422 protein-coding genes, 4 tRNA genes, 2 pseudogenes and 3 riboswitches (2 of these 431 cut by a window edge) are annotated in these 454,751 nt (G+C 70.2%); of the genes and pseudogenes, 145 read left to right on the top strand and 283 right to left on the bottom strand.

Annotation, left to right across the window (positions count from 1 at the left end):
• A protein-coding gene (locus tag OG885_RS17425; RefSeq protein ID WP_405732165.1) for a LysR family transcriptional regulator crosses the window boundary here: on the bottom strand, positions 1–573 show its 5' portion. 387 nt of this gene lie to the left of the window's left edge; the window shows 573 of its 960 coding nt (coding positions 1–573); the start codon lies at positions 571–573; the stop codon falls past the left edge of the window.
• Between the two features lie 63 nt (positions 574–636).
• Between OG885_RS17425 and OG885_RS17430 the strand changes: the two genes are divergently transcribed.
• Positions 637–1,905 (top strand): MFS transporter, encoded by a 1,269-nt coding sequence (locus tag OG885_RS17430; protein WP_405732168.1) that lies wholly within the window; start codon positions 637–639, stop codon positions 1,903–1,905.
• Between the two features lie 376 nt (positions 1,906–2,281).
• Entirely contained in the window at positions 2,282–3,304 is a 1,023-nt protein-coding gene (locus OG885_RS17435; protein WP_405732171.1) for a sigma-70 family RNA polymerase sigma factor, read from the top strand.
• A gap of 30 nt (positions 3,305–3,334) precedes the next feature.
• Here the strand turns inward: OG885_RS17435 and OG885_RS17440 are convergent.
• A pseudogene (locus tag OG885_RS17440) lies at positions 3,335–3,661 on the bottom strand (hypothetical protein); the annotation flags it as partial.
• Between the two features lie 51 nt (positions 3,662–3,712).
• Here OG885_RS17440 and OG885_RS17445 point away from each other — a divergent pair.
• Positions 3,713–4,633, top strand: a complete 921-nt coding sequence (locus tag OG885_RS17445) for an AEC family transporter (RefSeq protein WP_399949057.1) — start codon at positions 3,713–3,715, stop codon at positions 4,631–4,633.
• A gap of 1 nt (position 4,634) precedes the next feature.
• On the opposite strand, the gene OG885_RS17450 is transcribed toward OG885_RS17445, so the two are convergent.
• From OG885_RS17450 to OG885_RS17490, 9 genes are all read right to left on the bottom strand, one after another.
• On the bottom strand, positions 4,635–5,225 hold the full coding sequence (locus OG885_RS17450) for a Uma2 family endonuclease (RefSeq protein ID WP_405732174.1): 591 nt from the start codon (positions 5,223–5,225) through the stop codon (positions 4,635–4,637).
• Positions 5,226–5,299: 74 nt separating this feature from the next.
• Positions 5,300–6,583, bottom strand: a complete 1,284-nt coding sequence (locus OG885_RS17455; RefSeq protein WP_405732177.1) for a thymidine phosphorylase — start codon at positions 6,581–6,583, stop codon at positions 5,300–5,302.
• A gap of 70 nt (positions 6,584–6,653) precedes the next feature.
• Complete coding sequence (locus tag OG885_RS17460) at positions 6,654–7,058, bottom strand: cytidine deaminase (protein ID WP_405732180.1); 405 nt, start codon at positions 7,056–7,058, stop codon at positions 6,654–6,656.
• Positions 7,055–8,317 (bottom strand): ABC transporter permease, encoded by a 1,263-nt coding sequence (locus tag OG885_RS17465; RefSeq protein ID WP_405732183.1) that lies wholly within the window; start codon positions 8,315–8,317, stop codon positions 7,055–7,057. The genes OG885_RS17460 and OG885_RS17465 overlap by 4 nt, the downstream gene beginning before the upstream one ends.
• Positions 8,317–9,435 (bottom strand): ABC transporter permease, encoded by a 1,119-nt coding sequence (locus OG885_RS17470; protein ID WP_405732186.1) that lies wholly within the window; start codon positions 9,433–9,435, stop codon positions 8,317–8,319. Before OG885_RS17470 ends, OG885_RS17465 begins: the two co-directional genes overlap by 1 nt.
• The gene (locus OG885_RS17475; RefSeq protein ID WP_399950038.1) at positions 9,432–11,084 is read right to left on the bottom strand and encodes an ABC transporter ATP-binding protein; all 1,653 of its coding nucleotides are present in this window, start codon (positions 11,082–11,084) and stop codon (positions 9,432–9,434) included. Before OG885_RS17475 ends, OG885_RS17470 begins: the two co-directional genes overlap by 4 nt.
• 224 nt (positions 11,085–11,308) lie before the next feature.
• The gene (locus tag OG885_RS17480; RefSeq protein WP_405732189.1) at positions 11,309–12,355 is read right to left on the bottom strand and encodes a BMP family protein; all 1,047 of its coding nucleotides are present in this window, start codon (positions 12,353–12,355) and stop codon (positions 11,309–11,311) included.
• 438 nt (positions 12,356–12,793) lie between these two features.
• Positions 12,794–13,831, bottom strand: coding sequence for a BMP family protein (locus tag OG885_RS17485; RefSeq protein WP_405732192.1), 1,038 nt, complete (start codon positions 13,829–13,831; stop codon positions 12,794–12,796).
• A gap of 300 nt (positions 13,832–14,131) precedes the next feature.
• Complete coding sequence (locus tag OG885_RS17490) at positions 14,132–15,352, bottom strand: M20 family metallopeptidase (protein ID WP_399949069.1); 1,221 nt, start codon at positions 15,350–15,352, stop codon at positions 14,132–14,134.
• Positions 15,353–15,775: 423 nt separating this feature from the next.
• Here OG885_RS17490 and OG885_RS17495 point away from each other — a divergent pair, with 423 nt between their 5' ends.
• Complete coding sequence (locus OG885_RS17495) at positions 15,776–16,051, top strand: hypothetical protein (protein WP_405732195.1); 276 nt, start codon at positions 15,776–15,778, stop codon at positions 16,049–16,051.
• Positions 16,052–16,075: 24 nt separating this feature from the next.
• Here the strand turns inward: OG885_RS17495 and OG885_RS17500 are convergent, their stop codons facing one another.
• The gene (locus tag OG885_RS17500) at positions 16,076–16,243 is read right to left on the bottom strand and encodes a hypothetical protein (protein ID WP_405732198.1); all 168 of its coding nucleotides are present in this window, start codon (positions 16,241–16,243) and stop codon (positions 16,076–16,078) included.
• A gap of 57 nt (positions 16,244–16,300) precedes the next feature.
• Here OG885_RS17500 and OG885_RS17505 point away from each other — a divergent pair, with 57 nt between their 5' ends.
• Entirely contained in the window at positions 16,301–16,960 is a 660-nt protein-coding gene (locus tag OG885_RS17505) for a class I SAM-dependent methyltransferase (protein WP_405732201.1), read from the top strand.
• Positions 16,961–16,977: 17 nt separating this feature from the next.
• On the opposite strand, the gene OG885_RS17510 is transcribed toward OG885_RS17505, so the two are convergent.
• The 4 genes from OG885_RS17510 to OG885_RS17525 all read right to left on the bottom strand — a co-directional run bounded on the left by OG885_RS17510 (position 16,978) and on the right by OG885_RS17525 (position 21,740).
• Positions 16,978–18,060, bottom strand: coding sequence for a hypothetical protein (locus OG885_RS17510; protein WP_405732203.1), 1,083 nt, complete (start codon positions 18,058–18,060; stop codon positions 16,978–16,980).
• Between the two features lie 55 nt (positions 18,061–18,115).
• Positions 18,116–19,057: an N-acetylneuraminate synthase family protein gene (locus tag OG885_RS17515; RefSeq protein WP_405732206.1), complete on the bottom strand. Its 942-nt coding sequence runs from the start codon at positions 19,055–19,057 to the stop codon at positions 18,116–18,118.
• Positions 19,058–19,071: 14 nt separating this feature from the next.
• On the bottom strand, positions 19,072–20,292 hold the full coding sequence (locus OG885_RS17520; RefSeq protein ID WP_405732209.1) for a cytidylyltransferase domain-containing protein: 1,221 nt from the start codon (positions 20,290–20,292) through the stop codon (positions 19,072–19,074).
• A 119-nt stretch (positions 20,293–20,411) separates the two neighbouring features.
• Positions 20,412–21,740 (bottom strand): DUF6716 putative glycosyltransferase, encoded by a 1,329-nt coding sequence (locus OG885_RS17525; protein WP_405732212.1) that lies wholly within the window; start codon positions 21,738–21,740, stop codon positions 20,412–20,414.
• Between the two features lie 198 nt (positions 21,741–21,938).
• On the opposite strand from OG885_RS17525, the gene OG885_RS17530 reads away from it, so the two are divergent.
• The 4 genes from OG885_RS17530 (at position 21,939) to OG885_RS17545 (ending at position 25,681) form a co-directional block, all read left to right on the top strand.
• Entirely contained in the window at positions 21,939–22,925 is a 987-nt protein-coding gene (locus OG885_RS17530) for a glycosyltransferase family 2 protein (RefSeq protein WP_405732215.1), read from the top strand.
• 1 nt (position 22,926) lies between these two features.
• Positions 22,927–24,255 (top strand): alpha-2,8-polysialyltransferase family protein, encoded by a 1,329-nt coding sequence (locus tag OG885_RS17535; protein ID WP_405732218.1) that lies wholly within the window; start codon positions 22,927–22,929, stop codon positions 24,253–24,255.
• Between the two features lie 138 nt (positions 24,256–24,393).
• The gene (locus OG885_RS17540; protein WP_405732221.1) at positions 24,394–25,362 is read left to right on the top strand and encodes a hypothetical protein; all 969 of its coding nucleotides are present in this window, start codon (positions 24,394–24,396) and stop codon (positions 25,360–25,362) included.
• Positions 25,363–25,372: 10 nt separating this feature from the next.
• Positions 25,373–25,681: a DUF6193 family natural product biosynthesis protein gene (locus tag OG885_RS17545; RefSeq protein WP_405732224.1), complete on the top strand. Its 309-nt coding sequence runs from the start codon at positions 25,373–25,375 to the stop codon at positions 25,679–25,681.
• Positions 25,682–25,722: 41 nt separating this feature from the next.
• Here OG885_RS17545 and OG885_RS17550 read toward each other — a convergent pair whose 3' ends face one another.
• Both OG885_RS17550 and OG885_RS17555 read right to left on the bottom strand, forming a co-directional pair.
• Positions 25,723–28,041, bottom strand: a complete 2,319-nt coding sequence (locus OG885_RS17550; RefSeq protein WP_405732227.1) for a glycosyltransferase — start codon at positions 28,039–28,041, stop codon at positions 25,723–25,725.
• Positions 28,038–29,498 carry a glycosyltransferase family 29 protein gene (locus OG885_RS17555; RefSeq protein WP_405732230.1) on the bottom strand — a complete coding sequence of 487 codons (1,461 nt, stop codon included), beginning with the start codon at positions 29,496–29,498 and terminating at the stop codon, positions 28,038–28,040. Before OG885_RS17555 ends, OG885_RS17550 begins: the two co-directional genes overlap by 4 nt.
• A gap of 230 nt (positions 29,499–29,728) precedes the next feature.
• Between OG885_RS17555 and OG885_RS17560 the strand changes: the two genes are divergently transcribed.
• Both OG885_RS17560 and OG885_RS17565 read left to right on the top strand, forming a co-directional pair.
• Positions 29,729–30,847 carry an acyltransferase family protein gene (locus OG885_RS17560; protein WP_405732233.1) on the top strand — a complete coding sequence of 373 codons (1,119 nt, stop codon included), beginning with the start codon at positions 29,729–29,731 and terminating at the stop codon, positions 30,845–30,847.
• Between the two features lie 64 nt (positions 30,848–30,911).
• A complete protein-coding gene (locus OG885_RS17565) occupies positions 30,912–31,796 on the top strand; it encodes a class I SAM-dependent methyltransferase (protein ID WP_405732235.1) in 885 nt (294 codons plus the stop codon).
• On the opposite strand, the gene OG885_RS17570 is transcribed toward OG885_RS17565, so the two are convergent.
• Positions 31,793–32,479, bottom strand: a complete 687-nt coding sequence (locus OG885_RS17570; protein ID WP_405732238.1) for a TetR/AcrR family transcriptional regulator C-terminal domain-containing protein — start codon at positions 32,477–32,479, stop codon at positions 31,793–31,795. The genes OG885_RS17565 and OG885_RS17570 overlap by 4 nt on opposite strands.
• Positions 32,480–32,550: 71 nt before the next feature.
• On the opposite strand from OG885_RS17570, the gene OG885_RS17575 reads away from it, so the two are divergent.
• On the top strand, positions 32,551–34,002 hold the full coding sequence (locus OG885_RS17575) for an FAD-dependent oxidoreductase (protein WP_405732241.1): 1,452 nt from the start codon (positions 32,551–32,553) through the stop codon (positions 34,000–34,002).
• Here OG885_RS17575 and leuE read toward each other — a convergent pair.
• Together leuE and OG885_RS17585 are read right to left on the bottom strand one after the other, a co-directional pair.
• Entirely contained in the window at positions 33,992–34,639 is a 648-nt protein-coding gene (gene leuE, locus OG885_RS17580; protein ID WP_405732244.1) for a leucine efflux protein LeuE, read from the bottom strand. The two genes, OG885_RS17575 and leuE, sit on opposite strands and share 11 nt — an antisense overlap.
• Positions 34,640–34,657: 18 nt before the next feature.
• Entirely contained in the window at positions 34,658–36,256 is a 1,599-nt protein-coding gene (locus OG885_RS17585) for a methylmalonyl-CoA mutase (RefSeq protein WP_405732247.1), read from the bottom strand.
• Positions 36,257–36,323: 67 nt separating this feature from the next.
• Here OG885_RS17585 and OG885_RS17590 point away from each other — a divergent pair, with 67 nt between their 5' ends.
• The gene (locus tag OG885_RS17590; protein WP_405732250.1) at positions 36,324–37,145 is read left to right on the top strand and encodes a L,D-transpeptidase family protein; all 822 of its coding nucleotides are present in this window, start codon (positions 36,324–36,326) and stop codon (positions 37,143–37,145) included.
• Between the two features lie 200 nt (positions 37,146–37,345).
• Here the strand turns inward: OG885_RS17590 and OG885_RS17595 are convergent, their stop codons facing one another.
• The 5 genes from OG885_RS17595 to OG885_RS17615 all read right to left on the bottom strand — a co-directional run bounded on the left by OG885_RS17595 (position 37,346) and on the right by OG885_RS17615 (position 41,444).
• A complete protein-coding gene (locus OG885_RS17595) occupies positions 37,346–38,446 on the bottom strand; it encodes a hypothetical protein (RefSeq protein ID WP_405732253.1) in 1,101 nt (366 codons plus the stop codon).
• Positions 38,446–39,135, bottom strand: a complete 690-nt coding sequence (locus OG885_RS17600) for an RNA polymerase sigma factor (protein WP_405732255.1) — start codon at positions 39,133–39,135, stop codon at positions 38,446–38,448. Before OG885_RS17600 ends, OG885_RS17595 begins: the two co-directional genes overlap by 1 nt.
• A 352-nt stretch (positions 39,136–39,487) precedes the next feature.
• A complete protein-coding gene (locus tag OG885_RS17605) occupies positions 39,488–40,231 on the bottom strand; it encodes a hypothetical protein (protein ID WP_405732258.1) in 744 nt (247 codons plus the stop codon).
• A gap of 33 nt (positions 40,232–40,264) precedes the next feature.
• Positions 40,265–40,882, bottom strand: a complete 618-nt coding sequence (locus tag OG885_RS17610; protein WP_399949112.1) for an RNA polymerase sigma factor — start codon at positions 40,880–40,882, stop codon at positions 40,265–40,267.
• 130 nt (positions 40,883–41,012) lie between these two features.
• On the bottom strand, positions 41,013–41,444 hold the full coding sequence (locus tag OG885_RS17615) for a hypothetical protein (RefSeq protein ID WP_405732261.1): 432 nt from the start codon (positions 41,442–41,444) through the stop codon (positions 41,013–41,015).
• Positions 41,445–41,660: 216 nt separating this feature from the next.
• Between OG885_RS17615 and OG885_RS17620 the strand changes: the two genes are divergently transcribed.
• On the top strand, positions 41,661–44,375 hold the full coding sequence (locus OG885_RS17620; protein ID WP_405732264.1) for an N-acetylmuramoyl-L-alanine amidase: 2,715 nt from the start codon (positions 41,661–41,663) through the stop codon (positions 44,373–44,375).
• Positions 44,376–44,428: 53 nt separating this feature from the next.
• Here the strand turns inward: OG885_RS17620 and OG885_RS17625 are convergent, their stop codons facing one another.
• Positions 44,429–44,827 carry a hypothetical protein gene (locus tag OG885_RS17625; protein ID WP_405732267.1) on the bottom strand — a complete coding sequence of 133 codons (399 nt, stop codon included), beginning with the start codon at positions 44,825–44,827 and terminating at the stop codon, positions 44,429–44,431.
• A gap of 111 nt (positions 44,828–44,938) precedes the next feature.
• On the opposite strand from OG885_RS17625, the gene OG885_RS17630 reads away from it, so the two are divergent.
• Entirely contained in the window at positions 44,939–45,424 is a 486-nt protein-coding gene (locus tag OG885_RS17630; protein ID WP_405732270.1) for a DUF1877 family protein, read from the top strand.
• 51 nt (positions 45,425–45,475) lie between these two features.
• On the opposite strand, the gene OG885_RS17635 is transcribed toward OG885_RS17630, so the two are convergent.
• The 4 genes from OG885_RS17635 to OG885_RS17650 form a co-directional block, all read right to left on the bottom strand.
• Positions 45,476–46,030, bottom strand: coding sequence for a hypothetical protein (locus OG885_RS17635; RefSeq protein WP_405732273.1), 555 nt, complete (start codon positions 46,028–46,030; stop codon positions 45,476–45,478).
• Between the two features lie 117 nt (positions 46,031–46,147).
• A complete protein-coding gene (locus OG885_RS17640) occupies positions 46,148–46,654 on the bottom strand; it encodes a hypothetical protein (protein ID WP_405732276.1) in 507 nt (168 codons plus the stop codon).
• 95 nt (positions 46,655–46,749) lie between these two features.
• A complete protein-coding gene (locus OG885_RS17645; protein WP_405732279.1) occupies positions 46,750–47,433 on the bottom strand; it encodes a DUF4328 domain-containing protein in 684 nt (227 codons plus the stop codon).
• Positions 47,434–47,479: 46 nt separating this feature from the next.
• On the bottom strand, positions 47,480–49,153 hold the full coding sequence (locus tag OG885_RS17650; RefSeq protein WP_405732282.1) for a beta-N-acetylhexosaminidase: 1,674 nt from the start codon (positions 49,151–49,153) through the stop codon (positions 47,480–47,482).
• A gap of 155 nt (positions 49,154–49,308) precedes the next feature.
• On the opposite strand from OG885_RS17650, the gene OG885_RS17655 reads away from it, so the two are divergent.
• The 7 genes and pseudogenes from OG885_RS17655 to OG885_RS17685 all read left to right on the top strand — a co-directional run bounded on the left by OG885_RS17655 (position 49,309) and on the right by OG885_RS17685 (position 54,830).
• Positions 49,309–49,878: a 2-oxo-4-hydroxy-4-carboxy-5-ureidoimidazoline decarboxylase gene (locus OG885_RS17655; protein ID WP_405732285.1), complete on the top strand. Its 570-nt coding sequence runs from the start codon at positions 49,309–49,311 to the stop codon at positions 49,876–49,878.
• A 169-nt stretch (positions 49,879–50,047) separates the two neighbouring features.
• On the top strand, positions 50,048–50,428 hold the full coding sequence (gene sdhC, locus OG885_RS17660; RefSeq protein WP_399949131.1) for a succinate dehydrogenase, cytochrome b556 subunit: 381 nt from the start codon (positions 50,048–50,050) through the stop codon (positions 50,426–50,428).
• A 5-nt stretch (positions 50,429–50,433) separates the two neighbouring features.
• The gene (locus OG885_RS17665; protein ID WP_405732288.1) at positions 50,434–50,919 is read left to right on the top strand and encodes a succinate dehydrogenase hydrophobic membrane anchor subunit; all 486 of its coding nucleotides are present in this window, start codon (positions 50,434–50,436) and stop codon (positions 50,917–50,919) included.
• 22 nt (positions 50,920–50,941) lie between these two features.
• A complete protein-coding gene (gene sdhA / locus OG885_RS17670) occupies positions 50,942–52,696 on the top strand; it encodes a succinate dehydrogenase flavoprotein subunit (RefSeq protein ID WP_405732291.1) in 1,755 nt (584 codons plus the stop codon).
• Entirely contained in the window at positions 52,696–53,457 is a 762-nt protein-coding gene (locus tag OG885_RS17675) for a succinate dehydrogenase iron-sulfur subunit (protein WP_046261720.1), read from the top strand. The genes sdhA and OG885_RS17675 overlap by 1 nt, the downstream gene beginning before the upstream one ends.
• A gap of 155 nt (positions 53,458–53,612) precedes the next feature.
• Positions 53,613–54,221, top strand: coding sequence for a Uma2 family endonuclease (locus OG885_RS17680; protein WP_405732294.1), 609 nt, complete (start codon positions 53,613–53,615; stop codon positions 54,219–54,221).
• Between the two features lie 46 nt (positions 54,222–54,267).
• Positions 54,268–54,830 (top strand): annotated as a pseudogene (locus OG885_RS17685) (hypothetical protein).
• Between the two features lie 18 nt (positions 54,831–54,848).
• Here OG885_RS17685 and OG885_RS17690 read toward each other — a convergent pair.
• Genes OG885_RS17690 through OG885_RS17700 form a run of 3 tightly spaced genes read right to left on the bottom strand, consistent with a single transcriptional unit; the run spans position 54,849 to position 58,188 of the window.
• Positions 54,849–57,335, bottom strand: a complete 2,487-nt coding sequence (locus OG885_RS17690) for a DUF4132 domain-containing protein (protein WP_405732297.1) — start codon at positions 57,333–57,335, stop codon at positions 54,849–54,851.
• Entirely contained in the window at positions 57,335–57,727 is a 393-nt protein-coding gene (locus OG885_RS17695) for a hypothetical protein (protein WP_405732300.1), read from the bottom strand. Before OG885_RS17695 ends, OG885_RS17690 begins: the two co-directional genes overlap by 1 nt.
• 47 nt (positions 57,728–57,774) lie before the next feature.
• Entirely contained in the window at positions 57,775–58,188 is a 414-nt protein-coding gene (locus OG885_RS17700; RefSeq protein ID WP_405732303.1) for a hypothetical protein, read from the bottom strand.
• A gap of 131 nt (positions 58,189–58,319) precedes the next feature.
• Here OG885_RS17700 and OG885_RS17705 point away from each other — a divergent pair, with 131 nt between their 5' ends.
• Together OG885_RS17705 and OG885_RS17710 are read left to right on the top strand one after the other, a co-directional pair.
• Complete coding sequence (locus OG885_RS17705; RefSeq protein ID WP_405732306.1) at positions 58,320–58,730, top strand: VOC family protein; 411 nt, start codon at positions 58,320–58,322, stop codon at positions 58,728–58,730.
• A gap of 25 nt (positions 58,731–58,755) precedes the next feature.
• A complete protein-coding gene (locus OG885_RS17710; protein ID WP_405732309.1) occupies positions 58,756–59,502 on the top strand; it encodes a TetR family transcriptional regulator in 747 nt (248 codons plus the stop codon).
• 5 nt (positions 59,503–59,507) lie between these two features.
• On the opposite strand, the gene OG885_RS17715 is transcribed toward OG885_RS17710, so the two are convergent.
• Complete coding sequence (locus tag OG885_RS17715) at positions 59,508–61,916, bottom strand: MMPL family transporter (protein ID WP_405742769.1); 2,409 nt, start codon at positions 61,914–61,916, stop codon at positions 59,508–59,510.
• Between the two features lie 166 nt (positions 61,917–62,082).
• Here OG885_RS17715 and OG885_RS17720 point away from each other — a divergent pair, with 166 nt between their 5' ends.
• Positions 62,083–62,772: a response regulator transcription factor gene (locus tag OG885_RS17720; RefSeq protein ID WP_405732312.1), complete on the top strand. Its 690-nt coding sequence runs from the start codon at positions 62,083–62,085 to the stop codon at positions 62,770–62,772.
• Complete coding sequence (locus OG885_RS17725; protein WP_405732315.1) at positions 62,769–64,208, top strand: sensor histidine kinase; 1,440 nt, start codon at positions 62,769–62,771, stop codon at positions 64,206–64,208. The genes OG885_RS17720 and OG885_RS17725 overlap by 4 nt, the downstream gene beginning before the upstream one ends.
• Before the next feature lie 209 nt (positions 64,209–64,417).
• Here OG885_RS17725 and OG885_RS17730 read toward each other — a convergent pair whose 3' ends face one another.
• The 4 genes from OG885_RS17730 to OG885_RS17745 form a co-directional block, all read right to left on the bottom strand.
• Positions 64,418–64,819: an ATP-binding protein gene (locus OG885_RS17730; protein WP_405732318.1), complete on the bottom strand. Its 402-nt coding sequence runs from the start codon at positions 64,817–64,819 to the stop codon at positions 64,418–64,420.
• A 96-nt stretch (positions 64,820–64,915) separates the two neighbouring features.
• Positions 64,916–66,472: an ABC transporter substrate-binding protein gene (locus OG885_RS17735; RefSeq protein ID WP_405732321.1), complete on the bottom strand. Its 1,557-nt coding sequence runs from the start codon at positions 66,470–66,472 to the stop codon at positions 64,916–64,918.
• 205 nt (positions 66,473–66,677) lie between these two features.
• Entirely contained in the window at positions 66,678–67,919 is a 1,242-nt protein-coding gene (locus OG885_RS17740) for a metallophosphoesterase (protein WP_405732324.1), read from the bottom strand.
• Positions 67,920–67,961: 42 nt separating this feature from the next.
• On the bottom strand, positions 67,962–68,204 hold the full coding sequence (locus OG885_RS17745) for an SCO4848 family membrane protein (protein WP_405732326.1): 243 nt from the start codon (positions 68,202–68,204) through the stop codon (positions 67,962–67,964).
• 91 nt (positions 68,205–68,295) lie between these two features.
• Between OG885_RS17745 and OG885_RS17750 the strand changes: the two genes are divergently transcribed.
• On the top strand, positions 68,296–69,576 hold the full coding sequence (locus OG885_RS17750; RefSeq protein WP_405732329.1) for a D-alanyl-D-alanine carboxypeptidase family protein: 1,281 nt from the start codon (positions 68,296–68,298) through the stop codon (positions 69,574–69,576).
• Here OG885_RS17750 and OG885_RS17755 read toward each other — a convergent pair.
• From OG885_RS17755 to OG885_RS17765, 3 genes are all read right to left on the bottom strand, one after another.
• On the bottom strand, positions 69,530–70,441 hold the full coding sequence (locus tag OG885_RS17755; protein ID WP_405732332.1) for a YihY/virulence factor BrkB family protein: 912 nt from the start codon (positions 70,439–70,441) through the stop codon (positions 69,530–69,532). The genes OG885_RS17750 and OG885_RS17755 overlap by 47 nt on opposite strands.
• Positions 70,442–70,583: 142 nt before the next feature.
• Positions 70,584–71,714 (bottom strand): decaprenyl-phosphate phosphoribosyltransferase, encoded by a 1,131-nt coding sequence (locus OG885_RS17760; RefSeq protein WP_405732335.1) that lies wholly within the window; start codon positions 71,712–71,714, stop codon positions 70,584–70,586.
• Complete coding sequence (locus OG885_RS17765; RefSeq protein ID WP_405732338.1) at positions 71,707–72,270, bottom strand: phosphatase PAP2 family protein; 564 nt, start codon at positions 72,268–72,270, stop codon at positions 71,707–71,709. The genes OG885_RS17760 and OG885_RS17765 overlap by 8 nt, the downstream gene beginning before the upstream one ends.
• Positions 72,271–72,422: 152 nt before the next feature.
• On the opposite strand from OG885_RS17765, the gene OG885_RS17770 reads away from it, so the two are divergent.
• Both OG885_RS17770 and OG885_RS17775 read left to right on the top strand, forming a co-directional pair.
• Positions 72,423–73,772 (top strand): FAD-binding protein, encoded by a 1,350-nt coding sequence (locus OG885_RS17770; RefSeq protein ID WP_405732340.1) that lies wholly within the window; start codon positions 72,423–72,425, stop codon positions 73,770–73,772.
• A 58-nt stretch (positions 73,773–73,830) separates the two neighbouring features.
• Complete coding sequence (locus tag OG885_RS17775) at positions 73,831–74,586, top strand: decaprenylphospho-beta-D-erythro-pentofuranosid-2-ulose 2-reductase (RefSeq protein ID WP_405732343.1); 756 nt, start codon at positions 73,831–73,833, stop codon at positions 74,584–74,586.
• A 46-nt stretch (positions 74,587–74,632) separates the two neighbouring features.
• On the opposite strand, the gene OG885_RS17780 is transcribed toward OG885_RS17775, so the two are convergent.
• Complete coding sequence (locus OG885_RS17780; RefSeq protein ID WP_405732346.1) at positions 74,633–75,217, bottom strand: 2'-5' RNA ligase family protein; 585 nt, start codon at positions 75,215–75,217, stop codon at positions 74,633–74,635.
• Positions 75,218–75,402: 185 nt separating this feature from the next.
• Positions 75,403–76,416 (bottom strand): tryptophan--tRNA ligase, encoded by a 1,014-nt coding sequence (gene trpS / locus OG885_RS17785; RefSeq protein ID WP_399949174.1) that lies wholly within the window; start codon positions 76,414–76,416, stop codon positions 75,403–75,405.
• Between the two features lie 89 nt (positions 76,417–76,505).
• Here trpS and OG885_RS17790 point away from each other — a divergent pair, with 89 nt between their 5' ends.
• The 3 genes from OG885_RS17790 (at position 76,506) to OG885_RS17800 (ending at position 78,953) form a co-directional block, all read left to right on the top strand.
• Positions 76,506–77,108, top strand: coding sequence for an RNA polymerase sigma factor (locus OG885_RS17790; protein WP_405732350.1), 603 nt, complete (start codon positions 76,506–76,508; stop codon positions 77,106–77,108).
• Entirely contained in the window at positions 77,092–78,090 is a 999-nt protein-coding gene (locus OG885_RS17795) for a hypothetical protein (protein WP_405732353.1), read from the top strand. Before OG885_RS17790 ends, OG885_RS17795 begins: the two co-directional genes overlap by 17 nt.
• A 107-nt stretch (positions 78,091–78,197) precedes the next feature.
• On the top strand, positions 78,198–78,953 hold the full coding sequence (locus OG885_RS17800; RefSeq protein ID WP_405732356.1) for a hypothetical protein: 756 nt from the start codon (positions 78,198–78,200) through the stop codon (positions 78,951–78,953).
• Between the two features lie 114 nt (positions 78,954–79,067).
• On the opposite strand, the gene OG885_RS17805 is transcribed toward OG885_RS17800, so the two are convergent.
• Positions 79,068–80,519, bottom strand: coding sequence for a glycine hydroxymethyltransferase (locus tag OG885_RS17805; protein WP_329335553.1), 1,452 nt, complete (start codon positions 80,517–80,519; stop codon positions 79,068–79,070).
• A 43-nt stretch (positions 80,520–80,562) separates the two neighbouring features.
• Positions 80,563–80,652, bottom strand: a riboswitch (ZMP/ZTP riboswitch).
• A 44-nt stretch (positions 80,653–80,696) separates the two neighbouring features.
• Here OG885_RS17805 and rocD point away from each other — a divergent pair.
• Positions 80,697–81,962: an ornithine--oxo-acid transaminase gene (rocD, locus tag OG885_RS17810; RefSeq protein ID WP_405732358.1), complete on the top strand. Its 1,266-nt coding sequence runs from the start codon at positions 80,697–80,699 to the stop codon at positions 81,960–81,962.
• A gap of 34 nt (positions 81,963–81,996) precedes the next feature.
• Here rocD and OG885_RS17815 read toward each other — a convergent pair whose 3' ends face one another.
• Genes OG885_RS17815 through OG885_RS17825 form a run of 3 tightly spaced genes read right to left on the bottom strand, consistent with a single transcriptional unit; the run spans position 81,997 to position 84,439 of the window.
• Positions 81,997–82,812 carry a methyltransferase gene (locus tag OG885_RS17815; protein ID WP_405732361.1) on the bottom strand — a complete coding sequence of 272 codons (816 nt, stop codon included), beginning with the start codon at positions 82,810–82,812 and terminating at the stop codon, positions 81,997–81,999.
• Between the two features lie 44 nt (positions 82,813–82,856).
• Entirely contained in the window at positions 82,857–84,050 is a 1,194-nt protein-coding gene (locus tag OG885_RS17820; protein ID WP_405732363.1) for a glutathionylspermidine synthase family protein, read from the bottom strand.
• A gap of 26 nt (positions 84,051–84,076) precedes the next feature.
• Entirely contained in the window at positions 84,077–84,439 is a 363-nt protein-coding gene (locus OG885_RS17825) for a hypothetical protein (RefSeq protein WP_405732366.1), read from the bottom strand.
• Positions 84,440–84,566: 127 nt separating this feature from the next.
• Here OG885_RS17825 and OG885_RS17830 point away from each other — a divergent pair, with 127 nt between their 5' ends.
• Entirely contained in the window at positions 84,567–85,442 is an 876-nt protein-coding gene (locus OG885_RS17830) for a hypothetical protein (RefSeq protein WP_405742771.1), read from the top strand.
• A gap of 52 nt (positions 85,443–85,494) precedes the next feature.
• Here the strand turns inward: OG885_RS17830 and OG885_RS17835 are convergent, their stop codons facing one another.
• Positions 85,495–86,883, bottom strand: a complete 1,389-nt coding sequence (locus OG885_RS17835) for a PLP-dependent aminotransferase family protein (RefSeq protein WP_405732369.1) — start codon at positions 86,881–86,883, stop codon at positions 85,495–85,497.
• Between the two features lie 47 nt (positions 86,884–86,930).
• Here OG885_RS17835 and OG885_RS17840 point away from each other — a divergent pair, with 47 nt between their 5' ends.
• The 3 genes from OG885_RS17840 to OG885_RS17850 are packed head-to-tail and all read left to right on the top strand — an operon-like array spanning position 86,931 to position 88,668.
• Entirely contained in the window at positions 86,931–87,458 is a 528-nt protein-coding gene (locus tag OG885_RS17840; protein ID WP_405732372.1) for a carboxymuconolactone decarboxylase family protein, read from the top strand.
• Positions 87,455–87,931, top strand: coding sequence for a carboxymuconolactone decarboxylase family protein (locus OG885_RS17845; RefSeq protein ID WP_405732375.1), 477 nt, complete (start codon positions 87,455–87,457; stop codon positions 87,929–87,931). Before OG885_RS17840 ends, OG885_RS17845 begins: the two co-directional genes overlap by 4 nt.
• A gap of 20 nt (positions 87,932–87,951) precedes the next feature.
• Positions 87,952–88,668, top strand: coding sequence for an isocitrate lyase/phosphoenolpyruvate mutase family protein (locus tag OG885_RS17850; RefSeq protein ID WP_405742772.1), 717 nt, complete (start codon positions 87,952–87,954; stop codon positions 88,666–88,668).
• Between the two features lie 21 nt (positions 88,669–88,689).
• Here OG885_RS17850 and OG885_RS17855 read toward each other — a convergent pair whose 3' ends face one another.
• From OG885_RS17855 to OG885_RS17880, 6 genes are all read right to left on the bottom strand, one after another.
• Complete coding sequence (locus OG885_RS17855) at positions 88,690–89,064, bottom strand: hypothetical protein (RefSeq protein ID WP_405732378.1); 375 nt, start codon at positions 89,062–89,064, stop codon at positions 88,690–88,692.
• 171 nt (positions 89,065–89,235) lie between these two features.
• On the bottom strand, positions 89,236–90,195 hold the full coding sequence (locus OG885_RS17860) for an ABC transporter substrate-binding protein (RefSeq protein WP_405732380.1): 960 nt from the start codon (positions 90,193–90,195) through the stop codon (positions 89,236–89,238).
• A 1-nt stretch (position 90,196) separates the two neighbouring features.
• Positions 90,197–92,140: an ABC transporter permease gene (locus OG885_RS17865; protein WP_405732383.1), complete on the bottom strand. Its 1,944-nt coding sequence runs from the start codon at positions 92,138–92,140 to the stop codon at positions 90,197–90,199.
• A complete protein-coding gene (locus tag OG885_RS17870) occupies positions 92,140–93,180 on the bottom strand; it encodes a glycine betaine/L-proline ABC transporter ATP-binding protein (protein WP_405732386.1) in 1,041 nt (346 codons plus the stop codon). Before OG885_RS17870 ends, OG885_RS17865 begins: the two co-directional genes overlap by 1 nt.
• Complete coding sequence (locus tag OG885_RS17875; protein WP_405732389.1) at positions 93,180–94,706, bottom strand: GMC family oxidoreductase; 1,527 nt, start codon at positions 94,704–94,706, stop codon at positions 93,180–93,182. Before OG885_RS17875 ends, OG885_RS17870 begins: the two co-directional genes overlap by 1 nt.
• A gap of 103 nt (positions 94,707–94,809) precedes the next feature.
• Entirely contained in the window at positions 94,810–96,309 is a 1,500-nt protein-coding gene (locus tag OG885_RS17880; RefSeq protein ID WP_405732392.1) for an aldehyde dehydrogenase family protein, read from the bottom strand.
• A 205-nt stretch (positions 96,310–96,514) separates the two neighbouring features.
• On the opposite strand from OG885_RS17880, the gene OG885_RS17885 reads away from it, so the two are divergent.
• Positions 96,515–97,264 (top strand): hypothetical protein, encoded by a 750-nt coding sequence (locus OG885_RS17885; protein ID WP_405732395.1) that lies wholly within the window; start codon positions 96,515–96,517, stop codon positions 97,262–97,264.
• Positions 97,265–97,298: 34 nt separating this feature from the next.
• On the opposite strand, the gene OG885_RS17890 is transcribed toward OG885_RS17885, so the two are convergent.
• The 6 genes from OG885_RS17890 to OG885_RS17915 form a co-directional block, all read right to left on the bottom strand.
• Entirely contained in the window at positions 97,299–98,231 is a 933-nt protein-coding gene (locus OG885_RS17890) for a hypothetical protein (RefSeq protein WP_405732398.1), read from the bottom strand.
• A gap of 125 nt (positions 98,232–98,356) precedes the next feature.
• Entirely contained in the window at positions 98,357–99,349 is a 993-nt protein-coding gene (locus tag OG885_RS17895; RefSeq protein WP_405732401.1) for a malate dehydrogenase, read from the bottom strand.
• A gap of 346 nt (positions 99,350–99,695) precedes the next feature.
• Positions 99,696–100,907: a DUF2690 domain-containing protein gene (locus OG885_RS17900; RefSeq protein WP_405732404.1), complete on the bottom strand. Its 1,212-nt coding sequence runs from the start codon at positions 100,905–100,907 to the stop codon at positions 99,696–99,698.
• 274 nt (positions 100,908–101,181) lie between these two features.
• The gene (locus tag OG885_RS17905) at positions 101,182–101,628 is read right to left on the bottom strand and encodes a helix-turn-helix domain-containing protein (protein ID WP_405732407.1); all 447 of its coding nucleotides are present in this window, start codon (positions 101,626–101,628) and stop codon (positions 101,182–101,184) included.
• A gap of 220 nt (positions 101,629–101,848) precedes the next feature.
• Complete coding sequence (locus OG885_RS17910) at positions 101,849–102,316, bottom strand: DUF3017 domain-containing protein (protein ID WP_405732410.1); 468 nt, start codon at positions 102,314–102,316, stop codon at positions 101,849–101,851.
• On the bottom strand, positions 102,306–103,160 hold the full coding sequence (locus OG885_RS17915) for a bifunctional methylenetetrahydrofolate dehydrogenase/methenyltetrahydrofolate cyclohydrolase (RefSeq protein WP_405732413.1): 855 nt from the start codon (positions 103,158–103,160) through the stop codon (positions 102,306–102,308). The genes OG885_RS17910 and OG885_RS17915 overlap by 11 nt, the downstream gene beginning before the upstream one ends.
• Before the next feature lie 258 nt (positions 103,161–103,418).
• On the opposite strand from OG885_RS17915, the gene OG885_RS17920 reads away from it, so the two are divergent.
• A complete protein-coding gene (locus tag OG885_RS17920) occupies positions 103,419–104,087 on the top strand; it encodes a hypothetical protein (protein ID WP_405732416.1) in 669 nt (222 codons plus the stop codon).
• Between the two features lie 106 nt (positions 104,088–104,193).
• On the opposite strand, the gene OG885_RS17925 is transcribed toward OG885_RS17920, so the two are convergent.
• The 3 genes from OG885_RS17925 to purN form a co-directional block, all read right to left on the bottom strand.
• Positions 104,194–105,426 carry a hypothetical protein gene (locus OG885_RS17925; protein ID WP_405732419.1) on the bottom strand — a complete coding sequence of 411 codons (1,233 nt, stop codon included), beginning with the start codon at positions 105,424–105,426 and terminating at the stop codon, positions 104,194–104,196.
• Positions 105,427–105,610: 184 nt separating this feature from the next.
• Complete coding sequence (gene purH, locus OG885_RS17930; protein ID WP_405732422.1) at positions 105,611–107,179, bottom strand: bifunctional phosphoribosylaminoimidazolecarboxamide formyltransferase/IMP cyclohydrolase; 1,569 nt, start codon at positions 107,177–107,179, stop codon at positions 105,611–105,613.
• Complete coding sequence (gene purN, locus OG885_RS17935; protein WP_405732424.1) at positions 107,176–107,799, bottom strand: phosphoribosylglycinamide formyltransferase; 624 nt, start codon at positions 107,797–107,799, stop codon at positions 107,176–107,178. Before purN ends, purH begins: the two co-directional genes overlap by 4 nt.
• 284 nt (positions 107,800–108,083) lie before the next feature.
• Between purN and OG885_RS17940 the strand changes: the two genes are divergently transcribed.
• Positions 108,084–108,860, top strand: a complete 777-nt coding sequence (locus OG885_RS17940; protein ID WP_405732426.1) for a hypothetical protein — start codon at positions 108,084–108,086, stop codon at positions 108,858–108,860.
• Between the two features lie 3 nt (positions 108,861–108,863).
• On the opposite strand, the gene OG885_RS17945 is transcribed toward OG885_RS17940, so the two are convergent.
• Positions 108,864–110,789 carry a DUF6350 family protein gene (locus OG885_RS17945; RefSeq protein WP_405732429.1) on the bottom strand — a complete coding sequence of 642 codons (1,926 nt, stop codon included), beginning with the start codon at positions 110,787–110,789 and terminating at the stop codon, positions 108,864–108,866.
• Between the two features lie 96 nt (positions 110,790–110,885).
• Here OG885_RS17945 and OG885_RS17950 point away from each other — a divergent pair, with 96 nt between their 5' ends.
• Complete coding sequence (locus OG885_RS17950) at positions 110,886–111,992, top strand: helix-turn-helix domain-containing protein (RefSeq protein WP_405732432.1); 1,107 nt, start codon at positions 110,886–110,888, stop codon at positions 111,990–111,992.
• Positions 111,993–112,178: 186 nt separating this feature from the next.
• On the opposite strand, the gene sucD is transcribed toward OG885_RS17950, so the two are convergent.
• The 7 genes from sucD to OG885_RS17985 form a co-directional block, all read right to left on the bottom strand.
• Positions 112,179–113,063 carry a succinate--CoA ligase subunit alpha gene (gene sucD, locus OG885_RS17955; protein WP_329335605.1) on the bottom strand — a complete coding sequence of 295 codons (885 nt, stop codon included), beginning with the start codon at positions 113,061–113,063 and terminating at the stop codon, positions 112,179–112,181.
• Positions 113,064–113,084: 21 nt separating this feature from the next.
• On the bottom strand, positions 113,085–114,263 hold the full coding sequence (sucC, locus tag OG885_RS17960; RefSeq protein ID WP_399949230.1) for an ADP-forming succinate--CoA ligase subunit beta: 1,179 nt from the start codon (positions 114,261–114,263) through the stop codon (positions 113,085–113,087).
• Between the two features lie 434 nt (positions 114,264–114,697).
• The gene (locus OG885_RS17965) at positions 114,698–116,122 is read right to left on the bottom strand and encodes a hypothetical protein (RefSeq protein ID WP_405732435.1); all 1,425 of its coding nucleotides are present in this window, start codon (positions 116,120–116,122) and stop codon (positions 114,698–114,700) included.
• Positions 116,123–116,290: 168 nt separating this feature from the next.
• A complete protein-coding gene (locus OG885_RS17970; protein ID WP_405732438.1) occupies positions 116,291–117,157 on the bottom strand; it encodes a hypothetical protein in 867 nt (288 codons plus the stop codon).
• A 162-nt stretch (positions 117,158–117,319) separates the two neighbouring features.
• Positions 117,320–118,483, bottom strand: a complete 1,164-nt coding sequence (locus tag OG885_RS17975) for a VWA domain-containing protein (RefSeq protein WP_405732441.1) — start codon at positions 118,481–118,483, stop codon at positions 117,320–117,322.
• A gap of 583 nt (positions 118,484–119,066) precedes the next feature.
• Positions 119,067–121,598 carry a DUF5682 family protein gene (locus tag OG885_RS17980; protein ID WP_405732444.1) on the bottom strand — a complete coding sequence of 844 codons (2,532 nt, stop codon included), beginning with the start codon at positions 121,596–121,598 and terminating at the stop codon, positions 119,067–119,069.
• A 123-nt stretch (positions 121,599–121,721) separates the two neighbouring features.
• A complete protein-coding gene (locus OG885_RS17985; RefSeq protein ID WP_405732447.1) occupies positions 121,722–122,852 on the bottom strand; it encodes an AAA family ATPase in 1,131 nt (376 codons plus the stop codon).
• 154 nt (positions 122,853–123,006) lie between these two features.
• Between OG885_RS17985 and OG885_RS17990 the strand changes: the two genes are divergently transcribed.
• The 3 genes from OG885_RS17990 (at position 123,007) to OG885_RS18000 (ending at position 126,319) form a co-directional block, all read left to right on the top strand.
• Positions 123,007–124,356: an SWIM zinc finger family protein gene (locus OG885_RS17990; RefSeq protein ID WP_405732449.1), complete on the top strand. Its 1,350-nt coding sequence runs from the start codon at positions 123,007–123,009 to the stop codon at positions 124,354–124,356.
• A 74-nt stretch (positions 124,357–124,430) separates the two neighbouring features.
• Complete coding sequence (locus OG885_RS17995) at positions 124,431–124,673, top strand: hypothetical protein (protein WP_405732452.1); 243 nt, start codon at positions 124,431–124,433, stop codon at positions 124,671–124,673.
• The gene (locus OG885_RS18000) at positions 124,670–126,319 is read left to right on the top strand and encodes a DUF5691 domain-containing protein (protein WP_405732455.1); all 1,650 of its coding nucleotides are present in this window, start codon (positions 124,670–124,672) and stop codon (positions 126,317–126,319) included. The genes OG885_RS17995 and OG885_RS18000 overlap by 4 nt, the downstream gene beginning before the upstream one ends.
• 470 nt (positions 126,320–126,789) lie before the next feature.
• On the opposite strand, the gene OG885_RS18005 is transcribed toward OG885_RS18000, so the two are convergent.
• Positions 126,790–127,206, bottom strand: coding sequence for a cobalamin B12-binding domain-containing protein (locus OG885_RS18005; protein WP_399949246.1), 417 nt, complete (start codon positions 127,204–127,206; stop codon positions 126,790–126,792).
• Between the two features lie 413 nt (positions 127,207–127,619).
• On the opposite strand from OG885_RS18005, the gene OG885_RS18010 reads away from it, so the two are divergent.
• Together OG885_RS18010 and OG885_RS18015 are read left to right on the top strand one after the other, a co-directional pair.
• Positions 127,620–128,489, top strand: coding sequence for an esterase/lipase family protein (locus tag OG885_RS18010; protein ID WP_405732458.1), 870 nt, complete (start codon positions 127,620–127,622; stop codon positions 128,487–128,489).
• A 225-nt stretch (positions 128,490–128,714) separates the two neighbouring features.
• A complete protein-coding gene (locus OG885_RS18015; RefSeq protein ID WP_405742774.1) occupies positions 128,715–130,160 on the top strand; it encodes a M23 family metallopeptidase in 1,446 nt (481 codons plus the stop codon).
• A gap of 90 nt (positions 130,161–130,250) precedes the next feature.
• Here the strand turns inward: OG885_RS18015 and pcrA are convergent, their stop codons facing one another.
• The gene (pcrA, locus tag OG885_RS18020) at positions 130,251–132,746 is read right to left on the bottom strand and encodes a DNA helicase PcrA (RefSeq protein WP_405732461.1); all 2,496 of its coding nucleotides are present in this window, start codon (positions 132,744–132,746) and stop codon (positions 130,251–130,253) included.
• A gap of 240 nt (positions 132,747–132,986) precedes the next feature.
• Positions 132,987–133,158, top strand: a riboswitch (cyclic di-AMP (ydaO/yuaA leader).
• 7 nt (positions 133,159–133,165) lie between these two features.
• Here pcrA and OG885_RS18025 point away from each other — a divergent pair.
• Entirely contained in the window at positions 133,166–134,320 is a 1,155-nt protein-coding gene (locus OG885_RS18025) for an NlpC/P60 family protein (protein WP_405732464.1), read from the top strand.
• A 6-nt stretch (positions 134,321–134,326) separates the two neighbouring features.
• On the opposite strand, the gene OG885_RS18030 is transcribed toward OG885_RS18025, so the two are convergent.
• Positions 134,327–134,920: a hypothetical protein gene (locus tag OG885_RS18030; RefSeq protein WP_405732467.1), complete on the bottom strand. Its 594-nt coding sequence runs from the start codon at positions 134,918–134,920 to the stop codon at positions 134,327–134,329.
• Positions 134,921–135,054: 134 nt separating this feature from the next.
• Between OG885_RS18030 and OG885_RS18035 the strand changes: the two genes are divergently transcribed.
• A complete protein-coding gene (locus OG885_RS18035) occupies positions 135,055–136,038 on the top strand; it encodes a tellurite resistance/C4-dicarboxylate transporter family protein (RefSeq protein ID WP_405732470.1) in 984 nt (327 codons plus the stop codon).
• 13 nt (positions 136,039–136,051) lie between these two features.
• Here OG885_RS18035 and OG885_RS18040 read toward each other — a convergent pair whose 3' ends face one another.
• Positions 136,052–136,405, bottom strand: a complete 354-nt coding sequence (locus tag OG885_RS18040) for a hypothetical protein (protein WP_399949258.1) — start codon at positions 136,403–136,405, stop codon at positions 136,052–136,054.
• Between the two features lie 488 nt (positions 136,406–136,893).
• Here OG885_RS18040 and OG885_RS18045 point away from each other — a divergent pair, with 488 nt between their 5' ends.
• The 3 genes from OG885_RS18045 (at position 136,894) to OG885_RS18055 (ending at position 142,605) form a co-directional block, all read left to right on the top strand.
• Complete coding sequence (locus OG885_RS18045; RefSeq protein WP_405732474.1) at positions 136,894–137,952, top strand: NlpC/P60 family protein; 1,059 nt, start codon at positions 136,894–136,896, stop codon at positions 137,950–137,952.
• 70 nt (positions 137,953–138,022) lie between these two features.
• Positions 138,023–139,729 (top strand): DUF4062 domain-containing protein, encoded by a 1,707-nt coding sequence (locus tag OG885_RS18050; protein ID WP_405732476.1) that lies wholly within the window; start codon positions 138,023–138,025, stop codon positions 139,727–139,729.
• Complete coding sequence (locus tag OG885_RS18055; protein WP_405732479.1) at positions 139,726–142,605, top strand: KGGVGR-motif variant AAA ATPase; 2,880 nt, start codon at positions 139,726–139,728, stop codon at positions 142,603–142,605. The genes OG885_RS18050 and OG885_RS18055 overlap by 4 nt, the downstream gene beginning before the upstream one ends.
• Before the next feature lie 16 nt (positions 142,606–142,621).
• Here the strand turns inward: OG885_RS18055 and OG885_RS18060 are convergent, their stop codons facing one another.
• From OG885_RS18060 to OG885_RS18070, 3 genes are all read right to left on the bottom strand, one after another.
• On the bottom strand, positions 142,622–143,515 hold the full coding sequence (locus OG885_RS18060; RefSeq protein WP_405732482.1) for a hypothetical protein: 894 nt from the start codon (positions 143,513–143,515) through the stop codon (positions 142,622–142,624).
• A 237-nt stretch (positions 143,516–143,752) separates the two neighbouring features.
• Entirely contained in the window at positions 143,753–143,941 is a 189-nt protein-coding gene (locus OG885_RS18065) for a DUF397 domain-containing protein (RefSeq protein ID WP_405732485.1), read from the bottom strand.
• Positions 143,938–144,735 (bottom strand): helix-turn-helix domain-containing protein, encoded by a 798-nt coding sequence (locus tag OG885_RS18070; RefSeq protein WP_405732487.1) that lies wholly within the window; start codon positions 144,733–144,735, stop codon positions 143,938–143,940. Before OG885_RS18070 ends, OG885_RS18065 begins: the two co-directional genes overlap by 4 nt.
• A 142-nt stretch (positions 144,736–144,877) precedes the next feature.
• Here OG885_RS18070 and OG885_RS18075 point away from each other — a divergent pair, with 142 nt between their 5' ends.
• The gene (locus tag OG885_RS18075) at positions 144,878–145,393 is read left to right on the top strand and encodes an ATP-binding protein (protein WP_405732490.1); all 516 of its coding nucleotides are present in this window, start codon (positions 144,878–144,880) and stop codon (positions 145,391–145,393) included.
• On the opposite strand, the gene OG885_RS18080 is transcribed toward OG885_RS18075, so the two are convergent.
• Complete coding sequence (locus tag OG885_RS18080) at positions 145,284–145,985, bottom strand: LuxR C-terminal-related transcriptional regulator (protein WP_399949273.1); 702 nt, start codon at positions 145,983–145,985, stop codon at positions 145,284–145,286. The genes OG885_RS18075 and OG885_RS18080 overlap by 110 nt on opposite strands.
• Positions 145,985–147,313: a PspC domain-containing protein gene (locus OG885_RS18085; RefSeq protein ID WP_399949275.1), complete on the bottom strand. Its 1,329-nt coding sequence runs from the start codon at positions 147,311–147,313 to the stop codon at positions 145,985–145,987. The genes OG885_RS18080 and OG885_RS18085 overlap by 1 nt, the downstream gene beginning before the upstream one ends.
• Positions 147,314–147,467: 154 nt before the next feature.
• On the opposite strand from OG885_RS18085, the gene OG885_RS18090 reads away from it, so the two are divergent.
• Entirely contained in the window at positions 147,468–148,982 is a 1,515-nt protein-coding gene (locus OG885_RS18090) for a PspC domain-containing protein (protein WP_405732494.1), read from the top strand.
• Positions 148,969–149,220: a hypothetical protein gene (locus tag OG885_RS18095; RefSeq protein ID WP_405732497.1), complete on the top strand. Its 252-nt coding sequence runs from the start codon at positions 148,969–148,971 to the stop codon at positions 149,218–149,220. The genes OG885_RS18090 and OG885_RS18095 overlap by 14 nt, the downstream gene beginning before the upstream one ends.
• Positions 149,221–149,242: 22 nt before the next feature.
• Here the strand turns inward: OG885_RS18095 and OG885_RS18100 are convergent, their stop codons facing one another.
• From OG885_RS18100 to OG885_RS18110, 3 genes are all read right to left on the bottom strand, one after another.
• Complete coding sequence (locus tag OG885_RS18100) at positions 149,243–149,776, bottom strand: DoxX family protein (RefSeq protein ID WP_405732500.1); 534 nt, start codon at positions 149,774–149,776, stop codon at positions 149,243–149,245.
• Positions 149,777–149,877: 101 nt separating this feature from the next.
• Complete coding sequence (locus OG885_RS18105) at positions 149,878–150,342, bottom strand: hypothetical protein (protein WP_405732503.1); 465 nt, start codon at positions 150,340–150,342, stop codon at positions 149,878–149,880.
• 68 nt (positions 150,343–150,410) lie between these two features.
• Positions 150,411–151,688 (bottom strand): hypothetical protein, encoded by a 1,278-nt coding sequence (locus OG885_RS18110; RefSeq protein ID WP_405732506.1) that lies wholly within the window; start codon positions 151,686–151,688, stop codon positions 150,411–150,413.
• Positions 151,689–151,875: 187 nt separating this feature from the next.
• On the opposite strand from OG885_RS18110, the gene OG885_RS18115 reads away from it, so the two are divergent.
• Positions 151,876–152,784: a DUF4429 domain-containing protein gene (locus tag OG885_RS18115; protein WP_405732508.1), complete on the top strand. Its 909-nt coding sequence runs from the start codon at positions 151,876–151,878 to the stop codon at positions 152,782–152,784.
• On the opposite strand, the gene OG885_RS18120 is transcribed toward OG885_RS18115, so the two are convergent.
• Positions 152,781–153,590: a class II aldolase/adducin family protein gene (locus OG885_RS18120; protein WP_329335661.1), complete on the bottom strand. Its 810-nt coding sequence runs from the start codon at positions 153,588–153,590 to the stop codon at positions 152,781–152,783. The genes OG885_RS18115 and OG885_RS18120 overlap by 4 nt on opposite strands.
• A 179-nt stretch (positions 153,591–153,769) precedes the next feature.
• On the opposite strand from OG885_RS18120, the gene OG885_RS18125 reads away from it, so the two are divergent.
• Positions 153,770–154,414, top strand: a complete 645-nt coding sequence (locus OG885_RS18125) for a hypothetical protein (protein ID WP_405732511.1) — start codon at positions 153,770–153,772, stop codon at positions 154,412–154,414.
• 42 nt (positions 154,415–154,456) lie between these two features.
• Positions 154,457–154,930, top strand: a complete 474-nt coding sequence (locus OG885_RS18130) for a pyridoxamine 5'-phosphate oxidase family protein (RefSeq protein WP_405732514.1) — start codon at positions 154,457–154,459, stop codon at positions 154,928–154,930.
• Positions 154,931–154,946: 16 nt separating this feature from the next.
• Here OG885_RS18130 and guaA read toward each other — a convergent pair whose 3' ends face one another.
• The gene (guaA, locus tag OG885_RS18135; protein ID WP_329335665.1) at positions 154,947–156,524 is read right to left on the bottom strand and encodes a glutamine-hydrolyzing GMP synthase; all 1,578 of its coding nucleotides are present in this window, start codon (positions 156,522–156,524) and stop codon (positions 154,947–154,949) included.
• Between the two features lie 370 nt (positions 156,525–156,894).
• Here guaA and OG885_RS18140 point away from each other — a divergent pair, with 370 nt between their 5' ends.
• Complete coding sequence (locus OG885_RS18140) at positions 156,895–157,152, top strand: chorismate mutase (protein ID WP_405732518.1); 258 nt, start codon at positions 156,895–156,897, stop codon at positions 157,150–157,152.
• Between the two features lie 556 nt (positions 157,153–157,708).
• Here the strand turns inward: OG885_RS18140 and OG885_RS18145 are convergent.
• Entirely contained in the window at positions 157,709–158,833 is a 1,125-nt protein-coding gene (locus tag OG885_RS18145; RefSeq protein WP_405732521.1) for a hypothetical protein, read from the bottom strand.
• 228 nt (positions 158,834–159,061) lie between these two features.
• Between OG885_RS18145 and OG885_RS18150 the strand changes: the two genes are divergently transcribed.
• On the top strand, positions 159,062–160,093 hold the full coding sequence (locus OG885_RS18150) for an LAETG motif-containing sortase-dependent surface protein (protein WP_405732524.1): 1,032 nt from the start codon (positions 159,062–159,064) through the stop codon (positions 160,091–160,093).
• Positions 160,094–160,171: 78 nt separating this feature from the next.
• On the opposite strand, the gene OG885_RS18155 is transcribed toward OG885_RS18150, so the two are convergent.
• The 8 genes from OG885_RS18155 to OG885_RS18190 all read right to left on the bottom strand — a co-directional run bounded on the left by OG885_RS18155 (position 160,172) and on the right by OG885_RS18190 (position 175,008).
• Positions 160,172–161,950 (bottom strand): GMC oxidoreductase, encoded by a 1,779-nt coding sequence (locus tag OG885_RS18155; protein ID WP_405732526.1) that lies wholly within the window; start codon positions 161,948–161,950, stop codon positions 160,172–160,174.
• 11 nt (positions 161,951–161,961) lie between these two features.
• The gene (locus OG885_RS18160; RefSeq protein WP_405732529.1) at positions 161,962–163,575 is read right to left on the bottom strand and encodes a succinic semialdehyde dehydrogenase; all 1,614 of its coding nucleotides are present in this window, start codon (positions 163,573–163,575) and stop codon (positions 161,962–161,964) included.
• 143 nt (positions 163,576–163,718) lie between these two features.
• Complete coding sequence (locus OG885_RS18165) at positions 163,719–165,404, bottom strand: protein kinase domain-containing protein (protein ID WP_405732532.1); 1,686 nt, start codon at positions 165,402–165,404, stop codon at positions 163,719–163,721.
• Between the two features lie 58 nt (positions 165,405–165,462).
• Positions 165,463–167,103: a serine/threonine-protein kinase gene (locus OG885_RS18170; RefSeq protein ID WP_405732535.1), complete on the bottom strand. Its 1,641-nt coding sequence runs from the start codon at positions 167,101–167,103 to the stop codon at positions 165,463–165,465.
• Between the two features lie 78 nt (positions 167,104–167,181).
• Positions 167,182–168,087 carry a serine/threonine-protein kinase gene (locus OG885_RS18175; RefSeq protein ID WP_405732538.1) on the bottom strand — a complete coding sequence of 302 codons (906 nt, stop codon included), beginning with the start codon at positions 168,085–168,087 and terminating at the stop codon, positions 167,182–167,184.
• A gap of 64 nt (positions 168,088–168,151) precedes the next feature.
• On the bottom strand, positions 168,152–169,777 hold the full coding sequence (locus tag OG885_RS18180; protein WP_405732541.1) for a serine/threonine-protein kinase: 1,626 nt from the start codon (positions 169,775–169,777) through the stop codon (positions 168,152–168,154).
• Positions 169,778–169,919: 142 nt separating this feature from the next.
• Positions 169,920–172,787: a protein kinase gene (locus OG885_RS18185; RefSeq protein ID WP_405732544.1), complete on the bottom strand. Its 2,868-nt coding sequence runs from the start codon at positions 172,785–172,787 to the stop codon at positions 169,920–169,922.
• 175 nt (positions 172,788–172,962) lie between these two features.
• The gene (locus OG885_RS18190; RefSeq protein WP_405732547.1) at positions 172,963–175,008 is read right to left on the bottom strand and encodes a serine/threonine-protein kinase; all 2,046 of its coding nucleotides are present in this window, start codon (positions 175,006–175,008) and stop codon (positions 172,963–172,965) included.
• Positions 175,009–175,290: 282 nt separating this feature from the next.
• On the opposite strand from OG885_RS18190, the gene OG885_RS18195 reads away from it, so the two are divergent.
• Positions 175,291–176,334 (top strand): serine hydrolase domain-containing protein, encoded by a 1,044-nt coding sequence (locus OG885_RS18195; RefSeq protein ID WP_405732550.1) that lies wholly within the window; start codon positions 175,291–175,293, stop codon positions 176,332–176,334.
• Between the two features lie 124 nt (positions 176,335–176,458).
• Here OG885_RS18195 and OG885_RS18200 read toward each other — a convergent pair whose 3' ends face one another.
• On the bottom strand, positions 176,459–178,165 hold the full coding sequence (locus tag OG885_RS18200) for a glycerol-3-phosphate dehydrogenase/oxidase (protein ID WP_399949319.1): 1,707 nt from the start codon (positions 178,163–178,165) through the stop codon (positions 176,459–176,461).
• Between the two features lie 289 nt (positions 178,166–178,454).
• Here OG885_RS18200 and OG885_RS18205 point away from each other — a divergent pair, with 289 nt between their 5' ends.
• Positions 178,455–179,666, top strand: coding sequence for a nucleotide sugar dehydrogenase (locus OG885_RS18205; RefSeq protein WP_399949321.1), 1,212 nt, complete (start codon positions 178,455–178,457; stop codon positions 179,664–179,666).
• Between the two features lie 190 nt (positions 179,667–179,856).
• On the top strand, positions 179,857–180,345 hold the full coding sequence (locus OG885_RS18210) for a hypothetical protein (protein ID WP_405732554.1): 489 nt from the start codon (positions 179,857–179,859) through the stop codon (positions 180,343–180,345).
• 78 nt (positions 180,346–180,423) lie between these two features.
• Here the strand turns inward: OG885_RS18210 and OG885_RS18215 are convergent, their stop codons facing one another.
• The 4 genes from OG885_RS18215 to OG885_RS18230 form a co-directional block, all read right to left on the bottom strand.
• Positions 180,424–181,548 carry a GuaB3 family IMP dehydrogenase-related protein gene (locus tag OG885_RS18215; RefSeq protein WP_405732556.1) on the bottom strand — a complete coding sequence of 375 codons (1,125 nt, stop codon included), beginning with the start codon at positions 181,546–181,548 and terminating at the stop codon, positions 180,424–180,426.
• A gap of 104 nt (positions 181,549–181,652) precedes the next feature.
• Positions 181,653–183,161, bottom strand: coding sequence for an IMP dehydrogenase (gene guaB, locus OG885_RS18220; protein WP_399949326.1), 1,509 nt, complete (start codon positions 183,159–183,161; stop codon positions 181,653–181,655).
• A 151-nt stretch (positions 183,162–183,312) separates the two neighbouring features.
• Entirely contained in the window at positions 183,313–183,888 is a 576-nt protein-coding gene (locus OG885_RS18225; RefSeq protein ID WP_059192858.1) for a sigma-70 family RNA polymerase sigma factor, read from the bottom strand.
• Between the two features lie 297 nt (positions 183,889–184,185).
• Complete coding sequence (locus OG885_RS18230; protein WP_003948568.1) at positions 184,186–184,797, bottom strand: response regulator transcription factor; 612 nt, start codon at positions 184,795–184,797, stop codon at positions 184,186–184,188.
• A 381-nt stretch (positions 184,798–185,178) separates the two neighbouring features.
• Between OG885_RS18230 and OG885_RS18235 the strand changes: the two genes are divergently transcribed.
• Positions 185,179–185,511 carry a WhiB family transcriptional regulator gene (locus OG885_RS18235; RefSeq protein WP_059192859.1) on the top strand — a complete coding sequence of 111 codons (333 nt, stop codon included), beginning with the start codon at positions 185,179–185,181 and terminating at the stop codon, positions 185,509–185,511.
• 59 nt (positions 185,512–185,570) lie between these two features.
• Here OG885_RS18235 and OG885_RS18240 read toward each other — a convergent pair whose 3' ends face one another.
• Complete coding sequence (locus OG885_RS18240; RefSeq protein ID WP_405732561.1) at positions 185,571–186,479, bottom strand: LysR family transcriptional regulator; 909 nt, start codon at positions 186,477–186,479, stop codon at positions 185,571–185,573.
• Positions 186,480–186,559: 80 nt separating this feature from the next.
• Between OG885_RS18240 and OG885_RS18245 the strand changes: the two genes are divergently transcribed.
• Positions 186,560–187,261 (top strand): MOSC domain-containing protein, encoded by a 702-nt coding sequence (locus OG885_RS18245; protein WP_405732564.1) that lies wholly within the window; start codon positions 186,560–186,562, stop codon positions 187,259–187,261.
• A 42-nt stretch (positions 187,262–187,303) separates the two neighbouring features.
• Entirely contained in the window at positions 187,304–188,077 is a 774-nt protein-coding gene (locus tag OG885_RS18250; RefSeq protein ID WP_405732567.1) for an SDR family NAD(P)-dependent oxidoreductase, read from the top strand.
• 7 nt (positions 188,078–188,084) lie between these two features.
• Here the strand turns inward: OG885_RS18250 and OG885_RS18255 are convergent, their stop codons facing one another.
• The 15 genes from OG885_RS18255 to OG885_RS18325 all read right to left on the bottom strand — a co-directional run bounded on the left by OG885_RS18255 (position 188,085) and on the right by OG885_RS18325 (position 202,900).
• The gene (locus OG885_RS18255; RefSeq protein ID WP_405732570.1) at positions 188,085–188,750 is read right to left on the bottom strand and encodes a hypothetical protein; all 666 of its coding nucleotides are present in this window, start codon (positions 188,748–188,750) and stop codon (positions 188,085–188,087) included.
• On the bottom strand, positions 188,684–189,622 hold the full coding sequence (gene argB, locus OG885_RS18260) for an acetylglutamate kinase (protein WP_405732573.1): 939 nt from the start codon (positions 189,620–189,622) through the stop codon (positions 188,684–188,686). The genes OG885_RS18255 and argB overlap by 67 nt, the downstream gene beginning before the upstream one ends.
• A gap of 1 nt (position 189,623) precedes the next feature.
• Complete coding sequence (locus tag OG885_RS18265) at positions 189,624–190,262, bottom strand: maleylpyruvate isomerase N-terminal domain-containing protein (protein WP_405732576.1); 639 nt, start codon at positions 190,260–190,262, stop codon at positions 189,624–189,626.
• 37 nt (positions 190,263–190,299) lie between these two features.
• Entirely contained in the window at positions 190,300–191,007 is a 708-nt protein-coding gene (locus OG885_RS18270; RefSeq protein WP_405732579.1) for a hypothetical protein, read from the bottom strand.
• Entirely contained in the window at positions 191,004–192,476 is a 1,473-nt protein-coding gene (locus tag OG885_RS18275) for a PLP-dependent aminotransferase family protein (RefSeq protein WP_405732582.1), read from the bottom strand. The genes OG885_RS18270 and OG885_RS18275 overlap by 4 nt, the downstream gene beginning before the upstream one ends.
• Before the next feature lie 158 nt (positions 192,477–192,634).
• Positions 192,635–193,888, bottom strand: a complete 1,254-nt coding sequence (locus tag OG885_RS18280; RefSeq protein ID WP_405732585.1) for an MFS transporter — start codon at positions 193,886–193,888, stop codon at positions 192,635–192,637.
• 13 nt (positions 193,889–193,901) lie between these two features.
• The gene (locus tag OG885_RS18285; protein ID WP_405732587.1) at positions 193,902–195,230 is read right to left on the bottom strand and encodes a hypothetical protein; all 1,329 of its coding nucleotides are present in this window, start codon (positions 195,228–195,230) and stop codon (positions 193,902–193,904) included.
• Positions 195,227–196,003 carry an MOSC domain-containing protein gene (locus OG885_RS18290; protein WP_405732590.1) on the bottom strand — a complete coding sequence of 259 codons (777 nt, stop codon included), beginning with the start codon at positions 196,001–196,003 and terminating at the stop codon, positions 195,227–195,229. The genes OG885_RS18285 and OG885_RS18290 overlap by 4 nt, the downstream gene beginning before the upstream one ends.
• A complete protein-coding gene (locus tag OG885_RS18295) occupies positions 196,000–196,803 on the bottom strand; it encodes a GNAT family N-acetyltransferase (protein WP_405732593.1) in 804 nt (267 codons plus the stop codon). Before OG885_RS18295 ends, OG885_RS18290 begins: the two co-directional genes overlap by 4 nt.
• A gap of 5 nt (positions 196,804–196,808) precedes the next feature.
• Positions 196,809–197,840 (bottom strand): inosamine-phosphate amidinotransferase 1, encoded by a 1,032-nt coding sequence (locus OG885_RS18300; protein WP_405732596.1) that lies wholly within the window; start codon positions 197,838–197,840, stop codon positions 196,809–196,811.
• A complete protein-coding gene (locus OG885_RS18305) occupies positions 197,837–198,613 on the bottom strand; it encodes an SDR family NAD(P)-dependent oxidoreductase (protein WP_405732599.1) in 777 nt (258 codons plus the stop codon). The genes OG885_RS18300 and OG885_RS18305 overlap by 4 nt, the downstream gene beginning before the upstream one ends.
• The gene (gene gntA / locus OG885_RS18310; RefSeq protein ID WP_405732602.1) at positions 198,610–199,428 is read right to left on the bottom strand and encodes a guanitoxin biosynthesis heme-dependent pre-guanitoxin N-hydroxylase GntA; all 819 of its coding nucleotides are present in this window, start codon (positions 199,426–199,428) and stop codon (positions 198,610–198,612) included. Before gntA ends, OG885_RS18305 begins: the two co-directional genes overlap by 4 nt.
• 198 nt (positions 199,429–199,626) lie before the next feature.
• The gene (locus tag OG885_RS18315; RefSeq protein WP_405732605.1) at positions 199,627–200,874 is read right to left on the bottom strand and encodes an acetyl-CoA carboxylase biotin carboxylase subunit family protein; all 1,248 of its coding nucleotides are present in this window, start codon (positions 200,872–200,874) and stop codon (positions 199,627–199,629) included.
• Positions 200,867–202,105 (bottom strand): ATP-grasp domain-containing protein, encoded by a 1,239-nt coding sequence (locus OG885_RS18320; RefSeq protein WP_405732608.1) that lies wholly within the window; start codon positions 202,103–202,105, stop codon positions 200,867–200,869. The genes OG885_RS18315 and OG885_RS18320 overlap by 8 nt, the downstream gene beginning before the upstream one ends.
• A gap of 99 nt (positions 202,106–202,204) precedes the next feature.
• Positions 202,205–202,900 (bottom strand): hypothetical protein, encoded by a 696-nt coding sequence (locus tag OG885_RS18325; RefSeq protein ID WP_405732611.1) that lies wholly within the window; start codon positions 202,898–202,900, stop codon positions 202,205–202,207.
• A gap of 136 nt (positions 202,901–203,036) precedes the next feature.
• On the opposite strand from OG885_RS18325, the gene OG885_RS18330 reads away from it, so the two are divergent.
• Positions 203,037–203,741, top strand: coding sequence for an ester cyclase (locus OG885_RS18330; protein WP_405732614.1), 705 nt, complete (start codon positions 203,037–203,039; stop codon positions 203,739–203,741).
• 68 nt (positions 203,742–203,809) lie between these two features.
• On the opposite strand, the gene groL is transcribed toward OG885_RS18330, so the two are convergent.
• From groL to OG885_RS18350, 4 genes are all read right to left on the bottom strand, one after another.
• Complete coding sequence (gene groL, locus OG885_RS18335) at positions 203,810–205,435, bottom strand: chaperonin GroEL (RefSeq protein WP_405732617.1); 1,626 nt, start codon at positions 205,433–205,435, stop codon at positions 203,810–203,812.
• Between the two features lie 121 nt (positions 205,436–205,556).
• Complete coding sequence (gene groES / locus OG885_RS18340; protein ID WP_031477499.1) at positions 205,557–205,865, bottom strand: co-chaperone GroES; 309 nt, start codon at positions 205,863–205,865, stop codon at positions 205,557–205,559.
• Positions 205,866–206,069: 204 nt separating this feature from the next.
• Entirely contained in the window at positions 206,070–206,783 is a 714-nt protein-coding gene (locus OG885_RS18345; protein ID WP_405732620.1) for a polysaccharide deacetylase family protein, read from the bottom strand.
• A complete protein-coding gene (locus tag OG885_RS18350; RefSeq protein ID WP_405732623.1) occupies positions 206,780–207,703 on the bottom strand; it encodes a polysaccharide deacetylase family protein in 924 nt (307 codons plus the stop codon). Before OG885_RS18350 ends, OG885_RS18345 begins: the two co-directional genes overlap by 4 nt.
• Before the next feature lie 90 nt (positions 207,704–207,793).
• Here OG885_RS18350 and OG885_RS18355 point away from each other — a divergent pair, with 90 nt between their 5' ends.
• A complete protein-coding gene (locus OG885_RS18355; RefSeq protein WP_405732626.1) occupies positions 207,794–208,963 on the top strand; it encodes a THUMP-like domain-containing protein in 1,170 nt (389 codons plus the stop codon).
• Between the two features lie 6 nt (positions 208,964–208,969).
• On the opposite strand, the gene OG885_RS18360 is transcribed toward OG885_RS18355, so the two are convergent.
• The 7 genes from OG885_RS18360 to OG885_RS18390 form a co-directional block, all read right to left on the bottom strand.
• Positions 208,970–210,988, bottom strand: coding sequence for a cell wall-binding repeat-containing protein (locus tag OG885_RS18360; protein ID WP_405732629.1), 2,019 nt, complete (start codon positions 210,986–210,988; stop codon positions 208,970–208,972).
• 130 nt (positions 210,989–211,118) lie between these two features.
• Positions 211,119–212,405 carry an RNA polymerase sigma factor gene (locus OG885_RS18365; protein ID WP_405732632.1) on the bottom strand — a complete coding sequence of 429 codons (1,287 nt, stop codon included), beginning with the start codon at positions 212,403–212,405 and terminating at the stop codon, positions 211,119–211,121.
• 45 nt (positions 212,406–212,450) lie between these two features.
• Positions 212,451–212,807, bottom strand: a complete 357-nt coding sequence (locus OG885_RS18370; protein WP_405732635.1) for a YciI family protein — start codon at positions 212,805–212,807, stop codon at positions 212,451–212,453.
• A gap of 128 nt (positions 212,808–212,935) precedes the next feature.
• Entirely contained in the window at positions 212,936–214,324 is a 1,389-nt protein-coding gene (locus OG885_RS18375; RefSeq protein WP_405732638.1) for an FG-GAP-like repeat-containing protein, read from the bottom strand.
• A gap of 68 nt (positions 214,325–214,392) precedes the next feature.
• The gene (locus tag OG885_RS18380; protein ID WP_405732641.1) at positions 214,393–215,439 is read right to left on the bottom strand and encodes an LCP family protein; all 1,047 of its coding nucleotides are present in this window, start codon (positions 215,437–215,439) and stop codon (positions 214,393–214,395) included.
• Positions 215,440–215,512: 73 nt separating this feature from the next.
• The gene (locus tag OG885_RS18385; RefSeq protein ID WP_405732644.1) at positions 215,513–216,859 is read right to left on the bottom strand and encodes an endo-1,4-beta-xylanase; all 1,347 of its coding nucleotides are present in this window, start codon (positions 216,857–216,859) and stop codon (positions 215,513–215,515) included.
• A gap of 116 nt (positions 216,860–216,975) precedes the next feature.
• Positions 216,976–218,028, bottom strand: a complete 1,053-nt coding sequence (locus OG885_RS18390; protein WP_194081552.1) for a LacI family DNA-binding transcriptional regulator — start codon at positions 218,026–218,028, stop codon at positions 216,976–216,978.
• Positions 218,029–218,175: 147 nt separating this feature from the next.
• Between OG885_RS18390 and OG885_RS18395 the strand changes: the two genes are divergently transcribed.
• The 3 genes from OG885_RS18395 (at position 218,176) to OG885_RS18405 (ending at position 222,990) form a co-directional block, all read left to right on the top strand.
• Positions 218,176–220,491, top strand: a complete 2,316-nt coding sequence (locus OG885_RS18395; RefSeq protein WP_405732648.1) for a glycoside hydrolase family 3 N-terminal domain-containing protein — start codon at positions 218,176–218,178, stop codon at positions 220,489–220,491.
• A 76-nt stretch (positions 220,492–220,567) separates the two neighbouring features.
• The gene (locus OG885_RS18400) at positions 220,568–222,013 is read left to right on the top strand and encodes a M48 family metallopeptidase (protein ID WP_405732650.1); all 1,446 of its coding nucleotides are present in this window, start codon (positions 220,568–220,570) and stop codon (positions 222,011–222,013) included.
• Complete coding sequence (locus OG885_RS18405) at positions 222,010–222,990, top strand: hypothetical protein (protein WP_405732653.1); 981 nt, start codon at positions 222,010–222,012, stop codon at positions 222,988–222,990. Before OG885_RS18400 ends, OG885_RS18405 begins: the two co-directional genes overlap by 4 nt.
• Here the strand turns inward: OG885_RS18405 and OG885_RS18410 are convergent.
• Genes OG885_RS18410 through tsaB form a run of 4 tightly spaced genes read right to left on the bottom strand, consistent with a single transcriptional unit; the run spans position 222,987 to position 225,454 of the window.
• Positions 222,987–223,241, bottom strand: a complete 255-nt coding sequence (locus OG885_RS18410; protein WP_405732656.1) for a hypothetical protein — start codon at positions 223,239–223,241, stop codon at positions 222,987–222,989. The two genes, OG885_RS18405 and OG885_RS18410, sit on opposite strands and share 4 nt — an antisense overlap.
• On the bottom strand, positions 223,238–224,323 hold the full coding sequence (gene tsaD, locus OG885_RS18415) for a tRNA (adenosine(37)-N6)-threonylcarbamoyltransferase complex transferase subunit TsaD (protein ID WP_405732659.1): 1,086 nt from the start codon (positions 224,321–224,323) through the stop codon (positions 223,238–223,240). Before tsaD ends, OG885_RS18410 begins: the two co-directional genes overlap by 4 nt.
• Positions 224,316–224,783 carry a ribosomal protein S18-alanine N-acetyltransferase gene (gene rimI / locus OG885_RS18420; RefSeq protein ID WP_405742776.1) on the bottom strand — a complete coding sequence of 156 codons (468 nt, stop codon included), beginning with the start codon at positions 224,781–224,783 and terminating at the stop codon, positions 224,316–224,318. Before rimI ends, tsaD begins: the two co-directional genes overlap by 8 nt.
• Before the next feature lie 17 nt (positions 224,784–224,800).
• On the bottom strand, positions 224,801–225,454 hold the full coding sequence (gene tsaB, locus OG885_RS18425; protein ID WP_405732662.1) for a tRNA (adenosine(37)-N6)-threonylcarbamoyltransferase complex dimerization subunit type 1 TsaB: 654 nt from the start codon (positions 225,452–225,454) through the stop codon (positions 224,801–224,803).
• A 108-nt stretch (positions 225,455–225,562) separates the two neighbouring features.
• Here tsaB and OG885_RS18430 point away from each other — a divergent pair, with 108 nt between their 5' ends.
• On the top strand, positions 225,563–226,117 hold the full coding sequence (locus tag OG885_RS18430; RefSeq protein WP_405732665.1) for a hypothetical protein: 555 nt from the start codon (positions 225,563–225,565) through the stop codon (positions 226,115–226,117).
• Positions 226,118–226,374: 257 nt separating this feature from the next.
• Here OG885_RS18430 and OG885_RS18435 read toward each other — a convergent pair whose 3' ends face one another.
• From OG885_RS18435 to OG885_RS18460, 6 genes are all read right to left on the bottom strand, one after another.
• A complete protein-coding gene (locus tag OG885_RS18435; protein WP_405732668.1) occupies positions 226,375–226,536 on the bottom strand; it encodes a hypothetical protein in 162 nt (53 codons plus the stop codon).
• 147 nt (positions 226,537–226,683) lie between these two features.
• Positions 226,684–227,208, bottom strand: coding sequence for a tRNA (adenosine(37)-N6)-threonylcarbamoyltransferase complex ATPase subunit type 1 TsaE (tsaE, locus tag OG885_RS18440; RefSeq protein ID WP_405732671.1), 525 nt, complete (start codon positions 227,206–227,208; stop codon positions 226,684–226,686).
• Positions 227,180–228,412, bottom strand: a complete 1,233-nt coding sequence (locus OG885_RS18445) for an alpha/beta fold hydrolase (RefSeq protein WP_405732674.1) — start codon at positions 228,410–228,412, stop codon at positions 227,180–227,182. Before OG885_RS18445 ends, tsaE begins: the two co-directional genes overlap by 29 nt.
• Before the next feature lie 84 nt (positions 228,413–228,496).
• Positions 228,497–229,657: an alanine racemase gene (gene alr / locus OG885_RS18450; protein WP_405732677.1), complete on the bottom strand. Its 1,161-nt coding sequence runs from the start codon at positions 229,655–229,657 to the stop codon at positions 228,497–228,499.
• Between the two features lie 89 nt (positions 229,658–229,746).
• On the bottom strand, positions 229,747–231,180 hold the full coding sequence (locus tag OG885_RS18455; protein WP_405732680.1) for an NAD(P)H-hydrate dehydratase: 1,434 nt from the start codon (positions 231,178–231,180) through the stop codon (positions 229,747–229,749).
• Positions 231,181–231,200: 20 nt separating this feature from the next.
• Positions 231,201–231,572: a holo-ACP synthase gene (locus OG885_RS18460; protein WP_405732683.1), complete on the bottom strand. Its 372-nt coding sequence runs from the start codon at positions 231,570–231,572 to the stop codon at positions 231,201–231,203.
• Between the two features lie 165 nt (positions 231,573–231,737).
• Between OG885_RS18460 and OG885_RS18465 the strand changes: the two genes are divergently transcribed.
• Positions 231,738–232,529: a DUF4239 domain-containing protein gene (locus tag OG885_RS18465; RefSeq protein WP_405732687.1), complete on the top strand. Its 792-nt coding sequence runs from the start codon at positions 231,738–231,740 to the stop codon at positions 232,527–232,529.
• 19 nt (positions 232,530–232,548) lie between these two features.
• Here the strand turns inward: OG885_RS18465 and glmS are convergent, their stop codons facing one another.
• Complete coding sequence (gene glmS / locus OG885_RS18470; protein WP_405732690.1) at positions 232,549–234,396, bottom strand: glutamine--fructose-6-phosphate transaminase (isomerizing); 1,848 nt, start codon at positions 234,394–234,396, stop codon at positions 232,549–232,551.
• Positions 234,397–234,565: 169 nt separating this feature from the next.
• Between glmS and coaA the strand changes: the two genes are divergently transcribed.
• Both coaA and OG885_RS18480 read left to right on the top strand, forming a co-directional pair.
• Complete coding sequence (gene coaA, locus OG885_RS18475) at positions 234,566–235,555, top strand: type I pantothenate kinase (RefSeq protein ID WP_405732693.1); 990 nt, start codon at positions 234,566–234,568, stop codon at positions 235,553–235,555.
• A 32-nt stretch (positions 235,556–235,587) separates the two neighbouring features.
• Positions 235,588–236,520, top strand: a complete 933-nt coding sequence (locus OG885_RS18480) for a DUF389 domain-containing protein (protein ID WP_405732696.1) — start codon at positions 235,588–235,590, stop codon at positions 236,518–236,520.
• Between the two features lie 82 nt (positions 236,521–236,602).
• Here the strand turns inward: OG885_RS18480 and glmM are convergent, their stop codons facing one another.
• The 3 genes from glmM to rplM all read right to left on the bottom strand — a co-directional run bounded on the left by glmM (position 236,603) and on the right by rplM (position 239,174).
• Positions 236,603–237,961: a phosphoglucosamine mutase gene (gene glmM / locus OG885_RS18485; protein ID WP_405732699.1), complete on the bottom strand. Its 1,359-nt coding sequence runs from the start codon at positions 237,959–237,961 to the stop codon at positions 236,603–236,605.
• Between the two features lie 200 nt (positions 237,962–238,161).
• A complete protein-coding gene (rpsI, locus tag OG885_RS18490) occupies positions 238,162–238,689 on the bottom strand; it encodes a 30S ribosomal protein S9 (protein ID WP_362666740.1) in 528 nt (175 codons plus the stop codon).
• A 41-nt stretch (positions 238,690–238,730) separates the two neighbouring features.
• The gene (gene rplM, locus OG885_RS18495) at positions 238,731–239,174 is read right to left on the bottom strand and encodes a 50S ribosomal protein L13 (protein WP_059192890.1); all 444 of its coding nucleotides are present in this window, start codon (positions 239,172–239,174) and stop codon (positions 238,731–238,733) included.
• 260 nt (positions 239,175–239,434) lie between these two features.
• Between rplM and OG885_RS18500 the strand changes: the two genes are divergently transcribed.
• The 6 genes from OG885_RS18500 to OG885_RS18525 all read left to right on the top strand — a co-directional run bounded on the left by OG885_RS18500 (position 239,435) and on the right by OG885_RS18525 (position 247,976).
• On the top strand, positions 239,435–240,319 hold the full coding sequence (locus OG885_RS18500; RefSeq protein ID WP_405732704.1) for a hypothetical protein: 885 nt from the start codon (positions 239,435–239,437) through the stop codon (positions 240,317–240,319).
• Positions 240,320–240,437: 118 nt separating this feature from the next.
• A complete protein-coding gene (locus OG885_RS18505; RefSeq protein ID WP_405732707.1) occupies positions 240,438–241,823 on the top strand; it encodes a glycoside hydrolase family 26 protein in 1,386 nt (461 codons plus the stop codon).
• A gap of 280 nt (positions 241,824–242,103) precedes the next feature.
• Positions 242,104–243,558 (top strand): glycosyltransferase family 2 protein, encoded by a 1,455-nt coding sequence (locus tag OG885_RS18510; RefSeq protein ID WP_399949416.1) that lies wholly within the window; start codon positions 242,104–242,106, stop codon positions 243,556–243,558.
• Between the two features lie 54 nt (positions 243,559–243,612).
• Complete coding sequence (locus OG885_RS18515) at positions 243,613–244,797, top strand: glycoside hydrolase family 113 (RefSeq protein ID WP_405732712.1); 1,185 nt, start codon at positions 243,613–243,615, stop codon at positions 244,795–244,797.
• Positions 244,798–244,812: 15 nt separating this feature from the next.
• On the top strand, positions 244,813–245,913 hold the full coding sequence (locus OG885_RS18520) for a sugar phosphate nucleotidyltransferase (RefSeq protein ID WP_405732715.1): 1,101 nt from the start codon (positions 244,813–244,815) through the stop codon (positions 245,911–245,913).
• A 35-nt stretch (positions 245,914–245,948) separates the two neighbouring features.
• On the top strand, positions 245,949–247,976 hold the full coding sequence (locus OG885_RS18525; protein WP_405732718.1) for an acyltransferase family protein: 2,028 nt from the start codon (positions 245,949–245,951) through the stop codon (positions 247,974–247,976).
• 61 nt (positions 247,977–248,037) lie between these two features.
• Here OG885_RS18525 and truA read toward each other — a convergent pair whose 3' ends face one another.
• From truA to OG885_RS18705, 36 genes are all read right to left on the bottom strand, one after another.
• Positions 248,038–248,883 (bottom strand): tRNA pseudouridine(38-40) synthase TruA, encoded by an 846-nt coding sequence (gene truA / locus OG885_RS18530; protein WP_405732721.1) that lies wholly within the window; start codon positions 248,881–248,883, stop codon positions 248,038–248,040.
• A 70-nt stretch (positions 248,884–248,953) separates the two neighbouring features.
• A complete protein-coding gene (gene rplQ, locus OG885_RS18535) occupies positions 248,954–249,466 on the bottom strand; it encodes a 50S ribosomal protein L17 (protein WP_405732724.1) in 513 nt (170 codons plus the stop codon).
• A 104-nt stretch (positions 249,467–249,570) separates the two neighbouring features.
• The gene (locus OG885_RS18540) at positions 249,571–250,593 is read right to left on the bottom strand and encodes a DNA-directed RNA polymerase subunit alpha (RefSeq protein WP_003966937.1); all 1,023 of its coding nucleotides are present in this window, start codon (positions 250,591–250,593) and stop codon (positions 249,571–249,573) included.
• 114 nt (positions 250,594–250,707) lie between these two features.
• Positions 250,708–251,112 carry a 30S ribosomal protein S11 gene (gene rpsK, locus OG885_RS18545; RefSeq protein ID WP_003956432.1) on the bottom strand — a complete coding sequence of 135 codons (405 nt, stop codon included), beginning with the start codon at positions 251,110–251,112 and terminating at the stop codon, positions 250,708–250,710.
• A gap of 70 nt (positions 251,113–251,182) precedes the next feature.
• Positions 251,183–251,563, bottom strand: coding sequence for a 30S ribosomal protein S13 (rpsM, locus tag OG885_RS18550; protein ID WP_093477045.1), 381 nt, complete (start codon positions 251,561–251,563; stop codon positions 251,183–251,185).
• A 199-nt stretch (positions 251,564–251,762) separates the two neighbouring features.
• The gene (gene rpmJ / locus OG885_RS18555) at positions 251,763–251,876 is read right to left on the bottom strand and encodes a 50S ribosomal protein L36 (protein ID WP_003998809.1); all 114 of its coding nucleotides are present in this window, start codon (positions 251,874–251,876) and stop codon (positions 251,763–251,765) included.
• Between the two features lie 29 nt (positions 251,877–251,905).
• Positions 251,906–252,127: a translation initiation factor IF-1 gene (infA, locus tag OG885_RS18560; RefSeq protein ID WP_003948620.1), complete on the bottom strand. Its 222-nt coding sequence runs from the start codon at positions 252,125–252,127 to the stop codon at positions 251,906–251,908.
• 165 nt (positions 252,128–252,292) lie between these two features.
• Positions 252,293–253,129, bottom strand: coding sequence for a type I methionyl aminopeptidase (map, locus tag OG885_RS18565; RefSeq protein WP_405732728.1), 837 nt, complete (start codon positions 253,127–253,129; stop codon positions 252,293–252,295).
• A 103-nt stretch (positions 253,130–253,232) separates the two neighbouring features.
• The gene (locus tag OG885_RS18570; protein WP_329335791.1) at positions 253,233–253,895 is read right to left on the bottom strand and encodes an adenylate kinase; all 663 of its coding nucleotides are present in this window, start codon (positions 253,893–253,895) and stop codon (positions 253,233–253,235) included.
• A complete protein-coding gene (gene secY / locus OG885_RS18575; RefSeq protein ID WP_405732732.1) occupies positions 253,895–255,208 on the bottom strand; it encodes a preprotein translocase subunit SecY in 1,314 nt (437 codons plus the stop codon). The genes OG885_RS18570 and secY overlap by 1 nt, the downstream gene beginning before the upstream one ends.
• A 243-nt stretch (positions 255,209–255,451) precedes the next feature.
• Positions 255,452–255,907, bottom strand: a complete 456-nt coding sequence (gene rplO / locus OG885_RS18580; RefSeq protein WP_266519687.1) for a 50S ribosomal protein L15 — start codon at positions 255,905–255,907, stop codon at positions 255,452–255,454.
• Positions 255,908–255,909: 2 nt separating this feature from the next.
• Positions 255,910–256,092 (bottom strand): 50S ribosomal protein L30, encoded by a 183-nt coding sequence (gene rpmD, locus OG885_RS18585; RefSeq protein WP_005481207.1) that lies wholly within the window; start codon positions 256,090–256,092, stop codon positions 255,910–255,912.
• Positions 256,092–256,700: a 30S ribosomal protein S5 gene (rpsE, locus tag OG885_RS18590; protein ID WP_010354225.1), complete on the bottom strand. Its 609-nt coding sequence runs from the start codon at positions 256,698–256,700 to the stop codon at positions 256,092–256,094. Before rpsE ends, rpmD begins: the two co-directional genes overlap by 1 nt.
• A 36-nt stretch (positions 256,701–256,736) precedes the next feature.
• Positions 256,737–257,120: a 50S ribosomal protein L18 gene (rplR, locus tag OG885_RS18595; RefSeq protein ID WP_057607911.1), complete on the bottom strand. Its 384-nt coding sequence runs from the start codon at positions 257,118–257,120 to the stop codon at positions 256,737–256,739.
• Between the two features lie 3 nt (positions 257,121–257,123).
• Positions 257,124–257,663: a 50S ribosomal protein L6 gene (rplF, locus tag OG885_RS18600; RefSeq protein WP_405732735.1), complete on the bottom strand. Its 540-nt coding sequence runs from the start codon at positions 257,661–257,663 to the stop codon at positions 257,124–257,126.
• Positions 257,664–257,688: 25 nt separating this feature from the next.
• Complete coding sequence (gene rpsH, locus OG885_RS18605; RefSeq protein ID WP_399949436.1) at positions 257,689–258,087, bottom strand: 30S ribosomal protein S8; 399 nt, start codon at positions 258,085–258,087, stop codon at positions 257,689–257,691.
• Positions 258,088–258,300: 213 nt separating this feature from the next.
• Complete coding sequence (locus OG885_RS18610; protein WP_003948630.1) at positions 258,301–258,486, bottom strand: type Z 30S ribosomal protein S14; 186 nt, start codon at positions 258,484–258,486, stop codon at positions 258,301–258,303.
• A gap of 5 nt (positions 258,487–258,491) precedes the next feature.
• Positions 258,492–259,049 carry a 50S ribosomal protein L5 gene (gene rplE, locus OG885_RS18615; protein ID WP_399949438.1) on the bottom strand — a complete coding sequence of 186 codons (558 nt, stop codon included), beginning with the start codon at positions 259,047–259,049 and terminating at the stop codon, positions 258,492–258,494.
• A complete protein-coding gene (gene rplX, locus OG885_RS18620; RefSeq protein WP_107904101.1) occupies positions 259,049–259,372 on the bottom strand; it encodes a 50S ribosomal protein L24 in 324 nt (107 codons plus the stop codon). Before rplX ends, rplE begins: the two co-directional genes overlap by 1 nt.
• A gap of 2 nt (positions 259,373–259,374) precedes the next feature.
• Positions 259,375–259,743, bottom strand: a complete 369-nt coding sequence (gene rplN, locus OG885_RS18625) for a 50S ribosomal protein L14 (RefSeq protein ID WP_003992364.1) — start codon at positions 259,741–259,743, stop codon at positions 259,375–259,377.
• A 98-nt stretch (positions 259,744–259,841) separates the two neighbouring features.
• Complete coding sequence (rpsQ, locus tag OG885_RS18630) at positions 259,842–260,126, bottom strand: 30S ribosomal protein S17 (protein WP_141206508.1); 285 nt, start codon at positions 260,124–260,126, stop codon at positions 259,842–259,844.
• The gene (gene rpmC, locus OG885_RS18635; protein ID WP_030671810.1) at positions 260,123–260,347 is read right to left on the bottom strand and encodes a 50S ribosomal protein L29; all 225 of its coding nucleotides are present in this window, start codon (positions 260,345–260,347) and stop codon (positions 260,123–260,125) included. Before rpmC ends, rpsQ begins: the two co-directional genes overlap by 4 nt.
• Positions 260,347–260,766: a 50S ribosomal protein L16 gene (rplP, locus tag OG885_RS18640; protein WP_004927269.1), complete on the bottom strand. Its 420-nt coding sequence runs from the start codon at positions 260,764–260,766 to the stop codon at positions 260,347–260,349. The genes rpmC and rplP overlap by 1 nt, the downstream gene beginning before the upstream one ends.
• Positions 260,767–260,771: 5 nt before the next feature.
• Positions 260,772–261,602 (bottom strand): 30S ribosomal protein S3, encoded by an 831-nt coding sequence (rpsC, locus tag OG885_RS18645; RefSeq protein ID WP_329335800.1) that lies wholly within the window; start codon positions 261,600–261,602, stop codon positions 260,772–260,774.
• Positions 261,602–261,949 carry a 50S ribosomal protein L22 gene (gene rplV / locus OG885_RS18650; protein WP_003974262.1) on the bottom strand — a complete coding sequence of 116 codons (348 nt, stop codon included), beginning with the start codon at positions 261,947–261,949 and terminating at the stop codon, positions 261,602–261,604. The genes rpsC and rplV overlap by 1 nt, the downstream gene beginning before the upstream one ends.
• Positions 261,950–261,993: 44 nt before the next feature.
• Positions 261,994–262,275, bottom strand: coding sequence for a 30S ribosomal protein S19 (gene rpsS / locus OG885_RS18655; protein WP_003992359.1), 282 nt, complete (start codon positions 262,273–262,275; stop codon positions 261,994–261,996).
• A 12-nt stretch (positions 262,276–262,287) separates the two neighbouring features.
• Complete coding sequence (gene rplB, locus OG885_RS18660) at positions 262,288–263,124, bottom strand: 50S ribosomal protein L2 (protein WP_007384068.1); 837 nt, start codon at positions 263,122–263,124, stop codon at positions 262,288–262,290.
• 38 nt (positions 263,125–263,162) lie between these two features.
• Positions 263,163–263,582, bottom strand: a complete 420-nt coding sequence (gene rplW, locus OG885_RS18665) for a 50S ribosomal protein L23 (RefSeq protein ID WP_405732742.1) — start codon at positions 263,580–263,582, stop codon at positions 263,163–263,165.
• Positions 263,582–264,238 (bottom strand): 50S ribosomal protein L4, encoded by a 657-nt coding sequence (rplD, locus tag OG885_RS18670; protein WP_399949441.1) that lies wholly within the window; start codon positions 264,236–264,238, stop codon positions 263,582–263,584. Before rplD ends, rplW begins: the two co-directional genes overlap by 1 nt.
• Before the next feature lie 7 nt (positions 264,239–264,245).
• On the bottom strand, positions 264,246–264,890 hold the full coding sequence (rplC, locus tag OG885_RS18675) for a 50S ribosomal protein L3 (RefSeq protein ID WP_405732745.1): 645 nt from the start codon (positions 264,888–264,890) through the stop codon (positions 264,246–264,248).
• Positions 264,891–264,907: 17 nt separating this feature from the next.
• Positions 264,908–265,216 (bottom strand): 30S ribosomal protein S10, encoded by a 309-nt coding sequence (gene rpsJ, locus OG885_RS18680; RefSeq protein WP_003948644.1) that lies wholly within the window; start codon positions 265,214–265,216, stop codon positions 264,908–264,910.
• 400 nt (positions 265,217–265,616) lie between these two features.
• The gene (locus tag OG885_RS18685) at positions 265,617–266,054 is read right to left on the bottom strand and encodes a hypothetical protein (protein WP_405732748.1); all 438 of its coding nucleotides are present in this window, start codon (positions 266,052–266,054) and stop codon (positions 265,617–265,619) included.
• 48 nt (positions 266,055–266,102) lie between these two features.
• Complete coding sequence (locus OG885_RS18690; RefSeq protein WP_405732751.1) at positions 266,103–270,647, bottom strand: RHS repeat-associated core domain-containing protein; 4,545 nt, start codon at positions 270,645–270,647, stop codon at positions 266,103–266,105.
• 147 nt (positions 270,648–270,794) lie between these two features.
• Positions 270,795–271,487 (bottom strand): hypothetical protein, encoded by a 693-nt coding sequence (locus tag OG885_RS18695; protein ID WP_405732754.1) that lies wholly within the window; start codon positions 271,485–271,487, stop codon positions 270,795–270,797.
• Complete coding sequence (locus OG885_RS18700) at positions 271,475–272,089, bottom strand: hypothetical protein (RefSeq protein WP_405742778.1); 615 nt, start codon at positions 272,087–272,089, stop codon at positions 271,475–271,477. The genes OG885_RS18695 and OG885_RS18700 overlap by 13 nt, the downstream gene beginning before the upstream one ends.
• Before the next feature lie 119 nt (positions 272,090–272,208).
• Positions 272,209–272,979, bottom strand: a complete 771-nt coding sequence (locus OG885_RS18705) for a hypothetical protein (RefSeq protein ID WP_405732756.1) — start codon at positions 272,977–272,979, stop codon at positions 272,209–272,211.
• 65 nt (positions 272,980–273,044) lie between these two features.
• Between OG885_RS18705 and OG885_RS18710 the strand changes: the two genes are divergently transcribed.
• Positions 273,045–274,022: a hypothetical protein gene (locus OG885_RS18710; RefSeq protein WP_405732759.1), complete on the top strand. Its 978-nt coding sequence runs from the start codon at positions 273,045–273,047 to the stop codon at positions 274,020–274,022.
• 25 nt (positions 274,023–274,047) lie between these two features.
• On the opposite strand, the gene OG885_RS18715 is transcribed toward OG885_RS18710, so the two are convergent.
• Positions 274,048–274,314 (bottom strand): hypothetical protein, encoded by a 267-nt coding sequence (locus OG885_RS18715; RefSeq protein ID WP_405732762.1) that lies wholly within the window; start codon positions 274,312–274,314, stop codon positions 274,048–274,050.
• 91 nt (positions 274,315–274,405) lie between these two features.
• On the opposite strand from OG885_RS18715, the gene OG885_RS18720 reads away from it, so the two are divergent.
• Complete coding sequence (locus OG885_RS18720; protein ID WP_405732765.1) at positions 274,406–274,792, top strand: phage holin family protein; 387 nt, start codon at positions 274,406–274,408, stop codon at positions 274,790–274,792.
• Between the two features lie 84 nt (positions 274,793–274,876).
• Here the strand turns inward: OG885_RS18720 and tuf are convergent, their stop codons facing one another.
• The 5 genes from tuf to OG885_RS18745 all read right to left on the bottom strand — a co-directional run bounded on the left by tuf (position 274,877) and on the right by OG885_RS18745 (position 280,090).
• On the bottom strand, positions 274,877–276,070 hold the full coding sequence (gene tuf / locus OG885_RS18725) for an elongation factor Tu (protein ID WP_329335830.1): 1,194 nt from the start codon (positions 276,068–276,070) through the stop codon (positions 274,877–274,879).
• A 143-nt stretch (positions 276,071–276,213) separates the two neighbouring features.
• The gene (fusA, locus tag OG885_RS18730; protein ID WP_405732768.1) at positions 276,214–278,340 is read right to left on the bottom strand and encodes an elongation factor G; all 2,127 of its coding nucleotides are present in this window, start codon (positions 278,338–278,340) and stop codon (positions 276,214–276,216) included.
• A 39-nt stretch (positions 278,341–278,379) separates the two neighbouring features.
• The gene (gene rpsG / locus OG885_RS18735) at positions 278,380–278,850 is read right to left on the bottom strand and encodes a 30S ribosomal protein S7 (RefSeq protein WP_003992340.1); all 471 of its coding nucleotides are present in this window, start codon (positions 278,848–278,850) and stop codon (positions 278,380–278,382) included.
• A 2-nt stretch (positions 278,851–278,852) separates the two neighbouring features.
• Positions 278,853–279,224: a 30S ribosomal protein S12 gene (gene rpsL / locus OG885_RS18740; protein ID WP_003948652.1), complete on the bottom strand. Its 372-nt coding sequence runs from the start codon at positions 279,222–279,224 to the stop codon at positions 278,853–278,855.
• 332 nt (positions 279,225–279,556) lie between these two features.
• Positions 279,557–280,090, bottom strand: coding sequence for a DUF1707 and DUF4190 domain-containing protein (locus OG885_RS18745; protein ID WP_405732771.1), 534 nt, complete (start codon positions 280,088–280,090; stop codon positions 279,557–279,559).
• Between the two features lie 248 nt (positions 280,091–280,338).
• Between OG885_RS18745 and OG885_RS18750 the strand changes: the two genes are divergently transcribed.
• The 6 genes from OG885_RS18750 (at position 280,339) to OG885_RS18775 (ending at position 287,071) form a co-directional block, all read left to right on the top strand.
• Complete coding sequence (locus tag OG885_RS18750; protein ID WP_405732774.1) at positions 280,339–281,073, top strand: Crp/Fnr family transcriptional regulator; 735 nt, start codon at positions 280,339–280,341, stop codon at positions 281,071–281,073.
• Positions 281,074–281,196: 123 nt separating this feature from the next.
• Complete coding sequence (locus OG885_RS18755) at positions 281,197–281,958, top strand: hypothetical protein (RefSeq protein ID WP_405732777.1); 762 nt, start codon at positions 281,197–281,199, stop codon at positions 281,956–281,958.
• Complete coding sequence (locus OG885_RS18760; protein WP_405732780.1) at positions 281,955–284,204, top strand: hypothetical protein; 2,250 nt, start codon at positions 281,955–281,957, stop codon at positions 284,202–284,204. The genes OG885_RS18755 and OG885_RS18760 overlap by 4 nt, the downstream gene beginning before the upstream one ends.
• A 22-nt stretch (positions 284,205–284,226) precedes the next feature.
• Positions 284,227–285,507: a hypothetical protein gene (locus OG885_RS18765; RefSeq protein ID WP_405732783.1), complete on the top strand. Its 1,281-nt coding sequence runs from the start codon at positions 284,227–284,229 to the stop codon at positions 285,505–285,507.
• Positions 285,504–286,019 (top strand): Pycsar system effector family protein, encoded by a 516-nt coding sequence (locus OG885_RS18770; RefSeq protein WP_405732786.1) that lies wholly within the window; start codon positions 285,504–285,506, stop codon positions 286,017–286,019. The genes OG885_RS18765 and OG885_RS18770 overlap by 4 nt, the downstream gene beginning before the upstream one ends.
• A gap of 44 nt (positions 286,020–286,063) precedes the next feature.
• Positions 286,064–287,071 (top strand): M48 family metalloprotease, encoded by a 1,008-nt coding sequence (locus OG885_RS18775; protein WP_405732790.1) that lies wholly within the window; start codon positions 286,064–286,066, stop codon positions 287,069–287,071.
• Positions 287,072–287,147: 76 nt separating this feature from the next.
• Here OG885_RS18775 and OG885_RS18780 read toward each other — a convergent pair whose 3' ends face one another.
• The 12 genes from OG885_RS18780 to OG885_RS18835 form a co-directional block, all read right to left on the bottom strand.
• Complete coding sequence (locus tag OG885_RS18780) at positions 287,148–291,047, bottom strand: DNA-directed RNA polymerase subunit beta' (RefSeq protein WP_405732792.1); 3,900 nt, start codon at positions 291,045–291,047, stop codon at positions 287,148–287,150.
• Positions 291,048–291,161: 114 nt separating this feature from the next.
• Entirely contained in the window at positions 291,162–294,647 is a 3,486-nt protein-coding gene (gene rpoB / locus OG885_RS18785; protein WP_405732795.1) for a DNA-directed RNA polymerase subunit beta, read from the bottom strand.
• A 614-nt stretch (positions 294,648–295,261) separates the two neighbouring features.
• Positions 295,262–295,648, bottom strand: coding sequence for a 50S ribosomal protein L7/L12 (gene rplL / locus OG885_RS18790; protein WP_329344162.1), 387 nt, complete (start codon positions 295,646–295,648; stop codon positions 295,262–295,264).
• A 121-nt stretch (positions 295,649–295,769) separates the two neighbouring features.
• Positions 295,770–296,300, bottom strand: a complete 531-nt coding sequence (rplJ, locus tag OG885_RS18795) for a 50S ribosomal protein L10 (protein ID WP_329335843.1) — start codon at positions 296,298–296,300, stop codon at positions 295,770–295,772.
• 274 nt (positions 296,301–296,574) lie between these two features.
• Positions 296,575–297,435, bottom strand: coding sequence for a DUF1396 domain-containing protein (locus tag OG885_RS18800; protein WP_405732799.1), 861 nt, complete (start codon positions 297,433–297,435; stop codon positions 296,575–296,577).
• A gap of 114 nt (positions 297,436–297,549) precedes the next feature.
• Positions 297,550–298,470, bottom strand: a complete 921-nt coding sequence (locus OG885_RS18805; protein WP_405732802.1) for a hypothetical protein — start codon at positions 298,468–298,470, stop codon at positions 297,550–297,552.
• A 132-nt stretch (positions 298,471–298,602) separates the two neighbouring features.
• Complete coding sequence (gene rplA, locus OG885_RS18810) at positions 298,603–299,328, bottom strand: 50S ribosomal protein L1 (RefSeq protein ID WP_399949475.1); 726 nt, start codon at positions 299,326–299,328, stop codon at positions 298,603–298,605.
• A 77-nt stretch (positions 299,329–299,405) separates the two neighbouring features.
• On the bottom strand, positions 299,406–299,840 hold the full coding sequence (gene rplK, locus OG885_RS18815; RefSeq protein ID WP_079312374.1) for a 50S ribosomal protein L11: 435 nt from the start codon (positions 299,838–299,840) through the stop codon (positions 299,406–299,408).
• A gap of 119 nt (positions 299,841–299,959) precedes the next feature.
• Positions 299,960–300,478 carry a hypothetical protein gene (locus OG885_RS18820; RefSeq protein WP_405732806.1) on the bottom strand — a complete coding sequence of 173 codons (519 nt, stop codon included), beginning with the start codon at positions 300,476–300,478 and terminating at the stop codon, positions 299,960–299,962.
• A gap of 20 nt (positions 300,479–300,498) precedes the next feature.
• Positions 300,499–301,368, bottom strand: a complete 870-nt coding sequence (gene nusG, locus OG885_RS18825; protein WP_399949479.1) for a transcription termination/antitermination protein NusG — start codon at positions 301,366–301,368, stop codon at positions 300,499–300,501.
• Positions 301,369–301,449: 81 nt separating this feature from the next.
• The gene (secE, locus tag OG885_RS18830; protein WP_399949481.1) at positions 301,450–301,737 is read right to left on the bottom strand and encodes a preprotein translocase subunit SecE; all 288 of its coding nucleotides are present in this window, start codon (positions 301,735–301,737) and stop codon (positions 301,450–301,452) included.
• 108 nt (positions 301,738–301,845) lie between these two features.
• Positions 301,846–301,918, bottom strand: a tRNA-Trp gene (locus OG885_RS18835).
• A 297-nt stretch (positions 301,919–302,215) separates the two neighbouring features.
• Between OG885_RS18835 and OG885_RS18840 the strand changes: the two genes are divergently transcribed.
• Complete coding sequence (locus OG885_RS18840) at positions 302,216–303,442, top strand: pyridoxal phosphate-dependent aminotransferase (protein ID WP_405732810.1); 1,227 nt, start codon at positions 302,216–302,218, stop codon at positions 303,440–303,442.
• Between the two features lie 121 nt (positions 303,443–303,563).
• Complete coding sequence (locus tag OG885_RS18845) at positions 303,564–304,604, top strand: adenosine deaminase (RefSeq protein WP_405732813.1); 1,041 nt, start codon at positions 303,564–303,566, stop codon at positions 304,602–304,604.
• Here the strand turns inward: OG885_RS18845 and OG885_RS18850 are convergent.
• The 9 genes from OG885_RS18850 to OG885_RS18890 all read right to left on the bottom strand — a co-directional run bounded on the left by OG885_RS18850 (position 304,549) and on the right by OG885_RS18890 (position 310,640).
• Positions 304,549–305,256, bottom strand: a complete 708-nt coding sequence (locus tag OG885_RS18850) for a hypothetical protein (protein WP_405732816.1) — start codon at positions 305,254–305,256, stop codon at positions 304,549–304,551. The genes OG885_RS18845 and OG885_RS18850 overlap by 56 nt on opposite strands.
• 52 nt (positions 305,257–305,308) lie before the next feature.
• Positions 305,309–306,364, bottom strand: coding sequence for a UDP-N-acetylmuramate dehydrogenase (locus OG885_RS18855; protein WP_405732819.1), 1,056 nt, complete (start codon positions 306,362–306,364; stop codon positions 305,309–305,311).
• Between the two features lie 605 nt (positions 306,365–306,969).
• The gene (locus OG885_RS18860; protein ID WP_405732822.1) at positions 306,970–308,415 is read right to left on the bottom strand and encodes an MFS transporter; all 1,446 of its coding nucleotides are present in this window, start codon (positions 308,413–308,415) and stop codon (positions 306,970–306,972) included.
• 87 nt (positions 308,416–308,502) lie between these two features.
• On the bottom strand, positions 308,503–309,072 hold the full coding sequence (locus OG885_RS18865) for a TetR/AcrR family transcriptional regulator (RefSeq protein ID WP_405732825.1): 570 nt from the start codon (positions 309,070–309,072) through the stop codon (positions 308,503–308,505).
• 115 nt (positions 309,073–309,187) lie between these two features.
• On the bottom strand, positions 309,188–309,616 hold the full coding sequence (locus OG885_RS18870; RefSeq protein WP_405742780.1) for a MaoC family dehydratase: 429 nt from the start codon (positions 309,614–309,616) through the stop codon (positions 309,188–309,190).
• Between the two features lie 8 nt (positions 309,617–309,624).
• Positions 309,625–310,077 (bottom strand): MaoC family dehydratase N-terminal domain-containing protein, encoded by a 453-nt coding sequence (locus tag OG885_RS18875; RefSeq protein ID WP_329335866.1) that lies wholly within the window; start codon positions 310,075–310,077, stop codon positions 309,625–309,627.
• A 116-nt stretch (positions 310,078–310,193) separates the two neighbouring features.
• Positions 310,194–310,358 carry a 50S ribosomal protein L33 gene (gene rpmG, locus OG885_RS18880; protein WP_018834916.1) on the bottom strand — a complete coding sequence of 55 codons (165 nt, stop codon included), beginning with the start codon at positions 310,356–310,358 and terminating at the stop codon, positions 310,194–310,196.
• 90 nt (positions 310,359–310,448) lie between these two features.
• Positions 310,449–310,521: transfer RNA gene (locus OG885_RS18885), tRNA-Met, on the bottom strand.
• 46 nt (positions 310,522–310,567) lie between these two features.
• Positions 310,568–310,640: transfer RNA gene (locus OG885_RS18890), tRNA-Thr, on the bottom strand.
• Positions 310,641–310,877: 237 nt separating this feature from the next.
• Here OG885_RS18890 and OG885_RS18895 point away from each other — a divergent pair.
• On the top strand, positions 310,878–312,143 hold the full coding sequence (locus OG885_RS18895; protein WP_405732828.1) for an amidohydrolase family protein: 1,266 nt from the start codon (positions 310,878–310,880) through the stop codon (positions 312,141–312,143).
• 65 nt (positions 312,144–312,208) lie between these two features.
• Here OG885_RS18895 and OG885_RS18900 read toward each other — a convergent pair whose 3' ends face one another.
• Positions 312,209–312,361, bottom strand: a complete 153-nt coding sequence (locus tag OG885_RS18900) for a hypothetical protein (protein WP_405732831.1) — start codon at positions 312,359–312,361, stop codon at positions 312,209–312,211.
• Between OG885_RS18900 and OG885_RS18905 the strand changes: the two genes are divergently transcribed.
• Positions 312,360–313,016: an NAD(P)H-binding protein gene (locus OG885_RS18905; protein ID WP_399949499.1), complete on the top strand. Its 657-nt coding sequence runs from the start codon at positions 312,360–312,362 to the stop codon at positions 313,014–313,016. The genes OG885_RS18900 and OG885_RS18905 overlap by 2 nt on opposite strands.
• A gap of 83 nt (positions 313,017–313,099) precedes the next feature.
• Here OG885_RS18905 and OG885_RS18910 read toward each other — a convergent pair whose 3' ends face one another.
• Complete coding sequence (locus OG885_RS18910) at positions 313,100–313,312, bottom strand: hypothetical protein (protein ID WP_405732834.1); 213 nt, start codon at positions 313,310–313,312, stop codon at positions 313,100–313,102.
• Positions 313,313–313,450: 138 nt separating this feature from the next.
• Positions 313,451–313,532, bottom strand: a tRNA-Tyr gene (locus OG885_RS18915).
• 248 nt (positions 313,533–313,780) lie between these two features.
• Between OG885_RS18915 and OG885_RS18920 the strand changes: the two genes are divergently transcribed.
• Positions 313,781–314,269, top strand: coding sequence for a YajQ family cyclic di-GMP-binding protein (locus OG885_RS18920; protein WP_329335874.1), 489 nt, complete (start codon positions 313,781–313,783; stop codon positions 314,267–314,269).
• Positions 314,270–314,392: 123 nt separating this feature from the next.
• Here the strand turns inward: OG885_RS18920 and OG885_RS18925 are convergent, their stop codons facing one another.
• Positions 314,393–314,659 (bottom strand): GlsB/YeaQ/YmgE family stress response membrane protein, encoded by a 267-nt coding sequence (locus OG885_RS18925; RefSeq protein ID WP_329335875.1) that lies wholly within the window; start codon positions 314,657–314,659, stop codon positions 314,393–314,395.
• A 197-nt stretch (positions 314,660–314,856) separates the two neighbouring features.
• Between OG885_RS18925 and OG885_RS18930 the strand changes: the two genes are divergently transcribed.
• A complete protein-coding gene (locus tag OG885_RS18930; RefSeq protein WP_405732839.1) occupies positions 314,857–316,125 on the top strand; it encodes an APC family permease in 1,269 nt (422 codons plus the stop codon).
• Positions 316,126–316,465: 340 nt separating this feature from the next.
• On the opposite strand, the gene OG885_RS18935 is transcribed toward OG885_RS18930, so the two are convergent.
• The 12 genes from OG885_RS18935 to OG885_RS18990 all read right to left on the bottom strand — a co-directional run bounded on the left by OG885_RS18935 (position 316,466) and on the right by OG885_RS18990 (position 328,502).
• Positions 316,466–316,864 (bottom strand): YccF domain-containing protein, encoded by a 399-nt coding sequence (locus OG885_RS18935; protein WP_405732842.1) that lies wholly within the window; start codon positions 316,862–316,864, stop codon positions 316,466–316,468.
• A complete protein-coding gene (gene htpX, locus OG885_RS18940) occupies positions 316,861–317,724 on the bottom strand; it encodes a zinc metalloprotease HtpX (protein WP_405732845.1) in 864 nt (287 codons plus the stop codon). Before htpX ends, OG885_RS18935 begins: the two co-directional genes overlap by 4 nt.
• A gap of 196 nt (positions 317,725–317,920) precedes the next feature.
• Positions 317,921–319,453: an NADH-quinone oxidoreductase subunit N gene (locus OG885_RS18945; RefSeq protein WP_405732848.1), complete on the bottom strand. Its 1,533-nt coding sequence runs from the start codon at positions 319,451–319,453 to the stop codon at positions 317,921–317,923.
• Positions 319,450–321,024 (bottom strand): NADH-quinone oxidoreductase subunit M, encoded by a 1,575-nt coding sequence (locus OG885_RS18950; protein WP_405732851.1) that lies wholly within the window; start codon positions 321,022–321,024, stop codon positions 319,450–319,452. The genes OG885_RS18945 and OG885_RS18950 overlap by 4 nt, the downstream gene beginning before the upstream one ends.
• 6 nt (positions 321,025–321,030) lie before the next feature.
• Positions 321,031–323,025: an NADH-quinone oxidoreductase subunit L gene (locus OG885_RS18955; protein ID WP_405732854.1), complete on the bottom strand. Its 1,995-nt coding sequence runs from the start codon at positions 323,023–323,025 to the stop codon at positions 321,031–321,033.
• Positions 323,022–323,489 (bottom strand): NADH-quinone oxidoreductase subunit NuoK, encoded by a 468-nt coding sequence (nuoK, locus tag OG885_RS18960; protein ID WP_405732857.1) that lies wholly within the window; start codon positions 323,487–323,489, stop codon positions 323,022–323,024. The genes OG885_RS18955 and nuoK (OG885_RS18960) overlap by 4 nt, the downstream gene beginning before the upstream one ends.
• The gene (locus OG885_RS18965) at positions 323,489–324,163 is read right to left on the bottom strand and encodes an NADH-quinone oxidoreductase subunit J (protein ID WP_405732859.1); all 675 of its coding nucleotides are present in this window, start codon (positions 324,161–324,163) and stop codon (positions 323,489–323,491) included. The genes nuoK (OG885_RS18960) and OG885_RS18965 overlap by 1 nt, the downstream gene beginning before the upstream one ends.
• Positions 324,160–324,651, bottom strand: a complete 492-nt coding sequence (locus OG885_RS18970) for a 4Fe-4S binding protein (RefSeq protein WP_405742782.1) — start codon at positions 324,649–324,651, stop codon at positions 324,160–324,162. Before OG885_RS18970 ends, OG885_RS18965 begins: the two co-directional genes overlap by 4 nt.
• Before the next feature lie 80 nt (positions 324,652–324,731).
• On the bottom strand, positions 324,732–325,700 hold the full coding sequence (locus OG885_RS18975) for an NADH-quinone oxidoreductase subunit H (protein WP_399949521.1): 969 nt from the start codon (positions 325,698–325,700) through the stop codon (positions 324,732–324,734).
• Positions 325,697–327,454, bottom strand: coding sequence for an NADH-quinone oxidoreductase subunit C (locus OG885_RS18980; protein ID WP_405732863.1), 1,758 nt, complete (start codon positions 327,452–327,454; stop codon positions 325,697–325,699). The genes OG885_RS18975 and OG885_RS18980 overlap by 4 nt, the downstream gene beginning before the upstream one ends.
• Complete coding sequence (locus OG885_RS18985) at positions 327,451–328,107, bottom strand: NADH-quinone oxidoreductase subunit B (protein ID WP_405732866.1); 657 nt, start codon at positions 328,105–328,107, stop codon at positions 327,451–327,453. The genes OG885_RS18980 and OG885_RS18985 overlap by 4 nt, the downstream gene beginning before the upstream one ends.
• Positions 328,098–328,502 carry an NADH-quinone oxidoreductase subunit A gene (locus OG885_RS18990; RefSeq protein ID WP_405732869.1) on the bottom strand — a complete coding sequence of 135 codons (405 nt, stop codon included), beginning with the start codon at positions 328,500–328,502 and terminating at the stop codon, positions 328,098–328,100. The genes OG885_RS18985 and OG885_RS18990 overlap by 10 nt, the downstream gene beginning before the upstream one ends.
• A gap of 216 nt (positions 328,503–328,718) precedes the next feature.
• Between OG885_RS18990 and OG885_RS18995 the strand changes: the two genes are divergently transcribed.
• On the top strand, positions 328,719–329,933 hold the full coding sequence (locus OG885_RS18995; protein WP_405732872.1) for a sensor histidine kinase: 1,215 nt from the start codon (positions 328,719–328,721) through the stop codon (positions 329,931–329,933).
• Positions 329,934–330,075: 142 nt separating this feature from the next.
• Positions 330,076–331,413, top strand: a complete 1,338-nt coding sequence (locus OG885_RS19000) for a sensor histidine kinase (protein ID WP_405732875.1) — start codon at positions 330,076–330,078, stop codon at positions 331,411–331,413.
• Between the two features lie 228 nt (positions 331,414–331,641).
• Here the strand turns inward: OG885_RS19000 and OG885_RS19005 are convergent, their stop codons facing one another.
• Entirely contained in the window at positions 331,642–332,127 is a 486-nt protein-coding gene (locus tag OG885_RS19005; RefSeq protein WP_405732878.1) for a hypothetical protein, read from the bottom strand.
• 277 nt (positions 332,128–332,404) lie between these two features.
• Here OG885_RS19005 and OG885_RS19010 point away from each other — a divergent pair, with 277 nt between their 5' ends.
• The 3 genes from OG885_RS19010 to OG885_RS19020 all read left to right on the top strand — a co-directional run bounded on the left by OG885_RS19010 (position 332,405) and on the right by OG885_RS19020 (position 336,318).
• A complete protein-coding gene (locus OG885_RS19010) occupies positions 332,405–333,064 on the top strand; it encodes a LuxR C-terminal-related transcriptional regulator (RefSeq protein WP_399950068.1) in 660 nt (219 codons plus the stop codon).
• Between the two features lie 253 nt (positions 333,065–333,317).
• Positions 333,318–335,246, top strand: a complete 1,929-nt coding sequence (locus tag OG885_RS19015) for a 2-oxoacid:acceptor oxidoreductase subunit alpha (RefSeq protein WP_405732881.1) — start codon at positions 333,318–333,320, stop codon at positions 335,244–335,246.
• The gene (locus tag OG885_RS19020) at positions 335,239–336,318 is read left to right on the top strand and encodes a 2-oxoacid:ferredoxin oxidoreductase subunit beta (RefSeq protein ID WP_329335904.1); all 1,080 of its coding nucleotides are present in this window, start codon (positions 335,239–335,241) and stop codon (positions 336,316–336,318) included. The genes OG885_RS19015 and OG885_RS19020 overlap by 8 nt, the downstream gene beginning before the upstream one ends.
• A 60-nt stretch (positions 336,319–336,378) precedes the next feature.
• On the opposite strand, the gene OG885_RS19025 is transcribed toward OG885_RS19020, so the two are convergent.
• From OG885_RS19025 to OG885_RS19035, 3 genes are all read right to left on the bottom strand, one after another.
• Complete coding sequence (locus tag OG885_RS19025; RefSeq protein WP_399949537.1) at positions 336,379–336,639, bottom strand: hypothetical protein; 261 nt, start codon at positions 336,637–336,639, stop codon at positions 336,379–336,381.
• A gap of 118 nt (positions 336,640–336,757) precedes the next feature.
• Positions 336,758–337,255: a DUF6082 family protein gene (locus OG885_RS19030; RefSeq protein ID WP_405732886.1), complete on the bottom strand. Its 498-nt coding sequence runs from the start codon at positions 337,253–337,255 to the stop codon at positions 336,758–336,760.
• Positions 337,256–337,356: 101 nt separating this feature from the next.
• Positions 337,357–337,758 carry a winged helix-turn-helix transcriptional regulator gene (locus OG885_RS19035; RefSeq protein ID WP_405732889.1) on the bottom strand — a complete coding sequence of 134 codons (402 nt, stop codon included), beginning with the start codon at positions 337,756–337,758 and terminating at the stop codon, positions 337,357–337,359.
• A gap of 91 nt (positions 337,759–337,849) precedes the next feature.
• On the opposite strand from OG885_RS19035, the gene OG885_RS19040 reads away from it, so the two are divergent.
• From OG885_RS19040 to OG885_RS19055, 4 genes are all read left to right on the top strand, one after another.
• Entirely contained in the window at positions 337,850–338,704 is an 855-nt protein-coding gene (locus OG885_RS19040; RefSeq protein ID WP_405732892.1) for an SDR family oxidoreductase, read from the top strand.
• A 116-nt stretch (positions 338,705–338,820) separates the two neighbouring features.
• Positions 338,821–339,849 (top strand): EamA family transporter RarD, encoded by a 1,029-nt coding sequence (gene rarD, locus OG885_RS19045; RefSeq protein WP_405732895.1) that lies wholly within the window; start codon positions 338,821–338,823, stop codon positions 339,847–339,849.
• Positions 339,850–339,887: 38 nt separating this feature from the next.
• The gene (locus OG885_RS19050) at positions 339,888–340,355 is read left to right on the top strand and encodes a VOC family protein (protein ID WP_405732898.1); all 468 of its coding nucleotides are present in this window, start codon (positions 339,888–339,890) and stop codon (positions 340,353–340,355) included.
• 150 nt (positions 340,356–340,505) lie between these two features.
• Complete coding sequence (locus OG885_RS19055; RefSeq protein WP_405732901.1) at positions 340,506–341,456, top strand: M28 family metallopeptidase; 951 nt, start codon at positions 340,506–340,508, stop codon at positions 341,454–341,456.
• Between the two features lie 71 nt (positions 341,457–341,527).
• Here the strand turns inward: OG885_RS19055 and OG885_RS19060 are convergent, their stop codons facing one another.
• Complete coding sequence (locus OG885_RS19060) at positions 341,528–342,820, bottom strand: tetratricopeptide repeat protein (protein ID WP_405732904.1); 1,293 nt, start codon at positions 342,818–342,820, stop codon at positions 341,528–341,530.
• A 216-nt stretch (positions 342,821–343,036) separates the two neighbouring features.
• Between OG885_RS19060 and OG885_RS19065 the strand changes: the two genes are divergently transcribed.
• Both OG885_RS19065 and OG885_RS19070 read left to right on the top strand, forming a co-directional pair.
• A complete protein-coding gene (locus tag OG885_RS19065) occupies positions 343,037–343,540 on the top strand; it encodes a DUF6668 family protein (RefSeq protein ID WP_405732906.1) in 504 nt (167 codons plus the stop codon).
• A 95-nt stretch (positions 343,541–343,635) separates the two neighbouring features.
• Positions 343,636–344,220 carry a flavodoxin family protein gene (locus OG885_RS19070; protein ID WP_405732909.1) on the top strand — a complete coding sequence of 195 codons (585 nt, stop codon included), beginning with the start codon at positions 343,636–343,638 and terminating at the stop codon, positions 344,218–344,220.
• 1 nt (position 344,221) lies between these two features.
• On the opposite strand, the gene OG885_RS19075 is transcribed toward OG885_RS19070, so the two are convergent.
• From OG885_RS19075 to OG885_RS19095, 5 genes are all read right to left on the bottom strand, one after another.
• Entirely contained in the window at positions 344,222–345,142 is a 921-nt protein-coding gene (locus OG885_RS19075; RefSeq protein ID WP_405732912.1) for an ABC transporter permease, read from the bottom strand.
• Positions 345,129–346,109: an ATP-binding cassette domain-containing protein gene (locus tag OG885_RS19080; protein ID WP_405732915.1), complete on the bottom strand. Its 981-nt coding sequence runs from the start codon at positions 346,107–346,109 to the stop codon at positions 345,129–345,131. Before OG885_RS19080 ends, OG885_RS19075 begins: the two co-directional genes overlap by 14 nt.
• Positions 346,110–346,147: 38 nt before the next feature.
• Positions 346,148–347,347: a LolA family protein gene (locus OG885_RS19085; RefSeq protein ID WP_405732918.1), complete on the bottom strand. Its 1,200-nt coding sequence runs from the start codon at positions 347,345–347,347 to the stop codon at positions 346,148–346,150.
• 270 nt (positions 347,348–347,617) lie between these two features.
• Positions 347,618–348,505, bottom strand: coding sequence for a CHRD domain-containing protein (locus tag OG885_RS19090; RefSeq protein WP_405732921.1), 888 nt, complete (start codon positions 348,503–348,505; stop codon positions 347,618–347,620).
• A 167-nt stretch (positions 348,506–348,672) separates the two neighbouring features.
• Positions 348,673–349,683 (bottom strand): polyprenyl synthetase family protein, encoded by a 1,011-nt coding sequence (locus tag OG885_RS19095; protein WP_405732924.1) that lies wholly within the window; start codon positions 349,681–349,683, stop codon positions 348,673–348,675.
• Positions 349,684–349,890: 207 nt separating this feature from the next.
• On the opposite strand from OG885_RS19095, the gene OG885_RS19100 reads away from it, so the two are divergent.
• The 3 genes from OG885_RS19100 (at position 349,891) to OG885_RS19110 (ending at position 354,242) form a co-directional block, all read left to right on the top strand.
• Complete coding sequence (locus OG885_RS19100) at positions 349,891–351,393, top strand: peptide MFS transporter (protein ID WP_405732927.1); 1,503 nt, start codon at positions 349,891–349,893, stop codon at positions 351,391–351,393.
• 16 nt (positions 351,394–351,409) lie between these two features.
• On the top strand, positions 351,410–353,404 hold the full coding sequence (locus tag OG885_RS19105; RefSeq protein ID WP_405742785.1) for a CocE/NonD family hydrolase: 1,995 nt from the start codon (positions 351,410–351,412) through the stop codon (positions 353,402–353,404).
• A gap of 206 nt (positions 353,405–353,610) precedes the next feature.
• Positions 353,611–353,790, top strand: a riboswitch (cyclic di-AMP (ydaO/yuaA leader).
• Positions 353,791–353,795: 5 nt separating this feature from the next.
• Positions 353,796–354,242: a transglycosylase SLT domain-containing protein gene (locus tag OG885_RS19110; RefSeq protein ID WP_405732930.1), complete on the top strand. Its 447-nt coding sequence runs from the start codon at positions 353,796–353,798 to the stop codon at positions 354,240–354,242.
• On the opposite strand, the gene OG885_RS19115 is transcribed toward OG885_RS19110, so the two are convergent.
• Entirely contained in the window at positions 354,239–355,045 is an 807-nt protein-coding gene (locus tag OG885_RS19115; protein WP_405732933.1) for an HAD family hydrolase, read from the bottom strand. The two genes, OG885_RS19110 and OG885_RS19115, sit on opposite strands and share 4 nt — an antisense overlap.
• Positions 355,046–355,404: 359 nt before the next feature.
• On the opposite strand from OG885_RS19115, the gene OG885_RS19120 reads away from it, so the two are divergent.
• Positions 355,405–356,550, top strand: a complete 1,146-nt coding sequence (locus OG885_RS19120) for an arabinogalactan endo-beta-1,4-galactanase (RefSeq protein WP_405732936.1) — start codon at positions 355,405–355,407, stop codon at positions 356,548–356,550.
• Positions 356,551–356,631: 81 nt separating this feature from the next.
• A complete protein-coding gene (locus OG885_RS19125; RefSeq protein ID WP_405732939.1) occupies positions 356,632–357,255 on the top strand; it encodes a hypothetical protein in 624 nt (207 codons plus the stop codon).
• A gap of 296 nt (positions 357,256–357,551) precedes the next feature.
• Here the strand turns inward: OG885_RS19125 and OG885_RS19130 are convergent, their stop codons facing one another.
• Positions 357,552–358,748 carry an FAD-dependent oxidoreductase gene (locus OG885_RS19130; RefSeq protein ID WP_405732942.1) on the bottom strand — a complete coding sequence of 399 codons (1,197 nt, stop codon included), beginning with the start codon at positions 358,746–358,748 and terminating at the stop codon, positions 357,552–357,554.
• Between the two features lie 75 nt (positions 358,749–358,823).
• On the bottom strand, positions 358,824–360,062 hold the full coding sequence (locus OG885_RS19135) for an ATP-grasp domain-containing protein (protein WP_405732945.1): 1,239 nt from the start codon (positions 360,060–360,062) through the stop codon (positions 358,824–358,826).
• Positions 360,063–360,304: 242 nt separating this feature from the next.
• Between OG885_RS19135 and fahA the strand changes: the two genes are divergently transcribed.
• The 8 genes from fahA to OG885_RS19175 all read left to right on the top strand — a co-directional run bounded on the left by fahA (position 360,305) and on the right by OG885_RS19175 (position 369,725).
• Positions 360,305–361,555, top strand: coding sequence for a fumarylacetoacetase (gene fahA, locus OG885_RS19140; protein ID WP_405732947.1), 1,251 nt, complete (start codon positions 360,305–360,307; stop codon positions 361,553–361,555).
• A gap of 187 nt (positions 361,556–361,742) precedes the next feature.
• On the top strand, positions 361,743–362,684 hold the full coding sequence (locus OG885_RS19145) for a M56 family metallopeptidase (RefSeq protein ID WP_405732950.1): 942 nt from the start codon (positions 361,743–361,745) through the stop codon (positions 362,682–362,684).
• A gap of 125 nt (positions 362,685–362,809) precedes the next feature.
• Positions 362,810–363,598 (top strand): GntR family transcriptional regulator, encoded by a 789-nt coding sequence (locus tag OG885_RS19150; protein ID WP_399949571.1) that lies wholly within the window; start codon positions 362,810–362,812, stop codon positions 363,596–363,598.
• A gap of 41 nt (positions 363,599–363,639) precedes the next feature.
• Positions 363,640–363,867 (top strand): ferredoxin family protein, encoded by a 228-nt coding sequence (locus OG885_RS19155; RefSeq protein ID WP_030347217.1) that lies wholly within the window; start codon positions 363,640–363,642, stop codon positions 363,865–363,867.
• Positions 363,868–363,882: 15 nt separating this feature from the next.
• Entirely contained in the window at positions 363,883–365,226 is a 1,344-nt protein-coding gene (locus OG885_RS19160; protein WP_405732955.1) for an ABC transporter substrate-binding protein, read from the top strand.
• Positions 365,223–366,116, top strand: coding sequence for an ABC transporter permease (locus OG885_RS19165; protein ID WP_405732958.1), 894 nt, complete (start codon positions 365,223–365,225; stop codon positions 366,114–366,116). Before OG885_RS19160 ends, OG885_RS19165 begins: the two co-directional genes overlap by 4 nt.
• Positions 366,100–366,900 carry an ABC transporter ATP-binding protein gene (locus OG885_RS19170; protein WP_405732960.1) on the top strand — a complete coding sequence of 267 codons (801 nt, stop codon included), beginning with the start codon at positions 366,100–366,102 and terminating at the stop codon, positions 366,898–366,900. The genes OG885_RS19165 and OG885_RS19170 overlap by 17 nt, the downstream gene beginning before the upstream one ends.
• An 11-nt stretch (positions 366,901–366,911) precedes the next feature.
• The gene (locus tag OG885_RS19175; RefSeq protein WP_405732963.1) at positions 366,912–369,725 is read left to right on the top strand and encodes a fumarate reductase/succinate dehydrogenase flavoprotein subunit; all 2,814 of its coding nucleotides are present in this window, start codon (positions 366,912–366,914) and stop codon (positions 369,723–369,725) included.
• A gap of 37 nt (positions 369,726–369,762) precedes the next feature.
• Here the strand turns inward: OG885_RS19175 and recQ are convergent, their stop codons facing one another.
• Positions 369,763–371,766, bottom strand: coding sequence for a DNA helicase RecQ (gene recQ, locus OG885_RS19180; RefSeq protein WP_405732966.1), 2,004 nt, complete (start codon positions 371,764–371,766; stop codon positions 369,763–369,765).
• 239 nt (positions 371,767–372,005) lie between these two features.
• Between recQ and OG885_RS19185 the strand changes: the two genes are divergently transcribed.
• On the top strand, positions 372,006–372,500 hold the full coding sequence (locus OG885_RS19185; protein WP_405732969.1) for a hypothetical protein: 495 nt from the start codon (positions 372,006–372,008) through the stop codon (positions 372,498–372,500).
• 76 nt (positions 372,501–372,576) lie between these two features.
• Here the strand turns inward: OG885_RS19185 and nuoN are convergent, their stop codons facing one another.
• From nuoN to OG885_RS19255, 14 genes are read right to left on the bottom strand one after another with little or no spacing between them, the layout of a single operon-like run.
• A complete protein-coding gene (gene nuoN, locus OG885_RS19190; protein ID WP_405732972.1) occupies positions 372,577–374,226 on the bottom strand; it encodes an NADH-quinone oxidoreductase subunit NuoN in 1,650 nt (549 codons plus the stop codon).
• A complete protein-coding gene (locus OG885_RS19195; protein WP_405732975.1) occupies positions 374,223–375,818 on the bottom strand; it encodes an NADH-quinone oxidoreductase subunit M in 1,596 nt (531 codons plus the stop codon). Before OG885_RS19195 ends, nuoN begins: the two co-directional genes overlap by 4 nt.
• A 5-nt stretch (positions 375,819–375,823) precedes the next feature.
• A complete protein-coding gene (gene nuoL, locus OG885_RS19200) occupies positions 375,824–377,788 on the bottom strand; it encodes an NADH-quinone oxidoreductase subunit L (protein ID WP_405732978.1) in 1,965 nt (654 codons plus the stop codon).
• 14 nt (positions 377,789–377,802) lie between these two features.
• The gene (nuoK, locus tag OG885_RS19205; RefSeq protein ID WP_003974374.1) at positions 377,803–378,102 is read right to left on the bottom strand and encodes an NADH-quinone oxidoreductase subunit NuoK; all 300 of its coding nucleotides are present in this window, start codon (positions 378,100–378,102) and stop codon (positions 377,803–377,805) included.
• Positions 378,099–378,947 carry an NADH-quinone oxidoreductase subunit J gene (locus OG885_RS19210; protein WP_405732981.1) on the bottom strand — a complete coding sequence of 283 codons (849 nt, stop codon included), beginning with the start codon at positions 378,945–378,947 and terminating at the stop codon, positions 378,099–378,101. Before OG885_RS19210 ends, nuoK (OG885_RS19205) begins: the two co-directional genes overlap by 4 nt.
• On the bottom strand, positions 378,944–379,585 hold the full coding sequence (nuoI, locus tag OG885_RS19215) for an NADH-quinone oxidoreductase subunit NuoI (RefSeq protein WP_405732984.1): 642 nt from the start codon (positions 379,583–379,585) through the stop codon (positions 378,944–378,946). Before nuoI ends, OG885_RS19210 begins: the two co-directional genes overlap by 4 nt.
• Positions 379,578–380,942 carry an NADH-quinone oxidoreductase subunit NuoH gene (gene nuoH, locus OG885_RS19220; RefSeq protein ID WP_405732986.1) on the bottom strand — a complete coding sequence of 455 codons (1,365 nt, stop codon included), beginning with the start codon at positions 380,940–380,942 and terminating at the stop codon, positions 379,578–379,580. Before nuoH ends, nuoI begins: the two co-directional genes overlap by 8 nt.
• Positions 380,939–383,443: an NADH-quinone oxidoreductase subunit G gene (locus tag OG885_RS19225; RefSeq protein ID WP_405732989.1), complete on the bottom strand. Its 2,505-nt coding sequence runs from the start codon at positions 383,441–383,443 to the stop codon at positions 380,939–380,941. Before OG885_RS19225 ends, nuoH begins: the two co-directional genes overlap by 4 nt.
• Complete coding sequence (gene nuoF / locus OG885_RS19230; protein ID WP_405732992.1) at positions 383,440–384,789, bottom strand: NADH-quinone oxidoreductase subunit NuoF; 1,350 nt, start codon at positions 384,787–384,789, stop codon at positions 383,440–383,442. Before nuoF ends, OG885_RS19225 begins: the two co-directional genes overlap by 4 nt.
• Positions 384,789–385,691 carry an NADH-quinone oxidoreductase subunit NuoE gene (gene nuoE / locus OG885_RS19235; protein WP_399949601.1) on the bottom strand — a complete coding sequence of 301 codons (903 nt, stop codon included), beginning with the start codon at positions 385,689–385,691 and terminating at the stop codon, positions 384,789–384,791. The genes nuoF and nuoE overlap by 1 nt, the downstream gene beginning before the upstream one ends.
• Positions 385,688–387,010, bottom strand: coding sequence for an NADH-quinone oxidoreductase subunit D (locus OG885_RS19240; protein ID WP_405732996.1), 1,323 nt, complete (start codon positions 387,008–387,010; stop codon positions 385,688–385,690). The genes nuoE and OG885_RS19240 overlap by 4 nt, the downstream gene beginning before the upstream one ends.
• Positions 387,007–387,762 carry an NADH-quinone oxidoreductase subunit C gene (locus OG885_RS19245; RefSeq protein WP_405732999.1) on the bottom strand — a complete coding sequence of 252 codons (756 nt, stop codon included), beginning with the start codon at positions 387,760–387,762 and terminating at the stop codon, positions 387,007–387,009. Before OG885_RS19245 ends, OG885_RS19240 begins: the two co-directional genes overlap by 4 nt.
• Entirely contained in the window at positions 387,759–388,313 is a 555-nt protein-coding gene (locus OG885_RS19250; RefSeq protein ID WP_030494814.1) for an NADH-quinone oxidoreductase subunit B family protein, read from the bottom strand. Before OG885_RS19250 ends, OG885_RS19245 begins: the two co-directional genes overlap by 4 nt.
• Before the next feature lie 14 nt (positions 388,314–388,327).
• A complete protein-coding gene (locus OG885_RS19255) occupies positions 388,328–388,687 on the bottom strand; it encodes an NADH-quinone oxidoreductase subunit A (protein ID WP_007383963.1) in 360 nt (119 codons plus the stop codon).
• 725 nt (positions 388,688–389,412) lie between these two features.
• On the opposite strand from OG885_RS19255, the gene OG885_RS19260 reads away from it, so the two are divergent.
• Positions 389,413–390,231: a C40 family peptidase gene (locus OG885_RS19260; protein ID WP_399949612.1), complete on the top strand. Its 819-nt coding sequence runs from the start codon at positions 389,413–389,415 to the stop codon at positions 390,229–390,231.
• 203 nt (positions 390,232–390,434) lie between these two features.
• A complete protein-coding gene (def, locus tag OG885_RS19265; RefSeq protein WP_405733004.1) occupies positions 390,435–391,061 on the top strand; it encodes a peptide deformylase in 627 nt (208 codons plus the stop codon).
• Here the strand turns inward: def and OG885_RS19270 are convergent, their stop codons facing one another.
• On the bottom strand, positions 391,062–392,360 hold the full coding sequence (locus OG885_RS19270; protein ID WP_405742787.1) for a geranylgeranyl reductase family protein: 1,299 nt from the start codon (positions 392,358–392,360) through the stop codon (positions 391,062–391,064).
• 106 nt (positions 392,361–392,466) lie between these two features.
• Here OG885_RS19270 and OG885_RS19275 point away from each other — a divergent pair, with 106 nt between their 5' ends.
• Both OG885_RS19275 and OG885_RS19280 read left to right on the top strand, forming a co-directional pair.
• Complete coding sequence (locus tag OG885_RS19275; RefSeq protein WP_405733007.1) at positions 392,467–392,991, top strand: GNAT family N-acetyltransferase; 525 nt, start codon at positions 392,467–392,469, stop codon at positions 392,989–392,991.
• A 110-nt stretch (positions 392,992–393,101) separates the two neighbouring features.
• Positions 393,102–393,413 carry a PASTA domain-containing protein gene (locus tag OG885_RS19280; RefSeq protein WP_405733011.1) on the top strand — a complete coding sequence of 104 codons (312 nt, stop codon included), beginning with the start codon at positions 393,102–393,104 and terminating at the stop codon, positions 393,411–393,413.
• On the opposite strand, the gene OG885_RS19285 is transcribed toward OG885_RS19280, so the two are convergent.
• From OG885_RS19285 to OG885_RS19300, 4 genes are read right to left on the bottom strand one after another with little or no spacing between them, the layout of a single operon-like run.
• Positions 393,400–394,095 (bottom strand): demethylmenaquinone methyltransferase, encoded by a 696-nt coding sequence (locus OG885_RS19285; RefSeq protein ID WP_399949621.1) that lies wholly within the window; start codon positions 394,093–394,095, stop codon positions 393,400–393,402. The genes OG885_RS19280 and OG885_RS19285 overlap by 14 nt on opposite strands.
• 23 nt (positions 394,096–394,118) lie before the next feature.
• Positions 394,119–395,432: an acyltransferase family protein gene (locus tag OG885_RS19290; protein ID WP_405733015.1), complete on the bottom strand. Its 1,314-nt coding sequence runs from the start codon at positions 395,430–395,432 to the stop codon at positions 394,119–394,121.
• A 1-nt stretch (position 395,433) separates the two neighbouring features.
• Positions 395,434–397,707, bottom strand: a complete 2,274-nt coding sequence (locus OG885_RS19295) for a bifunctional polysaccharide deacetylase/glycosyltransferase family 2 protein (RefSeq protein ID WP_405733018.1) — start codon at positions 397,705–397,707, stop codon at positions 395,434–395,436.
• Between the two features lie 19 nt (positions 397,708–397,726).
• Positions 397,727–398,038: a hypothetical protein gene (locus OG885_RS19300; RefSeq protein ID WP_405733021.1), complete on the bottom strand. Its 312-nt coding sequence runs from the start codon at positions 398,036–398,038 to the stop codon at positions 397,727–397,729.
• Between the two features lie 391 nt (positions 398,039–398,429).
• Between OG885_RS19300 and OG885_RS19305 the strand changes: the two genes are divergently transcribed.
• A complete protein-coding gene (locus OG885_RS19305) occupies positions 398,430–399,446 on the top strand; it encodes a chitinase (RefSeq protein WP_405733024.1) in 1,017 nt (338 codons plus the stop codon).
• A gap of 59 nt (positions 399,447–399,505) precedes the next feature.
• On the opposite strand, the gene OG885_RS19310 is transcribed toward OG885_RS19305, so the two are convergent.
• The 4 genes from OG885_RS19310 to OG885_RS19325 form a co-directional block, all read right to left on the bottom strand.
• Positions 399,506–399,952, bottom strand: a complete 447-nt coding sequence (locus OG885_RS19310; RefSeq protein ID WP_405733027.1) for an imidazolonepropionase-like domain-containing protein — start codon at positions 399,950–399,952, stop codon at positions 399,506–399,508.
• 7 nt (positions 399,953–399,959) lie between these two features.
• Entirely contained in the window at positions 399,960–401,159 is a 1,200-nt protein-coding gene (gene mqnC, locus OG885_RS19315) for a cyclic dehypoxanthinyl futalosine synthase (RefSeq protein WP_399949638.1), read from the bottom strand.
• A 90-nt stretch (positions 401,160–401,249) separates the two neighbouring features.
• Entirely contained in the window at positions 401,250–401,975 is a 726-nt protein-coding gene (locus OG885_RS19320) for a prepilin peptidase (RefSeq protein WP_405733031.1), read from the bottom strand.
• The gene (locus OG885_RS19325) at positions 401,972–404,968 is read right to left on the bottom strand and encodes a BTAD domain-containing putative transcriptional regulator (RefSeq protein WP_405733034.1); all 2,997 of its coding nucleotides are present in this window, start codon (positions 404,966–404,968) and stop codon (positions 401,972–401,974) included. The genes OG885_RS19320 and OG885_RS19325 overlap by 4 nt, the downstream gene beginning before the upstream one ends.
• 328 nt (positions 404,969–405,296) lie before the next feature.
• Here OG885_RS19325 and OG885_RS19330 point away from each other — a divergent pair, with 328 nt between their 5' ends.
• Both OG885_RS19330 and OG885_RS19335 read left to right on the top strand, forming a co-directional pair.
• Positions 405,297–405,935 (top strand): hypothetical protein, encoded by a 639-nt coding sequence (locus OG885_RS19330; protein WP_405733037.1) that lies wholly within the window; start codon positions 405,297–405,299, stop codon positions 405,933–405,935.
• A gap of 14 nt (positions 405,936–405,949) precedes the next feature.
• Positions 405,950–406,996 (top strand): hypothetical protein, encoded by a 1,047-nt coding sequence (locus OG885_RS19335; protein ID WP_405733040.1) that lies wholly within the window; start codon positions 405,950–405,952, stop codon positions 406,994–406,996.
• Between the two features lie 118 nt (positions 406,997–407,114).
• Here OG885_RS19335 and OG885_RS19340 read toward each other — a convergent pair whose 3' ends face one another.
• The 4 genes from OG885_RS19340 to OG885_RS19355 all read right to left on the bottom strand — a co-directional run bounded on the left by OG885_RS19340 (position 407,115) and on the right by OG885_RS19355 (position 413,585).
• A complete protein-coding gene (locus OG885_RS19340) occupies positions 407,115–407,657 on the bottom strand; it encodes a barstar family protein (RefSeq protein ID WP_405733043.1) in 543 nt (180 codons plus the stop codon).
• A 7-nt stretch (positions 407,658–407,664) separates the two neighbouring features.
• A complete protein-coding gene (locus OG885_RS19345; RefSeq protein ID WP_405733046.1) occupies positions 407,665–412,236 on the bottom strand; it encodes an RHS repeat-associated core domain-containing protein in 4,572 nt (1,523 codons plus the stop codon).
• A gap of 95 nt (positions 412,237–412,331) precedes the next feature.
• Positions 412,332–412,805, bottom strand: a complete 474-nt coding sequence (locus tag OG885_RS19350; protein ID WP_405733049.1) for a hypothetical protein — start codon at positions 412,803–412,805, stop codon at positions 412,332–412,334.
• A 132-nt stretch (positions 412,806–412,937) separates the two neighbouring features.
• The gene (locus OG885_RS19355; protein WP_405733051.1) at positions 412,938–413,585 is read right to left on the bottom strand and encodes a hypothetical protein; all 648 of its coding nucleotides are present in this window, start codon (positions 413,583–413,585) and stop codon (positions 412,938–412,940) included.
• 118 nt (positions 413,586–413,703) lie between these two features.
• Here OG885_RS19355 and OG885_RS19360 point away from each other — a divergent pair, with 118 nt between their 5' ends.
• Complete coding sequence (locus OG885_RS19360) at positions 413,704–414,036, top strand: hypothetical protein (protein ID WP_399585624.1); 333 nt, start codon at positions 413,704–413,706, stop codon at positions 414,034–414,036.
• A 30-nt stretch (positions 414,037–414,066) separates the two neighbouring features.
• On the opposite strand, the gene OG885_RS19365 is transcribed toward OG885_RS19360, so the two are convergent.
• Positions 414,067–414,480: an SsgA family sporulation/cell division regulator gene (locus tag OG885_RS19365; protein ID WP_405733055.1), complete on the bottom strand. Its 414-nt coding sequence runs from the start codon at positions 414,478–414,480 to the stop codon at positions 414,067–414,069.
• A gap of 233 nt (positions 414,481–414,713) precedes the next feature.
• Here OG885_RS19365 and OG885_RS19370 point away from each other — a divergent pair, with 233 nt between their 5' ends.
• A complete protein-coding gene (locus OG885_RS19370; protein WP_405733058.1) occupies positions 414,714–416,396 on the top strand; it encodes a sigma factor in 1,683 nt (560 codons plus the stop codon).
• A gap of 32 nt (positions 416,397–416,428) precedes the next feature.
• Here OG885_RS19370 and OG885_RS19375 read toward each other — a convergent pair whose 3' ends face one another.
• The 9 genes from OG885_RS19375 to OG885_RS19415 all read right to left on the bottom strand — a co-directional run bounded on the left by OG885_RS19375 (position 416,429) and on the right by OG885_RS19415 (position 423,031).
• Complete coding sequence (locus tag OG885_RS19375; protein WP_405733061.1) at positions 416,429–416,899, bottom strand: pilus assembly protein TadG-related protein; 471 nt, start codon at positions 416,897–416,899, stop codon at positions 416,429–416,431.
• Positions 416,900–416,904: 5 nt separating this feature from the next.
• Complete coding sequence (locus OG885_RS19380; protein WP_405733064.1) at positions 416,905–417,372, bottom strand: TadE/TadG family type IV pilus assembly protein; 468 nt, start codon at positions 417,370–417,372, stop codon at positions 416,905–416,907.
• Positions 417,373–417,375: 3 nt separating this feature from the next.
• Positions 417,376–417,756 (bottom strand): TadE family protein, encoded by a 381-nt coding sequence (locus OG885_RS19385; RefSeq protein WP_405733067.1) that lies wholly within the window; start codon positions 417,754–417,756, stop codon positions 417,376–417,378.
• Positions 417,757–417,890: 134 nt separating this feature from the next.
• Positions 417,891–418,142, bottom strand: coding sequence for a hypothetical protein (locus OG885_RS19390; protein WP_194084078.1), 252 nt, complete (start codon positions 418,140–418,142; stop codon positions 417,891–417,893).
• Positions 418,143–418,201: 59 nt separating this feature from the next.
• Complete coding sequence (locus OG885_RS19395; RefSeq protein WP_405733070.1) at positions 418,202–419,125, bottom strand: type II secretion system F family protein; 924 nt, start codon at positions 419,123–419,125, stop codon at positions 418,202–418,204.
• The gene (locus tag OG885_RS19400; protein ID WP_405733073.1) at positions 419,122–420,111 is read right to left on the bottom strand and encodes a type II secretion system F family protein; all 990 of its coding nucleotides are present in this window, start codon (positions 420,109–420,111) and stop codon (positions 419,122–419,124) included. The genes OG885_RS19395 and OG885_RS19400 overlap by 4 nt, the downstream gene beginning before the upstream one ends.
• Positions 420,112–420,116: 5 nt before the next feature.
• Positions 420,117–421,424: a CpaF family protein gene (locus OG885_RS19405; RefSeq protein ID WP_399949691.1), complete on the bottom strand. Its 1,308-nt coding sequence runs from the start codon at positions 421,422–421,424 to the stop codon at positions 420,117–420,119.
• Entirely contained in the window at positions 421,421–422,290 is an 870-nt protein-coding gene (locus OG885_RS19410; protein ID WP_405733076.1) for a hypothetical protein, read from the bottom strand. Before OG885_RS19410 ends, OG885_RS19405 begins: the two co-directional genes overlap by 4 nt.
• 15 nt (positions 422,291–422,305) lie before the next feature.
• The gene (locus OG885_RS19415) at positions 422,306–423,031 is read right to left on the bottom strand and encodes a hypothetical protein (RefSeq protein ID WP_405733079.1); all 726 of its coding nucleotides are present in this window, start codon (positions 423,029–423,031) and stop codon (positions 422,306–422,308) included.
• Between the two features lie 407 nt (positions 423,032–423,438).
• Here OG885_RS19415 and OG885_RS19420 point away from each other — a divergent pair, with 407 nt between their 5' ends.
• The 4 genes from OG885_RS19420 (at position 423,439) to OG885_RS19435 (ending at position 429,917) form a co-directional block, all read left to right on the top strand.
• Positions 423,439–424,359, top strand: coding sequence for a hypothetical protein (locus OG885_RS19420; protein WP_405733082.1), 921 nt, complete (start codon positions 423,439–423,441; stop codon positions 424,357–424,359).
• Between the two features lie 31 nt (positions 424,360–424,390).
• Positions 424,391–425,140, top strand: a complete 750-nt coding sequence (locus OG885_RS19425) for a hypothetical protein (RefSeq protein ID WP_405733085.1) — start codon at positions 424,391–424,393, stop codon at positions 425,138–425,140.
• 55 nt (positions 425,141–425,195) lie between these two features.
• Positions 425,196–427,277 carry a hypothetical protein gene (locus tag OG885_RS19430; protein WP_405733088.1) on the top strand — a complete coding sequence of 694 codons (2,082 nt, stop codon included), beginning with the start codon at positions 425,196–425,198 and terminating at the stop codon, positions 427,275–427,277.
• Positions 427,278–427,484: 207 nt separating this feature from the next.
• On the top strand, positions 427,485–429,917 hold the full coding sequence (locus OG885_RS19435; RefSeq protein WP_405733091.1) for a lamin tail domain-containing protein: 2,433 nt from the start codon (positions 427,485–427,487) through the stop codon (positions 429,915–429,917).
• Between the two features lie 64 nt (positions 429,918–429,981).
• On the opposite strand, the gene OG885_RS19440 is transcribed toward OG885_RS19435, so the two are convergent.
• The 3 genes from OG885_RS19440 to OG885_RS19450 are packed head-to-tail and all read right to left on the bottom strand — an operon-like array spanning position 429,982 to position 432,196.
• Positions 429,982–430,464: a SitI3 family protein gene (locus OG885_RS19440; RefSeq protein ID WP_405733094.1), complete on the bottom strand. Its 483-nt coding sequence runs from the start codon at positions 430,462–430,464 to the stop codon at positions 429,982–429,984.
• Positions 430,465–430,478: 14 nt separating this feature from the next.
• Positions 430,479–431,894, bottom strand: coding sequence for a putative T7SS-secreted protein (locus tag OG885_RS19445; protein ID WP_405733097.1), 1,416 nt, complete (start codon positions 431,892–431,894; stop codon positions 430,479–430,481).
• Positions 431,891–432,196, bottom strand: coding sequence for a hypothetical protein (locus tag OG885_RS19450; protein WP_405733100.1), 306 nt, complete (start codon positions 432,194–432,196; stop codon positions 431,891–431,893). Before OG885_RS19450 ends, OG885_RS19445 begins: the two co-directional genes overlap by 4 nt.
• Positions 432,197–432,519: 323 nt before the next feature.
• Here OG885_RS19450 and OG885_RS19455 point away from each other — a divergent pair, with 323 nt between their 5' ends.
• The 7 genes from OG885_RS19455 to OG885_RS19485 all read left to right on the top strand — a co-directional run bounded on the left by OG885_RS19455 (position 432,520) and on the right by OG885_RS19485 (position 437,718).
• Entirely contained in the window at positions 432,520–433,191 is a 672-nt protein-coding gene (locus tag OG885_RS19455) for a hypothetical protein (protein ID WP_405733103.1), read from the top strand.
• Positions 433,192–433,232: 41 nt separating this feature from the next.
• The gene (locus OG885_RS19460) at positions 433,233–434,267 is read left to right on the top strand and encodes a hypothetical protein (protein ID WP_405733105.1); all 1,035 of its coding nucleotides are present in this window, start codon (positions 433,233–433,235) and stop codon (positions 434,265–434,267) included.
• Between the two features lie 99 nt (positions 434,268–434,366).
• Positions 434,367–434,678, top strand: coding sequence for a hypothetical protein (locus OG885_RS19465; RefSeq protein WP_405733108.1), 312 nt, complete (start codon positions 434,367–434,369; stop codon positions 434,676–434,678).
• Positions 434,675–435,889: a putative T7SS-secreted protein gene (locus OG885_RS19470; RefSeq protein ID WP_405733111.1), complete on the top strand. Its 1,215-nt coding sequence runs from the start codon at positions 434,675–434,677 to the stop codon at positions 435,887–435,889. The genes OG885_RS19465 and OG885_RS19470 overlap by 4 nt, the downstream gene beginning before the upstream one ends.
• A gap of 34 nt (positions 435,890–435,923) precedes the next feature.
• Positions 435,924–436,502, top strand: a complete 579-nt coding sequence (locus OG885_RS19475; protein WP_405733114.1) for a hypothetical protein — start codon at positions 435,924–435,926, stop codon at positions 436,500–436,502.
• A complete protein-coding gene (locus OG885_RS19480) occupies positions 436,499–437,167 on the top strand; it encodes a hypothetical protein (RefSeq protein WP_405733117.1) in 669 nt (222 codons plus the stop codon). The genes OG885_RS19475 and OG885_RS19480 overlap by 4 nt, the downstream gene beginning before the upstream one ends.
• On the top strand, positions 437,164–437,718 hold the full coding sequence (locus tag OG885_RS19485; RefSeq protein WP_405733120.1) for an SH3 domain-containing protein: 555 nt from the start codon (positions 437,164–437,166) through the stop codon (positions 437,716–437,718). The genes OG885_RS19480 and OG885_RS19485 overlap by 4 nt, the downstream gene beginning before the upstream one ends.
• Before the next feature lie 162 nt (positions 437,719–437,880).
• On the opposite strand, the gene OG885_RS19490 is transcribed toward OG885_RS19485, so the two are convergent.
• Positions 437,881–438,582: a hypothetical protein gene (locus OG885_RS19490; protein ID WP_405733123.1), complete on the bottom strand. Its 702-nt coding sequence runs from the start codon at positions 438,580–438,582 to the stop codon at positions 437,881–437,883.
• 50 nt (positions 438,583–438,632) lie between these two features.
• Complete coding sequence (locus OG885_RS19495) at positions 438,633–438,932, bottom strand: WXG100 family type VII secretion target (RefSeq protein ID WP_063826091.1); 300 nt, start codon at positions 438,930–438,932, stop codon at positions 438,633–438,635.
• 349 nt (positions 438,933–439,281) lie between these two features.
• Here OG885_RS19495 and OG885_RS19500 point away from each other — a divergent pair, with 349 nt between their 5' ends.
• Positions 439,282–443,862, top strand: coding sequence for an FtsK/SpoIIIE domain-containing protein (locus OG885_RS19500; RefSeq protein WP_405733127.1), 4,581 nt, complete (start codon positions 439,282–439,284; stop codon positions 443,860–443,862).
• A gap of 56 nt (positions 443,863–443,918) precedes the next feature.
• Here the strand turns inward: OG885_RS19500 and OG885_RS19505 are convergent, their stop codons facing one another.
• Together OG885_RS19505 and OG885_RS19510 are read right to left on the bottom strand one after the other, a co-directional pair.
• Positions 443,919–445,796, bottom strand: coding sequence for a serine/threonine-protein kinase (locus tag OG885_RS19505; protein WP_405733130.1), 1,878 nt, complete (start codon positions 445,794–445,796; stop codon positions 443,919–443,921).
• 116 nt (positions 445,797–445,912) lie between these two features.
• Positions 445,913–446,761, bottom strand: coding sequence for a menaquinone biosynthetic enzyme MqnA/MqnD family protein (locus OG885_RS19510; RefSeq protein ID WP_405733133.1), 849 nt, complete (start codon positions 446,759–446,761; stop codon positions 445,913–445,915).
• Positions 446,762–447,047: 286 nt separating this feature from the next.
• On the opposite strand from OG885_RS19510, the gene OG885_RS19515 reads away from it, so the two are divergent.
• Positions 447,048–447,251 carry a cold-shock protein gene (locus tag OG885_RS19515; protein ID WP_007490911.1) on the top strand — a complete coding sequence of 68 codons (204 nt, stop codon included), beginning with the start codon at positions 447,048–447,050 and terminating at the stop codon, positions 447,249–447,251.
• Positions 447,252–447,342: 91 nt separating this feature from the next.
• On the opposite strand, the gene OG885_RS19520 is transcribed toward OG885_RS19515, so the two are convergent.
• A complete protein-coding gene (locus OG885_RS19520; RefSeq protein WP_405733137.1) occupies positions 447,343–447,912 on the bottom strand; it encodes a helix-turn-helix domain-containing protein in 570 nt (189 codons plus the stop codon).
• A gap of 69 nt (positions 447,913–447,981) precedes the next feature.
• Between OG885_RS19520 and OG885_RS19525 the strand changes: the two genes are divergently transcribed.
• From OG885_RS19525 to OG885_RS19535, 3 genes are read left to right on the top strand one after another with little or no spacing between them, the layout of a single operon-like run.
• On the top strand, positions 447,982–448,659 hold the full coding sequence (locus OG885_RS19525; protein WP_405733140.1) for an AzlC family ABC transporter permease: 678 nt from the start codon (positions 447,982–447,984) through the stop codon (positions 448,657–448,659).
• Positions 448,656–448,970, top strand: a complete 315-nt coding sequence (locus OG885_RS19530; protein ID WP_405733143.1) for an AzlD domain-containing protein — start codon at positions 448,656–448,658, stop codon at positions 448,968–448,970. Before OG885_RS19525 ends, OG885_RS19530 begins: the two co-directional genes overlap by 4 nt.
• A 48-nt stretch (positions 448,971–449,018) precedes the next feature.
• Entirely contained in the window at positions 449,019–449,696 is a 678-nt protein-coding gene (locus OG885_RS19535; RefSeq protein WP_405733146.1) for a class I SAM-dependent methyltransferase, read from the top strand.
• On the opposite strand, the gene kstD is transcribed toward OG885_RS19535, so the two are convergent.
• Positions 449,693–451,432, bottom strand: a complete 1,740-nt coding sequence (gene kstD / locus OG885_RS19540) for a 3-oxosteroid 1-dehydrogenase (RefSeq protein WP_405733148.1) — start codon at positions 451,430–451,432, stop codon at positions 449,693–449,695. The genes OG885_RS19535 and kstD overlap by 4 nt on opposite strands.
• A 64-nt stretch (positions 451,433–451,496) precedes the next feature.
• A complete protein-coding gene (locus OG885_RS19545) occupies positions 451,497–452,060 on the bottom strand; it encodes a DUF6817 domain-containing protein (protein ID WP_405733151.1) in 564 nt (187 codons plus the stop codon).
• A 153-nt stretch (positions 452,061–452,213) separates the two neighbouring features.
• Here OG885_RS19545 and OG885_RS19550 point away from each other — a divergent pair, with 153 nt between their 5' ends.
• Positions 452,214–453,107, top strand: coding sequence for a LysR family transcriptional regulator (locus OG885_RS19550; RefSeq protein WP_405733154.1), 894 nt, complete (start codon positions 452,214–452,216; stop codon positions 453,105–453,107).
• 12 nt (positions 453,108–453,119) lie between these two features.
• Here OG885_RS19550 and OG885_RS19555 read toward each other — a convergent pair whose 3' ends face one another.
• Together OG885_RS19555 and OG885_RS19560 are read right to left on the bottom strand one after the other, a co-directional pair.
• Positions 453,120–454,493 (bottom strand): FG-GAP and VCBS repeat-containing protein, encoded by a 1,374-nt coding sequence (locus tag OG885_RS19555; RefSeq protein ID WP_405733157.1) that lies wholly within the window; start codon positions 454,491–454,493, stop codon positions 453,120–453,122.
• Between the two features lie 17 nt (positions 454,494–454,510).
• Positions 454,511–454,751, bottom strand: the 3' portion of a protein-coding gene (locus tag OG885_RS19560) for an ATP-binding protein (protein WP_405733160.1). Its footprint extends 227 nt past the window's final position; only the last 241 of its 468 coding nucleotides appear in the window; its start codon lies beyond the right edge, outside the window — the gene reads right to left on this strand; its stop codon occupies positions 454,511–454,513.

The raw sequence follows: 454,751 nt of genomic DNA on the forward strand, positions 1-454,751 counted from the left end.
GCGGAGCTTCTGCTCGTCCAGGCGGCGGGCCACGAGGTCGGGAGCGTCCGGCACCGGGGAGGTGAGACAGAGGTCCAGCTCGCCCGCCCTGAGCCGTTCGATCATCGCCTCGCCGTAGTTCTGGACGAGGCTGAAGCGGACGCGCGGGTGGTCGGCGCGGAAGGCGCGGATCAGGCCGGGGACCGTCTCCGAACCCATGGTGTGCAGGAAGCCGAAGGCGACCTTGCCGGTGGCCGGGTCGGCGTCGGCGCGGACCTCCTCGGCGGCTCGGTCGATCTCGGCGAGGGCGCGTTCGACGTGCTGGAGGAAGGCGCGGCCGGACGGGGTGAGGGAGACCGTGCGGCCGATGCGGGCGAACAGGTCGACGCCCAGGTCCTGTTCGAGGCGGACCATCGCTCGGGAGAGCGTGGACTGGGGGACGTTCATCTCCAGGGCGGCCCGGGTGACGTGCTCGGTGCGGGCGACCCCGGCGAAGTAGGCGAGCCGCGGGGCCAGCAGCAACGACATCTCGGTCATGTCTTCTGTGTCACTGGACGGTGACAGACGGGGCTGTGAGCTGGGTTGATGCACCATGGGAACGATTATGGCGAGTTCATGCATTGGACGCATCAACGCAGGTGGTCGTAGCTTCGAGTCATGCCTGCCAGTACCGAGGCGTCCACCACCCGCGTGGGCGCCGACCCCGTCGTTCCTGTCGTCGACTCCCGTATGTCCCCGGGCGATCCCGGTTACCGCCGGATGAGCTTCGCCCTCTTCCTCGCCGGTGTCGCGACCTTCGCCCTGCTCTACTCCACGCAGGCCCTGCTGCCGCTGATCTCCGACGAGTTCGGGGTGGCGGCGAGCGACGCCAGCTGGACGGTGGCGGCGGCCACGGGTGGGCTCGCGCTCTTCGTCCTGCCGATGAGTGCCCTTTCCGAGCGGTTCGGACGGCGTACGGTCATGACGGCCTCGCTGGCGGTGGCGGTGACGGTCGGTCTGCTGGTCCCGCTGGCTCCCTCACTGCCGGCGCTGGTCGTGCTACGGGCCGTACAGGGCGCGGCGCTGGCCGGACTGCCCGCCTCCGCGACCGCCTACCTGGCGGAGGAGGTCCGGCCCAAGGCGCTGATCACGGCCATCGGCCTGTTCGTCGCGGGCAACAGTGTCGGCGGGATGAGCGGCCGGGTCATCACCGGGTGGGTGGCTCAGGAATGGGGCTGGAGGGCAGCCCTCGGCGTGATCGGAGTGATCGCCGTCGGGTGCGCGGTGGCGTTCCGGCTGCTGCTTCCGGCGCCGAAGCACTTCGTCGCGGGGTCGCTGCGGCCGAGGGTGCTGGTGGGGACGGTCCGTGACCATCTCTCCAACCCCCTGCTGCGTCGGCTGTACGCGATCGGCGCGCTGTTCATGACCGTCTTCGGCGGCGTGTACACGGTGATCGGCTACCGACTGACGGAGGCGCCGTTCGGGCTGCCGCAGGGTGTCATCGGCTCGATCTTCCTGATCTACCTGGTCGGCACGGTCTCGGCGTCGACGGCCGGTCGGCTGGTGGGGCGGCTCGGCCGCCGGGGTGCGCTGTACGCGGCGGGCTCGACGACGACGGCGGGGCTGGTCCTGTCGCTGGCCGACTCCCTCGTCCTGGTTCTGCTGGGCCTGGTCCTGATCACGGGCGGCTTCTTCGCGGGGCACGCGGTGGCGTCCTCGGCGGTGAGCAAGACGGCGACGGAGGGGCGCGCCCAGGCATCGGCGCTCTACCAGTCGGCGTACTACATCGGCTCCAGCGCGGGCAGCACGGTCGGCGCGATCGCCTTCCACGCGGGCGGCTGGGCCGGGACGGTCGGAGTCGGCCTCCTGGCGGTGTTCGGCGTGGTCACGATCACGCTCCTCGGTACGCGTGCGGCTCGGGTCCAGCAGCGGCTCGTGACGGCCTGAGCCGTACGTTTCACTCCCCCTGTCTTCCCCCTGGTCGAGGTCGGTCGGCCAGGGGGATCGGCCTTTTTTCTCGCCCCCGCCGCCCCTACCCGTCCCATCCCCAGGGGGCTCCGCCCCCTGGACCCCCGCTCCTCAAACGCCGGAGGGGCTGACCAACCAGCCCGTCCGGCGTTTGAGGACGAGGCCCCTTCAGGGCCGAAGCGGGGGTCTGGGGGCGGCAGCCCCCAGGATGGGACGGGTAGGGGCGGCGGGGGCGAAAGAAGCTTCTCACCTGCACGTTTGCCCACTCCGCACGCCATTGTCAGTGGGCTGCGATAGCTTCGAACGTGCTGGGCGCAAAGGCGCGACGCAGAACGGCCACAGGGGTGGGTGGACGATGACGGACACGACGACGGCAGACCTCGACATCAGGCTGGAGAAACACCGGGTCGAGCTGACCGGGTACTGCTATCGCATGCTCGGCTCCTCCTTCGAGGCCGAGGACGCGGTGCAGGACACGATGGTCCGGGCCTGGCGGAGCTACGAGAAGTTCGAGGGCCGGTCGAGTCTGCGCTCGTGGCTGTACCGGATCGCGACCAACGTCTGCCTGGACATGCTGTCCGCAGGCAACAAGCGGGCCCGGCCCATGGACCTCAGCGAGTCGACCCCCCTCGCCCAGGCCGCCCTCTCCCCCCGCCCCGACCACACCTGGCTGGAACCCATGCCGGACGCCCGCATCCTGCCCACCGTCGAGGACCCGGCGGAGGCGGCCGTCGCCAAGGAGTCCGTGCGCCTCGCCTTCATGGCCGCCCTCCAGCAACTCCCGCCCAAGCAGCGCGCGGTGCTGATCCTGCGCGAGGTGCTGGCATGGAAGGCCAGCGAGGTCGCCGAGCTGCTCGGCACCTCGGTCGCGTCGGTGAACAGCGCCCTTCAGCGGGCCCGAGCCACCCTCGCCGAGCGGGACGGTCAGCACGGCGCGGACGCGACCGTCTCCGACCCGTTGGACGACGAGCAGCAGAAGCTCCTGGACCGCTACGTGGCGGCGTTCGAGGGGTACGACATGACGGCGCTGACGGCCTTGCTGCACGAGGACGCCATCATGACGATGCCGCCGTTCGACCTGTGGCTGACGGGCCACGACGACATCACGGGCTTCATGACCACACTGGGCTCGGCCTGCGAGGGCTCCCGGCTGATGCCGGTCCAGGTCAACGGTCTGCCGGGCTTCGCGCAGTACAAGCCGGACCCCGAGAAGGGCGGCTGGACCCCCTGGGCGGTGCAGGTGCTGGAGATCTCAGACGGCCGGCTCACCGGGTTCCACTTCTTCCTCGACACCCAGCGGTGGTTCCCGCTGTTCGGGCTCCCCCTCCATCTGGACGCTGTCGAAGCGGAGTCCGACCAGGTCGAGAAGGGCGTGTAGGGCCGGGTCGGGATCGCGGAGCCTGATCCGTCCCCCGGCCCGCCGGGCAGTGAGCTGAAGCCGGGCGAGGAGGTCGACGACGCCGAGCCCCGGCGGGCCCAGCCCGCCGACGTCACAGTCCACGACCCCGGCCCCGCTGGCCTCCAGCAGCGCCCGCACGTCGTCGCACAGCCCTGCCACCTCGTCCCGGGTGACGGGGCCGGCGAGCACGAGTACGGCGGGTGTCATGGCAGCGTCCACGAGCGGTAGACCGGAGGAAAGGACGGAACTCATCGCGCGGGCCGACAGCGTGGCCCGACAGGGATCACATTGACCTGCGGCCCTTCTGCCCCAGAGGGTTAGGTGCATGCCCCACATATCGGCACCGCCCTCGATCCCGCACGCCCTTCTCACCTGTGAGGAGGCTCCGTGCAGGGAGTGCTGACGGGCTTCGCCGTGATCGCGGTCGTGATCGGTGTCGGCTATGTCATCGGTCTGCGCGGCTACTTGGGTGACCAGGGCCGCGAGGTCCTGACCAAGCTCGCCTTCCATGTGGCGTCCCCCGCCCTGCTGTTCACCACGCTGGCCAAGGCCGATCTGTCGGTGGTCTTCTCCAGCCGTCTGCTGGTGACCGCGCTCAGCACGGCAGCGGCGGCCGGCGTGTTCGTCGCGGTGGGTGTCGTACGGGGCTGGGGGGTGGGCCGGACGACCATCGGCGCCCTCTGCTCCAGTTACGTCAACTCCGGGAACCTGGGCATCCCGATCGCGGTGTACGTCCTCGGGGACGCCTCACTGGTGGCGCCGGTGCTGCTGTTCCAACTCGTCCTCGTCGCGCCGATCGCGGTGACGGTCCTGGACCTGTCCGGCGACGGTGACAAGGGCCCGCTGTGGCGCCGGCTGCTCACGCCCTTGCGCAATCCGATCGCCGTGGGTTCCCTGGCGGGCGTGCTGGCGGCGGCGACCGGTGTGCATGTCCCGAGTCCGGTGATGGACCCGCTGACCCTGATCGGCGGCATGTCCGTCCCGGCGGTCCTGCTCGCCTTCGGCATCTCCCTGTGCGGCTCCACGATGCCGGGCAAGGGCCCCGACCGCGTCCCGGTCCTGCTGTCGGTCGCCCTGAAGTCGTTCGGCCAGCCCGCGCTCGCCTGGGTCCTCGCGGCGGGCGTCTTCGGCCTGCGCGGCCACCAACTCCTGGACGTGGTCGTGACTTCGGCCCTCCCGGCCGCACAGAACCTCTACACGTACGCGTCCCAGTACGGGGTCGGCGAGCGGTTGGCGAGGGACTCGATCCTGGTGTCGACGGTGTTGTCGGTGCCGGTACTGGTGGTGGTGGCGGCGTTGCTCGGCTGACTCAGGGTTCGGGGAACTCGTTGGTGTCGAGGGCAAGTCCGAAGGGCTGGGGCAGTACGAGGCGGCTGCCGAACTTGCCCACGCTGAGGAGTCGGTAGACGTCTCCCCCAGGTTCGCCGTACAACGTGATCGTGGGGCCGTCTGGCGCCACGGCGTCGATGAGCAGATAGAGCGGGATGCCTGCCTCGGCGTAGCCCCTGACCTTGTGGACGCGGTCGTTGTCGGCGGTCGCCGTCGAGGTGACCTCCACCACGAGGTGAGCCTTACCGGCAGGCACGAGGGTGTCGTCCGCCCCGCGCAACGCCTGTTCGGGCACCACAACGAGGTCGGGGACGTAGAGCCCGAGCCGAGACGGCACGGCCAGAGTCAGTCGCTGGTAGACGCCCCAGTCCTCCGGAATCACCTCGTAGAGCCGTCGTCGCACGGGCTCGACGGTGAGGTGGTGGGCCTGGGCCGAGTACGGCGTCACCGTGATGAGCCCCTCGATGATCTCGACCCTGCAGCCCTTGGGGACATCCGTCTGCCCCCAGACCCAGACGAGTTCGTCCCACTCACTGTCGGTCAGGATGTAATCGCCCTCGATCGCGCTCATGGCCGCATCCAACATGCCGAACGGGACCGGCGCCGAAACACCGATCCCGTTCACCTGAAAGATGAACCTGCAGGTCAGGCAATGCGCTCCAGCACCACCGGCGACGCCGTGAAGTCCGTCCCCGCCGCCGCGATGTCGTACGAACCCTCGATCGCCTGGAGCGCGTACTCGAAGCGCTCCGGGGTGTCCGTGTGGAGGGTCAGGAGGGGCTGGCCCTCGGTGACCGTGTCGCCGGGCTTGGCGTGCATCTCGATGCCGGCGCCCGCCTGCACCGGGTCCTCCTTGCGGGCGCGGCCCGCGCCGAGGCGCCAGGCGGCGACGCCGATGTCGTACGCGTCGAGGCGGGTCAGGACGCCGGCGGCGCCCGCCTTGATGACGTGCTGCTCCTTGGCGACCGGCAGTTCGGCGTCCGGGTCGCCGCCCTGGGCCGCGATCATCCGGCGCCAGACGTCCATCGCGGAGCCGTCGGCGAGGGCCTTCGCCGGGTCGGCGTCGCGGACGCCGGCGGCCTCCAGCATTTCGCGGGCCAGGGCGATCGTCAGCTCGACGACGTCCGCCGGGCCGCCGCCCGCCAGGACCTCCACCGACTCGCGGACCTCCAGCGCGTTGCCCGCGGTGAGGCCGAGGGGGGTCGACATGTCCGTCAGGAGGGCGACCGTCTTGACGCCGTGGTCGGTGCCGAGGCCGACCATCGTGGAGGCCAGCTCGCGCGCGTCATCGATGGTCTTCATGAAGGCGCCGGAGCCGACCTTCACGTCCAGGACGAGGGAGCCGGTGCCCTCCGCGATCTTCTTCGACATGATCGAGGAGGCGATCAGCGGGATCGCCTCGACCGTGCCGGTGACGTCCCGCAGTGCGTACAGCTTCTTGTCCGCCGGGGCCAGGCCGTCGCCCGCCGCGCAGATGACCGCGCCGGTGGTGTCGAGGACGTGCAGCATCTCCTCGTTGGAGAGCAGCGCACGCCAGCCGGGGATCGACTCCAGCTTGTCCAGGGTGCCGCCGGTGTGGCCGAGGCCGCGGCCGGAGAGCTGGGGCACGGCCGCGCCGCACGCCGCCACGAGGGGGGCGAGCGGCAGCGTGATCTTGTCGCCGACGCCGCCCGTGGAGTGCTTGTCGGCGGTCGGCAGAGAGAGGGACGAGAAGTTCATGCGCTCGCCGGACGCGATCATCGCGGCGGTCCAGCGGGAGATCTCGCGGCGGTTCATGCCGTTGAGCAGGATGGCCATGTTCAGCGCGGCCATCTGGTAGTCGGCGACCTCGCCGCGGGTGTACGCGTCGATGACCCAGTCGATCTGCTCGTCGCTGAACTCACCGCGGTCCCGCTTGGTGCGGATGACGGAGATGGCGTCCATGGCCATGGCTTTCCTTCCGGACGTACAGAGAAATCGCACGGCCCCTCCGCGCCGAAGCAGAGGGGCCGCACGGGAGTTACTTGGAGGTGAGATGGTCCGGCCCGAAGGCCTGCGGCAGCATCTCGGAGAGGGGCAGGATCCCGGCCGGTGTCTCCAGCAGCAGGTCGGGGCCGCCGAACTCGTACAGCAGCTGTCGGCAGCGGCCGCAGGGGACGAGGACCTCGCCGCGGCCGTCGACGCACGTGAAGTGCGTCAGCCGGCCGCCTCCGGTGCGCTGGAGCTCCGAGACGAGCCCGCACTCGGCGCACAGGCCGAGGCCGTACGAGGCGTTCTCGACGTTGCAGCCGGAGACCGTGCGGCCGTCGTCGACGAGGGCCGCGACGCCGACCGGGTAGCCCGAGTAGGGGGCGTACGCGTGACTCATCGCCTCGCGCGCCACCGCCCTCAGGGGCTCCCAGTCGAAGTCGGCGGAGACGGTCACTTGCCCTGTCCCTTCCGGTACGGCAGTCCGTCGGCCTTCGGCATCCGCAGGCGCTGCGCGGAGAGCGCGAGGACGAGGAGGGTGATGACGTACGGGCTGGCCGACACGACCTGGTTCGGGACCTCGTCCGTGTTGACGTACCAGATGAACATCAGGGCCGAGATCGCGGCGGTGATGACGGCGGGGACGTACTTCTTCTTCCAGACGAGGTACGCGACGCCGAACACCAGCAGGATCGCCAGCAGCAGGAGCAGCGCGTGGACGTTGGTGGTGCCGCCGCGCAGGTTGAGGCTGTCGGTGTAGCCGAACAGGCCGGCGCCGAGGGCGAGGCCGCCCGGCATCCAGTTGCCGAAGATCATCGCGGCGAGGCCGATGTAGCCGCGGCCGGCCGTCTGGCCGTCGAGGTACACGTTGGACGCCACGATCGACAGGAAGGCGCCGCCGAGGCCGGCGAAGCCGCCGGAGATGATCACGGCGATGTACTTGTACTTGTAGACGTTGACGCCGAGGGACTCGGCGGCCACCGGGTTCTCGCCGCAGGAGCGCAGCCGCAGGCCGAACGAGGTGCGCCACAGGACGTACCAGGTGGTCGGGATCAGGGCGACGGCGACGACGGTCAGCGGGGAGAGGTCCGTGATCAGACCGCCGACGAGGCCGGCGATGTCGGAGATCAGGAACCAGTGCTTCTGGTTGAGGGTCTCCAGCCAGCTGGACAGGCCGGGGACGTCGAAGGTGCCGAGCGAGTCGATCGGCGGGGACTGCTTGGAGGAGCCCTGCGGGGCGTCCTCGAAGGTGAACTTCGACAGATAGCGGGTGGTGCCGAGCGCCAGGATGTTCAGGGCCACACCGGAGACGATGTGGTTGACGTTGAAGGTGACCGTGGCGATCGCGTGCAGTACGGCGCCGAGCGCGCCGCCGAGGATGCCGACGAGCACACCGGTCCACGGGCCCCACTGGTAGCCGGCCCAGGCGCCGAACCAGGTGCCGAGGATCATCATGCCCTCAAGGCCGATGTTGACGACGCCCGCGCGTTCGGCCCACAGACCGCCGAGGCCGGCGAGGCCGATCGGCACGGCCGCGCGCAGGGCGGTGGACATCTGGCCGGTGGACGTGATGCCGTCGGCGCCGGTGATCAGCCGGACGGCCGAGACCAGGATCAGCACGCCCGAGATGACCAGGAGGAGGACGGGCAGCGACATGCGCCGGCCGCCCTTGCCGGGCTGCTTGGCCGCGGGCTTGGCGATGGTCGCGGTGCTCATCAGACCGCCACCTCCTTCTTGGTGTTGGCCGCGGCCGCGGCGAGTTCCTCACCGACGCGCTTCTGCTGTCGGCGCAGACCCCACGAGCGGACGACCTCGTAGGAGATGACGACCGCGAACACGATCAGGCCCTGCATGATCGTGGCGATCTCCTTCTCGTACGGCTCGGGAGTCGCGTAGTCGAGAGCGGGGGACGCCTTGTCGAGGAAGGCCCACAGCAGGGCGGCGAGCGCGATGCCGCCGGGGTTGTTGCGGCCGAGCAGGGCGATGCCGATGGCGGTGAAGCCGAGGCCGGCCGGGAAGCTGAGGCTGTACGTGTGGGCGTCGCCGAGCAGCAGCGGCAGGCCGGAGATGCCGGCGACGGCGCCGGAGATCAGCATCGCAGTGAGGACCATGCGCTTGGCGTTGACGCCGGAGGCCGCGGCGGCGGTCTCGGAGGCGCCGGTGGCGCGCAGGTCGAAGCCGAAGCGGGTGCGGTTGAGGACGAACCAGTAGCCGATGCCCATGGCGAGGGCGAGGAAGACCAGACCGTAGATCTCGCCGACGTCGGCGCCCAGGTCGATGCCGGGGACCCAGCCGGACTCCTTCATCTCACCGGTAGTGGTGTTGTCGCCGAGGGCGACGCCGAAGTTGTCGCGGAGGGTGAGGTAGCTGATCACGGCGGTGGCGATCGAGTTCAGCATGATCGTCGCGACGACCTCGCTGACGCCGCGCGTCACCTTCAGGATGCCCGCGATACCGGCCCACATGGCGCCGGTGAGCGCGGCGACCAGGAGCAGCATCGGCACCTGGAGGGCGGCCGGCAGTGCCACGTGGGCGCCGACGATGGCGGCCATCAGGGCACCGAGGCGGTACTGGCCGTCGACGCCGATGTTGAACAGGTTCATCCGGAAGCCGAGGGCGACTCCGAGGGCGGCGATGTAGTACATCGACGCCTGGTTGATGATCAGGACCTGTACGTCGGAGTAGGTGGCCTGCTCGATCATCAGCCGGTAGGGCTCGATCGGGCTCTTGCCGGAGGCGAGCAGCACGACCGAGGTCAGCAGGATCGCCGCGACGAGCGCCAGGGCCGGTCCGGCCACGGCGAGGAGCACGCGCTCCTTGTCGAACTTCTTCATCGGGCCTCGTCCTCCGGGGCGCTTTCTTCCTCGACGTGCTCCAGGTGACCGGTGGCGGCACCCGTCATGGCGGAGCCGAGCTCCTCCGGGGTGACCGTGGCGGGGTCGGCGTCGGCGACCAGCCTGCCGTCGTAGATCACCCGCAGCGTGTCCGACAGGCCGATCAGCTCGTCGAGGTCGGCGGAGATCAGCAGGACGGCCAGGCCGTCCCGGCGGGCCTCGCGGATACGGTCCCAGATCTGGGCCTGCGCGCCGACGTCCACACCGCGGGTGGGGTGGGCGGCGATCAGGAACTTGGGGTTGTGGCTCATCTCGCGGCCGACGATGAGCTTCTGCTGGTTGCCGCCGGACAGGGAGGCGGCGGTGACGTCGATGCCGGGGGTGCGGACGTCGTACTCCTCGACGATCCGGCGGGTGTCGGCCTGGGCGGCCTTGGGGGTGAGGCGGAAGCCCTTGGCGTTGGGGGCCTCGGTGACATGGCCGAGGATGCGGTTCTCCCAGAGCGGGGCCTCCAGGAGCAGGCCCTGGCGGTGCCGGTCCTCGGGGATGTAGCCGACGCCGGACTGGCGGCGCTTGCGGGTGACCCAGGAGGTGATGTCCTCGCCGAGGAAGGCGATCGTGCCGGAGTCGGCGTTCTTGGTGCCGATCAGCGCGTCGATGAGCTCGGTCTGGCCGTTGCCCTCGACGCCGGCGATGCCCATGACCTCACCGGCGTGGATGGTGAAGGTGACGTCGTCGAGGACCTTCTTGACCTCGCCGCTGTCCGCGGCGAGGCCGACGCCGCCGGACGGCTCGGCCTCGACGCCCAGGGAGGCACCGCCGGAGGCGTAGACGGTGAGGCCCTCGACCTGGATGACGGGCTTGTCGGTGACCGTGGACTCAGCGGTCTCCGGGGTGGGCAGTTCGCTGCCGACCATCATCTCGGCGAGCTGGCGCGGAGTGGTCTCGGAGGGGACGGCCGTGCCGACCGTCGTGCCGCGCCGGATGACCGTGATGTCGTCGGCGACGGAGAGCACCTCGCCGAGCTTGTGCGAGATGAAGATGACGGAGAGGCCCTCGGACTTCAGCTCACGCAGGTTGTCGAAGAGCGCGTCGACCTCCTGGGGCACCAGGACCGCGGTCGGCTCGTCGAGGATGAGCGTCTTGGCGCCGCGGAAGAGGACCTTGAGGATCTCCACGCGCTGACGCTCGGCGACACCGAGGTCCTCGACCAGGGCGTCGGGGCGGACGCCGAGACCGTAGCGGTCGGAGATCTCCTTGATCTTCTTACGGGCGGCGCCGCCGATGCCGTACAGCTTCTCGCTGCCGAGCACCACGTTCTCCAGCACCGTCAGGTTGTCGGCCAGCATGAAGTGCTGGTGGACCATGCCGATGCCGCGCACGATGGCGTCGGCGGGGCTGCCGAAGGTCACCTGCTCGCCGTCGACCGCGATCGTGCCCTCGTCCGGCTTCTGCATGCCGTAGAGGATCTTCATCAGGGTCGACTTGCCCGCGCCGTTCTCGCCGACGAGGGCGTGGACGGTGCCCTTGCGGACAGTCAGGTGGATGTCGTGGTTGGCGACGACACCCGGGAATCGTTTGGTGATCCCCGCCAGCTCGACCGCGATCGTCGACGGCGCGGTGAGCGGAGGGCTGCTGGTCGCGTCGATGGCGCACTCTCCTTGAGGAAGGGGCCACTCTACGCGCGTAGCGCCCCTGCTTTAAATAGTGCCCGGATATGACCGTCTTCGTTGAAACGACGATCTGTTCCGAGCATTCTGCCGCGAGAACGGGGCACAGGAAGCCATGCTCCAGGTGCCCCGTTGCGCGGTCGTCACGCTGCCATTACAGCGGTTGTATGGCCAAGGCCTGTGACCGGGTCGGGATCAGACGGTCAGGAGGTCTTCACCTTGATGGAGCCGTCCTTGATGCCCTCTTCGGCCTTCTTGATCGCGTCCTGGATCGCGGTGTTGTCCGCGAACGTGGGGTTGGACTGCGAGACGCTCACGCCGCCGTTGGACAGCGAGCCGCGGACCACACCGGTCTCCGGCTTGCCGTCGTGGACGGACTTGGCCAGGTCGTAGACCGCGCCCTCGACGTTCTTCATGGCGGACGTCAGGATCGAGTCCTTGTACGCCTTCAGCGCGTCCTGCTTGTACTGGTCGGAGTCGACGCCGATCGCCCAGATCTTGTTGGCGTTGGCGGCCTTGATGACACCCTGGCCGGACAGGCCCGCGGCGGCGTAGACGACGTCCGCGCCGTCGTCGATCTGGCCCTCGGCGGCGCTCTCACCCTTGTCGGGGCTGGAGAAGCCACCCTCGGCGGCGGTCTGGGTCAGGTACTGGACCTTGACCTGGACGCCCTTCTTGGTGTCCTCGACGCCCTGCTTGAAGCCGGCCGCGAACTTGTGGATCAGCGGCACGTCCACACCGCCGACAAAGCCGACCACGTTGGACTTGGTGGCCTTGGCGGCGGCGACGCCGGCCAGGTAGGAGGCCTGCTCCTCGGAGAAGACCAGGTCGGCGACGTTGTCGGCCTTGGTCTGCTCGTCGTCGACGATGCCGAAGGTGGTCTTCGGGTACTTGGCCGCGGCCTCCTTGACGGCGGGCGCGTAGGCGTAGCCGACCCCGATGACCGGGTTGTAGCCCTGCTTGGCCAGGGTCTCCAGGCGCTGGACCTTGTCCGCGTCCGACTCGCCGTCCTGCGGCTCGACGGCGGTGGACTTGTAACCGAACTCCTTGTCGGCCTTGTCCAGGCCGGCGGTGGCGGCGTCGTTGAAGGACTGGTCGCCCTTGCCACCGACGTCGTACGCCAGGGCCAGGCCCAGGTCCTTGCTGTCACTGCTGCTGGACGAGCTGGACGAGCTGCCACAGGCAGACGCGGTCAGAGCGAGGGCTGCGGTAGCAACACCCGCAACGGTGATACGGGACACCCGGCGCATGGAACGTGACTCCTTTGTGCAAGCGCCCAAACCAGGCGCTGGTTCCGCCGCAGCGTAACGCGCGTAGACCAGACGGAAAACCCCTTCTGTCCGGTCCGTTATCGAGCTGTGGCCACAGTTGGTGGACAGACTACGGACAGCAGTACGCCCCTTGCGGGAGGCAAGGGGCGGGCGTCGAATTCGCGTCGTCCGCCCGGTAGGGCGGGCCCCGCGGCGTCTGGTGCGTGCGATCGCAAGGCGCCGGGGCGTCCGCGATGGGGGTCCCCCCGCTCGAGCGAAGCCGAGAGTGGGGGAGGAGCCACGTGGGCGGTCCGGCAACGCCGCGAGCGTGCGTGCCAGACGCCGCGGGGCAGGCGCGAATTGGGCGCCCGCCCCTTCAGGGGCGTATGGCCTGCAAAGGGCCCAGAGGGCCTATTGGCGGGCTGCTGTGGGGCGGGGTCAGGAGGTCTTGACGGTGACCTTGCCCTCGATGATGTCCTTCTTGGCCGCCTCGACCGCCGCGACGACGTCGGTCATGGCCTTGTACTTGGGGTTGGAGTCGGCGAAGCCGACGCCGCCGGACTTGAGGTCGCCGCGGACGACACCGGTGAGCGGCTTGCCCTCGTAGACCGACTTGGCGAGGTCGTAGACCGCGCCGCCGACGTTCTTGAGCGCCGAGCCGAGGATGTAGTCCTTGTAGTTCTTCAGCGCGTCCTGGGTGTACTGGTCGGAGTCGACGCCGATGGCCCACACCTTCTTGGCGGCGGCCTCGGAGATCACGCCCTGACCGGAGAGGCCGGCGGCGTGGTAGATGACGTCGGCGCCCTTCTCGATCTGGCCGCTGGCCGCCTCCTTGCCCTTGTCGGGGCTGGAGAAGCCGCCCTCCTGCGGGGTCTGGGTCAGGTACTGCGACTCGATCTTGATCTTCGGGTCGACGGACTGGACGCCCTGCTTGAAGCCCGCGCCGAACTTGTGGATCAGCGGGATGTCCACACCGCCGATGAAGCCGACGTGTTTGGCCTTGGAGGCCTTGGCGGCGGCGACGCCCGCGAGGTAGGAGGCCTGCTCCTCGGAGAAGACCATGTCGGCGACGTTGGCGGCCTTGACCTGCTCGTCGTCGATGACACCGAACGTGATGTCCGGGTGCTTCGCGGCGACCTCCTTCACGGCCGGCGCGTAGATGTAGCCGACGCCGATGATCGGGTTGTAGCCGGCCTTGGCGAGCTGCTCCAGGCGCTGGACCTTGTCCGCGTCGGACTCCCCGTCCTGCGGCTCGATGTCCGTGCCGCCCATGCCGAATTCCTTGTCGGCCTTCTCGAAGCCGGCGAAGGCCGCGTCGTTGAAGGACTGGTCGCCCTTGCCGCCGATGTCGTAGGCGAGGCCGATGCCCTTGCCCGAGTACTTGCCGTCCGCCGAGGTGGACGCCTTGTCACTGTCGGCCTTGGTGCTGGACTCACCGCATCCGACGGCCGCGAGGGCGATGACCGAGACAGCCACCACCGCTTGGGAGAACCTGGTCCTCCGAGATATTCGACGCACAGCAAGCACCCCTTCATCCCCACGGCACCGCCGAACGGCCCCGCATCCCCAATGTGCCGCCAACGGTGGCGATTTCGGCGCACAGTAACGCGCGTAGAAGGGGAGGGGAACGGGGTTTCTCGTGGCCGTTATCGAACCGTGCCGCCATCGGGTTACGTTCGCGAGAACCCGGTTACGCACGGGTGACACAAGGGGACGAAGGGGCACCAATGGTGGCGCCCCTTCACATGATCTTCCCGGCCGGCCCCTGGGGTGTTCTCAGGAAGCCGCGTCGAGCAGCGCGGCAGCCGTGAACAGTTCCACGCCTACGGTGATGGCGGCCTCGTCGGCGTCGAAGTCCCCCTGGTGGAGGTCGCGCACGGTCCGCTCACCCGGCGTGCGGACGCCGAGCCGCGCCATGGCGCCGGGGACCTGCTCCAGATACCAGGAGAAGTCCTCGCCGCCGAGGCTCTGCTCGGTGCTCTCGACGGACTCCGCACCGCGCCGGGTGGTCATGGCGTCCCGCAGCAGCTCCGTCACGTCCGCGTCGTTGACGACGGGCGGGACGCCCCGGACGTAGTTGATCTCGGACTTGGCGCGGTGCAGGTTGGCGATCTCGTCGATGGCGGCGACGACGATGTCGGGCGCCTGCCGCCAGGTGTCGAGGTCCAGGCAGCGCACGGTTCCGGACAGCTCGGCGTGCTGCGGGATGACGTTCGGCGCGTGGCCGGATTCGATGCGTCCCCAGGTGACGGCGAGGCCGCTGCGGCTGTCGACGCGCCGGGCGACCACGGCGGGCACGTCGGTGACGACGCGGGCGACGGCGGTGACGAGGTCGGTGGTCAGGTGGGGCCGGGCGGTGTGTCCGCCGGGTCCGTCGAGGGAGACCTCCAGCCGGTCGCAGGCGGAGGTGATGGCGCCGGTGCGCAGTCCGATGCGGCCGGCGTCGACCCGCGGGTCGCAGTGCACGGCGATCATCTTCCCGACGCCCTCCAGCACCCCGCAGTCGATGGCGTCGGCGGCGCCGCCGGGCAGGACTTCCTCGGCGGGCTGGAAGAGCAGCCGGACGGGCCGCGGCAGCCTGCCCTCCTGCTGCAACCGGGCCAGCACGAGGCCCGCCCCGAGGACGACGGTCGTATGCACGTCGTGTCCGCACGCGTGGGCCCGGTCGGGCACGGTGGACCGGTACGAGCAGTCACTCTTCGTGTCCGGGATGGGCAGGGCGTCGATGTCGGCGCGCAGCGCGAGCATCGGCTTCTGTCCGTCCCACTCACCGATGTCACAGATGAGCCCGGTGCCCACGGGGAGCACCCGGGGCCGCAGCCCGGCCTTCTCGAGCCGCGCCTTGATGGCCGCGGTCGTGCGGAACTCCTGATTGCCGAGCTCGGGGTGCATGTGCAAGTCGCGTCGGAACGCGACGAGTTCGGCACGCAGGCTCTCGGGCAGCGTGCCGGGAAGCACGGCTTCCCCGGCCGGCTCGGCCTCGGACTCTTGCGACATCAATTGCTTCACCCTCTGAAGGGTAGGACGCCCGGGTGGCCAACTGACCCTCGATCAACAAAAGTTCAACCCGTTAGGGGAAGAAAATCTGGCCGCTGGGCGCATACGTATGAGCTGGGATGGGTAAACTCGGCCGGCCTCCCGGCCGGATGGATCATGTGACCCACGGAGAGTGACCGCCGACTGACCTGCGACTGCCTCGGTCGAAGGCAATCGGCCACACCCGTCACTCGTCCCCTCCTCCTGGGATACCACGCCGCGATGCCCCCGCGTCGCCCGTGTTCACCTGTCGGGACCGTACTAAGCCAGGAATCCACCCTGCCTCCGCTGAGACGCTTGTTCCGGTCCCGGAATCATCACCGCCACGCGACGTTTCCGCCACGCGGCGTGACGGGCCCCTCCGGCCGGGGCACGCTTCCCGGCATGACGCTTACGACGGCCGCGTCGGCTCCGGTCACTCACGGTTGGCAGGCGTGCGGCTGCGGCGAGGACAGGATCCCGGGCCTGCTGGCGAGGATCGGCCTCTACGGGACGCTGGGCCTGGGCCTGGCGGCCCTGGTTGTGATGATCGCGGCGGGGTGGGTGCTGGGGGCGGGAGTATGGCTGCTCCGACGCCGACGCGACCGGTCGGCCCCGACCGAGGAGCAGCACCTCGGACCGCTGGAGTCCTTCACCTGGACGGCGGACGACACCCCCTGACGCCCTGCCCGGCCGCCGCCCCGTTCACAGCACCACCCACTCCCCCGGCTCCGCACACGCTCCCGCCCGGGCGAAGCTCCGCACCACGCTCCACGCGGTGTCGAGACGCAGGACGAAGTACCCGGTGAAGATCGCCGGTTCGTCCGGGACCGGGATCTCGACCATACGATCGGCCCGGAAGCTCAGCGTCATACAGCTGAACAAGCCATCAGGCAGGCCGACTTCAAGGTGCCTCGCTAGGGTGCCCCCATGAGTGCCGAGACCCCCGACTTCATACGGTCCACCAGTGCCGCGTACGACATCATCGCCGACGACTATGCCGAGCAGTGTGCGGACTGGGCCGGCATTCACACCTTCGACAGGGCGCTGATCAGCGGTTTCGCGGAGCTGGTGAAGGAGCGGGGGCAGGAGCCGGTCGCTGATGTGGGGAGCGGTCCGGGGGTGGTCACCGCGCGGCTGCACGCGCTCGGGGTGCCCGTGTTCGGGATCGACGTCTCGCCGCGCATGGTGGCCATGGCCCGGCGGAACCATCCCGAACTCCGGTTCCATGTGGGCTCGATGACGTCCCTCGACCTGCCCGACGCGACGCTCGGCGGAATCGCCGCTCTGTACTCGGTCATTCATGTGCCGGACGAGGAACTTCCCGGCGTGTTCACGGAGTTCCGGCGCGTGCTCGCACCCGGCGGGTATCTGCTGCTCGCCTTTCAGTACGACGAGGAGACGGATCACCTGCATCTCGACGAGCGGTTCGGGCACGCCATCTCGCTCGACTACTACTGGCGCGGGCCGGAGAAGGTCGTCGAGCTGCTCACCGGCGCCGGGCTTCAGCTCCACAGCCGCACGGTGCGCGAGCCCCAGGGCCAGGAGAAGTACCGGAAGGCCTATGTCCTCGCCCGTAAGGACGGATGATCAGCGGCCTGTCGGCATCACATCGCCGCCACCGCCGACAGCCGCGTGACGTCCCTCGCCGTGCCCGTCACCCCGGACAGGAAGCCCTGTGCGCGCGGTGACGCGTTCTCCGTCAGCCAGGCCGGGTCGATGTCGCAGACCGCGACCTTGACGTCCGTGCCGGTCAGGGCCAGCGGCAAGGTGTGGACGACCGTCGACGGGAAGCTCAGGATCGTACGGCCGATCGGGCCCCGGCGGGCGATCAGTTCCAGGGGGAGGTCCGGGCGGACCACCTCCAGGCCCGTCTCCACCGCCAGCCGGTGCAGCTTCTCCGCGCTCTCGCGGCGGTGCGCGAAGTAGCGGGTCGTGCCGTGCGCCTTGGACAGCGTGCGTACCGCCTCCAGATAGGCGTCGCCGTCGACCACCCCTGTCTCCACCAGCGACGTGCCCACCATGTCCGCGCCCTTGGTGATACGCGGCGGGCCGAAGCGGGAGCGGGTCCAGGCGAAGGTGTTGGCGGTCGTCGTCACGCCCTCCGGCTTCTCCTCCATCGGCATCGAGGAGAAGATCTCGACCTTCCGGTCGCCCGACGGCGTCAGACGTCTGCGGGCCGCCGAGGAGACCGGGGCGAAGACCAGGTCGCGGGGGCCCGGGCGGCCGCCCTTGCGGTGCCAGCGCACCAGGCGTTCACCGCGGGCCAGTTGGGCCACGAACTCCATCGTGGCCGTGCCGTCGTCGACCACGACGAGGGCGGGCGCCTTCGTGATCGTCAGCAGCAGTTGTACGTAGCGCGAGAACGGGTCGCCCAGGACGACCCGGTCGGCCCTGCGGAGCATGCCCGCGAGGCCGCCGATCGTCTGGAAGGGGGCCGCCGGGCCGCCCCGCGCCTCCTCCCAGCGGACCTCGTGCCCCTCCTCACGGGCCAGTTCCGCCATCCGGCGCAGCTGGCCCCGGGTCATGGGGTCCGTCGGGGACAGGACGACGAGGGTGAGCCCCGCGCCCAGGGCCTCGCCCGAGGCATGCTCGTGCGCATGCGCCCACTCCAGCACGTTCAGCAGCTGTACCGGGCTCTCGACGAACGCGAGAGTGTGGGGGCCGGCTGACCCGGCGCGGCGGCTCATCTACGTACGACCGTCCCGTCGTAAGGGAATCAGGGGGATCAAGGAGTCAGGCGCTTCAGACCGCCACCGGCTCGCCCGCCGCCGCGGCGATCTCCGCCTCGGCCACCACACCGGTCACGCGGCGCAGCTTCTTCATCGGGCCGAGCTCGGAGTCGTAGACCTTCTTGACGCCGTCGCCGAGGGAGGCCTCGATGGTGCGGATGTCGCGGACCAGGCGCGTCAGGCCCTGCGGCTCCACCGACGCGGCCTGGTCGGAGCCCCACATCGCGCGGTCGAGGGTGATGTGACGCTCGACGAAGGTGGCGCCGAGGGCGACGGCGGCGAGGGTGGTCTGCAGGCCCGTCTCGTGGCCGGAGTAGCCGATCGGGACGTTCGGGTACTCCTCCTGGAGCGTGTTGATCACGCGCAGGTTGAGCTCCTCGGCCTTGGCCGGGTAGGTCGACGTGGCGTGGCAGAGAAGGATGTTCTCCGAGCCGAGGACCTCGACGGCGTGGCGGATCTGCTTCGGCGTCGACATGCCGGAGGAGAGGATGATCGTGCGGCCGGTCGCGCGCAGGGCACGCAGCAGCTCGTCGTCGGTGAGGGAGGCGGAGGCCACCTTGTGGGCCGGGACGTCGAACTTCTCCAGGAAGGCGACGGCCTCGGTGTCCCACGGGGAGGCGAACCAGGCGATGCCCTTCTCCTTGCAGTACTCGTCGATCTGGCGGTACTCGTCCTCGCCGAACTCCACGCGGTGGCGGTAGTCGATGTACGTCATCCGGCCCCAGGGGGTGTCGCGCTCGATGTCCCACTGGTCGCGCGGGGTGCAGATCTCGGGGGTGCGCTTCTGGAACTTCACGGCGTCGCAGCCGGCCTCGGCGGCCACGTCGATGAGCTTGAAGGCGTTCTCCAGCTCGCCGTTGTGGTTGATGCCGATCTCGCCGCAGATGTAGACGGGCTGGCCGGGACCGGCGATGCGCTCGGTGCCGAAGGTGCGCAGACGGGTGTTGGAAGACATGGCTCAGACGTTCCTTACTTGTCGAGGGAGTCGAGAGAGGGGCCGAGGATCCAGCTGGCGATCTCTCGGATCGCGCCGTCGCCACCGGGGAGGGTGGTGACCGCACGGGCGGCGCCGCGTACCACGTCGTGGGCGCTCGCGACCGCCACGGGCCAGCCCACGAGGGCGAAGCACGGGAGGTCGTTGACGTCGTTGCCGACGTAGAGCACGCGCTCGGGCGCGATGCCCTGCTCCTCGCACCACTGCTTGAGGGCGAGGTCCTTCCGGTCGATGCCGTGCAGCACGGGGAGCTTCAGCTTCCGTGCGCGGGCGGCGACGACCGGGTTCTGCTCCGTGGAGAGGATCAGCATCTTCAGGCCGCTCCTGCGGAGGGCCGCGATGCCGAGTCCGTCCCCGCGGTGCACGGAGACGAACTCCTTTCCATCGGCGTCGATCAGCACCCGGTCATCGGTCTGGGTGCCGTCGAAGTCCAGTACGACCGCGTCGACGTCCTCGAAGGACGGCAGGGCGCCGGGGCGATCCGCGTCGAACAGGGGCGCGAGCGCCCTTGCCCGTGCGAGGTCGTGCGGATCGTCGATCTCCAGCACACGCGCGGGGTCGGTGCGTACGAGCTCGGTGCGACCGAAGAAGCGGTGCTGGTGCGTGCGGAAGCCGGCCGCGTCCATCGCGTAGGCGGCGCCGGTCTCCAGCAGGTCCTGGGGGCGGTCCTGGCGGCGGGGCCGGTACGCCTTGTCGTGGTTGACGCCGTAACCGCCGGGCTCCTGCGTGGAGTCGGTCTCGTCGCGCCAGACGAACCCGTGGAAGGGCGCGACGGCCACGGCGGTGTCCGCGCCCTTCTCCACGACCGCCGCGGCGACCGCCTCGACGTCCTCGCGGACGATGAAGGGGCTGGTGCACTGCACGAGCATCACCACGTCGACGGCCGCGCCGTGCAGCGCCTCGTGGGTGTCCATGGCGTGCAGCACGGCCGCCTCGGAGGTCGCCGTGTCCCCGGCGATGGCCGCGGGCCGCAACACGACCTCGGCCCCCGCCTCCCGGGCCGCGGCGGCGATGCCCTGGTCATCGGTGGAGACGACGACGTCCGTCACGAGCCGGGTGGCCCGGCACTCCCGCACGGCCCGCGCCACGAGCGGCACGCCACCGACGGAGGCGAGGTTCTTGGCGGGCACCCCTTTGGAGCCCCCGCGGGCAGGGATGACGGCGAGCACACGACGCACCACCGGTGAGTCGGACATGGGTTGCACTCCTAGCGCAGAGGTATGGGGAGGGCCGGCGAAGCCGCCCTCCAGGGGCGCGGGGAACTGCGCGACCAGCCCAGACGGCGCGGCAGCCGGGATACGAGCCGAGGAGGCACTCACAGCTCCCCCATCCGCCGAATGGCGGGAGCCACCCGCTGCACCCCGTGCCGGTAGGCGCCACGCGCAGCCCGCCGGACGATCTGCCGAACCGGTCCGGGCTCCTTGTCCGCGGCGGGCGCCCCCGGCAGCGGACTGCCGTCGGGGCCCAGGTGATGGCGCGCGAGGATGCCGGGCAGATAACCGGGGGCAGTCGCAGGGGTGTAGTACGGGGTCAGCGGCGGCAAGGCACCGGACAGAAACTTCGCCAGCCGCTCCCGCGCCGCGTCGAAGGCCGTGGCGTACGAACCGTCCGCCGCCACCCCCTGCCGCGCCACCCACTCCGCGTCGGCCACCGGCCGGTAGCCGTCGTCGAGTTGGTCCCAGGAGGCGAGGCAGCCGGACCCCACGAAGTGATGGTTGCCCAGCACTTCACGCACGCCCAGGTCGGTCAGCACGACCGTCGGGATACGCCGGTGCAGTGACTCCAGGGCCGCCGTCGAACTGATCGTGACCAGCAGATCCGTCCGGTCCAGAACCTCGCCCATGTTCCCGTACACCAGACGGAAGTTGGCCGGCGGAGCGAGCCTTTGGACCAGCTTCTGATAGGGCTGCTCCTCGATGTGCGTGGTGTGCTCCCCCGGCTTGGAGCGCAGCTTCAGCAGCACCTCGCGCTCGGGATGCAACCGGGCGTGCTTGATCAGCCGGTCGAGCAGATACGTACGGTCCCTGCGGCTGTCCGGCACGGACGGCTGGACGGCGAAGACGACGGTGTACGGGTCGTGTTCGCCCTCGTAGGCCGCACCGCCGAGGAACGGCAGCGCCACCTCCGTCACCGCCGAGGCGTCGGCGCCGACCCCCTCGTACACGGACCGGAAACGCTCCGCGTCCTGGCGGGAGTTGGCGAGGACCAGGTCGGCCCCGTGCCGCAGCAGCAGTCCGTCGGCGAGCTTCTCGTAGACGACTCCGACGTAACCGGTCACCACCACCGGGCGAGCGGACCGCCCTTCCCACACCCGCTTCAGCCCGTGCAGCATCGCCTGCACGCCACCGCCGACGAGGGCGAGCACGACGATGTCGTACGGCTCCTCGGCCATGGCCCGCAGGAACTCCACCGACGTCACCTCGCGCAGCGACTCGGCCTCGACCCCGACCTCCGCCAGCTGGCGGGGGGTGGGCGTGGCCCGGCCGCGCAGCAGGAAGCCGCTCAGGGAGAGGGCGTCTTGCGCGGGGTCGCGCGGTGCGATGCGATGAGCGGTGAGGGCACCCCATTTCCAGCGGGTGTCGGAGTCCGCGAGGACCGCGATTCGCAGCGGCGGCGTTGTGGTTGCTGGCGTACTTGCTGGCACGTCGAAGACGCTAGGAAGCAATTTCTAGGTACGGCCCAACCGCGAATCAACGAAAAGTTAACAACAGCCCACCGAGAACCGAACTGGCCCGGCAAAGCCCCGGAAGTACATGGGGTGCACCATTCCGACACATCGAGTTCACCCCCCGTACCATCGGCGTCAAGTTGCCCAGCCGGACGGCCTTCTAGCGTTTCCCGGGTGCCAAAGCTCTCCGTGATCGTGCCGTTCTACAACGTGCAGCAATACGCCCCGGACACCCTCAGAAGTCTGCGGCTCAACGCCCGGAGCGACTTCGAGTTCATCCTCGTCGACGACAAATCGAAGGATGAAACGCCCGCGATTCTCGAACGGGCGGCCGAGTCGCTTTCCGATGTCGCGCAGGTGAGATATATCCGCCATGAGACGAACGGAGGTCTCGCGACCGCCCGCAACACGGGACTGGACGCGGCGACCGGCGAATACCTCACCTTCCTGGACGGCGACGACTGGCTCGCGCCGGGCTATTTCGCCGAGCTGGTGGCCGCCATCGAGGGGCTGGGCTGCGACTTCGTGCGCACCGACCATGTGCAGGCGACCGCCCGCGCCCGGTCCGTGCACCGGGCCCCCGTCGGACTGCGCGGGGAGGTGCTGAACCCGCGCGAGGCGATCCTGCCCGCCGACCGGACGACGTCCGTGGACTACGCCTACGCGTGGGCGGGGGCCTATCACCGCCGGCTGCTCGACCAGGGGCTGCTGCACTTCACGGACGGGCTGCGGACCGCCGAGGACCGGCCCTGGATCTGGAAGCTGCACCGCGAGGCCGAGTCGTTCGCCGTGGTGAGCCTGCTGGGCGTCTTCTACCGGCGCGGGGTGGCCTCCTCGCTCACGCAGATCGGTGACGCCCGTCAGCTGGACTTCATCCGCGCCTTCGACCAGGTCGTCGAGGAGACCGCGCAGGACCCGGACGCCGACCGGCTGCTGCCGAAGGCCGTGCGCACGTACTGCGCGATCATCGCCCACCACCTCTCCGACGAGGCCAAGTGGGAGCCGGCCGTCGCCAAGGAGCTGCGAGCCCGCAGCGCGGCGGCGATAAAGCGGATGCCGCAGGACATGCTCGGCGACGTACTCGACACGATGGACCTGCGCCGCTCCTCCAAGCTGCGACGGCTGCGGCGCAGGGTCAGCACAGCGAAGGCGGCTGCCTGAGATGCCCACGACCCAGATCTTCTGCGCCTCCACGCTGTACGGGGCGGCCACGCTCGCCGCCGCCGTCGACTCCGACCTCTTCGACGAGGCCGAGCGCCGGGTCCTGCTGGTGTTCAACAACTCGGCGACCCCGGAGACCACGCTCCCGCTGGACGCGATGCCCGGCTTTGAACCCCTCCGCGCGCACTTCGACGCGGTGCTGTCCTGGAACGAGGCCATCCATCCCTTCCACCCCGGCGCCTGGACCCCGCGCGCCGACGACATCCCGCTCTTCGAGCGCTATCTGCGGCTGCTGTGGGGCCTTGGGGACGACCGGGTGGAGCTGGTCCTGGAGTCCATCCAGGTCACCCCCGCCCTGACCGTGGCCCAGCTGTTCACCGGCGCCCCCGTACACGTCTACGCGGACGGCCTGATGAGCTACGGCCCCACCCGCAACAAGCTCGACCCGCTGGTCGGCACGCGGGTGCGCCGGCTGCTCCACCTGGACCTGGTGCCGGGCCTCACGCCCCTGCTGCTCACCGAGTTCGACGTGCCCGCGCAGGTCGTGCCGTCCGGCGCCTTCCTGAAGGTGCTCCGTGAACTCGCCGACACGGTCGAGGACGTGCCGCTGCTGCCCGACAACTCGGCGTTGCTGCTGGGCCAGTACCTGTCTGCGCTGAACATCCTCTCCGCGAAGGAGGAGGAGGACCTGCATGTGCGGATGCTGCGCGGCGCGGTCGAACGCGGGCACCGTTCCGTCGTGTTCAAGCCGCACCCCACCGCGCCGGCCCGCTTCAGCCGCGCCCTGGAGACCGAGGCGGAGAAACTGGGCGTCGACCTGACCGTCCTCGACACCCCCGTCCTCGCCGAGGTGCTGTTCGAGAAGGCCCGCCCCGGACTGGTCGTCGGCTGCTTCTCCACGGCCCTGTTCACGGCCGCCGAGTTCTACGGCCTCCCGGTCGCCCGCGTCGGCACCGCGCCCCTCCTGGACCGCCTCACGCCCTACCAGAACAGCAACCGCGTCCCGGTGGTGCTGGCGGACGCGGTGCTGCCGGACCTGGACCAGCGGAGCGGCGAGGAGCCGCTGCCCGGCGAGGAGTTGACCGACCTGGTCGTCGCGGTCGGTTTCACCATGCAGGACCGCATCTACCCCGCCCGGCGCGCGACGGCGGAGAAATACCTCGCCAAGCACCTGCGCCCACGCACCCAGCGCTACTTCAAGAAGAAGCGCCTCACCTCCCTGGGCCTGCCCGGCGGCATCCCGGAGCGGCTGGCGTTCCTCCCGCACAACTCCACGGCACGCCGGGTCGTCCGCCAGGCCCGGGCGCTGAAGAAGGCCGTGAAGCGCTGAGCGAACCAGGCATGAACTCCCCGGAAAGGGCATGGAAATACGGCCCCATCATCGAGTTACTCCGTTGATTCCATGGTGAAGCGGTGCCCGAGGTCCCTAGGATCACGGGCACCGCTCTCCGTATCCCGTGAGGCTCTCATGACGAAGCTCGGCCGGCTCTACTCCCTCTTCGACAGCGTCGAGCTGCCGGAGGACCTGCCCTACACCCAGTGCAGCAGCTGGGAGCTCCAGTTCCTGTACCTGGTGGGCCGGCACCACCTCACGGGCCAGGGGCAGATCGTCGAACTCGGCTCGGGGGGCGGCGGGTCGACGTACGCCCTCGCGCTCGGGCTGAGCGAGAGCCCCGTGTTCGACACGCGGAAGGGCCGGCTGCACGCGTACGACTTCTTCCGCGTCGGCAAGGGCACGTTCGCCTCCGAGAAGTTCTTCGACTCCGGGCACAAGCCGGCCGACGACAACTCCTTCCTGGACGACTTCAAGCGCCGCCTCGGCCCGTTCCTGCCGTTCGTGGAGATTCACGCCGGTGACCTGTGGCAGACCTCGGACCCCGAGGACACGACCCCGGTGGAGTTCCTGCACATCGACATCGCCAAGACGGCCCGGGTCTTCCGCTGTGTCTCGGAGCGGTTCCTGAGCCGGATGCGGCCCGGCTCGGTCGTCCTGCACCAGGACTTCGCCGGGCCCCGGCTGCCGTGGCTGCACCACAGCACCGGCGCGCTGCTGCCGTACATCGAGATCGCCGGGCCGCCGATCCGCTCCACGCTCGCCTTCGAGGTGACGAAGCCGATCCCGGCGGACGTCCTCAAGCGGATCACCGAGGACGACTACACGGTCGACGAGAAGCTCGCGCTCATCTCCGCCGTCCAGGAGAAGATCGACCGCGACCACACCGGCGGCATCCCCTTCAAGTCCGTCCTGGAGCTCTCCAAGGCGTACGTCGCCCACTACGCCGGCCAGCACCGGCGCGCCTGGTCCCTCGCAAAGCCGCTCCGGTCGGACGAGTACCTGAGCCGCACCCGGGCCGACCACTTCGAGCAGCTGAGGAAGGCGTACGACAGCGAGCCGTCGTTCCTTGACAAGGTGGTGCGCAGGACCGTCGGCCGCTGATGATGGGCCGATGGACACGGATGCGGCGGTGGAGGCGGGCTGGCGGAAGGCGCGGGCCGATGGGCGCGTACGGGAGGAGTTGCTGGACCTCGCCTACGCGGAGCCCCGGCTGCGGCGCCGGTACCCGTGGATCGGGATGGGCGAGCTGCACTTCAGCCGCACCACCGAGCATCCGTGGACCTGGGACGCCCGCTTCGTGCTGTCCGAGTACAGGGGAACGTACTTCGTGATGGGCCCGACCCGTCAGGACGTGGTGGGCCGGGTGGAGACGGCGCGGGAGGCCGTCGCTCTCGTACTCGAAACGCTCCCGGACGAGTGAGGTGCGGGCCTCCCTGTGCCGTGGGGGCCCGCACCGGTCTCTCAGCTGCCCAGGATCACCCTGAGGTCGGCCGCGTTCGCCTCGGTGACCTTCCACAGCTCCTGCTGGCGGCCGTGGACGTCGGCGACCGTCTTGGCGTGGTCGGCGAGGAGGTCCTTCGCGCGTTCGACCAGCCGGGCCGCGAGGTGGCGGTCGTGGACGGAGACGCCCCACTCCGGGCGCTCGATGTCCCGCAGGAAGTACGCCATCTTCGGGTGCGAGATCAGGCTGATGATCGGTGTGCCGACCCCGAACGGGATCATGCCGGCGTGGCCGCGCATGCCGATGACCAGCTTGGTGCGGGCGTACAGCTCGCGGATCTCGTCGTTCTCGAAGTCGTACATCGGGATGACGGGCATCGAGATGCCGTGCTCGCGGCGCAGGTCGAAGGCGATCTTCTCGTCGTCCAGCGAGTGCGCCACGCACTTCACCTCGCCGAGTGCCCCCAGGTCACGTACGGCCTGGGCCATCTGGGCGAGGAAGTAGGCGTAGTCGTGGCCGAAACGGAGGCCCGCGCGGTCGTAGGCGGCGTTGATCAGGATCGTGTCGTCGCGCTCGGCCGGGTCCTGCCAGCCCGCCACCAGCTGGCGCATGACCGTGGTGGGGCAGGGCTGGAAGCGCACCTTGTCGTGCAGGTGCGACGGCAGCATCGCACGGACCTTCTCGATCGAGCCGTGGTTGCGCAGGCCGAAGAAGGCGGAGCGCTCGACGAGTTGGAGCAGTGACTCGCGGAAGCGGTTGGCGCGGTAGGACTGGCCGTCGAAGGCGTTGAAGCCGACCGCGAAGACGGCGATGGGCACGTCGATGCGGTTCAACAGGGCGTCCGGGACGTTCCACTGCCAGGCACTGTTGCCGTTGGGCATGGTGTCCGGGATGAAGAGGCCTCCGCCGCCGATCACCAGACCTCGGCGGGCGTTCACCCGCTCCAGCGCCGCCTCGTCGAACAGCCGGTGGGCGTGGACGGAGTGCCAGCGGCGGGACGTGGTGTCCGGGCCGAAGGCCAGGCGGACCGTCTCCGGGAGGAGCTTGTCGCCCGCGTTGCCCTGCCGGTCCATGTAGAAGGCGACATGGGCGAGCTGGTCATCGGCGCTCCCCCGCTCCTGGGAGGGGACGGCGGCGGCCCGCTGGGCCCACAGCCGGCTCGACCGGTGCGTCGGGTCGACGGTGATGCCGGCGGTGGCGTATCGCAGCGCCTCGGTGTTGTCGCCGTGCACCCACGCCAGCTGGGCCAGTCGCGCGTAGGCGGTGGCGGCCCGGTTGGGGGCGGCGGTGGCGAGGAGCAGCTGGGCCTTGGCCTCCTCGTGGCGGGAGACGCTCATCAGGGCGTGGCCGAGGACCTCGTGCGGCCAGGCCTCGTCGAGGGGGATGCGGACAGCGCTCAGGACGTCGACCGCGTCCTGGTAGTCGCCGTTCGCGATGTGTGCGGCGGCGACCTTCCGGGCCACCTCGACCTCGCCGGTGCGCTTCACGTGCGGGGTGCCGAAGTGGACGACCAGGTCGTGGTGGAGGCCGCCGCTGGATTCCAGGTACGCGGCGTGGAAGTCGGCGTCGGACAGCTCGTACTCGCGCCAGCGGTCCTCCGCCTGGCTGTACCCCGCCTCACCGCCCTGCCACGGCTTGTGGCGGCCGGTGAAGTGCAGGATGGCGGTGTCGTCGGGGACCGGCAGGTCACCGGAGAGCCGCCGCTTGACGAAGTTGTAGCGCGGGTCGAGGCGCACGAAGTCGCCGTCGAGGACGGCGTTGAGGATGCCCTGGTCGTGCTTGTCGAGCTCGTAGTCGCCGGAGATGCCGCACTTGTCGAGCCGCGCGCAGAACTCGTCGCTCAGGTACTCGCGCTGGATGACCAGCAGCCCCGAGTTCAGCTTGTGCTGCCCGTAGAAGAACTGCGGGACGGCCGCCAACCCCTCGCGCAACTCCAGCAGTTCGCGCAGATCACCCAGCACCACCATGTCGGTGTCGAGGGTGATGACGGTGTCGTACTCCCGGATCCGGAAGACGTCGAGGATGAAGTACGCCTTGCGGACCAGGTAGTTGTCCTGGTCGCCCTTCTTGTAGGCGTCGTAGTGCGTGTCGTTGACGCGCTTGAGGACGATCCGCGGGTGCAGGGCGCGGATCCTGGCTATCGAACCGGGGCGCAGATCGTCGTAGAGGACGACGAAGTCCTCGCACACGCTCGGGTTGGACAGCGCGAGGCTCCTGAGGAGGTTCAGGAAGCCGGGCAGGTAGTTCTCGTCGACGTAGGACGCGAAGGCGATGCGGCGCTTGCCGGTGAGGGCCGCCGCGTCGGTGACGGGCGCCGCGGTCAGGGTGTTCGTGGTCATCGCAGGGAGATCCTCATGTCGGTCACGCTCTGGGCCCGCTGCATGACCCATGCCTTCTCACTGGTGTATTCGTGCACGGACGTGATCGCGAGCTTCATCGCCTCCTGGACGCGGTAGGCGCCGCTCTCGTAGAAGTCGAAGCCGATCAGGTCGAGCGTCGGGCTGACGTCCAGGAAGTCCAGCAGGTAGAGCATGTTGAAGCCGGTGGTCGGGATGCCGGACCAGACGTCGGCGGAGAGCTTGCCGATGTTGCGCACGGGCCAGCGCAGCGACTCGTCGCCGAGGAAGGTCTGGGCGCCGGGGACGAGCCGGTTGCGCAGGGAGTACTTCCAGTCGCCGGAGATCCCGCCGAACACCAGCCGGGTGTCGACCCGCTGGTCCCAGTTGAAGCCGTGCTTGTGGATGGTGGCGTGGATGTCGGTACGGCTGCCGGTGTGCTTCGGCTCGATCTTGTACGAGTTGAAGCGGACGACGAGGTCGTACGCGTCGATCTCCGCGCCCATCGAACTGGCGCCGACGCGGCCGGAGTTGGCGATCAGGCAGATCGACTTGCCGGCGATGCGGTTGCGGAACTCGCCGAGGCTGATCCACTGCACGCCGCCGACGGTCGGGTCGGCGACGGGGCCGCGCATGCGGTTGCGGCGCTGCTCGGCGTAGAGGGCGAGGGCCTCGGTGAGGGCGGGCAGGTCCGTCTCCCGCGTCATCCTCAAGTCCAGGTACTGGCTGAGGAGTTCCTGCCGGTCGGCGACCGGGGCGTCCTCGGCGGCCAGGGCGAGGAGCGCTCCCACGAGGCGCGGCTCGGCCTCGGTCCAGTCCCCCACGGCCTGTGCGGCGAGGCCCTCGGCCCAGACGGCGGTGGCGGCACGCCGGGTGAACTCCTCGGCGCGCGGGTTCTGCCGCCGCAGCAGGGTGAGCAGCTCGCGCTCCTTCTCGGCGGCGGCGCGCAGCCCGGCGATCTTGGCGCGGACGCCGAAGCCGTCGTCGTCGGTGAGGGCGAGGTACTTGTCGTACGCCTCGACGGCCTCGGTCTCCTCGCCGAGCGTCTCCAGGAGCCGGGCGCGCAGCCGCCAGCCGGCGCGGGAGTTCTTGCGCTGGGCGAGGACGGTGTCGCTGATGACGAGGGCGAGGTTCAACTCGTCGTCGTAACCGCACTCCAGGGCCTTGTTGGCGACGGCGAGGAGGGCGTCGAGGAGTTCGTTGGGGATGCCGTTCGCGGGGGCGGCGGCGCCCTTGACGGCCCGCTTGAGCAGGGCGGTGGCGCCACCGGCCGGGGCGGGCGCGGGGGCGGCACTCGTCGTACCCCATACGACGAGGAGCTTGCGCAACTGCTCGGCGAGTTCGACGCGACGGCGGTCGACGCTGCCGACAACCTTTCCGCTGTGTACCGCGCAGGCGCGCAGGCAGTCGTCCAGCTCCCCTCCACGCGCACGTGCACGTCTCTTCTGGACCGTCGTCATGGCACTCCTGTTTTGTCTTCTTACCAAAGCTCAGACGAGTTCTTGGGTTTAGCCGCTTGCATGGGCGGATTCTGAGGGAATTTAGGAAGCCAAAACGACATCCAGGTGAACTCACCGGGACCGGGCGGCTAATCGTTGGCTGGCCGGCCAAGACATCCCTGTGATTCGGACTAATGTCCCTGTGTGCACCCGTAGGAACAGCACACGAACAGCTTGTCGAGGGGATATCCGTGACCACGTTGACCGTCCGCGAGGTGTCCGGAACGCCCCTGCGGCCGGAACCGGCGGCGCCCCGCGAGACCCGACTGCGGGCCCTGGACGGGCTGCGGCTGGTGGCCGCGCTGATGGTGGCGGCGTACCACTACGGCGGCCGGGGTGGCGACGTCACGACGGCCTGGGGAAGTTCCCCGAAATCCCAGTTCCCGACGCTGCACCAGTATTTCTCGTACGGCTGTCTCGGCGTCCAGGTCTTTTTCGTGATCAGCGGATTCGTGATCTGCATGAGCGGCTGGGGCAGGCCCCTGAAGTCGTTCTTCGCGTCCCGCGCGTCCCGACTACTGCCGGCGTACTGGGCGGCGGTCGTGCTCGTCACCGCCGTCTTCGCGCTGCCGATGGTGGCGTACCGGACAGTCTCGCCGAGCGACGCGCTGGTGAACATGACGATGCTCCAGCAGCCGCTGGGCGTCGACCGGGTGCTCGGGGTCTGCTGGACGCTCTGGGCCGAGGTCCGCTTCTACGCCCTCTTCGCCCTGTGCGTGGTCCTGCCGGGGGCCTCGCGCCGCCGGGTCATCCTGTTCTGCGCGGGCTGGACGCTGGCGGCGGCGATCACGCAGGCCGCGCACCAGCCGCTGCTCGACGTCGTGTTGATGCCCGAGTACGCGCCCTTCTTCATCGGCGGTGTCGGCCTCTACCTCGTGCACCGCGACCGGCGGGACGTGTACGCGTGGGGCATCGTCGGCGTCAGCTTCCTGATCGGCCAGCACTACGCGGTGCGCGGCCTGTGGAACGCCACGGACCCGGGCGCCTTCGCGCACCGGACGACGCTCGGGATCGTGGCCGTCGTCGCCTTCGGCTTCCTCGCGGTCGCGGCGATCGCGCTGGGCTGGCTCCACTGGGCGAACTGGCGCTGGCTGACGGTCGCCGGGGCGCTGACCTACCCGTTCTACCTGGTCCACGAGCACCTCGGCTGGGTGGTCATCCACGCCCTGCACATCGGCCTCGGCCTGCCGTCGGCGGCGACCTTCGCCCTGACGGTCGCCGCGATGCTCCTGCTGGCCTGGCTGCTGAACCGGTACGTGGAGAAGCCGCTGACTCCGAAACTGCGTTCGGCTCTGGCCAAGGCTCGGTGAGGTTGTTCATCTGACGTTCCGCCGAGGGTCAGTTCGTCCGGCCGTGGGCGAGCAGGAATGTCTCATGGTCAACGCACAGCAGACGTACACGTACCCCGGTGAACTCAGCGACGTACCCGGCTGGTTCCCGCCGCTCGACCAGATGCTGTTCACCTGGTTCCTCGACCGCCAGCGACGCCAGGGCGTCCAGGGTGACCTGCTGGAACTGGGCGCCTACCTGGGCAGGAGCGCGATCCTGCTCGGCCGGCATCTGGGCGCGGGCGAGGAGTTCACCGTCTGCGACCTGTTCGGCGGGGAGGCACCGGACGGGGCGAACAGGGCCGAGACGGCGAAGTCGTACGCCTCCCTCACCCGGCAGTCCTTCGAGCGCAACTACCTCTCCTTCCACGACGAGCTGCCCCGCGTCATCGAGGCGCCCAGCTCCGTGATCTCCTCCGAGGTCGCCCCGAAGACCTGCCGTTTCGTCCACATCGACGCCTCGCACCTGTACGAGCACGTCCGCGACGACATCGGTGCGGCGCGGGAGTTGCTGGTGCCGGACGGGATCGTCGTCCTCGACGACTTCCGCTCCGAGCACACGCCGGGGGTGTCGGTGGCGGTGTGGGAGGCGGTGCTGAACCGGGGGCTGCGGGTGGTCTGCCTCAGCACGCAGAAGCTGTACGGGACGTGGGGTGACCCGGGGGTGGTGCAGGAGGAGCTGCTGGAGATGCTCCGGGGGCGGGCGGACTGCGGGCTGAGTGTGCAGGAGGCGGCGGGGCAGCGGTTGGTGCGGGTGCGTTCCACAGGGATGCGGGCGGTGGAGTTTCCCAGGTCGCGGCATTATGTGGCGCCGTCGGCCGTGGTCGTGGCCCCGAAGCGCCGTCGGTCACCTGTGCGCCGGATTGTGGCGGATTTGGTGCCGCCAGTTGTCACTCGTGTCGTCAGGAAGGCTTTGAACGTTCGTAGTTAGCTGCGGGTGTGTGGGGGCTGGTCGCGCAGTTCCCCGCGCCCCTTGGCGGCGTTTGCGATACCCGTGATGATCAGGGCCAGGCCCTCCTCGAAGTGCTTGTCGTAATCGGCGAAGATCTCTCTGCCCGCCGCTGCCGACAATGGGAAGTCGGCCATCAGGCGGGCTCGTTCCTCTACGTCGAAGCCCTCTCTTCGGTCACCCGGCAAGGGCTCGACGCCCTGTTCCTCGGTGACGAAGCCGAGGGTGTAGAGGTAGGTCGTCTGGGCCGCGCGGACCGCCTCGGCGAGGGTGAAGCCGGCGGACGTGAACAGGCGGAGGTTGTCCTCCATCGCCTCGACGTGCACGAGGCTCGTGAAGCGGGTGCCGCTGAAGACCTTGGCGCCGTCGCGGTAGCCGAGCAGGGCGGTACGCAGTCCGCGGTTGGTCTTCCGCAGCCGCTCCTGCCAGCTGTCGCCGGGATCCAGCGCGGTCCCGGCGACCATCCGGCGGTACATCTCCGTCGCCATCTCGTCGAGCAGTGCCTGCTTGTCCTTGAAGTGCCAGTACAGGGCGGGCGCCTTGACATCGAGCTCCCTGGCGATGGCCCGCAGGGTCAGACCGTCCAGGCCCAGCTCGTTCAGGAGCGTCAGGGCGGTGTCCGCGACCCGGCCGCGGTCGAGGGGGGCGCGCTTCTCCGTGCTCACGGTTGACAGCTTAACAGCGTTAAGGGCAGTCTTGTCATCGACGGCACTTAACAGCGTTAAGGAGATGGATCATGGACGTTCTGATCGTCGGAGCCGGCCCCACCGGCCTCGCCCTCGGGATCGACCTCGCCCGGCGCGGGGTGGACGCGCTGGTGGTGGAGAAGGCCGACGCCCTGTTCCCCGGCTCGCGCGGCAAGGGCCTCCAGCCGCGCACCATGGAGGTCTTCGACGACCTCGGCGTCCGGGACGCGATCCGCGCGGCCGGCGGCACCTACCCGGTCGGGATGATCTGGCAGGACGGCAAGCAGGCCGGCGAGCACCAGATGTTCGAACCGGCCGAGCCGACCGAGGACTCTCCCTACAACGAGCCGTGGATGGTGCCGCAGTGGCGCACGCAGGAGATCCTGGCGGCGCGGCTGGCGGAGCTGGGCGGCACGGTCGCCTTCGGCCGTGAGCTCACCGGCCTCACCCAGGACGAGGACGGGGTGACCGCGCACTTCGCCGAGGGCCCCGACCTCCGCGCCCGGTACGTCGTCGCCGCCGACGGCGGTCGCTCGGCCGTCCGCCGGGCCCTCGGCATCGCCATGACCGGCGAGACCGTCGACCCGAACCCGGTGCTGGTGGCCGACGTGCGGCTGACCGGCCTCGACCGCGAGTACTGGCACGTCTTCCCGCCGCGCGGGGACGGCGACGGCTTCCTCGCGATCTGCCCGCTGGCCGGGACCGAGGACTTCCAGGTCGTGGCCCAGTTCCCGGAGGGCACCGCGGTGGACGTCTCCCTGGACGGCGTCCGCAAGGTCGTCGCCGCCCGCTCCCACCTCGCCCCCGACGCCCTCACGGAACTCCGCTGGGCCTCCGACTTCCGCCCCCGCCAGGCCCTCGCCGACCGTTTCCGCGCCGACCGCGTCTTCCTCGCCGGGGACGCGGCCCACGTCCACTCCCCGGCGGGCGGCCAGGGCCTCAACACCAGCGTCCAGGACGCCTACAACCTGGGCTGGAAGCTGGGCGCGGTACTGGTGGGGGGTGCGGCCGAGTCCCTCCTCGACACCTACGAGGAGGAGCGCCGACCCATCGCCGCCCAGATGCTCGGCCTGACGACGAGCGTCCACCGGGGGGAGACACGGCGGGGCGACGCTACGCGCCAGCTGGGCCTGGGGTACCGGGACTCGTCACTGACGGAGGAAGCGGGCGCGCTGCCGGGTCCGGTGCGGGCTGGTGACCGCGCACCTGACGGCATGCTGAGTGGCGTCCGACTGTTCGACGCGTTCCGGGGGCCGCACTGGACGCTGGTGGCGGTGGGGGTGGAGGCGCCGGAGGTATCGGAAGCGATCAGGGTCATACGGGGAGAGGCGCAGGCGTCGTACGGAACCGGCCTGTTCCTGGTGAGGCCGGACGGCTACATCGGCTGGGCAGGCGAATCGCGGAGCGGACTAATGGAGTACGTCGGGCGAGTTGGGTTTCTTGGGGGCGCGGGGAACTGCGCGACCAGCCCCCACGCACCCGCACCCACCATCAAGCACTAGCCATCGTCAACTTCACCGCGAACCCCAGAAACAACGCCCCCGCAGCCGACGTCGCCCCCGCCGACAACCGCTTCCGCCTCCGGAACGCGTCCGCCAGCCGCGTCCCACTGAAGATCAGCGCGGTGAGGTACAGGAAGCTCGCGAGCTGCGCGAACGCGCCGAGCACCACGAAGGACAGCGCCGGATACGCGTACCCGGGATCGACGAACTGCACGAAGAAGGCGACGAAGAACAGGATCGCCTTGGGGTTGAAGAGGCTGATGACCAGGGCCCGGCGGTACGGCCGCTCATCGGCGACCACCTCACCGGGCTGCTCCCCGGCGGGAGCCGTCCGCGACCGCCACATCCCCCACGCGGCCCGCAGCATCCCGAACGCCAGCCACGTCAGATAACCGGCGCCCGCGTACTTCACGATCCCGAACAGCACGGCGTTGGCCTGGAGCAGGGACGCCACCCCGGCCGCCGACAGCGTCATCAGCACGGCGTCCCCGCACCACACGCCGGCCGCGGCGGTGTACCCGGCCCGTACCCCGCGCCGGGCGGCGACGGAGAGGACGTACAGCGAGTTCGGACCGGGGAGCAGGACGATCAGGACGAGTCCTGCCAGATAGGTGGGGAGGTCTATGACACCGAGCATGCGAAGGAGTCTCGCACGCTAGAACGAATGCGACGGAAGGTAGGTCCCCCACACCTCCCGCAGGGCACCGCACACCTCACCGACCGTCGCCCGCGCCCGCAAGGCGTCCTTCATCGGATACAGGACGTTGCCCTCTCCCTCCGCCGCCTTCCTCAGGGCGGCCAGCGCCGACTCGACCGCCGCCCCGTCCCGCTCCGCCCGCAGCCGCGCCAGCCGCTCCGTCTGCTGGGCCTCGATGGCGGGATCGACCCGCAGCGGCTCGTACGGTTCCTCCGCGTCGAGCCGGAAGCGGTTGACACCGACCACGATCCGTTCGCCCGCGTCGGTCTCCTGGGCGATCCGATAGGCGTTGCGCTCGATCTCGTCCTTCTGGAAGCCGTGCTCGATGGCCGCGACCGCGCCACCGAGCTCCTCGACCCGGCGCAGGAGATCCACCGCCGCGGCCTCGACGTCGTCGGTCATCCGCTCGATGACGTAGGACCCGGCGAACGGATCGACCGTCGCCGTCACGTCCGTCTCGTGGGCGAGGATCTGCTGGGTGCGCAGCGCCAGCCGCGCGCTCTTGTCCGTGGGCAGCGCGAGTGCCTCGTCGAAGGAGTTGGTGTGCAGCGACTGCGTGCCGCCCAACACCGCGGCCAGGGCCTGGACTCCGACCCGGACCAGGTTCACCTCGGGCTGCTGGGCGGTGAGTTGGACGCCGGCCGTCTGGGTGTGGAAGCGCAGCATCTGCGACTTGGGGTTCCGGGCGCCGAACTCGTCGCGCATCACGCGGGCCCACATGCGCCGCGCAGCGCGGAACTTGGCGACCTCCTCCAGGATCGTCGTACGCGCCACGAAGAAGAAGGAGAGGCGGGGGGCGAAGTCGTCGACGTCCATGCCCGCCGCCACCGCCGTCCGCACGTACTCGATGCCGTCGGCGAGCGTGAACGCGATCTCCTGCGCCGGGGACGCGCCCGCCTCGGCCATGTGGTAGCCGGAGATCGAGATGGTGTTCCACTTCGGGATCTCGGCCTGGCAGTACTTGAAGATGTCGGCGGTCAGCCGGAGGGAGGGCTTCGGCGGGAAGATGTACGTTCCCCGCGCGATGTACTCCTTCAGGACGTCGTTCTGGATCGTGCCGGTCAGCTGCCCGGCCGCGACGCCCTGTTCCTCCGCCACCAGTTGGTACAGGAGCAGCAGCAGCGCCGCCGGGGCGTTGATCGTCATCGACGTGGAGACCTTGTCGAGCGGAATCCCGTCGAACAGGACCCGCATGTCGTCGACCGAGTCGACGGCGACGCCGACCTTGCCGACCTCGCCGTGCGCGAGGGGGGCGTCGGAGTCGTGGCCCATCTGGGTGGGCAGGTCGAAGGCGACGGACAGGCCCGTGGTGCCGTGGGCGATGAGCTGCCGGTAGCGGGCGTTGGACTCGACGGCCGTACCGAAACCGGCGTACTGGCGCATGGTCCAGGGGCGGCCGGTGTACATCGACGGATACACGCCCCGGGTGAAGGGGTAGGCGCCCGGCTCACCCAGCTGCCGTGCCGGGTCCCAGCCCTCCAGGGCCTCCGGTCCGTACACCGCTTCGATGGGCAGTCCACTCTCGGTGAATCGAACACTGCCCGACTCGCGCGTCATGGTGTGCCGCCTCCCGTCACTGGGGTACTGGTTCCCACAATGCCAGGGTGAGACGACGGGGGCCGCGATGCGTATCGAGGGCATGGGGAGAGTGGTCGCCGCGCTGGTGGTCGTGGCCGCCCTGGGCGGCTGCACCGTGCAGGGCGCGCAGGACGACGGGAAGAACCGGTCGCCGGTGCGGATCGAGCTGCCGGACAGCACCTCGCCGGCACCGCGCACCACCCCTGCTTCCCCCACCCCGTCCACGAGCCTCCTGTCCACGGTCCTGTGGTCCCCGGGCGACACCGGCCGGGACATCCGTGAACTCCAGGCCCGGCTGCGGCAGGTCGCCTGGATCTTCGAGGGCCCGACGGGGACGTACGACGACGCGACGGAGGAAGCCGTCAAGGGCTTCCAGGGCAAACGCGGGCTGCCGCGGACCGGCGAGACCGATGCCGTCACCTGGCAGCGGCTGAAGAAGATGACCCACGAGCCGGGCAAGTGGGAGCTGTATCTGATGGGCGGCCAGCCCGCCGACGCGCCGGACGCGCGCTGCAGGACCGGGCGGGTGCTGTGCATCAGCAAGTCGAGCCGTACGTTGCGCTGGATGGTGGACGGCCGGACGCTGAAGACGCTGCCGGTGCGGTTCGGGTCCGACTACACCCCCACCCGCGAGGGCGTCTTCCACGTCTACTGGAAGTCCCGCGACCACTACTCGACGCTCTACGACTCACCGATGCCGTACGCGATGTTCTTCAGCGGGGGCCAGGCCGTGCACTACTCGACGGACTTCGCGGCCCGCGGCTACGCGGGCGCCTCGCACGGCTGTGTCAACGTACGGGACCAGGCGGCGATCGCGGAGCTCTTCGACGAGGTGCGCGACGGCGACAAGGTCGTCGTGCACTGGTGAACCGCGGAGCGGTGTGTGGGGCGCGGGCGGGACCGGGGGAACGTGTCCCGCCCGCGCCGAATGCACGAGCCGTAGGTACGGGGGGAACCCCGGCTCTGTGCGACGGCCGATGACCAGTCGGCTCACTCAGTACTGCGTCGCCGGGTCCAAAAACGTCACACCCCCCGGAAAAAGTTCCGCGGGGCCCGCCGCGGAGGAGTTCAGAGCGTCGAGTACGACGGGCTCGGCGCCGGTTCCGGTGAGGTCTCCGTCCGCTTCGGCAGGAGCGGGGCGGCGGTGTCCGGCTCCTCGGTGGAGCGGCCCCCGTCCTCGTCGTGCCGGTTGCCGCCACCGTCGCCGCCACCATTGCCGCGGCCGTGGCCGCCGCCGGAGCCTCTGTGGTGACCGTCGTCGTCGCCCTTGCCGTCGCCCTTGCCGTTGCCGTCCTGGTCCTTGCCGGCGCCGTCCCGGTCCTCGCCGGTGCCGGGTCGGCTGTCGGAACGGGCACCGGAGGACGTGTCCAGGACGCCCTGGCAGAACTTCCACACCCGGGTCGAACCGCCCGCCAGGCCCTCCAGGGCCCGGCGCCGGTCACCGGACAGCTCCTTGCCGTCGCGCAGGTCACGGCAGGCCGAGGGCGCCTTGCTCCACCAGGAGCCCGACGTGCCGTCCTTTCCGTCCGTGCCGGCGCCCGGGGAGGCGCTCGCGCCACCGCGGGCCGTGTCGCGTCCGCCGCCGGGGTCGGCGGAGGCGCCGCTGGACCCGTCCGGCGTCGCCTCGCCCTCACCGGTGCCGGCGGGCGGCGACGGCGAGACCAGCGGGCGGTCCGAGGTCACGGCGGCCGAGACGGAGGCGTTGGGGCCGGGTTCGGCGTCGCCGAACGGGGTCGGCAGCAGCCCGGCGCCGGCCGCGGCGGCCACTCCGCCGGCCAGGCCGAAGGCCAGCGCGGCGGCGAGCGCGAGACGGACGGGGCGGGAGCGGCGGGGGCGGGCCGGAGGGGCGGTACGGCCGTGCCGTCCGCCGATCCGGACGAGGCCCACGTCGGCATGCGCGGCGGCCCTGCCCCCGTCGTCCGCGCGCGCCGGGCCCGCGGGGATCGTGCCCCGGTCGGCGTGGGCCTTGCGGAAGGCGGCCAGGGCGGCTTCCTCGCCGGGGAGTTCGAGGGTGCTCGGCGGCGGGTCCTGGGACAGCGCGCCCAGGGTCTTGGCGAGCCGCTCGGCCTCGTCGCGGGCGGCGGGGTCGACAGCGTTGTCCAGTGAGTCGCCGCGCAGCAATCGCTCCGCCAGTTCGCGGTCGAGCCACTCGTACTGCTTGTCGGCCATCACATGTCCTTCTGCGTCCGCGCACGCGTATGCGTCACACTCGCGGACGTCACCGCGCGGTCGCGCGGTTCTCGCTGGGGCGGCAGGGCGTCGAGGGCCTCGGCCGATTCCGGTTCGGCTGCGTCCGCGGCGTCCGCGGCCTCGGCGCCCAGGAGTTCGGCGAGCCTCTTCAGCCCGCGGTGCGCGGCGGTGCGCACGGCTCCGGGCCGCTTGCCCAGCGTCTCCGCCGCGGACTTGGCGTCGAGGCCCACCACCACGCGCAGGACGACGGCCTCGGCCTGGTCCTGCGGAAGCCGGGCGATGAGGGAGAGGGTGCTGTCGGTGGCCAGGGCCTCGATGGCCTCGCCCGCGGTGTCGGACTCGGCGGGCTTCCCGGTCAGTTCCGTTTCGTCGCCGCCGATCGCGGGGCGGCGGCCGCGCATGCGTATGTGGTCCAGGGCGCGGTTGCGGGCGATCCGGGCGGCCCAGCCGCGGAAGCGGTCGGCGTCCCCGCTGAAGCGGTCGAGGTCCCGGGCGATCTGCAGCCAGGCCTCGGAGGCGACGTCCTCGGCGTCCGGATCGCCGACCAGCGTGCGGACGTATCCGAGCAGCCGCGGGTGCACGGCGCGGTACACAGTCCGGAACGCGGTCTCGTCCCCGTCCTGTGCCGCAAGCACCGCGGCGGTCAGCTCCGCGTCATCCCCCAGCACGCATGGTTCCTCGGTCGATGGTCGCGGCCCCCCGGGGCCGCCTGCGATTGCGGTGGTTCCTCGCCTCCCGCTCGGCGCGAAAGGCACGTTACGACCTGAAACCGCTGCTCGTCCATGTCCGTACAAGATGCAACTACCTCGTGACGGGGTGGGCGGACCCCGATTCGAGCCGGGTGTGACAGAAAACGCACTCATGGCGCTGTAGGAAGTACGGGCCGCCGCGCGGCCCGTGCCGCGCGACGGCCGGGGCCTCTCCTGTGGGGGGTGGCGGCCCCGGCCGTCTCCGCGTGCCGCGGGCGCGGGGCAGAGGGCACAGCGAAGTCGCTGGGCCCTTTTTTCGGGTTTCCCGTGGTTACTGCTTCTTCTTGCCCGTGGCCTTCTCGGGCTTCGTCCCGCTGTTGCCCGGCGCGTCCGTGGCCGCGTTGCCCTTGCCCGACGCCTTGGCGTGAGGGGTGTCCTGCGCCAACTGCCGCGCGCAGTACGCCGCGACCTGGTCCTCGCCGCCGGCCGCCTCGATCAGCCGCTGCCAGGCCGCCGAGTCCAGGGCGTTGCCGCGGCCCTGGAGCTTCTCGTAGGAGCGGCAGTGGGCCTCGGTGTCCTGGGCGGTGACCGGGCGGTCCGAGGGTTCGGAGGTGGCGGTGTCCGGGGTGGTGCCGGCCGCCTGCTCGGAGGCGGCGCTGTGCGGCTGCCGGGTCGGGGTCGGGCCGGCGGAGCCGTGGGAGCCGGAGCCGGAGGTGCCGATCGCGGCGAACGCGACGCCGCCGATGGTCAGGCTCGCCACGAGCACGGACAGGGTGGTCTTCAGCGAGCGGCCCGCACTCCTGCGCTCCCGTGGCCGCCAGTCGTCGCGGCGACGGGTACGGGCGCGGTGGGTGCCCGTGTCCCGGGCGGCCCGGAACGCGGCGACGGCCCGCTGCTCGCCCTCGCCGCCGAAGGGATGCGCCCGCATGGCCTCGGCCAGGAGCTTCTCCAGGCCGTCCGCGCCGTCCGGACCGGCCGCGTCGTGCGTGCCGTCCGCACCCTGTGGACCGGGGACGCCGGCGCCTGGGTGCACACGCCGGCGGCCGGGGGGCCCGCCGTTCTGCCTTTCACCCATGTCCGTTCCTGTCTCTGTCCGGCCCGTCGTCGTTCACTTCGACTCCCCCAGCGTGTGGGGGTCGTCATCCGTCACACTGTCGACGCCCAGCTGCTGGGCGAGGCGCTTGAGCCCCCGGTACGCGGCGGTGCGCACCGCGCCGGGCCGCTTGCCGAGGACGCGGGCGGCGGCGGGGCCGTCGAGGCCGACGACCACCCGCAGCAGCACGGCCTCGGCCTGGTCCCGCGGCAGTCCGCGCACCAGCTCCAGGGCGTACTCGGTGGAGAGCGACTCCAGGGCCTGGTCGTGCGTGCTGTGCGGGCCCGGCAGCTCCAGTACATCCTGTTCGAGCGTCGCCGACCGGGGCCGTACCTTCTGCCGGCGCAGATGGTCCAGCGCCCGGTGCCGGGCGATCGTCGCCGACCAGCCCCGGAAGCCCGGCCCGTCGCCCTTGAACCGGCCGAGGTCGCGGGCGATCTCCAGCCAGGCGTCGGAAGCCACGTCCTCGGCGTCGTCGCCGACGATCCCCCGGAGGTAGCCGAGCAGCCCGGGCTGCACGATCCGGTACGCGACCGCGAAGGCGGCCTCGTCGCCGTCCTGGGCCCGCGCGACAGCCGCGCCGAGCTCGACGTCGTACGCCTGCACGCGGCGGGGTTCGCCTCCTCGACCCAAGAACTGTCCTTGTTCATCACGTTTCGCGGCGATCTCGCACCGTCAGATGCGGTCACCCTTGCGTAAGTCCTTCACGCACAACAGCGCCGGGCCGCGCGGAAGTGTCACTGCACGCCCGGGGCCGCCCTTCTCAGGCGGCGGTCCGCCGGACCCGCCCGTGCAGGGTCAGATAGAAGGTCTGCAGGGAGTCCTCGGGGCCGCCCGACACGAAGCGGTTGAGGACCTTGCCGAGCGGGTTCCAGACCCGGCCGTCGGGCATCCGGACGCCGACCTCCTGGCCGAAGTACGTGCGCTGCAACTCGTCGAGGTCGACCCACACGGCGCCCGCCCGGCGCACCAGCACCTCACCGACGTAGGCACCGAGACCCGCCAGCGGCTCGCGCGCCCGGTCCTGGTCGGCGCCGCCCTTGCGCAGTCCGTCGATCAGGAAGTCGACGACGCGCAGGCTGGCCACCGAGTAGTCCAGCGGCAGCCGGCCGCGCGCCGTGACCCGGGTCACGAACTCCCCCGCCTGTCCCCGCATCCCGTCCGCGCAGGTGACGCGTTCGGCCTGCTTCCCCATGAGCCCCCACCCCATTCGCTCGGCTCTCCCGCTGTTCCAGCGGATGCCGTCCCCCGAACATCACGGGGCACGGGCGTGGCGATTCCCACACAGGAAAACCACGGCCGCCGTACAACCCTTTGGGCCAGTGATGTTTGGCCAGAGCCATGCGCTGTGTGTAAGTGCTGCCCAAGTGGCAGGTGATGCGACCGAGTTCATTTCACAGGGGTGGGGTAGTTGAGTCCTCGCAGGAGCCGTGCGTACCGACCGATCAGTCTCAGGAGACGGGCCTGGCTGACCGCCGGGGCCGTCGTACTGAGCGGCGCGGGCATCGTCACGTACGCGATGGCGGACCAGGGCGCGCAGTCCGACGGCAAGGCGGTCAGCCGCAAGCCCGCCATCCACACACTGAAGCTCCAGAGCGAGGGCGCGGGCCGCAAGGGCCTCGCCAAGCGCGGCACGGAGCGGTTCAGCGCGGTCCTGCTGACCTGGGACGACGCCGAGGCAAAGGCCAAGGGCCGGCCCGAGGTGCGGACCCGGGACCTGGAGACCGGCAAGTGGTCCGGCTGGCAGAAGCTGACCGTCGACCCCAGCCAGGCCGACGGCGCCGAGGGCGAGCGGGCGGCGCTGCGCGGCGGTACGGAGTCGCTGTGGACCGGCGACTCGGACGGCGTCGAGGTGCGGGTCGTCAACGCCGACGGCACCGAGGCGGGCGGCCAGCCGGCCGGGATGGACGTCAAGCTGCTGGACCCGGGGACGGACCCGAGGGACAGCGGGGTGTCGGCGGCCTCCGCTGAACCTGCGGAGCCTGCGGAGCCCGCGGCGTTCGTGGCGGAGACGACGACGCCGGAGGCCTCGCCGAGCGAGTCGGTGTCGCCATCGGTTTCCGAGTCGGCTTCGGAGTCGGCGTCGGCTTCGGCGTCGGCTTCGGCGACGCCGACCGACTCGGCGTCGCCTTCTCCGACGGAGACCACCACCGCGTCTCCCTCCCCCTCCCCCACCTCCACCGTCCCGGCCCCCCGGCCCTCCACGGTCGTGAAGCCGCCGGTCATCACGCAGGCGGAGTGGGGCGCGTCGACGGACTACGACGGCACGCCGGGCTACGGCGCCGAGATCAAGGCCGCCGTCATCCACCACACCGGCATGGACAGCGACAACACCCTGTCCTGCGCGAACTCCCGGGCCCGGATGCGCTCCATCCAGCAGGAGCACTTCGCGCGCGGCTACTACGACATCGGCTACAACTTCGTCGTCGACAAGTGCGGCCAGATCTTCGAGGGCCGCAGCGGCGGCATGGACCTGCCGGTGATCGGCGCGCACGACATCGGGTTCAACACCAACACGGTCGGCATCTCGTACATCGGCAACTACGAGAGCGCCAAGCCCAGCAAGGCCGCGCTGGACTCCATCGCGCGGATCGTGGCGTGGAAGTTCGGCATGTACGGCATCGACCCGACCGGCAAGGTCACCCTGGTCTCCGGCAGTGACGCGGGCGTCGACGGCAACAAGGTCGCCAAGGGCAGCTCGATCACCCTGCCGCGCGTCTTCGGACACCGGGACACCAACGCCACGGCCTGCCCGGGCGCCAACCTCTACTCCAAGCTGTCGCGGATCGCGGCGCTCGCGAAGACACCGGGCATCTCGCACGCCCTCGCCACCAGCGACTACAACCGGGACGGCGTGACCGACCTGGTCGCGGGCGTGCCGAAGGCGAACGCGGTGCGGATCGTGCCGGGCAGTGTCGACGGGCCGGTGACGGCGGCGAAGGTCTCTCTCACCCAGTCCAGCCCCGGTGTCCCCGGTTCCTCCGAGTCCGGTGACGCCTTCGGCACCTCGACCGCGTGGGGCGACGTGAACGGCGACGGCTACGCCGACCTCGCGATCGGCGCCCCCGGCGAGGACGACACCAGCGGCAACGCCGACCGCGGCCAGGTCACGGTGATGTACGGCCCGGCCCTGAACACCGGCTTCTCGTACACCACTTCAGGGGTCACGGCGGCGGGCGCCAAGCTCGGCTCGACCGTCACCGTCGGCGACTTCGACGGCGACGGCAAGGCGGACGTGTTCGCCGCGGGCGCCGGCAAGGGCGGCAGCTACAACGTCCGTATCACCGGCGGCAAGACGACCTACGGCACCCTCACCACCGCCACCGGTTCCGTCGCCTACCTCGACGCCGCGACCGGCGACTTCAACCGGGACGGCTACGCGGACGTCGCCCTCAACTACCGGGACACCGGCGGCATCGGCCGCGTCGTCCGCTTCGCGGGCTCGGCGACCGGGCTGACCAAGGCCGGCGTCATCTCGGTCAAGGGCGGCCGGTCCATCGCCGCCGGTGACGTCAACGGCAACGGTTACGACGACATCGTCATCGGCCAGCCGGTGGCGTCCGAGTCCGGCGGCAAGTCGGGCGGGCAGATCACGATGGTGCCGGGCACGTCGACGGGCTTCACGACGACCGGGATGACGACCATCCACCAGGACACCGCGTCCGTCCCCGGCGGCAACGAGTCCGGCGACGCCTTCGGCAGCTCCGTCTCGGTCGGCGACTACAACGCCGACGGCTACGCGGACGCGCTCGCGGGGGCGCCGGGCGAGGACCTGGTCCGCGACGGTGTGAACCGTACGAACGCGGGCAACGCGATCCTGGTGAAGGGCGGTTCGGCGGGTCTGACAGGGACGGGTTCGATCGCCGTCTCCCAGGACACCTCGGGCATCCCCGGTTCCACGGAGACCGACGACCGCTTCGGCTCCACGGTCTCCCTGTCCGACCTCTCCGGCTACGGCCGCGCCGACCTCACCTTCGGCGCCGACAACGAGGACGGCGGCGACGGCATCCTCCTCCACCTCCCGAGCAACAGCACGGGGCTCGGCTACACGGAGGCGGCGATCTACAGCAAGACGACGCTGGCGACGCCGACGGACGCCCGACTGGGCCAGACGCTGACGCCGTAGGCGCCCGAGGCGACGGCCGGGATCCCCACGACCGTGCGGGATCCCGGCCGTTTTCACGTCGTTGGGGAACCCGCCCCGGTCGCGTCCCGGCACAGCAGCCGCAGCGACCCGTTCCCCGCGAAACACAGCCGCGCCTCGTCGAGCGGATCCCACAACCGCCCGTCGGGCGTACGTATCCAGTGGTCGCCGCCGCTCGCCCACCACTCGGCACCGGTCTGACGGACGATCACCTCACCGGCGTACGCCCCGAATCCGCGCAGCACCGTCTCGACGGCGGCGTACGGAGTCTCCTCGCGGCGCAGATCGTCGATCATCCGGTCGACGCGCCACAGACTCTGTGCCGAGTAGTCCAGCCGCACGCGTGCCCCCTCGCGCATGGTCGCCACCGCGTCCGCCGCCCACCGCACCGGCTTCGTCGCCGCCGCGGGCCTGGTTTCGTACTGTGTCGTCACACCCACAAGAGCGTTCCGGACGTGGCGTTCGTCACCCGGATCCGGACACCTCTCACATGTGTGGTCCGCCCGTGAGTGACGCTTCACGGTTCCCGTGCGCTCCAGTCACTGATGAGCATGTACTTCCACTTCCGCGCCATACCGCCAGCGGCCCTGCGCAACAGCCCGGCCTGGCTGGAGAAGCTCTTCGAGGACGACTGGAACGCCGTACGCGAGCGGATCGGCCGGCATCGCGAAGAGATCCTGGACAAGGGCTACCTCGACAACGAACTCCTCTACGCCGGCACGCGCGACGACGAGGGCCCGCACACCCATGTGGTGCTCGGTGGCCGCCCGATACCGCACCGCGACCCCGGCCTGCCTCCGTTCCTGCTGCTCACCGCCGCCCAGACGGGCCGGGTCGCCGCCTATCTCGCCGAGGCCGACTTCGAGGACCTGTGGCTGGACGCGCGCGACCTGCTGCTGCCGACGTACGGCGGCACGGACACCGAGCCGGAGGTGCACGGCGTCTTCGCGGCGGCCCACCGCGACCTCACCGCGTTCTACGGGCAGACGGCGCACTACGGCGACGCGGTGGTGAAGTGGCTCGTGCCGTAGGGAAAGCAGGGGATGTAAGGGGCGTAAGGGTCCTCAGGGCGAGGCGGGGGGTCAGCGCGTGCCGCGTGCCCGTCGTGACACCACCGCCCGCAGCACGCGCCGTCCCTCGACGGAGACCTCCAGGGCGCGGCGCAGCCCGGCCGTGCCGTGCCCGGCGAGCACCTCCAGGACGATGACCTGGCGCCGCAGTTCGGCGGCGACGAGCGGTGGCATGCCCTCCGTACGGCCCTCGCGGCGGGCGTCGAGCGGGACGTCGTCCGCGGCCGGATCGAGCAGCCGGTGGATCCGCAGCGAGGCGACGGAGCACGCGTCGGCCCACGCCCGCATCTCTGCGGCGTCCAGCGCGGCCGGAGCGGCGTCGAGCATCCGGCGGGCCTGGTCGGCGGCCTCGTCCTCGGCGGCGTCGGCGGACCCGGCGAGCTTGTCCCGCGCGACCCGCAGCCCCGTCTCCCAGTCGCCGGCACCGCTGTCGGCGAGGCTCGCCCACAGCGGCCGCAGGATCTCGTCGTCGCCGCCCAGCAGGGGCACGCACCGATCCAAACAAGCCAACCCGCTGGCGGCCAGTCCGCGTTCGTCGGCCTGAGCGATCAGCTCCACCAGACTCATCCACGCCTCCCTGAGGGGTGCCGCCGAGCCGTCCGGAGCCCGGTCACACCGCTTCGCCTGCGAAACTCCCTAACGGAGCCCGCACTTCCCCTTACTGCGTGCAACGGCCCCGGAGTGTCACAGGGGCACCACGGTCAGCTGGTCGAGCAGCCGGAAGAACAAGTTTTCGGCCAGTGGGTCGGGCTCTGCGGTCAGCACGTCCAGCAGTCCCCCGGCGTCCACCGCCCGCCCCGCCTCCTCGGCCCAGGCGGCGGCCCGTTCGGCGGCGTCGGGCGGTTCCAGGAAGTAGTCCTCCAGCACGAGGCCCTCCTGACCGGCGCCGATGTACCCGGCCATGGCCGCCCGCGCCAGACAGGTCGTCCAGGCCCCACTCTCCGGCCCGGCTGCCTCGACGACCACACAGGCGCTGTCCATCACATACCCGAACAGCGCGGGCGCCCCGGTCTCCCGGGCCAGCGCGTTCATGCTGCCGACGTCCCCGTCCCCGCTCGGGTACTCCCACACCTGCCAGCCGTCGGCCGCCTCACTCCTGGGACTCAGCCCCTCGGCCGCCCCGGCCAGCGCCTCCAGCTCCTTGAGCGGCCGCTCGCTGCGGCCCACGACGAAATACCCCCAGTAGCCCATTCCGGCTCCCCCCGGCACACTCTCGGCTGCGGCTCGGGCCGAATACACCACAGTCGCACGGCAGTTCGCAGCCGTATCGGACAATCCGCCGCGACTCAGGCGGGCAGCGGGGCGGGGCCGGCGAGGGCCTTCTCGTACTGCATGCGGTTCAGCCGCAGCACGACGGCGATGGCGAGGGCGGCGGCGACGACGTCGACGGCGTCCGTGAACATCAGCTGCCCCACGGCGTCCCGGATCTCGTCGGCGCTCTCGGCCCCGCGGTACGCGGTGGACGCGGCCCGGTCGGAGAGCAGCGAGATCACCCAGAACGTCCACCAGGTGTTGACCAGGCCGTGCGGCCGGGGCGCGCTACAGGGGCTGCTGGCGTCCCAGATGTCCAGCGTCATCCGGCGCGGGTACCAGAGGTTGACGATCGGCACGAGCCAGCCCCAGATCGCCCAGCCGCGCGTCTTGTCGTGCCCGTACGGGTCGAAGACCTCGGCGTTGACCCGTACCCGGTGGAACCAGCACAGGAAGAGGACGGCGGTCGTGAGCAGCGCGACGGTCTGGGCGACGCCGGCCCCGGAGTAGAGCCGGTCCGCGAGCTCGGCCCGCCCGTCGAGGAGGGCGCCGCTCTCCAGGTCGCCGCTCACGTCGTAGACGAAGACGCCCGACCCGATGGCGAACACATCGGTGGCGACGACCACGCCGAGCCCGGCGACGGCGGCCCGACCGAGCCCGATCGGTGACTGGAGCCAGGCGGCCGGCGCGATGAAGTGGTCATGTCGGTTGTCGATCACGAGTGGGGAACATACGTTCGCCAACCCGGTAAGTCCAGACGCTTTCTCAACCCAGCCGGTCCGCCAGGGACTTGAACTCCGTCCAGGTCAGCGGGGGCTTGTCCGCGTCCCACAGCTTCTGCACGAGCGCCCGCAGCGGCAGCCGGATGCCGGCCGCGATCTGCTCCTGGGTCTGGGCGCCCGGATAGTCGCCCCACACCGCGAAGGAGCCGCCGAGGATCTGGTCGTCGTACTTGGCGTCGACCGCCTGCGTGCCGCGCACCACGCGCGGGGTCCACTCCTCGTAGATCCGCTGACCCGTGGGGTAGTAGAACTGGTTCGGCTGGCCGAGGACGTAGTAGAGGAACAGGTCGTTGTAGTTGATGAGCTCGCGGCCCGCGCTCAGATACTCCGTCGGCTGCCGCGCCCCGATCTCCTTGCCGGTCCAGTAGGCCACCTGAAGGTCCTTGGCCGGCTGCACGGACGTCCCCCGGAAGAAGCCGTCGTTCCACACGCGCATCGTCCTGCCGTGCTTCCGGATCGTGTCGGCGCGGTCGTTGAGCCAGCCGGTGGTGAGGTCGGCGACGGTCCCGCCGGTGCCGTACGCCTTGCGCGCGGCGGTGGCGAGCTGCGGGTACGACGCCTCGGGGTCGGACACCATCAGCGCCCGGTACTCGTCGCCGCCGAGGTTCCATCGGTCGCCGGGGAACAGGTCGGCGTACTCGTCGAGCAGCTCGTCGACGATCGTCGCGGCCGCGTCCTGGGAGATGTCCACCGCACCCCGCGCGGCGACGCCCGACGCGTTCAGCAGCTGGAGGCTGGGGTGCGCGGCGATGACGGCGCCGAGATGCCCGGGCGAGTCGATCTCGGGGACGATCGTGATGTGCCGTTCGGCGGCGAGGTCGATGATCCGCTTCACCTCGGCCCGGGTCAGATGCTGCGCGGACACGATCTCGGGATGCGACGTCGACTCGATCCGGAACCCCTGGTCGTCGGAGAAGTGCAGCCCCAGCTCGTTGAACTTCAGATCCCCGAGCTCCCGCACCCGGTCCTCGATCCACCCCGCGGTGTAGTGCTTGCGCGCGATGTCCAGCATGAACCCGCGCACCGGCTTGGCCGGCGCGTCCTTGACGACGCCCTCGGGCGCCGTGCCCCCGCCGCGCACCTCCTGCTTGAGCGTCCGCGTCCCGTAGAACACCCCGGCGTCGGCGGCCCCGCTGATGGTGACCTGCCCGCCGCGCACGGTCATGGTGTACGACTCCGGATCGCCCCCGGCGTCGTCGTTCAGCACGAGCCGCAGATCCCCGCCCCGTGTGTCGCTCTTCTGCCCCGCGTACGTCAGCCCCAGCTCACTCGCGACCAGCCGCCCCTCGTCGGCGAGTTCCGCGTCGCTCACCACGACCCGCTCCCCGCTCCGCGGCCGCCAGCCCGGCCCCCGTTCCGGCGTGTGGGCCGCCACCGCGGGAATCGTCCGCGGGGACTGCGAGAGGGGATAGCTGCGGGTCGGACTGGGACTCGGACTGGGCGAAGCGGACGACGGGCCGGCGGACGTGGCCGACCGCCCCTCGGAGGGCTGTCGCGCCGCGGACCCCGCGGGACCGCTGTCGTCCCCGTCCCCCGAGGCCCACAGCCCGATCCCGACCCCGGCCGCGACCGTCACGGCCACCGCCGTCACGATCACCGCCCGTGTCCTCACCTGCCGCGCCTTCTGCGCCGGCGGCCGACGCCTGTGCTGGCTCACGAGCCCAACCTAGGGTGTAGGGGTGGCCGGAAGTGTCCACCACACGTTCCGAAACTCTCCCGTGCGAGTGAAATTCGGGCATCTGTCGGACACGTCATGTCCGCACTCGATAGCGTGACGTCACACCTCTCCCAGCATCCCCTGCCGAAACACACGTGACGCCCACACACCTTCCTGGCCGAGTCGCCATACCGGCGCTGCCCACAGTCCTGGACGCCTTCAACATCGCCCCCGCAGCCGAGGCCCAAAAGCTCCTGCTCACCTGCCTCCGCAGCCTCCGCTGGGCGGACCGCATCACCGCCCACCGCCCCTACCCGGACGCCCCGGCCCTACTCGCCGCATCCGACGAGGCGGCCTACGACCTGACCCCGGCGGACCTGTCGGAGGCACTGGCGGGCGAGACATTGACGGCTTTGCCGGACGAGACGTACGACATCGCCCATATGGCACTTGACGCCGCCCATGCCGCATACGAGGCGAAGTTCGGACATGCGTTCGTGATCTGCCTGGACGGCCTGAAACCGGACGAGGCCCTGGACCACGTACTGGCCGGGATCCGGTCACGATTGACAAACGATCCGGAGGAGGAGCGGGTAGTGGCCTGGGAGGAACTCCGCCGCCTTGCAAAGGCACGCTTGGTGGAGCGACTCAGGGGCGCGGGGAACTGCGCGACCAGCCACGACGGCGCCGCGCCCGGCGAATACCAGGACACCCCACCCCATTAGCCGCACCACTCACCCATACGCATGCCACTTTGATCACACCGGTAGGCCCGGCGTAAGCCAAATCCCGCCGCATCGATAACATGCTGGGGGCCGGTGGACCGTACCCGGCCGGGCCCGACCGACAGCACAAGCCGGCGCGGCCCCAATCCCCGCTCCCGGAGGGACTTCCGTGCCGGCTGGAACGCTGTACCGCGGCCGGGAAGGAATGTGGTCCTGGGTGGCTCATCGAGTCACCGGCGTCCTCATCTTCTTCTTCCTGTTCGTTCACGTGCTGGACACCGCTCTCGTCCGTGTCTCCCCTGAGGACTACGACAGGGTCGTAGCCACGTACAAGACGCCCATCGTTGCGCTGCTGGAGTACGGCCTCGTCGCCGCCATCCTCTTCCACGCGCTCAACGGCCTGCGTGTCATCGCCGTCGACTTCTGGTCGAAGGGCCCCCGCTACCAGAAGCAGCTGCTCTGGTCGGTCGTCGGCCTGTGGCTCGTGCTGATGATCGGGGCGGTCTACCCCGTCCTCGGCCACGCCGCTCGTGAACTGTTCGGGAGCTGACGCGCATGTCCATTACTGAGAAGAGCGCCGACTCCGGGATCGGCCCCGTCGAGGGCGGCGAGCTCTACAACGTCGACAACCCGGCCCCGTTCATCGAGGCGCCGCGCAAGCGCACCAAGAAGACCCCGAAGTCCACTCGGGGCAACTTCGAGATGGCGGCCTGGCTGTTCATGCGCCTGTCCGGCGTCGTGCTGGTCGTCCTGGTCATCGGCCACCTGCTGATCCAGCTGGTGCTCGACGGCGGCGTCTCCAAGATCGGCTTCGCCTTCGTGGCCGGCCGCTGGGCGTCCCCGTTCTGGCAGGTCTGGGACCTGCTGATGCTCTGGCTCGCGATGCTGCACGGCGCCAACGGCCTGCGCACGGTCATCAACGACTACGCGGAGCGCGCGAACACCCGGCTGTGGCTGAAGGGCCTGCTCTACACCGCCACGGTGTTCACCATCCTGCTGGGCACGCTGGTGATCTTCACCTTCGACCCGAACATCCGCTAGGCACGGGGCTGAGGAATTCCTGATGAAGATCCACAAGTACGACACCGTCATCGTCGGCGCGGGCGGCGCCGGCATGCGCGCCGCGATCGAGTCGACGAAGCGCAGCCGTACCGCCGTGCTCACCAAGCTCTACCCCACCCGCTCCCACACGGGCGCCGCGCAGGGCGGCATGGCCGCCGCGCTGGCCAACGTGGAGGAGGACAACTGGGAGTGGCACACCTTCGACACGGTCAAGGGCGGTGACTACCTGGTCGACCAGGACGCCGCCGAGATCCTGGCGAAGGAGGCCATCGACGCCGTCCTCGACCTGGAGAAGATGGGCCTGCCGTTCAACCGGACGCCCGACGGGACGATCGACCAGCGCCGTTTCGGCGGTCACTCCCGCAACCACGGTGAGGCCCCGGTCCGCCGGTCCTGCTACGCGGCCGACCGCACCGGCCACATGATCCTCCAGACGCTGTACCAGAACTGCGTGAAGGAGGGTGTGGAGTTCTTCAACGAGTTCTACGTCCTCGACCAGCTCATCACCGAGGTCGACGGCGTCAAGAAGTCGGCCGGTGTGGTGGCGTACGAGCTCGCGACCGGCGAGATCCACGTCTTCCAGGCGAAGGCCGTGATCTACGCCTCCGGCGGCACCGGCAAGTTCTTCAAGGTGACGTCGAACGCCCACACCCTGACCGGTGACGGCCAGGCCGCGGTGTACCGCCGCGGTCTGCCGCTGGAGGACATGGAGTTCTTCCAGTTCCACCCGACCGGCATCTGGCGCATGGGCATCCTGCTGACGGAGGGCGCCCGCGGTGAGGGCGGCATCCTCCGCAACAAGGACGGCGAGCGCTTCATGGAGAAGTACGCGCCGGTCATGAAGGACCTCGCGTCCCGTGACGTCGTGTCGCGCTCCATCTACACGGAGATCCGTGAGGGCCGCGGCTGCGGTCCCGAGGGCGACCACGTCTACCTCGACCTCACCCACCTCCCGCCGGAGCAGCTGGACGCGAAGCTCCCGGACATCACCGAGTTCGCGCGCACCTACCTGGGCATCGAGCCGTACACGGACCCGATCCCGATCCAGCCCACCGCGCACTACGCCATGGGCGGCATCCCGACGAACGTCCAGGGTGAGGTCCTGTCGGACAACACCACGGTCGTTCCGGGCCTGTACGCGGCCGGCGAGGTGGCCTGCGTCTCGGTGCACGGCGCCAACCGTCTGGGCACGAACAGCCTCCTGGACATCAACGTGTTCGGCCGGCGTGCGGGCATCGCCGCCGCCGAGTACAGCCACACGGCCGACTACGTCGAGCTGCCGGAGAACCCGGCCGAGTTCGTGGTCGAGCAGGTCGAGAGGCTGCGCGCGTCAACGGGTACGGAGCGCGTATCGGTCCTCCGTCGCGAGCTGCAGGAGACCATGGACGCCAACGTCATGGTGTTCCGCACCGAGCAGACGATCAAGACGGCGGTCGAGAAGATCGCGGAGCTGCGCGAGCGCTACAAGAACGTCGCGATCCAGGACAAGGGCCGTCGTTTCAACACGGACCTGCTGGAGGCGATCGAGCTCGGCAACCTGCTCGACCTCGCCGAGGTCATGGCGGTCTCCGCGCTCGCCCGCAAGGAGTCCCGCGGCGGTCACTACCGCGAGGACTACCCCAACCGCGACGACGTCAACTTCATGCGCCACACCATGGCGTACCGCGAGGTGGGCGACGACGGCGCCGAGTCGATCCGTCTCGACTACAAGCCGGTCGTCCAGACCCGCTACCAGCCGATGGAGCGTAAGTACTGATGGCTACCCCTGTTCTGGACAAGGTCGAGGCGGAGTCCGCGGCCTCTCCCTACATCACCGTCACGTTCCGAGTCCGCCGCTTCAACCCGGAGATCTCGGCCGAGGCGACCTGGGAAGACTTCCAGCTGGAGATCGACCCCAAGGAGCGCGTCCTTGACGGCCTCCACAAGATCAAGTGGGACCTGGACGGCACGCTGACCTTCCGCCGCTCCTGCGCCCACGGCATCTGCGGCTCGGACGCGATGAGGATCAACGGCAAGAACCGTCTTGCCTGCAAGACCCTCATCAAGGACATCAACCCCGAGAAGCCGATCACGGTCGAGCCGATCAAGGGTCTGACGGTCCTGAAGGACCTGGTCGTCGACATGGAGCCGTTCTTCCAGGCGTACCGCGACGTCATGCCCTTCCTCATCACGAAGGACACGAACGAGCCGACGCGCGAGCGTCTCCAGACGGCCGAGGACCGCGAGCGCTTCGACGACACGACGAAGTGCATCCTCTGCGCCGCCTGCACCTCCTCGTGCCCGGTCTTCTGGAACGACGGCCAGTACTTCGGTCCGGCCGCCATCGTCAACGCCCACCGCTTCATCTTCGACTCGCGTGACGAGGCCGGGGAGCAGCGCCTGGAGATCCTCAACGACCGTGACGGTGTGTGGCGCTGCCGCACCACCTTCAACTGCACGGACGCCTGCCCGCGTGGCATCGAGGTCACGAAGGCGATCGCCGAGGTGAAGAAGGCGCTGATCACGCGCCGGTTCTGAGGTCGATTCCGGTACGGCTGTGAGGCCCCGTTTCCTTTGGGAGCGGGGCCTTCTGGCGTGTGGACACCCGTTTGGGTGAACGTGATCGTTAAGGACATACCGGTGGGGGTCGGCCTACGATGATGTTCTCGGCACCAGCCCACGGGAGGCACGCGATGTCCGCAACAGCCGTCGAGCAGCCTCACGGCGACCGGCCGCTCATCGCTCAGGCCAATCGGCTCATGGAGCGCAACCCGGGCTACCGCGTCGAGATCATCGGAGGCCAGATCCTCGTGTCCCCGCCCCCCGACGCCCCGCACGCCAAGGCCCTGACCGACTTGATGCTGCCATTCCTGTCCGCCGGTCTCCACGGGGCTGGATCAGCGGTACTGCAGGGCGTTGGACTGTGGCTGCCGACTGGCCTCGAGGACTACGCGATCCCAGACCTCTCGCTGCTCGACGCCGATTTCGAAGATCACTACATCGAGAACAACTGCTACGACCCGGTCTGCTTCCGCCTGGTTCTGGAGGTCACCTCCAGCAACTACCGGGCCGACCTGCGCACCAAGGTCACCGCCTACGCGGAGGCGAAGGTCCCGGTCTACGTCATCGTCGACCGCAAGCACCAGCGCCTCCACGTCCTCACCGACCCCGCCGGGGACAAATACGAGAACCACCGCCCTCACGCCCCCGGCGAAGTCGTCACTCTCCCCGACTCCATCGGCGCCGAAGTCACCCTCGACGTCGCGGAGATCCTCAAGGCAGGCCAGCCGAAGAGCGGCTGAGATCCAGCCAACTCCCCTGTGACACCTGGGACTTGGGTGACCCCAGTTGCTCCCCACCCCCTCCTCGGCGACCCCCACCCCACACGGCACCCTCGCCCGCGAGACCTTCGACCGCCTCCCACTGGGCCCGGTGACGAAGGGCCACGGGTGGACCGCCGACACCGCCGACGGCTCCCTGACCGTCGCTCCCAGCTCCACCGGCCACGGTCGCGAACTCCGCCTCCACACCGAGGGCAACGGCCGCGCCTTCCTCGTCTTCCCGGACCTGACCGCACCCGGCAACAGCTACTGGGCCCGGCTGCGTCTGAGGGTGGACGCCTTCCCGACCGCCCCGGACTGGGCGCACTGGATGATCGCCGAGGCGTCCGGGGTCGCCCCCACGCTCGTCCGTCCGCTCGGCGGGCAGTACGCGCCCACCGACCACGGCAACTTCTGGGGCGTGGGTTCGGACCTCGGCCTCCCGTGTTGGCCTTCCATCTGGACGCGACAGACAACCGCGTGACCATCTACTTCGACGGCGTCGAGCAGCCCGACCTGACGGTGTCGACCGGAGGCACCGGCAACCCGTTCACCTTCCCGACGCGGCGGGTGGGTGGCTGCGGAGGCTGAGGCCGTACACAGCAGCGGCTACAGCTGGCTCAGGATCGTCGGGTCCGTGATCTTCGTGTCGGCGGCCAGCATCATCGCCTTGCTGAGGATGACCGCGAGCATGCGGTCGCCCTCGTAGGGGAGGTAACCGGCCTGCGGGGCGGACGGGTTGGACTTCGGGACGATGCACAAGTACTGGTCGTTCGGCGTGCGCAGGATGTTGCCCGAGCCCAGGTGGATCTTGTACGTGTGGCGGTCGCCCTTGACCTGGAGGAAGCGTCCTTCCAGCGTGCAGCGGTCGGCTATCGCCAGCCTCGGGATCAGGCGTTCCAACAGGGTCCGGCGGGTCTCGGCGCCCGCGCCCAGTTCGCCGAAGCCGTACGACGTCCAGTACTCGCGGAACCGGCCGCCGGGGCCGCCGTCCTGCCAGGTCGGGTCGTTGCCGACGCTCGCGACTCCGACGAACAGGTCCACGTCGCGCAGGACTTCGGAGAGGATCAGGGGCGGGATCTCCGTGACGGGGATCGGGTCCACCGGGTCCGCGCCGTCGCGCAGCCACATGCCGTACTCGCCGCCGCAGCAGTGCGCGGAGTTCTCCGGTGCGTCGATCGGGTAGAAGCGGACCTGGTCGGTGCGCAGCCGCAGGAAGCTGCCCGAGTCGGTGAGGTCCTCGTGGTTCTCGCCGCCGTCGCCCTCGATCCAGTACTCGGCGCGCAGTCCCCACTCCGGCAGCTCGCGGGTGGCGGGCGGCGCCTCGTCGTCCACGCTCAGGCGCAGTTTGTTGCGCCAGCCGCGGACCGCCGCCAGGGCGTGGAACTGGTGCTGGCGGAGGTAGTGCGCGGCGAAGCGGTTGGAGTAGGTGCCGGTCGCGCGTTCCGCGTCCGTCAGCAGATACACCTCGCGGTGGGCCTGCTTGAACGGCTGGGTGATGCCGTGGCGTTCGAGCCAGTCGCGCCAGGCGACGATCTCGGCGGGTTCATGCTCGACGGGGTGCCAGAGCGCGACCTCGCTGCCGCTGTCCACCGGGGTGTCGGCGAGGGTGCGCAGGGCGCCGTCGGCATAGCCGGCCGTGGTGCCGTCGATCGTCCACAGCAGGCGGCGGGCGAGTGTGCCGACGAGGGGGTGGTCCAGGTAGCGCTCGCGCCAGGCGGCGAAGGACCAGGTGCGGCGGGCCAGGAACTGACGGTCCAGGCGCTCGCTCTGGGCCGAGAGCATCTTGTCGATGTCCTTGACCGCGGCCTTGAGCTCCTTGAGTTCGTCGGGGTGGTCGCGGCGGACGCCGGCCGGGACGCTCTTCACGGCCTTTCCGGCGGCGTTGCGCCAGCCCAGCGCCGCCTTGGTGCCCTGGACCTCGATGGTCGCCGTGGTCTCGCCGAGCTGGTGCTCGGCACGGCCCACCGCCGTCAGACCGTAGGCGGGGACGGCCAGTTCCTCGATCTCCCCGCGGCTGAGGCCCATGGCCTCGGCGCGCGCGTCGAGTGACGTGTTGAGCAGCTTGAGGGTGCCCTTGTAGGTGACCCGGGTGGCGAGGCGGGCCAGTTCGGCGAGGGCCGCCGCGCCGTCGACGCGGGCCAGGGCGGTGACACCGGCGTTGGCGACCTTGGGGTTGACCGGGCCCAGGCCGGAGACCTTCTTGAGCGAGGTCTCGACGACGGCGCCCAGGGTGCGGGCGGTCTCGGGGTGGGGCGGCAGGAAGGAGAGGAGCCAGGTCAGTCCGCGCAGGACGTCGGCGTTGTACGGGTCGAAGGTGACGTTGGGGTCGGTGCCGTACGGCGGGACGAGGAGGGGGCGGGTGCGGGGGCGTCCCACCAGGCGCAGCCAGTCCGTGAGGCGTTGCCGCACCGGCTCCGGGCCGACGGCCTCGATCAGGGCCCGCCCGGTCTCCTCCCACTTGGGCGAGGGGCGGGCGGCGGTGGCGGTCGCCGCGTGGGCGACGAGCCGCGACCAGTCCTCGTCGAGTCCGGCCAGGTCCGCCAGGGCGTGGTCGGACCAGGCCTCTCCCGGGTTCACCACGGGGTGGGTGAGCGTCGCGACCAAGGGGCTCAGCCGCTCCTTTCCGTTCCACGACGTCAGGCGCGTGCGGCGGATCAGTGCGACAAAGTCGCCCGGGAGGTCGTTGCCGTCCGCGCGTTCCAGCTCGGTGAGGCGGAGGAGTTGGGTCACGTCGTGGTGCGCCTCCTGCTCGGACAGCACGGCGATCAGGACGGACCGCAGGTCGCGCGGATGGTCGTCGTCGATCGTCCGGTCCCGCAGGTTGGCCAGCATGTGCATGATGTGCCGGCGGCCGTCCGCGCCCTGGTCCAGCTCGAAGTACCGCTCGGCCAGCCGGTGCATCAGCCGGGGCCGGAACGGGGGTTCGACGATCCGCAGCGCCTTGAGGACCTCCTGTTCGGGCCCGCCCCATGGGCCGCCGACCAGCTCGGCGAGCTCCAGCAGTTTCGGCGCCAGCCTCTCGGCGTCCTCGGCCGCCGTCAGCGCGAGGACGTCCCGGATCAGCTCGGCGCGCCCCTCGGTCGACTCGGTCATCAGCCACCCACCAGGGCCACGAGCTTGAGGAAGGTGACCTCGGTCGACAGGCCCAGCTCGATCTCCTCGTCGAGCTCGGTCATCTGGCGGTCGCCGACCAGCACCAGGAAGCCGTTCCCCGCGAACGCCCTCAGCGCCAGGGCCGTCTGCTTCTCCGGGTCTATGCGGCGGGGCGTCCGCAGCGCGTAGCCGTTGAGCACGCGCTCGGTGTCGTCGGGCTGCACCAGGCCCTGGAAGACCTCGGGGGTGCGCGCGTTGTACTCGGCGACCTCCTGGAAGACCCGGCGGCGGATCAACTCCCGCACGCTGAGCCGCTCTTCGGCGATTTCCAGCCCCCAGCCGTCGCTGCGGCCCCCGCTTGTCGTCTCGTCGACGAACGTCACGAATCCCATGCCGCCGACAGTACGGCCCACCACTGACAACGCCGTTCCCGCAGGGCTCACCGCACCAGCGGCCGGCTCCACTCCCGTGCCCCGGCCGCCCGCATCAGCTCGACGGTGACCAGCGGATGGACCAGTTCGACGTAACGGACCTGGCTGGTCAGGGACTTCCGCAGCTGGCGCATGCTGCGGGCGCCGAACGAGGCCGCGCCCCCGACCCCCGCGGCCCGCGCCAGCTTCTCGACGCCGACCTTGCACTCGGTGGCCTCGGCGTCCCGGCAGACGTGGATCTCGACGTCGCCCGCCCACAGCCCGAGGACAGCCTTGTAGCGCACGTCGGCGCCGGTGTACGTCACCACCGCGAGATGCCGGTCGGCGGTCTGCTCCAACGGACCGTCCAGCGCCAGTCTTCGCGCGGTCCCGGCGAACGCCGCCCGTACCTCGCCGAAGAAGGCCTCTGCTCCCGGAACCATCCCCGCCCCCTCCGTCGTACAGCGCCGGCGAGCGCTCAGCGTACCGACGCGGCGCGTGCTTTCTCGGCCCAATGAGTGACCTCGTGGGCGGTCCGCCCGGCAACCGTCGTCCCCGCACCTAATCTGATCGCATGTCAGATGACGAGTCGTACGAACTGCTCGGTTTCGACAACGTGCTGCTGCCCGTCGGCGATCTCGGCGAGGCCGTCGGGTTCTATGAACGCGCGGGGTTCACGGTGGGGTTCCGGCTCGACGAGGCCGGGATCGCGCTGCTCAAGGTCGGCGGTGAGACGCCCGGGATCCTGCTCCGGCAGGAGGAGGCGGTGGGGCACCGTCCGCCACCGTGGCCGGCCCCCCGCGTGTGGCTGGAGGTGCCGGACGCGCGCGTGGCCGCGCGCACGCTGCGCGGCGCCGGGATCGCGCTGCTGGACGAGCCGTTCTCGGTGGCCACCGGCTGGACCGTCGAGGTCGCCGACCCCTGGGGCAACGTCCTGGGGTTCACCGACTACACCAGGCGTCCGGAGCTCGGGCGCAGGCCGTGACGCGGGTGCCTCTAGGCTCTCGTACGTGCCCGCGAAGAACGTAGAGAACGTAGAAGAACAGGGCGGCGCCGCGCCGTCCAGCAAGTCCGAACAGACCCGTGCCCTCATCCTGGAGACCGCCATGCGGCTCTTCCAGGAACGCGGCTACGACAAGACGACCATGCGGGCCATCGCCAAGGAGGCCGGGGTCTCCGTCGGCAACGCGTACTACTACTTCGAGGGCAAGGAGCACCTGATCCAGGGCTTCTACGACCGGATCGCCGCCGAGCACCAGGTGGCCGTCCGGGCGGTCCTGGCCCGGGAGACCGACCTGGAGGCGCGGCTCGCGGGCGTGCTGCGGGCGTGGCTGGACATCGCCACGCCGTACCACGAGTTCGCGGTGCAGTTCTTCAAGAACGCCGCCGACCCAGACAGCCCGCTCAGCCCCTTCTCCGAGGAGTCGGAACACGCGCGCGTGGAGGCCATCTCGGTCCACCGCCAGGTGCTCGCCGGGACGAGGACCAAGGTGCCGGAGGAGCTGCGGGACGTGCTGCCCGAGCTGATGTGGCTCTCCCAGATGGGGCTCGTACTGTATTGGATCTTCGACCGGACTCCAGGGCGGGAGCGGAGTTACCGGCTCGCCGAGCGCGGGGCCCGGCTCACCGCGCGCGGGGTCGCGCTGGCCCGCTTCCGGGTGCTGCGGCCGCTGGTGCGGGAGGTGCACGAGCTGTTCACGGACTTCCTGCCGGGGATGACGAAGATGATGCCCGACCCCGGCAGGAAGCCCTCGTAGCCGCGTCAGTTGACGGCGTCGACCTCGCCCTCGGCCAGCTCCACGTCGTACACCAGCGGCCCGTCCGCGACGACCACGTGCCCCGCGCGCGAGCCGTACGAGGCCGCCGACACCGCCAGGAGGTAGGTGCCCGGCGCCGGGACCGACACGATGTACGAGCCGTCGGCCAGCGACACCACCCGGTCCAGCTGGCGTCCACCGCGCGAGAGCAGCGACACCGAGGCGCCCTCCACTGCCTCCCCGTCGGCGTTGCGGACGAAGCCGTGGACGGCCGAGGCCGGACCGTCCGGGGCCGCCATCACCGGAGCGGGCTCGTCCTCCTTCGGCTCCACCGCCAGATGCGGCAGCCGCTTCTCCAGCCCCTCCGGCAGCCACCAGTTGGAGTTGCCGAGCAGGTGCATCGCGGCCGGCACCAGCGCCGTACGCAGGATGAACGCGTCCAGGGCTACGGCGGCGGCGAGGCCGATGCCCGCCATGGCGCCCTCCATGTCGCCGCTGAGCACGAACGCGGAGAACACACAGATCATGATCAGGGCCGCGCAGTTGATGACCCGGCTGGTCTCGGCTAGGCCGACACGCACCGCGCGCGCGTTGTCGCGCGTGTGGACCCACTCCTCGTGCATCCGGCTCACCAGGAACACCTGGTAGTCCATGGAGAGGCCGAACAGCAGGGACAACATGATGACCGGCAGGAACGCCGTGATCGGCCCCTCCTTGCCGATGCCGATGAACTCCGTGCCCCAGCCCCACTGGAAGATCGCCACCAGTACGCCGAAGGACGCGGCCGCCGCGATGAGGTTCATCAGGGCCGCCGTCAGCGGCACCACCAGCGAGCGGAAGGCGACCAGCAGGAGCAGGAAGCCGAGGCCGATGATGGTGGCGACGAAGTAGGGCAGCCGGTCACCGGTGACGGCCGCGAAGTCCTTGAAGACCGCCGTCACGCCGCCCACATGGGCCTCGGCGCCGGAGGCGGGGATCACGTCGTCGCGCAGCCGGTCGATCAGCTGGTCGGTCTTCTCCGACTGCGGTGAGGTCGTCGGGACGACCTGGATGACGGAGATGCCGTTCGCGGGCGGCGCGGCGGCGACCTGGGCCACACCCTCCGTGGACTTGATGGTCGTCGCGAGCGCCTGGGCGTCGCCCTTCTCGACGACCACCTGGAGCGGCCCGTTGAAGCCGGGGCCGAAGCCCTCGGCGAGCAGGTCGTACGCCTGCCGGGTGGTCTGGGACTCCTGGTGGTTGCCCTGGTCGGTGGCGCCGAGCCGGATCGACAGGACGGGCAGCGCGAGGATCACCATCACCACGAGGGCCCCTGCCGCGATCGAGCGCGGGCGCTTCTCGACGTACGACGACCAGCGCGCCGCGAGCCCGCTCGCCTCCGCCGACTCGGGGCCGTTCGCGGTGAGCCGGCGTCGCTGCCTGCGGCTGAGGACCCGCATGCCGAGCATGCCGAGGAGGGCGGGCAGCAGGGTCGTCGCGGCCAGCACGCTCAGGACGACGGTCAGGGAGGTCGCGACAACCACACCGTCCAGGAAGCGCATGTTCATCACCAGCATGCCGGCGAGCGCGATGCACACGGTGCCGCCCGCGAACAGCACCGCGCGGCCCGAGGTGTTGAGTGCGGTGACGGCAGCGTCCTCCGGCTTCATGCCGCGCAGGATGCCGCGACGGTGCCGGGTGACGATGAACAGGGCGTAGTCGATGCCGACACCCAGGCCGATCAACGAGCCGAGCAGCGGGGCGACTTCGGGCACGTCCGTGACATGGCTGAGCAGCGAGGTCGCCATCAGCCCTGTACCGAGGGCCGCGATGGCCACGACGAGCGGCAGCAGCATCGCGAACAGCGAGCCGAAGGCCAGGAACAGCACGACCGCCGCGGCGACGATGCCGACCAGCTCGGCGGTGCCCTGCGGGGGCTCCTGGGTGCGGGCGATGGCCTGGCCACCCAACTCGACCTGGAGTCCGTCCCGTTCCGCGGCCTGCGCGGTGTCGACGACGTCCTCGATCAGCTCCTTGGGCACCGCGTTCGCCTGCTCGGCGAAGGTGACCTGGGCGTACGCGATCCGCCCGTCCTTACTGATCTGCGCGGCGCCCTCGGCCGCGTAGGGGTCGGTGACCTCACCGACGCCCTTCATCGCCGCGATCTCCTTGAGTGCGGGTTCGAGCCGGGATCGTACGGACTCGTCCCGTACCGAGCCCTCGTCGACCTTCCACACCACCGTGTCGGTGTCGCCCGCGCTCTGCGGGAAGGCCTTCGTCATCAGGTCGTACGCCGTCTTCGAGTCCGTGTCCGGCAGGGAGAAGACGTTCGCGTAGTCGGTGCCCGCGGCCGAACCCGCCGCGCCCAGCCCGAACAACGCCCCCACCCACAAGAACAGGACCACCAGCCGGTGCCGATAGCACCACCGTGCCAATGCCGCCACGCGAAACACTCCCCAGTCGGTCGTCGGTCGGTCCCCCAGGTCCTGGGCAACAGACTGGCGGTGGCACGCGTGCGGGGACACCGAAGCCGACCGACTCTCAAGGAACTCCAAAGCACCGGACCCACCCGCTGTCAGTGGGGCCGCCGATACTGGGGGCATGACGACGGCTCCAGGCACCGTGCTGGTCGTGGAGGACGAGGAGAGCATCGCGGACGTCCTCGCGATCGCGCTGCGCTACCACCGGTTCGAGGTGATGGTCGCGGGCAGCGTCCGTGAGGCCCTGGCGCTCGCCGAGCGCACCCGGCCCGACGCGGCGCTGCTCGACGTGATGCTGCCCGACGGCGACGGACGCGCCCTCGGGCGACAACTGCGCGCCGAGCGGCCGGAGCTGGCGCTGGTCTTCCTCACCGCGCGCGACGCACCCTCCGAGGTCGTCGGCGCCCTCGGCTTCGGCGACGACTACATCACCAAGCCGTTCAACATCGACGAGGTCGTCGCCCGGATCACCGCCGTGCTGCGCCGCACCCGTCCCGCCGACGTCCTGCCGCAGCGGCCGGTGCTGCGCTACGGCGACCTGGAGCTGGACGAGACGACGTACTCGGCGCACCGCGCGGGACGCACGGTCGAGCTGACCCCGACCGAGTACGCGCTGCTGCGGTTCCTGGTCCGCAACGGCGGCCGGATCGTGCCCAAGGAGCAACTCCTGCGCCATGTCTGGCAGTACGAGCACACGCCGCCGGAGTCGACCGTCGTGGAGACCTACATCAGCTATCTGCGGCGCAAGCTGGACGCCCTGGGACCGCCGATGATCACCACGCGGCGCGGCGTCGGGTACGGGCTGGCATGAGGCTGCGCAAGCTGGGCTGCAAGCGCGGCATCCACTCCCTGCGCGCCCAACTGACGCTGGCGAACGTGGCGCTGCTCGCGCTCGGCATCGTCGCGGCGACCGCGGTGAGTGTGATGGGCATGCGGTACTACCTGCTGGACCAGATCGACTCCGAGCTCGCCCAGACCCGTACGTCCCTGGGCAGTTCGCAGCTCACGATGGACACGATCAACGGCCTGGCGGACCTGGCGATCGTCCGCGACAAGTTCCTCCAGCAGGACGCCGGGCGGTCCCGCCCCGACCAGATCATCACCGTCGTCGACGAGCGGGGCGACCCCATCGCGCTGGGCCATCTCGCCCCGAGCGACGTGCAGAGCGAGCTCGCGGACACCGTGACCGACCCGCGCGCGCTGGCCGCCGACACCGAGCCGCACGACATCCGGGTGCGCGGCGACGCCTACCGGGCCACCGCGACCCGGCTCAGCGACGGCTCGTACATCCTGCTCGCCACGTCCACCGAGGCCGTCCACAAGGGCATCGGCAAGGCGGTGCGGCTCGACCTCGCCATCGGCAGCCTGCTGCTGGCGCTGCTGGCCTGTCTGACCATGTTCAGCGTGCGGCGCCGGATGCGGCCGCTGGAGGACATGGTGGAGACGTCGTCGGCGATCGCCGAGGGCGACCTCACCCGGCGCGTCCCGTCCAGCCGGGAGGCCACCCTGGAGGTCGAGCAGCTGCGCACCGCCCTCAACTCCATGCTCCACCAGGTCGAGTCGGCGTACCGCACGCGCGAGCGCAGCGCGACCCAGCTGCGCCGCTTCGTCGCCGACGCCTCGCACGAACTGCGCACCCCGCTGTCCGCGATACGCGGCTATCTCCAGCTGTACGACAAGGGGATGCTCCAGGACCCCGACGAGCGCAAGCGCGCGTGGGGCCGGGTGATGGCGGAGGCCGACCGGATGGGACGCCTGGTGGACGAGCTGCTCACCCTCGCCCGCCTCGACCAGCAGCCCGAACTGCGGTTCCGCAACGTCGATCTGACCCGGCTGGTGCGGGACGCGGCCGAGGATCTGCGGGTGCAGCAACCGGGGCGGCCGATCAGCGTCGACGCCGACGGGGCGCTGCTGGTCCACGCCGACGAGGCGGGGCTCAGACAGGTCCTGGGCAACCTGGTGGGCAACGTCCGCACCCACACGCCGGCCGATGTGCCGGTGCGGCTCGGGGTGGAGCGGTCCTTCGGGGCGGTACGCCTGTGCGTCGCGGACGAGGGTCCCGGCCTCGCCGAGGAGGACGCGGCTCGTGTCTTCGACCGCTTCTTCCGGGCCGGCGGGGGCGCGGGCAGCGGGCTCGGTCTGGCGATCGTGCAGGGCGTGGTGCAGGCCCACGGCGGGCGGGTGACGGTGCAGACGGCACCGGGCGAGGGGCTGGCGGTGACGGTCATGCTGCCGACGCGGGCATAAGCGCGCGTGTCTCACGTACCGGCCGGCGCCGGACACGGACGCGGGCGTCCCACGTACCGGCCGGCGTCGGACACGGACGCGGGCGTCTCACGTACCGGCCGGCGTCGGACACGCACGCGCGCGGGCGTCTCACGTGCCGGCCGCCGCCGGACACGGACGCGGGCGTCCCACGTACCGGCCGCCGCCGGACACGGACGCGCGCGGGCGTCTCACGTGCCGGCCAGCACCAGGGCCCACACCGTCTTGCCGTGCCGCCCCCGGCTCCACACGCCCCACGCGGCGGCGATGTGCTCCACCAGGTGCAGTCCCCGACCGGCCTCGTCCCCCTCCCCCACCAGCCTGAGCCGTGGCTCCAGTTGGCCCTCGTCGGAGACCTCTATGAGGCAGGAGCCGTCGGCGAGCGCCGTCACCGCGACCTCGAACTCGCGCTCCAGGAGCGGCCCGTGGCGTACGACGTTGGTGGCCAGCTCGGACACCAGCAGCACCGCGTCCGACAGGGCCGGGTCGTCACTCCCGTGCCCCCAGTCGGCCAGATGGTCCCGGACCCGGCGCCGGGCCAGACCGACGGAAGCCGGATGCCGGGGCAGCCGGAAGGAGTTGCGTCTCAGCACGTTTGCTCCTCACCCCGCACACACCTCCGTCACATGGTGCTGCGTCGGGCGGCTGCCCGGCGTCACTCGGGCGCAGGTCAATGCCGCGAGTTCGGGTCAGATCCAGTTGAGACGCCAGAGGCGGAAGACACCGGTGCCGTCCGAAAGGTACTGGCCACCGCCGACGTCCTCGCTGCTCACGACGTATTCCTTGGCCTGCCAGAGCGGGATGACGGGAACATCGCGCGCGACGGCGTCCTGCATCGACCGGAAGTCGTCCGCGGCGTCCGCGCGGTCGGCGTACTGCTGACTGGCCTGAATCAGCTTGTCGACCTCGGCGCTGCTGTAGCCGGTGTTCATGGTGCCGTCGGTGCCGACGAGCGGGCCGCCGTAGGTGTCCGGGTCGGGGAAGTCGGCGACCCAGCCGACCGCGTAGGCGTCGAGCTTGCCGGTGGCCCACGCCTTCTGGAAGGCGGTCCACTCGTACGGCTTGAGCGTCACCTTGAACAGGCCGCCCGCCTCCAGCTGCTTCTTGAGCTCCGCGGCCTCCTTGTCGGCGGCGCCGCGGCCGGTGGCGTACCCGTAGGTGAACTTCACCGGCAGTGAGACCCCGGCCTCGGTGAGCAGTTCCTTGGCCTTCGCGGTGCTCTGCTTGGCGTAGGCGTCGAAGAACGCCGTGGTGTGGCCGGTGAGGCCGGCCGGGATCAGCGAGTAGAGGGGGTCGACGGTCCCCTCGTAGACCGTGGCGGCCAGCCGCTCGCGGTCGATCATCCAGGCCATCGCCTGCCGGACCTTGGTGTCGTGCAGCGGCGAGGAGGAACGGGTGTTGAGGTAGAGGTTGCGCACCTCGGAGCTGTCGGCCTCGGAGACCCGCATCGAGGGGTCGCTCGGGTTGAGCGAGGCGAGCACCTCGGGCGGCAGCTGGCGGGTGGCGACGTCGATCTGATGGGCCTTCCAGGCCGAGTTCAGCGCGTCGGCGTCCTTGAAGTAGCGCAGCTCCACGGGGCGGCCGGAGTCCTTGACGGCGCCCTTGTAGCGGCCGCTGGGCGCGAGGGCGACCTTCTTGTCCTTCGTGTACGACGTGAGCTCGTACGGACCGGTGCCGTCCACGCCGTTGTCGGTGCGCAGGCCGTTGGCGGGGTACTTCTCGCGGTCGACGATCGAGCCGGCCCCGGTGGCGACCTTGAACGGGAAGGTGGCGTCCGGGGAGGAGAGGTGGAAGGTGACCGTCAGGCCCTTGGCCGTCACCGAGTCGAGGGTGTCGAGGAGGGAGACCGGGCCGACGTCCGACTTGATCTTCTTGACGCGGTCGAAGGAGTACTTCACATCCTCGGCGGTCATCGCCCGCCCGCTCGGGAACTCCAGGCCCGACCGCAGCTCGCAGCGGTACGTCCTGAGCCCGCCGCCGACGAAGTCGCAGTTCTCCGCCGCGTCCGGCACCGGCTTGGTGCCGCCCGAGTCGAAGGTCAGCAGCGACTGGAAGACATTGCTGAACAGGGCCCAGGACCCGGCGTCATAGGCGCCGGCCGGGTCGAGGGACGTCACGACGTCCGTCGTACCGACCGTGATGGTCTTGCCGGTGTCCTCCTGCGACGGCATCAGCTGCCAGCCGCCCACTCCCACGGCCGCCAGCACGAGCAGCGTCGCGAGAATCCGTATGCGAACCGATCGCATCGGTTTCCTTCCCCGGGCCCCTGACGGCCCCCAAGCGCATCTGCCACTCCCCTAGCGGCGCGGCTCACCTAATCACACGGGTTTCACCCTGGGGAAGAGGGATCTTGAGAGTTGAGAAAGTCATTGCCGCAAGGTGTTACGGAAGAGTTTCACAGGGCTCCCACAGAGTCCGCCGCGAACGGTTTCAGAGCGGCTCCGCGTGGCCTCACGCCTGCCGTGACGCCAGCTCGACGACCGTGATGTCCGAGGGCGCGCCTACGCGCGTGGGAGGCCCCCAGGCGCCCGCGCCGCGGCTGACGTACAGCTGGGTGTCGCCGTAGCGGTCCAGGCCCGCGACGGTCGGGTTCGCGGCCTCGGCGAGGAAGTTGCCGGGCCAGAGCTGGCCGCCGTGGGTGTGGCCGGAGAGCTGGAGGTCGACACCGTGGTCGACGGCGTCGTGGATCTGGACGGGCTGGTGGGCGAGGAGCACGCACGCGCGCGTGGTGTCGCGGTCGCCGAGCGCCTTGGCGAAGTCGGGGCCCTGGCCCTCGCTCTCCCCGGCGATGTCGTTCACGCCCGCGAGGTCGAACCAGGGCAGTTCCGTGCGGGCGTTCTCCAGGGGGAGCAGTCCGAGGCGGCGCACCTCCTCGACCCACTGCTCGGCGCCGGAGAAGTACTCGTGGTTGCCGGTGACGAAGTAGGCCGGCGCCTTGAGTTGCGCGAGCGGGGCCGCGGCCGGGCCGAGGTCCTTGACGCTGCCGTCCACCAGGTCGCCGACGACCGCGATCAGGTCGGGCTGCGTGGAGTTGATCGTGTCGACGACCGTCTGGGCGAAGCCGCGGCCGAGGACGGGGCCGAGGTGGATGTCGCTGACCACCGCGATCCTGAACCCGTGCGCCGCGCGCGGCAGTTTGGCCAGCGGCACGGTGACCCGCTTCACCCGAGGCCCGCGCAGCACGCCGTACGTCCCGTAGCCGACGGTCCCGACCGCCGCCGCGGCGGCGGCTCCGCCGACCACGCGGGAGACGAAGAGGCGGCGGGAGGGGGCGGCGATCAGACGCGGGGAGGCGGGTTCGGCGGGCTCTTCGTGGACCGGGCCCGCCGGAACGGGCTCCGGCTGCGGTACGGCGACGGCGGCAGGCGCGTTCCGCCGGTCCCGCCGCTCCAGGAAGCGGCGCAGCAGCGGTCGTACGGCCTCTCCCGCCACCACTCCCAGCAGCAGGTAGATCGACAGCGCGAGCCACAGGAAGCCGGGCCACGCCAGCACCTGCTGGAGCCAGAAGGGCGCTCCGGTGCGCTCGCCCACGAGGGCGCCGATCGCCAGCAGCCAGCCACCGGCGACGACCACCGCGCCCGTCCGCCGGACCCACCCGGGGCCGCTGGTCGTGTCACGGAACAGACGGCGCCACAGATACCAGTTGGCGGTCACCAGGACGGCCAGGGCGAGCACGGCGAAGACGATGACCACGAAGTCGTATCCCTTTGTTGGCTTCTGCGGGGTTCCGGCCCGCTATGACGTCTGCCGCAATGCGCGCACCCCGCGCAACCCGATGCCGCCGACGACCGTCCCCAATACGAAGGAAACGACGGCGAGCGTCAGGTGGACCCAGAAGTAGGCGGTCGGGTCGCCCGCGTCGTCGAACGCGAGTCCGCTGCCGTCCTTGACGAGATTCTTGACGAAAGTGACCCAGATGACCCAGCTCCACACCCCGAAGGCGAGCAGGAACCAGGAGACGGGGCGGCTGAGCTTCATACGTCCAGTATCTCCGCCGGGTGACCGGTTCCGCGGCCGGGGTGGGGAGGGCGCTGGGACTTCACGGGCGGTGGCATGTACGTTTCCGACCGTGTCCGCACCCAAGAAGACCGCAAGGCGCACCCTGCTGGTCGTTTCCGCCACCCTGACGTCCGCCGCGCTGACCGCCGCCCCCGTGCTCGCCGCGCCCAGCCCTTCGACGTCCCCCTCGGCCACCCCGCCCGCGACCATGTCGACCGTCGGCGGCACCCGGCTCGGGCAGGCCGGGACCCAGGTCAACCTGGCGAGCGGGGTGCCGGTGCTGCCCAAGAACCTCACCTCGCGGTCATGGATCGTCTCCGACGCCGAGTCCGGCCAGGTGCTCGCCGCGCACAACGCGCACTGGCGGCTGGCCCCCGCGAGCACCCTGAAGATGCTGTTCGCCGACACCGTCCTGCCCAAGTTCCCCAGCACCACCGAGCACAAGGTCGTCCCCTCCGACCTGGCGGGCGTCGGCGCCGGATCCAGCATGGTCGGCATAAAGGAGGGCGAGACCTACACCGTCCACGACCTGTGGCTCGGCGTCTTCCTGCGCTCCGGCAACGACGCCGTGCACGTGCTGTCCGCGATGAACGACGGCGTCAAGAACACGGTCGCGGAGATGAACGAGCACGCCGAGGAGCTCCAGGCCCTCGACACCCACGTGGTCAGCCCCGACGGCTATGACGCCGAGGGCCAGGTGTCGAGCGCGTACGACCTGACGCTGTTCGCCCGCTCCGGGCTGCAGAAGAAGGACTTCCGCGAGTACTGCTCGACCGTCACCGCCAAGTTCCCGGGCGAGACGAAGAAGAACAAGAAGGGCAAGAAGGTCCGCGGGTCCTTCGAGATCCAGAACACCAACCGGCTGCTGTCCGGCGACTCCGACATAGACGTGTACCAGGGCATCGCCGGCGTCAAGAACGGCAACACCACCAACGCGGGTGCCACGTTCACCGGCGTCGCCGAGCGCAACGGCAAGGTGCTGCTTGTCACCGTCATGAACCCCGAGAAGAACGAGCACAACGAGGTCTACAAGGAGACCGCGAAGCTCTTCGACTGGGGCTTCAAGGCCGCGGGCAAGGTGGAGCCGGTGGGCGAGCTGGTCCTGCCGAAGAGCGCGGCGCAGCCGAGCGCCCAGCCGGGTGCGACGGCCTCCGGGGAGGCGGGCGGGGCCGTCGGTGGCAGCGGTGGGTCCTCCGCCAAGCCGGTGGCGAGCGCCACGGCATCCTCCGGCACCGGCGGCATGGGCATCGCCCTCGCGATCACCGGCGGGGTACTGGCACTGTTGGCGGCCGGCGCCTACCTGGTCAACCGCCGGTGGCCGCTGCCGGATCTCGTACGGCGTCGTCGCTGACCTCGTCCGGCTCGTCCTCTTTGCTCTGCGTCGCCGTCCAGGAGGCGCAGAACAGGACGAGTTTCGACGTGAAGTTGATCCACAGCAGCAGGGCCACGGGGACGCCGAACGCGCCGTACATGCTCTTCGCGGCCACGCCCTGCATATAGCCGCTCAGCAGCAGCTTCAGCAGCTCGAACCCGACCGCGCCGATCAGCGCCGCCACCAGCAGCCGACGGCGGGTCGGTTCGACGCCGGGCAGCAGGGTGAGGACGTACAGCAGGAGCAGGAAGTCGGCGAGTACGGCGATCAGGAACGCCGCGCACCGCAGCAGGACCGCACCCCAGCCCTCCCGGTCGATGCCGATCTGGTCGCTGATCCAGCCGACCATGGCGGAGCCGACGGCGGACGCGGCGATGGTCACGAGCAGCGCGCCGCCGAGGCCGAGCAGGATGCCGGTGTCCTTGGCCTTGCTCAGGAGCGGGTTCACCTCCTCGTCGGGCAGCTCCCACACCGCGCGCAGGCATTCCCGCATGGAGCCGACCCAGCCGATGCCGGTGAACAGCAGGACGGCGCCGGCGATGAGCCCGATCGTGCCCGCGTTGGCGACGAGGCTGTCGATGTCGAGCTGGTCGGAGATGCCGGGCACCTGGTCGGCGATCTTGTTCTGCAGCTCGTCCTGCTGCGCCGTGCTGAGGGTCGCGGCGGCGACCGCCGCGGCCACGGTCAGCAGGGGGAACAGCGCGACAAAGCTGATGAACGTCATCGCCGCGGCCAACCGCGTCCACTTCACCCGGTCGAGGCGCTCGTACGACCGCCACGCGTGCGTGGCCATCAGCCGGACGACCGCCGGCCCGACTACGGGGAGGTTCTTCAGCCAGTCCATGTCCGCCTCTGTGCTCGGTGACCCAGGTATGCCCCACGTCCTGAAGACCCATGTACGGGTACCCCGAAAGCGCTGGACAGTGGCGTCCGAGGTGCCGCGTTGACGTCGCGTTGGCGCCGCGTTCGGGGAGCCGCCGGGCGGTCTACCAGTGCGCCACCGCCAGCCCGTACATCGCCAGCCACACCAGGCCGATGACGGCGAGTGCGCGATCGCCGAGCACGACCTCCTCGGGCTCACCGGCGGTGCCGCGGTCGGCGAAGACGGCGTAGCGCAGGACCGCCAGGATGAACGCCACGACAGACAACTGACGCCACGGCAGCAGGCCGGTGGCCGCGGGGGCGGGGTGCGCCCCCAGGAGGTGTGTCCCGCCGTCCTCCAGGGCCCACAGGCAGTACCCGAGGACGGCGACCCCGGCCGCGAGCTGCCACACGAAGCGCAGATAGCCGGTCGTGTACTCGGTGAGCAACGCGCGCGTGGCGCCCGCCGCGCCCGCCATCTGCACGGCTTCGGAGTAGCGCTTGGCCGCCACCATGAACAGCGCCCCGAAGCCGGTCGTGATCAGGAACCAGCGCGACAGCGGGATCCCGAGGGCGAGCCCGCCGGCCATCGCCCGCATCAGGAACCCGGTCGTGACGACGACGAGGTCGACGACGAGGACGTGCTTGAGGCTGACGCAGTAGGCCAGTTGCATACCGAGGTAGGCGATGAGCAGGGCCGGCACCAGGGGCGGGGTGAGCCGGCAGGCGACGGCGGGCGCGAGGACGGCGAGGACGCCTCCGACGGCGTACGCGACGGGTACGGGGACCTCGCCCGCGGCGACCGGGCGGTGGCGCTTGGTGGGGTGGGCGCGGTCGGCGTCGGCGTCGCGGGCGTCGTTGATCAGGTAGACGGCGGCCGCACAGGCCGTGAACAGCGCGAACACCAGCGCGAGTTGGGTGAGCGCGTGCCGGGTGAAGAGCTGGCCTGCGGCTGCGGGGGCGGCGACAACGAGGACGTTCTTGACCCACTGCTTGGGGCGGGCGGTCTTGAGCAGGCCGAGGAGGAGGGAGCGTGGGCGGCGGGGTGGTGCGGGGGGTCGCGGGGGCGTGCGTTGGCCTAGGAGCGCCGGGGTGGTGGGGTGTGCGTCAGCGGGATGGCCGTTGTCGGGGTGTGCGGCAGGGGGGCGGCCGCTGTCAGGGTGTGCGGCAGGGGGACGGCCGTTGTCAGGATGCGCACCAGCGGGATGGCCGTTGTCGGGGTGTGCGCCGCTGGTGAGGGGCGCTGTTTCAGTCATGCGCGCCCCTCCGCATCCAGCGCGCTCCGAAGCGCGCCGTGAGCGCCCCGAGGGCCGCGCCCGCCGCGACGTCGGAGGGGTAGTGGACGCCGACGACGAGGCGCGAGAGGCACATGGCGGCGGCGAGGGGCGGGATCAGACGCATGCCGTGCCGGGAGCGCCCCTCGCTCGTTCCCAACGCTCCCAGCGCGCCGAAGGCGACCGCGGCCGCCGCGGCGGAGGCCGCGTGCGCGCTCGGGAAGGAGTAGCGGCCGACGGTGCGGACGAGGGGTTCGACATGCGTGGGGCGGGGGCGGCGCACCACCCTTTTCACGCCCATGCCGGCGGCGTGCGCGCCCGCGATGAGCGCTGTTCCGCGCAACCAGGCGCCGCGCCGCGCGCCGTCCACGGCGGCTCCCGCGAGACCCGCCGCGAGCCACAGCGCCCCGTGCTCGCCGGCCTGGGACAACGCCCGCGCGGCACCACCGACGCGTGGATCGGCACCGGACGCCCAGAGTGCCGAAAGGATTCGGTGGTCGATGCCGTCGTGCGCGACGTGGTGGTCGAAGAGGCCCATGAGGCCTCACTGTTCACGCGGACGCCGCCTGAACACCGGCAATATTGAGCGACATCCCATTAATCACCCATTTCGGGGAGAGGGTTGATGTTCTGTGATGTTCCGGATGTCCACAAACCAATCGCCCACCTGAGGGCGATACGGTCACCGGCATGTCTGCCGACACCGTTTCCGTCACGGGATGGGGCCGTACGGCGCCCACCACGGCCCGTCTGGTCCGCCCCCGGACGTACGAGGAGGCCGTGGCCGCGGTCCGCGGCTGCGGGGCCCGCGGAAGCATCCCCAGAGGCCTTGGACGGGCGTACGGCGACGCGGCGCAGAACGCCGGCGGCGAGATCCTCGACATGACGGGACTGGACCGCGTGCACGCGATCGACGCCGACGGCGGCACCGTGCTGTGCGCCGCGGGCGTCTCCCTGCACCGGCTGATGCGGGTCCTGCTGCCGCTCGGCTGGTTCGTCCCGGTCACGCCCGGCACCCGCTACGTCACGGTCGGCGGAGCCATCGGCGCCGACATCCACGGCAAGAACCACCACGTCTGCGGCGCCTTCTCCCGGCATGTGCTGTCGTTCGAACTCCTCACCGCCGACGGCGAGATCCGCACCGTGCGCCGCGGCACGCCCCTGTTCGACGCGACCACCGGCGGCATGGGCCTGACGGGCGTGATCCTGACGGCGACGGTGCAGCTCCAGCCGGTGCAGACCTCGCTGATGACGGTCGACACCGAACGCGCGCGTGACCTCGACGACCTGATGGCCCGGCTGTCCGCCACCGACGACCACTACCGGTACTCGGTCGCCTGGATCGACCTGCTCGCGCGAGGCGCCGCGACCGGCCGCGCGGTGCTCACGCGCGGTGAGCACGCGCCCCTCGACGCGCTGGGCACGCGTGCGCGTGAAGACGCGCTGGCGTTCCGGCCCTCGCGGCTCCCGGCCCCGCCCGCCCACCTCCCGGAGGGACTGCTGAGCCGCCGTGGCGTGGGCTGGTTCAACGAGCTCTGGTACCGCACGTCCCCCCGCGCGCGTACCGGCCGGCTCCAGAAGCTCTCGACGTTCTTCCACCCCCTGGACGGGGTCCCGCACTGGAACCGGATCTACGGCCGCGGCGGCTTCGTGCAGTACCAGTTCGTCGTGCCGTACGGCCAGGAGGACACCCTGCGCCGGATCGTGCGCCGCCTCTCGGAGCGCCGCTGTCCGTCATTCCTGGCCGTCCTCAAGCGCTTCGGGGACGCCGACCCCGGCTGGCTCTCCTTCCCGCTGCCCGGCTGGACCCTGGCCCTGGACATCCCGACCGGGCTGCCCGGCCTCGGCCCCCTCCTCGACGAACTGGACGAGGAGGTGGCCGCGGCCGGCGGGCGGGTCTACCTCGCCAAGGACTCCCGGCTGCGCCCCGAACTGCTCGCCGCGATGTATCCGCGCCTCGACGACTTCCGGGCGCTGCGTGCGGAGTTGGACCCGCGCGGGGTGTTCGTCTCGGACCTGTCCCGCCGCCTCGACCTCTAGCGCCCCGTAGTGCCTCGATTTCCGGAGCCTCTGGCTCGACCCATAGGAGCTGCTCGCCGTGAAGGACGCCTTCGGCCTCCCCCAGTCCCTGCTCGTCCTCGGCGGTACGTCCGAGATCGGGCAGGCCATCGCCCGCCGTCTCGTCGCCCGCCGCACCCGCACGGTGTGGCTGGCGGGGCGCCCGTCGCCCGCGCTGGAGCGGTCCGCGGCCGACCTGCGCGTCCTGGGGGCCGACGTGCGCACGGTCGCCTTCGACGCGCTCGACCCCGAGTCCCACGACGCGGTTCTCGGCAAGGTCTTCGCCGAGGGCGACATCGACATGGTGCTGTTGGCCTTCGGTGTCCTCGGTGACCAGGCGCTCGACGAGCGTGAACCGCTGGACGCGGTGCGGGTCGCACAGACCAACTACACCGGCGCGGTGTCGGCGGGCCTGGTCTCCGCGCGCGCGTTGCAGGCGCAGGGACACGGCTCCCTGGTGGTCCTCTCCTCGGTCGCCGGCGAACGTGCCCGCCGCTCCAACTTCATCTACGGCTCCAGCAAGGCCGGCCTCGACGCCTTCGCCCAGGGCCTGGGCGACGCCCTGCACGGCACCGGCGCGCACGTCATGGTCGTGCGCCCCGGGTTCGTCCGCACGAAGATGACCGCCGGCCTTCCCGAGGCACCGCTCGCGACGACGCCCGAGGAGGTCGCGAAGGCCGTGGAGCTGGGTCTCAGGCGGCGTTCGGAGACGGTGTGGGTGCCCGGGGTGCTCCGGTGGGTGATGTCGGCTCTGCGGCACGTCCCGCGCGAGGCGTTCCGACGGCTGCCGATCTAGCGGCCGCCGTGCCGAGCTCCTCCCCCGCCGTCCCGTCGTGGCCGGGTCAGTGGGCGGTCGTGCCCTGTTCCACGGAGGCGGAGGAACCCTGAGGAGGCACCACGGCGGTCCCGCCGAAGGCGTACTCGCGCAGCTTGCGCCACACGCCGTCCGCGCCCTGTTCGTAGAGGGCGAAGCCGGTGCACGGCCAGCGGGCCTCGTAGTCGGCGAGTTCCTCGTACGCGCGGTCCATGGCCGCTTCGTCGATGCCGTGGGCGACGGTGACATGCGGGTGGTACGGGAACTGGAGTTCGCGGGCGACCGGCCCGGAGGCGTCACGGACCTGCTTCTGGAGCCAGGTGCAGGCCTCGGCTCCCTCGGCGACCTGGACGAACACAACCGGCGAGAGCGGCCGGAAGGTGCCGGTGCCGGACAGCCGCATCGGGAACCCGCGGCCGGCCGCGGCGACCTCGGTGAGGTGCGCCTCGATGGCGGGCAGCGCGTCGGCCTCGACCTCTGTCGGGGGCAACAGGGTGACGTGCGTGGGGATGCCGTGAGCCGCGGCGTCGCCGAAGCCCGCGCGCAGCTGCTGGAGCTGGCTGCCGTGAGGCTCCGGGACCGCGATCGACACACCGATCGTTACGGTCCCCACGTCGTCTCCTGTCTTCCCTCTCGGGTGTCGGGGGTCTCCCCCTTGTCGGGTTCGTCCCGGCCGTCCGGCTATCGACTGTACGGCCACGGCTGTGTTGTGGGCAGGCGCAACCGTAGTGATGTGCAGCGCTCTGCCCAGTGGTACGTCTGTACGGTTCTGTGCGGTGGTACGCGCGCGTGCTCGCCTCAGTGCTTGGCGGGCAGGAAGCCGACCTGGTCGTAGGCCTGCGCCAGCGTCTCGGCCGCGACGGCACGCGCCTTCTCCGCACCCTTGGCCAGGATCGAGTCCAGCGTCTCCGGGTCGTCCAGGTACTGCTGGGTGCGCTCCCGGAACGGGGTCACGAACTCGACCATGACCTCGGCGAGGTCCGTCTTGAGCGCACCGTAGCCCTTGCCGTCGTACTTCTGCTCCAGTTCCGCGATTCCCGTGCCCGTGAGGGTCGAGTAGATGGTGAGCAGGTTGCTGACACCCGGCTTGTTCTCGGTGTCGAAGCGGATGACGGTGTCGGTGTCGGTGACGGCGCTCTTGACCTTCTTGGCGGTGGTCTTCGGGTCGTCGAGGAGGTTGATCAGGCCCTTCGGCGTGGACGCCGACTTGCTCATCTTGATCGACGGGTCCTGAAGGTCGTAGATCTTCGCCGTCTCCTTGAGGATGTACGGCTTCGGAAGCGTGAAGGTCTCGCCGAAGCGGCCGTTGAAGCGCGTGGCGAGGTCGCGGGTGAGCTCGATGTGCTGGCGCTGGTCCTCGCCGACGGGGACCTCGTTGGCCTGGTACAGCAGGATGTCCGCGACCTGGAGGATCGGGTACGTGAAGAGACCGACGCTCGCGCGGTCGGCGCCCTGCTTGGCGGACTTGTCCTTGAACTGGGTCATGCGGGAGGCCTCGCCGAAACCGGTGAGGCAGTTGAAGACCCAGGCGAGCTGCGCGTGCTCGGGGACGTGGCTCTGCACGAAGAGCGTGCAACGGTCCGGGTCGAGACCGGCCGCGAGGAGCTGGGCGGCGGCCAGGCGGGTGTTGGCCCGCAGGTCCGCCGGGTCCTGCGGAAGCGTGATCGCGTGCAGGTCGACGACCATGTAGAACGCGTCGTGGGACTCCTGCAGGGCCACCCACTGACGGACGGCGCCGAGGTAGTTGCCGAGGTGGAACGAGCCTGCGGTGGGCTGGATTCCGGAGAGCACGCGAGGACGATCAGAGGCCATGCTCACCATTCTCTCAGGTGTCGGGGTCCGATCCGGAACTGGTCGGAAACAGATGGGAACCGATCCGTCTCCCGCGGTGTAACAAGAATGTGAGAACGCGGGAGGGGGGCCGCATCGTCGATGAGGCCGCGGTGATCGCACGTGTACGCGCCGGGGACCCGGAGGCGTATGCGGAGCTGGTGCGCGCCCATACGGGCATCGCGCTCCGGGCGGCCGCGGCACTCGGGGCGGGTGCGGACGCGGAGGACGTGGTGCAGCAGGCCTTCGTCAAGGCGTACTGCGCGCTGGGCAGGTTCAAGGACGGCGCGTCGTTCCGGCCGTGGCTGCTGTCGATCGTCGCCAATGAGACGAGGAACACAGTGCGGACGGCGGCCCGGCAGCGCACGCTCGCCGGTCGGGAGGCGGCGTTGGTGGAGGCGGAGCCGCTGATACCGGAATCGGCGGACCCGGCGGTCGCGGCCTTGGAGAGAGAGCGCCGTGCCGCACTCCAGTCCGCCCTGGCGAAGCTGAGCGAGGAGCACCGCCTGGTCGTCACCTACCGCTATCTGCTGGAGATGGACGAGTCGGAGACGGCCCAGGCCCTGGGCTGGCCGCGGGGGACGGTGAAATCCCGGCTCAACCGCGCGCTGCGGAAACTGGGCCGACTACTGCCGGACGCCGAGCTTCGGGAAGGGGGTGACGAGCGTGAGTGAGGGACACGAGTCCTACGGCGGTGAGGGCGGCCGTGGTCCCGGGGGCGCCGGTGGCCGGGGCCCGCGCGGCCGGGGCGGCGAGCGGGGTCCCGGATCGGGTCGGCGCGGTCGGGACGGCGGGCCTCCGGTCGACGCGTCGCGGCTGCCGGAGGAGCTGCGGGCGCTGGGACGGTCGCTGGACGCCGACGGGGGCGCCGACGGCGCTCTCGGTTCCGAGACGATGGTCGAGCGGGTGCTGGGACAGATACTGGCCGAGCGGGTGCCGGTGCCGGTGGCCGAACCCCGGGGCGCCCGGGAGCGGCTACGGACGGTCCGGCGCTGGACGCGGGTGCGCTGGCGGTCCCTGACCGCTGCGCTGTGCGGTCTGCTGACCGTGCTCGCGCTCACTCCGCCGGTGCGGGCCGCTGTCTACGACTGGTTCGACTTCGGTGGGGTCGGGGTGCGGTACGACCCGTCGGCTGCGCCCTCGCCGGGTGCCGAGGTGCCCGGCTGCGGCAGGTCGGTGTCGGCGGCGCAGGCCGAGCGGCGGGCCGGGTTCGAGCCGCTGGTGCCGGAGGCGCTCGGTGCGCCGGAGGCGATGTCGGTGTCCGGTGGGCCGCGAGGGCGGTTCGTCGTGACGCTGTGCTGGCGCGAGGACGGGAAGACGATCCGGCTGGACGAGTTCGCCGCGGGGCTGGACCTGGCGTTCACGAAGACCGTGCGCGAGCAGCCGGAGTGGATCTCGTTGGGCGGCTTCGACCACGGCGGCGCGGGTGGCACGGCGCTGTGGTTTCCCCGTCCCCACCTGCTGAGTTTCTGGCTGGTGGACGCGGACGGGGAGCGCTTCGGCCGGGAGGAGCGGACCGCCGGACCGACGTTGCTGTGGAGCCGTGCGGTCGGTCTCGCGGAGGTGACGCTGCGGCTGGAGGGAGTGGCGTCGAAGGGGCGGGCGGTGGAGATCGCGAAGTCGGTCGCGGAGCGTTCGGGGACTTCCTCGCAATAGTGCGGGCCGGGTGGGAACCCCGGCGGGCCGAGCGGTGTACCAGAAGTGACACACGGCTCGCGGGGACCGGGGCGGGCCGTACGGCATCGGCTAGTTGGGGGCTCGTGATGCATACGCAGGCAAGCGGCTGGAGGGGCGGCTGTCGTCGGCTGACGGCGGTGGCAGGGGTGTCGGCGGCGGCGCTCGGACTCACGCTCGGGAGCGCGGGGTCCGCGGCGGCCGGCGGGCCGACCAGCGTGTTGATCGTCTCCCCGGAGAGCGCGGAGACGGCGTCGCTGTACCACTCCGACCGGGAGTACGGCGTGTTGGAGCGCCTGCTCGGCGCCCCGGGCACGGGCACGGCGGACAAGCCGCCCGAGGCCGACCTGATCGTCGGCCCGCAGCTCAACGTCACCTGGATGGTGCACGACGTGTCGCCCTGGCGGGTCGACCGGGTCTACCCGGCGAAGGGCTCCGAGGCGGTCTGGATCCACACGGCGGCGAACCTGAACGCGTCGGCGAACGGCACCTGGCACCGCGCCCGGCAGCCCGCCGTGCTCCGCGACCTGCTCAAGGACCTGGGCGTGATGGGCAAGGCCACAGACGGCGACTTCGCGGTGGAGTATCCGCCTCCCTGGGACACGGCGGAGGGCCTGGAGGGCGCGGACGGCACGGGCGTGGGAGCGACCCCGAGCCCCGATCCGACGCTCGCCGCGGCCTCCGCCCGATCGTCCGGACCGGGTGACGGCACCACCGACTGGTGGTGGGCGCTACCGGGGATCGCGGCCGGGGCGGGCGGGACGCTGCTGATACGCCGCGCGGCGGCCCGGCAGAAGGCCGGACCGCCGCGGGAGGAACCACGCCAGGAGCTCATCGATCTGTGATCTGTGATCTCTGATCTGTGACCCGCTGCCCGTGACCCGTGATCTCTGATCGATGTCTGATCCATCGACGATCTTCGTGAGTCGCCGTTCCTTGACAACTCAACAGGGCGTTTGTCAGCCCAGGTCGATCTCCGGGTACAGCGGGAAGCCCGCCACGAGGTCGGTCGCGCGGTGCGAGATCTCGTCGGCGACCTTGGCGTCCAGGACGTGCGCGGCCTTGGAGGGCGCGCCCGACTTGGTGGTGCCCGGCTCGGTGGTGGTCAGGACGCGGTCGATGAGGCCGGCGACCTCGTCCATCTCGGCGGTGCCCAGGCCGCGGGTGGTCAGGGCGGGGGTGCCGATGCGGATGCCGGAGGTGTACCAGGCGCCGTTGGGGTCGGCGGGGATGGCGTTGCGGTTGGTGACGATGCCGGAGTCGAGGAGCGCGGCCTCGGCCTGGCGGCCGGTGAGGCCGTAGGAGGTGGCGACGTCGATCAGGTTGAGGTGGTTGTCGGTGCCGCCGGTGACCAGGGTCGCGCCGCGGCGCATCAGGCCTTCCGCCAGAGCCCGGGAGTTGTCGACGATGCGCTGGGCGTAGTCCTGGAAGGCGGGCTGCCGGGCTTCCGCCAGGGCCACCGCCTTCGCCGCCATGACGTGCGGCAGCGGGCCGCCGAGGACCATCGGGCAGCCGCGGTCGACCTGGTCCTTGAGGGAGTCGTCGCACAGGACCATGCCGCCGCGCGGGCCGCGCAGCGACTTGTGGGTGGTGGTGGTGACGATCTGCGCGTGCGGGACCGGGTCGAAGTCACCGGTCAGCACCTTGCCCGCGACGAGGCCGGCGAAGTGGGCCATGTCCACCATCAGGGTCGCCCCGACCTCGTCGGCGATCTCGCGCATGATGCGGAAGTTCACCAGGCGCGGGTAGGCGGAGTAACCGGCGACGATGATGAGCGGCTTGAACTCACGGGCGGAGACGCGCAGCGCCTCGTAGTCGATCAGGCCGGTCGCCGGGTCGGTGCCGTAGGAGCGCTGGTCGAACATCTTGCCGGAGATGTTGGGGCGGAAGCCGTGGGTGAGGTGGCCGCCGGCGTCCAGGGACATGCCGAGCATGCGCTGGTTGCCGAACGCCTGGCGGAGCTCTGCCCAGTCGGCGTCGGTGAGGTCGTTGACCTGGCGGGCGCCGGTCTTCTCCAGGAAAGGGACCTCGACGCGGTCGGCGAGGACGGACCAGAAGGCGACGAGGTTGGCGTCGATGCCGGAGTGCGGCTGGACGTAGGCGTGGCGGGCGCCGAAGAGTTCCTTGGCGTGCTCGGCGGCCAGCGACTCGACGGTGTCCACGTTGCGACAGCCGGCGTAGAAGCGGCGGCCGATGGTGCCCTCGGCGTACTTGTCGCTGAACCAGTTGCCCATGGCGAGCAGGGTGGCGGGGGAGGCGTAGTTCTCGGAGGCGATCAGCTTGAGCATCTCGCGCTGGTCGTGGACCTCCTGGCCGATGGCGTCGGCGACGCGCGGCTCGACGGCGCGGATCACGTCGAGGGCGGCGCGAAAGGCGGTGGACTCGCTGGAGAGGGGCTGCTGCTCTGACATTCGTCGGCCTCCGGATGGCGTGGCGGGTTGCGGTCACGATTCACGGTTCGGCCCAGGCGCACGGCACTCGGTCATTCCCAGGCCGCTCCCCGATGGTCCGTCCCATCCCAGCGCGCCAGTCACGGCCTGCCGGTCAGCCTACCGGGCGCGCCGGACGACGGAGGTCCCGCGTCCACCATGCGAGCGACGATAGGAAGGGGGCCACCCTCACCCCTGGGAGTGCCCGTGAACGCGACGGAGAGGCTCATCGGCGCGGCCGAGGCCCACAGTGCGCACAACTACCGTCCGCTGCCCGTGGTGGTGGCCACGGCGGACGGGGCGTGGATGACGGATGTGGAAGGGCGGCGGTATCTGGATCTGCTGGCCGGCTATTCGGCGCTCAACTTCGGTCACCGCAACCGGCGTCTCGTGGAGGTGGCGAAGGCTCAGCTGGATCGGGTGACGCTGACGAGCCGGGCTTTTCATCACGACCGGTTCGCCGCGTTCTGCGCGGAGCTCGCCGAGCTGTGCGGGATGGAGACGGTGCTGCCGATGAACACCGGCGCGGAGGCGGTGGAGACGGCGGTGAAGACCGCGCGGAAGTGGGGGTACCGGGTCAAGGGCGTGCCCGCGGAGATGGCGAAGATCGTGGTCGCGGGCAACAACTTCCACGGCCGTACGACCACGCTGATCAGCTTCTCGACCGACCCGGAGGCGCGGGCGGACTTCGGCCCGTACACACCGGGGTTCGAGATCGTGCCGTACGGGGACGCGACGGCGATGCGTGCGGCGGTCACGGAGAACACGGTGGCCGTGCTGCTGGAGCCGATCCAGGGTGAGGCGGGCGTCCTGGTCCCGCCGGCCGGTTATCTCCCCGCGGTCCGGGAGCTGACGCGCGAGCGGAACGTGCTGTTCATCGCGGACGAGATCCAGTCGGGGCTGGGGCGCACGGGTCGGACGTTCGCCTGTGAGCACGAGAACGTGGTGCCCGACATGTACGTCCTCGGCAAGGCGCTGGGCGGCGGGGTCGTACCGGTGTCGGCGGTGGTGTCGAGCGCGGAGGTCCTCGGCGTCTTCCGGCCCGGTGACCACGGCTCGACGTTCGGCGGAAACCCTCTGGCCTGCGCGGTCGCGCTGGAGGTGATCGCCATGCTGCGCACCGGCGAGTACCAGGCGCGGGCCACGGAGCTGGGCGACCATCTGCACCGCGAGCTGAACACCCTGTCCGGCACGGGCCATGTCACCGCGGTGCGCGGCCGCGGTCTCTGGGCGGGCGTCGACATCGCTCCCGCCCATGGCACCGGCCGGGAGGTGTCCGAGAAGCTGATGGACCGCGGCGTGCTGGTGAAGGACACCCACGGCGCGACGATCCGTATCGCTCCACCCCTGGTGATCGGCAAGGAGGACCTGGACTGGGGACTGGACCAGGTGCGGGCGGTGCTGGGGGCTCGCCCCGGCCCGTGAGGAGCGGATACGGGTGGGGGGTGCCGGCCTCCGGTCAGAGGGGCTTACGGCCCCAGGCGATGACCATGAAGTTGGGTATGTAGGTGGTGCCTTGACTCTTCGTCAGGGTGATGACCTCCTCGATGTCCGCGTCGCTGACCTCGCCGGTGGCCAGCAGGCGGGGGCGCAGTGAGCGCAGGGTGAGGGGGAAGAAGGCGGCGGCTCCGCCGGTGAGGACCGGGGCGTGGACCTGTGCGCCGATCTCGGTGAGTCCGGCGTCCGTCAGGGCCTGGGGCAGTCGGCGGCCCGTTCCGGGGTCGACCCCGGCGGCGCCGAAGGCGGCGCGGAGTGCGCGGCCGAGGCGTTCGGCCAACTCCAGGTGCTCGGGCGGGTAGTAGCGGGCAGCGGCCGGGTACATCGGGCCGTCGATGTCGAAGTCCTCGACGACCACCCAGCCGCCGGGGCGGGTCGCCGCGGCCAGGCGTCGCAGTGCCTCGTCGCGGTCGGGCAGGTGTTCCACCACGGCCCGTGCGTGGACGAGGTCGAAGGCGTCGGCGGGCAGGTCGTCCGTGAGGAGGTCGTGGGTGCGGATCTCCAGATTGGACAGACCGCGGTCGTGGGCGAAGCGGGTGTCCAGGTCGGTGGCGAGCACACGCCCGGCGGCGCCGACCTGCTTGGCCAGCCAGCGCGCGATGCTGGCGGCGCCGCAGCCCACCTCCAGGCAGTGCCAGCCCTCGGCGACTCCCAGCTCGGTCAGGCGGTGGCGGCTCTGGTCGTCGTAGATCTCCTCCAGGGCCAGTAACCGCCCGTGCTCCCGCTCCCAGGACGGGTCGAAGACGTATCCGCTCTCCATCGTGGCCGTGTCGCCCACCGATCGCCCCTCTTCGTTGGTTGTGGGCCGATCATTCTGTCGCGTCAGAGGATCACATGGGGCAGAAAGCGCGCGTATTCGTCGGTCACCAGTCCGGCCGACTCACGGATGCCGAGGCCCGCCGACTCGTCCTCGACGACCCAGGCGCCCAGGACGACACGATTGCCATCGAAATCGGGCAGGGGCGCCAACTCCTGGTAGCAGCAGGGCTCTTCGCGCAGGACAGGGAGGTCACCGGTGGTGTCCGGTGCGTGGACGGTGACGCCGGCGCCCTCGCGGCCGAGCAGTGGTTTGGCGACGTAGCCCGCCGTCGTGGCCAGCTCCCTGGGTCCGTCGAGGTAAGCGGGGAGGAGATTCGGGTGGCCGGGGTAGAGCTCCCAGAGAATGGCCAGAAGTGCCTTGTTGCTGAGGAGCATCTTCCAGGCGGGTTCGATCCACAAGGTGGTGCCGGTGCCGCCGCCGTTGTCGAGGGTGGCGAGGACGTGGTCGGCGAAGCGGTCGGTGGTCAGCCACTCCCACGGGTAGAGCTTGAAGCAGCTGCGGATGAACCGGAGTCGCTGGTCGACGAAGCGGCCGGAGAGCCGGTCCCAGCCGATCTCTTCCACGGAGATCCAGGCCGTGTCGAGGCCGGCCTGGTCGGCGGTCTCCTGGAGGTAGGCGACGGTCATGAGGTCCTCGCCGAGTTCGTCGGCGGAGGAGTACGCGAAGTAGAGCGGGCTGCCCGGCGGGAGCAGCGCGGCCTGCTTCTTCCAGGCGGCGACGAGGCGTTCGTGGAGGGAGTTCCACTGGTCGGCGCCGGGGAAGCGCTCCTCCATCCAGAACCACTGCGGGGAGGCGGCCTCGACGAGGGAGGTGGGGGTGTCGGCGTTGTACTCCAGCAGCTTGGCCGGGCCGGTGCCGTCGTAGCGGAGGTCGAACCGACCGTAGAGGGAGGGGAGTTCGGCGCGGCGGCGCCAGGCCTCGGCGACCGCGTCCGCGACGCGCGGGTCGCTGATACCGAGGTCGGCGAAGCGGTCCGCGGTGACGATGTGGTCCGCCGCCACCAGACACATGCGGTGGAGTTCCTCGACGACGTCCTCCAGGGCCTCGACCTCCTCAAGGGAGAAGGCGTAGTAGGCGCTCTCGTCCCAGTAGGGGCGCAGGGAGTCGTCGGGGTAGCGGGTGAGCGGGTAGATCAGGCCCTGTTCCTCGACGGTCTGCTGCCAGCCGGGGCGGGGTTCGATGGTTCGGCGTTCCATGGCGTCTCTCCGGGGCGGGTCCGTGCTCAGCCGCCGCCGCTGCCGCCGGAGCAGCCGAAGCCGCCGCGGTCCACGGCCTCGCTCTTACTGAAGGTGCCGTAGTCGGCGCGGCCGTTGCTGACGTCGGCGTCGTAGTACCAGGCGGCGTCGGCGCTCTTGCCGGTGCCGGTCTTCTTCTTCCCGCCCTTGCCGGAGGAGGACGAGGAGCCGGAGCTGCCGGAGTTGCAGTTCTTGTCGGCGACGACCTTGTAGCCCTCGTAGGTGTAGCTGTCGCGGTCGACGCAGCGGCGGTCGGGGTCCGAGCCGCAGGAGGTCAGTGCCGCCGCGACGACTCCCATGCCGCCGAGCACGACGGTGCTGGAGCGCAGCCGTCGCCGAGTTTCCGCCATGTTCCCCGTCTCCCCGTGATGCGTCGAAGCTGTTGTCCGGCGGTCAGCCTAGAGATCGGTGAGAGTGCTCGCGCGGGCACCCCGTCCGTCTTCACGCCTCCCCTACAGTCGCTTTGTGCTCTTTGGGATGGTGTGCGCGCTGGGCGCGGCGGTCTGTTTCGGTACGGCGACGGTGTTGCAGGCGGTCGCCGCGCGGGCGGCGGGCACGCCCGACGGTTCCGGCGGGGAGGCGGCGCTGCTGCTGCGGGCGGTACGGCAGTGGCGGTACCTGGCCGGACTCGGGCTGGACGGGCTGGGGTTCGTGCTGCAGATCGTGGCGTTGCGGTCGATTCCGATCTACGCGGTCGGGGCGGCGTTGGCGTCGAGTCTCGCGGTGACGGCGGTGGTCGCGGCGCGGTTGCTGGGGGTGCGGTTGAGCGGGGCGGAGTGGGGGGCGGTGGGGGTGGTGTGTGCCGGGCTCGCGATGTTGGGGGTCGCGTCCGGGACGGAGGGGGATCTGGACGGGCCGGAGGCGCTGAAGTGGGTGATGCTCGGGGTGGCCGTGGGGGTGCTGCTGCTCGGGCTCGCCGGGGGGCGGTTGGCGGGGCGCTGGCGGGCGTTGGTGCTCGGGCTCGGGGCGGGGGTCGGGTTCGGGGTGGTCGAGGTGGCGGTGCGGTTGATCGACTCCCTTGCCCCGTCCTCGCTGCTCACACATCCGGCGACGTATGCGCTGCTCCTCGGCGGGGGTGCCGCGTTCCTGTGTCTGACCTCGGCACTGCAACGGGGGTCGGTGACGACGGCGACCGCGGCGATGGTGATCGGCGAGACGGTGGGGCCGGCGCTGGTGGGGGTGGTGTGGCTCGGGGACCGTACACGGGAGGGGATGGGGTGGCTGGCGGTGCTGGGGTTCGCGGTGGCGGTCGCGGGGGCGCTGGGCCTGGCCCGCTTCGGTGAGGCTCCTGCCTCCGAGGATGGGGCCGGGGAGGGTGCGGACCGGGCGAGGAGTGCGGGGGCCTCCGGGTGACCGCCCCGGGTGCGGCTCCTCCGGCGCCGCGTCCTCGACCCGCGGGCGCCCCCTACGGCATCGCCCTGCACAGTGCCTCCAGGGCCCCCGTCCACCCGCTGTCCGGCGGGGTGCCGTAACCGACGACCAGGGCGTCCAGGCCGTCCGGGGCCGCTTCGGGGTGGCGGAAGTAGGAGAGGCCGTGGAGGGCGACGCCCTGCCAGGAGGCGGACTGGACGACGGAGTGTTCGGTGCCGGGCGGGAGGCGCAGGACGGCGTGGAGGCCGGCGGCGATGCCGGTGATGTGGACGTCGGGGGCCTGGGCGGCGAGGGCGGTGAGCAGGGCGTCGCGGCGGCGGCGGTAGCGCAGGCGGGAGGCGCGGACATGACGGTCGTAGGCGCCGGAGGTGATGAATTCGGCCAGGGTCAGCTGGTCGAGGGCGCTGGAGGTGTCCACCTTGCCCTTGGCCGCCGCCGTCTCCGCCGCCAGGGACGGGGGCAGGACCATCCAGGCGAGGCGGAGGCCGGGGGCGAGGGACTTGCTGGCCGTGCCGAGATAGACGACACGGTCGGGGTCCAGGCCCTGGAGGGCGCCGACGGGCTGGCGGTCGTAGCGGAACTCCCCGTCGTAGTCGTCCTCCAGGATCAGGCCGCCGGTGCGGCGGGCCCACTCGACCACCGCGGTGCGGCGGGCCCGGTGGAGGGGGACGCCCATCGGGAACTGGTGGGCGGGGGTGAGCAGAAGAGCACCCGCGTCGCCGAGGTCGGCCGGGTTCGTGCCGCGGTCGTCGAAGGGGATCGGCGGGGTGCGCAGACCGGCTCCGACCAGCTGGTTCCAGTGCGCGTCCAGGCCGTACGACTCGACGGCGGCCGTACGGACGCCGCGGGCCCGCAGGACCGTGCCCAGCAGGCGCAGGCCGTGGGCGATGCCCGAGCACATAAGGACGCGGTCGGGGTCGGTGCGGACGCCGCGGGCGCGGGCGAGGTAGTCGGCCAATGCGGTGCGCAGTTCGATGCGGCCGCGCGGGTCGCCGTAGCCGAGGGCGTGGTTCGGGGCCGCGAGAAGGGCGCGGCGGGCCGCCTTGAGCCACTCGGCGCGTGGGAAGGCGGCGAGGTCGGGGGCGCCGGGCCGGAAGTCGTGGGCGGGGCGGTGCGGTGCCCGGGGGCCGGGGCCGCCCGGGGCGGAGGGGGCGGCCACCGTGCGCTCCGCCACTCTCGTGCCCGAGCCCTGCCGGGCGGTGAGCCAGCCCTCGGCGACCAGGTCGGCGTAGGCGTCGGCGACCGTGTTGCGGGCGATGCCGAGGTCGGCGGCGAGGGTGCGGGACGAGGGCAGCCGGGTGCCCGGGGCCAGGCGGCCGGTGCGGACCGCCTCGCGCAGGGCGTCGGTCAGGCCCCGGCGCAGATGTGGGCCGGCGGGTTCCAGGTGGAGGTCGACGCCCAAAGTGGCCCATGATTTCGCCATGGGAATGGACCATACCGGTGGGCTGCCTCGAATCTAGGGTCGAGGACATGACGACGCACACCGACGACAGGACCCCCACCGATCACGGAACCGGCACCGTGGGCTACGCCCCCGCGCACACCCCGCGGCTGGCCTGGGCCGAGCAGGCTCCCGAGGTCTTCAAGGCGATGGTCCGGCTCGACGCCGCCGCCCGGAAGGGCCTCGACCCGAAGCTGCTGGAGCTGGTGAAGGTCCGCGCCTCGCAGATCAACCGCTGCGCGCTCTGCGTCGACATGCACAGCAAGGACGCCCTCGCGGCCGGCGAGAGCGTCGAGCGGATCGTGCAGCTGAGCGCGTGGGAGGAGTCGGAGCACTTCTACACGGAGCGGGAGCTGGCGGCGCTGGCGCTGACGGAGGCGGTGACCGTGCTCACCGACGGGTTCGTGCCGGACGCGGTGTACGAGCGGGCGGCGGCGCACTTCGAGGAGGCCGAGCTGGCGCAGCTGATCGCCGCGATCACGGTGATCAACGCGTGGAACCGGTTCGGAGTGACCTGCCGGCTGGTTCCCGGGCACTACCAGCCGGGGCACAAGTGACGGCGCGTACGCGGCTGTTGGACAAGTCGGTCGCGCAGGCCATGTCCACTCTGAGCGCCGCGGCGAAGAGAGGGCTCGGGGATCCCGCGCTGGCGGAGCTCGTCGTGATCCGGGCCTCGCAGCTCAACCACTGCGCGTTCTGCCTCGACATGCATCTGACGATCGCGCGTCAACACGGGGTGCCGGAGAAGCAGTTGGATCTGCTGGCCGCCTGGGAGGAGGCCGAGGGGGTCTTCGACGAGCGGGAGCGGTCCGCGCTCGCGCTGACGGAGGCGGTGACGGTCCTGACCGGGGGCACCTCCCAGGCCTTCGGCTCTGGGGGAGGTTCCGTGCCGGACGAGGTGTACGCGACGGCGGCCAAGCATTTCGACGAGACGCGGCTCGCCCATCTGGTCGGTCTGATCGTCGCCATCAACAACTGGAACCGGGTGATGGTGAGCCGCCGTATCCCGCCGGGGGGTTACACAGCATGAGCGTCGGAGGGTCACCCGAGATGAGCAAGGTCGAGATCTTCCAGCGGCTCCATCGGCGCCGGGCCGTCGACGACCCGCTCGTCCTGCCGGGGCCCTGGGACGCGGCCAGCGCCCGGGTGTTCGTGGAGGCCGGTTACCCGGCGCTCGCGACGCCCAGCGCGGGGGTCGCCGCCTCGTTGGGCTACGAGGACGGGGAGACGCCGGCCGACGAGATGTTCGCGGCGGTGGCGAGGATCACCCGGTCCGTGGACGTGCCCGTGTCCGCGGACGTCGAGGACGGGTACGGGCTGGCTCCCAAGGAGCTGGTGGAGCGGCTGCTGGAGGCGGGTGCCGTGGGCTGCAACCTTGAGGACTCCAACGGGGGTGTCCTCAAGGACCCGCACCAGCACGCCGAATGGCTCGCCGAGGTGCGGTACGCGGCCGGGGACGAGCTCTTCGTCAACGCGCGCATCGACACCTTCCTGCGCGGAGTCGACGATCCCGAACAGGCCATCGAGCGGGCCGCGTTGTACACCGCCGCGGGCGCCGACTGCGTGTATCCGATCGGCGCCCCGGCGGACGTACTGCCCCTGCTGCGGTCCGGGATCCATGGGCCGGTGAACGTGTTCGCGAAGGTCGGGGCGGGCCCCTCGCCCGCCGAGCTGGGCGAACTCGGAGCCACCCGCATCACGTTCGGGCCGGGCCTTCAGCGGCGGGCGGGCGCGATCCTCCACGACCTGATGGAGGAGATGCGCTGACGGCAGGCCGCCCCGTCGGCATCAGAAGCGGACCTCCGGCGTGCGGTAGACCTTGCCGTTGCTCATCTGCCAGCCGGAGGCTCCGGTGCGGATGCCCTTGGGGCACTGGTACCACGCCGAGGTGTAGGTGTCGTAGCCGTCGATCCTGCCGTCCTTGAACACCTTCGGGCTCTGGCCGTCGGGGCCGAAGCAGGTCACGCCGAACTTGCCGGTGGCGGACCGGGACGTGGTGTTGGAGAACTTGACCTTGACCTTGGTCCCCGACTTGGTGATGCACCGCTTGGTCAGCTTGCCGCTGCAGTACCAGGTGGTGGCGGCGTCCGCGGACGGGGCGGCCAGCCCGAGAAGGGAGAACGTGGTGAGGGCGGCCAGGGAGAGAGAGGTGATCTTCTTCATGCGCCTCAGCTCACCAGAGGATGCGGGGACCGACGAAATCGGTTTCGCCCGGATGGCACCGATTCCCGACACCCTCTCGACGGATCTCCCCAAAGGGAACACACGGAGATAACCGTCGCTTGACCGGCCTAACAGATCTCCAACAAGACAACAGATCACCAACAGGGACGTTCAGGAGAGCCACGCCCGCCATGTGGACTCATGGCCCTCCACCCACTTCCGCGCCGCCTCCTCCGGCGTCAGTTTCTGGTCGGCGATCATCAGGGAGACCTCGTTCTGGTCCTCGGTCGTCCACTTGAACTTCTTCAGGAAGGCCGCCGCCGAGCCGCCCGAGCGGGCGAAGTCGGAGTTGAGGTACTTCTCCAGCGGAGTGTGCGGATAGGCGCAGGCGACCTTCGCGGGGTCGGCGTCGCAGCCCTCCTTGTAGGCGGGGAGCTTCACCTCGGTCATGGGGACCTTCTCGAAGAGCCACTGCGGCGCGTACCAGTAGGTGAGGAAGGGCTTCTTCTCCTTGGCGAACTGCTTGATCTGGGTGATCTGGGCGGCCTCGGAGCCGGCGAAGACGACCTGGTAGTCCAGGTCGAGGTTGCTCACCAGCGCCTTGTCGTTGGTGACGTACGACGGTGAGCCGTCCATCAGCTGGCCCTTGCCGCCGCTCTCGGCGGTGCGCATGAGGTCCGCGTACTTGTCGAGGTTCTTCCAGCTGGTGACGTCGGGATGCTGCTTGGCGAAGTACGTGGGGACGTACCAGCCGATGTGGCCGGTCACGCCGAGTTCGCCGCCGTGCGTGATGGTCTTCTTGTCGTCGACGTAGCGCTGTTCCTGCTCGGGGTGGCCCCAGTCCTCCAGGATCGCGTCGACCCGGCCCTGGCTGAGCGCGTCCCAGGCGGGGACCTCGTCGACCTGGACGGTGTCGACGCGGTAGCCGAGCTCGTGCTCCAGGAGGTACTGGGCGACGGCCACGTTGGCCTGGGCGCCGACCCAGGACTGGACGGAGAGGGTCACCGTCTTCGCGCCCTGGGCATGGGCGAAGGGCGAGGACTGCTGGGTCATGTCGGCGGCGCCGCAGCCGGTGAGCAGCAGCAGCGAGGCGACCGCGGCGGTCGCGCACATACGGGTACGGATGCGCATGTCACGCTCCCTTCTTCGTTCGGCGTTCCGTCGGCTGGGTCACCCGGTCGAGCATCAGGCCGAGGCAGACGATCGCGGCGCCGGCCACCAGACCGGTCGCGAGGTCGCCCTGGGCGAGGCCGAAGACGACGTCGTAGCCGAGGGCGCCACCGCCGACCAGGCCGCCGATGATGACGACGGCGAGGACCAGGACCACGCCCTGGTTGACGGCGAGCAGCAGGGCCGGGCGGGCGAGCGGGAGCTGAACCTGGCGCAGCTGCTGCCAGCTCGTCGCGCCGAGCGAGCTCGACGACTCCATCGCCGCCGGGTCGACCTGGCGCAGCCCCTGGGTGGTGATGCGGACGACGGCGGGCAGCGCGTAGACGACGGCCGCGGCGACGGCGGGGGCGCGGCCGACGCCGAACAGGGCGACGACCGGGATCAGATAGACGAACTGCGGCATCGTCTGGAAGACGTCCAGGACGGGGCGCAGGGCCCGTTCGAGGCGGTCGCTACGGGCCGCCGCGATACCGGTCGCGAAGCCGATGACCAGGGTGACGGCGACGGCCGCGAGGACCTGGGAGAGGGTGTCGAGCGCCGGTGTCCAGACACCGAGGACGCCGATCGCGGCCATGGCGAGGACCGCGGTGAGCGCGGTGCGCCAGGTGCCGATGAGCCAGGCGAGGGTCGCGACCAGGAGCAGCATCGACCACCAGGGGAGCCAGGTCAGTCCGTCCCGGAGCGGGTTGAGGACCCAGGTGGTGAAGTGGGCGGCCCAGTCGGCGGTGCCGCCGACGACGGGGACGCCGGAGTAGAGGTGGTCGGTCATCCAGTCGACGGTGCGGTTGACGGGCTCGGCGATCGGCACGGTCCAGGCGTCGGGCCAGTCGAGGCGGCCCATGAGACGTGCGGCGACGGCGATCGCGAGGGCGGCGACGAGCGCGTACGGCCCTCCCCGGCGGCGCGTCTGCGAGGGGGACGTCGAGCCGCCACCCGCCGCTCCGGTCACCCGGTCCAGTACGACGGCCAGCAGCACGATCGGGATGCCGGCGGCGAGGGCCGCGCCGACGTCGACGGAGGCGAGGGCCTGGTAGACGCGGTCACCGAGGCCGCCCGCGCCGATGACCGACGCGATGACCGCCATCGACAGGGCCATCATGATCGTCTGGTTGAGGCCGAGGAGGAGCTCCTTGCGGGCCAGCGGGACCCGGGCGGTCAGCAGTCGCTGGCGGGCGGTCGCGCCGAGGGACCGTACCGCCTCCAGCACCTCCTTGTCGGCGCCGCGCAGGCCGAGCGCGGTGAGGCGGGCCATGGGCGGGGCGGCGTAGACGACGGTGGCGAGGACGGCGGCGGGGACGCCCATGCCGAAGACCAGGACGACGGGGAGGAGATAGGCGTACGCCGGAAGGACCTGCATGGTGTCGAGGACCGGGCGCAGGGCGCGGTCGAGGCGGTCGTTCAGACCGGCGGCGAGGCCCAGGACGGCTCCTACGCCGACGGACGCGGCGACGGCCACGACCATCAGGGCGAGGGTCTGCATCGTCGGCACCCACATGCCGAGGAGACCGCAGGTGAGGAACGCGGCCACGGTGCCGAGGGCGAGGCGCAGACCCGCGACCCGCCAGGCCACCAGGGCGCTCAGGGCCGTCACGCCGGCCCAGCCGGCCGCCAGCAGCACGAGGTAGACGGCGCGTACGGAAAGGACGACTGCGTTGCTGATGTGGCCGAAGAAGTAGAGGAACAGGGGGTGGGTGTCGCGGTTGTCGACGATCCAGGTGCTGGTCCGGGTGAGCGGGTCGGAGAGGTCGACGGTGAGGGCGTCCGGCCATGCGCCGCCGGCCCAGCGGGCGGTCGCCAGCGGGACGAGGACGGCGGCGGCCAGGGCCAGCAGCGCGAGTTTGTGGACGGCACGGTGTCGCAGGACGGCGGGCACGGTGCGCGGGGAGAAGACAGTGATCGCAGCCATCAGACCGCCTCCTTGGCCGTACCGGCCACCACCCCGAGCAGCCCGTCCGCGTCCACCATTCCGACGCACCGCCCCTGGTCCACCACCCGAGCCGGCTCCCCCGCCCGGGCCACCGCCTCGATCGCCTCCGAGACCGTGGCGTTCGGCGGGACGGCGGGGCCCTTGCCCGCGTCGCCGGCCGACACCGACCGCATCGCCGTCCGTACCGTCAGGACCTGCTCCCTCGGTACGTCGCGGACGAACTCGCGGACGTAGTCGTCGGCCGGGGAGCCCACGATCTCCTCCGGGGTACCCAGTTGGACCACCTTGCCGTCGCGCATGAGGGCGATGCGGTCGCCGAGTTTGAGGGCCTCGCTCAGGTCGTGCGTGATGAAGACCATCGTGCGGCCCTCCTCGCGGTGCAGACGGACGACCTCCTCCTGCATGTCCCGGCGGATCAGCGGGTCGAGCGCGCTGAAGGGCTCGTCGAAGAGGAGGACCTCCGGGTCCACGGCCAACGCCCGGGCGAGACCGACGCGTTGGCGCTGGCCGCCGGACAGCTGGCTCGGCCTGCGCTGCTCCATGCCCTCCAGGCCCACCTTGGCGACGACCTCCGCCGCCCGCGCCCTGCGTTCCGCCTTCCCCATGCCCTGGATCTCCAGGCCGTAGGCCACGTTGTCGAGGACCGTGCGGTGCGGGAGGAGACCGAAGTGCTGGAAGACCATCGCGGCGCGGTGGCGGCGCAGTTCACGCAGCCGGGACCGGTCCATGGCGCGGACGTCCTCGCCGTCGATGGCGAGCGTGCCCGCCGTCGGCTCGATGAGCCGGGTCAGACAGCGCACCAGCGTGGACTTGCCGGACCCGGACAGGCCCATCACCACGAAGACCTCGCCCTTGCGGACGTCGAAGGAGACGTCCCGGACGGCGGCGGTGCAGCCGGTGCGGGCGCGGAGTCCGGTGGGGTCGAGGGCGGCGAGTTCGGGGTCGGCGGGGATCCTGTCGGCCTTGGGGCCGAAGACCTTCCAGAGCCCGTTCACGGAGAAGACAGGGGTCTCGCTCATCACGCACCGCCTCCGATCAGGTCCACGGCTTTCTCACCGACCATGAGCACCCCGATCATCGGGTTCACGGCCGTCATCGTCGGGAAGACCGAGGCGTCGGCGATCCGGATGCCCACAAGGCCGCGGATGCGCAACTCCGGGTCCACCACGGCGAGTTCGTCGTCCAGTGCACCCATACGGCAGGTGCCGGCCGGGTGGTAGACGGTGTGAGCGACCTTGCGGGCGTACTCGCTGAGGTCGTCGTCGCTCGTGACGGACGGGCCGGGGCACACCTCGCGCTTGAGCCAGCCCGCCAGCGGTTCGGTGCGCGCTATCTCGCGGGCGATGCGGATGCCGTCGACCAGGGTGCGGCCGTCGTAGTCGTCCGCATCCGTGAAGTAGCGGAAGTCCAGGGCCGGTTTGACCGACGGGTCCGCGCTGGTCAGGTACAGGCGGCCGCGGCTCCTCGGCTTGGGGATGTTGGGGGTCATCGAGACGCCGTGGGAGGGGCGTTCGTAGCCCAGCCGTTCCGGGTTGTCGGTGAAGGGGACCTGGTAGAAGTGGAACATCAGGTCGGGGCCCGCGTGTTCGGGGTCGCGGCGGACGAACAGGCCCGCGTCGGAGTCCATCGCGGAGTTCTCCGGGATGGGACCGTTCGTCTCCCAGACGATCACCGACTCGGGGTGGTCGAGCAGGTTCTCACCGACGCCCGGCAGGTCGTGCACGACGGGGATGCCGAGGGCCTCCAGGTCGCGCGCGGGGCCGATGCCCGAGTGCAGGAGCAGCCGGGGCGAGTCGACGGCGCCCGCGCACAGCAGCACCTCGTTGCGGGCGCGTACGACGAACTCCTCGCCGTCCTTGGCGCGGACGTGGACGCCCCGGGCGCGCGTGCCGTCCAGGTCGAGTCGGTGGGCCCAGGTCTCCAGCAGGAGCGTCAGGTTGGGGCGTTCGTCCATCACCGGGTGCAGATACGCCACGGACGCCGAGGACCGCTTGTTGTTCTCGGGGTGGTAGGCGAGGTCGAAGAAGCCGACGCCGTCGTCGAAGGGCCGTCGGTTGAAACCCTCGACGCGCGGGACGCCCGTCGCCTTCTGCACGGCGTCGACGAAGTCGCGGGCGATGGCGTTCCGGTCCTTCTCGTCGACCGGGACGATGTTGTTGAGGAGCCGCGCGTAGTACGCCTCCATCGGTACCGCGCCCCACCCCTTGGCGCCGTTCGCCTCCCACTCGTCCCAGTCGGACGGGAGCGGCTTGAAGGAGATGAGGGTGTTGTGGGAGGAACAGCCGCCGAGGACGCGGGCGCGGCTGTGCCGGATGTGGGAGTTGCCGCGTGGCTGCTCGACCGTGGGGTAGTCGTAGTCGAGGTCGCCGCCGAGGAGGCCCATCCAGCGGCGCAGGGTGAGGACGTCCTCGCGGTCGACGTCGCTGGGGCCGCCTTCGATGACGGCGACGGTGACGTCCGGGTTCTCGGTGAGCCGGGAGGCGATGACGGAACCGGCCGTGCCGCCGCCTATGACGACATAGTCGTACTCGTGTTTGTGGTGCATGGGGGTTGCTCCTGGAAGGTGGGGGGAGGGCGGGGTTCAGCAGGCGAACCAGCGAACGGGCTTGGGCCGTTCAGTGGCGAACCAGCCGACGGGCTCGGGCCGTTCAGCCGGCGAACCAGCGGACGGGCTTGGGCGCGAGGTTCTGGTAGATGTGCTTGGTCTCGCGGTACTCGGCCAGCCCGGCGGGGCCCAGCTCACGGCCGACGCCGCTCTTGCCGAAGCCGCCCCACTCCGCCTGCGGGAGATAGGGGTGGAAGTCGTTGATCCAGACGGTGCCGTGGCGCAGCCGGCCGGCGACCCGGCGGGCGCGTCCGGCGTCGGCGGTCCAGACGCCGCCGGCGAGGCCGTACTCGGTGTCGTTGGCGAGGAACACCGCCTCGTCCTCCGTACGGAAGGTCTCGACGGTGAGGACCGGGCCGAAGACCTCCTCGCGTACGACCTTCATCTCGCGGTGGCAGGCGTCGAGGACGGTCGGCTCATAGAAGTACCCGGCGTCCAGGCTCTCGGGCCGCTTGCCGCCCGTGCGCAGCACCGCGCCCTCCGCGAGCGCCGAGGCGACGTACGCCTCGACCTTGGCCCGCTGCTGCTCGGAGACGAGGGGTCCGCACTCGACGCCGTCGTCGGTGCCGCGGCCCAGCCTGATCCGGCCCGCCCGGTCGGCGAGTTCGGCGACGAAGCGTTCGCGGACGGACTCCTCGACGATGAGGCGGGCGCCCGCCGAGCAGACCTGGCCGCTGTGGATGAAGGCCGCGTTGAGGGCCTGGTCGACGGCGGTGTCGAAGCCCTCCTCGGTGGCGCAGGCGTCGGCGAAGACGACGTTGGGGTTCTTGCCGCCGAGTTCCAGGGCGACCTTCTTGACCGAGGGCGCGGCGGCCTGGGCCACCTTGGTGCCGCTGAGCAGGCCGCCGGTGAAGGAGACGAGGTCCACGTCGGGGTGCTCGGCGAGCCGGGCGCCGACCGAGGCGCCGGGGCCGGTGACGATGTTGGCGACCCCGGCCGGGAGACCGGCCTCCACGAGCAGTTCGATCAGCGCGACGGTCGTCAGCGGAGTGATCTCGCTGGGCTTGACGACGAAGGTGTTCCCCGCGGCGAGCGCCGGGGCGATCTTCCAACTGGCCTGGAGGAGCGGGTAGTTCCACGGGGTGACGAGGGCGCAGACCCCCACCGGCTCGTGCACGACGACACTGTGGACGTCGGGCGAGCCCGCGTCGACGACCCGGCCGGAGGCCTCGGCGGCGACGAGCCCGGCGAAGTAGCGGAAGGCGTCGGCGACACAGTCGATGTCGACACGGCCCTCTTCGAGGGTCTTGCCCGCGTCGCGGCTCTCCAGCAGGCCGAGCCGTTCGCGGTCGCGCATGAGGAGGTCGGCGACGCGGTAGAGCAGGGCGGCGCGCTCGGCGACCGGGGTGCGCGGCCAGTCACCGTGGTCGAACGCCTGCCGGGCGGCGGCCACGGCGAGGTCGGTGTCCTTCTCGTCCCCCTCGGCGACGACGGCGAAGGGCCGGGCGTCCGCAGGGTCGAGGATCTCGCGGGTGGCACCGGAGACCGCGTCCCGCCATGTTCCGTCGACATGGATCGTCCGTTGTTCGTGCTGCCTTGCCATGCTCGCTGTCGCCTTCCGTTCCCGTTCGGTTCCCCTGAGTCACACGGGTGTCACTCAGCGGGACCGTCAGCACCTGCCCCCACCCCCGCGTTGCATGCGCAATCGGTGCCCGAAAGTGCCCCGCGTCACCGAACGTGCGGGTAAATGGGGCAAATCGTACGCTGAGAGATGCTCCGCAGTGTGGCGCCGATCACGGAGGTGGCGCATGGCAGGCAAGGCGCTGATATGCGCGACGGCGGTTCTACTCCTCTCGCCGGTCCTCATCGCCGCGGACGGCGACGACGGCGACGACCTGACCGCGCGGCAACTCGCCGACCAGGCGAAGGACCACCTCCTCGACGCGAAGTCCGTCCATCTCAAGCTGACCGATCGCAGTACCGACACCCGGACAAGCACCACCCGGCCCACCTCGATGGACCTCGCCCTCGACCAGCACGGCAACTGCGTGGGCTCCATGACGATGGGCTCGCACGGCGGCAGCGTGGACATCGTCAAGCAGGGCGCCGAGGTGTGGATGAAGCCGGACGCCGACTTCTGGAAGGCACAGGTGCCCGGCGGCGAGGGCGACGCGGTGGCCGAGCTGTTCAAGGACCGCTACATCCACGGCTCCACGAAGGACGCCATGCTCAAGGGCATGGCCGACACCTGCGATCTGACCTCCTTCCAGAAGGAGGTCGCGGGCGACGACAAGGCGTCGACCCTGAAGAAGGGCACCGAGACGACCGTGGACGGGACGAAAGTGATCCCGCTCAAGGGCGTGGAGGACGGCAAGCGGGCGGTCCTGTACGTCACTTCGGACACCCCGCACCGGCTGGTGAAGGCCACCCAGCGTGGCGGCGGCACCGACCTGACCCTGACCTTCACGGACTACGACAAGCCGGTACCGACGGCCACACCCTCCGCCGACGAGTCGGTGGACGTGGGCAAGCTCCAGCAGGAGTTGGAGAACGCGTGACGGACCACATGGCGATCCCGGCGTACCCGGGTGCCTACGCGCACTCCTGTCCCGTGGGGCAGAACGAGCTCAGCGCCATGGCGAGCGGTTCGCGGACCTGCGCGGGAGACAGGTCCTCGGGGCCGCTCGCCCGGATCGCGTAGAGAGTGCCGTCGGCCGCCTCGAAACGGTGGTCGATCACCTGACGGGCGCCCTTGTCCTCGTCGTCGTAGCGGTAGGTGAGCTCGGACCAGGTGGTGTCCTCGTCCCGTTCGAGGGCCTGGTAGCCGGGCTGGCGGGCGAAACCGAAGCCGGGGTCGTTCTCGGCCTGACGCAGCGACTCGCCGGGGCTGTCCTCGGCCAGCCGGAAGATCTGCAGCTGACGGCCGTCGTCCGGGGCGTCGTAGAAGACCACCGCGGCCTTCTCACCCTGCTTCTGTCTGCGGGTCCAGCCCTCGGGGACGACGATCGTGTAGCCGACCGGGTCCTCGGCGAGGCGGTAACCGGCTGCGGGGCCGGGTGATGCCGGAGGCGACTCGAACGTCGTCACCGAGGGGGTGGACTCCGGAGGCGACGGCGTCGACGCGGACGTCGTGACGACCACGCTCGGTCCCGGGGTGGCACCGGCACCCACCGAGCCGTCGCGGGTCAGGAACCAGACACCGGCCCCGGCTCCCGAGCCCAGCACGGCCATCACGGTGAGGACCACCAGCAGACGGCGCGGGCCGCCGGGAGGCGGTGGCGGCGGAGGCGGGACATATGGCTGGGGCGGCGGGACGTACGGCTGGGGCGGGGGCGCGTGCGGTTGCGGCGGAGGCGTGGCCCACGGCGGGGTGTACGACGTCTGCGTCTCCGCCGACGCCCACGGCGGCAGCGCGCCACCACCGTTCTGCCCCTGTGCTCCCCAGGCCGCCTGGCCGCTGTCCTCGCTGGGCTCGTGCTCGCCGGAACCCGAGCTGTAACCGTTCCCGTGCCATCCGCTGTTCATCGCGAACCCCCCGAATCACCTTGGCGGGTAACGTTCTTGACGGTAGCGGTGAAAACGGGCGCGGGCCCCGCCCCGGAAGAAACCGGAACAGGGCCCGTGCAGGCTTGTTACGCGAAGCGCGTGGCTCAGATGAGGCCGAGCGCGCGAACCGCCTCGCGCTCCTCCGCCAGCTCGGCGACGGACGCGTCGATGCGGGTGCGGGAGAACTCGTTGATGTCCAGGCCCTGGACGATCTCGTAGACGCCGTCCTTGGTGGTGACCGGGAAGGAGGAGATCAGGCCCTCCGGGACGCCGTAGGAGCCGTCCGACGGGATGCCCATGGAGGTCCAGTCGCCCTCGGCGGTGCCGTTGACCCAGGTGTGCACGTGGTCGATGGCGGCGTTCGCGGCGGAGGCCGCCGACGAGGCACCGCGCGCCTCGATGATCGCGGCGCCACGCTTGGCGACGGTCGGGATGAAGTCCTCGGCCAGCCACTTCTCGTCGCCGCCGATGGCCTCGATGGCCGGCTTGCCCGCGACGGACGCCTGGAAGATGTCCGGGTACTGGGTGGCGGAGTGGTTGCCCCAGATGGTCAGGCGCTTGATGTCGGCGACCGTGGTGCCCGTCTTCTTCGCGAGCTGGGTCAGCGCGCGGTTGTGGTCGAGGCGGGTCATCGCGGTGAAGCGCTCGGCCGGTACGTCCGGGGCGGCGGCCTGGGCGATCAGGGCGTTGGTGTTGGCCGGGTTGCCGACGACGAGGACCTTGATGTCGTCCGCGGCGTTGTCGTTGATGGCCTTGCCCTGCGGCTTGAAGATGCCGCCGTTGGCCTCCAGGAGGTCACCGCGCTCCATGCCCTTGGTGCGCGGGCGGGCGCCGACGAGGAGGGCGACGTTGGTGCCGTCGAAGGCGACGTTCGGGTCGTCCGTGATGTCAATGCCCTGCAGAAGCGGGAACGCGCAGTCGTCCAGCTCCATCGCGGTGCCCTCGGCGGCCTTGAGCGCCGGGGTGATCTCCAGCAGGCGCAGGCGGACCGGCACGTCCGCGCCGAGCAGCTGGCCGGAGGCGATGCGGAAGAGCAGGGCGTAACCGATCTGGCCGGCCGCGCCGGTGACGGTGACGTTCACGGGAGTGCGGGTCATGGCGTTCTCCGTATGACAGCTGTCGGTGGGGCGTCCCTGCCCCCGGGGTGCGGGACGTACAAATGATCGATCTCTTGGCATCAAGAGATCCACCGGTCAGGCTATCGCGCATCCGGGATCTCGGATGGCCGGGTCCCTGTGGCCCAGCACACAAAGCCGCGAAGCCGACCGGAAATGCGCCCCGCGCAGAGAGCGACGGCCGCCCGTCCGGGAGAGGTGGGACGAGACGGCCGCCGTATGGGGGGTACCGACCTGGCCGGACTCCCGTGGGGGTACGGTTCGCGTGCCCACGATTCGTCCGGCCATGCCTGCGGCCCGGAAATTCTTTCCTCTCAGCCGCGGACGGCTACGGAGTGCACCCCTTCGTCCCCGCCGCCAGCGTCACGCAGGCCTTCGCCTCGCCCGCGTCCTTCACCGCCACCATGGGCGTGTACGCGATCGTGTCCCCGGCCGCGGTGATCGAGCCGGTCTGCTTGCTCTTGCCGACGGTCACCGCGACCGCGTCCCCCTGCACGGCCTGCGTGATACGACCCCAGGCGGCACCGCACGTCTTGCTGTAGCGGACCTCCACGACGGTGGTGCCGACGGTGGCGGTCTTGGCGGTGGTCACCAGGTCGCCGCTGCACCCCATGCTCTCCGCGTCCTTGCCCGTGCAGGAGTCACCGCTGCACTTGACCCCGGCCGGGAGGTTCGCCGGAGTGGAGGCGGTCGGGCTGGGCGAGGCCTTGCCGCCCTCGTTCTTCTTGTCGCCGCCGCCGTCGGTGAGGAAGTAGGCCGCGGCTATGACGACGAGCACGCCGACGACGCCCGCGAGGAACATCGTCAGCCGCCGCTTGCCCCGGGGCACGCCGGAACCGGGCCGGGCCGGGCCGGGTGCGCCGGTGCCGGACCCGCCGGCCGGGCGCGGGCTCTGCGCGGGCTCGCCGTACGGCGTCTGCGCGGTCGGCGACCAGGCCGGTCCGTCGGGGGCGCGTCCGCCCGTCGGGGAAGGCCCGGAGTAGCCGGCGAGGCCCCAGGAGTTGACGCCGCTCTCCCGGCTCCCCTGCGCCGACTCGCCCCGCGAGCCCGGTGCGGACTGCGCGGCCTGCGACACCTGGGCGTCCCGCACATCCGGCGACGCCGGCTGCGGCGGCACCGTCGGTGCCACGCCCGCGGGACCGGCCACACCCGGCGTCGCCGTGGCGCTGCCGCTCTTGCGGGCGGTCTTGCCGCCCTTGGCGTTGGCCGGCGGCGCCCCGAACTCCCCGAGCGCGGCGCGCGCCTGGGAGATACGGATGGCCTCCATGGTCATGTCGTGGCGCATCTCCGAGCGGCTCCAGGCGCGCTCGGCGAGTTCCCACATCGTGGTCAGGTGAATGGGATTGGTGCCGGTGACCTCGGCCAGCGCCACGATCGCGCCCTTGGGCGCGAGCAGTCTGCCGTTGAGATAACGCTCCCAGGACGTCTTGCTGTAGCCCGTGCGGTCGGCCACCGCCGCGATGCTCAGTCCGCTGCGGTCCACGAGCCGCCGCAACTGGCTGGCGAACTCCCTGACCTGCGGATCCAGTTCATCCGGCAAGGCCCTCCAACGAGGCATTGCTTCCCCCCTCTTTCCCCCCGGTCGTGCTGGCTGTTGCTGCGTTTCCCCGTCTGGCTACCCAAAGGGATGCGCCCGACCAGGATCTCAGTTCCCGGGGTGGGGGCGCACTGGTGCATCGGGGACGCCCCGGACCGTCCCGATCGGTCACGCTAGCCCTGTTGTCGAACGGATTCGTTGCACATGCGCGAACTTGTCAATACATCGACACATGGGGTGCACATCGCCCGTAACGCGCGCCCCTCGGGTACGAGGCTCACCCAAGCACCACGGCGCCGACGACCGTGACGAGGACCAGCCCGAGCAGCAGGAGTACGGCGGCCAGCAGCATCCGGTGCGGACCGCGCGGCGCGGACGGCGGCTCCTCCCACCAGGGCAGCGTGGGATCGTCCTCGTACTCCTCGGCCCCGGCGGGGCGTTCGGGCAGGTTGGCCGGGCGGGGCCAGGCCTGGATGGCGAGTTCCCAGCGGACGCTCATCCGCGCGGGGTCCTCACCGGCGATCCTGCTCAGCGCCAGCACCGCCTGCCGGGGCGGCGGCTGGCCGGCGTTGAGATAGCGGTGCCACGAGGACTTGCTGTACGCGGTGCGCGCGCCTAGCGCGGCCAGGCTGAGGCCCGTCGTGTCCTTCAGCCGCCGCAGCTGCTCCACGAAGTGCCGCACCTCCGGCGGCAGCTCCTCCGGCAGCGACTGCCAGGCGCCCATCACCCACCTCCACGGTGTCGGACGACACCCGGCCGGTGATCGGTTCCGCCCGCCCCGGCCGCTGTGACAGGGCCCGGACACCGTAGCGGAACGGTCACTTCCGCGGCACAGCGCGCTGACAGCCGTTGAACAGGGCCTTCGCCGTGCACCAGGCTTGACGCGGACGGCGGCCCGTCCTTCCTCGGGGGAGAGGACGGGCCGCCGTCATGGGGCCACCGGGTCAGCTGCTGACCGTGAAGTGCAGCGCGTCCTTCAGGAACGGGATGACCAGCCACGGGCTCGGCTGGGCCATCATCGCCAGCAGGGCGATCACGGCGCCCAGCACGCCGTACGTGACGATGTCGGTGAACCGGGAGCGGACCGCGAGCATGCCGACGTCCGGCAGCAGCCAGCGCAGCGCTCCGCCGGCCAGCAGTCCGGCGCCGATGAGCAGCGAGCCGACGCGGAACTGGTCGGTCGCGATCACCAGCAGACCGACCGCGACCGTGGCCAGCACGGCGAGGATCGGCCACTGCCGGGCGGGCGCCGGGGCGTCCCGCGGCGCGGCCCGGCCGCCGCCCTCGGGGCGCGCGGTGTCCCTGGTGAACAGCGGGAAGCGGCGGGTGACGCGGCGTGGCCTCCCCTCGGCGTCGGGCGCGCTGATCGGGTCCCGGACCTCGATGTCGTTCTCCTCGCGGTCAGCCGACACTGCGCTCCGCCGCCTCGACCACGTTGACCAGCAGCTGGGCCCGGGTCATCGGGCCGACACCACCGGGGTTCGGGGAGATCCACCCGGCCACCTCGGCGACACCGGGGTGGACGTCGCCCACGATCTTGCCCTCGGCGCTGCGCGAGACACCGACGTCGAGGACGGCGGCGCCCGGCTTCACGTCCTCGGGGCGGATCAGGTGGGCCGAGCCGGCGGCGGCGACGATGATGTCCGCGCGCTTGAGGTGGGACGAGAGATCACGGGTGCCGGTGTGGCACTGGGTGACGGTCGCGTTCTCGCTGCGCCGGGTGAGCAGCAGCGGCATCGGGCGGCCGATGGTGACACCGCGGCCGACGACCACGACCTCCGCGCCCTTGATCTCCACGCCGTACTGGCGCAGCAGGGTGAGGACGCCGTTGGGCGTGCAGGGCAGCGGGGCCGGCTCGTTCAGGACGAGGCGGCCGAGGTTCATCGGGTGCAGACCGTCGGCGTCCTTGTCCGGGTCCATCAGCTCCAGGATGCGGTTCTCGTCGATGCCCTTGGGAAGCGGGAGTTGGACGATGTACCCCGTGCAGGCGGGGTCCTCGTTCAGCTCGCGCACCACCGCCTCGATCTCCTCCTGCGTGGCCGTCTCCGGCAGTTCGCGCTGGATGGAGGCGATACCGACCTGGGCGCAGTCGCGGTGCTTGCCGGCTACGTACTTCTGGCTGCCGGGGTCGGTCCCGACGAGGATCGTGCCGAGGCCGGGCGTGACGCCCTTCTCCTTCAGCGCCGCCACGCGGGCGGTCAGATCGGACTTGATCGCGGCTGCGGTGGCCTTGCCATCGAGAATCTGGGCGGTCATGCCCCCATCCTCGCGGATGACCGGGCCCCGGTTCCAATCCGGGTCCCCGGGGGATGTCCGCCGTATCCGACCATGATCGCTTCTGTTGCACTTGCACAACACATATGGAATGCGGCTGGACAACGAACCAGCCACTGAAGAACGATTGTCGGCACAGTGCCGCGGGCTGTACCGGGGGGACGAACCGCATCTGTAGAACCTTCCTCCGACCGTGCCGCTCGTCGTCCCCGCACATTCGGCAAACGGAGGAACACCGCCATGAGTTTCGGCGATCCGAACAACCCCTACGGGCCCCCGCCCCAGCAGCCGCCGGCCGCTCCCGGTTACGGCTACCCCCAGCAGGCCCCGCCCGGCATCCCGCCGCAGCAGCCCTACGGCGCTCCCCAGCAGCCCTACGGCGCCTATCCGCAGGCACCGGCGTACCCCGGCTACCCGGGCGCCAACATGGTCCCGCAGTCGATGCCGGGCCTGCTGGTGACGGCCCGTGTCTTCCTGTACATCATCTCGGCGGTGCAGATCATCGCCGGCCTGATCTACCTGTACGTCGCCGCGTTCGTGAACGACGTCTCGGACTCCGCGGACTCCCTGAGCTCGTCCTCCGACGACCCGTTCAGCGGGATCGGCGACATCGGTGACGCGGCGGCCGGGATCATCACGGGCATCGCGCTCTTCCTGCTCGCGCTGGCGGCGCTGTCCATCACGCTGGGCGTCAAGTTCGGCCGCGGCGGCCAGGGCGTCCGCATCACCACGGTCATCTACGGCGCGCTCGGCACGATCGTCGGTCTGATCGGCCTCTTCATCGGCCTCGACACGGGCATGGCCTCCGCGGTCATCCTGCCGCTGCTGTGGGTGGTGTTCGGCTCCATCATCACCGCCGCCCCGGTGGTGCCGAGCGGTACCGCCTGGTTCGCGCGTCCGCGGTACTGAACCGCCGACGCCCCTCCGGTCCAAGGGCCGTGTCCTTCTCGTACGAGGGGACACGGCCCTGGTGCGTCGGCCCCGCGCCGGCCGGGGCGATCCGCTGACGCCGGGCTCAGCGCACCCGGCGCACGAACACGTCCTGCACGCCGTTGCCGTCGTCCGGCACGAACCGCTCGCTGTCGAAGCCCGAGAAGACGACGGTCCGCGCGCGGGCGTCCATCCGCGCGTCCACGGCGCCGGCGGGCCCACCGTCCCGGTCCGGGGTGACCAGGACGTCCGTACCGGTGCGCAGGTCGCGCACGTACCCCGCGTCCTCGGTGGTGAGGATCGGCCGGACGTCGAGCAGCAGCTTCGTTCCGTCGGCCGACAGGGCGTCCGCGGACAGGACGCCCTCGGGCCCCGGCAACACCGCGTCGACCCGGGTGAGAGTGCCGGTGCGCAGATCACGGACGAAGGGGTTGAAGCTGCTGTTCGGGTCGGGGCCCGGGACCAGGTCGGAGGCGCCGGAGGTGAAGGCGAGGGTGGAGCCGTCGGCGCTGAGCAGCGGACCGGTGGCGGCCTTGTCGGCGGGGCCGCCGTCGTAGGGGGTGTCGGCCTGGACGGTACGGCCGGTGCGGCGGTCGTGGACGTAGAGGTCGGACCAGTCGCCGCGCGGCGGGGTGCCGACGATGTCCTGGTAGGCGACCTCGCGACCGTCGGCGCTCAGGGACGGGGCCCGGAAGCTGTGACCCGGCCCGGCGTCGGGGCTGATCCGCTCGGTGCGATGGGCCCGCAGGTCGCGGACGTAGAGGGCGGTCGGGTCCGTGGGCCGCGTCCCGTAGGCGGCGAACGCCACAGTTCGGCCGTCCGCGGAGAGCGCGGGGGTCTGTCCGCCGGTGTGCTCCGGGCCCAGGCCCACGTCGGCGCGTTCCGTCCGGCCCGTCCTCAAGTCCCGTACGTACACGGCCGATTCGGCGCCGCTCTGGGTGCCGTACGCGACATAGCGGCCGTCGGCGCTGAGCGCCGGGAAGGAGATGTCGCCGTCGGCCGCCACCCGGCGCAGGGTGCCGGTGCGCAGGTCGCGGACGAAGAGGTCGGCGTCGTCGTCGGGGTCGCCGGGCACGAGGTTGGTGGCGTACGAGGTGAAGGCGACGACATGGCCGTCGGCGCTGACGACCGGCTGACCCGAGGGGCCGTTCGCCTCGGTGCCGTCGGCGGCGACGCTGATCCGCAGGGTCGCGGACGCGGGAGCCGGTGCCGCGTCGGCCGTAGGCAAGGATGCGGCGGTCAGCAGCGCGACGAGGACGCCACCGCCCGCCGCGCGTAACGCCCTGCGCCGTCCCGTACCGCGCTCGGTTCTGGCCATCTGTTCCCCCAGAAGGCAGGTGCCCCGGTCCGGTGCCGGGGCTCTGCGGGGATGAAAGCGCAACTACGGGGCGCGGGCAATCAGCTGATACGCGTACAACCCGGGCGCTACGCCGAGCGTCCGCGACGGCATGCCGAAGGGCCCGCCGGTCACGACCGACGGGCCCTCGTCACCTGCGTGCGGCTCAGTGGAAGAAGTGCCGCGTCCCGGTGAAGTACATCGTCACGCCCGCCTTCTTCGCGGCCTCGACGACCAGCTCGTCACGGACCGAGCCGCCCGGCTGGACCACGGCCTTGACGCCGGCCTCGACGAGGATCTCCAGGCCGTCCGGGAAGGGGAAGAACGCGTCGGAGGCCGCGTACGCCCCCTGCGCACGCTCGGCGCCCGCCCGCTCGACGGCCAGCTTCGCGGAGTCGACGCGGTTGACCTGGCCCATGCCGACGCCGACCGAGGCGCCGTCCTTGGCGAGGAGGATCGCGTTGGACTTCACCGCGCGGCAGGCCTTCCAGGCGAAGGCCAGCTCGGCGAGCTCGGCCGGGGACAGCGCCTCGCCCGTCGCCAGCGTCCAGTTGGCCGGGTCGTCGCCGTCCGCCTGGAGACGGTCGGTGACCTGGAGGAGCACACCGCCGTCGACCGGCTTGACCTCGACCGGGTTGGCGGGGGCGCCCTCGGCCTTCAGCACCCGGATGTTCTTCTTCTTGGCGAGGGCCTCCAGGGCCCCCTCCTCGTAGTCCGGCGCGACGATGACCTCGGTGAAGATCTCCGCGACCTGCTCGGCCATCTCCTTGCTGACCGGACGGTTGACGGCGATCACGCCGCCGAACGCCGACAGCGGGTCGCACGCGTGCGCCTTGCGGTGCGCCTCGGCGACGTCCGCGCCGACCGCGATACCGCACGGGTTGGCGTGCTTGATGATCGCGACGGCCGGCTCGTCGTGGTCGTACGCGGCACGGCGGGCGGCGTCCGTGTCCGTGTAGTTGTTGTACGACATCTCCTTGCCGTGCAGCTGCTCGGCCTTGGCAAGACCGGCACCGGAGGCGTCCACGTACAGGGCGGCGGGCTGGTGCGGGTTCTCGCCGTAGCGGAGGGTGTTCTCGCGCTCCCAGGTGGCGCCGAGGAAGTCGGGGAACTGCGACTCGTCCACGGGCGCGTAGGAGGACGCGAACCAGGAGGCGACGGCGACGTCGTACGACGCCGTGTGCTGGAAGGCCTCGGCGGCGAGCCGCTTGCGGGTGACGAGGTCGAACCCGCCGTTCTGGACGGCGCTCAGGACGTCGGCGTACCGCGCGGGGCTGGTGACGACCGCGACCGACGGGTGGTTCTTCGCCGCGGCGCGGACCATCGAGGGGCCGCCGATGTCGATCTGCTCGACGCACTCGTCGGGCGAGGCGCCGGACGCGACGGTCTCACGGAACGGGTACAGGTTGACGACGACGAGGTCGAACGGCTCGACGCCCAGCTCGGCCAGCTGCCGCTGGTGGTCCTCCAGGCGCAGGTCGGCGAGGATGCCGGCGTGCACGCGCGGGTGCAGCGTCTTGACGCGGCCGTCCAGGCACTCGGGGAAGCCGGTCAGCTCCTCGACCTTGGTGACCGGGACGCCGACGGCGGCGATACGGCCGGCGGTGGACCCGGTGGAGACGAGCTCCACGCCGGCCTCGTGCAGCCCACGGGCGAGCTCCTCGAGACCGGTCTTGTCGTAGACGCTGACAAGTGCACGGCGAATGGCCCGCTTGGCGTTGCTCTCGGCGGTCACTGGATAACTACCTTTCGTCCCTCAATGCGATAGCCGTTGCGGGCGAGCCGCCCCACGACCTCGACGAGCAGCTTGCGCTCGACTTCCTTGATGCGCTCGTGCAGAGCGACACCTTCGTCCTCGTAGTCCTCGTCCCGGACCTCGACCACGCCCTGGGCGATGATCGGGCCGGTGTCGACGCCGTCGTCGACGAAGTGGACGGTGCAGCCGGTGACCCGGGCGCCGTACGCGAGCGCGTCACGGACGCCGTGGGCGCCGGGAAAACTGGGCAGCAGGGCCGGGTGCGTGTTCACGAACCGCCCGCCGAAGCGCGCGAGGAACTCCTTGCCCACGATCTTCATGAACCCCGCGGAGACGACCAGGTCGGGCTCGTACGCGGCGACGGCCTCGGCGAGCGCGGCGTCCCACTCCTCGCGGGTCCCGTACTCCTTGACCTTGCACACGAAGGTGGGGACACCGGCCCGCTCGGCCCGGGCGAGCCCCTCGATGCCCTCGCGATCGGCTCCTACGGCCACGATCTCGGCGCCGTAGGCCTCGGTGCCGCTCGCCGCGACGGCGTCGAGGAGCGCCTGGAGGTTGGTGCCGGAGCCGGAGACCAGCACGACGAGGCGCTTAGCCACGAGGGGCCCTTTCTCGGGGAACGTTCACTCTGTACGTTCGGTTCACTCTGTACGTTCGTACGAATGCTTCGCGCCCCGGGATACGGGGAAGTCTACGAAGCGGCCGAACGCCAGCAACGATACCGGCACTCCTGACGGCCCCCACGGGACGGGGGCGTGGCCGGAAGGTAGCGTCTGGGAGGGCCCGACTCGGGAACGTGGTCGTCGTGCGGTGCGTTTCCGAAGCGAAGGCTCACCTCAGACAGCCGTATCAGCCGTATCACCTAGGGGAAGACGCTCACTTGATGCCGGACCGCAGCCTGCGACTCCTCACGCTCCCCCCGCAGTCGGCGCAGGGAGGGGAGCGCCGCGGCGTGCTGCTGCGGGAGCGCCCCGCCTCGCCTCCCGACGCCCCGTCGGACCAGAAGCCGGCCGAGAAGCCGGCCGAGGACGACAACCCCTTCGCCCCGCCGCCCGAGGGCACCCCGGACCGCCCCTGGCAGCCGCGCCGCCCTTCGGGCGACGACTCCTCCGGTGGCGGTGACGGCTCCGACTCGCCGTGGGGCAGCCAGTGGAGCGACCGTCAGCCCGGCCGCTCCTCCGGCGGCGGCTTCGGCGACCGCCCCGGCGGCTCGGGCCCCGAGGGCGGCGGCTCCGGCGGCGGTCCCGGCACGGGCATGCGCTGGGACCCCACCGACCCCACCCAGCGCCGGGCGCGCTACTCGCTCCTGAGCGGTATGTGGGCGTTCTTCTTCGCCCTGTTCAGCTGGCCGTACGTCGCCCTGCTGCTCGGCGCGCTCTCCCTGTACTGGGGGGTCAGCGCCCTGCGCAACAAGCCCCGCGCCGCCGACCCCGACACCCCCGCGCCGGACACCTCGGGCTCCCGCCCCCAGACCACGGCGGCGATCAGCGGCCTGGTCACCGCGTCCCTGGCGATCGTCCTGGTCGGCGCCGGCTTCACGGCCCAGCTCGTCTACAGCGACTACTACACCTGCACCAGCGACGCGCTCACCAACCAGGCCAAGGACTCCTGCAGCGACCTGCTGCCCAAGGAACTGCGCGGAATCCTGGGCACCGGCTGACCCTCACTCCGTATCCGACGCCTCCCTGAGCGCCGCCCAGCGGGCCTCACGGGAGGCGTCGTCGTCGTGCCAGGCACTCTGGTCGCGCCCCGGCGCGGGCCGGTGGGGGGCGGCGGGCAGAAAGTCGATGGAGGTCTCTGGGACAGACGTCTGCTGGAGCGGCGCCTGGGCGGCGGGCGCCCCTGAGACAGACGCCTGGGGGACATGGCTGCCGGGGGTCGCGGGCCGACCGACACGCTTTCGACGCCCGAACCAGCGCCTCGCCACCCTCGCCGTCGCCTCCGGCCCCGCCTCAGCCCCTACGGCCCAGGTGGCCCGTGTGGCCGTCGCGGAGCCCGGGGAGCCCGAAGAGCCCATAGAGCCTGGAGCGCCCGCAGACCCCGGGGCGCCCGCGGAGCCCACAGCGCCCGCAAAGCCCATTGGCTCCCGCGCCCCAGCCTCGGACGCCTGTCCCCGCGACCCCGGTACTTCTCCCCTCGACGCGGCTGCCTTGGCCGGCCGCGTCCGCCGTGTCCCGCGCGCTCGCCGTGTCCCGCGCTCCCGGCACCGCCAGGCCCGCAATCCCAGTGCCGTGGGGATCGCCGTCGTCGCGGTCCACAGCAGTGTCGCCGTTCCGGTCAGCCACCAGACCGGTCCGAACCAGGCCAGCGCGGCCACACCGAGTGGTCCGCCCGCGAGCGCGGCGAGCACCGCGACCGCGACCGCGCAGAGCGCGGCGGCGAGCCCGGCGGTACCGGCCGTCCGCCCTCCCGACCAGGGATCGGCGCCCTGGTCCACCCTTGCTCCACCGGCCGCCGCACGCGCTCTCTTCTCCTGACGGCCGCCCACCGTTCCGGCTCCCCCGCGCCGCGTGTCGACACCGCCCGGGACCACGGAACCGCTCGCCGCCCCCGCCACGAACCACCCCACCGTCACCCCGGCCACCAACGGCACCGTCCCCGCCGCCCAGTTGAGCCACGTCCCCGGCCCCGTCTCCGGCACCGCCGCCAGCAGTGGGAACGGCGGCAGGAGCGGAGCCGGTGCGGAGGAGAGCGGGCCCACGACATGCCCCGCGCCCAGCGCGAACCCGGGCCCGACGGCGTACGACACCGCCCAGACGGCCGCGTTCGGCACGAGCGCCGCACACAGCAGCAGCACGGCGAACCGGCCCGACCAGCCCTCCGTCAACTGGAGGAAGGAGGCCCGCGCCTCCCCGCCGTGCCACACCAACGACGACGCCAGCAGCAGCGCACCGCCACCGACGAGCAGGGCGACCCCGGCCCCCGCCGCCCGCGCCGCCACCCCGAGCCGCTGGCGGGCGTCCGGGCCGAGGACGAGCCGGCGGACCGACGCCGGCAACAGGAGCAGCGCGCTGTCGACAGGGCCGCGCGGGCGGCCGTACGCCGTCCAGACGCCCGCGCCCGCCGCTGTCACCACCACGAGCGGAACGCACACCCCGGTCCACGCCCATGACGGCCGCAGCTCGCCGCTCGCCGCGTACAGCGCGGCCCCGGTGCCGACGGTCAGATAGCCGAGGACGACACCCGTGAACGCCGTCCGTCCCGAGACGGCGGCAAGATCCTCGTCGTCGGCGACCGCGTCGCGCGCCGCCCGGTGCACCAGCCACACCGGCAGGATCAGCAGCAGCAACGGGGTGACGCCGACCGGTGCCGGGACCCCGGACAGCGTGTCCGTGCGGACCAGTTCCGCGCCGTGCGCGAGCAGCCACAGTCCCGCCGCGACATGCAGCGCGCCCCCCGGCCCACTGTCCGGATACGGCGAGCTGATCCACAGCACCATCACCAGCACGGCGAGCGAGCCGAGTCCGAGCCCCGCCGCGAGCGCCCCGCCGAGCAGGCCCGCGGCCAGTCCGGGCGAACGGTCGCGCCACCGGGCGAGCAGGGACGACAGAGGCGTTCGGCGAAGGGTCATCTGGATCACGACCGCCATGGTCCCAACGACACGCGCTTTCCCGTCGTAACAGGCGAACTCTTGCCGTGTCGCTCAATATACGACTATGTACTTTTTCGTACGAAGGGGCGCCCTGTGACGCAGAGCCCTCCAACCCCGCTCCCCTCGCCCAAGGAACGCCGACGCCTGCGCGAGGCCGGGTCCCTGACGCAGGCTCAGGTCGCCGAACGGGTGGGGGTCACCCGGGAGACGGTCCGCGCGTGGGAGTCCGGCCGTACGAAGCCCCGCGGACGCAAGCGGGAGGTCTACGCGAGGCTGCTGAGCACCTTGGTGGAAGAAGAAGAGCCCCAGCAGCCCGAGGTGACGGAACCTCAGGAGAGTGCGCCGGAGGTGACGGAACCGGAGCCTCAGGAACCGGTCGCCGAACCGGCTCCACCGGCGCCTCCCCTGACCCCTGCTCAGGCCTTCGACGCGCTCTACGCGTTCTGCGCCCCCGCCCTCGTCCGGCAGGCCTATCTGCTCACCGGGCGGCGCGAGCTGGCCCGTGAGTCGGTCGAGCGGGCGTTCCAGCTGGCCTGGCAGCGCTGGCCAGAGGTGGCGGTCGACCGTGACCCGGCGGGCTGGGTGCGGGCCACGGCGTACGAGTACGCCCTCTCCCCCTGGCACCGCTTCCGCCCCCGCTACCGCCACCCGGAGGCCCCGCCCCCGGACCCCTCCGACCGCGCCCTGATGGCCGTACTCCTGCGTCTGCCGACACCCCAGCGGCGCACGCTCGTGCTGTACGACGGTGTCGGCCTCGACCTGCCGGAGACGGCGGCGGAGACGGAGGCGAGCACGCCGGCGGCGGCCGGGCGGCTGATGAACGCGCGCGAGGCGATCGCCGCGCGTCTGCCGGAGCTCTCCGACCCCGCCGAGCTGCACCGCCGGCTGACCGGACTCGCCTCCACGGAGCGCTTGCGTGCGGCGAGGCCGCCGGTGGTGCGGACGGGGAGCGAACGCCGGGCCCGGTTCTGGACCCGGGCGGCGATCGCGTTCACGGTGGCACTGATCGGCACGACGGCACTGACGGTCCGGACGGCACCCACGCACTACGAACCGCCGATCGCGCCGGGGGCGGAGATCCAGGGGGTGCCGGAGAGGGTGGCGCAGGGGCCGTTGTCGGAGGCGGAGGTGGAGTTGCGGGAGAAGCTGCGGGGCGGACTGACGAGCGGTCCGGAGAGGGTGCAACCGCTGAGTCGTTAGGCGCGGGCCCGGTGGGGGTTGATCGCGCAGTTCCCCGCGCCCCTGAACTCGCTTGGCTGCGGGCAGTCGTGCCGCTGGGGCGGCACGGGTGGGCGCAGCGGCACCCCGCCGGCGCGGGTGAGCGAAACGCCGGTGGCCCGCCCCCACCCCGGGGAACGGGCCACCAACGCTCAGCTAGGGCGCTGTTCAGCCGGCGAGGATCTCGCGCGCCAGCTTGGCGGTCTCGGTGGGCGTCTTGCCCACCTTCACGCCCGCGGCCTCAAGGGCCTCCTTCTTCGCGGCGGCCGTACCGGAGGAGCCGGAGACGATGGCGCCGGCGTGGCCCATGGTCTTGCCCTCGGGAGCCGTGAAGCCCGCGACGTAGCCGACGACCGGCTTCTTCACGTTCTCCGCGATGAACGCGGCCGCGCGCTCCTCGGCGTCGCCACCGATCTCACCGATCATCACGATCAGGTCGGTGTCGGGGTCGGCCTCGAACGCGGCGAGCGCGTCGATGTGCGTCGTACCGATGACCGGGTCGCCACCGATGCCGACGGCCGACGAGAAGCCGATGTCACGGAGCTCGTACATCATCTGGTACGTCAGCGTGCCGGACTTCGAGACCAGGCCGATGCGGCCCGGCTTCGTGATGTCGCCCGGGATGATGCCGGCGTTGGACTGGCCCGGGGTGATGAGACCGGGGCAGTTCGGGCCGATGATGCGGGTCTTGTTGCCCTTCGACACGGCGTAGGCGTAGAACGCCGCCGAGTCGTGGACCGCGATGCCCTCGGTGATGACGACGGCGAGGGGGATCTCGGCGTCGATCGCCTCGACCACGGCGGCCTTGGCGAAGGCCGGCGGCACGAAGAGGACGGACACGTTGGCGCCCGTCTTCTCGATCGCCTCGGCGACGGTGCCGAAGACCGGGATCTCGGTGCCGTCGACGTCCACGGTTGTGCCCGCCTTGCGCGGGTTCACGCCACCGACGATGTTCGTGCCGTCGGCGAGCATGAGCTTGGTGTGCTTCATGCCCGTGGAGCCGGTCATGCCCTGGACGATGACCTTGCTGTCCTTGTTCAGGAAGATAGCCATGGCTGTTCTGTCCCTCTTCCCTTACTTCGCAGCCGCGAGCTCGGCGGCCTTGTCGGCCGCGCCGTCCATGGTGTCCACGCGCTGGACCAGCGGGTGGTTGGCGTCGGAGAGGATCTTGCGACCCAGCTCGGCGTTGTTGCCGTCCAGCCGGACGACCAGCGGCTTGGTGACTTCCTCGCCCTTGTCGGCGAGCAGCTGAAGCGCCTGGACGATGCCGTTGGCGACCTCGTCACAGGCGGTGATGCCACCGAAGACGTTGACGAAGACCGACTTGACGTCGGGGTCGCCGAGGATGATCTCCAGGCCGTTCGCCATGACGGCGGCGGAGGCGCCACCGCCGATGTCGAGGAAGTTGGCCGGCTTCACGCCACCGTGGTTCTCACCGGCGTACGCGACGACGTCCAGCGTCGACATGACCAGACCGGCACCGTTACCGATGATGCCGACCTCGCCGTCGAGCTTGACGTAGTTGAGGTTCTTCTCCTTGGCGGCGGCCTCGAGCGGGTTGGCCGCGTCCTTGTCCTGGAGGGCCTCGTGCTCCGGCTGACGGAACTCGGCGTTCTCGTCGAGGGAGACCTTGCCGTCCAGGGCGATGACGTCACCGGAGGCGACCTTGGCCAGCGGGTTGACCTCGACGAGGAGGGCGTCCTCCTCGATGAAGGTCTTCCAGAGGGTGACCAGGACGTTCTCGACCTTGTCGGCGACCTCGGCCGGGAAGTTCGCGGCCTCGACGATCTGGCGGGCGACCTCGGGGGTCACACCGACGTTGGCGTCGATCGGCGTCTTGGCGACGGCCTCGGGGCGGGTCTCCGCCACCTCCTCGATCTCCATGCCGCCCTCGACGGACGCGATGGAGAGGAAGGTGCGGTTGGCACGGTCCAGGAGGTAGGAGACGTAGTACTCCTCCACGATCTCCGGGGCCGTCTCGGCGATCATCACCTTGTGGACCGTGTGGCCCTTGATGTCCATGCCGAGGATGTTGGTCGCGTGCTCGACCGCCTCGTCGGCGGTGGCGGCGAGCTTCACGCCACCGGCCTTGCCACGGCCGCCGACCTTCACCTGGGCCTTGACTACGGACTTGCCACCGAGACGCTCAGTGGCTGCGCGGGCCGCCTCAGGCGTGTCGATGACTTCACCGGCCAGCACCGGTACATCGTGCTTGGCGAAGAGGTCCCTCGCCTGGTACTCGAACAGGTCCACGCGCTTCCGTCCCTATCAGTGATCTCGCGGTTCGTTGTCTGCGTGGGCGTGCCGCGAGGGCAACGTGACGTCCGACCACTGTCTGTGTCACAAGGGAGGCGCACACGGTGTCCGAGCGCGCGGCATGTCCGTCTCGCAGGTTATCGCTGGTTGCGGAGGGCCCCTAAATCGAGGGTCACACCTGAGCGGTGATACCTGTCACATGATGCCGCCCTCACTGGCACGGCGTGCCGGAAGTGAGGCCTTCGGAACACAGGCGAAAGGGCCTCACCGGGCTGGGGTTGACCCGGTGAGGCCCCTGAACAGCCCCTTAGGGGCACAGAGCCGCTGATCCCCACCCCAATGGGGACCGCCCGGCTCCGACCGCGAGGGGCCACGCCGGACAAACCGATGGCTTTCGGCCGTCCGAGCGTGCGCTCTCGCGGAGTCGGGGGTCAGACGTCGTACGACGTCCCGTACGAGTTCTGGGCCTGCTGGGCGTATCCCGGGGTGACCGACTCGGCGACGCCCTGGACACCGGTGACGGCGTTCGCGGCGACGGGAGTCACGCCGTCGACCGTGTGTTCGACGACGGGCGCGACGGCGTCGAGGGTCTGCCACGCGTCGCCCGTCACGCCGTACGCGAAGGTCTCGGCGCTGCCGCCGACGCCCTGCACGACCGGCTGCACGAGTGCGACGACCGGCTGGACGGCACCGGTGACGCCGGAGGCCAGATCGGTGGCGTGCCCGGCCACGCCGTACGCGAGCGGAGCCACCTCGCCGACGGTCTCGCGCACGTCCCCCGTCACGCCGTACGCCAGCGCCCCCGCGTCGACCACGGCCTGCCCCACGACGGGCACCACCCCGCGCACGGCGCTGTTCACCACCGGCGGGAGCACGGCCCCGGTGGCATCCCCGGCGACCTCCCCGACGAGACCGGTGGCGTACGGGGGCACGTCTGCAACGACACCGGCCGCGATCTGGCGGACACCGGCGACGGCGGCGGTGGCGACCGGGTCGACGCCGTTCACCGCCGTGGTGGCCAGGGGCGGGACGGCTGCGGCTGCCGTCTCGTCGGCGATGGGAGCGAGGGTGGTGGGGAGGGCGGTGGCGGTGCCGAGGGCATGCTGCTGTGCGTCGGCCACCCGCCCCTCGGCGCCGGTGAGTGTCGTGTGCGCGGTGACGGTCGTGGCCGACGTGGTGCGGCCCGCGCCCGCCACGACCTGCTGCGCCTTCGTCCGTACGACGCCGTCGACGCCCTGCGCCTGGGTGCGCGCCGCCGACTGGGCGCCCTGGAGCTTGGTCTGCGCACCGGCGAGGGCCCGCTCCAGCTCCGGGGCGAACGCGATGAGGGGGCCGAAGAGGTAGTCGACCTCGTCCTGCGGGGCGCCGGCGTCGGAGAGGGCGGTTCGGGCGGCGGCCTGCGCGGTGGTCTGCGCGGTCGGCTGAGCGGTCGTCTGAGTCGTGCTGACCGCCTCGGCGGCCGTTGTCTTGGCCTGGGCCTGCGCGGCTCGGGCGGCCTTCGCGCCCTGGATCGCCGCGGCGCCCTTGATCTTCGACGCCTTGGAGGTCGGGACGGTCGCGGCGGCTGTGGCGGGCTTCGTCTGCCGGGCGGTGGTGGTGGCCTCTGTCGTGGAGTCCGTGGGCGTGTCCGCAACCGTGGAGGTCACGCCGGAGACGACGCCGTCGACCGTGTCGGTCACGCCGGTCAGGGTGTCCGAGACCGTGTCGGTGACGCCGTTCGTCAGGTCCGTCGTCGTGTCCGAGACGGAGAGGGAGGAGGCCGGCAGTTCGTCGGCGCTCGCGACGCTGGAGCCGAGCGCCCACGCGCCGGTGACGCCGGCGGCTATGACGATGGAGCGGCGGATGTTCTTGTTCATGAGTACGTCAGATCCTCGGGAACTGGAGGTCCGAAGGCCCTGGGGGTGCGGGCCGGCTTCGGATGGCTGGGGACATGTCCGGCGGCGCTTCGAAGAGAAGCGGTCCGGACCGGCGGGCAGACCTGGTCCGCCCCCGCGCGGCAGGTCGGCGGCGGGGGAGGCGCCTGCCTAGGCCGGGGAAACCGGAATGTCCCGGTGCCTGTCCCGCGTGCCGTCCGCGTCGGCCCGCACGATGCCGCCCGGCACAAGCCGCAGCGGTGCCCGGTCGTTCAGGGACACGGCCTGGGCGTCGCCGTGCCGCGGCGAGCCGTTGTCCATACCGGGCCGATGGCCCAGCGCCCAGCCCTGGTCACCCACGGGCGCCTGCCGCACGGGGAGGTACCCGGCCGACGCGGCGGCACGATGCCCGTGCGCCCGGGACGGCGCACCCGTCGCGGGGGAACCGGCGACGGACGGCGGGCCGTAGTCGCCGACGGCCGTATGCGTGGCTGCGGTCGCGGCCTTGGCCGCCTTGCCGGAGTCGTGTCCAGTGGTCGAGCCGTGTCCGTCGGTCGAGCCCTGCGCCGGCGCGTCCGGTCGGGGCGTCTCCGCGACCGGCGCCGGCAAAGTCTGCACCGGCGACACCGGCACCACCGGCAGCTCGGGCGCGGACGGGAAGGACGGCAGGCTCGGCAACGTCGACAGCGGCGGCACCCGCTCCGGCACCTCGGCCAGCCCATCGGTGACCGTCTCGACGAGGTCACCGACCGGCTGTACGACCTTGCTGTCCACGCTGTCCACGGCTCCGACGACCTGTTCGGTCACCGGGCGAAGCACCTTGTCCTCGGACGTACCGCCCGTGGCGGTCGCCGAGGTCACGGACGTCACCACGGACGTCGCGGTAGGCAGACCCTCCGCCGCACTCGCCCGCTCCCCGCAGAGGAACCCGAGCGCGAACAACCCGCCCACCAGCACGACCACTTGCAGCGCACGCCGCCCCACCGCCGTGCGCAACACGCGCAGGGCGGCACCGGGCAGTGCGGCTGACCAGGTCAAGACGGGCGGGTCCTCCCCGTACGGCGGAACACATCACGCGTGACGAGCTAGAAGAGGCGTCGATACTCGCACGGGAGTGCGGAGGTTGCGCAAGCCCCCTGTTACCGATGGGTACTCATGTCCGTTTTGCTGGCCCGTGTCAGTGGTCAATGGATCGACAAATCACCCTTCCGGCACCGGAATCGGCCGCTTCTCGATCGCCGCGGCCATGACCTCCGGGAACAGGTCCGGCGTACAGGCGAAGGCCGGTGCGCCCAGCGCGGCGAGCGCGGCGGCGTGCTCCCTGTCGTAGGCCGGCGCCCCCTCGTCGGACAGCGCGAGCAGCGCCACGAACTGCACGCCCGACGCCTTCATCGCCGCGACCCGCTTGAGCATCTCGTCGCGTATGCCGCCCTCGTACAGGTCGCTGATCAGCACGACGACCGTCTCCGCGGGCCGGGTGATCTGCGACTGGCAGTACGCGAGCGCCCGGTTGATGTCCGTGCCGCCGCCGAGCTGGGTGCCGAAGAGGACGTCGACGGGATCGTCCAGTTGGTCGGTGAGGTCGACGACCGCGGTGTCGAAGACGACGAGTCGCGTGTCGATGGACCGCATGGAGGCGAGCACCGCCCCGAACACGGACGCGTAGACGACCGACGCCGCCATCGACCCGGACTGGTCGATGCAGAGGACGACCTCCTTCTTCACCGACTGCGAGGCCCGCCCGTAACCGATGAGCCGCTCGGGCACGATCGTCCGGTACTCCGGCAGGTAGTGCTTGAGGTTGGCCGCGATCGTACGGTTCCAGTCGATGTCGTGGTGGCGGGGCCGGCTGACCCGGGCGCTGCGGTCGAGGGCGCCGGTGAGGGTGGCCCGGGTCCGGGTGGCAAGCCGCTTCTCCAGATCCTCGACGACCTTGCGGACGACGGCCCGAGCCGTCTCCTTCGTCGTCTCGGGCATCGCCTTGTTGAGCGAGAGCAGCGTGCCGACGAGATGCACGTCGGCCTCCACCGCCTCCAGCATCTCCCGCTCCAGCAGCAGCGTGGCAAGGCCGAGTCGGTCGATGGCGTCGCGCTGCATCACCTGGACGACCGAGGACGGGAAGTACGTCCGGATGTCGCCGAGCCAACGCGCCACGGCCGGCGCCGAGGCCCCGAGCCCCGCCGAACGGTCCCGCCCCGACTGCCCCTGCCGGTCCCCCTTCCCGTACAGCGCGGCAAGCGCCCCGTCCATGGCGGCGTCCTGCCCGGAGAGCGTGCACCCGGTCCCGTCCGCCGCGTCCCCACCGAGCACCAGCCGCCACCGCCGCAGCCGCTCCTGCGCCGGGTCCATCACCGCGCCCGTCATACGCCGACCCCCTTACGCCACCGACCCGTCGGAGCCTGCCGGGCTGCCGCCCCGTACGCCGGCCACCCCGACACCGGCCGACCCGACGCCGACTGCCTCGATACCGACTGCCCGGATACCGACTGCCCGGACTGCGGCTGACCGCCCGCGGCCCGCGTTGTTGTCGGCGGACCACTCGCCGTCGGCACCATCGCCAGCCCTTCCGTCGCCGTCCGGCCGGCGGCCGCCCCTCCCGTCGCCGCTCGGCCGGTCGCCGCCCCTCCCATCGCCGCTCGGCCGGTCGCCGCCCCTCCCATCGCCGCTCGGCCGGCCGTCAGTCGGTGTGTCGCCGGTCGCTCCGTGGCCGGATCACGCGGCGTGGCGCTCGGGGCGCTCGAGGCGTTCGTGGCGCTCGGGGCGCTCCAACCCACCCCCGCTCGCCCTTCCATGGACCAGCCCGGCTCCTCCGGTTCCCCCAGGGGCCGCGCCCAGAGCGGCATCACCCGCACGCTCGTCGTCGACAGCTCCGCCCCCTGCCCGTCCGCGACCGCGTCCACGCCCGCCCCCTCGGCGTTCTCCCCCGGTCCGCTCATCCAGTCGGTCGTCATCTCGCCACCCCCGCAAGGTCGTTGTCGTCAGCGCCCCGCTGAACAGAAACGCCGTCCAGCCCCAGCAACAGCCGCACCACCGGCAGCGCCGCGTCCGCCCGCGCGGCATCGAGCTCGGCCGCGAAACCGGGGATGCCGGCACTGCCGCCCGGCACACCGCCACGTCGCTCGCCCGGTCCCCGCCGGACCAGTTCGCCGAGCGTCCGCCGCACCCCCGCCTCGTAGGCCGAGAAGGTCCTGCGCAGCAGCGGCAGCACATCCGTGAAGGCGTCCGCCGGAACCCCGGTCAGCCAGGCGTCGACCAGGCCGAGCAGCCGCTCGTCGTGCACGAGCAGCATCCCGCCCCCGGCGCCCCCTCCGACGAAACCCTCGATCCAGGCCGCCGCGTCCGCCGGTGGCGTCCCCGGCGACAGCACGAGCCCCATGAGCCGCGCCGCCTCGTCCTGCCTCAACTCCCCGTCGTCGAGCAACAACCGCACGGCCCGCCCCCGGACGACCCCGGGCACGCTGTCCCGCCCGCTCAGCACCCGCAGCACGGAGTGCCATCGGCCACGCAGCCCACCGGACCCACGAGCCGAAACCACCCCCTGCGCCGCAACCACATCCCGCGCTGCAACCGCGCCCGCCGGCTCGGCCCCCACTCCCTCCACGGCCATGTCTCCGTGATCGGCCGCGGTCTCCGCCGCGCCCGTCTCCCCCAGCAACCCCACCGCCCCATGCACCGCGTCCACATGGCGTCGCATCTCTTCGGCGGCGTCCGCGTCCAGGGCGGCGCAGGCCGGTGGGAGGCCGACGAATATCCGTTCGGCGAGGCCCTCGGCGACCTCCGTGAGGGCGTGGGTGTCGGTGCCTCTGACGTCGCCGTAGCGCAGGGAGCGGACCAGGGCCGGCAGGGCCTGGGCGAGATGACCGACGTCCGCGTCGAGTGCCGCGCGGTCGGCGAGGACCTGCATCACCACCGGGAGCGCGTCCGGGAGTTCGGCCAGCAGACAGCGTTCCGCGAGGGCGGTGACGTCGGCGAGGCTCGGCGCCCCGACGGCGTCCGCCTCCGCCTTGGCCGTCGCCGCGGTCGGCACGGTCGTGCCCCACACCCCGGCCTCCGCGACCCGCACCGACAGCTCCGGTTCCCAGCGCAGCCGCCATGTCTCCCGGAACGTGCCCGTGCTCCCCCGCGACGCCACGGGCTCGCCCCACGCCACGCCGAGAAGCCGCAGCCGGTGCAGCAGTCTGCTGCGTCCGGCGTCGGTCTCCTTGCGCAGATCGAGCTCCAACTCCCGCTCCAGCGCCTCCGGTTTGAGCCGCAGTCGGCGCTGCGCCCGCTCCAGGTCCCGCTGCAACGGCACCGCGGGCGCCCCCTGGGGCACCTCGCCGAGCACGTCCCCGACCACCAGCCGGTCGTGGACCAGCGACAGCGGTACGTCCGAGCCCTCGCACATCACCGCCCGCACGGCGTCGGTGGTCTCGCTCAGCCCGGCCAACGGGCGCCCGCGCATCGCCGCGAGCGTCTCCGCCAGCCGCACCGCCTCGATGACATGCGCCGAGGAGACGAGCCGGTCCTCCGCCCGCAGCAGTCCCGCCACCTTGGTCATCCACCGCTCGATCGGCCGGTCCTGCGCGGTGAACAGATGCCCGTACCACCCCGGCGAGTCGATGCCCGCCCCGTAGCCGCTGACCCGGGAGAGCCTGCGGTGCGTCCACGGCACCCACGTCATGTCCGCCTTGACCTTCGGCAGCCCCTTCAGCAGCGCCCGGTCGGCGGCGACGGACGCCTTCTGGCGTAGCGCGGGCACATGCCACGCCCCGCACACGACGGCCGCGCCGCCCTCGAACTCGCGTTGCGCCGCCCGCACTTGGAGCCGCATGTACGCCTCCCGCACGAGGTCCTTGTCATGACCCCCGTGCCCGTACGTCTCGCGCAGCGCCCCCATGGCCTCCTCCAGCGCGAGGAACGGACCGAACGCATCTCCCTGGCCGCCGCTCCGATGCTCGACGACGTCCTCCCACCAGCGCTCGGGGTCGTCGTAACCGGCCGTCTCGGCCAGCACGGCGAGGGGGTCGACCCGAACGTCGACCGACTCGGCAGTCTCCGTCCCGTCCGTCTCGTGAGTCGCCTCGTCGCTTCCCCACGCCAGCGAGTGCGTCGCCGGCAAGTCGATGAACCGGGCCGGGACCTCATGCTCCAGGGCCCACCGCATCGCCACCCACTCCGGCGAGAACTCGGCCAGCGGCCAGAACGCGGACCGGCCCGGCTCGTCCACGGCGTGGGCCAGAAGGGCTACTGGCGGTCGCATGTCCGCGTCGGCGGCCAGCGGGATCAGGGCGTCCGCCTCGGGCGGTCCCTCGATGAGCACGACCCGCGGCCGGGCCGCGTCCAGTGCCGCCCGCACCGCCCGTGCCGACCCGGGCCCGTGGTGCCGTACGCCGAGCAGCAACGGCGCCCCACCGGTCAACCTGCCCTCACCCTCGCCCCCGTCAGTCCCGGTCACCCGGCCCTCGCCCCCGCCCCCGCCCCCGTCAATCCCGGTCACACCATCCCCTCCTCTCAGGAACCGCCGACCCCTGTCCCCCACCGGTGCCGCCTGTGCCCGCGCCACCCGAGCCGCCGCCTCCCTGGCCCCCGCCGGGCTTCCCCCATCCCAGGTCCTCGCCGCTCATCCGCTCACCTCGCGGCAGGCGCGGTAGAAGTCCGTCCAGCCGTCGCGCTCACGGACCACCGCTTCCAGGTACTCCTGCCAGACGACCCGGTCGGCCGCCGGGTCACGGACGACGGCGCCGAGGATGCCCGCGGCCACGTCCCCGGCGCGCAGCACGCCGTCCCCGAAGTGGGCGGCCAGCGCGAGGCCGTTGGTGACGACGGAGATGGCCTCCGCCGTCGACAGCGTGCCGCTGGGCGACTTGACCTTCGTCCGGCCGTCGGCCGTGACCCCGTCGCGCAGTTCGCGGAAGACGGTCACCACACGGCGGATCTCGTCGATCCCCTCGGGCACGGCCGGCAGGTCGAGGGAGCGGCCGATCTGGTCGACGCGCCGCGAGACGATGTCGACCTCGGCCTCGACGCTCTCCGGCAGCGGCAGCACGACCGTGTTGAAGCGGCGGCGCAGGGCGCTGGACAGGTCGTTGACCCCGCGGTCGCGGTCGTTGGCCGTGGCGATGAGGTTGAAGCCGCGGACGGCCTGCACCTCCTGCCCCAACTCCGGTATCGGCAGCGTCTTTTCGGACAGGATGGTGATGAGCGTGTCCTGGACGTCGGCGGGGATGCGGGTCAGCTCCTCGACCCGCGCCGTCATTCCCTCGGCCATGGCCCGCATCACCGGGCTGGGCACCAGCGCGTCGCGGCTCGGGCCGTTCGCCAGCAGCTGCGCGTAGTTCCAGCCGTACCGGATCGCCTCCTCCGGTGTGCCGGCCGTGCCCTGCACCAGGAGGGTCGAGTCGCCGCTGACCGCCGCGGCCAGGTGCTCGGAGACCCAGGTCTTCGCCGTACCGGGCACGCCGAGCAGGAGCAGGGCGCGGTCGGTGGCGAGGGTGGTCACGGCGACCTCGACGATGCGGCGCGGGCCCACGTACTTCGGGGTGATCACGGTGCCGTCGGGCAGGGTGCCGCCGAGCAGGTACGTCGCCACCGCCCAGGGCGACATTTTCCAGCGGGCCGGGCGGGGCCGGTCGTCCTGGGCGGCCAGCGCGAGGAGTTCTGTGGCGAAGGCGTCCTCGGCGTGCGGTCGCAACGCCTGGGCAGGCGTCGTCTCCCCTGTTTCCACGGGCATGGGCTCAACGGACACAGACATGGCGAAGTCCCCCTCCAGCTCGGCCGGTTCTGCCGTTCTCGGATCTGGCACCCACCTTGCACCACACCACTGACAATCGCTCTGACCTGGGAAAACGCACTCGCAGTAGCGCTCGGCGGACCGATTGTCAGTGGTGGGATCTACCGTCGAAGACATGACTCAGCAGGGGGTGCGCTGGACGGCGGACCAGGTGCTGGCACTGGCGCCTGACGCATCGTCACGCAAAGCGGGAAGCAAACTCGGGGCGGCGGGGACGTGGTCCGGGGCGGGGAGTTCCGACGAGGGGACGGTGTGGGGGCTGTGCAAGGGCAGTGGCAGCAAGCCGTATCAGACGGTCGTGGACATCGCGGACGTGTCCGGGCCCGCGTACAAGTGCAGTTGTCCGAGCCGGAAGTTCCCGTGCAAGCACGCACTCGGGCTGCTGCTGCTCTGGGCGGGCGAGGACGGTGCGGTGCCGCGGGGGTCGGCGCCGGACTGGGCGGAGCAGTGGATGGAGGGGAGGAGAAAGAGGGCGGAGGAGAAGAAGGACGCGGGAGCGTCGCCGTCCGGCTCAGGTGATCCGGAGGCGGCCCGGCGCCGGGCGGAGCGCCGGGCCGAGCGGATCACCGCGGGGGCGACGGAGCTGGAGCAGCGGCTCATGGATCTGCTGCGCGGCGGGCTGGCCGGCGCGGAGCAGACGGGGTACGGGCTGTGGGAGGAGACGGCGGCCCGCATGGTCGACGCCCAGGCATCCGGACTCGCGGCGCGGGTGCGGGAGTTGGGGGCGATCCCGTCCTCCGGACCCGGCTGGCCGGTGCGGTTGCTGGAGGAGTGCGCTCTCCTCCACCTCCTGGACCAGGGCTGGCTGCATCGCGAACGCCTGCCGGACGGCCTGGCGGCGACGGTCCGTTCCCGTATCGGCCTGCCCGCCTCCCCGGACGGCCCTCCGGTACGGGACCACTGGCTGGTGCTCGCCCAGTACGACACGGCGGACACCCGTCTGACGACCCGCCGCATCTGGTTGCACGGCGCCGACTCCGGCCGCAGTGCCCTGCTCCTCTCTTATGGCGCCGCGGGCCGCGCCCCCGAACTCGCCCTGCCGGTGGGCCTGGCCCTGGACGCGGAGGTCTCCACGTACCCGGGTGCCGGGCAGCCCCGCGTGGCCCTGACCGAACAGTTCGCGCCACCGGCTCCCTCCTCTGTACGTCCGCCGGGGATGACGACGACCCGGGCCGCCGCCCGTTACGGCGAAGCGCTCCGCGACGACCCGTGGCTGGAGTCGGTCCCGGTGACCCTGGACCAGGTCGTCCCGACGCCGGACGGCAGCAGCTGGCAGCTCGCGGACGCCGACGGCGAGGCCGCCCTGCCACTCACCGCCACCGCCCGCTCCCGCCCCGGCCTGTGGCGCCTGGTCGCCCTGTCCGGCGGCGCCCCGGTCAAGGTTTTCGGCGAGTGCGGCCATCGCGGCTTCACCCCGCTGACGGCCTGGCCGGAGGGCCCGGGCGAACCGGTCCGACTGTGCTGACACCGCCGGCTCCGACCTACGCGCCCTCACCGGCGCATCCGACCGACGCACCCTTCTCGACGTATCCGACCGACGTGACCTCGCTGACCTACCCGACCGACGTGACCTCACCGCCGTACCCGACCGACCTGGGAGCGCACACGTACACCACCGGCCGCGCCACGTTCACCGTCCGTTCCACGCACGACGACGACAACGTCCACGCCACCTACGCCGGCAGCCAGGCCCACGAGGACGACGACAACGTCCACATCACGTACACGGGCGGCAACGCCCACGCCACCGCACGCGCCCGCCGACGGAAGGCACTCGTATGAACAGGACGCCCACGCCGGTGCATTCACCCACCCCCGCACCCATCCCACCGCCGGCCCCCGTCATCGTCTGGGAAGAGCTCGTCACCGCGGCGCTCCTGGGGACCGACCGGCGCTCGTCGGCGGTCGGGGCGGCGGGGCGGGAGGCGCCGGTCGCGCTGCTGGACGCGGCCGCGGCGGAGACCGTACGACGGCGTGCCGGGCTGCGTCCCGCGCGGGCGGCGGCGCGTCCCGAGCCGGCGCCCGCGGACCCGCGCCCCGCGTTGCCCGCCGCCGCGGCCCGCAGGCTCGCGCTGCTGCTGGCCGACCGTCCCGGCACCGGTGGCGGTGGCCGCAGGGGCAGCGCGCCGGACCTCATGGAGCTGCTGCCGCAATGGCTCGCGGCGGCCAACGCCCGGGGGTTCGCGGCGCCCCCCGAGATGCTGCCGGCGCTGCTGGACGCGGCGCGGGGGCGTACGGACCTGCGGCCGTCGGCGCTGGCGTTCGCCGGGCCGCGCGCGGTGTGGCTGGCGCGGCTGAACCCGGACTGGCGGTTCGCCCTGCGCGCGGCACCGGGCGGCGACGCGGCGCTGCCGCAGCCGCGGGACGGGGAGCGGGTCCGGCAGCTGTGGCAGGAGGGCCTGTTCGCCGAGCGGGTCGCCCTGCTCGCGTCGATACGGGCCCGCGAGCCCGCCGTCGCGCGGGAGCTGCTGGCGGCGACGTGGTCGACGGAGCGGGCCGAGGACCGGTTGATGTTCCTCGACTCGCTGCGGACGGGGCTGGGCGCGGACGACGAGCCGTTCCTGGAGCAGGCGCTGTCGGACCGCAGTCGCAATGTCCGGGCGACGGCCGCCGAGCTGCTCTCGGCGCTGCCGGGGTCGGCGCTCGCCGCGCGGATGGCGGTGCGGGCGGCGGCGTGTGTGGCGGTGGACCGTACGCGCGAGGTGCCGTGGATCGTCGTTGAGGCGCCCCACGAGTGCGATTCGAGCATGGAGCGGGACGGTGTCGTACTCAAGGCTCCGGCGGGACGGGGTGAACGGTCGTGGTGGTTGGGCCAGTTGGTGGAGGCGACCCCGTTGGGGACGTGGTCGGCGCGGCTCGGCGGGCGGACGCCCGTGGAGATCGTGGCGCTGCCGGTGACGGACGACTGGCAGTCCGAGCTGCACGCGGCGTGGTGCCGGGCGGCGGTCCGGCAGCGGGACGCGGGCTGGGCGCGGGCCCTGCTCGGGGCTCCCGCGGCGCCCGAGGCCGGTGGTCCCGGGGCGGTGTCGCTGGCCGAGCGCGCCAAGCTGCTCGGGACGCTGGATCCGGGCGAACGGGCCGAGTGGGTGGCCGGTTTCATCGCGGCCCACGGACTGTCGGAGGCGTTTCAGCTGCTCGGAGGGTGCGCCGTGCCATGGGCCGGACCGCTGGGGCGAGCTGTGGTGGACGCGCTCAACATCGCTCGGGACGCGGGGAGTTATCCATGGAGCTTCAGTGGGGTGATGGGGCTGGCCGAGCGGTGCCTCGATCCGGCGGAGGCGAGCCGCCTGGACGGGCTGCTCGCGGTGCCGGACGAGACGGAGGACGCGTCGCCGGGGGCCGGGGGTTACTGGGCGGAGGCGTTCCAGCGCCTGGGCACGACGCTGCGGTTGCGGGCGGCGATGCTCCAGGAGCTGGGGCCGGCGTAGCCGTTCAACCGCGCCGACACGCCTCAGCTGCCATGCCACGCAGGCGCGCCTCAACCGGCATGCCGCGGCGCGGCTTAGCCGAATTGCCCGGCCGACACGCCTCAACTGCCATGCCACGCCGACGCGCCTCAGCCGAAATACCCCGCGGACGCGCCTCAACCAGCATCCCGCGGCGCGGCTTAGCCGAAATGCCCGGCCGACACGCCTCAACTGCCATGCCGCACCCACGCGCCTCAACCGAAATACCCCGCGGGCCCGCCTCAACCAGCATCCCGCGGCGCGGCTTAGCCGAAATGCCCGGCCGACACGCCTCAACTGCCATGCCGCACCCACGCGCCTCAACCGAAATACCCCGCGGGCCCGCCTCAACCAGCATCCCGCGGCGCGCCTCAGCCGAAATGCCCGGCCGACGCGCCTCAGCCGAGATGCCGCGCCCCCGCGACCCCGTGCCGGTCGCTGCCGACGGCGTCCTACGCCCCCGCCGACTCCCGCACGTTCTCCCTGACCCACTCCACGATCGACTGGGTGGTCGCGCCGGGCGTGAAGATCTCCGCCACGCCCTTCTCCTTCAGCGGTGCGATGTCCGCCTCGGGGATGATCCCGCCGCCGAAGACGAGGATGTCCTCCGCCTCGCGCTCCTTGAGCAGCTCGATCACCGCGGCGAAGAGGGTGTTGTGGGCGCCCGAGAGGATCGACAGGCCGATCGCGTCGGCGTCCTCCTGGATCGCGGTGTCGACGATCTGCTCGGGCGTCTGGTGGAGGCCGGTGTAGATGACCTCCATACCGGCGTCGCGCAGCGCCCGCGCGATCACCTTCGCCCCGCGATCGTGGCCGTCGAGCCCCGGCTTCGCCACCACCACGCGGATCGGACCGGCTGCCACACCCATCACTGCCTCCATGAAGCGCCTTCGGCTTCCTCACACCACAGTGTGCGAGGAAGTGAACGAACGTTATCTCCAGCATCCCGCAACCGGCAGTTTCGCGGTGCTGACCGAGGGGGAAATCACACGGTGGGACACGTCAGCCGCGCACCGTTCCGAGTCTTTGCGGCACCCGGACCGCAGCACCCTGCGGCCCCCGTACCGCACCGGGAGCAAGCGCAACGGGAGCCGCAACGAGGTCTCCGTACCACCGCGCCGCGGGCCGCGCGCCGTGGCGGTGCGGTGTGCCGACGGCGGGAGGAAGGGCAGGCGGGGCCGACAAGGCGTCCGCAGGCCCCGCCGCCCGCCGCGAGCCCGGCATCCCATGAGGGCACACGGGGGACAGAGGCGTCCTCCAGCGTGCCGACAGGAGGTCGGCCATGAAGGTCACCCGGGCAATGCAGCCCCTTCTTCCGCTCTGTCAGCGCCTGCTCCCGAGCAGACTGGCCGGCCTGTCCGCGACACTGCTGAAGGCCACCGCCCTGGAGCTGGCGATCCTCGCGGGGCACCTCCTCCTCTATCCCTCCGGCATCGTCCAGGAGCGCCGGTCACCGGCCCCGCCGCTCCCCGCGCCCGGTGACGGCACCGCGCAGCTGCCGACCGAGGCCAGGCCGCCGGTCGTCCTGTTGCACGGGTTCATCGACAACCGCTCGGTCTTCGTCCTGCTGCGCCGCAGCCTCGCCCAGCACGGGCACCGGCCCATCGAATCGCTCAACTACTCCCCGCTGACCTGCGACATCCGCGTCGCGGCCGAGCTGCTCGGCCGGCACATAGAGGAGATCTGCGAGCGCACCGGCAGCCGTCAGGTCGATGTCGTCGGACACAGCCTGGGCGGCCTGATCGCCCGCTACTACGTGCAGCGCCTCGGCGGCGACCTCCGGGTCCGCACCCTGGTCACGCTCGGCACCCCGCACTCCGGTACCCGGGTGGTCCCGCTGGCCGACGCCCATCCGATCGTGCGGCAGATGCGCCCCGGCTCGGCGGTCCTGGAGGAGCTGAGCCGGCCCGCGCCGGGTTGCCGTACGCAGTTCGTGAGTTTCTGGAGCGACCTCGACCATCTGATGGACCCGTTGGAGACCGCCTGTATCGACCATCCCGATCTGCTGGCGCAGAACGTCCAGGTGAGCGGGATCGGGCATCTCGCCCTGCCCGTGCACCCGGCCGTCGCGACGGGGATACGGCAGGCGCTCGACACGACGAGGCCGGGTGCCACGGCCGATGCCGCCACCGGAGGCCTCACAGTGGCGTGACAGCCCCAGGACAGTCGTCCGACATCGAACAACCTTCGAACACAAAGCCAAAGTCGCGCCCGCAGTCCCCCGAAACACGGCCGAATGCCCGTTTCCTTCGGGCACGAAACCTGCGGAAGATTGTCGTGCCCGCATACCGCCGGGTACAGTCGCCGCACTGCTCTGGCAGCCCCTGTTGTCGAGGCGAAAGAGAAGTTGGTGAACGACCCGTACACGTCGGGGACCATGACCACCCCGGCTCCGGCTTCTGATGCCTCGTCGGCGCACTATGCGTCGTACGGCACCCAGGAGGCCCAGTACGGCGACCTCGCGAGCTATCACTACGACACGGGCGCGCACGCCACCACCGCCCACTTCGACACCGACCCCCTGTTCGGCAGTCTCCCCGGTGACAACACCGGGTCGTACGACGCCCAACAGTGGGCCACGGGCAGTCAGCAGACCCTGAACTACGACCAGTACGCGGCCCAGCACCACGCCGCCTACGACACGGGCGCTTACGACACGACGGGCTGGACCGGCGAGCATCAGCAGCTCTCCGCGATCCCGCCGCAGGTCGGCGCGGTGGACGCGAGTGGCCAGTGGGACGCCAACGCCTGGCTCCAGCCCGACCAGTCGGCAGGCCCGGCCGACCAGACCCAGCACTGGGAATGGGGCACGCAGGCCTTCGACACCGGCGCGTACGACGCCACCCAGTGGAACTCCGACAGCGGTGACGCCGCTCAGCTCCACGAGGAGCCGGTGGACCACGGGTCGACGGCGATGTTCGAACAGGTCCCGTACGAGGAACCGGCCGAGCACGACGCCGAGTTGAGCGCCACCGGCGAACTGCCCGCCCTCTCCGACGCCGATGGCGCGGACGCCCCGCTCCTCGACGACCAGGAAGACCCCGCCCCCGCCCCGGGTTCTCGCATGGCCGCCCGCAACGCGGGCCGTTCCCGCCGCCGTCCGCCCGCCAAGCGCTCCGCGCTGATGAAGATCGCCGTGCCGTCCGCGTGCGTCATGGGGGTCACCGGGATCGCCGCCGCCTCCGTGGGCGGCCTGAGCGACGACAAGAACACCTCGGCGAGCGCGTCCGACGCCACGACCAAGTCCGTCAAGCCGTCCGCCGCGAACAACAAGCTGGACACCCAGCTGGAGTCCCTCTCCGCGGGCGCCGACGACTTCGCCGACCGGGCCAGCCGTACGCAGGAACGCATCGACCTCAAGGCCCAGCAGGTGGCCGAGAAGAAGAAGGCGGCGGAGGAGGCGGCCCGCAAGGAGCGGCTGCGCCCCAAGTTCGCCCTCCCGGTCGCCCAGCACGGCCTCAGCGCCTACTACGGTCAGGCCGGCGTCAACTGGATGTCCGTGCACACCGGCATCGACTTCCCCGTCTCGTACGGCACGACGGTGATGGCCGCGACCGACGGCACCGTGCGGACGCAGTGGAACAGCGCCTACGGCAACATGATGATCGTGACCGCGAAGGACGGCACGGAGACGTGGTACTGCCACCTCTCCAGCTACCGCGTCGCCTCCGGTACGACGGTCAAGGCCGGCGACCCGATCGCGTACAGCGGCAACTCCGGCAACTCGACCGGCCCGCACCTGCACTTCGAGGTCCGCCCGGCAGGCGGCTCGGCGATCGACCCCTTGCCGTGGCTGAGAAGCCACGGCCTGGACCCGACGTAAGCATCGCGCCCCCCTAAGGGGCGCGGGGCTGTGTCGATCAGCGGCTCCGCCGCGAGGCGCGACCAGCCCCCACCGCCCCGCAGCGGACTGCTACAGCTTCTCCACCGGCGCATACCGCAAAAGCAACCGCTTCGGCTTGGCCTCACCGAAGTCGACCGTCGCCTCCGCGTTCGCCCCCGTACCCTTCACCGCCATGACCGTGCCCAGCCCGAACTGGTCATGCGTAACCCGGTCACCAACAGCCAGCGACACAACCGGCTTGTCAGACGCACGACTCGTGGCGAAGCCGGACGCACCCCGTGCCGAGGAGCGGGAGCGGGAGGACGACAGCGAGGACGCGACACCCGAGACCGGGCCCGCGGGAGCGGCCGTGGCACCCGTGCGCTTCCACTCCACGTGCTGCTCCGGAATCTCCGACAGGAAGCGTGAGGGCGGGTTGTACGACGGCTGACCCCACGCGCTGCGCAGTGAGGAGCGGGTCAGATAGAGCCGTTCCCGCGCGCGCGTGATCCCGACGTACGCCAGGCGCCGCTCCTCCTCCAGCTCCTTGGTCTGGCCGAGGGAGCGCATGTGCGGGAAGACGCCGTCCTCCATGCCGGTGAGGAAGACGACCGGGAACTCAAGTCCCTTGGCGGTGTGGAGAGTCATCAGGGTGATGACGCCCGAGCCGTCCTCGTCCTCGTCAGGGATCTGGTCGGAGTCGGCGACGAGCGCGACGCGCTCCAGGAAGGCGGCGAGCCCGGGGGACTCCTCGCCCTCCTCCGTCTCCTGCTCGAACTCCAGGGCCACGGCGGCGAGTTCCTGAAGGTTCTCGATCCGGGTCTCGTCCTGCGGGTCGGTAGAGGCCTGCAACTCGGCGAGATAGCCGGTGCGTTCGAGCACCGCCTCCAGGACCGTCGCCGGTCCCGCGCCGGAGTCGACGATCGTACGGAGCTCCTCCATCAGCACGTTGAACCGCTTCACGGCGTTGGTCGACCGCGCGGCCATGCCGTACGCCTCGTCGACGCGCTTGAGCGCCTGCGGGAAGCTGATCTTCTCCCGCTGCGAGAGGGCGTCGATCATCGCCTCGGCGCGCTCGCCGATACCGCGCTTGGGGACGTTGAGGATCCGGCGCAGCGGCACCGAGTCCTCGGGGTTGGCGAGGACCCGGAGGTAGGCCAGGACGTCCCGGACCTCCTTGCGCTCGTAGAAGCGGACGCCGCCGACGACCTTGTAGGGCAGGCCGACGCGGATGAAGATCTCCTCGAAGACTCGGGACTGGGCGTTGGTGCGGTAGAAGACGGCGACATCGCCGGCCTTCGCGTCGCCCGCGTCCGTCAGTCGGTCTATCTCCTCGGCGACGAACTGGGCCTCGTCGTGCTCGGTGTCCGCGACGTAGCCGGTGATGCGCGCGCCGGCGCCCGCGTTGGTCCACAGGTTCTTGGGGCGGCGGGACTCGTTGCGCTCGATGACCGCGTTCGCCGCACTCAAAATGGTCTGCGTGGAGCGGTAGTTCTGCTCCAGCAGGATCGTCGTCGCGTTCGGGTAGTCCTCCTCGAACTGGAGGATGTTGCGGATCGTCGCGCCCCGGAAGGCGTAGATCGACTGGTCCGCGTCACCGACGACGCAGAGCTCGGCGGGCGGGACGTCGAACTCGTTGGGGGGTACGTCGACCGGGTGCTCGCTGGTCCCCACCAGCTCGCGTACCAGCGCGTACTGGGCGTGGTTGGTGTCCTGGTACTCGTCGACCAGGACGTGCCGGAAGCGGCGGCGGTAGTGCTCGGAGACGTCAGGGAAGGCGCGCAGCAGGTTGACCGTCGTCATGATCAGGTCGTCGAAGTCGAGGGCGTTGGCCTCGCGCAGCCGCGACTGGTACATGGCGTAGGCCTGGGCGAGGGTCTTCTCGAAGCCGTCGGTGGCCTGGGCGGCGAAGTCCTCCTCGTCGATCAGCTCGTTCTTGAGGTTGCTGATCTTGGCGCTGAAGGACTTCGGCGGGAAGCGCTTGGGGTCGAGGTCCAGGTCACGGCAGACCAGGGCCATCAGGCGCTTGGAGTCGGCGGCGTCGTAGATCGAGAAGGAGGAGGTGAAGCCGAGCTTCTTCGACTCCCTCCGCAGGATCCGCACGCACGCGCTGTGGAAGGTCATCACCCACATCGCGTTGGCGCGCGGGCCGACGAGCTGCTCGACGCGCTCCTTCATCTCGCCCGCGGCCTTGTTGGTGAAGGTGATCGCGAGGATCTGGCCCGGGTGCACGCTCCGCTCGGCCAGCAGATAGGCGATGCGGTGCGTGAGCACGCGCGTCTTGCCGGAGCCGGCGCCGGCCACGATGAGCAGCGGGGTGTCGGAGTGGACGACGGCCGCCCGCTGGTTCTCGTTGAGCCCCTCGATCAGCGCCGCCGCGTCCAGCGCGGGGCGCGGGGCGCCGTCGCGGTAGTAGGCGTCCCGGTCCGGGGGCACGTCGAACTTCCCGCCGAACAGATCGTCCGGAACGGGTTCGGATCCCGGCCCGTGATCTTGCTCGTCCTCGGGCGGCGGCGGGGGTTCCTCCTCGTGCCCCTGGGGGGCCTGGAGGTTCGCCAGGAAGCTGTCGTCAAAGAGGCCTGTCATCGCTCTCCGAGTCTAGGGCTCCCCACTGACACCCCGCCGCCGCCCCGAGAAGTCGGGCCCTCTCACCCTCCAGGACGACCCCGTCACGTTCCGTGAGAAATCGAGTGATCATCTCCCCCGACCACCCAAGGTCACGAAAATGTATCGGGCCTATCGGACATCAACCTTCACAGGGACCACACCAGTTGGCTACCGTGCCGGACAGGCCGTACGACCCCCACCGGCGAACGTCGCCGGGCCGCGCGGCCTCCGCCGAGTCCGGTGCGCCGCCATGGCAGCCGGAGCCGGGGACCCACACCGACCTTGGGGTGAATCGGCCCGACTCCCTCCCGGGAGCGGCCGTAGGGCACACCTTCCGAACCACCCGCCCGAACCCGACAGCTAACTCGGTAGGCGGAACGTGGAAGGAGTCGCCTCCCTTGGCGTCGCACGCAAAGCCGCGTCCTGCGGGAACGCGCGTAGCAGGCATACGCACCCCCGCGCTCGCAACGGCCGCCCTCACCTCCGTGGCCCTGCTCTCCCAGACGGCCACCGCCGCACCCTCGACCGACGACAAGCCGAGCCTGGAGGAAGTCGAGAAGAAGGTCGACGACCTCTACCGGCAGGCGGAGTCGGCGACCGAGAAGTACAACTCGGCGAAGGAGAAGACCGCAACGCAGCGCGAGCAGGTCGACACCCTCCTCGACGACGTCGCCAAGCGCACCCAGAAGCTCAACGAGGCCCGCGAGGAGCTCGGCTCCTTTGCCGCGGCCCAGTACCGCACCGGCGCCTCCGCGCCCGACACCGCGACCTTCCTGCTCGCGGACACCCCGCAGGACTACTTCGACCAGACGCAGCTGATGGGCCGCATGACGGACCGCCAGAAGGTCGCGGTCGACGACTACGTCAGCGCGCAGTCGGCGACGATGAAGAAGCGCCAGGAGGCCACCAAGAGCCTCGAGACGCTCACCGAGTCGCAGAGCGACCTGAAGACCGCCAAGGCGACCGTCCAGCGCAAGCTCTCCGACGCGCGCGAGCTGCTGTCGCAGCTGACCGCCGAGGAGAAGGCGCGGCTCGCGGCGATCGAGAGGAAGAAGCAGGAGGAGGCCGCCCGCAAGGCCGCGGAGCTGGCCGAGCAGCAGAAGGCCGCCGAGCAGAAGGCGGCGCAGGAAGCGGCGGCGACCCAGGAGACGGGGAGCGGCTCGTCCTCGGAGACCTCCACGGACTCCTCCTACGCCACCAAGGCCGACAAGGCGCTCGCCTTCGCCCGCTCCCAGATCGGCAAGCCGTACGTCTGGGGCGCCACCGGCCCCGACTCCTACGACTGCTCCGGCCTCACCCAGGCCGCCTGGAACGCCGCCGGCATCTCCCTCCCCCGCACCACCTACGACCAGGTGAACTTCGGCACCACGGTCTCCCTCGCCAACGCCCGGCCCGGCGACCTGGTCTTCTTCTACGACGATGTCAGCCACGTCGGCATCTACATCGGCAACGGCATGATGATCCACGCGCCGAAGCCGGGGGCGTACGTCCGCGAGGAGTCGATCTACTACGACGGCGAGTCGGCGATCCACAGCGTGGTCCGCCCGGCCTGACGCAGGTCAGTGACCCCCACGGTTCTCTACGCAGGGCCCCGCCCCGGGCTGGGGCTCGGCGTAGACACCGTGCACCTCGGTGGTCAGCTCGTCCGCGGTCACCCGCCCGGACACGCACGCGAGGCCGGTGTAGACGGCGTAGAACCCGTTCCCGACGAAGACCCCGTGCTCCGGTCCGCAGCCGAGGCGCCGGAGCGCCGCCTCGACCCGCTCGTCCCCGTAGACCCCGTACGCCCCCGCCCCGCCTGCCGCCCGGACCTTCTCCAGCTCCTTGCGGATGAGCCCGGCCGAGGCCAGTCCACTGGCCTCGCGTTCGGCGCTGAGGGACGCCTGCATGCGGTAGGCGTGGTTGTCGGCGTAGTTGGGGGGCTGGTCTCCGGCTCCCTCGCCCCGCGAGGCGGTCGCGCTCGGCACGGGCGAGGAGGGCGCGGGCGGGGGCGTCTCGGCGGCCTGGGCGCACTTGGGCGGGGGCGGGTAGGAGGGCGTGGGTGTCGGCGCGGAGGCGGACCGTTCCCCGGCTCGTTCGCTGCCACAGGCGGTCAGGGCGAGCACCGCGAGGGAGGCGAGGACGGCCAGGACGACTGATCGTCGGTAGGACATGTGCCGCAGTCTCCCCACCCCCCTCCCCTCCTGTCATGAGCGCAACTACTCAGTTGCCCTCACCCCGCGCGTTTTTCTCCCCCACGCGCGCGTGCCCCGCTCTCAACCCCCACCCCGCTCCATAGCATCACCCCATGCCCGATACACCCCATACCTCCCCCCTCCGTACCTGGTGGGCGCAGCGGCCGCCCGCCGCGGGCTCCGCGGTGATGGCGACCGGCATCCTGTCGGTCGGTCTCCATCTGACGGGGTACGAGGTGGTGTCCCGCGTCGCGCTGGCGCTGGCGAGCGTGGCCTGGGTGGCGCTGGCCGCCGACTTCGTCGTACGACTGGTGTGGCAACGGTCGCGGTGGGTGACGGAGGCGCAGACGCCGGGCGCGCTCACGGCTGTCGCGGCGACCACGGTGCTCGGCACCCGCTTCTCCGCGCTCGGCTGGCAGACCCTCGCCGAGGCGCTGCTGGCGCTGTCGGCGCTGCTGTGGCCGGTGCTGATCGTGCTGGTGGTCGGGCACTGGAAGCGGCGGATGCCCGGGGCGGTGTTCCTGGCCTGTGTCGCCACGCAGGGGCTGGCCGTGCTGGGCGCGACGCTGGCCGGGGCGCTGTCGACGTCGTGGCTCGCGCGCGTGGCGCTGGTGCTGTTCTGGCTGGGTCTGGTGGCCTACGGCCTGGCACTGGCCCACTTCGATCTGCGCCAGGTCACGCAGGGCGCCGGGGACCACTGGGTGGCCGGCGGGGCGATGGCCATCTCGGCGCTGGCGGGCTCGAAGCTGATCGCGGCCGACAGCGCGCGCCTGTATCTGTGGAACGACGACGACCGCGGCGTCCTGCGCGCCGTGACCCTCGCTCTGCTCGTCCTCGACCTGTCCTGGTACGTCGTTCTGTTGATCGCCGAGATCGGGTGGCGGCGCCCCCACTACGACGTACGCCGTTGGGCGACCGTGTTCCCGATGGGGATGACGGCGGTGGCGACGCTGTCCGTCGCCACCGCCCTGGAGGTGTCCTGGCTGAGGACGCCCGGCGAGGTGCTGCTGTGGATCGCCGTGGCGGTGTGGCTGGCGGTCGCGGTGGGAGCCGCGGGGGCGGCCCGCGCCGGCGTCGGCGCTCTGCGGACCCCCTGAGCCCCTGACGCCCTCAGCTCCACAGCGTGGCGATGAGGATGTTCACCACGACGAGTGCGGGAACCGCGCTGAACAGCGCCTTGTCCACCCGCTCCTCGTCCCGCTTCACATAGACGAGGCCGAGGATCACGACGAGCACGGCCAGTTTCACGGCGAGCTTGACGCTGTTGAGGGACTGGTCGTCCGCCTTGTTGAGGGCGACCAGGAGCACGCCGGTCCCCAGCATGGCCAGCGCGCCACGGAGCATCAGCGGGTTGAATCGGGCGGTCCCCTGGTTCATCGCCTTCACCTGGGTGAGGTAGCCGCCGAGCAGCACGACTATGCCGACGAAGTGCAGAACGAGGAAGACAGAGATGAGTACGTCCATGGGCCCGGAGCCTATTTCAGGCCCCCTTGAGTAACCCTGGACCGCCCCGTCACCCGCCTCTGGCGGACTTGCATATATGCGCCATAGCACTCGGCGACCCACCCATATCGGGAAATCCGCACTTCGGTCATCACCCCGCGCGAAGTCGGCGGCGAGGCAACGGGCTCGTGGTCGTATCCGGTCAACCGGCGGCCGCCTGGGAGCAGTTCCGCGCAACCCGTTACCCCCACGACACACACAGGTTTAGCGTCCTCCACCAGGTGACCGGCTCCCCACCGCCGCCCGGGCCAGGGGCGGCAGTCGATCACCACCGCCGAGAAGGTCCGGCGGCGGCCCGCTCCCCCTGTGCGGGCCGCCGCCGGACGCGTAAACCGCCCCGGGCGGCCGTACGACGCTCCCCCTGGCGTCGGCGCGGCCGGTGACGGCCCGGGGCGGCCACCACCGGGTCTCCGGTCGAGGCGGTCGTACGAAAGGACGTGCAAGTCCACGTGGCAGCGCACCGCAAGCCCAGACAGCGCTCGGTCGGGGGCAACACGGCCCGCACGGCGGCGACGATCGCCCTCGCGGGCGCGGCGACCGCGACGGGTTTCGACGGGATCGGGCACGCCGAGCCGAATCTGACCCCGGCTCAGGTGAAGGCGAAGGTGGACAAGCTGTACCAGGAGGCGGAGGTCGCCACCGAGAAGTACAACGGCGCGAAGGAGAAGGCGGACGCGGCCGAGGAGCGGCTGAAGACGCTGCGCGACGAGGCGGCCCGCAAGACGGACAAGCTCAACTCGGCGCGGGACGCGCTGGGTTCGATGGCGGCGGCACAGTACCGCGAGGGCGGCCTGGACCCGTCCCTCCAACTGGCCCTGTCCTCCGACCCCGACCACTACCTGGACAGCGCGGAGTTCGTGGACCGCGCGGGCACACGGCAGGCGGCGTCGGTGGCGAGCGTGCGCAGGCAACTACGCGAGATCGAGCAGCTCCGAGGCGCCGCCCACATCGAACTGACCTCCCTCAAGTCCCGCCAGGCGGAGCTGAAGCGGCACAAGAAGACCATCACGGGAAAGCTGGACGCGGCACGCCGCCTGCTGGCCCAGCTCCCGGCGGAGGAACGCGCGACCGACACCCAGCACGCGTCGCGGGGCTCAAGCACGGGCGGCGCCCGGGAAACCCTGACCCCCACCACGGACTCCGCCGCCCAGGCCCCCAACTCCCGTGCAGCAGCGGCAGTTTCCTACGCCTACACCAAACTCGGCAGCCCCTACGTCTGGGGCGCCACCGGCCCCGACGCCTTCGACTGCTCCGGCCTCACCCAGGCGGCATACCGCTCCGCGGGCATCTCCCTCCCCCGCACCACCTACGCCCAGATCGACGCCGGCCGCCGCGTCTCCCGCTCCGAACTCCAGCCGGGCGACCTCGTCTTCTTCTACTCCGCCATCTCCCACGTCGGCATCTACATCGGCAACGGCCAGATGATCCACGCACCGAATCCGACGGCGCCGGTACGGATCGCGCCTATCGATGAGATGCCGTTCGCGGGGGCGACGCGGGTGGTGTGACCAAGCGGACCTCCCTCCGGCTTCGCCGCCTGTACCTTGTCCTCACCGCGTGAGGAGCGAGGTACGCAGGGTGAGGGTCTATCTGTCGTCGACGGTGTCCGACCTGGAGGAGTGCCGGGCGGCGGTACTGGACGCGCTGCGGTCGCTGCCGCTGGACGTCGTCGCCATGGAGAACTACCCGGCCTTCGACGAGCGTCCGGTCGAGAAGTGCCTTTCGGACGTGGCGGATTGTGACGTATACGTGGGCGTCTTCGCTCTCCGCTACGGATACGTGCCCGAGATCGGGCCGCTGAACCCGGACGGCCGGTCGATCACCGAGCTGGAGTACCGCAAGGCCTGCGAGGCGGGCCGCAAGCGGTTGATCTTCCTCTTGAAGCCGGGTGTCCCCTGGCCTACGGATCGCATCGACGGCCAGGAAGGTGCCGACGAAGGTTCCAACGAGCACATCAAGCGGCTGCGTGCCGAACTGTCGAAGGTGCATGGCGTCGGCTGGTTCCGCAACCCCGATCACCTCGCGAGGAAGGTGACGTCGTCCGTCACCGCCCTCTTGCAGCTTGCACCGCCCGCCGAAGCGCCCAGGCCGGTCGCGGAACCACCGCACCCCCGGCGTCTGACCCACGACCTGCATCTCCTGCACGCCCTCAAGGACCAGGACGACGCGGCCGAGCTGGCCGCCGCCGTGCAAGGCATGTGGACCGTCAGCACATCCAGCACGGACCTGCTGGCGACCACTCCGGCCGAGATGGCGGACCTGGACCGCACGGTCACCGCGTCGCGTTCGGTCGGCCTCCTGCTCTCCCCGTCCCTGGCGACCGTCCTCGCCGAGAACCCCGACCGTACCCGCCGGATCCTGGACCTGGCCCGGACGCGCACCGGCGGGACGCTCCTCGGCGTCGTCGCCCCCGGACACGAGGACGCTCCGCCCGACAGCACCGCCTGGGGAATCACCGAGGTCATAGCCGGGTCGCCGTCCCTGCCGTTGCCGAACCGACTGAACGCGACGCTCTCGAGAACCGTCGGGCTGCCCCACCCCGACCAGGAGGTAGGTCTGCCAGTAGTGGTGGTGGCCATGACGGGCGCGGAGGCGGACAGCCTGATCACCACCAAGGCGGGCAAGGTGGCGGACATCGTGCAGCGGCTGGGCCTGACCGCAGAGGCCGTCCGCGCGCGCTACGGGACCACACGTGGGGAATGGAAGCCCTTCGGCGAAGCGGACCGGACCATCGACCAGGTCCTGCGGAAAGCCGTGACCGGCATCAACAGCCCCGACCTGCTCCTGCGGGGCAGAACCATCCGGCTCCAGCCCTACCTTTTCGACGATCTGCTCTCCTACGATCTCGCGCACACGCTCCTCTTCACCGATCTGGCGCGCAACGGATGCCTCGTGGTGGCCGACGAACTCTCCCTCCTCCACCCGGCGTTGGAGCAGACGTTCCTCTCCTCTCCGCTCTACCACGGCGCCCAGGTGTCCCTGATCACCGTCTCCCCGGGCGACCCGGCGGTAGGCACCGCCCACGAACTCATCCGGCGTGAACTGGCCGCCCGCCTCCATCGCGCCGACCACCGCTACGGCGGCGAACTCGACCCTCTCTGCGAGATGAACGTCGCGAGCAGACGCCACTTCGACCGCTGGCTCCGCGTCAGCCTGCCGCAGACCCTGGACGCCTACCGCAACGCCCGGCCCAGCCCGGACAAGGCCCGGCAGCTGCAAGCCGAGCTCGGCGCCCGGCCCTCCCCGGGGATGGCCCGGCTCATCACAGAAGGCGGAACGACGTGATCGTCACCTTCTACTCGTACAAGGGCGGCGTGGGCCGCTCCATGGCCCTGGCCAACATCGCCGACCAGCTGGCCAGAAGCGGTGCGCGCGTCCTGATGGTCGACTTCGACCTCGAAGCCCCGGGCCTGGAGCACTTCTTCCCCATCGACCACCGGCGGGTCAGGGGCCGGGAGGGGCTGCTCGATCTGCTCCTCGCCTTCAAGTACGCCATGTCCGTGGCCGCTTCGGACACCGACGGGGAGGAGGACGCCTTCCGCGACCTCGACCGCTACATCTCCACCGTGTATCCGCGTGGTTCGGACGGCGGCTGTCTGGACCTGATCCCCGCCGGCCTGCGGCAGACGGACGAGCAGATCACCCGTTACGGCGCGGAGTTGCGCCGCTTCGACTGGCAGGACTTTTACTACGTCTGGTCGGGCGAGCTGTTCTTCGAGTGGTTCCGCCGCGTCTGCGCCGAACGCTACGACATCGTCCTCGTCGACAGCCGGACGGGAGTGACGGAACTGGGTGGCGTCTGCGCCTACCAGCTGGCCGACGCCGTGGTCGCCCTCTGCGCTCCCAACCTGCAGAACGTCGAGGGCACGGCATGGATGGTCCGGCACTTCCTCTCTCCCCAGGTCCGATCGGTACGCGGCAACCGCCCGCTGGAGGTCCTGGTGGTCCCGGCACGGGTCGACCAGCAGGACGCCGACCTCCTCGACACCTTCGCGAACCGCTTCCGCGCCGGCTTCGACTCGTTCACCCCGAGCACTCTCACGGCGGCGGGCCTCTCCTTCTGGGACCTACAGGTTCCCTACGTTCCCGGGTGCGCCTTCGAAGAACAGGTCATCACCGACCCCGGCCGCGCGGCCGAGCGACGGGGTCTGGCCAGGGCGTACGAGAACCTGCGCCACGCGATCGCGCTGGTGGCGCCCGAGAACAACGCGGTCGCGGCGCTGCGTTCCGCGCCGGTCGACGAGGGGCAGGGCAGGGGTGCGGCGGAGCCGCTGGAAACCCAGTACGACCCGACGACCCGGTTCGCGTCAGCGGACGTTCTGCTGTCGTTCCACCCCGTCGACAGAGACACGGCCCTCGAGATCCGCGACCTGCTGACCGTACACGGGCTCCGGGTCGCCGACCCGCTGCCGGATCAGTCTCTTCAGGAGGCCGTGCGCGCGAAGGTGAACCTGGTTCTCGTCAGTCCGGGAAGCGAGCAGAGCGCGTACCAGCGCCGCGCACTCGCCTCTCTGACCGTCAGAAGTGATGCGCGCCTGCTGCCAGTGTTGCTGCCCGGAGTCAGCGGCCCGCCAACGGAGTTGGAGAGATACGCCTTCCTCGACTTCCGGAGCGGCCTCGACGCGGACCGGTTGCTGAAGATCGTGCGGGCGGGGCTGCGCCCGCCGGCACCGACTCTCCCGGACCGGGACCGTCTGAACCGGTGCCCGTACCCGGGCCTCAACGCCTTCTCCGAGGCCGAGGCGGACGTGTTCTTCGGCCGGGACAAGGTCCTCCAGGACGTCCTGTCCGCCATGAACCGGTACGGCACGTGCGCGATCACCGGCGGGGCGGGCAGCGGCAAGACGAGCCTGGTGCACGCGGGGTTGTTGCCGGCGCTGCGGGCGGGGAAACTGCCGGGCAGCGAACTCTGGCCGATTGTGACGGTACGTGGCGATCGCGGCGTATCGACCTTGCTGGCCAAGCTGTCCGCGTTGGTGGACGACCCGACGGCCAGTACGGGGTTCCGGCCCGAGGACCTGAACGAGGTGCTCGGCCGGCGATACCAGCACGTGGTCGTCGTACTCGACCACTTCGAGGAAGTACTCACTGAGTCCGACGACACGCAACACGAGGGAACCATCGCCCTGTTGCGGACACTGACCTCCACCCGTGATCCGGTGGTCGTGCCGATCACCGTGCTCCGCGCGGACTTCCTCGTGCAGGCCAGCGAACAGGCACCCTTCCTGGTGGGACGGCCTCTGGTCGTTCCTTCCATGACCGTCGACGAGATGCGGGAGGCAGTGGTTCGGCCCGCCCAGGCTTACGGGCTCCAGTTGGAGCCAGGGCTCACCGACCGTTTGCTCAATGACGTGGGTGGCGAACCGGGCTCTCTGCCACTGCTCCAGTTCACGCTGCGCGAGGTGTGGCAGCGGCGGCGGCAGGGGTACCTCACGCACGAGTCTTACGTCGAGACGGGCGGGGTGCGCAGCAGTCTGACCCGCGCTGCGGAGCAGCTGTTCACCTCATTCTCCGCGGACGACCGGACGCGTGCTCGTGAACTTCTGCTGCGCCTCGTGTCGGTCGATGCCCGTGGCCGACACCCAAGGCTCCTGGTGCCCATGGCAACGCTCGCGGCAAGCGGGACCGCCGCGGTGTGCGAGCAGATGGTCCGCCAGCGACTGTTGGTCATCACGGCCGACGCCCAGGAGGAACCTTGCGTCCAACTTGCCCACGAGGCGCTGGTGGATGCCTGGCCGCGATTCCGGACGTGGATCGATGATGCGAGGTCATTGCTCCTGCTGCGGGAGCAGCTATCCGCTGCCGCCGAGGAGTGGGAGCGCTCCGAACGCCCCGTGTCGGCGCTCCTCGGCGAGCAGGGTCTGACGCTCGTGGGAGAACAAGGGCAAGAGGCACGGCTCGGGCTGGGCCCATTGGCGACGGAGTATCTCGCGGTGTCACGGGCGGACTTCCGGCGAGGGCGCTCCATACGGAACACGATGGTGGTCTTGTTGATCTTGTACAGCGTGGCCTTCTCGTATGTCGCGAGCGCTTCGCTCTACACCGACACCGCGATCCTGGTATCCCAGATCGCGCTGCAGGGGTCCCTGTTGGCGCTCGCAGCCATCCTCCTCCGGAGAACACCACCGAGCAGACGCGAGCGCCGCTCCCTCTTCCTCTGAGCCTGTCTCCACACACTCACGCGCGCTGCGGCGCACGAACGGCGGCACGCATCTGCTCGACCCGGGCCTGCACCTGCAGGATCTGCGCCCAGGTCGGCGCGTGGTCCAGATCCCTGCCCCGGCCACGGCACGCCCGGCAGAGCCCTCCGGGCAACGCCTCCACCCGCCCCGGCACCCCACAGTCGGTGCACTCCATCAGGGGGCGGGGTTCTCGCGCGGGCGTAGGGACGGCACGCTCGGGCGGCATCCGGTCGACCAGCCGACGTCGCAGGAAGGCGCGGGGCGAGTGCACCTGGTCCGGGAGCCCGGCGACCAGTACCTGAGACAACTGGTCCGGCGACGTACCCCGGGCGAGCCATTCACATGCCAGCTCTTCGAGCGCGGCACAGTCGGCGGCGGACAGGGCGAGGCGCGGGTCGCGGAGGCCGAGGCGGGCGAGGGTGTCGTAGGCCTCGGACGGTGGCGGTACGTCGGCCACGACTGCCTTTGTCTCGACCTCGGGCGGCGTCACGTCACCTTCGAGCGTCCCGGCCCACCATTCGTCGTCACGTGCGGGACGTGACCAGAACGTGTGGAACACCCACCGCGTGCCGGTCTCGCCCTCAGCAGGAGGGATACGACGCCGTACGCGCCGCAGGTGCCCCGCGCGCCCGAGTTCGTTCAACGCCGAGCGCACGGCCTGTTGCCCGTAGAGGGGCTGGGCCTTGGCGAGGGTCTTGGCGTCCATCGCGGCGTTCTCGGGGAGCTGGTCGATGAAGCTCGCGAGATAGGCCTCGCGGGGCGGGAGGTGCTGGAAGTCACCGGGTTTCGCCCGCTGTTGGTCTGGGGCGGAGCGTTTGCCGTAGCCGGGCTTGGCCATGGGATGGGCTGCGGGCGCGGGCAGGGCAGCGTTAGAGTTTTCGTAAGCCACGAGATCGGTCCTGATCTTGAGGGCGAGACCCCGGCGGGTGCTGCTAACACCCGACCGGGGTTGTTTGTTGTCGCGAACGCTAGAGGTTCGCGACTGTGCGTCGCAACCTGATCACGAAAAGTCATCTCCGCTGTCATGCGCGGAAGTTGGCGCACATGAGGGGCGGGAGGGTGGGTGGATTCTTTCCGCCCATTCCTTGAAAGAGGAGCTCGGATCTCGACGCCCGAAGCCCGGAGCTCAGGCCTCGCGGGAGGCGTGCGCGATGAACGCGGCCCAGGCGTCTGCGGGAACGTCGAAGCGAGGGCCTTGGGGGCCGAGCTTCGAGTCCCGGACGTGGGTGGTGTGGGGGTGGAGGGCGACTTCGAGGCAGGCGCCGCCCTGGGAGTCGCTGTAGCTGGACTTGACCCACGTCAGCTCAGTCTTCATAGCTCCTGTGCCACCTTCCTGATGAACGCAGCCGACTCCTCAACTCCGAGAGCCTGCATGCGGATCATGCCATGCGCCTGTGCGAGGTCACTGACCTTGTGCGCATCAGCATGAAGTGCGCTGGTCTCCGGACTCTCGACGTAGGCGAAGTGCTCGTGATCAGCCGTCTCCAGCAGAATGAACGACCCGTTGAGCGCGAGGCCCCCGCACTTACCGAACGGCAACACCTGGATGGACACGTTGCGCCGCGCGCCCACCTCGGGCAGATGGAGCAGCTGCTCTCGCATGACCTCCGGCCCGCCGACCCCCGTGCGCAACGCGGCCTCATAGATGACGAAGCCGTACACCGTGCCCGCCCGCCGCCGCAACGCCTCCTGCCTCGCCAACCGCCCCCGAACCCGCTCCTCCACCGTCTCGTCGTCCAAGGGCGGACAGCTCTCGCCGATCAGCGCCGCCGCGTACTCCCGCGTCTGCAACAACCCCGGAACCAGCCCCAGCGAATAGTCGTGCACGGCGATCGCCTCGGCCTCCAACTCCATGTACTCCTGCGACCGCGCAGGAAACGGCTCCGGCTTCAGAAACTCATGCCCCGCCAGCAACTTCCCCCGCGCCCCGCACATCTGGTCGGCCACCTGCAACAACCGCAACGTCGGCCGTCGCCGCCCGCACTCCATCGACTTGACGTACTCGTAGTCGTACCCGGCCTCTTCGGCGAGCGCCTGTCGACCGACGCCCGCCTCCTCGCGCCAGAGCTTGACCTGCCCGCCGCAGTACCGCCAGTTCGGCTGAGTCATCGTTCGCGCCCACCCGTCTCCCGCCGACCCCCGTGTACACGCACCCTCTGTACACACTCCGCCACTCGCCGAGGTTACGCGTCAACCACCAGCCTGATCACGGCAAACGACGGAGAAGCACCCGCACGGAAGAGACGCGCGCATGCCCGAGGAAGCAGTCGAGTGGCAACTGCCCCGCCACCCCCGCAGCGTGGGCCGGTCCCGCGCACGGCTTTGTGAGCAGGCCGCCGACTGGAAACTCCCGGACGACGTCACCGACACAGCCGTGCTGCTGCTCAGCGAGCTGATGACCAACGCCTATCGGCACGCCCAGGTCTCACCCGGCCGCGAGATCCGTACGCGCTGCGCGTTGGAGGATGACGGTCGCCGGCTTCGTGTCTCGGTGACGGACGCGAGCGACACGATGCCGACGTTCCGGAACCCGTCCCCGGAGGACGAGTCGGGGCGCGGCCTGATCCTGGTCACCCTGCTCGCCGACGCATGGGGCACGGAGCCTCGCCCGAACGGTCTCGGCAAGACGATCTGGTTCACGCTCGACCTCGACGCGACTACACCAGCCGCCTCGCCGTCGCCCACCGCGTCAGCTCATGCCGGTTCGACAGCTGCAACTTCCGGAGTACCGCCGACACATGGGACTCCACCGTCTTCACGGAGATGAACAGCTGCTTGGCGATCTCCTTGTAGGCGTAGCCGCGGGCGATCAGTCGCAGTACCTCGCGCTCACGCTGGGTGAGGCGGTCGAGGTCCTCGTCCACCGGGGGCGCGTCCGTCGAGGCGAAGGCGTCGAGGACGAAGCCCGCGAGCCTCGGGGAGAACACCGCGTCGCCGTCCTGGACGCGGAAGATGGAGTCGACCAGGTCCGTGCCGGTGATGGTCTTGGTGACGTAACCCCTCGCTCCGCCTCGGATCACGCCGATCACGTCCTCCGCCGCGTCCGAGACGGACAGCGCCAGGAAGCGGACCGGCTGCTCCGCGTCCGCCATCAACGGGGCGCAGCGGCGCAGTACTTCGACGCCGCCGCCGCCCGGGAGGTGGACGTCGAGGAGGACCACCTCGGGGCGGGTCGCGGTGATGACCGTGACCGCCTGGTCGACGTCGGCGGCCTCGCCCACGACCTCCACGCCGGTCTGCTCGGTCTGGCCGATCTCGGCCTGAACTCCCGTACGGAACATACGGTGGTCGTCGACGAGCACCACTCGCACCCGGCGCTCGCCCGTCACCGTGTCGTTCGCCTCGGTCGGGTCGCTCATCACGTGTTCTCCGCCCTCTCCATCTCCAGTTCGACCTCCGTGCCGCCGCCCGGCACCGCGCGCAGGCGGGCCGTGCCGCCGTGACGCTCCATGCGGCCGATGATCGATTCTCTGACACCCATGCGGTCGGCGGGTATCGATTCCGGGTCGAAGCCGGGACCGCGGTCCCGGACCGACACGAAGACCGTCTTTCCCTCGACCTCGGCGTAGACCTGCACCGCGCCGCCCTCGCCACCGTACTTGGCGGCGTTCACCATCGCCTCGCGCGCGGCCTGCATCTGTGCCCCGATCCGCTCGTCGAGCGGGCAGTCGCCGACGATGACGACCTCCAGGGGGACGCCGTGCTTGTCCTCGACCTCGGCCGCGTTGCGTCGCACCGCCTCGGCGAGGGTGTCGGGTTCGTCGGCCTCGTCCTTGCCGGTGCCCTCGGGTTTGTACAGCCAGGTGCGCAGGTCGCGCTCTTGGGCTCGGGCGAGACGGCGCACCTCGTTCGCGTTCTCCGCGTTGCGCTGGATCAGGGTCAGGGTGTGCAGCACGGAGTCGTGGACGTGGGCGGCGACCTCGGCGCGCTCCTGGGCGCGGATGCGCATCAGGCGCTCCTCGGACAGGTCCTGGGTCATGCGCACGAGATAGGGGCCGGCGAGGAGCGTGATGCCGACCAGGACCGCGAGGGCTGCCTGGAGGACCGAGCCGAGGTGGGCGGCCGAGCCCTGCATCACGAAGATGCCGGACACGCCCGCCGTGACGAGCAGGACACCGCCCGCGGCGCGCAGCAGGCTGAGGGTCCGCCTGCGGCGGCCCACCTCGGCCCAGCGGGCCCTGCGGGCGTTGTCCGCCTGCCGCCAGACCAGGGCGACTCCGGCGCCGACGAGGACGGCGGGCCAGAGATAGGCCTTGGCGCCGGTGCCCACGTTGACGTTGCCCACGAAGACCATGGCCACCACGACCATGAGGAGCAGGGCGACGATCTGGCCCTTGTCCGGTCTGCGGGCGACGAGGCGGCGGCGGCCGTCCGGCGAGGTCTCGGTGGTGACGAAGGACGGGGGTTTCTGCCCGCTCACGCCACCGACGCCGAGCGGCACGAAGAACCAGAACGCGGCGTACAACAGGGCGCCCAGGCCGTCGGCCATGAACAGACCGGCGAAGACGAGCCGCACCCAGATCACGGGCAGCCCGAGATGCCCGGCGAGCCCCCGCGCCACCCCCCCGAGCCAGCGTCCGTCACTGCTGCGGTAGAGCTTGCGCGGCGGCCGCGGTTCGACGAGTGGCGCTGCTGCGGCTGCATCCGGCATGCCATCGATGTTCACACGGCGCGACGGCCCGGGCATCAGGGTCGGCCCCCTAGACTCCCCTGATCTTCGAAACGGGCCGGAGCGGCGAGGCCCTCGAACGTCTCCCCGGCCTCGGGTCAGGGGCGATATCAGGGTCCGGCCAGGGTCATTCCGACTCCCGTCGCGGCAGCTCGCCCGTCACCATGGACACATGACAGATCACCAGCACGCCGCGGACCGGGTGCCCGACGAGGGCCCCTCGTCCGCCGCGCCCTCCGCGACCGCCGCCGGTGAGGAACCGCGCGCACACGAGCGGGTGGGCGCGCACGAGCAGGCGGGCGCGCGGAAAGAACAGCGGGAACCGGGCGCGGCCGGACGACCGGGCAACGCCCGTGAGAGCTCCCGGGTTCCCGGCGGGACGAAGACCGAGACCGACGCCGAGGCGTCCCCTCCGCCCGCCCGGTTCCGCCGCGACCGGCGGCACAAGGTGCTCGCCGGGGTGTGCGCCGGCCTCGGGCGACAGTGCGACATGGACCCGGTGATCTTCCGGATCACGCTCGCCGTGCTCTCCGCGACCGGCGGCATCGGCCTCATCTTCTACGGCTTCGCCTGGCTCTTCGTGCCGTACGAGGACGACGAGGAGAACGAGGTCCGCAAGCTGCTGACCGGCCGTGTCGACGGCCAGGCCCTGGCGGCCGTGCTGTTCGCGCTGGTCGGCTGCGGCGTGTTCCTGACGATGTTGAACAACGGGACGGTGCTGACCTTCGCCGTCATCGTCTCCCTGCTCCTCGCGGGCTCCGGGTACTGGGCGCGGCAGCGCGGCACCCCCGACACCGACCCGCTGGCCGCCCAGGCCGCCGCCGACGCCCCGCCGGAGGCCCAGGCCCCGCCGGTCAGCGCCACGTATCCCTCGTGGTGGCGCGACCCCATCGTCAAGGACGGCACCCACGAGGGCGGCACGGGCTATCTCTGGGGTCCGGGCGACGCCCGCACCCGGGACATCGCGGACGCCATCGACTTCAGCCTGGCCCGTGGCTACGGCCATGTCGGCGCGGACATCCGGGCCGCGCGCCCGCAGCCACCCCGGCAGCGCGGCCCGCGCTGGATCGGCGGCTGGCTCTTCCTGCTCGCCCTCCTCGCGGGCGGTCTCGGTACGGGTCTGACGTGGGAGGAGCACCCGCTCGGCACCAGCCTCCAGACCGGTCTGGCCTGCGCGCTCATCGTTCTGGGCCTCGGCATCATGGCGAGCTCGTTCCTCGGGCGCACGGGGGCGGGCTCGATCTTCCTGGCGGTGCTCACGGCGGGACTGCTCGCCGGGGCGGCCGCCCTGCCGAAGAACATCGGTACGGACTGGGTCCGTGAGAACTGGCGGCCGGCCGCGGTGGCGGACGTCGAGCGGAAGTACGACCTGGGCACCGGCGTCGGCACGCTCGATCTGAGCGGGCTGGACCTCTCCAAGGGGCAGACCCTGGAGACCGAGGTCGAGGTGGGCGTGGGCAAGGTGAAGGTGATCGTGCCGAAGAACGCGACGGTGAAGGTCCATATCGACGTGGGCGTGGGCGACATCCAGCTGCCCGGTGACGACAAGGAGGACGTGGACGTGGAACCGGGCAAGAACAAGGAGGTGACCTTGGCACCGGCCAAGGACGTCAAGGCCTCCGGCACCCTCGACATCGATCTCCAGGTCGGTGTCGGACAGGCGGAGGTGAGCCGTGCTGCGTCATGAGTTCCGGCCCGGAAAGCTGATCGCCGGGTTCTTCCTGGCCCTCGCGGGTGTCATCTACGCCGGTGACGCGGGCGGTGCCTGGGAGACACCGTGGTTCGCGATCATCCCCGTGGTGACGGGCGGCCTGTGCCTGGCGGGCGCGGTGGGGTTCCTGAGCCACTCGATACGCCGCCGGCGCGGAACGGCGGGCAGCACGCCGGGAACACCGGACGCCCCTCCCACGGAGATACCTCGATAGCCGCCGCCGACCGGACGCGGCGTCAGTACGCTCCCGCGGGTTGTCGTCGTCGGCCCCTGATCATCGCGTCCAGTGACAGATACGGCGCCCCGGCCAGGACCAGCGGCAGCCAGGCCATGAGGTAGGCGAGGTCGTTGCCGTAGTAGTACGGCTCGGCGGCCCAGCTCATCGTCAGCCACAGGCTGAGGGAGATCAGGGCGCCGCCGAGGGCGGCGAGGCGGGCCAGGAGGCCGAAGAGGGTACCGAGGCCGACGGCCAGTTCGCCGAAGGCGATGGCGTAGCCGAAGCCGACGGGGTTGTTCAGGGCCAGGTCGACCATGGCGGGGATCGCCGAGGACTGCTTGACGTTGCGCATCTGGTCACCGATCGAGCCGGCGCCCGAGTCCTTCATGAAGGCGCTGTCGGTGATCTTGTCCAGGCCCGCGTAGATGAAGGTGACGCCCAGGAAGACGCGGAGCGGGAGCAGGGCGTAGTGGGTGGCGGTGTCGCGCCAGCTCCGGCCGCGGCCGCCGTCGAAGTAGGGGGTGTGCGTGTCCGTACGAAAACCGTGAGTCATCGCTCCTAGCCGCCTCTCACCCAGCGTGCCGTGACCCCTCAAAAGACGATACGCACGAAAGGGAGGAGCCGCTCAATGCCGGAGCGACAAGTTTCAACAACTCAGATGTGCGCCCGGATCTGGCGCACGGGGTGGCCCAGAGCCTCGGCGACGGCGGCCAGTTCCTCGTCGCCGAGCCCGTCCGTCTCCGGGTTCCAGACGGCGATCTCGAAGCGGGCGAAACCGCAGGGCCGGTCGTAGTCGAGCCGGTCCAGCGTGGTGGCGGCGCCGCAGCAGGGGACGGAGACGTCGAGGGTCGGGAAGCCGTCCTCGTGGGCCTCCACCAGGTCCTCCCACCACGCCCGGTCGATCGACGCCCGGCAGGCGGGGCACCCGATCCGCTCCAGGTTCTGCCCGCTGTCGACCACGGTGGGGGCGTCGTACCAGTCGACCTCCGTCTCGGCGTCCGTGTCGGCGGCCAGACCTCCGGTCAGGGCGGTCATCAGGGTGCCGGCCCGGTCGGCGGCCGAGGGCTCGGGCTGCCAGTACGGGTCGGTCGGGATGACGGAGAGGACGTCGTCGCTCATGGTCCAGGCCTTGTCGTCGTCAGTGAAGGGAAGTGAAGGGAGAGGTATCGCCGGTGATCGTCCATCGCTCAGTCCGTCACGTCGATCGCGTAGCGGTTGGTCTCCACGCCCGCCGCGGTGATGACCTGGACCTCCACCCGGCCCGGTTCCACGTCCGCCGGGACGGGGACGGTCAGGACGGCGTCCGTGGGGTTGCTGAAGCCGCCGGTGACGGGGACGAGGGGGACGTGGACATGGACCGTGCCCACCCGGACCGTCATACGGGACAGCCGCTCCGCGCCCTGGGCTCCCGGCGGGACGAAGCCGGCGCCGCGGATCTCGATGTCGTCGCCGGTGCGGATCGGGGCGTCGAGGTCACCGGCCTCGCGGGCGCGTACGACGGAGAGGATGACGGGGCGACCGCCCTCGGCGTACTTGCCGGCCACGTAGGTGGCCGCCGAGATCAGGACCACGACCGCCAGCCCCCAGGGCAGGTCGGGCAGCTGGTCGGGGCGGCGGGCCAGCCGTACCGCGGCGAACAGCAGCGCCACCGCGCCGATCACGACGTACTGGATGTCGGCGAAGGTGCCGCGCCCGGCGTCGTCGGTGAGCAGGTCGGCGGCCCTGGGGCGGTCGGCGCGCACCTTCTGCAGCCGCTGCCCGAGCACCCGCAGCCCGACCACGCGCCGTACCAGTACCGCGATCCCGCTGACGACGGCGAGGACGGTCACCACACCGGCGCCGCGGGCGAGTTCGAGGCCGGAGATGAGCGCGTCGCGCTCGCCCGGGTCGGACGCGGCGGCGAGTCGGCCGACGAGGACGAGCACCGCGTACGCGACGAACAGCACCCAGGCCACGGCGATCGCGCGGGAGGTGGAGAGGCGGTTGTCCTCGCCGATGACTGGGGCCAGCGCGCCGCCCCGGGCGCGGTGGAACCAGGAGGCCGCGGTCAGGGCGCCGGCCGTCAGCAGGGCGGCCAGCAGCCCGGCGGTGCGGGCGGAGGTCCAGCCCGCACCGATCGCGGTCAACGCCTGGACGAGCAGGAGGACGACGACACCGGCCCACACCGTGCAGGCGGTACGAATCCACAGGCGGGCCAGCCAGGCCTCGCCCTCGGCGCGGCCGCGTTCGGCGACCAGTTCCGCGGACTGGGTCAGCTCCTCCGACACCCACTGACGGGAGGCCGAGGCCGAGTGGGCCACAGCGGCCGGCAGGCCCTGACCGGCGGCGAACTCGTCCCGTCGCAGAAGGAATTCGGCGACCGCCCGCCGATGGCCCTCCCGCGCTCCGTGGGGACAGTCGCCGCAGGTGCAGCCGCCTCCGTGCGCGCCCGTCTCCCCGCTCTGTCTCGCCTCCTGCACCGCCACGCCCGACGCCCGCCTTCCCCGCGATCTCCACGATGCGCGGCCTCTGCCGAGGTCTCGGCCGCCGCTCTGCAACTCCCGTGCGATGACAGCGAATTGTGCCCTACGCCACGGGCGGCTCGTCCGGCAGGTCTGGTCAGGGCGGGTGAAGCCGGGGCCGCCGTGTTGACCTGGCTGCGAGAATTTCTCTATGGCCGAGATCATCCAGCGCGACGGGACCTGGGCCTTCGACGGCACGACGGTCAGGATCACACCGGGACTTCATCGCTCGGTGCCGCTGTTCCGGCAGACGTACGGGGAGATCACCGTGCCCCTGGAGGCCGTCTCCGGCGTCGTCTTCGAGCCCGAACGCAAGCGGGGGCGGCTGCGGATGCGGCTGCGGGAGGGGGCGGATCCGCTGTTGCAGGCGACCGGGGGCCGGCTGCCGGACGCGGCGGACCCGTACCGGCTGGCGGTGGACGTCGACCGGGCCGGGGTCGCCGAGTACGTGGCGGAGGAGATCCGCCGGGCGCTGCTGCTGGACCAGATCCCGAAGGAGCCGACGAAGACGTATCTGCTGTCCGGGCCGCCGGTCCCGGTCTCCGTCCGCTCCTCCGACGGCACGGTCTCCTTCGACGGCCTCCAGGTCCGTATCGACTGGACCGACACCTCGGACCGGGTGAAACGGGCGACCGGCCCGCGGATCATCGCGATCACCGACCTGGCGGGCGTGGAGTGGCTGCCCAACTCCGGTTACGAGGACGGCTTCCTGCGCTTCGTGACCCGCGAGACGGCGTTCTCCAAACTCCCGCCGGAGAAGGACCCGTACGCCCTCGACCTGTGGGGCAGCGCCCGTCGCGACCTCCTCACGGCCCTGGTCGCCACCGCGGTCACCGCCCGTCTCCCGCACCCCTCCACCCGCTCGGTGACCGACGGCCCCGACCGACCGCGCCGGCTGCCGTCCGCGATCCCACCCCAGGCCGACCATCACGACGTACTCCTGCGCCGGCTGCGGGAGCTGGGCGAGCTGCATCGCGAAGGCGTCCTGACGGACGAGGAGTTCGCGATGACCAAGGCCGTGGTGCTGCGGGGCTTCCAGCCCCCCGCAGCGGCCCGCTAGCTCAGCAGATCCGGCTCGCTGCGGCTGATGTCCTGCCACAGGGGCTGGTAGTTGATCCACGCCACCAGGTCGCCGCCCAACTGCTCCCTGGTCGCGACGGCCGCCTTGTGGTCGATGAGGATCGGGCGGCCGGCCGCCTTGGCCATGAGCTGGACCTGGCTGGAGCGTTCCATGGACAGGAACCACCAGGCCGCCGCGTCCACCGAGTCGCCGACGGTCAGCAGTCCGTGGTTGCGCAGGACCAGGCCCTTCCCGGAACCGAGGGCCGCGGCGATCCTGCGGCCCTCGGCGGTGTCGACGGCGACGCCCGAATAGGCGTCGTACACCGCGTGGTCCTCGTAGAAGGCACAGCTCTCCTGGGTGATCGGGTCCAGGAGGTCGCCGAGGGCGGAGAGGGCGCGGCCGTGCACGGAGTGGCAGTGGGCGACCGCGACGACATCGGGGCGGGCGGCGTGGACCTGGGCGTGCACGGTGAAGGCGGCCTGGTTGACGTGGTAGCGGCCCTCGATGACCTGTCCGTCGGTGTTGGCGAGGACCAGGTCGCTGACGGTGACGTGCCGGAAGGGCATGCCGAACGGGTTGACCCAGAAGCAGTCCGTGAACTCCGGGTCGCGTGCGGTGATATGGCCGGAGACCCCGTCCTCGAAGCCCTGCCGCCCGAAGATCCGCAGCGCGCCCGCCAGCCTCTCCTTGCGGTGCCGGCGCTCGTCCTCGACCGAGTCGTGCATCGGCGGCATCGCGAACCGGAGGCTGTCGGTGGGCAGGGGGGCGGGCGGGGTCGGTCCCGGTTCATACGTCCCGTGCATCGGTCCTCCAGCACTGGGGTGGCTTCACGGGGCGGAAGTTACCGTCGGTCAGCGCAGGAGAACAGGAGTATGAGGTAACGATGCCGTGTGCAACCGTTCCGGGGGTTCGGCTGTCTGCTGTGCGGAACCTCAAGTTCCCGACACTTCAGCACCTGTTTTCAGTCACCCCGGAGCCCTCCTTGAGCCTCGTCGAACGTCACCTCAGCTCCCTCATGCGGCAGCTCGCCACGCAGGACCACGTCGAGCTGGTCCACCCCTTCGCCGAGCACAAGTTGTTCGGGGCGCTGGTCTACGTCGCCGAGTGCTTCGGTTTCCGCTACGCCGGTGTCCGCCTCGTCGGCCGCCACAAGATCCTCCACGTCCATCTGGTCCGCGACACCCACCCCGCGGCCCAGCAGCGCGCCGCCGCGAACCTCGCCGCGTTCCCGCAGGTGGGCGCGGGTGGCACGGTCCCCGGCATGTACCTGAACTCGCTCACGCCGGTCCCCGAGGCCCAGGCCGACATCGACCTGATCATCGCGCTCATCAAGTACGACGCCCTGGTCGAGGCGGGCAACCCCCGCCAGCTCAAGACCATCGGCTGGGGCGCCGCCGCCCTGTTCCTGCTGATGGCCCCGCTGACCGGCAAGTACGCCGTCCTCCTGCCGCTCGCCGTGCTGACGCCGGCGTTCATGTACGGCGCCCTCCGCATCAACACGGTCCGCCGCGCCAAGCTGGCCGCGCAGCTGACGGCGGGCGGCTGCGCGCAGGTACGGGACGACGCGGGGCGGGAGCGGTACGTGCGCCCGCTGCCGTACGCCGCGCAGGGCACGCAGGCCGTGTAATACCGGACAGCACATGTCGGGTATCGGCGCCACACTCGTCGTATGACTGCGAACTGGTCCGTCTTCACCGCCGCCGAACCCGATCTCGCCAAGGTCGTCGAAGAACGCTTCGGCGCCTTCACGCACCACACCCTCGCGACCCTCCGCAAGGACGGCTCACCCCGCACCAGCGGCCTGGAGGTGCGGTTCCTGAACGGTGAGCTGTGGCTCGGCATGATGCCGAAGTCGCTCAAGGCGCTCGATCTGCTGCGCGACCCGCGCTTCGCGCTCCAGGCGAATCCCGGGGAGGGGCAGACCCTGGGCGGCGGTGATGTGCGGATCAGCGGGCGGGCGATCGAGGTCGTGGACGCCGCGACCAAGGCCGCGTACGGCGAAGAGGTGGAACCGCCGGAGCCGTTCCACCTCTTCCGCACCGAGCTGACGGAGGTCGTGAGGACCTACGTCGAGGACGACACGTACCTCGTCGTCCAGGTCTGGAAGCCCGGAGAGCCGGTGCGGACTCTCAAACGAACCTAGTGAGACGCGGGGAGACCTACTCCCACTCGATCGTGCCCGGCGGCTTCGAGGTCACGTCGAGGACGACTCGGTTGACGTCCGCCACCTCGTTGGTGATCCGCGTGGAGATCTTCGCCAGCACCTCGTAGGGCAGGCGCGACCAGTCGGCGGTCATCGCGTCCTCGGACGAGACCGGGCGCAGGACGATCGGGTGGCCGTAGGTGCGGCCGTCGCCCTGGACGCCGACCGAGCGGACGTCCGCGAGCAGGACCACCGGGCACTGCCAGATGTCCCGGTCGAGGCCGGCCAGCGTCAGCTCCTCGCGGGCGATGGCGTCGGCGTCACGGAGCAGGTCGAGCCGCTCCTTCGTCACCTCGCCGACGATCCGGATACCGAGACCCGGGCCCGGGAACGGCTGGCGCTGGACGATCTCGTCCGGCAGGCCCAGCTCCTGGCCGACCATCCGGACCTCGTCCTTGAACAGCTTGCGCAGCGGCTCGATGAGCTGGAACTCGAGGTCCTCGGGGAGGCCGCCGACGTTGTGGTGGGACTTGATGTTGGCCGTGCCGGTACCGCCACCGGACTCGACCACGTCCGGGTAGAGCGTGCCCTGGACGAGGAACTCCACCGCCGGACCCTCGTCCGCGATGATCTCCGCCTGCGCCTGCTCGAAGACCCGGATGAACTCGCGGCCGATGATCTTCCGCTTCTCCTCGGGGTCCGAGACCCCCTTGAGCGCGGTGAGGAAGCGCTCCTCCGCGTCGACGACGACCAGCTTGACGCCGGTCGCGGCCACGAAGTCCTTCTCGACCTGCTCGGTCTCGCCCTTGCGCATCAGACCGTGGTCGACATACACGCAGGTCAGCTGGTCGCCGATGGCACGGGCGACGAGGGCCGCGGCCACCGCGGAGTCGACGCCGCCGGACAGACCACAGATGGCGCGCTTGTCACCGACCTGCTCGCGGATGAGGGCGACCTGCTCCTCGATCACGTTGCCGGTGGTCCAGTCGGGCTTGAGGCCCGCGCCCCGGTAGAGGAAGTGCTCCAGGACCTGCTGGCCGTGCGTGGAGTGCATGACCTCGGGGTGGTACTGGACGCCGTAGAGCTTCTTCTCGTCGTTCTCGAAGGCGGCGACCGGGACGACGTCCGTGGAGGCCGTGACGGAGAAGCCCTCGGGGGCGGCGGAGCAGGCGTCGCCGTGCGACATCCACACGTGCTGCTCGTCCGGGGTGCCCTCGAAGAGGGTGGAGGACGACTTCGAGACATGCAGATCGGTGCGGCCGTACTCACGGGCGCCGGTGTTGTCGACGGTGCCGCCGAGGGAGCGCGCCATCAGCTGGAAGCCGTAGCACATGCCGAAGACGGGGACTCCGGCCTCGAAGATGGCGCGGTCGAGGCTCGGGGCGCCCTCCTCGTACACGGACGAGGGGCCGCCGGAGAGGATGATCGCCGCCGGGTTCTTGGCGAGCATCTCCTCGACCGGCATGGTGCTCGGCACGATCTCGCTGTAGACCCGCGCCTCGCGGACGCGACGGGCGATGAGCTGGGCGTACTGCGCGCCGAAGTCGACGACCAGGACGGTGTCGGGGGCGGCGGCGGGGGTCGCTGATGACACGGGGTGCCTTCCGGCGGTTTGGGCGAGGGCTGTACGACCGATTCTAACGGGGTGCGGCCGCGCCCCGTCCCGAGCGGTGAGCCCGCCCTCTCCCGGCAGGCGCCTCACCCCTCCCCGTCCGGTGGATGGACCCCGGTTGGACAGGGTCCGACACCCGTGCATACTGCTGCCATGCTCACGCACCCGACCTCCCTCTTTACCTATGGCAACCGGCCCACCGGCTGCCATGGTCGTGCTGCTTGAGCTACTGACAAGCGACTTCCCAGGCGCCCCGGGCCGACAAGGTCCGGGGCGCCTGTCGTTTCCTTCCGGATCTTGCCGCTCCGGGGCAGCCCTCGAAAAGACACCACAGACACCACGAGGAGCCCCCGTGACCACCACCACGCCAGACGCGGTCATCGCCGACGCCCGCGAGCGCATCGACGCCATCGACGACCGGATCATCGGCCTCATCCAGGAACGCGCGGCCGTCTCCGCCGTCGTACAGCAGACCCGGATCGCCTCCGGCGGGCGGCGTGTGCACCTCGCGCGCGAGATGGAGGTCCTCCACCACTTCAGCGAGGCGCTCGGCAAGCCGGGCACGTCCCTCGCGATGACGCTGCTCGAACTGTGCAGGGGTCGCATCTGAGTTCGGACCCCGTCTCACCCGTACGGCGCGTGACCGCGTCGCGAACCGCTTCGTTGGTGGTGGTGTCCGCGTCAGCCAGGGGCGGGCCCGAAAGAACCACGCGTGGCTCGCTGGGGCGATGAGACGTTCGGATCTTGCCGTACGTCGTGGGACCTCGCTCCAGGTAAGTGACCGGACGGCAGGGGACAGCAGCCCGGTCACCCAAGAGACGGTCGGCTCCGGGGACGCCCGGGGCCGGCCGACGGGACAGAAGGCTGGGTCAAACGGTTGCGGAGGCCGGGTCCATCCAGCACGATGCCTACAAAGCCCAAGTCCCCCTGTACACACCCACATTGTCTGTGCGTTTCGGCACTGCCAGAGGTCCAGACCATCCGCACGTCCCGGTCACGCCGGGGCGCCGACCCCGGGCATACGCCAGGCGCGCAGTCCTCAGGACCAGCGGCGCAACCCCCCGGCGCCGCTCCCCAGGCACCGGCGCTGCCCTGACGCCGGTGCTGACGAAAGAAGGGCCCCGCGGTTCCGTCCCGCGGGGCCCTTCGCATGCCGGTCAGCCATGTCAGGTGCGGGACACCGTGCCGCAGTCCTTCTCGTCCCCGATGTCCTTGCTGCGGTCGTACGGGTCCGTCGTCGGCCCCGACGGAGACGTGCCGGTGGGCTGGGACGAGGGGAACTCCGGGTGCAGGAAGCCGTCGTCCACGTCGCAGGAGGAGTTGCCGGCGCTCTCGTCGCGGCGCAGGACGGTGAGCTTGCCGGCGGTGGCCCGGTACCTCGCCGGGTCGGGTATCTCGACGTCGAGGACCCGGCGGACGATGGTGCGGGTCACCTCGGTGGTGCCGTCGGTGCGGACCACCGGGTAGACGAAGGTGTAGTCGGCGTGCACGGCGACGGAGGCGTGCTCGCCCTCCTTGAACGTCATCCGGCCCCGGACCTTGACCACGTCGCCGACCAGCCGGATCTCGTCGGGGTCGAAGCGGCTGAACATCGTCAGCGGGTCGTTGTCCTTGCTCGGCCGGCTCAGGGCCTCATTCAGCTCGCTCCTGACGTCCTGCTCGGGGTCGAGGAGGTTCAGGGCCGCCGTGGGTGTCTCGCCGCGGAGGGTGGCCTTGTCGAGGTTGGACTCGATCAGGAGCTTGCGGGTCAGTTCCAGCGTCTGCTCGACCTTCGCCGCGGACTGCGCGCCGACCGCCTTCGCCTTCGGTACGACGATGCCGGCCTCGCCGTCGGCCCAGCGCTTGGCGGGGGAACCGGCGAACGGATCGTCCAGGGTCGGAGTGCCGGCCGCCGCGGACTGCGGCGGACCGGTCGGCGCCGCCGTCTCCGCGGGCAGGGTCTCGACGGCCTCGTCCGCGGCGCCGGAGCCGGAACCGGTGCCGGAGCCGAAGGGGTCGCCGGGCAGCAGCGACGGCTTGATCGCCACGACGGCCACGGCCACGGCGAGCAGCACGCCGAGGGCCTTCCCCACCGCACGACCGCGCTTCCTCTCCTGCCGTGCGGGTCCGGTACGCCACCCCTCGGGCAGCTCACCCCGCGCCTCCTGCTGCCGGAGCCGGTCCGTCACCATGCGGGCGCGGGCCGAGGGCTCCTTGGGAGCGGCCTGTTCATTGGCGCGAACGAACTGTTCCCAGACCTCGTCGGGGACTTCGGGGGTCGAGGAGGAGTCCTCGGCAGGCTTGTCAGACACGAACCTCAGTTCTAGGGGTTCGGAAAGCGCCTTCACAAGGAAAATCCGACGGGATCCGGCTGTGACTCAGGCCACATAAAAATTCTGTGAATGCGAGTGCAACCATTCACAGCCCTCGTGGATCAAACCATGCGTACCAAGGGCCACAGCCGCGCCCCACACGCGGGGTCCCACCCGCCCCACTCGCGTGCTGCGACGCGCAGCACACCGGACTTCTCGAGGTCATTCATGAAGCTTCGCCGTGCCATGGCCGCAGCGGCTGCGACGGCTGTCATAGGCCCGCTCGCGCTGCTGTCCGCGCCTGCCGCGTTCGCGGACGAGACGTCGACGCCGACCCCCACCGAGACGGTGACGGAGACGCCGACCGAGCTCCCCAGCGACACCGTCTCCCCGACGGCGACCGAGGAGCCCAGCAACACCGCCTCGCCGACGGCCACGGACACCACCTCGCCCACCGCGACCGCCACGGACACCACCTCGCCCACCGCCACAGCGACCGACACGGGCGAGCCCGAGCCCACCGACTCGGCCGAGCCGAGCGAGGAGCCGACCGACCCGGACGTCCCGTACTGCGACGAACTCGACGAGGACTTCACGGACGCCAAGGTGTCCGCGGACATCAAGGGCCTGCCGGGCAAAATCGTCGCCGGTGACGGCTTCCACAGCTTCAAGCTGGTCGTCACGAACGAGTCCGACACGACGGTCGACGGCGTGGCCTTCTACGCCGAGATCGAGAACTACGAGATCGACGAGGCCAAGTGGCTCAGCCCGTACGTCGACCTGGAGTTCAAGAACCCTGACACGGGTTCCTGGGACCGCATCGGCGACGACGACTTCGCCGGTGACTACTTCTTCTACGTCGACGAGCTGAAGGCGGGCAAGAGCCAGTCGGTCAACCTGCGCGTCAGCATCGACGCCAAGGCCCCGGCCGGTGACGCCTACTCCTTCGGTTCCGGCGCCTACCTCGACAACGTCGACGGTCAGGACTGCATCGCCGAGGGCTGGGCCCAGTACGACTTCTCGGTCCTCAAGGCCGGCTCCAAGAACGACGACCCGGGTGAGGCCACGCCGAGCGACAACGGCAACGGCTCGGTGAAGAAGCCGCAGGGCGACGTCTCCGAGCTGCCGACCGGCAACCTCGCCGAGACCGGCTCCAGCTCCGCGCTGCCGACCATCGGTCTCGTGGGCGGTGTCGCGATCGTCGCCGGTGCGGGTGCCGTCTTCGCGGTGCGTCGTCGTAAGGCCGGCGCGCAGGCGTAACACAAGCCGGCTGCAAGAACAGAGAAGGACCTGCGCTCGGAGGGGGGTGCAGGTCCTTCTCCATGTCCGCTGTGCGGGCTACGACTTCGGGGGCACCGTCGGCATTCCGAGGAACGGCAGCTTCAGTGCGCCGAAGGCGTCCGCCGGGACCGCCGGTGACTTGGGTTCGACGGCGGCGAGCCTGACGTATGCCTCGTGCTGGGCCGGACGTGGGTCGGCCTCGCCGTTGTTGGGCCAGTACGACATCGCCCGCTCGGCCTGGGCCGTGATCGTCAGCGACGGGTTCACGCCGAGGTTGGCGGAGACCGCGGCGCCGTCCACGACCGAGATGCCGGGGTGGCCGTAGAGCCGGTGGTACGGGTCGATGACCCCTTCCTCCGGGCTCGCGCCGATCGGGCAGCCGCCCAGGAAGTGGGCGGTGAGCGGGGTGCCCATCAGTTCGCCGACGTTCGAGCCCGCGAAGCCGTTGATCTCCGCCGCGATCGCGGAAGCGGCCTCCGAAGCGGCCCTGATCTGCTTGGGGTTGGGGGCGCCATGCCCCTGCCGGGCGGTCAGCAGGCCCTTGCCGACGCCGTCCGGTTTCAGGTACGTCGTCAGGGAGTTGTCCAGAGACTGCATCACCAGCCCGATGATGGTCTTCTCCGACCACCGCCGGTTGGACAGGGACCGCAGTACGAGGACGGGATGGCGGGCGGCGTTCGCGACCCAGCCCAGGACCCTCGACGAGCCCTCGGCGTAGGGCACTTGGAGGATGGACAGGCCGCCCATGGAGTTGGAGCCCCGGCCGTAGCGGACGGGCTCGATATGGGTGTTCTCGTCCGGGTGGATGGACGAGGTGATGGCGACGCCCCGGGTGAAGTCGACCCGCTTCTCCCCCGTCACCTTGCGATAGCGCCGGTTGTCGGTCTGCGCGCCGACCAGCGCCTCGGAGTTGGTGCGGGTCAGCTCGCCCAGCTTGGCCGAGAGGTACGGCAGTTGACCGCTCGCCTTCATCCGGTGCAGCAGCGTCTGGGTGCCGTAGGTGCCGGCGGCGATGACGACCCGGTGGGCCTTGAAGGTCCGTCCCTCGCCCTTCTTCCTCCGGTCGGTCGGGAGGGTGGCGATCGCGTAGCCGCCCTGCGAGTCGTCCGTGACCGACACGACCGTCGTCATGGGGTGCACGACCGCGCCCGCCTTCTCGGCGAGATGGAGGTAGTTCTCGTTGAGGGTGTTCTTCGCGCCGTGCCGGCAGCCGGTCATGCACTCGCCGCACTCGGTACAGGCCTTGCGGGCCGGTCCCGCGCCACCGAAGTAGGGGTCGGCGACCTGCTCACCCGCCTTCGCCCTGACCGACCCGTCGGCGTCCTGGCCGTCGCCGAAGAACACGCCCACCGGCGCCATGTGGAAGGTGTCGCCGACGCCCATCCGCTGGGCGGCGGCCTTGAGATGGACGTCGGACGGGGTCGTGGTCGGGTTGAGCCGTACGCCGAGCATGCGCCGCGCCTGGTCGTAGTACGGCTTCAACTCCTCCTCCCAGTCCGTGATGTCACGCCACTGCGGGTCCTCGAAGAACGGCTTCGGCGGTACGTAGAGGGTGTTGGCGTAGTTGAGCGAGCCGCCACCCACGCCCGCGCCCGCCAGCACCATGACGTTGCCCAGCAGATGGATGCGCTGGAGACCGTACATGCCGAGCCTGGGGGCCCAGAGGTAGTTCTTGATGTCCCAGGAGTTCCTGGGGAGGGTGCCGGGGGTGAACCGGCGGCCCGCCTCCAGGACGCCCACGCGATAGCCCTTCTCGGTGAGGCGGAGAGCGGTGACCGAACCGCCGAATCCGGAACCCACGACGATGACGTCGTAGTCGTAGTCGTCCTGTGGCACGTGTGCTCTCCCTACCGGAACCGGAACGCCTTCATGAGCCTCAGGCTGCGGCTCATGAACTGGGCGTACTTCTCGTCGTCCATCCCCAGCGACGGCGCCATCGGCAGCAGCCGCTGCTGGGCGACCGTCTGGGCCTCGGTGTACTTGAGGATGCCCTCGGAGCCGTGGCGGCGGCCGAGGCCGGAGTCCTTCATGCCGCCCATCGGGGACTGGACGCTGCCGTAGGCGGGCGCGTAGCCCTCGTTGACGTTGACGGTGCCGGTGCGCAGCCGGGCGGCGACCGCACGACCGCGTCGGCCGTCCTTCGTCCAGACCGAGGAATTGAGGCCGTACGAGGTGGAGTTGGCCTGTGCGATGGCCTCCTCCTCGTCCTTGAAGCGGTAGATCGACACCACCGGGCCGAAGGTCTCCTCGGCGCAGATCGCCATCGGCTCGGTCACGCCGTCGAGGATGGTCGGCTCGAAGAAGTAGGGGCCGATGTCCGGGCGGGCGACGCCACCGGCGACGACCTCGGCGCCCTTGGCGACGGCCTCCTCCACATGCCGGGTGACGGTCTCCAGCTGCCGCTCGCCGACCAGGGAGCCCATGTCGGCGCCGTAGGCGAGGGACCTGCCGAGCCGCATGGCCTTGGTGCGGGCGGCGAAGCGCGCCAGGAAGGCGTCGGCGACCGACTCGTGGACGTACAACCGCTCGATGGAGATGCAGAGTTGGCCCGCGGAGGAGAAGCAGGCGCGGACGGCGCCGGCCGCGGCCTTCTCGATGTCCGCGTCCTGGAGCACCAACATCGCGTTCTTGCCGCCGAGTTCGAGGGAGACCCCGACGAGGCGGGCGGCGGCGCCCTGGGCGACCTCGCGGCCGGTGCGGGTGGAGCCGGTGAAGGAGACGTAGTCGGCGTGCCGGACGACCTCGGGGCCGACGACGGGGCCCTCGCCGAGGACGACCTGGAAGACGTCGGCGGGCAGTCCCGCCTCGATGAGCAGGTCGCGTGCCCACAGGGCGGTCAGGCAGGTCTCGGTGTCGGGCTTCATGACGACCGCGTTGCCCGCGACGAACGCGGGGATGGCGTCGCCGACCGACAGCTCCAGCGGATAGTTCCAGGGGGCGATCTGGCCGACCACGCCGCGCGGATGACGGAGTTCGGTGACGCGCGTGAGCGTGGGCATGGCGCCCGCGTGGCGCTTCGGCCGCAGATAGGAAGGTGCCTTACGGCCGTAGTGCCGGGCCGCGACGGCGATGGCCTGCACCTCCTCATGGGCGTGCAAACGGGCCTTGCCGGTCTCCAGCTGGATGAGGTCGAGCACCTCGGCCTGGCGTTCGAGCACCAGGTCGTGGAAGCGGAGCAGCACGGCCGCGCGCTGCCGTACGGGAGTCTGCGCCCATACCGCCTGTGCCGCGCGGGCCGCCTCGAAGGCCTTCGCCACGTCCTCGGGCGTCGACTCGGGCAGGTCGGCCAGCTTCTCGCCGGTGAACGGCGTGTGGTTGGCGGTGCGACCGGAACCGACCACGCCCTTGGTGAGCTGCGCGACCAGCTCCGGGGTGACCACGTCGGCGGCGGTGCGGGCGCCCTCCGGGGCGGGGGCGAGGGGATTGGTGCCGGTCAGTTCCGGGGCCTGCGAGTCCGTCATGACGCGCAGGGTATGCCGGGTCGGGGACTTTGGGTACCCGTCGGTAACAGGGATTCACCGACCGCACACACGGCGCCAGCGATCACTGGCTGCAAACCCGCTGATCAGGGCGTTGTGCGGGGACGATCACGGCGGCCGGCAGCTCAGGAGGCGGCTTTCCCGATTTCGAGCCGGTCCCGCGCCGCCTTGAACACCGAGGTCCCCTCCTTCTCGTCCACAGTGCCCTTGGGCATGTCGACGCGGAGCTCGTACATCCGGCCGTCGCCGGTGGTGAGGACGAGCTGCATGACCCGGGTCGGGCGCCCCTCCTCGGCGTCGTAGGTGGTGTCGGCGACCACGGCGGGCCAGTCCTCAAGGCTGGTCTCCGTGAACTGGGTGTCGGCCTCGCCGAGCCGCGCCCACTCGTCCGCCTGCTGCTTCGCGCGGCCCATGGGCGTGGCGGGGGCCGCGTCCCATTCACTGAGGCGGAGCTGCACCTCACCGCCGTCGTAGATCACCATCCGCGGCTGGTCGGTGGCGTCGCCCTGCCGGTGGTCCTCCTTGTACCGGCTCGGGACGTAGAGGACGGCCTTCATGTCCTTCTCCCGGGTCCTGCCCCAGGGCTCGTCGGCGATGTCCGTGGCGGTGGCGGCCGGGGTGGAGCTGTACTGGGGCTCGGCGACGCTGATGGGCGCGGGTGCGGGCTCGGGTTCGGCCAGGACATAGGACGCGCCGAGCCCCACCCCACCGGCGAGGGCGGCGCCGAGCAGGGCGGCGGGGAGCGGGCGGCGCAGCAGACGCGGCTTCGGCTTCGACACCGGTACGACGGTGGTGTCCGGCTGCGCTTCCGGTACGACGGTGGTGTCCGGCTGCGCTTCCGGTACGACAGTGCTGTCCGGGCGTGCGGCCGGCTCGGGCTTCTTCAGGCGTACGGTGCCCGAGTCCTCGCCCCACTCGGTGATGCGGTCGGGCTTCTGGACGACGACCGGTGTCTGCGCGAGCGCCGGCACCGGCGACCCCTCGGCCACCGCGTCCAGCACCTTGGCGGCCTCCTCCGCATCCGGCCGCCGGTCCGGGTCCTTCGCGAGCAGCCCGGTGATGAGCGGCCCGAGGGACCCGGCCCGTTCCGGCTCGGGCGGCTCGTGGGAGAGGACCGCGGCGAGGGTGGACTCCACCGTCGTACGCCGGAAGGGCGGCTCCCCCTCGACGGCGGCGTACAGCAACACACCCAGGGACCACAGGTCGGACGACGGACCCGCGCCCTTGCCGGACATCCGCTCGGGCGCGACGAAGTCGAGCGAGCCGACGAACTCGCCGCTGACGGTGAGGGATTCCTCGCCCTGGACGTGGGCGATGCCGAAGTCGGTCAGGACGACGCGGCCGTGCGTGCCCAGCAGGACGTTGGCGGGCTTCACGTCACGGTGGACGATGCCGACGGAGTGCGCGGCGCGCAGGGCGCCGAGGACGGCGCGGCCGATCCGGGCCGACTCGGCCGAGGTCACGGGCCCGCGCTGGAGGACCTCGTGCAGGGACTCGCCCCGGATCAACTCCATGACGATCCAGGGCAGTCCGTCCTCCACGACGACGTCATGGATGGAGACGGCGGCGGGGTGGTCGACCCGGGCGGCGGCACGCGCCTCGCGGTACAGCCGGTGTGAGGCCCGCTGATGGGCCTCGTCCTCCGGGTCGCCGGGCAACCTCGGCTGTTTCACGGCGACTTCACGGACCACGAGCTCGTCGAGCGCCCGCCAGACGGTACCCATCCCGCCCGACCCGATGCGCTCGACGAGCCGGTAACGCCCGCCTATGAGTCGTCCCTTGGGGCTCGCGCCGCCCCCGTCGTTGCTCATGTCCCCATCAGTACCGTGTGATGTGGCGGGCTGTCGACGCGGGGCGGCCGTGGTGCGGCTAGAGCACGTCGACGTCCAGGTTGGCGATGGCGGTCCTCGCCACCTCCCGGCCGCGGGCGGCGAAGTCGCCCTTCCGCGGGTAACTGATGGTGAGCTTGTACATGTCGCCCTTGGAAGTCTTGTAGTAGAAGATCTGCAGCTCCCGCGGGCGCGGGTTCTGCGTGTCGTCGGTCGTGTACTTGATCGTGTTCTGCGCGGCCTGCTTGCCCTGGTACGAGACCCCGCCGTCCGTCTTCGTCGTCGGGTTCTCCGGCATCTGGAGCTCGTACTCGCCGTTGTCCTTGAACTGCTTGTTGTCCTCGTACATCTCGGCGGCGGCGGAGTCCGCGATGCTGTCGCTCGTGTCCTCGGCCTTCCTGTCCAGTCGCAGGCCGATCCAGATGCTGCCGCTCCAGTCGGTGTACGTGACCCAGTGCGCCTCGTCGGTCTTCCGGTCGGGGTACCCCGGCTGGTACTCCGCGGGCACCGCCAGCGACGCGGCCACGTCCTTCTCGTGCACCGTCTTCCAGCCGTCCGGCAACGGACCCGCGAACGGGTCGGCGATCACCAGATACGCCGCCACCGCCGCGGCGACGACCGCCGCGCCGAGCCCGATCAGCGTCCTGCGGCCCAGCCGGATGCCCTTCGGGGAACCCTCGGCCGGCTGCACGACCTGCGTCGGCGCCGGAACCGCCGAGGCGGCGGCCTTCTCCAGCAGCGCCCGCACCTGGGCGGCGTTCGGGCGGCGGCCCGGCTCCTTCTGGAGCAGCCCGGTGATGACCTCGGCGAGCGGTCCGGACGCGGCGGCCGGCGCGGCGGGCGTGGCGTTGAGGACGGACTGGAGGGTGGCCGGCGTGTTGCTGCGGCGGAACGGCGACACGCCCTCCGTGGCCGCGTACAGCACGACGCCCAGGGACCACAGGTCGGACGCCGGGCCCGGCCGCTGCCCCAGCACCCGCTCCGGGGCGATGTACTCCGGCGAGCCGACGAAGCCGCCGGTGTCGGTCAGATTGGTCTCGCCCTCGATCTGGGCGATGCCGAAGTCGGTGAGGACGACCCGGTCGTGGCGGCCGAGCAGGACGTTGTCCGGCTTGACGTCCCGGTGCAGGATGCCCGCCGCGTGCGCGGCCTCCAGCGCCGCCAGCACCTCCAGGCCGATTCTCGCCGCCTCGCGCGCCCCGAGGGTGCCCTCCTGCAACGCGTCGCCCAAGGAACGTCCCTGCACCAGCTCCATGACGATCCACGGCCGGCCGTCGACGATCGCGACGTCGTGGACGTTCACGACCGCCGGGTGATCGAGGCGGGCCGCCGCCCGCGCCTCGCGCCGCATCCGCTCGAAGGCGTTGGCGCGTTCCCGCTCGGGAAGATGGTCGGGTACGCGGGGCTCCTTGACGGCGACCTCACGGTCCACCGTCTCGTCCTTGGCCCGCCACACCGTCCCCATGCCGCCGTCGCCGAGCTTGGCCAGCAGGCGGTAGCGTCCGGCGATCAACCGTCCGGTGCCGGGGTCGGGTTGGGGCGCCGTCTGCTGCGGCACGACCTGGGTGGGGGTCGCGTACGGGTTGTCGGGGTGCGGCACCGCCATGGGCGGGTTCGGCGGTCGCAGACCGAAACTCGTGGGCTCGTCGGACCCGTGAGGGGCTCCCCCGTTGCTGCTCATGGGTCCGTTCATATCGCGGCAAGCGCCCAGGTATCCAGCCAGAACGCTTGCCGGTCACAGACCCGTGACCAATCCCTGTCATGGCCGTCGACGCGCGCGCAGCACCGCCGTCAGCGCGCCCCGCAGCGAACGCCGCTCGACGCCCGGCATCTGTCCCGTCTCCAGAAAGGTCCGCAGCATCCGCTCCGCCGACTCCGCGTCCAGCCGCCGCTCCGGATTGCGCTCCAGCAGCCCTCGTACGACCGGCAGAATCGGCGCGGCCTGCGCGGGCGGCCGTAGCTCGGCGGCGAGGACGGCGTGCAGCACGCCGCTCAACGAGTCACGCCGGAACGGCGACTCACCGCTGACGGCCGCGCACAGCAGCGCGCCCACCGACCACAGGTCGGACGCGGGGCCGGTGCTGAGCCCGGAGATCCGCTCCGGCGCGGTGTACTCGGGCGAGCCGACGAAGGAACCGGCCTCCGTGAGCGTGGTGGCGCCCAAGACCCGCGCGACACCGAAGTCGGTGAGCACGACCCGCCCCGTACCGGCCTCCAGCAGGACGTTCGCGGGCTTGATGTCCCGGTGCAGGACCCCGGCCGCGTGCGCCGCGCGCAACGCGCCCAGCAGATCGGCGCCGATCCGCGCGGCCTCGACGGCATCGACCGGGCCGTGCCCGGCGATCCGGTCGGCGAGGGTGCCTCCGTCGACCAACTCCATGACCAGATAGGGCCGTTCATCGTGCTCGACGACATCGTGCAGGCCGATGATGTGCGGGTGCCGCAACTGCGCGACGGCATGCGCCTCCCGCAGCGTCCGCTCCCGCTGCCAACGTGCCTCGGCCTGCGACAGCGTCTCGTCCAGGGACAGTTCCTTGACCGCCACCCGCCGCCCGAGCAGCAGATCGGTGGCCCGCCACACCACACCCATCCCGCCCCGACCGAGCCGAACCTCCAGGCGGTACCGCCCCGCTATGACACGGAAGTTGTCCCCCTGGGTCCCCATGAGCCCCATGATGCCCCGCCGGACGGGCCGCTTCCGGGGCGGTGACCGGCCAAGTTCGAGCGGATCAGGCCGGGTTGGGCTGCCAGCCCCGCAGCACCGAGGTGAACCGCTTGCTCGTGGCGTCCCAGTCGGCAACCGGCGAGGCGGTGTACAGGGCGTACTCGACACCGTCGCGGGTTATGTACGCCACGTCGAGCGCCCGAAACGCCCCCGGGAAGGACGAGTCCTTCGCCAGTTGGGTCCAGGTGTACTCCCAGCGCACGCTCTGCCGGTCGCGGTAGAACTCCTGCTTCATGCTCAGGGTCGCGAAGTCCTTCAGCCGCGTTTTGTTTGCCGCCTCCAGCTCGCGCATGTGGTCGTACGAGCTGTTGTAGTCCGGCGCGGTGTCGACGGCGACGCGCACGAGGGTCTTGCCCTGGTCGGGCGAGTAGTCGACCTGCGTCAGACCGTCCGTCTCCTTGATGGAGACTGTGCGGTCCCAGCCCCTGGGCAGATACAGGCTGAAGCCCAGGGGATCGTCGTACTTCTGCCAACCGGCGGGAACCAGCCCCTGGGCCCCCTCCGTCGACGATGGGCTCGGAGTCGGTCCGGAGCTCGACGAGACGGAGGGGCTGCCCGAGTTCCACTGCTGCAACGCCACCGCACCCCCCGCCCCCACGATCGCCGCGACGGCGACGACCAAAGCGAACGTACGCAGGCCACGACGGCGCCTCGGCGCGGGCGCGTGCGGGCCCACGGTGACCGGCGGGTACGGCGTGCCGGCCGCCGTCTGCGATCCCGTACCGAAGGCCGGCGCCGCGCCGAACGTCTGTGGCGTGGTCCCGGTCTCGTACCGCCCGTGCTGCGTCGGCACATGCGCCTGCGCCGCGCTGGACCGACGTCCCTCGGCCACCTCCGCGAGCATCTGCTCGGCCTGCGCGGCGGTCGGCCGATCGGCCGGATCCTTGCGGAGCAGTGCGGCGAGGACGGGCCCCAGCGCACCGGCGTGGGCCGGGGCGGCCGGTTCCTCCTCGACGACCGCCTGCATCGTGCCGATCGGCGAGGTGCGGCGGAAGGGGGACCTGCCCTCGACCGCCGTGTACAGCGTCGCGCCCAGTGCCCACAGGTCGGACGCCGGGCCCGGGTCGTGGCCGCGGACCCGCTCGGGGGCGAGGTAGTCGACGGAACCGACGACCTCGCCGGTGCGGGTGATCGTCGTGTCGCCCTCGATCTGGGCGATGCCGAAGTCGGTGAGCAGGACGCGGCGGTCGTGGGAGAGCAGGACGTTGCCGGGTTTCACATCGCGGTGCAGGACACCGGCGTCGTGCGCGGCGCGCAGCGCGCGCAGCACCCACAGGCCGATACGGGCGGCCTCGGCGGGCTCGATGCGCCCGTCCTGCTTGACCGCGTCCGCCAGCGAGCGGCCCTCGACCAGCTCCATCACGATCCACGGACGGGCGTCGTGATCGAGGACGTCATGGACGGTGACGACGGCGGAGTGGTTGATCCGGGCCGCCGCGCGGGCCTCGGCGCGGGTGCGGTGGAGCAGCCGCTCCTGGTCGCTCTCGGAGACGTACAGGGCAGCGGTCAGCTCTTTGATGGCGACAGCCCGGTGCAGCACTTCGTCGTGGGCCCGCCACACGCGGCCCATGCCACCGCTGCCGATGGTGTCGGCGAGCCGGTAGCGGCCCGCGATGAGCAGGCCCTGCATCTGATTCACGTTGCCCCGCAATGGTCTTGACAAGGTCAGCGTAAGGACCGGTCCGTACGCAGGGAACCACGGGGGTGCCAAGGAAACGGCACTGTGACAGTTGTCGCTTTCACCTGCCGGACGCAACCGTCACCGAGCGCGCTCAGCCGGTCACTTGGTAGGTCGCCGACGCCTGCTCGTACAGCCGCGTGACCTCGTCCCGCTCCGCCTCCGGCCCCCGTACCTGCACCACGTGGTACTTCCCGCCGACGAGGATGGCCAGATTGCGCACGAACAGCTCGCGCCCCGCGCTGTCGGTCCAGGTGAACTGCCCCTCGGCCATGGTCCGCCCGCCCACCGAGATCGTCTTCAGCCCGGAGGCGCTGGCCCAGCTGGAGTCGCGGTACGGCTGGAGCTCGCGCTCGTCCTCCCGCTGGTAGGCCATGGGATCCTCGCCGTACTCGTCCGCGCTGTCCCGTCCGGGTACGAGGATCAGGTCGAAGTCGCCGTGCGAGTACACCACCTGACCGCGGCCGTTCTTCGGCGTACGGTCCCAGCCGTCGGCCACGGCGACGCGGAAGCCGGCGGTGTCCGAGCGCAGGGTGAAGCCGTCGGCGACGTCGGGGCCGTCGCCGGACTGCGGCTCGGCCGAGCTGCTGCTGTCGTCGGCCTTCGGGGTGGTCTGCTCGGGCCGGGGCTCGCTGCTGGCGTCCTGCTGCGGCGCCTCGCTGACCTCACCGGCGGCACCGGTCCGGTCGCCGGCACCGGTCCCGCCGGCGCCGTCCGCCGAGTCCGACTTCGGCATGAACAGCATCGCGTACGCGATCGCCCCGGCCATCAGCAGCAGCACCAGCAGTAGCAGCGTGCGGCCGAGCCTGCGCGGGGACGCCTCCTCCTGCCGGCCGGCCTTGGCCCGCTTGTGCCGGCCGTGCGCACTGGTCGCGGGCAGCCCGGCGCGCCGCCTGCGCACCAGCTCGCCCCGCCGCCGTACGACGGGCAGCCGACTGCCCTCCACGGGCGGCGTGGCGACGACATACGCACCGGCCTCCGGTTCCGGCGCGGACCGCACGAGCGAGCGCAGCCAGCCCCGCAGCTCCTCGAAGTCCAGCCGCTCGGTGGGGTCCTGGCGCAGCAGCGACTCCACGACCGGGCGGAGCGGCCCGCACTCCTCGGCGAAGGCCGGCGGCTCGGCGCACACCATCTGCACCAGCTCGGCGGTCGACTCCTCCGGGTACGGCGCATGCCCCTGCACGGCCCGGTACAGCAGCGCCCCCAGCGCCCACAGGTCGGTCGCCGGCCCGATCGGCGCGGCCAGCTGCCAGTTCTCGTGCACGGGTCCGGCCTGCTCCGGCGCCCATCGCTCGGTCACCGGCCCGACGACGGCCATCCTCGCCTGCCGCGCCCGCTCGGCGGCGAGCGCGGTGGCGGGGCCGCGGGACGCGGGCACGGCGGCGGCGAGCTCGTCCCAACGACTGGGCGCGGGCGCGGAGTCGGGCCCGGGCCCGGGAGGCAGTGCGGCGGTACGCCCCTGACCTGCGCCGGGCAATGCGGCACCACCAGCGCCGGGGCCTGCGCCGGGCAATCCGGCACCACCAGCGCCGGGCCGTCCGCCAGGCAACGCGACGCCACCAGCACGGGGAGCACCCACACCTCCGACGCCGGGAGCGCCCACACCTCCGACGCCGGGAGCACCCACACCTCCGACGCCGGGAGCGCCCGCGCCACCGGCACGGGGGCCCGCTCCCGGCCAGGTGTCGGCCCGCACCCCGTAGGGGTCGGCTATCTGCCCAGGAGGCGTGGCCCCGGGCCGCCGGTGCTCCTCCCGGCCGGGCGTGACGGCACCGCCCAGGGGCCCGGAGCCGGGTACCGCCCACCCCGTCTCACCGGGGTGCGGGGAGCCGGGCACGACCCGGGCGCCGCCCGTCGCGCCGTACGGCGGTGTCGGCCCACCGTCGGCACCGGCACCGGCAGCGACACCTGCGCCGGTCGCGGGTTCTCCCTCGGGCGCCGGGAGGGCGCCGGGCAGGGCCGCATGGCCGTTCTGCTGGGCTTCCTGGACTCGGGCGGCGGCCCGGGCGCCCGCGCGATACGCGGCGATCGCCCCTGCCCGCGCCGCCCGGACGTCCCCGCCGGTGGTCTCCACGGCCCGGCGCGCCACCGCGCCCGATCCGCCCGACCCGCCCGCGCCGTTCGTCGTGTCGCCGCCGAGCCCCGGCAGCCCACCGGCCTCCCGAGCCTCGATCGCGGCCCGCCGCGCGGCCTCGGGATCCATGGCGCTCGCGGGACCACTCACCGCTGCGGCACCCCGGAAGGTCCCCGGCACCTCGGGCGCGCCTGGCACACCCTGCCCGCCCGGCGCCCCGCTCCCGCGTCCGACGCCCCCGCCCCCGTCACTCTCCGGAGCCGGCACCGGATCGTACCCGCACAGCGCCTCCTCCGCCGCGCCGACCGCGAGGCCGGTCAGCATCACGCGGCCGTCGTCACAGACGAGCACCGTGCGGGCGGTGATGTTCCGGTGCACCCAGCCGTGGGCGTGCAGCACCCGCAGGGCCATGAGGACGTCGGAGGCGACCTCCGCCGCCCGGTACGGCGTCAGCGGCTTCTCCGCGAGCAGCGCGGCCAGCGACCGCGCGGCCACCAACTCGCTCACTATCCACAGCGACCCGCCCTCGGCGAACACGTCGAAGACCTGGTCGAGCCGCGGATGGTCGGGGATCGAGGCAGCGGCCTGAGCGGCCTCCACAGCGCGCCGCACGGCGGGATCGGTCGGCCGGCGCGTACTGGTCCGCGCCGCGGAACCCGAGCGCCGAACTCCCCTGTCCCGGGGGTCCCTTGCCGTGAAACCGTCGGGCAGACCCTCCGCGTCGAGCACCTCCGCTTCGACGACCTCGGGCAACGGCACCTGCCTGACCAGGACTTCCTGCCCGCTGTAGGTGTCGAAGGCCCGGGTCTCGGTGAGTTCGTACTCATCGGAGGGCGGCAGCGGCAGGCGGTAGCGGTCGGCGAGTACCCGTCCCGCATAGTCGTCCACGTTGCCTCCCCCGGCAGCCCGGTCGGTCAATTCCGTTCGCCTCGCGTGCCGTTCCGCACCCCTACCTGGATGCGTACGGTCCACAAGCACTCACGATACGTGCCGGAGGCAACCCGCAAAGAGGGGATGCCAGATCTCATGTCCGAAACGCGGGACCGGTCACCGCACGGTCACTTCACGATTTCGGTTCGAACGTCTTCGCGAGTGTCCGCCAGGTGTCCTTGCGCAGCTCGGTGCCCCAATTGGCGGCTTTCGCCGTGTACATCAGCGCATATCCGAGATGGTCGTTCACGACGAACCCCCGGTCTATCGTCCGGTACTTCGTCCCGCCCTCGGTGTAGGTGAACTCCCAGTCGGCCGCGAGCCAGCCCCGGTAATCCACCTCGGCTATGCGGACGCGCTGGTACGCCGAGCGCACCATGTACTGCTCCTGGTTCTTCCAGTCCGCCACCGGGTCACCCTTCGGCGTGGACGTCCAGGCGACCAGCAGCTTCTGACCCTCGGGGCCGGTGAAACGATCCCCCGCCGACCCCGAGGACTGGAACTTCCACCCCTTGGGCAGCCCGATCGAGTACCCCTGACCGCCCTTGTACTGCTTCACCGCGGTGCTGCCCTCGTCGGCCGAACCGCCCGCCTCGCTGCCGCCGGTCGCGGTGGGGCTGTTGCTCGGCGTGCTCCCGGAGGTGCCGGTGTCCGCCGAGGCGCTGGCCTGACCGTCCGTCTGAGCGCCGCCGGCGCCCTTGTCCTCCTTGGTGGAGGCACTCGCACTCGCACTCGCGCCGACCGAGGCCTTGGCGCCGCCGCCCGCGGAGTCGGCGGACGCGTCGTCGTCCCCGCCGAGCGTGAGGGCCAGCACGGCCGCGACCACGGCGAGCACCACGACCACCGCGATGATCACCAGCGTCCGCCGGGGCACCACATCGGTGATCGGCGCCCTGGGCACCGGCCGCGGAGGCAGATCCGGCGGGGTCATCACGGGCCACCCCGAACTCGGCCCGCCCTGACCCGCGTTGCTCCCCGCACCCGCCGCCCCGGCCCCGCCGCCGGTCCTGGGACCACTCACCCCGACCGAACGCGACCCGGAGGCAACCCCACCACCAACAGCGGCACCGGCCCCCGCACCGGAAGCAGCGCCACCGGCACCAGCGGCGCCGGAAGTCGACTGGGCCCCCGAACCGCCCTTCCCCGCGCCGGACTTGGCCCGCGAGGCAGCCGCGGTCCCCGCAGCCCCCGCCGCCACCGCGGCCTTCCGCACGGAACGCAGCGCCCCTCGCAGCCGCTCCCCGCCCTCGCCCCGGTCGGGCTGCGCAGGCAGCGGTACGACCTTCGTCGCGTCCGGCGCCGACGCCGGCTCCTCCGGCTTCGGCTCGGGTGCGTGGATCACGGCGTTGAGCATCACGCGGGCACCCGCGTCGTCGAGCCGCTTGTCGGGGTCCTTGGTGAGCAGCCCGTAGATGACGTCCTTCAGCGGTCCCGCGTTCTTCGGCTCCTCCAGCGACTCGGTCATCACCGCGGTGAGCGTCGCGATCGCGGACCCCTTGTCGTACGGCGGCACACCCTCCACCGACGCGTACAACAGCCCGCCCAGCGACCAGAGGTCGGCCGCGGGCCCCGGCTTGTGCCCTCGGGCACGCTCCGGGGAGATGTAGGAGGGCGCGCCGACCAGCATGCCGGTCGAGGTGATGGACGGGTCGCCCTCGACCTGGGCGATGCCGAAGTCGGTGAGCACGACCCGGCCGTCCTCGGAGATCAGCACGTTGGACGGCTTCACGTCCCGGTGCAGGATGCCCTGGCGGTGCGCCGAGCGCAGCACGTCGAGCACCGCGAGCCCGACCTCCGCCGCCCGCTTCGGCTCCAGCAGCCCGTCCTCACGGATGACCTCGGCGAGCGACTTGCCCTCGACGAGCTCCATCACGATCCACGGCCGGTCGTCCTCGTCGACCACGTCGAAGACCGTCACCGCGCTGTTGTTGCGGATCCGCGCGATCGCCTTGGCCTCCCGCAGCGTGCGCGTGATCAGCCGGCGCTTCTCCTCCTCGTCGATGTTGGAGGGGAACCGCAGCTCCTTCACGGCGACGATCCGGCCCAGGGTCTCGTCCTCGGCACGCCACACCGTGCCCATGCCGCCGCGGCCGAGCACTGCTCCCAACCGGTACCGCCCGGCGAGGAGACGTTCGCTCTTGTCCTGACGGGATGCCCCCGCCCGCTCCGCCTCCGACATGCGTCCCCTCATACAACCCGCCCTGACAGAGCCTCCATTGTCCCTCACCCGACAAGTGCCCGACGCCCAGGGTGCCCCTGACGACAAGCCGACCATCAGGGCGACCGAGCCCTCACAGCGCGTGGCGGCCAGGCGCCGCAAAGGCAGCCCAAAGCCACCTCAAAGGCACACCGCACCCACCCCGCACCCGCACTTCGGCGACCACCCGACGCCGAGTTCCGGCCACCATGGATGATGGGCGCGCCACCGGAGGAACCGCCGTGCCGAACAGGAGGACCCGCCGTGCCGCCGTTTCGGACCCTGCTGGCCGTACCCGTGTCGCTGGCGCTGCTCGCCCTGGCCCCGGCCGCCTCCTCCGCCCCCGCCGCATCGCCGACGGACGCGGTCCTCCCCCTGCTGCTCACCACGGGCAAGGCACCGGCCGCCGCCCTGCTGGCCCGCGAGGAGACGGGGACCCGCTACGCCGAGGCGGGACCCGGTATCGCCCGCGCCGACCACTTCCGCGCCGGCAGCATCACGAAGTCCTTCATCGCGACGGTGATCCTCCAACTGGCCGCGGAACACCGGCTGGCCCTGTCCGACACCGTCGACCGGCACCTGCCGGGCGTGGTGCGCGGCGCGGGCAACGACGGCCGCACCCTGACACTGCGCGCGCTGCTCACCCACACCAGCGGTCTGAGCGACTTCACCGCGGACACCCGGGGACTGGTCCCGCTCACCCCTGTTCAGGCCGTGCGCATCGCCCTCACCCACCCCCCTACCGGCCGCGGCCGGTACGTCTACTCCAACACCAACTACGTGCTCCTCGGCATGGTGATCAGAGAGGTCACCGGCCACTCCTACGCCTTCGAGGCCGAGCGCCGCATCCTCGCTCCCCTGCGCCTGACCGACACCTCCTTCCCTGGTTCGCGCACTTCTCTGCCCTCCCCGCACGGCCGCGCCCACGCGAGCGACGGCACCGATGTCACCGAGCTCGACCCGCGGGTGGCCGGGGCCGCGGGCGAGCTGGTGACCACGCTGGCCGACCTGGACCGCTTCTACGCGGCGCTCCTGGGCGGCCGGCTGCTGCCCCCGCGCCGGCTGCGCGAGATGCTCGACACCCGCGCCGCACACGGCCTGTACGGCATGGGGCTGTTTCCGGTGAAGCTGCCGTGCGGCACGACGGTGTGGGGGCACAACGGCCGTATCAACGGCAGCTACGTGCGCACCGCGGCCACCGTCGACGGACGTCGGGTCCTCACCTTCCGTGTGAACACGACCGCGATCGCAGACCCCGACCTCGAACCGGCCCTGCTCGCCGCCGAGTTCTGCCCCCGCACCTCGTAGAACGCCCGGGTTCCGAACGAAGATCCCGGCTCACGACACTCGTTCGAGTGACCTTCACCGAATCCCGCCGTCCCGCCGCCTCTCACAGCGGCACGACGTCCGGTCACAGCGGCACGACGTCCGCTTACAACGGCACGATGTCCGGCGCCCCCAGCCGCGCCGCGTCCGCCGTCAGGTCGTCCGGCTGGCGCTGCGACTCCCGCTCGGCCTCGACCCGCTTCTCGTAGTGCTCGATCTCCCGCTCGATCTGGTCCTTGTCCCAGCCCAGCACCGGCGCCATCAGCTCCGCGGCCTCGCGCGCGCTGCGGGTGCCCCGGTCGAAGGTCTCGATGGAGATGCGGGTCCGCCGGGTGAGCACGTCGTCCAGATGCCGCGCCCCCTCGTGCGAGGCGGCGTACACGACCTCGGCGCGCAGGTAGTCCTCGGCCGCCTGTAGGGGCTCGCCCAGCGTGGGGTCCGCGGCGATGAGCTCCAGGACCTCCTCGGCCAGTGCGCCGAATCGGTTCAGCAGGTGTTCCACCCGCACCACGTGCAGTCCCGTGCGGGCGGCGATCCGCGCTCGCGCGTTCCACAGCGCCCGGTACCCCTCGGCGCCCAGCAGCGGCACGTCCTCCGTGACGCACTCGGCGACCCGCAGGTCCAGCCCGTGCACCGCCTCGTCCACCGCGTCCTTGGCCATGACCCGGTACGTCGTGTACTTGCCGCCCGCCACCACCACGAGCCCCGGCACGGGATGGGCCACGGTGTGCTCGCGGGACAGCTTGCTCGTGGCGTCCGACTCACCGGCCAGCAGCGGCCGCAGGCCCGCGTAGACACCCTGGACGTCGTCGCGGGTCAGCGGCACCGCGAGCACCGAGTTCACGTGCTCCAGCAGATAGTCGATGTCCGCGCTGGACGCGGCCGGATGCGCCTTGTCGAGGTCCCAGTCGGTGTCCGTGGTGCCGATGATCCAGTGCCGGCCCCAGGGGATGACGAACAGCACGGACTTCTCGGTCCGCAGGATCAGTCCGGTCGTCGAGTGGATCCGGTCCTTGGGCACGACGAGGTGGATGCCCTTGGAGGCGCGTACGTGGAACTGGCCGCGCTCGCCCACCATGGCCTGGGTGTCGTCGGTCCACACGCCCGTCGCGTTGACGATCTGCTTGGCGCGGATCTCGTACTCCCCGCCCGCCTCGACGTCCTGGACGCGCGCGCCGACGACCCGTTCGCCCTCGCGCAGGAAGCCGGTCACGCGTGCGCGGTTGGCGACCGTCGCGCCGTACGCCGCCGCCGTGCGCACGAGCGTGGCGACGAAGCGGGCGTCGTCCATCTGGGCGTCGTAGTACTGCAAGGCGCCGACCAGGGCGTCCTTCTTCAACGCGGGCGCGACGCGCAGGGCGTGACGACGGCTCAGGTGACGGTGCATCGGCAGTCCGCGTCCGTGCCCGCGCGCCATCGACATCGTGTCGTAGAGCGCGACGCCCGAACCGGCGTACAGCCGCTCCCAGCCCTTGTGCTGGAGCGGGTACAGGAAGGGCACCGGCTTCACCAGGTGCGGGGCGAGCCGCTCCAGCAACAGCCCGCGCTCCTTGAGCGCCTCCCGGACGAGCGCGAAGTCGAGCATCTCCAGATAGCGCAGGCCGCCGTGGATGAGCTTGCTCGACCTGCTCGACGTGCCCGACGCCCAGTCACGCGCCTCCACGAGGCCCACGGACAGGCCCCGCGTCACCGCGTCGAGGGCGGTGCCCGCGCCGACCACGCCGGCGCCCACCACCAGTAGGTCCAGCTCACGCTCGGCCATTGATGCGAGTGCCTCGGCGCGCTGCGCCGGCCCCAGTGTCGCTGTCCTCACCGCTGCCTCCCGCTGTCGGTCACGCCGGTCACTCTTGAGGAGTGGCCCGGTCCGTATCCCTCATGCCCAAATTCTGACCGGCTTGCCCGACTTCAGCCACCAGTCACCCCCAGCCTGTGGACAACTTCCAGGACACATGGACCAAACCCCAGGCCTCACAGGAAGACACACGGAATCAATGCCGCATATCAGTCATATTTCCTCCTAGTCTGACATTGCGCTCGCCCATCCTGTCCACCGGGCTTGCGCACCTGTCCCGCTTCGGTTACTGGGAAGGACGGTCCTCGCCATGCCCGCAGATCTCGCCGTCATCGGACTCGGCCCTTACGGACTGCCCCTGGCCCAGGCGGCCGTCGCCGCCGGCATCCCCACCCTCGGCTACCGCACCGGCCCCGAGACCGGCTCGCTCAGCCCCGCCGAACTGCGCCGGATGCTCTCGGGGGGCTTCCGGCCGGCCACCTCACCCGCCGAGCTCGGCCGGGTGCGTACGGCGGTCATCTGCGCGCCCACCCCGCGCGGCGCGGATGGTGGCCTCGACCTCAGCCAGGTGGAGGCCGCGGCCCGCACCCTCGCGGCGCAGCTGCGCCCGCACACCACCGTCATCCTGGAGTCGCCCGTCCCCCCGGGCACCACCGAGAACCTTCTCCGCCCCCTCCTCGAAGAGGGCTCCCGGCTCCGCGCGGGCCGCGACTTCCATCTCGCCTACTCGCCCAGCCGGGTCGACCCGGGCAACCGTGACTTCACCCCCGCCAACACCCCCAAGGTGATCGGCGGCCTCACCCCGGCCTGCACCGAGTCCGCGGCCGCGTTCTACTCGCGCCTCACCGACAAGGTGGTACGCGCGCGTGGACTGCGCGAGGCGGAGACGGTCCAGCTCCTGGAGACGAACTTCCGGCACGTCAACATCGCCCTCGTCAACGAGATGGCCGTCGTCTGCCACGACCTCGGCGTCGACCTGTGGGACGTGGTCCGCTGCGCGGAGACCAAGCCGTTCGGCTTCCACGCCTTCCGCCCCGGCCCCGGCGTCGGCGGCCACGCGGTCCCGCAGGACCTGACCGGCGCGCCGGCCGGCCGCGGTCTGCGCATGGTGGAACTCGCCCAGCAGGTCAACAGTCAGATGCCGCGTTACGTCGTCCAGCGCGCCGCCACCCTCCTCAACGAGCACGGCAAGTCGGCGCGGGGCGCGCGCGTGCTCCTGCTCGGCGTGACCTACAAGCCCGACCTCGCCGACCAACAGGCCACCCCCGCCCGTGAGATCGCGGTCCGGCTGATGGAGCTCGGCGCCTCGGTCAGCTACCACGACCCGCACGTCCCCTCCTGGAACGTCCTGGACCGCCCGGTCCCCCGCGCGGACTCGCTCTACGAGGCCGCCGCCGACGCGGACCTGACGATCCTGCTCCAGCAGCACCGCACGTACGACCTCCAGGGCCTGTCGGTGAAGGCCCAGCTCCTGCTGGACACCCGGGGCGCCACCCCGACCGGGGCCGCGCACCGCCTCTGAGCGGGAACCGCCCGGTCACGCGGCGGAAGGGACCGCCTCCGGGACGAAAACGGCCGACGAAAACGGCTGGTGGAGGCGGTCGGTGTGCCTGCTACTCTTCGGCGACTCGCCTCCCCGGCGAGCCTCGTCGCACAGTCGTGCGCACACCCCACACCGCTCGCTCAGCCCGTCCCATGGGGGGATCTCTGTCATGACCCAGCCAACTCCGCCGCAGCAGCCCACCGACGGCAACCCGTTCGCCCAGGCGCCCGCCCCGGTACCGCCCGCCGCCCCGGCCCAGGGCAACGTCGCTCTCGGCGTCCTCGCCGGTGTCGTCGTGGCCCTGGTCACCGCGCTCGTCTACGGCGCCATCCTGAAGTCGACCGAGCACGAGATCGGCTACGTCGCGGTCGGCGTCGGCTTCGCGGTCGGCTACGTCGCCGGCAAGGTCGGCGGCGCGAACCCCGTCCTCCCGATCGTGAGCGCCGTCCTGTCCCTGGGCGCGGTCTACGCCGGCCAGATCCTCGGCATCGCCATGATCGGCGCCGACGAGTCCGGCATGAACATCGGCACCATCCTCACCGACCACTTCGGCCTGGTGACGGACGTCTGGAGCGAGGACGCCGACATCCTGACCTTCGCCTTCCTGGCCATCGGCGCGGCCGCCGCGTTCTCCGGCGCGAAGAAGGCCGTCGCGTAAGCACGCGTCAGACATGACGAAGGGCCCGCCCACCTCCCCGGTGGACGGGCCCTCGTGTCGTACAGACCGCCGTACGACCTACCGCTTGTGCTGGGAGTCCGCGACCGTCACCTCGACGCGCTGGAACTCCTTGAGCTCGCTGTAGCCCGTCGTGGCCATCGCGCGGCGCAGGGCGCCGAAGAAGTTCATGGAGCCGTCCGGGATGTGCGAGGGACCCGTCAGGATCTCCTCGATGGTGCCGACGGTGCCGAGGTCGACCTTCTTGCCGCGCGGCAGCTCCTCGTTGACCGCCTCCATGCCCCAGTGGTGGCCGCGGCCCGGCGCGTCCGTGGCGCGGGCGAGCGGGGAGCCCATCATCACGGCGTCCGCGCCGCAGGCGACGGCCTTGGGGAGGTCGCCGGACCAGCCGACACCGCCGTCGGCGATCACGTGCACATACCGGCCGCCGGACTCGTCCATGTAGTCACGGCGGGCCGCGGCGACGTCGGCGACCGCGGTCGCCATCGGGACCTGGATGCCCAGCACGTTGCGCGTGGTGTGCGCCGCGCCGCCGCCGAAGCCGACGAGGACACCCGCGGCACCGGTGCGCATCAGGTGCAGGGCCGCGGTGTACGTGGCGCAGCCGCCGACGATCACCGGGACGTCGAGCTCGTAGATGAACTGCTTCAGGTTCAGCGGCTCGTGCGAACCGGAGACATGCTCCGCGGAGACCGTCGTACCGCGGATGACGAAGATGTCCACGCCCGCGTCGACCACGGCCTTGGAGAACTGCGCCGTGCGCTGCGGGGAGAGCGCGGCCGCCGTGACCACGCCGGAGTCGCGCACCTCCTTGATGCGCGCGCCGATCAGCTCCTCCTTGATGGGGGCGGAGTAGATCTCCTGGAGGCGGCGGGTGGCCGTCTCCGCGTCCAGCCCGGCGATCTCGTCGAGCAGCGGCTGCGGGTCCTCGTACCGCGTCCAGAGGCCTTCGAGGTTGAGCACACCGAGGCCGCCCAGCTCGCCGATGCGGATCGCGGTGTCCGGGGAGACGACCGAGTCCATGGGGGCGGCCAGGAACGGCAGGTCGAAGCGGTAGGCGTCGATCTGCCAGGCGATCGAGACCTCCTTCGGGTCGCGCGTACGACGGCTCGGGACGACGGCGATGTCGTCGAAGGCGTACGCCCGGCGGCCGCGCTTGCCGCGCCCGATCTCGATCTCAGTCACGTGTGTGGCCTTTCCCTGATGCGTTGCAGCGCCTTCCAGTATCCCCGACGGGTACGACAAGGGCGGCCCCGGATGCTCCGGGACCGCCCTCGGGAAGCCGGTGACTACTTGTTGCGGCTGTAGTTCGGCGCCTCGACCGTCATCTGGATGTCGTGCGGGTGCGACTCCTTGAGGCCCGCCGAGGTGATCCGGACGAACCGGCCGTTGTCCTGGAGCTCCGGCACGGTGCGGCCGCCGACGTAGAACATCGACTGGCGCAGACCGCCGACCAGCTGGTGGACGACCGAGGAGAGCGGGCCGCGGTAGGGCACCTGGCCCTCGATGCCCTCGGGGACCAGCTGCTCGTCGGAGGCGACGCCCTCCTGGAAGTAGCGGTCCTTGGAGAAGGACTTGCGGTCGCCGCGGGACTGCATCGCGCCGAGCGAGCCCATGCCGCGGTACGACTTGAACTGCTTGCCGTTGATGAACAGCAGCTCGCCCGGGGACTCCTCGCAGCCCGCCAGCAGCGAGCCCAGCATCACGGTGTCGGCGCCCGCCACGAGCGCCTTGGCGATGTCGCCGGAGTACTGGAGGCCACCGTCGCCGATGACCGGGACCCCGGCCTCCTTGGCGGCCAGCGCGGCCTCGTAGATGGCGGTGACCTGCGGGACGCCGATGCCGGCGACGACACGGGTCGTACAGATGGAACCGGGGCCGACGCCGACCTTGATGCCGTCCACACCGGAGTCGATGAGCGCCTGGGCACCGTCACGGGTGGCGATGTTGCCGCCGATGACGTCCACGCGCGTGTGGTTGGACTTGATCTTGGCGACCATGTCGCCGACCAGCCGGGAGTGGCCGTGCGCGGTGTCGACGACGATGAAGTCGACGCCCGCCTCGATCAGCGCCTGGGCCCGCTCGAAGGCGTCACCGGCGACACCGACCGCGGCACCGACGAGGAGGCGGCCCTCGGCGTCCTTCGCGGCGCTCGGGTACTTCTCGGCCTTGACGAAGTCCTTGACGGTGATGAGGCCCTTGAGGACACCCTCGTCGTCGACCAGCGGAAGCTTCTCGATCTTGTGCTTGCGCAGCAGCTCCATGGCCTCGACACCGGAGATGCCGACCTTGCCGGTGACCAGCGGCATCGGCGTCATGACCTCGCGGACCCGGCGGGTGCGGTCGCTCTCGAAGGCCATGTCGCGGTTGGTGACGATGCCGAGCAGCTTCTTGCCCGGGTCGGTGACCGGGACGCCGCTGATGCGGAACTTGGCGCACAGCGCGTCGGCCTCGGCGAGCGTGGCATCCGGGTGGACCGTGATCGGGTCGGCCACCATGCCGGACTCGGACCGCTTCACGAGGTCGACCTGGTTGGCCTGGTCCTCGATGGAGAGGTTGCGGTGCAGTACGCCGACGCCGCCCTGGCGGGCCATCGCGATCGCCATGCGCGACTCGGTGACCTTGTCCATGGCGGCGGACAGCAGCGGGATGTTCACCCGCACGTTCTTGGAGACGTACGAGGCGGTGTCGATCTCGTCGGGAGCCATGTCCGACGCGCCCGGCAGCAGCAGCACGTCGTCGTAGGTCAGCCCGAGCGTCGCGAATTTGGCGGGCACTCCGTCGACGTTTGCAGTCATGACACCTTCCCCAATGGCCTTGATCGGTGCGGATGTCCATGCTAACGGGAAGGAAGGGTCCCGAATTCCACGGTTCCGTCCTGCTACCGGCTTCGTATCTTCGTACGGAACCGAGAGAGGGCCTGTTCACCGAAGCCACAAACAGCGGGCCCTACTGCTCGGCCAGCGCCCGCAGCCTGCTCAACGCACGGTGCTGGGCCACCCGCACCGCGCCGGGTGACATTCCCAACATCTGGCCCGTCTCCTCGGCCGTCAGTCCCACCGCGATCCGCAGCAGCAGCAGCTCCCGCTGGTTCTCGGGCAGGTTGGCCAACAGCTTCTTGGCCCATTCGGCGTCGCTGCTGAGCAGCGCCCGCTCCTCCGGGCCGAGCGAGTCGTCCGGCCGCTCCGGCATCTCGTCCGACGGCACCGCCGTCGAGCCGGGGCCCCGCATCGCCGCGCGCTGGAGGTCGGCGACCTTGTGAGCGGCGATGGCGAAGACGAAGGCCTCGAAGGGCCGACCGGTGTCCCGGTAGCGAGGCAGCGCGAGCAGCACCGCGACGCAGACCTCCTGGGCCAGGTCCTCCACGAAGTGGCGGGCATCGCCGGGCAGCCGCGACAGCCGCGTACGGCAGTAGCGCAGCGCCAGCGGGTGGACGTGGGCGAGCAGGTCGTGTGTCGCCTGCTCATCCCCGTCGACGGCGCGATGGACAAGCCCACCGATCACCGTCGTCTCGTCCTCGCGCATCGGTCCATGGTGCCTTGCGGCCGATTCATCCGCGGCACCACGCCCGATGTTGTGCACCGAAGCGTTATGAGCAGGTGCGCCGGAACTCATCTCCTGCGCCCTCCCCTTCCGCTCGACCGACTCGTCCCCGAGAGACTCCACATCTCAAGGATGCGGCATCGGCGGAGAAACAAGCAGCGGGCAACGACACCCGCGCCCCGGAAGGGGCGCGGGGCGGGACATTGTGCGGCTCCGCCGCGTGGGCGCGACCAGCCACAAACGACCTGCACACGGCGACAAACCTGTGCGACCGAGCTCTTAGCGAACCAGGCCCCAACGGAACCCGAGCGCCACGGCATGCGCCCGGTCGGACGCACCCAGCTTCTTGAACAGCCGCCGAGCATGCGTCTTCACGGTGTCCTCGGACAGGAACAGCTCCCGCCCGATCTCCGCATTGGACCGGCCGTGGCTCATACCCTCGAGCACCTGGATCTCACGCGCGGTGAGCGTGGGCGCGGCGCCCATCTCGGCGGACCGCAGTCGACGCGGAGCCAGCCGCCACGTGGGGTCGGCCAGGGCCTGAGTCACCGTGGCCCTCAGCTCGGCACGCGAGGCGTCCTTGTGGAGGTAGCCCCGCGCACCCGCGGCGACGGCCAGCGCGACGCCGTCCAGGTCCTCGGCCACCGTGAGCATGATGATCCGCGCACCGGGGTCCGCGGACAGCAGCCGCCGCACGGTCTCGACGCCGCCCAGTCCGGGCATGCGTACGTCCATCAGAATCAGGTCCGAGCGGTCCGCACCCCAGCGGCGGAGGACTTCCTCGCCGTTGGCCGCGGTCGTCACGCGCTCGACGCCGGGCACGGTCGCGACCGCGCGGCGGAGCGCCTCTCGGGCAAGCGGGGAGTCGTCGCAGACGAGGACGGATGTCATGGCCGCCCTCCGCAGCTGATGCACGTCACCTTGAGCCTCCAGGCTGGTACGAAATGTCACCTGTGCGGTCGACCGTCCCGGACGCCTGCCCGAGCACTTGTTGCTTCAACCGCCTCCGCACTCTCAACGACGGTCACTCGAAAGAGTTACGGGGCCGTGCGCCGTCTTCGGCACTCTACGTGAGGGCGCGGACACGGTGCAGACATGCGCGGCGGACCCACAACGTTTCATCACAACCGGTGCCCCATTTAGCCCTATTTCTTCCCTTTTGCTGGTGTCTGAGGCTAGATTCGCAATGAGTCATATTTTCATCTCCTTAGATCGTAGATGTACGGTCGTGGACACCGTATCCGCCGCAGAACGGCTACAAGGGGTCACGCAATGGCAGATTTCTCCCGCCTTCCCGGACCGAACGCGGACCTGTGGGACTGGCAGCTCCTGGCTGCCTGCCGCGGGGTCGACAGTTCGCTCTTCTTCCATCCGGAGGGTGAGCGCGGTGCGGCGCGGAGTGCTCGTGAGAACTCGGCCAAGGAGGTCTGCATGAGGTGCCCGGTGCGCGCGCAGTGCGCGGCGCACGCGCTGGCGGTGAGAGAGCCGTACGGCGTGTGGGGCGGCCTGACCGAGGACGAGCGCGAGGAGCTCATGGGCCGGGCGCGCAACCGCCTGGTGACGGCATCGTCGTCGAGTGGCGGACACGCCGCTTCGAACAACTGAAGGAACGTTTCTTCAGAAGAGGCACGCGTACGCGTGCCTCTTCGCTTTTGCGGCCACGGCTACGGCTGCTTGCGCCCTGCCGCTCGCTCCAGCCGGTCCAGGGTCGCCGCCACGGCCGGCACCTGGGCCAGGTCGGGCAGGGTCAGCGCGACGATCTCCCGCCGCACGGCCGGTTCCAGGGTGACCGTGCGCGCGCCCCGGGGCCGTACGGACTCGATGGCGAGCTGTGGCAGCACGGCGACGCCCAGGCCCGCGCCCACCAGTCCGACCACCGCCGGATAGTCGTCGGTGGCGAAGTCGATGCGGGGGGTGAACCCGGCGCCCTCGCACACCTCCACCAACTGGCCGCGGCAGCGCGGGCATCCGGCGATCCAGGGCTCGCGCGCGAGGTCCCCGATGGCGACGGACCCGGCCCGCGCGAGCCGGTGCCGTTCGGGTACGAGGGCGACCAGCCGGTCCCGCAAGAGGGGCCGTACGACGAGGTCCTCCCACTCGTCGCCACCGCGCGCGGCGCCTTCGTACCGGAAGGCGAGCGCGACGTCGCAGTCACCTTCCCTCAACATCTCGACGGACTGCGGCGGTTCGGCCTCCTCCAGGGAGACGCGGGTGCCGGGGTGCGCGGCGCGCAGGGCGGCGAGGGCGGTGGGGACGAGGGTGGAGCTGCCGCTGGGGAAGGAGACCAGCCGCACGCGCCCGGCGCGCAGGCCGGCGATGGCGGCGACCTCCTCCTCGGCGGCGGTGAGTCCGGAGAGGATCCCGGCGGCGTGCCGGACGAGGGCCTCGCCCGCCTGGGTCAGGCGCATCTCGCGGCCGCTGCGGACGAGCAGCGGGGTGCCGACGGACGACTCCAGGGCCTTCATCTGCTGGCTGACGGCGGGCTGGGTGCAGCCCAGCTCGCGGCCGGCGGCCGAGAAGGAGCCGGTGGCGGCGACGGCACGCAGGACGCGCAGATGGCGGGCTTCGATCACCCTTCGAGGATAAGCCAGCCTTTGATACGGCGCCGAATAATGCGTGGCGGCTTTGAAGGCCGGCGCCTACCGTGCCGTACATGAGGCTTCTGTCAGTGAACCTGGGGCGGGCGAAGGCCGTGGCGTACACGGACAACCCGGAGGGGCTGACCGGTATCGACAAGCAGCCGGTGGCGGGGCCCGTGCGGGTGGCGGCGCCCGGGCCGAAGGGGATCGGCGGGAGCGGGCTCGCCGGGGACGACGTGTGCAAGCGGCAGCATCACGGCGGGGACGACCAGGCGGTGTACGCCGTGGCGCGCGAGGACCTGGACGACTGGGAGCGCGAGCTGGGGCGGACGCTGGCCGACGGCGCGTTCGGGGAGAACCTCACCACCCTCGGTCTGGACGTGTCTGGGGCGCTGATCGGCGAGCGCTGGCGGATCGGGCCCGAGGTGGTGCTGGAGATCACCAGCGCGCGGATTCCGTGCGGCACCTTCCAGGGCCACATGGACGAGCAGCGATGGGTGAAGCGGTTCACCCGGAAGGGGGCGCCGGGCGCGTATCTGCGGGTGATAGAGCCGGGTGAGGTGCGGGCCGGGGACCCGGTCGAGATCGTGCACCGGCCCGACCACGACGTGACGGTCGCGCTGGCCTTCCGGGCGACGACCACCGAGCGGGCGCTGCTGCCACGGATGTTGGCGGCAGGTGACGCGCTGCATCCGGAGGTGCTCCGTTCGGCGCGCGAGTACGTGGCGAAGTATGGGGAGAAGGACGGGGAGGAGCACGCGGAACGCCAGCCCTGACGGCAATCGGACGCTGTCGGTCCGGGTCACTAACCTTGCGCCATGACAACGGCATTGATTACGGGATCGACCGCGGGCATCGGTGCCGCGTTCGCACGACGGCTGGCGGCTGACGGGCACAACCTCGTGCTGGTGGCCCGCGACACCCAGCGGATGCGCGACCAGGCCACCGAGCTGCACGACCGGCACGGCGTCGAGGTGGAGGTCCTGACGGCGGACCTGGCCACGGACGAGGGCATCGAGTCGGTGGCGGCCCGGCTCGCCGACCGCCGCAGCCCCGTCGACCTGCTCGTCAACAATGCCGGCTTCGGCAACAAGGGCCGCTATCTCGACGTCTCCATGGCCGACGAGCTGAGGATGCTCAAGGTGCACTGCGAGGCGGTGCTCCGGCTGACGTCGGCCGCGACGGAGGCGATGCGGGAGCGCGGGCGGGGCGGTGTCGTCAATGTCGCCTCCGTGGCCGCCTTCGTGCCGCGCGGGACGTACGGCGCCTCCAAGGCGTGGGTCGTGCAGTTCACGCAGGGCGCGGCCAAGGATCTGGCGGGCAGCGGGGTGCGGTTGATGGCGCTCGCGCCCGGGTTCGTGCGCACCGAGTTCCATGAGCGGGCCGGGATGGGGACGGACAACATCCCGGGGTGGATGTGGCTGGACGCGGACAAGCTCGTGGCGTCCGCGCTGAGCGACCTTGCCCGGGGGAAGACGCTGTCGATTCCCGACCCCCGGTACAAGGCGCTGATGGGCGTGGTGAAGGTGGTGCCCCGAGGGCTGCTCGGGGGGATCACCTCCAGGACGGGGCGCAAGTACGGCCCACAGTAAGGGCCGTTTACGCCACCGGGGTCAGGGTGACGTCCGGGCGGAGGCCGGCGAGGAGGGTCGCGACCGTGGCGCCGATGGCCTCGCTGTGGGCCGCGTCCTCGCCGGGGCAACCGAGCACGACGAGAAGCGCTTCCCCGCTGTCGGGGGCGAGTTGGCGGCTCGCGGCGTCGCAGTCGCGGCGGCCCAGCCAGGCGAAGGGCTCCTCGACGGCGCCGTCGGGATCCGCCAGACCGTAGAGCAGGTCACCGGCCGGGACGGGCTTGGACTTGGTGGAGAAGGCGGGGACGATCCGCTCCGTGCCGGCCGCCCGGGTGATGACGAGGTCGCTGCCCTCGTCCTCCTTGAAGAGGCTGTGCAGTCCGATGCCGGCGCCGTGCCGCAGGGTCGCCACGCTCACCGCGTCGACCACCGCGCCGTGCGAGCGCCAGCCGCGGGTGCGGACGCCCTCGCGGAGCCGCTCACCGGCGGGGGTGGTGCCCGCGTAGCCGAGGTCGGCCAGCAAGGTGCGGTATCCGGCGGGCAGTTCCGGGGCGTCCTGCTCCCACGCCCCGGCGGCGGCCTCGGCGCTCAGACCGTCGTCCGCACGCAGCAGGGGCTGGTCGGAGGTCAGCTTCCAGACCCGGACGTGGTGCAGACCGAGGAGGCGGGCGGACGCGGAGGTGATGAGGCGCATGTGTCGTCTTCCAGGTGGTTCGGTGGGGTGTCGGGAGGGTCGGGCACGACGGAGGTCCCGGTGTGCCCGGTGCCGAGGCAGCCGTGCAGCAGGGCGTGCGGAACCCGGCCGTCGAGGAGTTGGGCGCGGCCGACCCCGGCCCGGACCGCCCGCAGACAGCTCTCGAGTTTCGGGGCCATGCCGCCGGACAGGGTGGGCAGCAGTTCCGCCGCCCGGGTGACGGTCAGGTGTTCGACGATTTGGTCCCGGCGTGGCCAGTCGGCGTACAGGCCCGGCACGTCGGTGAGGATCACCAGGTGGTCCGCGCGCAGGCCGGCCGCGAGGGCGGCGGCGGCGCTGTCGGCGTTGATGTTGTAGACCTGCCCGTCCGTGCCGCGGCCGATGCCGGTGACGAGCGGGACCAGGCCGCTGTCGGTGAGGGCGCGCAGGACGTGGGTGTCGACGCGGGTGACGTCGCCGACGAGGCCGATGTCCACCTCGTCACCGTCCAGGACGGCGAGGCGTTTGGCGGCGGTGAGCAGACGGGCGTCCTCGCCGGTGATGCCGACGGCGAGCGGGCCGTCCTCGTTGAGGAGGCCCACGAGATCGCGCTGCACCTGACCGGCGAGGACCATGCGGACCACGTCCATGGTCTCGGGGGTGGTGACCCGCAGGCCGGCCGTGAAGGTGACGGGCAGGCCGAGCTTCTCCAGGTGCGCGTTGATCTGCGGGCCACCGCCGTGCGCCACGACCAGCCGGACGCCGGCGCGGTGCAGCCGGGCCACGTCCTGGGCGAAGGTGCGCAGCAGCGTCCGGTCCGCCATGGCGCTGCCGCCGAGCTTGACGACGACGGTACGGCCGCGGAAGGGGGTGAGGTCAGGGGTGTCGTCCATGTCAGAACGCCGCGATGCCGGACGGGGCCCGTTCCGCGCGGCTGAGTGCGCGCAGTACGGCGGACTGGCCGTGGCGGCGCAGGGCCAGCCGGGTCAGCAGGCCGACGCTCGCCTCGACGGCGGGCTCGGGCAGTTCGGGGGTCGGGATGCCGACGCTGAACGCCAAGTCGTCTGTATGTACGACCAGTTCCATCAGACGGGTCGTCAGGAAGTCGTCGAGGCTCAGCGCGTAGTCGCCCCACACCGGCAGCCGTACGGCCCGGTCGGGCTCGGCGGGCAGCCGAGTGCGCAGGGCTCGTACGGTGTCGGCAGCCCGGTCCGCCAGCGGCCGTACGCCCTGAGCGCCCGCGTCCTCTCCGCCGCGCCGGATCCGGGCGTTGGCCTCGTCGTGCAGACCGGCGTCGATCCAGCGGACGCGGGCGTAGTAGTCGTCGAGCCCGATGACCCGCTGGGTCGGGGCGGGTTCGTCGAGGACGGCCGGAATGAAGAAGACCTGCCAGGCGAGATGCCCGGCGAGCCCGCCGACGCTCCACTCCGCCAGCGCGCTCGCCTCCTCCCAGCGCTCGGCGACGGCGGGCTGGTTCAACAGCTCCACCGCGACGTCCGCGGCGTCGAGGTACGCGCCGGTGATCCGGGTCATCGGGTGAACCTTCCGGTGTGCGCGGCGGTGCCGCGGGTCATCGGGGACGCCTTTCGGTGTACGTGCCAGTGATCCGGGCCGCCGGGACAACTTCGCTGCGCGCGCCCGTGAGCCGGGTCATCGGGGCAGCCTCGGCGCACACGCGCGCGAACCGGCCGGCAGAGCGCTCTTCGGTGCACGCACCCGCGAGCCGGCCGGCGGGGCGCTCTTCGGTGCGCGCGCCCCTGAGCCGGGTCATCGGGGCAGCCTCGGCGCACACACCCGCGAACCGGGCCATCGCGACAGCCTCGGTGCACACGCGCACGAACCGGCCGGCAGAGCGCTCTTCGGTGCACGCACCCGCGAGCCGGCCGGCGGGGCGCTCTTCGGTGCGCGCGCCCCTGAGCCGGGTCATCGGGGCAGCCTCGGCGCACACACCCGCGAACCGGGCCATCGCGACAGCCTCGGTGCACACGCGCACGAACCGGCCGGCGGAGCACCCTTCGCTGCACGCGCCCGCAAGCCGGGTCATCGGGACAGCCTCGGCGCACACACCCGCGAACCGGGCCATCGCGACAGCCTCGGTGCACACACCCGCGAGCCGGCTGGCGGAGCACCCTTCGCTGCACGCGCCCGCAAGCCGGGTCATCGGGGCAGCGTCGGTGCACACACCCGCGAACCGGCCGGCGGAGCGCCCTTCGGTGCACGCGCCCATGAGCACGGCCCCCGCGACAGCCGCGCTGCGCGCGTCCGTGAGCCGGGTCATCGCGGGAGCCTTTCCGTGGGGTTGACGCGCGTAGCGGGAAGGTGCGGTGCGGGGATGCGGGTGCGGGTCCAGGGGCGGGGTGGGGTGGTCTGCTCGGCTGTGACCTCGTCGAAGGCCTCGCGAAGTCGGGCGACCCCGGTGGCGAGGGTGGTCGCGTCGAGGGCGAAGGGCAGGCGGAGTCGGTTCTCCAGGGTGCCGTCGGCGCCGAAGCGCGGGCCGGGCAGCAGCTGGACGCCGTGTCTGCCGGCGGCCAGCGAGAGCTTGGTGCTGAGCTGGGCGCCGAGGTCGACCCACAGGCACAGTCCGCCGCGCGGCACGGTGAACCGCCACTGGGGCAGCTGAGCGCGCAGCACGTCGGTCAGGGCGGTGCGCTGGGCGACCAGTTCCTCGCTGCGTGCGCGCAGCAGGTCGTCGTACGTCTCGAAGAGGCGGCAGGCGATGAGCTGCTGCACCAGCGGGTTGCCGGGGTCGCTGGGGCCGCGGACGGCGACCAGGCGGGAGATGACCGACTTGGAGGCCCGGACCCAGCCCACCCGCAGCCCGGCCCAGACGGTCTTGCTGAGCGAGCCGATGCTGATGACGGCGCCCGACCTGCCGTACGCGGCCATCGGGGGCGGCAGCGGGCCCGCGTCGAGGTTGACCTCGGAGAGCGTCTCGTCCACCACCACGTAGGTGCCGCTGTGCAGCGCCGCGTCGACGACGGCGCGGCGGGTCGCGTCGGGCATGACGAGGCCGGTGGGGTTGTGGAAGTCGGGCATGAGGTACGCGACGGCGGGCCGGGTGCCGCGCACGGCGCTCTCGATGAGGTCGACGTCCCAGCCGGCGTCGTCCAGACCGACCGGCATCGGCCGGGCGCCGTGGCTGCGGATGGCCTCCAGGGCGTTGGGGTAGGTCGGGCTGTCGATCAGGACCGGTTCCCGGGGCCGGACGAGGAGCCGGAGCAGCAGCCCCCAGGCGTGGTGGGCACCGACGGTGACCATGATCTGGTCGGCGTTGGTGCGCACGCCGCGGGCGGTGTAGTGGTCGGCGATGGCCTGGCGCAGGGCGGGCAGCCCGACGAGGTCGTAGCCGTGGCCGTCGGAGTGCCGGGCCATTCGGGTCGCGGTCTCGGCGACGGCGAGGCTGAACGCCGGTTCCGGTGCCGGCAGCGACGCGCAGGTCAGGTCGATGTGTGTGTCGACGGCCTGTCCCGGTACCCAGGACAGGGCGCGCGGCGCGCGTTCCGCGCCGTCGGGCAGGGCCGCGTAGCTTCCCGCGCCCTGTCGGCTGCGGAGGTAGCCCTCCTCGCGCAGCCGCTGGTAGGCCGAGGCCACGGTGTTCCGGCTGATGCCCCAGGACGCTGCCAGGGTGCGTTCGGCCGGGATCCTGGCCGCCACCGAGAGCCGTCCGTCCAGGATCAGTGCCTTGAGCGCCTGCGCCAGGTCCATGTACGCGGTGCCCTGTCGCCAGTCGCCGAGCAGTCTTGCCAATTGGTCCGCGTTCACCTTTTGGGCGACGTCGTCCCTCATTGCGGTCCCCCCGCTAGTCAGGTTCGTTTTCCTGCCAGCGGGAGTCTTGGCCGAGAACAGCGCCACTACAAGATCTTTTGGAAAGTTTTCACGATCGGGAAATATTCCGGCCAACGTTGTCACGCACCGTCCCATTTGCGGAGAGCGGGCAGTGCAAATGCCGCGACCAGCAGAGAGAGGGCGCCGCCGATGATCCACGGAGCGACGAGTCCCAGCCAGTCGGCGACGAATCCGCCGACCAGCGCGCCCAGCGGCATCGCGCCGAAGGCGAACATCCGCCCGGCGCCGCTCACCCGGCCCATGAGCTCGTTGGGGATGAGCCGCTGGCGTACCGACCAGGACACGACGTTCCACATGGACAGCGCGATCGAGAAGAGGGTGAACAGGGCCACCACGGTGACCGGGTCGCGCCCCACCAGGCCGATCGCCAGCCAGGCCAGCGGGCACACGATCTGCACGCCGATGGCGACCTGCCGGGCACCGAAGCGATCCACGACCCGGTTGCTGACGAGCCCGCCGATCACACCGCCGATGGCCATCGCGGCGAGCAGCAGACCGTAGCCGCGGTCGCCGATGCCGAGGACGTCGTGCGAGAAGAGCACCAGCGTGGCGAGGGCCATCGACTCACAGAAGTTGCCGGAGCCGGCGATGAGGGTGAGGGTGCGCGGCAGCCGGTTCTTGGCCAGCCAGCGCAGCCCCTCGCCGATCTCGGTGCGCATCGCGGTCGGCTTCTCGGGACGCGGCGGCCGGCCGGTGGCGCGAATTCGAGACAACAACAGCAACGACACGAAGAACGCGACGGCATTCAGCCAGAACGGCAGCGGAATAGCGAACGCGAACAGCGCGGCGCCCAGCGGCGGGCCGGCAAATTCTCGGGAAACCGATGCGGTCGCGACGAGCCGTCCGTTGGCCGCTTCCAGATGGTCGGACTTGACCAGAGTGGGCACCAGGGCCTGGCTGGCGCCGGTGAACAGGATCTCCGCACAGCCCACTCCGAAGGCCAGGACGTAGAGCATCCAGATCTGCGCCAGGTCGAAGGTGGCGATGACGGCGACCACCACGACCAGGACCACCTGGGCGGCCTGGGCGCCGACCATCAGCCGGCGCCGGTCGAAGCGGTCCACGAGCGCGCCGCCGATCAGGGCCAGCAGCAGCCAGGGCAGGGTGCGGGCGGTGGCCACGCCGGCCACCAGGCTCGGGTCGCTGGTGAGCGACTTGGCCAGCAGCGGGATCGCCGCCACGAGCGCGCCGTCGCCGAGGGTCGCGATCAGGTCGGCCGACCACAGGAGGCGGAACTCCCGCCCCATGCCCTTGCCTTGGGCGCCGCTCTTCTCCTCGTCCTCCGCCGCGTCCGGTACGGACAACTCGCTCATGACAGGCTGATCCTCACGTCGCGTAGTGGAAGACGCCGGCCGTCCGGGTCTTGTCGTTGGCGCTGATGCCGATGACGGCGCTGTCCCCGGCCGGCAGCACCCTGGCGTAGGCGCCGGCGTGCCCCTGCGGCAGATAGAAGAACCCCCAGGCCGCCTGCCAGTCCGCCGTGACGCCGGTCAGCGGGTCGATCACCGGTTCCGGCCGGGGCGTGACGCGTTCCTGGAGCACACAGCCGCCCTCGGCGGCCTCGCGGACCGCCCGCCACCATTCCTCCGCGCCGGTCTCCCAGCCGGCCACGACACCCTTGCCGCCGTAGAGCCCGTTGGGCTTGAGGATCAGTTCGGTACGGCGGTCATGGCAGCGCGCGACCAGGTCCGCGTCGGCGAGGAAGCCGTCGCCGTACAGCACCCGGGTCCAGGGCAGCACCCGGTCGATCAGGGCCTGTTCGCCGGCGCTGAACCGGTCCCGGTGCCGGGCGTCGGAGAGCAGGGCCAGACAGCCCTTCTCGCAGTAGAGGTTGCTCTCCAGCGGGGTCCACAGGACGACGGTGCCCTCCTCGTGGGCCCGGCACAGCGGTTCCACGAGGGCCATCGCCTCGGGGTCGAGATAGACCTGGTCCGCCTCGAAGCAGCGGTAGACCACGTCGACGGGGGTGCCGTCCAGGTACGGCTTGCCGTGGCGGAAGGCGATCTGGCCGATCTCCCCGATCCGGAAGTCCAGGCCGAAGCCCCGCATCAGCTCCCGCAGCGGCTGCCAGGTCGCGCCCCACCGGTCGAGGCCGCCGGGGCCTTCGAGCAGCGCCACCACGGGGTCGCCGCCCGAGGCGACAGCCGCCCCCGCCTTGCGCAGCGCGTCGGCGAGGGCGCGGCCGGTGTGGGTGTAGCCGAGGCCGTGTTCGGCGGCGAAGGACGCGAAGGCGTCGTCCTGTTCCAGCAGGACCCGGGGGATCTCCCCGGCCCGGTCCCAGCCGCCGACCTCGCTGCCGATGCCGAACTCCAGGAGCTTGAACGCCGTGCCGTCGTGATAGACGTCCGCCCGGCCCGCGTGCGGCGGGGCGCCGCCGCCGAGCCTGCGCATCACCGCGCCGCGCCGCTCGTCCAGGCCCAGGGCGGTGCAGAAGGCGTCGAGATCACCGTCGTAGAGCCGCTCGGGCAGGGAGGTGAGCAGGGCCAGCATGCCGTCGAGGTCGGCCGCGAAGCCGTGCAGTTGGTCCTTCGCCACGAACAGGGGGCGGGAGAGGTACTCGCCGGGCCAGTCGGCGAGCGAGGGCGCCCTGCGCAGGGTCGGGGCGGAGTCGGGGCGTACGGACTCGTTGTAGGCCCGGGTGATCGCGTCCGTCATGGCACGAGCTCCCTCGCGCCGATGTTCTCCGTTGCGAGGGTGTCGCCGAGCAGGACGGTGCCGGGGCGGGCGACCGTGGCGTAGACGCCGAAGGTGCCGGCCGAGGCCTGCACGAGGGAGCGCAGGATCTCGCGGTCCTTGGGCAGGTTCCGCTGCGGCTGGGTCACCATGACGCAGCGTTTGGTGGCTTCCGTGATGTCCAGGAGGACGTTGCCGATCTGGGCGCGGGTGCCCAGGACGACGTCCTGCCCCGGTCCGCCCAGCAGGACGTTGGGCCGGAAGCGGCGTACGTCCCAGCTGCCGTCGGGGTGACGGGCGCCGGCCGCGCGCAGGGCGCCCTCGCTCAGCAGATGCACCGGGGCCTCGTCGACGAACTTGCCGGCGGGCAGGTCGAAGGTGGACAGGGACGTGGGCTCGGCCGGGTCCGCGCGGTACTCCTCGACGGTGTGCACCCGGCCGGTCTGGCGGCGCAGCTCCACGGCCTGGCCGAGCCAGTCACTCAGGATCGCGTCGGCGTCCGGGTCGGCGGTGGTGAACCGCCGCCCGTCGGGCAGGGTCAGCTCGGCCCCGGCCTCATGGCGGCGGGCCGTGGCGTCCAGCAGCCGCGGCTCCCGCTTGGCGGTGAGGACCCGGCCGGTGGCCTCGACCACGACCGCGAACTCACGGTCGCCGACCACCCCGCTGGGCCCGAGGAACAGCCGGTCCGCCCGCTCGCCGCCCATGGACTTCACGGGGTAGCGCCACAGCTGTACGACGGGCAGCGCGGCGCTCACAGGTCCAGCACCAGGTCGGTCACCGGCTGCGAGATGCACAGCAGCACCTCCCCCTCGTCGGGGTCGCCCTGGGGCGGCACGTGGTAGCGGACGGTGCCGCGCTTGAGCCGTACGGCACAGGTGCCGCAGACGCCCGCCCAGCACAGGGACTTGGTCTCGACGCCGTTGTCGTCGGCGAAGGGCAGCAGGGAGTCGTAGGAGCCGTCCCAGCTGAACTCGGCGGAGCTGCGGTCGAAGGTGATCCGCAGCTCGGTCAGTGCCGCGAGGACCTCCACCCCGTCGTAGCCGCCGACGGTGGCGCGGCCCAGGGCGACGGACTCGCGGGCGGGGTCGACCAGGGCGAGGCGGGCCGCGGGCAGCCTGGCGGAGTCGACGGGCCGGAAGCCGTAGCGGGCGAACCACGCGGAGGTGGTCTTGGAGAAGACCAGCACCTGCGGGTAGCCCTCGGCGTGGGCCGCGCCGACCATGCTGGCCAGCAGCAGCCGGCCGAGGCCGAGGCCGTGCCGGTTCTCGTCGACGGCGACGTTGTAGATCTCGGCGAGCGTGTCGAAGCCGCGCAGTCCCGCGCAGCCGACGACCTCGCCGTCGGCCTCCAGGACCCGGAAGTCCTCGGAGAGGGTCTCGAACAGCGCGCGTTCACGGACGAGGAGCTGCCCGGTGTCCATGAAGGGCAGCGACAGCCGGTACATCGCCTCGGCGTCCTCGGCGCGGGCCCGGCGGAACCGGACGTCGACGAACTCGTCACCGCCCCGGCTCAGGGCGACGTCGATCACCTTGCTGGTGTTCAGGTTGATGGGCATGGCCGCTACACGTAGGACTCGAGGGAACCCTGGCGGCGTACGTCCAGGGAGCAGCAGTGGAAGCCGCCGCCGAAGGTGCGTCCGTGGCGGTAGGGCACGGGTACGGCGGTGAAGCCCTCCTTCTCCAACTGGCGGGCCAGTTCGGTCTGCCTGGCCGGGACGATCACCGTCTCCTCGTTGACGGAGAGGATGTTCATGCCGATCCAGGTGGAGGCGCGCGGCCAGGTGAGGCCGTAGCCGTCGTCCTCGGGCTCGTCGAACCAGATGATCTTCCAGTTCCGCAGCGGCGCCGGGATGGTCTCCGGGGTGAGCCGGCCGGCGTTGGCGAGGAGCACGCCGGGACGCAGGATGTGCAGGGTGGTGCCCACGTGGTCGTCGCAGATCGAGATCTCGTGCACGGTGAACTCGGACCCGAGCACCCGGCGCAGCCAGGCAGCACCGGTGCGGTTGCCGGTGTTGCTGACGTTGAAGAAGAGATCGCTGCCCGCGCGCAGCAGGTTCGCGGCGTCGAACAGCGGCTCGATCTCGGCGAGTACGGGGGTGTCGCCGTCGTAGGCGTAGGTCGCGTCGGCGAGGCGGGGGCGCGGGGCCGCGAGCCAGTTGGCGCCGGAGTCGAAGTACTCGGAGAGCAGTCCGCGGAAGGGGAAGGTCTCGGTGTAGCGGGCGCGGACCGGCATCGGCGCCTCGATGATGTTCTCGCCGACCACCAGGAGGCAGTCGCGGGGCATCAGCGAGTGGTTGGCGGTCGTGGTCCAGTCGGCGACGGTCAGCGGCGAGCCGTGGACGGCCGGGGCCGGGCGGCGGACGGTGACGCCGAAGGAGGTCAGGGTGTCGGCAAGCGCCTGGAGGTCCTCCTGCGTCTCGTCGACGATCCGGGCCAGGTCGGCCTCGGTGACCTGGTCGCCGGTGTGGTCCTCGGGCAGACCGAAGAAGTGGCGCAGCGAGGTGTCCGCGTCCGGGATGTGGAAGTGCTCGGCACTTCCGATCACGATCTCCTCAAGCTGTCCGAAGTCGTTGAACGACCTGACGGAGCTCACGGCGTTTCCTTTCGCTGTGCCGGTGCCGGACGGGTCAGCGAGAGACCGAACGGCTGGTCAATGGACATGAGTTCGACGTAGTTGACGTTGACGTGCGCGGGCGTCCGATGGGCCCAGAGCACGGTGTCGGCGACGTCCTCGGGCGCGAGCGGGCGGATGCCGTCGTAGAGCGCGTCGGCGCGGTCCTGGTCGCCCTTGAAGCGGACCAGCGCGAACTCGCTGCGCACCATGCCGGGGGCGATACAGGTGACCCGGATGCCGGTGCCCTGCACGTCCACCCGGAGGTTGGCCGACAGATGGTGGACGAACGCCTTCGTGGCCGCGTACACGTTGCCGCCGAAGAAGGGGTACTCCGCGGCCAGCGAGCCGAGGTTGATGATGTGCCCGGCACCGGTGCGGCGCATCGCCGGCAGCACGGCGCGGATGCCGTGCAGGACACCCGAGACATTGGTGTCGATCATGGTGTCCCAGTCCTCGACGGCCCCGTCGTGCAGGGCGCCGAGACCGAGCGAGAGCCCGGCGTTGTTGACGAGCGCGGCGATCTCGCCGCCGTCCTGGAGGACCGCGTCGACCGCGGTGGCGACGGACTCGCCGTCCCGTACGTCGGCCCGCTCGACCCGGATCAGTTCGGGCCCGAAGGCGTCCACCAGGTCGTCGAGGCGCTCCACGCGCCGGGCGAGCACCGCGACCGGCAGTCCCTCCTTGAGGAACCGCTCCGCCACCGCCCGCCCGATCCCGGCCGTACCGCCGGTGATCACCGTCCACTTGGTCATGGGGTGCTGCTCTCCTCGATGTCTGCCTTGTGGGCGACCGGGGCGGGGTCGGCCGGGTAGGCCTGCGCCGCCGGGTGGAACGGGCACGTCCAGTCGTCCGGGACGGCCCGGCCCGAGTACTGCACCGCCTCCGAGGCCGCCCCGAACTCGGACAGGTTGGGGTTGAGCGAGCCCTGGAGCTCCAGCTCCCGCTCCCTGACCTGGCCCTGGATGCGCTGGTAGATGCCCTTCTCCTTCAACCGCCCGAACTGGAGGTGGGAGTTGAAGACGAGGGTGGGCAGCGGGAACCGGCGGGTGATCCGGGAGGCGCCCGGATGCAGGCCCACCACGAAGAAGGCGTGGCCGCCGACGCTGAAGCCGAACCGCTCGGACGCCGGGTCGGGGTCGACCAGCGGGTCCCAGGGGTACTGGCCGGTGTCCAGGTCGTGCAGGGTCTGGAGCTGGCGCCACAACAGTTCCTCGAACTGGTTCTCGTCCGTGTCCGCCGGTCCCGAGAAGGTGGCCGCGAACGTCGCCATCAGTGGGTCGATGTCCTCGCGCCGCGCGGCGAAGTCGGCGAGCGCCGCGTGCAGTTCCCGGGTCGTGGCGGGCTCGGCGAGCCGGCCGAAGTGACGGTGCACGAGCGTGCCGCGCAGCTGCGCGCTCTTGCCGGCCACACAGGAGAACTCCGGCCCCAGCAGCTTCTCCGTCAGCTGCGCCGCGGCCCGCCCGGACGGGTTCTCCGTCTCGCGTACCGCCTCCGCGTCATCGGCCGGCGGGTTCTCCGCCGACCCCTCCCCGACTTCCCCCGTCGGACGACGGCTGGTGCCAAGCACTGGTATCCCCCTTAGGACCTGTGCGGCGGAACATGCCGCAGACCCGGGGTCTGGCACGCACATCTGCCGCGTTGTCGTCACTCGCCGACGCTCCGCGTCGACTCCCTCCTCCGCCTTGCAGCTGCACGCCCCAGACCCCGCTCACCGGCGCCAATGAACTGCCGCTGCTTTCCTGCGACCTGTTCCGCCGCGCAGGCCCTAGTTCCCCTGCTTCTGCGGTACCGGTTCGGCGACGACCCGGTAGGTCCGCATGACCGTCAGCGCCGCTTCGCGCACGGTCGCGTGATCGGCGCCGCGCAGCCGGAACCGGCCGCCGATGTGGTCGTAGCCGCCGGTGCCGTCGAAGACCGTGCCGATGTCCGGCAGGACCTCCGCGTAGACCTCCGGGACCTCGCCGAGCAGCGGTGTCGTGGACACCACCCGGCAGGGCAGCGGGCGCGGTTCGGGCACGCTGACCCAGCCGCCGCCCGGAGTGTTGTCGTACTCCTCGGCGGCCTTCAGCGGCGGCAGCCCGAGCGTGGCGCGGAACGCCTCGCCGAACAGGTCGATGCCGAACAGGTCCCGGTGCACGAACCCCACCTCGGCGCCGCCGGGCCGCAGCCCCACCTCCAGGAAGACCAACTCCCCCTGCTCGGTGGCGAACAGCTCCAGATGGAAGGGCCCGTCGTCCAGGCCCAGCGCCTCAAGACACGCGTCGGCGAAGCCGGTCACCCGGTCCCGCTCGGGGCCCGGGTCGAGCAGCACCGAGCCGAGCGGCAGGCCGTCGAGGAAGTCCAGGCAGGTGTTGAGATAGCCGGAGGCACTGACGAAGTGCGGTTTCCCGCCGCGCCGGATGCCGTCGACATGGAGGACCCGGCCCTCGATGTACTCCTCGCACTCGTACGCCGCCGGATCGACCTCGGCCAGCGCACGCGCCAGGGCCGGCACGTCGTCCGCCCGCACCACCCCGCGCGAGGACCAGCCGTCGCGCGGCTTGAGGATCACCGGCAGCCCGAGCTCGCCGGCGATCTCCCCGGCCGTGGTGGCCGCGTCCAGGTCACGGAACCTCGGTACGCGCAGCCCGGCGGCGCCGACCAGCTCCTTCATCCGCGGCTTGTCACGGAAGGCGGTCACGAACGCGGGCCGCCAGCCAGGCACACCCAGCTCGACGCGCAGCCGCGCCGCGGTGAGCACGTCGTACTCCGACAGCCCCACCACACCGTCGAAGGCGCCGTACCGCTCCTCCAGGCGCCGGGCGATCGGCAGGACGGTCTCGAACTCCAGATCGTCGGCGACGACCAGGTCAAGGGCGCCGTCGCGGTCCAGGATCGGCAGGCCGTACGGCAGGGTCACATACGCCAGTCGGCAGCTGCCCGGCTCGACGAAACGGTGGTACTCGCCGAACTCGTCGTCGTACCGGTTGAGCACCAGGTAGGTGGGGACGGCCGCCCCGGGGGTGCTACTCAACGCGCACCTCCCGGCCGAGCGCCGCGATGCGCTCCAGGGCCGCCGTGTGCGACTCGGCCGCGAAGACCACATGGCCGAGCAGCGCCCGGAAGTCCTCGGCGGGCGGGACCTCCTCGCCCTCGCGGTAGTAGACGGAGACCTCCAGGACATCGGCGCTCTCCCGCAACTCCTCGACGCCGACGACCCGGTGGAAGACCTCAAGCCCCTCCGCGGTGAAGCAGTGGATGGCGGCGGTCTTGGCGCGCGGGGCCGTGAAGGCGCCCAGCTCGGCGGGGTCCTGGCCGGTGTAGTGGGCCAGCATGATCCGGGTCAGCGAGGTGCCGGTGGCCAGCTCCACCAGGTGCGGGATGCGGTGTCCGGCGAGCCGGGCGCCGATCTCGATCAGCACCGGGTCGCCCTCGGGCAGCCGCAGTTCGCAGTGGAAGATGCCGAGGGGCAGGTTGAGCGCCCGGCACAGGTCGACGACGTACGCCTCGATCCTGGCCCGGGTCTCCGGGTCGGTCTCGTGCTGGACGACCATGCCGATCTCGACGAAGTGCGGCTCGGGGCCGAGCAGTTTCGTGGTGAGGGCGGAGACGACGACCTCGCCGTCGGTGACGTACCCCTCGACGCTGATCTCGGGACCGGCGACGTACTCCTCCAGGAGCACCCGCCCGTCCAGGCCGCGGCCCGCGTCGGTACGGGTGTCGGAGACCAGCCAGTCGTAGGCGCGGCGCAGCCCGTCCTCGTCGTCGACCCGGCTGACGTGCACGCTGCCGGCCGAGGCCGCGGGCTTGAGCACCGCGGGGAAGCCCACGTGCGCCGCGGCGGCGAGCAGCTCGTCGAGGCCGGACGCCTCCGCGTAGCGCGGCACGCGCAGACCGGCGGCCTCGGCGCGGGCGCGCATGACGGACTTGTCGCGCAGCGCCGCGACCGTCTCCACCGGCAGACCCGGCAGACCCAGCCGGTGCGCCAGGCGGGCGACGCTGTCCACGTAGAACTCGAAGCCGGGCAGGATGCCGGTCAGCGGGCGCCGCCGGTGGGCCGCGATCACCGCCTCGGTGAGCGCCGCCTCGTCGTTGGTGTCGACGACGAGCAGCTCGTCGACGTGCTGGAGCAGGGTGTCCGGGATCGTGCGGTCACCGCTGTGGTGGGAGGCCACCACGATCTCGAAACCCTGTTCGTGGGCGGCGAGGATCAGACCGTTCGCCGAGGACATCGGCTCGACGACCAGAATTCTGGTTGCAGACATGGGGATTCTGTTTCTCCGCTCTGCCCGACGGACGACCCGGAATTACTCCGAGATCGCTGAACTGCAATTACCGGGTCGTCCGTCAAACGTTCTACCGAATCAGGCGGAGGCCAGTTCCCGGGCGCCGACGGTGGTGTCGTAGAGCTCCTGGAAGTAATCACCGATCAGCTCGATGTACGTGGCGAGATCGGCGTACGCCTGCTCCGCGGAGCCGAATCCCTCGACCGCCTGGGAAACGGTGCGGAACATCAGCTCGTCGTGGTCGTGCGACTCGTCGAAGTCCAGGTGCGTCTGGGTGCCCTGGGTGAATTCGGTGCCGAACTCCTCGGCCGCCTTGTTGGTGATGATCTGGTTGTAGCGGTCCGAGTACCACTCGACGAACCAGTCCCAGACCGTCGTCGGCGCCGGGCCGCGCTTGTCGGCCTCCAGACGCAGATAGCCCATGAGCTGCTTGGTCGACGGGAAGACGTCGGTGGCCTCCAGCTGCTCGCTGGTGAAGCCGAACTTGTTGAGGTCACGGGTGAACATGCCCTCGTGCCCGAACTCCTCGGCCAGGTACTGGGCGAGCTTGGCGGCGAGGCTGTCGTCCTTCGAGCCGACCTTGAAGAGGGCGTAGGTGTCGACCTCGTTGTTCAGCCGAATACGCAGAACCGTCTCGGTGATGTGACGAATGTAGTAGTCCCGGTCGGTCCATTCGCCCGCGTGCAGTTCGCGCAGCTTGGTGACGCGCTGGAACTGCTTCTCCATCAATTCCTCGGCCAGGCTCTCGAGTCGGGACCGATCAAGCTTCGTCATTACGGATTCCTCCTCCTTGGATCGGTCATGAGTCTGGCTTGATCGCGAGTGGAGCCACAGGGCCAATATGCAGATCGTGGCCCCATGGGAGGAGAATGGTCCCGTACTACCGGACGCAGGGGGCCGGAGGCGTGCCATGACCTTCGTACAGCTCATCGACTGCAAGACCAGTCGGTTCGACGAGATGAACCGACTGATGGACCGGTGGGTCGAACAGACCAAGGGGAAACGGACCGCGACGCACGACCTCGTCGGCAAGGACCGCTCCGACGCGTCGCACTTCCTTCAGATCGTGGAGTTCCCGTCGTACGAGGACGCGATGCGGAACTCGAACCTGCCCGAGACGGACAAGATCTTCCAGGAGATGGTCGCTCTCTGCGACGAGATGCCGACGTTCACGGACCTCGACGTCGTACGGGACGAGCAGCTGTACGCCGCCACGTCCCGCCGCTTCTTCGAGGCGGTGGGCGGGAAGGACACGCCGTCGCTGGAGGGGCTGCTGGCCGAGGACTACCACGATCATGATCCGTCCAACGATCAGGACGTGATCGGGCTGGACGCGGTGCGCGAAGAGGTCGAGGCGTGGAAGACCGGCTTCGACTTCGACTTCACCGTCGACGATCAGCTGGCCCAGGGCGACCGGGTGTGCACCCGCTGGACCTGGCACGGCACACACACCGGTGACTTCATGGGGATGCCGGCGACGGGAAAGCGGGTGTCCATGACCGGCACGACCATCCACCGGTGCGGTCCCGACGGGAAGATCGCCGAGGGCTGGTGGCAGTACGACCGGCTGGGGCTGATGGGGCAGCTGGGGGCGCTGGACGACCTGGAGCAGTGAGTACGCAGAAAGGGGAAGCCCCCGGTCCGCCGCAGCGGACCGGGGGCTTCGCTCAGGCTCGCGGAGCCTTAGTGGGAGTGGCCGTGGCCGTGACCGGCGGCGGCCGGCTCCTCCTCTTCCTTCTTCTCGACGACCAGGGTCTCGGTCGTCAGGAGGAGGGAGGCGATGGAGGCGGCGTTCTCCAGGGCGGAGCGGGTGACCTTGACCGGGTCGATGACGCCGGCCTTGACCAGGTCGCCGTACTCGCCGGTGGCGGCGTTGAAGCCCTGGCCCTTGTCGAGCTCGGCGACCTTGGAGGTGATGACGTAACCCTCAAGACCGGCGTTCTCGGCGATCCAGCGAAGCGGCTCGACGACGGCCTTGCGGACGACGGCGACACCGGTGGCCTCGTCGCCGGTCTTGCCCAGACCGCCCTCGAGGACCTTCGCGGCGTGGACGAGCGCGGAGCCACCACCGGAGACGATGCCCTCCTCGACCGCGGCGCGGGTCGCGGAGATGGCGTCCTCCAGACGGTGCTTCTTCTCCTTCAGCTCCACCTCGGTGGCGGCGCCGACCTTGATCACGCACACGCCGCCGGCCAGCTTCGCGAGGCGCTCCTGGAGCTTCTCGCGGTCCCAGTCGGAGTCCGTGTTCTCGATCTCGGCCTTGATCTGGTTGACGCGGCCCACGACGTCCTCGGAGTTGCCGGCGCCGTCGACGATCGTCGTGTCGTCCTTGGTGATGGTCACGCGGCGGGCGGAGCCCAGCACGTCCAGACCGGCCTGGTCGAGCTTGAGGCCGACCTCCTCGGAGATGACCGTGGCGCCGGTGAGGACCGCCATGTCCTGGAGCATCGCCTTGCGGCGGTCACCGAAGCCGGGGGCCTTCACGGCGACGGCGTTGAACGTGCCGCGGATCTTGTTGACCACCAGGGTCGACAGGGCCTCGCCCTCGACGTCCTCGGCGATGATCAGGAGCGGCTTGGAGGCACCGGCCTGGATGACCTTCTCCAGGAGCGGCAGCAGGTCCTGGATGGAGGAGATCTTGCCCTGGTTGATCAGGATGTACGGGTCGTCGAGGACGGCCTCCATACGCTCCTGGTCGGACACCATGTACGGGGACAGGTAGCCCTTGTCGAAGGCCATGCCCTCGGTGAAGTCCAGCTCAAGACCGAAGGTGTTGGACTCCTCGACGGTGATGACACCGTCCTTGCCGACCTTGTCCATCGCCTCGGCGATGAGCTCGCCGACCTGCTGGTCCTGCGCGGAGAGCGCGGCGACGGCGGCGATGTCCGCCTTGTCGTCGATCGGACGGGCGGTGGCGAGGAGGTCCTCGGAGACGGCGGCGACGGCCGCGTCGATGCCCTTCTTCAGCAGCGCCGGGGAGGCACCCGCGGCGACGTTCTTCAGGCCCTCGCGGACCAGCGCCTGGGCGAGCACGGTGGCGGTGGTCGTACCGTCACCCGCGATGTCGTTGGTCTTGGTCGCCACCTCCTTCACCAGCTGCGCGCCGAGATTCTCGTACGGGTCCTCGATCTCCACCTCACGGGCGATCGTGACACCGTCGTTGGTGATGGTGGGGGCGCCGAACTTCTTGTCGATGACGACGTTGCGGCCCTTGGGGCCGATCGTCACCTTGACCGTGTCGGCAAGCTTGTTGACGCCGCGCTCGAGGGCGCGACGGGCGTCCTCGTCGAACTTCAGGATCTTCGCCATGGGAGCGGTTCAGCCCTCTCGGAAAACGTGGGTGAAAAAGCGAACTGCGCCCCTGACGCCCGGCTTCATAAGGTCGCGGGGGCCCGGGGCGCAGCTCAAAAGCAGAATGTGCTTGGAGGTCTTACTTCTCGATGACCGCGAGGACGTCGCGGGACGAGAGGACGAGGTACTCCTCGCCGTTGTACTTGACCTCGGTGCCGCCGTACTTGCTGTACAGCACGATGTCGCCGACCTTCACGTCGAGCGGCAGGCGCTCGCCGTTCTCGAAGCGGCCCGGACCGACGGCGAGGATGACGCCCTCCTGGGGCTTCTCCTTCGCGGTGTCCGGAATGACCAGGCCAGAGGCCGTGGTCTGCTCGGCGTCGAGCGGCTGGACCACAATGCGGTCCTCGAGCGGCTTGATGGCAACCTTGGAGCTGGCGGTCGTCACGATCCGACCTCCCCCTTCGGAGATCTCACGGGGTTAACTGTCTGAGGTGGCGACCAGGTCGATCCGTCGTCGCGGGTGCCGGACCTGCCCGTCGCTATTGGCACTCTCCAGGGGGGAGTGCCAGACCCGAGACTATGACCGCGATTAGCACTCGGTCAAGCGGACTGCTAATCGCGTCCCTACATCGGGCCACCAGCCCGCCCCTCAGACGTAGTCCTCCAGCCGCCCTACCCTCAATCCCGCCCCCTCGATCTCCCGCAGCAGCCGTGCCGTTCGCTCGGTCAGTGTCAGACCGGTCGTCTCCGTCGACGGCAGGGAGACGATGTCGCCGGGGAGCAGGCGGTGCGTGCCGGACGCGTAGGTCAGGTGATCCCCCTCCATCGACGCCCGCCACAGGACGACCGCCCCGACGCCGCAGTCGGTGGCCGCGCGCAGGGTCGTGGTGTCGTACGTCCCGTAGGGCGGGCGGAAGAGACGGGGGCGGATGCCGAAGCGGGCGCCGAGTTTGTCCTGCTGGCCGCAGATCTCGGCGCGCTGGCCGGCGTACGGCAGGCCGCGCAGGGCGGTGTGGTCGAGGGTGTGGTTCTGGATCGACGCGCCCACCGACTGGAGGCGCGCGAAGTGGCCGTAGCCCGGGCCGACCACGCTGTCGGTGAGGAACATGCTGACGGGCAGCCGCCGTCGACGGACCAGTTCGACGAAGCGCGGGTCCCGCTCGACGCCGTCGTCGTACGTCAGGAAGACGACCTTCTCGGAGGTGGTGACCCGCCGGACGACGGGCACGGCCGCGGGCCCGGACCGCACCCCCTTCGCCCCGTACGTCACGGCCTTCTTGCCCAGCCGTTCGATCGGGTCGACGGACTGGGCGCAGCCGGTCAGAAGCAGCGCGAGCGCCAGAGCCGTCGTCAAGGCCTTCACAGGTAGTCCTCCAGCCGCGCCACCGCGTACCCCTCGGCCGTGACCTTGTCGAGGAAGCGTCGGATCATGTCCGGCATCGTGCCCTTCCACTCCCCCCGGCCGCGGAAGTGGCTCAGCACGATGTCGCCCGGGTGGATCCTCCGGTCCCACTCGCGGTACTCCCAGTGGTCGACGAAGACCTCCTCGTTCCAGATCGGCGCGTACTTCACCCCGCAGGACTTCGCCGCGACCAGGGTGTCCTGGTTGTAGTTGCCGAAGGGTGGCCGGAAGAGCAGGGGCCGCTTGCCGTAGTGCTTCTCGATGACGTCCTGCATGCCGCAGATCTCGCGCTTCTGACGGCCGTAGGACAGACCGGGCAGATAGGGGTGGTGGAGGGTGTGGTTGTTGAGCACGACCCCCTGGTCCTGCATCCGCTTGAAGTACCCGTAGTCCTCCTTGATCAGGAAGTTGCTGAGGAAGGCGGTGTACGGGATCTTCAGCTCGCTCATCATCCGCAGGAACGCCGGGTCCTTCTCGGCGCCGTCGTCGATGGTGAGGAAGACGATCTTCTCCTCGGTGGGGATCGTGGTGAAGACGGGCGGCAGCCCCCGCTCCTCGTGACCGTCGACCTCGAAGCCCTTGCGGGTGGCGATGTGCGGCTTCTTCGCGGGCGGGGCGGGCGGTGTCAGCGGAGCCCGGGCCAGTCCCCAGCGCTTCGCGATCCTCGCCTGTGCGCGCAGCTTGCCGGCGTACGCGTCGAGGGCGCGGGCCGGGGGCGCCTTCAGGGGCTGCTGGCCGGGCGCCGGGCGGACCTTGGCGCTCTCACCCTGCGCGCCACAGCCGGAGGCGACGGCGGCGAGGGCCAGGACGGCGAGGGTGCCCCGAAGACCCGTCGAACCCCACCTGGCCCGACTTTTGTCATTTTGTACTACTGATCCCATGGCGCCGGATCCTCGCAGGTCACCGCCCTGATGCCGGGCCGACACCGCCGCCGGAGGCATACGGTCCACCGACTGGCCCACAATGAGGCGGTGAACGACCTCGCCCCCCTCCTCACCCCCGCCGGCCGCGCCCTCCTCGACGAGGTGCGCGGCACCGCCCCCGCCGACGAACTCGCCGTCGCCACCCGGCTGCGCCGCGACCACCCCGCGGACCTGGTCTCGGCGGCGCTCGGCCAGGCGCGGCTGCGGCAGCGGGCGGTGGCGAAGTTCGGGGACGAGGACGCGGCGCGGATGTTCTTCACCCCGAACGGCGTGGAGCAGTCGACGCGGGCGAGTGTGGCGACGTACCGCGCGCGGCGGCTCAAGGAGCTGGGGGTCACCTCCGTCGCCGACCTGTGCTCCGGCATCGGCGGCGACGCAATCGCGCTGGCCCGGGCCGGGATCAGGGTCCTCGCGGTGGACCGCGACCCGCTGACGGCGGCGACGGCCCGGGCGAACGCGGAAGCGCTGGGCGTGTCCGATCTCATCCAGGTCAGAGAGTCCGACGTCACGGAGGTCGACACCGCCGGTTACGACTTCGTGTTCGTGGACCCCGCCCGGCGATCCGCGAAGCGCGGCCGGATCTTCGACCCGGAGGCCTACTCCCCGCCCCTGTCCTGGGCGATCGAAACGGCACTCAAGGCCCCGCACGCCGCCCTGAAGATCGCCCCCGGCATCCCCCACGAGGCGATCCCCGCCGAGGCCGAGGCCGAGTGGATCTCCGACGGCGGGGACGTGAAGGAGGCGGTGCTGTGGTTCGGGACGGCACCGGGAGCCGTCCGGGCAACCCTGCTGCCGGGCCCCGGCACCCTGCTCGGGCGCGGTCTGCCCGACCCCGAAGTCCGCCCCGTCGGCCGCTACCTGTACGAGCCCGACGGCGCCGTCATCCGCGCCCACCTGGTCGCCGAGGTCGCCGAGGACCTGGAGGGCGGGCTGATCGACGAGACGATCGCGTACATCACCGCCGACGAACTGCACGCGACCCCGTACGCCACCGCGTACGAGATCACCGACCAACTCCCCTTCAACGTGAAGAAGTTGAAGGCGCTGCTGCGGGAGCGGGGAGTCGGGATCCTGACCGTGAAGAAGCGGGGGTCGGCGGTGGAGCCGGAGGAACTGCGGCGGAAGGCACTGCCGAAGTCGAACGGGAAGGCCGAGGCGACCGTGTTCCTGACCCGGGTCGCGGGGGCGCCGACGATGCTGATCGGAGCCCCCGCCTGAGCGTCACTACCGGGTGGCCGTCGTCCGCAGTGCGGCGATGCCCGGGCTCGCCTTGGGCGCGGCCAGGGCTCCGGAGTTCGCCGCCGTGGGCTCCAGGCCGTTGTAGTACGGCGTGTAACCCCACTGGCCGCTGCCGGCGCTGATCGCGCCGCCCGCGGAGTTCAGCGCGGGCGTCGACACCGACCCGGTGCCGCCGAAGACGGCCACGTAGCTGAGGCTCGCGGCACCCTTGACCAGGTACGACTTCGTGTCGGCGGAGAGCGCGTCGACCTTCGTCCACAGCAGGGGGCCGTAGACGTTCATCGCCGCCGCGGCGGAGGTGCCGCCACGCCAGCTGTCCACCGAGGCCAGCGCGGCGTTGCGCGGACCGCCCCACCAGAAGCGGGCGAGCGCGGCCGCCGTGGCCTCGTGGGTGCTCCCCGTGACCGGGTAGTAGGTGTACGTCGAGGGCCAGTGGGAGAACGTCGTGTGCGTCAGCGCGTACTTCGCGGAGCCACCGACCGGGATGACGTGCGTCTCTCGCGGGTCGAGACCGTTGAGGTACGACTTCACGGACGTGGTCAGCTTGTTGCCCTCGTTGAGGACGACGACGGCCTTGCCGCTCTTGCCCAGCCCACCGGCCGCGGAAGCCGCCGCCAGCGCCGAGTGGTAGTCGGTGCCGGTGGCGAGGAAGACATCGGTCGGGGCGCTGGTGATCGCCTTGGCGACCGCCACCGAGGTGGAGTAACGGGACGTACCCGCAAGGCGCTTGGGGGTGAAGCCGAGCGAGGTGACCTTCGAGGCGACGGCACCGCTCAGGATCGACGTGCCGCCGACGAGGTAGACCGGGGCGCCGGGCTTGAGGACCCGCTTCAGCTCGCTCTGCACTGCCGAGGTCAACGAGGTGGCCGAGGTCAGCAGGACCGGGCCGCCCTTCTTGCCGGCGAGCGCGGGAGAGGTCAGCGCGTAGGCCTGGCTGTCCTTGGAGACCAGCACGGCGGACGAGGCGTTCTTGAGGCCCGCCTCGCTCTGGCCGACGGTGTTCCAGGTCCAGCGGGACGCGGCGATGTTGCTGCCGTAGACGTCGGCGCCCCACACCCGGCCCACGCCGTTCTTGCGCAGCGGCTGCCAGGCGGGCGAGCGGCCGCCGTACGGGAAGACGGTGCCCTCGCTCACCCCGTCCGCGGTGAGGGTCAGGACGACGTTGCCCGTCATGCAGCAGCCGCCCGTCGCGGTCTCCTTGCGGTCGAAGTGGACCACCAGCCGGTCGCTCGCGGGCGCCCAGGACACGGAGTCGTAGTCCGCGGTGTCCTGGGTGAGCCGGCGCTCGCCCGTGCCGTCGGTGTTGACGGAGAACAGCTGGGCGTGGCCGTCGACGCCGCGGACGAAGGCGACTCTGGTGCCGTCGGGCGACAGGGCGGGCGCGGCGGCGTTGGTGACCAGGGTGGTCTGCTTGCCGGTGGCGGCGTCGTAGAGCACGACCGACGGGGTCGTGCCGGAGCAGGACGTGCCGCCCCGCTGGAAGGCCACGATCCCGCTGACCGCGGCGGCGCTCGGGCGGGTGTCACAGCCGGCGCCGCTGGGCAGCAGGGCGGTCGCGGTCCCGCCGGCGGACGGGACGTGGTACAGCTTCTTGGCGGCGGAGAAGACGATCCGGCTGCCGGAGCCCCAGTACGTCGGGTGGGACGCCGAACGGCCGCTGTACTCGTAGACCAGGGTCGAGGCACCTCCCGCGACACTCGCCGTACGCAGGGTTCCGGCCTGCTCGAAGACCACGCGGCTGCCGTCGGGCGCCCACGCGGGCGCCTCGTCGTCGGAGCCACGGGTGACGTACGCGGAGCCCGCGCCCTCGGTGTCGACCAAAGTGATGCCGTCGTTGACCACGGCGATGGCGCCGTCGGTGGCCGGCCATCCGGCCACGTCGGCCGAGGCGCCCGGGGCGAGCGCGGTGGCGGTGCCGACGGCCAGGGCCGTCACGGCGGTGAGCGCGACGAGTCTGCGGCGCGCGGCAGGTCTGACCAGCCTGGTGGATCCGGAAGATCGCACGTGTATGTACCCCCCACGGGTGTCGGAGTGCTGCCGCACCGCGGAAGGGACACGCCGGCTGCGGCGGCCGCGCCACTGTAAACCGTCCCTGACCAGGAAGGGAATGGGTTTCCGTGGATGATCCCGACACTCACCGCGCGGGCAGCGACCGCAGCTTCTCGCGCAACAGCTCCCGCTCCCGTCCGTTCCCCGCCAGCCCCGCCGCCCGCTCGAACTCCGCCCTCGCCTCCGCCGTACGCCCGAGGCGGGCCAGCAGGTCGCCGCGGACGCTGGGCAGCAAGTGGTAGTCACGCAGGGCGGGTTCGGCGGCGAGCCGATCGACGAGAGCGAGTCCTTCCCCGGGCCCCTGCGCCATCGACACCGCGACCGCGCGGTTGAGTTCGACGACCGGGGACGGGGCGCGGGTGGCGAGCAGGCCGTACAGGGTGGCGATGGTGGCCCAGTCGGTCTCCTCGTAGGTGTAGGCGTGCGCGTGGCAGGCGGCGATGGTGGCCTGGAGGACGTACGGGCCGGGGGCGCCCCCTGCGGTGGCGTCGGCGCGTGCCAGGGCCGTGACCCCGCGGCCGATGAGCATGCGGTTCCAGCGACGCCGGTTCTGGTCCCTGAGGAGCACGGGCTCGCCGTCGGGCCCGGTACGGGCGGCGGAGCGGGACGACTGGAACTCCAGGAGCGCCGCGAGACCGTGCACCTCGGGTTCCTTGGGCATCAGCCCGGCCAGCACCCGGGCCAGCCGCAGCGCGTCCTCGCACAGCCCCGGCCGCAGCCAGTCGTCACCGGCCGTGGCCGCGTACCCCTCGTTGAAGACGAGGTAGATGACATCGAGGACGTCGGCGAGCCGGGCCGCGCGTTCGGGGCCGTACGGCACCTCGAAGGCGACGTTCCTGGTGGCGAGGGTGCGCTTGGCGCGGACGATCCGCTGGGCGATCGTCGCCTCCGGGACGAGGAAGGCGCGGGCGATCTCGGCCGTCGTGAGCCCGCCGAGGAGACGAAGGGTGAGGGCGATGCGGGCCTCGGCGGAGAGGACCGGGTGGCAGGTGGTGAAGACGAGCCGGAGCAGGTCGTCGTCGATGTCGTCCGGGTCGGCGGGCTCGTCGAACGGGACCGTCTCCGGCACCTCCCGGCCGATCTCCTGGAGCTTGCGGGCGTAGTTCTCCCGGCGCCGGACCAGGTCGACGGCGCGACGCCGGGCGGCGGTCATGAGCCAGGCGCCGGGGTTGTCGGGGACACCGTCACGCGGCCACTGCTCCAGGGCGGCGACGAGAGCGTCCTGGGCGAGCTCCTCGGCGATGCCGACATCACGGACGACGCGGGTGACGCCGGCGACGATGCGGGGGGACTCGATACGGAAGACGGTCTCGATGGCATGACGCGCGTCGGTGTCGCCGGGGGACTGTGACTGTGGGCTCACAGCCCCCATGCAACACCCGCGGGCGCCGCCCGCCAAGGAGGTTCAGGGGCGGACTCAGCCCTCCGCGATCTCCCGCACCTCACAGGTGACGGTCCAGTACTCCTCGTGGACCTGGAGGAACCGCTTGGTCCACTCGAGGGCCTCGGCCTTGTCCTTGCACTGCATGAGCGCGTACCCGCCGACAACCTCCTTGGCCTCGGTGAAGGGCCCGTCGGTGACGGAGATCTTCCCGCCCTCCCAGTGCACGCGGGTGCCCTGCGAGGACGGGGTCAGACCGGCGGTGTCGAGCATGACCCCGGCCTTGGTGATCTCCTCGATCAGCGCGCCCATGCGTTCCATCAGTTCGGGGCTGGGGCCTTCGGCGGGGGCGTTGGCTTCGTCGATCTGCACGAGGGAGAGGAAGCGGGGCATCGGTGGCTCCTTGGGTCGGGGGCCGGGTCCTTTCCGGCCTCTCAACCATGCGTCGATCGGGAGAGACCGGGATCGACACACACGCCGAACTTTCTTGAAGATCTTTTACGGGCGTCTTTCACCGGCCTTCAGTTCAGCTCGGATCCGAACGCCGCCTTCGCGTACGGCGCCCCCACCGACTTCCCCCCGAACACGAACGCCGCGTCCGTCACGACGCCCGTCGGCCGGCCCCGCAGGGACCACACCGCCCCCGCACGGGAGTTCTCCCTCGCGGCAGACGCCGCCAGGTCCGCGTAGCCGTTCCCGTTGAGGTCCAGGAGCCGTACCGCGCCGCCGAACCCGTCCCCCGGTTCCGCCGCCCCCGGCACCCCGGCCGTGTTCTGCGTGAACGCCTGAGCCCCGGTCCCCGTCAAGCCCGTACCCGTGCCGTACAGGACGTCGACGATGCCCGCCCCGTCGTCGTACCCGAGTTCCTCGCCCGGCGCTCCCACCGCCAGGTCGGCGCGGCCGTCGCCGTTGATGTCGCCGGCCGCGACCGAGGCGCCGAAGAAGTCGACGTCCTCGTACGCGCCCGGCACTCCTGGAGTGTCCTGGGTGTACCGCTGCCAGGTCGCGCTCGGTGCGAGCCCCGAGGGCGAGCCCACCGCCACCGTCACCGACGAGTCCGGCGCGTTGCCGACCGCCAGGTCGTCGTGGCCGTCGCCGTCGAAGTCGCCGAAGGCCAGGCCGCCGCCCCCGCCCGGGAACGTACCGCCGGGAGCGGGAGCGAGGCCCGTGGGCGAGCCGACGCAGAAGCGGGTGCAGTAACTGCCGTCTCCGCAGTACACCTTCAGGGCGAGCTCGTCGCGGCCGTCGGCGTTCACATCGCCCGTCGCGCCGTCCCAGACATCGACGTACCGGAGGCCTTCCGGGTCGAGGGCCTTCGTACCCGCCGGCTTTCCGGTGCGGGTGAGCGGGCCCGTCCACACCGTCGCCGTCGTGCCGAGCGGGTCGTCGCCCTGGGCGCGGCCGCCCTGGAAGAGGGCCAGGTCGAGCTCGCCGTCGCCGTCGAAGTCACCCGCCTGGGTGGTCGACGCGGGGATCGCCGTACCGCCGGACAGGCCGCCCTTCGCGCCCCACACCACCACCGCCGAACGCGTCGCGGAGACATGGCCGACGACCAGGTCCGCCCGTCCGTCGCCGTCCAGGTCCCCTTTGGAGAGCTGGATGCCGAACTTCTCGTTCTTGGCGGGGCTGCCGGGGACGCCGGTGGTGGCGCGCCTGATGACCGTCCGCCGGTCCTTGGTCAGGCCGTGCGGGCCGCCGTACAGGACGACGACGTAGCCCGCGGCGCTCTGTCCGCCGACCGTGGCATCCGGGGCGCCGACCGCGAGGTCCTGGTAGCCGTCGCCGTCGAAGTCGTCGCGGACCGGGGCGGACGGGGCGGCGGTGGCGGTGGCGGTGGGCAGGGCGCCCAGCGCGAGCAGGCCCGCGGCCAGCGGGACCGCCCAACGGCCGTATGTACGAAGGGAGAACATGGGCGACCCTCTCACTTACGGCGACACAGTCACCGCACATGACCCGCCGCCGGGTGAAGGGGTTGTAGTCACCTCAGGGACTTCCACAGTTTGCTCGCCTGCGGCTCCTGCGCCACCACCCGGTTGTGGTTCGAGGGTGCCGGGAGGACCGGCATCGTCACCGTCCTCACCTGGTCCGCCGACAGGCCCTTCAGGCTCTGGCCGAGGCTCATCAGCTCGGTCAGCGAGTCGAGGCCGGTGTCGGTGGTGAGGCTGCCGGTGATCGCGTCGGCGACGGAGTAGAACCTGGTGGGCGAGGTGAGCAGGTTCGTCGAGGAGATCTGCTCCAGCAGGGCCTTCACCAGTTTCTGCTGGAGGCCGATCCGGCCGAGGTCGCTGCCGTCGCCTATGCCGTGCCGGGTGCGGGCGAGCGCGAGGGCCTGCTTGCCGTCGAGGTGGTGGGTGCCGGCCTTCAGGGTCAGGTGGCTGCTGGGGTCGTCGATGTCCTCGTCCGTCGTGACCGTGACCCCGCCCAGCGCGTTCACCAGCTTCGCGAAGCCCGAGAAGTCGATCTCGATGTAGTGGTCCATGCGGACGTCCGTGATCGACTCGACGGTCTTCACGGCGCACACCGGGCCGCCCAGCGCATAGGCGCTGTTGAACATCGCGTTGTACGCCACCGCCGTGGAACCGCCGTCCTCGAGGGGGCAGGACGGGCGGGTGACGAGGGTGTCGCGCGGGATGCTGACGACCGTCGCCTCGGTGCGGCCCGCGTCGATGTGCACGACCATCGCCGTGTCGGAGCGGGCGCCGGAGCTGTCGCCGCCGCCGAGGGCCTGGTTCTCCTTGCCGCTGCGCGAGTCGGAGCCGAGGACCAGGATGTTGACGGCCTCGGTCGGCAGCGGGCTCGCGGACGCGGAGGCGGAAGGTGCGGGCGTCACGGTGGCCTTCGCCGGGCGGTCGTCGCCGAGCGCCTGGTCGATGTCGACGCTCTTGATGTTGCTGTTCAGATGCCAGTAGACCCAGCCGCCCGCGGCGGCGCCCGCCACCAGCACACCCGCGAGAGTGAGGCCGGCGGCTTTCAGCACGCGTGACCGCCGCCGGCCCACTGGTCTGCCTTCGTCGTCTCCGTTCACGGAGAGGAACGTAAGTCCGAATTATTACGAGGGCACTGCCCAGGCCGCCTTTCTTCGGAAAATCTCACTTTTCTCAGCCCAGCGTCACCGTGGGGACGGGGTTGCTCCCGCTCCAGTTGGCGTTGAACCCGAAGGTCACCGAACCGCCGTCCGGGACGGTCCCGTTGTAGGAGGCGTTGGTGCAGCTGACCGCCGCCCCGGTCTGGGTGCAGGTCGCGTTCCAGGCCTGCGTGATCTGCTGCCCGGCGCCGTACGTCCAGGTCACCTTCCAGGACGACAGCGAGGCACCTGAGCAGGAGATCGTCACGTTCCCGGTGAACCCGGTGTTCCACTGACTCGGCACGCTGTACGCCGCCGAGCACGCCCCCGTCGGAGGCGGTGTCGTCGTACCGCCCAGCGCCTCCGCGATGCCGTAGTAGGCCGGTTTCGGCGCGTAGTTGGCGTCGTACGGGGTCGCCGCCCCGTAGCCGGGGAAGGTGCTGTCGACCCAGGAGTCGGAGTCGGCGAAGCCCCAGACGGTGAGGTTGACGCACCGGGTCACGGCCACGCAGGCCGCCGTCACCGCCTTGTAGTCGGCCTTCTGCTGCGCGAGCTTCGTACTGTCCGCCGGCAGCGCCATCCGGATGTCCAGCTCGGTGATCGCCACGTCCACGCCGAGGTCGGCGAAGCGCTGGATGTTCTGCTGGAGCGTGGACGGCACCTGGCCGAGGATGAGGTGGGCCTGGAGACCGACGCCGTCGATCGGGACGCCCTGCTCCTTCAGCGACTTGACCAGGTTGTAGAGGGCCGTGCTCTTCGCGTTGACGCCCTCGACGTTGTAGTCGTTGATGTAGAGCTTGGCGGCCGGGTCGGCGGCGCGGGCGTCGGTCAGGGCCCGGGCGATGTAGCCGGAGCCGAGGCCGTTGTACCAGAGGGTCGAGCGATAGGTGCCGTCCTCGTTGAACGGCTCGTTGACCACGTCCCAGGCGGCGATACGGCCCTTGTAGCGGCCGGCCTCGGTGGCGATGTGGTTGTCGAGGAGGGTGCCGAGCTGGGCCGGGGTCCAGCTGCCGTTGGTCAGCCAGCTCGGGTTCTGGCTGTGCCAGACCAGGGTGTGGCCGCGCACCTGCTGGCCGTGCGCCTCGGCGAAGTTCACGATCTGGTCGGCCTCGGCCCAGTTGAAACTGCCCTGGGTCGGCTCCACCGAGCCCCACTTCATGGCGTTGCCGGGGGTCAGCGAGCTGAACTGCGCCCCGGCGATGTCGCCGTAGGTCCCGGTGAGCTTGGACCCGGTCACTGCGGTGCCGATGACCTTGCCCTTGGCGGTGCCGAGGTCACGCAGGGGCGTGTCGGCGGCGTGCGCCGCGGGCGCCGTCAGCAGGAGGGTGCCCAGCGTCGCGAGAAGGGACGCCAGGGATAAGCCGGTTCTCAGAGATCTCATTGCGGGTGCCTCCGAAAGTTTCGGTCGAACAACCGATTGGCTTCGGGGCAGTGTGGGGTGCCGCGGCACACCCGTCAATACAGCAACGCCTCATCCCTGCTGAACCGCGCGGCCCGCTAAACCGCCGGAGGCGCCCCCGTGCTGCTGCGCACCACCAGGCTCGTCGCCAGCTCCACCCGCGTCGCCGCGGGCGAACCCTCCTCGCGCGCGAGGTCGAGCACCAGCTTCGCCGCCGCCTCGGCCATCTCGGTCAGCGGCTGCCGTACGGTCGTCAGCGGCGGCCCCACCCAGGGCGCGACCGGCAGATCGTCGAAGCCGACGACGCTCAGGTCCTCCGGAATGCGCAGCCCCAGCTCACGAGCGGCCTCGTAGAGCCCGAGCGCCTGGAGGTCGTTGCCGGCGAAGACGGCGGTGGGCCGGTCCTCGCGGCGCAGCAGGTCCAGGCCCAGCCGGTAACCGGCCTCGTGGTGGAAGTCGCCGTTCTTGATCAGCGCCGGATCCACGGGCAGCCCGGCGGTCTCCAGCGCGGCCCGGTAGCCGTCGACACGGGCGCGGCTGCACATCATCCGGGACGGGCCGCTGATGGCGCCGATCCGGGTGTGGCCGAGCTCGACCAGATGCCGGGTGGCAGCGAGGCCGCCCTGCCAGTTGGTGGCGCCGATGGACGGCACGTCGGCGCCCGGGTCGCCGGCCGGGTCCATGACGACGAAGGGGATGGAGCGGCTGGTCAGCAGGGCGCGCTGGGACTCGTCGAGCCCCGAGAGGACCAGGATGACGCCGTGCGGGCGGCGGGCGGCGACCTGGTCGGCCCAGGTGCGGCCCGGGGTGAGCCGGCCGGCGCTCTCGCTGAGCACCACGCTCAGCCCGGCGTCCCGCGCCACGTTCTCCACACCCCGGATGACCTCCATCGCCCAGGCGCTCTCCAGCTCGTGGAAGACCAGGTCGATGAGCGGGGAACGGCTGGCCTCGGCCCGTCGCCGGCGATAGCCGTGGGCGCGCAGCAGCTCTTCCACTCGGGTACGGGTCGCCGGGGCGACGTCGGCCCGTCCGTTGAGGACCTTCGAAACAGTCGGCGCCGAGACTCCGGCCTCGCGCGCGATCTCGGCGAGCGTCGCGGTCTGCGTCGAGCGTCCTGCTGTCCTGGTTTCACCGGGCTCCGGGGGTGTCATGGCGGCGATCGTATCCCTGCACGACCTCTTGACGAACCCTTCGCACCGGCCTAGGTTCCCAAAACATTCGGATTACACATCGAAACATTCGCGAGAGACGTTCGTGAGAGCCCTTCGTGAGAGGTCGTTCGACCCGACAGGAGTTTCATGACCACCGCGCCTTGGCGTGACCCCGCCCTGACCGCCGCCGCCCGCGTCGACGACCTCCTCTCCCGGATGACCCTGGAGGAGAAGACAGCCCAGCTGTACGGCGTGTGGGTGGGGGCCAGCACCGACGGGGACGGCGTCGCCCCGCTGCAACGCGAGATGACCGCCGAGTACGACTGGGACGAGCTCATCACCCATGGGCTCGGCCAGCTCACCCGCCCCTTCGGCACCGCCCCCGTGGACCCGGCGCTGGGCGCGCAGGCACTCGCCCGCGCCCAGCGCCGTATCGCCTCGTCCGGCCGCTTCGGCATTCCCGCGCTCGCGCACGAGGAGTGCCTGGCCGGCTTCACCGCCTGGCAGGCGACCGCGTATCCGGTTCCGCTCGCCTGGGGCGCCGCCTTCGATCCGCCGCTCGTCGAGGAGATGGGCCGGCACATCGGCCGCGATCTGCGCGCGGTCGGTGTCCATCAGGGCCTCGCCCCCGTCCTGGACGTCGTCCGCGACCCGCGCTGGGGACGGGTCGAGGAGACCATCGGCGAGGACCCGTACCTGGTCGGCACGGTCGGCGCCGCCTATGTCCGCGGCCTGGAGTCGGCCGGCGTGGTCGCCACGCTCAAGCACTTCGCCGGGTACGCCTCCTCCGCGGGCGCCCGCAACCTGGCGCCGGTCCGGGCGGGGGTGCGCGAGTTCGCCGATGTGACGCTGCCGCCGTTCGAACTGGCGCTGCGCGAGGGCGGGGCGCGCTCGGTGATGGCCGCGTACACCGACACGGACGGCATCCCGGCCTCCGCCGACCCGGGCCTGCTCACCGAACTCCTGCGGGAGCAATGGGGGTTCACCGGCACGGTCGTCGCCGACTACTTCGGCGTCGGCTTCCTGCAGACCCAGCACCGGGTGGCCGGCACCGAGGCGGAGGCCGCCCACGCGGCGCTCGCGGCGGGCCTCGACGTCGAACTGCCCACCCTGAAGTGCTACGGCAAGCCCCTCCTGGAGGCCGTACGGGCGGGCGAGATCGCCGAGGAGCTGATCGACCGGGCGGCCCGCCGCGTCCTGCTCCAGAAGTGCGAACTGGGCCTGCTGGACGAGGACTGGGACCCGGAGCCCACCGGCCGTATCGACCTCGACTCGACGGCGAACCGGGCACTGGCCCGCCGGCTCGCCGAGCGGTCGGTGGTCCTGCTGGACAACCCGGACGGCGTGCTGCCCCTCTCCCCCGACACCCGGATCGCGGTCGTGGGCCCGAGGGCGGCCGACGCGCTCGCGATGCTCGGCTGCTACTCCTTCCCGTCCCATGTCCTCACCCACCACCCCGACATCCCGATGGGCATCGAGATCCCGACCGTCCTGGAGGCCCTGCGCGGCGAACTCCCGGACGCCAAGGTGACGTTCGCGGAGGGCTGTGGGGTCGACACCCCGGACACCGGCGGCTTCGAGGAGGCGGTGGCCCGGACCGCCGAGGCGGACGTCTGCGTGGCCGTCCTCGGCGACCGGGCGGGCCTGTTCGGCCGGGGCACCTCGGGCGAGGGCTGTGACGCGACGGACCTGCGACTGCCCGGCGTTCAGGGCGAGTTGCTGGACGCCCTGGTCGCCACCGGGGTGCCCGTCGTCCTCGTTCTGCTGACCGGAAGGCCGTACGCGCTGGGCCGCTGGCACGGCCGGCTGGCCGCGTCCGTGCAGGCCTTCTTCCCGGGGGAGGAGGGCGGCCCGGCGGTCGCGGGAGTGCTGTCGGGCCGCGTCAACCCGTCCGGGCGGCTGCCGGTGAGCGTCCCGCAGGAGCCGGGCGGCCAGCCCTGGACCTACCTCCAGCCTCCGCTGGGCCTCGCGGGCGAGGTCAGCAACCTGGACCCGACCCCGCTGTACCCCTTCGGACACGGCCGCTCGTACACGACGTTCGCGTGGGAGTCGGAGGCGGTCGGGGCAGAGATCACAACCGACGGTTCGTACGACGTGAGCGTCGCCGTCCGCAACACCGGTGACCGCGCGGGCGCCGAGGTCGTCCAGCTGTACCTGCACGACCCGGTGGCGACGGTGACCCGTCCGGACGTCCGGCTGATCGGCTACCAGCGGCTGGAGTTGGCGCCGGGAGAGGCGTCCCGGGTGACCTTCCGCTTCCACGCGGACCACTCGGCGTTCACCGACCGCACCGGCCGCCGGGTGGTGGAACCCGGCGCCCTGGAGCTACGGCTGGCGGCCTCCAGCACCGACGTCCGCCACACAGCCCGGCTGACGCTCACCGGGCCGGTACGCGAGCTGGGCACCGACCGCCGGCTGCGCTGCGAGACGGAGGTCGAGCCGGGGGCGGAGGAAACGGCCTGATCACGGAGGGGGCCGAACACCGGTTCCCTGTGCCAGAATCCGCCGACGCCCCTGAGGGTGGGCGACGGGGGATGCCATGAACGCGCAGGGAACCGGGCCCGCCCGGGAGTGGTGGCTCATCACGGCCATGCTGACGCTCGCCGTGCTGCCACCGACGGCGGCGCTGGTGGGGTTGTTCGTCGCCGTCTCGGCCTGGGGCGAGCACTCGGACGCGATGATGCCGGTGCTGTTCCTCCTGATCGCCGGCTTCGGTGCCGTGGCCGCCTCGCGCCGCCTCCCCGGCCGGGCGGTACGGCCCCCCGAGGAGCCGGAACTGGCCGCGCTGGTGCAGGACGTCGCCGAACGACTCGGCTTCCGTGAACCGCTGCTGGTCCGGGTCGTCCCCGATGTGCACGCCTCCCTGCGGCGCGCGAAGGTCTCCGGCATCCACGCCTACGTCCTGGTGCTCGGCCTCCCCCTGCTCCGGGCCCTGACCGCCGACCAGTTGGCGGCCGTGGTCGCGCACGAGCTCGCCCACGAACAGCACATGGGCCACCGCCGCACCTCCTGGCTGCTGCGCTCCCGCCACCTCCTCGGAGTCTGGCTCACACCCCGCCTGCGCCCCCTGGCCCCAGTGGCCGCCCCGCTCCTGCGAGCCACCCAGCCCCGGGCCTGGCGGACGGAGACGGACGCCGACACCGACGCCGCCCGTGTCACCGGCACCCGCGCGACCACGACGGCCCTCGAACGGACCGTCCTGCTCGACGCGGTGTACAGCGGCCTCGGCCGCCGCTGGTGGGCCGCCCTCGCCCGGGACGACAGCTATCCACAGGACTTCTACGACGCCCTGGACACCGCCGCCGGTGATCCGTACGTGGCCCGCCGAGCCGCCCGTGTCGCCGCCGAACTGGAGGCCGTGGACCCCTACTCCACCGCCGACCACCCGCCCGTCGCCGCCCGGTTGACGGCACTGCCGGACACGGACCCGGCCACCGCCACGCCGTACGGCGAGGAACCGATACCGCTGCGCACCGCCGAGGCGCTGGAGCGCTGGTGCGTGGAACAGCTCCTCGCACACCCCACGGCACGAGGCCGGGGCCGCCGCCCGAGAGGTAAAAAGGCCACGCGGCCGCCGCGTCCGCTCAGCCTTCTCAGCCTCACGGACGACCGCCTCCACGAACTCCTCGACGACGCGGGGTCCTCGCCGCTCCGGTCACCCGAAGCCCTGGAGGCCGCCCTGAACGCCGTCGCCGACGGCACCTGGCCCCGCCTCGCCCGCCGTATCGAACCCCGCATACGCCAGGTCCCCGCCTCGGTGCGCCGCGCCTTCGCCCGGGACGTACTGACCGACGCCCTGCTCCCGCCCGTCACCGAGGCCCTGCGCGCGGCGGGCTGGACCCGCGCGAGCCGCTGGCGCACCAGCGTGCTCACCGCCCCCGACGGCACCACAATCGACGTCGGTGACACCCTGACCGCCGCCCTGGACAGCGACGACCCCGCCCCCGTCCGTGCCCTCCTGGGCCGGCAGGAGGCCGCCGTATGACCGCCCCGAGACGCCCGGCCCTGCGCGTGGCCCTGTTCGGCCTGACCGTCACGCTCGCGGGGTACGCCCTGCTCGGCGCGTGGCTGGCTGGGAACGCGTACGCCAACGACCGGGCCGTCGACCGCTACAACGAGCACACCGAGTTCGCCGTCGGCGACGTTCTGGAGGACGCCCTCAGCCCCGGCGACAAGATCCGTGCCCGCTGGACGGACGACGCGGGCCACACGCACGTCCAGAGCTTCGTGCCTGACGACGACACCTACCCCTACCCCAAGTACGCGCGCTTGTTCCTGGAGTACGACCCGACCGGGAAGAACCCCCACGCCCACCCCTACCAAGTGGGCGAGCACGGGCCCGACCCCCTGGACGAGGACGACCTCATAGGCTCCGCCGTCGCCGCCGGGATCGTCGCCGCCGCCCTCTGCGCCGCCTGGGCCCGCCGAGGCCTGGCCTTCCGGCTCGCGTCCCACCGCCCGGGCCGCCCCATGACGGCCGAGGTGCGGCTCGGCGAGCGCGTCCAGACCTTCCCCTGGCGCAGCGCGACCACGCTCTGGCTCGTCCTGGACGGCCGCCACTGGCAGCGCGTGATGTGGCACCCCGCGCTGGAGGACCGCCCCGGCCGATTCCCGGTGACGGTCCACGGCACCCGTACCGCCGTAGCGGTCCTGCCGGACGGCACCCGTCCGGTCCCGGTCGGCCGCCTACGCCACCGGGAACCGGCCCGCACGACCTTCGCCGACCTCCGGACCGTCCGCGGCGACCTGCGGGATGCGTTCATCGTCCCCGCCGGAACCCTCGTCCGCCCTGCCCACGCCTGGTGGTGGCAGGCCTGGCCCGCCACGGCCTTCGGCGCCGTCCTCGGCTTCGCCGCGGGCTTCCTGACGGCCGACGGCACCCTGCTCGCCGTGGGCGGCCACACCCTGGCCTTCGCGACCCTGTCGACCTCGATGTGGGCCCTGAACGCCCCGCAGCCCTAACCTTCCACCGACTCGAACCGCCACCGATGCACGGCCCGGGTCACCAACTCCCCGTCCGGCTCGGGCAGTTCGGGGAGTACGGCGTCGTAGGCGGCGTCCCACCACGTGATGACGAGCACCCGGTCCTGCGGCGCCCGGAACGTCTCCCGGCGCAACGGCGTCACCGCCAGCTCCTGCGCCCGCGCCCAGGCCAGCAGCGCTTCGCCCCGGCCCTCGACCGCCCGCGCCTCCCACATCAAGGCGACCGTCACGAGTACAGGTTCTCCTTGCTGACCTCGTGGACGTGGTCGTGCCCGGGGACATGCGGGTCGGTCACCGGCAGCGAGGAGTCGGCCGACAGGTCCCAGCTGGAGGCGGGCCGGTTACGGGCCACCATCTCGGCCCCGAGCGCGGCCACCATCGCCCCGTTGTCCGTGCACAGCTTGGGGCGTGGCACCCGCAGCCGGATGCCGGCCGCCTCGCAGCGCTCCTGGGCCAGCGCCCGCAGCCGCGAGTTGGCCGCGACACCGCCGCCGATCATGAGGTGGTCGACGCCCTCGTCCTTGCAGGCCCGCACGGCCTTCCGCGTCAGGACATCCACGACCGCCTCCTGGAAGGACGCCGACACGTCCCGCACCGGCACCTCCTCACCGGCCGCCCGCTTCGCCTCGATCCAGCGGGCCACGGCCGTCTTCAGCCCGGAGAAGGAGAAGTCGTACGCCGGGTCGCGCGGGCCGGTCAGACCGCGCGGGAACGCGATCGCGCCCGGGTCGCCCTCCTTGGCGTACCGGTCGATGACCGGGCCGCCGGGGAAGCCGAGGTTCAGCACACGGGCGATCTTGTCGAAGGCCTCGCCGGCCGCGTCGTCGATGGTCGCGCCGAGCGGCCGTACGTCGGCGGTGATGTCGGTCGACAGCAGCAGCGAGGAGTGTCCGCCGGAGACCAGCAGCGCCATCGTCGGTTCGGGCAGCTTGCCGTGCTCCAGCTGGTCGACGCAGATGTGGGAGGCGAGGTGGTTGACGCCGTAGAGGGGCTTGCCGAGGGCGTACGCGTAGGCCTTCGCCGCCGATACGCCGACCAGGAGCGCGCCGGCGAGACCCGGGCCGGCGGTGACGGAGATCCCGTCGAGGTCGTTCGCCGTGACGCCCGCGTCCTTCAGGGCGCGCTGGATCGTCGGCACCATCGCCTCCAGGTGCGCGCGGGAGGCGACCTCCGGCACGACACCGCCGAAGCGGGCGTGCTCGTCGACGCTGGAGGCGATGGCGTCGGCGAGCAGCGTGGTGCCGCGGACGATGCCGACGCCGGTCTCGTCGCAGGAGGTCTCGATGCCGAGGACGAGTGGTTCGTCAGCCATGGTTCTTCTCTTCACTCGCAGGGTCGATGATCAGGCGCATCACGAGGGCGTCGACGTTGCCCGGCTGGTAGTAGCCGCGGCGGAAGCCGATGGGTTCGAAGCCGTAGCGCTCGTACAGCTTCTGCGCGCGGTCGTTGTCGACCCGGCACTCCAGCATCACTTCGGCGCACTCGAACGCGGTGGCCGCCTGGAGCAGTTCGGTCAGCAGCCGGCCGCCGAGACCGGTGCCCCAGTGGTCGCGGGCGACGGCGATGGTCTGCACGTCGGCCAGCTCCCCGGCGGAGGCGAGCCCGGCGTACCCGACGAGCCGCCCGTCCTCCTCGGCGACCAGGTACCGCCGGGTCGCGGCGGCGCCCCGCGCATGGGCCAGCTCGGACCAGAACATCCCCCGCGACCAGGCGTCCTCGGGGAACAGGTCCTTCTCAAGCTCCAGCACGGGATCGATGTCCCACCAGCGCATCTCCCGCAGTGCCGCTGTCACTTGGGGGTGACCACCTTGTAGTTCTTGGGGACCTGGGCGTCGGGCCGGCGCAGATACAGCGGCCGGGGCGCCGGCAGCTCCTCGCCCGCGGCGAGCCGCTCGGCGGCCAGCGCGGCCAGGGCGGCGGCCGACACATGCTCGGGCGCCCGCGCGTCCGGGAAGGTGTCGGGGTAGAGCAGCGCGCCGGCGCCCACCGCGGGCACCCCGGCGACCTGCTCGGCGATGTCGGCGGGCCGGTCGACGGCGGGGTCGGTGACACGGGTGCGGCGGTCGTCGTAACGCGCCCAGTAGACCTCCTTGCGCCGGGCGTCGGTCGCCACGACGAAGGGGCCCTCGACCTCGGTGGCGTACGCGAGCCCGTCCAGCGTGCACACGCCGTGCACGGGTACGTCGAGCGCGAGGCCGAACGTGTCAGCGGTCATCAGCCCGACACGCAGTCCGGTGTAGGGGCCGGGTCCGATGCCTACGACGATGCCGGTGACGGCGTCGAGCTTCAGCCCGGCCTCGGCGAGGACGCGGTCGACGGCCGGCAGCAGCAGCTCGCCGTGCCGGCGGGCGTCCACCTGGCTCGACGAGGCGACGACGTCCGTTCCGTCGTGCAGGGCGACGGTGACGGCGGGGGTGGCGGTATCCAGAGCGAGCAAGAGCACGCAAACAGCCTACGGCTCCCGCGCCGCGCACATCGCCGCCCCGGTGAGCCGCCTCCCGACTGCTAACGTCGCGAAGGATCACTGCGTACGACAAAGAGGTGGACGACCGTGCCCAGCACTTCCGCCGGAATCGTCACCGGACTGACGGCCGCGGCCCTCGTCACCGTCGGTGTCCTCGCCTACCAGGCCTCGGCGACCGTGCCCGCGACGCTCGGGCAGCCGCCCACGGACAGCTCGCCCGGGATCGCCGCCGCGAAGGCGCCCCGCGACACCCGTCACCCCGCCGCCCTGCCGGCCGGTTCCGGAAAGGGTGAACGGGTCGTGTACTCGGTGGACGACGACCGGGTCTGGCTCGTCGGCGCGGGCGACAAGGTGGAACGCACCTTCGAGGTCGTCCCCGGCACGGTCGACCCGGCGCCGGGTTCCTACTGGGTCACGTCCCGCTCGAACTCGGTCACCGGCACCGACGGCACGCCGATCGAGCACGTCGTCCGCTTCGCCACCGCCGGCAACGTGACGATCGGCTTCAGCGCGGCCGTCGCACCCGCCACCGCACCGCCGGACCCCACGGTGAAGACGGGCGGCATCCGGGAGTCCCGCGCGGACGGCGCCGCGATGTGGACCTTCGCGACGATCGGCCAGAAGGTGATCGTGATCCGCTAGGGCCTGTCCGGCGGATCAAGTCGCAGGAAAGCTGCGGCGCCTCATCGATGCAGGTGAGCGGGGGCGATGGGGGTGCCCCCGCGCGAGGTTGTTCGAGCGTGGGGGAGCGTTGGACTGCAAGGCGGAGGAGGGCGGCGACGCGATGGGGGCCCCTCCCGCTCGAGCGAAGCCGAGAGTGGGGGAGTCGGCAACCGACGACAACGCCGCAGGCCGACGCGCCAGACCCCGCGTCTGCGGCATGATCCGCCGGACAGGCCCTAGGCGGCTTCGCGGTGCTGTGCTCTCTCGATCGTCTCGGGGTCGGGCAGCCGGGGTGGCGTCGAGATCGTGTGCGCCGCGGCGCAGGCCGCCAGCAGGTCGCGCATGGGTACCGCGGACACCGCGCGCGGCGTCGACTCGTCTCGTTCCGTGGCCGACATGGTCGCCTCCTGAGCACCGGGGGCGGACGTGGTTAGGTAGACCTAACTACGAACTGGATACCATGTGACCACGCGCAAGACGCCTAAAGCAATATCTTGCCGACGTCTTGTCGGAACGTTCACCGAAATCGGGGCCTGCCCGGCGGATCACGCGGTGAGCACGCTCAGGTCGGCCGTCGCCCAGCGCTCGCCCAGCCCGGTCAGCGTCACGTGCCGCACCTCGTCCGTGGTGTCCCCGACCGCACGGTGGATCTGCACCTGGAGCCGGTCCTCGGTCAGCTCCTCGACCTTGCCCTCGCCCCACTCGACCACGATGACCGAGTCGGACAGCGAGACGTCGAGGTCGAGGTCCTCCATCTCGTCGAGCCCGCCGCCCAGCCGGTAGGCGTCGACATGGACGAGCGGCGGACCGTCACCGAGGGACGGGTGGACGCGGGCGATGACGAAGGTCGGGGACGTGACGGCACCCCGCACGCCCAGCCCCTCTCCCAGCCCCCGGGTCAGCGTGGTCTTGCCCGCGCCGAGTTCCCCGCTGAGCATCACGAGGTCACCGGCCCGCAGCAGCTTGGCCAGCTTCAGGCCCAGCTCGCGCATCTGCTCGGGGGAGGTGACGGTCAGCCCGGTCTCAACGGTCAGCCCGGTCTCAGCCGGGCTGTGCGGTACTGCTTCCATAACCGCCCACCGTAGCCCCTGCCGGCACCGCCCCCGCCCGGGTGAGGAGGTCGGCGAGGCGGTCGGTGACCACCTCCGGGTGCTCCAGCATCACCAGATGCCCCGCGTCCGGCACCAGCACCAGCTCGGCGTCCGGCAGCAGCCCGGCGATGGCCTCACTGTGCTCGCTGGGCGTGACGAGATCCCCGATCCCGGCCAGCACGAGCACCGGAAGGTCTCTGAAGTGAGCGAGCGCCTCGGTCTTGTCGTGGTCGGTGAACGCCGGGTAGAACTCCGCGACCACGTCGATCGGCGTCGCCTCGATCATCCGCTCGGCGAACCGGGAGACCGCGGGATCGACGTCCCGCGACGCGAACGAGTACCGCTTGATGATCCCGGCGAACAGGTCGGCGGTGGCCTGCCGCCCCTTCTCCACCAGCTCGGCCCGCTGCCCCAGCGCCTTCAGCAGCCCCGGCAGCACACGTCGTACGGCATTCACACCCGCGACGGGCAACCCGAAGTTGACCTCGCCGAGCCGCCCGGACGACGTACCCACCAGAGCCACGGCGACGACCCGCCCCCGGATGAGCTCCGGATACTGGTCGGCGAGCGCCATGACCGTCATCCCGCCCATCGAGTGCCCGACGAACACGAGCGGCCCCTCGGGCGCGGCGGCGTCGACGACGGCCTTCAGATCACGCCCGAGCTGGTCGATGTCGACCGGCACGCCGTCCTGCACCTGCCGCACCCCGCGCCCGGACCGCCCGTGGCTGCGCTGGTCCCAGTGCACGGTCCGCACGACCCCGCGCAGCGCGGCCCGCTGGAAGTGCCAGGAGTCCTGGCTCAGGCAGTACCCGTGGCTGAAGACGACGGTGACGGGCAGCGGCGCCTTCCGCCCGAAGAGGCGGCGCCGACGCGGCGCGGACCCGCCCTCCGGCTCCACCTCGTCGACCTCGTAGTACAGCTCCGTGCCGTCGTCGGCGTACGCCTTCCCCGGCATTCCGCGCAGCGAGCCGTACGGCCCGGCCGAGTCCAGTGCGAGCCGCGCCTTCTTGCGCATCCCGCGTCCGACGGTCATCCGCTCCAGGGCGACACCGGCCGCGGCACCCGCGGCGACCACTCCTATCGCGGCACCGGCGATCCCGGTCGCCCGGCGCCAGTTCCCGGCGGCCGCCCCCGTGGCGGAGGCGACGGCAAGGGCGGCCTCCGCACTGCTCTCGCTCACGTACCGCTCCTCTTCGCCGGGCTGCTGGACTGCTGGTCGCTGCTGGGCCGGTTACCCAGCTGATCCCTCGTTCACGTAAAGAACTCACGCATTCACATAGACGCGGGGAACGCGCGTTCCGATCCGGGTGACGATCTCGTACGCGATGGTCCCCGCCGCCTGCGCCCAGTCCTCGGCGGTGGGCTCGCCGCGATCACCGGGCCCGAAGAGTACGGCCTCGCTTCCGACGGCGGGCTCGTCGCCCCCCAGGTCGACGACGAACTGGTCCATGGCCACCCGACCGGCGACGGTCCGCCACTTGCCGCCGACCAGCACGGGCCCGGTGCCGGAGGCGTGCCGCGGAACGCCGTCCGCGTACCCGACCGGGATCAGTCCGAGGGTGGTCTCGCCCGGGGTGACGTAGTGATGCCCGTAACTGACCCCGTGCCCACCCGGCACCCGCTTCACCAGCGCGACGGCCGCGCTCAGCGTCATCACCGGCCGCAGCCCCAGGTCGGCCGAGCTGCCGAGCTCGGGGCTGGGTGAGATGCCGTAGACGGCGACACCGGTGCGCACCAGGTCGAAGTGGGCCTCGGGGAGGGTGAGGGTCGCGGGCGAGTTGGCGATGTGCCGCACCTCGGGGCGCACGCCGGCCTGTTCGGCGTACGCGAGCATCTCGCGGAACACGGTGAGCTGGGCGGCGATGGAGGGGTGCCCTGGTTCGTCGGCGCAGGCGAAGTGGGACCAGAGCCCGGTGATCCGGATGACCCCCTCGGCCTCGGCGAGCAGCGCGTGCGAGACCAACTCGGCCCAGTCGTCCCCGGGCTGACACCCGTTGCGCCCGAGCCCGGTGTCGCCCTTGAGCTGCACCCGAGCGGTCCTCCCCGCCGCCCGAGCCGCATCGACGACCTCCCGCAGCGCCCACATCCCGCTCACGGACACGTCGAGATCGGCCTCGACGGCCTCCCGCCAGGGCCCGCCCGGGGTCCACAGCCAGCACATGATCCGCACCCCGTCGATCCCGGCGGCACGCAGGGCGAGGGCTTCTTCGGGCGTGGCCGTCCCCAGCCAGTCGGCGCCCGCCTCCACGGCCGCGCGGGCACAGGGCACCGCGCCGTGGCCGTACGCGTCGGACTTGACCACGGCCATCAGGGCCGCTCCCGGCGCGAGGGCGCGCAGGGTCCGCACGTTCGCCCGCAGGGCGGCCAGATCAATCTCGGCGCGGGCACGCAGGGGCGCACTCGACTGGGCAGCTGTCTCACTCATGGCGCCCTCAGTCTCTCAGAGGGCCGGACGCTCCCGTCGTACGCCTGTGCTCCGGGTCGCCGCCAGGCCCCTGCCCCTGGAGCCGACGGTCACCCGGCGCGGACATCGCGCCACGCCTCCGGAATCGTCTCGGCCACGTCATGCGCCCCGGCCGGGGCCCCGTCCGCCGCGTACCGTCCGGCCAGCCCGTGCAGATACGCCGCCACGCTCCCGGCGTCCAGTGCCCCGAGCCCGGCCGCCAGCAACGACCCGGCGAGCCCTGACAGCACGTCCCCGCTGCCCGCGGTGGCCAGCCAGGCCGTCCCGGTCGGGTTCACACGCACGGCACCGCCGGCGGCGTCGGCGACGAGCGTGGTCGACCCCTTGAGCAGCACCGTGGCGGAGTACCGAGCGGCGAGCTCCCGTGCCGAGGCCAGCCGGGCCCCCTCGACCTGCCCGCGCTCCACCCCGAGCAGCGCGGCGGCCTCCCCGGCGTGCGGCGTCATGAGGGTGGGTGCGCTCCGTCGGCGTACGGCGTCCCGGGCGGCCAGCCGCAGTCCGTCCGCGTCGATCAGTACCGGCACGTCGGCCGAGAGCACCTCCTCCACGGCGGAGGCGTCGTCCCCGGCCCCCGGCCCCACGACCCAGGCCTGCACCCGCCCCGCCTGCTGCGGTCCCCCCGTGGAGACGAGCGTCTCGGGGAAGCGGGCGATCACCGCGTCCCCGGCGGGCCCGACGTACCGCACGGCTCCGGCACCGCCGCGCAGCGCCCCGGCGACGGCCAGCACCGCAGCCCCGGGGTAACGGGCCGACCCGGCGGCGATACCGACGACACCGCGCCGGTACTTGTCGCTCTCGCCGGTGGGGGTGGGCAGCAGCGCCGCGACGTCGGCGTGGTGCAGGGCCTCCAGCTCGGCGCCGGCCGGCAGCTCAAGGCCGATGTCGACCAGCCGTACCGACCCGGCGTACTCCCGCGCGGGATCGATCAGCAGCCCCGGCTTGTGCGCCCCGAAGGTGACGGTGAGGTCGGCCCGCACCGCGCCGCCGTGCACCTCGCCGGTGTCGGCGTCGACCCCGCTGGGCAGATCGACGGCGACGACGGCGGCCCGGGACCGCTCGGCGACGGCGACCAGCCGGTCCGCATCCGGCCGGAGCCCGCCCTTGCCGCCGATCCCGACGATGCCGTCGAGGACGAGGTCGGCCCGCAGGAGCGCCTCTTCGGCGGACCCTGCTGCGACGACCGTTCCTCCGGCCCGCCGCAACGCGGCCAGCCCACCGGCGTGGGCGCGCTCCGGCGCGAGCAGCACGGCGGCGACCCCGGCCCCCCGGCGGGCGAGCCGGGCGCCGGCGTGGAGCGCGTCGCCCCCGTTGTCGCCGCTGCCGACGAGCAGTACGACCCGCCGCCCGTACACCCGGCCCAGCAGATCGGCGCAGGCGGCGGCCAGCCCGGCGGCGGCCCGTTGCATGAGCGTGCCCTCCGGCAGCCGTGCCATGAGTTCCCGCTCGGCGGCCCTGACGGTCTCCACGCTGTAAGCAGTACGCATGGAGAGGAGTCTCCCCGCTGCTACCCCTCCGCCACCACAACCGCCGAGGCGACACCGGCATCGTGACTGAGCGACACATGCCAGGACTGCACACCGAGTTCGGCCGCCCGGGCGGCGACACTCCCGAAGACCCGCAGCCGGGGCTGCCCACTGTCCTCGACGTACACCTCGGCGTCGGTCCACAGCAGCCCGGCGGGCGCCCCCAGCGCCTTGGCCAGGGCCTCCTTCGCGGCGAACCGGGCGGCGAGGGAGGCCACGCCCCGCCGTTCCCCGCTCGGCAGGAGCAACTCGCTCTCCAGGAACAGCCGCTGGGCCATCCCGGGCGTGCGCTCCAGCGACACCGCGAACCGGTCAATCTCCGCCACGTCGATACCGACCCCGATGATGCTCACCCGCGCACTCTACGGAACGCCCCGTCCAAGGCAGGCCCCACCACCCCGGACGCGGTACACACGAAGTGATGCACCAGGTCCGATTCCCGTGTGTCCGCGCGGAGTTGGGATCACGCTCACCACAGACTGCGACGGTCTCCCCCCATCGAGAGAAGATCGGCACCTGTGGAAGTCTGGCTGCTCAACAACTTCAGCACCACCGCCCTGGCCACCCTGCTCGTGGGCAGCGCCCTGCTCATCGGAGTGGGCGGTGTCGCGCTGATGCGCTGGCGGTTCCGGCACCTGGTGGACACCGGCGAGCACAACGACATGATCGGCGTCGTGCTCGGGATGTACGCCGCGATCTACGGCATCATCCTCGCCTTCGTCGTCGTCGCCGAGTGGGAGAGCCTCAACGACGCGACCACCAACGTGGCCGCCGAGGCCTCCCAGACCGCCGAGGTGCTGCGCACCGCCGACGCCTTCCCCGCCGGACAGCGGGAGCGGATCACCGCGGCGATGCACGCCTACGTCCACTCCGTCGTCGAGAAGCAGTGGCCCCTGATGCGCGAGGGCAGGCCCGACCCCAACCTGACCGAACCCCAGATCAAGGGCCTGTACAAGGCGTTCCAGGACTACGAGCCGCGCACCGAGTCCCAGAAGGCGTACTACTCCGAGGCCGTCTCCACGCTCGGCTCACTCGCCTCGGCCCGCCGCACCCGCCTCTCCGACTCCCAGCAGCAGCTCCCCGTCCTGCTCAGCGTCCTCGTCTACGGCGGCGCGCTCATCATGCTGCCCCTGACCTTCCTCTACGGCATCCGGGACGTACGCGCCCAGCTGATGTTCGTGACGTCGGTCGCGGTCCTGATCGGGGTGAGCGTGCTGCTGTGTCTGACCCTGGACCGGCCGTTCTCGGGGGACCTGGCGGTGAGCCCGGCACCGTTCAGACAGGGCGTACTGGCCCAGTTCTGGCGGTGACGGGCCCGCCGCGGGCCGCTCACTCCACCGTCACCGACTTCGCGAGGTTCCGCGGCTGGTCCACCTCGTTGCCCCGGGCCGTCGCCAGCTCACACGCGAACACCTGCAACGGGACCGTGGCGACCAGCGGCTGAAGCAGAGTGGGCGTGGCCGGAATCCGGATCAAGTGGTCGGCGTACGGCACCACCGCCTCGTCCCCCTCCTCCGCGATGACGATGGTCCGGGCCCCGCGCGCCCGGATCTCCTGGATGTTGGACACGATCTTGTCGTGCAGCACCGACCGCCCGCGCGGCGACGGCACGACCACCACCACCGGCAGATCGTCCTCGATCAGCGCGATCGGCCCGTGCTTGAGCTCACCCGCCGCGAACCCCTCGGCGTGCATGTAGGCGAGCTCCTTGAGCTTCAGGGCGCCCTCCAGCGCGACCGGGTAGCCGACATGCCGCCCGAGGAAGAGCACGGTGTCCTTGTCGGCGAGCGATCGCGCGAGCGCCCGTACCGGCTCCATCGTCTCCAGGACCCGGTCCACCTCGCCGGAGATCTTCGACAGGTCCCGGATGACGGCGACGATCTCGTCGCCCCACTTGGTGCCCCGCACCTGGCCCAGATACAGGGCGACCAGGTAACACGCCACCAGCTGGGTCAGGAACGCCTTGGTCGAGGCGACCGCGACCTCGGGACCGGCGTGCGTGTACAGCACGGCGTCCGACTCGCGCGGGATCGTCGAGCCGTTGGTGTTGCAGATGGCCAGCACCTTGGAGCCCTGCTCGCGCGCGTGCCGCAGCGCCATCAGCGTGTCCATGGTCTCGCCGGACTGGGAGATGGCGATCACCAGGGTCCGCGGGTCCAGGATCGGATCGCGGTAGCGGAACTCGCTGGCCAGCTCCACCTCGCAGGGGACCCGCGTCCAGTGCTCGATGGCGTACTTGGCGATCAGCCCCGCGTGGAAGGCCGTACCGCAGGCGACCACGACGACCTTGTCGATCTCCCGCAGCACCCCCGGCGGGATCCGCACCTCGTCCAGGGTCAGCGACCCGGCCGCGTCGATGCGCCCGAGGAGCGTGTCGGCGACCGCCTTCGGCTGCTCGGCGATCTCCTTGAGCATGAAGTAGTCGTAGCCGCCCTTCTCGGCAGCCGAGGCGTCCCAGTCCACGTGGTAGGACCTGACCTCCGCCGGACGCCCGTCGAAGCCGGTCACCGTCACCCCGTCGCGGCGCAGCTCGACGACCTGGTCCTGGCCGAGCTCGATGGCGGAGCGGGTGTGCGCGATGAAGGCCGCCACATCGGACGCGAGGAACGCCTCCCCCTCCCCCACACCCACCACGAGCGGCGAGTTCCGCCGGGCCCCGACGACCACGTCCGGCTCGTCCGCGTGCACGGCGACCAGCGTGAACGCCCCGTCCAGACGTCGGCACACCAACCGCATCGCCTCGGCCAGGTCCCCGCAGGAGGAGAACTCCTCGGCGAGCAGATGCGCGACGACCTCGGTGTCGGTCTCGGACGCCAGATCGTGGCCGCGCTCGGTCAGTTCGGCCCGGAGCGCGGCGAAGTTCTCGATGATCCCGTTGTGGACGACCGCCACCCGCCCGGCGTTGTCGAGATGCGGATGCGCGTTGGCGTCCGTGGGCCCGCCGTGCGTGGCCCAGCGGGTGTGCCCGATGCCGGTCGGCCCGGTCGGCAGCGGCCGGTCGACCAGCTCCTTCTCCAGGTTGACCAGCTTCCCGGCCTTCTTCGCCGCGGCGAGCCCACCGTCGGCGAGGACGGCGACACCCGCCGAGTCGTACCCCCGGTACTCCAGCCGCTTCAGTCCGGCCGTCACGACCTCGAGCGCAGACTGCGACCCCACGTATCCCACGATTCCGCACATGCGCGGCAGCCTACGCACGATCGGCCGACCAAAAGGGCTTCCGCGTGCCCGATATCGGAAATTCCCACGGCCATACGAACGCGGTGGTAAGGACCCTGGCGTACGAGCCTCGGTGGAGGCGTGACGGACCCCACCCGCCAACTCGTTCAAACTCCGTTAACAATGGACTGTGATCTCTCCGGTCTCCTCGACCCCCCGGAGCGCCCACCGGAACAAGCCGGAGGCGACTCCCTACGTCGACCTCACCCGTTCCGAGTGGAGCGCACTGCGCCACAAGACGCCCCTGCCCCTGACGGCGGAGGAGGTCGAGCGACTGCGCGGCCTCGGCGACGTCATCGACCTCGACGAAGTGCGGGACATCTACCTCCCGCTCTCCCGCCTCCTCAACCTCTACATCGGCGCCACGGACGGCCTCAGAGGCGCCCTGAACACCTTCCTCGGCGAGACGGGCACCCAGACCGGCACCCCGTTCGTCATAGGGGTCGCGGGCTCGGTCGCCGGCGGCAAGTCCACCGTCGCCCGGCTCCTCCAGGCGCTGCTCTCCCGCTGGCCCGAGCACCCGCGCGTCGAGCGGGTGACGACGGACGGCTTCCTGCTCCCCACCAGGGAGCTCCAGGCACGCGGCCTGATGTCGAGGAAGGGCTTCCCCGAGTCGTACGACCGCCGGGCCCTGACCAAGTTCGTCGCCGACATCAAGGCGGGCAAGGACGAGGTCACGGCACCCGTCTACTCCCACCTCATCTACGACATCGTCCCCGACGAGAAGCTCGTGGTGCGCCGCCCGGACATCCTGATCGTCGAGGGCCTCAACGTCCTCCAGCCGGCGCTCCCCGGCAAGGACGGCCGCACCCGCGTCGGCCTCGCCGACTACTTCGACTTCAGCGTGTACATCGACGCCAACCCCGACGACGTCGAGCGCTGGTACCTCAACCGCTTCAAGAAGCTGCGCCAGACGGCCTTCCAGGACCCCAACTCGTACTTCCGCAAGTACACCCAGGTCTCCGAGGAGGAGGCCCTCGACTACGCCCGCACCCAGTGGCGCACCATCAACAAGCCGAACCTGGTGGAGAACATCGCCCCCACCCGGGGCCGCGCCACCCTCGTCATCCGCAAGGGCCCGGACCACAAGGTGCGCCGGTTGAGCCTGCGCAAGTTGTGAACAAATGACCGGGGCCTGTTAGAAAAGGCGTCATGCTGCATCTGCGTCTGATCACACCGTCCGACACGACGGACGACGTGGTCCGCCTGATCGAGAAGACCGTCGGTACCACCCACCTCGTCGTGGTGCCGAACGCGGCCCGCAACCCGGTGGGCGATGTCGTGATGTGCGACGTGGCCCGCGAGGCGGGCGACGAACTCATCGGCGCCCTGCGTGAGTTGGGACTGGACAAGACCGGCTCGATCGCCGTCGAGAACATCGACCTGTCGCTGTCCAAGCGGGCGGACAAGGCCGAGGACGAAGCACCGGGCGAGGGCGCCGACGCGGTCCTGTGGGAGCACCTGACGGACGCCACCCACGAGGAGTCGACGCTCTCCATCACCTACGTCGCCTTCATCACCCTGGCCACCATGATCGCGGCCTGCGGCGTGGTCCTCGACAACGCGATCCTCATCGTCGGCGCCATGGCCGTCGGCCCGGAGTTCGGCCCCCTGGCCGCCTTCAGCACGTCCATCGTCCAACGCCACCCCCGACTGGCGCTGCGCTCCCTGATCGCCCTGCTGGTGGGCTTCGCGGTGGCGATGGCGGTGACGGTGGGCTTCAGCTGGTTCATGGACGCCGCGACCCTGTTCCACAAGTCCGACCTGGAGGGCGACCGCCCCAACACGGCCTTCGTCTACGCCCCGGACGCCTTCTCCTTCGTGGTGGCGGTCCTGGCGGGCATCGCCGGCACGCTGTCCCTGACGTCGGCGAAGTCGGGGGCGTTGGTGGGAGTCGCTATCTCGGTCACGACAGTGCCGGCAGCGGCGAACGCGGCAGTGGCCCTGGCCTACGGCGACACAGAGCAGATGCTCGGCTCCACGAACCAACTCCTGCTGAACCTACTGGGCATCGTCATGGCGGGCACCCTGACACTGCTCATCCAGAAGTGGCTATGGAAACGCCCTAAGGCTCAACGCCCTTAGGGGCGCGGGGAACTGCGCGACAAGCCACAACGAACCCGCAGCCCGCAACACACAGAACCCCCACCCCCAACCCGGAACAGCCCTACCCCAGCGCCGACTTGACGGCATCAGCAAGCCGCCCAGCCACAGACCGCGCCTGATCAATGTCCGCGGCCTCGACCATCACCCGAACCAACGGCTCGGTCCCGGAAGGCCGCAGCAACACCCGCCCGGTCTCACCGAGTTCCCGCTCAGCCTCGGAAACGGCGGCAGCGAGCTCCGCGGAACTCCCCACCCGAGTCCGATCCACGTCCGGCACATTGATCAGTACCTGAGGCAACCGCTCCATCACACCGGCGAGTTCCCGCAGCGACCGCCCGGTCTCAGCAACCCGCGCCGCGAGCAGCAGCCCGGTCAACGTCCCGTCCCCGGTAGTGGCGTGATCCAGAATAATGACGTGCCCGGACTGCTCACCCCCGAGCGCGTAGCCGTGCTCCTTCATCGACTCCAGCACATACCGGTCCCCCACAGCCGTCTGCACCAGCGTCAGCCCCTCCCGCTCAAGCGCCAGCTTGAACCCGAGGTTGGACATGACCGTCGCGACAACGGTGTCGGCCCGCAGCACGGACCGCTCCCGCATGGCCAGCGCCAGCACGGCCATGATCTGGTCGCCGTCGACTTCGTCACCGGTGTGGTCGACGGCGAGGCACCGGTCCGCGTCCCCGTCGTGCGCGATACCGAAGTCCGCACCGTGCTCCACGACCGCTGCCTTCAGCAGCCCGAGGTGCGTGGACCCGCACCCGTCGTTGATGTTGAGCCCGTCCGGGTCGGCCCCGATCGTGATGATCTCGGCACCGGCCCGCGAGAACGCCTCCGGCGACACCCTCGCGGCAGCGCCGTGCGCCTCGTCGAGGACGATCTTCAGCCCGTCGAGCCGGTTCGGCAGCACACCGATCAGATGGGCGACGTACTGATCGAAGCCCTCCAGATACTCCCGCACCCGCCCGACGCCCGAGCCGGTCGGCCGCTCCCAGGGCTCGCCGTGCCGGTGGGCGTCGTAGACCGACTCGATCCGGTCCTCCAGCTCGTCGTCGAGCTTGTGCCCGCCGCGGGCGAGGAACTTGACGCCGTTGTCGGGCATCGCGTTGTGGCTGGCGGAGAGCATGACGCCGAGGTCGGCGCCGAGGACGCCCGTGAGATACGCCACGGCCGGGGTCGGCAGCACACCGACCTTCAGCACGTCGACGCCGGCGCTCGCCAGGCCCGCCACCACGGCGGCCTCCAGGAACTCCCCGGACGCACGCGGGTCCCGTCCGACCACCGCCGTCGGCCGGTGGCCCTCGAAAGTACCCGCCTCGGCCAGCACGTGGGCCGCCGCGACGGACAGACCGAGCGCCATCTCGGCGGTCAGGTCCGCGTTGGCGACGCCGCGCACGCCGTCCGTGCCGAAGAGTCGTCCCACTTGTCCTCCTGATGAAGCGTCACTTTCGAGGTCACCTTCGGAGATCACCCAGGATCACCCGATCACACAAGCCTTTGAGCGTCTTGTGCCGTTATACGCCCAAGGCTGTGATAAACGAACGCCCCGGCGGCACTGTGGCGTGCCGCCGGGGCGTTCGGACGTACTGCTGAAGTGCGAGTACGGGCTGCAGGCAGCGAAGCTTAACGCTTGCTGTACTGCGGAGCCTTACGGGCCTTCTTCAGACCGGCCTTCTTGCGCTCGACCGCACGGTCGTCGCGGCGGAGGAAGCCGGCCTTCTTGAGGGCGCCACGGTTGTTGTCGACGTCGGCCTCGTTCAGCGCACGGGCGACACCGAGACGGAGCGCACCGGCCTGACCGGAGACACCGCCACCCGCGATGCGGGCGATGACGTCGTAGCGGCCGTCGAGCTCGAGCACCTTGAAGGGCTCGTTGACTTCCTGCTGGTGCACCTTGTTGGGGAAGTAGTCCTCAAGGGTGCGACCGTTGATCTTCCACTTGCCGGTGCCCGGGACGATCCGGACGCGGGCGATGGCGTTCTTGCGACGGCCCAGGCCGGCGGCCGGCTGCGGGTCGCCGAAGCGGCCGGCGAGGGACTCCGAGGTGTACTCGCCCTCGACGGGGACCTCGGACTCGGTGGTGTAGCTGTCGATGTCGACGAGCTCGGTCTCGGTCTCTTCGACCGGCTGCTCAGCGGTGGTCTCGGCCACGATGCTCCTCAGATTCTTTTCTGTTTAGGGGGTGGCCGGAACTACTGCGCGACCTGGGTGATCTCGAACGGCACCGGCTGCTGGGCAGCGTGCGGGTGCTGGTCGCCCGAGTAGACCTTCAGCTTCGAGAGCATCTGACGACCCAGGGAGTTCTTGGGGACCATGCCCTTGATGGCCTTCTCGACGGCCTTCTCCGGGTTGTCACGGAGCAGGTCGTCGTAGCGGACCGAACGCAGACCACCCGGGTAACCGGAGTGGCGGTACGCCAGCTTCTGGGTCCGCTTGTTGCCGGACAGGTGCACCTTGTCGGCGTTGATGATGATGACGAAGTCGCCCATGTCCATGTGCGGGGCATAGGTCGGCTTGTGCTTGCCGCGGAGGAGGTTCGCGGCGGTGGTGGCCAGACGGCCCAGGACGACGTCCTGAGCGTCAATGACGTGCCACTGGCGAGTCACATCGCCGGGCTTAGGGCTGTACGTACGCACTTCTCAGCCTTCTTCTTCAGGGATGGGTGCTGACACAGGCATCCTTGAAGCGATCGTGCAGCTGGGGACGACAGAAGCCGGGAACACTGCCCGTATGCCGCCCACTGGTAACTGCTCCAGGGAACCTACGCACTGGCTTCTGGCGTCAGAACGACCAAGCCAATACGCATAACAAACCGCAAGGGTACTAGCGCTACCCCGGACGGGTCAAAACGAGCGGGCCCGACGGCCCCACGCGTCCCCCCTCTATGATGCGCCCCATGAGCTTTGGGCAGCAGGGGGGACCCCAGTCCCAGTGGGATCCCTGGAAACCGAATTCCCAGCAGCCGTGGAACGGCGCCGACGACGGTCGGACCCCGGACTGGGCGGCGCTCGCGGAGGCGTCGGAGACCCGTAACAAGCGGCGCAAGCTGCTGTTCATCGTCGGTGGCGCCCTCGCCACCGCGGCGATAGGCACCGCCGTCGCCATGGCCGTGGTCTCGGCCAACGGCGGCGACGAGGCGTCCACCACGTCGTCACTGCCCGCGACGGCCGACATACCGAGCCAGTCCGCGACCGACCCGTCCTTTGCGCCGACCAGCGCCCCGCCGCCGCTGGACCCGAAGGACTTCGTCTCCAGCAAGAACAAGGACACGGCGCCGCTGAGCGCGGAGATCCTCTTCCCGGGCACCCAGCTGACCATGGGCGAGACGGTCTACAAGAAGGGCGCCACGGCCGACACCAAGAAGTGCGCCTCGGCCGCCAACGCCAACGGCACCCTCGGCAAGATCCTCACGGCCAACGGCTGCACCCTCGTGATGCGGGTCTCGTACATGAAGGACGGCGTCGCGGTGACGGTCGGCGTGGCCGTCTTCGACACCGAGGCCCAGGCGAAGAAGGCCAAGGGCCAGGCCGACAACAAGAGCGTCATCGCCTCGCTGTCCGGCGACGGCGTGAAGGCCTTCTGCAACGCCGCGGTGTGCCGTACGACGACCAATTCCTACGGCCGCTACGCCTACTTCACCACCGCCGGTTTCCTCAACGGCAAGAACGTCACGGAGAAGAGCACCAAGGTCGAGTCGATCGGCAACGACCTGGCCGAGTTCGCCTTCCGCCAGATCCGCCGCCGCGGCCAGGCCCAGGCGTCGGCGGCAGCGGCCGGGTGACACCCGCCGAAACCGTGTGAGACCCTCCACAGTCGTCGATCATCAGCCGTTGATCAGCGCGACCGTGGGGGGTCTCTTGGCTTCGTCCGGCCAACGCCCTCCGGAAGGGGGCCACGGCATGCACATGCGAGGCCGGGTTCGGCTGATAGGGGCGGGCGCGGCGGCAGCCATCCTGGGGCCGCTCGCCCTGTGGTCGGTCTGGGACAAGGACGGGAACGAGGACGAGGACGAGGCTCCCCGGCTCGTCCCCACCGACCTGCGCGACCGCGACCCGGACGCCACCCCGGCCGCCCGCCGGATCTACACGTTCCTGGCCGGCCTGGAGAACGACGCCCGTCGCGGCCGCCCCTCCCGCACGCTCATCGGCCAGCACGTGGAGCTGCACAACGAGCGGTACAACCCGAAGTACGGCGATTACCGGGGGACCAAGCAGCCGGGCTACTACTACAAGAAGGCCCAGGACATCACGGGGCGGCTGCCGGGCTTCCTGGAGCTGGACCTGGGTCCGGGCTACGGCCAACCCGGCTGGGCGGTGGGCCAGGCCCGCTCCTACAACGGTTCGTGGCCGAGCTGCCGCCGCGACTGGGGATATGTCGAGGACGCCGTGGATCTCGCCGTCGGCGTGTGGGCGGGCCTGCCGCGGGCGGCCGACGGCTCCTACCGGTCCTCCGGCACCCACACCGAGTGCTTCTCGGGCGCCCGGGTCTCGCTCCCCCGCAACGGGGGCGCCCCGGCGGGGCTGGTCGGATTCTCCTTCCACCAGCCCTACCCCGGCAGCCCCGTCAAGAGCTTCGAACAGACCAAGTTCCGCAACTCCCCCGGCGCCGACGACCCCGGCTGGTTCCGTCGGGTGGTCACCGAGGACAGCCCGGAACACCGGGCCCTGCTACACGACCTCGACTTCCTGGCGGACCACCTCGGCTACCTCGCGGACCAGGGTGTGCCGGTACTGCTGCGCCCGTACCACGAGATGAACACGGCGCCGGACCACGGATTCTGGTGGGCGGGCCAGGACCCGGCCGCCTTCCACCGGCTGTGGCGGCTGACGTACGACCATCTGGTGCACCGGCGCGGCCTGCACAACCTGCTCTTCGTCTGGGCGCCGAACTCCTGGCACGGCGGCTCCGTGCGCGACCCGCACGCGTACTACCCGGGCGGTCGCTACGTCGACCTGGTGGGCGTCGACGACTACAGCGACACCCCGGCCGAGCCCTACGGCGGGGGTGCCTGGACCGAGGTCTGGTATCGCGGCCTGGAGCGGTACCGCAGGCCGCGGATCATGGCCGAGTCCTTCCACGTACCGCTCAACGCGGCCCAGCCGGAGACCCTGAACCGGACCCCGTGGGTGCTGTGGACGGTGTGGGGCCAGGCGCTGTCCTACGAGAACCTCTCCGCTCCCCGGCACCGGAACACCGCGGCTGATGTGCGACGCACCTACGGATCACCGCGGACGATCACCAGCGGTGATCACTTTCCGGCCAGTGACGCCAGTGACGCCTCGTGAAGGTCACCACACAAGACGTAACTTGATTAACTTTCGAACACATCCCCCTCACAAATGTTCCCTGTATCGGGCACGTATGCGAGTATCGGTGGCATATTCGGTCGGTGGTCCGGGCGCCCGGGGGGGCATCTGAGCGGCAGCTGGCCGAGGCGCCAGAGAAGGCGTTGAGGGGGATTGGGCCCGGAACAACAAGGACGTCGTGGTGCGCTGACGCGCGCCGTGGCCGAGATCCGTCGTTGCCTCAACGCACCACCGATCTCACAGGAGTTCCGCAGCCGTCATGACATCGACACTGGTCGACGGGGGGGTGCCGCAGTATTCGCGGCACAATCAGAAACTCGCCAAGCGCACCGCGTCCTGGAAGCCGGGCATTCTCCCGTTCCTGTTGCCCTTCGTGCTTCTGACCGCGTTCGGACTGTGGAGCTACAGACCCAGTTCGTCCCTGATGAGCTGGATCCTGACCGTCGTCTGGTCACTGCCGGTTGCCGGTGTGATGGTCGGCATCCAAGGTGCTCTGCTGATCCGCCGACGGGTCCGCAAGAGCGATCAGATGACTCCGCCGGCACCCGCCGAGCAGGACTTCCTGATCGCGCTGTGCCCGACCATCGGGCGGCATGACACCTACCCGGCGCTGGAGCGCTCGATCCTCTCCTACGTCGAGCACCTGCCGGAGTACTTCCCGTACATGCGGGTCGACATCCTCACCGAGGAGGGCTGCGAGGCCACCGAGGCCATCGACCGGCTCGCCGCGTCCCACCCGCTGATCCGGGTGATCACCGTCCCCAAGGACTACGTCCCGGCCAACGGCACCCGCTTCAAGGCGCGCGCCAACCACTACGCCCACGAGCTGCGCATCGCCGAGGGCGAGGCCCTGGACTACGTCTGGGTGCTGCACATGGACGACGACACCGGTGTCGGCCCCGACACCGCCTCCTCGCTCGCCCAGTTCATCAACCGGCAGCGACGTGCCCACCCCGACGAGGCCAAGCACATGGCCCAGGGCATCCTCACGTACCCCCGCGAGAACGCGGTCAACATGTTCACCTGGCTCGCCGACGCGGTGCGCCCCGCCGACGACATCGCCCGCTTCCGGGCGCTGACCGGCATGGGCACCCCGGCCGCCGGAGTGCACGGCGAGCTGCTGGTGCTACGCGCGTCCATCGAGGCGGAGATCGGCTGGGACTTCGGCCCCAAGGAGATCGTGGAGGACGCCCGGCTCGCGCTGACCTTCTGCCGCAAGTACCCGGGCCGGAGCGACTGGTTCAACGGTCGCTGCTACGGCGCCTCGCCCGCCACCGCGGCCGACTTCGTCAAGCAGCGCGACCGCTGGGCCTGGGGTCTGGTGGCCCTCTGCTTCAACCGGGCGGTGCCCCTGCGCTACCGCTGGTTCCTCTCGATCTGCGTGGCCACCTGGATCCTCGGCCCGCTCCAGCACATCGGGGCCGTGCTCCTCATCGGCTGGCTCTTCAACGACATGAACACCTCGCCGGTGACGCAGTCCGTCACGATCCTCTGGGCCCTCAATTTCGCCTACGTGATCTGGACCTACTGGGAGGGGCTGCGGCTGAACGCCCTCGCCTCGGTCAGCGGTCGACGCAAGTGGTGGGAGCCGATCGTCGTGGTCGCTCTCATCCCGGTCTTCTCGATCATGGAGGGACTCGGTGGCTTCAAGGGCTTCCTGAAGTTCGTCCGGCGCGAGGAGAACAAGTTCGTCGTGATCGCCAAGCCCGCCTGACCCCGGAAGACCACTGACATGCGTTCACGACTGCCCCTGCTTGCCATTTTCCCGGTGACCGTCCTCACCGTCGTGCTGGGCACCCCCTTCCTCTTCGGCGACCATCCGGTGCGCTGGGAGGCGGGCTCGAAGCTGCCCACCCTCGTCCTGGACGACGCCCCGGAATCCACTGCCCCGGCCGACACCACCGATGTGAAGGCCTCTCCCTCTCCCACCGCCGACCCGCTCAAGGTCGCCGAGCCCTGGAAGAAGGGCATGCCCCAGTGGGGCGTACAGCTCTACTGGGAGGAGGAGAAGACCAAGCGCTCCGACGCGTTCATCGAGAAGCAGGCCGAGAAGCACGCCAAGTACCTCATCGGCCTGGGCGCCAACTCGGTGTCCGTCTCCTTCCCCTTCTACATCGAGAGCCGCACGTCCAACGTGCTCTCGGAGGGCGCCAAGACACCGTCCCCGGCGCGCGTCGAGCGCGTGCTGAAGGTGTTCAAGGACGCCGGTTTCCGCACCACCCTCCGCCCGATCATGGACGAGGGGAGTCTGAAGCAGGCGAACGGCTGGCGCGGCAACATCGAGCCCGACTCCCGCTCCGCCTGGTTCGCCTCGTACAAGAAGCTCGTCACTCCGTACCTCAAGGTCGCCGACGAGGCGAAGACGAACACGTTCGTGATCGGTACCGAGCTCAACTCCCTGGAGGGCGACGTCGGCTGGGGACCCCTGGTGTCCTCCGCCGAGAAGAGCTTCTCCGGCGAGGTCTCGTACGACGCCAACTGGGACAACTACGTCCGCGGCCGCATCAGCATGCCGGTCAACCACCTCGGTGTCGACGCCTACTTCCCGGTCAAGGTCGCGGACACCGCGTCCGTCGGCACGCTCGCCAAGGGCTGGAACGACTGGCTGGACCGGAAGGCCACCGGCAAGCTCCCCAACATCCTCATCGCCGAATCCGGCATCGGTGCCATGAAGGGCGCCTACCACGCCCCCGGCGACTTCTACGCCAGGCGCACGGTCAACGAGAAGGTGCAGGCCAACTGGTACACGGCGGTCTGTCAGGTGGTCCAGGAGCGGCAGATGCAGGGCGTCTACTGGTGGTCGATCCACTTCGACGACGACCCCAACACCGCACCGGACGACAAGACCGCCTCCCGACTCGACTTCGCCGGACGCCCCCTGACCGAGAAGGCCATCAAGACCTGCTTCAGCTCTGACTACGCAGGTCCCGGGACCGACGACTCCACCAGCTGACCGAGCGAGGCAATCATGCAGGAAGCCATCATCCTCGTGGGCGGCAAGGGAACGCGCTTGCGCCCGCTCACCAACCACACCCCCAAGCCGCTGCTCAGCGTCGCGGGTTCCTCCTTCATCCGGCACCAGATAGCCAAGCTGATGGACGCCGGCGTCGAGCACGTCGTGTTCGCCACCTCCTACCTCGCCAGTCTCTTCGAGGAGGAGTTCAAGGACTTCTCCCAGGACCTGGCGATCTCGTACGCCGTCGAGGAGGTGCCCCTCGGCACCGGCGGCGCGATCCGCAACGCCGGCCGTCTGCTGCGCGGCGACGACCCGGACGCCCCGGTCCTCATCCTCAACGGCGACATCCTGTCCGGCGTCGACCTGCGCGCCCTCCTGGAGCGGCACGAGACCCAGGACGCGGACGTGACCCTGCACCTCACCCGGGTCCTCGACCCGCGCGCCTTCGGCCTGGTCCCCACCGACGAGGACGGGCGGGTGCTCTCCTTCCTGGAGAAGCCCAAGACGGCCGCGGAGATCGTCACCGACCAGATCAACGCCGGCTGCTACGTCTTCCGCCGCTCCGTCCTGGACGCCATCCCCGCCGACCGCGAGGTCTCGGTCGAGCAGGAGACCTTCCCACAGCTGGTCGCCGGCGGCGGCCGGGTCTTCGGCCACACCACCCAGGAGTACTGGCGCGACCTCGGCACCCCGCTGGCCTTCGTGCACGGCTCCGCCGACCTGGTCAGCGGCAGGGCGACCTCGCCCCTGGTGGACGGCCCCTCCGAGGCGCTGATCCACCCCACGGCCGTCATCGACCCGACCGCCCGTGTCACGGGCGGTTCGACGATCGGCGCGCACGCCGTCATCGGCGCGCACGTGGTCGTCGACCGCTCGATCATCGGCGCGCACGTCACGGTCGCCGAGGGCGCCCAGGTCCACGAGTCCGTGGTGGACCACGACTCCACGATCGGCGAGGAGTCGCTCCTGCGCGAGGTCGTCGTGGGCTGCCACTCGCACGTCGGCGCCCAGAACGAGCTGCCCGCCCAGTTGCGGCTGTCGTGCGGCATCCGCATCCCCGCCCAGGGTGTGCGGGTCAGCGGTACGGCCGTCGCCTGCCCGACAGTCCACTGAAGTCGCCGGCCTGACCGGACAGTTACTGGAGAACCGTGACCAGCCATCGTTCCAAGGCCGCGAACGCGGAGCGCCTTCGCAAGTACCGGCCTGACATTCAGGGCCTGCGTGCCGTCGCCATCATGATGGTCGTCGCCATGCACTGCGGCATCCTCGACATCCACGGCGGCGTGGACGTCAGCTTCGTGCTCAGCGGCTTCCTCATCGGCAGCCAGCTCCTCGCCGAGATCGACAAGACCGGCAAGGTCTCCCTGAGTAAGTTCTGGGCCCGCCGCTTCCGGCGTCTGGCGCCGGGCGCCGCCGTCACCATCGTCGCCGTGGGCGTTCTGTCCTGGATCTACGCGAGCCCCTTCAGGTTCCGCGAGTACATGGACGACGGACTCGCCGCGTCCGTGAGCCTCATCAACTGGCGGCTGGCCGAGAACGGCACCGACTACTTCGCCAACGACGGCAGCCAGTCGCCGTACCAGCACTTCTGGTCGCTGGGCATCGAGGAGCAGTTCTACCTCGCCGCCCCGATCGTCCTCGTCGCCGTGGCCTGGCTCAGCCGGCTCATCTTCCGCAACCGCGTCCTGGTGGGGCTGGTCCTCATGGGCGCGGTGGGCGGATCGTTCTACCTGGGCTACAGCCTGACCACGCCGAACCAGCCGCTGGCCTACTTCGGCACCCACACCCGCATCTGGGAACTCACCTTCGGCGTCCTGCTCGCGCTCTGGGCACCGTTCCTGTCCCGTATGCCGCGGGGTCTGGCCGCCGCCGTCTCCTGGCTGGGCCTGGGCACCCTCCTGGTCACCGGGATGCTCATCACCGAGAACACCCCGCTGCCGGGCTACGCCGTCGCCGGTCCCGTGCTCGGCGCGTGGCTGATCATCGCCGGCGGCTGCGCCAACCCCGGTTTCGGCGCGGAGAAGCTCCTCGACAACCCCGTCTTCGACTTCATCGGCAAGGTCAGCTACGGGTGGTACCTGTGGCACTGGCCGCTGCTGATCCTCTGGCCGCACATCATCGGCTGGGAGTTCGGCTACTCGGACCGCTTCCGGGTGGCGGTCCTCTCCTTCCTGCTCGCCATCGTCATGCACTTCATCGTCGAGAAGCGGTTCAGGGAGAACGTGAAGCTGGTCGTGCGCCCCTGGCTGGGCATACTCACCGGCGGCGCCCTCACGGGTACCGCGGCCGTCGCCATGGTGGTCGCCCTTCAGGTGCCGCTCAACCTCTCCATCGGCACCGCCGGAACCGCCGCCGCCCTGACCGGGTTCAACGGCACCGAGTCCGTGGAGAAGGCGGTCAGCGAGCGGTCCGACCCCAAGGTCAGCCGGAGCGTCCTGCTGAACTCCCCCGAGGACCGGGGTGACCACGGCTGCATCGACCAGCTGCTGGTCAGCAGCTGGACCCTGCACGACGACTGCGTCATCGGCGACAAGGAGTCCGACAGGACGCTGGTGCTGCTCGGCGACTCGCACGCCTACCAGTGGGGCAATGCCTTCGACGCGCTCGGCCGCAAGCTGCACGTCAAGGTCATCACGGTCATCAAGAGCGGCTGCTCGCCCGAGGTCTACCAGATCACGCGCGAGGATCTGGGGCGCGAGTACACCGAGTGCACGAGCTGGCGGAAGTCGGCTCTCGCGTACATCAAGAAGCTCAGGCCGGACGTCATCGCGGTGGCCAACCGGGTCCAGTTCAACACCGTGCGCGAAGGCGCCGAGGACACGTTCAAGAAGCTCGAGGCCACTGGGTCGGACCTGATCTATCTGACCGACACACCGAAGCCGACCTTCAGCGTCCCGGACTGCCTGGCCGAGGAGTCCGACGCCCTCTCCTCGTGCACCCTGAAGGCGGAGACGGCCGTCGACCTGCCCGAGTTCCGCAAGCTGGAGCGCGAGGTCGCGGAGGAGCACGGAGCCACGGTCATCAACACGCTCCCCGCCTTCTGCGCGGACGGCTACTGCCCTGCGGTCATCGGCGGACACGTGGTCTATTGGGACAACAGCCATATGACCGGCGGCTACGCCAAGTCCCTGGAGTCGTTCCTGGAGCCGACCTTCAAGAAGATCCTGGCCGACTGACCCACAACACAGAGCCGGCCCAGAACACACAAAAGAGGGGCCCCGGAACCGGGGCCCCTCTTCAGTGCACCTGCCCCCGCACCCGCCGAGCCTGCCGCTGCCGCTCCGCGAGCAGCTCGTCCGCCGGATAGGCGACCTCCTCCAGCGTCAGCCCATGCGGCCGCACCACATGCACGGCACTGTCCCGCTCCCCCGCGTCCAGCACCTTCCGCGGCCACTCCACGCCCCGGTGCCCGTCCCCCACGAACAACAGCGCCCCCACCATGGACCGCACCTGGTTGTGGCAGAACGCATCGGCACGGACCTCGATCTCGACGACCCCGTCCGCGTTCCTCCGCACCCCGAAGTCGAAGATCTCCCGAACCGTCGACGCCCCCTCGCGCTTCTTCGCGTAGGCGGCGAAGTCATGCTCCCCGACCAGCGACTTGGCGGCGGTGTCCATCACCTCGACGTCCAACTCCCAGTCGTGCCACAGCACATGGTTGCGGAGCAGCGGATCCACACCGCCGGGCCGGTCCCCGACCCGGTACACATACCGCCGCCACAACGCGGCGAACCGGGCGTTGAACCCCTCGGCGGCCTCCCCGACCGCCCACACCCGCACGTCCTTGGGAAGCCGCCCGGCCAGCCGCTTGAGCAGCTTCTCCCGATGCTCCGCCCACACGTCCTCGGGCAGATCGACATGGGCCACCTGCCCCCGGGCATGCACCCCCGCGTCCGTCCGCCCGGCCACGGTCAGCTCGTACGTCGTCTCTCCCGACCGCGTCACGGTCCGCAGAGCGTCCTCGACCTCCGCCTGCACGGTCCGCTGCCCACCGGCCTGCTTGGCCCAGCCACGGAAATCGCTCCCGTCGTAGGACAGGTCGAGACGGACACGTACGAAACCGGGCGCTGCTTCTTCACTCACAGGGAGATCCTCTCAAGAACACGACAGTGGGCCCGCTCCTCGAAAGGAACGGGCCCACTGTGCGGAACGCTTATGCGTCCTTGGACTCCTCAGCCGCCGCGTCCTCGACCTCGTCGGTCTTGGTCACGTCGACCGTGGTCTCCTCGGCGGCCGGAGCAGCCTCGGCGTCCTTCGCAGCGCGCTTGGTGGCGGCCTCGGCCTCACCCGTCGCCTGCTGCGCGACCGTCAGCGCCTCGACCAGCTCGATGACAGCCATGGGCGCGTTGTCGCCACGGCGGTTACCGATCTTGGTGATACGGGTGTAGCCACCCGGACGGTTCTCGTACCGCGGGCCGATCTCGGTGAAGAGCGTGTGCACGATGCTCTTGTCCGTGATGACCTGAAGCACCTGGCGGCGGTTGTGAAGGTCGCCCTTCTTCGCCTTGGTGACCAGACGCTCGGCGTACGGCCGCAGACGGCGGGCCTTCGCCTCGGTGGTGGTGATACGGCCGTGCTCGAAGAGCTGCTTCGCGAGGTTCGCGAGGAGGAGCTTCTCGTGCGCGGCGCTGCCGCCCAGACGGGCACCCTTGGTGGGCTTCGGCATTTCTATCTCCTGTGTGTCTGCCCCGGCCGTATCAGGTACCGGGGTCAGGAACCCGATGAGCGGATGCTCACCGGCAACGACCGGTCAGTGCTGGGCTGAAGCGCTCAGTACTGCTCGGTCTCCACGAAACCCGCGTCCGCGTCGTCGTCGGCGCCGAAGGCGTCGGCGGCGGCCGTGGGGTCGAATCCGGGCGGGCTGTCCTTGAGGGCCAGGCCCATGCCGGCCAGCTTCGCCTTGACCTCGTCGATCGACTTCGCACCGAAGTTGCGGATGTCGAGGAGGTCGGCCTCGGAGCGGGCGACGAGCTCACCCACGGAGTGGATGCCCTCACGCTTGAGGCAGTTGTACGACCGAACGGTGAGCTCCAGCTCCTCGATCGGCAGCGCCAGATCAGCGGCGAGGGCGGCGTCCGTGGGGGACGGGCCCATGTCGATGCCCTCGGCGTCGATGTTCAGCTCGCGGGCGAGACCGAACAGCTCGACCAGGGTCTTACCGGCCGACGCCATGGCGTCACGGGGACGCATGGCCTGCTTCGTCTCGACGTCGACGATCAGCTTGTCGAAGTCGGTGCGCTGCTCGACACGGGTCGCCTCGACCTTGTACGTGACCTTCAGCACCGGCGAGTAGATGGAGTCGACCGGGATACGGCCGATCTCCTGGCCCACCTGCTTGTTCTGCACGGCGGAGACGTAACCGCGGCCGCGCTCGACCGTGAGCTCCATCTCCAGCTTGCCCTTGCCGTTGAGCGTGGCGAGGACCAGGTCGGGGTTGTGCACCTCGACACCGGCCGGGGGCGCGATGTCGGCGGCGGTGACCAGACCCGGGCCCTGCTTGCGCAGGTACATCACGACCGGCTCGTCGTGCTCCGAGGAGACGACCAGCTGCTTGATGTTGAGGATGAGGTCGGTCACGTCCTCCTTGACGCCCGGCACGGTGGTGAACTCGTGCAGGACACCGTCGATACGGATGCTGGTGACAGCAGCGCCGGGGATCGACGACAGGAGGGTACGGCGCAGGGAGTTGCCGAGGGTGTAGCCGAAGCCCGGCTCCAGCGGCTCGATCACGAACCGGGAGCGGAACTCGTCGACGACCTCTTCGGTCAACGAGGGACGCTGAGCGATCAGCATGCGGTGAATCCTTCAGTCAGGGGCACCCACTATTTGATGCCCTGATATGCAACAAGGGTACGGGCGATACGACTCAGAAGAGCCGTACCGCCCGAAAAGCCCTGCGAAGCGAGGTCAGACGCGACGACGCTTCGGCGGACGGCAGCCGTTGTGCGGGGTCGGGGTGACGTCCTGGATGGAGCCGACCTCGAGGCCCGTCGCCTGGAGCGAACGGATGGCGGTCTCGCGACCGGAACCCGGGCCCTTGACGAAGACGTCAACCTTGCGCATGCCGTGCTCCTGCGCGCGGCGGGCGGCCGACTCGGCGGCCATCTGCGCGGCGAAGGGGGTCGACTTGCGCGAGCCCTTGAAGCCGACGTGGCCGGCGGAGGCCCAGGAGATCACGTTGCCCGAGGGGTCCGTGATCGAGACGATCGTGTTGTTGAACGTGCTCTTGATGTGGGCGTGCCCGTGAGCGACGTTCTTCTTTTCCTTGCGGCGCACCTTCTTGGCAGCGCCCTGACGACCCTTGGGGGGCATCTAGTTACTCCTACGGGGAGGTGGTCGGTCCTACAGCGAAGACCGCTGGTGAAGCGTTGTCCGCTGAGGACTACTTCTTGCCGGGCTTCTTCTTGCCGGCGATGGCGCGACGCGGGCCCTTGCGGGTGCGGGCGTTCGTGCTCGTACGCTGACCGCGGACGGGCAGACCACGACGGTGACGGAGACCCTGGTAGCAGCCGATCTCGACCTTGCGGCGGATGTCGGCCTGGATCTCGCGACGGAGGTCACCCTCGGTCTTGATGTTGCTGTCGACGTACTCACGAATCGCGACGAGCTGCTCCTCGGAGAGGTCGCGAACGCGGGTGTTCGGGTCGATGCCGGTCTCCGCCAGCGTCTGCTGGGAGAGAGTCCGACCGATGCCGAACACGTAGGTCAGGGCGACCTCCACACGCTTTTCGCGCGGGATGTCAACACCGGAAACGCGTGCCATTCAATGGCTCCTGGTGATCTTCGGAGGTCTTCCACAGAACCGGTTCCCAGCCGCCGTACCAGGTACGAACTGGGTCCCCGGCCTCCGAACCGGGGGTGTCAGGCACGATCGCTCGTCCTGGGTTCTGCGTATGAACAAATTCAGCTCGCGTCGCGCGAATCTCTGCGGTTCAGATGCAGAGGGTTCGGTCGATCGTGCGTCAGCCCTGGCGCTGCTTGTGGCGCGGGTTCTCGCAGATGACCATGACCCGACCGTGACGGCGGATCACCCTGCACTTGTCGCAGATCTTCTTGACGCTCGGCTTGACCTTCATGGGATTGAGGTTCTCCGAGTCAGAGGGATCTACTTGTAGCGGTAGACGATCCGGCCACGCGTCAGGTCGTACGGAGACAGCTCCACCACGACCCGGTCGTCAGGGAGGATGCGGATGTAGTGCATACGCATCTTGCCGCTGATGTGTGCCAGGACCTGGTGGCCGTTCTGGAGCTCGACCTTGAACATGGCGTTCGGAAGAGACTCGACGACAGTGCCCTCGATCTCGATGGCACCTTGCTTCTTGGCCACGCTTCGCCCTTCGAATCGACTACCTTGATCGACTCCCGCACTTGTCTCTTACGAGTGCATGCGGACATGCGGGTGCACGAGAGCCGACGAGTCAGTCTACGTCAGCGCACCCGGAAAGACGAATCGAGGAAGGATGCCCGGCAGCGTAGATCATTAAGCGCGAACCTAGGCCAGCGGATCCGGAGCGGCGACCACGCCGTACTCCGCGAGCTTCGCCTTGCCCCCGTCGGGAGCGGTCAGCACCAGCGGACCGTCCACGGTCAGCGCCACCGAGTGCTCCCAGTGCGAGGACCATGTGCCGTCCGTCGTGATGACGGTCCAGTCGTCCGACAGCACCTCGGTCCGAGGCGTGCCCAGCGACACCATCGGCTCGATCGCGAGGCAGAAGCCCGGCACCAGCTTGGGACCCTTGCCCCGGCGCCGGTCGACGTAGTTCAGCAGATGCGGGTCCATGTGCATCTCGGTGCCGATGCCATGGCCGCCGTAGTCCTCGATGATCCCGTACTTGCCGCCGCCCGGCTTCGGCTGGCGGCGGATGTACGTCTCGATCGCCTTGGAGACGTCCAGCAGCCGGTTGCCCTGCTTCATCGCCGCGATACCGGCCCACATCGACTCCTCGGTCACCCGGGAGAGCTCGATCAGCTCCGGAGCGTGACCGGAGCCCACGAAGGCGGTGAAGGCCGCGTCACCGTGCCAGCCGTCGACGATCGCGCCGGCGTCGATGGAGATGATGTCGCCGTCCTTGAGGACGACCTCGTCCGAGGGGATGCCGTGGACGACGACCTCGTTGACGGAGGTGCAGATGGTCGCGGGGAAACCGCCGTACCCGAGGAAGTTCGACTTCGCGCCGTGCTCGGCGATCACCTTGCGCGCGACCTCGTCGAGGTCCCTGGTGCTGGCGCCGGGGACCGCGGCCTCACGCGTGGCCGCGTGGATCGCGGCGACGACCAGCCCCGCCTGACGCATCTTGGCGATCTGCTCGGGGCTCTTGATCTGCACCATGGGGGTCCTGCGCTCTCCGTCACTCGACCGGTTCGGGTTACCTGCACAACAACAGTACGGCCGTGGAGTCCCTCAGGACTTCACGGCCGTACCAGGACGACGACTACTGGTCGTCGCCCTCACGCTTCAGCGCGGCCAGCGCGCGGGTGGTGACCTCGTCCACCGGACCCATGGCCTCGATCGTCACCACCAGGCCCTGGGCCTTGTAGTAGTCGATGATCGGCTCGGTCTGCGTGTGGTAGACCTCCAGCCGCGTCCGGACGGTGGCCTCGGAGTCGTCGTCACGCTGGTACAGCTCGCCGCCGCAGACGTCGCAGACGCCTTCCTTGGCGGGCTTCTTGTACGTCACGTGGAAGACGTGGGCGGAGTCGTTGCGGCAGATGCGCCGGCCGGCGATCCGCTTGACGACCTCCTCCTCCGGGGCCTCCAGGTCGAGCACGGCGTCCAGCTTGATGCCCTCGGTGTTCAGCAGCTCGTCCAGCGCCTCGGCCTGCGAGACGTTCCGCGGGAAGCCGTCCAGGAGGAAGCCGTTCACGGCGTCCGCCTGCTCCATACGGTCCTTGGCCATCGCGATGGTCACCTCGTCGGGGACGAGGTTGCCGGCGTCCATGTAGGACTTCGCGAGTTTGCCGAGCTCCGTCTGCTGGCTGATGTTGGCGCGGAACAGGTCGCCCGTGGAGATGTGCGGGACACGCAGCTTCTCGGCGAGGCGCGTGGCCTGCGTTCCCTTTCCGGCGCCAGGCGGCCCGACGAGGACGATTCGCATCAGCGGAGGAACCCTTCGTAATTGCGCTGCTGGAGCTGGCTCTCGATCTGCTTCACCGTCTCGAGACCGACACCCACGATGATCAGGATGCTGGTACCGCCGAAGGGGAAGTTCTGGTTTGCCCCGAAACCAACCAACGCCATCGTCGGGACGAGAGCAATCAGGCCCAAGTACAGCGAACCCGGCCAGGTGATCCGGTTGAGCACGTACGACAGGTACTCAGCGGTCGGTCGGCCAGCCCGGATGCCCGGGATGAAGCCACCATACTTCTTCATGTTGTCGGCGACTTCCTCGGGGTTGAACGAGATAGCCACGTAGAAGAAGGCGAAGAAAACGATGAGCAAGAAGTACATCGTGATGTAAATCGGGTGGTCCCCCTTGGTGAGGTTCCGCTCGATCCACGTCTTCCAGCCCGACTGGTCGTTCGAGAACTGCGCGATCAGGGCCGGGATGTAGAGCAGCGACGACGCGAAGATGACGGGAATCACACCCGCCTGGTTCACCTTCAGCGGGATGTACGTCGACGTACCACCGTAGGCGCGGCGGCCGATCATCCGCTTCGCGTACTGCACCGGGATGCGGCGCTGGGCCTGCTCGACGAAGACCACCAGGCCGACCATGACCAGGCCGACCGCGATGACGGTGCCGAACTCGATCCAGCCGTCGGCCAGGGTGCCGGACTTCTTGATGGCCCACAGCGCGGACGGGAAGGTGGCGGCGATCGAGATGAACATCAGGATCGACATGCCGTTGCCGATGCCGCGGTCGGTGATGAGCTCACCGAGCCACATGACGACGGCCGTACCGGCGGTCATCGTGACGACCATGACGATCGTGGAGAAGATCGAGCGGTCCGGGACGATCGTCGACGCGGCCGAGCAGCCGGAGAAGAGGGCGCCGCTGCGGGCGGTGGCGACGAGGCCGGTGCCCTGGAGGATGGCGAGCGCCACGGTCAGGTAACGGGTGTACTGCGTGATCTTCGCCGTACCGGCCTGGCCCTCCTTCTTCAGGGCTTCCAGGCGCGGGATCACGACGGTCAGCAGCTGCAGGATGATGCTCGCCGTGATGTACGGCATGATCCCCAGCGCGAAGATCGTGATCTGGAGCAGCGCGCCGCCACTGAACATGTTGACCAGACCGAAGAGGCCCTGGTTCGCGGACGCCTCGTCGACGCACTGCTGGACGGACTTGTAGTCGACGCCCGGGATCGGGATATGCGTACCGATCCGGTACACCACGATGATGGCGAGCGTGAAGAGCAGCTTCTTGCGCAGGTCGGGCGTCCTGAACGCCCGGGCGAACGCGGTGAGCACGGTGCCTCCTGCGACCCCCGCGCTACTGCGTCAAGGGTGACGGTCTTGAGGTTCGACGGATGAAGACGAATGCATAACGGTCAACTGCCGCTCAGGGTGCCCCAGCTGAAGCACCCTGTGAAGTTGGCAGTGCAGGCCACCTTACCGGCGAGACTGCCACCCTAGGAACGACCAACCGGGGATACCCCTTTTGTGGGGTATCCCCGGTCGGGATCGCTCAAGTCATCGAGACGCCTGAGGTGTTCAGACGAGCTCGGTGACGGTACCGCCGGCGGCGGTGATCTTCTCCTTGGCGGAGCCGGAGACGGCGTCGACCGTCACCTGCAGCGCCACGGAGATCTCGCCCTGGCCGAGGACCTTGACGAGGCTGTTCTTGCGAACGGCACCCTTGGCCACCAGACCCTCGACGGTGACTTCGCCACCCTCGGGGTACAGCGAGGCGAGCTTGTCCAGGTTCACGACCTGGAACTCGACCTTGAAGGGGTTCTTGAAGCCCTTCAGCTTCGGAAGACGCATGTGGAGGGGCATCTGGCCACCCTCGAAGCGCTCCGGAACCTGGTAACGGGCCTTCGTACCCTTGGTACCACGACCGGCCGTCTTACCCTTCGACGCCTCACCACGACCGACACGGGTCTTGGCGGTCTTGGCGCCCGGGGCGGGACGGAGGTTGTGGATCTTGAGCGGGTTGTTCTCCGCCATGATCAGTCGACCTCCTCGACCGTCACGAGGTGGCGGACGGTGTGCACCATGCCGCGGAACTCGGGACGATCCTCCTTGACGACCTGCGTGTTGATGCCCTTGAGACCAAGGGAGCGCAGGGTGTCACGGTGGTTCTGCTTGCTGCCGATGTACGACTTCGTCTGCGTGATCTTGAGCTGAGCCATTACGCAGCACCAGCCCCGGCACGCGCACGCAGCAGAGCCGCGGGAGCGACGTCCTCGAGGGGCAGACCACGGCGAGCCGCGATCTCCTCGGGACGCTGCAGACCCTTCAGGGCCTCCACGGTCGCGTGCACGATGTTGATCGCGTTCGACGAACCGAGCGACTTCGACAGGATGTCGTGAACGCCGGCGCACTCGAGCACGGCACGCACCGGGCCACCGGCGATAACGCCGGTACCGGGGGACGCCGGCTTGAGCAGGACGACGCCCGCCGCCTTCTCACCCGTGATCGGGTGCGGGATGGTGCCCTGGATACGGGGGACCTTGAAGAAGTGCTTCTTGGCTTCCTCAACACCCTTGGCGATGGCGGCCGGCACCTCCTTGGCCTTGCCGTAACCGACACCGACGGTGCCATCGCCATCGCCCACCACGACGAGCGCAGTAAAGCTGAAGCGACGACCACCCTTCACAACCTTGGCGACACGGTTGATCGCGACGACACGCTCAACGTAAGCGGTCTTCTCGGCGGCAGCAGCGCCACCGTCACGACCCTTACGGTCCCGCCGCTCGCCGCCACCGGCACCGCTTCCGCGGCGCTGGGGTCCAGCCATTGGATTACCTCTCTCTTTCCGCTAGCTACGAGCGGCTCAGAACTTGAGCCCGGCTTCGCGGGCGGCGTCCGCCAGGGCGGCGATGCGCCCGGCGTACTGGTTGCCACCACGGTCGAATACGACAGCCTCGACGCCGGCGGCCTTGGCGCGCTCGGCGACCAGGGCGCCGACCGACTTGGCCTGCGCGGACTTGTCGCCCTCGTTGCCGCGGATCGTGGTGTCCAGGGTCGACGCCGACGCCAGGGTGTGACCCTTGATGTCGTCGATGACCTGGGCCACGATGTGGCGGTTCGAGCGCGTCACGACGAGACGCGGACGCTCAGCCGTACCCGAGATGTGCTTACGGATACGGATGTGACGGCGCTTGATCGCGGCGCGCTTGTAAGCGTCGCCCTTGAGGATCTTCTGTCCGTATGCCATGGCTTACTTACCCGCCTTTCCGACCTTGCGGCGGATGACTTCGCCTTCGTACTTGACGCCCTTGGCCTTGTACGGGTCGGGCTTGCGCAGCTTGCGGATGTTGGCCGCAACCTCGCCGACCTTCTGCTTGTCGATGCCCTCGACCGAGAAGTGCGTCGGGTTCTCGACCTTGAACGAGATGCCCTCGGGCGCCTCGACCGTGATCGAGTGGCTGTAGCCGAGCGCGAACTCGAGGTTCGATCCCTTGGCCGCCACGCGGTAACCGACACCGCTGATCTCGAGCTTCTTCACGTAACCCTCGGTCACGCCGGTGATCATGTTCGCCACCAGCGTGCGGGACAGGCCGTGCAGGGCCTTGTTCTGACGCTCGTCGTTGGGGCGGGTGACGTTGAGAACGCCGTCCTCACCCTTGGCGATGTCGATCGGCGCGGCAACGGTGTGGGTCAGCGAGCCCTTGGGGCCCTTGACCGAGACCGTACGGCCGTCGATGGTGACGTCCACGCCGGCGGGAACCGTGATGGGGAGCTTGCCAATACGCGACATAGCTTTTTCCTCCGATTCCTTTCCGCTACCAGACGTAGGCGAGAACTTCTCCGCCTACGCCCTTCTTGCCGGCCTGCTTGTCGGTGAGGAGCCCGTGCGACGTGGAGATGATCGCCACGCCGAGGCCGCCCAGCACCTTGGGCAGGGAGGTGGACTTCGCGTAAACCCGGAGACCGGGCTTGGAGATCCGCTTGATGCCCGCGATGGAGCGCTCACGGTTCGGGCCGAACTTCAGCTCGAGAACGAGGTTCTTGCCGACCTCGGCGTCCTCGATCTTCCAGCCCGTGATGAAGCCCTCCTGCTGGAGGATCTCCGCGATGTGAGACTTGATCTTGGACGTCGGCATCGTCACGGAGTCGTGGTACGCCGAGTTCGCGTTCCGCAGACGCGTAAGCATGTCTGCGATCGGATCAGTCATGGTCATGAATTGGCCTTCGGCCTCTCTCGCCGGGGTTTCCAGGTGCCCATCCCTCTCCTCGATCCGAGACGAGGCGGGTGCGGTGCGGTGGACCTACGGCGTAGTAAGTCGTATCGGGCGACGTCAGGCGCCCAACCCTCCAAGCCTAAGCCATGGAGAGGAGGGCGCCTGACACGCCCAGTGCTTACCGAGAGCCCTTGGAATCCCTAAAAGCAGGGACTACCAGGAGCTCTTGGTCACGCCCGGCAGCTCGCCACGGTGAGCCATCTCACGAAGGCACACGCGGCACAGGCCGAACTTGCGGTACACGGAGTGGGGACGGCCGCAGCGCTGGCAGCGCGTGTAGCCACGCACGCCGAACTTGGGCTTGCGAGCAGCCTTCGCGATCAGAGCCTTCTTCGCCATCTCGCTCACGCCTCCTTGAAGGGGAAGCCGAGGTGACGAAGGAGGGCGCGGCCCTCAGCGTCGTTGGTCGCCGTGGTCACCACGGTGATGTCCATACCCCGGGTACGGTCGATCTTGTCCTGGTCGATCTCGTGGAACATGACCTGCTCCGTGAGACCGAAGGTGTAGTTGCCACGGCCGTCGAACTGCTTGGGGGACAGACCACGGAAGTCGCGGATGCGCGGCAGCGCGAGCGACAGGGTGCGGTCCAGGAACTCCCACATGCGGTCGCCACGGAGCGTGACGTGGGCACCGATCGGCTGACCCTCACGCAGCTTGAACTGCGCGATGGACTTGCGGGCCTTGGTGACCTGCGGCTTCTGGCCGGTGATCGTGGAGAGGTCGCGGATGGCGCCCTCGATCAGCTTGGAGTCGCGGGCGGCGTCGCCCACACCCATGTTGACCACGATCTTGACGAGGCCGGGGATCTGCATGACGTTCTCGTAGGAGAACTCCTCACGCAGCTTGCCCGCGATCTCCTCGCGGTACTTCGTCTTGAGACGCGGAGTGGTGGTGGTAGCCATCAGATGTCCTCACCCGTCCGCTTGGCAACGCGGATCTTGTTGCCCTCGTCGTCGAAGCGGTAACCGACACGCGTGACGACCTTGTTGCCGTCCTTCTCCACGACCAGCTGGACGTTGGAGACGTGGACGGGCGCCTCGGTGGTGACGATGCCGCCGGCCTGCGAACCCTTGGCGGTCGGGCCGGCCTTGGTGTGCTTCTTGACCCGGTTGACACCCTCGACCAGGACGCGGTCCTCGCGGGGGTAGGCCGCGATGACCTTGCCCTGCTTGCCCTTGTCCTTACCGGTGATGACCTGAACCAGGTCGCCCTTCTTGATCTTCATGCTTACAGCACCTCCGGCGCGAGCGAGATGATCTTCATGAACTTCTTCTCGCGCAGCTCCCGGCCCACCGGGCCGAAGATACGGGTGCCACGAGGGTCGCCGTCGTTCTTGAGAATGACAGCGGCGTTCTCGTCGAAGCGGATGTACGAGCCGTCCGGACGGCGGCGCTCCTTGACGGTGCGAACGATGACCGCCTTGATGACGTCACCCTTCTTCACGTTGCCGCCGGGGATCGCGTCCTTGACGGTGGCGACGATGACGTCACCGATGCCCGCGTAGCGGCGACCGGAGCCACCGAGCACACGGATGCAAAGGATCTCCTTCGCACCAGTGTTGTCGGCGACACGCAGTCGCGACTCCTGCTGGATCACGTCTATCTCCTGTTTGTCTGCCGGTTCCCGGCAGGGGCCTCAGTACGAGCGCCCCTGCCGAGCCTGGCGGAACTGACCTGCGGGGTTGGCCGCAGGAATTACTTGGCCTTCTCGAGGATCTCGACGATGCGCCAGCGCTTGGTGGCGGACAGCGGGCGGGTCTCCGCGAGGAGGACCCGGTCGCCGACGCCGGCAGCGTTCTGCTCGTCGTGCGCCTTGAGCTTGTTCGTACGGCGGATGACCTTGCCGTACAGGGCGTGCTTCACGCGGTCCTCGACGGCGACGACGACGGTCTTGTCCATCTTGTCGCTGACGACGAGACCCTCACGGGTCTTGCGGAAGCCGCGGGCCTCTGCGTTCTCAGTCACGTTGCTCTCGCTCATGCGTTCTCCACCGTTTCGATGCCCAGCTCACGCTCGCGCATCAGGGTGTAGATCCGCGCGATGTCCTTACGGACGGCCTTGAGCCGACCGTGGTTCTCGAGCTGACCGGTCGCCGCCTGGAAGCGGAGGTTGAACAGCTCTTCCTTGGCTTCGCGGAGCTTGTTCAGCAGCTCCTCGTCACCCAGTTCGCGCAGCTCGGACGCCTTGGTACCGGCCGACATCACGCTTCACCTGCCTCGCGCTTGACGATCCGGCACTTCATCGGCAGCTTGTGGGCTGCGCGAGTCAGGGCCTCACGGGCGATCTTCTCGTTGGGGTAGGACAGCTCGAACATGACCCGGCCCGGGTGCACGTTCGCGATCCACCACTCCGGCGAACCCTTACCGGAACCCATGCGGGTCTCGGCAGGCTTCTTCGTGAGCGGGCGGTCCGGGTAGATGTTGATCCAGACCTTGCCGCCACGCTTGATGTGGCGGGTCATGGCGATACGGGCCGCCTCGATCTGGCGGTTGGTCACGTACGCCGGCGTGAGGGCCTGAATGCCGTACTCGCCGAACGCGACCGTCGTACCGCCCTTGGCCTGACCACGGCGCTTCGGGTGGTGCTGCTTGCGGTGCTTGACCCTACGGGGGATCAGCATGTCGGTCAGGCCTCCGTTCCGGTGCTCTCAGCCGGAGCGGCGGCGGCGGGAGCCTCGGCCTTGGGGGCCTCGGCGCCGGCAGCCTGCTGCGGCTTACGACCGCGCCCGCCGCGCTCGCCACCACGGCCACCACGGGCCGGGCGGTCGGCGCCACCACGGGCCGGGCGGTTACCCGCACGGGCCGCAGCGTTCTCGGCGCGGACCTCGGCGATGTTCTTGACGTCGCCCTTGTAGATCCAGACCTTCACACCGATGCGGCCGAAGGTCGTCTTGGCCTCGAAGAAGCCGTAGTCCACGTTCGCGCGGAGCGTGTGCAGGGGCACGCGGCCCTCGCGGTAGAACTCCGAGCGGGACATCTCGGCGCCACCGAGGCGGCCACCGCACTGGATCTTGATGCCCTTGGCGCCCGCCTTCATCGCCGACTGCATGCTCTTACGCATGGCGCGACGGAAGGAGACGCGGGAGGAGAGCTGCTCGGCAACGGCCTGAGCAACCAGCTGAGCGTCCGTCTCGGGGTTCTTGACCTCGAGGATGTTCAGCTGGACCTGCTTGCCCGTGAGCTTCTCGAGGTCACCGCGGATGCGGTCGGCCTCGGCGCCACGGCGGCCGATGACGATGCCCGGACGCGCGGTGTGGATGTCCACACGGACACGGTCACGGGTGCGCTCGATCTCCACCTTCGAGATACCCGCGCGCTCCATGCCGGACGTCATCATCCGACGGATGGCGACGTCTTCCTTGACGTAGTCCTTGTACAGCTTGTCGGCGTACCAACGCGACTTGAAGTCGGTGGTGATGCCGAGCCGGAACCCATGCGGGTTAACCTTCTGGCCCATTACCGGGTTCCTTCCTTGCTGCTGACGACCACGGTGATGTGGCTGGTCCGCTTGCGGATCCGGTAGGCACGGCCCTGGGCGCGCGGCCGGAACCGCTTCAGGGTCGGACCCTCGTCGACGTACGCCTCGGAGATGAAGAGGCTGTCGGCGTCGGTGTGGTCGTAGTTGTGCGCGGCGTTGGCAATGGCGCTGTCGAGCACCTTGCCGACCGGCACGGAGGCTGCCTGCGGAGCGAATCGCAGAACAGCCTGAGCCTCCGTGGCATCCATGCCACGGATAAGGTCCACCACGCGGCGGGCCTTCATGGGCGTAACGCGGATGTACCGCGCCTGGGCCCTGGCTTCCATGGTTGTCCCTCTCAGTTACTTACGTGTCTGAATGCGATCCGCTACTAGCGGCGCTTCGACTTCCGGTCGTCCTTGACGTGACCCCGGAAGGTACGAGTCGGCGAGAACTCGCCGAGCTTGTGACCGACCATCGACTCGGTGACGAACACCGGGATGTGGGTCTTGCCGTTGTGCACCGCGAGCGTGTGGCCGAGCATGGCCGGCACGATCATGGAGCGACGGGACCAGGTCTTGATGACGTTCTTGGTGCCTGCTTCGTTCTGGGCGTCCACCTTCTTGATCAGGTGGTCGTCGACGAAGGGCCCCTTCTTGAGACTGCGCGGCATCTAAACCCGCTCCTAGCGCTTCTTGTTCGTCTTGCGGCGGCGGACGATGTACTTGTTCGAAGCCTTCTTCGGCGAACGAGTACGACCCTCCTTCTGACCCCAGGGGCTGACCGGGTGGCGACCACCGGAGGTCTTGCCCTCACCACCACCGTGGGGGTGGTCAACCGGGTTCATCGCCACACCGCGAACGGTCGGGCGGACGCCCAGCCAGCGCTTACGGCCGGCCTTGCCCCAGTTGATGTTGCTCTGCTCGGCGTTGCCGACCTCGCCGACCGTGGCGCGGCAGCGCTGGTCGACCAGGCGGATCTCACCGGAAGGCATGCGGAGGTGGGCCATCGTGCCCTCCTTCGCGAGCAGCTGCACGGAGGCACCGGCGGAGCGGGCGAACTTGGCGCCGCCACCGGGACGGAGCTCGATCGCGTGGATCGTGGTACCGACCGGGATGTTGCGGAGCGCCAGGTTGTTGCCCGGCTTGATGTCGGCCCCGGGACCGTTCTCGACGCGGTCACCCTGCTGCAGGTTGCGCGGGGCGAGGATGTAGCGCTTCTCGCCGTCCGCGTAGTGCAGCAGCGCGATGCGCGCGGTGCGGTTGGGGTCGTACTCGATGTGCGCGACCTTCGCCGGCACGCCGTCCTTGTCGTGACGACGGAAGTCGATCACGCGGTAGGCGCGCTTGTGTCCGCCACCCTGGTGGCGAACGGTCACACGACCGGCGTTGTTACGGCCGCCCTTGCTGTGCAGGGGGCGGACCAGCGACTTCTCCGGCGTGGACCGCGTGACCTCGACGAAGTCGGCGACGCTGGAGCCACGACGGCCCGGCGTAGTCGGCTTGTACTTGCGGATTCCCATTTCTCAGTCCTCGTCCGATATCGGACGATCCGACCCGCTTACGCGGTCGGACCGCCGAAGATGTCGATACGGTCGCCCTCAGCAAGGGTCACGATCGCGCGCTTGGAGCCGGCACGCTGGCCGAAGCCGGTGCGGGTCCGCTTGCGCTTGCCCTGGCGGTTGAGCGTGTTGACCCCGGTGACCTTGACCGAGAAGACCGCCTGGACGGCCTGCTTGATCTGGGTCTTGTTGGCGTCGGGGGCGACGATGAACGTGTACTTGCCCTCGTCGAGGAGCGCGTAGCTCTTCTCCGACACGACCGGCTTCAGCAGCACGTCACGGGGGTCCGTGAACGACTTGCTGACCGGCGTCTCGACGGTGTTCTTGCCCTCGGCGGCGTGACGACGCGCCTTGGCGACGCGCGCGGCCTTGGCGGCCTTGGCCGCCTTGGAGGCGATAGAGGGGTGACGGATGGCCATCAGACCTCAGTCCCTTCGGTGTCGTTGGCCTTCGGGCCGGCGACGAAGGACTCGAGAGCGGCCTGGGTGAAGACCACGTCGTCCGAGACGATCACGTCGTACGTGTTCAGCTGGCCCGGCTCCAGGATGTGGACCTGGGGCAGGTTGCGGGCGGACAGCCACGCGGCCTCGTCGGCGCGCTCGACGACCAGGAGCAGGTTCTTGCGCTCCGAGATCTTGCCGAACAGCGTCTTGGCGGCCTTCGTGGAAGGAGCCTCGCCCTCGATCACGCCGGTGACGACGTGGATGCGGTTGTTGCGGGCCCGGTCGGTGAGGGCGTGACGCAGCGCGGCAGCCTTCATCTTCTTCGGGGTCCGCTGCGAGTAGTCACGCGGCACGGGACCGTGCACGACGCCACCACCGGCGAACTGCGGCGCGCGGGTCGAGCCCTGACGGGCGCGGCCGGTGCCCTTCTGGCGGTAAGGCTTCTTGCCACCACCACGGACTTCGCCACGGGTCTTGGTCTTGTGCGTGCCCTGACGGGCAGCCGCGTTCTGCGCGACGACGACCTGGTGGATCAGCGGGATGCTGACCTTCTCCACGCCGAAGATCTCCGCGGGGAGTTCGACGCTTCCGGTCTTCTCGCCGGCAGGCGAAAGGATGTCAACAGTGCTCATCGGTACCTCAGGCCCCCTTGGCCGCGGTGCGGACCAGGACGAGGCCGCCGTTCGGACCGGGGACAGCGCCCTTGATGAGCAGCAGACCCTTCTCCGCGTCAACGGCGTGGACGGTCAGGTTCTGGGTGGTGACCCGCTCGTTGCCCATGCGACCCGCCATGCGGAGGCCCTTGAACACGCGGCCCGGGGTGGCGCAGCCACCGATGGAACCGGGCGAGCGGTGCTTGCGCTGGGTGCCGTGACCGGCGCCGAGGCCCTTGAAGTTGTGACGCTTCATGACACCGGCGAAGCCCTTGCCCTTGCTCTTGCCGGTCACGTCGACCTTGATCCCGGCCTCGAACACCTCAGCGGTGATCTCCTGGCCGAGGGTGTACTCGGAGGCGTCCGCGGTGCGGATCTCGACGAGGTGGCGACGCGGCGTGACATCGGCCTTGGCGAAGTGGCCCTTGAGGGGCTTGTTCACCTTGCGCGGGTCGATCTCGCCGAACGCGATCTGGACGGACTCGTAGCCGTCGACGTCGTTCGTGCGGACCTGGGTGACGACGTTGGGGCCGGCCCTGACGACGGTGACCGGAACAACGCGGTTGTTCTCGTCCCACACCTGCGTCATGCCGAGCTTCTCGCCCAGGATGCCCTTGATCTGCTTAGCCATTCTCAGATCACCGACCCTTAGAGCTTGATCTCGATGTCGACACCGGCCGGGAGGTCGAGTCGCATCAGAGAGTCAACGGTCTTGGGCGTCGGGTCGAGAATGTCGATCAGGCGCTTGTGCGTGCGCATCTCGAAGTGCTCGCGCGAGTCCTTGTACTTGTGCGGCGACTTGATGACGCAGTACACGTTCTTCTCAGTGGGCAGCGGCACCGGGCCCGCGACCGACGCACCAGTGCGAGTCACCGTCTCGACGATCTTCTTCGCCGAGGAGTCGATGACCTCGTGGTCGTAGGCCTTGAGCCGGATGCGGATCTTCTGTCCCGCCATGGCTACTCAGTAGTCCTTTGTCTCGTTTAACGCTCTGGAACCCGGTGTTCCTGACCCCTCGCTCCGACCCACGCGGTCGGGCGTGTCGCGCTTTCGCTGACACAGATGTCCCTTGTTCGAACATCCCTTGCCTGAGAAAGAGAATCACCGGGCGCCTGGCCTGTGCCGTACCTTGCTTCCCGAAAGATTCCCGTACGTCCGCCCCAGCGCTGCCATGTGGCAGTTAGGGCGACGAGTACTGTGGGACTCGCTTCCGGTCCTCCCGGCGGGAGGCGCGCAGCATCAACACTCGACCGAGCAACTCCGACAGTCTGCCATATGGGGCGGGGTGTCCGCCAATCGAGCCGGAGACAATACCCCGGGAGTGACGTAGGTCAAACACACGCGGACCGCGCCGCCGTCAGAAGGCAGGGTTCTCGTGTGAGACGAGAGCAGCCGTGAAGTAGAGGGGAAGGCCGTCCTCCGGGTCCAGGGGTACGTCCTGCGAGGTCTCGCGGCTGAAGACGATCGTCAGGTCCCGCACCACCGGCTCCTCCGGGTTGGAGTCATCGATCTCGTAGCCCGCGGCGGAGAAGATCTTCAGCAGCTCACGCGCCGGGGTTCGAAAGACGTCGTTGCCCCGCCACAGGACCCGAAGGTCCGATTCCTCTTCTTCAGGGGCGGAGACATCCACGGCATTGACCGTCTCCTGGTCCCGGAGAATCACGATGACGTCGAAGTCATCCCCCATGGCCTGGATCTTCACCGTGGGGTTGTGCGCGAGCGGACCCACCACACGAACCTCACCCCAGGAGGACGCGGCCTGCGCAGCCTCCTCGAAGGGCATTCCCATGCGCACCGGCGGAACACCATGCGGAGGGTCCAGGATGATTTCCATACCTCTGCCTCACTTCAGTAGGTCGTAGTTGATCGTCCAGCCGTTGTCGGTCAGCATTTTCTGCAACCCGGGGTTGTCCTTCATGCTGGCGACCATGTCGGCTATGTGCTGGTCGTACTTGTCGCCGTGCAAGGCTCGGATGTCGTCGATGTCCATCTTCATCGCCTCGTCGAACTTCCCCTGATCTACCAGGTCACGTTGCGCATTGCGCCAGGGGGTCGCCGAATAGCCACGCGAGTCCGTGCTGGAGACGAGCCTGTGATCGCGTCTTTCCATGCGTATGGCGGGCCCCATCCAGTCGGTGAGACTGAGATGGGAATAGGCGGCCTTGGCCGGTATGTGGTTGATCTCGTTCCCCTTGCGCGCGGGCGAGAGCCTTCCGTACCAGCCACCCAGATCCGTACAGACAAGGCCGAGCGGATCGCTCCAGGTGAGGGGATTGGGGACGTAGGCGTAGTGGTTGGGGGCCGCGTCCAGGCCGAGCGGGTCCGGTGAGATGTAGCGCGCGTTCTCCGCGTCGTAGTAGCGCCGGACGTTGTAGTCGAGTCCCGACTCCGGGTCGTGATACTGGCCGGGAAAGCCCAGTGGGCAATGCGTTTCCTCGTCCGCGCCGTCGAAAGGCAACCCCCAGAGTGACGCATGGCGACTCCAGCGAATCCTCCCCTCGTCGTCGATGAGTTCGGTCGGTGTTCCAATTAGATCGGTGACGATCGCGTAGAACTGGGCGTCGACCTGCTCCTGGTCCTCCGCGATACCGGCGGACGCAGTACGGACCATCTCCGTCTGAGCCAGTGGTCGGTGTTCTCCGGGCTGCCAGTGCCACGTGGTCGTCTTCAGCACCCCGCCGCCGCGCGACTCGGTCTGCTCGGCAAGACGGGTGCCCTCCCAGGCGAAGTCGGTCTGTTCGGCGACCGCGCCGTCGTCCGTCAGCAGTTGTTTGGCGATACGGCGACCGTGCGGGTCGTACAGGTAGTGCCACCGAGAACCATCGGGAGTGATCACCTCAGTGAGGCAGTCCAGAGCATCCCAGCGGTACCGCCATATCCGCTTCGCACCCGACAGCAGACGCCGCGTCACGGACACGACCCGCCCCTGACCGTCATATTCGTAACGGGTGCGGTCCAGTCGGCGCAGGAGCGGCCCGTCGTACTCCCGGGTCCCGGAGGCGCCGATCGCCTCCGTCGGCTCGGGAATCACTCGGCTGTTCACCAGGTTCCCGGAGCTGTCGTAGCTGTAGGTCTCCTGCCGGTCCGTGGTCTGCGCGGCGAGGACACGACCGACAGGGTCCAGGCTGAGTCGGCGAGGTCCCTGCACAGTGTCGTCAATGGCCGTAAGAAAGTTGTCGGGGCGATAACCGTAGGTGCGTCGCCAGCTGTCGCCGCCCGATCGGGCAGAACTCAGAACGAGCCCCGTGGTGCGGCCGGCCGCGTCCCAGGACTGACCGAGCGCCGCACCTGCCCCCAGGGTGCGCTGGACTTCCCTGCCGACAGCGTCGTAGGAGAGGCGGACACCGGAACCCGACGTGTGCAGCCCCGTCAGCCGGTGCTCCGCGTCGTACTCCCAGTGCGTTGTGACGCCAGTAGGAGTACGGCGACGTGTGCGGCGCCCCATGAGGTCGTAGTCGAGTTCCAGCGCGCGTCCATTGCAGGTCTCCCGGACAACGGCACCGAGCACGTCTCGTTCATAGGTGATCACGGCGGACGGGCTCGCTGCCTCCAGCAGACGGCTGGCTCCGTCGTACCGGTAGTGGGTCACACCGTCATCGGTGGCCCGGGTGCGGAGGTTGCCGCGTGCGTCGAAGGTGCAGACGAGCCTCTGGCCGGCCCCGTTGATTCGCTCGACGGGCTGCCCCGCCGCGTCGTAGCGGTACGTCGTCTGCCTGCCGCTGAAGTCGCGCTCGCTGAGAAGATTGCCGACAGCGTCATACCTGTACGACCACGTCTGCCCCAGCGCGTTGGTGGCGGCGGTGAGCCGCAGCTCCGTGTCGTATGCGTAGGTGAGGCGCGACCCGTCGGGCTGGGTCACAGCCATGGGGAGGCCGAAGGGTCCTTGTTCATAACGGGTGAGCGCTCCTGTCGCGCTCTCGAAAGCCACCGGGTTGCCGGCCGCGTCCAGTCGCCAGTGTTCGGTCGCCCCGTCCGGTAGCGTCCGGGCAAGCAAGCGGCCGTCCACCGTCCACGTAAGCCTCGTCACCGCTTCGGCGGCGTCCAGGACGGCCACCACCTGTCCCAGGGCGTTCCGTCGATAGCGGGTGATGTGACCCAGGGCATCGATGACCGCGACCGGGAGTCCGACGGCATCGTTCTCGATGTGGCGAGAGTTTCCCAATGGATCGACGACCAGAGACCTCGCCCCCGCTTCGTCGTAGGCATAGCGCGTCGTACCACCGACCGGATTCTCCGAGCTCGTAAGACGCCCTAGCTCGTCGTAGACACGCTGCCACCGTGCGCCATCGGCCTCGATGACGGTCGTGGGCAGATGAGAGTCGTTGTACTCGGCGCGCACGCTCGAACCGTCCGGGAGACGCAGTTCGACGAGATCGCCGCGATCGTCGTAGGTGTAGCCGGTGGTACGGCCCAGCGGATCGGTCTCGGACAGCAGGCGGTCGTACCGGTCCCACTCACGAACGGTGATCGAACCCAGAGGATCGATTTCGCGGACCACTTGGAGATGGTCGTTCATCTCGTACGTCGTGACGTGACCGAGTGAATCGGTGTACCGCGTACGTTTGTTGTCCTCGTCGTACTCAAAGGCACCGTTCATCAGGCCGTCCGGCCCGGTCGTCCGGACGCAGCGTCCTTCGGCGTCGTAGCCGTAACGGAAGACCGTTCCGATGCGGTCTTCCCAACCGCTGATGCGCCCCTGCTCGTCGTAGAAGATCTTGTCCGGGCTTCCCGATGCGTCGTGGACGTGTGTCAGCTGTCCCGTCCCGTCGTACCCGTATCGCCTCAACACCGGAGCATCAGGATCGCTGGCAAGGACGAACCCCGTGATCCGGTCCGATGCCACGGACACGGCCATGTGGTAGCCGCCGCTGTGCGTGACGGCCTCGGGCACGCCCTGGTCACTGTAGGAGACAGTGATCGAATTTCCATGCCGGTCCGTGATCGCGACGAGGGACAGCTCGGCCGGCCGGTGGCGGGTGACCGGAGCGAAGTGCAGGTCCTGACCGATCTCCGGCTGGTTGACGGTCAACGGGGTACCGGCCGCGCCGTCCCAGGCGAGTTCCCAGCGAGGCCCCTCCACCGGCAGTACAGGCAGACCCGGCTCTGGGGTCGGGTACTCAAGAACCATGCCGTCTTCGGTCACCAGCCGGGCACCGAACTGTTCCAGGATCAGTCTCTGGTCCAGCGTTGACGTCCACGCCCGTCCGAACCAACGGCCGGCGCGCTGACCCGTTACGTAGTGCCGTCTGAGGATCAGGGGAAGCACGCCCGGCAAGAACACGTCGTCCTCGGACATGACCATCTCACCGGTCGCCACGTCGATCGGGTCGTTCTTGCAGGTGCGTTTGAGCATGCTCAACGCACGCTTACGCAGATTGCCTCCCAGCCCCTTCGCCATGCCTTTGAGACCAACCTTGGCAAAAGCCTTCATGCCCTTGGCGAGGCCGCCGAGGGTGGTGAGGCCCTTCATGCCGGGTATGCAGTCCAGGGCGGCCAGACCCACGTCCCAGAGGGAGGCCTGGCCCTTGGAATATTTGTAAAGCGTGTCGGCAAGCACGACGAGGGCCGCGATCAGCACGATCGCACCCAGGATCGGACCGCCGATGATCATCGCGATCACACCGACCACCGCGACGACGACCTTGCAGACCGCGACGATGTTGTCCCAGTTGTCCGTGAACCAGTCCCCCACCTCCTCCCACCACGACCGGTTCTGAATACCCGCGTCGGACGCCTCATCGATCTTCGTCTTCGCGGTGTGCGCGGCCTCCTCGCGCATCTTGCGCGCGTCAGCGGCCATCTTCTTCGCCGCGGCCAGCGCGTCCTGGGCGCTGTCGACGTCCGACTGCGCACTGGTCTGCGCGGTCTTGGCGTGCTGGGCATCGCGCGTGGCGGCACGGACCTTGCCCTCATCCGGCTTGTCGCCGCCCGACTTGCTGCCGGTGGGGTCGTCCTTGTACTTGTCGGCTTCCTTGTTCGCCCGCGTCACCCACGAATCGGCGGAGGTGAGACGGGAGTTGGCGGAGGAGAGGTCACTCTGCGCCTCACGCCCCTTGGCGAGCGCACGGTCGGCGAGCGCCTGCGCCCGCTCCAGCTTCGGCCAGAAGTCAGTGAGCGCGTCGCCGCACAACTCGTAGGACTTCTTCAGCTTCTTCAGGTTCTTCGGAACGTCCCCGAACTCGTCCTTGAAGACCTCCGCCGACTTACCCGCCCACTCCAGCAGGGTGTCCTCACCCGCCATGCCATTGACGAGGCGCAGGGCATCCGAGACGTCGTCGGCGAAATCGTGAAGTGTCTTGGCCAACCGCTTGATCCGGTCCGGATCACCCGGCGTCGGATCCTTCTCCAGATCCAGGACATGCCAGTCCGTGGGCCGATGCCCCGCCATACCGCAACCCCCGTCACGCCTGCATCGTCAACAACCGTATGCACACGCGAACTTACCGGGAACATCCGTTCGGTGAAAAGGTCACGAGGGTCACGGGTGGACGGCCCACCACACCTACCTCACCCGTTCGACGGCTTCAGGTGAATGTCAGTCACCGAGCAACAGTCGCTCCAGCTCCGCGTCGTACGCCCGGAACCCCGCCTTGCCGTACTCCGGAGCATCCGACTGGGGGCGCAGCACGCCCGGCAGATGGGCGACCCGCCACGTCCTGTATACCTGTGCTGGTACGACGCCGCCCGTGGCGTCCGCGAGGTCGCAGGCGGTCGTGAGTACGTCGACGATCGCTGCCGCGCCTCGCCGGGGGTCCGTCATCGCCGCGACGGCGGCCGTGATCACGGCGTGCAGGAACTCCGTGAGCTGCAGGTCCGCTGCCATGCGGCACATGCGCCGGATCACGGGCGATTCGTCGAGTCCTTCGATCGAGTCCGGGACTCCGGTGACGCCCGCGGACCACAGCAGCAGGTGCGCCGCCTCAACCTTGTAGTCACGGAACCAGCCGAACTCGTCCGCCGTCCGCATGACCGCGTCGTCGAACCCGCACGCCTGCCGGACCCCGTCCATCAGCCGCGCGACGTCAGCGTGCCGGCGCGCCAGGAACTCCCCCACCGAGACATCCGCGAGCACGTACGTGCCGGTGGCGTTCACCGCCCCGACCTCCACCACTCCGCCGAGGGGCGCGAAGACTCCCCGCGCGAGGCTCGTGCCTGTCAGCGGTTGCAGGGGGTGCCCTGCCTGCCGTAGCAGCTCATGGTGATCTCCGAACTGGTTCAGAAGCCCCACGGGGCCGGATGCGGGGTCGGTTTCCGATCCTCGGACCAGATCAGGCGGGCCTCCAGGTCGTCACCGAGGAGCTCGGTCAGGCAGCGTACCGCCCAGCCGTTCCAGTGGACGCCGCCCGGGAACTCGGGCACGCGGAAGGCGGGGAGGTGAGAGGGGAGGGCGTCGGGACGAAAGACCGTGGTCTTCATCTGGCCCGTGGCCTTCTTGGGCTTGGCGGACCTGCGGGTGTCGACGCAGTCGACGACCTGCTCGACGAGCTGGAGGACGTACGGCGACTCGGCGGACGGGGCGGCGTCCTCCGGGACGACCGGGAGCTGCCGGCCCGCCGCCTTCAGGTCGTACGCCAGCAGATCGGCGGCACGGCGGCTGAACACTGGCGCGCCCGGATATCCGCAGGGGAACTCGGCCCGGCGCAACCGCGGATCGCCGACCCACTCGGCGCGCAGTGAAACCGGCAGATCCTCGGCCGCCCCGGTGCGCATCCAGCGGATCAGCCTGCGGTGGGCGTGCTCCTCCAGAGAGAGGGTCCGGAACCGCTTCATGCTCGGCATCAGCCGGAACACCGCCAAGGGCTCGCTCGCCGTACGTGCTCCCGGCCGCATCAGAGCCACTCCCCCTCCTCATCGCCCACCGCGCCCACACCGTACTCACGCATCACTGCACAGACGGCCCGTTGCCCTGGATCCAGGCGTGCGCGCCGTCTCGGTGCCACGTCGTCGTTTCAGCTACGGCACGATCGGCGCCCGGCCCGGTCGTACAGCCGAGCCGTCGCGAACTCGACGGCCTCCTCGACCCCGACCGCCCGAGGCTCCTCTCCGCACTCCGCCACGAACCATCCCCCGCGCCACTCCACCCGCCACACCCGCCCCCACCGGTTCTCGAACTCGACGAAGCTCCCGTCCCCGCCCTCCATCCACCGCAGCTCATCCACCAGCCGACGAGGCTCGGTGAAGCCACGGCCGATGTTTGTACTCCGGCCCTGCGTACGGGTGTTGGCGTACCGCATCTTCAGATACGGCAACGGTCCGCGGCCGAGCTCGTTCAGCCGCAGCATCTGATAGCGGGTGATCGCCTCGTCCAGCGTCTCGTCACCCGCGGCGGCGAATTCACAGGCGAACGCCGGGAAAACCAGCCGGACGTACGGGGTCAGCGCCGGATTCTCCGCGCGGTAGGCGCGGTGGACGTCGGGTGAGATGCCGACGACCGAGTCGAAGTCCCGCCGCCCCGTAGGCGGTTGGAAACCGTCGAGCGCTCCCCAATGGGTGTTGCGTGCGAAGAGCTCGCCCTCCCGCTCCCTCGCGAACCCCAGTACCGCAACCGCGAGTTCCTCGTCGTACGACCCCCGCCCGCTCAGCTGAAGCAGCCGCGCACCGTCGGCGCTCAGCGCTCCCGCGAAACCGAAGAGGGGAACACGCGACCAGTACCAGGCATCCGACAGCCCGGCCAAGGGCCGCACGCCAGGGAAGTCCGCCAGTACGGCACGTAGATCCATCGGCTCATCGTAGATCGACCGCAACGACCCCAGCCCGACGCCCCGTTCCCGCATACCCTCCCCTCATGCCGCGGCTCACCACGCCACCCCGCCCGCTCGACGTCACCGCCACATTCCCCGAACTCGCCCCACTCGCCCGCACCACCATCCGCCTCCACCCCCGCCCCGGCTCCCCCGCCACGGCGGACAGTTCCCTCGGCGGCCCCCTCCTCTGGCCGGCAGTCGAGCCCTGGCCCACCTGCTCGGAGCACCCCGCCGCCCTCGCCCTCTCACCGGATGAGGTCCGCCACCGCCGCCGCATCCTCGACGCGGCCCGCAACCGCCCCCACCCCGAGGGCACCGACTTCCTCACCCCGGACGAGCGGGTCATCGTCGACGGAGCCTCACAGCCCAGGCCCATCCCCCAGCCCGGCCCGATCCCCCTGCTCCCCATCACACAGCTCTACGCCCGCGACACCCCCGAGACCGTCGCCTTCCCCGCCCCACCCGGCGCCGACCTCCTCCAACTCCTCTGGTGCCCCTTCGATCACAAAGGCCGAACGGGCCCCACACCCCGTACCGAACTCCGCTGGCGAACCACCGCACACATCACCGACCCCCTCACCGCCGCCCCCCACCCCGCAGTGATCGGCAAAGACCGCTACCTCCCCGAACCCTGCGTCCTCCACCCGGAACCCGTCACCGAATACCCCGCCCCGCACGAACTCCCCGAGCCCCTCGCCGACCGCGTCGAGGACTGGGCCGAGAGTCACGGCGTGGGCTACCAGTACGACCTCGCCGTCGCCCCGGGCTGCAAGCTCGGCGGACACGCCCCCTGGAGCTACACCGACCCGTTCCCCATGGCCTGCCCGGAGTGCGGCGCGCCCGTGCAGCCCCTGCTCACCATCGACGGCTACGAAAGCGGCGGCATCACCTGGCGCCCCCTCGGCGAATCCCCGGTTCCCGGCCGCCCCACCCACCTCAACATCGGCCGCGACCACGCCCTCCAGATCTACGTCTGTACGACGTCGTACGACCACCCGCACCAGCAGTACATCCAGTGACCCGAGCCAAACCGACACCCCCGGCTCAGGGCCCCCCGACCCCCGAAACGCCCTCCACCACCTGCCCCACCGCATCCAGCACCCCGTGCCCGAACGCGGTCGGCGCCACCAGGACTCCGAACACCAGCGCCAGCCCCACCGTCACGCTCTGGTCGGAACGACTCCGCGCATGCACCGTCCGCCGCAACCGCAGGGCGAGGATGACGGCCAGCAGCACCGCCACGTCCACCGTCAGCATCATCGGGCGAGTCCCTCCGTAGGCGAAGTCCAGTGAGCCAAGGGCGACTTGCACGCTACGCACCCCCACTAGGGCTCGACTCGACCCCGACATTCAGTGACCCGCGTCTTGCCCAGGCCGTCGGCGCACCCCCATGATCACGCCCATGTACAAACGAAGACGCGCCCTCGGCGCCTACCTCGGCGTGGTGCTCGCCGCCGTCCTGCTCCCCGGTATACGGCCGATCGACGACAACGTGGCCTGGGCGGCGCTGCTGCCCGGCATCGTGTTCCTCGTCGTGAACCAGCTGATCTCCAGCTATCCCAGCAGCATCCGCACCGCTCCCCCGATCGCGCTGCTGATCCTCGCCGCGGTCGGTGTCGTCCAGGACACCCTCATCTGGCTGCTCGTCTCCTGGATCAGCTCGCAGATGGACGGCGGGCTGCATGTCGACGGTTTCCTCGCCGCGCTGCTCGGCGGAGTCGTCGTACGGGTCAGCGTCCTCGCCGTCATGGCCGTCGGCCCGCAGCCGGCACCCGAAACCGCTGCGTGACAACGCGAAAGGGCCCGCACGACCGAAGTCGTACGGGCCCCTTCAGGAGCTCAATGAGCTACCAGGCGATCAAGCCAACAAGACTTACTTGTTGATCTTGGTGACCTGGCCGGCGCCCACGGTCCGGCCACCCTCACGGATGGCGAACTTCAGGCCCTCTTCCATGGCGACGGGCTGGATGAGCTCCACCTTCATCTCGGTGTTGTCACCCGGCATGACCATCTCGGTGCCCTCGGGGAGGGTCACCACGCCGGTCACGTCCGTCGTACGGAAGTAGAACTGCGGACGGTAGTTGTTGAAGAACGGCGTGTGGCGGCCACCCTCGTCCTTGGACAGGATGTAGGCCTGGGCCTCGAACTCGGTGTGCGGCGTGACCGAACCGGGCTTGATGATGACCTGGCCGCGCTCGACGTCCTCGCGCTTGATGCCACGGAGGAGCAGACCGACGTTCTCACCGGCCTGGCCCTCGTCGAGCAGCTTGCGGAACATCTCGATGCCGGTGACCGTGGTGGTGGTCTTCTCCTGCTTGATGCCGATGATGTCAACGGTCTCGTTGACCTTCAGGACACCACGCTCGATACGGCCGGTGACGACCGTACCGCGACCGGTGATCGTGAAGACGTCCTCGACGGGCATGAGGAACGGCTTGTCGACGTCACGCTCGGGGGTCGGGATCGACTCGTCGACGGCGGCCATCAGGTTGAGGACGGACTCGCCCCACTCCTTGTCGCCCTCGAGCGCCTTGAGCGCCGAGACCTTGACGACCGGCAGGTCGTCGCCCGGGAACTCGTACTCGGAGAGGAGCTCACGGACCTCGAGCTCGACGAGCTCCAGGATCTCCTCGTCGTCCACCATGTCGGCCTTGTTCAGGGCGACGACGATGTACGGAACGCCGACCTGGCGGGCCAGGAGCACGTGCTCCTTGGTCTGCGGCATCGGGCCGTCGGTGGCGGCGACAACGAGGATGGCGCCGTCCATCTGCGCCGCACCCGTGATCATGTTCTTGATGTAGTCCGCGTGACCGGGGCAGTCGACGTGGGCGTAGTGACGGGTCTCCGTCTGGTACTCGACGTGCGCGATCGAGATCGTGATACCGCGCTGGCGCTCCTCGGGAGCCTTGTCGATCTGGTCGAAGGCCGAGGCCTCGTTCAGGTCCGGGTACGCGTCGTGCAGCACCTTGGTAATGGCGGCCGTGAGGGTCGTCTTACCGTGGTCGATGTGACCGATGGTGCCGATGTTGACGTGGGGCTTAGTCCGCTCGAACTTCGCCTTCGCCACTGGGTCCTCCTGTGGAGTGGTTCTGGTACGCCTTACTCATCGGCGCCAGGTGATCTTTGCTGGGATGCCGCCCGCCGGGGTTCTCCCGTGCCGGGCGATCCCCGGCGGTCGGTGTCAAGCCTAAAGCGTGTGAACGGTGTGCGTTACTCGCCCTTGGCCTTCGCGATGATCTCCTCGGCGACGTTCCGCGGAACCTCGGCGTAGGAGTCGAACTGCATGGAGTAGCTGGCACGGCCGGACGTCTTGCTGCGCAGGTCGCCGACGTAACCGAACATCTCCGAGAGGGGCACGAGGCCCTTCACGACGCGGGCACCCGCCCGCTCCTCCATGGCCTGGATCTGACCACGGCGGGAGTTGATGTCGCCGATGACCTCACCCATGTAGTCCTCGGGCGTGGTGACCTCGACGGCCATCATCGGCTCGAGGAGCACGGGGGACGCCTTGCGCGCGGCCTCCTTGAAGGCCTGCGAACCGGCGATCTTGAACGCGAGCTCGGAGGAGTCGACCTCGTGGTAGCCACCGTCGAGAAGGATGACGCGGACGCCGGTCATCTCGTAGCCGGCCAGGATGCCGAACTGCATGGCCTCCTGCGCACCCGCGTCGACCGAAGGGATGTACTCCTTCGGGATGCGGCCACCGGTGACCTTGTTCACGAACTCGTACGAGGCGTCGCCGCCCTCGATCGGCTCGATCGCGATCTGCACCTTGGCGAACTGACCGGTACCACCGGTCTGCTTCTTGTGCGTGTAGTCGTGACGCTCGACGCCCTTGCGGATCGTCTCGCGGTACGCGACCTGCGGCTTGCCGACGTTGGCCTCGACCTTGAACTCACGGCGCATACGGTCGACCAGCACCTCGAGGTGCAGCTCGCCCATACCACCGATGATGGTCTGGCCCGTCTCCTCGTCCGAGTGGACCTGGAACGACGGGTCCTCCTCGGCCAGGCGCTGGATCGCGACGCCCAGCTTCTCCTGGTCGCCCTTCGACTTGGGCTCGATGGCGACCTGGATGACCGGCGCCGGGAAGTCCATGGACTCCAGGATCACCGGCTGCTTGTCGTCGGACAGCGTCTCACCGGTGGTGGTCTGCTTCAGGCCCATGACGGCGACGATGTCACCGGCGCCCACCGACTCGATCTCCTCACGCTTGTTCGCGTGCATACGGTAGATCTTGCCGATGCGCTCCTTCTTGCCCTTGACGGAGTTCAGCACGGCGGTGCCGGACTCCAGGCGACCGGAGTAGATCCGGACGAAGGTGAGCTTGCCGAGGTGCGGGTCGCTCATGATCTTGAACGCCAGCGCCGAGAGGGGCTCCTCGTCGGACGGCTTGCGCTTGACGACGACCTCGGGGTCCTTGACGTCGTGGCCCTCGATGGCCTCGACGTCGAGCGGGGTCGGCAGGTAGCGCACGACCGCGTCGAGCAGGGGCTGGACGCCCTTGTTCTTGAACGCGGTGCCACAGAACACCGGGGTGACCGTGACGTCCTTGGACTTGCCGGAGGCGATGGTGATACGACGGATCGCGGCGTACAGCTGCTCCTCGGTGGGCTCGACGCCCTCCAGGTACAGCTCCATGATCTCTTCGTCGTTCTCGGCGACGCCCTCGATGAGCTTGCCGCGGTACTCCTCGGCAGCCTCGGTGTGCGTGGCCGGGATGTCGACGACGTCGTACATCTCGCCCTTGGCGGCCTCGGCGGACCACACGAGCGCCTTCATGCGGACCAGGTCCACAACGCCCTTGAAGTCCATCTCGGCACCGATGGGCAGCTGCATGACGAGCGGCTGCGCACCGAGACGGTCCTTGATCATGTCGACGCAGCGGTGGAACTCCGCGCCGGTACGGTCAAGCTTGTTCACGAAGCAGATGCGCGGCACGCCGTAACGGTCGGCCTGACGCCACACCGTCTCGGACTGCGGCTCCACACCCGCGACACCGTCGAACACGGTGACGGCACCGTCGAGGACGCGGAGCGAACGCTCCACCTCGACCGTGAAGTCCACGTGACCCGGGGTGTCGATGATGTTGATCGTGTAGTCGTTGTCCTCGAGCGGCCAGTGACAGGTGGTGGCAGCAGAGGTGATCGTGATGCCACGCTCCTGCTCCTGCTCCATCCAGTCCATGGTGGCGGCGCCGTCGTGGACCTCACCGATCTTGTAGCTGACGCCGGTGTAGAAGAGGATCCGCTCGGTGGTGGTCGTCTTGCCCGCGTCGATGTGGGCCATGATCCCGATGTTGCGGACCTTGGCCAGGTCAAGTGAAGTGGTAGCCATAAGGCTTTCGTCTTCTCTCGGTCTCGTCGTGGGTAGCGACTACCAGCGGTAGTGCGCGAAGGCCTTGTTGGACTCGGCCATCTTGTGGGTGTCCTCGCGCTTCTTGACGGCCGCACCGAGGCCGTTCGAAGCGTCGAGAAGCTCGTTGAGCAGACGCTCGGTCATGGTCTTCTCGCGACGGGCGCGGGAGTAACCGACCAGCCAGCGCAGGGCGAGCGTGTTCGCACGGCCCGGCTTGACCTCGATCGGGACCTGGTAGGTCGCGCCACCGACACGGCGGGACTTGACCTCGAGGGTCGGCTTGATGTTCTCCAGAGCGCGCTTCAGCGTGATGATCGGGTCGTTGCCCGTCTTCTCGCGAAGGCCCTCCATGGCGCCGTAGACGATGCGCTCGGCGGTGGAGCGCTTGCCGTTCAGCAGCACCTTGTTGATGAGCGACGTGACAAGAGGAGAACCGTAGACCGGGTCGATGATGACCGGGCGCTTCGGGGCGGGGCCCTTACGAGGCATTCTTACTTCTCCTTCTTGGCGCCGTAGCGGCTGCGGGCCTGCTTGCGGTTCTTGACACCCTGGGTGTCAAGCGAACCGCGGATGATCTTGTAGCGAACACCAGGCAGGTCCTTCACACGGCCACCACGCACGAGCACGATGGAGTGCTCCTGCAGGTTGTGTCCCTCACCCGGAATGTAAGCGGTGACCTCGATCCCGCTGGTCAGACGCACACGCGCGACCTTACGCAGGGCCGAGTTCGGCTTCTTCGGGGTGGTCGTGAACACACGCGTGCAGACGCCACGGCGCTGAGGGGAACCCTCGAGTGCGGGCGTCTTGTTCTTCTCGACCTTGTCCTGCCGGCCCTTACGGACCAGCTGCTGGATCGTAGGCACTACTTCTCCGGTTTCTGTGTGCCGAATGGTGAAGCTAACCTGGAACATCGCCGACCCACGCGGTCGGGTGTGTCGAATCCGGTAGACCCTCGCCGCAAGGCGAGAAGAGCGCAGATCACGGTGGCCGTGTCACGGCTCCCGAGTGCGGCTGAAGACACGCACGAGAGCCAGGGCACACCCCAGGCACAAGGTCTGAGCGTACCTACCTCATTCGCTGCGGTCAAAACAAATGGACGTCGCCCACCGAGGCGGGAGGGACATGTCAAGGCCCTCCGTCGTGGATGATCTTCGATTTCATGCTCCGGACACGTCGGCGCAGCACCGACAGCCGCTCATCCGGCCACAAGACTCACGATCAGCAGCAGCGTCAGGACGAGTGCCCAGCCGCCCACGGACAACCAGCCGAGGACCAGCCCGGTCAGCGCCAGCCCGTCCCCCGCCTCCCTGGAACGCTGTATTTCCGACCGCGCCGCATGCCCGAGCACCACAGCCGGAAGCCCCATCAGCCCGAACGTCGGTAGACACAGCAGCCCGCACACCGCCGCCCCGACGGCCTTGCCGTTGATCCGTGGCCCGGGCACCGCCTGGAACGTCCGCGGCACGGGGGCTACCGGCGCGGGGTGCGGCAGCGGCCCCAGGGGCAGATCGGCCACCAGCAGGGCCAGCTCCCCCACCGTGCGCGCGGCATAGGCCCGCCCGACCCGCTTGTCGAACTCCGCCTGCTCCAGCCGCCCTTCTCCGAACCCCGCCCGGAGCACGTCGACGGCCCGCTCACGGTCGGCATGCGACGCGAGCATCGAGGAGCCACCCTGCCACGGCTGTGGGACCCCGCTCCCCTGCCACGGCTGCCACGAGGGCTGAGTCATGGAGCACCTCCCCCGCACGGATCGGAGTCCCTCCATCGTGCGCCGAACCGGCATTCCCGGCATCAGGTGTCCACCCGGAGAAAACCCGGAGGCACCCCTGAGACCCGCGAGCCTCACCCCCGGCCGGACGGTCGCGCCGAGGAGCACACATCGGCCACCCGGCCGGTTGTCGCCGGTTTCCCCGCCGCACTCTTCAAGTACGTTGACTGGTTGCGAAGCGCGGGCATCGGTGCAGGTGAACAAGGGAAATGCGGGGGCAGCAGGCATGGCCGGGGGGGCAGACACGCGCGTGGGACGACGACGGCTTCGACGACAGGGTGCCCTTCCTCGCCCGCCTGGAGAAGGAGCACCGGACCGCGCTGCTGGCCACCGGCCGGCTCCTGTCCTACCGGGCGAGGGACGTCCTCATGCGGCAGAACGAACCATCCGCCCACGTCCTGCTCCTCCTGCACGGCTGGACCAAGGTCACGGCGCTCGCGGCCAACGGGTACGAGGCTCTCCTCGCCCTGCGTGGCCCCGGTGACATCGTCGGCGAGGGCGCTGCCCTGAGCAGAGGTCAACGCTCGGCGACGGTCACGGCGCTGGAACCGGTCGAGGCAGTCGTCATCGACCAGAGCCGGTTCACCACGTTCCTCTCCCAGAACTCCCCGGTGGCCTTGCACCTGCTGAGCCTGTGCACCGACCGGCAGCGCTCGACCGACCGCCGCCGATTGGAGTGGGCCGCACTGAGCGTGCGTGAACGGCTGGCCGTCCTGCTCCTCGAACTGGTTCGCACCCATGGCAGCAGGACCGATGAGGGCATCGAGCTCACGATAGGGCTCAGCCAACAGGAGCTCGCCGGCTCGATCGGCTCCTCCCTCGAGGCCGTCGCCCGGCTCCTCAAGGAACTGCGCGCCCGCCAGATCGTGGCGACCAGACGCCGACGCATCGTGGTTCTCCGCCCTGACACCCTGCGCCGCATCATCGGAGAGCAGTCCGCCTGAAGGCACACGACGCCGTCCCGTTCCATGCACACGGTCATAGTTCGTCCGTGTCATCGGCCCTCTGAGGCATGTCCGCCACCCGCCATCGTGCTGGGCACGGACATCTACGCACGAGAGGCAGCCATGACCGACCCCGTGTACCGCACGATCCTCCTCTTCGACATCGAGCAGTACGGCTCCCGCGACGACGTGGAGCAGGCGTTCCTCCGCAGGGTCCTGTACGACGTCGTGGACGGCACCCTCCTCGCCGCATCCGTCGACGAAACGACCCGGCTGCGCGCGGACCGAGGCGACTCCGTCATGGAACTGATCGACACCCAGGTGTCGGTGCCGGCCCTGGTGAAGACCCTTCTGACCGAGACCCCCGCCCTCCTGCACAACAAGAACCGCCTGATCGCGGACAGCGCACGGATCCGCCTGCGCGTCGTCCTGTCCTCCGGCTACGTGGCCATCGACGAACTGGACGGCTGGGTCGGCTCCGACCTCAACCACGCGGTACGCCTCCTGAACTCCGACCCCTTGCGCGACGCGCTCAAACAACGGGACGACGCCAGCGTCCTGTGCGTCTCCGACGGCATCTACCAGGGCGTGGTCCGCCACGGCCCCCTGGGCGTCCGCCCCGACGACTTCCACCGCATCACGGTGGAGACCAAGGAGGGGCCGACCGTGGCGTGGCTGCACGGGGAGCCGTCGCCCGCGGACGGCCCCGATGAGGAGCGGCAGCAGGAGGAGCCGCCGCGTTCCCGCCCTGCCTCCGTCGACCTCGGCCACGCCTCCTTCGGCGGCGGCTACGTCGCCGGGGACCAGCACGGCGTCAGCGGTGGCCAGGTCACCGGGGACGTGGTCATGGGCGGCAAGACCACCGGGCACGGTGAGCGGGCATGAGCACGGAGACACCGGGCTCCGCACCACCGCAACAGAACAGCGACAAGAACCCGCAGGGCGACGCCCCGCAGCAGTCCGGTGCCGAGGGTGCCGAGACGGAGGCCGACAAGGAGAAGCAAGAGGAACACGACCGGCCGCAGGACGCCTGGTCGGCCCGCCGGGACCTGGTGGACCACAGCCCGAAGGCCATGGGGGTCGGTGCCAACTCCCGGTTCGGCGGCAGCCTGGTCTCGGGTGACCAGCACGGCGTGAGCGGCGGACTGGTCGCCGGCGACGTGATCATGGGCAGCAAGACGGAGGTCGTCTACCAGTTCGGCATCTCCGCCTCGTCCCACAGCTCCGGCGAGGTCCCGCAGTCGACGCTGGACCGTCTCGCCCCGTACTTCGTCACTGACGAGGGCGCCTTCGAGGGTCTGGTCGAGCGGCTGCGCACGGAACGGGTCATCGTGCTCTCCGGCTCGCATTTCACCGGCCGGCGCACGGCCGCGCTGATGCTGCTGCGCAGGCTGCGGGCGTCCCCGGTCCGCATCCTGGTCCGCGACACCTCGCCCGCGGAACTCGTCCAGCGGCTCGGAGACAAGGAGCACCGGGCCAGGGGCTATGTGCTGTGCGACCTGACCACGGACCGGGACGAGCCACTGCGGGAGCCCCATCTCCTCGCCGCCCGCGACCAATTGGCCAAGGAGGACGCCTACCTGGTCATCACGGTCGGGCCCATGGCGGCTCTGGAGGACATCTCCCCCGTCGCCTGGGAGCCGCCCGCCGCCGACGCCGTACTGAAGGCGCATCTGCGTGAGCTGACGGACAAGGCAACCGCGCACCGGTTGCTGGAGCTGCCCGCCGTCGCGGAGTTCCTCGGCCGGGACCATCAGCTGCGCGAGGTCGCGGCCTTCGCCAGGCAGCTGAGGCGGTACGCGGACGGCGAGGTGACCGCGGCGGACGTGGCGGGCTTCTCGCTGTTCAGCCTGGAGAGCCAGGTCCAGGAGTGGTTCGACGAGGACGAGGAGCGGGTCCCCCTGCGGGACAAGGCGTTTCTCATCGCCCTGGCGGCCTTCGACGGCGGCCCGTACGCCCTCACCGCCGAAGTGAGCGACAAGCTCTACGCCTTCCTCCAGAACACCGCGGACTCCGCACGCCAGCCGCAGGTACCGGTGTTCGGCACGCACATCGGCAAGCGGCTGCAACTCGCCCGCGCCACGCTGTACCAGGAGGAGGAGAACACCGAGTGGGGTCCGGTCCTGCAGTCCAAGGCCTCTTTCCTGGACGACCGGGTCTCCCTCGTCCTGCTGCGCGAGGTGTGGACCGGGCATCCCTCGGCCCGGCCCGCCCTGGTGGACTGGCTTCAGCGGCTGGCCGACGACGGACGGCCTCTGGTCCGTACCCGCGCGGCCTCGACCGTCGCCGTGCTCGCCTACGCGGATCTGCCGTCCACCATGGCCCTGGTCGTCGAACCGTGGGCGGACTCTCGCCTCTTCCGACACCGCCTCGTCGCCGTCAACGCGCTGACGCTCGCGCACGTGCTCGACGCGCCCAACATCCCGCACATCCTCGACGACTGGTGCGGGACGACCGAGGCCGAGGAGGCGGGGCGGCGCTGGGTAGCCATCCGGGCGTACGGCCTCATCGGCGCCGAACAGCCGAAGCGGACCCTCGCCGCGCTCCGGGCAGCCATCCGCCAGGAGTACAAGCAGCACGAGGGGACCGAGGAGGAGTCCGGCCTCGACGAGCTGATGGTCGACCAGCTGGCCCAGTCAGTGGAGATGCTGCTGCTCTCCCCCGCCCGTGACCAGGTCCTCGCCGAGTTGCTGGCACGGCTCGAGCACGACCGGCCGGCTCGTGCCCTCGCCCTGCGGGGCTTCCTGCATGCCTGTGCCCGCACCGAGGAGAACCGGCCCGACGGCATACCGCTGCTGCTCGGCTGGTACGCCACCGCGGCCGTCGGCGGCGGCCCCGCGGCCGACGGCATCGTCCGGCTGTGGCGCACCGCGCTCGACGACCGCCACCGGACCCGGGGTGCCCTGAAAGCACTCGGCGCATGGGTCCGCATCGCCGACCGGAACCAGCCGACCGAATGGGCGCTCGCGTCGCTGCTGCGGGCCCTGGTCGCCACCGACGCCGAGTACCACCGCCTGAGTCACCTCCTGCGGACCCTGCCCGGCGAGGACGGAGCGCCCCCGCCGGAGGTGGCGGCCCGGCTGCTCGCCGTACTCCCCGCCCCCGACCTGGCACTCCAACCGACCCCGTGAACCGGCCCAGGAGACAATCGTCATGGCTGACCTGCGCAACCCGCCGGACTTCGAGCAACCCGCCGACCGACACACCCCGCTGAACGATCCCGTCGTCACGGTACGGCAGCTCTCCCGCTGGGGGTTCTCCCGCAAGGCGCTCACCCGCATCGACCACGCCCTGGTCTTCTCGACCCCCCAGGGCGATTACGAGGACTTCCTTCCCCCGGTACGCCCCAGCCGCGCCGAAGCCGCCGCCAGGCGCTACACGGCGGTCTACGAGGTCGACATGGGTGTCCACCCCCACCGGGCCGAACTCGACCTGCCCAGCGACAACGACGCGCTCGAGTTCACCGCCACGATCGAGCTGTCCTGGCAGGTCGCCTCCCCGAAGGCCTTCGTACGCAGCGGCAACCGGGACGTACCGGCCTTGCTGCTCGGCGAACTGCACCAACTGGCCTGTCCGCTCACCCGCTGTTTCGCCAACCGTGACAGCGCACGCGCCGAGGCGGCACTGCTGCGGGGCCTGACCGACCCGGAGCGCCCTCCGCTCGGCGCCGCCGCGGGCCTCAGGGTGGTCTGGACGCTGCGGCTGCGCCAGGACCGGCAGGAGATCGAGCACCAGCAACGTCTCCAGGCCATCGGCCACGCCTCGGCCGAGGAGATACGGGCCGAACGGCTGGCCAAGGACTACGACACCGAACTCGACGAGCGCACCCGCCGACAGGACGCACTCCAGATGACGCGCGCCACCGAGTACGGCCGCATGGAACACGAACTCACCCTGCGACGCCAGGAGTGGCAGCAGGAACAGGACATCCGGCAGGCCGACTACCAGGCCGAGCTCCAACGGCTCGAAGCCGAGAAGATCGCGTTCTACCAGAAGTACCTGGAAGAGGGCGGCGTGGTGGCCTGGGCCCTGCACCTCAGCGCGCACCCGGAGGACACCCGGCTGGTCATCGAGGGCATGCGCGAGGACCAACGCCGTTTCATCCAGGCCAAGATGGAGCTGGCGAAGGCGCTGATGAGCGGCGACAACGCCGAGGGCTACGAGCTGGAAGGGCCCCGACGACTGGCCTTCGACGCCGTGTACGAGATCTTCAACCAGCACCTGCCGGGCGTACCGCGCGAACACTCCTCAGCTCCTCCGCCCACGCGGGTACCGCTCACCGAAGAGAGTGCAGACGCCCCGCCCGCCGACCCCGAGCCCGATCCCCCGGCGGACCCGGACCACGGTGCCTTCTCCGACTGGCGACCGCCTCCGGGCTACGGCAGCTCACCGGTCAGGCCCGCCACCCCGACCCCCGAGGAGTCCGCACCATGAGCGGCGCCGGCACAGGGGCTCCGCCGGGCAGCCGGGCCGCGGAGCGCCTGCTCGCCGAGCTGCGCTCCGAGATCGCCCGCGCGGACGCGAAGGCGGCGGTACTGGTGGCGGCCCTCGGCGTGGTGGCCGGGGTCCTCGGGGGCCTGTCCGGCGGACGCGCCTGGGCGTCGCCCCGGCTCTCCGCGCCCGGCACGGCCCTGTGGTGCGCGGGGCTCACCGCGCTGGCCGTCACACTGCTGGCCCTGCTCATGGCCGTCCTGCCGCGTCACGGCACCACACGCTGGACGCCGGGAGCCCCGCTGTCGTACTTCGGCGACATCCAGCGGGCCGTGCACGACGGCCATCTCACCGAAGCCCTCGCCGAGACCGAACGCGCCCCGGCGGCGGGCACGTTCACCGCGCTGACCGAGATCAGCCAAATCGCCGTACGCAAACACCGGTGGATCCGCGTCGGGCTGATCGCCCTCGGCGTCGCCGTGGTGACGCTGCCCGTCTCCCTGCTCATCGGCTGACGCACCGGCTGTGTTCCAGCCGTTCCGTTCACTCTGGAGATCCCATGTCCCGACCGACCGATCCCAGGCATCCCGAGGAAACCCCTCCGCCTTCACCCGACGACGACCTCGACTACCGGCACCGCACGGGCAGGCTCCACTTCGCCGCCCGCCAACGAGGACTCGACGCAACAGCGTTGGGCCAGCTCGTCCTGTATCTCCCCGGCACCGTCATGAGTCTGCTGATGCTGCTGCTCGTCTCCGCCGGGCTCGACGCCCTGCTGGGCGTCCCCTTCTGGGTCCTGCCTGCGGTCTGGCTGCTCTCGGGAGCTCTGCTCTTCCATCGCTCCGTCGAGGACTTCCTCGCCCGGTACCTCCTACGGCTGCAACGCCCCCTTCCCGACGAACAAGCCCGGCTGACGCCGATATGGCGCGAGGTGACCGCTCGGGCAGGCGTCGACGGCAGGACGTACGAACTATGGGTCGAGGACAGCGACGAGCTCAACGCGTACGCCGCCGCCGGGCACATCGTGGGCGTCACCCGGTTCGCCCTGGACAACTTGACGAGTGCACAGCTGGCCGCCGTACTCGCCCACGAGCTGGGACACCACACCGGCGGGCACGTCTGGTCCGCCCTGCTCGGCCAGTGGTACGCGCTGCCAGGCCGGCTGATCTGGCGGATGATCCGGTATCTGCTGAAGCTGGCCGTGACCTGGGCCGATTACTACTCCTGGCTGGCAACGGCCCTGCTGATCTTCGTGACGGGCATGCTGGCCCTCTCCACGTTGGAGATGCTCTACGGGCTGCCCCTCGTGCTGCTGGTCACGCCCTATCTCATCGCGGCGGTGGCCCGAAGGGCCGAGTTGCGCGCGGACCAGCACGCCGCCGTGCTGGGATTCGCCCCTGAGCTCGCCACGGTGCTCCAGGCCATGCACGAGGCCGAGCGCACGGCCAGGCTCGCGGCGAAGGCGGCAGCCGGCGCCGAGGACCCAGCGTCTGGGTTCTTGTCCCGCCTGCTGGCCACCCACCCCGACTACCCGACCCGGCTGCACCGGCTCCGGCCCTATTTGTGACCGGGATCTGTGACCGGGCCACAACGCCGAAGGGCGGCCACCCCGAAAGGTGACCGCCCTCCAACAGACTCAAGCCCTACTGGTTGTACGGACCGTAGTCGTAGTCCTCCAGCGGAACGGCCTGGCCGGAGCCCGTGCCGAACGGCGAGTAGTCGATGTCGTCGTAGCCGACGGCCGAGTACATCGCGGCCTTGGCCTCCTCGGTCGGCTCCACCCGGATGTTGCGGTAGCGGGACAGACCCGTACCGGCCGGGATGAGCTTACCGATGATGACGTTCTCCTTGAGGCCGATGAGGCTGTCGGACTTGGCGTTGATCGCCGCGTCCGTCAGGACTCGGGTCGTCTCCTGGAAGGAGGCGGCCGACAGCCAGGATTCCGTCGCCAGCGAGGCCTTGGTGATACCCATCAGCTGCGGACGACCGGAGGCCGGGTGACCGCCCTCCTGGACCACACGACGGTTCTCGGTCTCGAACTTCGAGCGCTCGACCAGCTCGCCGGGCAGCAGCTCGGCGTCGCCGGACTCGATGATCGTCACACGGCGGAGCATCTGCCGGATGATGATCTCGATGTGCTTGTCGTGGATCGACACACCCTGCGAGTTGTAGACCTTCTGGACCTCGCCGACCAGGTGGACCTGGACGGCACGCTGACCCAGGATGCGCAGCACGTCGTGCGGGTTGGTGGCACCCACGGTGAGCTTCTGGCCCACCTCGACGTGCTCGCCCTCGCTGACCAGAAGACGGGCGCGCTTCGAGATCGGGAACGCCGTCTCGTCGCTGCCGTCGTCCGGCGTGATGACGATCTTCTTCGTCTTCTCGGTCTCCTCGATGCGAACGCGACCGCTCGCCTCGGAGATCGGGGCGACACCCTTCGGGGTACGGGCCTCGAAGAGCTCGACGACACGCGGCAGACCCTGGGTGATGTCGTCACCGGCCACACCACCGGTGTGGAAGGTACGCATCGTCAGCTGGGTACCGGGCTCACCGATGGACTGGGCGGCGATGATGCCGACCGCCTCACCGATGTCGACCAGCTTGCCGGTGGCCAGGGAGCGGCCGTAGCACATCGCGCAGGTGCCGACGGCGGACTCACAGGTCAGGACCGAGCGGGTCTTGACCTCGGAGACACCGTGCTTGACCAGCTCGTCGATGAGGACGTCGCCGAGGTCGGTGTTGGCCGGGGCCAGCACCTTGCCGTCGACCGTGATGTCCTCGGCCAGCGCACGGGCGTACACGCTGGTCTCGACGTTGTCGGCCTTGCGCAGCACGCCGTCCGCGCCGACCTCCGCGATCGCGAGCTTGAGACCGCGCTCGGTGCCGCAGTCCTCCTCGCGGATGATGACGTCCTGCGAGACGTCCACCAGACGACGGGTCAGGTAACCCGAGTCGGCGGTACGCAGGGCGGTGTCGGCCAGACCCTTACGGGCACCGTGCGTGGAGATGAAGTACTCCAGGACGGACAGGCCCTCACGGAAGGACGCCTTGATGGGACGCGGGATCGTCTCGTTCTTGGCGTTCGACACCAGACCACGCATACCGGCGATCTGCCGCATCTGCATCATGTTTCCTCGGGCACCCGAGTCAACCATCATGAAGATGGGGTTCGTCTTGGGGAAGTTCGCGTTCATCGCCTCGGCGACCTCGTTGGTCGCCTTGGTCCAGATCGCGATGAGCTCCTGCGTGCGCTCTTCCTTGGTGATCAGACCGCGCTCGTACTGCTTCTGGACCTTCTCGTCCTGCGCCTCGTAGCCCTTGACGATCTCCTTCTTCGCCTCGGGAACGACGACGTCGGAGATGGCCACGGTGACACCGGAACGGGTCGCCCAGAAGAAGCCGGCCGCCTTCAGGTTGTCGAGCGTCGCCGCCACGATGACCTTGGGGTAGCGCTCGGCCAGGTCGTTGACGATCTCGGAGAGCTGCTTCTTGCCCACCGAGTAGTCGACGAACGGGTAGTCCTCGGGCAGCAGCTCGTTGAAGAGCGCGCGGCCCAGGGTGGTGCGCAGCCGGAAGCTGTCACCGGCCTGGTACTCCGGCTCGCCCTCCTCGGCGGTCGGCGGCGTCCAGCCACGCGGCGGGATGGTGCCCACCGGGAAGCGGATGTCGATCGGCGACTGGAGCGCCAGCTCGCCGGCGTCGAACGCCATGATCGCCTCGGCCGTGGAGCCGAACGCGCGGCCCTCGCCCTTGGTGTCACGCAGCTCGCCGTCGGTGGTGAGGAAGAACAGACCGAGGACCATGTCCTGGGTCGGCATCGTCACCGGACGGCCGTCGGCGGGCTTGAGGATGTTGTTCGAGGACAGCATCAGGATGCGGGCCTCGGCCTGCGCCTCCGCGGACAGCGGCAGGTGCACGGCCATCTGGTCACCGTCGAAGTCCGCATTGAACGCGGTGCAGACGAGCGGGTGGATCTGGATGGCCTTGCCCTCGACCAGCTGCGGCTCGAAGGCCTGGATGCCGAGGCGGTGCAGGGTGGGAGCACGGTTCAGCAGAACCGGGTGCTCGGCGATGACCTCTTCGAGGACGTCGTACACGACCGTGCGGCCGCGCTCCACCATGCGCTTGGCGCTCTTGATGTTCTGCGCGTGGTTCAGGTCGACCAGGCGCTTCATCACGAACGGCTTGAAGAGCTCCAGCGCCATCGCCTTCGGCAGACCGCACTGGTGCAGCTTCAGCTGCGGACCGACGACGATCACGGAACGCGCGGAGTAGTCCACACGCTTGCCGAGCAGGTTCTGACGGAATCGACCCTGCTTGCCCTTCAGCATGTCGCTGAGGGACTTCAGCGGGCGGTTACCGGGACCGGTGACCGGGCGACCACGACGACCGTTGTCGAAGAGGGCGTCAACGGCCTCCTGAAGCATGCGCTTCTCGTTGTTGACGATGATCTCCGGAGCACCCAGGTCGAGCAGGCGCTTCAGACGGTTGTTGCGGTTGATCACACGGCGGTACAGGTCGTTCAGGTCGGAGGTCGCGAAGCGGCCACCGTCCAGCTGCACCATCGGGCGAAGGTCCGGCGGGATGACCGGGACGCAGTCGAGGACCATGCCCTTGGGGCTGTTGGAGGTCTGCAGGAACGCAGACACGACCTTCAGCCGCTTCAGCGCACGGGTCTTCTTCTGGCCCTTGCCGGTACGGATGATCTCGCGGAGCTTCTCGGCCTCCTCGTCGAGGTCGAAGGACTCCAGGCGCTTCTGCAGCGCCGCGGCACCCATCGAACCGTCGAAGTACGTGCCGAAGCGGTCGCGCAGCTCGCGGTAGAGCAGCTCGTCGCCCTCGAGGTCCTGGACCTTGAGGTTCTTGAAGCGGGTCCACACCTCGTCGAGACGGTCGATCTCGCGCTGCGCACGGTCGCGCAGCTGCTTCATCTCACGCTCGGCACCCTCGCGCACCTTGCGGCGCACGTCGGCCTTGGCGCCCTCGGCCTCCAGCTCGGCCAGGTCGCTTTCCAGCTTCTTGGCGCGGGCCTCGAGGTCGGCGTCGCGACGGTTCTCGACCTGCTGACGCTCCACGGAGACGTGCGCCTCCAGGGAGGGCAGGTCGCGGGTGCGGCGCTCCTCGTCGACGTACGTGATCATGTACGCCGCGAAGTAGATGACCTTCTCCAGGTCCTTCGGAGCGAGGTCGAGCAGGTAGCCGAGGCGCGACGGAACGCCCTTGAAGTACCAGATGTGCGTGACGGGAGCGGCCAGCTCGATGTGGCCCATCCGCTCACGGCGCACCTTGGCGCGAGTGACCTCGACGCCACAGCGCTCACAGATGATGCCCTTGAAGCGGACGCGCTTGTACTTGCCGCAGTAGCACTCCCAGTCCCGGGTCGGACCGAAGATCTTCTCGCAGAAGAGTCCGTCCTTCTCGGGCTTGAGCGTGCGGTAGTTGATCGTCTCGGGCTTCTTGACCTCGCCGTGGCTCCACTGACGGATGTCGTCAGCGGTGGCCAGACCGATCCGGAGCTCGTCGAAGAAGTTGACGTCGAGCACTATGCGTCAATCCCTCTCAGGGTTGTAAGTCATGGGGTCTGATACGGGGGTCCTGGGGCCGGCGGGGCCTTCCTTCACCTTTCCAAAGGCTTCAGAAGGCCCGCCGAACTCCCGTCAGACCTCTTCGACGCTGCTCGGCTCGCGCCGGGACAGGTCGATGCCAAGCTCCTCCGCAGCGCGGAAGACATCCTCGTCGGTGTCGCGCATCTCGATGGACATGCCGTCCGAGGACAGCACCTCCACGTTGAGGCACAGGGACTGCATCTCCTTGATGAGCACCTTGAAGGACTCGGGGATGCCGGGCTCGGGGATGTTCTCGCCCTTGACGATGGCCTCGTAGACCTTCACGCGGCCGGTGACGTCGTCGGACTTGATGGTCAGCAGCTCCTGGAGGGCGTACGCGGCGCCGTATGCCTCCAGCGCCCACACCTCCATCTCACCGAAGCGCTGGCCACCGAACTGGGCCTTACCACCCAGCGGCTGCTGGGTGATCATCGAGTACGGACCGGTCGACCGGGCGTGCAGCTTGTCGTCGACCAGGTGGTGGAGCTTGAGGATGTACATGTACCCGATCGAGATCGGGTCCGGGAACGGCTCACCGGAGCGGCCGTCGAACAGCCTCGCCTTACCGGTCGGCTGCACCATGCGGTCGCCGTCGCGGTTCGGGATGGTGTGGTTCAGCAGACCCGCGAGCTCGTCCTCACGCGCACCGTCGAACACCGGGGTGGCGACGTTGGTGCCGGGGGCGACCTGGTCGGCGCCGATGACCTGCAGGCGCTGCGCCCAGTCCTCACCGAGACCGGAGACGTCCCAGCCGCGGCTGGCGAGCCAGCCGAGGTGGATCTCCAGGACCTGTCCCGGGTTCATTCGGGACGGGACACCCAGCGGGTTGAGGATGATGTCGACCGGAGTTCCGTCCTCGAGGAACGGCATGTCCTCGATCGGAAGGATCTTCGAGATAACACCCTTGTTGCCGTGGCGGCCGGCGAGCTTGTCACCGTCCGTGATCTTGCGCTTCTGCGCCACGTAGACACGAACCAGCTGGTTCACGCCCGGCGGCAGCTCGTCGCCCTCCTCACGGTCGAAGACGCGGACGCCGATGACCTTGCCGATCTCGCCGTGCGGCACCTTCAGGGAGGTGTCACGGACCTCGCGCGCCTTCTCACCGAAGATCGCGCGGAGCAGGCGCTCCTCCGGCGTCAGCTCGGTCTCACCCTTGGGCGTGACCTTGCCGACGAGGATGTCGCCGGCGACGACCTCGGCACCGATACGGATGATGCCGCGCTCGTCGAGGTCGGCGAGGACCTCCTCGGAGACGTTCGGGATGTCCCGGGTGATCTCCTCGGGGCCGAGCTTGGTGTCACGGGCGTCGACCTCGTGCTCCTCGATGTGGATCGAGGAGAGGACGTCGTCCTGCACGAGGCGCTGCGACAGGATGATCGCGTCCTCGTAGTTGTGACCCTCCCACGGCATGAACGCCACGAGCAGGTTCTTGCCCAGCGCCATCTCGCCGTTCTCGGTGGCCGGACCGTCGGCCAGGACCTGGCCCTCGATGATCCGGTCGCCCTCGTTGACGATGACCTTCTGGTTGACCGAGGTGCCCTGGTTGGAGCGGGCGAACTTGGCCAGGCGGTACGTGATGTACGTGCCGTCGTCGTTGGCCGTGGTGATGTAGTCCGCGGAGACCTCCTGGACCACACCCGCCTTCTCGGCCTTGACCACGTCACCGGCGTCGACGGCGGAGCGGTACTCCATGCCGGTGCCGACGAGCGGGGACTCGGACTTAATCAGCGGCACGGCCTGACGCATCATGTTCGCGCCCATGAGGGCACGGTTGGCGTCGTCGTGCTCGAGGAACGGGATCATGGCGGTCGCGACCGACACCATCTGGCGCGGCGAGACGTCCATGTAGTCCACGTCGTCACCGGGGACGTAGTCGACCTCGCCGCCACGACGGCGGACCAGGACGCGGTTCTCGGTGAAACGCATGTCGTCGTCGAGCGTGGCGTTGGCCTGCGCGATGACGAATCGGTCCTCTTCGTCGGCCGTCAGGTAGTCGACGTCGTCGGTGACGACACCGTCGACGACCTTGCGGTACGGCGTCTCCACGAAACCGAACGCGTTGACGCGGCCGTAGGAGGCGAGCGAACCGATCAGACCGATGTTCGGGCCTTCGGGCGTCTCGATCGGGCACATACGGCCGTAGTGAGACGGGTGCACGTCACGGACCTCGAAGCCGGCCCGCTCACGGGACAGACCACCAGGGCCCAGCGCCGAGAGACGACGCTTGTGCGTCAGACCCGACAGCGGGTTGTTCTGGTCCATGAACTGCGACAGCTGGCTGGTGCCGAAGAACTCCTTGATGGAGGCGACGACCGGCCGGATGTTGATCAGGGTCTGCGGCGTGATCGCCTCGACGTCCTGGGTCGTCATGCGCTCACGCACGACGCGCTCCATACGAGCCAGACCCGTACGGACCTGGTTCTGGATGAGCTCGCCGACGCTGCGCAGACGACGGTTGCCGAAGTGGTCGATGTCGTCGGTCTCGACGACGATGTTCACACCGCTGTCGCCGACCGTCTCGGTCTCGCCCGCGTGCAGCTTCACCAGGTACTTGATCGTCGAGATGATGTCCTCGACGGTCAGGATGCCGGCGTCGAGCGGGGCCTCCGCGCCCAGCTTCTTGTTGACCTTGTAGCGGCCGACCTTGGCGAGGTCGTAGCGCTTCGGGTTGAAGTAGAGGTTCTCGAGCAGCGTCTGCGCGGCCTCACGGGTCGGGGGCTCGCCCGGACGCAGCTTGCGGTAGATGTCGAGCAGCGCGTCGTCCTGGCCCTGGGTGTGGTCCTTCTCCAGGGTGGCGCGCATGGACTCGTACTCGCCGAACTCCTCGAGGATCTGCTCGGTCGTCCAACCGAGAGCCTTGAGCAGAACGGTCACGGACTGCTTGCGCTTGCGGTCGATGCGGACACCGACCATGTCGCGCTTGTCGATCTCCATCTCCAGCCAGGCACCCCGGGACGGGATGATCTTGGCGGAGAAGATGTCCTTGTCGGACGTCTTGTCGATGGAGGAGTCGAAGTAGACACCCGGCGAACGGACCAGCTGCGACACCACGACACGCTCGGTGCCGTTGATGACGAAGGTGCCCTTGTGGGTCATGAGCGGGAAGTCGCCCATGAAGACCGTCTGGGACTTGATCTCGCCGGTCTCGTTGTTGGTGAACTCGGCCGTCACGAAGAGCGGGGCCGCGTACGTGAAGTCGCGGTCCTTGCACTCGTCGATGCTGTTCTTCGGCGGCTCGAAACGGTGGTCGCGGAACGTCAGCGACATCGACCCGGAGAAGTCCTCGATCGGAGAGATCTCCTCGAAGATCTCCTCCAGACCGGACTTGGTGGGGACGTCCTGACCGGACTCCAGGGCCTCCTCGACCCGACTCTGCCAGGCGGTGTTCCCGAGCAGCCAGTCAAAGCTCTCGGTCTGCAGCGCGAGCAGGTTCGGAACCTCGAGAGGCTCCTTGATCTTTGCAAAAGAGATGCGCAGCGGGGCAGTGCTGGCGGCGTTGTTCGTATTCGCGGTCGAGGCGTTGCGCGAGGCGGCCAAGAGGGGGTCCTTCCGAGGGCTCGGACTCACTACGCGCGTACCGGTCCCTCTCCAGCGCACAAACACAGAGATCCCAGGTCGGAGATGCTCTAGTCGTCGATGCTGAGGCGAGGGCAGACCCCTGGTGACGGGCAGGGGGCAGCTAACAGGCAGCGCAAAGGGTCAGTGTAGCCACTTGGCGCACTGATGTCCAGCCCCGCTTTTCTTTGACCCTCGTCACCCTCAACGCCTTCGGCATGCCTGCCCTCAACGCACGTTGATACTGCCCTCTTCGTCGCCGATCCATGCCTCGGATTCGGACCGTTCTGGCGACGCGTCCTGAGAATTGCGCGCGGCGTGCGGTTCGTCAAGGCCTGTCTCGCCCAAACCGGGTGCTGCGCTCGTCACTTGCGGCCTGCCCACCAGGCGTGCTCCAGGCGTGCACCAGGCAGACTCCAGGCACGACGAAGATCACCATACTCCCCGCCGTCCCGGGTGCAAGGCAGCCGCCGCCGGGCCCTCGGAAACGCCGAAGAGCGACCACCCGGATGGATGATCGCTCTTCGCTGCGTCAGCGTTACAGCCCTCTTACGAGGCCTGTGGCTCGCACGAGTCCATGACGGACCCGAGAGGTGTTACTTGACCTCGACGGAGGCGCCGGCGCCCTTGAGGGCCTCGGCGGCCTTCTCCGCGGCGTCCTTGGCGACCTTCTCGAGAACGGGCTTCGGGGCGCCGTCCACGAGGTCCTTGGCCTCCTTCAGACCCAGGGAGGTCAGCTCACGCACGACCTTGATGACCTGGATCTTCTTCTCGCCGGCGCCGGTGAGGACGACGTCGAACTCGTCCTTCTCCTCGACGGCCTCGGCGGCGCCACCGGCACCACCGGCGGGGGCGGCAACGGCGACGGCCGCGGCGGCGGTGACGTCGAACTTCTCCTCGAACGCCTTCACGAACTCGGAGAGCTGGATGAGGGTCATGCCCTCGAACTCGGCGAGCAGTTCGTCCTGGGTGAGAGCCATGATGGCTTCCTTCCAATTAATTCGGCTGGTGCCGGATGTACATGTCTGGCGGGCGTACGGTCGGCCCGCTACGACCACTTCCTGTGGCGGGGAGCCTCAGGCGGCGGTCATGATGCGAGCCGAGTTACTCGGCACCGCCCTGCTCGTCCTGCTTGGCACGGAGCGCGTCCACGGTGCGGACGAGCTTCGAGGGAAGCGCCTGGAAGAGCTGCGCAGTCTGCGTCTGCTTGCCCTTCATGGCGCCCGCCAGCTTGGCGAGCAGAACCTCGCGGGACTCGAGGTCCGCAAGCTTCTTGATCTCGTCGGCGGACAGCGCCTTGCCGTCAAGGACACCGCCCTTGATGACGAGGTTCGGGTTGTCCTTGGCGAAGTCACGAAGACCCTTCGCCGACGTCACCGGGTCACCGGAGATGAAGGCGACCGCCGTCGGACCGTTGAACAGGTCGTCAAGCGTGTCGATCCCGGCCTCGTTGGCCGCGATCTTGGTCAGCGTGTTCTTCACCACGGCGTACTGGGCGTCTTCACCGAGCGAACGACGCAGCGTCTTGAGCTGCGCCACGGTGAGACCCCGGTACTCGGTCAGCACAGCGGCGTTCGAGCTGCGGAACTGGTCCGCGAGCTCGGCTACCGCGGCAGCCTTGTCGGGCCTTGCCATAAGCGTGGCCTCCTTCCGGGTGATGAGGACCGCTCAGAAGGAGCTGCGAAAAACGAAACGCCCCGGCGCAGGCGCACGGGGCGTAGCTCAACCAGACGGACGAATCCATACGGGAGCGACTTCCACAGTCACCTGCGCGGGTCGTCCGCGGTAATCAGCGGATCCTTCGGCCACCGCGCCCTCTCGCGAGCACACGGCAACGACCAGCGGTCTTTGGCTTCTGTAGGAGAGTACGTGACCGGATCGCCGTCAGGCAAATCCGGTCGTACGGTGCTCAGCCGCTCTGGGCTTCCTTCATCATCTCGGCGAGGTCGACGGTGTCCTTGGCGGGCGGCGCCGCGACCGTCACCGGCTTGTTGATGTCGAGGAAGGTGATGGTGAGGTCGAGCGGGCCCTTGTCGGCGTCGCCCTTCATGCGGAACTGCTTGGTGTGGTCGTCACCGTCGATCCACATGTCCATCGTGAGCTTGTCGACGCCCATTTTCTCGTACTGCTCGACGCTCTTCTCGCGCTTCTCGCGGGTCGCCTTGTCCTCGTCCTTGAAGGAGTCCCGGAGCGCGTCGAGGGTCAGGGTGCCCGAGTAGTGGGTGGTCTCGACCCCGTCGACCTTCTCGGAGCCGACCTTCTTCACGTCCTTGGCGCCGGTCATGAAGGTGGACTCGGCCGCCGGGTTCTGCTCGGCCTGTCCGGCGCCCGCGGCTCCCCCGCCGAGCTGCTCGTCGCTCAGCGCGGACATGTCGAACTTCATCCAGGTCTTGCCGTCCATCTCCTTGGCCAGCTCGGGGTTGCCCCCGATGTACATGACCTTGTCGACGAGCCGGATCTCCGCGGAGCCGTCCTTGCCCTGGTCCAGCGCCGTCATCTTCATGCTCATGGCGATGCTGGGCTTGATCCGCATCGAGGCCTCGGCCTTGATGCGCCCCTGCTCCGGGTACTCACCCGTCATCCGGTACCGCAGGGAGGAGATGTCGTCCGAGTTCTTCGCCGCCTTGGCCACCGCGGCGGCCGGCGTCATCTTCGGCGACTCCTCGGACTCCCCCTTGGAGCAGCTCACCGCACCGGCGGCGAGGGCCACGGCGGCCAGCCCCACGCCGACCGTCCTACAGCGCGCGGAACGTCGTACAGAAATCCCCATCGATTCCCCCCAAGGAACACGAGGACCACGGTCACACGGAACACATGGTCGATTCACAGCAGGATCGTGAGCCTAACCGATGCGATGTAAGCGGTCTCTGTAATTCCGTGGGGCTCAGGAGGTGGTGCCGGCGACCGTGCCGCCCTGCTTCTCCAGGAGCTTCTTGAAGTCCTCGGTGTCGCCCGCCGGGGGCTCCTCGGCGGAGACCTTCACCCCGTAGTCGCTGTAGTAGGCGGTCTGGGTCAGGTCTCCGGTGGCCATACGGCCCTTCTCGACCTTCTTGACCAGGAGGTCCTGGTCGTTGACCCAGATGTCGACGGTCTCCGTGGTCACCCCGGCCTGGTCGAGCTGCTTCTTGAGGTCGGCGAGCTGGCTCGCGGTGAGGCTGGAGTTCTTGCCGGCGAGGTCGGCGACGTCGACGGTGCCGGAGTAGTGCGTGGCGTTCTCGCCGCGGACCTTCTCCTCGCCGACCTTCTTCACGTCCCCGGAGGCCAGCAGGAGCTTCACCGACTGGTTGGGCGTGGTGTTCTGCATCTGGTCCTTGAGGTACGCGCCGGAGCCGCCCGCGAGATCCGCGAGGTCGTCGTAGTCGTACCTGATCCAGTGCTTGCCGCCGGCCTGCTCGGCGAACTCCTCGCCCATCTTCGCGTAGTAGGCGTCGGGGAGGTACCGGGCCTCCATCGAGGTGGTGCCCAGCTGGCGCATGTTGTCGGCGAGGGTGCCGCCGGTGTACTCGATGGTGACGGTGCCGGTGATGCCGTCCGCCCAGCCGAGGGCGCCGTCGGCGGTCATGGACATCATCGAGCCCATGACGGTCGTGGACTCGACCCTGGCGGAGTCGGCGGCGTCGGTGGACTTCTCGGCGGAACGCAGCGCGGCTATCGGGCTGACCCTGGTCGTGCCCTTGCCGCTCCCCGAGGTCCGGTCGTCCTTGCCGGAGCCCCCCGAGTCCCCCGACGAACAGGCCGCCAGGCCCGTCAGAGCGGTCGTCGTGGCGATCGCGAGAGCCATCCGGCGTACGGTCGTGCTCTTCATTCGTCCCACCCCTATGTGATTCCTGTCCCGCACGTTAGCGCGAGCCACTGACACATGTACCCGGGAAAAGGGACGGGCCCCGCACCTCGAAAGGTTGCGGGGCCCGGTACCTGACTTCGGTGAGCCTCAGGCTCAGACCGCGGCCGGGTCCTCCTCGACGAGGAGGTTGCGGGTGCGGTTCGGGTCGAGCGGAATGCCGGGGCCGATCGTGGTGCTGATCGCGGCCTTCTTGATGTAGCGACCCTTGGCGGCGGACGGCTTCAGACGGAGGATCTCCTCCAGCGCCGCGCCGTAGTTCTCCACCAGCTTGGTGTCGTCGAACGACGTCTTGCCGATGATGAAGTGCAGGTTCGAGTGCTTGTCGACGCGGAACTCGATCTTGCCGCCCTTGATGTCGTTGACAGCCTTGGCGACGTCCGGGGTCACGGTGCCGGTCTTGGGGTTCGGCATGAGACCACGGGGGCCGAGGACTCGGCCGAGACGGCCGACCTTGCCCATGAGGTCCGGGGTGGCGACGACGGCGTCGAAGTCCAGACGGCCCTTCGACACCTCGTCGATGAGCTCGTCGGAGCCGACGATGTCGGCGCCCGCGGCGAGTGCGGCCTCGGCACGGTCACCGGTCGCGAAGACCAGGACCCGGGCGGTCTTACCGGTGCCGTGCGGAAGGTTCACGGTGCCACGGACCATCTGGTCGGCCTTGCGCGGGTCGACACCCAGACGGAAGGCGACCTCGACGGTGCCGTCGAACTTGGAGGTGGAGGTCTCCTTGGCGAGACGGACGGCCTCGAGCGGGGCGTAGAGCTTTTCCCGGTCGACCTTGGCGTCCGCAGCGCGGAGAGACTTGCTGCGCTTGCTCACTACTTCTCCTGGAGATTCTTAGGAGTCGTGGTTAGGGCCGAGCAGGCCCCGCCACTACTGCTGGTTACGGGTGGGGCTCAGCCCTCGACGACGACGCCCATGGAACGCGCGGTACCGGCGATGATCTTCGCGGCGGCGTCCAGGTCGTTGGCGTTGAGGTCGGGGAGCTTGGTCGTGGCGATCTCGCGGACCTGCGCCTCGGTGATCTTGGCGACCTTGGTCTTGTGCGGCTCGCCCGAGCCCTTCTCGATGCCCGCGGCCTTCAGGATCATCTTCGCGGCCGGCGGCGTCTTGGTGATGAAGGTGAAGGAACGGTCCTCGTAGACCGTGATCTCCACCGGGATCACCCAGCCACGCTGCGACTCGGTCGCGGCGTTGTAGGCCTTGCAGAACTCCATGATGTTGACGCCGTGCTGACCCAGCGCGGGGCCGACCGGCGGAGCCGGGTTGGCCGCACCGGCCTGGATCTGGAGCTTGATAAGCCCCGTGACCTTCTTCTTCTTGGGAGGCATGCTCTCTCCGGGTCCTTACTGAGAGTTGGTTACCACCTGCGTCATTCGGATGAATCATCAGGCAGATGGCATACCGCACCACGATAGCCGCTCTGCCCTCAGTACATGAAATCGGCAGCTCAGGCCGGGGACGGCGACGACCACGGAGCGAAGGGCGGACGGCCCTTCCGTACGGAGACCAGGCTGCCGATGCCGAGGATCAGCAGGATGCCGGTCGGCACGCCGAGCCCGGCGGTCATGGCACCGACGTAGCCGAATCCGTCCTCCTCCGCCGCCACGGTCGGGTCGGAGGCCAGATACCGGACGACGATCGGCTTGCCGTCCCGCGAGACCTTGTTGTCCCGGGTTCCGGTGAGGGCCGGCAGATCCGCCTCCACCCGCTTGCCGTCGACCTCGAACTCGACCCAGCAGCGATGGGCCCAGCAGTTGCTCTGACCGTCCGAGTGGAAGGTGCCGACCGCGCGCACGCCGTCCTGCACCTCGGCGACCCGCTGCCACTGCGTGATGCCCACATAGAGCGGCGGAATCGCGAAGAGCGCCGCGAACAGCAGAAGCAGCAGGGGCGCCCGGAAACGGCGAAGACGCCCCGGCCCGGTGTTCACCGGGGAGGCGCCTTCACTGCTGGCTGTGTCGGCCAAGAACGTCAGCCCTTCCGGGGTCAGTTCTTCTGGATCTGGTCGAAGGACAGCTCGACCGGGGTCTCGCGGCCGAAGATCTCGACGAGGCCCTTGACCTTCTTCGAGTCGGCGTTGATCTCGTTGATCGTGGCCTGCAGCGTGGCGAAGGGGCCGTCGGTGACGGTGACCGAGTCGCCGACCTCGAAGTCCAGGACCTGGACCTCGACCTTGCGCTGCGGAGCGGGCTTGCCCTCGGCCTCGGCGGCCTCGCGGGCGGCCTTCTCCTCGGCCTCCGGGGCGAGCATCTTGACGATCTCGTCCAGGGTCAGCGGGTACGGGTCGTAGGCGTTGCCCACGAAGCCGGTGACGCCGGGCGTGTTGCGGACGACACCCCAGGACTCGTTCGTCAGGTCCATGCGCACCAGGACGTAGCCGGGGAGCTTGTTCTGACGGATCGTCTTGCGGTCGCCGTTCTTGATCTGGACGACCTCTTCCTGCGGCACCTCGGCCTGGAAGATGTAGTCCTCGACGTTCAGCGAGACGGCGCGCTGCTCGAGGTTGGTCTTCACGCGGTTCTCGTAACCGGCGTAGGTGTGGATGACGTACCACTCGCCGGGGAGGGTGCGCAGTTCCTCGCGCAGGGCGACGACGGGGTCGACCGGCTCGGCCGGCTCTTCCTCGACTGCCTCTTCCTCGTCCTCGACGTCCTCGACATCGCCGCCGGACTCGTCCTCGGCGTCCTCGTCGGATTCGTCCTCGACGTGGAGGGCGGCTTCCTCGGCGGGGTCGCCCGCCTCTTCATCGGCAGCCTCGACCTCGTCCAGGTCCTCGTCCGCGCCCTCGACGATGTCGAGCTCGTCTTCCACGGACTCGTCCGGCTCGATGGCGTCGTTCAGGTTCTGGTCAGACACGGTGGCTGCTTCTTCCTGGATACATAGGGGTGGAACATGCGAAAGGGGCGCCGGTAACCACGGCGCCCTATCGCTCTTTGATCAGCCGAAGACGTACTCGGCGGCGTGGTTGAGTCCATAGTCAATCACGGTGACCAGGCCGATCATGACGATCACGAAGACGATCACCACGGTCGTGTACGTCGTCAGCTGACTGCGCGTAGGCCAGACGACCTTGCGAAGTTCTGCGACGATCTGTCGGTAGAAGATACCGAGGCGCTTCAGCGGGCCCTTCTTGGCGCGCTTGCCACCCTTGCGGGCCTTCTTCTTCGACTCTGGCGCCTCGTCCTGGGCATCAGGCGTATCGATGGAGCCCACGGCGTCCGCCATTCGTCCTCACCTGTTCCCGGGTCGTGGCCGTGCCGCGCCCGGTCTGAGCCGCACGGCGGTGCATTGCTGTACGTACATGCGCACACATCCTGGCGAAGGAGTGTGTAGCAGGGCCGGAGGGACTTGAACCCCCAACCGCCGGTTTTGGAGACCGGTGCTCTACCAATTGAGCTACGACCCTTTGTGGTTCCCCCCAAACGTACCGCATCCGCCCGAGTGCTCGGTGTGCACCGGATGAGTGCGGCCGCTGTGAGGCCAACGAGGTGAGAGTGTACGTGTTCCGGAGCCCCCCGTCGAACAGAAAGGGCCTGCCGGGGCCGCTCCGGCCGAAGATCGTCCCGGCGACCACCGGACGGCGGGCGAAGATCACCCAGGCCACCGCGCCAATAGCCCTGCCGATCCGGACAGTTGTTCAGCGGTTGTTCAGTCTGTGAAACCCGCGTGCCGGGGGCGTTTCCGGTCTGAAACGATGGGCCCCATGAGCGCTGCAACCCCTCCCACCGAGCGCCGGGTCTCCGCCCGAGTCGGCGCGATCTCCGAGTCCGCCACCCTCGCCGTGGATGCCAAGGCCAAGGCCCTGAAGGCCGCCGGGCGCCCGGTGATCGGCTTCGGCGCCGGTGAGCCCGACTTCCCGACCCCGGACTACATCGTCGAGGCCGCCATCGAGGCGTGCAAGAACCCGAAGTACCACCGCTACACGCCGGCCGGTGGTCTGCCCGAGCTGAAGGCCGCGATCGCCGCGAAGACGCTGCGCGACTCCGGCTACGAGGTCGAGGCGAGCCAGGTCCTCGTCACCAACGGCGGCAAGCAGGCCATCTACGAGGCCTTCGCCGCGATCCTCGACCCGGGCGACGAGGTCATCGTCCCGGCCCCGTACTGGACGACGTACCCGGAGTCGATCCGCCTCGCCGGCGGTGTCCCGGTCGACGTCGTCGCGGACGAGACGACCGGCTACCGCGTCTCCGTCGAGCAGCTGGAGGCGGCGCGCACGGAGAACACGAAGGTCCTCCTCTTCGTCTCCCCGTCCAACCCGACCGGCGCCGTCTACACCCGCGCGCAGATCGAGGAGATCGGCCGCTGGGCCGCCGAGAAGGGCCTGTGGGTCCTGACCGACGAGATCTACGAGCACCTGGTCTACGGCGACGCCGAGTTCCACTCCCTCCCGGTGGTCGTGCCCGAGCTCGCCGACAAGACCATCGTGGTCAACGGTGTGGCGAAGACCTACGCCATGACGGGCTGGCGCGTGGGCTGGGTCATCGGCCCGAAGGACGTGGTCAAGGCCGCGACGAACCTCCAGTCGCACGCCACGTCCAACGTCTCCAACGTGGCCCAGGTGGCCGCCCTCGCCGCCGTCTCCGGCGACCTGTCGGCCGTCGACGAGATGAAGGAGGCGTTCGACCGTCGCCGTAAGACGATCGTGCGCATGCTCAACGAGATCGACGGTGTGCTCTGCCCCGAGCCCGAGGGCGCCTTCTACGCCTACCCGTCGGTGAAGGCCCTGATCGGCAAGGAGATCCGCGGCAAGCGCCCGCAGAACTCGGTCGAGCTGGCCGCGCTGATCCTGGAGGAGGCCGAGGTCGCGGTCGTCCCGGGTGAGGCCTTCGGAACGCCGGGCTATCTGCGTCTGTCGTACGCGCTGGGCGACGAGGACCTCGTCGAGGGTGTCTCGCGGATCCAGAAGCTGCTGGCGGAGGCCAGGGACTGACCTTGTGTGCCGGGCGGGCCGTCTCCTTCGGGAGGCGGCCCGCTTCGTGTTTGCGTGCGAGCAAGACCACGTTCGGGGAAAGCGCTACCGGGACGGCGGGGGCGTACGGCAGGATCAGCGAATGGAGCGTGTACGTGATGTCTCTGAGCTGCCGAAAGCCCATCTGCACCTGCACTTCACCGGGTCCATGCGGCCCGGGACGGTTCTGGAACTGGCCGACAAGTACGGCGTACGGCTGCCCGACGCGCTGACGGAGGCGCTGACCAGCGGGGAACCGCCACGGCTGCGGGCCACGGACGAGCGGGGCTGGTTCCGGTTCCAGCGGCTCTACGACGCGGCGCGTTCGTGCCTGAGGCGGCCCGAGGACATCCAGCGGCTGGTGCGGGAGGCGGCGGAGGAGGACGTCCGGGACGGCTCGGGGTGGCTGGAGATCCAGGTCGACCCGACGTCGTACGCCCCGCGTCTGGGCGGGCTGATCCCGGCGCTGGAGGTCATCCTCGACGCGGTGGAGACCACCTCGAGGGAGACCGGGCTCGGGATGCGGGTGCTGGTGGCCGCGAACCGGATGAAGCACCCGCTGGACGCGCGGACGCTGGCCCGCCTCGCGGTGCGCTACGCGGACCGGGGCGTCGTCGGCTTCGGGCTCTCCAACGACGAACGGCGGGGCATGGCGCGGGACTTCGACCGCGCCTTCGCCATCGCCCGTGACGGCGGGCTGCTGTCGGCGCCGCACGGCGGGGAGCTGACCGGGCCGTCGTCGGTGCGGGACTGTCTGGACGACCTGGACGCGCACCGGATCGGGCACGGGGTGCGGGCCGCGGAGGACCCCCGGCTGCTGAAGCGGCTGGCCGACCGTGGCGTGACCTGCGAGGTCTGTCCGGCCTCGAACGTGGCGCTCGGGGTGTACGAGAAGCCGGAGGACGTGCCGCTGCGGACGTTGTTCGAGGCGGGCGTGCCGATGGCGCTCGGCGCCGACGACCCGCTGCTGTTCGGCTCACGGCTGGCGGCGCAGTACGAGATCGCGCGTCGGCATCACGGATTCACGGACGCGGAGTTGGCGGAACTCGCCCGGCAGTCCGTGCGGGCTTCGGCGGCGCCGGAGGACGTCAAGGCGCGACTGCTGGCCGGGGTCGACGAGTGGCTCGTTCGCCCGGCCGCTTGAAGTGGGCGTAGGGCGGATACGGCTTGAAGCAGATGTCTATCTCCAGGGGGTGCCCGCCCGTGCCGGGCGGTTCGGCGAGCGTGACGGCCGTCATGAACGCCATGCTCCCCTTGGCGGCGTGCTTCTCGTGCGGACCCCAGCCGGCCGCGTAGGCGAACTCGGTGGCCATCTCGGCGAAGAGATCCCTGGTGCCGAACAGGAAGAACGTCCGCGCGTGGGTGGCGTGCCGGAAGTCGTCCGGGGCGTTCGTGTGTGAGCGGCGAGCGCGCCAGGACTCCGTGTCCCGCGCGGTACGGGCCTCGTCCGTGCGTACGGTCAGCGGGGTGCCGTGGGTGAGTCTGCGGCGCAGCTCGGGCCACTGGCTCGCGCGCAGGCCGACGCTGTCGTGGGCCAGCACGAGGTCGACCCGCTCTCCCCAGCCCTCGTCGGGTGGGACGCCGTCGCGGAGCGGGACGTGGACGATCGTGTGGCGCGAGTAGGCGGCGAAGGAGAACAGGCCGGCGAGCCGGTTCAGCCCGTCGTGATCACCGAGGAGCAGGCCGATCGGGTCGGGCGCGCTCAGCGAGGTGTGGCGCAGGGCTGTGCGGGGGCGGACGACGCGGCGCTGGTGCGGGCCGATGCGGGGCGTGTACTCGGTGAGTCTCAGACGCATCGCTCAAGCGTTCCGGGCGGGTCCGGGGCCCGGCAACCGAGATTCCGCGCGCCTACAGGCTCACGCCGACGGTCACCGGTTCGTTGACGAGGGTGACGCCGAAGATGCGGTGGACGCCTGCGACGACCTCTCGGGCGAGGGCGAGGAGGTCCTCCGTGGTCGCCTCGCCGCGGTTGGTGAGGGCGAGGGTGTGCTTGGTGGAGATGCGGGCGGGGCCGGTGCCGTAACCCTTGGTGAAGCCGGCCTTGTCGATGAGCCACGCGGCGGAGGTCTTGGTGTGGCCCGCGCCGGCGGGGTAGGCGGGGGGTTCGGCGTCGGGGCCGAGGTGCTGCTTCACGCGCGCGTGGAAGGCGCTGAAGTCGGCGTCCGTGAGGATCGGGTTGGTGAAGAAAGAGCCGGCCGACCAGGTGTCGTGGTCGTCGGGGTCGAGGACCATGCCCTTGCCGGAGCGCAGCTTCAGTACGGTCGCACGGGCGTCGGCGAGCGGCACCCGGTCGCCGGCTTCGACGCCGAGGGCGCGGGCGGTCTCGGCGTACTTGAGCGGCGCGGAGAGGCCGTCGGCGTCCTCGAGCTCGAAGCGGACGCGGAGGACGACGTACCGGTCGGGGTCGGCCTTGAAGCGGCTGTGGCGGTACGAGAAGGCGCACTCCGCGTTGGTGAGGGTGACGCTGTCGCGGGTGACGCGGTCGTAGGCGATCACGTGGGTGATCGTGGCGGAGACTTCCTGGCCGTAGGCGCCGACGTTCTGGATGGGGGTGGCACCTGCGGAGCCGGGGATGCCGGCGAGGCACTCGACCCCGGCGAGCCCGGCCTCCACGGTGCGGGCGACGGCATCGGTCCACACTTCGCCGGCGGCGAGCTCCAGATGGGTGCCGTCGAGTTCGACGCCCTTGGTGGCGATCAGCAGAGCGGTCCCGTCGAACCCCTTGTCGCCGATGACAAGGTTCGATCCGCCGCCGATGAGCAGGAGGGGCGTGCCCGTGTCATCGGCCTCACGAACGGCTTCGATCACCTCGGCGTCGGTGCTCGCGACGACCAGCCGGGTAGCCGGACCGCCGAGACGGAAGGTGGTGAGCGGGGCGAGGGGGGCATCGTGTCGTTCCTGCACGCGTCAAGGGTACGTGGCGGTCCGGGGCGGACGGTTGGCGGTGGGTCGGGGCCGCGCCGGGGGTGCGGGACGGACGGGTGCGGTGTGGGTCGGGGCCGCGCCGGGGGTGCGGGACGGACGGGTGCGGTGTGGGTCGGGGCCGCGCCGGGGGTGCGGGACGGACGAGTGCGGTGGGGGTCGGGGCCGCGCCGGGGGTGCGGGACGGACGAGTGCGATGTGGGTCGGGGCCGCGCCGGGGGTGCGGGACGGACGAGTGCGATGTGGGTCGGGGCCGCGCCGGGGGGTGTCCGTCCTCGGAACGGCGCGGAATCGGTCCTCTATAAGGGGCGGCCATGTTGACGCGCCAACCGCTGCGGGCGGACACCCCCCGACACGTCCCCTTGCCGCCGTCGCGCACTGCGGGTACGTCCGGGCTACGCCCCTAGGGGCGCGGGGAACTGCGCGACCAGCCACAATGCGCCCGCAGCCGCCCGACCTGCCTCCCCGGCAGTCTCTTGGGCGCACGCGGGGTCGAAGGGGCGGCAGCCCCTGGGGATGGGACGGGTAGGGGCGGCGGGGGCGAGAAAGAAGGCCCCACCCCGAGGGGCAGGGCCGTTCACAAGGGTTCAGGCCGCGATCGTCTCCCGTACCGGCGCCACCGCGTCCTCCGCCGCGGAAGCCTGCGCAACACGCCCCCGCGGAATCACCAGCGCCGCAACCCCGGCGAGAGCGACCACCGCAGCCCCCGTAACCAGCGCCGGCCGCAACCCGTCGACGAACGTCTGCCCGGTCTCGTATCCCCCCTGCGCCGAGAAGATCGACCCCATGATCGCGATACCGAGCGCACCCCCCACCTCACGCAACGCGTTGTTCGCCCCGGAAGCGATCCCCTGCTCCGAACCCCGCACACTCGACATGACCAGGTTGGAGGCGGGAGCGAAGAACAGTGCCATGCCGATACCGCTCATGATCAGACCGGGCAGCTGGACGGCGTAGGACGCGTCGACGGTGATGACCGAGGCGAGGTAACCGAGGCCCGCCGCCTGGAAGAAGAGGCCGGTCGCCACCACCGGGCGTCCGCCGATCCGGTCGGAGAGGATGCCCGCGATCGGCGCGACCAGCATCGGCATACCCGTCCACGGCAGCATCCGCAGCCCCGCCTCGGTCGGCGAGTACCCGAGCACCCCCTGCATGTACTGGCTGAGCAGGAAGATCGAACCGAACATGCCGAGGAACATCAGCAGGCTCGCCGCGTTGATGCCGGCGAACGCCCGGGAGCGGAACAGTCGCATCGGAAGCATGGGGTTCTTGGCGCGGGTGCCGTAGATCACGAACCCGGCGAGGAGGGCGGCTCCGGCGAAGAGGGCGGTGAGGACCACGCCGTCCGTCCAGCCGTCCGCGGGGCCGCGGACCAGGCCGTACACGATCCCGAAGAGCCCGCCACTGGCGAGGAGCGTTCCGGGGATGTCGAGCGGGGCGCCGGTGCCGTAGGACTCGGCGAGGCGGAGACGGGCGAGCGGCAGCAGCGCGACGCCGAGCGGGACGTTCAGCCAGAAGATCCACTGCCAGGAGATGTGCTCGGTCAGACTGCCGCCGATCAGCGGTCCGGAGGCCACCGCCAGCCCGTTGACGGCACCCCAGATGCCGTACGCCATCCCGCGCTTGGCCGCGGGAACGGCCGCCGTGAGGAGCGTGAGCGTCAGCGGCATCATGATCGCCGCGCCGACGCCCTGGACCGCGCGGGCCGCGATCAGGCTGTCGATGCCGGGGGCCAGGGCCGCCGCGGCGGACGCTCCCGTGAAGACCGTCAGGCCCGCGAGGAAGAGCCGGCGACGGCCGAAGCGGTCGCCGAGGGCCGCGCCGAACATGAGGAGGACGGCGAAGGTGAGGGTGTAGGCGCTCACCGTCCATTCCAGGTCGTGCAGCCCGCCGCCGAGATCCTCGCGGATGGACGGCAGGGCGGTGGTGACGACGAGGTTGTCGAGGGCCGCCATGAATCCGGCGACGCTGGTGATGACGAGAGCCCAGACGGCTCCCCCGCGTGGTGCGCTCGGTACGGCTTGCTGTGACATCGCTCCCCCAGAGCATTGATAGATAGTTATCGATCACTAACTTTTGCGCTCACAAAAAGACGCCGGAGACGCCCGCCTCCACCCGCTTCACTTCTCCAGCCGGCCCTTCAGCCGCGCCGACGGATACATGCCCTCCCACACCCGGTGCTCGGGCGGAAACCCCATCGCGACCAGGCAGTTGATGAGCATCCCGTACGCCAGGAAGACCGTCGTCTCGCCGACGTCGGCACCCAGGGGCAGATGGACCGTGTCCCACAGCCGCATCCAGCCCTCACGCACCGCCGCCCCGAACTCGTGGTCGCCCTCCTCCTCGGCCGCGCCCACGGCGACGTACATCTGCATCTGCATCCGCAGCCGCTCCGGATGCTCCGCGATGACCTTGGTGTACGCGTTCGCCATGGCGTGCAGGGCCTCTTCGCCGTGCAGGCCGGCGGAGGCCTCCTCGAAGGTGCGGATCGTGTCCTCCACGCACCGCTCCGAGACCGCCAGGAAGATCGCCTTCTTGCCCGGGAAGAGCCGGAAGAGATACGGCTGCGAGACCCCGACCCGCTTGGCGATCGCCTCGGTCGACGTGCCGTGGTAACCGCCGCGGGCGAACTCGATCGTCGCCGCGCGGATCACGCTCTCGCGCCTCTCCTCTGCGCTCATCCTGGCCATGCTCAGTAAGTTAGTACTCAATCACTAACTAAGTCAAGAGACCCCGTGCCCCACCCGCGCGGACAACGAGTAAGGGGCGCCCGCAATAGCGGGCGCCCCTTACTTCATCTGCGCTTCAGGCCAGTCGTACGACCGCTCGCGACATCCCCAGCACCTTCTGCCCGGCGCTGGTCGCGGTCAGGTCCACGCGGACCGTGTTGTCGTCGAGCTTGGCCGCGACCTTGCCGCTGACCTCGATGACGGCGCCCTGGTCGTCGTTGGGGACGACGACGGGCTTGGTGAAGCGGACGCCGTACTCGGCGACGGCACCCGGGTCGCCGACCCAGTCCGTCACCACGCGGATCGCCTCGGCCATGGTGAACATGCCGTGCGCGATGACGTCCGGCAGCCCGACCTCCTTGGCGAACTTCTCGTTCCAGTGGATCGGGTTGAAGTCCCCCGACGCGCCCGCGTACTGGACGAGCGTGGCCCGGGTCACGGGGAAAGTCAGGGCCGGCAGTTCGGTGCCGACCTCGACGTCGTCGTATGCGATCTTCGCCGTCATGTTCTTCCTCACGCCTCCTCTGCCGCGCGGGCGACCAGCTTGGTCAGGGCGGTCACGACGTGCTCGCCGGCCTCGTCATGGACCTCGCCGCGGATGTCCACGATGTCGTTGCCCGCGAGGGACTTGATCGCCTCGATGGTCGAGGTGACCGTGAGGCGGTCACCGGCGCGGACGGGGCGGCTGTAGGCGAACTTCTGGTCGCCGTGCACGACACGGCTGTAGTCCAGGCCCAGTTGCGGGTCGGCGACGACCTGGCCCGCGGCCTTGAAGGTGATCGCGAAGACGAAGGTCGGCGGCGCGATCACATCGGGGTGCCCGAGCGCCTTGGCCGCGTCCGGGTCGGTGTACGCCGGGTTGCTGTCCCCCACGGCCTCCGCGAACTCACGGATCTTCTCCCGGCCCACCTCATAGGGCTCGGTGGGCGGGTAGGTCCGCCCCACGAAGGACTGGTCGAGCGCCATGGGCTCGGCACCTCCTGCTGATCGCCGGTACTGGCTGGTACTGGCCGGTAGTGGCCTGAGAACGACGCGAGGCCGCCCCCCTGACTACTGGGGGCGGCCTCGCGTACGAGCCTGATTTATCGCGTCTCGCGGTGCGCGGTGTGCGCGTTGCAACGCGGGCAGTGCTTCTTCATCTCCATGCGATCCGGGTTGTTACGCCGGTTCTTCTTGGTGATGTAGTTCCGCTCCTTGCACTCCACGCAGGCCAGCGTGATCTTCGGGCGGACGTCGGTGGCAGCCACAGGAGTGCTCCTTGACGAACGGATAGGACTGATTTAACGCAAAGAAGAGTAGCCGATCGAAGGACCGACCCCACAATCGGCTACTGTCAGTAGCGGTGACCGGACTTGAACCGGTGACACAGCGATTATGAGCCGCTTGCTCTACCGACTGAGCTACACCGCTTTGATGGGATCAGGTCCCGTCTCGCGACGGGAACCTCACCCACCAGAGCCCCAATACGGAATCGAACCGTAGACCTTCTCCTTACCATGGAGACGCTCTACCGACTGAGCTATTGGGGCGAGCGATGAAGACATTACACGGTCCGCAGCCGTTCACCCAAATCCGTTTCGAGGCCCCCTCCGAGACCGCTCCGACGCCGTCCCCACCGCCCTCCGAGACCCCTCCCGTACGGCGGACCACACCGGTACGACTATTGCGCTCCTCCGCGCCGTGAGCGGATCACCGCCCTAGGCTCGACTCACTCTGCGTGATCTTGCGTCCCCGCTGTACGCAGCCCCGTGAGCCCCTGGAGCGCGATGCCCGACAGCCAGCCGCAGCCGCCCCCCTCGTCGTCCTCGTCGTCCTCCTCCGGCTCCTCCGAGGCGACCTCGCTGCTGTTGTGCGGGGCCCGGCTGACCGACGGCCGGACCGTGGACGTACGGCTCGGCGGCGGGCGCATCGAGGCGGTCGGCACGGCGGGCAGCCTGGCGGCGGGCGGCACGCGCGCGTGCGGGGCGCGCGTGGACCTCAGCGGCTACCTGCTCCTCCCGGCCCCGGTCGAGCCGCACGCCCACGGCGACACCGCGCTCTCCGACGACACCGACGGACCGGTCTCGTACGACCCCCAGGACGTCCAGCGGCGGGCGACCGAGGCCGCGCTGCTGCAACTCGGGCACGGGGCCACCGCGTTGCGCGCCCACGTGCGCGTGGGCGACGTACAGGGGCTGGGCGCCCTGGCCGCCGTACTCCAGGCCCGGCGCTCGCTGCGCGGGCTCACCGAGCTGACCACGGTGGCGATGCCACGGCTGCTGACCGGTGCGGCCGGGGCCGAGGGGCTCGCGATACTGCGGGACGCGGTGAAGATGGGCGCCTCGGTGGTCGGCGGCTGCCCCGACCTCGATCCGGATCCGACCGGCTACGTCCAGGCGGTCCTCGACGTGGCCTCCGAACACGGCTGCCCCGTCGACCTCCACACCGACGCCTCCGACCCCGCCCGCCTGTCCCGCCTCGCCGCCATGGCCGGCGGTCTGCGCCCCGGTGTCACCCTCAGCCCCTGCGGCAGCCTCGACAGCCTGCCCTCCGACGTCGCCTCGCGGACCGCCGACCAGCTCGCCGCGGCCGGCCTGACGGTCGTATGCCTGCCGCAGGGCGGCTGCGGGGGCGTGGAGCGGCGCGGCACGGCTCCCGTACGGCTGCTGCGCGCGGCCGGCGTGCGGGTGGCCGCCGGCAGCGGCGCGCTGCGGGACGTGTCCAACCCGGTGGGGCGTGGTGACCCGCTGGAGGCCGCCTACCTCCTGGCCTCCCGGTACGGCCTGCGACCGGAGGACGCCTACGACTCCGTCAGCACGTCCGCGCGGGCCGTCCTGGGGCTGCCCGAGGTGCGCGTGGAGGCGGGTTTCCCAGCCGAACTGCTCGCGGTGCGCGGGGAACGGCTGGCGGGGGCCCTGTCGCTCGCGTACAGCCGCATCGTCGTGCACCGGGGGCGGGTGGTGGCGCGGACCAGCGCGGTACGGGAGTTCTGCGACTCGGCGGCGGCTGTGGAGCTGGGGTTGCCTCGGCAGGGGCGGGGGGACGTGCCGTAGGCGGGCCCGCCCCGCCGGGGCGGGGAGACGTGCCGTAGGCGGGCTCAACTCGCCGGGGCGGGGCTCTAGTCGTACGGCGGGAGGGCACGGAAGGGGCTCTGCGGGAGGGCACGGAAAGGGCTCTGTGTGCCGCGCCGTTCCATGGGGTCCGCGTGCCCGGTGCGACGGGTGCGGTCCGTACGGCGGATGACGTCGTACGGGCGTACGGTCGAAGACATGCGCATTGTCATCGCTGGTGGTCATGGTCAGATCGCGTTGCGGCTGGAGCGGCTGCTCGCCGTGCGTGGGAACGAGGTCGCGGGCATCATCCGCAAGGCGGAACAGGGCGACGCCCTGCGGGAGGCCGGAGCCGAACCGGTGCTGCTCGACCTGGAGTCGGCGTCCGTCGAGGAGGTCGCGGCCCATCTGCAGGGCGCGGACGCGGCGGTCTTCGCGGCGGGTGCGGGGCCGGGCAGTGGGGCGACCCGCAAGGACACGGTGGACAAGGGCGCCGCGGTGCTGTTCGCGGACGCGGCGGTCCGGGCTCGGGTACGACGTCATGTGGTCGTGTCGTCGATGGGCGCCGACCCCGCGCATCAGGGCGACGACATCTTCGACGTCTATCTGCGCGCCAAGGGTGAGGCCGACGCGTACGTCCGCGGCCTCGACGCCCTGGACTGGACGATCCTGCGCCCGGGTCAGCTGACGAACGACGCCGGTACCGGGCTCGTCCGCCTGGAGGCCCACACGGGCCGCGGGCCGATCCCGCGGGACGATGTGGCCGCCGTGCTCGCAGAGTTGCTGGAGACACCGGCGACGGCCGGCCTGACCCTGGAACTGGTCGGCGGGTCGACACCGGTGTCGGTGGCGGTGAAGTCGGTGGCCGGGAACTGAGAGCGCGCCGGTGGGCTCACCTCTCGCCGGGCGGGCACATCTCGCTCGGGGCGGGCTCGCGTGGGCGGGCTCGCGGGGCGGGCTCAGAACAGCGGCATCTGGCCCGGGAACTCGGGAACGGTGTAGCCGTCCAACGCGGGTTGCGCGGCGCCCAGTTGGGCCTGTCGGCGGGAGCCCACACAGGAGGTGAGCTCGCCGTTCTCCCGGGCCCCGGGCGGATCGTGCCGCGCGTAGCGCCCGGCGACCACGGCGATCTCACGCTGACATTCGGGGCAGCTTCTGCGACGGCTGGACATGGGGTCAGTGTGCCCCGGACGCGCTGTCGCCCCACATCGTGAGGCACATCACCACCCGTCTTCGACACGGCACCCGACCATACGAAGAGACCCCCTCCTCGCTGCGTTTCCGCAGTGGGGAGGGGGTCTGCCTTCATGTGGCGGCGCCAGGATTCGAACCTGGGAAGGCGAAGCCGGCAGATTTACAGTCTGCTCCCTTTGGCCGCTCGGGCACACCGCCGGGGTTTGCTGCCCTTCGAACCGCTTTCCGGCGGTGCTCCGTGGCAACGACGTAAACAATACCCGATGGAGCGGGGTGCTTCGCCACTCGATTGATCAGCACTCGGGGGACGCGAGGTGGCTAGGCTTGTCCGGATGCGGCCCGGGAACGGTGCCCGGCTCGGCGGCAGCCCCAGGGCAGCCCCACGCCCGCCGAACCGCACCCGGTACGCACCCCGATACGCACCCCGATACAAGGAGCCACAGGACATGGCCGACTCCAGTTTCGACATCGTCTCGAAGGTCGAGCGGCAGGAGGTCGACAACGCCCTCAACCAGACCGCCAAGGAGATCTCCCAGCGCTACGACTTCAAGGGCGTCGGCGCCTCCATCTCGTGGTCCGGCGAGAAGATCCTGATGGAGGCGAACTCCGAGGACCGGGTGAATGCCGTTCTCGACGTCTTCCAGTCCAAGCTGATCAAGCGCGGTATCTCGCTGAAGGCCCTGGACGCCGGCGAGCCTCAGCTGTCCGGCAAGGAGTACAAGATCTTCGCGTCGATCGAGGAGGGCATCTCCCAGGAGAACGCGAAGAAGGTGGCGAAGATCATCCGCGACGAGGGCCCGAAGGGTGTGAAGGCCCAGGTCCAGGGTGAGGAACTGCGCGTCAGCTCCAAGAGCCGCGACGACCTTCAGGCCATCATCGCCCTGCTCAAGGGCAAGGACTTCGACTTCGCCCTGCAGTTCGTGAACTACCGGTAGTCCACGGCTGGTTCACGACGTGTGCCATGACTGGTCCACGGCCGGTGACGTGTCGTACGAGGAAGGGTGGGCACCTGGCCGGTGCCCACCCTTCTCCCCTGCTGGCTGCGGTTCGGGAGTCGATCAGTCGCGCGAGTTGCCGAACAGGATGCGGTAACCGATCAGGAGGACCAGTGAGCCTCCGATCGCCGCGGCCCATGTGGTGCCGTCGTAGAAGTCCTTGGTGACCGGGTGGTCCAGCCAGCGCGCCGAGATCCAGCCGCCGATGAACGCGCCCGCGATGCCGATGAGGGTCGTACCGACGAAGCCGCCCGGGTCGCGGCCCGGCAGCAGGAACTTGGCGATGGCTCCGGCCAGAAGCCCCAGGATGATCCAACCGATGATGCTCATGCCCTGAACCTGCCCTTCCGCGCTGTGCCCGCACTGTTCCGGCCCTGTGATCTTCGTCCGGACCGACTGTGCGCCAGGACGGGTGCGCGTGTGCGCTCCGTGTCCCCGCTGTGGCGGCAGCGTGAGTTCGTGCCGTGTTGATGAGGAGGACGTCACACGTCCACCGAGCGGTTGCACTGCTCAGTAGGGTGCGGCGCATGTCACCTTCCGACGCAGGTCCTGGTCCCGGCTCCGAGCTGCGGCGCACTCTAGGCGTGGGCGACGCCGTGGTCATCGGGCTGGGTTCGATGGTCGGGGCCGGCATCTTCGCCGCCCTCGGGCCCGCGGCGCGCGCGGCTGGTTCCGGGGTGCTGGTCGGGCTGGCGGTCGCCGCGGTGGTCGCCTACTGCAACGCCACCTCGTCGGCGCGGCTGGCCGCGTTGTATCCGGCTTCCGGTGGCACGTACGTGTACGGGCGGGAGCGGCTCGGTCCTTTCTGGGGTTATCTCGCGGGCTGGTCGTTCGTGGTCGGGAAGACGGCCTCGTGTGCGGCGATGGCGCTGACGGTGGGCACATACGTCTGGCCGGGGCAGGCACACGCCGTGGCCGTCGCGGCGGTCGTGGCGCTGACCGCGGTGAACTACGGCGGTGTTCAGAAGTCCGCGCTGCTCACGCGGGTGATCGTGGCGGTCGTGCTCGCTGTCCTCGCTTCCGTCGTGGTGGTGTGTCTGGGGTCGGCCGCCGCCGACGCGGGGCGACTGGGCAGCGGCGCCTCGGGCGGTGTGGGCGGCGTGCTGGAGGCCGCCGGTCTGCTGTTCTTCGCGTTCGCGGGATACGCGCGGATCGCGACTCTCGGCGAGGAGGTGCGGGATCCCGCGCGCACCATCCCCCGTGCGATCCCGCTGGCCCTGGGTATCGCGCTGGCCGTCTACGCGTGCGTGGCGGTGGCCGTCCTCTCCGTGCTGGGGGCTGAGGGGCTCGGGCAGGCGGACGCACCGCTGACCGACGCCGTGCGGGCGGCCGGGGTGTCCGGGCTGGTGCCGGTGGTGCGGGTCGGCGCCGCCGTGGCCGCGCTGGGATCGCTGCTCGCCCTGATCCTGGGCGTCTCGCGGACGACACTGGCCATGGCTCGTGACCGGCATCTGCCCGGCACGCTGGCGGCCGTGCACCCGCGTTTCCAGGTGCCCCACCGGGCGGAGCTGGCCGTGGGCGCGGTGGTCGCGGTCCTGGCCGCCACGGTGGACGTGCGGGGCGCGATCGGGTTCTCCTCCTTCGGTGTGCTGGCGTACTACGCGGTGGCCAACGCCTCCGCGTGGACGCTCGGTTCGGCTCCGGCGGCGCGGGTGGTGCCGGCGGTCGGGCTGCTCGGGTGCGTGGTGCTGGCGTTCGCGCTGCCGGGGGTTTCGGTGGTCGTGGGTGCGGGGGTGCTGGTCGTGGGGGTGGTCGCGTACGGCGTACGGAGGCGGGTGGGGGGTGCGGCGCGGTAGGCGAACGGGTGGGGGCGCGTCACGGTAGGCGCGGGTGCGGGGCACGTTGCAGTGGGCGTCGTCGCGATGTGCCTCAGGCCGTGGTGGTGCGCGGGGCGGTGGATATGTTCGCCGGGCGGGGCGTATCGGGCGGGGCCAGGCTCTGGAACTCTGGTGAAGTGCGGGCCCATGGGCGGGTGTTGCTCGTCCCGGCTGCCCTCTGTGCCCGCAGCTGCTCGTGTGCGGTCATGCGTTCATGATGCGGCCCGGCACTGACAAGCGGGGCAGCCTGTGGACAACCGCCGGGCTGTGGACAACCTCCGCGCTGTTGACAACCGCCGGGCTGTGGAGAACCGCGGCTCTACCAGCCCGAGGACGCGAACGGCTTGTCCGTGGACACGATTTCGCGGCCCAGCGGGAGCAGCGACACCGGGATCAGCTTGAAGTTGGCGATGCCGAACGGGATGCCGATGATCGTGATGCACAGCAGCACGCCGGTGACGATGTGGGCGAGGGCCAGCCACCAGCCCGCCAGGATCAGCCACAGGACGTTGCCCAAGCAGGACGGGGCGCCGGCGTCGCGGCGTTCGACCGTCGTGTACCCGAAGGGCCACAGGGCGTACACCCCGATACGGAACGCCGCGATGCCGAACGGGATGCCGATGATCGTGATGCACAGCAGCACGCCGGCGGCCAAGTAGCCGAGGAACAGCCAGAAGCCGCTCAGGACGAGCCATATGACGTTCAGGATTGTCTTCACTGGTGGCGTCCTGCCATCTTCTCGAGGCGGGCGATGCGGTCCGCCATGGGCGGATGCGTGGAGAACATCTTGGAGAGCCCCTGGCCCGGGCGGAAGGGGTTGGCGATCATCATGTGGCTCGCGGTCTCGATGCGGGGCTCCGGGGGCAGCGGGAGCTGCTTGGTACCGGTCTCGAGCTTGCGCAGGGCGCTGGCCAGCGCCAGCGGGTCGCCGGTGAGCTGGGCGCCGGACGCGTCCGCCTCGTATTCACGCGAGCGGCTGATGGCCAGCTGGATGACGGAGGCGGCGAGCGGGCCGAGAATCATGATGAGCAGCATGCCCAGGATGCCGGGGCCGTCGTCGTCGTTGGAGCGGCCGATGGGGATCAGCCAGGCGAAGTTGACGAGGAACATGATCACGGAGGCGAGGGCTCCGGCGACCGACGAGATCAGGATGTCGCGGTTGTAGACATGACTGAGCTCGTGGCCGATGACACCGCGCAATTCCCGCTCGTCGAGGAGGCGCAGGATGCCTTCGGTGCAGCACACCGCAGCGTTGCGCGGGTTGCGGCCCGTCGCGAAAGCGTTCGGTGCCTCCGTCGGGGAGATGTACAGGCGCGGCATGGGCTGGCGGGCCTGGGTGGAGAGCTCTCGGACCATGCGGTACAGCGCCGGGGCCTCGAACTCGCTGACCGGACGGGCGCGCATCGCGCGTAGCGCCAGCTTGTCGCTGTTCCAGTACGCGTACGCGTTCGTCCCCAGAGCGACCAGGACCGCTACGACGAGCCCCATGCGGCCGAAGAAGCTGCCGATGACGATGATGAGTGCGGACAGTCCCCCGAGGAGTACTGCGGTCCTGAGCCCGTTGTGCCGGCGGTGCACGGTACGCCCTCCAAGTCGTGCAGCAGGGGAACCCTTTGCTTGCTGATCTGCGGTCCTTCTGGTGTATGTCCAGTGGACCCTCCCGTTCTGGTCAACGCCAGGCGAGAGCCGCTAGTTCCCTTGTGCGTGCGGGGCGGGGCGTGAGCCGTCCGGGTGAGGGCCCGGAAGCGGCCTGGTCGTGCGGTGGTGCGTGCCCTCAGAAGAGTCCGGTGTCGGCGAAGCGCAGGACCAGTTGGGGCGCGCCCGAGAGGGCGATGCCGAGGACGCCGGTGAGGGCGAGTGCGGCGGTGAGGGGCGCGGGGACCCTGTGGCGTACGGCTTCGCCCTCGGGTGCGCGGAACAGCAGGGCCGTCCACTGGAGGTAGTAGAACAGCGCGATCACGACGTTGACGGCCATCACCACCGCGAGCCAGCCGAGCCCGGCGTCGACGGCGGCGGAGAAGACGGTGACCTTGGCGAAGAGGCCGATGATGCCGGGCGGGAGTCCTGCGAGGCACAGCAGGAAGAACGCCAGGAGGAGCGCGGCGAGGGGGTGGGAGGCGTACAGGCCCCGGTAGTCGCTGATGCGGTTGCGGGACTTCGTACGGCCAACGACCGCGGCCACGGCGAAGGCGCCGAGGTTCACGGCGGCGTACATGAGGGCGTAGGCGACGGTGGAGCCGATGGAGTGCTCGGCGTCGTCGGAGTAGGCAGCGGCGGCGATCGGCACCAGGAGGTAGCCGGCCTGTCCGACGGAGGACCAGGCGAGGAGGCGTACGGCGCTGTACGCGCGCGTGGCCTGCTGTCGCAGGGCGCCGACGTTGCCGACGGTCATCGTGAGGGCGGCCAGTGCGGCCAGTGCCGGGCCCCAGACGTCGGCGTACGACGGGAGGGCCACGACGGTGAGGAGGATCAGGCCGGAGAAGCCGACCGCCTTGCCGACGACCGACAAGTAGGCGGCGATCGGCAGCGGGGCTCCTACGTAGGTGTCCGGGACCCAGAAGTGGAAGGGCACGGCGGCCGTCTTGAAGGCGAAGCCGATGAGGGTGAGGACCACGCCGGTCTGGGTGAGGGTGTGGAGCTGGCCGTCGACGTGCTGGATGCGGTCGGCGATCTGGGTCAGGTAGAGGGTGCCTGTGGAGGCGTACACGAAGCTGATGCCCATGAGGCTGACCGCGGTCGCGGTGACCGAGGAGAGGAAGAACTTCAGGGCCGCTTCGGAGGACTTGCGGTCGCCTTGGCGCAGGCCCACCAGGGCGAAGGCCGGCAGGGAGGCGACCTCCAGGGCGACGATCAGGGTGGCGAGGTCGCGGGAGGCGGGCAGCAGGGCGGCGCCGGCGGCGGAGGAGAGCAGCAGGAACCAGTACTCCCCTTCGGGGAGTCCCTTGTCAGCGTCCTTCAGGGTGGTGACCGACAGGAGGGCGGCCAGTAGGGCGCCGCCGAGCACCAGGAGTTGGAGGACGAGGGTGAAGCGGTCCACGGTGTAGCTGCAGACGTCGGTGGCGCCGGTCAGGCAGAAGGTCGCGCGGTCGCCGTCCAGGAGGGGCAGGAGCATCGCCGTGGAGGCGGCCAGGCCCGCGATGGACAGCCAGCCGAGCAGCGCCTTCCTCGCGTCGCCGACGAACAGGTCCGCGACGAGGACCACGAGGCCGACGACCGCCGCGATGGTGGGCGGCGCGATGGCGAGCCAGTCGACGGACTGGACGAGGTTCGCGGCCAACGGCTGGGCCGCGGCGGCCAGGGAGCTCATCGGGTGCCTCCTGCGAGGAGCTGCTGCACGGCCGGGTCGGTCAGGCCCAGGAGGGCCTTGGGCCACAGGCCGGCTACGACGGTGAGGGCGACGAGCGGTGTCCAGGCCGCGAACTCGTACGTGTAGACGTCGGCGAGTTCCGGCGCGTCCTGGGGTACGGGTCCCATGCAGACGCGGCGGACCACGGCGAGGAGGTACGCGGCCGTGAGGAGGGTGCCGAAGGCGGCGATCGCCATGAAGGTCAGGAAGGCGGGGCGGCTGAGGTCGTCTGCGGGGTCGAACGCGCCGAACAGGGCCAGCATCTCGCCCCAGAACCCGGCGAGTCCGGGGAGGCCGAGGGAGGCGACCGCGGCGAACGCGAGCAGGCCGCCCAGGCGCGGTGCCTTGCCGTAGAGCGCGGCGCCGGTCTGTTCGGCGAGGGCGTCGAGGTCGGTGGTGCCCGTGCGGTCCTTGAGCGCGCCGACCAGGAAGAAGAGCAGGCCGGTGATGAGGCCGTGGGCGATGTTGGCGAACAGGGCGCCGTTCACGCCGGTCGGGGTCATCGTGGCGATGCCGAGGAGGACGAAGCCCATGTGGCCGACGGAGGAGTAGGCGATGAGGCGCTTGAGGTCGCCCTTCGCGCCCTGCTTGGCGAGGGCCAGGCAGGCCAGGGACCCGTAGATGATGCCGACGACGGCGAAGGCGGCGAGGTAGGGCGCGAAGTCGGCGAAGCCGCCGGGGGCGATCGGCAGCAGGATCCGGACGAACCCGTACGTGCCCATCTTCAGCAGGACGCCGGCCAGCAGGACCGAGCCGACGGTCGGCGCGGCGGTGTGGGCGTCGGGAAGCCAGCTGTGCAGCGGCCACATCGGGGTCTTGACCGCGAGCCCGATCCCGATCGCCAATACGGCGATGACCTGCACGGATGTGGTCAGCGACCGGCCGTTGTCAGTGGCGAGTGCCACCATGTCGAACGTGCCCGCCTTGATTCCGATCAGGAGCAGGCCCAGCAGCATGACGACCGAACCGAGCAGCGTGTACAGGATGAATCGCCAGGCGGCCCGGGTGCGGTCCTCGCCGCCCCAGCGGGCGATGAGGAAGTACATCGGGATGAGCACCGTCTCGAACGCCAGGAAGAACAGCAGCAGATCGAGGACGGCGAAGGTCGCGAGGGTGCCGGACTCGAGGACCAGCAGCAGGGCGACGAAGGCCTTCGGGGTCGGGCCCGCGGGCAGCTTGAAGTACGAATAGAGCGCGCAGAGGAACGTCAGCAGCGCGGTCAGGACCAGAAGGGGGAGGGAGATGCCGTCGATGCCGAGGTGGATGCGCACGTCGAGTGCGGGAATCCAGCTGATGTCGGTCGTGGCCTGCATCTTCGACGGATGGTCATGGTCGAAGCCGAGCGCGAGGGCGATCGCGGCGAGGAGGATCACACCGGTCACGGTCACGCCGTGCCGGAGTACGGCCTGCTCGGGCGACTTCCCCTTCAGCCCGGGCGGGGCCGGCAGGAGGGCGGCGACGGCGCCGAGGAGCGGGCCGACGACGACGAACGCCAGAAGGAACTGCATCACGGACTCGTTGATATCGATCACGCCTGCTCACGCTCCCGTGGCGACGAGGACGGCGGCGACCACCAGGACGACGGTGCCGGCGAGCAGCGCGCTCACATAGGTCTGCACATTGCCGGTCTGGGCCCGCCGCACGGCCGCGCCGAGGAGGCGGGGCAGGGCGCCCGCGCCACGGACGTAGGTCTCGACGACCTCGCGGTCGAGGAACCGTACGAGGGTGGCGGCGGCCTGGACCGGGCGGACGAAGAGGGCCGAGTAGACGGCGTCGAGATGGAAGCCGACGGCCGCGTGCCGGTGGAGCGGGCCGAGCAGGAGTCGGCCGGGGTCCGCGGGGTCGGGCGCGTAGGCGATGTCCCCGTACGCGGGCTCGTGGCTGGCGATGGCCTCGGCCTCGACGCGGGCCGCGTCGCCCTCCGGGTGGGCGGCGACCGCGCCCAGCGGGACACGGGCCGCGAGTGCGGTGGTGTGCCGCCAGGCCGCGTACGTGACGATGCCGCCGACCAGGGCCACGCCGGTGCCGAGGACGGAGGTGGTGAGGGTCGGGGTGAGGTCACGGCCGTCGAACCAGTCGGGGAGCACCCGGTAGGCGAGTCCGCCGACGGCGAGGGACGGGACCGCGAGGACCCACAGCACGACGGTCATGGTGAGGGGCTGACGGCCGTGGTCGGGCGCTTCGGCGCCCTGCCCGCGGAAGGCCAGCAGCCACAGACGCGTCGCGTACGCCGCGGTGAGCAGGGCGGTGAGCAGGCCGGCGACGAGGACGAGCCAGCCCGCCGCGCCGGGAGCGTGCTCGGTGTGGCCGGTGGCGACGTGCTCGGCGGCGCCGAGGACGGACTCCTTGGAGAAGAACCCGCTGAACGGCGGGATCGCGGCGAGCGCGAGGAGCGCCACGGTCATCGTCCAGTAGGCGTCGGGCACGCGTTCGCGCAGATGGCCCATGCGGGACATGGCGGCCAGCGAGTTGGTGCCGGCGGCGTGGATGATCACGCCGGCCGCGAGGAACAGCAGCGCCTTGAAGGCGCCGTGCGACAGGAGGTGGAACACGGCGGCACCGCGGTCGCCGACGGCGAGGGCGCCGGTCATGTAGCCGAGCTGGCCGATCGTCGAGTAGGCGAGGACGCGTTTGATGTCGTCCTGGGCGAGGGCGGCCAGTGCCGAGCCGGCCATGGTGACGGCGGCCATGACGGCGAGGACGACCATCGCGGCCCGCGAGGCCTCGAAGACGGGGAGGAGTCGCGCGACGAAGTAGACGCCGGCGGCGACCATCGTCGCCGCGTGGATGAGCGCAGAGACGGGTGTGGGGCCCGCCATCGCGTCCGGGAGCCAGGTGTGCAGCGGGAACTGCGCCGACTTGCCGGCCACGCCCGCCAGGAGCAGCAGGGCAATCAGGGTCGGGTGGTCCAGTCCCCCGCTCGCGACGGCGCCGAGGACCTTCGTGATGCGGAAGGACCCGGCGTCGGTGGCGAGCGCGAACAGGCCGATGAGGAACGGCACGTCGCCGAGCTTGGTGACGAGGAACGCCTTGATGGAGGCGGCGCGGGCCTCCGGGGTCTCCCAGTAGTGGCCGACGAGGAAGTACGAGCAGATGCCCATGACTTCCCAGCCGACCAGCAGCACCATCAGGTCGCCCGAGTAGACGACGAGGAGCATCGCGGAGGTGAAGAGGGAGACGAGAGCCGCGTAGGAGGGGTAGCGCGGGTCGTCGCGCAGATAGCCGGTCGAGTAGATCTGCACGCAGCTCGCGACGAGGCCGACCAGCACGGCGACGAGGGCGGCGAAGCCGTCGATGTGCAGGGCGAGTTCGATCGGGACCGAGCCGGTGGGCGTGAGCTCGGTGGCGGCGTTCACCGCCTCGCCCCCGCCCTGGCGTACCGCGACCAGTGCGGCCAGCACGAGGGAGCCGAGCGTCGGCAGCACGGCGAGCGGGCGGACGAAGCCGGGGGCGGTGCGGCCCAGGAGCAGGCCGACGACGGCGCCCAGGAAGGGAAGGAGGGGGACGAGGACGGCGAGGGTGGTGGTGGTCACGCGGTGGCCTCTGCCTTCTCGGCCGCGGGGGCGTCGCCATCGGAGTCGTCGGAGTTGTCGGAGTCGGGACCGCCCGATCCGCCGGACCCGCCCGATCCGCCGGACCCGTCAGGTCCGTCTGGCCCGTCGGGTCCTTCAGGTCCGTGTCCCTCGGCGGTGTCGCGGAGCTTGTCGATGTCCGAGGTGCCGCGGTTGCGGTAGACGGCGAGGACGATGGCCAGGCCGATGCCGATCTCCGCGGCGGCGATGGCGATGGTGAACAGGGTCAGGGCCTGGCCGGAGTGCAGCGTCTCCGCCGCGGTCCTGCTGAGCCACACGTCGAAGGCGACCAGGTTGAGGTTGACGGCGTTGAGCATCAGCTCGACCGACATCAGGACCAGGATCGCGTTGCGGCGGGCGAGGACGCCGTAGAGGCCGGTGCAGAAGAGCAGGGCGGCGAGTACGGCGGGATAGGCGAGGTGCATCAGCGGGCGCCTTCCTGCTCGGCCGACTCGGTTCCCGAAGTCGGGGCTTTTCGCCCGATCGGGTGATTACGGGAATCCGGTACGAACGGGGAACCACCGGACACCGCCCGGGAGTTCACAGGGGGCGGGCTCGACTCCGCCTTCGTCTTGCGGGACAGGACGATCGCGCCGACGAGGGCCGCGAGGAGCAGGACGGAGAGAGCCTCGAAGGGCAGGACCCAGTTCTGGAAGAGGCTCGCTCCGGTGGCCTCCGTCGAGCCGGCGGCGGGGCCGTCCAGATTGATCCAGGTCGCACGGAAGGCGTCGACGACGACCCAGATCAGGGCACCGGCCGAGGCGACGGCGACCGTGAGGGCGGCCCAGCGGTTGCCGGAGTCGGCGTCCGGGGAGCGGCCGATGGGGGCCTTGGTGAGCATCAGACCGAAGAGGAGGAGCACGACGACGGAGCCGACGTAGATGAGGACCTGCACCCAGGCGATGAACTCGGCGGTGAGGAGGAGGTATTCGACGGCGAGACCGCCCAGGGTCACCACCAGCCACAGGGCGGCGTGCACCAGCTGCCGGGTGGTCACGGTGACAAGGGCGGCGCCGAAGGTGACCAGGCCGACGAGCAGGAACGCGATCTCGACACCGGTCGGGGAGAGGAAGCCGTGGGTTTCGGCGGCAAGACTCACGACTCTCCCTCCTGCTGCTCCGCCTGCGCCGCCAGCTTCTCGGCGGTCTTGCGGGCGGCGGCGATCTCCTTCGGCTCCTCGGCGGCGGGGTCGAGGGCGGGCGGGGCCGGGACGGTCCACATCCACTCGCGGAGCTTGTCGCGTTCGTGGGTGAGCTCGTGGATGTCGGTCTCGGCGTACTCGAACTCCGGGGACCAGAACAGGGCGTCGAAAGGACAGACCTCGATGCAGATACCGCAGTACATGCACAGGGAGAAGTCGATGGCGAAGCGGTCGAGGACATTGCGGCTGCGCTCGCGGCCACCGGGAGCGGCGGGCGGGACCGTCTCCTTGTGGGAGTCGATGTAGATGCACCAGTCCGGGCACTCCCGGGCGCACAGCATGCAGACCGTGCAGTTCTCCTCGAACAGGCCGATGACACCGCGGGTGCGGGGCGGGAGGTCGGGCTGGACCTCGGGGTACTGCTCGGTGACGGTCTTCTTCGTCATCGTGCGCAGGGTGACGGCCAGGCCCTTGGCGAGGCCGGAGCCGGGAAAGCGGGGCCGGGTGGGCGGAACGGGCTCGGCCACTAGGAGATCACCACCTTGACGATGCCGGTGAGGGCGATCTGGGCGAGAGAGAGGGGGACGAGAAGGGTCCAGGACAGCTTCTGCAGCTGATCCTCGCGGAGCCGGGGGTAGGTCACGCGGAGCCAGATCACGATGAAGGCGAGGACGGCCGTCTTCAGGAGGGTCCACACCCAGCCGAGGCCGTCGGCACCCCAGGGGCCGTGCCAGCCGCCCAGGAAGAGGACGGTGGTCAGGCCGCACAGGACGATGATCCCGGCGTACTCGGCGAGCAGGAACAGGGCGAAGCGGAGGCCGGTGTACTCCGTGTACGCGCCGAAGATGATCTCCGAGTCGGCGACGGGCATGTCGAAGGGCGGGCGCTGGAGTTCGGCGAGGCCGGCGACGAAGAAGACGATCGCGCCGACGATCTGCCAGGGCAGCCACCACCACTCGAAGGCGTCGACGATGCCGGGAAGGGAGACCGTGCCGGCCGCCATGGCGACGGAGGCGGCGGTCAGCAGCATCGGGAGTTCGTAGGCGAGGAGCTGAGCGGCGGTGCGGAGGCCGCCGAGGAGGGAGAACTTGTTGGCGGAGGCCCAGCCGGCCATGAGAGAGCCGAGGACGCCCACGCCCATGACGGCCAGGACGAAGAAGATGCCGGCGTCGACGACCTCGCCGACGGCGCCCTCACCGGGGCCGATGGGGATGGCGAGGAGGACCAGGAGGTAGGGCAGGAGGGCGACGGCAGGGGCGAGTTGGAAGATGCGGCGGTCGGCGCCCGCCGGTACGACGTCTTCCTTCTGCGCGAACTTCACGCCGTCCGCGACGAGTTGGGCCCAGCCGTGGAAGCCGCCGGCGTACATGGGGCCGAGGCGGCCCTGCATATGGGCCATCACCTTGTGCTCGGTCTGGCCGACGATCAGGGGGAAGGTGAGGAAGACGACGAAGACGATCAGGAGTCGCAGGGCGACGTCGAGAGCGTCGTTCACTGCGGGCCTCCTGCGGGGTCTTCGGGGGTGCGGGGAGTGTGGGGCTTGCTCGGGGTGTTCGAGGTGGTCGAGGTGTTCGGGGTGTTCGGAGTCCTGGGGGCTTCGGAAGCGTCGGGGGTTTCCGGCGTGCCGAGGGTGTCGGGCGTCTCGGGGGCTTCGGAGGCCTCGTCTGGGGCGGCGGCCTGATCCTCCTGGGCACGGACATGGTTCTGGCCCGGGTCCTGAACCTGGCCCGGGTCCTGAATCTGGGCCTGAGGGTCCTGCTCGGTCTTCGGGCGCGGCTCGGCGTCGGGTGGCGGTTCGGCCGTGGAGCCCGGGGATCGCTCCGCATCGGGTTCGGCTTCGGGACCGCGTTCGGAGTCAGGCTCGCGGTGGGGTTCGGGTTCCCGTTGGCGTTCCGGTTCGGGTTCCCGTTCAGGTTCGGGTTCCGGTGCGTCGAAGGCTGGGCGGGCGTGGTGCCACGGGGCGTCGGCGCTGCGGGGAGCCGTTGAGGCGGGGCGCGTGGGCGCGGAGGGCGCGGGCGCATCGTCGGCCGACGTGGTCCCGGAGTCGGTGATGTCAGGTGCGGGGCGCTGGCTGGTGGAGCCGTCCGATGCGCTGCGGGAGCGGCGCGGCCCTGCGGGGGCTGTGCCGGTTGCCGGGCGCTGGGAGGCCGAGCCCTCGCTCTGGGCGTCGGCGACGGCATCGCCGTCGGCTGCCGTCTGGCTCGCCGAGCCCTGCGCGGCGGTGCGGGAGCGCCGGGGGCCGGTTGCCGGGGGCGCGGGCGTCACGGGTGCGTCCGCTTGGCCGGCGGAACCCTCCGCCGCCGAACGCGAACGCCGCTGACCCGCGGCCGGTGCCTCAGCAGTCGGCGCAGCTCCCGCCGCCCCCGGGACCTCCGTCTGGCTCGCCGAGCCCTCCGCTGCCGAACGCGACCGACGAGGCCCCGCAGCCGGAGCCCCCGGCGCCCCTTCAGCCGACGCAGACCCCGAAGCGCCCGGGACCTCCGTCTGGCTCGCTGAGCCCTCCGCCGCTGAGCGCGAACGGCGAGGCCCGGTAGCCGGAGCGGGCGGGGTTGCGGCGGGTGTCGGGGGCTGCGGTTGGGGCGCTGAGCCTTCTGTCGTGGTGCGGGTGGGGCGTTCGCCAGGGGCGGCGCCGGTGGCGCGGGGGCCCGCTGTGCGGGCGGGGCGGGCCGGGGCTGGGGGGAGTTGGCCCTTGAGGGGGCCCCATTCGTTGGGGTCGGGGACGCCTGGGGGGAGCATCTGGCGGCGCTTGGGGCCGCCGTGTTCGGACTCGCCCGGTTCCTTCGCGCCGGGCCAGGCCTTGGCGACGCGGGCGGCGAGGACGAAGTCCTTGCGGAGGGGGTGGCCTTCGAAGGTTTCCGGAAGGAGGAGGTGGTCCAGGGCCGGGTGGCCCTCGAAGACGACGCCGAACATTTCGTGCGTCTCGCGTTCGTGCCAGGCCGCGCCGGCGAAGACGTCGACGGCGGTGGGCAGGGTCGGGGACTCGTGCGGGACCGTCGTACGCAGGAGGAGGCGGCGGACCGGGGAGAGGGCCGCGAGGTGGGCGGCGACGCGGAAACCCGTGCCGGGTTCGTCGACGGCGCTGAGCCAGTCGAAGTACGTGCAGCCCAGTTCGTCGCGGGCTGTCCGTAGGGAGGTGATCCAGGAGGCCGGGGGGACGTCGACCGTGAGGACGTCGTAGGACTCGTCGGCCGTGGCGTCCGGGCCGAAGAGTTCCTCGGTGGGGGTGGGCAGCCAGCCGGTCGTGGTCATCGTTCCTCTCCCGGGACGGGCGAGGCGGGAGAGGGGGCCTTCAGCAGGTCGCTCTGCAACGCGGTCGGGGAAGGGCGGGCGGCGGCGGGGGCGTTCGTGCCGTACCGCTCGCCCAGCGACTCGCGGGCGATCTTCTCCTGGAGTTTGAGGATGCCCTGGAGGAGGGCCTCGGGGCGGGGCGGGCAGCCGGGGACGTAGACGTCGACGGGGATGATCTGGTCGACGCCCTTAGTGACGGAGTAGGAGTCCCAGTACGGGCCGCCGCAGTTGGAGCAGGCGCCGAAGGAGATGACGTACTTGGGTTCCGGCATCTGTTCGTACAGGCGCTTCACCGCCGGGGCCATCTTGTCCGTGACCGTGCCCGAGACCACCATCAGGTCGGCCTGCCTCGGACCCGGCGCGAAGGGGATCACGCCGAGGCGGATGAAGTCGTGGCGGGCCATCGACGCGGCGATGAACTCGATGGCGCAGCAGGCGAGGCCGAAGTTGAAGACCCAGAGCGAGTAGCGGCGGCCCCAGTTGAGGACCACCTTCATCGGCTCGGGGGCCAGCCGGGCGAGGGCGCCCAGGCGCTTCGGCTCGGGCAGCATCACGGGCTCCGGCGAGGTCACTCCCGAGGTTCCTTCCGAGGTTCCTTCCGGCGTCACGCCCATGTCAGGACGCCCTTCTTGTATGCGTAGAGCAGGCCGATGGCCAGGAAGCCGAGGAAGACGAACATCTCGACGAGGGTGGTGGCGCCGTAGCCGGGGGCGGCGAAGACCGTGGCCCAGGGGAACAGGAAGATCGAGTCGACGGCGAAGATGACGTAGAGGAAGGCGTAGACGTAGTAGCGGACCTGGGTGTGGGCCCAGCCCTCGCCGACGGGGTCGACGCCGCACTCGTACGTCAGGAGTTTCTCGGGGGTGGGGACCACGGGGCGCAGCAGTCGTCCGGCACCGAAGGCGACCGCGACGAACAGCACGCCGACGACGGCGAGCAGTCCGACGACCGAGTACGACTGGAAGTAGTCCGAGTAGTCCGACGCGGCGACAGTGGTCGGTTCTCGCACGTCCGCCCCTCGCTCCCTGTGAACAACGTCGTTCGACGATCTGTACGCACGGGAGTCTAGGGCCTGCTAAAGAGAGCGTAAGCAGCCCGTCACAGCTTGAGATGCCCGGAGGGGAGACAGAGAAGTGACGAAGGGGGGCAGGGTGGGGTTTTCCCCCGGGTGGCGCGGCGGTCCGCCTCATGGCGTCGCGGCGCGCCGCGCGGCACGCTAGCCCATATGACCGAACGCCCCAGAGATTCCCGACAGGCCGAGCATGCGCGGGCCGAGAACGTGTCGCCGCTGCCGCCCGTCCGTTTCGCCTATGACGCGCACACCTGGAAGGAGATCGCGCATCTCCTGCTGAATCTCCCGGTGGCGTTGCTCGGGTTCGTGTATGTCACGACGGTGCTGTTCACCGGCTTCTGGCTGACGGTGACGGTGATCGGGTTCCCGTTGCTGGCGGCCGGGCTGATGGGGGCGCGGAAGCTGGGCGCGCTGGAGCGGCGGCGGGCCCGGAAGCTGCTCGGGGTGCGGATCGACGAGCCGAGTCCGCTGCCGCTGAAGACCAAGAACTCGGGCTTCTTCCAGCAGCTGTGGATGATGCTGAAGGACCCGGTGGGCTGGCGGACGGTGCTGTACGACTTCATCCGGCTGCCCTGGGGCATCCTCACCTTCACGCTCACGCTGACCTCGCTGTTCGTGCTGTGGCCGGTGCTGCCGTTCATCGCGCGGGGGCTCGCCAACGCGGACCGGGCGATGGTGCGGGGGCTGCTGTCGCCGTCGGACGAGCTGGAACGCCGTATCGCGGAACTCGAGTCGGACCGGGGGGTCGTGGTCGACACGGCCGCGGCCGATCTGCGGCGTATCGAGCGGGATCTGCACGACGGGGCGCAGGCCCGGCTGGTCAATCTCGCCATGGGTCTCGGGCTGGCGAAGGAGAAGCTGCTGGAGGACCCGGAGTACGCGCAGGCGATGGTCGAGGAGGCGCACGGCGAGGTGAAGCTGGCGCTTCAGGAGCTGCGGGATCTGGCGCGCGGGATCCATCCGGCGGTGCTGACGGACCGGGGGCTGGACGCGGCGCTGTCGTCGGTGGCCTCGCGGTGCACGGTGCCGGTGAAGGTGACCGCCGACCTGGACGCCCGGCCGGCCGCGGCGATCGAGGGCATCGCGTACTTCACCGTCTCCGAGCTGCTGCAGAACATCAGCAAGCACAGTGGGGCGAGGTCGGCGTCGGTGGAGGTGTGGCGGTCGGACGACCGGCTGCTCATCCAGGTGTGGGACGACGGCCGGGGTGGCGCCCGCCTCGACGCGGGCAGCGGGATGCAGGGGCTCGCGGAGCGGCTCGGCGCGGTCGACGGGCTGTTCGTCATCGACTCGCCCGTGGGCGGGCCCACGACGGTCACGGCGGAGCTGCCGTGGCGGGACCGGGCGCAGGACGCGCGTCGGGGGTAGGGCGCTCGGCGGGGGTAGGGAAAACCCCCCTTTCAAGACGCCGACGGACTCCATGGTCCGCTGACCTGCGGTCGAGCAGGGTGGAGATACGACAGACACCGGTACGACACCCAGGCGCGGGACGAGAAGAAGGACGACGCCGATGGCCACGGACTACGGACAGAGCTACGGGTTCCTCGACGAGCCGCGGCGGCATCGGCTGCCCACCGGGCTGCGGGCACCGTTCGAGGGGCGCACCTGGCGTGAGTTCGGATATGTGCTGCTCAGCCTGCCGATCAGCATCGTGCTGTTCACGTACGGCGTCACGATGGTCGCGATCGGTGCCGGGCTGTTGGTGACGTTCCTGGGGGTTCCGGTGCTGGCGGCGGGGCTGGCCGGGTGCCGGGGCTTCGGGGCGATGGAGCGGGCGCGGGCGCGCGGGCTGCTGGGTCTCGAGGTCGCCGATCCGGAGCCGCTGAGGATGCGGGGGCACGGCTTCCTGGCCTGGATGGGGGCCGTACTGAAGAGCGGCGCCTCGTGGCGGGCGCTGCTGTACTCGGTGATCCAGTTGCCGTGGTCGGTGTTCTCCTTCGTGGTCGCCGTGAACTTCTGGGCGTACGGGTGGGCACTGCTGACGTATCCGCTGTGGTTCTGGCTGTTCCCGGCCTACGGCGGGCAGGACGGGCTTCAGCTGTACGGCGACGAGACGCATCACATCTATCTCGACAACCCCTTCGAGATCGGCGTGACGGCGTTGGTGGGGCTGTTGTTCACGCTGGCCACGCCGTGGATCGTGCGGGCCCTGACGCAGGTCGACCGGCTGCTGGTGCACGGGCTGCTCGGACCGTCGCGGCTGGCGACGCGGGTGGTGGAGCTGGAGTCCGACCGGGGGGTCGTGGTGGACACGGCGGCGGCGGATCTGCGGCGTATCGAGCGCGACCTGCACGACGGTGCGCAGGCGCGGCTGGTGGCGTTGGCGATGGATCTGGGGCTGGCGAAGGAGAAGCTGGCGGAGGATCCCGAGGCGGCGGCGCGGATGGTGGACGAGGCGCACGGTGAGGTGAAGACGGCGCTTCAGGAACTGCGGGACCTGGCGCGCGGGATCCATCCGGCGGTGCTGACGGACCGCGGGCTGGACGCGGCGCTGTCGGCGGTCGCCTCGCGGTGCACGGTGCCGGTGCAGGTGGAGGTGGACCTGGTGGAGCGGCCGGCGCCGGCGATCGAGGGGATCGCGTACTTCACGGTGTCGGAGCTGCTGCAGAACATCAGCAAGCATTCGCGGGCCACGTGGGCGGGGGTGGATGTGTGGCGGGTGGAGAACCGGCTGATGTTGCAGGTGGTGGACAACGGGGTGGGCGGTGCGAGTGCCGACGGCGGGTCGGGGCTGGCCGGGTTGGCCGAGCGGCTGGACGCGGTGGACGGGATTCTGGTGGTGGACTCGCCGGTGGGCGGGCCTACGCGGATCACCGCGGAGTTGCCTTGGCGGGGGGAGCGGGGATGAGGTGACGGGGGGTGGGGATTCGCGTCCAGTGGGTTCGAGTCCAGTGGTTTCGCGTCCAGTGGTTTCGCCCCCGCCGCCCTTACCCGTTCCCATCACCAGGGGCTGCCGCCCCTTCGACCCCGCGTCCCTGGGGGCTGCCGCCCCCAGACCCCCGCTTCGGCCCTGAAGGGGCCTCGTCCTCAAACGCCGGACGGGCTGGATTACGCGGGCCCGCCAGGCTCAGCGCGTTCAGGGCGTGGGTGCGCAGGCCGAAGGGGGCCAGGACGTCGAGGCTCTCCGACCGGGTCGCGCCGCCCACCGGGTCCAGGACCACGTCGACACCACGGCCGGCGGTCGCCGCCCGCACCCCCTCCGGGAAGGCGTCCCGGAGGGGGTGCGGGCGTACTCGGCCTTCTCCGGCGTGATCACCGTGCCGTACACCGCCCGCGCCCCCAGCGCCCGGGCCAGCTGTGCGGCCACGCCTCCGACGCCACCCGCGGCGGCGTGGATCAGGACCGTGTCGCCGGGCGCGAGGCGGGCCGCCCCGGCCAGGACGAGGGCGGCGCCGCCGCCGGTGCGCAGGTCGAGGGCGTCGGGGAGCGGGAAGGCGAAGGCGGCCGGGACGACGGCGTACTCGGCGTAGCCGCCACCGTCGGACAGATACGCGGCAACCCGGTCACCCACCAACAGATCCCCCGCCGCCCCCTCCCCCACCGCGGCCTCCCGTCCCGTCACCGTCTTCCCCGTCCGGCTCGCCGAAGTCTCCGAGGCGGTGCTGGATCTCTCCGTAGGGATCAGCCGCGATGGAGGCCGGAACTCCTCATGGCGACCCCCGTATTTCTGCCGGACGGGCCCCGTCGGCCCGTTTCACACGCTGTTCATCGGCGTTCATCGGCCCCGAATCCCGTTGCTCCGGCGCGAGCCGGCGGGAATGCTGGAATGCTGGACTTTGCTCGTCGGGGAGACGGGCGCGGAGTCGGGGTGTGGGGGGCCGGAGATCGTGGAGGACAGGGTGCGGGTGGTCATCGCCGAGGATTCAGTGCTGCTCAGGGAGGGGCTGACCCGGCTGCTGACCGACCGCGGGCATGACGTCGTCGCCGGGGTGGGTGACGGGGAGGCGCTGGTCAAGACCATCACGGAGCTCGACGGGCAGGGGGAGCTGCCGGATGTGGTGGTGGCCGATGTGCGGATGCCGCCCACGCACACCGACGAAGGGGTGCGGGCCGCCGTACAGCTGCGCAAGGCCCATCCGGGGCTCGGAGTGCTGGTGCTGTCGCAGTACGTGGAGGAGCGGTACGCGACCGAACTTCTCGCCGGGTCCAGTCGCGGTGTCGGCTATCTGCTCAAGGACCGGGTAGCCGAGGTGCGTGAGTTCGTGGACGCGGTGGTGCGGGTCGCCCAGGGGGGTACGGCCCTGGACCCGGAGGTCGTGGCGCAGCTGCTGGGGCGCAGCCGCAAGCAGGACGTGCTCGCGGGCCTCACCCCGCGGGAGCGTGAGGTGCTGGGGCTGATGGCCGAGGGACGGACGAACTCGGCGATCGCCCGGCAGTTGGTGGTGAGCGACGGAGCGGTGGAGAAGCACGTCAGCAATATCTTCCTGAAGCTGGGGCTGTCCCCCAGTGACGGGGATCACCGTCGGGTTCTCGCGGTCCTCACCTATCTGAACTCCTGATGACCTGACACCGTGTCAGCCGTATGGGTGCAACGGTCACCGAGTCCGAGAACCGAACGGGAGTGCTGGGCGTCTTGTAGGGAAGCGCCGGGGGGCGGGAAATCATGACAAGTCAGGGCGGCAGGGCGTCTCAAAATCGTGTCCATCATGCGATTGGCCACAGGAAGGCGACCCTTACGGACGTAGGGTTGATCCAGGGAAGGCCCGCGGGAAGGCCTGTCCCGGACAGCCGCCTCGAAGGAGGTCCAGTTCAGTGACCAGCCAGGTCAGTAGCCCAGCGGAGCAGGCCGACGAAGCCGTCGTGGGAGAGCAGCGCAAAGCGGCAGGGACCAAGGACGTCCGCCGCCTCGACCGGGTGATCATCCGCTTCGCGGGGGACTCGGGTGACGGTATGCAGCTCACCGGCGACCGCTTCACCTCCGAGACGGCCACCTTCGGCAACGATCTGTCCACTCTCCCCAACTTCCCCGCCGAGATCCGGGCCCCTGCCGGAACCCTGCCGGGTGTCTCCAGCTTCCAGCTCCACTTCGCCGATCACGACATCCTGACCCCGGGTGACGCTCCCAACGTCCTCGTCGCGATGAATCCGGCGGCCCTGCGGGCCAATATCGCCGATCTGCCACGTGGCGCGGAGATCATCGTCAACACGGACGAGTTCACCAAACGGGCGATGCAGAAAGTCGGATACTCCGAGAGCCCCTTGGAAGACGGGTCGCTCGACGGGTACAGCCTCCACCCTGTACCCCTGACGACCCTCACGGTGGAGGCACTGAAGGACTTCGACCTGTCCCGCAAAGAGGCCGAGCGCAGCAAGAACATGTTCGCGCTCGGCCTCTTGTCGTGGATGTACCACCGGCCGACCGAGGGCACGGAGAAGTTCCTGACCTCGAAGTTCGCCAAGAAGCCGGACATCGCGGCGGCCAATATCGCGGCCTTCCGCGCGGGCTGGAACTTCGGTGAGACGACCGAGGACTTCGCGGTCTCCTACGAGGTCGCCCCGGCCGCCACCGCCTTCCCGACCGGCACCTACCGCAATATCTCCGGCAACCTGGCCCTGTCCTACGGACTGGTCGCCGCGTCTCGGCAGGCGGACCTGCCGCTGTATCTGGGCTCGTACCCCATCACCCCGGCCTCCGACATCCTGCACGAGCTGAGCAAGCACAAGAACTTCGGTGTCCGCACCTTCCAGGCGGAGGACGAGATCGCCGGCATCGGCGCGGCACTCGGCGCGGCCTTCGGCGGTTCGCTGGCGGTGACGACCACCAGTGGTCCCGGTGTGGCGCTGAAGTCCGAGACGATCGGCCTCGCGGTCTCCCTGGAACTGCCCCTGCTCGTCATCGACATCCAGCGCGGCGGCCCGTCCACCGGTCTGCCGACCAAGACCGAGCAGGCGGACCTGCTCCAGGCGATGTTCGGCCGCAACGGCGAGGCGCCGGTCCCGATCGTCGCCCCGTGCACCCCGGCCGACTGCTTCGACGCGGCGCTGGAGGCGACGCGTATCGCGCTCACCTACCGCACCCCGGTGATGCTGCTCTCCGACGGCTACCTCGCCAACGGCAGCGAGCCCTGGCGCATCCCGGAGCAGGACGAACTCCCGGACCTGACCGTGCAGTTCGCGCAGGGCCCGAACCACACCCTGGACGACGGCACCGAGGTCTTCTGGCCGTACAAGCGCGACCCGCAGACCCTGGCCCGCCCCTGGGCCGTCCCCGGCACGCCCGGCCTCGAACACCGCATCGGCGGCATCGAGAAGCAGGACGGCACGGGCAACATCTCCTACGACCCCGCCAACCACGACTTCATGGTCCGCACCCGGCAGGCCAAGATCGACGGCATCGACGTACCGGATGTCGAGGTCGACGACCCGCACGAGGCGCGCACCCTGGTGCTGGGCTGGGGTTCGACGTACGGCCCGATCACCGCGGCCGTGCGCCGGCTGCGGGCGGCCGGCGAGTCCATCGCGCAGGCCCATCTGCGCCATCTCAACCCGTTCCCCCGGAATCTCGGCACCGTGCTGCGGCGGTACGACAAGGTCGTGATCCCGGAGATGAACCTGGGGCAGCTGGCCACGCTGATCCGGGCGAAGTACCTGGTGGACGCCCACTCCTACAACCAGGTCAACGGCATGCCGTTCAAGGCCGAACAGCTCGCCACGGCTCTCAAGGAGGCCATCGATGGCTGAGACGTCCACGGAAGGCACGGGCACGATCGAGGCGCTTTCCCTCGTCCCGAAGGCCGAGGGACGCCAGGCGATGAAGGACTTCAAGTCCGACCAGGAGGTGCGCTGGTGCCCCGGCTGCGGTGACTACGCGATCCTCGCCGCCGTGCAGGGCTTCATGCCCGAACTCGGCCTGGCCAAGGAGAACATCGTCTTCGTCTCGGGCATCGGCTGCTCGTCCCGCTTCCCGTACTACATGAACACGTACGGCATGCACTCCATCCACGGCCGCGCCCCCGCCATCGCGACCGGACTGGCCACCTCCCGGCGGGACTTGAGCGTATGGGTGGTCACCGGTGACGGTGACGCGCTGTCGATCGGCGGCAACCACCTGATCCACGCGCTGCGCAGAAACGTCAACCTCAAGATCCTGCTGTTCAACAACCGGATCTACGGGCTGACCAAGGGCCAGTACTCCCCCACCTCCGAGGTCGGGAAGATCACCAAGTCGACGCCGATGGGGTCGCTGGACGCGCCCTTCAACCCGGTGTCGCTGGCGATCGGCGCGGAGGCGTCGTTCGTGGCGCGGACGGTGGACTCCGACCGCAAGCACCTCACGGAGGTCCTGCGCCAGGCGGCGGCCCACCCGGGTACGGCGCTGATCGAGATCTACCAGAACTGCAACATCTTCAACGACGGCGCCTTCGAGGTGCTGAAGGACCGCCAGCAGGCCGAGGAGGCGGTGATCCGCCTCGAACACGGGCAGCCGATCCGCTTCGGCACGGACGGTTCCAAGGGGGTCGTACGGGACCGGCTGACCGGTGATCTGAAGGTGGTGACGGTGACCGCGGACAACGAGGCCGAGATCCTGGTCCATGACGCCCACGCGGCGTCCCCGACCACGGCCTTCGCCCTCTCCCGCCTCGCCGACCCGGACACCCTGCACCACACGCCCATCGGCGTCCTGCGGTCCGTGGACCGGCCGGTGTACGACACGCAGATGGCCGACCAGCTCGACACGGCGATCGAGCAGAACGGCAAGGGTGATCTGGCGGCGCTGCTGGCGGGCGGCGACACCTGGACGGTCGTGGGCTGAGTCGTGGGCTGACGCGTCCCGGGGGCCTGGATGTCGTACGGCATCCAGGCCTCGCGGCTGTCAGGCGTCGGGGATGTCCCGCTTGGCCCTGATCAGCGTCTCGCGGCTGACGACGACGATGCGTTCGTAGTCGGCGCGGCCTGCGTCGGCGGGGAGATGGGGCTCGAGTTCGTCGGTGGCCTCGGTGCCGATGACGGCGAAGTTGCCGTCGGAGAGTTCGAAGAGGTCGGGGCAGGTCTCGCTGGAATGGCTGCCTCGTTGGCGCGGAGTGTCGCCCAGTCTTCGACTGATGAGGCGGACTGGGGGTTCGTCCAACTTCACGGTGTACTCCTTCGGGGGGTTTGCCGCGCGACACGACCACGACGTGAGCGGACTTGCTTGACGCGACTCTTGATCTATGACCGCTCAAACGACTCCGCATTCCCACTCGTTAGCGTGATCAGATCCGCGGTGACCCCACCACCCACCACTCGTCCGGATCGTCCGCCCGCTCCTCCAGGATCGCGTCGACGGCCCGCCCGACCCTGGCCTCCAGGGAGTCCTCGGGGAGTTCGCGGCGGTGTTCGGCCGTGCGTTCCCAGTACTCCGCGAAGACTCCGCCGCGGCACAACACCCGCAGATGGCCCCGGAGTTCCTCCCAGTCGACCGAGCCGACCCGGTACGAGAGCAGCATGGCCGCGTACCAGCGGTTCACGAACAGGATCTGGCGGCGCCTCTCCTCGGAGACGCCGGTCAGCGAGCTGGCGGCGTCGGCGAGCGACGGGTCGTCCATGGCCCGGCCCTGCTGTTCGGCGATCAGGCGGTGGTGCTGGATGAGGTTGGCGCGGCGGATCTCCTCGGTCATGAGGGTCAGCTGCCCCAGGAGCGCCGCCAGCAGTTCCTCCTGGCGCCTGCGGCGGGCACCCCGGCCGAAGAGCGCGCGTAACGGTGTGGCCATGGCAACGAGTCCCCCCTGGTCGCGGACCCTCATGGTGCCCGGCGGTCCGGGTCCGCGCTCGGGGCGGAAAGGGGGCGCACGGAAGGACGCCCGCTCAGAGCTCAGGCGCGGTTCTTCGCCTCGTCGTACGCCTGCCGCGCCTTCTCCACCTCGCCCATCCGCCGTTCCGTCCACAGCGCCAGGCCCCGTACCTGTTCCGCCGCCTCCCGGCCCAGGTCGGTGAGGGAGTAGTCCACCCTCGGGGGGATCACGGGCCGTGCGTCGCGGTGGACGAGGCCGTCGCGTTCGAGGGTCTGAAGGGTCTGGGTGAGCATCTTCTCGCTGACGCCCCGGCCGCCGAGGACGTTGATCGCGCGGCGGAGTTCGCTGAAGCGGTAGGGGCGGTTTAGAAGCTCGATCAGGACCAGGACGCCCCAGCGGCTGGTGACGTGCTCCAGGACGAGGCGGTGGGGGCACATCGCCTCCACGGCCTCCCCGGACAGAGAGGGGTTACTTACTGCCATGCCAGTACCTTACTTCAAAGTGGGTACTTTCCATCAGTTAGCGCATCTCCTACGGTTAGTGCATCCGCACCCCACAAGGAGATCGCACATCATGAGCATCGTCGTCACCGGAGCCAACGGTCACCTGGGCCGCCACGTCATCGAGCAGCTGCTGGAGAAGGTCCCGGCCGACCAGGTCACCGCGGTCGTGCGCAGCGCTGACAAGGGCGCCGAGCTCGCGGCGAAGGGCGTGCAGATCGCCGTGGCCGACTACAACACCCCCGAGACGTTCGACAGCGTCTTCGCCGAGGGCGACAAGGTGCTCCTCATCTCCGGCAGCGAGGTCGGCAACGACCGCCCGGGCCAGCACACGGTCGTCATCAACGCGGCCAAGGCCGCCGGCGTCGCCCTGCTCGCCTACACCAGCGCGCCCGGCAGCCTCAGCGCCGCGCTCGCCGACGACCACCGCGCCACCGAGAAGGTGCTCCTCGCCTCCGGCCTGCCCTACACGCTGCTGCGCAACGGCTGGTACCACGAGAACTACACCGAGAACCTCGGCCCCACCCTGGAGCACAACGCCGTCGTCGCCGCCGCCGGCGAGGGCCGGGTCTCCTCCGCCTCGCGCGCCGACTACGCCGCCGCCGCGGTGGCCGTCCTCACCGGCGAGGGGCACGAGAACCAGACGTACGAGCTCGGTGGCGACACCGCGTGGAGCTTCGCCGAGTACGCGGCCGAGCTCAGCCGGCAGACCGGCAAGGAGATCGCCTACAACGACGTGCCCGGCGAGGCCCTGATCGGCATCCTGACCGGCGCCGGGCTGCCCGAGCCGTTCGCCCTGATCCTCGCGGGCGTGGACGCCTCCATAGCCAAGGGCGAGCTGGTCGTCGACTCCGGCGACCTGTCCCGCCTCGCCGGCCGGCCGACCACCCCGCTGGCCGACGCGATCGCCACCGCCCTCAAGGGCTGACGGCACCCGCGCCGCCTCCCACCCCGTCTGTCATGACCGTATAGCGATACGGGCATGACAGGCGGGGGCGCTCGGCGTTACCTTCATCCGGGCGACGCATTCGAGAGGGAGGCCCCGTGACCGGGAAGCCGAGCGGTGAGCAACGCATAGGACTGCTGAACGGCTTCGCCGCATACGGGATGTGGGGGCTGTTCCCCCTGTACTTCCCGCTGCTGAAGCCGGCCGGCCCCTTCGAGGTGCTGGCCCACCGGATGGTGTGGTCCCTGCTCGTCGTCGCCCTGGCCCTGCTCGTCCTGCGCCGCTGGAGGTGGGCCGGGGAGCTGCTGCGCCAGCCCCGCCGCCTCGCGCTGATCGCGGTCGCGGCGGCCGTCATCGCCGTGAACTGGGGCGTCTACATCTGGGCCGTGAACAACGACCGGGTCGTCGAGGCCTCGCTCGGCTACTTCATCAACCCGCTGGTCACCATCGCGATGGGCGTGCTGCTGCTCAAGGAGCGGCTGCGGCCCGTGCAGTGGACGGCGGTCGGGGTCGGCGCCGCCGCGGTGGTCGTCCTCACCATCGGATACGGGCGTCCGCCCTGGATCTCACTGATCCTCGCCTTCTCCTTCGCCACCTACGGCCTGGTGAAGAAGAAGGTCAACCTCGGCGGCCTGGAGTCGCTGGCCGCCGAGACCGCGCTGCAGTTCCTGCCCGCGACCGCATATCTGCTGTGGCTGGCCTCGCACGGCGACGCCACCGTCCTCACCGAGGGTCCCGGACACGCCGCGATGCTCGCCGGGACCGGCCTGGTCACCGCGCTCCCCCTCATCTGCTTCGGCGCCGCCGCGATCCGCGTGCCGCTGTCCACCCTCGGCCTGTTGCAGTACCTGGCGCCGGTCTTCCAGTTCCTCCTCGGTGTCCTCTACTTCGGCGAGGCCATGCCGCCCGAGCGCTGGGCGGGCTTCGCCCTGGTCTGGCTGGCCCTGTCGCTGCTGACCTGGGACGCACTGCGATCGGCCCGCAGGGCGCGGACGCGGCCGGCCAGGTCCGCCGCCACGCCGGCGACCGGCGCCCCCGTCCCCGTACGGGACACGGACACCGTCGTCGCCGGGGCCGACCCGGTGGACGCGGCCGGAGAACTCGTCCGCGGCACGGACCGCGTTTAGGACAGCCTCCGACCCAGTGCGCCGCTATAAGTGAGCGCATGACGCAGACCACCCCAGCCCCCGTGCACTGGAAGCTCGTGATCGACTGCGCGAACCCGCAGTCCCAGGCCGACTTCTGGGCCGCCGCGCTGCACTACGAGGTCGAGGACAACGACGCCCTCATCCAGCGGCTCCTGGAACTCGGCGCGCTGCCGCGCGAGGCCACCGTGGAGTTCCACGCCCGTCTCGCCTTCCGCGACCTGGTAGCCGTACGGCATCCCGAGGACCCGTACGACAAGGACAGCGGCACCGGGCTCGGCCGGCGGCTGCTGTTCCAGCGGGTGCCGGAGGAGAAGACCGGGAAGAACCGGCTCCATCTCGATCTGCACCCCGGGGACGGACTGCGGGCGGCCGAGGTCGAGCGGCTGACCGGGCTCGGTGCGCGCGTGCTGCGGGAGGTGCGGGAACCCTCGGGCGCGTGGGTGGTGATGGCCGACCCGGAGGGGAACGAGTTCTGCGTGCAGTGACGAGTCCGACCCCAGGGACGCGGCCGACCGGTATACGAACACCGCTGTCCTGATACCGCTCTTGACGGAGAGTTAGTCACAGCTTCACCATCCAGGCACCCCATTCGCTGTGGAATCCCTGTGATTCCCTAGGAATTCGGAGCCCCCCACATGAAGCTCTCGGTTCCCGGACGCGCGACGGCCACCGCCGTCACCGCGGCCGCGACACTCCTGATCGGCGGATCCATAGCCGGGGCGGCCCCCGCCCCGCACCCCGCGGTGGCCGCCGCCCCGGACATCCCCCTCGCCAACGTCAAGGCGCATCTGACCCAGCTCCAGTCCATCGCCACCGCCAACGGCGGCAACCGCGCGCACGGCCGCGCCGGCTACAAGGCCTCCCTCGACTATGTGAAGGCCAAGCTCGACGCCGCCGGATTCACCACCACCATCCAGCAGTTCACGTCCTCGGGCCGCACCGGCTACAACCTGATCGCGGACTGGCCGGGCGGCGACACCAACCGGGTCGTCATGTCCGGCTCGCACCTCGACAGCGTCACCGCCGGACCCGGCATCAACGACAACGGCTCCGGCTCGGCGGCCGTCCTGGAGACCGCGCTGGCCGTCTCCCGGGCCGGCTACCAGCCCACCAAGCATCTGAGATTCGCCTGGTGGGGCGCGGAGGAACTGGGCCTGGTCGGCTCCCGCTACTACGTCAACAGCCTGTCCTCGACGAACAGAGCGAAGATCAGCGGCTATCTGAACCTCGACATGATCGGCTCCCCCAACCCCGGCTACTTCGTCTACGACGACGACCCCACGATCGAGAAGACCTTCAAGGACTACTACGCCGGTCTCGGCGTCGCCACGGAGATCGAGACCGAGGGCGACGGCCGTTCCGACCACGCGCCGTTCAAGAACGCCGGCATCCCGGTCGGCGGCCTGTTCAGCGGCGCCGACTACATCAAGACGGCGGCACAGGCGGCCAAGTGGGGCGGTACGTCGGGACAGGCCTTCGACCGCTGCTACCACTCGTCCTGCGACACCACGTCCAACATCAACGACACCGCGCTGAACCGGAACAGCGACGCGATCGCGTACGCCGTCTGGGCGCTGTCGTCGTAGTCCCCGGGCCCAGGGCCTGTCCGGCGGATCAAGTCGCAGGAAAGCTGCGTCGATGAGGCGCCGGACAGGCCCTAACGGCTGAGCTTGCGGGCGCGTTCGGCGAGCCGGTTCATCCGGGCGTGGGCGGACTCCAGCTGCTCGATGTCCTCGGCCGCCGGACCGTCCTCGTGCGTCAGCTCGGTCCACAGTCCGATCAGGTCCACACCCATGCGCAGCCCCAGCTCCGGGTCGCGTACGGCACGCCAGGCGGTCGCCGCGCTCTGGACGTTGCCGTACGCGGCCTCCGCGTCCCGGGCGCGGCTGCGGGTCCTCGCCAGGTCCAGGGAGAGTCCGAAGGCGCGCGTCGGGTCACCGGCCAAGTAGGCGATGTACGCGGTCAGTTCGAGCAGCCGCAGCACTTCCGGGTGCTCCGCGCCGAGCGCCGCCGAGGCCTGCACCACGGTGTGCTCGGACAGCCGTGCCGCCTCCTCCACCCGCCCTTCCTTGACCGCGTCGTTGATCCGGGCCATCGGCTCGGCGAGCATCGCGGTGCCGCCCCCGTCGTACGCGGTCGCCGGATCGTCCCCGAGCACCGCCTCGGCCACGGCGTCGAAGCCGCGCGGCGGGGTGGGCTTGGGGTCGGGGTCGTCGAGGGGGGTGGCGGCGGCGAGGTCGAGGACCGGCTTGGGAGCGGGAGCCGGGGTGGGCCGGGCAGCCGGCTCGGCGTCCGTCGTGGGCGCGTCCATCACCGGCGGGGGGCCGAACTGTCCCGTCGGGGGCGCGACCGTGCCGGGCGCCGCGTTCTCCACCCACTCCGGTACGGCCCGCAGCCGGAACGTCGGCATGGCGTCCCGCGGCTCCTGCTGTTCCCGCGCCCCGGCCTCGGTCCCGGTGTCGCGCTTGGTCTCGGCCCCGCTCTCGGTCTCGGCCTCGGTCTTGGCCTCGGAGGGAGCACGGAGGATGTGGGTCGGCTTGTCGCGCGGGGGCCGGTCGTCCGCGGTCGCGGGGAGGGGAACGGGGGCGGGCCCTGACGGGGCCAGGTCCTCCTGGCCCGCCGCGGTCGGCCAGGCCGTCTCCCCCACGCCGGCCGGGGGAGCCGTGCGGTGCGGCTCCGCCGTGAACCGGCTGGAACCGTCCCTCTCGATCAGCAGGGCGACGACATAGCCGATGCGCTCGTCGCGGACCGTGACGTGCACGGGGTGTCCGGTGGCGAGGGCGATGCGATGGAGGTGGTTCAGGACCGTCTGCTGGATCTCCTCGCCGGGGACCGCGCCGACCGGCACACCACCGACGGTGGCGCCGCCGGGCCCGACCAGCACATCGAGCGGCGCCGCCGCGAGCACGGCACCCTGCTGTTCCCGCTTCTCACGGCCAAGTCGCGACATCGTTCCCTCACTCGGTGCGTCGGGGAGTGGGCGGACGGCGTGTTCGAGTCCCATGGTGCTCCCTCTGGCCGTCGGCCTTCCGCTCCCCCGGCGTCAAGAGCCGGTCGTACCCGTACTGTTGAGTAGTCTCTCCGCTCGCTCCCGGTTCTCACGTCACCGTGGCGTCACAGACTCGTCCCAGGCGAGACGGGAGACGTCTCGGGAAGGAGACCGCAGGTGCAGCAGGGGCCGGAGATCTGGATCCGCGGGCCGGTGGCCGTACCGCAGGGCCCGCCCCCGGAGCCCGTCCACGCCACCGCCACGGCACGGCGCTTCTCCTGGGTCGGCACCCACGGCGGCGCCGGCACCTCCACTCTCTCATTCGTCTACGGCGGCCATGACTGCGGCCGTGACTGGCCCGGTCCCGCCGATCCCCCGTCGGTGCTGCTCGTGGCCCGTACCCATGCGGCCGGGCTGGCGGCGGTGCTGCGCGCGCTGGAACTCTTCCGGCGCGGCGAGGCTCCGCCGGGACTGGACCTCGACGCGGTGGTCCTGGTCGCGGACGCGCCGGGGCGGCTGCCGAAACCGCTCGCGCAGCACGTCAAGGTCATCGAGTCGGTGATCGACGTGTACCGGGTCCCGTGGGTCCCGGACTGGCGCCTCGGCGATCTCCTGGGGCACCCACCGCGCGAGACGGCGTCCCTGGCCCGGCTCACGGGGGCGGCGGGGCGGCCGCGCTGAGGGGGCTCCCGTAGGCCTTTCCCCGATTGATTGCGCGCGCATATAATGCAGGTGCTTGTAATTGTCGTACGCCACCAACGACGCCTGGAGTCCCCATGACCCGCCGCTTCCTGTTCCTCCTGGCCAGCAGCCGCAGCGACGGCAACACCGAGCTGCTGGCCCGCCGGGCCGCCGAGCAGCTGCCCGCGGACGTCGAGCAGCGGTGGATCGACCTCGCGGCGCATCCGCTGCCCGACTTCGAGGACCTGCGGCACGACAGCGACCATGTGCGCCCGACGGACGGGGCCACGGGGCTGCTCTTCGACGCCACGATCGCCGCGACGGACATCGTGATCGCGTCGCCGCTCTACTGGTACTCGGTCTCCGGCCACGCCAAGCGCTACCTCGACTACTGGTCGGGCTGGCTGCGCACCCCCGGCATCGACTTCAAGGCCACGATGGCGGGCCGCACCCTGTGGGGCGTCACCGCGCTCGCCCACGAGGAGTTGGAGGTGGCCGACCCACTGGTCGGCACGCTCCACCACTCGGCGGCGTACCTGAGGATGCGGTTCGGCGGGGTGCTGCTCGGCAACGGCAGCAAGCCGGGTGACGTCCTGGGCGACACGCAGGCGCTGGCGCGCGCGAAGACGTTCTTCGCGCAGGAGGCGCCGCTCGCCCGCTTCCCGTACGAGGAGGTCTGAGCTACGCCGTGATGTCCTTCGTCGTGAATCTCGCCCACGCCGCCGAGCCGAACACCGCCGCGTACAGGGCCTGGAGGCCCAGGTTCTTCTGGAGGTCGTCCCAGTAGACGGGCTCGCGCATGAGGTCGGCGAAGGACAGCCAGTAGTGCGAGAAGAAGTACGGCTGGAGCGCGTGCAGTTGGGGGATCTGGTCGAGGATCTGGACCGTGATGAGCAGGCCGACGGTCGTCGCCATCGCCGCGATGCCGCTGCCGGTGAGGGTCGAGACGAAGAGGCCGAGGGCGGCCACGCCGGTCAGTGACGCGGCGACGACCAGGGCGATGAGGAAGGCCCGGCCCAGTCCCTCGGCGAAGGTGATCCGCGTTCCGGAGATGGTCGTCAGATCGCCGAGGGGGAAGAGGAGTGCGCCCACGGCCAGCGCCGAGATCGCCACGACGAGGGTCGCCACCACGCAGAACGTCATCACCGTCGCGTACTTGGTGAGCAGGAGGCGGGTGCGGCCGGCCGGGGCGACGAGGAGGTAGCGCAGGGTGCCGGCGTTGGACTCGCCTGCGATCGCGTCGCCCGCGATCACGCCGATGGCCATGGGGAGGAAGAAGGGGAGGGTGGCCGCCAACGCCGTGAACACCAGGAAGAGGCCGTTGTTGGTGACCTGGGAGATGAAGGCGGGGCCTTCTCCGCCTCCGCCGCGGCCCTGGCCCACGCCGCCGCCGTCGCTGGTCTCGATCTTGATGGCGATGCCTACGAGGATGGGGACGGCGGCGAGGACGGTGAGCAGGGCGAGGGTGCGCCAGCGGCGGAAGGTGGTGAGCAGTTCGTTGGCGAAGAGGGTGCCTCTGAGGGTTGTTCGGCGGGTGCGGGTGGGTGGGGGTTGAGCGCGCAGTTCCCCGCGCCCCTGGTGGGTCAACTCAGCCTGCGACATCGAAGCCCTCCCCCGTCAGCGCTACGAAGGCCTCTTCCAGGGACGCTCGTTCCACCGCGAACCCTCGGACTCGCACCCCCGCTTCCACCAACGCGGCGTTGATGTCCGCCAGTTCGCCCTCCGGTGGCTCTGCCGTCACGCGGTCCTCCGCGATGACCACGTCCGCCGCTCCCTGTTCCTTCAGTACCCTCGCCGCCTCCCCCGTGTCCGGCGTCGTCACCACCAAGCGACCCTTGGCCGCCAGGTCGGTCACCGGACCCTGGGTGATCAATCTGCCCTGGGCCATGACCGCCGCATGCGTGCAGACCTGCTCGATCTCGTCGAGGAGGTGGGAGGAGAGGAAGACCGTGGTGCCGTCGGAGGCCAACTCGCGGACCAGGGAGCGGATCTCGCGCATGCCCTGGGGGTCGAGGCCGTTGGTGGGCTCGTCCAGTACCAGCAGCTTGCGGGGCTGGAGGAGGGCTGACGCCAGGCCCAGTCGCTGCTTCATGCCCAGCGAGTACGCCTTCGCCTTCTTGCCGGCCGCCGCCGCGAGGCCGACCCGGTCCAGGGCCGTCGCGACGCGGGTGCGCCGGGTGCGGGGGTCGGCGGTCGGGTCGGCGGCGTCGTAGCGGACGAGGTTGTCGCGGCCGGAGAGGAAGCCGTAGAGGGCCGGGCCCTCGATGAGGGCGCCCACGTGCGGGAGTACGGCGCGGGTGGCGCGCGGCATGGGGCGGCCAAGGACCCGGGCCGTGCCCGACGTGGGCTCGATCAGGCCCATCAGCATGCGGATGGTGGTGGTCTTGCCGGAGCCGTTGGGGCCGAGGAAGCCGAAGACGCTGCCCGCCGGGACGGTCAGGTCGAGACCGTCGACGGCGAGCTGCCCGCCGCGGTAGCGCTTGGTGAGCGCGCGGGTGTGGATGACGCTGTCGTCCTCCACGTCCCCCGCGCCCTCCGGATGCGATTCCGTGGCGGGCAGTTGCCCCATCGGCTCCCTCGATTCATCCAGCCCAGCCCTTACGGCACCTACTTCGCCGCGTCCGCCGCCTTCACCAGCGCGTCCTTGGTCACGGCGCCGACGTAGACCTTGCCGTCCTCCGTGACCAGGGCGTTGATCAGCCGCGTCTTGAAGACCGTGCCCTCGCCGAACGTGCCGTTCACCTTGTCCCCGAGCGAGTCGAGGAAGCCGCCGAACGCGCCGCCGGCCTCGGAGCCGGACGGGATGCCCTGGCCGCCGGTGTCGAAGGCGGCGATGGAGTCCCAGCCGTCCCCGATCACGTTCAGCCCGTCGAGGCCGGCGCCGAAGCCCTCGGCACCGGACGGCTTCGTGTGCTCCCGCGGGGCGGCCGTGCTGTCCTCCTCCGTGACCTTCGCGCCCTTGGGCGGGGTGAAGTCGAAGGTGGACGCGGCCGGCTTGGCGAAGCTGACCTGGGTGAAGCCGGCGTCGACGACGGCCGCGCCGCCGCTCGCCGGGGTCAGCGTGAACTTCAGCGGCAGTCCGGTCTTCGCGTCCACGGCGACGGTGATCTGGCCGATCGTCGACCCGTCGTCCTTGGGCTTGATGACGAGCCGGTACGCGTCCCGGCCGGCCACCTGCGCGGTGCCGTCGACCGTCACGGACGTGGTGTCGTCGACCGCCTTGAGGGCCTCGTCGGCGAAGTCCTTGGGCGTGGCCGGGGCTTCCTCGGCGTGCTCGGCGCTCTCGTCGGCGGCGGCGTGGAAGACCTCGTTGGACTTGCTGTCGTAGCCCCAGACGTTCTTGCCGTTGTGGATGAGGCTGTACTCGGCGGCGTCCTCCAGGACCGAGACCTTCTGCTTGTCCGGGCCGTCGGAGGCGACGCGCAGGGTGTGCGTGCCGGTGGCGAGTTCGGTCAGCTTGGTGGAGGGGGCGGCGGACGACCCGTCCCCGCCGGAGCGCGAGCCGCCGCCCGTGAAGGCGTCGCCGAGCCCGCCGAAGTCGGGCAGCCCCAGATCCGTGCTGATCTTCACCGTGCCGGACAGCTGCTGTACGTCCGACGCGGCGATCTTCTCGATGAGTTGCTGTGCGCTGATCTTCGGCAGGTCCGGGTCGCCTGAGTCGGCGAGCGCGGGGACGAGCCCGATGGTCGCCGCGGCCACCCCCACGACCGCGGCCGGGACGACGTACCGCGCGGCCTTGCGACGCCCTGCGCGCAGGTCCTCGGCCTCGTCCGCGAGCGTGATGTCGTCGGATTCGTACGGTGCCATGTGTGCCCTACCTCCGTCGTCGGCGGCGGCGTCCTCTGAAGCGCTCTCCCTGCCCAGGGAGGTGCCCCCCACGTCCAACCCGTAGCCGCCATTCTCACCCGAATCGGTGAGGATTGGTGTTTTCCCGTGGTTCCCATCTGACCAAATCGGCGGCGGCGGGGCGTCAGCCCGCGGGCTCAACTCCACGTACACCTGGGGTATGACACACGGAGGCGGCGCCTCCCCCGACCCGTAGGGGTCGCACGGAAGGCGCCGCTCCGGACGTGCTGGTCAGCCGCGCAGGAACACGTAGTCCGCGTGGTACGGCACCGCGACGATCTGTCCCGGCGCGCAGGAGCCGGACGGGGCTGCTCCGCCGACGGTGTTGAGCCGCAGGATCTCGGTCGTACGGGCCAGCAGGCCGTGCTGCCTGCCGGACTGAGTGGCCTTCAGGTCCAGCTCCGGGATGTTGCCGTCGCCGTTCGGGGTCCGGGACAGGACGGCGCCGACGACCGCGCTGCCGTCGGGCGCGACCCACTGCGGGGTACCGGAGTTGGGGGCCACGAACGAGTGTGCGATACGGCCGCCGAGGACGGCGCTGACGTCCCGCTGGGCGAAGGCGTACCCGCCGCCCGTGGCCGCCTTGCACTCGTAGATCTGCTCGCCCTTCACCACGGACGCCTGGAGGTTCTTCAGCGCGTCACGGAAGCCGAACCCGGCGACGGTGACCTGGTGCAACTGCCCCCGCACGGCTCCACCGGGGAACTGCTTGGTGTGCAGGTTGGCGTAGAACGACCCGGGATCGGACTTCAGCGCGTCGAGCAGTGCCGCGTCCTTCACCGTCACCGTGCCGGTGGCGCTGTGCCCCCTGCCCTTCCCGAGCACCTTGCCGAAGTCGACCCTGACGTCGCCGTTGACTCCCTTGGCACCCTGGTGGAGATGCAGGGCGGTGGGCCGGTCGAGCCCCCGCCACTTCACGGCGACGGAGACCTGATCCCCGTCCACCTTGACGAACTCCAACGCGGCCCCGTCCGAGTCCCCCACGCCGACCTCGTTGGCCCCCCGCAGACTGGCGGCGAGGACGGTCGGGGTCTCGGTGGTGTTCCCGACGGCCGAGGCCGACGTGGGGACAGCCACGGCGGCCACGGCGACAGCGCTGACGATCAGCCTCTTACGCATGAACGTGTCTCCCCGTCTCCCGGAGCCGGCACCCCCTGCGCCGACTTCCGTGGAGACATACGGGACAGATCCAGCCTGGACTCAGCCCAAATATGTGAGCGGCATCACATTGATGCCGCCCAGGGGCACGGGGAACCACCGGGCACCAGAACAGCAGGCCCCGAGGCTTACCCCGCCCGATGCACCACGGCGTCGCACAGCTCGGTCAGCGAAGCCTTGGCGTCGCACTCCGGCAACGGAGCAAGCGCAGCCCGCGCCTCCTCCGCGTAGCGAACCGTGTCCCGCCGAGCCTGCTCCAGCGCGGGATGCGTCCGCAACGCCTCCAACGCCTCCGCCAGCCGCGCGTCATCGCTCAGATCGGAGTCCAGCAGCTCACACAGGGCCACGTCCTCCGCCAGCCCCAACCGCGCCGCCCGCTCCCGCAGGCGCAGCACCGGCAGCGTGGGAATGCCCTCGCGGAGATCCGTCCCCGGCGTCTTCCCCGACTCATGGGAGTCGGACGCGATGTCGAGCACGTCGTCCGCGAGCTGGAAGGCGACGCCGAGCCGCTCCCCGTACTGCGTCAGCACGTCGACCACCGTCTCGTCGGCACCCGACATCATGGAGCCGAACCGGCACGCCACCGCGATCAGCGATCCCGTCTTGCCGCCCAGCACATCCAGGTAGTGCTCGACCGGGTCCCGGCCGTCCACCGGCCCGGCGGTCTCCAGGATCTGTCCGGTCACCAGCCGCTCGAACGCCTCGGCCTGGATACGGACCGCCTCGGGCCCTAGGTCGGCGAGGATCTGTGAGGCGCGGGCGAACAGGAAGTCACCCGTGAGGACGGCGACGGAGTTGCCCCAGCGGGTGTTCGCGGCGTCGACGCCGCGCCGCACCGTCGCCTCGTCCATCACGTCGTCGTGGTACAGCGTCGCCAGATGGGTCAGCTCGACAACCACCGCCGACGGCACCACACCGGGTGCGTAGGGGTCGCCGAACTGGGCGGTGAGCATCACGAGCAGCGGCCGGAAGCGCTTGCCGCCCGCGCGGACGAGATGCTGTGCGGCCTCCGTGATGAAGGGGACCTCGCTCTTGGTCGCTTCGAGCAAACCCTCCTCGACAGCAGCCAATCCGGCCTGGACATCGGCTTCGAGAGCCTGGTCCCGCACGCTCAGCCCGAACGGCCCGACGACGGTCACGAGGGGTCTCCTGTCTGCTGGTGTCTACTGGCGCTTACGCGGTTTGTCGATAGGTCGCTGCCTTCACTCAAGTCAGCGTATCCGGTCACCTTTCGATCACCGTCGCCCCCCACCCGTGCAGCGCGGGCGGTATCGGATCACGGCCGGTATGTTTCTGATCACCTGAAAAGAACGGATATCTATCGACTTAAGCGGAAGTAGTGGAGTGTGTCTGGAACCAGTGTCGACGTAGAGCCCGGAAGTCAGCCACCCCCCGAGGACGACACCGCCTTCTTCGGCCAGCCGAAAGGCCTGCTCACCCTCTCCGGTCTGGAGGTCTGGGAGCGCTTCTCGTTCCTGGGCATGCAGGCCATCCTCGTCCTGTACTTCGCCGACTCGGTGGCGAACGAGGGCATGGGCATGTCGGCCGGAACCGCCGCCTCCGTCTCCGCTGCCTACGGCACCCTCGTCTACCTCGTCTCCGTCGCCGGCGGCTGGCTCGCCGACCGCATGCTCGGCTCGTACCGAGCGGTGCTGTGGGGCGGCATCCTGATCGCCTGCGGGCACTACTCCATGGCCGTGCCGACCGCGACCATGACCTGGGTGGGCCTCGGGCTGATCAGCGCCGGCACCGGGCTGCTCAAGCCCAACGTGGCCACCATGGTCGGCAAGCTCTACCGGACCGACGACGAGCGGCGGGACGCCGGGTTCGCGCTGTACTACATGGCGATCAACATCGGCGCCTTCGCGGGCCCCCTGATCACCGGCTGGCTGGGCGACCACAAGGGCTGGCACTGGGGTTTCTCGGCCGCCGCGATCGGCATGACCTTCGGGCTCGTCCAGTACGTCGCCGGGCGCCGTCACCTGGCCGGGCGCAGACACGCCGCGGAGTTCGCGCTGGCGCGGGGCCCGATGCGGCGGGCGGTGGGGCTGATCGTGCTGGGTGTCGTGGTCGTGGGCCTGGTCGCCACCGCGCTCGCGCTGGCCGGCTGGCTGACCATGGACCGGTTCGTCGACCTGCTCACGCTGGTCTCGGTGATCGCGCCGGTCGTCTACTTCACGGTGATGTTCACGAGCCCCCGGGTGACCGCCGAGGAACGCGGCCGCCTCAAGCCGTACATCGTGCTCTTCCTCGCCTCGACGGTCTTCAACTTCATCCTCTTCCAGGCCTACTCGACAATGATGCTGCTGGCCTCGACGAACGCCGAGACGACGATCCTCGGCTTCGACTTCCCGGCCAGCTGGTACGCCTCCGCGCTGGGCGCCTTCGAGGTCGGGCTCGCGCCCGTCGTGGCCGCGCTGTGGGTGCGGATGGGCCGCGGCCAGCCGCACGCCTCCAACAAGATCGCCATCGGGGTCGTACTCGGCGGTCTGTCGTTCCTGCTCATGGTCGTGCCGACGAGCGGGCACAGCGGCGACGACTATCTGATGTCCGTCTGGTGGATCGTCGGCTCCTATCTGCTCCTGGGCCTCGGCGACGTGCTCCTGGAGACCTCCGGCATGTCGGCCACCACCAAGCTGGCCCCGGCCGCCTTCTCCAGCCAGACCATGTCCCTCTGGTTCCTCTCCCTCGCCCTCGCCAACGGCATCCAGGCGCAGACGGTGAAGCTCTACGACGACGTCTCCCACCCGGCCTACTTCGGCGTCAACGGCGCGATCGCGGTGGCCGCGGGTCTCGCGGTGATGGCCGCCGCGCCCTGGCTGCGCCGCACCATGCACCCCGTCCACTGAGGTCACAGCGATGAGCCTGCACATCCGTACGTCCTTCCCCTACGAGACGGCCCACGAGGACCTCCGCATCCCGCTTCCGGACGGGACGCGGCTGTACGCGCGCGTGTGGCGACCGCTCACCGAAGAACCGGTACCCGCTCTGCTCGAATACCTGCCGTACCGGCTCACCGACTGGACCGCGCCCCGCGACTTCCAGCGCCACCCCTGGTACGCGGGCCACGGGTACGCCTCCGTGCGCGTCGACGTCCGCGGGCACGGCAACAGCGAGGGGCTGCCGACGGACGAGTACTCGGCGACCGAGCTGGCCGACGGGGTCGAAGTGGTCAACTGGCTGGCGGCGCAGCCCTGGTGCGACGGCCGGGTGGGTATGTTCGGCATCTCCTGGGGCGGCTTCAACTCACTCCAGATCGCGGCCCTCGCGCCCGAGCCGCTCAAGGCGGTCGTCACGGTCTGCTCCACCGACGACCGCTATGACAACGACGTGCACTACATGGGAGGTTCCGTCCTCGCCGTCGACATGCACGCCTGGGCCGCGACCATGCTGGCCTTCGTCTCCCGGCCACCCGATCCGCGGTACGCGGGCCCGGGCTGGCGGGACCTGTGGCTCGAACGCCTGGAGCACGTCGACCCGTTCATCCACACCTGGCTGGACCACCAGACCCGCGACGCCTACTGGCGCCACGGCAGCGTCTGCGAGGACTACGGCGCGATCGACGCGGCGGTCCTGGCGGTGGGCGGCTGGCACGACCCGTACCGCGACACGGTCCTCCGTCTGGTCGAGCATCTGCCGCCGGACCGGGTCCGCGGGATCGTCGGTCCCTGGTCCCACCAGTACCCGGACCGCGGGCTGCCGCCGGGCCCGGCGATCGGCTTCCTCCAGGAGACCCTGCGCTGGTGGGACCAGCACCTGAAGGGCGTCGACACCGGCGTCATGCGCGAGCCCCTCCTGCGGGCCTACGTCAGCGACTCGCACCGCCCCGCCACGGCCTACGACACCCTCCCGGGCCGCTGGGTCGGTGAGCCGGCCTGGCCCTCCCCGCACGTCACGACCATCTCGTACGGCCTCCAGGGCGCCCCCGTCCTCGTCCGCTCCCCGCAGCACACGGGGGTGGACGCCGGGCGCTTCTTCCCGTTCGGGAACGATGCCGATCTGCCGCCGGACCAGCGGGAGGAGGACGCCCGTTCGGCCTGTTTCGAGTTCGCGGTGGGTGAGGAGACCTGGGTGCTGGGGCGGCCCCGGGTGCGGTTGCGGGTGACGTGCGAGGTGCCGCGCGGGCAGGTGATCGCACGGTTGTGCGATGTGGCGCCGGACGGCGCGTCGACGCTGGTCACCCGGGGCGTGCTGAATCTGTCGGCGCGGCTCGGGCGGGACCGGGCGGTGCCGTGGGAGCCGGGGGCGACCGGGGAGGTCGTCTTCGAGCTGAACGGCATCGGGCATGTCTTCCCGCCGGGTCATCGCATCCGGCTCGCGGTCTCCTCCGCCTACTGGCCGTGGATCTGGCCGCAGCCCGAGTCGGAGGCCGGCTTCACGCTGGACCCGGCGGGCAGTTTCCTCGAACTGCCGGTCAGGACCCATGACTTGGCAGCCGACATCGGCTTCGAGGACCCCGAACAGTCCGCACCCCTGGGCGTCAACTTCCCGGCCACCCTCGACGAACCCCGCCCCGAGCGGCTGGTCGTCCGGGATGTCGCCAAGGGCGAGTGGTGCCTTGAGGTCGATCCGCGGTACGGCGGCACCCGGGTCTATCCCGACGGCCTGGAGTTCACCGAGGACGCGCTGGAGACGTACACGGTCGACGAGACGGACCCCCTGTCGGCCCGTGCCCGCTCGGAGTGGTCGATCCGGCTGCACCGGCCGGAGCTGGGCTGGGACACGACCGTCCGGACCCGCTCGGAGATCACCTGTGAGGCGGCTGTGTTCCTGACCTCCAACGAGGTGATCTGCACCGAGGGCGACGAGGTGGTCTTCCATCGGACCTGGGAGAAGCGGATTCCACGGACCGCCGGTTAAACGCCAGTTGGGCGCGATTGCCCGATTTGCCGTTCTCGTGCTCGGCGGTGACATGCCTCACGCTTCCACGCCCCGAATCCCCGTAATTCCGGGCCTCACAATCCACGCACCAAGGTCAACAGGTGCGATCTGTGAATCCGGTACTTGTTTCGGACATGTGCAGTCGCATACGTTCCCGGCCCGGGTGGACGCCTAATCCTGCCGCCACCCGTAGACCGCTCACACAGAGAACTTCACGGCAGGAGCGGGGGAACCAGGTAAGTCGCCGGACCGGACGTCTTCGGACATTCCGGTACGGCTTGGGGTGAAGTCATGCCTACTTCGGCATGGCCGGGCAGCTCCCGCCCGAACCCGACAGCTCACCTCGCAGGCGCCGGAGAGGAACTTCGTCATGCGTCTGTCCCGCAAGCTCGCCGTCACCGGTGCCGCCGTCGCCGCACTCGCCTTCCCCGTCGTCGGCGCGACCACCGCGTCCGCGGCCACCACGACCACGGTCACCGCCACCTCGCTCGGCTACTCCGACACCCTCGACGGCTGGATCCGCGCCTCGCTCCAGGTCATGGCCCAGAACGGGATCCCCGGCAGCTACGACGGCATCTACCGCAACGTCATCCGTGAGTCCTCGGGCAACCCGTACGCCATCAACAACTGGGACTCCAATGCGATCGCGGGCACGCCCTCCAAGGGCCTGCTCCAGGTGATCGACCCGACCTTCAACGCGTACCACGTGGCCGGCACCTCGTGGAACTCCTACGACCCGGTCGCGAACATCACCGCGGCCTGCAACTACGCGGCGCAGCGGTACGGGTCGATCGACAACGTCTGGGGCGCCTACTAGAAGTACAGCCGTTCGAGGACGACGGCGATGCCGTCGTCCTCGTTCGACAGGGTCACCTCGTCGGCCACCGCCTTGAGTTCGGGGTGGGCGTTGGCCATCGCGACACCATGGGCCGCCCAGTCGAACATGGGGATGTCGTTGGGCATGTCGCCGAAGGCGAGGGTGTCCCGCGGGCCGAGGCCGAGGTACTCGGCGGCCAGCGCGAGGCCCGTCGCCTTGGTGATGCCGCATGGCTGGAGTTCGACGGTGCCGGGGCCGGACATCGTCACCGTCGCGAGGGAACCGACGACTCCGCGCGCGGTCGCCGCCAACTCGTCGTCCGACAGGGCGGGGTGGCGCAGCAGCACCTTGCTGATCGGCTCGCACCACAGGTCGTCGCGGCGGCCCACCCGCACGGCGGGCAGGGTCGGGTGCGGCATCAGATAGCCCGGCTCGATGAGCGTGAGCCCGTCGACCCCGTCCTGGTCGACGGCGGCGTACACCTGCCCCACCTCGGCCTCGATCTTGCCGAGCGCGGTCTCGGCCAGCTCCCGGTCCAGGGTGACCGACCACAGCAGACGGTCCGCGCCGGCGTCGTAGACCTGCGCGCCCTGCCCGCACACCGCGAGGCCGGTGCTGCCGAGGTCGTCGAGGAGCGGCCGCACTCTGGGGGCCGGTCGGCCGGTCACCACCAGATGCCGGGCCCCGGCCGCCGCCACCCGCGCGAGCGCGGCGAGCGAGCGGTCGGAGAGCGTGTCGTCGCCCCGGAGGAGGGTTCCGTCCAGGTCAGTGGCGACGAGTGAATATGCGGTGGGTGCGGCCATGATCAGAGAATACGGATGGAATCCCCCGCCGACTCGACGCGAACCGGACGGCCGCACCTTTCACATCCGTTGACGTCGGCTCCGGTTGGCGCCCCAGTGGAATCCCGCACCACGACAGGGGAGTTGGGGTCCTCGGAGAGCCGGCCCGCGTCCCGTTGAGGCCGCGGGACGTGGCCACGGATCCGTGAGCGTCCGTGAGTTTCTGTGAGCGTGCACAGAGAACGAAGCATTTCACCCTCTTGTCAAGGAAGGGTCTGTCGGGTTTCCTACTGTTGCTCGCGGGTGTCCCCCCTCTCTGAAGTATGTGCACGCTCACAGACGCGGGGGCGTTTTCTCTTGCTCTGTGAAAGGACCCTGACATGCGTAGACGCAGTGTGCTCACCGCTGCGGGAGCCGCCGCGCTGGCCGTCCCCGTGCTGGGAGCGGTGCCGGCCGCGGCCTCAACGGGCGGGCGCCGCCTGGAGATCCGGGCCGTCGACATCTCCTCGCTGCCCAAGAACGAGGACCACGGCGCCGTGTACCGCACCGCCGACGGCCGCCGCGAGGACCCGGTCCGGCTGCTCGCCCGCGCGGGGATCAGCCACGCCCGGCTGAAGGTGTGGGTCGACCCGGTCGACGGCTACAACAACAAGGCGCACATCCTGCCCCTCGCCCGCCGGCTGCGACGGGCCGGCATCGGCATCTGGGTCGACTTCCACTACTCCGACACGTGGGCCGACCCGGGGCACCAGAGCAAGCCGGCCGCGTGGGCGGACCTGGACGTGACGGGCCTGTCCCGTGCGGTGTACGACCACACGGCCGACGTACTGGGCGCACTGCGGCGCCAGGGCACCCCGGCCGCGTTCGTGCAGGTCGGCAATGAGATCAACGGCGGCATGCTGTGGCCCGAGGGCAAGAACTGGGGCAGTGACGGCGGGGGTTGGGGCAATCTCGCCCTGCTCCTGAAGGCCGGGCTGAGCGCCGCGCGGGACACCCAGCCCCGTATCCGCACGATGCTGCACCTCGCCGCGGGCGGTGACAACGGCACGTCCCGCTGGTGGTTCGACAACGCGGTCGCCCAGGGCCTCGACTTCGACATCATCGCCCAGTCGTATTACCCCTTCTGGCACGGTGGCCTTGACGCGGCCGCCGCCAACTTCGCGGACATCACCGCCCGTTACGGCAAGCCCGTCGTCATCGCCGAGACCGCGTACCCGTTCACGCTGAGCAGCGAGGACGACGTCAACGACATCCTCAACAGCCCCTCCCAGCTCACCCCGGGCTTCCCCGCCACCCCCGAGGGCCAGGCCGCGTGGCTGCGCGCGGTGGCCGACCTCATGGCCGCAGTCCCCGGCGGTCAGGGCCTCGGCCACTGCTACTGGGAGGGCGCCTGGACCTACCGCTCAGGCAGCGGCTGGAACCCGGAGGACCCGACGTCCGGCAACGCGTGGGAGAACCTGGCCCTGTTCGACTTCGAGGACCGGGCGCTGCCGGGGCTGCGGACGCTGGGGCGGTACCGGTCGTAGTCGCCGTCAGGGCACTGACAGGGCACTGACAGGGCTGTCCCCACGGTGGGCTCCTGTCGGTGTGGGTGAGATCCTCGCGGGGTGACGGATCGAACGGATCGAACGGGTCAGCCGGAGACCTTCCTGGACCATCTGCGGGCGGCGGCGGTCGGCGTCCTCGAACGCTTTCCCGAGCGGCTCAAGCCCGAGATGTACGCCCTCTCCTTCCGCATCTGGCGCGTCGACGCCGACGACCGCCACCCGTACGTGGCCATCGGCTACAACACCGAGAGCCAGTACGAGCGGGAGAGGTACCCGGGTGACGAGGGCGAGGTCCGCTGGAATTACGCCTACTGGCTCCTCGACGGCTTCGAGATGCTCGGCAACATCCCCGAGGACCCGGTGGGCAGCCGGGTGTATGTGGAGGAGGTCAGGCAGCTCGGTGTCTGGTACGACGGTGAGTTCGACCTCGGCCGGGTGCTGGACGACGACGACCTCAGCGCCCGGACCGACCTCCTCCGCCTGCACTTCTACGACGCCGTCATCGACCTCGCCCGCCATCTCCACGCCGACGGCGTGATCGAGAAGACCTTCGGGCGCCCGCTGCCTGTCATCGTCTTCGACATGGACTGCCCCGGCTGGGAGGCACACGCGACGGAGTACGCCAATCCGCCGGAGCTGGTCGAGGAGTTCATGGCGTGGCAGCGGGCGGCCGGGGAGATCTGATCCCCGGCCTGGCCGGCCCTACCCGCGGGCCGGACCGGCGCCAGCCCTGTGCGGGGCTGGTGCTATCCCTGCGCCGGACCGGCGCTGCCCCTGTGCCGGACGGGCGCTAGCCCTGTGCCGGACCGGTGCTGCCCCGTGCCCGACCGGTGCTGCCCCGTGCCCGACCGGCGCTGCCCCGTGCCCGACCGGCGCTGCCCCGTGCCCGACCGGCGCTGCCCCGTGCCCGACCGACGCTGCCCCGTGCCCGACCGACGCTGCCCCGTGCCCGACCGGCGCTGCCCCGTGCCCGACCGGCGCTAGCCGTGGGCCGTCGCCAGGTGTTTCGCCAGCCTCGGGGAGGCGAACTCCGTGCCGCACACGAAGCGCATCACCGGCCCGTACGACGACGCCGACGGGAGGCCCGTGAAGTACAGGCCCGGCACCGAGGAGACGTAACCGGCGCCGAGCCTTGGCGCGCCCCGGCTCACCGCGAGCCGGGTGCGCAGCTCATGGCCGAGGAAGTCCATCGCGGCGAGGTCGACGCGGTAGCCGGTCGCGGCGATGACGTGGTCCGCGGCGAGGCGCTCGGTGTGGCCGGTCGGGGTGAGGACGGACAGGGACGGGTGGCCGTCGGCGGTGTCGGCCTTGAGGACGCGGCGGACCTCGCTGACCCGCACCTTGCCCTCGAAGCGGTCGCGCAGCCACCAGGCGCCGAGCGGGCCGAGGACCCGGCGGACCAGGTAGTGGCGGGCCTGGGCCGGGAGATGGCGGTAGGGGTGGGGGTAGTAGCTGAGCGCCCACAGCGACCAGGCGCGGCCGAACGGCGACTCCGGGCGCAGCCGGGGCTGCTGCCAGGGCGGTGCGCCGAAGGCGACGCTGCCCCGGCCGCGCGCCACGACCCTGACCTGGGCGCCGGCCTCCGCCGCGAGGGCGGCCGTCTCCAGCGCGGACTGACCCGCGCCGACGACGATCAGGTCGCGGCCCGAGAAGCGGCTGAGGTCGTGGTGCTGGGAGCTGTGGGAGACGGGGCCCGTCGGGCTGGGGCCGTCGGCGAGCGTGAGCTCGGGGGGCAGGTGTGCGAGGCCCGAGAGCCCCGTGGCCACGACGACCGCGCGGGCGCTGAACAATTCCCCCGAGTCCAGCTTCAGTTCGAAGCCGTGGTCCTTGTCCCGGTCGACGGACACGACCCGCACCCGCTCCAGCTCGGGCACCAGCTTCTGCTGGAACCACGCGCCGTACGCGATGAAGGTCTCGACGGGGATGATGTCCTCGTCGGTCACCAGCCGCGGTATGCCCGCCGCGTCGCAGTAGTCGGCCAGGGTGTGGCCCGGCTGCGGGGCGTCCAGGTTGGAGGCCACCGGGGTGGACTTGAGGAGCATGCCCGCGGGCATGTGGTCGCGCCAGCTCACCATGGGTTCGCCGAAGACGCGGACGGGGATGCCGCGGGCCCTGAGATGTGCGGCGGTCGACAGCCCGAAAGGCCCGGCGCCGATGACTGCGACTGGTCGGATCACGAAGTCCCTCCCCAGGACATCACTTCGTCACTTCGTGGTGGTGCGTGTGCTGTGGTCGCGCCTTTACTCGGCACGTCAAGGGGCGGCGGCGCCACGGTGGTTGGTCCGCCACAGTTGGTACAGGTGTTTCGCGCCCGGCCGTACGAAGCGCGCGAGCATCGTGAGGAACGGCAGCGGGTCGTCACCCGCGAGCCAGGCCAGCTCGGTCCCGCTCGCCCGGGCCGGCGCGTGCGGTGTCGTATAGCCGCTGCGGCGGTAGGCGAGGAGGGCGGGCAGGTCGATGTTCTCCACGATGTACCGGTGCCCGGCGCGCTGTTCCCCCTCCGGAACGGAGCGGCCGGTCAGATCCAGATGCATGGCGCGGACGACGTCCACCCCCGACTCGTTCTCGAAGAGCCGGAACTGGGCGCCCATGCGGGGGTTGAAGTCGAGGAGCTTGTACAGCCCGTCGCGCCGGTCGAAGCGCAGGTCGAGGTCGATGATTCCGGTGAAGCCGATCTGTTTGATGAAACGCGCGGCCAGGTCCGCGAGTTCCGGATTGTCGACGACATACGCGTTCGCCGTCATTCCGGCGTGCGGCGGCCAGGAGCGGACCTTCACGCCGGTGAACATCGCGAGCGGGGTGGAGTCCGCGTCGAAGTAGGCGTGCACGATCCAGTCCTCGGCCTCCTCCCGGGGCAGGTACTCCTGGAGGATCACCGCGGGCTGCTCGCCCCAGTCACGGGCGAGGGCGAGCAGCCCCTCCCGGGTGGCGATCCGGGTCGTGCCGTTCACGGCCGGCCGGGTGCGCCGGACGAACGCCTCGCGGTTCTTCGCCACCACTGGGAAGCGGGCCTTGTCGGCGAACGCGACGATGTCGTCGTACGACTGCGGGAACGCGGCCGTCGGGCTGGGTATGCCGTGTTCCACGCAGAGTTCGTGCAGCCCCTGCTTGCTGGCCAGGCGGCGGGGCAGGCCGCGCTCGACGGGCGGGACGAGGAAACGGGCGCCGAGTTCGAGCCGGTGCTCGGCGATCAGCACCGCCGCCTCCTCGTCGGTCGGCACCAGCACGGTGGGGCGGCCGATCCTGCGGCCGATCCTGAGCAGTCCCTCGACGAGCCGGCCCGGCTCCTCGGTCCCGGTCGTCGGCCAGACGAACGCCTTCCTGAGATAGCGGGAAGCCGCGGCGGGCGTGTAACGGTCCTCCGTGATCGCATACATCGGGACGCCGAGACGGCCCAGACTGCGGATCGCGCCGACCCCGCCGTGGTGCAGCGGATAGTCGCCGAACTTCACGATCAAACCCGGTACTTCCCGGTCGGGCTCGAACGGCACACGAACGTCAGCACTCCTGGCCACGGGTCCCCCCACGTGTCCCGTCTACGGAACGGCCCCACCCCGCCCGTTGTCCCCAAAGGAAGCTAAGCCGGAATTGCCGCCTCCGACCGATGCTTATCAGGACATTGCTAACTCTTTAGGCACTGCCGAGACAGGCAACTCGGCCGTAACGTGTGGCGCGACCACATGCGTACGCGGTGACATCACCTACCCAGCGTTGGAGAGTGAGGCAGCACCCCATGCCCCCCTTCGATCTCCCCGAGGGCGACCCCTTCGGCCCGCACAACCTCCCCTACGGCGTCTTCTCCCTGTCCGGCGCCGCCGACCGGACCGTCGGCGTCCGCCTCGGCGACCACGTCCTCGACGCCGGCGCGGCGGCCCTCGCCCTCGGCTCCCCCTACGCCCCCCTGCTCGCCCGGCCCTCGCTGAACCCGCTGCTCGCCGCGGGCCGCACCACCTGGTCGGACGTCCGGCGCGCGCTGACGGCCTGGGTGACGGTGCCGGCCCACCAGGCCACCATCGGGGAGTTCCTGCACCCCCTGTCGTCCGTGACCCCGCACCTCCCCTTCGAGGTCGCCGACTACGTCGACTTCTACGCCTCCGAGAACCACGCCCGGAACGTCGGCCGGATCTTCCGCCCCGACGCCGCGGACTCCCTCACCCCCAACTGGAAGCACCTGCCCATCGGTTACCACGGCCGCTCGGGCACGGTCGTCGTCTCGGGCACCGAGGTCGTACGCCCCTGGGGCCAGCGCAAGGCCCCCACCGACCCGGCCCCGGTCTTCGGCCCCTCCGTCCGCCTGGACATCGAGGCGGAGGTCGGCTTCGTCGTCGGAGCCCCGTCACCGATGGGTTCCTCCGTGGCCCTGGCCGACTTCCGGGACCATGTCTTCGGTCTCTGCCTGCTCAACGACTGGTCGGCCCGCGACATCCAGGCCTGGGAGTACGTCCCCCTCGGCCCGTTCCTCGGCAAGTCCTTCGCCACGTCCGTGTCGGCGTGGATCACCCCGCTGGACGCGCTGGAGGAGGCCCGGGTGGCCCCGCCGCAGCGGACGCACGAACTGCTGCCCTACCTCGACGACACCGTCCCCGACGCGGAGCCCGCCGGCTACGACCTCCGTATCTCCGTCGCCGTCAACGGCCATGTCGTCTCCGAGCCGCCCTTCTCCTCCATGTACTGGACGGCCGCTCAGCAGCTGGCCCATATGACAATCAACGGCGCCTCGCTGCGCACCGGCGACCTGTACGGCTCCGGCACGGTGAGCGGCCCCGCCGAACAGGAACGCGGCTCCCTGCTGGAGCTGACCTGGAACGGCCGGGACACCCTCGAACTCCCGGACGGCAAGCGGACGTTCCTGGAGGACGGCGACGTGGTGACCCTGTCGGCGTGGGCCCCTGGACCGGACGGGGTACGGGTCGGCCTCGGCGAGGTCGTGGGGCGGGTCGCGGCGCCGAACAGCGGCCCGGACGGGCTGTCCGCGGGTCTCTGACCTGCCGCTCGGGAACCGGCGGAGTCGAGGATGAGTTGAGGTGGCGGGCGGCGGTGCCGTCGAGGTCTGCCATGTGCCGCCCGGCGCCGTCATACTGACGGCGGCGGACGGTGTGCGCACGGCCCCGCACCCCCGCCGCGCAGCCCTTCCTCGCCCCTTCCGTCGACCAGGATCCGGAGCCCGTGGCATGACTGTCTGCCTGCTCCTGCTGAGCGCCGTCGCTCTGACGGCCGCCGTGCCGGCGCCGCGTGCGCTGACCCGGGCCGACTGGCCCGAGCGGGAACCCGTGGTCGCGCTGTGGGTGTGGCAGTGCCTGGTCGCCACCGTGCTGCTGTGCAATCTCACCGCCCTGGTCCTGAGCGCGGCGGCCGTCTTCCACACGGTCCGCGACCATGTCTTCGCGCCCGCGCCCCCGGCCGTGACGGCGGCGTACGACCTCTCCGCCGCACCTGCCTGGGCCAGCGTCCTCACCCTGCTGCTGGCCTGCGGCGCCGCCTGGACGACGGCGATGCTGGCCCGCGAACTGGTCGAGGCCCGCCGCCGGCGCGGCCGGACGAGGGCGCACCTGCGCGAGCGCGCCCCCGAACTGCCCGGCGGGCTGGAGAAGGCCGCGCGCGGCCCGCTCCTGGTGCTGGAGGACGAGTACCCCGACGCCTGGTGGATGCCAGGCAGCCCGCCGCAGCTGGTGGTGACGACCGGAGCGCTGCACCGCCTCACCGACGTACAGCTGGACGCCGTCCTCACCCATGAGCGCGACCACGCCCGCGCCCACCACGACTGGCTGCTGCATCTGTCGACGGCCCTGGCGACCGGCTTCTCCCGGGTCCCGCTGTTCGCCCACTTCTGCGAGCAGACCCACCGCCTGGTGGAGCTCGCCGCCGACGACACCGCGTCCCGGCGCTGCGGCCATCTGACCACCGCGTTGGCCCTGATCGAGCTGAACCAGCACCGGGGCGTCCTGTCCTGCGCGTCCAGCCACCGGCTGCTGGGCGAGCGGGTGGACCGCTTGCTGGAGCCGCGGCCCCGGCTGGGACGCCGACACCGCGCGGTGACGGCCATGGTGGCGGGGCTGGTGCCGCTGCTGCCGTTGCTGATCGTTTTCGGACCCGGGTTGAGCGCGCTGGCCTAGGCGAGGTGGCAGATCTCTCCCTCGTACCCCTGAAACCGCAGGTCAAAGGCTGATCCAGCGGCTTCTGGAGTGGCGCAACACTCCTGCAACACTTCATTCCCTACCCCATCGGTATGGTTCCCGCCATGCCCCCTTCCGACCGCATCCGTGACCACGCCGGCCAGGGCGCGACCACCGTCGCCGCCCACCGCGCGCGGCGCCGGCTGCGCGCGGACCAGGCACGGCAGCTCGCCGATCTCCTGCGCCACCAGGTCCTCTCCGGTGGCTTCGAGGACGGCGCCCTCCCTCACGAGACGACCCTCGCCACCGACTACGGCGCCTCCCGCAACACGGTCCGCCAAGCCCTGGACCTGCTCCGCGCCGAAGGTCTCGTCGACCGCCTCCCCGGTGTCGGCACCGTGGTCGTCGCCCGGAAGTACCCGCACGGCCTGGACCGGCTGATGGGCCTCGCGGAAACCCTGCGCGAGCACGGCACCGTCACCAACGAGGTCCGCACGATGGGCCCCGCCCCGGCACCGCACCCGGTCGCCGAACGCCTCCATGTCCCGCCCGGCACCGACGTCCTCTACATCGAACGCCTCCGCCGGCTCAACGGCCTGCCCCTCTCCCTCGACCTCACCTACATCCCGCTCGACATCGGCACCGCCCTGCTCGGCGCCGACCTGGAGAACACCGACGTCTTCCGGCTCCTGGAGTCGATCACCGGCCAGGGCCTCGGCCACGCCGAGATCACCCTGGAGGCGGTCAACGCGGACGCCCACTCCGCCGCCGTGCTCGAAGCCCCGCGCGGAGCGGCCGTCCTCATGCTGGAACGCCTCACCCACCTCGCCGACGGCCGCCCCGTCGACCTGGAGTTCATCCGCTTCCGCGGCGACCGCATCACGATGAGCGGTCTGCTGCACCGGTCCCTCTGACCCGCCCCTCCCTTCCGAGCTGGACCTTCCTGGAGACAGCCATGCCCTTGGCGCCCCAGCGGGCCGACGTGCCCGTGACCATCGACGAGTCGAAGTGCATCGACGGCTGCACGCTCTGCGTCGACATGTGCCCGCTGGACTCCCTCGCCATCGACGAGAGCAGCGGCAAGGCCTACATGCACGTCGACGAGTGCTGGTACTGCGGCCCGTGCGCGGCCCGCTGTCCCACCGGAGCCGTCACGGTCAACATGCCCTATCTGCTCCGCTGAGAGGTCCCGACTCCCATGAAGAACAACGCAGTCGCCGCAGCCGCCCTCCTGCTGCTGGCGCCCCTGACGGCCTGCGGCGGCAGCGCCGAGGCGGGCGACGGGTCCACGGTCACCGTGACCGTCGGTTACCAGTCCAGGACCATCAACACCGTCACCGCCGGCACCCTGCTCCGCTCGCTCGGCTACTTCGAGAAGGAGCTCAACGCCCTCGGCGACGGCACCACCTACAAGGTCGACTGGCAGGACTACGCGACCGGCGCCCCGATCACCGCCCAGATGACCGCCGGGAAGATCGACATCGGCTCGATGGGCGACTTCCCGCTCCTCATCAACGCGGCCCGCGGCAAGCAGCTCGGCAAGCCGACCCACCTGGTCTCCGTCACCGGCTACAACCTCCGCGGCGGCCTCAACACGATCGTCACCGCGCCCGACTCGAAGCTGTCCACGCTGACGGACCTGCGCGGCAAGAAGGTCTCCACCAGCGTCGGCTCCGCTGCCGACGGCACCCTCGTACGGGCCCTCCAGCGCGCCGGCCTCGACCCCGACAAGGACATCGAGAAGCTCAACCAGCAGCCCGCGGTAGGTGCTTCGGCCCTGTCGGCGGGCAGCGCGGACGCGCTCTCCCAGTTCGTCGCCTGGCCCGGCCTGCTCACCTACCAGGGCAAGGCCAAGGCCCTCTACGACGGCGCCGAGCTGAACCTCCCCACCTTCCACGGCGTCACCGCCCGCGAGGACTTCGCCGAGCACCGCCCGACCGTCCTGGAGGCCTTCCTCAAGGCCCAGGCCGAGGCCACGGACTACCTGAACGAGCACCCCGTCGACGCCGCCGAGAAGGTCGCGAAGGCCACCCGGCTGCCCGCCGAGGTCGTCTACCTCTACAACGGCGCCCACGGCATCTCCACCTTCGACCCCGCGATCAAGCCCCGGCTGGTCTCCGCGCTCAAGGACGACGTCTCGATCCTGAAGTCGGCCAAGCTGACCGGCGACATCGACGTGGACGCCTTCGTCGACGACCAGTACGTCAAGAAGGCCCTCGGCACGTCGTACGCCAAGCAGCTCACCGCCGCCCCGCCCGCCGCCGCGAGCGAGGTCTGGCCCAAGGGCGCCTCCGCGACCCGCGCCTTCAAGACGCCCGCCGAACTCCTGGCGTACGTCTCGGCCCACCAGGACGGCATCCGCGCGGCCTACGTCCCCGATGCCACCACCGGCACCCTCTGGTTCGCCGACAAGGCCGTCTGGGTCGCCGACGGCGACGAGCTGCTGCCCTTCGTCACACCGGCGACCGCGCGGGCGTACGTCGCCGAGCACGGCGGCGCCCGCGTGGTGACGTACGCCGACGCACTGGAGCGGGCGTCGTGAGCCGGCCTCTGCCCCTCGCCGGCCGGTACGCCCTGCGGGTGACCTCTCTGGTGGTCGCCCTCGGGGTGTGGCAGGCGCTGACCAGCCTCGACATCGACCTGTGGCTGCGCTTCTCGCAGTTCCCCACGGTCACCGACGTGGCCCACGCCTTCGCCGAGCGGCTGTCCGGGCCCGACTACTGGACCGACCTCACCGACAGCCTGACCCGTATCCTCAGCGGCTTCCTGCTCGCGGCGGTGCTCGGTGTGGCGACGGGCGTGCTCGTGGCGCGCTCCCGCCTCGCCGAGGACCTGCTCGGGCCGGTGCTGGAGGTGGTCCGGCCGATACCGGCCATCGCCCTCGTCCCTGTCGCGATCCTCCTCTTCCCCTCCAACGAACAGGGCATCGTCTTCATCACCTTCACCGCCGCCTACTTCCCCGTCCTGGTCTCCACCCGGCACGCGGTCCGCGCGCTGACGCCCGTGTGGGAGGAGGCCGTGCTGACGATGGGCGGCGGCCGATGGCGGATCCTCGGCTCGGTCGTCCTGCCGGGTGCGCTGCCCGGCATCTTCGGCGGCCTGTCGGTCGGCATCGGTGTCTCGTGGATCTGTGTGATCTCCGCCGAGATGATCTCCGGCCAGTACGGCGTCGGGTACCGCACCTGGCAGGACTACACCGTCGTCGACTACCCGGGCGTCTTCGTCGGCATGGTCACCATCGGCGTCCTCGGCTGGCTCACCTCCACGGCCGTCGAGCTGCTGGGCCGCCGCCTGACGCGCTGGCTGCCCCGGACGTCGTACGACGCCGGGGGCCGGGCGAAGAACGTCCGCGCGGTGCCTTCCGCGCGGGAGCCCAAGTCCGCCGCGCCCGCTCCGAAGACCGAGGAGGCACGCGATGAGCACTTCGTCTGACGTCACCGAAGCCGCTGCCAGGGCACCCCAGGTCACCGCTACCGCACCCGCCCGCGGCACCCGGCTCACCCTCCGCGCCGCCACCCTCGGCCGGCCCGGCGTTCCCGCCGTCACCGGCGTCGATCTCGACGTCGCCCCCGGCGAGATCCTCACCGTCGTCGGCCCGTCGGGCTGCGGCAAGTCGACGCTGCTGCGCACCCTGGCCGGCCTGCTGACCCCGCTCGACGGCGAGGCCGGCCAGGACGGAAGGCCGCTGACGGGCCCCTCCGCCGACCGCGCCCTGGTCTTCCAGGAGGACGCCCTGCTGCCCTGGCGCACCCTGCGCGCGAACGTCGAACTCCCCCTCGCCATCAAGGGCTTGGCGCGTGCCGAGCGCAGGCGGCAGGCCGAGGACTGGCTCGACCGCGTCGGTGTCGGCGACCGGTCCCGGCAGCTGCCGCACCGCGTCTCCGGCGGCCAGCGCCAACGCGCCCAGCTGGCCCGGGCGCTGGCCGGCCGGCCGCGCGCGGTGCTGATGGACGAACCGTTCGGCGCCCTCGACGCCCAGACCCGCGCCGGCATGCAGGACCTGCTCGTGGAGGTGCTGCACGGCACCGGCGCGACCGTCGTCTTCGTCACCCACGACGTCGACGAGGCCCTCTTCCTCGGCGACCGCGTCGCCCTCCTCGGCAACGGCCGCCTCTCCGCCGTACGCGAGGTGCCGCGCCCCCGTGACCGCACCGCGCGCGACGACCCGGCGCGGCTCGCGCTGCGGCGCGACGTCCTGTCCTCCCTCGGCTCCTGAAAGGCCCCTCGGTGACCAGCCCCGCGAACACCCCCCTGGCGATCCCCGCCCTCACCGACGCCGAAGAGCTCTCCTGCGACGTCCTCGTCATCGGCGGCGGCACCGCCGGCACCATGGCCGCGCTGACCGCGGCCGAGCACGGCGCCGACGTGATCCTGCTGGAGAAGGCCCACGTCCGGCACTCCGGTGCCCTCGCCATGGGCATGGACGGCGTCAACAACGCGGTCATCCCGGGCCGCGCCGAGCCCGACGACTACGTCGCCGAGATCACCCGCGCCAACGACGGCATCGTCGACCAGTCCACGGTCCGTCAGACCGCCACCCGCGGCTTCGGCATGGTGCAGCGCCTGGAGTCGTACGGCGTGAAGTTCGAGAAGGACGAGCACGGCGACTACGCGGTCCGCCAGGTCCACCGCTCCGGCTCCTACGTGCTGCCGATGCCGGAGGGCAAGGACGTCAAGAAGGTGCTGTACCGGCAGTTGCGGCGGCGCGAGATGCGGGAGCGGATCCGCATCGAGAACCGGGTGATGCCGGTGCGGGTGCTGACGGCCGAGGGGCGGGCCGTGGGGGCGGTCGGCTTCAACACCCGTACGGGCGGCTTCGTGACGGTCCGCGCGGGCGCGGTGATCCTGGCGACGGGCGCCTGCGGCCGCCTTGGGCTGCCGGCTTCCGGATACCTGTACGGCACGTACGAGAACCCGACCAACGCCGGTGACGGGTACGCGATGGCGTACCACGCGGGCGCCGAGCTCACCGGCATCGAGTGCTTCCAGATCAACCCGCTGATCAAGGACTACAACGGTCCCGCCTGCGCCTACGTCGCCAACCCCTTCGGCGGCTACCAGGTCAACCGGCACGGCGAGCGCTTCGTCGACTCCGACTACTGGTCCGGCCAGATGATGGCCGAGTTCGCGGCCGAGGTGGCGTCCGACCGGGGGCCGGTCTACCTGAAGCTCAGCCATCTCCCCGAGGAGTCGGTCTCGGCCCTGGAGTCGATCCTGCACTCCACGGAACGGCCCACCCGGGGAACCTTCCACGCGGGCCGGGGCCATGACTACCGCACCCACGACATCGAGATGCACATCTCCGAGATCGGCCTGTGCGGCGGCCACTCGGCCTCCGGTGTACGGGTCGACGACCACGCCCGGACCACCGTCCCCCGCCTCTACGCTGCCGGCGACCTGGCCTGCGTCCCGCACAACTACATGATCGGCGCCTTCGTCTTCGGCGACCTCGCCGGCGCGGACGCGGCCCAGTACGCGGCGTACGAAGGGGAGTTGCCCGCCGACCAGCTCCGCGAGGCGCACGAACTCATCTACCGCCCGCTGCGCAACCCGGACGGCCCGCCGCAGCCCCAGGTCGAGTACAAGTTGCGCCGCTTCGTGAACGACTACGTGGCCCCGCCGAAGTCGGGGGCTCGGTTGTCGCTCGCCCTGGAGTCCTTCGAGCGGATGCGGGACGACATCGCCGAGATGGGGGCCCGCACCGCGCACGAGCTGATGCGCTGCGCCGAGGTCTCCTTCATCCGCGACTGCGCGGAGATGGCCGCGCGCGCCTCGCTGGCCCGCACGGAGTCCCGCTGGGGCCTCTACCACGAGCGTCTGGACCACCCCCAGCGTGACGACGCTTCCTGGTTCCACCACCTCGATCTGCACAAGTCCCCCTCTGGTGCGATGGAGTTCACGGCCCGTCCCGTGGCTCCCTATCTGGTCCCGATCGAGGAGTTCACCCCGACCGGCGGTCCCTCCCGGCACCTCGGTGAGGTGCACCCGGAGGAGGTGGCGACGGCCGGCTCCCGCGACCGCGCGCCGGTGGCGACGGGAGCGGAGGACGGCGGTCCGGGCCGTCCCGACAGTGCCGCCAGTTCCGACAACGCCGATAGTTCCGATAGTTCCGACAGCCGACCCGGACTCGTCGTCCGTCCCGCCGCCGAGGAGTCGGCCACCCGGCTCCTGGAGCTGGTGGCCCTCGCCGAGGAGGAGCCGGAACTCGACGCCGTGCGGCCCTACTTGGCCGATCCGGCGGCCCCGGTCCGGCGGGAGGCCGTCGCCGTCCTCACCGAGACCCTGCCTCCGGGCACCGGCCCCGCCCTGGCCGGCGCACTCCGCGACCCCGCCGCCGAGGTCCGAGCCGCCGCCGCGGCCTCGCTGCGCGAGCTGGTCGAGACACTCCCGCCCGAACCCGCCCTACGGGAGGCCCTCGCCGTCGCGCTCCGGGAACCCGACCCGGTCGTGCGGGCCGCCGCCCTCGACGTGCTGCGTGCCCTGCGGCTGGGCGACGCCGCACTGTTCACGGGCGCCCTGGCGGACGACGACATCGCCGTCCGCATCGAGGCCGTGCGCGCCCTCGTCTCGGTCGACGCCGCCGAGGAGCTGGCCCACGCGGCGGGGTCCGACCCGTCCCGCGAGGTCCGCGTCACCTTCGCCAAGGCCCTCGCGACGGTGTCCGCGGGGCGCCCCGATGCCGTCCTGCCCGCCCTGTCCGCCCTCACGGCGGACGCCGACGCCCTGGTGCGCGGCGCCGCCTACGCCGCCCTGGGCACCACCGGCTGCCCGGGGCCGCTGGCCGAGCGCGCGGTGGCCGCGTTGGCCGACGCCACCTGGCAGGTGCGGTCCGGGGCGGCGACCGCCCTCTCCGGAGCGGACGCCGACACCGCCGTCCCCGCCCTGGCCAAGGCGCTCGCCGACCCGAACGCCGACGTACGCAAGGCGGCGGTCCTGGCCCTGACACGGCACGCCCCCACCGAGGCCGCCCGCGCCGCCCTGGCCACGGCGACGACCGACCCGGACGCGGATGTGAGGGCATACGCGGCACGGGCACTGTGACGGCCCCGCCCCGGGGCGACGGCCCCGGGGCCCACGCCTACGTCCAGTCGGGCTCCGGCTCCTCCATCTCGGGCCAGTCGTCCGCCTGCGGCGCCGCCTCGCCGTCGGCCTTCGCGGCCTCCGCCGACGGCTCCCCCAGTCCCGCCAGCACCGCCAGCACGCCCTCCCCGTACGTCGCCAGCTTCTTCTCGCCGACTCCGCCGATCTCTCCGAGCTGTGCCACCGACGTCGGCCACGCCGTCACGATCTCCCGGAGCGTGGCGTCGTGGAAGATCACGTATGCCGGAACACCGTGCTCCTTGGCCTGTTCCGCGCGCCAGGCCCGCAGCGCCTCGAAGGCGGGTTGCAGTGCCTCCGGCAGCTCGACCGCGGCGGCCTTGGACTTTCCTCTGCCGGAGGAGGACGAGGAGCCCGAGGCCTTCGCGACCGTCGGCTTCTTCGGCTCCTTGCGCAACGGCACCTCGCGCTCGCGCCGCAGCACCGCCCCGCTGGCCTCGGTCAGCACCAGCGTGCCGTACTCCCCCTCGACCGCGAGCAGGCCCTGCGCCAGCAACTGCCGTACGACGCCGCGCCATTCGCCCTCGGTCAGGTCCTCGCCGATACCGAAGACAGACAGCTGGTCGTGGTCGAACTGGATGACCTTGCCCGTGCGCCGGCCCAGCAGGATGTCGACGATCTGCACCGCGCCGAACTTCTGCCCCCGCTCACGCTGGAGCCGCACGATGGTCGACAGGACCTTCTGGGCGGCGATGGTGCCGTCCCAGGTCTCGGGCGGGGTGAGGCAGGTGTCGCAGTTGCCGCAGCCCGCCGGGTCCGGTTCCTGGCCGAAGTAGTTCAGCAGTTGCCCGCGCCGGCACTGGGCGGTCTCGCACAGTGCCAGCATCGAGTCCAGGTGGGCGGCGGCCCGGCGGCGGAACGCCTCGTCGCCCTCGCCCGACTGGATCAGCTTGCGCTGCTGTATGACGTCGTTGAGGCCGTAGGCCATCCAGGCCGTCGACGGCATGCCGTCACGTCCCGCCCGGCCGGTCTCCTGGTAGTAGCCCTCGACCGACTTCGGCAGGTCGAGGTGGGCGACGAAGCGGACGTCCGGCTTGTCGATGCCCATGCCGAAGGCGATGGTCGCGACGACGACCAGGCCCTCCTCCCGCAGGAACCGGGACTGGTGCGCCGCGCGCGTGCCCGAGTCCAGGCCCGCGTGGTACGGGACCGCCTCGATGCCGTTCTTGGAGAGGAACTCGGCCGTGGACTCCACCGACTTGCGCGACAGGCAGTAGACGATGCCCGCGTCGCCCTCGTGCTCCTGACGCAGGAAGCTGAGCAGCTGCTTCTTGGGGTCGGCCTTGGGCACGATGCGGTACTGGATGTTGGGCCGGTCGAAGCTCGCCACGAAGTGCCGGGCCGTCGGCATGTTCAGCCGCTGGGTGATCTCCTGGTGCGTCGCGTGCGTGGCCGTGGCCGTCAGCGCGATGCGGGGGACGTCGGGCCAGCGCTCGCCGAGCAGGGAGAGGGCGAGGTAGTCGGGGCGGAAGTCGTGGCCCCACTGGGACACGCAGTGCGCCTCGTCGATCGCGAAGACGGCGATCTTGCCGCGGGAGAGGAGGTCGAGGGTGGAGTCGAGGCGCAGCCGCTCGGGCGCCAGATAGAGCAGGTCAAGCTCGCCCGCGAGGAACTCGGCCTCCACCACCCGCCGCTCGTCGAAGTCCTGCGTGGAGTTCATGAACCCGGCGCGCACCCCGAGCGCCCGCAGCGCGTCCACCTGGTCCTGCATCAGCGCGATGAGCGGGGAGACGACGATGCCCGTACCGGGTCTGACCAGGGACGGAATCTGGTAGCACAGGGACTTTCCGCCGCCGGTCGGCATGAGCACGACGGCGTCACCGCCCGCGACCACATGATCGATGACGGCTTCCTGCTCGCCGCGGAAGGCGTCGTACCCGAAGACCCGGTGCAGCGCGGCCAGCGCCTCGCTCCCGGCCGGTCCGGCTGGCCCTGCCACCTCGGTCACCGCTGGCATCTCGCTGATCCCACCCATCCCACCCATAGCCCTGTCCCCCGTACGTCGTCCCTCGACCACTGCCTCCACGATAGGGGTCCGCACCGACAGCGCCGGAGTTATCCACAGGCCGACGGCATCACGGTCCGCGTTCACTCCAATGGTGTGCGTCACCTGGAGCCCGCCCCGCCCCCGGGACATGCTGCTCAGGCGGGACAGGGGAGGCCCGCCTCTCGGACAGCGCGCCTCGACCGGTGCGCGCCCCTTCCGCTTCAAGGAGCCCCAGCATGTCCTCTCGGCCCCTCAAGGCCGCCGTCGCCGTGGCGATAGCCGGAGCCTTCTGCCTGACCGCCGCCCCCGCGCAGGCCGCACCCGCGGCCGAAGCCGACCCATGGGCCGCCCTGACCGCCACGTACGCGGCGACCGGCAAGTACGCGTACGAGCCGTTCGCCCCCACGGGCGGCTACGCGCGCACCAACACGTGCGTGCCCAAGATGGGCTACCACTACGTCAACGGGCAGCTTCTGGCCGACCCGGCCGTCAACGCCGCCAAGCCCGAGGCCCTGCTGTACGAGGGCGGGTCCAACCCGAGCACCCGCAAGCTGGTCGGGGTGGAGTGGATCGTCCCGGACACGGCCGTGACCGCCGCGCCGACGCTGTTCGGCGAGACCTTCTTCCACGACACGGTCCTGAAGGTCTACTCGCTCCACGCGTGGATCTACAAGACCAACCCCGACGGGCTCTTCACGGCCCTCAACCCTAAGGTGACGTGCCCGGCCTGAGCGCACGCGAAAGGGCCCCGGCCCCCCGAGGGGGACCGGGGCCCGCCGCACGAACACGGCCCAGGCGCAGTGCGGGTCAGCGCACGAACACTCCCGCCTGGTTGGCCAGGTCCAGGAAGTACTGCGGCGCCACACCGAGCACCAGCGTGACCGCCACACCGACGCCGATCGCCGTCATCGTCAGCGGCGACGGCACGGCGACCGTCGGCCCCTCGGGCCGCGGCTCGCTGAAGAACATCAGCACGATGACGCGGATGTAGAAGAACGCCGCGATCGCCGACGAGATCACACCGACCACGACCAGCGGTGCCGCGCCGCCCTCCGCCGCCGCCTTGAACACGGCGAACTTCCCGGCGAACCCGGAGGTCAGCGGGATGCCGGCGAAGGCCAGCAGGAACACCGCGAAGACGGCGGCCACGAGCGGCGAACGGCGGCCGAGGCCGGCCCACTTGGACAGGTGCGTCGCCTCGCCACCGGCGTCCCGCACGAGCGTGACCACGGCGAACGCGCCGATCGTCACGAACGAGTAGGCGGCCAGGTAGAAGAGGACGGACGACACCCCGTCCGGGGTGGTCGCGATGACGCCCGCGAGGATGAAGCCCGCGTGCGCGATCGACGAGTACGCCAGCAGCCGCTTGATGTCGGTCTGCGTGATCGCGACGATCGCGCCGCCCAGCATGGTGACGATGGCGACGCCCCACATGACCGGCCGCCAGTCCCAGCGCAGGCCGGGGAGGACGACGTACAGGATGCGCAGCAGGGCACCGAACGCGGCCACCTTGGTCGCCGCCGCCATGAAGCCGGTCACCGGGGTGGGTGCGCCCTGGTAGACGTCCGGCGTCCACATGTGGAACGGGACCGCGCCGACCTTGAACAGCAGGCCCATCACGATCATCGCGGCGCCGACCAGCAGCAGCGCGTCGTTGCCCATGGTGTCCGCGAGCGCCGGGTCGACGTTGGTGACCGTGCCGTCGACGACCTGCGCGATGTCTGCGTACGACACCGAGCCCGCGTACCCGTAGAGCAGCGCGATGCCGAACAGGGTGAACGCGGAGGCGAACGCGCCGAGCAGGAAGTACTTGACCGCGGCCTCCTGCGACATGAGTCGCTTGCGGCGGGCCAGGGCGCACATCAGGTACAGCGGCAGGGAGAAGACCTCCAGGGCCACGAACAGCGTCAGCAGGTCGTTGGCCGCGGGGAAGATCAGCATGCCGGCGACGGCGAAGAGCAGCAGCGGGAACACCTCGGTGGTGGTGAACCCGGCCTTCACGGCCGCCTTCTCGCTGTCGCTGCCCGGCACGGAGGCGGCCTGCGCGGCGAACGAGTCGACCCGGTTGCCGTGTGCCTCGGGATCGAGCCGCCGTTCGGCGAAGGTGAACAGGCCGACCAGGCCCGCCAGCAGAATCGTGCCCTGGAGGAAGAGCGCCGGTCCGTCGACGGCGATGGCGCCCATCGCCACGATGCCGGCCTTGGTGGTGGCGTACCCGTCGGCCGCGAGGGCGACGACCGCGGCGAAGGCGGCGGCCAGCGCTACGGCGGAGAGGAACACCTGGGCGTAGTACCGCTGCTTGCGCGGGACGAACGCCTCGACGAGCACCCCGATGATCGCCGCACCGACGACGATCAGCGTGGGCGACAATTGTCCGTATTCGATCTTCGGCGTTTCGATCTTCGAGATCGGATCGGCCGCGGTTGTCCACAGGCTGTGGACGGCTGTTGCGCTCACTTGGCCGCCTCCACCTCGGGCTGGGGGTCCTTCTTCTGTACGTCGGACAAGGTCGACTTGACCGCCGGGTTGACGATGTCCGTGACCGGCTTCGGATAGACACCGAGGAAGATCAGCAGGACGATCAGCGGTGCGACGACCACGAGCTCACGGACCCTGAGGTCCGGCATCGCGGACACCTCCGCCTTCACCGGGCCCGTCATCGTCCGCTGGTAGAGGACGAGGGTGTAGAGCGCGGCGAGCACGATGCCGAAGGTGGCGATGATGCCGATCACCGGATAGCGCGAGAACGTGCCGACCAGCACCAGGAACTCACTGACGAACGGCGCGAGTCCGGGCAGCGACAGGGTCGCGAGGCCACCGATCAGGAACGTGCCGGCGAGCACCGGGGCGACCTTCTGCACACCGCCGTAGTCGGCGATGAGCCGCGAGCCGCGCCGCGAGATCAGGAAGCCCGCGACCAGCATCAACGCGGCCGTGGAAATACCGTGGTTGACCATGTAGAGCGTCGCGCCGGACTGACCCTGGCTGGTCATCGCGAAGATGCCCATGATGATGAAGCCGAAGTGCGAGATCGACGCGTACGCCACCAGCCGCTTGATGTCCCGCTGGCCGACCGCGAGCAGCGCCCCGTAGACGATGCTGATGACCGCCAGGACGAGGATCGCGGGCGTCGCCCACTTCGACGCCTCCGGGAAGAGCTGGAGGCAGAAGCGGAGCATCGCGAACGTGCCGACCTTGTCGACGACCGCCGTGATCAGCACGGCGACCGGGGCCGTGGCCTCGCCCATCGCGTTCGGCAGCCAGGTGTGCAGCGGCCACAGCGGGGCCTTCACCGCGAAGGCGAAGAAGAAGCCGAGGAACAGCCAGCGCTCGGTGTTGGTCGCCATGTCGAGCGAGCCGTTGGCCCGCGCCTCGGCGATCTCCTGGAGGCTGAAGTTCCCGGCGACCACGTACAGGCCGATCACCGCGGCCAGCATGATGAGGCCGCCGACCAGGTTGTAGAGCAGGAACTTCACCGCGGCGTACGACCGTTGCGTCGACGCCGCCTCTTCTCCGTGCTCGTGGGCCCGGTCCCCGAAGCCGCCGATGAGGAAGTACATCGGGATCAGCATGGCTTCGAAGAAGATGTAGAAGACGAAGACGTCGGTGGCCTCGAAGGAGATGATCACCATCGCCTCGACGGCCAGGATCAGGGCGAAGAAGCCCTGCGTCGGCCGCCACCGCCCCGCAGCGAAGCTGCCAAGAGATTCAGCGCCGGTCTCCAGCGGGTCGGCGTCGTGCCAGCCCGCGAGGATGATGAACGGGATCAGCAGCGCGGTGAGCGCGAGGAGCGCCACCCCGATGCCGTCCACGCCCAGTTCGTAGCGGACCCCGAAGTCCTTGATCCACCAGTGGGATTCGGTGAGCTGGTAGCGGTCGCCGTCCGGGTCGAAGCGGACCAGGACGACGATCGCGAGGGCGAGGGTGGCGAGCGAGAAGAGCAGCGCCAGCCACTTGGCGGCGGTGCGCCGCGCGGCCGGTACGGCCGCCGTGACGACCGCCCCGATCGCGGGGAGCGCCGCCGTCGCTGTCAGCAGAGGAAAGGACATCGGTATCAGACCGCCCTCATCAGCAGGGTCGCGGCGATCAGCACTGCCGCACCGCCGAACATCGAGACCGCGTACGACCGCGCGAAGCCGTTCTGCAGTCGGCGCAGTCGTCCGGAGAGGCCGCCGACCGAGGCCGCCGTGCCGTTGACGACTCCGTCGACCAGCGTGTGGTCGACGTAGACCAGGGACCGCGTGAGGTGCTCGCCGCCGCGGACCAGGACCACGTGGTTGAAGTCGTCCTGGAGCAGGTCGCGCCGGGCCGCGCGGGTGAGCAGCGACCCGCGCGGGGCGACGACCGGGACCGGGCGGCGGCCGTACTGCAGGTACGCGAGGGTGACACCGATGACCATGACGGCCACCGTGGCCGCCGTGACCGTGCCCGCGCTGATCGGCGCGTCTCCGTGGTCGTGCCCGGTGATGGGCTCCAGCCAGTGCAGGAAGCGGTCGCCGATGCCGAAGATGCCGCCCGCGAAGACCGAGCCGAAGGCCAGCACGATCATGGGGATCGTCATGGACCTGGGCGACTCGTGCGGGTGCGGCTCGGCGTGCTCGCCGCGGTGCTCGGCGGCGGGCTCCGCGCTGGGCGCCTCCGGGGAGCGGGTCGGCTGGTTCTTCCAGCGTTCCTCTCCGAAGAACGTCATCAGCATCACTCGCGTCATGTAGTACGCCGTGATGGCCGCGCCCAGCAGGGCGCAGGCGCCGAGGATCCAGCCCTCGGTGCCGCCCTTGGCGAACGCCGCCTCGATGATCTTGTCCTTGGAGAAGAAGCCGGACAGACCCGGGAAGCCGATGATGGCGAGGTAGCCGAGGCCGAACGTCACGAAGGTGACCGGCATGTACTTCCTGAGGCCGCCGTACTTGCGCATGTCGACCTCGTCGTTCATGCCGTGCATGACGGAGCCGGCGCCGAGGAACAGCCCGGCCTTGAAGAAGCCGTGCGTCACCAGGTGCATGATCGCGAAGACGTAGCCGATGGGGCCGAGGCCCGCGGCGAGGACCATGTAGCCGATCTGCGACATGGTCGAGCCGGCCAGCGCCTTCTTGATGTCGTCCTTCGCGCAACCGACGATCGCACCGAACAGGAGCGTGACCGCACCGACGATGGTGACGACGAGCTGGGCGTCCGGGGCGAGGTTGAAGATGTTGGCGGAGCGGACGATCAGGTAGACGCCCGCGGTCACCATGGTCGCGGCGTGGATGAGGGCCGAGACCGGGGTCGGGCCCTCCATCGCGTCCCCGAGCCAGGACTGGAGCGGCACCTGGGCGGACTTGCCGCAGGCCGCGAGCAGCAGCATCAGCGCGATGCCGGTGAGCGTGGCCTCGGAGGCGCCGGTGACGAGGCCGGGCTCCTCGTGGCTGCCGAGGACCGGGCCGAAGGCGAACGTCCCGAACGTCGTGAACATCAGCATGATGGCGATCGACAGGCCCATGTCACCGACGCGGTTGACCAGGAAGGCCTTCTTCGCGGCGGTGGCGGCGCTGGGCTTGTGCTGCCAGAAGCCGATGAGCAGGTAGGACGCGAGACCCACGCCCTCCCAGCCGACGTACAGCAGGAGGTAGTTGTCGGCGAGGACGAGGATCAGCATCGCCGCGAGGAACAGGTTCAGATAGCCGAAGAAGCGGCGGCGCCGCTCGTCGTGCTCCATGTACCCGACGGAGTACAGGTGGATCAGCGAGCCGACGCCGGTGATCAGCAGGACGAACGTCATCGACAGCTGGTCGAGGCGGAAGGCGACGTCCGCCTGGAAGCCCTCGACCGGGACCCAGCTGAACAGGTGGCTCGTCAGGGTCCGGTGCTCGGCGTTCTTGCCGAGCAGGTCGGCGAAGAGGACGACGCCGAGGGCGAAGGAGACGGCCGCCAGGGCCGTGCCGATCCAGTGGCCGACGGCGTCGAGGCGCCGGCCACCGCACAGCAGTACGGCCGCTCCGAGCAGTGGCGCCGCCACCAGCAGCGCAATCAGGTTCTCCACGATTCAGCGACCCCTCAGAGCTTCATCAGGCTGGCGTCGTCGACCGAGGCCGAGTGGCGGGAACGGAACAGGGACACGATGATCGCGAGCCCGACCACGACCTCCGCGGCGGCGACGACCATCGTGAAGAACGCGATGATCTGGCCGTCGAGGTTGCCGTGCATCCGGGAGAAGGCGACGAACGCGAGGTTGCAGGCGTTGAGCATGAGCTCGATGCACATGAACACGACGATCGCGTTGCGCCTGATCAGAACGCCGGTGGCGCCGATCGTGAACAACAGGGCCGCGAGGTAGAGGTAGTTGACGGGGTTCACTTCGACGCCTCCTCGGCCCGCTTGAGGTGGGACGGTTCGACCGCGGCGCGCTCCAGGCGTTCCTCGGCACGCTGCTCCAGCGCCTTGAGGTCATTGAGCGCCTCGGTGGACACGTCCCGGATCTGGCCGCGCTCGCGCAGGGTCTTGCTGACCGTGAGCTCGGAGGGGGTGCCGTCGGGCAGCAGGCCCGCGATGTCCACGGCGTTGTGCCGGGCGTACACGCCGGGCGCCGGCAGCGGCGGCAGGTGCTTGCCCTCGCGGACGCGCTGTTCGGCCATCTCGCGCTGGGTCAGGGCGCGTTCGGTGCGCTCGCGGTGAGTGAGCACCATGGCGCCGACGGCGGCCGTGATCAGCAGGGCGCCGGTGATCTCGAAGGCGAAGACGTACTTGGTGAAGATGAGGGTCGCGAGACCCTCCACGTTGCCGTTCGCGTTCGCCTGCGTGAGCCCGTTGAACTGCTTGAGGGAGGCGTTCCCGATGCCCGCGAAGAGCAGGATGCCGAAGCCGAGGCCACTGAGAAGGGCCAGCCAGCGCTGGCCCTTGATGGTCTCCTTCAGGGAGTCCGCGGCCGTGACGCCGACGAGCATCACGACGAACAGGAACAGCATCATGATCGCGCCGGTGTAGACGACGATCTGCACGATGCCGAGGAAGTAGGCGCCGTTGGCGAGGTAGAAGACCGCCAGGATGATCATGGTGCCGGCGAGACAGAGCGCGCTGTGCACGGCCTTCTTCATGAAGACGGTGCACAGGGCGCCGATCACGGCGACGGTGCCGAGCACCCAGAACTGGAAGGCCTCGCCGGTGGAGGTGGAGTAGGCGGCGAGCTGGACGGAGGCGGTCATCGGCCGATCACCTTCTCCGACGCAGGCTCGTCGGGCCCGAAGGTGGACGCGGCCTCCTGGGCCACCTCACCCTTGGACACGGCCACTTGCCGCTCGGTGCCGGGCGCGGCCTCGGTGACCAGGCCCCGGTAGTAGTCCTGCTCGTCGGTCCCCGGGTAGATCGCGTGCGGCGCGTCGACCATGCCGTCTTCCAGACCGGCGAGCAGCTGCTCCTTGGTGTAGATCAGGTTCGCGCGGCTGGAGTCGGCGAGCTCGAACTCGTTCGTCATCGTCAGCGCGCGCGTGGGGCACGCCTCGATGCACAGGCCGCACAGGATGCAGCGGGCGTAGTTGATCTGGTAGACGCGGCCGTACCGCTCGCCCGGCGAGTAGCGCTCCTCGTCCGTGTTGTCGGCGCCCTCCACATAGATGGCGTCGGCGGGGCAGGCCCAGGCGCACAGCTCGCAGCCGACGCACTTCTCCAGGCCGTCCGGATGGCGGTTGAGCTGGTGCCGTCCGTGGAAGCGGGGAGCGGTGGTCTTCTCCTGCTCCGGGTACTGCTCGGTCAGCCGCTTCTTGAACATGGCCTTGAAGGTCACGCCGAAACCGGCGACGGGGTTCATGAAACCGGGCTTGGTCTCCTTGGGCTCCTCAGCCATCGGACGCCTCCTTTCCATCCAGAGATCCGTCGTCACTCTGAGTATTCACTCCACCACTGACAATCAGCTCCCGCTCCTGCCGCGAGCGGCGCCTCGGCACGGACGGCAACTCCTGTCCGGGCAGCGGCGGTACGGGGAATCCGCCGGCCATCGGATCGAATCCGACGGCCGCCGTGGGCTCCTCCGCGTCCTTGGGCTTGCCGCGGAACATGTCCGCGACGAAGGAGAGCAGCAGCAGGACCAGGACACCGCCGCCGATGTAGAGGGCGATGTCGGCGAAGTCGTAGTTCTCGTTGCGCAGGGTCCGTACGGTCGCGACGAGCATCAGCCAGACGACGGAGACCGGGATGAGGACCTTCCAGCCGAGCTTCATCAGCTGGTCGTAGCGGACGCGTGGAAGCGTGCCGCGCAGCCAGATGAAGAAGAACAGCAGCAGCTGGACCTTGATGACGAACCAGAGCAGCGGCCACCAGCCGTGGTTGGCGCCCTCCCAGAAGGTGCTGACCGGCCAGGGGGCCCGCCAGCCGCCGAGGAAGAGGGTCACCGACACCGCCGAGACCGTCACCATGTTCACGTACTCGGCGAGCATGAACAGCGCGAACTTGATCGACGAGTACTCGGTGTTGAAGCCGCCGACGAGGTCGCCCTCGGACTCCGGCATGTCGAAGGGGGCGCGGTTGGTCTCGCCGACCATCGTGATGATGTAGATGATGAAGGAGACCGGCAGCAGGATGACGTACCAGCGGTCCTGCTGCGCCTCGACGATCGCCGACGTCGACATCGACCCCGAGTAGAGGAACACGGAGGCGAACGCGGCGCCCATGGCGATCTCGTACGAGATCATCTGCGCGCAGGAGCGCAGGCCGCCGAGGAGCGGGTAGGTCGATCCGGAGCTCCAGCCCGCGAGGACGATGCCGTAGATGCCGACCGAGGCGACCGCGAGGATGTAGAGCATCGCGATCGGCAGGTCGGTGAGCTGCATCGTGGTGCGGTGGCCGAAGATCGAGATCTCGTTGCCGGCCGGGCCGAAGGGGATCACCGCGATCGCCATGAAGGCCGGGATGGCCGCGACGATCGGCGCGAGGACGTAGACGACCTTGTCCGCGCGCTTGACGATGACGTCTTCCTTCAGCATCAGCTTCACGCCGTCGGCGAGCGACTGGAGCATGCCCCAGGGGCCGTGCCGGTTGGGGCCGATGCGCAGCTGCATCCAGGCGACGACCTTGCGCTCCCAGACGATGGAGAACAGCACGGTCACCATCAGGAACGCGAAGCAGAAGACGGCCTTGACGACGACCAGCCACCAGGGGTCGGTGCCGAACATCGAGAGGTCTTCCGCCGCGAGGTACGGGCTCATGCCTCCACCTCCTTGGGGGCTTCGGCGTCGAGCGTCGCCGGGCCGATGCGGACGAGAGATCCGGGCAGCACACCGGCGTCGGAGGCGACGCCCCCGCCCACGGAGTTCAGCGGCAGCCAGACCACGCGGTCGGGCATCTCGGTGACCTGGAGCGGGAGTTCGACGACTCCGGAGGAACCGGTCACGGCGAGGACGTCGCCGTCCTTGACGCCGGCCTCGGCCGCGGTGGCGGCCGACACGCGCGCGTGGGCGGCGTGCCGGGTGCCGGCCAGCGCCTCGTCGCCCTCCTGGAGGCGCCCCTGGTCGAGCAGCAGCCGGTGTCCGGCCAGCACGGCCTCTCCGGCGGCGGGCCTCGGCAGCTGGGCGCCGGTTTCCAGCGGGTCGGTGGCCCGCGGGCCGTCCCAGGCGCCGAGCCGGTCGATCTCACCGCGTACGGTGCGCAGATCCGGCAGACCCAGGTGGACGTCCATGGCGTCGGCCAGCATCTGGAGCACGCGCGCGTCGGCGGGTGCGAGGCGCCGGGTCATCTGGTCGGGCTTGAGCGCGGCCTCGAAGAAGCGCACCCTGCCTTCCCAGTTGAGGAAGGTGCCGGCCTTCTCGGCGACCGCGGCGACCGGCAGGACGACGTCCGCGAGCGCGGTGACCTCGCTGGGCCGCAGTTCGAGCGAGACCAGGAAGCCGACCTCGCCGAGCGCCTCACGCGCGCGTGCCGGATCGGGCAGGTCGGCGACCTCCACACCCGCGACGAGCAGCGCCTGAAGCTCGCCGGTGGCGGCGGCCTCGACGATCTGCGTGGTGTCACGGCCGTAGCGGTGCGGGAGGTCGGCGACGCCCCAGGCGGCGGCGACCTGCTCACGCGCGCGCGGATCGGTGGCCGGACGGCCACCCGGCAGCAGCGACGGCAGCGCGCCCGCCTCGACGGCGCCACGCTCCCCCGCCCTGCGCGGGATCCACACCAGCTGGGCGCCGATCGCGGACGCGGCCCGTACGGCCGCGGTCAGCCCGCCCGCCACGGCGGCCAGCCGCTCACCGACGACGATGACCGCGCCCTCGCCGCGCAGCGCCTCGGCGGCCTGCGCACCGCCCTCTTCGAGGCCGACGCCGCTCGCGAGCGCATCCAGCCACTCGGTCTCGGTGCCGGGAGCGGCCGGCAGCAGCGTGCCGCCGGCCTTCGTCAGGCCGCGCGTGGCGTGCGTGGCGAGCGAGAAGACCTTCTGTCCGTGCTTGCGCCAGGCCTTGCGCAGCCGCAGGAAGACGCCGGGCGCCTCCTCCTCGGCCTCGAACCCGACCAGCAGGACGGCGGGCGCCTTCTCCAGCGCGGTGTACGTGACGCCCGTACCGTCGAGGTCGCGGCCGTGTCCGGCGATCCGGGCGGCCAGGAAGTCGGCCTCCTCGCCGCTGTGCACGCGCGCGCGGAAGTCGATGTCGTTGGTGTCGAGCGCCACGCGCGCGAACTTGCTGTACGCGTAGGCGTCCTCGATGGTGAGCCGGCCGCCGGTCAGCACTCCGGTCCGGCCGCGCGAGGCGAGCAGCCCCTGCGCGGCGATCTCCAGCGCCTCGGGCCAGGAGGCCGGGACGAGCTCACCCTCGGGGTTGCGGATCAGGGGCGTCTCCAGCCGGTCGCGCTGCTGCGCGTACCGGAAGGCGAAGCGCCCCTTGTCGCAGATCCACTCCTCGTTGACCTCGGGGTCGTTGGCCGCGAGCTTGCGCATGACCTTGCCGCGCCGGTGGTCGGTGCGGGTGGCGCAGCCGCCGGAGCAGTGCTCGCACACCGACGGCGAGGAGACCAGGTCGAAGGGGCGGGAGCGGAAGCGGTACGCCGCCGAGGTGAGCGCGCCGACCGGGCAGATCTGAATGGTGTTGCCGGAGAAGTACGACTCGAAGGGGTCGCCCTCACCGGTGCCTACCTGCTGGAGCGCGCCCCGCTCGACCAGCTCGATCATCGGGTCGCCCGCGACCTGGTTGGAGAACCGGGTGCAGCGGGCGCACAGCACGCACCGCTCACGGTCGAGCAGCACCTGGGTGGAGATGGGGACGGGCTTCTCGTAGGTCCGCTTCTTGCCCTCGAAGCGGGACTCGGACTGTCCGTGGGACATGGCCTGGTTCTGGAGCGGGCACTCGCCGCCCTTGTCGCAGACCGGGCAGTCCAGCGGGTGGTTGATGAGGAGGAGCTCCATCACACCGTGCTGGGCCTTCTCGGCGGCCGGCGAGGTGAGGTGGGTCTTCACCACCATGCCGTCCGTGCACGTGATCGTGCAGGAGGCCATCGGCTTGCGCTGGCCCTCGACCTCGACGATGCACTGCCGGCAGGCACCGGCCGGGTCGAGCAGGGGGTGGTCGCAGAAGCGCGGGATCTCGATGCCGAGCTGCTCGGCGGCCCGGATGACCAGGGTGCCCTTGGGCACGCTGATCTCGGCGCCGTCGATGGTCAGCGAGACGAGATCTTCCGGCGGGACCGCCGCCTCGCCCCCTCCCGAGGGAGCGTTGGTGGTCACCGTCATGCGTTCACCTCCGTGCGGGAGTCGGCCCAGACCGTCGACTTGGCCGGGTCGAAGGGGCAGCCACGGCCCGTGATGTGCTGCTCGTACTCCTCGCGGAAGTACTTCAGCGAGGAGAAGATCGGCGAGGCGGCGCCGTCGCCGAGGGCGCAGAACGACTTGCCGTTGATGTTGTCGGCGATGTCGTTCAGCTTGTCGAGGTCGGACATGACGCCCTTGCCGGCCTCGATGTCGCGCAGCAACTGCACGAGCCAGTACGTGCCTTCGCGGCAGGGTGTGCACTTGCCGCAGGACTCGTGGGCGTAGAACTCGGTCCAGCGGGTGACGGCGCGGACGACGCAGGTCGTCTCGTCGAAGCACTGAAGAGCTTTGGTGCCGAGCATGGAACCCGCGGCACCCACTCCTTCGTAGTCGAGAGGGACGTCGAGGTGCTCGTCGGTGAACATCGGCGTCGAGGAACCGCCGGGCGTCCAGAACTTGAGCCGGTGCCCGGGTCGCATGCCGCCGCTCATCTCCAGGAGCTGGCGCAGCGTGATGCCGAGCGGGGCCTCGTACTGGCCGGGGCTGGCGACATGGCCGCTGAGCGAATAGAGCGTGAAGCCGGGTGACTTCTCGCTTCCCATCGAGCGGAACCAGTCCTTGCCCCGATTCAGAATCGCGGGAACCGACGCGATCGATTCGACGTTATTCACCACAGTCGGGCAGGCATAGAGGCCCGCGACCGCAGGAAAGGGGGGACGGAGCCGCGGTTGACCGCGGCGGCCTTCGAGCGAGTCGAGGAGTGCGGTCTCCTCACCGCAGATGTACGCGCCCGCGCCCGCGTGCACGGTGATGTCGAGATCGAGCCCGCTGCCCAGGATGTCCTTCCCGAGGTAGCCGGCCGCATAGGCCTCGCTCACGGCCGCATGCAACCGCCGCAGAACTGGGACCACTTCACCACGCAGATAGATGAAGGCATGCGACGACCTGATGGCATAACACGCGATGATCATGCCCTCGACGAGGCTGTGCGGGTTCGCGAAGAGGAGCGGAATGTCCTTGCAGGTTCCGGGCTCCGATTCGTCGGCGTTGACAACTAGATAGTGCGGCTTTCCATCTCCCTGGGGAATGAACTGCCATTTCATTCCCGTGGGGAATCCCGCGCCGCCGCGGCCGCGCAGACCGGAGTCCTTGACGTACGCGATCAGGTCGTCCGGCGACATCGCGAGCGCCTTGCGCAGGCCCTCGTATCCTTCGTGCCTCTTGTAGACGTCCAGCGTCCAGGACCTGTCCTCGTCCCAGAAGGCCGACAGCACGGGTGCGAGCAGCTTCTCGGGGCTGGTGTCTTTCAGCTCGGGTGCCAAGGTCATCACTCCCCCTCCTCGGCGGCGGGCCCTGCCGGGTGGGCCGGGTCGGAGGCCGATGTGTCCTGCGGCGCGTCGTGCGAGCTGAGGTGCTCGGTGGGCGACGGCTCGTGCACGGCCCTGTCCTGCGGTTCGTCGTGCGGCCCGGCGTCCTGTGTGCCGGTGTCGTGCGGACCGCCGTCGCGCGGGTGGACCACGCGCGCGGGTGCGGCCTCTCCCCTGGCCAGGCGGAGGCCCACCAGCGAGGCGGGTCCCGCTCCGCCGGTCGCCTCGACGGCTCCTGGCCGCTCGTCGGGGAAGCCGGCGAGGATCCGCGCGGTCTCCTTGAAGGTGCACAGCGGCGCCCCGCGCGTGGGCTGCACCGGGCGGCCCGCGACGAGGTCGTCGACGAGGCGCTTGGCGCTGGCCGGGGTCTGGTTGTCGAAGAACTCCCAGTTGACCATCACGACCGGCGCGAAGTCGCAGGCCGCGTTGCACTCGATGTGCTCCAGCGTGACCTTGCCGTCCTCCGTGGTCCCGCCGTTGCCGACGCCCAGGTGCTCCTGGAGGGACTCGAAGATCGCGTCGCCGCCCATCACCGCGCACAGTGTGTTGGTGCAGACGCCGACCTGGTAGTCACCGCTCGGCCGGCGCCGGTACATGGTGTAGAAGGTGGCGACGGCGGTGACCTCGGCCGTGGTCAGGCCGAGGACGTCCGCGCAGAACTGCATCCCGGTGCGCGTGACATGGCCCTCCTCCGCCTGCACGAGGTGCAGCAGCGGAAGGAGCGCGGACCGGGAGTCGGGGTAGCGGGCGATGACCTCGCGCGCGTCCGTCTCAAGGCGGGCTCGGACGTCGTCCGGGTAGGCGGGCGCGGGCAGTTCGGGCATGCCCAGGCTGACGCCCCGCTCCGAAGAAGAGGTGGTCACCGGTCGACGCCTCCCATCACGGGGTCGATGGACGCGACGGCGACGATGACGTCGGCGACCTGGCCGCCCTCGCACATCGCCGCCATGGCCTGAAGGTTGGTGAAGGACGGGTCGCGGAAGTGGACCCGGAAGGGGCGGGTGCCGCCGTCGGACACCGCGTGCACCCCGAGCTCGCCCTTGGGCGACTCGACGGCCGCGTACGCCTGTCCCGGCGGTACGCGGAAGCCCTCGGTGACCAGCTTGAAGTGGTGGATCAGGGCCTCCATCGAGGTGCCCATGATCTTCTTGATGTGGTCGAGGGAGTTGCCCAGACCGTCGGGGCCGAGCGCGAGCTGGGCGGGCCAGGCGATCTTCTTGTCGGCGACCATGACGGGGCCGGGCTGGAGCCGGTCCAGGCACTGCTCGACGATGTGCAGCGACTGGCGCATCTCCTCCAGGCGGATCAGGAACCGCCCGTAGGAGTCGCAGGAGTCGGCGGTCGGGACCTCGAAGTCGTAGGTCTCGTAGTCGCAGTAGGGCTGCGACTTGCGCAGGTCGTGCGGCAGGCCGGTGGAGCGCAGGATCGGGCCGGTGGCGCCGAGGGCCATGCAGCCGGCCAGGTCGAGGTAACCGACGTCCTGCATACGGGCCTTGAAGATGGGGTTCCCGGTGGCGAGCTTGTCGTACTCCGGGAGGTTCTTCTTCATCTTCTTCACGAACTCGCGGATGTGGTCCACCGCGCCGGGCGGCAGGTCCTGCGCGAGTCCGCCGGGGCGGATGTACGCGTGGTTCATCCTGAGGCCCGTGATGAGCTCGTAGATGTCGAGAATCATTTCACGATCACGGAATCCGTAGATCATGATCGTGGTGGCGCCGAGTTCCATGCCGCCGGTGGCGATGCACACCAGGTGCGAGGACAACCGGTTCAGCTCCATCAGGAGCACCCGGATGATCTTGGCGCGCTCGGTGATCTGGTCCTCGATGCCGAGGAGCTTCTCGACGGCGAGACAGTAGGCCGTCTCGTTGAAGAAGGACGTCAGGTAGTCCATGCGCGTCACGAACGTGGTGCCCTGCGTCCACGTGCGGTACTCGAGGTTCTTCTCGATACCGGTGTGGAGGTAGCCGATGCCGCAGCGGGCCTCGGTGACCGTCTCGCCCTCGATCTCCAGGATCAGGCGGAGCACGCCATGGGTGGACGGGTGCTGGGGGCCCATGTTGACGACGATGCGCTCGTCGTCGGCGCGGGCCGCGGACTGGACGACCTCGTCCCAGTCGCCACCGGTGACCGTGTAGACGGTGCCCTCGGTGGTCTCGCGGGGGGTTGCGTGCGAAGTGCTCACGAGTACGACCTCCGCTGGTCCGGAGCCGGGATCTGGGCGCCCTTGTACTCGACGGGGATGCCGCCGAGGGGGTAGTCCTTGCGCTGCGGATGGCCCTGCCAGTCGTCCGGCATCATGATCCGCGTCAGGGCCGGGTGACCGTCGAAGACGATCCCGAAGAAGTCGTAGGTCTCGCGCTCGTGCCAGTCGTTGGTCGGGTACACCGGGACCAGCGACGGGATCTTCGGGTCGGCGTCCGGGGCGCTGACCTCCAGGCGGATCAGCCGGTTGTGGGTGATCGAGCGCAGGTGGTAGACGGCGTGCAGCTCGCGGCCCTTGTCGTGCGGGTAGTGGACCCCGCTCACCCCGGTGCAGAGCTCGAAGCGCAGGGCGGGGTCGTCGCGCAGGGTGCGGGCGACGCGCGGCAGGTGCTCGCGCTCGATGTGGAAGGTGAGTTCGCCGCGGTCGACGACCGTCTTCTCGATGGCGTTGTCGGGAAGCAGCCCCTGCTCCTCCAGGGCGCCCTCCAGCTCGTCGGCGACCTCGTCGAACCAGCCGCCGTACGGGCGGGCGGCCGCCCCCGGGAGCCGGATGGAGCGGACCAGGCCGCCGTACCCGGAGGTGTCGCCGCCGTTGTCGGCGCCGAACATGCCGCGCTGGACGCGGATCTCCTCGCCGCCGTCGCCCCGCTGTCCGGGGAGGTTGGAGGCGCCGAGGTCCTTCTCGGGGTTCACCCCGTTCGACGCCCCGTTCGCACCGTTCGCGTCGCTCACCGCAGCAGCCCCTTCATCTCGATCGTGGGCAGGGCCTTGAGCGCCGCTTCCTCCGCCTCCCGGGCCGCTTCCTCGGCGTTCACGCCGAGCTTGGAGCCCTGGATCTTCTGGTGGAGCTTGAGGATGGCGTCCATGAGCATCTCCGGCCGCGGCGGGCAGCCGGGGAGATAGATGTCGACCGGGACGATGTGGTCGACGCCCTGCACGATCGCGTAGTTGTTGAACATGCCGCCCGAGGAGGCGCAGACCCCCATGGAGATGACCCACTTGGGGTTCGGCATCTGGTCGTAGACCTGCCGGAGCACCGGCGCCATCTTCTGGCTGACCCGGCCGGCGACGATCATGAGGTCGGCCTGGCGGGGTGAGCCGCGGAAGACCTCCATGCCGAAGCGGGCCAGGTCGTAGCGTCCGGCGCCGGTCGTCATCATCTCGATGGCGCAGCAGGCAAGGCCGAAGGTGGCCGGGAAGACGGACGCCTTGCGCACCCAGCCCGCGGCCTGCTCGACGGTGGTCAGCAGGAAACCGCTCGGCAGCTTTTCTTCGAGTCCCATGAGTTAAAGGCCCCTCAGTCCCATTCCAGGCCGCCGCGCCGCCATACGTACGCGTACGCGACGAAGACGGTGAGCACGAAGAGCAGCATCTCCACGAGCCCGAAAACACCCAGGGCGTCGAAGGTGACGGCCCAGGGGTAGAGGAAGACGATCTCGATGTCGAAGACGATGAAGAGCATCGCCGTCAGGTAGTACTTGATGGGGAAGCGCCCGCCGCCGGCCGGCGTGGGGGTCGGCTCGATCCCGCACTCGTAGGCCTCGAGCTTGGCCCGGTTGTACCGCTTCGGACCGATCAGCGTGGCCATGACCACGGAGAAGATCGCAAAGCCTGCCCCGAGGGCTCCCAGTACGAGGATGGGCGCATACGCGTTCACCGCTCCTCGCTCCTCTCAGTCGGCACTGACTGCTGGCGATGGCGTTGGGTTCACTTCCGTCTCACGTGCCTCACGAACCCCGTTCGTCCCGACGAAGATCGCGAACATGTGAAGCAGGTCACAAGCCCAACTGACCCGCATCTTATGCCCGCCGGTCTGTGATCTGCGACACGGGGTATTGCACAAGCTTTGTGATCTCCACCACCTGACGAAGGATCATGAAGTCGGATGAGCGGTGATCTTCGTACGTGAAGCGTCCGAGCGATCACCAGAGGTGACATTTTGGCTCGTCGGCGCAGTTGAGAGGGGGTGCGGGGAGAGCGTCTCCATATCAAGAGTCTTCCCGTGCATGCAAATTGGCGCTGGACGCGGCCGCTTGGTAGTGAGCGGCGTTCACACGCGAGAGGGGGGTCCGGGGCGCGATGTGGACGCGTGCACACATTCACGAGCGGGTGACGGCGAGGGGCGCGCGCGTGACGCGGGCGCCGCTGTAACCGTTGCGTGACCTCCGCCACATCGATGAGAGGCCTCTGAGAAGCGGGCTTGGCCACCGGTCCCAACCGATGGTAGGCGCGGGGCAATTCGGGCGTAACAATGAAAGACCGTGATCAAGGCCATGATGGGTCGTGCCCGCAATGTCCGTTAGGGCGTCAATAAAGGGCGTCACGCCGGGGATTCGGGGGGTCGATTGAACAACTGTGGCGCAGGACACGTTTCTTGAAGGTATGGAGGAGCCCCTGATACCGGTTGTTCTCATGTCCCACACCGCTCACATACGCAGCCACCGGAAACCCCGCCGCAGCGCGACGACATCGATCGCCGTGCGCGCCGGAGTTGCCGGTGGCGTCCTCAGCATGGCAGCGGCGGGCGCGTCGGCCTCGGCGAGCGCCGCCGAGACCACGCAGACGCTCGAACTGCCCACGCTCACGGCCGACCTGGCCGCCCAGGTCGCCCAGTCCGCGGACGCCACCCAGCAGGCAGCCGCGAACTACGAGCTGGAGGCCGAGCGTGACGCGGCCGCCGCCGCGGCCGCGAAGGAGGCCAAGAAGGACCTCGCTGACGCGAAGAAGAAGGCGGAGGCCAAGAAGAAGGCCGAGGAGGCCCGCAAGGCCGCCGCGGAGGCCGCCGTCTCGCGTTCCTCGACCCGGAGCACCCTCTCCGCGTCCACGACCGTCTCGGCGCCCGCCAGCGGCTCCGTCGCGACCGTCATCTCCTTCCTCAAGGCCCAGGTGGGCGACGCCTACGTCATGGGCGGCACCGGCCCCAACGCGTGGGACTGCTCGGGTCTGGTCCAGGCCGCGTTCAAGCAGGTCGGCGTCGACCTGCCGCGCGTCTCCCAGGACCAGTCGATGTCCGGCACCGACGTCTCCCTGTCCAACCTGCAGGTCGGCGACATCCTCTACTGGGGTGCCAAGGGCTCCGCGTACCACGTGGGCGTCTACATCGGCGACGGCCAGTACCTGGACGCGGCCAACCCGTCCAAGGGCGTCGTCATCCAGGACCTCTCGGGTTACCCGGCGACGGGCGCCGTACGCGTACTCTGACAAAACGCGCATCGACGCACAGAACGTCGGAAGGGCCGCAGCCGCTCGGGGGCAGCGGCCCTTCCGCCTTTCCCTGACGGGGACAGAAGTCGGGCGCGTCCGCGTGGTGTTCTGCTGTGATGGGCGACGGGAGCAGGGAGAGGTTCCGGAGGCCGGAGCCTCGGTGTCCCGCCGCCCACGGCATCCACACCACAGGGAGAGACATGCCCAGCGTCTTCGTCCAAGGCAGGCCCGTCGACTCGTATCCGCCCCTCGCGCCCGAGGCCCGGCGGGGCACGGTGCGGCGCATCACCGAGGTCGGTGAAGAGGTGCTGCACAAGCCGTGCCGTGACGTGACCGAGTTCGGGCCCGATCTCGCCGCGCTCATCGACGACATGTTCCTGACGATGTACATCGCGGACGGGGCCGGGCTCGCGGCGAACCAGGTCGGCGTCGATCTGCGGCTGTTCGTGTACGACTGCCCTGACGACGACGGGGTCCGCCATGTCGGGCACGTCGTGAACCCGGTCCTCGACGCGCTCGACCCCGCCGAGCGCAAGCTGCTCGACGACAGCGAAGGGTGCCTGTCAGTGCCCGGGGCCATCATGGACGTACCGCGCCCGGACCGGGCCGTCGTGCGTGGTTACGACAAGGGCGGGGCGCCGATCGTCGTCGAGGGGACGGGGTACTTCGCCCGCTGCCTCGCCCATGAGAGCGACCACACGAACGGGCACGTCTATCTGGACCGGCTGTCGAAGCGGGAACGCGTGGACGCGCTGCGGCAGGTGACGGCCCTGCGGGAAGAGGTGTTCGCTCGCCGGGCCGCCAACATCGAGGCGCTGGGCGGGTAGTTACGCCTTCGGGGCCACCTTGCTCAGGCCGTTGATGATGCGGTCCATCGCGTCGCCGCCCGTCGGGTCGGTGAGGTTGGCGAGCATCTTCAGGGTGAACTTCATGAGCACGGGGTGGGTCAGGCCCCGCTGGGTCGCGATCTTCATGACCTTCGGGTTGCCGATGAGCTTCACGAAGGCGCGGCCCAGGTTGTAGTAGCCGCCGTAGGTGTCCTTCAGCACCTGCGGGTAGCGCTGGAGGGCCAGTTCGCGGCTCGCGGGCGTCGGGCGGGCGTGGGCCTGGACGATGACGTCGGCGGCGATCTGGCCGGACTCCATGGCGTAGGCGATGCCCTCGCCGTTGAAGGGGTTCACCAGTCCGCCGGCGTCGCCGACCAGCAACAGGCCCTTGGTGTAGTGGGGTTTGCGGTTGAAGGCCATCGGCAGGGCGGCGCCGCGGATCGGCCCGGTCATGTTCTCCGGCGTGTAGCCCCACTCCTCCGGCATCGAGGCGCACCAGGCCTTCAGCACCTCGCGCCAGTCGAGTTCCTTGAAGGAGTCGGAGGTGTTGAGCACACCGAGGCCCACGTTGGACGTGCCGTCACCCATGCCGAAGATCCAGCCGTAGCCGGGCAGGAGACGGTCCGGGCCGGGCCCGCGGCGGTCCCACAGCTCCAGCCAGGACTCCAGGTAGTCGTCCTCGTGCCGGGGCGACTCGAAGTACGTCCGTACGGCGACACCCATCGGGCGGTCCTCACGGCGGTGCAGGCCCATCGCCAGGGACAGCCGGGTGGAGTTGCCGTCGGCGGCGACGACGACCGGCGCGTGGAAGGTGACCTCGCGCTTGTCCTCGCCGAGCTTGGCGTTCACGCCGGTGATGTGGCCGGTGCGGTCGTCGACGATCGGGGCGCCGACGTTGCAGCGCTCGTACAGCCGCGCGCCCGCCTTCTGGGCCTGCCGGGCGAGCTGCTCGTCGAAGTCGTCGCGCTTGCGGACGAGGCCGTAGTCCGGGAAGGAGGCGAGATCCGGCCAGTCCAGCTGGAGCCGGACGCCGCCGCCGATGATGCGCAGGCCCTTGTTGCGCAGCCAGCCGGCTTCCTCGGAGATGTCGATGCCCATGGCGACGAGCTGCTTGGTGGCGCGCGGGGTGAGTCCGTCGCCGCAGACCTTCTCGCGCGGGAACGCGGTCTTCTCCAGCAGGAGGACGTCGAGACCGGCCTTGGCGAGGTAGTACGCGGTCGTGGAGCCGGCCGGCCCCGCGCCGACGACGATGACGTCAGCGGTGTTTTCGGACAAGGGCTCGGAGTGGGGCTCGGTCACGGCGGTCACGGCGGGATCTCCCCAAGTTCGAAATCTGCGTGCCGACTAGCACTGGACATGGGCAGTCTATTCAGCACGATTGATCACCCGGCTGAAGGGCTGCCCCGTGAACCGAGCTCTCCCCGTAGTAAGGCTGCGCGTCCCCACCGACGAGGACGCCGTCGCCTGGCACCGGCTCTTCGACGACCCGGACGTCATGGAGTTCCACGGCGGCCGGTCCGCGGAGCTGTACGTCTATGAGGAGCTCACGGCCCGCCAGCGACGGCACGACGCCGAACTGGGCTTCTGTCTGTGGACCATGCTCGACGAGGAGGGGCGGGCCATCGGTTTCACGGGCGGCCAGCCGTGGCCGCACGTGTGGGGGCCGAAGGGCGAGATCGAGATCGGCTGGCGGCTCGGGCGCGCGTACTGGGGCAAGGGGTACGCCTCGGCCGCCGCCCAGGAGACGCTGGCGCGGTTGCGGGCGGCGGGCGTGGCGGACGTGGTGGCGATGGTCAGACCGGGCAACGAGCGGTCCGTAGCGGTCGCCCGCCGCCTCGGCATGGACCTCGCGGAGACCTTCCCGCACCCGCGGTTCTCGGAGGACGCGCTCTGCTTCCGGCTCGACCTACAGAAGAGTCACGCAGAGTAACCATCTGCTACAGAACGCGACCTGAAGCTTCCGGACGGCACCCCCGGGCGGTTACCCTTCCAGTACCGCTGGGGGTGACATCTGTGCGAATAACACCCAAAACACCCGAAGTGCGCGTGCCGCGGCTCGTCGGACTGATGGCCATGGACGCGCGCAGGACGGCGGAGGCCACCGGCCTCTTCGTCAACGCTCCGGACCGGCCCGACTTCCACCGGACGGTGGTCGAGTACGTCGTACGCCAGTACCCGCAGCCCAACGCCGAGGTGCCCCGGGACTCCGTGATCTACGTGTGGTTCGACTTCGGCGAAGGGGAAGGCGGCGGCGGAGTGCGCGAGCCGCGCCTCCCGAGGCCCCCCACGGGCGGCCTCCAGCGCGAGCTGGACGAGCCCGGCGACCCCTATGTGGCCGTCAGCTCTGCTTGAACCCCCGGTGCAGGGCCACGACCCCGCCCGTCAGGTTCCGCCACGCCACCTTCGACCAGCCGGCCTTCTGCAGATGCCCGGCCAGCGCGGGCTGGTCCGGCCAGGCGCGGATCGACTCGGCGAGATAGACGTACGCCTCGGGGTTGGAGGAGACCGCGCGGGCGACCGGCGGCAGGGCGCGCATCAGGTACTCGGTGTAGACCGTGCGGAAGGGCGCCCAGGTCGGGTGGGAGAACTCGCAGATCACGACCCGGCCGCCGGGCTTGGTCACCCGGTACATCTCGCGCAGCCCGGCGTCGAAGTCCTGCACGTTGCGCAGCCCGAAGGAGATGGTGACGGCGTCGAAGGTGTCGTCCTTGAAGGGCAGCCTCGTCGCGTCGCCCGCCGTCAGCGGCAGCCACGGGTGGTTCCGCTTGCCGACCTTGAGCATGCCCAGCGAGAAGTCGCACGGGACGACGTACGCGCCGGTCCGCGCGAACGGAAGCGACGAGGTGGCCGTACCGGCCGCCAGGTCCAGGATCTTCTGCGCGGGCCGGGCGTCGACCGCCTTCGCGACCTCCTTGCGCCACACCCGGTCCTGGCCGAGCGACAGCACGTCGTTGGTCAGGTCGTACCGTTCCGCCACGTCGTCGAACATCGAGGCGACTTCGTGCGGCTGCTTGTTCAGGGAAGCGCGGGTCACGGGCCCATTGTTGCAGTACGTCCCTACGGCAGAAGCCTCGGCTTCTTCTTCGCCGCCACGTCCTCCACCCATCCGCACGCCAGCACGAACACCGCGATGAGCACCCAGCCGATCCCGAACATGAACCACTGGCTCTCCAGCGGCAGGTACTTCTCGAACGCGGGTACGTTCCAGAACTGGTCGATCAGGGGTACGGCGAGGATCAGCGCGATCTCGTGCCAGAGGTAGATCGTCACGGCCCGCGCGTTGAAGACGGTGACGACCCGGTCCAGCCGCCGGTAACGGGTCAGCCAGGCGAAGTCGATGCGGAAGTACGCCTTCGCCCACATCAGCAGCATCACGTACCCGGCCGACCAGAAGGCCTGCGCGAGCGGGATCTCGTCGAGGTCGTACGTCCCGACCTCGCCCTGGTGGGTGAAGGCGTACCAGCCGCCGTACCCGATCGCGGCGAGCGACAGGACCACGACCACCGCGGGCTTCATCCGCTCCAGCACCCCGTCGCGGTGGGCGAAGCCGAGGATCCAGCAGAAGAGGTACGTCGAGAAGTCCCAGAGCTCGTTGCCGAGCCGTCCCTCGGGACCGGCCCACACGAAGTTGAGGACCAGGATCGGGGCGAGCGACAGCAGCAGCACCGGTACGCGCGCCAGCCGGAACACCTTCAGCAGCAGCGGGGACAGCAGCACGAACCACAGATAGGTGCGCAGGTACCAGAGGATCTCCCAGGCCTGGACGCCCCACTTGTTGCCCGGTGGGTCACCGAACGGCACGATCCAGAAGACGATGGTGTAGTGCCTCGGCATCCAGCCGTGGATGAGCATCGCCAGCACCACGAAGACGCCCCAGAACCAGAACGGGGGCAGCAGACGCCGCAGCCGGCTCCTCACCACCTTGAGGGCGGGGCGCTCCAGGGACTTCGCCATCAGCGTGCCGGCGAGCCCGAACATGATCCCCATGGAGGGGAAGACCATGCCGCACCAGGCCCACCCGAAGGTGTGATAGGTGACGACACGGATCAGGGCGACGGCCCGCAGGGTGTCGAAGTAGCGGTCGCGACCGGCGGGCTTGGACAGCGGCTTCTCCTCCGCCGCCGGCTCCGCAGGTTTTTCCCCTACGACCGCTACTTCGGGCTCCGGTTCCGGGTCGACGACCGGGAGGGGCGCCGTCTGCGGCCCGTAGTCGACGTACAGCTGCTGCGGATACGGCTCCTGCGCGTACTGCGGCGGCTGCACGTACTGGGGCTGCTGATAGCCGCCGTACGCGTAGTCGTATCCCTGTTGCTGCGGGTACGGCTGCTGCGGATAGCCCTGCTGCTGATACTCCTGCTGCTCCCAGCTCATCTCAGCTCACCCCCGCCGGGGTCCCGACCTCGCCGGTCCGCTTGAGCTTCTGCCACCTGAGCCGGCCGCCGGTCAGCGCCGTGATGCAGGAGTGGATGAGGACGAGGTACATCATCTGCCGGTAGGCCAGCTGCTGGAGCGGCATCATCAGCAGGTACCGGTACTTCTCCTTGTCCAGGCGGAACGCGTAGGCCGCGCAGACCAGTTGGATGCCCAGCACCGCGAGCCAGGCCAGCAGGGCGGCCTGGAAGTCGATGAAGATCATCGAGTACGCGGTGAAGACGTCGATGAGCGGCGCGAAGACCGGCGTGACGATCTGGAAGATCACCACCAGCGGCATGCCGACCCGGCCGAAGCGCCCCGAAGGCCCCTTGTCCGTAAGGGACTTGCGATGCTTCCACAGCGCCTGCATGGTGCCGTACGACCACCGGTAGCGCTGCGACCACAGCTGCTTGAGCGAACCGGGCGCCTCCGTCCACGCCTTGGCGTGCTCCTGGTAGACGACCCGCCAGCCCGCACGGTGCATGGCGATGGTGATGTCGGTGTCCTCGGCGAGGGTGTCCTCGCTCATGCCGCCGACCTGGAGCACCGCGTCACGGCGGAACGCGCCGATCGCGCCCGGGATGGTGGGCATGCAGCGCAGCAGGTCGTACATGCGGCGGTCGAGGTTGAAGCCCATCACGTACTCGATGTGCTGCCAGGCACCGATGACCGTGTCCCGGTTGCCGACCTTGGCGTTGCCCGCGACCGCGCCCACCTCGGGATCGGCGAAGGGCTGCACCAGCTGGTGCACGGCGTCCGGTTCGAAGACGGTGTCGCCGTCCATCATGATGACGATGTCGTAACTGGCGTTGCGGACACCGTTGTTGAGGGCGGCGGGCTTGCCCGCGTTCTCCTGCCGGATGACCCGGACGTTGTGCATGCCGAGCTTGTCGGCCGCGGCGCGGGCGATCTCCGAGGTGCCGTCCGTGGAGCCGTCGTCGACGACGATGATCTCGATGGGATGGGTGCTCTGCGCCAGCGACTCCAGGGTGTTGGCGATGCACTCCTTCTCGTTGTACGCCGGGACGATCACGCTCACCGGGCCGGTGACGGTCGGACCCCAGCTGAAGCGGCGTTTGTTGCGCTGTCTGTAGTGGCGGCGGGCGAGGATCAGCATCATCCCGAAGCGGCCCATGACGGCGACGCCGACGACCATCAGCCCGACCGAGAGCGCGGGCACGGCCCACTCCGCGACGGCGACGGCTCCGATGAGGGCCTTGCCCTCGTAGAGGGTGGCGCCGGTGGCCTCGCGGTGGGCGGCCTGGAGGGTGTTCACGCCGGTGCCGGTAGCGTTGCCGGTGCCGTTGCCGGTGGCGCCTCCGATGGCCCCTTGCCCGGCAGGCTGCTGCTGCTCCTTCTCCAGCACCCCGCTGATGGTGGTGAAGGTGTAGCCCTTCGCCTTCATCTTCTCGATGTACGTCGGCAGCGCCTTGATGGTCTGCGAGCGCTCGCCACCCGCGTCGTGGAACAGCACCGACGCCCCGTCGCTCTTGGACGGCGTCGCCCACTTCACGATCTTCGAGACGCCCGGCTTCTTCCAGTCGTCGCTGTCGGTGTCGACGAAGACGCTGGTGTAACCGTCCTCGCCGAGCTTCTGGTAGACGGGCCAGCTGTAGTTGTCGATGGCGTCCGTCTCCGAGGAGTACGGCGCCCGGAACAGCGTGGTGGTGATGCCGGCCGCGCCCGCCAGCGCGAGCTGGGTCTGCTGCATCTCGCGGTTGACGCGGGCGTCGCTCTGGTAGGAGAGGTCGACGTGGGTGAAGGTGTGGATGCCCACCTCGTTGCCCTGCTCGACCATGTCCTTCACGATGCCGGGATAGCGCGACACCATCGAGCCGACCACGAAGAACGTGGCGGGGACGTCGTACTTCTCCAGGATCTCCAGCACCTGCGGGGTGTAGGTGGGGTTGGGGCCGTCGTCGAAGGTCAGGGCGATCGTCTTGTCGGGCACGGAGACGGTCGTGGCCTGTCCGCCGCGGAAGCTGAGGATCGGCCCGCCGTTGAGGATCTTGTCGGGGACCTTGCTGGAGCTGGCCCCGTCACGGACGCGCTGGTCGCCGCCGACCTCGGCGCGCAGATAGCCGTCGAGCAGCATCACGCTGGTGAGCGCCAGCAGAAGCAGCAGGGCGAGCAGGACGCGCGGCTTCTGCAACGCCGCGGCCTTGCCCGCCGCGCGCCCGATACGGGAGGGGGCGCGGCGGCGGCCTCGGCGGGATGTCGTGGTCGTGGTCATAACGGTGCCTGCGCTCCGGTCAGTTGGCGTTCGCGGACGCGTTCACGGACGCGGACGGCGTGGGGGCGCCCGAGGGCAGCGCGGGCGGGCTACCGCTGGGCTGTACGACGTTGCCGACGCCGCCCTGCTGGCGGACGCCCGGGCCGGTGCCGCTCTGGCCGGCCGGTCCGCCCTGGCCGCCCCCGAAGGGCAGCAGCGAGGACGGGCTCGACATGCCGATTCCCATGAAGGCCAGGCCCAGGACGACGGCGTACCCGAGGCACAGGACGCCGACGAGGACACCGATCCGGCGCAGCAGCTTCGAGCGGCGTCCGGAGTTGTCAACGAACACGGGTCCCTCGTCTTCGGACCCGTTGCCGCGTTTGCGGCGGCGACCACGCGGGGCGCGGTTTTCGATGGCAGGCTCGGAATGCATTCCCCGGATATTAGGGAGGCTTTATGTGTCAAAAACTCGGGTTCCCATGTGAGGCACGTATGAGAAAGGTCTTAACCTGTCCCTTCCCTGAGAGTTTGCTGGAACGCCTGCGCAACCCCGGCCGGGGCGAATAGAGTTGAATGTGCCGTTTCGGTGACCGGTTAGCCCTTTTTGTTCGACCCAGCCCATGGACCCGCTATGCGAATACTGTCCTCATGAAGCCCAGCCGCGTGTGAGACATTTCCACTTCAGAAACACAGTTTGTTTCCATCCTGAGACAGAAATCACGAGAGCGGGTGCATGCGCGATGCGGCGTTTCCTGAGGCCGGTGGCGGGGCTCGGTTGCCTGTTTGCCCTGGCCACGACGGGGTGCTCGGCCGACACCGACGCGGCGCCCGACGCTGCCCCGAGCAAGACGTCCGCGGCCCCGTCGGCCACCTCCTCGGAGCCGTCGTCCAGCACCTCCTACGCCCCCTACGTCAGCGCGACGGAAGCCTCCGACCTCGACTCCGCCGGATCGCCGGCGACGTACAACCTGGCGTTCGTGATCTCGGACGGAAGCAGCTGCACCCCGAAGTGGAACGGCACGACGGCCATCGACAACTCGGCCGTGGCCTCCCGGATTTCGGCGCTCAAGGACGACGGGGCGAGCGTCCGGGTCTCCTTCGGCGGGGCGTCCGGTGAGGAGCTGGCGGAGACGTGCGACAGCGCGGAGGAGCTGGCGGAGGCGTACGGCGAGGCGCTCGACGCGGCCGGCTCCACCCAGGCCGACTTCGACATCGAGGGTGACGCGCTGACCGACTCCGACTCGGTGGAGCTGCGGTCGGAGGCGATAGCGCTGCTCCAGGAGGAGCGGAGTGACGTGAGCGTCGTCTTCACGCTTCCGGTGATGCCCTCGGGGCTGGACGACGACTCCCTCGCGTTGCTGGAGTCGGCCAACAACAGTGCGGTGCAGGTCGCTTCGGTCAATCTCATGACCATGAACTACGCGGAGTCCTACGACGGGGACATGGGCGACTACGCGATCACCGCGGCGAAGGCGGCGCACACGCAGTTGCGGGACGTCTTCGGTACGTCGGCCGCGACGGCGTGGGGTGGGATGGCGCTCACGTCGATGATCGGCACGAATGATGTGGACGGGGAGACGTTCACGCTGTCGGATGCCGCTCAGGTGCGGGAGTTCGCGGAGGAGAAGGGGGTGGGGTGGGTGTCCATGTGGTCGACGTTCCGGGATCAGGAGTGCACCGGTGATGAGGATGCCCTGACCAACTGCAGTGGGGTGTCGCAGAGTTCGGGGGCGTTCGGGGAGGCGTTTTCGTCGTAGTTCGGGTGCGGGCGGGTGGCGGCTTGTCGCGCAGTTCCCCGCGCCCCTTGGCGGCGTTGTCAGCGTCGTCTGTGAACCAGGCGCCCGGCGCAAACCGTGGCCACGCACTCGCCGGTCTCTGCGAATACGGCTAGGTCGGCTCGGCCGGTCTGTCTGATCGCCGTCGACTGTGTGCGCGGGAGGACGACCACGTCGTTGCGCTCGGCCGCCGCCCGGAGTTCGGGCGTATCGGCGTGCTCCTCCAGGACCGCCACCGCGCCCAGCTTCAGTACCGCGTGGATGCGTTCACGCGGGCTCGGCGCGTCCGGTAGGGGGCCCTCGTGAATGCGAGCGGGCCCCAGAACGCCTGGCCAGGTACGTACGCGAGCGTCCGGGAAACGCTCGCGCAGCTCCTCCAGCGTGCCCACGGCGCCGACACGGTCCCGCCCCACCAGGACGGCACCGCCCTTGATCGGCTCCGACTCCCAGGTGTACCGGACCCCGTCGGCGGCGTGAATCGTCTCCATCCGCAGGTCAGTTGGAGGCGAGGATCTTCAGCTCGGGATGTGCCGTGCCGCCCTCGATCGCCGTGGACGAGATGTGGGACTGGACGCGCACGTCGACCGGGTCGTTCGCCGGGTCGTCGTGGACGACGAGGTGTTCGTACGTCGTGGCACGCTGGGCCGGGGTGCGGCCCGCCGTGCGGATCATGTCGATCATTTCCTGGAGGTTGGAGCGGTGCTTGGCACCGGCCGCCGAGACGACGTTCTCCTCCAGCATCACCGAGCCCAGGTCGTCCGCGCCGTAGTGCAGCGTCAGCTGGCCCGCGTCCTGCCCCGTGGTCAGCCAGGAGCCCTGGATGTGGGCGATGTTGTCCATGAAGAGCCGGGAGATCGCGATCATCCGCAGGTACTCGAAGATCGTGGCCTGGGTGCGGCCCTTCAGATGGTTGTTCATCGGCTGGTAGAGGTACGGGATGAAGGCCCGGAAGCCCCCGGTCCGGTCCTGTACGTCACGGATCATCCGCAGGTGCTCGATGCGCTCGGCGTTCGTCTCGCCCGTGCCCATCAGCATGGTGGAGGTGGATTCGACGCCCAGCCGGTGAGCCGTCTCCATGATCTCCAGCCAGCGCTCACCGCTCTCCTTCAGCGGCGCGATGGCCTTGCGCGGACGCTCGGGGAGCAGCTCCGCACCGGCGCCCGCGAAGGAGTCGAGGCCCGCGGCGTGGATCCGCTGGATCGCCTCCTCCACACTCACCTTGGAGATGCGGGCCATGTGCTCGACCTCGCTCGCCCCCAGGCTGTGGATGACGAGCTGCGGGTACGCCTCCTTGATGGCGGCGAAGTGCTTCTCGTAGTACTCCACGCCGTAGTCCGGGTGGTGCCCGCCCTGGAACATGATCTGGGTGCCACCGAGCTCGACGGTCTCGGCGCAGCGCCGCAGGATGTCGTCCAGGTCGCGCGTCCAGCCGTTCTTCGTGTCCTTCGGCGGCGCGTAGAAGGCGCAGAACTTGCACGCCGTGACGCACACGTTCGTGTAGTTGATGTTCCGCTCGATGATGTACGTCGCGATGTGCTCCGTACCCGCGTACCGACGGCGTCGTACCGCGTCGGCGGCGGAGCCCAGCGCGTGCAGCGGGGCGTCGCGGTAGAGGTCGAGCGCCTCTTCAGGGGTGATCCGCCCACCGGCGGCGGCGCGGTCGAGGACGGACTGAAGGTCGGCCTTCTCGGTCACCGGAGCGTCCCTTTCGTCAAGGGTTGTGGACGGAAGCATCCATGTGCGCGGACTCGGCCAGCCTACGCCAGGGCACCGACGGGGCCGACGTCAGGCCGCGTACGCCCCGATCAGTACGCCCAGGAAGGCCCCCATGATCAGGAACGGGCCGAACGCGATCGCCGTCTTCCGGCCCGCCTTGCGTACGACGATCAGCGCACCGCCGTACAGCGCCCCCAGCAGGAACCCGGCGAAGGTGCCGAGCATGACCGTCGGCCACCCGTACCAGCCCAGCACCGCGCCCACCCCGAGTGCCAGCTTCACATCGCCGAAGCCCATGCCGGCCGGGTTGATGAGGAAGAGGACGAAGTAACCGCCGCCGAGGGCGAGGGCGCCGAGGGCGGCGTGCGGCCAGTCGCCGGTGTGCTCGGGGACGAAGGACATCGCGCCGAGCAGGACGAGCGCGGCGGCGGCGAAGGGGAGGGTGAGCGGGTCGGGGAGGCGCTGCACCTTCAGGTCCACGACCGCCAGCAGCACGCCGACCGGTGCGAGCAGCAACCAGACGCCGATCTCCGGGCGGGTGCCGGTGGCGGCGGCGAGGGCGGCGCAGACGAGGGCGGTGACCAGGGAGAGAAGGGCGGCGGGGGGACCGTAGGGCTGAGGGCAGAGGGCGCATCGGCCGCGGCCGAGCCACCCCCGTACCGGATGACCTTCGGGGCACGCCTGCCGCCACGGCTCCCCCGCGGGGGCCGAGAAACGGTAGGCGGCTCGCGGCAGCAGCGCGCCGGCCGCCGCGCCCCACAGCGCGGCGGCCGCCACGAGGAGCCAGGTGCTCATCCCACGGCCGCGACGCCGTCGCGCCACGTCGGCAGGAGCTCGTCGAGCAGCGCCTCCGTGCGCGGCGGCAGGCCGCGGGCGCCGCTGCGGGAGATGAGGTCGGCGGCGAGGGCCTGGAGGCGCGCGGTGTCGCCGGTGGCATGGGTGGCGCGGAGCAGTTCGTGCCAGAGGCGCTCGTCGCCGGGGGCGGAGTTCAGGGCCGCGTTCAGCGCCTCGATGGCCTTCTCCGCGCGGTCCTTCACCAGGTGGAACTCGGAGAGCGCGAGGCCGATGTCGGCGACGAGCAGCGGAAGTTGGGCGTCGATGATCTCGTGGGTGAGCCAGCGGTAGCGGCCCTCGGGCCGGTCGGCGAGGAGCGGCCCGCGCACGAGGACGAGCGCGTCGGTGAGCAGCCGGCCGCGCACGACACGGCTGTCGACGCCACGGCCCTGCGTGGCCTCGTGGTAGAGGGAGCGCAGCACGTCGAGGTCGGAGACGACGGACTTGGCGAGGGTGAGCCGCCCGGTGGAGTCGGTCTTCAGACGGGGCGCCCCGTCGGGGTCGGTGCCGAGCCAGGCGCGCAGCCGCTCCAGCAGGGCCTCGCGGACGTCGTCCGTGACGCCGCGCGGCCACAGCGCCGAGGACAGCACGCGCGGGTGGACGCCCTCGCGGTGCAGGAGCAGCAGGGCGAGCGCCTCGTGGAGGAGGGCGCTCCGGTCACCGTCGGGGGTGTCGAGGCCGATGATCTCGTACGGCCCGACGAGCCGCGCGTAGACGGCCGGCCGGCCCTGCTCGCTGATGTCGACGAGGAACGGCGGCGCGGTGGCCGGTCCCTGCGGTTCGCGCTCCGGGTCGGACTCGACGAACAGCTCGACGACCGCGCGCTGCAACGGCACGGGCAGCAGTTGGGCGTCGAGTTCGAGGCCGAGCAGCGGGGCGAGCAGCTTGCCCTCGCCGGTGACCTCCATCTCCCAGGCGGCGCCGGGCAGATCGCCGCTGTCGGTGCCGACGAGGTAGCCGATGCCGAGGCGGCTGGCGTCGGCGGCCAGTTCGGCGAGCTTCATCGCGTCGTCGGCGGAGGGCTCGGCGGCGAGGAGGACGAGGTGCGGGGCCCAACGGGTGTGCTGGGCGGCCCCGGTACGCCCGGTGAGCACGGAGTCGTGCCCTGCGGCGCCGAGCGCCCCCCGCCGCTGCCGCGTCTCGGCCTCCATGGTCTCGACGAGGTCGTCGATGCCGTCGATGTGCCGGAGCCGGTTGGGAGCGAGCGGCGTGAGGTCCTCGCCGAAGCCGACGAGGGTGATGGTCATCCGGTCCGACCAGCCGTTGGTGGCGAGTTCGGCGGCGACGGAGGCGAAGACGGCGGCACGGTCCGCCTCGCTGCCGGAGAGGGACACGATGCCGGGCACGGACTCCAGGTTCAGCAGCAGCCGGGAGTCGTCCATGGTGCCGAGGCTGACCAGGCCGGGGTACGGGGCGGCGGCGTCGGTGTCCTCGTACCGCTCGGCGTCGCTGCGCGCGAGCATCCAGAACGTCTGGTCCTGCCCGAGCTGCCAGGGGGCGGGCGGGTTGCCGGACGGCTGGGCGAGCTGGAGATGAAGGTCACCGTTGCCGCCGAGCCAGGCCGCGTACGCGGTGGGCAGCGGGCGGGACTCGGCACCGAGGGACGCGGCGAGGCCGCGCAGGGAGCGGTCGAGCAGCCGTACGCCTTCGGGGTCGGCGCCCACGAGGAGCGCGTCCTGCGCGTCGGCGGCGTCCCCGGTCGGCGTGGGCGGCTCCATGCCGCGCCGCCCGCCGACGGCACCGAACGCCGACTGCCACAGGGCCTGACGGCGACGCCGGCCGAGGGCGCCGAGGAGGCCGGCGGCGAGGAGGGGGGCGCCGATGAGGGCCGTGGGGAGACCGAAGGACGTTTCCTGGGAAGCGGCCGTCGCCTCCGGCTGGTGGCTGGGCTGCTGGTGGCTGGGCTGCTGCTGGTGGCCGGGTTGCTGGTCGGGGGCGGGGCGCTGTTCGGGGAGGGAGACCTGGGAGGCGCCGCCTTGTTGGCCTCCGCCTTGAGCGTGGTCGCCGCCCTGTTCCCCGGTCTTGCCGTAGTCATGGACCTGCTGCTGGCCTGGAGAGGCGGGCGCCTCGGGCATCTCGACGAGGTCGCCGCCACGCGCGTCGCCCGGCATCTCCATGATCCAGCCGGGGCGGATGAGGCTGGCCTCGGACAGCTTGGAGCCGTCGGGCTGCACGCGGTCCTTGTTGAGCTCGAAGATCTCCTTGTACCGGCGGCCGTCGCCGAGGTGGCGTTCGGCGATCTCCCAGAGCGAGTCGTGGTGCCGGCCCTCCGGCGGCTGGATCCGGTAGTACTTCGTGTCGTCGGACTTGGCGGTGCTGCCGCCTTGCGCGTCCGCGTGGGAGGCGGCCTGGGAGGCCTGCTCGGCGAGGGCGGCGGCGGTGCTGGCCGCCTGCTCCTGCTGCTGGGCGAAGAGTCCGGGGGTCTGCTGGGCGGCGGCGACGGTACCGCGCGGGTTCTCCTCGAAGCCGTTCCCCAACTGGGACAGCCCCGGCGTGAGGCTGGCCGCCGTGGCGCCGACCAGCAGCAGTGCGGCGACGAGCTGCCGGGCGAGGATCTGACTGGGCCCGGCGCCGGGCACGCGCCCGGGTACTCCGATTCCCGAGACGGCGGCCTTTATCTCCACCAGCACACAGGCGGTGAACTGCGCCCAGGCGAGCCACACGATGACCGTGAGGATGTGGAGGAAGGTGCCGGTGGTGATCGGCTGTTGCAGCCACTCCACCTTCGGCATCCCGCTCGGCAACGGCCACCCGACCGTCACGGCGAGCGCCCCGGGCACCCCGACCACCAGCACGGCGAGCGCGACGAACGCGAAGAACGCCTTGACGAAGTCCCCGAATGTCCGCCGCCGGATCCGCACGGGCTGCGGGGTGCGGTTGCGGGGAGCCGGGGTCGCGGAGGCGGTCGTGTTTCCCGTCGAGCTTGACGAGCTTGAGCTGCGGCGTCGCGGCATGGCGGGTGTCCTGGGTCGTGTGAGGAGAGGGTGGATTGGAGGGAGTACGAGAGTGCACTGAGCGTACAGAGATCTTATGTACGGCGTCGAAGAGCGGGCAGACCCTGTGGACAACCTCCCCCCGCTCCCCCCGCTCACTTCCTCACGACCTGCCGGACAGGACGGAGTTGCCCCGTTTTCGACCGTGAGCCATATGCACTGTTCGCAACTGCCACGCCACACCCTCACGTCCCCCACACAACCCGGTGCTACCTCTCAAAGAGGCGTTACTCGCCCCTGGTAGCTTCGTTAACTGCCGCACACACAGTCGACATCAGGGGGAACTTCCGTGGCCCGCCGCGCTCTGACCACCACCGCCGCCGCGTTCGCCACGACGGCAGCTCTGCTACTGACCGCCTGCGGCGGAAGCGACGACTCCTCCCCCGACGACATCAAGGGGGCGGACACGGCGTCGAGCAGCCCGTCGGCTTCGGCGTCGCCTGATGCGGGACGCCCGAAGATCACCATCCCCGGCAGCTTCCAGCTCACCTTCGAAAACTGGTCGAGCGGCGACCCCGTCGAGCAAGCGGTGCTCGACGACGCCAAGGAGGAGGTCCGGGCCGGATACGCGGCGATCATCGCGAACGACCCTGACAGCGAGGCCGTCGCCTTCTACGACACGGAGGGCGTCGTCGGGCAGACCAGGGAGTGGATCAAGTCCTACACGGACAAGAACCTCACCCTCATCGGCAAGCTGCCCGCCTTCGCGCCCAAGGTCAGCGTCGCCAAGACCGGCAGAGGCGCGTCACTCAGCTACTGCACGGACGAGAGCGCGGCGCAGACCAGAAACCTCAAGACCGGCAAGGTCGAGGGGAATCCGGCGGGCACGGACCCCTATGTCTTCTACTCGGTCTCCCTGGCCAAGAACGCGCAGGGCGTCTGGCAGAACGCGTCCGTCCACTCCGAGCGAGGCGGGTGCTCCAAGTGAGCCCGCGGTACCGAGTGGCACCTTTGGTCGCCGGATCGCTCGCCGTAGCTCTGCTGGGGTCGACGCCCGCCGAGGCTATCGGGGAGGCCGGCACCGACACGCGAGGCCAGGCAGACGGCACCGAACTGGCCGCCTCCGCCTCGTACTCCAGGATCAAGGTCACCCAGGAGAGCGGTCCGACCGGCGGAAAGCAGGGCACCCTGTCGTCGACGGACGTGAACTGGGAGCCCCCGCCTTGCTGGTACGAACCCCTCTTCACGCCAGAGCAGTTGAAGAACTTCGCGGAGACCGACGGCAGCGGCCAGGTCAGCATCCGGCAGGGGTGGATCGGATCGAGTCTGTGGACCGATCATTTCAAGGACGAGAAGGACGCCGTCAACTACTTCGGCACCCCGGCAACCGTAGAGGGCTACAAGAACTACAACATCGGTAAGAAGGGCTACTTCTGGCACGGGGTCGCCCCGGACATCGCCAGCATCGACGACACGTCACTCTGCAATCGACTCATGTTCTGGCAGAACGCCGGTGAGATCCCGGACGACCCGAACGCTCCCACGGCGGAGACCCTCGCCGACTACGCCTACGACAAGGTGAAGATCCCGGCGACGGAGATCGAGCTGAAGCCGACCACCAAGTCGACCGTCAACCTTCCAACTTGGGTCTGGCTGGACAAGGGCACGTTCCAGGAGGTCAAGGTCCGCGCCGAGCTCCCCAACACGGGCCTGTGGGCAGAGACGACGGCCAAGCCGGTCGCGCTGCACCTGAACCCCGGCACGGAGGACGCGCAGACCTTCCCCGCCTCCGGCGACTGCGAGATCAACGCGGACGGCTCGATCGGCACCCCGTACTCCACGGGCGACGCCGACAAGACCCCGCCCTGCGGCATCCGCTACCTGAAGGCCACGAACGGCAAGCCGTACCACCTCGCCGCAGGCGATCAACCGCTGACGCGCGGCCGCATCACGACCGCCGCCCCTCAGGCCGGGTCGTCCGCGGCGCCGACGAACAGATCCTGCGCGTCGCACGCGTGGACGGCCCGCTGGGCCCACACCTCGAGCTGATCCGGATCGGTGCACGCTTCAACCCGCGCACGAGCAGCGTCCGGCACCGAGACCCCCCGTCTGCCGGGCCTCCACATCGACCAGGCAGGATTCGACGAACTGCGCGAGCCGAGCCTGTTCAATGCCATTCGTCGGGATTCAGAGCCGCACCGACGAATCCGTCCCCCTTGGTCACCGTCAGATCCTGCTGCTCCACCCGGCGGGCGATCATGTCTGGATCGAACTCACGGAACTCGAAAATGAAATGTTCAGCAATGGCTGGGCGACCCCGGGAGAATCCATCCAGATCGACCGCAGAGTTCGCTCGATCGGCTCCTTGGCAGAGGACCGAGACGAACAGTGGGAAGTGTTCCGCCGCCAGCAGCCCGTCCGCTTCGTCGATGACCGCAGCGATCCCCACACCACCGGTCGCCGCGCCGCACAGGTCGTCCAGACAATCCACCATCGCGTCCCAGTTTCTGCCGAAATAGCCGGGGAACTGCAGGGTTTCCGCGAACGCCCCGTAGATACCCTGCTCAGTCGCCAGATCGCGGGAGTCGAAGCGGTGGACACGCCCCCCCTTGGCTTCCAGAACCGACAGCTGCCGAAGAACCTCGACATCACCCTGGGGAACGAAGAGGACCCAGGGCTCCGAAGTCCCCGCGATGTCGAAACCAGTCATTTCTGCATCACCCTGTGAATTCACCGACGTAGTAGAAAGTTCCATAGTGATCCGGCGTGTAATACGCAGGACCGGGGCCGTCCTTCGGAGTCAGCAGACGTTCAGGCCCTCTGATTTCCTTGCCACAGCCCGGCGCACTGCACTGCGGGAGGTCCACCTTTGCGTTGACATCCCATTCCTTGTACTTGCCGCCGGGCAGTTGAGACTTGTTGTTACCCCAATTCGCGTTGCCATGGTAACCGTCGACCTTCCCGATGCCGCCGGGCCGGGCATTGACCTTGTTCAGCATGTCCACGGCGTTCTGAGGTGCGGGTCCGGGGAGCAGGCCGGCGCCGTCGGGGCTGCCAGTGTCCCCGCCGTGCTGATGACACAAGGGCGCGAGCCCCAAGGGGTCCGACCACGTGTGCGGGTTGTGGACGTACGTGACGGGGTTGGGCGCTGGGAGCAGGCCGAGAGGGTCGGGGCCGGTGTAACGGGCTGTCTCCGGGTCGTAGTGCCGGTGATGGTTGTAGTGGAGACCGGTCTCCGCGTCGTGGTACTGACCGGGGAACCGCAGCGGGGTGTACGCGCGTGCGCCGCTGTTCCAGGCAGTGCTCCCCCACAATGTGGACCGGGTGTACCAGACGACTTCCCCGTCCGGCGCGACCAGTTCTGTGGGAGCGCCGACGAGATCGGTGACGATGGCGAAGAAGCGCTCGTCGATGGTTTCCTGCGGCGCGTCCGCCGCCCAGATGCGCTCGGCCTGACTCAGCGGGAAGAGACCGTCATGGTCCCAGGTGAGGGTCGTGTGACCGCCGGTTTCGCCGTGCTCGGTGGTCTGTTCGCAAAGGGTGTTCCCGTCCCAGGTGAAGACGGTGCGCTCCAGGACGGTCTCCCCGTCGGCGTCGAGCCTGAGTTTCGCGGTTCGTCGGCCGAGGGGATCGTAGGTGTAGCGCCAGCGGGTGCCGTCGGGTGTGGTGACGGCCGTGAGCCGGTCGTCGGCGTCCCACTCGTAGCGCCAGACATCGGGCTTCCGTGAGAGCCGCGTCTTCCGTCGTACGACCACCCGTCCCTGGGCGTCATGCTCGTAATGAACGCCGCCGGCCCTGGTCAGTCGCGTGCCCGTGTACTCGCGCCGTCCGACAGCCTCGTGGCCGGGGTGTTTCGCCGGCCAGTCGGCTTCGGTCTGGTTCCCCGCGGTGTCGTAGGCATAACGCTCACTCCAGCCGCCCGCGTGCACCGCCGTGACACGGCCGTGGGCGTCGAGATCGAAGCGCCGACTGCCGGTGCGTGAGTCCTGGATCGACGTGAGGTAGCCGTCGGCTCGATAGCTGTACGAGCGTTCAGCGGGTCGCTGATCCCCCGGCGCCGAACTCACCTGGTTGACCAGGCGATCGAGGCTGTCGTAGCCATGGGTGAGGGTGAAGGCGCCGTCTATTTGGCGGATGATCTCCCGATCCGCCGCGTCGTGCACGAAGTCGATGCTGTGCCCCGCCGTGGCCAGCCGGGCGGTGCGTCCTGCGGCGTCGTACTCCCACGTGCTGCGTGCACCCGAAGGTGTGGTGCGCAGCGTCCGGTTGCCGGCGCGGTCGTAGGCGAAGCTCATGGTCCGGCCGTCGACCGTCTCCGTAATACGGCGGCCAACCGGGTCGAGCTCCACACGCAGGCTGCTGTCAGGGCCGACGGCGCCGGTCAACGAGCCGTTCGCCGAGTACGTGTAAACGCTGGTAGCGCCATCGGCGTCCTTCGCGATGATCTGCCCCACCGCGTCGCGCTGGTAGCGAACCGTCTGCCCGAGGGCGTTCGTCCGGGCCAGGAGGCGGCCTGCGGCATCGTAGGCGTATCGGGTGGTGCGGCCGTCGAAGTCGGATTCGGTCAGGAGCTGACCGACCGCGTCGTAGGTGTAGTTCCACGCCAGTCCCTGCGGGTTGGTCACCGAGGTGAGGCGGAGAGCGGCGTCGTGGGTGAACGTGTAGCGCTCGCCCGCTGGACCGGTGCGGGCGCTGAGCCGATCGAAGTGGGTGTACTCGAAGGCGGTCTCCTGACCGGCGGCGTCCACGTGCCGGACGCAGTTGCCCTCACCGTCGTATTCCCACGTCTCGTACGATCCGTCGGGTGCGATGCGCCTGGTGGGCAGTCCCTCGACGGTCCGTTCGAAGCGGGTCTCATGGCCCATCGCATCGGTCACGGCGGTGACCAGGCCGAAGCCGTTGTACACGTAGCGCGTGGTGTTGCCGAGGCCGTCCGTGACGGTCAGCGGGAGTCCTGCGGCGTTGTTCGTGTACGTGGAGGTGCGGCCGGACGCGTCCCGGGCTTCGATCAGGCTGCCGTCCGTCCCGCGAGTGAAGCAGGTGGTCGCGCCCAAGGGGTCCGTGACGGCGATGGCGTTTCCACGGTCGTCGTAGGCGTACTGCCAGCGAGCACCGTCGGGCAGCGTCACGACGGTGAGCAGGTGCCGGTCGTCGTAGGCGGCGCGCACCACCGAACCGTCCGGCCGGACGACCTCGACCGGCTGGCCCACGTCGTTGTTCACGAAATCGGTGCGGTGGCCGAGTTGATCCGTTGCCGTGATGACGTGCTGATGCGCGTCGTACGTGTTGGTGACCGTACCGCCGAGCGCATCGATCTCGGCGACGACGAGGCACCGTTCGTCGACGACGAAGCGGGATACGGCGCCGTCCGGGGTGGTGAGGGTGGTGACCCGGCAGCCAGGCCAGGATGGTTCGGTCCCGTCGTAGGTGAGGGTGATCGCGATATGCCCTGCCTCGCCGCCTTCGGCGAGACAGCGGTCCTGGTCGTCGTAGGTGTAGTAATAACGCCGGTTGTTGGTGTCCTCCCACGACGCGACGCGCAGTCGCTCGTCATAGGTGAACCGCAGTGGCAGACCAGAGGAGTTGCTCACGGCAGTGAGGTTTCCGTCGGTATAGCCGTAGCGCTTGATGACGACATCCGTGCCGTCCTCGGCGGCTCCGGCCAGACTCAGGGCGGTGATCCGGCCGTCATCAGTCGTGAGCTTGAGGTGATAGCCGCCGGAGTGCCGGATCGCGAGGGGGGTGCCGCTCTCGTCGTACTCGAAGGTGACGGCGAGCTGGTTGCGGTCGTCGATGCGGGTCAGCAGCGCGATGCCGTCGGCGGTGGGGCGAGAGAAGTGATGGGCGCGGCCGGTGAGCGGGTCGTCGACGCGGTAACCGCCGTCGTCCAGGCGGGTCAGCGGCCGACGAGGGCCGCTTTCGGGCGAGACGGGCAGATGCGGGTGCGAGGGGTGCTGGTAGGCGAGGAGCAGTCCGTCCTCGGTGACGAAGACGATGCCGATGTCGTCGACTTCGAGACGCTGATCGACAGTTGAGGCCCAAGTGGGGCCGAACCACCAGCCGCAACGGTAGTCGGAGGCGACCCGGCGAGTGAAGGCCAGGGGAAGCAGGCCGGGCAGCTCGACGTCCGTCTGCGGCAGGTACATCGCCCCGGAAGCCATGTCCACGGGGTCGCTGCCCTTGGACTTCACCAGGTTCTTGGCCCGGTCGTAGGCGCCTTTGGCTCCATCGGTGACCATGGTGCGAGCGTTCTTACCCAGACCGCGCACAGCAAGGCCGGCGCCCTTCAGGCCGCCCTTGATTCCCTTCATCGCCGCCATGCCACCCTTGAGCCCCTTGGCGAGACCGCCGAGGGTGGTGAGGCCCTTCATGCCGGGTATGCAGTCCAGGGCTGCGAACCCGACGTCCCATAGGGAGGCTTGGCCCTTGGAGTATTTGTAGAGCGTGTCCGCGAGCACGACGAGCGCCGCGATCAGCACGATCGCACCGAGGATCGGACCGCCGATGATCATCGCGATGACACCGACGACGGCTACGACGATCTTGCAGACGGCGACGATGTTGTCCCAGTTGTCCGTGAACCAGTCCCCCACCTCCTCCCACCACGACCGGTTCTGAATACCCGCGTCGGACGCCTCGTCGATCTTCGTCTTCGCGGTGTGGGCCGCCTCCTCGCGCATCTTGCGCGCGTCGGCGGCCATCTTCTTCGCCGCGGCCAGCGCGTCCTGGGCGCTGTCGACGTCCGACTGGGCGCTGGTCTGCGCGGTCTTGGCGTGCTGGGCATCGCGCGTGGCGGCACGGACCTTGCCCTCATCCGGCTTGTCGCCGCCCGACTTGCTGCCGGTGGGGTCGTCCTTGTACTTGTCGGCTTCCTTGTTCGCCCGCGTCACCCACGAATCGGCTGAGGTGAGACGGGAGTTGGCGGAGGAGAGATCGTTCTGCGCCTCACGGCCCTTGGCGAGGGCCCGGTCGGCGAGGGCCTGGGCGCGCTCCAGCTTCGGCCAGAAGTCGGTCAGCGCGTCGCCGCACAACTCGTAGGACTTCTTCAGCTTCTTCAGGTTCTTCGGAACGTCCCCGAACTCGTCCTTGAAGACCTCCGCCGACTTGCCAGCCCACTCCAGCAGGGTGTCCTCACCCGCCATGCCATTGACCAGACGCAGGGCATCCGAGACGTCGTCGGCGAAATCGTGAAGTGTCTTGGCCAGCCGCTTGATCCGGTCCGGATCACCCGGCGTCGGATCCTTCTCCAGATCCAGGACATGCCAGTCCGTGGGCCGATGCCCCGCCATACCGCAACCCCCGTCACGCGTGCATCACTCTCAACAGCTATGTGCACCCGCGAACCTACAGGGAACGGTCGTTCGACGCGACAAACAGCATGTCATCAGGTACGGCGGCGTTCGCGCAGCGCCCGCCAGGCCTCACCGACCGCTTCCAACGGCCGCAGCCACCACCGCAGCAGCGTCTCCCTGACCGTCACGTACACCCACCGCCGCTTCAGCCATACCGGCAGATCCCTGAAGGGTACGAAGGACAGCGTGTCGTCGATCGCGTGGTCGGCAGCGCCCCCGAGGCCCTCGGCGCGCAGAGCCTCGTACAGCTCCGGAGTCAGGCGGCCGTCGAGACGGGCCAGGTGGGCGGTCGCCGTGAAGGGGAAGTCACGGCCCCGGCCGGGCGGCAGCAGCTCCAGGGCGCGGATGATCCGCGGGGACACCACTTCCGGCGGGCAGTTGAGGGCGAGGCCGATCACCGCGGCGCCCAGACTGTCGTCATTGCGGTCGAGCGCGGCGTCCACTTCGGCAGGGTCGTCCATGCCGAGGAGGCCTTCACCGGTTTCCCAGTTCCAGTCGGACGTCATGCCGATCCCTCCCTGTCCAATCCTTCTCCTGCCACCCACCCAGGCGGTCGAGGCCTTCGCGACCTTCGAGGCTGAGGCACGCGCTCTCCGAAGACGTCGTACGCCGCCCCACGTTCATCGGCCGCGCCACCGTCACCCGGTGAACCGGAACGTCGACGTGATCGCGTCGAAGATGTCGAAGAAGGAGTCCGCGAGGTCCAGGACCTGGCTGCTGCCGCCGACCAGGGCGACCTTGCCCTCCTGGCCGGGGACGGGGATGTACGTCTGCATGAGCACCGCGCGGATCGTGCGGTTGAGGGCGTCGCCGGGTACGACGATGTCCTCGATGCCGTAGGTGCGGGCCGCCGGGCCGACGCCGGGGATGTCGACCGTCGTCACCTTGCGCCAGGAGTCGCCCTCCTTCTTGGCTTCCTTGACGGCGAGTTGGCTCGCGATGACGGAGGGGTCGTTGGAGAGGGGCTCGCCGCGTTCGTTGCGGCCGCCGACCATCGAGACCGTCACCGAGCCCGTGATCGGGGTGTCGCCGCCGAAGTTCTCCGCCATGCAGCCGCAGTACAGGGCGCCCGACTTCCAGGCGTCGGCCGCGGCCTTGCGGAGGAAGTCGTTGTAGACGTCCTTGTACTGCGCCAGTTCCGGGCGCTGGGCGATCCGGTCGTTCACCATGCGGCGGATCGAGTCGTCCCGGGATTCAGGGCGTACGTCGAACTCCCACCACGACTCGGGGACCTTGATCTGGAAACCCCCGCGCTCGACCGTGAGCGCCTCCATGTAGCGGGCCATGACGTCGACCTTCCCCGTGGTTCTTACTTCTCCGTTTGCTCGATCGCTCGCTGCAACCGTTGCGTTGTACCGTGCACGTCAGAGTACGAGATCGGCACCGCGACCGGGGGACGGGGACATGGGACAGAACGGCAAGAGTGACCTCTCGCTCCCGCTGAGCGAGCTGGAGGACTACGGACGCCGGCTGCGGTCGATCAAGACCCGCCTCAACCACACCAAGAAGCTCTTCGAGCAGTACAAGGACGACATCGGCGACGGCAGCGTCAATGACGCCCTCGACGACTTCGAGTCCAACTGGGAGGACGGCCGCGAGGACATCACGCAGCAGCTCGACGCGCTGTCGAAGATGTCGGACGCCGTCGTCCGCGAGTTCAAGAAGCTCGACGACGAGTTGGCCAAGCAGGTCAACGACAAGATGAAGACCGAGGACAAGCGGCCGAAGAAGGAGTAGCTGGCCAGGCCGCCGGGGCCCCCGTCGGGCTCATACTCCACCCAGCAGGGAGGCCAGTCCCTGTTCCAGCTCCGGTCCCACGGGCTCGCCGCCCGGCTCCGTGATCGTGTACGAGCGCCGCAGAAAGCGGTGGAGCGTCGTCGTGTCGAAGAGGACGATCGCGACGCCCTCCGGCGCGCGGAACTCCACCGCCGTGCAGGCCGGTCCGTACGGGCGCACGTGTACGTTCCCCACACCCGCCGGGGTGCCCATGCCCTCCTCCAGGAGAGCGCGGGCGAACGTCCAGGTCAGTTCCTCGCCGTCCAGCGAGATCCACGCCGGGAAGACGAAGTGGACGGCCAGCGGGTCGCGCGAGGTGTAGCGCAGGGTCACCGTCACCGCCAGCTCCTCGTCGTCGGGGGTGAGCAGGCTGGCGCCGGTGGGCTGTTCCAGGGTGATGGACATGGGCGGTCTCCGAAGCGTTGCAGGGCGTCTCGTGTGGGGCTGGGGCGACGGCCCGTTGGGGCCGACGTAGGTGTACGAGCGGGTGCGGGGCGCTTTCATTACGCGACTCCGACGAACACCTCCTGTGACGTGCGCCACTTTCGGTGACGCTTGAAACTTTGATTGAAAGTTTTGTCATCTACGCTGACAAACCCTTCCCTGCCCCTCCCCCGCAGGCCCTGGAGCATTCCGCCATGTCCGACGGTTCCACTGCTTCCGCTCTTTCCTCCGCTCAGACGTATGCCCGGATATACGAGGAGCAGCAACCGCGCCTCGTCGCGTACGCCCGCTCCCTCACCCGGAACTCCTGGACCGCCGAAGACCTCGTCGCCGAGGCCCACTTCAGGGTGTGGCGGCGGCTGACCGAGGGGCACGAGATCGACAACGTGCCCGCGTATCTGATGACGACCGTGCGGCATCTCGCGAGCGCCGCCGCCGGAACCGCCGTACGGGAGACGCCTCGCGACCCGCACAGCGACGAACGGGTCGTCGTCCCCGCGCAGGGAACGCCGGTGCAGGCGCCGGGCGGTGGCGATCCGGCCGAGCAGGTGTCCTCCGTCGACCTCCTGGTGCGGGTGCTGGGGCAGTTGCCCGAGCGGTGGGTCAAGGCGCTGTGGCTCGCGGAGGCGGAAGGGCAGCCGCTGGCGGCGATCGGGCCGCAGGTGGGCACGAAGGAGGGGGCGACGGCCGTACTGCTCCACCGGGCCCGGGAGGGCATGCGGCAGGCGTTCCTGCGCGTCCAGACCGGGGCGCCGGACGATCCCGCCTGCCAGGTGCACTGGGCGCGTATGCCGGCCTATGTGCGGGGTGCCGCCACGGAACGGCAGTCCGAGCGGCTGCTCGGGCACGTGGACGCCTGCGCCGACTGCCGGGCCCGCCTGGCCGCGCTCATGAGCGCCAACGACCGGTTGCCGGCGCTCGTCGGGCCCGCGTTGTTGGTCTTCGTGGCGGGGGGCGCGGGCAAGTACCTGCTCGCCGGTGCGACCGCCGCGGGGTCCGTCGGGGTGAAGGGGGGCGTGCTGGAGGGCGTACGGCAGCACGCCACCGCCGGTGGCTCCAAGGCCGCCGTCGCCGCGGCCGGTGCGGTTGTGGCAGGCGCGGTCGTCGTCATCCTCGCGCTCGGGCCGGGCTACTCGACGCCGACTCCGGCCGAACGGACGCCTGTCGCGGAGGCGCCGGGGGTGCGGGTGCCGGTGGCGGAGGAGCCGGTGGCGGAAGGGCCGGTCGCCGAGGCGCCGGTGGGTGGGGGTGGTCGTACGACCGTGCAGGCGGCCACTGTTCCGCGTGGGGGCGGGGCGTCGGTCGTCACGCGAGCGCGGGGTGGCGAGCCGATCACGGAGACTCCGGGCGAACCGGCGGACGACACCGTCCCGCCCCCGGTCGAGCCTGCCCCGGCCCCCGCCCCTGCCCCTGCCCCGCAGGAGCCCTCACCGCCGACCGAGGGCACTCCGGAGGAGCCAGCACCCCCGGCCCAGGACACGCCGGACGTCCCCGCGCCTCCCGCCCAGGACACCCCCGAGGACCCGGCACCGCCCGCCGAAGCGCCGAGCACACCGGCACCCGATCCCACGCCTACGCCCGATCCTGATCCCGTACAGGACCCCCCGCCGTCAACGGACCCGAAGCCCGACCCGGACCCCGCGCCCGAGCCCCCGACTCCCGCTGATCCGGCGCCCGTTGAGGACCCACCCCCGCCCACCACGACGGCTCCCGAGCCCAGCGAACCGCCGACCACGGCAGTTCCAGCACCCGAACCGCCTGCCCCGGATCCGACTGTCCCCGAACCGGCCGACCCCGAACCCACGGTCCCGGATCCGACCACCCCCGCAGACAACTGCCCCGCCCCCGAAGGCCCTTCCTCACCCGCTCAGGACTGAGGGACCCGGCGTCGGAGGCGGATCAGAGCGCCTCAGCCGACCTCGTTCTCCGCCACAGCCTGCCCGTGTACGACGACATCCCCGCCGTAGAACATCCCCGTGAACACCGGCGAGTACGTCAACTGCACCTCGACCTCGACCTGTTCGGCGTCCGCCGCCACGCAGTGGGTCGCGGCGATGTCCGCGCCGGACATGTCCATCTCGCGGGCGAACGCCTTCACGCGGGCGTCGCAGTTGCCGAAGTTGATCGGGGCGGGGCCGTTCTCGTCGTCGTAGAGGGATTCGAGGTCGATGTCCTGGGCGGCGTAACGGGCGGCCTGTTCGGCGATGTCGGCGGCGCGTTCGCGCTTGCTGATGGAGAGGCCGCCGTCGATGACGAAGGCCGAGAGGGAGAGGAAGACGAGCGCGAAGATGATGACCGCGCCGGCACCCGAGCCGCGGTCGTCCATCGCGGCCCGGCGGGCGGACAGCCAGACACCGACGCGGTCCCTCACACCGCTCATGCCGTTCACGCCGTCCTCCGGAACGGATCCAGGGGTGAGCTGAAGCTCGCCGTCAGGGTGGTCGGGACGTCCAGGCCGAGCATGGCCAACCCCCGGACCTCGCAGCTCACTTCTACCGTGAAGAACGTGGCCGCCTCGAAGCCCGCGCTCGTCTGGTTCACGTTGACCGGGCCCGAGCAGACGTCCGCGAGGTCGGCCTCCGCGGCCTTGCGGGCCTCGGACATGGCCGTGGCGTGGTCCTTCTGGATCGAACCGGCGCGCGCCGCGTCCCGTGCGGCACTGTCGATCGCACCCCGGCCGTCGACGAGCTGGCCGAAGGCGACCAGGACCAGGATGAAGAGGATCATCACGGGGGCGAGGATCACGACCTCGACCGTGGACAACCCTCGGTCGTCGCTGGAGAACTTGGACAACTTGGACAGCTTGGACGGCTTGGAGAACTTGGAGAGCCTGGAGAATCTGGAGAACGTCATCTTCTAGTTCCCGTCCTCCTGGACGAATCTCTCCACCGGCCCCTGAGACTGCGCGTGGACCGTCAGGTCCAGGCCGGGGAAGACGGTCGGGACCTTCGCCGTGATCTCCACGCCGACCGTGTTCTGCTCGGGCTGGAGCATTGTCACGTTCGGCGACAGGACCAGCTGTGGGCCGAGCTGGCTGATGTAGCTGTCGACGACGTCCTGCGCCTCCCCACGCCAGCCACCCGGCTGGGCGTCGGCCGTGGCGCGGGCCTTGCGGGCGCCGGCCTGGGCCGCCGCCTGGGCGACGTGGTCGGCGAAGAAGTACAGCGCGAACTGGACCGTCGCGAAGATCATGAAGAAGAGGACCGGGGTGAGCAGCACGAACTCGATCGCGGTCATGCCGGAGTCGCCGCGGGCGGACGCCTCTTTCCGAGCCGTCTCCACCCTGCGGCGTACCCATCTGCCCACGCCTACGCCCACGCGCAACCCCGTCAACTCATCAGCTCGTCAACTCGGCCCCGTCATCACTGAGATCAGCAGGTCTTACCCGCGTCGGCACCCTTGATGCAGTCGCCGACCTTGTTGGCGCCCTCGCTCAGGGCGGCGTTGATGATCGCGGCGACGACGCCGACGATCGCCACGACGACCGCGGAGATGATGACCCACTCGACCGCGGAGGCACCGCGGTCCAGCTCTCCGGAGCGAGCGCGCTCGACGCGTGCGGTCAGGAAGGTGACCAGGAAGTCCACGGCCGGGATCCCGGTGCTGAAGTTCCGTCCGTTCATGATGTGTTGTCCTCTCGGTACAGCGGTTGGCGGCAGTGGTGGCGACGGCTGGGGGAGCTTCAGGAGACCTGGAAGACCCGCATCGCCGCCGGGAAGATCAGGAAGACCAGGAAGCCGGCGCAGAGCAGCAGCTGGGCCACGAGCATCGACTGCGACTTCTCGCCCGCGCTGCCCTCGATCTCGGCGAGTTCGCGGTGCCGCATGGTCTCGGCCCGGGAGGCGAGGGACTCGCGGACCTTCGCGCCGTCGTCCGCGACCAGGGCGAGCGAGGCGGACAGGTCCTTCAGCTCCTCGACGCCCAGCTCCTCACCGAGCGCGCCCAGCGCCTGCCACTGGCTGATGCCGGTGATGCGGGCGTCGGCGAGGGCGTTGCGGATGCGCTGGGTGGCCCAGCCGTCCGAGACCTCCGCCGCCGCCATCAGCGCCTCCGGGAGGCCACGGCCGCCGGCGAGGCTCATCGAGACCAGGTCGAGGTACGCCCCGATCACGCGCCGCAGGTCACGACGCTTCTCGGCGGCGTCCCGCCGTACCTCCAGGTCGGGCAGGAAGAAGAAGATGGCCCCGAAGGCGAGCGCCAGCCAGACCGGGATGATCGGGCTGCTGCCCAGGCTCAGCGTCCACGCCACCGCGAAGAGGAACGGGCCGAAGAACAGGCCCGCGACGCCGAGCAGCACCTTCGTGGCGAGGAACTTCTCCCAGCTGCGGTCCAGGACGGCGAGGTCCGCGCGCAGCGAGCGCAGCTCCCAGCCCTGCTGCATGTAGAACTCGGCGACGCGCAGGCCGACATCGGCCCGCAGGGAGCCGAGCCGGCCCTGGTCGGCGGAGGTCCGGGCGGACTCGTACGCCGCCCCGCGCGCCCGCATCGCGTCGATTCGCGCGACCTGGGCGACCGCGCTGCGCTTGGACGGCATCAGTGCGCGGACGAGGACGTAGATGCCCAGGCCGATGACCGCGCCGACGACGACCGGCATGGTCAGACTCATCGACGTACCCCCTCTTCCTGCTGGAGCGTCTGGGGCGACTGGGACGACGGGTTGCGCGGCCGGACGAACTGGACCGACGACTCGTCCCTGACCAGGAAGCGTTCGGGCGTCTCGATGGTGGACAGCTTGCGCAGCCACCAGAAGCCGAGCGCGAACAGGCCACAGACACAGGCGAGTACGAGCTGGCCGACGGCCGTGCCGTACGGCTCCACGAAGTCGCGGTTGAAAATGGACAGGCCGAGCACGAAGGCGATCGAGACCGCGACCACGATCTGCACCGAGCGGCGGGTCGAGGACCGCTGGGCCATCACGCGCTGACGCATGTCGACCTCTTCGCGCGCCGACTTGGCGAGCGCGCCGAGGACCTGCCGCAGACCGGGGCCGCGGAGGCGGGCGTTGAGGATGAGGGCGGCGACGATGATGTCGGCGGACGCGTCGTCGATCTCGTCGGCGAGGTGCTGGAGCGCGTCGGGCAGCGGAGTGCGGGCGCGGAGGCGGTCGACCAGGGCGTCCAGGTGCGGACGCAGCACGGGGGCTGAGGCGCGCGCGGATGCCGGGATGGCCTGCTCCAGGCCGACCGCGCCGGCGATGGTGTCACGCAGGGACTCCGTCCAGGAGGCCAGTGCCTCGACGCGCTTCATCGCGGCGCGCTCCTCGCTGGCGCCGCCGAACAGGCGGTCCCAGAAGAAGACGAGGACACCGGCCGCGATACCGGCGACGGCCCAGCGGGTGAGGAGAAGGACGACCAGGCCGACGATCGCGGCGAGCGACCCGCGCTGCCCCGCGAACCGGATCAGCTCACTGGCCCGCTCTGCGGCCTTCTGCTTCTCGTGGTCGGGCTTCGCGGGCAGACCGCGTACGGCGGCGACGAGCAGTGCCAGACCGCCGCCGACGGCTACACCGCAGCCGAGTGAGTAGAGGACGGTGGTGGAGAAGAGCCCGCCCATGGAGCCGAGCGAGTCCAGAGCAGCAAGCTGTTGAGACATGTGCGTCACCCCCACGTTCCGGTGGGCCGGTAGCCCTGTGCGATCAGTTCCTCGACGCAGGCGATCGGCGCGTGCGGCACGATCCGGCCGTCGTGCGCCTCGGCGAAGACCTCGCTGGAGAGCACCCGGCCGTCGACGCCGTTGACCTCGCGGACGGAGGTGACCATGCGCTGGAGGCGGCCGCCCGTCTGGTAGTTGTTGCGCCGCTGGATGAAGACGACGAAGTTCACCGCGCCCGCGATGAGCATCTGACTGGCCTCGATGGGCAGTCGCTCGGAGGCCTGGAGCGCGTACGTGGAAATACGGTTGAAGACCTCGTGCGAGCTGTTGGCGTGGATCGTGGACAGCGAGCCGTCGTTGCCCTGCGACATCGCGTTGAGCATGGTCACGATCTCGTCGCCGAGCACCTCACCGACGATGACGCGGGAGGGGTTCATACGGAGGGAGCGGCGGACGAGCTCGGCCATGGAAATCATGCCCTGGCCCTCGGAGTTGGGCAGCCGTTCCTCGAAGGCGACGACGTTGGGGTGGAGATCGGCGAAGGTGTCGAGGCCGAGTTCCAGTGCGCGCTCGACGGTGATGAGGCGCTCGTGCGGCGGGATCTCGTTCGCGAGGGCCCTCAGCAGGGTCGTCTTACCGGCGTTCGTGGCGCCCGCGATCATGATGTTCTTGCGAGCGCGTACGGCGCAGGCGAGGAAATGCGCGACCTCGGGGCTGAGGGTCCCGTTCCCGACGAGGTCGGAGATGAAGACCTTGCCCATGCGGGCGCGACGGATGGACAGCGCCGGGCGCCGGGTGACGTCCATGACCGCCGACAGACGCGAACCGTCCGGCAGGCGCAGGTCGAGCTGGGGGTTGGCGGAGTCGAAGGGGCGGGACGACAGACCCGAGTAGGCGCCGAGCACCTGGATGAGCTCGATGAGCTCCTCGTCGGACTCGGCGACGGGGTCGCCCGTGACCTCACGGCCGTCGGAGTAGCCGACGAAGACCTGGTCGTACCCGTTGATGTCGATGTTCTCAACGTCCGGGTTGTCGAGGAGCGGTTGCAGCCGTCCGACGCCGAAGAGCGCGGCGTGCACGGCGGCGGCGTACTGCTCCTCGGTCTCCGCGTCCAACGGAGTACGGCCCGCGTTGATCTCGGTGCGGGCGTGGTCCTCCAGGATCTGGGCTATGACCGCGCGCGCGTAGTGCCGCTCGTCCTCGCTCGACATCGGCGTGACACCGGCGACCTGGTCCTGACGCCGCTGCTCGGCGATCCGGTCACCGGCGTCCTGCCGGAACCGCTTGACCAGTTGATGGTCGACAGCGGTCATCGCCCGGCCTCCGCATGGCCGTTCATCTGGCCGAGCGGCTGACCGTGCTGGGCCTGGGTGGGTACGGTCCAGGCGGCGCCGTACTGCTGGTAGAGGTCCGCGGTGACCTTGCGGGCGGAGCGGATGAGCAGCGACTTGTCGAGGCGCCCGCGCTTGCGGCCGGCCAACTGGTCGGCGCCGGCGGGGTCGTCGGCGATGGTGCCGACGACTCGGGCGCCGGTCTGGGCGTGCACGAGCATGTCGTTGACCTGGCCCGCGAGCTTCGCCGCGTTGTTGGTGTCCGCGATGAGGACGACGCCGATCATCGGGTTGCCCATGGCCGCGACGCCGCGCTGACCGCCGTGCAGCTTGTTGCCGAGGGTGGCGGCACGGTCACGGACCCGCGCGATGGCCTCCGGCTCGGTGCGGGAGATGAGCAGCACGAGGGCGGCGTGCGGGAAGAGGTCCACGGCGGGAGTGTCGCCGGCGATGCGGCCGCAGTCGGCGATGACGTCGGCGGCGGCGTGCGGGGACTCGGCGAGCGAGGCGAAGGAGTGGCCGAGGGTGGGCCAGAGACCGGCGAGACCGGCGGCCTGCTCGGCGTTGCCGAGACCGACGAGGACTTCGAGCCCGCCGCTCAACGGCTGGACGTGGTCCCAGAGTTGGTCGGGAACCAGACCCCGTCGTGCCGTGGCGGCGATGGACAGCATGCCGGTGTTCGGGTTGAGCGGGCCTCCGTGCGCGGCGGCACTGCGGTACACGAGGTCGCCGCCCGCCGGGTCGGTCTCGGCGAGCAGCACACGCCGCGGCCAGACCGCCGCGAGGGCGACGGCCGCGGTGGTGACGCCGGGGGAACCCTTGTCGGCGGCGAGAGCGATGAGCGCCATGGGTGGGGCCGCCTTCTAGTTGCTGCTGTTGCTGCTGGGGACGAGGACGAGGACCACTTGGCTGTTGGCGGCGGCCTGGGCGAGAGCGGGGGCGACGTCGGAGTCGACGGCGAGCGTGTAGGCCGAGTTGGCGCTGCCTACGATGTCGTCGCTGTCGGCGCTCGGCACACTGGTCACCGTCGCCTTGTCCGTGAGCACGGAGTTGCTGTTGCCGGACGTGGAGGCGGAGCTGTTGCTGCTGGAGCCGCCGTCGGTGACATGGTAGGCGGCGACGGTGTCGCCCACCTTGATGCCGGCCGGGAACTGACCGGCCTTGAGGGAGAGGCCCACGAGGGTCTTGCCGTCGGAGGCGCCCGCCTCGTCGCCGAACATCTGGCCCATGACGACGGTGCCCGTGGGAATGGTCGTGACGGCCTTCAGCGTCTTCAGGGTGCCCAGCTGCGCCCACTTGACGTAGTTGATGTCGGAGTCCTCGGCGACCATCACGGACGTCACGTCACTGTCGGTGACCTTCCCGCCCACGGGGATCTCCTTCGTCACCTTGACGACCTCGATCCGGTCCCCGGCCTGCAGCACCAGCATGGTCGCGCCGAGCGCCCCCACGAGAATCAGCAGCACCGCCAACGCGGCCAACGCCGGTTTGCGCTCGCGAGGCGGCGTGGGAAGCCGGTCACCGACCGACGGCTGAGCCGGAGCGGCGGAACGACCCTGACCCGCCCCCGTACGCTCTTGGATCTTCACGCAACCGCTCCCCGTACACCCAAGAAAGAACTGCCAAATGAGTTGGAAATTAGGACACTTCACCCGGGTCTACCCGACTTGTGCGAATAGCCATCGCTGAGGTGAGTGTCAAGCCATGGCACCGTATCAGCCGCACATAAGCCCCTCAAGGCGCGTTCGAGGTCATGCATCTCACCCCGCTCCTCGTTATCCATCTGCAACTTCGGGCGCGTGTTGCCCAGTTCTGCGGGACCCGGAAGAGGGCTGTCGCCTGTGCGGCAGCGAAGCCGGGGCTCATACCCCGTCCTGCCCGTAACGCGACCTTCGTCACGACCCGGCCATGAGGCCTGCACGATTCGCTCACGAAGGCCCGAGGGCGCCGTGCCATGATCTTTGCTCGGTTTCACGGACACGGGGGCGTTGAGTCAATGACAGACGTAGAAGCGGGGCTTCTCCCGATCGGCGGGGCGGCGCTGGCGTCCGACCCGCGGGTCCTGGCGGCGGCCCAGGCGATCGGGGCGCGTAACGGGGTCGACTACACGAACGACGCAGCGGTGTCGGCTCTGCTGGCGGAGCGCCGGGATGTGGCGCACAAGGCCCTGCACCGTCCGCTGGCCTATCTGAGCGGCCTGTTGATGGCGGCGGCCGTGGTCTGGGGAGTCGTGGCCCTGCAGGTGCCGTCGCTCGACCGACGGACGGCGGTGGCGGCCGGACCGGTCCTCATCGTGGCCATCGCCATGTACGTCCAGGTCCGCAAGGGGTGGAAGCGTGAGCTGACGCACCCGGCGCTGGCCGGTTACCGCGAGCTGCTGGGCGTGGCCATGGCCCACGGACTGCCGCTGGCGCATGTGCCGCCATGGCTGGAGGGGCGGCCGGACTACGACGCGAGCGCGAACGGGCCAGGGAAGCGGAAGGGGGCGACACCGATCCCGTCGTACCCGAAGGTGGACACGCCCGCCGCACCCGCACCCACCTCCACGCCCACCGCATACGCACCCGCTCCCGTCGCCGTCCCTCCGAAGCCCCCGGCCGTCGCCGAGTACGAGCGCATCGCCGACACCGGTGGCTGGCACGACGAGGCGGGCTGCCTGCTGATCATCGCGGGCGCCGTCGGCGCGGGGTGGGCCTGGTCGGAGACCGAGCCGATCGGGTACGGGGCCCTCGCCCTGATCCCCCTCGCGATCATCGTGTGGCTCGCCGGCCGCAACCAGGGCGGCGAGAAGGCACGCCTGCGGGCGGAGGCGACGGAGTACGTCAGGGCGATCGCGGCGGCGCAGGCGGCCGGGGCGCAGGTGCCCGAACTCTCCCCGCAGCTACAGAAGTTGCTGCACGGCACGTACGCCCCATGACCACAGAGAACGATCTCGGAGGACCCCCCACATGAAGCGTTCCACACTCGCCCTCCCCCTCCTCTCCGCGCTGACCCTGGCCACGCTGACGGCGTGCGGCGGTGGGGACGGGGACGGAGCTTCGGACGCGAAGACGACCGACAGGGCGAAGGCCACGGCGTCGGCCTCGCCGGCGAAGCCGTCCGTGGACCCGGCGAAGGAGCTGGCCAAGCTGCTCGTCACGAAGGCCGAGGCCGGCGACTACAACGTCCGGGAACCCGAAGCGGGCGACGCCATGGCCACGACCCAGGAGCAGCTGCGGGTCGACAAGGCGGCCTGCGCCCCGATGGCGTACGCGACCAACTACCTGCCCCTCGGCGCCCCGGAGGCCTCGTTGGTCCGCGTGGCTGACAAGGGGACCAGCACCTACAACTACATCACCCTCGCCACCTACGCGCCGGGCAAGGCCGAGGCGGCGATGAAGGGTCTGGCCAAGGCGGCCTCCGCCTGCACGGGGGGCTACACCGCGAAGTCCGACAAGGCCTCCACCACGTACTCCTCGGTGAAGAAGGAGACGGCTCCCACGGGCACGGACACGGACACGGGCGCGGACGAGTCGATCGCCACCGCCTCGGTGGTCCCGTACAAGGGCACCCAGACGATGCGCACCCAGACCTTCCGCTTCGGCGACACGATCGTCAACTACTTCTCGATCAACACCTACGGCTTCCTCAACGGCCGCTCCAGCGAGGCGGACATCCCCACGGACCTCGTCAAGGCCCAGAACAAGAAGCTGGGTTAGGGCAACCAACGCCGAAGGTTTCGCACTAGCGAACCGCCCCAGTAGAGTGCCGCGCGTGAAAACAGGCGGGGAGCGGGGGGACTTGTCGATGCGGGCGGCGACGGAGAAGGCGGGCCGAATCATCAGAACGAGGGTTCTCGCGATCTCTGCCCTCCTCCGCCTCCTAGCCGTCCTGCTCACACTCTTCGCGACCGCCACGCCAACCGCCCAGGCGGCAACCCCGTCCCCCTCCCCTTCCCCCGGCACCCAAGCCGCCTACCTGGCGCAGCAGCTCCGCGCCAACCCGGTCTACGTCACCGACCAACTCCCCCGCGAGATCCCGAAGTCCACGACCCCGTCCTTCACCAAGCTGGCGAAGCGCACCGGCGTCCCGACGTACGTCCTGGTCCTCCCCATGGGGGCCACCGACGGCGAGGCCCTGCTCGACGCGGTGCACGACCGGCTGGGCAAGGGCGGTCTGTACGTCCTGATCGACGACTCGTCGGTCACGGACGCCACGGCGTACGGCGTGAGCGCCCCCGCCGACGACGCGGTCACCACCGCCACCTACGAACTCCCCTACGACGCAGGCCCGCTGCGCAGCTTCGAGCGCTTCGTCGACGTCATCACCGAAGGCGGCGCGAAGGCGGCCGCCCGCGCACAGGCGGCCCGCGACAAGTACGACGCCGACGGCGAACCCGCCGACCTGTACATCGGCCCGAGCGACCGCGACAACCAGTCGTTTCTCACGGGCATGGCGATCACGGGCGTACCGCTGGCGATGCTGCTCCTGATTCCGTACGTACGACGCTGGTGGCGTCGTAGGCCCGGAGCCCCGGTGTCCTTGACCAAGCGTCCATCGAACCCCCGCCGCCCTACCCGCTGGCTCCTCCCTCTGGCCGCCGCGGCCACCGCCGTCGCCATCGCCGCGACCGCCCCGCACGTCTACGACCAGACGACCTCCAGCGCGTCCCCCCGCCCCCGCGCGATCGACCTGAACGCCCGTATCGACCGGGTCGTCGAGGGCCTGGCCCAGGACCCGGTCTACCAGGACGCGGAGAGCCCGCGAGCCCTGGGCCGCGCGCGGCTTGCCCAACTCCACGCCCGGATCGAGAAGTTCAGCGCCTCGAAGGGTGGCGGCCCGGTCTTCATGGCCCTCGTCCCGCAGTTGTACGAGGACGAGTCCGGGAACGACGAGGAGTACTTCGCGTACGCCGTCCACGACAAGCTGGGCAAGGACGGCGTGTACATCGTCGCCGACCCCCTGGACGGCTACATCAATGTCTTCAACTACGGGCTGGGACTTGACTCCTACGGCCCCCTTTACGACCTCCCGGAATCCGTCACCTACGGCGACGAGACGTCGGACGCGGCCGACGACCACCTCCTCGGCGAACGCCTCACCTCCGTCATGACCGCCCTCGACAAGACCGAGCGCACGGACGAGCCGACGACGCCCGGTGACCCGTACCCCCTCACGGACCCGATCACCGAGGACGAGCTCAACCCCCTCTTCTACGGCGACTTCTGGCCGGGCCTGTTCGTCGGCGCCCTCGCGGCGGGCGCCGTGCTCGCCCTGGTGGCGGCGGCGCTGGGCATCGTCCGCAAGTCGCTCCTGCGCCGCAACCCGGAACCGTTGCAGCCCTCGGCCCTCCCCACCGCATCACCGGCGATGCCGACGAAGCCGTACCTGCACGACACGGCACGCACGGAACTCCAGGCTCTGGCCCGCGCGTTCGGCACCGGCGAGACGGCTGACACCCGCGCCCGGAACCGCTACGACGCGACGATGCTCCTGGCGACGGACCACGAGGCTCTGGACGAGCTCGCCCCCGCCACCCTCACCGCGGTCATCGTCCTGGCCCGTGCCACCCGCGCCGCCCTCTCCGGCGACGACAGCACCCTGTGCTGCGGCGTGAACCCCCTGCACGGCCCGGCGAAGACCCGCCGCCACGTCCGGACGTCCAGCGTGGAGACCCGCAGGCGGATGCTCCCGCTGTGCCCGGTCTGCCTGGACGACCCGCACAAGATCCCGGCCCGCCTGCTGAAGCTGCCGCCCAACGGACTGCCGTACTACGAGGACGAGTTGCTCTCCGCCGTCCCCGAGGGCTTCACGAAGCTTGGCCGGAAGGTGCGGGAGACGACGAACGTACGGTAGGAACGCGAGGCACGCCGCACTTCCGTTGAGGCCGGCCACCAATCCGTTCCCCGAATTTAACGTAGCCCCTCTTGGCACCCTCCTTTCTACGCGCGTAACTTGAGCCGACTCCCCACGGGTCCCCCACACCCCGCCCCCGCTTCAAGTGCCGCCCCCGGCGCCCGATCCGAGGAGACCGCCAGCGTGTCCAGCCCCGATGGAAGAACCGTGCGCGCCAGATGTGGCCGCCGCGCCGCCTACCCCCTCATATCCGTGGGCGCGGTAGGCGCACTAGCCCTGACGGCCCTCCCTGCCTGGACCGCCGCGGCCGTACCGTCGGCCACCGCGGTCATCTCCGAGGTGTACGGCGGCGGAGGCAACTCGGGCGCGACCCTGACCCGGGACTTCGTCGAGCTGGCCAACGCGGGCTCCGAGGTCTTCGACCTGTCCGGGTACAGCGTCCAGTACCTCCCCGGCTCGGCCTCCGCCGGCTCCCTCTGGCAGGTCACGTCCCTCAGCGGCTCACTCGCCGCCGGCAACAGCTACCTGATCGGCGAGGGCACCGGCACCGGAGGCACCATGGCCCTCCCCACCCCGGACGCCTCCGGCTCGATCGCGATGAGCGCAACAACCGGCACCATCGCCCTCGTCTCCGGCACCACCGCGCTCACCTGCAAGACAGCGGCGGACTGCACGGCCGACAGCCGGGTGCTCGACATCGTCGGCTACGGCACTGCGGTCGTCCGCGAGGGCAGCGGCCCCGCGACGGGCGCCTCCAACACCGCGTCGGTGGCCCGAACCGAGTCCTTGTCCGACACGGACGACAACGCGGCCGACCTCACGGCGGGTACGCCGACGCCGGTCAACTCGGCGGGACAGACGCCTGATTCGGGTGGCGGAGACGGCGGCGGGGGTGGCGGGGGCGGTACGACGGACCCAGGCACCGTCCGCGTGCACGACATCCAGGGCACCACCCGCCTCTCGCCGTACGCGAACAAGGCGGTCACGCGCGTCCCCGGCATCGTCACCGGCGTTCGTACGTCGGGCTCGAAGGGTTACTGGATCCAGGACCCGGAGGCGGACACCGACGCCCGCACCAGTGAGGGCGTCTTCGTCTACACGGGTTCGGCCACGCCCACGGTGGCGGTCGGCGACTCGGTCCTCGTCACGGGCAAGGTCAGTGAGTACCACCCGAGCAGCACCAGCCAGTCGGTCACGGAGATCACGGGCCCGACGGTGACGGTCCTGTCGTCGGGCAACGCGCTTCCCGAGGCCGTGACGCTGGACGCGACGACGGTCCCGGACGCGTACACGCCGGACGCGGCGGGCGGCAGCATCGAGTCGCTCCCCCTCGAACCCACCACGTACGCCCTGGACTTCTACGAATCCCTGGAGGGCATGCGGACGGCGTTCGGCGACGCCCGCGTGGTCGGCGCGACGGACGCCTACGACGAGTTCTGGGTGACGGTGAAGCCGGACGAGCACCCGACGAAGCGCGGCGGCACGCTGTACTCCTCCTACGCCCAGCCCAACACGGGCCGGGTGAAGGTGGCATCGCTGGACACCACGGGCCCGACCGCCAATGTCGGCGACGAACTGTCCGGCACGACGACGGGCCCCCTCGACTACTCCACGTACGGCGGCTACATCCTCCAGGCCACGCAGCTCGGCACGTTGGCCGACAACGGCCTCAAGCAGGAGGTGACCCGCCGCCAGAAGGGCAACGAGCTGGCGGTGGCCACGTACAACGTGGAGAACCTGGACGCGCTGGACGCCCAGGAGAAGTTCGACCGCCTGGCGCAGGGCGTGGCGACGAACCTCAACTCCCCTGACATCGTGGCCCTGGAGGAGATCCAGGATGACAACGGCGCGACGAACGACGGCACGTTGACGTCGGAAGAGACGCTTACGCGATTCACCGCCGCAATCCACGCGGCGGGCGGCCCACGCTACTCCTGGCGCTACATCACCCCGGAGAACAACACGGACGGCGGCGAGCCCGGCGGCAACATCCGTCAGGTGTTCCTCTTCAACCCCAAGCGCGTCGACTTCGTGGACCGCGCGGGCGGCGACGCGACGACGGCGACGAGCGTGGTGAGGACGAGGAAGGGGGCGCAGCTCACGTACTCCCCCGGCCGCATCAACCCCACCAGCGAGGCGTGGGACAGCAGCCGCAAGCCCCTGGTGGGCGAGTTCAGATTCCACGGCGAGTCGGTCTTCGTCATCGCCAACCACTTCACCTCGAAGGGCGGCGACCAGCCCCTCCACGGCCGCTACCAGCAGCCGGCCCGCAGCTCGGAGACCCAGCGCGCGGCCCAGGCCACCGAGGTGAACACCTTCGTCAAGTCCCTCCTGGCGGCCGACAAGGACGCCAAGGCGGTCGTCCTGGGCGACCTGAACGACTACGAGTTCTCGAACACGGTCAAGACCCTCACATCCGGCAACGTCCTGACCCCCCTGATCACGACCCTCCCGCCGTCAGAGCGCTACACCTACGTCTACGACGGCAACTCCCAAACCCTCGACCACACCCTGACGACCCCCGCGGTGACTCACTTCGACTACGACGTGGTCCACCTCAACGCGGAGTTCGCGGACCAGGCGAGCGACCATGACCCGCAGATCGTGCGGATCGACGTCAGCAGGTGCCGGGGGAACTGACACGGCAGCGTGAAGCCTGCGGGGGCGGTCCGTGCGGGCCGCCCCCGCGTGCGGTGAACCGGTCTCAGTCCTCGAAGCGATGGGTCACGCGCTTGTACGGCTGGGTCACGAACGGGACCCGGTGGGGACGCCAGAGGTCGTCGTTCTCGCTCAGGCTCAGCTCACCGTTCTTCCTCAACAGCCAGATCGACTCGTACTGGTAGTGGAGTACGGCGTCACCGTCGACCTGCTCCAGCAATGCGAGCACCAGACGAAGCATGTCGTCCTGCTGATCGCCGACCTCGACGCCCTTGGCCATACGGAACGCCGCGGAGACCGTCGGCGTGAAGTGCAGGTCGGCGACAACAGGGTGCCATGGCTGGGGCGGTCGCACCTGGGTCACCCGGATCCAGCTGCCCTGCCGGGTGTTCACGCCGGGGTCCACGAGCAGTTCGGGAGTGACCGTGGCGTCGAATACGCCGATGCCCTTACCGATCTCGGCCAGCCGGGCCGCGACCTCGGCCGGGGACGACTCCGTCGCATACTCGAGGTCGTAAGAGATTGCCATGCTGATCCCTGGTCCTATGGATAGAGGTGAACTACGTTGCCGGCGCGGTCGATGACCATGACCTCTTTCAGACCGTCCATGGGCCAGTCCTGGAACTGCGACCGCAATGCTCCGAGGTCGGCGTCGCTGTCTCCCAGATTGAGGACGACCCTGTCGGTCTGACCCGCGTCCACCTTCTTCTGGACGGCCGACCATATGGAACGGGGATTCTTGGCGGTCGGGGCGTAGTTGTCGAATACCTGGCCCTCGATACGGAAATCAGGATTCTTCCCGTTGATCGTACCCGGTGTCTGTTCCACGTCGTATCCCTGTTTTGCCAGGGTATCCGCGGAATGCACCTCGCGGCCCTTGGCCCGTACCGTCTCCGCGTCGTCGTTCCTGCTGAGCGATTCCGGATTCCCTCGTGGTCGGCCGGCCGGATCGGGCTCCCCCGACGGCTTCGTACGGCCCCCCTCGGCCGAGGCGTCCCAGTCACCGCCTCCCCCACCGTTGCCGTCGGACGTCATGTCCACCCGGTCAGGCCCGGCCGCGTCCTGCATGATGTTCGCCATCCCGGCTCCCGCCATGGACAGCCCCACACCTATCTGCGCGGCGGCGGCGACGTTGATGGGAATGCCGAGGGCCGCCCCGAACCCCGTGGCGTCCAACAGCCCGCCGCCGACTTCCTCGCCGGCACCGAGGGCGGCGATCCCGAGACCGCCGAGCACGGTCATCGTGGAGCCGAAGTCGTCCACCATGGCATTGCCGATGGACGCGAGATCCGACACGACGACCTCGCCCACGTCCTCCAGCGCGTCCCCCACGTCACCGAGCAGATCACCGGCCTTGTCCCACCCGGAGTCGTGCATCCCGTCGTGAGTGATGGCGCGCCGGACGACACCGGCGGCCTTGCTCGCGGCGGTGTCCCGTACGTCCTTCGCGTGCTGGAGCGCGGTCTTCGCAGCTGTGAGGTCGCCGGCGGCCAAGTCCCGCCGCTTCTTCAGCCGGACGAGTTCGGGGTCGTCGTCAGGGGTGTCGTCCGGCAGCTTGTCGATGGCCGTCTTGGCCGACTCATGGTCGTCATGGGCGCTACGGCCGTCGCGCAGCGCCTTGTCAGCCAGGTGCTGGGCGTGTTCCAGGGCGGAGGCCCAGTCGGCGGTGCTGTCGTCCTGGACCCGCGTGCCCATGGCCTGGGCGGCCTTGTCGTAGCGGTGGTACGCCTTCCTCAGCGGCTCCAGCGTGTCCTTCGCCGTATCGCGAAAGGTGTCCGCCGCCTTGGACTGCCACGACTCGACGGCGGAGAGCGCCTCCACGTCGCCGGCCTCGCGCCGAATGTCGTCGGCGACGTCACGCAGCGACTGACCGAGCAGCGCGATGGCGTCCGGGTCGCCGGGTACCGGGTCGCCGTCCTCACCGAGCACGGACCACTCATGAGCGGGGGGACGCCTCACTTGCCCGCCTTGGCATCCTGTCGGCGCAGGGCGGCGGCCAGTTCCGAGTCGATCGCGTCGTAGCTCTTGGCGGCGTCCCAGGTGATGGTGCCGAGCGTTCTGATCTGCTCGGCGAGATCCTTGCGGTGGATCTTCCAGTTGTCGGCGAAGTCCTGGAAGGCATCGGCGACGAGCTGGTTGCCGAGTTCGGCGTTCGTGTACCCCTCGGCGGGGTTCGCACGGTTGGTGAAGGTGTCGTAGATGCGCTGGAGGGCGCGCGAGCACTCCTTGATCCGCTTGGTGTCCGCCTTGATGTCACTCATCGACGTCGCTCATCGCCGGAGACCGCCGTCCGACATCCCGTTCCGCCCCCACCCGTCCGTCCGTGCGCATGCCAACGGGGGACGCTAGTGAGACAGATCAAGAGCAAGGCAAGACGGGCGCCAAGGACGAGTAAAGGATCTTCGTCGAGCCCTCGCGGGGCCGTCAGCGGTTCGGGCACGATCGGGACACGACTCACACCCGCAAGCACCACTTACGTCCCGAATTGCCACCGTTCACAGACCAGTTCGCTCTGGCGAAACAGAGAACCTCACCGATACCGTCAGATCACTTGACTGAACTTATGTCTCACGGGGAGTTCACTGTGAAGCGCCGCACCTTGCCCGTTGCCGCCGCGCTGGCAGCAACGGCTTCACTGCTGTTGACGGCCTGCGGCAGCGGGGACGACGGCTCGAAGGGCAACGACAAGATCGCCGGCGCGGACCAGGGGTCGGCTACGCCGAGCGCCTCGGCATCGGCGTCCGGCGCACCGGCGGAGGACAAGCCGGATGGTGTGGATGTGTCGTTGCCGAAGGACGTCGACTTCGTCTTCGACTGGGAGAAGCCGAAGGACAAGAACGAGGCGGCGGCGATGGATGACGCCGCGAACTTCCTCCGCGCCATCTACCGGGGCGTCGACAAGGGCACGACCAAGGATGCGGCCGTCGCCACGTACGCCGCCGGCGGCGCACTGAAGTACGCGACTACCCAGATCGACGCCTACATCAAGGGTGGCTGGACTGTCACCGGCACACGACGCCACTACGACGCCACCACCCGGTCCGCCGCGAACGGCAGTTCGGTGGAAGTGGCGTTCTGCTCCGACTCGACCAAGTTTTACGCCAGGGAGATCAAGACCAGGAAGGTCCTCACGACCGACCCCAGCATCACGGACTTCAGCTACTTCAAAATCATCATGGTCAAGCACCCCACGGGCACCGACCTGTGGCAGGCGTCGAACGTGTACGTCGAGGAGAAGGCGGCGAAGTGCCAGTGAAGGCTTCACTTGGCCCACGCCTCGCCACAGCAGCGCTGACGATGGCTCTCAGCACTCTCGCCCTCACAGGATCCGCCTACGCGGGAACAGGCGTGGGCGACGGAAAGGGCGGCGGCTCGGAGGAGAAGGGCGGCAGCGACGACACCGGCATCTACGCCGCCGCCCAGATCCAGTACTCCGGTTCCGTGACCAAGAACGGCAGCACCGGCAACGTGACGTCCTCCGACGTCAACTGGACGCCCCCACCGTGCTGGTACGCCCCCTACCTCGGTGCCAAGGACTTCAAGAAGAAGATGTCCGCGGAGATCGAGAAGGCCAAGAACACCCCCGGCATGGGCGGCACCGCGGGTACGGCGATCGGTCAGCTTGAGCAGCACTACGAGGACGATTACGGCTGGACCGACACCCCCGGCTACAAGGACTACAACGTCGACAAGGACGGCGAGGGGATGTTCTGGGCCGGGGTGGAGAACCCCAACGAGCCCGATGTCCTCAAGCGCGGCTCCTGCACCGACCTCCCGTTCTGGGTCGCGAACGGCGACGCCCCGCCTCCCCAGTACGAAGAGGCCATCAAGCCGGAGATGCTGGCAGCCCTGGCGTACCAACACATGACCTTGCCGGACACGAAGGTCACCCTCGCCCCCGCGGCCACCACCAAGGTGAACCTCCCGACCTGGGCCTGGCTAGACAAGGCCGTGTTCGACGAGGTCCAGGCCACGGCGGCCGTCAACGTCCCCGGCTTCAACATCCAGGCGACGACCACCGCCAAGCCGGTGTCCCTGAAGCTGGAACCCGGCACCGCCGACGCCCAGACCTACCCGGCGTCCGGCGCGTGCACGATCAACGCCGACGGCTCGATCGGGGAGCCGTACGCGAAGGGCAAGTCGGACGAGACACCGCCCTGCGGCCTCAAGTACCTGCGCTCGTCGGGCGACGGAACGTACAAGCTCCGCGCAACGATCACCTGGGACATCTCCTGGACCGGCACGGGCGGCGCCGGCGGCGACCTGCCCGACGGCACCTTCGGCAACGAACAGGCCGTGACCGTCCAGGAAATCCAGGCCGTCAACAGGTAGAGAAGCATCAGCAGCGGAATCCAGTTCCGCAGGGGCCAATGCAACAGCCGTCGATTCCATACGCCACACAGTGGACAGAGATTGCCACGGGGGTAAGCCATGGGTGACCGCACCCGAGCAGATCTCGACATGATTCGAGATTGCTCTGACAACTTGTTCTCGATTCATCGCGAGTTCAAGGAGCACGGAAATCCAGCCGATGAGTACATGGACGATCTGGGCAGCAACACGCTGCGGGATGTCTTCGAAGAGTTCTCCGACACGTGGAAGAAAACACGTAAGAAACTCATGAAGGACATCGAAAATCTGGCCAAGTACACCAAGACTGCGGCAGACACTTACGACGACATCGATCACAAGCTCGCCCAGGCTCTGCGGGACGCTCGCAAGAATTCGAAGGGGAAGAAGTGAGTTCACGCCCGCGCGATTGGGAACCTCTCCACGACGGCGACCCGATCCCCGGAGACCCCTACGAAGTAGCCAGCCTCGGCAAGAAGTTGCGCGGCATGGCCGACGAGATCGAGAAGCAGGCCGGGAACATCCGGGCGCTCGCTTCCGTGGAGGGTTGGGACAGCGATGCAGGCCGAGCCTTCCATGAGATAGCCGACGGCACTTCAGGGCGACTCAAGCGCGCTTTCGATCGCTATGACGAAGCGGCAAAGGCCCTGGGGACGAGAGTCGTCGAAGGCGGCGAGTCGAAAGAGTACGCGAGTGAACTGCATCGGGCCCAGAAGGTCGCCGACGCAGCACTCAAGAAGTACCGGGATGCGGAGAGCGACCACAAGACTGCCGTCGGCGGCCTGAAACAGTACGAGGGGACGGTTCCGAGTAAGGACGACGTATCGGACCGTACCCGGCTCGAAAAGAACCGTGATGCGGCGATGGATGTCATTCGCGAGTGTCACAGCGAGATAGGCCGCGCGAAGATCATTCGCGATGATGCCGCGAATGCTGCCGCCAAACACATCAAGAACATCGTGCACCACGACGGCGTCCATGACCCTGGCGGGATCATGAACTTCCTGGCGGACTGGGCCGATGGTTTCGCCAACCTTTCCGCCCTCTTCTCCATTCTGGCCGTTATCTGTACATTCGTTCCCCCACTTCAGGTGCTGGCTCCGATCTTCGCTACCCTGGCGGTCGTGACGAGTGCGCTCGCCCTTGCCGGTCACGCTTATGACATGAGTGTCCGGGGTGGCAAATTCAGTGCGTCGAAACTCTTCTTCGACGTACTGGGAGTCATGCCCGGCCTGGGCGCCCTGAAGGGCTTCAAGGCCCTCAAGGGACTCAAGGGCCTTGCCAAGTTGCGTGGTGTCCGCTTCAGCGGTGGTGCGGCCCTCAAGGGAGTCGGCTTCAAGTTCTTCAACGGTGTTGCCGTGAATTCGGTGAACAAGATCCTCACCATGGCCGGGAAGCCGATCATCAAGGGTGAGAAGATCACCGCAGCCATCAAGTCAGGTAGTTTCGCCGGCGCGATTGTGAAGGTCTTCACCGGTCACACGGGCGAACGAACCGGCGACCCCGGTGACGCGCCGAAGGTGACGGGCCCGACTCCGCAACCGTCCCCGCAGCCGGCGCCCACGCCGTCGCCCACACCGTTCCACACCGCTCTCGCCTACTAGTCGAGTGTGTTTCCGCAGAAGGAGTGCGTGACAGATGTCGGATGAAGACCGCGAGCCCGGCCCGGGCGAGTACCGGGCGCGAGGCAGCATCATCAGGACAATGGTGCCCGGCGATGTGCTGGCCGCGGTGCCGGCGGCACGAGAACTGGCCGAGTCCGAGGGGCGTCGACTCCAGTTCGACTTCCTCGACGACGCGGCCGTTCTGAAGATGCTGCGTCTTCGCCACCTGGACGAGGCCAGGCTGCACAGTGTCGGAATGAAGTTGGGCGTGCCTTCCGCACTGATCCTCGTCGCGCTCTTCGTCTACTGGGGTGGATACGTTCAGTACTGGGAATCGACGAAGTCACAGTCGCTCTACTACGCGGCCTCGGGTGCCTTCGTGGCCCTTGTCGTCCTGCTCTACGCCGTCAGCCTGACTCGGCACTGGGGAAACCGTGCCCGTCAGAAGGTACGAGCCAGGGCCGCCGCTTACCGAAACATCGCCCACGCCGCGGTGCGCGGCGGTGCGGAGCTGCCCGCCTTCTACCCGCACTACGGCCCGTACCCCTTCGCCGCGAACTTCCACGCCGACGCCGAAGAACTCGAACTTCCCGACGAGGCAAACTCCCAATGAGCACCGTTACATCAGAGACCGGGTCCGTCTCCGTCGCCGACGGCGAGTCCGTCAACGTGCGCTGGATCATGCCCGAGGGGTTCTTCGAGCTGCCCATGGACGTGGAGTCCACGGACGAGCTCGCGGAGCAGTTGGTCGAACTGGCCCGGAAGGTGATCCCCAAGGGCACGCCTGACATGCAGTACCAGTGGGCCGCCCTGTGCGCGGGCAACTACGACGCCTTCGTGGAGGCCAGCATCCAGTACGCGGGCTTCGTCGTCACCGAGGTCGACGGCATCCGCTGTACGGCCACGGTCCATGTGTCCCTCATGGACATCGCGGAGCAGGCCCGATACAACCCGATCGGCGCGACCGTCGGTGCACTGACCGGTCTCGATCGAGGCGATGTCCAAGAGATCAGCCTGCCCTGCGGGCCGGCTGTCTCTTGGATCGGCACCCGGCAGGCGGCCATCGACGCGACGCTCGCCCCGTCCGGGCACGACGAGCCTTTCTGGACATCGTTCATCCAGGTGCAGGTACCCCTGCCGAACGGCACCGCCGTAGTGCTGGAGATGGTGACCCCCTCCCAGGAAGGATGGGACGTCTTCTCCTCCATGTTCGCGGGCATCGTAAAGAGCCTCACGCTCTTCGACGACGAGGGCAACATGCTGGAGCTCTCCGCGTGACGGATTCCATACAGGTCGAACCACCTGAGGACTACAAACTCCTCGTTCCTCGGGACTGGTTCCGCATCGACCTCACGCTCGACCGCTGGCGTCCGCAACTGAAGCAGTTCGTCGACCAGCAGGCTGCTCGCCGCTCCATGTCCGCCGAGATGAAAAGGGACCTCTGGGCCGCTCTGCGCAACACCGCCGAGAGCGGCGTGTCCCAGGGATCACTGGAGCTGTTCCTACGGACCGAGCTCACAGCCGGCATGGCTGCACCGGCCACTCTGTTGATCTCCCTGCTCCCCATGCGGGGCGCGCTGAACTCTCAACCAACCGAACTGGCCCAGGCCCTGACCGCCCGGAAGGGGCCAGGGACCGAGGCGATCGTCACCTCCCTCCCCGCCGGGGAAGCGGTACGGGTCACCTCGACCACGACGCTGGATTTCTACGTCCGGATGCCGGGTGAAGTCGGTTATCTCCTTCTCGCTTTCACCCTCCCCCTGAGCGGTGTCAGCGGCCCGATGGGCGAGTTGTGCGAAGCCATCGCGACGTCGTTGCGGTGGGTGTGAATCGCGTCGCGGAGTCCTGTGCCTCCTCGATGGCTTCTGGCTCCCGCTGGTGAAAACAGGAGGCGGAATCCTGCGCCAGGGGAAGTCATAGGACTGGTCACCCGAAGAAGCGCGCCGGCTGCGAATCCGGCACGTCCCGGTTGCCCTTTCGTACCGGGATTCTCAGGGCTGAACGCGCGCTTCGGTGCCCTCTTCCTCCAAGGGCACCAGTCTCATCCCCGCCACCACTTCATCCGTCAGCCGCACGGCCTCGTCCGAGTCCCGCTCGTCCCACCACGAGACCCACACCACGCACAGGTCATGCACTCCCGGTGGAAACAGCGCGTACTTGATGAACGAGCCCCGTCGGCTGCCGAACCCCAGCCGCCCTCTCGTCGCCAGCGTGGCCTGGACACGAGCCGCGGAACCACAGGGCAGATCCATGTACCGGATGTCGGGTTCGCCGATCGTCTCCGAGCCCGCCCCGTCCAGAAGAAGCGGGACTACCTCCTCAGGCGACGGCCTCGGCGCCCCGATCTCGCCGTACCAGTCGGTCCTGAGCTCCGCGACAGCCCGTCCTTCCGGCGTGTAATAGACGGCCGCCGAACTCGACTCACCGCTGTTGAGCGCGAGCGTCCGGCGTCGCAGATCGCGGATGAGGGCCTTGGTGCCGACCTTGAGCTTTGCGGGGTCGAACTGCGTCGTCGCGACCGCCGTCGCTGTCGACCAGGCCTCGATCCAGCCGCCTTCCTCCCGCGTCAGGTCCACCCACCCGGGCTGGAACGGCAACTCGAAGACGCGGCTGTCCGACAGGCGCTCGCGGTCAGCGTCCCCGTCCTCCACCTGTCCCCTCCCCCAGAAGAAGCCGGTGCGGCGGAGCGGCACACGCCACCCCACCGCACCCGGCGACAGCAACCCCCGTCAGAAGACGCGAGTTACTTCCGAGCCGACTTGGCCAGCTCCTCGTCGATCTGCTCGAACTTGTCCGCCGCGGTCGTGAGGTAGTCCCCCATGCCGTCCAGACCGTCCAGCGTGTCCTTCGTGCCGCGGACGAACTCGTCGAAGTTCTCGTCGAAGGCCTTGGACGAGCTCTTCGTCACGTAGCCGGACTGGACGAGGTTGTTGATGTACTTCTTCAGCCCGTCCAGCTTCTCCTGGAGCTTTTCCTTCTCCTTCACGACATGCTTCGCAGCATCCCGCATGTCCTGATAAGTGACATCAAGGTCCTTGGCCATATGGCCGCTCCCTATCAAAACGCCGCAGGGCCAACCCCCGTGGCTCCCTGTTTGCAGAGCGATCGGCATCCGGGCCGCCCGGGGTGACCGGGTGGCAACCGGTGTGATCGTCCGCTCTTGGTGCAGCAGCTTACGGGTGGGACCTGAGGTGTCACATCCCCGGTTGTGAACAAGACGTCGTGAACTCGTGCACACGCCGTTGCCATCGGGAAGCAACCGCAGACGAGAGCACAATGCCCCGCCTCCCCGCTCCCCAGTTGTCACACCCACCCGATATCGTCGATTCCTGCCGTGGCCTGCGTTGCAGAAGCAGCCAGGGGGGCCACAGTGGCCGTGGGGAGGACATAGCGTGCGCCTGACTCTGACCGTCGTCGACCCGTTCGGTGGTGGCACCGCCGATGTCGTGCTCGATGCCGATCCCGAGTCCTCCGTCGGGGACATCGCGGAAGAGCTCGCCAAGCAGGTCGGGGCCCACGGAGGCGCCCAGGTCATTCCGCTCGGACTCCAACAGCACCAGGTCCCCGCCAACAACGCCCCCCTTGTCTACGTCGACGGATACGGCGTCGATCCCTCCGCCACCGTCGTCAACTCCCCGCTGCGCGACGGCGCGGTCGTCTCCCTCCAGGACCCCGCGGGGTGTCTGCCCGGCGAGCCCACCGGCCTCGTCGAACTCCGCGTCGTCGGCGGCCCCGTCGCCGGCTTCGTGCACCGGCTCGGCGTCGGGCGGTACGACATCGGCAGCGGCCCGGCCTCGTACATCCGTGTCGACGACCCCGAACTCGACGCCCGCGCCCTCACCTTGTCGGTCGCCACCGACGGCACCTGCCAGGTCACCGTGCACACCAAGGCCGAGAGCGACGATGATCCGGCACCCGTCACCCTCGACGGCACCCCCGTAGAAGAGGACAAGAGCGACTGGCCGCTCGGGGGGCAGATCGCCGTCGGCAACACCCTGCTGGAGCTGGCCCGTTACTCACCGCCCAACGCCGCCCTCAAGTGGTCCGACGACGGCGTCGGCCTCGACTACAACCGGCCCCCGCGGCTGCGTCCCCCGGACCGGCAGACCAAGTTCCGGCTGCCGTCCCCGCCCCGCGAGTACGAGGCCCGCCCGCTGCCCTGGCTGATGGCGCTCACGCCGCTCGTCGGTGCCATCGTCTCCGTGCTGATCTTCCAGCGCTGGTACTACCTGATCATGGCGGCCCTGAGCCCCCTCCTCCTCTTCGCCAACTACTTCAACGACAAGAAGCACGGCCGCAAGTCCCACGCCAAGCAGGTCAAGGAGTACGAGGAGCAGAAGGAGAAAGTCGAGAAGGACGCTCAGGACGCGCTTGTCGCCGAGCGCACCGACCGGCGGCATGCCATTCCCGACCCGGCCACCGTCCTCTCCCTCGGCACCGGGCCCCGGACCCGTCTCTGGGAGCGGCGGCGCAGCGATCGTGATCACCTGCTGATCCGTGTCGGCACCGGGCAGATGGACTCCGAAGTCGTCCTCGACGATCCCGAACAGCTCGACCACAAGCGGCAGGTGACCTGGAAGATCGAGGACGCTCCTGTCGCCCTCTCGCTCCGGTCGCTCGGCGTCATCGGCATGGCCGGGCCCGGTGACTCCGCCCGTTCCATGGGGCGTTGGGCCGTCGCGCAGACCGCCGCGCTGCACAGCCCGATGGACGTGCAGTTCTACGTCCTGAGCGAGAACAGCGCCCAGGACAGCTGGGACTGGACCCGCTGGCTGCCGCACGCCAAGCCCGGCTCCGGGCAGGACGTCAACGTCCTCATCGGCACCGACGCCGAGACCGTCGGTGCCCGCATCGGTGAGCTGACCCAGATCCTCGACGCCCGCAAAAAGGCCGCCGAGCAGAACAAGGGGCAGGGCAGTTCCTTCAGCGATCCCGACATCGTCGTCGTATGGGACGGGTCTCGGCGGCTTCGCTCGCTTCCTGGTGTCGTGCGCATCCTGCGCGAGGGGCCCGCCGTCTCTATCTACGCCCTCTGCCTCGACGCCGAGGAGCGCTTCCTGCCGGGTGAGTGCCAGGCGTACGTCGTCGCCGAGCCGCCCGCCCAGGAGTACGACTACCTTCAGCAGGCGCAAGCTCAGCAGCAGGTCGCCGGCGGTGGCTTCCCCTCCTTCCAGGCCTGGCATCAGACCGCCGAGGACCCCCACCAGGACGCTGCCGCCGAGAAGCTGCGGCTGCGGGTCGAGGAGGCGGGTGCCGAGCGGATCAAGGACGTACGGCCGGACTTCGTGTCGGCGGCCTGGTGTCTGCGCCTCGCGCGCTCCCTCTCGCCGCTGCGGGACATCAGCGGGGAGACCGAGGACTCGGCGCTGCCCTCCGCCTCCCGGCTGCTCGACGTCCTTCAGCTCGAACCGCCCACCAGCGATGCCATCGTGGCGCGTTGGCGGATGGGCGGACAGTCGACGATGGCCGTGATCGGTGAGTCGTACGACGGGCCCTTCGGCATCGACATCCGCAAGGACGGGCCGCACGGTCTTATCGCCGGTACCACCGGTTCCGGTAAGTCCGAGCTGTTGCAGACGATCGTGGCCGCGCTCGCCGTGGCGAACACGCCCGAGAACATGACGTTCGTGCTCGTCGACTACAAGGGCGGCGCGGCGTTCAAGGACTGTGTCCATCTGCCGCACACCGTCGGCATGGTGACCGACCTCGACGCCCATCTGGTGGAGCGGGCGCTGGAGTCGCTGGGTGCCGAGCTGCACCGGCGCGAGCACATCCTCGCCAAGGCCGACGCCAAGGACATCGAGGACTATCAGGATCTGGTGCGGAGAGATCCGTCGCACGCGCCCGTGCCGCGACTCCTCATCGTCATCGACGAGTTCGCGTCCATGGTCCGTGACCTGCCGGACTTCGTGACCGGTCTTGTCAACATCGCTCAGCGAGGGCGTTCCCTCGGTATTCATCTGCTCCTCGCCACGCAGCGGCCCTCCGGTGTCGTGTCTCCCGAGATCCGCGCCAACACCAACCTCCGTATCGCGCTGCGCGTGACCGACGGCGGTGAGTCGTCCGACGTCATCGACTCCCCCGAGGCCGGGCACATCAGCAAGAGCACACCGGGTCGGGCGTATGTCCGGCTCGGGCACGCCTCGTTGGTGCCGTTCCAGTCGGGGCGCGTGGGTGGCCGGCGGCCGGGTGCCGCCGATCCCGCGGTGCTGATGCCGTGGGTGGGGCCGCTGTCCTGGGAGGACCTCGGGCGGGCCGCGCTCGTCAAGCCGAAGGCCGAGTCCCGTGAGGACGAGGAGATCACCGACCTCAAGGTCCTCGTCGACACCATCCGCGACGCCAACCGCTCGCTGGGCATCCCGCCGCAGCACAGCCCCTGGCTGCCGGCGCTCGACGAGACGCTGTTGCTGGACGACATCCAGGTGCCCGCGTTCACCGGCGGCCCCGGCAAGCTGGCGCCCGCGCCGTACGGTGTCGAGGACCTGCCCGCCCTCCAGGCGCGCCGACCCGTCTCCGTCGACTTCGCCTCCTTCGGGCATCTGATGATCGGCGGTGCGCCGCGCAGCGGTCGTTCGCAGGTGCTGCGGACGCTCGCGGGCTCGATCGCGCGCACGCACTCCGTGGCGGACGTGCACATGTACGGCATCGACTGCGGCAACGGCGCGCTCAACGCGCTGACCCGGCTGCCGCATGTGGGCGCCGTCGTCGGGCGCAACCAGACCGAGCGGGTCGTCCGGCTCGTCAACCGCCTCAAGGGCGAGATGGACCGGCGCCAGAACCTCCTTGCCGACAAGGGGTTCGCGGACATCGGCGAGCAGCGGGCCTCGGTCGCCGAGGAGGAGCGGCTGGCGCACATCGTGGTGCTCCTGGACCGCTGGGAGGGCTGGGTGCCCACGCTCGGCGAGGTCGACCACGGCTCGCTGACCGACGAGTTGCAGACGATGATGCGCGAGGGTGCCTCGGTCGGCATCCACCTGGTCCTCACCGGTGACCGCACGCTGCTGGTGGGCCGGATCGCGACCCTGACCGAGGACAAGTACGGTCTGCGGCTCGCCGACCGAAGCGACTTCTCGGCGCTCGGCATCCCGGCCCGCAAGGTGCCGGAGGAGATTCCGCCGGGCCGCGGCTACCGCAACGAGTTCGGTACGGAGACCCAGTTCGCGCTGCTCTCCGAGGACACCACGGGTCAGGGCCAGGCCGCCGCGCTGGCGGCCATCGGTGAGGCGGCCGCCGCGCGCGACGCCGCCGTTCCCCGCGCCCACCGCCCCTTCCGCGTCGACAGCCTGCCGAGCCGGGTCTCCTTCCCCGAGGCCTGGGAGATGCGCGACCCGGACGCGTCCCGCGCCAAGTTGTGGGGTCTGGTCGGCATCGGCGGCGACGAGATCGTCGGCTTCGGCCCGGACCTGGCGCAGGGTGTGCCGACGTTCGTGGTCGCGGGCCCGGCCAAGTCCGGCCGCTCCACGGTCCTGATGAACTTCGCGCAGTCGTACCTGTCTCAGGGCGTACGACTGGTGATCGCTGCCCCCCGCCAGTCCCCGCTCCGTCAACTCGACGGGACGGACGGTGTGTTGAAGGTCTTCACCGGTGACGACATCGACGAGGACGAGTTCGAGGAGCTCATGGACGAGGCGAGCCCGGAGGAACCGATCGTCGTCCTCGTCGACGACGGCGAGATCCTCGAGGACTGCGACGCCGCGAGCCAGTTCAAGAAGCTCGTCTCGCGCGGCGCCGAACGCGGCCTCGCCATGGTCATCGCCGGTGACGAGGAGGACGTCTGCTCCGGCTTCTCCGGCTGGCAGGTCGACGCCAAGAAGGCCCGCCGGGGCATCCTTCTCTCCCCGCAGGAGACCTCCTCCGGCGACCTCATCGGCGTCCGCCTCAACCGCGGCCTGGTCGGCGGCCAGATCACCCCGGGCAAGGGCATGCTCCACCTCGGCGACGGCGAGCTGCGCACGGTGGTGGTCCCCGGGTAGGCCCAGGGCGGGGCGAGTGGAGCGGCCGCCCCGCCTTCTCCCGCTTGACCTGCGACCTACTTGACCTTCGACATCCTGGCCTCGGGGTTCCCCTCCGCCTCGCTCTCCGAGACGTACTTCAGATCGTCGCCGACCGGGACCAACCGGACCGTGTGGGCGGCCGGGTTGCAGCCCTCGTGGTTGGACTTCGCGCCGACGGACGTCGCGACCAGCTCCGTCTTCGTGACCTGCTTCAGGGTCAGTACGTCGTTGCAGACGCCGCCGAGGATGTCGGTCTGCCGGAGCTTGCCCAACTGCTCGCCCACGGCCACCTCCTTGACCGTCAGCCGGAAGGTGCCCATCGGAATGCCGGAGCCGGTGCCCTGGCCCTCCCAGGTGCCGAGGTAGCGGTCGGGGACGCCCCCGGGGGCCGTGTCCTCCGCGCCGCTGCTCTGGCTCGGCGCCGAACTCGCCGTCTGCTGCGGCGAATACGCGTCGGAGCTGCCGGCGCTGGTGTCCTTGTCGTCCTTGGGCAACAGGTCGAACAGGAACACCGACCCCACCGTCACGGCCGCCAACGCCCCGGCGACCGCCAGCGCCACCGTGCAGCTGAGCCGCCGCCCGCGCCCGCCCGCCCCCGGCACGGAGGTCGCCGCCACGGAGACGGAGAGCTTGCCGGGCGCGTCGGGAGCATGAGGTGCGTCGAGGGCATAAGGCGCGTCGAGGGCATGGGGCGCGTCGGCCACCTCCGGCACCGCGTCACGCGGCTCGGGCAGCACCGGTACGCCGCCGGGCACCACCGGTAGGCCGCCAGGCGCCACCGGCACACCGCCGGGCGCCACCACCGGCCTCGGCGGCGTCACCGGTACGTCAGGCCCCACCACCGGCATCACCGGCGGCGGCCCGAACTCGCCCACGGTCGGCAGCACCGCAGGCGCCCCCACCGCCGCCGAACTGCTGAACCCCACCACCCCCGAAGCCGCATCCCCCGAGCCCACCACCCCCGAAGCCGCAACCCCCGAGCCCACGCCCCCCGAAGCCGCCCCCGAACTCCCCCCACCCACCTCCAGGTTCAGCAACTGCACCGCACTCCGGCTCACCCGCTCCACCAACGCCCCCGGCAGCCACCCACCCGCCACCAGCCGCGCCGCCCCCTCCGGAGCGAGCCGTCGGGCCACGTCCGCCGGGCTCGGCCGGGCCCCCGGCTCCTTGGCCAGGCACTCGGCGACGAGCTCCCGCACGTCACCGCTCAGCAGCCCCAGTTCGGGCTCCTCGTGGACGACCTTGTAAAGGAGCGCGGCCGACGAGTCGCCCGGGAACGGTGACTCCCCGTTCGCCGCGTACGCCAGCACCGCGCCCAGCGAGAAGACGTCCGCCGCCCCCGAGACGCCCTTGCCCAGGATCTGCTCGGGGGACATGTATCCGGGCGAGCCGATGGAGACGCCGGTCGAGGTCAGGGAGGCCGTGCCGTCCGTGGCCCGTGCGATGCCGAAGTCGATGAGGAGCGGGCCGTCCAGGGTCAGCAGTACGTTGGACGGCTTCACGTCCCGGTGGACGAGGCCCAGTTCGTGCACGGCCGCCAGCGCCTCCGCGAGCCCCGCCCCCAGCGCCCGTACCGAAGGCGCGGGCAGCGGACCGTCCTCGGCCACCGCCACCGTCAGGGACGGACCCGCCGCGTAGGCCGTGGCCACCCACGGCACGGCCGCGTCCGGGTCGGCGTCCAGTACGGGGGCCGTCCAGGCGCCGCCCACCCGCCGCGCCGCCTCGACCTCGCGCCGGAAGCGGGCGCGGAACTCCTCGTCGAGCGCGAAGTGCGGGTGCACGATCTTGACGGCGACCGTACGGCCGCCGGTGTTGCGTCCCAGATAGACCCGGCCCATGCCGCCAGAGCCCAGCCGGCCGAGCAGCCGGTAGGGCCCGACGCTGGTCGGCTCGTCGACTCCGAGTGGCTGCATGACGCCCACCCTCCCCCATGAGGCCGTCGAGACCCCGTCTGACTCAGCCGAAGCCCCGTCCGACTCCACCGCGACCCCGCCGACTCGCTCAGGACCCCGTAGGACTCAGATGCAGATTACGGCTGAAGCAGTTCCACCTTCACGTCCGCAGGGAATCCCGTCGTCGGCCCGACGCGGCGGGCGAACTCCGCGACCGCCTCCAGCTGCGGGCCACCGAAGCGGAAGTCGAGGGTGGTGAAGTACTGCTCCAGGACCCGCTCGTCGAAGGACTCCCAGCGGGCGGCCTGCTCGGCGACCTTGCCGACCTCGTCGAGGGAGAGGTTGCGGGAGGCGAGGAAGGCCTCGTGGACCCGGCGGGTGATCACCGGTTCGCGCTCCAGGTAGTCCCGGCGGGCCGCCCAGACGGCGAAGACGAACGGCAGGCCGGTCCACTCCTTCCACAACGCGCCGAGGTCATGGACCTCCAGGCCGTACTTAGGCCCGTCGAGCAGGTTGGCCCGCAGCGCCGCGTCGCCGATGAGCACCGCCGCCTCCGCCTCCTGCATCATCAGGCTGAGGTCGGGCGGGCACGTGTAGTAGTCGGGCTGGACGCCGTACCGCTCGGACAGCAGAAGCTGCGCGAGTCGAACGGACGTACGAGAAGTCGAGCCGAGCGCCACCCGGGCGCCGTCCAGCTCGTCCAGCGGGGCCTGCGAGACGATCACGCAGGACATCACCGGGCCGTCGCAGCCGACCGCGATGTCGGGGAAGGCGACGAGGTCGTCGGCGTTGCGCAGGAACTCGACGAGGGTGATGGGGCCGATGTCGAGATCACCCCGCACGAGCTGCTCGCTGAGCTTTTCCGGGGTGTCCTTCGTGAGCTCGAAGTCGAGGAGCGTGCCCGTTCTCGCGAGCCCCCAGTACAGGGGCAGGCAGTTCAGGAACTGGATGTGGCCGACGCGCGGCCGGGTGCGGTAATTGTCCACATCGTGAGGCTAGACCCTGGGGGCTGACGTACGATTACCACCCCCGCCGTCAACCCGACACGAGCGAGATCAAACATTCGGGTGACGTGATCTTGACCTCTATTGCTTTCGGCTGCCCACATGCTAGGCTCGCCGCAAGTTGCAGTTTGGTTTCCCTTGCAGTACAGAGCCTGCGGAGCATGTAACCGCAGGCTCTAGTCGTTTTCAGACGTATGCAGTTGTGCAGCACTGTTTTCACAATCGCAGGTTCTGGAGCAGGGCAACCCTTTGGGCCCAAGGAGGGCTTATGGCTACCGGAACCGTGAAGTGGTTCAACGCCGAAAAGGGCTTTGGCTTCATTGCCCAGGAGGGTGGCGGCCCGGACGTGTTCGTCCACTACTCCGCCATCAACGCGAACGGCTTCCGTTCGCTGGAGGAGAACCAGCAGGTCTCCTTCGACGTGACCCAGGGCCCGAAGGGCCCGCAGGCGGAGAACGTCACCCCCGTCTGAGACTCCTGAGTCTCTGATCCGGACCTGAGTGCAGTACCCAAGGAGCCCCGCGCCGCAAGGCGACGGGGCTCCTGCCTTTGTCCGCGCATGTCTACATGTGCTGCATGACCAGCACGAACGTCGTCCCGGCGGCGAGCGCCTCGTACGAATGCGGCACATCCCCGCGATACGCCATGTAGTCCCCCGGCGCCAGCTCGACCTCCTCGCCCGCCGGGCCCGCCCTGACCTTCCCCGTGCTCACGATCAGATGCTCGTACGTGCCCGGAATGTGCGGCTCCGACGCTCGGGCCGCGCCCGGTTCCGCACTGATGTGGTAGATGTCCCGCCGCGCCCCGGGCGGGCTGGACGACAGCAGCCTGCCGACGTAGTCCGCCTGCTCGGACGCCACCGCGGGACCCTGCCCCGCTCTGATCACCTGCACGGACGGCGCCGGCGGCTCCACCAGCGTGCTGAACGGCACCCCCAGCGCCACCGCCAGCGCCCACAGCGTCTCCACGCTCGGATTCCCGCCACCCGCCTCCAGCTGGGACAACGTGGACTTCGCGATCCCGGCCCGCTTGGCGAGCTCCGAGAGCGACAACCCCGTACGGGTGCGCTCACGACGCAGCGAGGCGGCGATCCACTCCAGCGGAAGACGACTCGGAAGACGGCTGTCGGGCATGTTCGTTCTCTCCATCGGTACGACTGTTCGCCTTGACGAACGCGAGCCTTCCTGTTCATTGTAGAGAACATGCGTACGGCAGAGCGAACACCTCCACGCGACCTGGTCCGGGACGCCTCCCTCGTCTGGCTGGCCAGCGGTGTCGTCGGCGTCTCCTTCGGCGCGATCGCGGTCGCCGGCGGCCTGCCGGTCTGGGTCCCCGTCGTCATGTCCCTGGTCGTCTACGCGGGCTCCGCCCAGTTCAGCGCGGTCGGCGTCCTGCTGGCGGGCGGCGGCCCGCTCGCCGCCGCGGCCACCGGCCTGCTCCTCAACACCCGCACGGCCGCCTACAGCCTCGCGGTCGCGGAGACCCTGGGTCGAGGCCGACTGGCACGCCTCCTCGGGGCGCACCTCGTCACCGACGAGACGGTGGCCTTCGCCCTCGCGCAGTCCGATCCGGTACGACGTCGTAGGGCGTTCTGGATCTCCGGGCTCGGCCTGTTCGCCGTATGGAACACCGGCGTCCTGATCGGCGCCCTCGCCGGCGACGCGATCGGCGACACGGCCCGCTACGGCCTGGACGCGGCCTTCCCGGCGGTCCTGGTGGCGCTGGTCCTCCCGGCCCTGCGCACGGATTCGGCCGTACGACGATCAGCGGTCCTCGGTGCCTGCCTGGCCCTCGCTCTCACCCCGGTCGCCCCGGCGGGCGTGCCCGTGCTGCTGGCGCTGGCCGGTCTCCTGGCCTTCGGGAAGGGGCGTACGGCATGAGTGCGACCGTCGCCATGATCCTGGCGCTGGCGGTGGGGACGTACGCCTTCCGGCTGGTGGGGCCCGCGCTGCACGGGCGCATCGAACTGTCGGCCCGGGTGCAGGAGTTGTTGTCGGCGGGCGCGGTCGTCCTGCTGACGGCGCTGCTCGCGACCGGGGCGTTGACCGAGGGCGGCGGGTTCGCGGGGTGGGCGCGGCCGGCGGGAGTGCTGGTGGCGGGTGCGCTGGCGTGGCGCAAGGCGCCGTTCGTGGTGGTGGTGCTGGGGGCGGCCGGGACGGCGGCGGTGCTGCGGGCGGTGGGGGTGGCGTAGGGACGGAGGGAGCGGGGTTGTCAGTGGGGGGTTGTAGCGTCCCCGGCCATGACCGACTCCGATTCCCAGACCTCCGATAACCAGACCGCTGATTTTCTGACCCGTACCCGGGTGTTCTACGACACCGTCGCCGAGGACTACGCCGAGCGGTTCCGTGATCCGTTCGCGGACGCGCCGGTGGAGCGGGCGATGTTCGCCCTGTTCGCCGAACTCGTCGGCCCCGGTGGTGCGGTGGCGGACCTCGGGTGCGGGCCCGGTCGGGCGACCGCCCGGCTGCGGTCACTGGGGCTGGACGTGTTCGGGGTCGACCTCTCGGAGGGGATGCTCGCCATCGCGCGGCGGGAGAATCCGGACCTGCTGTTCGTGCGGGGGTCGATCCTGGAGCTGGACGTGGCGGACGGGGCGCTCGCCGGAGCGGTGTCCTGGTACTCCTCCATCCACACCCCTGTGGAGAAACTGCCCGCTCTCTTCCGGGAGTTCCGGCGGGTACTGGCCCCGGGCGGCCATCTGCTCATCGGCTTCCAGGTCGGCGACGAGCCGAAGCGTCACGACAAGCCCTTCGGGCACGACGTGATCCTCGACTTCCAGCGGCGCCGGCCGGAGTTCGTCGGCGGCCTGCTGGAGGCCGCCGGGTTCGAGGTCGTGTCGCGGACCGTGCGGGCGGCCCAGGCGGCGGAGTTGACCGCGCAGGCGTTCCTGATCGCCCGCGTGCCGACGGCCGTCTAGAGCGTGCCCGCGATGTCCTTCGCCGCGATGTAGCCGAACGTCATCGCCGGTCCGATGGTCGAGCCCGCGCCCGCGTAGCTGTGCCCCATGACGGCGGCGCTGGCGTTGCCCGCGGCGTACAGGCCGGGGACGACCGTGCCGTCGTCGCGCAGGACGCGGGCGCGGGCGTCGGTGACGAGGCCGCCCTTGGTGCCGAGGTCGCCGGGGACGATACGGAAGGCGTAGTACGGGGGCAGCCACAGGGGCGCGAGGCAGGAGTTGGGGAGGACGGAGGGGTCCGTGTAGTAGTGGTCGTAGGCGCTGTCGCCGCGGTGCTGGTCGGTGTCCTTGCCTTGCAGGGCGAGGGAGTTGAAGCGGGAGACCGTCGTGCGCAGGGCCGCGGGTGCCACGCCTATGGCGGTGGCGAGGGCGTCGACGGTCCAGGCCTTGCGGGCCGCCCCCGAGCTGTACCAGTCGTCGGGGAAGGCGAGGGTGGGGCTGACGTCCTTGAACAGGTACCGGTTGCGGTAGTTCTGGTCGACGATCAGCCAGGCCGGGATGTCGGGGTCGGTGGGGTTGCGGTCGTACATGATGTGGACGACGTCGCTGTAGGGGGCGGCCTCGTTCACGAACCGTGCGCCCGCCGCGTTGACCATGAGGCCGCCCGGCAGGGTGCGTTCGGCGAGGCAGAAGTAGGGCTGGCCGGGGAGCGGGATCGCGGGTCCCCACCAGGCGTCGTCCATGAGGGCCAGGGCGCCGCCGGCCCGCTGTCCGGCGCGGATGCCGTCGCCGGTGTTCTCCTTCGCGCCGACGGTCCAGTCCGTGCCGATGGGCTGGCGCTGGTACTGCGTGCGCATGGCGAGGTTGTGCTCGAAGCCGCCGGAGCCCACGACGACGGCACGCCGGGCGCGGTAGAGGCCGGCGGGAGTGACGGCCCCGGTCACCGCCCCGCTCTCGACGAGGAGGACCGTGAGGGGGGTGTTGAGCCTGACCGGGACGCCCGCGTCCAGCAGCCCCTTCCTGAGCCCGCCGGCGAGCGACTGCCCCATGGTGAGCGGCTTCTGCCCGAGCGTGAGGGCCTTCGTCCCCCGTGCCAGGCACTCGGTGGCCACGGCGAGCCCCTTGGCGCTCACGGCGGCCAGGGTGAGCCACTTGTAGTCGGCGGAGAACACCACCATCCCGTCCGGGACTTCCATGTACGACGGGTTCAGATGGGCGAGTTCTGCGCCGAGGACGTTGCCGTCGAGGTAGTCGGGCTCGATGGAGCGCCCGCCCGGCAGGCCGCCCGGCAGTTCCGGGTAGTAGTCGCTGTACCCCTCCATCCAGCGGAAGCGCAGCGGGCTGTTGGCCATGACGAAGGAGATCATGGCGGGGCCGTGCGCGAGGAACGCCTGCTGCCGGGCGGCGGGGACGTCGGCCCCGACGACGGCCGCGAGATAGGCGGCGGCCTTCGCGGGCGTGTCCGGGACGCCGGCCGCGAGGATCACCGGGTTGTTGGGAATCCAGATCCCGGCACCGGAGCGTGCGGCGGAGCCACCGAAGGTCGGCGCCTTTTCGAGCACGACGACGCTCAGCCCCTGCTTGGCGGCCGTGAGCGCGGCGGTCATCCCGGCCGCGCCGGAGCCGATGACGACGACGTCGTAGGTGCCGAGGAGGGGGAGGTCGGCGGCGCGGGCGGAGTGTGGGACACCGGTGGCGGCGACGGCGAGTCCGGCGGCCACCGAGGTGCCGATTACTTGTCTTCGGGTCGGGTTCATGGGGCCACTCCCACATTCTGAGGGTGTGTCAGAAAGGGGAATGTCGCGCGGTGACCATGTGAAGTCAAGGACCGTGCCGCTGAGTTGACGACCCCAGGACCGATACGCAGTCCTGCCAAGCGGGTTCGCTCAACAGCGGGCGGAAGGGGGTGAGGAGCGTGAGGAGGGCGGGGCCGTGGCGGTCGCGGAAGGTGGGATCCTCGGCCGCGATGTCGAGTTCGTTGGCGGCGGTGAGCTCGGCGAAGTCCCGGCGGGCGGACGGGCCGGGCGTGCGGGTGCCGCCGGTGAAACGGTCGCGGAACGCACCACCGGGGGTGGCGAGCGCCGGGTAGGTCGCCTCGCGGTCGCAGCTGGCGTAGAGGTGGACGATCGCCTCGGCCTCCTCGCCGATGGCCGCGGCGAGTTCAGCGCGGCGGTCGAGGGCGAGCAGGGGCTGGGGGAAGCCGTCGGTGCCGTAGAAGGCGTGGCAGAGGCCGGCGAGTTGAAGGGCGGGGCGGGCGTTCCAGGCGTCGAGGCGGGCGCGCACGCGGTGGAGGTGGGTGAGGAGAGTGCCGCCGGGGTGTGCGGTGTGCTGGGCTCCCAACTCCCTCAGAAACAGGTCGGCTTGGGCGAACGGGTCGTACGCCATGACGGATCCCTTCAGCTGGGTGGGTCGGCACCCGCTCCGTCCCGGGGTGGAGCGGGTTGCCGCCCGTGGGGCCCTGAAGTGATCGTCGTACGCGCGCCGGGCTCAGTCAATCCTTGGGATTTATGGCCGGACCCAAGTGTTAGCTTGGAGGTCATGACCCTTGATGACCTGCGGGTGTTCGTGGCGGTGTGCCGGGCCGGGAGTCTGAGCGCGGTGGCGCGGGAGCTCGGGTGCACACAGTCCGCGGTGAGCCAGCATGTGAAGCGGCTGGAGCGGGAGACGGGGGTCGCGCTGGTCGAGCGGCAACCGCGGGGTGTCGTACCGACGCAGGCGGGGCGGGTGCTGGAGTCGGCGGCGGCCGAGGGCATCGCCGGACTGGACGTGGCCGTACGGCAGTTGCGGGATCTGGTCGACGGGGCGAGCGGGTTCGTGCGGGTGGCGACCGGGGCCACGACCGTGCGGCACTTCATGGGGGACGCGGTCGTGGAGTTCCGGCGCCGCCATCCGCGCGTCAACCTGGAGTTCCGGACGGTCAGTTCGGGACGCGGCAGCTTCGACGCGCTCGCCGACGGTTCGCTGGATCTGGCGTGGATCACGCTCGGACCGCCGGTGCGGGGCATCGAGCAGCGGGCGGTGGCGGAGCTGCCGTGGGTGCTCGCGGTGCGGTCGGACGATCCGCTGGCCGGGCGGGAACGGCTGGACGCGGGCGAGTTGGCGGACGTACGGCTGATCGGGCTGCCGCCCAACTCGGCGTCGGCGGCCCATCTCGACGCGGCCTGCACGGAGTTGGGCATCAGGTTCGGCTATGACACGAACGTGGCCGACTGGGACACGGCGTTGCTGCTGGCCGAGTTGGGGGTGGGGCGGGCGGTGGTGCCGGAGCTGTCCGGGCTGGCGGCGACGGGGGACGATCTTCGCCTGATCCCGGTGCCGGAGCTGCGGCCGTTGCCGGTGGGGTGGGCGGTACGGCGGTGGGATGCGCTCAGTCCGCCGGCGCGGGCGTTCGCCGACACCGTGGAGAGGTTCCGGCGAACGCCCGGGCGTTAGATCCGCGTCGCGCTACAGCGGGAAGGACGCCACCACCGGCACCTGCTTCGCGCCCGACCCGGTGATGCCGGAGCCCGTCCCGGGAAGCAGCACGCCACCGTCGTAGTAGTCGCTGGACACCAGCAGGTCCTTGTCGCCGTCGCGGTCGATGTCGCGCAGCCGGACGAGCTGGCCGAAGCAGCCGAACTCGCTCGGGGAGCCGGGGACCCCGGCGGTGGCCCGGGTGAACCACTGCGAGTTCTTGCCGGTGAGACCGGACGTGCCGCCGCGCAGGACGTGGACGCCGCCCGCGGTCGCCTTGGAGCTGACGGTCTCCTCCCAGGCGCCGACCGCGAGGTCCGGGTAGCCGTCGCCGTTGGTGTCCCCGGCGGAGATGCTGTCGCCGAAGTTGTCACCCTTGGTCGCGGCCGTCGCCACTCCCGCGGTCGACTGCGAGATGCGGTACTTCGTCGTCGGGGCCGTGCTGCCGCCGCGCCAGACGACCACCGACCCGGCGGAGCTGTTGTACCGGGTGTCGCTGACCGCGAGGTCGCCGTAGCCGTCCTTGTTGAAGTCGGCGACGACACCGGTCGGGCTGTAGTCGGGCTTCGTGCTGTTGACGACCGTCCGCTTGACCGACTTGACGGTGGAGCCTCCGCGCAGGAACCAGACGTCCTGGGTCATCTTGTCGTCGTGGTACCCCTGGCCGAGGACGAAGAGATCCGTGGCCTTGTCCTTGGTGACCTTGCCGGCGACGAGACCGGTGGGTTCGAGCAGGTCGGCGGAGACATGCTTGGTGACCGAGCCGGTGGTGCCGGACTTGGAGAACCCGCCGCGGTAGACGTAGACGGCGTCGACCCCGTTGGTCACCGCCAGGTCCGCCTTGCCGTCACCGTTGAAGTCCCCGGTCTCCACCTGGTCGCCGAAGCCGTAGTCGGCGTGGGCGGTGACCTTGAGGCGGACGGCACCGGTGCCGGAGAGGCCGGACTTCGCGCCCCACAGAAGGGTGACCGCGCCCGCGCCGGCCTTGGTGCCGACCTTCTCCGAGGAGTCGGCGACGGCCAGGTCGGCGTATCCGTCACGGTTGAAGTCGGCGGCGGCCAGGTCGTCGCCGAACGAGTCGGCGTAACCGCCCGCGTCCCCGGCCGTCCCCGGGACCCCCGCGGTGGCCTGCGTGAACGCCTTGCTGACCGTGCCGGGACCGGTGGCCGTCCCGTATGTGACGGTGAACTCGCCGCCGAGGCCCGCCGAGGCGTAGTCGCGGTAGCCGTCGCCGTTGAAGTCGTCGGCGTACTTCGCCGGGGCCGCGCTCGCGGCGCTCACGGAGAGGGTGAGCAGTCCGCCGGCCGCGAGGGACACGACCGTGGCCGTGGCGAGCGCGGAGCGGAGGGGGGTGCGCGTGAACATGCGTCTCCTGCGTGGATCTAAGTCTGGTGGCAGGGAGACTCACGGCGAGGGCTGATGGTTGTGGCGGGAGTGGCGATCGGTGACTCCGTTTCCTTGAGGGCGATTTCGGCCCACACGGTCTTGCCGACGGTCCGCTCGGTGACGCCCCAGGTCTGAGCGAGCAGCGATACGAGGATGAGACCGCGGCCGTTGGCGGCCTCCGGGTCGGTGACGTACCGGAGTCGGCGGTCGGCGCGGGCGTCGCTCACCTCGATACGG

The sequence above is a fragment of the Streptomyces sp. NBC_00028 genome (assembly GCF_045041065.1).
Lineage (GTDB): Bacteria > Actinomycetota > Actinomycetes > Streptomycetales > Streptomycetaceae > Streptomyces.

Excerpts from the sequence above, each read along its gene's own strand:
- OG885_RS18405 (WP_405732653.1), top strand. The coding sequence starts at position 222,010 with ATGACCGCCCCGAGACGCCCGGCCCTGCGCGTGGCCCTGTTCGGCCTG.
- rplQ (WP_405732724.1), bottom strand. The coding sequence starts at position 249,466 with ATGCCGAAGCCCACCAAGGGTGCCCGTCTGGGCGGCAGCGCCGCGCAC.
- sdhA (WP_405732291.1), top strand. The coding sequence starts at position 50,942 with ATGAAGATCCACAAGTACGACACCGTCATCGTCGGCGCGGGCGGCGCC.
- OG885_RS18720 (WP_405732765.1), top strand. The coding sequence starts at position 274,406 with ATGTACAAACGAAGACGCGCCCTCGGCGCCTACCTCGGCGTGGTGCTC.
- OG885_RS18130 (WP_405732514.1), top strand. The coding sequence starts at position 154,457 with ATGACTGCGAACTGGTCCGTCTTCACCGCCGCCGAACCCGATCTCGCC.
- OG885_RS18390 (WP_194081552.1), bottom strand. The coding sequence starts at position 218,028 with ATGACACCCCCGGAGCCCGGTGAAACCAGGACAGCAGGACGCTCGACG.
- OG885_RS17505 (WP_405732201.1), top strand. The coding sequence starts at position 16,301 with ATGAGTGCCGAGACCCCCGACTTCATACGGTCCACCAGTGCCGCGTAC.
- OG885_RS19360 (WP_399585624.1), top strand. The coding sequence starts at position 413,704 with ATGGGACAGAACGGCAAGAGTGACCTCTCGCTCCCGCTGAGCGAGCTG.
- leuE (WP_405732244.1), bottom strand. The coding sequence starts at position 34,639 with ATGCTCGGTGTCATAGACCTCCCCACCTATCTGGCAGGACTCGTCCTG.
- OG885_RS17555 (WP_405732230.1), bottom strand. The coding sequence starts at position 29,498 with ATGACGACGGTCCAGAAGAGACGTGCACGTGCGCGTGGAGGGGAGCTG.
- recQ (WP_405732966.1), bottom strand. The coding sequence starts at position 371,766 with ATGGGTGGGATGGGTGGGATCAGCGAGATGCCAGCGGTGACCGAGGTG.
- OG885_RS17700 (WP_405732303.1), bottom strand. The coding sequence starts at position 58,188 with ATGGTTCCGGGAGCAGAGGCCTTCTTCGGCGAGGTACGGGCGGCGTTC.
- OG885_RS19545 (WP_405733151.1), bottom strand. The coding sequence starts at position 452,060 with ATGGCGTACGACCCGTTCGCCCAAGCCGACCTGTTTCTGAGGGAGTTG.
- OG885_RS17870 (WP_405732386.1), bottom strand. The coding sequence starts at position 93,180 with ATGAGCGAGACCCCTGTCTTCTCCGTGAACGGGCTCTGGAAGGTCTTC.
- OG885_RS18005 (WP_399949246.1), bottom strand. The coding sequence starts at position 127,206 with ATGGGTGTGGCAGCCGGTCCGATCCGCGTGGTGGTGGCGAAGCCGGGG.
- OG885_RS19085 (WP_405732918.1), bottom strand. The coding sequence starts at position 347,347 with ATGGCACCGTACGAATCCGACGACATCACGCTCGCGGACGAGGCCGAG.
- rpsQ (WP_141206508.1), bottom strand. The coding sequence starts at position 260,126 with ATGAGCGAGAGCAACGTGACTGAGAACGCAGAGGCCCGCGGCTTCCGC.
- sucD (WP_329335605.1), bottom strand. The coding sequence starts at position 113,063 with ATGGCTATCTTCCTGAACAAGGACAGCAAGGTCATCGTCCAGGGCATG.
- OG885_RS18250 (WP_405732567.1), top strand. The coding sequence starts at position 187,304 with ATGACAACGGCATTGATTACGGGATCGACCGCGGGCATCGGTGCCGCG.
- OG885_RS17840 (WP_405732372.1), top strand. The coding sequence starts at position 86,931 with ATGACGACGCACACCGACGACAGGACCCCCACCGATCACGGAACCGGC.
- OG885_RS19305 (WP_405733024.1), top strand. The coding sequence starts at position 398,430 with ATGCGGCGTTTCCTGAGGCCGGTGGCGGGGCTCGGTTGCCTGTTTGCC.
- OG885_RS18705 (WP_405732756.1), bottom strand. The coding sequence starts at position 272,979 with ATGGATCTACGTGCCGTACTGGCGGACTTCCCTGGCGTGCGGCCCTTG.
- OG885_RS17605 (WP_405732258.1), bottom strand. The coding sequence starts at position 40,231 with ATGGGTGAAAGGCAGAACGGCGGGCCCCCCGGCCGCCGGCGTGTGCAC.
- OG885_RS17725 (WP_405732315.1), top strand. The coding sequence starts at position 62,769 with ATGAGGCTGCGCAAGCTGGGCTGCAAGCGCGGCATCCACTCCCTGCGC.
- OG885_RS19345 (WP_405733046.1), bottom strand. The coding sequence starts at position 412,236 with ATGGCGGGGCATCGGCCCACGGACTGGCATGTCCTGGATCTGGAGAAG.
- OG885_RS19555 (WP_405733157.1), bottom strand. The coding sequence starts at position 454,493 with ATGTTCACGCGCACCCCCCTCCGCTCCGCGCTCGCCACGGCCACGGTC.
- OG885_RS19405 (WP_399949691.1), bottom strand. The coding sequence starts at position 421,424 with ATGACCGCTGTCGACCATCAACTGGTCAAGCGGTTCCGGCAGGACGCC.
- rplX (WP_107904101.1), bottom strand. The coding sequence starts at position 259,372 with ATGAAGATCAAGAAGGGCGACCTGGTTCAGGTCATCACCGGTAAGGAC.
- OG885_RS17455 (WP_405732177.1), bottom strand. The coding sequence starts at position 6,583 with ATGGCCATGGACGCCATCTCCGTCATCCGCACCAAGCGGGACCGCGGT.
- OG885_RS18280 (WP_405732585.1), bottom strand. The coding sequence starts at position 193,888 with ATGAGCGAGTTGTCCGTACCGGACGCGGCGGAGGACGAGGAGAAGAGC.
- OG885_RS19090 (WP_405732921.1), bottom strand. The coding sequence starts at position 348,505 with ATGCGTAAGAGGCTGATCGTCAGCGCTGTCGCCGTGGCCGCCGTGGCT.
- OG885_RS17855 (WP_405732378.1), bottom strand. The coding sequence starts at position 89,064 with ATGAAGAAGATCACCTCTCTCTCCCTGGCCGCCCTCACCACGTTCTCC.
- OG885_RS19055 (WP_405732901.1), top strand. The coding sequence starts at position 340,506 with ATGAAGCTCTCGGTTCCCGGACGCGCGACGGCCACCGCCGTCACCGCG.
- OG885_RS18325 (WP_405732611.1), bottom strand. The coding sequence starts at position 202,900 with ATGACGAAGCTTGATCGGTCCCGACTCGAGAGCCTGGCCGAGGAATTG.
- OG885_RS18105 (WP_405732503.1), bottom strand. The coding sequence starts at position 150,342 with ATGAGCGACGACGTCCTCTCCGTCATCCCGACCGACCCGTACTGGCAG.
- OG885_RS17520 (WP_405732209.1), bottom strand. The coding sequence starts at position 20,292 with ATGTCCGACTCACCGGTGGTGCGTCGTGTGCTCGCCGTCATCCCTGCC.
- OG885_RS19080 (WP_405732915.1), bottom strand. The coding sequence starts at position 346,109 with ATGGGGCAACTGCCCGCCACGGAATCGCATCCGGAGGGCGCGGGGGAC.
- OG885_RS19340 (WP_405733043.1), bottom strand. The coding sequence starts at position 407,657 with ATGACTGGTTTCGACATCGCGGGGACTTCGGAGCCCTGGGTCCTCTTC.
- OG885_RS17755 (WP_405732332.1), bottom strand. The coding sequence starts at position 70,441 with ATGGACTGGCTGAAGAACCTCCCCGTAGTCGGGCCGGCGGTCGTCCGG.
- OG885_RS18115 (WP_405732508.1), top strand. The coding sequence starts at position 151,876 with ATGGCCGAGATCATCCAGCGCGACGGGACCTGGGCCTTCGACGGCACG.
- OG885_RS17830 (WP_405742771.1), top strand. The coding sequence starts at position 84,567 with ATGGTGTGCGCGCTGGGCGCGGCGGTCTGTTTCGGTACGGCGACGGTG.
- OG885_RS19370 (WP_405733058.1), top strand. The coding sequence starts at position 414,714 with ATGTCCGACGGTTCCACTGCTTCCGCTCTTTCCTCCGCTCAGACGTAT.
- OG885_RS18245 (WP_405732564.1), top strand. The coding sequence starts at position 186,560 with ATGAGGCTTCTGTCAGTGAACCTGGGGCGGGCGAAGGCCGTGGCGTAC.
- OG885_RS18865 (WP_405732825.1), bottom strand. The coding sequence starts at position 309,072 with ATGGCCAGGATGAGCGCAGAGGAGAGGCGCGAGAGCGTGATCCGCGCG.
- OG885_RS17990 (WP_405732449.1), top strand. The coding sequence starts at position 123,007 with ATGACTCAGCAGGGGGTGCGCTGGACGGCGGACCAGGTGCTGGCACTG.
- OG885_RS18035 (WP_405732470.1), top strand. The coding sequence starts at position 135,055 with ATGCCCGATACACCCCATACCTCCCCCCTCCGTACCTGGTGGGCGCAG.
- rimI (WP_405742776.1), bottom strand. The coding sequence starts at position 224,783 with ATGCGCTGGTGGGACATCGATCCCGTGCTGGAGCTTGAGAAGGACCTG.
- OG885_RS17720 (WP_405732312.1), top strand. The coding sequence starts at position 62,083 with ATGACGACGGCTCCAGGCACCGTGCTGGTCGTGGAGGACGAGGAGAGC.
- OG885_RS18765 (WP_405732783.1), top strand. The coding sequence starts at position 284,227 with ATGGCTGACCTGCGCAACCCGCCGGACTTCGAGCAACCCGCCGACCGA.
- OG885_RS19195 (WP_405732975.1), bottom strand. The coding sequence starts at position 375,818 with ATGTCCTTTCCTCTGCTGACAGCGACGGCGGCGCTCCCCGCGATCGGG.
- OG885_RS19450 (WP_405733100.1), bottom strand. The coding sequence starts at position 432,196 with ATGAGTGACATCAAGGCGGACACCAAGCGGATCAAGGAGTGCTCGCGC.
- OG885_RS18395 (WP_405732648.1), top strand. The coding sequence starts at position 218,176 with ATGACCACCGCGCCTTGGCGTGACCCCGCCCTGACCGCCGCCGCCCGC.
- OG885_RS17630 (WP_405732270.1), top strand. The coding sequence starts at position 44,939 with ATGAGCATGTACTTCCACTTCCGCGCCATACCGCCAGCGGCCCTGCGC.
- OG885_RS19350 (WP_405733049.1), bottom strand. The coding sequence starts at position 412,805 with ATGACGTCCGACTGGAACTGGGAAACCGGTGAAGGCCTCCTCGGCATG.
- rplV (WP_003974262.1), bottom strand. The coding sequence starts at position 261,949 with ATGGAAGCCAGGGCCCAGGCGCGGTACATCCGCGTTACGCCCATGAAG.
- OG885_RS18350 (WP_405732623.1), bottom strand. The coding sequence starts at position 207,703 with ATGGGATCAGTAGTACAAAATGACAAAAGTCGGGCCAGGTGGGGTTCG.
- OG885_RS19145 (WP_405732950.1), top strand. The coding sequence starts at position 361,743 with ATGACTGTCTGCCTGCTCCTGCTGAGCGCCGTCGCTCTGACGGCCGCC.
- OG885_RS18840 (WP_405732810.1), top strand. The coding sequence starts at position 302,216 with ATGAGCGCTGCAACCCCTCCCACCGAGCGCCGGGTCTCCGCCCGAGTC.
- OG885_RS18745 (WP_405732771.1), bottom strand. The coding sequence starts at position 280,090 with ATGACTCAGCCCTCGTGGCAGCCGTGGCAGGGGAGCGGGGTCCCACAG.
- OG885_RS19355 (WP_405733051.1), bottom strand. The coding sequence starts at position 413,585 with ATGGCCCGCTACATGGAGGCGCTCACGGTCGAGCGCGGGGGTTTCCAG.
- OG885_RS18895 (WP_405732828.1), top strand. The coding sequence starts at position 310,878 with ATGCCCGACAGCCAGCCGCAGCCGCCCCCCTCGTCGTCCTCGTCGTCC.
- OG885_RS18295 (WP_405732593.1), bottom strand. The coding sequence starts at position 196,803 with ATGCCCATCAACCTGAACACCAGCAAGGTGATCGACGTCGCCCTGAGC.
- OG885_RS19000 (WP_405732875.1), top strand. The coding sequence starts at position 330,076 with ATGGCCACGGACTACGGACAGAGCTACGGGTTCCTCGACGAGCCGCGG.
- OG885_RS17865 (WP_405732383.1), bottom strand. The coding sequence starts at position 92,140 with ATGGCTGCGATCACTGTCTTCTCCCCGCGCACCGTGCCCGCCGTCCTG.
- OG885_RS17545 (WP_405732224.1), top strand. The coding sequence starts at position 25,373 with ATGGACACGGATGCGGCGGTGGAGGCGGGCTGGCGGAAGGCGCGGGCC.
- OG885_RS19225 (WP_405732989.1), bottom strand. The coding sequence starts at position 383,443 with ATGACGGTGACCACCAACGCTCCCTCGGGAGGGGGCGAGGCGGCGGTC.
- rocD (WP_405732358.1), top strand. The coding sequence starts at position 80,697 with ATGCGAGCGACGATAGGAAGGGGGCCACCCTCACCCCTGGGAGTGCCC.
- OG885_RS17825 (WP_405732366.1), bottom strand. The coding sequence starts at position 84,439 with ATGGCGGAAACTCGGCGACGGCTGCGCTCCAGCACCGTCGTGCTCGGC.
- OG885_RS19420 (WP_405733082.1), top strand. The coding sequence starts at position 423,439 with ATGACAGACGTAGAAGCGGGGCTTCTCCCGATCGGCGGGGCGGCGCTG.
- OG885_RS17465 (WP_405732183.1), bottom strand. The coding sequence starts at position 8,317 with ATGAGCACCGCGACCATCGCCAAGCCCGCGGCCAAGCAGCCCGGCAAG.
- OG885_RS18500 (WP_405732704.1), top strand. The coding sequence starts at position 239,435 with ATGAGCTTTGGGCAGCAGGGGGGACCCCAGTCCCAGTGGGATCCCTGG.
- rplP (WP_004927269.1), bottom strand. The coding sequence starts at position 260,766 with ATGCTGATCCCCCGTAGGGTCAAGCACCGCAAGCAGCACCACCCGAAG.
- OG885_RS18930 (WP_405732839.1), top strand. The coding sequence starts at position 314,857 with ATGTCACCTTCCGACGCAGGTCCTGGTCCCGGCTCCGAGCTGCGGCGC.
- OG885_RS18030 (WP_405732467.1), bottom strand. The coding sequence starts at position 134,920 with ATGTCCTACCGACGATCAGTCGTCCTGGCCGTCCTCGCCTCCCTCGCG.
- OG885_RS17595 (WP_405732253.1), bottom strand. The coding sequence starts at position 38,446 with ATGGCCGACAAGCAGTACGAGTGGCTCGACCGCGAACTGGCGGAGCGA.
- OG885_RS19530 (WP_405733143.1), top strand. The coding sequence starts at position 448,656 with ATGAGTGCGACCGTCGCCATGATCCTGGCGCTGGCGGTGGGGACGTAC.
- rplO (WP_266519687.1), bottom strand. The coding sequence starts at position 255,907 with ATGGCGGAGAACAACCCGCTCAAGATCCACAACCTCCGTCCCGCCCCG.
- OG885_RS18455 (WP_405732680.1), bottom strand. The coding sequence starts at position 231,180 with ATGCGTACTGCTTACAGCGTGGAGACCGTCAGGGCCGCCGAGCGGGAA.
- OG885_RS18265 (WP_405732576.1), bottom strand. The coding sequence starts at position 190,262 with ATGACCCGGATCACCGGCGCGTACCTCGACGCCGCGGACGTCGCGGTG.
- OG885_RS17850 (WP_405742772.1), top strand. The coding sequence starts at position 87,952 with ATGAGCAAGGTCGAGATCTTCCAGCGGCTCCATCGGCGCCGGGCCGTC.
- OG885_RS18770 (WP_405732786.1), top strand. The coding sequence starts at position 285,504 with ATGAGCGGCGCCGGCACAGGGGCTCCGCCGGGCAGCCGGGCCGCGGAG.
- OG885_RS18920 (WP_329335874.1), top strand. The coding sequence starts at position 313,781 with ATGGCCGACTCCAGTTTCGACATCGTCTCGAAGGTCGAGCGGCAGGAG.
- OG885_RS18985 (WP_405732866.1), bottom strand. The coding sequence starts at position 328,107 with ATGGGCGTGACGCCGGAAGGAACCTCGGAAGGAACCTCGGGAGTGACC.
- OG885_RS18905 (WP_399949499.1), top strand. The coding sequence starts at position 312,360 with ATGCGCATTGTCATCGCTGGTGGTCATGGTCAGATCGCGTTGCGGCTG.
- OG885_RS17745 (WP_405732326.1), bottom strand. The coding sequence starts at position 68,204 with ATGAAGCTCAGCCGCCCCGTCTCCTGGTTCCTGCTCGCCTTCGGGGTG.
- OG885_RS18225 (WP_059192858.1), bottom strand. The coding sequence starts at position 183,888 with ATGCGCGAGGACGAGACGACGGTGATCGGTGGGCTTGTCCATCGCGCC.
- OG885_RS19390 (WP_194084078.1), bottom strand. The coding sequence starts at position 418,142 with ATGAACGGACGGAACTTCAGCACCGGGATCCCGGCCGTGGACTTCCTG.
- nuoH (WP_405732986.1), bottom strand. The coding sequence starts at position 380,942 with ATGAGCCCGTACCTCGCGGCGGAAGACCTCTCGATGTTCGGCACCGAC.
- OG885_RS18690 (WP_405732751.1), bottom strand. The coding sequence starts at position 270,647 with ATGGCGGGGCATCGGCCCACGGACTGGCATGTCCTGGATCTGGAGAAG.
- OG885_RS18210 (WP_405732554.1), top strand. The coding sequence starts at position 179,857 with ATGACCCAGCCAACTCCGCCGCAGCAGCCCACCGACGGCAACCCGTTC.
- glmS (WP_405732690.1), bottom strand. The coding sequence starts at position 234,396 with ATGTGCGGAATCGTGGGATACGTGGGGTCGCAGTCTGCGCTCGAGGTC.
- OG885_RS19375 (WP_405733061.1), bottom strand. The coding sequence starts at position 416,899 with ATGAGCGGTGTGAGGGACCGCGTCGGTGTCTGGCTGTCCGCCCGCCGG.
- OG885_RS17915 (WP_405732413.1), bottom strand. The coding sequence starts at position 103,160 with ATGACCGCCCAGATTCTCGATGGCAAGGCCACCGCAGCCGCGATCAAG.
- OG885_RS18235 (WP_059192859.1), top strand. The coding sequence starts at position 185,179 with ATGGCAGATTTCTCCCGCCTTCCCGGACCGAACGCGGACCTGTGGGAC.
- tsaE (WP_405732671.1), bottom strand. The coding sequence starts at position 227,208 with ATGGAAGCAGTACCGCACAGCCCGGCTGAGACCGGGCTGACCGTTGAG.
- OG885_RS19425 (WP_405733085.1), top strand. The coding sequence starts at position 424,391 with ATGAAGCGTTCCACACTCGCCCTCCCCCTCCTCTCCGCGCTGACCCTG.
- OG885_RS18435 (WP_405732668.1), bottom strand. The coding sequence starts at position 226,536 with ATGTCGGCCACGGAACGAGACGAGTCGACGCCGCGCGCGGTGTCCGCG.
- OG885_RS18850 (WP_405732816.1), bottom strand. The coding sequence starts at position 305,256 with ATGCGTCTGAGACTCACCGAGTACACGCCCCGCATCGGCCCGCACCAG.
- OG885_RS18000 (WP_405732455.1), top strand. The coding sequence starts at position 124,670 with ATGAACAGGACGCCCACGCCGGTGCATTCACCCACCCCCGCACCCATC.
- OG885_RS17905 (WP_405732407.1), bottom strand. The coding sequence starts at position 101,628 with ATGGGCGCCTGGCAGTCGCTGCCGGAGGAGCTGCCGCCGGAGGTGCGG.
- argB (WP_405732573.1), bottom strand. The coding sequence starts at position 189,622 with ATGGACGACACCCCTGACCTCACCCCCTTCCGCGGCCGTACCGTCGTC.
- OG885_RS19120 (WP_405732936.1), top strand. The coding sequence starts at position 355,405 with ATGCGTAGACGCAGTGTGCTCACCGCTGCGGGAGCCGCCGCGCTGGCC.
- OG885_RS19495 (WP_063826091.1), bottom strand. The coding sequence starts at position 438,932 with ATGGCCAAGGACCTTGATGTCACTTATCAGGACATGCGGGATGCTGCG.
- OG885_RS17975 (WP_405732441.1), bottom strand. The coding sequence starts at position 118,483 with ATGACGGGCGCGGTGATGGACCCGGCGCAGGAGCGGCTGCGGCGGTGG.
- OG885_RS18570 (WP_329335791.1), bottom strand. The coding sequence starts at position 253,895 with ATGCGAATCGTCCTCGTCGGGCCGCCTGGCGCCGGAAAGGGAACGCAG.
- OG885_RS19440 (WP_405733094.1), bottom strand. The coding sequence starts at position 430,464 with ATGGCAATCTCTTACGACCTCGAGTATGCGACGGAGTCGTCCCCGGCC.
- OG885_RS18330 (WP_405732614.1), top strand. The coding sequence starts at position 203,037 with ATGACCTTCGTACAGCTCATCGACTGCAAGACCAGTCGGTTCGACGAG.
- rplW (WP_405732742.1), bottom strand. The coding sequence starts at position 263,582 with ATGGCCATCCGTCACCCCTCTATCGCCTCCAAGGCGGCCAAGGCCGCC.
- OG885_RS19505 (WP_405733130.1), bottom strand. The coding sequence starts at position 445,796 with ATGCAGCCACTCGGAGTCGACGAGCCGACCAGCGTCGGGCCCTACCGG.
- rplC (WP_405732745.1), bottom strand. The coding sequence starts at position 264,890 with ATGGCTAAGCAGATCAAGGGCATCCTGGGCGAGAAGCTCGGCATGACG.
- rpsG (WP_003992340.1), bottom strand. The coding sequence starts at position 278,850 with ATGCCTCGTAAGGGCCCCGCCCCGAAGCGCCCGGTCATCATCGACCCG.
- nuoI (WP_405732984.1), bottom strand. The coding sequence starts at position 379,585 with ATGGCTGAGGAGCCCAAGGAGACCAAGCCCGGTTTCATGAACCCCGTC.
- OG885_RS19060 (WP_405732904.1), bottom strand. The coding sequence starts at position 342,820 with ATGTCGCGACTTGGCCGTGAGAAGCGGGAACAGCAGGGTGCCGTGCTC.
- OG885_RS19040 (WP_405732892.1), top strand. The coding sequence starts at position 337,850 with ATGAGCATCGTCGTCACCGGAGCCAACGGTCACCTGGGCCGCCACGTC.
- OG885_RS17760 (WP_405732335.1), bottom strand. The coding sequence starts at position 71,714 with ATGACTGAAACAGCGCCCCTCACCAGCGGCGCACACCCCGACAACGGC.
- OG885_RS17540 (WP_405732221.1), top strand. The coding sequence starts at position 24,394 with ATGACGAAGCTCGGCCGGCTCTACTCCCTCTTCGACAGCGTCGAGCTG.
- OG885_RS17890 (WP_405732398.1), bottom strand. The coding sequence starts at position 98,231 with ATGAACAGCGGATGGCACGGGAACGGTTACAGCTCGGGTTCCGGCGAG.
- OG885_RS19550 (WP_405733154.1), top strand. The coding sequence starts at position 452,214 with ATGACCCTTGATGACCTGCGGGTGTTCGTGGCGGTGTGCCGGGCCGGG.
- OG885_RS19535 (WP_405733146.1), top strand. The coding sequence starts at position 449,019 with ATGACCGACTCCGATTCCCAGACCTCCGATAACCAGACCGCTGATTTT.
- OG885_RS17690 (WP_405732297.1), bottom strand. The coding sequence starts at position 57,335 with ATGACCGAGTCGACCGAGGGGCGCGCCGAGCTGATCCGGGACGTCCTC.
- OG885_RS18320 (WP_405732608.1), bottom strand. The coding sequence starts at position 202,105 with ATGTCTGCAACCAGAATTCTGGTCGTCGAGCCGATGTCCTCGGCGAAC.
- OG885_RS17495 (WP_405732195.1), top strand. The coding sequence starts at position 15,776 with ATGACGCTTACGACGGCCGCGTCGGCTCCGGTCACTCACGGTTGGCAG.
- OG885_RS19030 (WP_405732886.1), bottom strand. The coding sequence starts at position 337,255 with ATGGCCACACCGTTACGCGCGCTCTTCGGCCGGGGTGCCCGCCGCAGG.
- OG885_RS17920 (WP_405732416.1), top strand. The coding sequence starts at position 103,419 with ATGAGTTTCGGCGATCCGAACAACCCCTACGGGCCCCCGCCCCAGCAG.
- OG885_RS17875 (WP_405732389.1), bottom strand. The coding sequence starts at position 94,706 with ATGCACCACAAACACGAGTACGACTATGTCGTCATAGGCGGCGGCACG.
- OG885_RS18160 (WP_405732529.1), bottom strand. The coding sequence starts at position 163,575 with ATGACGGACTCGCAGGCCCCGGAACTGACCGGCACCAATCCCCTCGCC.
- alr (WP_405732677.1), bottom strand. The coding sequence starts at position 229,657 with ATGAGTGAGACAGCTGCCCAGTCGAGTGCGCCCCTGCGTGCCCGCGCC.
- rplF (WP_405732735.1), bottom strand. The coding sequence starts at position 257,663 with ATGTCGCGTATTGGCAAGCTCCCCATCACGGTTCCCGCCGGCGTGGAC.
- OG885_RS18870 (WP_405742780.1), bottom strand. The coding sequence starts at position 309,616 with ATGACGGCGAAGATCGCATACGACGACGTCGAGGTCGGCACCGAACTG.
- OG885_RS19475 (WP_405733114.1), top strand. The coding sequence starts at position 435,924 with ATGTCGGATGAAGACCGCGAGCCCGGCCCGGGCGAGTACCGGGCGCGA.
- rplB (WP_007384068.1), bottom strand. The coding sequence starts at position 263,124 with ATGGGAATCCGCAAGTACAAGCCGACTACGCCGGGCCGTCGTGGCTCC.
- OG885_RS19260 (WP_399949612.1), top strand. The coding sequence starts at position 389,413 with ATGGAGGAGCCCCTGATACCGGTTGTTCTCATGTCCCACACCGCTCAC.
- OG885_RS18520 (WP_405732715.1), top strand. The coding sequence starts at position 244,813 with ATGCAGGAAGCCATCATCCTCGTGGGCGGCAAGGGAACGCGCTTGCGC.
- OG885_RS17695 (WP_405732300.1), bottom strand. The coding sequence starts at position 57,727 with ATGGGATTCGTGACGTTCGTCGACGAGACGACAAGCGGGGGCCGCAGC.
- OG885_RS17895 (WP_405732401.1), bottom strand. The coding sequence starts at position 99,349 with ATGACCCGCACTCCCGTGAACGTCACCGTCACCGGCGCGGCCGGCCAG.
- OG885_RS19320 (WP_405733031.1), bottom strand. The coding sequence starts at position 401,975 with ATGAGCACCTGGCTCCTCGTGGCGGCCGCCGCGCTGTGGGGCGCGGCG.
- OG885_RS18040 (WP_399949258.1), bottom strand. The coding sequence starts at position 136,405 with ATGGACGTACTCATCTCTGTCTTCCTCGTTCTGCACTTCGTCGGCATA.
- OG885_RS17515 (WP_405732206.1), bottom strand. The coding sequence starts at position 19,057 with ATGTCTTCCAACACCCGTCTGCGCACCTTCGGCACCGAGCGCATCGCC.
- OG885_RS19465 (WP_405733108.1), top strand. The coding sequence starts at position 434,367 with ATGGGTGACCGCACCCGAGCAGATCTCGACATGATTCGAGATTGCTCT.
- OG885_RS18270 (WP_405732579.1), bottom strand. The coding sequence starts at position 191,007 with ATGACCCGGCTCACGGACGCGCGCAGCGCGGCTGTCGCGGGGGCCGTG.
- OG885_RS17590 (WP_405732250.1), top strand. The coding sequence starts at position 36,324 with ATGCGTATCGAGGGCATGGGGAGAGTGGTCGCCGCGCTGGTGGTCGTG.
- rpsH (WP_399949436.1), bottom strand. The coding sequence starts at position 258,087 with ATGACCATGACTGATCCGATCGCAGACATGCTTACGCGTCTGCGGAAC.
- OG885_RS19365 (WP_405733055.1), bottom strand. The coding sequence starts at position 414,480 with ATGTCCATCACCCTGGAACAGCCCACCGGCGCCAGCCTGCTCACCCCC.
- OG885_RS19400 (WP_405733073.1), bottom strand. The coding sequence starts at position 420,111 with ATGTCTCAACAGCTTGCTGCTCTGGACTCGCTCGGCTCCATGGGCGGG.
- OG885_RS19170 (WP_405732960.1), top strand. The coding sequence starts at position 366,100 with ATGAGCACTTCGTCTGACGTCACCGAAGCCGCTGCCAGGGCACCCCAG.
- OG885_RS19110 (WP_405732930.1), top strand. The coding sequence starts at position 353,796 with ATGCGTCTGTCCCGCAAGCTCGCCGTCACCGGTGCCGCCGTCGCCGCA.
- rplD (WP_399949441.1), bottom strand. The coding sequence starts at position 264,238 with ATGAGCACTGTTGACATCCTTTCGCCTGCCGGCGAGAAGACCGGAAGC.
- OG885_RS18505 (WP_405732707.1), top strand. The coding sequence starts at position 240,438 with ATGCACATGCGAGGCCGGGTTCGGCTGATAGGGGCGGGCGCGGCGGCA.
- rpsE (WP_010354225.1), bottom strand. The coding sequence starts at position 256,700 with ATGGCTGGACCCCAGCGCCGCGGAAGCGGTGCCGGTGGCGGCGAGCGG.
- OG885_RS17675 (WP_046261720.1), top strand. The coding sequence starts at position 52,696 with ATGGCTACCCCTGTTCTGGACAAGGTCGAGGCGGAGTCCGCGGCCTCT.
- OG885_RS17925 (WP_405732419.1), bottom strand. The coding sequence starts at position 105,426 with ATGGCCAGAACCGAGCGCGGTACGGGACGGCGCAGGGCGTTACGCGCG.
- OG885_RS18285 (WP_405732587.1), bottom strand. The coding sequence starts at position 195,230 with ATGACGGACGCGATCACCCGGGCCTACAACGAGTCCGTACGCCCCGAC.
- OG885_RS18755 (WP_405732777.1), top strand. The coding sequence starts at position 281,197 with ATGACCGACCCCGTGTACCGCACGATCCTCCTCTTCGACATCGAGCAG.
- OG885_RS17765 (WP_405732338.1), bottom strand. The coding sequence starts at position 72,270 with ATGGGCCTCTTCGACCACCACGTCGCGCACGACGGCATCGACCACCGA.
- OG885_RS17800 (WP_405732356.1), top strand. The coding sequence starts at position 78,198 with ATGCATACGCAGGCAAGCGGCTGGAGGGGCGGCTGTCGTCGGCTGACG.
- def (WP_405733004.1), top strand. The coding sequence starts at position 390,435 with ATGCCCAGCGTCTTCGTCCAAGGCAGGCCCGTCGACTCGTATCCGCCC.
- OG885_RS17535 (WP_405732218.1), top strand. The coding sequence starts at position 22,927 with ATGCCCACGACCCAGATCTTCTGCGCCTCCACGCTGTACGGGGCGGCC.
- OG885_RS18370 (WP_405732635.1), bottom strand. The coding sequence starts at position 212,807 with ATGCCCCGCTTCCTCTCCCTCGTGCAGATCGACGAAGCCAACGCCCCC.
- OG885_RS18100 (WP_405732500.1), bottom strand. The coding sequence starts at position 149,776 with ATGACTCACGGTTTTCGTACGGACACGCACACCCCCTACTTCGACGGC.
- OG885_RS18800 (WP_405732799.1), bottom strand. The coding sequence starts at position 297,435 with ATGGGGATTTCTGTACGACGTTCCGCGCGCTGTAGGACGGTCGGCGTG.
- OG885_RS18010 (WP_405732458.1), top strand. The coding sequence starts at position 127,620 with ATGAAGGTCACCCGGGCAATGCAGCCCCTTCTTCCGCTCTGTCAGCGC.
- OG885_RS19310 (WP_405733027.1), bottom strand. The coding sequence starts at position 399,952 with ATGGAGACGATTCACGCCGCCGACGGGGTCCGGTACACCTGGGAGTCG.
- OG885_RS17945 (WP_405732429.1), bottom strand. The coding sequence starts at position 110,789 with ATGGCGGTCGTGATCCAGATGACCCTTCGCCGAACGCCTCTGTCGTCC.
- OG885_RS18385 (WP_405732644.1), bottom strand. The coding sequence starts at position 216,859 with ATGAGATCTCTGAGAACCGGCTTATCCCTGGCGTCCCTTCTCGCGACG.
- OG885_RS17965 (WP_405732435.1), bottom strand. The coding sequence starts at position 116,122 with ATGAACAAGAACATCCGCCGCTCCATCGTCATAGCCGCCGGCGTCACC.
- secE (WP_399949481.1), bottom strand. The coding sequence starts at position 301,737 with ATGGCGGACGCCGTGGGCTCCATCGATACGCCTGATGCCCAGGACGAG.
- OG885_RS17565 (WP_405732235.1), top strand. The coding sequence starts at position 30,912 with ATGGTCAACGCACAGCAGACGTACACGTACCCCGGTGAACTCAGCGAC.
- nuoK (WP_405732857.1), bottom strand. The coding sequence starts at position 323,489 with ATGCACCTCGCCTATCCCGCCGTACTCGCCGCCCTGCTCTTCTGCACC.
- rplK (WP_079312374.1), bottom strand. The coding sequence starts at position 299,840 with ATGCCTCCCAAGAAGAAGAAGGTCACGGGGCTTATCAAGCTCCAGATC.
- OG885_RS17480 (WP_405732189.1), bottom strand. The coding sequence starts at position 12,355 with ATGCGCCGGGTGTCCCGTATCACCGTTGCGGGTGTTGCTACCGCAGCC.
- OG885_RS18015 (WP_405742774.1), top strand. The coding sequence starts at position 128,715 with ATGACCACCCCGGCTCCGGCTTCTGATGCCTCGTCGGCGCACTATGCG.
- rplR (WP_057607911.1), bottom strand. The coding sequence starts at position 257,120 with ATGGCATACGGACAGAAGATCCTCAAGGGCGACGCTTACAAGCGCGCC.
- rplJ (WP_329335843.1), bottom strand. The coding sequence starts at position 296,300 with ATGGCAAGGCCCGACAAGGCTGCCGCGGTAGCCGAGCTCGCGGACCAG.
- OG885_RS17435 (WP_405732171.1), top strand. The coding sequence starts at position 2,282 with ATGACGGACACGACGACGGCAGACCTCGACATCAGGCTGGAGAAACAC.
- OG885_RS18120 (WP_329335661.1), bottom strand. The coding sequence starts at position 153,590 with ATGCACGGGACGTATGAACCGGGACCGACCCCGCCCGCCCCCCTGCCC.
- OG885_RS19460 (WP_405733105.1), top strand. The coding sequence starts at position 433,233 with ATGGCTCTCAGCACTCTCGCCCTCACAGGATCCGCCTACGCGGGAACA.
- OG885_RS18775 (WP_405732790.1), top strand. The coding sequence starts at position 286,064 with ATGTCCCGACCGACCGATCCCAGGCATCCCGAGGAAACCCCTCCGCCT.
- OG885_RS18480 (WP_405732696.1), top strand. The coding sequence starts at position 235,588 with ATGCTGCATCTGCGTCTGATCACACCGTCCGACACGACGGACGACGTG.
- OG885_RS19290 (WP_405733015.1), bottom strand. The coding sequence starts at position 395,432 with ATGAGCTGGGAGCAGCAGGAGTATCAGCAGCAGGGCTATCCGCAGCAG.
- OG885_RS18510 (WP_399949416.1), top strand. The coding sequence starts at position 242,104 with ATGACATCGACACTGGTCGACGGGGGGGTGCCGCAGTATTCGCGGCAC.
- OG885_RS18995 (WP_405732872.1), top strand. The coding sequence starts at position 328,719 with ATGACCGAACGCCCCAGAGATTCCCGACAGGCCGAGCATGCGCGGGCC.
- nuoF (WP_405732992.1), bottom strand. The coding sequence starts at position 384,789 with ATGACCTTGGCACCCGAGCTGAAAGACACCAGCCCCGAGAAGCTGCTC.
- OG885_RS18805 (WP_405732802.1), bottom strand. The coding sequence starts at position 298,470 with ATGAAGAGCACGACCGTACGCCGGATGGCTCTCGCGATCGCCACGACG.
- OG885_RS18170 (WP_405732535.1), bottom strand. The coding sequence starts at position 167,103 with ATGAGCAGCAACGGGGGAGCCCCTCACGGGTCCGACGAGCCCACGAGT.
- OG885_RS18875 (WP_329335866.1), bottom strand. The coding sequence starts at position 310,077 with ATGGCGCTCGACCAGTCCTTCGTGGGGCGGACCTACCCGCCCACCGAG.
- OG885_RS19070 (WP_405732909.1), top strand. The coding sequence starts at position 343,636 with ATGACCCGCCGCTTCCTGTTCCTCCTGGCCAGCAGCCGCAGCGACGGC.
- OG885_RS17680 (WP_405732294.1), top strand. The coding sequence starts at position 53,613 with ATGTCCGCAACAGCCGTCGAGCAGCCTCACGGCGACCGGCCGCTCATC.
- OG885_RS17615 (WP_405732261.1), bottom strand. The coding sequence starts at position 41,444 with ATGGGGAAGCAGGCCGAACGCGTCACCTGCGCGGACGGGATGCGGGGA.
- OG885_RS18090 (WP_405732494.1), top strand. The coding sequence starts at position 147,468 with ATGACAGATCACCAGCACGCCGCGGACCGGGTGCCCGACGAGGGCCCC.
- OG885_RS19480 (WP_405733117.1), top strand. The coding sequence starts at position 436,499 with ATGAGCACCGTTACATCAGAGACCGGGTCCGTCTCCGTCGCCGACGGC.
- map (WP_405732728.1), bottom strand. The coding sequence starts at position 253,129 with ATGGTGCAGATCAAGAGCCCCGAGCAGATCGCCAAGATGCGTCAGGCG.
- OG885_RS18860 (WP_405732822.1), bottom strand. The coding sequence starts at position 308,415 with ATGTCACAGCAAGCCGTACCGAGCGCACCACGCGGGGGAGCCGTCTGG.
- OG885_RS18190 (WP_405732547.1), bottom strand. The coding sequence starts at position 175,008 with ATGTCGGAGGCGGAGCGGGCGGGGGCATCCCGTCAGGACAAGAGCGAA.
- OG885_RS17640 (WP_405732276.1), bottom strand. The coding sequence starts at position 46,654 with ATGGGCTACTGGGGGTATTTCGTCGTGGGCCGCAGCGAGCGGCCGCTC.
- kstD (WP_405733148.1), bottom strand. The coding sequence starts at position 451,432 with ATGAACCCGACCCGAAGACAAGTAATCGGCACCTCGGTGGCCGCCGGA.
- OG885_RS18845 (WP_405732813.1), top strand. The coding sequence starts at position 303,564 with ATGGAGCGTGTACGTGATGTCTCTGAGCTGCCGAAAGCCCATCTGCAC.
- OG885_RS18365 (WP_405732632.1), bottom strand. The coding sequence starts at position 212,405 with ATGGGGGCTGTGAGCCCACAGTCACAGTCCCCCGGCGACACCGACGCG.
- OG885_RS17985 (WP_405732447.1), bottom strand. The coding sequence starts at position 122,852 with ATGTCTGTGTCCGTTGAGCCCATGCCCGTGGAAACAGGGGAGACGACG.
- OG885_RS17510 (WP_405732203.1), bottom strand. The coding sequence starts at position 18,060 with ATGAGCCGCCGCGCCGGGTCAGCCGGCCCCCACACTCTCGCGTTCGTC.
- OG885_RS18980 (WP_405732863.1), bottom strand. The coding sequence starts at position 327,454 with ATGACCACGACCGGCTGGCTGCCCACCCCCACCGAGGAACTCTTCGGC.
- OG885_RS17550 (WP_405732227.1), bottom strand. The coding sequence starts at position 28,041 with ATGACCACGAACACCCTGACCGCGGCGCCCGTCACCGACGCGGCGGCC.
- OG885_RS18710 (WP_405732759.1), top strand. The coding sequence starts at position 273,045 with ATGCCGCGGCTCACCACGCCACCCCGCCCGCTCGACGTCACCGCCACA.
- OG885_RS18925 (WP_329335875.1), bottom strand. The coding sequence starts at position 314,659 with ATGAGCATCATCGGTTGGATCATCCTGGGGCTTCTGGCCGGAGCCATC.
- OG885_RS18070 (WP_405732487.1), bottom strand. The coding sequence starts at position 144,735 with ATGACTCAGCCGAACTGGCGGTACTGCGGCGGGCAGGTCAAGCTCTGG.
- OG885_RS18175 (WP_405732538.1), bottom strand. The coding sequence starts at position 168,087 with ATGGGGACCCAGGGGGACAACTTCCGTGTCATAGCGGGGCGGTACCGC.
- OG885_RS17735 (WP_405732321.1), bottom strand. The coding sequence starts at position 66,472 with ATGCGATCGGTTCGCATACGGATTCTCGCGACGCTGCTCGTGCTGGCG.
- OG885_RS19115 (WP_405732933.1), bottom strand. The coding sequence starts at position 355,045 with ATGGCCGCACCCACCGCATATTCACTCGTCGCCACTGACCTGGACGGA.
- OG885_RS19160 (WP_405732955.1), top strand. The coding sequence starts at position 363,883 with ATGAAGAACAACGCAGTCGCCGCAGCCGCCCTCCTGCTGCTGGCGCCC.
- OG885_RS19395 (WP_405733070.1), bottom strand. The coding sequence starts at position 419,125 with ATGAGTCTGACCATGCCGGTCGTCGTCGGCGCGGTCATCGGCCTGGGC.
- rpsM (WP_093477045.1), bottom strand. The coding sequence starts at position 251,563 with ATGGCACGCGTTTCCGGTGTTGACATCCCGCGCGAAAAGCGTGTGGAG.
- rpsJ (WP_003948644.1), bottom strand. The coding sequence starts at position 265,216 with ATGGCGGGACAGAAGATCCGCATCCGGCTCAAGGCCTACGACCACGAG.
- OG885_RS19525 (WP_405733140.1), top strand. The coding sequence starts at position 447,982 with ATGCGTACGGCAGAGCGAACACCTCCACGCGACCTGGTCCGGGACGCC.
- OG885_RS19520 (WP_405733137.1), bottom strand. The coding sequence starts at position 447,912 with ATGCCCGACAGCCGTCTTCCGAGTCGTCTTCCGCTGGAGTGGATCGCC.
- OG885_RS17430 (WP_405732168.1), top strand. The coding sequence starts at position 637 with ATGCCTGCCAGTACCGAGGCGTCCACCACCCGCGTGGGCGCCGACCCC.
- OG885_RS19155 (WP_030347217.1), top strand. The coding sequence starts at position 363,640 with ATGCCCTTGGCGCCCCAGCGGGCCGACGTGCCCGTGACCATCGACGAG.
- OG885_RS18540 (WP_003966937.1), bottom strand. The coding sequence starts at position 250,593 with ATGCTGATCGCTCAGCGTCCCTCGTTGACCGAAGAGGTCGTCGACGAG.
- fusA (WP_405732768.1), bottom strand. The coding sequence starts at position 278,340 with ATGGCTACCACTTCACTTGACCTGGCCAAGGTCCGCAACATCGGGATC.
- guaB (WP_399949326.1), bottom strand. The coding sequence starts at position 183,161 with ATGACTGCAAACGTCGACGGAGTGCCCGCCAAATTCGCGACGCTCGGG.
- OG885_RS19385 (WP_405733067.1), bottom strand. The coding sequence starts at position 417,756 with ATGACCGCGATCGAGTTCGTGCTGCTCACCCCGGTCCTCTTCTTCATG.
- OG885_RS18180 (WP_405732541.1), bottom strand. The coding sequence starts at position 169,777 with ATGCAGGGCCTGCTCATCGCGGGCCGCTACCGGCTCGCCGACACCATC.
- OG885_RS19250 (WP_030494814.1), bottom strand. The coding sequence starts at position 388,313 with ATGGGACTCGAAGAAAAGCTGCCGAGCGGTTTCCTGCTGACCACCGTC.
- OG885_RS19035 (WP_405732889.1), bottom strand. The coding sequence starts at position 337,758 with ATGGCAGTAAGTAACCCCTCTCTGTCCGGGGAGGCCGTGGAGGCGATG.
- OG885_RS17575 (WP_405732241.1), top strand. The coding sequence starts at position 32,551 with ATGGACGTTCTGATCGTCGGAGCCGGCCCCACCGGCCTCGCCCTCGGG.
- OG885_RS18230 (WP_003948568.1), bottom strand. The coding sequence starts at position 184,797 with ATGACATCCGTCCTCGTCTGCGACGACTCCCCGCTTGCCCGAGAGGCG.
- OG885_RS18375 (WP_405732638.1), bottom strand. The coding sequence starts at position 214,324 with ATGTTCTCCCTTCGTACATACGGCCGTTGGGCGGTCCCGCTGGCCGCG.
- OG885_RS19210 (WP_405732981.1), bottom strand. The coding sequence starts at position 378,947 with ATGACCGCCTCCGTCCAGCTCGCCGCCTACTCCACCTCCACCGGCGAG.
- OG885_RS17500 (WP_405732198.1), bottom strand. The coding sequence starts at position 16,243 with ATGACGCTGAGCTTCCGGGCCGATCGTATGGTCGAGATCCCGGTCCCG.
- OG885_RS19185 (WP_405732969.1), top strand. The coding sequence starts at position 372,006 with ATGTCCTCTCGGCCCCTCAAGGCCGCCGTCGCCGTGGCGATAGCCGGA.
- rplE (WP_399949438.1), bottom strand. The coding sequence starts at position 259,049 with ATGGCTACCACCACCACTCCGCGTCTCAAGACGAAGTACCGCGAGGAG.
- OG885_RS17635 (WP_405732273.1), bottom strand. The coding sequence starts at position 46,030 with ATGAGTCTGGTGGAGCTGATCGCTCAGGCCGACGAACGCGGACTGGCC.
- tsaD (WP_405732659.1), bottom strand. The coding sequence starts at position 224,323 with ATGGCTGACGAACCACTCGTCCTCGGCATCGAGACCTCCTGCGACGAG.
- OG885_RS19150 (WP_399949571.1), top strand. The coding sequence starts at position 362,810 with ATGCCCCCTTCCGACCGCATCCGTGACCACGCCGGCCAGGGCGCGACC.
- OG885_RS19295 (WP_405733018.1), bottom strand. The coding sequence starts at position 397,707 with ATGACCACGACCACGACATCCCGCCGAGGCCGCCGCCGCGCCCCCTCC.
- trpS (WP_399949174.1), bottom strand. The coding sequence starts at position 76,416 with ATGGCCTCTGATCGTCCTCGCGTGCTCTCCGGAATCCAGCCCACCGCA.
- OG885_RS18900 (WP_405732831.1), bottom strand. The coding sequence starts at position 312,361 with ATGTCTTCGACCGTACGCCCGTACGACGTCATCCGCCGTACGGACCGC.
- OG885_RS17820 (WP_405732363.1), bottom strand. The coding sequence starts at position 84,050 with ATGGAACGCCGAACCATCGAACCCCGCCCCGGCTGGCAGCAGACCGTC.
- OG885_RS17770 (WP_405732340.1), top strand. The coding sequence starts at position 72,423 with ATGTCTGCCGACACCGTTTCCGTCACGGGATGGGGCCGTACGGCGCCC.
- OG885_RS19410 (WP_405733076.1), bottom strand. The coding sequence starts at position 422,290 with ATGGCGCTCATCGCTCTCGCCGCCGACAAGGGTTCCCCCGGCGTCACC.
- OG885_RS19325 (WP_405733034.1), bottom strand. The coding sequence starts at position 404,968 with ATGCCGCGACGCCGCAGCTCAAGCTCGTCAAGCTCGACGGGAAACACG.
- OG885_RS18150 (WP_405732524.1), top strand. The coding sequence starts at position 159,062 with ATGAAGCTTCGCCGTGCCATGGCCGCAGCGGCTGCGACGGCTGTCATA.
- OG885_RS18610 (WP_003948630.1), bottom strand. The coding sequence starts at position 258,486 with ATGGCGAAGAAGGCTCTGATCGCGAAGGCTGCTCGCAAGCCCAAGTTC.
- OG885_RS18065 (WP_405732485.1), bottom strand. The coding sequence starts at position 143,941 with ATGAAGACTGAGCTGACGTGGGTCAAGTCCAGCTACAGCGACTCCCAG.
- rpmC (WP_030671810.1), bottom strand. The coding sequence starts at position 260,347 with ATGTCGGCCGGTACCAAGGCGTCCGAGCTGCGCGAACTGGGTGACGAG.
- OG885_RS18075 (WP_405732490.1), top strand. The coding sequence starts at position 144,878 with ATGCCCGAGGAAGCAGTCGAGTGGCAACTGCCCCGCCACCCCCGCAGC.
- OG885_RS17470 (WP_405732186.1), bottom strand. The coding sequence starts at position 9,435 with ATGAAGAAGTTCGACAAGGAGCGCGTGCTCCTCGCCGTGGCCGGACCG.
- OG885_RS18255 (WP_405732570.1), bottom strand. The coding sequence starts at position 188,750 with ATGCGCCTCATCACCTCCGCGTCCGCCCGCCTCCTCGGTCTGCACCAC.
- rpmD (WP_005481207.1), bottom strand. The coding sequence starts at position 256,092 with ATGGCTCAGCTCAAGATCACGCAGACGAAGTCGTACATCGGCAGCAAG.
- OG885_RS17490 (WP_399949069.1), bottom strand. The coding sequence starts at position 15,352 with ATGTCGCAAGAGTCCGAGGCCGAGCCGGCCGGGGAAGCCGTGCTTCCC.
- OG885_RS18080 (WP_399949273.1), bottom strand. The coding sequence starts at position 145,985 with ATGAGCGACCCGACCGAGGCGAACGACACGGTGACGGGCGAGCGCCGG.
- OG885_RS18305 (WP_405732599.1), bottom strand. The coding sequence starts at position 198,613 with ATGACCAAGTGGACGGTGATCACCGGCGGTACGGCCGGGATCGGGCGG.
- OG885_RS19380 (WP_405733064.1), bottom strand. The coding sequence starts at position 417,372 with ATGACGTTCTCCAGATTCTCCAGGCTCTCCAAGTTCTCCAAGCCGTCC.
- OG885_RS18085 (WP_399949275.1), bottom strand. The coding sequence starts at position 147,313 with ATGCCCGGGCCGTCGCGCCGTGTGAACATCGATGGCATGCCGGATGCA.
- OG885_RS18205 (WP_399949321.1), top strand. The coding sequence starts at position 178,455 with ATGCCCGCAGATCTCGCCGTCATCGGACTCGGCCCTTACGGACTGCCC.
- OG885_RS17585 (WP_405732247.1), bottom strand. The coding sequence starts at position 36,256 with ATGACGCGCGAGTCGGGCAGTGTTCGATTCACCGAGAGTGGACTGCCC.
- pcrA (WP_405732461.1), bottom strand. The coding sequence starts at position 132,746 with ATGACAGGCCTCTTTGACGACAGCTTCCTGGCGAACCTCCAGGCCCCC.
- groL (WP_405732617.1), bottom strand. The coding sequence starts at position 205,435 with ATGGCGAAGATCCTGAAGTTCGACGAGGACGCCCGTCGCGCCCTCGAG.
- OG885_RS17665 (WP_405732288.1), top strand. The coding sequence starts at position 50,434 with ATGTCCATTACTGAGAAGAGCGCCGACTCCGGGATCGGCCCCGTCGAG.
- OG885_RS18910 (WP_405732834.1), bottom strand. The coding sequence starts at position 313,312 with ATGTCCAGCCGTCGCAGAAGCTGCCCCGAATGTCAGCGTGAGATCGCC.
- rpsS (WP_003992359.1), bottom strand. The coding sequence starts at position 262,275 with ATGCCGCGCAGTCTCAAGAAGGGGCCCTTCGTCGACGACCACCTGATC.
- OG885_RS19075 (WP_405732912.1), bottom strand. The coding sequence starts at position 345,142 with ATGTCGCAGGCTGAGTTGACCCACCAGGGGCGCGGGGAACTGCGCGCT.
- rpsC (WP_329335800.1), bottom strand. The coding sequence starts at position 261,602 with ATGGGCCAGAAGGTTAACCCGCATGGGTTCCGGCTCGGCATCACCACC.
- OG885_RS18970 (WP_405742782.1), bottom strand. The coding sequence starts at position 324,651 with ATGACGAAGAAGACCGTCACCGAGCAGTACCCCGAGGTCCAGCCCGAC.
- OG885_RS19020 (WP_329335904.1), top strand. The coding sequence starts at position 335,239 with ATGGCTGAGACGTCCACGGAAGGCACGGGCACGATCGAGGCGCTTTCC.
- OG885_RS17880 (WP_405732392.1), bottom strand. The coding sequence starts at position 96,309 with ATGGCAAGGCAGCACGAACAACGGACGATCCATGTCGACGGAACATGG.
- OG885_RS17860 (WP_405732380.1), bottom strand. The coding sequence starts at position 90,195 with ATGCGCATCCGTACCCGTATGTGCGCGACCGCCGCGGTCGCCTCGCTG.
- rpsK (WP_003956432.1), bottom strand. The coding sequence starts at position 251,112 with ATGCCCCCCAAGGGTCGTCAGGGCGCTGCCAAGAAGGTGCGCCGCAAG.
- OG885_RS18165 (WP_405732532.1), bottom strand. The coding sequence starts at position 165,404 with ATGAGCAACGACGGGGGCGGCGCGAGCCCCAAGGGACGACTCATAGGC.
- OG885_RS18750 (WP_405732774.1), top strand. The coding sequence starts at position 280,339 with ATGCGGGGGCAGCAGGCATGGCCGGGGGGGCAGACACGCGCGTGGGAC.
- OG885_RS18400 (WP_405732650.1), top strand. The coding sequence starts at position 220,568 with ATGAACGCGCAGGGAACCGGGCCCGCCCGGGAGTGGTGGCTCATCACG.
- OG885_RS17940 (WP_405732426.1), top strand. The coding sequence starts at position 108,084 with ATGCCGGACCGCAGCCTGCGACTCCTCACGCTCCCCCCGCAGTCGGCG.
- OG885_RS17705 (WP_405732306.1), top strand. The coding sequence starts at position 58,320 with ATGTCAGATGACGAGTCGTACGAACTGCTCGGTTTCGACAACGTGCTG.
- OG885_RS17805 (WP_329335553.1), bottom strand. The coding sequence starts at position 80,519 with ATGTCAGAGCAGCAGCCCCTCTCCAGCGAGTCCACCGCCTTTCGCGCC.
- OG885_RS19050 (WP_405732898.1), top strand. The coding sequence starts at position 339,888 with ATGACGCAGACCACCCCAGCCCCCGTGCACTGGAAGCTCGTGATCGAC.
- rpmJ (WP_003998809.1), bottom strand. The coding sequence starts at position 251,876 with ATGAAGGTCAAGCCGAGCGTCAAGAAGATCTGCGACAAGTGCAGGGTG.
- OG885_RS17835 (WP_405732369.1), bottom strand. The coding sequence starts at position 86,883 with ATGGCGAAATCATGGGCCACTTTGGGCGTCGACCTCCACCTGGAACCC.
- OG885_RS18945 (WP_405732848.1), bottom strand. The coding sequence starts at position 319,453 with ATGAGCTCCCTGGCCGCCGCGGCCCAGCCGTTGGCCGCGAACCTCGTC.
- OG885_RS18760 (WP_405732780.1), top strand. The coding sequence starts at position 281,955 with ATGAGCACGGAGACACCGGGCTCCGCACCACCGCAACAGAACAGCGAC.
- OG885_RS19515 (WP_007490911.1), top strand. The coding sequence starts at position 447,048 with ATGGCTACCGGAACCGTGAAGTGGTTCAACGCCGAAAAGGGCTTTGGC.
- OG885_RS17885 (WP_405732395.1), top strand. The coding sequence starts at position 96,515 with ATGGCAGGCAAGGCGCTGATATGCGCGACGGCGGTTCTACTCCTCTCG.
- OG885_RS18700 (WP_405742778.1), bottom strand. The coding sequence starts at position 272,089 with ATGCGGCCGGGAGCACGTACGGCGAGCGAGCCCTTGGCGGTGTTCCGG.
- fahA (WP_405732947.1), top strand. The coding sequence starts at position 360,305 with ATGCCCCCCTTCGATCTCCCCGAGGGCGACCCCTTCGGCCCGCACAAC.
- OG885_RS17450 (WP_405732174.1), bottom strand. The coding sequence starts at position 5,225 with ATGAGCGCGATCGAGGGCGATTACATCCTGACCGACAGTGAGTGGGAC.